Annotated in this window: 387 protein-coding genes, 10 tRNA genes and 9 pseudogenes (2 of these 406 running past the window's edge); 171 read left to right on the top strand and 235 right to left on the bottom strand. The window is 71.3% G+C overall.

Features of this window, described 5'->3' with window-relative positions:
* Both HUT19_RS28230 and HUT19_RS28225 read right to left on the bottom strand, forming a co-directional pair.
* On the bottom strand, nt 1-886 hold the 5' portion of the coding sequence (locus HUT19_RS28230) for an NAD(P)-dependent oxidoreductase (RefSeq protein WP_176183144.1). 8 nt of this gene lie to the left of the window's left edge; the window shows 886 of its 894 coding nt (coding positions 1-886); the start codon lies at nt 884-886; its stop codon lies beyond the left edge, outside the window.
* A gap of 27 nt (nt 887-913) precedes the next feature.
* On the bottom strand, nt 914-1,408 hold the full coding sequence (locus tag HUT19_RS28225; RefSeq protein WP_176183143.1) for a DUF3145 domain-containing protein: 495 nt from the start codon (nt 1,406-1,408) through the stop codon (nt 914-916).
* 371 nt (nt 1,409-1,779) lie between these two features.
* On the opposite strand from HUT19_RS28225, the gene HUT19_RS28220 reads away from it, so the two are divergent.
* The gene (locus HUT19_RS28220; protein ID WP_254885829.1) at nt 1,780-2,673 is read left to right on the top strand and encodes an SGNH/GDSL hydrolase family protein; all 894 of its coding nucleotides are present in this window, start codon (nt 1,780-1,782) and stop codon (nt 2,671-2,673) included.
* Nucleotides 2,674-2,751: 78 nt separating this feature from the next.
* Here the strand turns inward: HUT19_RS28220 and HUT19_RS28215 are convergent, their stop codons facing one another.
* A complete protein-coding gene (locus HUT19_RS28215; protein WP_176183141.1) occupies nt 2,752-5,349 on the bottom strand; it encodes a glycoside hydrolase family 3 protein in 2,598 nt (865 codons plus the stop codon).
* A 73-nt stretch (nt 5,350-5,422) separates the two neighbouring features.
* On the opposite strand from HUT19_RS28215, the gene HUT19_RS28210 reads away from it, so the two are divergent.
* Nucleotides 5,423-6,046 (top strand): TetR/AcrR family transcriptional regulator, encoded by a 624-nt coding sequence (locus HUT19_RS28210; protein WP_254885828.1) that lies wholly within the window; start codon nt 5,423-5,425, stop codon nt 6,044-6,046.
* Between the two features lie 38 nt (nt 6,047-6,084).
* Here the strand turns inward: HUT19_RS28210 and HUT19_RS28205 are convergent, their stop codons facing one another.
* From HUT19_RS28205 to HUT19_RS28190, 4 genes are all read right to left on the bottom strand, one after another.
* Complete coding sequence (locus HUT19_RS28205) at nt 6,085-6,600, bottom strand: DUF6299 family protein (protein WP_176183140.1); 516 nt, start codon at nt 6,598-6,600, stop codon at nt 6,085-6,087.
* Between the two features lie 158 nt (nt 6,601-6,758).
* Nucleotides 6,759-8,072 carry a lipase gene (locus HUT19_RS28200; protein WP_254885827.1) on the bottom strand — a complete coding sequence of 438 codons (1,314 nt, stop codon included), beginning with the start codon at nt 8,070-8,072 and terminating at the stop codon, nt 6,759-6,761.
* Nucleotides 8,073-8,118: 46 nt separating this feature from the next.
* Complete coding sequence (locus tag HUT19_RS28195; protein WP_176183139.1) at nt 8,119-8,583, bottom strand: hypothetical protein; 465 nt, start codon at nt 8,581-8,583, stop codon at nt 8,119-8,121.
* Between the two features lie 149 nt (nt 8,584-8,732).
* Entirely contained in the window at nt 8,733-9,455 is a 723-nt protein-coding gene (locus tag HUT19_RS28190; RefSeq protein WP_176183138.1) for an SDR family oxidoreductase, read from the bottom strand.
* A 351-nt stretch (nt 9,456-9,806) separates the two neighbouring features.
* Here HUT19_RS28190 and HUT19_RS28185 point away from each other — a divergent pair, with 351 nt between their 5' ends.
* Nucleotides 9,807-11,075 carry a pyroglutamyl peptidase gene (locus tag HUT19_RS28185; protein WP_176183137.1) on the top strand — a complete coding sequence of 423 codons (1,269 nt, stop codon included), beginning with the start codon at nt 9,807-9,809 and terminating at the stop codon, nt 11,073-11,075.
* Nucleotides 11,076-11,078: 3 nt separating this feature from the next.
* Here the strand turns inward: HUT19_RS28185 and HUT19_RS28180 are convergent, their stop codons facing one another.
* A complete protein-coding gene (locus HUT19_RS28180; RefSeq protein ID WP_176183136.1) occupies nt 11,079-11,891 on the bottom strand; it encodes an EI24 domain-containing protein in 813 nt (270 codons plus the stop codon).
* A gap of 171 nt (nt 11,892-12,062) precedes the next feature.
* Between HUT19_RS28180 and HUT19_RS28175 the strand changes: the two genes are divergently transcribed.
* On the top strand, nt 12,063-12,842 hold the full coding sequence (locus HUT19_RS28175) for an intradiol ring-cleavage dioxygenase (protein WP_176183135.1): 780 nt from the start codon (nt 12,063-12,065) through the stop codon (nt 12,840-12,842).
* Between the two features lie 144 nt (nt 12,843-12,986).
* Here HUT19_RS28175 and HUT19_RS28170 read toward each other — a convergent pair whose 3' ends face one another.
* The 3 genes from HUT19_RS28170 to HUT19_RS28160 all read right to left on the bottom strand — a co-directional run bounded on the left by HUT19_RS28170 (nt 12,987) and on the right by HUT19_RS28160 (nt 15,468).
* On the bottom strand, nt 12,987-13,454 hold the full coding sequence (locus HUT19_RS28170) for a hypothetical protein (RefSeq protein ID WP_176183134.1): 468 nt from the start codon (nt 13,452-13,454) through the stop codon (nt 12,987-12,989).
* Between the two features lie 155 nt (nt 13,455-13,609).
* Nucleotides 13,610-14,164 carry an IPT/TIG domain-containing protein gene (locus HUT19_RS28165; RefSeq protein ID WP_176183133.1) on the bottom strand — a complete coding sequence of 185 codons (555 nt, stop codon included), beginning with the start codon at nt 14,162-14,164 and terminating at the stop codon, nt 13,610-13,612.
* A gap of 284 nt (nt 14,165-14,448) precedes the next feature.
* Complete coding sequence (locus tag HUT19_RS28160; RefSeq protein ID WP_176183132.1) at nt 14,449-15,468, bottom strand: NADP-dependent oxidoreductase; 1,020 nt, start codon at nt 15,466-15,468, stop codon at nt 14,449-14,451.
* Nucleotides 15,469-15,568: 100 nt separating this feature from the next.
* Between HUT19_RS28160 and HUT19_RS28155 the strand changes: the two genes are divergently transcribed.
* Nucleotides 15,569-15,997: a MarR family winged helix-turn-helix transcriptional regulator gene (locus HUT19_RS28155; protein WP_176183131.1), complete on the top strand. Its 429-nt coding sequence runs from the start codon at nt 15,569-15,571 to the stop codon at nt 15,995-15,997.
* Nucleotides 15,998-16,066: 69 nt separating this feature from the next.
* On the opposite strand, the gene HUT19_RS28150 is transcribed toward HUT19_RS28155, so the two are convergent.
* Entirely contained in the window at nt 16,067-16,717 is a 651-nt protein-coding gene (locus HUT19_RS28150) for a hypothetical protein (protein WP_176183130.1), read from the bottom strand.
* 408 nt (nt 16,718-17,125) lie between these two features.
* Nucleotides 17,126-18,004: an SMP-30/gluconolactonase/LRE family protein gene (locus HUT19_RS28145; RefSeq protein ID WP_176183129.1), complete on the bottom strand. Its 879-nt coding sequence runs from the start codon at nt 18,002-18,004 to the stop codon at nt 17,126-17,128.
* Between the two features lie 89 nt (nt 18,005-18,093).
* Here HUT19_RS28145 and HUT19_RS28140 point away from each other — a divergent pair, with 89 nt between their 5' ends.
* Nucleotides 18,094-18,753, top strand: a complete 660-nt coding sequence (locus tag HUT19_RS28140; protein WP_176183128.1) for a hypothetical protein — start codon at nt 18,094-18,096, stop codon at nt 18,751-18,753.
* Here HUT19_RS28140 and HUT19_RS28135 read toward each other — a convergent pair.
* The 4 genes from HUT19_RS28135 to HUT19_RS28120 form a co-directional block, all read right to left on the bottom strand.
* A complete protein-coding gene (locus tag HUT19_RS28135) occupies nt 18,728-19,153 on the bottom strand; it encodes an OsmC family peroxiredoxin (RefSeq protein WP_176183127.1) in 426 nt (141 codons plus the stop codon). The two genes, HUT19_RS28140 and HUT19_RS28135, sit on opposite strands and share 26 nt — an antisense overlap.
* A gap of 67 nt (nt 19,154-19,220) precedes the next feature.
* Nucleotides 19,221-19,892, bottom strand: a complete 672-nt coding sequence (locus tag HUT19_RS28130) for a histidine phosphatase family protein (RefSeq protein ID WP_176183126.1) — start codon at nt 19,890-19,892, stop codon at nt 19,221-19,223.
* Nucleotides 19,885-20,310: a thioredoxin gene (trxA, locus tag HUT19_RS28125; protein WP_176183125.1), complete on the bottom strand. Its 426-nt coding sequence runs from the start codon at nt 20,308-20,310 to the stop codon at nt 19,885-19,887. The genes HUT19_RS28130 and trxA overlap by 8 nt, the downstream gene beginning before the upstream one ends.
* A gap of 110 nt (nt 20,311-20,420) precedes the next feature.
* Nucleotides 20,421-22,130, bottom strand: coding sequence for an FG-GAP and VCBS repeat-containing protein (locus HUT19_RS28120; protein ID WP_254885826.1), 1,710 nt, complete (start codon nt 22,128-22,130; stop codon nt 20,421-20,423).
* Nucleotides 22,131-22,239: 109 nt separating this feature from the next.
* Here HUT19_RS28120 and HUT19_RS28115 point away from each other — a divergent pair.
* A pseudogene (locus HUT19_RS28115) lies at nt 22,240-22,590 on the top strand (sensor histidine kinase); the annotation flags it as partial.
* Entirely contained in the window at nt 22,587-23,243 is a 657-nt protein-coding gene (locus tag HUT19_RS28110) for a response regulator transcription factor (protein ID WP_176183123.1), read from the top strand. The pseudogene HUT19_RS28115 and the gene HUT19_RS28110, both read left to right, overlap by 4 nt.
* A gap of 144 nt (nt 23,244-23,387) precedes the next feature.
* On the opposite strand, the pseudogene HUT19_RS28105 reads toward HUT19_RS28110, so the two are convergent.
* The 4 genes and pseudogenes from HUT19_RS28105 to HUT19_RS28090 form a co-directional block, all read right to left on the bottom strand.
* A pseudogene (locus tag HUT19_RS28105) lies at nt 23,388-23,548 on the bottom strand (IS5/IS1182 family transposase); the annotation flags it as partial.
* Nucleotides 23,549-23,766: 218 nt separating this feature from the next.
* Nucleotides 23,767-24,006: a non-oxidative hydroxyarylic acid decarboxylases subunit D gene (locus HUT19_RS28100; RefSeq protein ID WP_176183122.1), complete on the bottom strand. Its 240-nt coding sequence runs from the start codon at nt 24,004-24,006 to the stop codon at nt 23,767-23,769.
* Nucleotides 24,007-24,039: 33 nt separating this feature from the next.
* Nucleotides 24,040-25,467: a non-oxidative hydroxyarylic acid decarboxylases subunit C gene (locus tag HUT19_RS28095; protein ID WP_176183121.1), complete on the bottom strand. Its 1,428-nt coding sequence runs from the start codon at nt 25,465-25,467 to the stop codon at nt 24,040-24,042.
* A gap of 31 nt (nt 25,468-25,498) precedes the next feature.
* Complete coding sequence (locus HUT19_RS28090; protein WP_217712288.1) at nt 25,499-26,092, bottom strand: non-oxidative hydroxyarylic acid decarboxylases subunit B; 594 nt, start codon at nt 26,090-26,092, stop codon at nt 25,499-25,501.
* Nucleotides 26,093-26,176: 84 nt separating this feature from the next.
* Between HUT19_RS28090 and HUT19_RS28085 the strand changes: the two genes are divergently transcribed.
* Nucleotides 26,177-27,070, top strand: a complete 894-nt coding sequence (locus HUT19_RS28085) for an AraC family transcriptional regulator (RefSeq protein WP_176183120.1) — start codon at nt 26,177-26,179, stop codon at nt 27,068-27,070.
* A 218-nt stretch (nt 27,071-27,288) separates the two neighbouring features.
* On the opposite strand, the pseudogene HUT19_RS28080 reads toward HUT19_RS28085, so the two are convergent.
* Nucleotides 27,289-27,858: pseudogene (locus HUT19_RS28080) on the bottom strand (SAM-dependent methyltransferase).
* A 396-nt stretch (nt 27,859-28,254) separates the two neighbouring features.
* On the opposite strand from HUT19_RS28080, the gene HUT19_RS28075 reads away from it, so the two are divergent.
* Nucleotides 28,255-28,515: a hypothetical protein gene (locus tag HUT19_RS28075; RefSeq protein WP_176183119.1), complete on the top strand. Its 261-nt coding sequence runs from the start codon at nt 28,255-28,257 to the stop codon at nt 28,513-28,515.
* Between the two features lie 82 nt (nt 28,516-28,597).
* Here the strand turns inward: HUT19_RS28075 and HUT19_RS28070 are convergent, their stop codons facing one another.
* Nucleotides 28,598-29,251 (bottom strand): hypothetical protein, encoded by a 654-nt coding sequence (locus tag HUT19_RS28070; protein WP_176183118.1) that lies wholly within the window; start codon nt 29,249-29,251, stop codon nt 28,598-28,600.
* A gap of 147 nt (nt 29,252-29,398) precedes the next feature.
* Nucleotides 29,399-30,346, bottom strand: a complete 948-nt coding sequence (locus HUT19_RS28065) for a LysR family transcriptional regulator (protein WP_176183117.1) — start codon at nt 30,344-30,346, stop codon at nt 29,399-29,401.
* 159 nt (nt 30,347-30,505) lie between these two features.
* Between HUT19_RS28065 and HUT19_RS28060 the strand changes: the two genes are divergently transcribed.
* Both HUT19_RS28060 and HUT19_RS28055 read left to right on the top strand, forming a co-directional pair.
* Nucleotides 30,506-31,399: an oxidoreductase gene (locus tag HUT19_RS28060; protein ID WP_176183116.1), complete on the top strand. Its 894-nt coding sequence runs from the start codon at nt 30,506-30,508 to the stop codon at nt 31,397-31,399.
* A 391-nt stretch (nt 31,400-31,790) separates the two neighbouring features.
* Nucleotides 31,791-33,284: an MFS transporter gene (locus HUT19_RS28055; RefSeq protein ID WP_254885825.1), complete on the top strand. Its 1,494-nt coding sequence runs from the start codon at nt 31,791-31,793 to the stop codon at nt 33,282-33,284.
* Between the two features lie 490 nt (nt 33,285-33,774).
* Here HUT19_RS28055 and HUT19_RS28050 read toward each other — a convergent pair.
* The 3 genes from HUT19_RS28050 to HUT19_RS28040 all read right to left on the bottom strand — a co-directional run bounded on the left by HUT19_RS28050 (nt 33,775) and on the right by HUT19_RS28040 (nt 34,190).
* Nucleotides 33,775-33,848: transfer RNA gene (locus HUT19_RS28050), tRNA-Ile, on the bottom strand.
* Between the two features lie 191 nt (nt 33,849-34,039).
* Nucleotides 34,040-34,112 (bottom strand) — tRNA-Asn (locus tag HUT19_RS28045).
* A gap of 5 nt (nt 34,113-34,117) precedes the next feature.
* Nucleotides 34,118-34,190: transfer RNA gene (locus HUT19_RS28040), tRNA-Asn, on the bottom strand.
* Between the two features lie 225 nt (nt 34,191-34,415).
* Between HUT19_RS28040 and HUT19_RS28035 the strand changes: the two genes are divergently transcribed.
* Together HUT19_RS28035 and HUT19_RS28030 are read left to right on the top strand one after the other, a co-directional pair.
* The gene (locus tag HUT19_RS28035) at nt 34,416-34,688 is read left to right on the top strand and encodes a YtxH domain-containing protein (RefSeq protein WP_176183115.1); all 273 of its coding nucleotides are present in this window, start codon (nt 34,416-34,418) and stop codon (nt 34,686-34,688) included.
* Between the two features lie 112 nt (nt 34,689-34,800).
* Nucleotides 34,801-36,267, top strand: coding sequence for an FGGY family carbohydrate kinase (locus HUT19_RS28030; RefSeq protein ID WP_176183114.1), 1,467 nt, complete (start codon nt 34,801-34,803; stop codon nt 36,265-36,267).
* Nucleotides 36,268-36,288: 21 nt separating this feature from the next.
* Here the strand turns inward: HUT19_RS28030 and HUT19_RS28025 are convergent.
* The 6 genes and pseudogenes from HUT19_RS28025 to HUT19_RS28000 form a co-directional block, all read right to left on the bottom strand.
* Nucleotides 36,289-37,681: pseudogene (locus HUT19_RS28025) on the bottom strand (sigma-70 family RNA polymerase sigma factor).
* Nucleotides 37,682-37,945: 264 nt separating this feature from the next.
* A complete protein-coding gene (gene dnaG, locus HUT19_RS28020; RefSeq protein WP_176183112.1) occupies nt 37,946-39,901 on the bottom strand; it encodes a DNA primase in 1,956 nt (651 codons plus the stop codon).
* Nucleotides 39,902-39,976: 75 nt separating this feature from the next.
* Nucleotides 39,977-41,272 (bottom strand): NAD(P)/FAD-dependent oxidoreductase, encoded by a 1,296-nt coding sequence (locus HUT19_RS28015; protein WP_176183111.1) that lies wholly within the window; start codon nt 41,270-41,272, stop codon nt 39,977-39,979.
* Nucleotides 41,273-41,715: 443 nt separating this feature from the next.
* Nucleotides 41,716-42,924: an IS701 family transposase gene (locus tag HUT19_RS28010; protein ID WP_176183110.1), complete on the bottom strand. Its 1,209-nt coding sequence runs from the start codon at nt 42,922-42,924 to the stop codon at nt 41,716-41,718.
* Between the two features lie 219 nt (nt 42,925-43,143).
* The gene (locus HUT19_RS28005) at nt 43,144-44,523 is read right to left on the bottom strand and encodes a deoxyguanosinetriphosphate triphosphohydrolase (protein ID WP_176183109.1); all 1,380 of its coding nucleotides are present in this window, start codon (nt 44,521-44,523) and stop codon (nt 43,144-43,146) included.
* On the bottom strand, nt 44,520-45,350 hold the full coding sequence (locus HUT19_RS28000) for a sirohydrochlorin chelatase (protein ID WP_176183108.1): 831 nt from the start codon (nt 45,348-45,350) through the stop codon (nt 44,520-44,522). Before HUT19_RS28000 ends, HUT19_RS28005 begins: the two co-directional genes overlap by 4 nt.
* 259 nt (nt 45,351-45,609) lie before the next feature.
* On the opposite strand from HUT19_RS28000, the gene HUT19_RS27995 reads away from it, so the two are divergent.
* Complete coding sequence (locus tag HUT19_RS27995; RefSeq protein ID WP_176183107.1) at nt 45,610-47,907, top strand: molybdopterin oxidoreductase family protein; 2,298 nt, start codon at nt 45,610-45,612, stop codon at nt 47,905-47,907.
* A gap of 163 nt (nt 47,908-48,070) precedes the next feature.
* Here HUT19_RS27995 and HUT19_RS27990 read toward each other — a convergent pair whose 3' ends face one another.
* Together HUT19_RS27990 and HUT19_RS27985 are read right to left on the bottom strand one after the other, a co-directional pair.
* Entirely contained in the window at nt 48,071-48,529 is a 459-nt protein-coding gene (locus HUT19_RS27990; protein ID WP_176183106.1) for a MarR family winged helix-turn-helix transcriptional regulator, read from the bottom strand.
* Between the two features lie 91 nt (nt 48,530-48,620).
* Complete coding sequence (locus HUT19_RS27985; RefSeq protein WP_254885824.1) at nt 48,621-49,616, bottom strand: adenosine deaminase; 996 nt, start codon at nt 49,614-49,616, stop codon at nt 48,621-48,623.
* A 191-nt stretch (nt 49,617-49,807) separates the two neighbouring features.
* Here HUT19_RS27985 and HUT19_RS27980 point away from each other — a divergent pair, with 191 nt between their 5' ends.
* Nucleotides 49,808-50,533, top strand: a complete 726-nt coding sequence (locus tag HUT19_RS27980) for a vancomycin high temperature exclusion protein (protein WP_254886234.1) — start codon at nt 49,808-49,810, stop codon at nt 50,531-50,533.
* 61 nt (nt 50,534-50,594) lie between these two features.
* On the opposite strand, the gene cutA is transcribed toward HUT19_RS27980, so the two are convergent.
* Nucleotides 50,595-50,918: a divalent-cation tolerance protein CutA gene (cutA, locus tag HUT19_RS27975; protein WP_176183104.1), complete on the bottom strand. Its 324-nt coding sequence runs from the start codon at nt 50,916-50,918 to the stop codon at nt 50,595-50,597.
* Between the two features lie 131 nt (nt 50,919-51,049).
* Here cutA and HUT19_RS27970 point away from each other — a divergent pair, with 131 nt between their 5' ends.
* On the top strand, nt 51,050-51,412 hold the full coding sequence (locus HUT19_RS27970; protein ID WP_176183103.1) for a cupin: 363 nt from the start codon (nt 51,050-51,052) through the stop codon (nt 51,410-51,412).
* Between the two features lie 54 nt (nt 51,413-51,466).
* On the opposite strand, the gene HUT19_RS27965 is transcribed toward HUT19_RS27970, so the two are convergent.
* The 5 genes from HUT19_RS27965 to HUT19_RS27945 form a co-directional block, all read right to left on the bottom strand.
* The gene (locus HUT19_RS27965) at nt 51,467-52,426 is read right to left on the bottom strand and encodes a hypothetical protein (RefSeq protein ID WP_176183102.1); all 960 of its coding nucleotides are present in this window, start codon (nt 52,424-52,426) and stop codon (nt 51,467-51,469) included.
* Nucleotides 52,427-52,814: 388 nt separating this feature from the next.
* Nucleotides 52,815-53,462 (bottom strand): TIGR04222 domain-containing membrane protein, encoded by a 648-nt coding sequence (locus HUT19_RS27960; RefSeq protein WP_176183101.1) that lies wholly within the window; start codon nt 53,460-53,462, stop codon nt 52,815-52,817.
* A gap of 160 nt (nt 53,463-53,622) precedes the next feature.
* On the bottom strand, nt 53,623-54,405 hold the full coding sequence (locus tag HUT19_RS27955) for a TSUP family transporter (RefSeq protein WP_176183100.1): 783 nt from the start codon (nt 54,403-54,405) through the stop codon (nt 53,623-53,625).
* Nucleotides 54,406-54,552: 147 nt separating this feature from the next.
* Entirely contained in the window at nt 54,553-55,803 is a 1,251-nt protein-coding gene (ltrA, locus tag HUT19_RS27950; protein ID WP_217712253.1) for a group II intron reverse transcriptase/maturase, read from the bottom strand.
* 680 nt (nt 55,804-56,483) lie between these two features.
* Nucleotides 56,484-57,092, bottom strand: coding sequence for a hypothetical protein (locus HUT19_RS27945; RefSeq protein WP_176183099.1), 609 nt, complete (start codon nt 57,090-57,092; stop codon nt 56,484-56,486).
* A gap of 234 nt (nt 57,093-57,326) precedes the next feature.
* Between HUT19_RS27945 and HUT19_RS27940 the strand changes: the two genes are divergently transcribed.
* From HUT19_RS27940 to HUT19_RS27885, 12 genes are all read left to right on the top strand, one after another.
* Nucleotides 57,327-58,082, top strand: coding sequence for a response regulator transcription factor (locus HUT19_RS27940; RefSeq protein WP_176183098.1), 756 nt, complete (start codon nt 57,327-57,329; stop codon nt 58,080-58,082).
* Between the two features lie 65 nt (nt 58,083-58,147).
* Nucleotides 58,148-59,461 carry a cell wall metabolism sensor histidine kinase WalK gene (locus HUT19_RS27935; RefSeq protein ID WP_176183097.1) on the top strand — a complete coding sequence of 438 codons (1,314 nt, stop codon included), beginning with the start codon at nt 58,148-58,150 and terminating at the stop codon, nt 59,459-59,461.
* A 132-nt stretch (nt 59,462-59,593) separates the two neighbouring features.
* Nucleotides 59,594-61,075 (top strand): ATP-binding protein, encoded by a 1,482-nt coding sequence (locus tag HUT19_RS27930; protein WP_254885823.1) that lies wholly within the window; start codon nt 59,594-59,596, stop codon nt 61,073-61,075.
* Nucleotides 61,075-61,521 carry a roadblock/LC7 domain-containing protein gene (locus HUT19_RS27925; protein WP_176183096.1) on the top strand — a complete coding sequence of 149 codons (447 nt, stop codon included), beginning with the start codon at nt 61,075-61,077 and terminating at the stop codon, nt 61,519-61,521. Before HUT19_RS27930 ends, HUT19_RS27925 begins: the two co-directional genes overlap by 1 nt.
* Nucleotides 61,518-61,877 (top strand): DUF742 domain-containing protein, encoded by a 360-nt coding sequence (locus HUT19_RS27920; protein ID WP_176183095.1) that lies wholly within the window; start codon nt 61,518-61,520, stop codon nt 61,875-61,877. The genes HUT19_RS27925 and HUT19_RS27920 overlap by 4 nt, the downstream gene beginning before the upstream one ends.
* 124 nt (nt 61,878-62,001) lie before the next feature.
* Nucleotides 62,002-62,598, top strand: coding sequence for an ATP/GTP-binding protein (locus HUT19_RS27915; RefSeq protein WP_368661749.1), 597 nt, complete (start codon nt 62,002-62,004; stop codon nt 62,596-62,598).
* Nucleotides 62,595-63,848 (top strand): cytochrome P450, encoded by a 1,254-nt coding sequence (locus HUT19_RS27910; RefSeq protein ID WP_176183094.1) that lies wholly within the window; start codon nt 62,595-62,597, stop codon nt 63,846-63,848. Before HUT19_RS27915 ends, HUT19_RS27910 begins: the two co-directional genes overlap by 4 nt.
* A gap of 28 nt (nt 63,849-63,876) precedes the next feature.
* Nucleotides 63,877-65,166 carry a cytochrome P450 gene (locus HUT19_RS27905; RefSeq protein ID WP_176183093.1) on the top strand — a complete coding sequence of 430 codons (1,290 nt, stop codon included), beginning with the start codon at nt 63,877-63,879 and terminating at the stop codon, nt 65,164-65,166.
* A 103-nt stretch (nt 65,167-65,269) separates the two neighbouring features.
* Entirely contained in the window at nt 65,270-66,613 is a 1,344-nt protein-coding gene (locus tag HUT19_RS27900) for an NAD(P)/FAD-dependent oxidoreductase (protein ID WP_176183092.1), read from the top strand.
* Nucleotides 66,610-69,204, top strand: a complete 2,595-nt coding sequence (nirB, locus tag HUT19_RS27895; RefSeq protein ID WP_176183091.1) for a nitrite reductase large subunit NirB — start codon at nt 66,610-66,612, stop codon at nt 69,202-69,204. The genes HUT19_RS27900 and nirB overlap by 4 nt, the downstream gene beginning before the upstream one ends.
* Entirely contained in the window at nt 69,201-69,572 is a 372-nt protein-coding gene (gene nirD / locus HUT19_RS27890; protein ID WP_176183090.1) for a nitrite reductase small subunit NirD, read from the top strand. The genes nirB and nirD overlap by 4 nt, the downstream gene beginning before the upstream one ends.
* A gap of 45 nt (nt 69,573-69,617) precedes the next feature.
* Nucleotides 69,618-70,412 (top strand): SDR family NAD(P)-dependent oxidoreductase, encoded by a 795-nt coding sequence (locus HUT19_RS27885; RefSeq protein ID WP_176183089.1) that lies wholly within the window; start codon nt 69,618-69,620, stop codon nt 70,410-70,412.
* A 25-nt stretch (nt 70,413-70,437) separates the two neighbouring features.
* On the opposite strand, the gene HUT19_RS27880 is transcribed toward HUT19_RS27885, so the two are convergent.
* The 3 genes from HUT19_RS27880 to HUT19_RS27870 form a co-directional block, all read right to left on the bottom strand.
* Entirely contained in the window at nt 70,438-70,854 is a 417-nt protein-coding gene (locus tag HUT19_RS27880; RefSeq protein ID WP_176183088.1) for a hypothetical protein, read from the bottom strand.
* A gap of 68 nt (nt 70,855-70,922) precedes the next feature.
* Nucleotides 70,923-71,084 carry a hypothetical protein gene (locus HUT19_RS27875; RefSeq protein WP_176178458.1) on the bottom strand — a complete coding sequence of 54 codons (162 nt, stop codon included), beginning with the start codon at nt 71,082-71,084 and terminating at the stop codon, nt 70,923-70,925.
* Between the two features lie 102 nt (nt 71,085-71,186).
* Nucleotides 71,187-71,492, bottom strand: a complete 306-nt coding sequence (locus HUT19_RS27870; RefSeq protein ID WP_176183087.1) for a hypothetical protein — start codon at nt 71,490-71,492, stop codon at nt 71,187-71,189.
* A gap of 201 nt (nt 71,493-71,693) precedes the next feature.
* On the opposite strand from HUT19_RS27870, the gene HUT19_RS27865 reads away from it, so the two are divergent.
* The 3 genes from HUT19_RS27865 (at nt 71,694) to HUT19_RS27855 (ending at nt 74,238) form a co-directional block, all read left to right on the top strand.
* Nucleotides 71,694-72,440, top strand: coding sequence for a DUF6879 family protein (locus tag HUT19_RS27865; protein WP_176183086.1), 747 nt, complete (start codon nt 71,694-71,696; stop codon nt 72,438-72,440).
* A 21-nt stretch (nt 72,441-72,461) separates the two neighbouring features.
* Nucleotides 72,462-73,310 carry a helix-turn-helix transcriptional regulator gene (locus HUT19_RS27860; protein WP_176183085.1) on the top strand — a complete coding sequence of 283 codons (849 nt, stop codon included), beginning with the start codon at nt 72,462-72,464 and terminating at the stop codon, nt 73,308-73,310.
* Between the two features lie 130 nt (nt 73,311-73,440).
* Nucleotides 73,441-74,238, top strand: coding sequence for a putative protein N(5)-glutamine methyltransferase (locus HUT19_RS27855; RefSeq protein ID WP_176183084.1), 798 nt, complete (start codon nt 73,441-73,443; stop codon nt 74,236-74,238).
* Between the two features lie 110 nt (nt 74,239-74,348).
* Here HUT19_RS27855 and HUT19_RS27850 read toward each other — a convergent pair whose 3' ends face one another.
* Nucleotides 74,349-74,786 (bottom strand): MarR family winged helix-turn-helix transcriptional regulator, encoded by a 438-nt coding sequence (locus HUT19_RS27850; protein ID WP_176183083.1) that lies wholly within the window; start codon nt 74,784-74,786, stop codon nt 74,349-74,351.
* A gap of 181 nt (nt 74,787-74,967) precedes the next feature.
* Between HUT19_RS27850 and HUT19_RS27845 the strand changes: the two genes are divergently transcribed.
* The 10 genes from HUT19_RS27845 (at nt 74,968) to HUT19_RS27800 (ending at nt 84,862) form a co-directional block, all read left to right on the top strand.
* Nucleotides 74,968-75,789 (top strand): CoA transferase subunit A, encoded by an 822-nt coding sequence (locus tag HUT19_RS27845; RefSeq protein ID WP_176183082.1) that lies wholly within the window; start codon nt 74,968-74,970, stop codon nt 75,787-75,789.
* Complete coding sequence (locus tag HUT19_RS27840) at nt 75,786-76,565, top strand: CoA-transferase subunit beta (protein ID WP_176183081.1); 780 nt, start codon at nt 75,786-75,788, stop codon at nt 76,563-76,565. Before HUT19_RS27845 ends, HUT19_RS27840 begins: the two co-directional genes overlap by 4 nt.
* Entirely contained in the window at nt 76,565-77,770 is a 1,206-nt protein-coding gene (locus HUT19_RS27835; protein ID WP_176183080.1) for a thiolase family protein, read from the top strand. The genes HUT19_RS27840 and HUT19_RS27835 overlap by 1 nt, the downstream gene beginning before the upstream one ends.
* A gap of 11 nt (nt 77,771-77,781) precedes the next feature.
* Nucleotides 77,782-78,588 (top strand): protocatechuate 3,4-dioxygenase subunit beta, encoded by an 807-nt coding sequence (gene pcaH, locus HUT19_RS27830; RefSeq protein ID WP_176183079.1) that lies wholly within the window; start codon nt 77,782-77,784, stop codon nt 78,586-78,588.
* The gene (pcaG, locus tag HUT19_RS27825) at nt 78,585-79,163 is read left to right on the top strand and encodes a protocatechuate 3,4-dioxygenase subunit alpha (protein ID WP_176183078.1); all 579 of its coding nucleotides are present in this window, start codon (nt 78,585-78,587) and stop codon (nt 79,161-79,163) included. The genes pcaH and pcaG overlap by 4 nt, the downstream gene beginning before the upstream one ends.
* The gene (pcaB, locus tag HUT19_RS27820) at nt 79,150-80,541 is read left to right on the top strand and encodes a 3-carboxy-cis,cis-muconate cycloisomerase (RefSeq protein ID WP_254885822.1); all 1,392 of its coding nucleotides are present in this window, start codon (nt 79,150-79,152) and stop codon (nt 80,539-80,541) included. The genes pcaG and pcaB overlap by 14 nt, the downstream gene beginning before the upstream one ends.
* Nucleotides 80,542-80,843: 302 nt before the next feature.
* Nucleotides 80,844-81,626, top strand: coding sequence for an alpha/beta fold hydrolase (locus HUT19_RS27815; protein ID WP_176183077.1), 783 nt, complete (start codon nt 80,844-80,846; stop codon nt 81,624-81,626).
* A gap of 141 nt (nt 81,627-81,767) precedes the next feature.
* Nucleotides 81,768-83,042: an ABC transporter substrate-binding protein gene (locus tag HUT19_RS27810; protein WP_176183076.1), complete on the top strand. Its 1,275-nt coding sequence runs from the start codon at nt 81,768-81,770 to the stop codon at nt 83,040-83,042.
* Nucleotides 83,042-83,974: a carbohydrate ABC transporter permease gene (locus HUT19_RS27805; protein WP_176183075.1), complete on the top strand. Its 933-nt coding sequence runs from the start codon at nt 83,042-83,044 to the stop codon at nt 83,972-83,974. The genes HUT19_RS27810 and HUT19_RS27805 overlap by 1 nt, the downstream gene beginning before the upstream one ends.
* Nucleotides 83,975-83,998: 24 nt before the next feature.
* A complete protein-coding gene (locus HUT19_RS27800) occupies nt 83,999-84,862 on the top strand; it encodes a carbohydrate ABC transporter permease (protein WP_176187380.1) in 864 nt (287 codons plus the stop codon).
* Nucleotides 84,863-84,926: 64 nt separating this feature from the next.
* On the opposite strand, the gene HUT19_RS27795 is transcribed toward HUT19_RS27800, so the two are convergent.
* Nucleotides 84,927-85,994, bottom strand: a complete 1,068-nt coding sequence (locus HUT19_RS27795; RefSeq protein ID WP_176183074.1) for a helix-turn-helix transcriptional regulator — start codon at nt 85,992-85,994, stop codon at nt 84,927-84,929.
* 403 nt (nt 85,995-86,397) lie between these two features.
* Nucleotides 86,398-89,121, bottom strand: coding sequence for a pyruvate, phosphate dikinase (ppdK, locus tag HUT19_RS27790; RefSeq protein WP_176183073.1), 2,724 nt, complete (start codon nt 89,119-89,121; stop codon nt 86,398-86,400).
* Between the two features lie 543 nt (nt 89,122-89,664).
* Here ppdK and HUT19_RS27785 point away from each other — a divergent pair.
* Nucleotides 89,665-91,002, top strand: coding sequence for a hypothetical protein (locus tag HUT19_RS27785; RefSeq protein WP_254885821.1), 1,338 nt, complete (start codon nt 89,665-89,667; stop codon nt 91,000-91,002).
* A 114-nt stretch (nt 91,003-91,116) separates the two neighbouring features.
* Here HUT19_RS27785 and dusB read toward each other — a convergent pair whose 3' ends face one another.
* Nucleotides 91,117-92,256: a tRNA dihydrouridine synthase DusB gene (dusB, locus tag HUT19_RS27780; RefSeq protein WP_176183072.1), complete on the bottom strand. Its 1,140-nt coding sequence runs from the start codon at nt 92,254-92,256 to the stop codon at nt 91,117-91,119.
* Between the two features lie 137 nt (nt 92,257-92,393).
* Here dusB and HUT19_RS27775 point away from each other — a divergent pair, with 137 nt between their 5' ends.
* Nucleotides 92,394-93,881, top strand: a complete 1,488-nt coding sequence (locus HUT19_RS27775; RefSeq protein ID WP_176183071.1) for an MFS transporter — start codon at nt 92,394-92,396, stop codon at nt 93,879-93,881.
* Between the two features lie 40 nt (nt 93,882-93,921).
* Here the strand turns inward: HUT19_RS27775 and HUT19_RS27770 are convergent, their stop codons facing one another.
* Nucleotides 93,922-94,797 carry a helix-turn-helix transcriptional regulator gene (locus HUT19_RS27770; RefSeq protein ID WP_176183070.1) on the bottom strand — a complete coding sequence of 292 codons (876 nt, stop codon included), beginning with the start codon at nt 94,795-94,797 and terminating at the stop codon, nt 93,922-93,924.
* Nucleotides 94,798-94,899: 102 nt separating this feature from the next.
* On the opposite strand from HUT19_RS27770, the gene HUT19_RS27765 reads away from it, so the two are divergent.
* The 3 genes from HUT19_RS27765 to HUT19_RS27755 all read left to right on the top strand — a co-directional run bounded on the left by HUT19_RS27765 (nt 94,900) and on the right by HUT19_RS27755 (nt 98,123).
* Nucleotides 94,900-96,348: an MFS transporter gene (locus HUT19_RS27765; RefSeq protein WP_176183069.1), complete on the top strand. Its 1,449-nt coding sequence runs from the start codon at nt 94,900-94,902 to the stop codon at nt 96,346-96,348.
* A gap of 153 nt (nt 96,349-96,501) precedes the next feature.
* On the top strand, nt 96,502-97,521 hold the full coding sequence (locus tag HUT19_RS27760) for an aldo/keto reductase (protein WP_176183068.1): 1,020 nt from the start codon (nt 96,502-96,504) through the stop codon (nt 97,519-97,521).
* Between the two features lie 8 nt (nt 97,522-97,529).
* Complete coding sequence (locus HUT19_RS27755) at nt 97,530-98,123, top strand: TetR family transcriptional regulator (RefSeq protein ID WP_176183067.1); 594 nt, start codon at nt 97,530-97,532, stop codon at nt 98,121-98,123.
* A 131-nt stretch (nt 98,124-98,254) separates the two neighbouring features.
* Here the strand turns inward: HUT19_RS27755 and HUT19_RS27750 are convergent.
* From HUT19_RS27750 to HUT19_RS27740, 3 genes and pseudogenes are all read right to left on the bottom strand, one after another.
* Nucleotides 98,255-98,900: pseudogene (locus HUT19_RS27750) on the bottom strand (response regulator).
* A 306-nt stretch (nt 98,901-99,206) separates the two neighbouring features.
* A complete protein-coding gene (locus HUT19_RS27745; protein ID WP_254885820.1) occupies nt 99,207-99,500 on the bottom strand; it encodes a hypothetical protein in 294 nt (97 codons plus the stop codon).
* A 120-nt stretch (nt 99,501-99,620) separates the two neighbouring features.
* The gene (locus HUT19_RS27740; RefSeq protein ID WP_176183065.1) at nt 99,621-101,003 is read right to left on the bottom strand and encodes a glycine--tRNA ligase; all 1,383 of its coding nucleotides are present in this window, start codon (nt 101,001-101,003) and stop codon (nt 99,621-99,623) included.
* Between the two features lie 152 nt (nt 101,004-101,155).
* On the opposite strand from HUT19_RS27740, the gene HUT19_RS27735 reads away from it, so the two are divergent.
* The 4 genes from HUT19_RS27735 to HUT19_RS27720 all read left to right on the top strand — a co-directional run bounded on the left by HUT19_RS27735 (nt 101,156) and on the right by HUT19_RS27720 (nt 104,444).
* Nucleotides 101,156-102,148 carry a metal ABC transporter substrate-binding protein gene (locus HUT19_RS27735; RefSeq protein ID WP_176183064.1) on the top strand — a complete coding sequence of 331 codons (993 nt, stop codon included), beginning with the start codon at nt 101,156-101,158 and terminating at the stop codon, nt 102,146-102,148.
* 20 nt (nt 102,149-102,168) lie between these two features.
* On the top strand, nt 102,169-103,074 hold the full coding sequence (locus HUT19_RS27730; protein ID WP_254885819.1) for a metal ABC transporter ATP-binding protein: 906 nt from the start codon (nt 102,169-102,171) through the stop codon (nt 103,072-103,074).
* Between the two features lies 1 nt (nt 103,075).
* Nucleotides 103,076-103,948, top strand: coding sequence for a metal ABC transporter permease (locus HUT19_RS27725; RefSeq protein ID WP_176183063.1), 873 nt, complete (start codon nt 103,076-103,078; stop codon nt 103,946-103,948).
* Nucleotides 103,949-104,021: 73 nt separating this feature from the next.
* Nucleotides 104,022-104,444 (top strand): Fur family transcriptional regulator, encoded by a 423-nt coding sequence (locus HUT19_RS27720; RefSeq protein WP_176183062.1) that lies wholly within the window; start codon nt 104,022-104,024, stop codon nt 104,442-104,444.
* Nucleotides 104,445-104,903: 459 nt separating this feature from the next.
* Here HUT19_RS27720 and HUT19_RS27715 read toward each other — a convergent pair whose 3' ends face one another.
* The 3 genes from HUT19_RS27715 to HUT19_RS27705 all read right to left on the bottom strand — a co-directional run bounded on the left by HUT19_RS27715 (nt 104,904) and on the right by HUT19_RS27705 (nt 105,614).
* A complete protein-coding gene (locus HUT19_RS27715; RefSeq protein ID WP_368661714.1) occupies nt 104,904-105,122 on the bottom strand; it encodes a hypothetical protein in 219 nt (72 codons plus the stop codon).
* Between the two features lie 106 nt (nt 105,123-105,228).
* On the bottom strand, nt 105,229-105,435 hold the full coding sequence (locus tag HUT19_RS27710) for a hypothetical protein (RefSeq protein WP_254885818.1): 207 nt from the start codon (nt 105,433-105,435) through the stop codon (nt 105,229-105,231).
* Nucleotides 105,432-105,614: a hypothetical protein gene (locus HUT19_RS27705; protein WP_176183061.1), complete on the bottom strand. Its 183-nt coding sequence runs from the start codon at nt 105,612-105,614 to the stop codon at nt 105,432-105,434. The genes HUT19_RS27710 and HUT19_RS27705 overlap by 4 nt, the downstream gene beginning before the upstream one ends.
* A 340-nt stretch (nt 105,615-105,954) precedes the next feature.
* Here HUT19_RS27705 and HUT19_RS27700 point away from each other — a divergent pair, with 340 nt between their 5' ends.
* Together HUT19_RS27700 and cyaB are read left to right on the top strand one after the other, a co-directional pair.
* Nucleotides 105,955-106,806: a helix-turn-helix domain-containing protein gene (locus HUT19_RS27700; protein WP_176183060.1), complete on the top strand. Its 852-nt coding sequence runs from the start codon at nt 105,955-105,957 to the stop codon at nt 106,804-106,806.
* Nucleotides 106,807-106,821: 15 nt separating this feature from the next.
* Entirely contained in the window at nt 106,822-107,388 is a 567-nt protein-coding gene (gene cyaB, locus HUT19_RS27695; protein ID WP_176183059.1) for a class IV adenylate cyclase, read from the top strand.
* 405 nt (nt 107,389-107,793) lie between these two features.
* Here cyaB and HUT19_RS27690 read toward each other — a convergent pair whose 3' ends face one another.
* The 4 genes from HUT19_RS27690 to HUT19_RS27675 form a co-directional block, all read right to left on the bottom strand.
* Nucleotides 107,794-108,531 carry a barstar family protein gene (locus HUT19_RS27690; RefSeq protein WP_254885817.1) on the bottom strand — a complete coding sequence of 246 codons (738 nt, stop codon included), beginning with the start codon at nt 108,529-108,531 and terminating at the stop codon, nt 107,794-107,796.
* Nucleotides 108,532-108,610: 79 nt separating this feature from the next.
* On the bottom strand, nt 108,611-112,873 hold the full coding sequence (locus HUT19_RS27685) for a DUF6531 domain-containing protein (protein WP_254886233.1): 4,263 nt from the start codon (nt 112,871-112,873) through the stop codon (nt 108,611-108,613).
* Nucleotides 112,874-112,914: 41 nt separating this feature from the next.
* Nucleotides 112,915-113,295: a hypothetical protein gene (locus HUT19_RS27680; protein ID WP_176183057.1), complete on the bottom strand. Its 381-nt coding sequence runs from the start codon at nt 113,293-113,295 to the stop codon at nt 112,915-112,917.
* 170 nt (nt 113,296-113,465) lie between these two features.
* Nucleotides 113,466-114,137, bottom strand: a complete 672-nt coding sequence (locus HUT19_RS27675; protein WP_176183056.1) for a GntR family transcriptional regulator — start codon at nt 114,135-114,137, stop codon at nt 113,466-113,468.
* Between the two features lie 167 nt (nt 114,138-114,304).
* Between HUT19_RS27675 and HUT19_RS27670 the strand changes: the two genes are divergently transcribed.
* The 3 genes from HUT19_RS27670 to HUT19_RS27660 are packed head-to-tail and all read left to right on the top strand — an operon-like array spanning nt 114,305 to nt 118,463.
* On the top strand, nt 114,305-115,963 hold the full coding sequence (locus HUT19_RS27670) for an L-lactate permease (RefSeq protein ID WP_176183055.1): 1,659 nt from the start codon (nt 114,305-114,307) through the stop codon (nt 115,961-115,963).
* On the top strand, nt 115,963-117,345 hold the full coding sequence (locus HUT19_RS27665; protein WP_176183054.1) for an FAD-binding oxidoreductase: 1,383 nt from the start codon (nt 115,963-115,965) through the stop codon (nt 117,343-117,345). The genes HUT19_RS27670 and HUT19_RS27665 overlap by 1 nt, the downstream gene beginning before the upstream one ends.
* Nucleotides 117,342-118,463, top strand: coding sequence for a (Fe-S)-binding protein (locus tag HUT19_RS27660; RefSeq protein ID WP_176183053.1), 1,122 nt, complete (start codon nt 117,342-117,344; stop codon nt 118,461-118,463). Before HUT19_RS27665 ends, HUT19_RS27660 begins: the two co-directional genes overlap by 4 nt.
* Nucleotides 118,464-118,487: 24 nt before the next feature.
* Here HUT19_RS27660 and HUT19_RS27655 read toward each other — a convergent pair whose 3' ends face one another.
* The 6 genes from HUT19_RS27655 to HUT19_RS27630 form a co-directional block, all read right to left on the bottom strand.
* A complete protein-coding gene (locus tag HUT19_RS27655; RefSeq protein WP_176183052.1) occupies nt 118,488-119,324 on the bottom strand; it encodes an isoprenyl transferase in 837 nt (278 codons plus the stop codon).
* Between the two features lie 90 nt (nt 119,325-119,414).
* Nucleotides 119,415-120,161 carry a DNA repair protein RecO gene (gene recO, locus HUT19_RS27650; protein ID WP_176183051.1) on the bottom strand — a complete coding sequence of 249 codons (747 nt, stop codon included), beginning with the start codon at nt 120,159-120,161 and terminating at the stop codon, nt 119,415-119,417.
* Nucleotides 120,162-120,221: 60 nt separating this feature from the next.
* A complete protein-coding gene (locus tag HUT19_RS27645; protein ID WP_176183050.1) occupies nt 120,222-123,170 on the bottom strand; it encodes an NACHT domain-containing NTPase in 2,949 nt (982 codons plus the stop codon).
* A gap of 116 nt (nt 123,171-123,286) precedes the next feature.
* Complete coding sequence (locus HUT19_RS27640) at nt 123,287-123,811, bottom strand: GNAT family N-acetyltransferase (protein WP_176183049.1); 525 nt, start codon at nt 123,809-123,811, stop codon at nt 123,287-123,289.
* A gap of 90 nt (nt 123,812-123,901) precedes the next feature.
* Nucleotides 123,902-124,483, bottom strand: coding sequence for a Clp protease N-terminal domain-containing protein (locus HUT19_RS27635; protein WP_176183048.1), 582 nt, complete (start codon nt 124,481-124,483; stop codon nt 123,902-123,904).
* Nucleotides 124,483-124,692: a helix-turn-helix domain-containing protein gene (locus HUT19_RS27630; RefSeq protein WP_030081114.1), complete on the bottom strand. Its 210-nt coding sequence runs from the start codon at nt 124,690-124,692 to the stop codon at nt 124,483-124,485. Before HUT19_RS27630 ends, HUT19_RS27635 begins: the two co-directional genes overlap by 1 nt.
* A 113-nt stretch (nt 124,693-124,805) precedes the next feature.
* Here HUT19_RS27630 and HUT19_RS27625 point away from each other — a divergent pair.
* Nucleotides 124,806-125,021: pseudogene (locus tag HUT19_RS27625) on the top strand (GNAT family N-acetyltransferase); the annotation flags it as partial.
* A 180-nt stretch (nt 125,022-125,201) separates the two neighbouring features.
* Here the strand turns inward: HUT19_RS27625 and HUT19_RS27620 are convergent.
* Nucleotides 125,202-126,593 (bottom strand): RNA-guided endonuclease TnpB family protein, encoded by a 1,392-nt coding sequence (locus HUT19_RS27620; protein ID WP_217712287.1) that lies wholly within the window; start codon nt 126,591-126,593, stop codon nt 125,202-125,204.
* Nucleotides 126,594-126,724: 131 nt separating this feature from the next.
* On the opposite strand from HUT19_RS27620, the gene HUT19_RS27615 reads away from it, so the two are divergent.
* Nucleotides 126,725-127,744, top strand: a complete 1,020-nt coding sequence (locus HUT19_RS27615; protein ID WP_254886232.1) for a glycosyl hydrolase family 18 protein — start codon at nt 126,725-126,727, stop codon at nt 127,742-127,744.
* A 28-nt stretch (nt 127,745-127,772) separates the two neighbouring features.
* Here the strand turns inward: HUT19_RS27615 and HUT19_RS27610 are convergent, their stop codons facing one another.
* Complete coding sequence (locus HUT19_RS27610; protein WP_176183046.1) at nt 127,773-128,240, bottom strand: MarR family winged helix-turn-helix transcriptional regulator; 468 nt, start codon at nt 128,238-128,240, stop codon at nt 127,773-127,775.
* A gap of 197 nt (nt 128,241-128,437) precedes the next feature.
* Here HUT19_RS27610 and HUT19_RS27605 point away from each other — a divergent pair, with 197 nt between their 5' ends.
* A complete protein-coding gene (locus HUT19_RS27605) occupies nt 128,438-128,944 on the top strand; it encodes a carboxymuconolactone decarboxylase family protein (RefSeq protein ID WP_176187370.1) in 507 nt (168 codons plus the stop codon).
* Here the strand turns inward: HUT19_RS27605 and HUT19_RS27600 are convergent.
* The 5 genes from HUT19_RS27600 to leuA form a co-directional block, all read right to left on the bottom strand.
* Entirely contained in the window at nt 128,920-129,666 is a 747-nt protein-coding gene (locus HUT19_RS27600; RefSeq protein ID WP_176183045.1) for a response regulator transcription factor, read from the bottom strand. The genes HUT19_RS27605 and HUT19_RS27600 overlap by 25 nt on opposite strands.
* The gene (locus tag HUT19_RS27595; protein WP_254886231.1) at nt 129,663-130,859 is read right to left on the bottom strand and encodes a sensor histidine kinase; all 1,197 of its coding nucleotides are present in this window, start codon (nt 130,857-130,859) and stop codon (nt 129,663-129,665) included. Before HUT19_RS27595 ends, HUT19_RS27600 begins: the two co-directional genes overlap by 4 nt.
* 300 nt (nt 130,860-131,159) lie before the next feature.
* Nucleotides 131,160-133,334, bottom strand: a complete 2,175-nt coding sequence (locus HUT19_RS27590) for an MMPL family transporter (protein WP_176183044.1) — start codon at nt 133,332-133,334, stop codon at nt 131,160-131,162.
* A gap of 135 nt (nt 133,335-133,469) precedes the next feature.
* Nucleotides 133,470-134,186, bottom strand: coding sequence for a TerB family tellurite resistance protein (locus HUT19_RS27585; protein WP_176183043.1), 717 nt, complete (start codon nt 134,184-134,186; stop codon nt 133,470-133,472).
* Nucleotides 134,187-134,396: 210 nt separating this feature from the next.
* Complete coding sequence (gene leuA, locus HUT19_RS27580; RefSeq protein WP_176183042.1) at nt 134,397-136,172, bottom strand: 2-isopropylmalate synthase; 1,776 nt, start codon at nt 136,170-136,172, stop codon at nt 134,397-134,399.
* Between the two features lie 320 nt (nt 136,173-136,492).
* On the opposite strand from leuA, the gene HUT19_RS27575 reads away from it, so the two are divergent.
* On the top strand, nt 136,493-137,581 hold the full coding sequence (locus tag HUT19_RS27575; protein ID WP_176183041.1) for a M4 family metallopeptidase: 1,089 nt from the start codon (nt 136,493-136,495) through the stop codon (nt 137,579-137,581).
* A gap of 27 nt (nt 137,582-137,608) precedes the next feature.
* The gene (locus HUT19_RS27570) at nt 137,609-137,875 is read left to right on the top strand and encodes a protealysin inhibitor emfourin (protein ID WP_176183040.1); all 267 of its coding nucleotides are present in this window, start codon (nt 137,609-137,611) and stop codon (nt 137,873-137,875) included.
* 3 nt (nt 137,876-137,878) lie between these two features.
* On the opposite strand, the gene HUT19_RS27565 is transcribed toward HUT19_RS27570, so the two are convergent.
* From HUT19_RS27565 to HUT19_RS27555, 3 genes are all read right to left on the bottom strand, one after another.
* Nucleotides 137,879-138,898, bottom strand: coding sequence for a GTPase Era (locus HUT19_RS27565; protein ID WP_176183039.1), 1,020 nt, complete (start codon nt 138,896-138,898; stop codon nt 137,879-137,881).
* 86 nt (nt 138,899-138,984) lie between these two features.
* Nucleotides 138,985-139,335 (bottom strand): cytidine deaminase, encoded by a 351-nt coding sequence (locus HUT19_RS27560; RefSeq protein ID WP_176183038.1) that lies wholly within the window; start codon nt 139,333-139,335, stop codon nt 138,985-138,987.
* A 58-nt stretch (nt 139,336-139,393) separates the two neighbouring features.
* Nucleotides 139,394-140,248, bottom strand: coding sequence for a helix-turn-helix transcriptional regulator (locus HUT19_RS27555; protein WP_176187366.1), 855 nt, complete (start codon nt 140,246-140,248; stop codon nt 139,394-139,396).
* A gap of 250 nt (nt 140,249-140,498) precedes the next feature.
* Between HUT19_RS27555 and HUT19_RS27550 the strand changes: the two genes are divergently transcribed.
* Nucleotides 140,499-142,043, top strand: a complete 1,545-nt coding sequence (locus HUT19_RS27550; protein WP_176183037.1) for an MFS transporter — start codon at nt 140,499-140,501, stop codon at nt 142,041-142,043.
* Nucleotides 142,044-142,145: 102 nt separating this feature from the next.
* On the opposite strand, the gene HUT19_RS27545 is transcribed toward HUT19_RS27550, so the two are convergent.
* From HUT19_RS27545 to hrcA, 12 genes are all read right to left on the bottom strand, one after another.
* Entirely contained in the window at nt 142,146-145,115 is a 2,970-nt protein-coding gene (locus HUT19_RS27545; protein WP_176183036.1) for an Ig-like domain-containing protein, read from the bottom strand.
* A 403-nt stretch (nt 145,116-145,518) separates the two neighbouring features.
* The gene (locus tag HUT19_RS27540; RefSeq protein ID WP_176183035.1) at nt 145,519-146,832 is read right to left on the bottom strand and encodes a hemolysin family protein; all 1,314 of its coding nucleotides are present in this window, start codon (nt 146,830-146,832) and stop codon (nt 145,519-145,521) included.
* Nucleotides 146,829-147,326 (bottom strand): rRNA maturation RNase YbeY, encoded by a 498-nt coding sequence (gene ybeY / locus HUT19_RS27535; RefSeq protein WP_176183034.1) that lies wholly within the window; start codon nt 147,324-147,326, stop codon nt 146,829-146,831. The genes HUT19_RS27540 and ybeY overlap by 4 nt, the downstream gene beginning before the upstream one ends.
* A 12-nt stretch (nt 147,327-147,338) precedes the next feature.
* Nucleotides 147,339-148,343 carry a PhoH family protein gene (locus HUT19_RS27530; RefSeq protein WP_176183033.1) on the bottom strand — a complete coding sequence of 335 codons (1,005 nt, stop codon included), beginning with the start codon at nt 148,341-148,343 and terminating at the stop codon, nt 147,339-147,341.
* Nucleotides 148,344-148,514: 171 nt separating this feature from the next.
* Nucleotides 148,515-149,618, bottom strand: coding sequence for a PfkB family carbohydrate kinase (locus HUT19_RS27525; protein ID WP_176183032.1), 1,104 nt, complete (start codon nt 149,616-149,618; stop codon nt 148,515-148,517).
* Nucleotides 149,619-150,029: 411 nt separating this feature from the next.
* Nucleotides 150,030-150,950, bottom strand: coding sequence for a ribonuclease Z (locus tag HUT19_RS27520; RefSeq protein ID WP_176183031.1), 921 nt, complete (start codon nt 150,948-150,950; stop codon nt 150,030-150,032).
* A 4-nt stretch (nt 150,951-150,954) separates the two neighbouring features.
* Nucleotides 150,955-151,314 carry a histidine triad nucleotide-binding protein gene (locus HUT19_RS27515; protein WP_176183030.1) on the bottom strand — a complete coding sequence of 120 codons (360 nt, stop codon included), beginning with the start codon at nt 151,312-151,314 and terminating at the stop codon, nt 150,955-150,957.
* Between the two features lie 132 nt (nt 151,315-151,446).
* A complete protein-coding gene (locus HUT19_RS27510) occupies nt 151,447-152,013 on the bottom strand; it encodes a hypothetical protein (protein ID WP_254885816.1) in 567 nt (188 codons plus the stop codon).
* Between the two features lie 100 nt (nt 152,014-152,113).
* Nucleotides 152,114-152,857 carry a 16S rRNA (uracil(1498)-N(3))-methyltransferase gene (locus tag HUT19_RS27505; RefSeq protein ID WP_176183029.1) on the bottom strand — a complete coding sequence of 248 codons (744 nt, stop codon included), beginning with the start codon at nt 152,855-152,857 and terminating at the stop codon, nt 152,114-152,116.
* Nucleotides 152,854-153,945, bottom strand: coding sequence for a nitronate monooxygenase (locus tag HUT19_RS27500; RefSeq protein WP_176183028.1), 1,092 nt, complete (start codon nt 153,943-153,945; stop codon nt 152,854-152,856). Before HUT19_RS27500 ends, HUT19_RS27505 begins: the two co-directional genes overlap by 4 nt.
* Nucleotides 153,946-154,224: 279 nt before the next feature.
* Nucleotides 154,225-155,361, bottom strand: a complete 1,137-nt coding sequence (gene dnaJ, locus HUT19_RS27495) for a molecular chaperone DnaJ (protein WP_176183027.1) — start codon at nt 155,359-155,361, stop codon at nt 154,225-154,227.
* Nucleotides 155,362-156,378 (bottom strand): heat-inducible transcriptional repressor HrcA, encoded by a 1,017-nt coding sequence (hrcA, locus tag HUT19_RS27490; RefSeq protein WP_176183026.1) that lies wholly within the window; start codon nt 156,376-156,378, stop codon nt 155,362-155,364. It lies immediately after the preceding gene.
* A 176-nt stretch (nt 156,379-156,554) separates the two neighbouring features.
* On the opposite strand from hrcA, the gene HUT19_RS27485 reads away from it, so the two are divergent.
* Both HUT19_RS27485 and HUT19_RS27480 read left to right on the top strand, forming a co-directional pair.
* Nucleotides 156,555-157,292 (top strand): MBL fold metallo-hydrolase, encoded by a 738-nt coding sequence (locus HUT19_RS27485; RefSeq protein WP_176183025.1) that lies wholly within the window; start codon nt 156,555-156,557, stop codon nt 157,290-157,292.
* Nucleotides 157,293-157,314: 22 nt separating this feature from the next.
* The gene (locus HUT19_RS27480) at nt 157,315-158,142 is read left to right on the top strand and encodes a DUF3097 domain-containing protein (protein WP_176183024.1); all 828 of its coding nucleotides are present in this window, start codon (nt 157,315-157,317) and stop codon (nt 158,140-158,142) included.
* Here the strand turns inward: HUT19_RS27480 and HUT19_RS27475 are convergent.
* The 5 genes from HUT19_RS27475 to lepA all read right to left on the bottom strand — a co-directional run bounded on the left by HUT19_RS27475 (nt 158,135) and on the right by lepA (nt 166,687).
* On the bottom strand, nt 158,135-158,719 hold the full coding sequence (locus tag HUT19_RS27475) for a Uma2 family endonuclease (protein ID WP_176183023.1): 585 nt from the start codon (nt 158,717-158,719) through the stop codon (nt 158,135-158,137). The genes HUT19_RS27480 and HUT19_RS27475 overlap by 8 nt on opposite strands.
* Before the next feature lie 82 nt (nt 158,720-158,801).
* On the bottom strand, nt 158,802-160,034 hold the full coding sequence (gene hemW, locus HUT19_RS27470; RefSeq protein WP_176183022.1) for a radical SAM family heme chaperone HemW: 1,233 nt from the start codon (nt 160,032-160,034) through the stop codon (nt 158,802-158,804).
* Nucleotides 160,035-160,443: 409 nt separating this feature from the next.
* Nucleotides 160,444-162,453, bottom strand: a complete 2,010-nt coding sequence (locus tag HUT19_RS27465) for an ATP-binding SpoIIE family protein phosphatase (RefSeq protein ID WP_176183021.1) — start codon at nt 162,451-162,453, stop codon at nt 160,444-160,446.
* A gap of 192 nt (nt 162,454-162,645) precedes the next feature.
* Complete coding sequence (locus HUT19_RS27460; protein WP_176183020.1) at nt 162,646-164,535, bottom strand: long-chain fatty acid--CoA ligase; 1,890 nt, start codon at nt 164,533-164,535, stop codon at nt 162,646-162,648.
* A 271-nt stretch (nt 164,536-164,806) separates the two neighbouring features.
* The gene (gene lepA, locus HUT19_RS27455; RefSeq protein WP_176183019.1) at nt 164,807-166,687 is read right to left on the bottom strand and encodes a translation elongation factor 4; all 1,881 of its coding nucleotides are present in this window, start codon (nt 166,685-166,687) and stop codon (nt 164,807-164,809) included.
* A gap of 204 nt (nt 166,688-166,891) precedes the next feature.
* Between lepA and rpsT the strand changes: the two genes are divergently transcribed.
* On the top strand, nt 166,892-167,158 hold the full coding sequence (gene rpsT, locus HUT19_RS27450) for a 30S ribosomal protein S20 (protein WP_176183018.1): 267 nt from the start codon (nt 166,892-166,894) through the stop codon (nt 167,156-167,158).
* Nucleotides 167,159-167,410: 252 nt separating this feature from the next.
* Complete coding sequence (locus tag HUT19_RS27445) at nt 167,411-168,307, top strand: hypothetical protein (RefSeq protein ID WP_254885815.1); 897 nt, start codon at nt 167,411-167,413, stop codon at nt 168,305-168,307.
* A 70-nt stretch (nt 168,308-168,377) separates the two neighbouring features.
* On the opposite strand, the gene holA is transcribed toward HUT19_RS27445, so the two are convergent.
* From holA to HUT19_RS27430, 3 genes are all read right to left on the bottom strand, one after another.
* A complete protein-coding gene (gene holA, locus HUT19_RS27440; protein ID WP_176183017.1) occupies nt 168,378-169,367 on the bottom strand; it encodes a DNA polymerase III subunit delta in 990 nt (329 codons plus the stop codon).
* A gap of 136 nt (nt 169,368-169,503) precedes the next feature.
* Nucleotides 169,504-169,782, bottom strand: coding sequence for a hypothetical protein (locus HUT19_RS27435; RefSeq protein ID WP_176183016.1), 279 nt, complete (start codon nt 169,780-169,782; stop codon nt 169,504-169,506).
* Between the two features lie 75 nt (nt 169,783-169,857).
* Nucleotides 169,858-170,526, bottom strand: a complete 669-nt coding sequence (locus HUT19_RS27430) for an O-methyltransferase (protein WP_176183015.1) — start codon at nt 170,524-170,526, stop codon at nt 169,858-169,860.
* A gap of 58 nt (nt 170,527-170,584) precedes the next feature.
* On the opposite strand from HUT19_RS27430, the gene HUT19_RS27425 reads away from it, so the two are divergent.
* The gene (locus tag HUT19_RS27425) at nt 170,585-171,478 is read left to right on the top strand and encodes a winged helix-turn-helix transcriptional regulator (RefSeq protein ID WP_176183014.1); all 894 of its coding nucleotides are present in this window, start codon (nt 170,585-170,587) and stop codon (nt 171,476-171,478) included.
* A 15-nt stretch (nt 171,479-171,493) separates the two neighbouring features.
* Here HUT19_RS27425 and HUT19_RS27420 read toward each other — a convergent pair whose 3' ends face one another.
* On the bottom strand, nt 171,494-171,652 hold the full coding sequence (locus tag HUT19_RS27420) for a hypothetical protein (RefSeq protein WP_176183013.1): 159 nt from the start codon (nt 171,650-171,652) through the stop codon (nt 171,494-171,496).
* A 186-nt stretch (nt 171,653-171,838) separates the two neighbouring features.
* Here HUT19_RS27420 and HUT19_RS27415 point away from each other — a divergent pair, with 186 nt between their 5' ends.
* A complete protein-coding gene (locus tag HUT19_RS27415; protein ID WP_176183012.1) occupies nt 171,839-172,303 on the top strand; it encodes a pyridoxamine 5'-phosphate oxidase family protein in 465 nt (154 codons plus the stop codon).
* A gap of 37 nt (nt 172,304-172,340) precedes the next feature.
* Here HUT19_RS27415 and HUT19_RS27410 read toward each other — a convergent pair.
* The 9 genes and pseudogenes from HUT19_RS27410 to HUT19_RS27370 all read right to left on the bottom strand — a co-directional run.
* Nucleotides 172,341-174,911, bottom strand: a pseudogene (locus tag HUT19_RS27410) (ComEC/Rec2 family competence protein); the annotation flags it as partial.
* Nucleotides 174,908-175,936, bottom strand: a complete 1,029-nt coding sequence (locus HUT19_RS27405; RefSeq protein WP_254885814.1) for a ComEA family DNA-binding protein — start codon at nt 175,934-175,936, stop codon at nt 174,908-174,910. The gene HUT19_RS27405 and the pseudogene HUT19_RS27410, both read right to left, overlap by 4 nt.
* Before the next feature lie 296 nt (nt 175,937-176,232).
* Entirely contained in the window at nt 176,233-177,078 is an 846-nt protein-coding gene (locus tag HUT19_RS27400; protein ID WP_176183011.1) for a DegV family protein, read from the bottom strand.
* Nucleotides 177,079-177,201: 123 nt separating this feature from the next.
* Nucleotides 177,202-177,873, bottom strand: coding sequence for a hypothetical protein (locus HUT19_RS27395; RefSeq protein WP_176183010.1), 672 nt, complete (start codon nt 177,871-177,873; stop codon nt 177,202-177,204).
* A 150-nt stretch (nt 177,874-178,023) separates the two neighbouring features.
* Complete coding sequence (gene leuS, locus HUT19_RS27390) at nt 178,024-180,897, bottom strand: leucine--tRNA ligase (RefSeq protein ID WP_176183009.1); 2,874 nt, start codon at nt 180,895-180,897, stop codon at nt 178,024-178,026.
* Nucleotides 180,898-181,247: 350 nt separating this feature from the next.
* Nucleotides 181,248-181,320 (bottom strand) — tRNA-Ala (locus HUT19_RS27385).
* Between the two features lie 103 nt (nt 181,321-181,423).
* A complete protein-coding gene (locus HUT19_RS27380) occupies nt 181,424-181,657 on the bottom strand; it encodes a hypothetical protein (RefSeq protein ID WP_176183008.1) in 234 nt (77 codons plus the stop codon).
* 5 nt (nt 181,658-181,662) lie between these two features.
* The gene (locus HUT19_RS27375; RefSeq protein WP_176183007.1) at nt 181,663-181,821 is read right to left on the bottom strand and encodes a hypothetical protein; all 159 of its coding nucleotides are present in this window, start codon (nt 181,819-181,821) and stop codon (nt 181,663-181,665) included.
* A gap of 76 nt (nt 181,822-181,897) precedes the next feature.
* Entirely contained in the window at nt 181,898-183,412 is a 1,515-nt protein-coding gene (locus HUT19_RS27370) for an MFS transporter (RefSeq protein ID WP_176183006.1), read from the bottom strand.
* 180 nt (nt 183,413-183,592) lie between these two features.
* Between HUT19_RS27370 and HUT19_RS27365 the strand changes: the two genes are divergently transcribed.
* The gene (locus tag HUT19_RS27365) at nt 183,593-184,561 is read left to right on the top strand and encodes a helix-turn-helix transcriptional regulator (RefSeq protein WP_176183005.1); all 969 of its coding nucleotides are present in this window, start codon (nt 183,593-183,595) and stop codon (nt 184,559-184,561) included.
* Between the two features lie 57 nt (nt 184,562-184,618).
* Here the strand turns inward: HUT19_RS27365 and HUT19_RS27360 are convergent.
* From HUT19_RS27360 to HUT19_RS27330, 7 genes are all read right to left on the bottom strand, one after another.
* Nucleotides 184,619-184,691 (bottom strand) — tRNA-Ala (locus HUT19_RS27360).
* A gap of 72 nt (nt 184,692-184,763) precedes the next feature.
* Nucleotides 184,764-185,417, bottom strand: a complete 654-nt coding sequence (locus HUT19_RS27355; RefSeq protein ID WP_176187358.1) for a histidine phosphatase family protein — start codon at nt 185,415-185,417, stop codon at nt 184,764-184,766.
* Nucleotides 185,414-185,857 carry a ribosome silencing factor gene (rsfS, locus tag HUT19_RS27350; RefSeq protein WP_176183004.1) on the bottom strand — a complete coding sequence of 148 codons (444 nt, stop codon included), beginning with the start codon at nt 185,855-185,857 and terminating at the stop codon, nt 185,414-185,416. Before rsfS ends, HUT19_RS27355 begins: the two co-directional genes overlap by 4 nt.
* Before the next feature lie 177 nt (nt 185,858-186,034).
* Nucleotides 186,035-187,873 carry an LCP family protein gene (locus tag HUT19_RS27345; protein WP_176183003.1) on the bottom strand — a complete coding sequence of 613 codons (1,839 nt, stop codon included), beginning with the start codon at nt 187,871-187,873 and terminating at the stop codon, nt 186,035-186,037.
* A gap of 13 nt (nt 187,874-187,886) precedes the next feature.
* Nucleotides 187,887-188,498 (bottom strand): nicotinate-nucleotide adenylyltransferase, encoded by a 612-nt coding sequence (gene nadD, locus HUT19_RS27340; protein WP_176183002.1) that lies wholly within the window; start codon nt 188,496-188,498, stop codon nt 187,887-187,889.
* A 59-nt stretch (nt 188,499-188,557) separates the two neighbouring features.
* Nucleotides 188,558-188,725 carry a hypothetical protein gene (locus tag HUT19_RS27335; RefSeq protein ID WP_176183001.1) on the bottom strand — a complete coding sequence of 56 codons (168 nt, stop codon included), beginning with the start codon at nt 188,723-188,725 and terminating at the stop codon, nt 188,558-188,560.
* Between the two features lie 126 nt (nt 188,726-188,851).
* Nucleotides 188,852-189,007 (bottom strand): hypothetical protein, encoded by a 156-nt coding sequence (locus HUT19_RS27330; RefSeq protein WP_176183000.1) that lies wholly within the window; start codon nt 189,005-189,007, stop codon nt 188,852-188,854.
* 104 nt (nt 189,008-189,111) lie between these two features.
* On the opposite strand from HUT19_RS27330, the gene HUT19_RS27325 reads away from it, so the two are divergent.
* A complete protein-coding gene (locus HUT19_RS27325; RefSeq protein ID WP_176182999.1) occupies nt 189,112-190,302 on the top strand; it encodes a M48 family metallopeptidase in 1,191 nt (396 codons plus the stop codon).
* Between the two features lie 106 nt (nt 190,303-190,408).
* Here HUT19_RS27325 and HUT19_RS27320 read toward each other — a convergent pair whose 3' ends face one another.
* The 5 genes from HUT19_RS27320 to proB form a co-directional block, all read right to left on the bottom strand.
* Nucleotides 190,409-191,491: a hypothetical protein gene (locus HUT19_RS27320; protein ID WP_176182998.1), complete on the bottom strand. Its 1,083-nt coding sequence runs from the start codon at nt 191,489-191,491 to the stop codon at nt 190,409-190,411.
* Nucleotides 191,492-191,654: 163 nt separating this feature from the next.
* Entirely contained in the window at nt 191,655-192,293 is a 639-nt protein-coding gene (locus HUT19_RS27315; protein ID WP_254885813.1) for a hypothetical protein, read from the bottom strand.
* A gap of 106 nt (nt 192,294-192,399) precedes the next feature.
* On the bottom strand, nt 192,400-193,698 hold the full coding sequence (locus HUT19_RS27310; RefSeq protein WP_176182996.1) for a glutamate-5-semialdehyde dehydrogenase: 1,299 nt from the start codon (nt 193,696-193,698) through the stop codon (nt 192,400-192,402).
* A 91-nt stretch (nt 193,699-193,789) separates the two neighbouring features.
* Nucleotides 193,790-194,272, bottom strand: coding sequence for a hypothetical protein (locus HUT19_RS27305; RefSeq protein WP_176182995.1), 483 nt, complete (start codon nt 194,270-194,272; stop codon nt 193,790-193,792).
* 401 nt (nt 194,273-194,673) lie between these two features.
* Nucleotides 194,674-195,804, bottom strand: a complete 1,131-nt coding sequence (proB, locus tag HUT19_RS27300; RefSeq protein WP_176187356.1) for a glutamate 5-kinase — start codon at nt 195,802-195,804, stop codon at nt 194,674-194,676.
* 337 nt (nt 195,805-196,141) lie between these two features.
* On the opposite strand from proB, the gene HUT19_RS27295 reads away from it, so the two are divergent.
* On the top strand, nt 196,142-198,229 hold the full coding sequence (locus HUT19_RS27295) for a hypothetical protein (RefSeq protein WP_176182994.1): 2,088 nt from the start codon (nt 196,142-196,144) through the stop codon (nt 198,227-198,229).
* Between the two features lie 237 nt (nt 198,230-198,466).
* Here the strand turns inward: HUT19_RS27295 and obgE are convergent, their stop codons facing one another.
* From obgE to HUT19_RS27210, 17 genes are all read right to left on the bottom strand, one after another.
* Nucleotides 198,467-199,900 carry a GTPase ObgE gene (gene obgE / locus HUT19_RS27290; RefSeq protein ID WP_176182993.1) on the bottom strand — a complete coding sequence of 478 codons (1,434 nt, stop codon included), beginning with the start codon at nt 199,898-199,900 and terminating at the stop codon, nt 198,467-198,469.
* Nucleotides 199,901-200,036: 136 nt separating this feature from the next.
* On the bottom strand, nt 200,037-200,294 hold the full coding sequence (gene rpmA / locus HUT19_RS27285) for a 50S ribosomal protein L27 (RefSeq protein WP_176182992.1): 258 nt from the start codon (nt 200,292-200,294) through the stop codon (nt 200,037-200,039).
* Nucleotides 200,295-200,308: 14 nt separating this feature from the next.
* On the bottom strand, nt 200,309-200,629 hold the full coding sequence (gene rplU, locus HUT19_RS27280; RefSeq protein WP_176182991.1) for a 50S ribosomal protein L21: 321 nt from the start codon (nt 200,627-200,629) through the stop codon (nt 200,309-200,311).
* Nucleotides 200,630-200,892: 263 nt separating this feature from the next.
* A complete protein-coding gene (locus HUT19_RS27275) occupies nt 200,893-205,008 on the bottom strand; it encodes an Rne/Rng family ribonuclease (RefSeq protein WP_176182990.1) in 4,116 nt (1,371 codons plus the stop codon).
* Between the two features lie 220 nt (nt 205,009-205,228).
* Nucleotides 205,229-206,005, bottom strand: coding sequence for a TIGR03936 family radical SAM-associated protein (locus HUT19_RS27270; protein WP_176182989.1), 777 nt, complete (start codon nt 206,003-206,005; stop codon nt 205,229-205,231).
* A 138-nt stretch (nt 206,006-206,143) separates the two neighbouring features.
* A complete protein-coding gene (locus tag HUT19_RS27265) occupies nt 206,144-208,069 on the bottom strand; it encodes a TIGR03960 family B12-binding radical SAM protein (protein ID WP_176182988.1) in 1,926 nt (641 codons plus the stop codon).
* Nucleotides 208,070-208,172: 103 nt separating this feature from the next.
* Entirely contained in the window at nt 208,173-209,777 is a 1,605-nt protein-coding gene (locus tag HUT19_RS27260) for a CYTH and CHAD domain-containing protein (protein WP_176182987.1), read from the bottom strand.
* 60 nt (nt 209,778-209,837) lie between these two features.
* A complete protein-coding gene (gene rodA / locus HUT19_RS27255) occupies nt 209,838-211,040 on the bottom strand; it encodes a rod shape-determining protein RodA (protein ID WP_176182986.1) in 1,203 nt (400 codons plus the stop codon).
* Nucleotides 211,037-213,181 (bottom strand): penicillin-binding protein 2, encoded by a 2,145-nt coding sequence (mrdA, locus tag HUT19_RS27250; protein WP_176182985.1) that lies wholly within the window; start codon nt 213,179-213,181, stop codon nt 211,037-211,039. Before mrdA ends, rodA begins: the two co-directional genes overlap by 4 nt.
* A gap of 51 nt (nt 213,182-213,232) precedes the next feature.
* Nucleotides 213,233-213,946 carry a rod shape-determining protein MreD gene (gene mreD / locus HUT19_RS27245; protein ID WP_176187354.1) on the bottom strand — a complete coding sequence of 238 codons (714 nt, stop codon included), beginning with the start codon at nt 213,944-213,946 and terminating at the stop codon, nt 213,233-213,235.
* 6 nt (nt 213,947-213,952) lie between these two features.
* Nucleotides 213,953-214,897 (bottom strand): rod shape-determining protein MreC, encoded by a 945-nt coding sequence (gene mreC, locus HUT19_RS27240; RefSeq protein WP_176182984.1) that lies wholly within the window; start codon nt 214,895-214,897, stop codon nt 213,953-213,955.
* Between the two features lie 151 nt (nt 214,898-215,048).
* The gene (locus HUT19_RS27235; protein WP_176187352.1) at nt 215,049-216,068 is read right to left on the bottom strand and encodes a rod shape-determining protein; all 1,020 of its coding nucleotides are present in this window, start codon (nt 216,066-216,068) and stop codon (nt 215,049-215,051) included.
* A 319-nt stretch (nt 216,069-216,387) separates the two neighbouring features.
* Nucleotides 216,388-216,801 (bottom strand): nucleoside-diphosphate kinase, encoded by a 414-nt coding sequence (gene ndk, locus HUT19_RS27230; RefSeq protein ID WP_176182983.1) that lies wholly within the window; start codon nt 216,799-216,801, stop codon nt 216,388-216,390.
* Between the two features lie 75 nt (nt 216,802-216,876).
* A complete protein-coding gene (locus HUT19_RS27225) occupies nt 216,877-217,233 on the bottom strand; it encodes a DUF4233 domain-containing protein (RefSeq protein ID WP_176182982.1) in 357 nt (118 codons plus the stop codon).
* Between the two features lies 1 nt (nt 217,234).
* On the bottom strand, nt 217,235-218,755 hold the full coding sequence (locus tag HUT19_RS27220) for a folylpolyglutamate synthase/dihydrofolate synthase family protein (RefSeq protein WP_176182981.1): 1,521 nt from the start codon (nt 218,753-218,755) through the stop codon (nt 217,235-217,237).
* A 51-nt stretch (nt 218,756-218,806) separates the two neighbouring features.
* Nucleotides 218,807-220,255, bottom strand: coding sequence for a penicillin-binding protein 2 (locus HUT19_RS27215; RefSeq protein WP_176182980.1), 1,449 nt, complete (start codon nt 220,253-220,255; stop codon nt 218,807-218,809).
* 174 nt (nt 220,256-220,429) lie between these two features.
* The gene (locus HUT19_RS27210) at nt 220,430-223,063 is read right to left on the bottom strand and encodes a valine--tRNA ligase (protein ID WP_176182979.1); all 2,634 of its coding nucleotides are present in this window, start codon (nt 223,061-223,063) and stop codon (nt 220,430-220,432) included.
* Nucleotides 223,064-223,185: 122 nt separating this feature from the next.
* On the opposite strand from HUT19_RS27210, the gene HUT19_RS27205 reads away from it, so the two are divergent.
* From HUT19_RS27205 to HUT19_RS27195, 3 genes are read left to right on the top strand one after another with little or no spacing between them, the layout of a single operon-like run.
* A complete protein-coding gene (locus tag HUT19_RS27205; protein WP_176182978.1) occupies nt 223,186-224,082 on the top strand; it encodes a hypothetical protein in 897 nt (298 codons plus the stop codon).
* A gap of 29 nt (nt 224,083-224,111) precedes the next feature.
* The gene (locus tag HUT19_RS27200) at nt 224,112-225,143 is read left to right on the top strand and encodes a hypothetical protein (protein ID WP_176182977.1); all 1,032 of its coding nucleotides are present in this window, start codon (nt 224,112-224,114) and stop codon (nt 225,141-225,143) included.
* Nucleotides 225,144-225,172: 29 nt separating this feature from the next.
* Nucleotides 225,173-226,015, top strand: a complete 843-nt coding sequence (locus HUT19_RS27195) for a hypothetical protein (RefSeq protein ID WP_176182976.1) — start codon at nt 225,173-225,175, stop codon at nt 226,013-226,015.
* Nucleotides 226,016-226,125: 110 nt separating this feature from the next.
* Here HUT19_RS27195 and clpX read toward each other — a convergent pair whose 3' ends face one another.
* From clpX to HUT19_RS27170, 5 genes are all read right to left on the bottom strand, one after another.
* On the bottom strand, nt 226,126-227,409 hold the full coding sequence (gene clpX / locus HUT19_RS27190; protein WP_176182975.1) for an ATP-dependent Clp protease ATP-binding subunit ClpX: 1,284 nt from the start codon (nt 227,407-227,409) through the stop codon (nt 226,126-226,128).
* Between the two features lie 179 nt (nt 227,410-227,588).
* A complete protein-coding gene (locus HUT19_RS27185; protein ID WP_176182974.1) occupies nt 227,589-228,245 on the bottom strand; it encodes an ATP-dependent Clp protease proteolytic subunit in 657 nt (218 codons plus the stop codon).
* Between the two features lie 61 nt (nt 228,246-228,306).
* On the bottom strand, nt 228,307-228,909 hold the full coding sequence (locus HUT19_RS27180) for an ATP-dependent Clp protease proteolytic subunit (RefSeq protein ID WP_176187350.1): 603 nt from the start codon (nt 228,907-228,909) through the stop codon (nt 228,307-228,309).
* A 302-nt stretch (nt 228,910-229,211) separates the two neighbouring features.
* Complete coding sequence (gene tig, locus HUT19_RS27175) at nt 229,212-230,651, bottom strand: trigger factor (protein ID WP_176182973.1); 1,440 nt, start codon at nt 230,649-230,651, stop codon at nt 229,212-229,214.
* Nucleotides 230,652-230,806: 155 nt separating this feature from the next.
* A tRNA-Pro gene (locus tag HUT19_RS27170) sits at nt 230,807-230,883 on the bottom strand.
* 173 nt (nt 230,884-231,056) lie between these two features.
* Between HUT19_RS27170 and HUT19_RS27165 the strand changes: the two genes are divergently transcribed.
* Nucleotides 231,057-231,130 (top strand) — tRNA-Gly (locus tag HUT19_RS27165).
* A gap of 68 nt (nt 231,131-231,198) precedes the next feature.
* Here HUT19_RS27165 and HUT19_RS27160 read toward each other — a convergent pair.
* The gene (locus tag HUT19_RS27160) at nt 231,199-231,393 is read right to left on the bottom strand and encodes a hypothetical protein (protein WP_176182972.1); all 195 of its coding nucleotides are present in this window, start codon (nt 231,391-231,393) and stop codon (nt 231,199-231,201) included.
* A 621-nt stretch (nt 231,394-232,014) separates the two neighbouring features.
* Here HUT19_RS27160 and HUT19_RS27155 point away from each other — a divergent pair.
* Complete coding sequence (locus HUT19_RS27155; RefSeq protein ID WP_176182971.1) at nt 232,015-233,202, top strand: acyltransferase family protein; 1,188 nt, start codon at nt 232,015-232,017, stop codon at nt 233,200-233,202.
* Nucleotides 233,203-233,405: 203 nt separating this feature from the next.
* Here HUT19_RS27155 and HUT19_RS27150 read toward each other — a convergent pair whose 3' ends face one another.
* Entirely contained in the window at nt 233,406-234,548 is a 1,143-nt protein-coding gene (locus HUT19_RS27150) for a PP2C family protein-serine/threonine phosphatase (RefSeq protein WP_176182970.1), read from the bottom strand.
* Between the two features lie 128 nt (nt 234,549-234,676).
* Between HUT19_RS27150 and HUT19_RS27145 the strand changes: the two genes are divergently transcribed.
* Nucleotides 234,677-235,906: a GNAT family N-acetyltransferase gene (locus HUT19_RS27145; RefSeq protein WP_176182969.1), complete on the top strand. Its 1,230-nt coding sequence runs from the start codon at nt 234,677-234,679 to the stop codon at nt 235,904-235,906.
* 17 nt (nt 235,907-235,923) lie between these two features.
* Here HUT19_RS27145 and HUT19_RS27140 read toward each other — a convergent pair whose 3' ends face one another.
* Together HUT19_RS27140 and HUT19_RS27135 are read right to left on the bottom strand one after the other, a co-directional pair.
* Nucleotides 235,924-236,733: an Fpg/Nei family DNA glycosylase gene (locus HUT19_RS27140; RefSeq protein ID WP_176182968.1), complete on the bottom strand. Its 810-nt coding sequence runs from the start codon at nt 236,731-236,733 to the stop codon at nt 235,924-235,926.
* Complete coding sequence (locus HUT19_RS27135; RefSeq protein ID WP_176182967.1) at nt 236,733-237,221, bottom strand: ribose-5-phosphate isomerase; 489 nt, start codon at nt 237,219-237,221, stop codon at nt 236,733-236,735. Before HUT19_RS27135 ends, HUT19_RS27140 begins: the two co-directional genes overlap by 1 nt.
* A 185-nt stretch (nt 237,222-237,406) precedes the next feature.
* Between HUT19_RS27135 and HUT19_RS27130 the strand changes: the two genes are divergently transcribed.
* A complete protein-coding gene (locus HUT19_RS27130; protein WP_176182966.1) occupies nt 237,407-238,876 on the top strand; it encodes an amino acid permease in 1,470 nt (489 codons plus the stop codon).
* 92 nt (nt 238,877-238,968) lie between these two features.
* Here HUT19_RS27130 and HUT19_RS27125 read toward each other — a convergent pair whose 3' ends face one another.
* Nucleotides 238,969-239,592: a biotin transporter BioY gene (locus tag HUT19_RS27125; protein WP_176182965.1), complete on the bottom strand. Its 624-nt coding sequence runs from the start codon at nt 239,590-239,592 to the stop codon at nt 238,969-238,971.
* 270 nt (nt 239,593-239,862) lie between these two features.
* On the opposite strand from HUT19_RS27125, the gene HUT19_RS27120 reads away from it, so the two are divergent.
* Nucleotides 239,863-241,284, top strand: a complete 1,422-nt coding sequence (locus HUT19_RS27120) for an amino acid permease (protein ID WP_176182964.1) — start codon at nt 239,863-239,865, stop codon at nt 241,282-241,284.
* 162 nt (nt 241,285-241,446) lie between these two features.
* Nucleotides 241,447-242,088: a superoxide dismutase gene (locus HUT19_RS27115; RefSeq protein ID WP_176182963.1), complete on the top strand. Its 642-nt coding sequence runs from the start codon at nt 241,447-241,449 to the stop codon at nt 242,086-242,088.
* A gap of 132 nt (nt 242,089-242,220) precedes the next feature.
* Here HUT19_RS27115 and HUT19_RS27110 read toward each other — a convergent pair whose 3' ends face one another.
* Nucleotides 242,221-242,856: a DsbA family protein gene (locus HUT19_RS27110; protein WP_176182962.1), complete on the bottom strand. Its 636-nt coding sequence runs from the start codon at nt 242,854-242,856 to the stop codon at nt 242,221-242,223.
* Between the two features lie 165 nt (nt 242,857-243,021).
* Between HUT19_RS27110 and pepN (HUT19_RS27105) the strand changes: the two genes are divergently transcribed.
* Nucleotides 243,022-245,652: an aminopeptidase N gene (pepN, locus tag HUT19_RS27105; RefSeq protein ID WP_176182961.1), complete on the top strand. Its 2,631-nt coding sequence runs from the start codon at nt 243,022-243,024 to the stop codon at nt 245,650-245,652.
* A gap of 111 nt (nt 245,653-245,763) precedes the next feature.
* Nucleotides 245,764-246,792, top strand: coding sequence for a hypothetical protein (locus HUT19_RS27100; RefSeq protein ID WP_176182960.1), 1,029 nt, complete (start codon nt 245,764-245,766; stop codon nt 246,790-246,792).
* Here the strand turns inward: HUT19_RS27100 and HUT19_RS27095 are convergent, their stop codons facing one another.
* Nucleotides 246,793-248,526, bottom strand: a complete 1,734-nt coding sequence (locus HUT19_RS27095; RefSeq protein WP_176182959.1) for a TIGR03767 family metallophosphoesterase — start codon at nt 248,524-248,526, stop codon at nt 246,793-246,795.
* 366 nt (nt 248,527-248,892) lie between these two features.
* Here HUT19_RS27095 and HUT19_RS27090 point away from each other — a divergent pair, with 366 nt between their 5' ends.
* Together HUT19_RS27090 and pepN (HUT19_RS27085) are read left to right on the top strand one after the other, a co-directional pair.
* On the top strand, nt 248,893-249,918 hold the full coding sequence (locus HUT19_RS27090) for an aspartate-semialdehyde dehydrogenase (RefSeq protein ID WP_176182958.1): 1,026 nt from the start codon (nt 248,893-248,895) through the stop codon (nt 249,916-249,918).
* Between the two features lie 117 nt (nt 249,919-250,035).
* Nucleotides 250,036-252,606, top strand: a complete 2,571-nt coding sequence (pepN, locus tag HUT19_RS27085; RefSeq protein ID WP_176182957.1) for an aminopeptidase N — start codon at nt 250,036-250,038, stop codon at nt 252,604-252,606.
* Nucleotides 252,607-252,702: 96 nt separating this feature from the next.
* Here pepN (HUT19_RS27085) and HUT19_RS27080 read toward each other — a convergent pair whose 3' ends face one another.
* The 5 genes from HUT19_RS27080 to HUT19_RS27060 form a co-directional block, all read right to left on the bottom strand.
* On the bottom strand, nt 252,703-253,677 hold the full coding sequence (locus HUT19_RS27080; RefSeq protein ID WP_176182956.1) for an acyl-ACP desaturase: 975 nt from the start codon (nt 253,675-253,677) through the stop codon (nt 252,703-252,705).
* A 263-nt stretch (nt 253,678-253,940) separates the two neighbouring features.
* Nucleotides 253,941-255,191 (bottom strand): group II intron reverse transcriptase/maturase, encoded by a 1,251-nt coding sequence (gene ltrA / locus HUT19_RS27075; RefSeq protein WP_217712253.1) that lies wholly within the window; start codon nt 255,189-255,191, stop codon nt 253,941-253,943.
* 675 nt (nt 255,192-255,866) lie between these two features.
* Nucleotides 255,867-256,109, bottom strand: coding sequence for a hypothetical protein (locus tag HUT19_RS27070; RefSeq protein ID WP_176182955.1), 243 nt, complete (start codon nt 256,107-256,109; stop codon nt 255,867-255,869).
* Nucleotides 256,106-258,274, bottom strand: coding sequence for a 4-alpha-glucanotransferase (gene malQ, locus HUT19_RS27065; protein ID WP_176182954.1), 2,169 nt, complete (start codon nt 258,272-258,274; stop codon nt 256,106-256,108). The genes HUT19_RS27070 and malQ overlap by 4 nt, the downstream gene beginning before the upstream one ends.
* Nucleotides 258,274-258,564, bottom strand: a complete 291-nt coding sequence (locus HUT19_RS27060; protein WP_176182953.1) for a hypothetical protein — start codon at nt 258,562-258,564, stop codon at nt 258,274-258,276. Before HUT19_RS27060 ends, malQ begins: the two co-directional genes overlap by 1 nt.
* A gap of 402 nt (nt 258,565-258,966) precedes the next feature.
* On the opposite strand from HUT19_RS27060, the gene HUT19_RS27055 reads away from it, so the two are divergent.
* On the top strand, nt 258,967-261,951 hold the full coding sequence (locus HUT19_RS27055; protein ID WP_176182952.1) for a beta-N-acetylglucosaminidase domain-containing protein: 2,985 nt from the start codon (nt 258,967-258,969) through the stop codon (nt 261,949-261,951).
* 116 nt (nt 261,952-262,067) lie between these two features.
* Here HUT19_RS27055 and HUT19_RS27050 read toward each other — a convergent pair whose 3' ends face one another.
* Nucleotides 262,068-262,604 carry an HNH endonuclease gene (locus tag HUT19_RS27050; RefSeq protein ID WP_020871293.1) on the bottom strand — a complete coding sequence of 179 codons (537 nt, stop codon included), beginning with the start codon at nt 262,602-262,604 and terminating at the stop codon, nt 262,068-262,070.
* 415 nt (nt 262,605-263,019) lie between these two features.
* Here HUT19_RS27050 and HUT19_RS27045 point away from each other — a divergent pair, with 415 nt between their 5' ends.
* The 7 genes from HUT19_RS27045 to HUT19_RS27015 all read left to right on the top strand — a co-directional run bounded on the left by HUT19_RS27045 (nt 263,020) and on the right by HUT19_RS27015 (nt 271,112).
* Entirely contained in the window at nt 263,020-264,102 is a 1,083-nt protein-coding gene (locus HUT19_RS27045; RefSeq protein ID WP_176182951.1) for a mechanosensitive ion channel family protein, read from the top strand.
* Between the two features lie 241 nt (nt 264,103-264,343).
* On the top strand, nt 264,344-265,564 hold the full coding sequence (locus tag HUT19_RS27040) for an ROK family transcriptional regulator (RefSeq protein WP_254885812.1): 1,221 nt from the start codon (nt 264,344-264,346) through the stop codon (nt 265,562-265,564).
* 26 nt (nt 265,565-265,590) lie between these two features.
* The gene (locus tag HUT19_RS27035) at nt 265,591-266,919 is read left to right on the top strand and encodes an ABC transporter substrate-binding protein (protein ID WP_176182950.1); all 1,329 of its coding nucleotides are present in this window, start codon (nt 265,591-265,593) and stop codon (nt 266,917-266,919) included.
* Between the two features lie 11 nt (nt 266,920-266,930).
* Nucleotides 266,931-267,884 (top strand): carbohydrate ABC transporter permease, encoded by a 954-nt coding sequence (locus tag HUT19_RS27030; RefSeq protein WP_176182949.1) that lies wholly within the window; start codon nt 266,931-266,933, stop codon nt 267,882-267,884.
* A 26-nt stretch (nt 267,885-267,910) separates the two neighbouring features.
* Nucleotides 267,911-268,816, top strand: a complete 906-nt coding sequence (locus HUT19_RS27025; protein WP_176182948.1) for a carbohydrate ABC transporter permease — start codon at nt 267,911-267,913, stop codon at nt 268,814-268,816.
* Nucleotides 268,813-270,075, top strand: coding sequence for a 6-phospho-beta-glucosidase (locus tag HUT19_RS27020; RefSeq protein ID WP_254885811.1), 1,263 nt, complete (start codon nt 268,813-268,815; stop codon nt 270,073-270,075). The genes HUT19_RS27025 and HUT19_RS27020 overlap by 4 nt, the downstream gene beginning before the upstream one ends.
* Nucleotides 270,066-271,112 (top strand): N-acetylglucosamine kinase, encoded by a 1,047-nt coding sequence (locus tag HUT19_RS27015; protein WP_176182947.1) that lies wholly within the window; start codon nt 270,066-270,068, stop codon nt 271,110-271,112. The genes HUT19_RS27020 and HUT19_RS27015 overlap by 10 nt, the downstream gene beginning before the upstream one ends.
* Nucleotides 271,113-271,160: 48 nt before the next feature.
* On the opposite strand, the gene HUT19_RS27010 is transcribed toward HUT19_RS27015, so the two are convergent.
* Entirely contained in the window at nt 271,161-272,444 is a 1,284-nt protein-coding gene (locus HUT19_RS27010; RefSeq protein ID WP_176182946.1) for a hypothetical protein, read from the bottom strand.
* A gap of 560 nt (nt 272,445-273,004) precedes the next feature.
* On the opposite strand from HUT19_RS27010, the gene HUT19_RS27005 reads away from it, so the two are divergent.
* The 7 genes from HUT19_RS27005 to HUT19_RS26975 all read left to right on the top strand — a co-directional run bounded on the left by HUT19_RS27005 (nt 273,005) and on the right by HUT19_RS26975 (nt 283,701).
* Nucleotides 273,005-274,378: a hypothetical protein gene (locus HUT19_RS27005; RefSeq protein WP_176182945.1), complete on the top strand. Its 1,374-nt coding sequence runs from the start codon at nt 273,005-273,007 to the stop codon at nt 274,376-274,378.
* A gap of 20 nt (nt 274,379-274,398) precedes the next feature.
* Entirely contained in the window at nt 274,399-275,415 is a 1,017-nt protein-coding gene (locus tag HUT19_RS27000) for a glutamate ABC transporter substrate-binding protein (RefSeq protein ID WP_254885810.1), read from the top strand.
* 156 nt (nt 275,416-275,571) lie between these two features.
* Nucleotides 275,572-276,903, top strand: a complete 1,332-nt coding sequence (locus HUT19_RS26995; RefSeq protein ID WP_176182943.1) for a hypothetical protein — start codon at nt 275,572-275,574, stop codon at nt 276,901-276,903.
* On the top strand, nt 276,896-279,406 hold the full coding sequence (locus HUT19_RS26990) for a serine/threonine-protein kinase (protein WP_176182942.1): 2,511 nt from the start codon (nt 276,896-276,898) through the stop codon (nt 279,404-279,406). The genes HUT19_RS26995 and HUT19_RS26990 overlap by 8 nt, the downstream gene beginning before the upstream one ends.
* A gap of 3 nt (nt 279,407-279,409) precedes the next feature.
* Nucleotides 279,410-280,651 (top strand): PP2C family serine/threonine-protein phosphatase, encoded by a 1,242-nt coding sequence (locus HUT19_RS26985; RefSeq protein WP_176182941.1) that lies wholly within the window; start codon nt 279,410-279,412, stop codon nt 280,649-280,651.
* Nucleotides 280,652-280,882: 231 nt separating this feature from the next.
* Entirely contained in the window at nt 280,883-282,247 is a 1,365-nt protein-coding gene (locus HUT19_RS26980) for a VWA domain-containing protein (protein ID WP_176182940.1), read from the top strand.
* A gap of 62 nt (nt 282,248-282,309) precedes the next feature.
* Nucleotides 282,310-283,701 (top strand): FHA domain-containing protein, encoded by a 1,392-nt coding sequence (locus tag HUT19_RS26975; RefSeq protein WP_176182939.1) that lies wholly within the window; start codon nt 282,310-282,312, stop codon nt 283,699-283,701.
* Nucleotides 283,702-283,961: 260 nt separating this feature from the next.
* On the opposite strand, the gene HUT19_RS26970 is transcribed toward HUT19_RS26975, so the two are convergent.
* Nucleotides 283,962-285,014: a methyltransferase domain-containing protein gene (locus tag HUT19_RS26970; RefSeq protein WP_176182938.1), complete on the bottom strand. Its 1,053-nt coding sequence runs from the start codon at nt 285,012-285,014 to the stop codon at nt 283,962-283,964.
* 80 nt (nt 285,015-285,094) lie between these two features.
* On the opposite strand from HUT19_RS26970, the gene HUT19_RS26965 reads away from it, so the two are divergent.
* A complete protein-coding gene (locus tag HUT19_RS26965) occupies nt 285,095-285,499 on the top strand; it encodes a globin (RefSeq protein ID WP_176182937.1) in 405 nt (134 codons plus the stop codon).
* A 337-nt stretch (nt 285,500-285,836) separates the two neighbouring features.
* On the opposite strand, the gene HUT19_RS26960 is transcribed toward HUT19_RS26965, so the two are convergent.
* The 7 genes from HUT19_RS26960 to HUT19_RS26930 all read right to left on the bottom strand — a co-directional run bounded on the left by HUT19_RS26960 (nt 285,837) and on the right by HUT19_RS26930 (nt 295,080).
* Complete coding sequence (locus tag HUT19_RS26960; protein ID WP_176182936.1) at nt 285,837-286,628, bottom strand: hypothetical protein; 792 nt, start codon at nt 286,626-286,628, stop codon at nt 285,837-285,839.
* On the bottom strand, nt 286,625-287,080 hold the full coding sequence (locus HUT19_RS26955) for a thioesterase family protein (protein ID WP_176182935.1): 456 nt from the start codon (nt 287,078-287,080) through the stop codon (nt 286,625-286,627). Before HUT19_RS26955 ends, HUT19_RS26960 begins: the two co-directional genes overlap by 4 nt.
* Before the next feature lie 4 nt (nt 287,081-287,084).
* The gene (ettA, locus tag HUT19_RS26950; RefSeq protein ID WP_176182934.1) at nt 287,085-288,749 is read right to left on the bottom strand and encodes an energy-dependent translational throttle protein EttA; all 1,665 of its coding nucleotides are present in this window, start codon (nt 288,747-288,749) and stop codon (nt 287,085-287,087) included.
* Between the two features lie 290 nt (nt 288,750-289,039).
* Nucleotides 289,040-290,437: a Cys-Gln thioester bond-forming surface protein gene (locus HUT19_RS26945; protein ID WP_176182933.1), complete on the bottom strand. Its 1,398-nt coding sequence runs from the start codon at nt 290,435-290,437 to the stop codon at nt 289,040-289,042.
* Nucleotides 290,438-290,644: 207 nt separating this feature from the next.
* A complete protein-coding gene (locus HUT19_RS26940; RefSeq protein ID WP_176187344.1) occupies nt 290,645-291,184 on the bottom strand; it encodes a single-stranded DNA-binding protein in 540 nt (179 codons plus the stop codon).
* Nucleotides 291,185-291,426: 242 nt separating this feature from the next.
* On the bottom strand, nt 291,427-293,463 hold the full coding sequence (locus HUT19_RS26935; RefSeq protein ID WP_176182932.1) for a GTPase: 2,037 nt from the start codon (nt 293,461-293,463) through the stop codon (nt 291,427-291,429).
* Nucleotides 293,464-293,469: 6 nt separating this feature from the next.
* Nucleotides 293,470-295,080: a dynamin family protein gene (locus tag HUT19_RS26930; RefSeq protein WP_176187342.1), complete on the bottom strand. Its 1,611-nt coding sequence runs from the start codon at nt 295,078-295,080 to the stop codon at nt 293,470-293,472.
* A 382-nt stretch (nt 295,081-295,462) separates the two neighbouring features.
* On the opposite strand from HUT19_RS26930, the gene HUT19_RS26925 reads away from it, so the two are divergent.
* Nucleotides 295,463-295,535 (top strand) — tRNA-Arg (locus tag HUT19_RS26925).
* Between the two features lie 554 nt (nt 295,536-296,089).
* Here HUT19_RS26925 and HUT19_RS26920 read toward each other — a convergent pair.
* The 6 genes from HUT19_RS26920 to HUT19_RS43255 are packed head-to-tail and all read right to left on the bottom strand — an operon-like array spanning nt 296,090 to nt 303,136.
* On the bottom strand, nt 296,090-297,646 hold the full coding sequence (locus HUT19_RS26920; protein WP_176182931.1) for a type VI secretion protein: 1,557 nt from the start codon (nt 297,644-297,646) through the stop codon (nt 296,090-296,092).
* On the bottom strand, nt 297,646-299,172 hold the full coding sequence (locus tag HUT19_RS26915) for an SCO6880 family protein (protein WP_176182930.1): 1,527 nt from the start codon (nt 299,170-299,172) through the stop codon (nt 297,646-297,648). The genes HUT19_RS26920 and HUT19_RS26915 overlap by 1 nt, the downstream gene beginning before the upstream one ends.
* A gap of 3 nt (nt 299,173-299,175) precedes the next feature.
* Entirely contained in the window at nt 299,176-301,131 is a 1,956-nt protein-coding gene (locus HUT19_RS26910; protein WP_176182929.1) for a hypothetical protein, read from the bottom strand.
* The gene (locus HUT19_RS43260) at nt 301,121-301,885 is read right to left on the bottom strand and encodes a hypothetical protein (protein WP_254885809.1); all 765 of its coding nucleotides are present in this window, start codon (nt 301,883-301,885) and stop codon (nt 301,121-301,123) included. The genes HUT19_RS26910 and HUT19_RS43260 overlap by 11 nt, the downstream gene beginning before the upstream one ends.
* Before the next feature lie 7 nt (nt 301,886-301,892).
* Nucleotides 301,893-302,240, bottom strand: coding sequence for a hypothetical protein (locus HUT19_RS26900; RefSeq protein ID WP_176182928.1), 348 nt, complete (start codon nt 302,238-302,240; stop codon nt 301,893-301,895).
* Complete coding sequence (locus HUT19_RS43255) at nt 302,237-303,136, bottom strand: hypothetical protein (protein WP_254885808.1); 900 nt, start codon at nt 303,134-303,136, stop codon at nt 302,237-302,239. Before HUT19_RS43255 ends, HUT19_RS26900 begins: the two co-directional genes overlap by 4 nt.
* A gap of 358 nt (nt 303,137-303,494) precedes the next feature.
* On the opposite strand from HUT19_RS43255, the gene HUT19_RS26890 reads away from it, so the two are divergent.
* From HUT19_RS26890 to HUT19_RS26880, 3 genes are all read left to right on the top strand, one after another.
* The gene (locus HUT19_RS26890) at nt 303,495-304,562 is read left to right on the top strand and encodes a peptidoglycan DD-metalloendopeptidase family protein (protein ID WP_254885807.1); all 1,068 of its coding nucleotides are present in this window, start codon (nt 303,495-303,497) and stop codon (nt 304,560-304,562) included.
* A gap of 316 nt (nt 304,563-304,878) precedes the next feature.
* Nucleotides 304,879-305,298 (top strand): hypothetical protein, encoded by a 420-nt coding sequence (locus tag HUT19_RS26885; RefSeq protein WP_176182927.1) that lies wholly within the window; start codon nt 304,879-304,881, stop codon nt 305,296-305,298.
* Nucleotides 305,299-305,347: 49 nt separating this feature from the next.
* On the top strand, nt 305,348-306,148 hold the full coding sequence (locus tag HUT19_RS26880) for a phosphatase (RefSeq protein WP_176182926.1): 801 nt from the start codon (nt 305,348-305,350) through the stop codon (nt 306,146-306,148).
* Nucleotides 306,149-306,303: 155 nt separating this feature from the next.
* On the opposite strand, the gene HUT19_RS26875 is transcribed toward HUT19_RS26880, so the two are convergent.
* From HUT19_RS26875 to HUT19_RS26850, 6 genes are all read right to left on the bottom strand, one after another.
* Entirely contained in the window at nt 306,304-308,280 is a 1,977-nt protein-coding gene (locus HUT19_RS26875; protein ID WP_254886230.1) for a type IV secretory system conjugative DNA transfer family protein, read from the bottom strand.
* 179 nt (nt 308,281-308,459) lie between these two features.
* Entirely contained in the window at nt 308,460-309,266 is an 807-nt protein-coding gene (locus HUT19_RS26870; protein ID WP_176182924.1) for a phosphotransferase, read from the bottom strand.
* Nucleotides 309,267-309,325: 59 nt separating this feature from the next.
* Nucleotides 309,326-309,970, bottom strand: a complete 645-nt coding sequence (locus HUT19_RS26865) for a class I SAM-dependent methyltransferase (protein WP_176182923.1) — start codon at nt 309,968-309,970, stop codon at nt 309,326-309,328.
* Nucleotides 309,971-310,038: 68 nt separating this feature from the next.
* Nucleotides 310,039-310,890, bottom strand: a complete 852-nt coding sequence (locus HUT19_RS26860) for a DUF4915 domain-containing protein (protein WP_176182922.1) — start codon at nt 310,888-310,890, stop codon at nt 310,039-310,041.
* A gap of 64 nt (nt 310,891-310,954) precedes the next feature.
* Nucleotides 310,955-311,917, bottom strand: a complete 963-nt coding sequence (locus HUT19_RS26855) for a phosphotransferase family protein (RefSeq protein ID WP_176182921.1) — start codon at nt 311,915-311,917, stop codon at nt 310,955-310,957.
* 157 nt (nt 311,918-312,074) lie between these two features.
* On the bottom strand, nt 312,075-313,205 hold the full coding sequence (locus tag HUT19_RS26850; RefSeq protein ID WP_176182920.1) for a class I SAM-dependent methyltransferase: 1,131 nt from the start codon (nt 313,203-313,205) through the stop codon (nt 312,075-312,077).
* 108 nt (nt 313,206-313,313) lie between these two features.
* Here HUT19_RS26850 and HUT19_RS26845 point away from each other — a divergent pair, with 108 nt between their 5' ends.
* Nucleotides 313,314-314,390 (top strand): NAD-dependent epimerase/dehydratase family protein, encoded by a 1,077-nt coding sequence (locus tag HUT19_RS26845; RefSeq protein ID WP_176182919.1) that lies wholly within the window; start codon nt 313,314-313,316, stop codon nt 314,388-314,390.
* A gap of 135 nt (nt 314,391-314,525) precedes the next feature.
* Here the strand turns inward: HUT19_RS26845 and HUT19_RS26840 are convergent, their stop codons facing one another.
* The 14 genes from HUT19_RS26840 to HUT19_RS26775 form a co-directional block, all read right to left on the bottom strand.
* Complete coding sequence (locus tag HUT19_RS26840; protein WP_176182918.1) at nt 314,526-316,091, bottom strand: class I tRNA ligase family protein; 1,566 nt, start codon at nt 316,089-316,091, stop codon at nt 314,526-314,528.
* 105 nt (nt 316,092-316,196) lie between these two features.
* Nucleotides 316,197-316,946 carry a glycosyltransferase gene (locus HUT19_RS26835; RefSeq protein WP_176182917.1) on the bottom strand — a complete coding sequence of 250 codons (750 nt, stop codon included), beginning with the start codon at nt 316,944-316,946 and terminating at the stop codon, nt 316,197-316,199.
* Nucleotides 316,943-317,722 (bottom strand): PIG-L deacetylase family protein, encoded by a 780-nt coding sequence (locus tag HUT19_RS26830; RefSeq protein ID WP_176182916.1) that lies wholly within the window; start codon nt 317,720-317,722, stop codon nt 316,943-316,945. Before HUT19_RS26830 ends, HUT19_RS26835 begins: the two co-directional genes overlap by 4 nt.
* Nucleotides 317,719-318,456: a radical SAM/SPASM domain-containing protein gene (locus HUT19_RS26825; RefSeq protein ID WP_176182915.1), complete on the bottom strand. Its 738-nt coding sequence runs from the start codon at nt 318,454-318,456 to the stop codon at nt 317,719-317,721. The genes HUT19_RS26830 and HUT19_RS26825 overlap by 4 nt, the downstream gene beginning before the upstream one ends.
* An 11-nt stretch (nt 318,457-318,467) precedes the next feature.
* A complete protein-coding gene (locus HUT19_RS26820) occupies nt 318,468-319,286 on the bottom strand; it encodes an FkbM family methyltransferase (protein WP_254886229.1) in 819 nt (272 codons plus the stop codon).
* Nucleotides 319,287-319,313: 27 nt separating this feature from the next.
* Nucleotides 319,314-321,281 carry an aminotransferase class III-fold pyridoxal phosphate-dependent enzyme gene (locus tag HUT19_RS26815; RefSeq protein ID WP_176182913.1) on the bottom strand — a complete coding sequence of 656 codons (1,968 nt, stop codon included), beginning with the start codon at nt 321,279-321,281 and terminating at the stop codon, nt 319,314-319,316.
* Complete coding sequence (locus HUT19_RS26810; RefSeq protein ID WP_176182912.1) at nt 321,278-322,198, bottom strand: phytanoyl-CoA dioxygenase family protein; 921 nt, start codon at nt 322,196-322,198, stop codon at nt 321,278-321,280. Before HUT19_RS26810 ends, HUT19_RS26815 begins: the two co-directional genes overlap by 4 nt.
* 30 nt (nt 322,199-322,228) lie before the next feature.
* Nucleotides 322,229-323,473 carry a hypothetical protein gene (locus tag HUT19_RS26805; RefSeq protein WP_176182911.1) on the bottom strand — a complete coding sequence of 415 codons (1,245 nt, stop codon included), beginning with the start codon at nt 323,471-323,473 and terminating at the stop codon, nt 322,229-322,231.
* A complete protein-coding gene (locus HUT19_RS26800; protein WP_176182910.1) occupies nt 323,461-323,925 on the bottom strand; it encodes a hypothetical protein in 465 nt (154 codons plus the stop codon). The genes HUT19_RS26805 and HUT19_RS26800 overlap by 13 nt, the downstream gene beginning before the upstream one ends.
* On the bottom strand, nt 323,909-324,919 hold the full coding sequence (locus tag HUT19_RS26795; protein ID WP_176182909.1) for an LD-carboxypeptidase: 1,011 nt from the start codon (nt 324,917-324,919) through the stop codon (nt 323,909-323,911). The genes HUT19_RS26800 and HUT19_RS26795 overlap by 17 nt, the downstream gene beginning before the upstream one ends.
* 3 nt (nt 324,920-324,922) lie before the next feature.
* On the bottom strand, nt 324,923-325,705 hold the full coding sequence (locus tag HUT19_RS26790) for a class I SAM-dependent methyltransferase (protein ID WP_176182908.1): 783 nt from the start codon (nt 325,703-325,705) through the stop codon (nt 324,923-324,925).
* A complete protein-coding gene (locus tag HUT19_RS26785) occupies nt 325,702-326,553 on the bottom strand; it encodes a class I SAM-dependent methyltransferase (RefSeq protein WP_176182907.1) in 852 nt (283 codons plus the stop codon). Before HUT19_RS26785 ends, HUT19_RS26790 begins: the two co-directional genes overlap by 4 nt.
* A gap of 51 nt (nt 326,554-326,604) precedes the next feature.
* Nucleotides 326,605-327,741, bottom strand: a complete 1,137-nt coding sequence (locus HUT19_RS26780; RefSeq protein ID WP_217712286.1) for an amino acid--tRNA ligase-related protein — start codon at nt 327,739-327,741, stop codon at nt 326,605-326,607.
* Nucleotides 327,742-327,846: 105 nt separating this feature from the next.
* Complete coding sequence (locus HUT19_RS26775; protein WP_176182906.1) at nt 327,847-328,023, bottom strand: hypothetical protein; 177 nt, start codon at nt 328,021-328,023, stop codon at nt 327,847-327,849.
* 583 nt (nt 328,024-328,606) lie between these two features.
* Here HUT19_RS26775 and HUT19_RS26770 point away from each other — a divergent pair.
* Nucleotides 328,607-328,805, top strand: a pseudogene (locus HUT19_RS26770) (IS701 family transposase); the annotation flags it as partial.
* 55 nt (nt 328,806-328,860) lie between these two features.
* Here HUT19_RS26770 and HUT19_RS26765 read toward each other — a convergent pair.
* Nucleotides 328,861-329,850: a zinc-binding alcohol dehydrogenase family protein gene (locus HUT19_RS26765; RefSeq protein ID WP_176187332.1), complete on the bottom strand. Its 990-nt coding sequence runs from the start codon at nt 329,848-329,850 to the stop codon at nt 328,861-328,863.
* Nucleotides 329,851-329,959: 109 nt separating this feature from the next.
* Complete coding sequence (locus HUT19_RS26760) at nt 329,960-331,972, bottom strand: AarF/ABC1/UbiB kinase family protein (RefSeq protein ID WP_254885805.1); 2,013 nt, start codon at nt 331,970-331,972, stop codon at nt 329,960-329,962.
* Between the two features lie 294 nt (nt 331,973-332,266).
* Here HUT19_RS26760 and HUT19_RS26755 point away from each other — a divergent pair, with 294 nt between their 5' ends.
* The 4 genes from HUT19_RS26755 to crcB all read left to right on the top strand — a co-directional run bounded on the left by HUT19_RS26755 (nt 332,267) and on the right by crcB (nt 334,695).
* Entirely contained in the window at nt 332,267-333,304 is a 1,038-nt protein-coding gene (locus HUT19_RS26755; RefSeq protein WP_176182905.1) for a polyprenyl synthetase family protein, read from the top strand.
* A gap of 115 nt (nt 333,305-333,419) precedes the next feature.
* Nucleotides 333,420-333,920, top strand: a complete 501-nt coding sequence (locus tag HUT19_RS26750; RefSeq protein ID WP_176182904.1) for a CrcB family protein — start codon at nt 333,420-333,422, stop codon at nt 333,918-333,920.
* A complete protein-coding gene (locus HUT19_RS26745; RefSeq protein WP_176182903.1) occupies nt 333,917-334,324 on the top strand; it encodes a DUF190 domain-containing protein in 408 nt (135 codons plus the stop codon). The genes HUT19_RS26750 and HUT19_RS26745 overlap by 4 nt, the downstream gene beginning before the upstream one ends.
* On the top strand, nt 334,321-334,695 hold the full coding sequence (gene crcB, locus HUT19_RS26740) for a fluoride efflux transporter CrcB (protein WP_176182902.1): 375 nt from the start codon (nt 334,321-334,323) through the stop codon (nt 334,693-334,695). Before HUT19_RS26745 ends, crcB begins: the two co-directional genes overlap by 4 nt.
* 88 nt (nt 334,696-334,783) lie before the next feature.
* Here crcB and HUT19_RS26735 read toward each other — a convergent pair whose 3' ends face one another.
* Complete coding sequence (locus HUT19_RS26735) at nt 334,784-335,752, bottom strand: LysR family transcriptional regulator (protein WP_176182901.1); 969 nt, start codon at nt 335,750-335,752, stop codon at nt 334,784-334,786.
* Between the two features lie 82 nt (nt 335,753-335,834).
* On the opposite strand from HUT19_RS26735, the gene HUT19_RS26730 reads away from it, so the two are divergent.
* From HUT19_RS26730 to HUT19_RS26720, 3 genes are read left to right on the top strand one after another with little or no spacing between them, the layout of a single operon-like run.
* Entirely contained in the window at nt 335,835-336,614 is a 780-nt protein-coding gene (locus tag HUT19_RS26730; RefSeq protein ID WP_176182900.1) for a succinate dehydrogenase cytochrome b subunit, read from the top strand.
* Nucleotide 336,615: 1 nt separating this feature from the next.
* A complete protein-coding gene (locus HUT19_RS26725; RefSeq protein WP_176182899.1) occupies nt 336,616-338,571 on the top strand; it encodes a fumarate reductase/succinate dehydrogenase flavoprotein subunit in 1,956 nt (651 codons plus the stop codon).
* Nucleotides 338,568-339,323 carry a succinate dehydrogenase/fumarate reductase iron-sulfur subunit gene (locus HUT19_RS26720; RefSeq protein ID WP_176182898.1) on the top strand — a complete coding sequence of 252 codons (756 nt, stop codon included), beginning with the start codon at nt 338,568-338,570 and terminating at the stop codon, nt 339,321-339,323. Before HUT19_RS26725 ends, HUT19_RS26720 begins: the two co-directional genes overlap by 4 nt.
* Here the strand turns inward: HUT19_RS26720 and HUT19_RS26715 are convergent.
* The gene (locus HUT19_RS26715) at nt 339,298-340,971 is read right to left on the bottom strand and encodes a PH domain-containing protein (RefSeq protein WP_254885804.1); all 1,674 of its coding nucleotides are present in this window, start codon (nt 340,969-340,971) and stop codon (nt 339,298-339,300) included. The genes HUT19_RS26720 and HUT19_RS26715 overlap by 26 nt on opposite strands.
* A complete protein-coding gene (locus tag HUT19_RS26710) occupies nt 340,968-341,471 on the bottom strand; it encodes a PH domain-containing protein (RefSeq protein ID WP_176182897.1) in 504 nt (167 codons plus the stop codon). The genes HUT19_RS26715 and HUT19_RS26710 overlap by 4 nt, the downstream gene beginning before the upstream one ends.
* A 102-nt stretch (nt 341,472-341,573) precedes the next feature.
* Here HUT19_RS26710 and HUT19_RS26705 point away from each other — a divergent pair, with 102 nt between their 5' ends.
* A complete protein-coding gene (locus tag HUT19_RS26705; protein ID WP_176182896.1) occupies nt 341,574-342,179 on the top strand; it encodes a TetR/AcrR family transcriptional regulator in 606 nt (201 codons plus the stop codon).
* Here the strand turns inward: HUT19_RS26705 and HUT19_RS26700 are convergent.
* The 8 genes from HUT19_RS26700 to iolC all read right to left on the bottom strand — a co-directional run bounded on the left by HUT19_RS26700 (nt 342,176) and on the right by iolC (nt 354,189).
* On the bottom strand, nt 342,176-344,257 hold the full coding sequence (locus HUT19_RS26700) for an FUSC family protein (RefSeq protein WP_176182895.1): 2,082 nt from the start codon (nt 344,255-344,257) through the stop codon (nt 342,176-342,178). The two genes, HUT19_RS26705 and HUT19_RS26700, sit on opposite strands and share 4 nt — an antisense overlap.
* A gap of 73 nt (nt 344,258-344,330) precedes the next feature.
* Nucleotides 344,331-344,792, bottom strand: coding sequence for a hypothetical protein (locus HUT19_RS26695; RefSeq protein ID WP_176182894.1), 462 nt, complete (start codon nt 344,790-344,792; stop codon nt 344,331-344,333).
* Between the two features lie 81 nt (nt 344,793-344,873).
* Nucleotides 344,874-347,555: a hypothetical protein gene (locus HUT19_RS26690; protein WP_176182893.1), complete on the bottom strand. Its 2,682-nt coding sequence runs from the start codon at nt 347,553-347,555 to the stop codon at nt 344,874-344,876.
* 152 nt (nt 347,556-347,707) lie between these two features.
* Nucleotides 347,708-349,210 (bottom strand): CoA-acylating methylmalonate-semialdehyde dehydrogenase, encoded by a 1,503-nt coding sequence (locus tag HUT19_RS26685; RefSeq protein ID WP_176182892.1) that lies wholly within the window; start codon nt 349,208-349,210, stop codon nt 347,708-347,710.
* A 25-nt stretch (nt 349,211-349,235) separates the two neighbouring features.
* Nucleotides 349,236-351,122: a 3D-(3,5/4)-trihydroxycyclohexane-1,2-dione acylhydrolase (decyclizing) gene (gene iolD, locus HUT19_RS26680; protein WP_176182891.1), complete on the bottom strand. Its 1,887-nt coding sequence runs from the start codon at nt 351,120-351,122 to the stop codon at nt 349,236-349,238.
* Nucleotides 351,119-352,051, bottom strand: coding sequence for a 5-deoxy-glucuronate isomerase (gene iolB / locus HUT19_RS26675; RefSeq protein ID WP_176182890.1), 933 nt, complete (start codon nt 352,049-352,051; stop codon nt 351,119-351,121). Before iolB ends, iolD begins: the two co-directional genes overlap by 4 nt.
* A 97-nt stretch (nt 352,052-352,148) precedes the next feature.
* Nucleotides 352,149-353,027 (bottom strand): deoxyribose-phosphate aldolase, encoded by an 879-nt coding sequence (locus tag HUT19_RS26670; protein ID WP_176182889.1) that lies wholly within the window; start codon nt 353,025-353,027, stop codon nt 352,149-352,151.
* Nucleotides 353,028-353,241: 214 nt separating this feature from the next.
* A complete protein-coding gene (iolC, locus tag HUT19_RS26665) occupies nt 353,242-354,189 on the bottom strand; it encodes a 5-dehydro-2-deoxygluconokinase (RefSeq protein WP_176182888.1) in 948 nt (315 codons plus the stop codon).
* A 280-nt stretch (nt 354,190-354,469) separates the two neighbouring features.
* Here iolC and HUT19_RS26660 point away from each other — a divergent pair, with 280 nt between their 5' ends.
* From HUT19_RS26660 to HUT19_RS26630, 7 genes are all read left to right on the top strand, one after another.
* The gene (locus HUT19_RS26660) at nt 354,470-355,480 is read left to right on the top strand and encodes a substrate-binding domain-containing protein (RefSeq protein WP_176182887.1); all 1,011 of its coding nucleotides are present in this window, start codon (nt 354,470-354,472) and stop codon (nt 355,478-355,480) included.
* Nucleotides 355,481-355,487: 7 nt separating this feature from the next.
* Nucleotides 355,488-356,561, top strand: coding sequence for an ABC transporter permease (locus HUT19_RS26655; protein WP_176182886.1), 1,074 nt, complete (start codon nt 355,488-355,490; stop codon nt 356,559-356,561).
* 5 nt (nt 356,562-356,566) lie between these two features.
* Nucleotides 356,567-357,427, top strand: coding sequence for an ATP-binding cassette domain-containing protein (locus HUT19_RS26650; protein ID WP_254885803.1), 861 nt, complete (start codon nt 356,567-356,569; stop codon nt 357,425-357,427).
* Between the two features lie 185 nt (nt 357,428-357,612).
* On the top strand, nt 357,613-358,533 hold the full coding sequence (locus HUT19_RS26645; protein WP_176182884.1) for a sugar phosphate isomerase/epimerase: 921 nt from the start codon (nt 357,613-357,615) through the stop codon (nt 358,531-358,533).
* Nucleotides 358,534-358,626: 93 nt separating this feature from the next.
* Entirely contained in the window at nt 358,627-359,646 is a 1,020-nt protein-coding gene (locus HUT19_RS26640; protein ID WP_176182883.1) for a Gfo/Idh/MocA family protein, read from the top strand.
* A 101-nt stretch (nt 359,647-359,747) separates the two neighbouring features.
* On the top strand, nt 359,748-360,788 hold the full coding sequence (locus HUT19_RS26635) for a Gfo/Idh/MocA family oxidoreductase (protein WP_176182882.1): 1,041 nt from the start codon (nt 359,748-359,750) through the stop codon (nt 360,786-360,788).
* 190 nt (nt 360,789-360,978) lie between these two features.
* On the top strand, nt 360,979-361,185 hold the full coding sequence (locus HUT19_RS26630; protein WP_176182881.1) for a MerR family transcriptional regulator: 207 nt from the start codon (nt 360,979-360,981) through the stop codon (nt 361,183-361,185).
* A 172-nt stretch (nt 361,186-361,357) separates the two neighbouring features.
* Here HUT19_RS26630 and HUT19_RS26625 read toward each other — a convergent pair whose 3' ends face one another.
* Entirely contained in the window at nt 361,358-363,658 is a 2,301-nt protein-coding gene (locus HUT19_RS26625; protein WP_176182880.1) for an MMPL family transporter, read from the bottom strand.
* A 166-nt stretch (nt 363,659-363,824) separates the two neighbouring features.
* On the opposite strand from HUT19_RS26625, the gene HUT19_RS26620 reads away from it, so the two are divergent.
* From HUT19_RS26620 to HUT19_RS26610, 3 genes are all read left to right on the top strand, one after another.
* Nucleotides 363,825-364,481 carry a TetR/AcrR family transcriptional regulator gene (locus tag HUT19_RS26620; RefSeq protein ID WP_176182879.1) on the top strand — a complete coding sequence of 219 codons (657 nt, stop codon included), beginning with the start codon at nt 363,825-363,827 and terminating at the stop codon, nt 364,479-364,481.
* 204 nt (nt 364,482-364,685) lie between these two features.
* Nucleotides 364,686-364,925 (top strand): heavy-metal-associated domain-containing protein, encoded by a 240-nt coding sequence (locus tag HUT19_RS26615; protein ID WP_176182878.1) that lies wholly within the window; start codon nt 364,686-364,688, stop codon nt 364,923-364,925.
* Nucleotides 364,926-365,011: 86 nt separating this feature from the next.
* Nucleotides 365,012-367,309 carry a cation-translocating P-type ATPase gene (locus HUT19_RS26610; protein ID WP_176182877.1) on the top strand — a complete coding sequence of 766 codons (2,298 nt, stop codon included), beginning with the start codon at nt 365,012-365,014 and terminating at the stop codon, nt 367,307-367,309.
* Between the two features lie 740 nt (nt 367,310-368,049).
* On the opposite strand, the gene HUT19_RS26605 is transcribed toward HUT19_RS26610, so the two are convergent.
* Both HUT19_RS26605 and HUT19_RS26600 read right to left on the bottom strand, forming a co-directional pair.
* The gene (locus HUT19_RS26605; protein ID WP_176182876.1) at nt 368,050-369,339 is read right to left on the bottom strand and encodes a citrate synthase; all 1,290 of its coding nucleotides are present in this window, start codon (nt 369,337-369,339) and stop codon (nt 368,050-368,052) included.
* A 152-nt stretch (nt 369,340-369,491) separates the two neighbouring features.
* The gene (locus HUT19_RS26600; RefSeq protein WP_176182875.1) at nt 369,492-371,732 is read right to left on the bottom strand and encodes an ATP-dependent RecD-like DNA helicase; all 2,241 of its coding nucleotides are present in this window, start codon (nt 371,730-371,732) and stop codon (nt 369,492-369,494) included.
* A 218-nt stretch (nt 371,733-371,950) separates the two neighbouring features.
* Here HUT19_RS26600 and HUT19_RS26595 point away from each other — a divergent pair, with 218 nt between their 5' ends.
* Genes HUT19_RS26595 through rbsD form a run of 5 tightly spaced genes read left to right on the top strand, consistent with a single transcriptional unit; the run spans nt 371,951 to nt 377,868 of the window.
* On the top strand, nt 371,951-372,967 hold the full coding sequence (locus HUT19_RS26595; RefSeq protein ID WP_176182874.1) for a LacI family DNA-binding transcriptional regulator: 1,017 nt from the start codon (nt 371,951-371,953) through the stop codon (nt 372,965-372,967).
* Nucleotides 372,964-374,556 carry a sugar ABC transporter ATP-binding protein gene (locus HUT19_RS26590; RefSeq protein WP_176182873.1) on the top strand — a complete coding sequence of 531 codons (1,593 nt, stop codon included), beginning with the start codon at nt 372,964-372,966 and terminating at the stop codon, nt 374,554-374,556. The genes HUT19_RS26595 and HUT19_RS26590 overlap by 4 nt, the downstream gene beginning before the upstream one ends.
* Nucleotides 374,546-376,492, top strand: a complete 1,947-nt coding sequence (locus HUT19_RS26585) for a substrate-binding domain-containing protein (protein ID WP_176182872.1) — start codon at nt 374,546-374,548, stop codon at nt 376,490-376,492. Before HUT19_RS26590 ends, HUT19_RS26585 begins: the two co-directional genes overlap by 11 nt.
* Before the next feature lie 48 nt (nt 376,493-376,540).
* The gene (gene rbsK, locus HUT19_RS26580; protein ID WP_176182871.1) at nt 376,541-377,467 is read left to right on the top strand and encodes a ribokinase; all 927 of its coding nucleotides are present in this window, start codon (nt 376,541-376,543) and stop codon (nt 377,465-377,467) included.
* Nucleotides 377,464-377,868 (top strand): D-ribose pyranase, encoded by a 405-nt coding sequence (rbsD, locus tag HUT19_RS26575; RefSeq protein ID WP_176182870.1) that lies wholly within the window; start codon nt 377,464-377,466, stop codon nt 377,866-377,868. Before rbsK ends, rbsD begins: the two co-directional genes overlap by 4 nt.
* Nucleotides 377,869-378,206: 338 nt before the next feature.
* On the opposite strand, the gene HUT19_RS26570 is transcribed toward rbsD, so the two are convergent.
* Both HUT19_RS26570 and HUT19_RS26565 read right to left on the bottom strand, forming a co-directional pair.
* The gene (locus HUT19_RS26570) at nt 378,207-378,362 is read right to left on the bottom strand and encodes a hypothetical protein (RefSeq protein ID WP_254885802.1); all 156 of its coding nucleotides are present in this window, start codon (nt 378,360-378,362) and stop codon (nt 378,207-378,209) included.
* Nucleotides 378,363-378,422: 60 nt separating this feature from the next.
* Nucleotides 378,423-378,743 (bottom strand): hypothetical protein, encoded by a 321-nt coding sequence (locus HUT19_RS26565; protein ID WP_176178457.1) that lies wholly within the window; start codon nt 378,741-378,743, stop codon nt 378,423-378,425.
* A gap of 144 nt (nt 378,744-378,887) precedes the next feature.
* Between HUT19_RS26565 and HUT19_RS26560 the strand changes: the two genes are divergently transcribed.
* Both HUT19_RS26560 and HUT19_RS26555 read left to right on the top strand, forming a co-directional pair.
* The gene (locus tag HUT19_RS26560; protein WP_176182869.1) at nt 378,888-379,097 is read left to right on the top strand and encodes a DUF397 domain-containing protein; all 210 of its coding nucleotides are present in this window, start codon (nt 378,888-378,890) and stop codon (nt 379,095-379,097) included.
* Nucleotides 379,098-379,204: 107 nt separating this feature from the next.
* Entirely contained in the window at nt 379,205-379,627 is a 423-nt protein-coding gene (locus HUT19_RS26555; RefSeq protein WP_176182868.1) for a hypothetical protein, read from the top strand.
* On the opposite strand, the gene HUT19_RS26550 is transcribed toward HUT19_RS26555, so the two are convergent.
* Genes HUT19_RS26550 through HUT19_RS26540 form a run of 3 tightly spaced genes read right to left on the bottom strand, consistent with a single transcriptional unit; the run spans nt 379,555 to nt 382,786 of the window.
* Entirely contained in the window at nt 379,555-380,445 is an 891-nt protein-coding gene (locus HUT19_RS26550; RefSeq protein WP_176182867.1) for a sugar phosphate isomerase/epimerase, read from the bottom strand. The genes HUT19_RS26555 and HUT19_RS26550 overlap by 73 nt on opposite strands.
* A gap of 11 nt (nt 380,446-380,456) precedes the next feature.
* On the bottom strand, nt 380,457-381,629 hold the full coding sequence (locus HUT19_RS26545; protein WP_176182866.1) for a dihydrodipicolinate synthase family protein: 1,173 nt from the start codon (nt 381,627-381,629) through the stop codon (nt 380,457-380,459).
* Entirely contained in the window at nt 381,626-382,786 is a 1,161-nt protein-coding gene (locus tag HUT19_RS26540) for a Gfo/Idh/MocA family protein (RefSeq protein WP_176182865.1), read from the bottom strand. Before HUT19_RS26540 ends, HUT19_RS26545 begins: the two co-directional genes overlap by 4 nt.
* 293 nt (nt 382,787-383,079) lie before the next feature.
* On the opposite strand from HUT19_RS26540, the gene HUT19_RS26535 reads away from it, so the two are divergent.
* From HUT19_RS26535 to HUT19_RS43250, 3 genes are all read left to right on the top strand, one after another.
* Nucleotides 383,080-384,132: a LacI family DNA-binding transcriptional regulator gene (locus HUT19_RS26535; protein WP_176182864.1), complete on the top strand. Its 1,053-nt coding sequence runs from the start codon at nt 383,080-383,082 to the stop codon at nt 384,130-384,132.
* Between the two features lie 157 nt (nt 384,133-384,289).
* Nucleotides 384,290-385,432 (top strand): class I SAM-dependent methyltransferase, encoded by a 1,143-nt coding sequence (locus HUT19_RS26530; RefSeq protein WP_217712378.1) that lies wholly within the window; start codon nt 384,290-384,292, stop codon nt 385,430-385,432.
* Between the two features lie 185 nt (nt 385,433-385,617).
* Nucleotides 385,618-386,415: a sugar phosphate isomerase/epimerase gene (locus tag HUT19_RS43250; protein WP_254885801.1), complete on the top strand. Its 798-nt coding sequence runs from the start codon at nt 385,618-385,620 to the stop codon at nt 386,413-386,415.
* A gap of 25 nt (nt 386,416-386,440) precedes the next feature.
* On the opposite strand, the pseudogene HUT19_RS26525 reads toward HUT19_RS43250, so the two are convergent.
* Nucleotides 386,441-387,282, bottom strand: a pseudogene (locus tag HUT19_RS26525) (EamA family transporter); the annotation flags it as partial.
* 94 nt (nt 387,283-387,376) lie between these two features.
* Between HUT19_RS26525 and HUT19_RS26520 the strand changes: the two are divergent.
* The 3 genes from HUT19_RS26520 (at nt 387,377) to HUT19_RS26510 (ending at nt 391,016) form a co-directional block, all read left to right on the top strand.
* Nucleotides 387,377-388,291 carry a LysR family transcriptional regulator gene (locus tag HUT19_RS26520; RefSeq protein ID WP_176182863.1) on the top strand — a complete coding sequence of 305 codons (915 nt, stop codon included), beginning with the start codon at nt 387,377-387,379 and terminating at the stop codon, nt 388,289-388,291.
* A 145-nt stretch (nt 388,292-388,436) separates the two neighbouring features.
* A complete protein-coding gene (locus HUT19_RS26515; protein WP_176182862.1) occupies nt 388,437-388,958 on the top strand; it encodes a hypothetical protein in 522 nt (173 codons plus the stop codon).
* A 108-nt stretch (nt 388,959-389,066) separates the two neighbouring features.
* Entirely contained in the window at nt 389,067-391,016 is a 1,950-nt protein-coding gene (locus tag HUT19_RS26510; RefSeq protein ID WP_176182861.1) for a glycoside hydrolase family 3 protein, read from the top strand.
* Between the two features lie 104 nt (nt 391,017-391,120).
* Here the strand turns inward: HUT19_RS26510 and HUT19_RS26505 are convergent, their stop codons facing one another.
* On the bottom strand, nt 391,121-392,524 hold the full coding sequence (locus HUT19_RS26505; protein ID WP_176182860.1) for a S28 family serine protease: 1,404 nt from the start codon (nt 392,522-392,524) through the stop codon (nt 391,121-391,123).
* A 175-nt stretch (nt 392,525-392,699) separates the two neighbouring features.
* Between HUT19_RS26505 and HUT19_RS26500 the strand changes: the two genes are divergently transcribed.
* A complete protein-coding gene (locus tag HUT19_RS26500; protein WP_176182859.1) occupies nt 392,700-393,143 on the top strand; it encodes a hypothetical protein in 444 nt (147 codons plus the stop codon).
* A gap of 100 nt (nt 393,144-393,243) precedes the next feature.
* Here HUT19_RS26500 and HUT19_RS26495 read toward each other — a convergent pair whose 3' ends face one another.
* Nucleotides 393,244-397,365 carry an ABC transporter transmembrane domain-containing protein gene (locus HUT19_RS26495; protein ID WP_254885800.1) on the bottom strand — a complete coding sequence of 1,374 codons (4,122 nt, stop codon included), beginning with the start codon at nt 397,363-397,365 and terminating at the stop codon, nt 393,244-393,246.
* A 113-nt stretch (nt 397,366-397,478) separates the two neighbouring features.
* Nucleotides 397,479-397,766: a helix-turn-helix domain-containing protein gene (locus HUT19_RS26490; protein WP_176182858.1), complete on the bottom strand. Its 288-nt coding sequence runs from the start codon at nt 397,764-397,766 to the stop codon at nt 397,479-397,481.
* Nucleotides 397,767-397,841: 75 nt separating this feature from the next.
* Here HUT19_RS26490 and map point away from each other — a divergent pair, with 75 nt between their 5' ends.
* Both map and HUT19_RS26480 read left to right on the top strand, forming a co-directional pair.
* Entirely contained in the window at nt 397,842-398,609 is a 768-nt protein-coding gene (map, locus tag HUT19_RS26485) for a type I methionyl aminopeptidase (RefSeq protein WP_176182857.1), read from the top strand.
* A 435-nt stretch (nt 398,610-399,044) separates the two neighbouring features.
* Complete coding sequence (locus tag HUT19_RS26480; RefSeq protein ID WP_254885799.1) at nt 399,045-400,058, top strand: helix-turn-helix domain-containing protein; 1,014 nt, start codon at nt 399,045-399,047, stop codon at nt 400,056-400,058.
* A gap of 96 nt (nt 400,059-400,154) precedes the next feature.
* On the opposite strand, the gene HUT19_RS26475 is transcribed toward HUT19_RS26480, so the two are convergent.
* On the bottom strand, nt 400,155-402,917 hold the full coding sequence (locus HUT19_RS26475; protein ID WP_176182855.1) for a glycosyl hydrolase family 65 protein: 2,763 nt from the start codon (nt 402,915-402,917) through the stop codon (nt 400,155-400,157).
* A gap of 234 nt (nt 402,918-403,151) precedes the next feature.
* Here HUT19_RS26475 and HUT19_RS26470 point away from each other — a divergent pair, with 234 nt between their 5' ends.
* Nucleotides 403,152-403,880, top strand: a complete 729-nt coding sequence (locus tag HUT19_RS26470) for a hypothetical protein (RefSeq protein ID WP_176182854.1) — start codon at nt 403,152-403,154, stop codon at nt 403,878-403,880.
* A gap of 110 nt (nt 403,881-403,990) precedes the next feature.
* Here HUT19_RS26470 and speB read toward each other — a convergent pair whose 3' ends face one another.
* Both speB and HUT19_RS26460 read right to left on the bottom strand, forming a co-directional pair.
* Nucleotides 403,991-404,977, bottom strand: coding sequence for an agmatinase (speB, locus tag HUT19_RS26465; protein ID WP_176182853.1), 987 nt, complete (start codon nt 404,975-404,977; stop codon nt 403,991-403,993).
* 88 nt (nt 404,978-405,065) lie between these two features.
* On the bottom strand, nt 405,066-405,368 hold the full coding sequence (locus HUT19_RS26460) for an SCO5918 family protein (protein WP_176182852.1): 303 nt from the start codon (nt 405,366-405,368) through the stop codon (nt 405,066-405,068).
* A 283-nt stretch (nt 405,369-405,651) separates the two neighbouring features.
* On the opposite strand from HUT19_RS26460, the gene HUT19_RS26455 reads away from it, so the two are divergent.
* Together HUT19_RS26455 and HUT19_RS26450 are read left to right on the top strand one after the other, a co-directional pair.
* Nucleotides 405,652-405,855 (top strand): cold-shock protein, encoded by a 204-nt coding sequence (locus HUT19_RS26455; protein WP_010986199.1) that lies wholly within the window; start codon nt 405,652-405,654, stop codon nt 405,853-405,855.
* A 215-nt stretch (nt 405,856-406,070) separates the two neighbouring features.
* Complete coding sequence (locus HUT19_RS26450) at nt 406,071-406,871, top strand: phosphatase (protein WP_176182851.1); 801 nt, start codon at nt 406,071-406,073, stop codon at nt 406,869-406,871.
* An 88-nt stretch (nt 406,872-406,959) separates the two neighbouring features.
* On the opposite strand, the gene tesB is transcribed toward HUT19_RS26450, so the two are convergent.
* The 3 genes from tesB to HUT19_RS26435 form a co-directional block, all read right to left on the bottom strand.
* A complete protein-coding gene (gene tesB, locus HUT19_RS26445; RefSeq protein ID WP_176182850.1) occupies nt 406,960-407,847 on the bottom strand; it encodes an acyl-CoA thioesterase II in 888 nt (295 codons plus the stop codon).
* A gap of 63 nt (nt 407,848-407,910) precedes the next feature.
* Nucleotides 407,911-409,068, bottom strand: coding sequence for an acyl-CoA dehydrogenase family protein (locus tag HUT19_RS26440; protein ID WP_176182849.1), 1,158 nt, complete (start codon nt 409,066-409,068; stop codon nt 407,911-407,913).
* A gap of 134 nt (nt 409,069-409,202) precedes the next feature.
* Nucleotides 409,203-409,838, bottom strand: a complete 636-nt coding sequence (locus HUT19_RS26435) for a TetR/AcrR family transcriptional regulator (protein WP_176182848.1) — start codon at nt 409,836-409,838, stop codon at nt 409,203-409,205.
* Between the two features lie 111 nt (nt 409,839-409,949).
* On the opposite strand from HUT19_RS26435, the gene HUT19_RS26430 reads away from it, so the two are divergent.
* From HUT19_RS26430 to HUT19_RS26415, 4 genes are read left to right on the top strand one after another with little or no spacing between them, the layout of a single operon-like run.
* Entirely contained in the window at nt 409,950-411,593 is a 1,644-nt protein-coding gene (locus HUT19_RS26430; RefSeq protein ID WP_176182847.1) for a carboxyl transferase domain-containing protein, read from the top strand.
* 14 nt (nt 411,594-411,607) lie between these two features.
* Nucleotides 411,608-413,719 (top strand): biotin carboxylase N-terminal domain-containing protein, encoded by a 2,112-nt coding sequence (locus HUT19_RS26425; RefSeq protein ID WP_176182846.1) that lies wholly within the window; start codon nt 411,608-411,610, stop codon nt 413,717-413,719.
* On the top strand, nt 413,719-414,681 hold the full coding sequence (locus HUT19_RS26420) for a hydroxymethylglutaryl-CoA lyase (RefSeq protein WP_176182845.1): 963 nt from the start codon (nt 413,719-413,721) through the stop codon (nt 414,679-414,681). Before HUT19_RS26425 ends, HUT19_RS26420 begins: the two co-directional genes overlap by 1 nt.
* A 3-nt stretch (nt 414,682-414,684) precedes the next feature.
* Nucleotides 414,685-415,851 (top strand): acyl-CoA dehydrogenase family protein, encoded by a 1,167-nt coding sequence (locus tag HUT19_RS26415; protein ID WP_176182844.1) that lies wholly within the window; start codon nt 414,685-414,687, stop codon nt 415,849-415,851.
* A 44-nt stretch (nt 415,852-415,895) separates the two neighbouring features.
* Here the strand turns inward: HUT19_RS26415 and HUT19_RS26410 are convergent, their stop codons facing one another.
* Nucleotides 415,896-417,506 carry a beta-N-acetylhexosaminidase gene (locus HUT19_RS26410; protein ID WP_176182843.1) on the bottom strand — a complete coding sequence of 537 codons (1,611 nt, stop codon included), beginning with the start codon at nt 417,504-417,506 and terminating at the stop codon, nt 415,896-415,898.
* A 104-nt stretch (nt 417,507-417,610) separates the two neighbouring features.
* On the opposite strand from HUT19_RS26410, the gene HUT19_RS26405 reads away from it, so the two are divergent.
* From HUT19_RS26405 to glmS, 3 genes are all read left to right on the top strand, one after another.
* A complete protein-coding gene (locus tag HUT19_RS26405) occupies nt 417,611-418,570 on the top strand; it encodes a DUF4429 domain-containing protein (RefSeq protein WP_176182842.1) in 960 nt (319 codons plus the stop codon).
* Nucleotides 418,571-418,644: 74 nt separating this feature from the next.
* Nucleotides 418,645-418,920 carry a hypothetical protein gene (locus HUT19_RS26400; RefSeq protein ID WP_176182841.1) on the top strand — a complete coding sequence of 92 codons (276 nt, stop codon included), beginning with the start codon at nt 418,645-418,647 and terminating at the stop codon, nt 418,918-418,920.
* 84 nt (nt 418,921-419,004) lie between these two features.
* Nucleotides 419,005-420,837: a glutamine--fructose-6-phosphate transaminase (isomerizing) gene (glmS, locus tag HUT19_RS26395; protein ID WP_176182840.1), complete on the top strand. Its 1,833-nt coding sequence runs from the start codon at nt 419,005-419,007 to the stop codon at nt 420,835-420,837.
* Between the two features lie 447 nt (nt 420,838-421,284).
* On the opposite strand, the gene HUT19_RS26390 is transcribed toward glmS, so the two are convergent.
* Nucleotides 421,285-421,806, bottom strand: a complete 522-nt coding sequence (locus tag HUT19_RS26390; protein ID WP_176182839.1) for a universal stress protein — start codon at nt 421,804-421,806, stop codon at nt 421,285-421,287.
* 443 nt (nt 421,807-422,249) lie between these two features.
* Between HUT19_RS26390 and HUT19_RS43245 the strand changes: the two genes are divergently transcribed.
* The 4 genes from HUT19_RS43245 to HUT19_RS26370 all read left to right on the top strand — a co-directional run bounded on the left by HUT19_RS43245 (nt 422,250) and on the right by HUT19_RS26370 (nt 425,274).
* A complete protein-coding gene (locus tag HUT19_RS43245) occupies nt 422,250-422,720 on the top strand; it encodes a hypothetical protein (RefSeq protein WP_254885798.1) in 471 nt (156 codons plus the stop codon).
* Nucleotides 422,721-423,171: 451 nt separating this feature from the next.
* On the top strand, nt 423,172-424,491 hold the full coding sequence (locus HUT19_RS26380) for a helix-turn-helix domain-containing protein (protein ID WP_176182838.1): 1,320 nt from the start codon (nt 423,172-423,174) through the stop codon (nt 424,489-424,491).
* Between the two features lie 5 nt (nt 424,492-424,496).
* Complete coding sequence (gene orn / locus HUT19_RS26375) at nt 424,497-425,105, top strand: oligoribonuclease (RefSeq protein WP_176182837.1); 609 nt, start codon at nt 424,497-424,499, stop codon at nt 425,103-425,105.
* A gap of 96 nt (nt 425,106-425,201) precedes the next feature.
* Nucleotides 425,202-425,274 (top strand) — tRNA-His (locus HUT19_RS26370).
* 111 nt (nt 425,275-425,385) lie between these two features.
* Here the strand turns inward: HUT19_RS26370 and HUT19_RS26365 are convergent.
* Together HUT19_RS26365 and HUT19_RS44360 are read right to left on the bottom strand one after the other, a co-directional pair.
* A complete protein-coding gene (locus HUT19_RS26365; RefSeq protein ID WP_176182836.1) occupies nt 425,386-426,126 on the bottom strand; it encodes a Clp protease N-terminal domain-containing protein in 741 nt (246 codons plus the stop codon).
* Nucleotides 426,127-426,200: 74 nt separating this feature from the next.
* Nucleotides 426,201-426,590 carry a hypothetical protein gene (locus HUT19_RS44360; RefSeq protein ID WP_368661713.1) on the bottom strand — a complete coding sequence of 130 codons (390 nt, stop codon included), beginning with the start codon at nt 426,588-426,590 and terminating at the stop codon, nt 426,201-426,203.
* A gap of 206 nt (nt 426,591-426,796) precedes the next feature.
* Here HUT19_RS44360 and HUT19_RS26355 point away from each other — a divergent pair, with 206 nt between their 5' ends.
* The 3 genes from HUT19_RS26355 (at nt 426,797) to HUT19_RS26345 (ending at nt 430,696) form a co-directional block, all read left to right on the top strand.
* Entirely contained in the window at nt 426,797-429,226 is a 2,430-nt protein-coding gene (locus HUT19_RS26355; RefSeq protein ID WP_176182835.1) for a glycosyltransferase, read from the top strand.
* A gap of 91 nt (nt 429,227-429,317) precedes the next feature.
* Entirely contained in the window at nt 429,318-429,683 is a 366-nt protein-coding gene (locus HUT19_RS26350; RefSeq protein ID WP_176182834.1) for a hypothetical protein, read from the top strand.
* A gap of 5 nt (nt 429,684-429,688) precedes the next feature.
* Complete coding sequence (locus HUT19_RS26345; protein WP_176187320.1) at nt 429,689-430,696, top strand: glycosyltransferase family A protein; 1,008 nt, start codon at nt 429,689-429,691, stop codon at nt 430,694-430,696.
* Between the two features lie 19 nt (nt 430,697-430,715).
* Here the strand turns inward: HUT19_RS26345 and HUT19_RS26340 are convergent, their stop codons facing one another.
* Nucleotides 430,716-431,762 carry a LacI family DNA-binding transcriptional regulator gene (locus HUT19_RS26340; RefSeq protein WP_176182833.1) on the bottom strand — a complete coding sequence of 349 codons (1,047 nt, stop codon included), beginning with the start codon at nt 431,760-431,762 and terminating at the stop codon, nt 430,716-430,718.
* A 279-nt stretch (nt 431,763-432,041) separates the two neighbouring features.
* Here HUT19_RS26340 and HUT19_RS26335 point away from each other — a divergent pair, with 279 nt between their 5' ends.
* The 5 genes from HUT19_RS26335 to HUT19_RS26315 all read left to right on the top strand — a co-directional run bounded on the left by HUT19_RS26335 (nt 432,042) and on the right by HUT19_RS26315 (nt 438,590).
* Complete coding sequence (locus tag HUT19_RS26335) at nt 432,042-433,385, top strand: ABC transporter substrate-binding protein (protein ID WP_176182832.1); 1,344 nt, start codon at nt 432,042-432,044, stop codon at nt 433,383-433,385.
* Nucleotides 433,382-434,338, top strand: coding sequence for a carbohydrate ABC transporter permease (locus tag HUT19_RS26330; RefSeq protein ID WP_254885797.1), 957 nt, complete (start codon nt 433,382-433,384; stop codon nt 434,336-434,338). The genes HUT19_RS26335 and HUT19_RS26330 overlap by 4 nt, the downstream gene beginning before the upstream one ends.
* 33 nt (nt 434,339-434,371) lie before the next feature.
* A complete protein-coding gene (locus HUT19_RS26325; protein ID WP_176182831.1) occupies nt 434,372-435,292 on the top strand; it encodes a carbohydrate ABC transporter permease in 921 nt (306 codons plus the stop codon).
* Nucleotides 435,293-435,361: 69 nt separating this feature from the next.
* Entirely contained in the window at nt 435,362-436,789 is a 1,428-nt protein-coding gene (locus HUT19_RS26320; protein WP_176182830.1) for a GH1 family beta-glucosidase, read from the top strand.
* A 148-nt stretch (nt 436,790-436,937) separates the two neighbouring features.
* Nucleotides 436,938-438,590 (top strand): ubiquinol-cytochrome c reductase cytochrome b subunit, encoded by a 1,653-nt coding sequence (locus tag HUT19_RS26315; RefSeq protein ID WP_176182829.1) that lies wholly within the window; start codon nt 436,938-436,940, stop codon nt 438,588-438,590.
* A 72-nt stretch (nt 438,591-438,662) separates the two neighbouring features.
* Here the strand turns inward: HUT19_RS26315 and HUT19_RS26310 are convergent, their stop codons facing one another.
* The 3 genes from HUT19_RS26310 to HUT19_RS26300 form a co-directional block, all read right to left on the bottom strand.
* Nucleotides 438,663-439,748 (bottom strand): chitinase, encoded by a 1,086-nt coding sequence (locus HUT19_RS26310; RefSeq protein ID WP_176182828.1) that lies wholly within the window; start codon nt 439,746-439,748, stop codon nt 438,663-438,665.
* Between the two features lie 192 nt (nt 439,749-439,940).
* Entirely contained in the window at nt 439,941-441,347 is a 1,407-nt protein-coding gene (locus HUT19_RS26305) for a HAMP domain-containing sensor histidine kinase (protein ID WP_176182827.1), read from the bottom strand.
* Entirely contained in the window at nt 441,344-442,108 is a 765-nt protein-coding gene (locus tag HUT19_RS26300; protein WP_254885796.1) for a response regulator transcription factor, read from the bottom strand. The genes HUT19_RS26305 and HUT19_RS26300 overlap by 4 nt, the downstream gene beginning before the upstream one ends.
* 42 nt (nt 442,109-442,150) lie before the next feature.
* Here HUT19_RS26300 and HUT19_RS26295 point away from each other — a divergent pair, with 42 nt between their 5' ends.
* A complete protein-coding gene (locus tag HUT19_RS26295; protein WP_176182826.1) occupies nt 442,151-442,687 on the top strand; it encodes a hypothetical protein in 537 nt (178 codons plus the stop codon).
* Between the two features lie 55 nt (nt 442,688-442,742).
* Here HUT19_RS26295 and HUT19_RS26290 read toward each other — a convergent pair whose 3' ends face one another.
* The 3 genes from HUT19_RS26290 to HUT19_RS42310 all read right to left on the bottom strand — a co-directional run bounded on the left by HUT19_RS26290 (nt 442,743) and on the right by HUT19_RS42310 (nt 444,712).
* Nucleotides 442,743-443,633, bottom strand: coding sequence for a spermidine synthase (locus HUT19_RS26290; RefSeq protein WP_176182825.1), 891 nt, complete (start codon nt 443,631-443,633; stop codon nt 442,743-442,745).
* 64 nt (nt 443,634-443,697) lie between these two features.
* Complete coding sequence (locus HUT19_RS26285; RefSeq protein ID WP_217712285.1) at nt 443,698-444,246, bottom strand: hypothetical protein; 549 nt, start codon at nt 444,244-444,246, stop codon at nt 443,698-443,700.
* Between the two features lie 13 nt (nt 444,247-444,259).
* A complete protein-coding gene (locus HUT19_RS42310; protein ID WP_254885795.1) occupies nt 444,260-444,712 on the bottom strand; it encodes a hypothetical protein in 453 nt (150 codons plus the stop codon).
* A 206-nt stretch (nt 444,713-444,918) separates the two neighbouring features.
* Here HUT19_RS42310 and HUT19_RS26275 point away from each other — a divergent pair, with 206 nt between their 5' ends.
* Nucleotides 444,919-446,301 carry a tetratricopeptide repeat protein gene (locus HUT19_RS26275; RefSeq protein WP_176182824.1) on the top strand — a complete coding sequence of 461 codons (1,383 nt, stop codon included), beginning with the start codon at nt 444,919-444,921 and terminating at the stop codon, nt 446,299-446,301.
* A 667-nt stretch (nt 446,302-446,968) separates the two neighbouring features.
* Here the strand turns inward: HUT19_RS26275 and HUT19_RS26270 are convergent.
* Complete coding sequence (locus HUT19_RS26270; protein ID WP_176182823.1) at nt 446,969-447,562, bottom strand: histidine phosphatase family protein; 594 nt, start codon at nt 447,560-447,562, stop codon at nt 446,969-446,971.
* 318 nt (nt 447,563-447,880) lie between these two features.
* Here HUT19_RS26270 and HUT19_RS26265 point away from each other — a divergent pair, with 318 nt between their 5' ends.
* The 7 genes from HUT19_RS26265 to HUT19_RS26235 all read left to right on the top strand — a co-directional run bounded on the left by HUT19_RS26265 (nt 447,881) and on the right by HUT19_RS26235 (nt 454,555).
* On the top strand, nt 447,881-448,906 hold the full coding sequence (locus tag HUT19_RS26265) for a phosphatase PAP2 family protein (protein ID WP_176182822.1): 1,026 nt from the start codon (nt 447,881-447,883) through the stop codon (nt 448,904-448,906).
* Between the two features lie 31 nt (nt 448,907-448,937).
* On the top strand, nt 448,938-450,056 hold the full coding sequence (locus tag HUT19_RS26260) for a hypothetical protein (RefSeq protein ID WP_254886228.1): 1,119 nt from the start codon (nt 448,938-448,940) through the stop codon (nt 450,054-450,056).
* Nucleotides 450,047-451,627, top strand: a complete 1,581-nt coding sequence (locus tag HUT19_RS26255; RefSeq protein WP_176182820.1) for a hypothetical protein — start codon at nt 450,047-450,049, stop codon at nt 451,625-451,627. Before HUT19_RS26260 ends, HUT19_RS26255 begins: the two co-directional genes overlap by 10 nt.
* 101 nt (nt 451,628-451,728) lie before the next feature.
* On the top strand, nt 451,729-453,012 hold the full coding sequence (locus tag HUT19_RS26250; protein ID WP_176187316.1) for an AAA domain-containing protein: 1,284 nt from the start codon (nt 451,729-451,731) through the stop codon (nt 453,010-453,012).
* Nucleotides 453,013-453,269: 257 nt separating this feature from the next.
* Complete coding sequence (locus tag HUT19_RS26245) at nt 453,270-453,635, top strand: hypothetical protein (protein WP_176182819.1); 366 nt, start codon at nt 453,270-453,272, stop codon at nt 453,633-453,635.
* A gap of 196 nt (nt 453,636-453,831) precedes the next feature.
* The gene (locus HUT19_RS26240; RefSeq protein ID WP_176182818.1) at nt 453,832-454,425 is read left to right on the top strand and encodes a bifunctional DNA primase/polymerase; all 594 of its coding nucleotides are present in this window, start codon (nt 453,832-453,834) and stop codon (nt 454,423-454,425) included.
* A 56-nt stretch (nt 454,426-454,481) separates the two neighbouring features.
* Nucleotides 454,482-454,555: transfer RNA gene (locus HUT19_RS26235), tRNA-Lys, on the top strand.
* 70 nt (nt 454,556-454,625) lie between these two features.
* Here the strand turns inward: HUT19_RS26235 and HUT19_RS26230 are convergent.
* The 5 genes from HUT19_RS26230 to HUT19_RS26210 all read right to left on the bottom strand — a co-directional run.
* Nucleotides 454,626-455,999 (bottom strand): nucleotide disphospho-sugar-binding domain-containing protein, encoded by a 1,374-nt coding sequence (locus HUT19_RS26230; RefSeq protein WP_254885794.1) that lies wholly within the window; start codon nt 455,997-455,999, stop codon nt 454,626-454,628.
* Between the two features lie 85 nt (nt 456,000-456,084).
* Nucleotides 456,085-456,789 (bottom strand): SDR family NAD(P)-dependent oxidoreductase, encoded by a 705-nt coding sequence (locus tag HUT19_RS26225; protein ID WP_176187314.1) that lies wholly within the window; start codon nt 456,787-456,789, stop codon nt 456,085-456,087.
* Nucleotides 456,789-458,009, bottom strand: a complete 1,221-nt coding sequence (locus HUT19_RS26220) for an NAD(P)-dependent oxidoreductase (protein ID WP_217712284.1) — start codon at nt 458,007-458,009, stop codon at nt 456,789-456,791. Before HUT19_RS26220 ends, HUT19_RS26225 begins: the two co-directional genes overlap by 1 nt.
* A 156-nt stretch (nt 458,010-458,165) precedes the next feature.
* A complete protein-coding gene (locus HUT19_RS26215) occupies nt 458,166-459,116 on the bottom strand; it encodes a GlxA family transcriptional regulator (protein ID WP_176182817.1) in 951 nt (316 codons plus the stop codon).
* A gap of 78 nt (nt 459,117-459,194) precedes the next feature.
* Nucleotides 459,195-459,235, bottom strand: partial view of an FAD-dependent monooxygenase gene (locus tag HUT19_RS26210; protein ID WP_176182816.1) — the 3' portion only. It continues 1,195 nt past the right edge of the window; the window shows 41 of its 1,236 coding nt (coding positions 1,196-1,236); the start codon falls outside the window, past its right edge; its stop codon occupies nt 459,195-459,197.

Here is a 459,235-nt window from a genome sequence, read left to right as displayed (position 1 = left end):
GGCCGTCGTCGAAGCTGGCGAAGTACGAGGCCGCCATGTCCTCGTCGCCGTGGCCCTGGGCGATGGCGCGCCGGAACCGCTCGGCGCCCGCGGCGGCCACGTCCAGCCGTACCCCGGCGCGCTCCCCGGCCGCCACGATCAGCCGGGCGTCCTTCTCCGCGGTCCTGGTCGCGAAGCTGGGTTCGAGGTCGCCGCTGAGCACCTGCCCCGCCTTGACCCGTAGATAGCCGTTGTCCAGCGGTCCGTCGGCGATGGCGTCGAAGAACCCCCGCGGATCCACACCCAGCCCCTTGGCGAGGGCGAGCGCCTCGGCCGCGCCGTGGGTGACGTTGAGCACCCAGCTGTTGATCACCAGCTTGAGCCGGGTGGCCGCGGCCTCCTCCCCGTTCTCGCCGACCCAGACCGTACGGCTGCCGATGGCGTCGAAAACCGGCCATACGGTGGAACGGACCGCGACCGGGCCCGCGGCGAGCACCAGCAGCTGTCCGCTCTCGGCGGGCTGTCTGGTGCCCAGCACCGGGGAGTCGACGAGCACGAGCTCCGTCTCGCGGGCGAAGGCGGCGAGGGCGTCAAGGCCGTCCAGTCCCGCGGTGGTGGCCTGGGCCCATACGGTGCCGGGGCGCAGCGCGTCCTGGGCCTGACGCATCGTCTCCAGTGCCGCCTGGCCGTCGTGCAGCATGGTGAGCACCACGTCGGCGCCGTCCACGGCCTCTGCGGGGGTGCCGGTGACGTGCGCGCCGTCGGCGGTGAGCGGCTCGGCCTTGGAGCGGGTGCGGTTCCACACGCGGGTGTCGAGTCCGGACCGGGCGAGGTTACGGGCCATGCCGGAGCCCATGATGCCGGTGCCGAGGACGGCGACGGAGCGTGCCGGGGGGATGTCGGTCATGACGCCACGCTAGGAGGTGGCGGGCGGTCAGACGACTTGGTGGAGCCAGCGGACGGGGGCGCCCTCACCCGCGTAGCGGAAGGGCTCGAGCTCGTCGTCCCAGGGCTTGCCGAGCAGTTTGGCGATCTCCCCCTCGAGTTCGCTCTCGCCGCGTGCGGAGCGGGCGAGGGCGGCGCGCAGCCGGTCCTCGGGGATGAGGATGTCGCCGTGCATACCGGTGACGGCGTGATAGATGCCCAGCTCGGGAGTGGAACTGTAGCGCTCGCCCTCGGCGGTGGCGCAGGGCTCGGCCGTCACCTCGAAGCGCAGCAGATGCCAGCCGCGCAGCGCGGAGGCCAGTTTGGAGGCCGTGCCGACCTGGCCCTGCCAGGAGAATTCCGCGCGCCAGGTGCCCGGCGCGGCGGGCTGCTTGATCCAGTCGAGCGTGACACGCACGCCGAGGACGCCCGCGACGGCCCACTCGACATGCGGGCACAGCGCGCGCGGAGCGGAGTGCACATACAGAACTCCACGTGTCGTCACCGGGACCTCCTGTGCGGTTCGAGGTGCGCCTTCCCCAGCGGCCTCATGCCCGTACCGGTCGTGCCCGGGACACCACGCGACATTCTGCCCTAGTGATCGCCTCCGCACCAGTCCCGACATTACCTTCAGTGAAATTTATCGTGCAGAATTCTCAAGAAAAGGGACAGGATGTGACGCGGCGTAAGGTGCCCGTACCGCACAGCGCCCTTCGACGTCGGCCGGAAGCGCATCTGTCACAAGAAAAAAGTACCGCGCGAGCCAGTCGGAGGAGTGACGTACCGTCGGTCCCGGAGAGGTATCACCCAACAGTCGGAGGGGGAACAGCCATGCGGGCCAGCGCGACACGCCGGAAGCGGTCGACCACCGCGTCCATGACCGGGCGTACGGCCGTGCGTCCGACCGCGCAGACCGCGGCGCGCGCCGGTGTCGCGCTGCTCACGACGGCCGCCGTACTCAGCGCCTCCGGCTGCTTCGGCGGCTCGGACAGCCCGTCCCGGCAGGGACCGTCCCGGGGCGGAAAGTCCCCGCACGCCAAACCCAAGATCGTCTGGAACACCAGCCCCGATTCCATCGCCTCGCTGGGCGACTCCATCAGCCGCGGTTTCGACGCCTGCTCCGTGCTCTCCGACTGCCCGGAGGTGTCCTGGTCCACCGGCAGCGATGTGGACAGCCTGGCCCAGCGGCTGCGCTCGGGCACCCGCAGCTGGAACTTCGCCAAGACCGGCGCGGTGATGGACGATCTGCCCGCGCAGGTCACGGCCGCCGCGGCCCGTAAGCCGGAGCTGGTGACCGTGATGATCGGCGCCAACGACGCCTGCCGGGCCTCGGTGTCCGACATGACCTCGCCGGAGGAGTTCCGCACCACCTTCACCTCGTCCCTCACCAAGCTGCGGCACGAGCTGCCGAAGACCCAGGTGTACGTGGCGAGCGTGCCCGATCTGAAGCGGCTGTGGTCGGAGGGGCGGAAGAACGTCCTGGGCAAGCAGATCTGGAAGCTGGGCATCTGCCCCTCGATGCTCAAGGACTCCGACGCCCTGGACGCGGCCTCGATGGACCGCCGGCGACAGGTGGCGAAGCGGGTGGACGCGTACAACAAGGTGCTGAAGGACGTCTGCGGCGGGGATCCGCTGTGCCGCTACGACCCGGCCGTGCACAACTACCGCTTCAGCACGCATGAGTTGAGCAAGTGGGACTGGTTCCACCCCAGCAAGGCCGGTCAGCAGCAGCTCGCCGCGATGGCCTACCGCCGCATCTCGGCGCCGTAGCCATGGGTACGGGCCGTGGATCCGGGGCGGGGCGGGGCGTCCCCTCCATGCCCCGCCCCGCGCCCCACGGCCCTCGCGTCAGCGGGCCGGTACCGGGACCGGGGCCGAGAGACGGCGGTCGGCGGCGCTGTGGGCCGCTTCCGCCGTGTAGGTGCCGGTGACCAGGCGCCAGGTGCCGCGGGCCTCGTCCCACACCTCCGCCGCGCGCCGCCGCAGCGGTACGGCCACCTCGGCCGTCTCCCCCGGCGCGGCGGCGACCGGCGCGAAGCCCGCGAGACGGCGCACCGGCCGTTCCTCGCGCCCGTCCTCCCCCTCGGGCACCGCGAGATAGATCTGCACCACCTCGCGGCCCGCCCGCGCGCCCGCGTTGCGGATCCGTACCGTCACCGTGCCGAGCACATCGTCCTCACCGCCCGGGACGAAGTCCATCGCCTCGTACGACCACTCGGTGTACCCGAGGCCATGGCCGAACCAGTACGCGGGGGCCGGGCCGGTGGCACCACGCCGCTCCCAGGCGCGGTGGCCGATGAACACGCCTTCCTCGTAGACGAGTTGGCCCTCGGTCGGCGCCACCTCGCGCACCGGTGCGTCCACCAGCCGCCGGGGCCAGGTCGTCGGCAGCCGGCCGGCCGGCTCCTCCGCGCCGAGCAGCACATCGGCGAGCGCGGCCCCCGCCTCCTGGCCCGGGAACCAGCTCAGCAGCACCGCGGCCACATCGTCCCGCCAGTCCATCTCCACCGGGGAGCCCGCGTTGACCACGACCACGGTGGGGGTGCCGGTGGCCGCCACCCGCCGCACCAGCTCGTCCTGACGGCCCGGCAGCCGCAGATCCCGGCGGTCGAACCCCTCGCTCTCGACGCTCTCGGTGGTGGCCACCACGACCACGGCGGTATCGGCGGCGGTGGCGGCGGCCACCGCCTCCTCCAGCAGCTCATCGGCGTCGCGCTCCGGGGCCCGGTGGATCAGGCTGAAGCACACGGCCCGCCAGAGCGAGCCCTCGGGCCGTACCACCGCACAGGTCAGACTGACCTCCACCGGTACGCCCGCGGTGAGTTCGACCCGACCGCGGCAGACCGGCGCGCCGAGGAACGCCTCGAAGGGGTCGTCCACCTCCACCGGCCGCTCCTCCCCTTCGAAGAGCACCTGTCCGTCCACCACCAGCCGCAGCCCGCCAAGACCCCGGGTGCCGAAGGAGTGGGCACCGGACTCGCGCGGGGTGAAGGTGCCCACGGTCTCGACGGTGTGCAGCTCCTCGTACGTCACTCCGTCGGGGAAGTCGTCGAGCCACTGCACCTGTCCGCCGGGCAGCCGGGACTCCCCCAGCACCCGCCCCTTCGCGTCCCGGACCACCGCGCGTAGTTCGAACCCCGCCCCGGCCGGGGCGAGTTCATCGGTGGGGTCGGCGCCGACGGCGTACGTCAGCGGCACCTCGGCGGGCAGGGCCGCGCGCAGCCCGTCGAGCGGCGAGACGATGTGCTCGGGGAAGACCAGCGCCGAGCCGCCGCCGAGCACCCGGGCATCGCGCGCCGCCGCGCCGATGAGCGCGAGGGAACGCACTTTGCAGGGGCCGGTCGTCTCCAGCGGCAGCACCGGCTCCCGGCCATCTGTGCCCCGCGTGCCCTGGTTGCGCAGCAGGACGAACGACCGGCGGGCGATCTCACGGGCGAGCGCGTCCCCGTCGACCGGACGGGGCCGGTCGGCCGGGGCGACGGCGGGCGCCGCGCCGTCGAGCGCGCCGACCCGGGCGGCCAGCGTCAGCACCCGGCGCACCGCGTCGTCGACGTCGGACTCCGGCACCCGCCCGTCGCGGACGGCGGCGGCCAGCGCCTCGCCGTAGACGGTCCGCGGACCGGGCATCGCCACGTCGAGGCCGCCGGTCAGCGCCCGTACGGTGTCGCGGGCGGCCATCCAGTCGGACACGATGAAACCGTCGAACCCCCACTCGCCGCGCAGCACATCGCGCTGCAACGCGCGGTGTTCGGTCATGGTGGCGCCGTTGACCCCGTTGTAGGCGGCCATGACGCCCCAGGGGCGGGCGTTCTTCACGATGGCCTCGAAGGGCGCGAGGTACAGCTCGCGCAGCGACCGCGCGTCCACCCGGTTGTCGACGGTGAAGCGCTCGGTCTCCGCGTCGTTGGCCACGAAGTGCTTGACGGTGGTGGCCACTCCGCCGTCCTGGACGCCCGCCACATAGCCGGTGCCGATCTCTCCGGTGAGGTACGGGTCCTCGCTGTACGCCTCGAAGTGGCGCCCGCCCAGAGGTGAGCGGTGCAGGTTCACGGTGGGTGCGAGCAGTACGTGGACCCCCTTGCGCCGCGCCTCCTGGGCGAGGAGGTGTCCCGCGCGACGGGCCAGCTCCGGGTCCCAGGTCGCCGCGAGCGCGGTGGGGCTGGGCAGGGCCACGGACGGGTCGTCGGCGGTCCAGTGCACACCGCGGACACCGATCGGGCCGTCGGACATCACCACGGAGCGGAGCCCGATGTGCGGGACGGCGGGCAGGGACCAGGAGTCCTGCCCGGAGAGCAGCCGGGCCTTGGTGTCGAGATCCAGCCTGCCGAGGGCCTTCTCCACGGCCGCGCGGGTGCTGGTGTCGGCGCTGTCGGCGCTGTCGGTGGTGACGGTGGTCGGATCTGCCACGGCTCGGCCTCCTCGTCGCGTTCGTGGACCGCACGCCATCCTGAACCCGATTCCCTGTAGACCGGTAGGTTCCGTTATCATTGCGTTATAGGCCGTGCCATACGGTGAGGGCATGGACAGGCTGATGGAGCGCGGCAGCGGGACCAGTCGCGGCGAGGAGCGGCGTGCGGAGATCGTCCGCTCCGCACTCGAGGTGATCGCCGAGCGCGGTTACCGGGGAGCCACGCTGGGCGCGGTGGCCGAGCGGGTGGGGCTGACCCAGCAGGGGCTGCTGCACTACTTCCCCACCAAGGAATCCCTGCTCATCGCGGTCCTCGAGGAACGCGACCAGTGGGACACCGGCTCCGCTCGGCGCGACGGCGCGGGTGCGTGGCCGCTGGCGCTGCTCAACTCGCTGGTGGAGTACAACGCGATGCGGCCCGGCATCGTCCAGACCTTCTCCGCGCTCCTCGGTGAGAGCGTCACCGGGGACCACCCGGCGCGTCCGTGCTTCACCCAGCGCTATGAGCGGGTGCGCGCCGATATGGCGGACACCCTGCGCGGGGAGTTCGGCGACCGGCTGCCGGGCGGGCAGACACCGGAGGAGGTGGCACCGCTGCTGGTGGCGGTGATGGACGGGTTGCAGTTCCAGTGGCTGCACGACCCGGAGGCGGTGGACATGCCCGCGGTCTTCCGGACGTTCGTCTCGCTGCTGGCGGCGCGCGGGGACGAGGGCGCGGGAGCGGAGGAGAGCTGAGGCGGGGCGGCCCCGTGCGGGCCGCCCCGCCGCCGGGTTCAGCTCACGGGGCTGATGAGCTTGATCTCGTGCTCGGTGTCGGCCACGGTCCGCGGCATGGGCACGACGCCACCGCGGGCGCCGAACCTCACCATCCGCGCATCGACGTAGGCCGGTCCGCGCACATACCGGGCGCCGCCGTTGCCCGCGATGACCCAGCGGTGCCGCAGCCCGTCGCAGAGCGCCGACACCGCGCCGACGGCGTGCCGCTCCGCGCCCTGCGTCACCGTGACGAGGATGCTGGCGTGCGAGCTGTCCGATTCGTCGTACGAACACCGGAAGCTGCCGTACACCGTGACGGTGCCGCCCCGGGTGACATAACCGGTGCGGTCGACGGTCAGGCTGTCGCCCCATGACAGGGGCACGGCGGACCGGTCCAGCCCGGGGGCGAGGTCGGACCGGGACGGCACGGCCGGGAAGTCGGAGTCCGTGGCGCCGGATGCCGTGGCGTGGGCGGCCGGTGCCGAGATGAGCACGACGGCGACGGCGCCGACGATGCGATGACGGTTGCGCATGGACGGATTACCTCCGTGTGCGGGGAGCGGATTCCTGTACAGCTACCGGCACCGCGGACCGGGCCGCGGGAACCTCACCCGCCGGGCGGCGTGTCCCTCGCTGCCCAGAGGGTGGCTCCACGACGGCAGGTTGACCCGTCGCGCGCCGGCCGGCCGGATCAGTCGATGAAACGCACATCCGGGTGGCGGGGCGAAGGGCCGTCGAACAACCGCTGATGACGGCCGCGCAGATGCTGCTCGAAGAACGCGGTGAGATAGGCCCGTCGACTCGCGGTGAACCGCCGGGCGTCAACCCGGCCGACCATTTGGGTTGGTAGCCCCTTCGGCAGGGTGAAGTGTTCGGCGAGACCGGGCAGCACCGTCTGGTAGTCGGTGAAGGAGTTGTGCTCGGCGGTCTCGGTCCACAGATCACGTTTCCAGCCGGTGGAGTTGCGCCACATCGCCCGCCAGGACGGGGAGTGACGGTGGGTGTGCGGACGGCGGGAGTCGGACGTCGTCAGCCATGCGCCCATCTGGAGAAACGGCCGGTCCAGACCGGTACGGGCGACCGGCAGCAGTTGATCGGGATCCGCCCAGTCGTAGCCGAGCGGCCCGTCGAGATTGACCCCGGCCCGGATCCGGCGGTCGAGTCGCATCGTCTCGGCCGTGGCCATACCGCCGAGCGAATGCCCGAACATGCCGATGCGGGAGGGGTCGAGGGCGGTGGCGAGACCGCGCGGAAGGGTGTGCGGGACCCGACCCCGGCTGAGGGCCTCCACCTGGTCGAGGACGAAGCGGATGTCGGCGACGCGTACGTCGAGGGCGGCCTTGTTGCGCGCGGCGACCGGTTCGATGGCGCCGAGGCCGGGCGCCACCTCGACCACCCGGCCGCCGGGGAACTCCACGGCGTGCGCCTCGTAGGTGGGGTCGACGGTGACCACGATATAGCCGTGGCTGGCGAGTTCGATGACGGCGGTGGTGTCGAGGGTGCGTTCGTTGTACATCCCCGGGGCGTAGAGCACGACCGGCCGGCGGCTCCGGCCGGGTGCCATGTCCGCGCCGGTGCGGGCGTGGGTGGTGAACCCGGCCCAGTCGATGTCCCCCGGCTCCAGCTTGAGTATCCTCGCCGCGCCCGCCCCGTACGCGTCGGCGGCGCGGGGCCGCATATACGGCGCGGGCGGTGCCTCACCGCCCCTGGCCGCCGGGTACCACACGCCGACCATCAGCTCACGGAACCGTTCCCCCGCCCCGGTCCAGCGCGGCTCACGCCGGGTCCGGTCCGTGAGGTGCAGTTCGGTGACTCCGACGGGGTGGTGGCCGGTGGGGCGGGGCAACTCGAGCCGTACGGGCTCTTTCGCCCGTTCTCCGGTCTTCTCCCCCGTCTTCTTTCCCTCCTTGCTCTCGGCCCCGGAGGCGAGGGCGACGGAGGTGAGGGCGACGGTGGCGCCGGTGGCGGCGATGCCGCCGAGGAGTTGACGTCGTGACATTCGCATGCCCCGACCCTCTCGGAGGGCCGGGGCACGGGAACACTGCCGAAAGTCAGCCTCGTGACATGACCATGGGCCGGTCCTGCCCGTACTGGCCCTGCCCGTACTGGTCCTGCCCGTACTGGCCCTGCCCCTGCCCGTACTGGCCCTGCCGGTGCTGATCCTGCCGGTGCTGATCCTGCCGGTGCTGGCCCTGCCGGTGCTGATCCTGCCGGTGCTGGCCCTGCCGGTGCTGATCCTGCCGGTGCTGGCCCTGCCGGTGCTGATCCTGCCGGTGCTCCGACACGGTGCGGATACTCACGTTGGAGCACTTGGAACCGATGTTGGTGTCGCCCGACCCCCCGGCGACAGGGCTGTACGGGCCGACGTTGGTCTCGCAGTGGTTCTCCTGGACCGTCCCGCCCAGGGCGGAGGCGATCAGTGCGTCGCTCGAAGGCCACGACTGCGCCTGTGCCGCGCTGACTCCGCCGAACGCCACAGCGCAGAACGCGGAAGCGCCCACGGCCATCGCTCGCATCACTTGTCTCATCGAGCCGCCCTTCTTGTCTTCTGCAAACACATGCCTGCATGCAGCCTTGCGAGCGGCGGATTCAGGTGGTGGAACCGACACGGTCGCTTAGACCGATCAGCCGTGCGGACACGGCGGCTGAAGCCATTTGGCAGGCACTACACCGGCTGTCCGATGGGCCTGATGATCACATTGTTGACGTCCACCCCCTGGGGCTGCTTGATGGCCCACACGACGGATTCGGCCACCTGATGGGCCGTCAGCAGCTGCCCCTCGGGCAACCCGCCCAGCCCGTCCCGGAACGGCGTCTCCACCCGCCCCGGCGCGATCAGCGTCACCCCGACCCCGTCTCCGGTCACCATCCGCCGCGTGTTCTCGGCCAGACCGGTGACGGCCCACTTGGTGGCCCCGTAGAGGTTCCCCGGCGTATGGACGAACCCCGCCACGCTCCCCACGAGCACGATCCGCCCCCGCGTCTCCTTCAACGCCCCCAGTGCGGCGCGTATCAGCACCGCGGGCCCGAGGACGTTGGTCAGCACCATCTCCCGCCACCCCTCGGGGTCACCGTCGGCGACGGTGTCATGCGTGGCGAACCCGGCGTTCGCCACGACGGTGTCCAGCCGTCCGAAGGTCTCGACGGTGCGGTCCACGGCGCGCCGCACGGTGGCGTAGTCGGCCGCGTCCCCGGCGAACGTCAGCAACCGCTCGCCCTCGTCCCCCTCCTCTCCCACCTCCGCGGCAAACCGCCGCAACCGGTCCTCACCGCGTCCGGTGACGACCACCCGGTGCCCACTGTCGAGCAGTTGGCGCGCGGTGGCGGCCCCGATGCCACTGCTGCCGCCGGTGATGAGAGTGACGGGTGAGGTGGTGGTGCTGGTCATGCGGGCCCCCGTGAGGTGAGTGACGGGCTTCTGTGCGGTGGCGTCAGCCCACCACCTGGAGCGCGCTCGAAGTCAACCGTGGTGGGCAGGGCACAACGGTGACCCTCCTGCTTTCGTCGCATACGCGTTCTAGTGCCGCGTCAGTCAAGGTTTGCCCGGTAGCGAGGCGCCCTGGCGCGTGCGATCGCAAGGCGGCCGGAAGCACTCGTAGTGGGCCTACTCGGGCTTTCGGCCAACGCGGCGAGAGGGGGCACCTCCCAGCGGTAGCTGGGGGAGCGTGCCAGGGCGGCGAGCGGGGCGAACCTTGGCTGACGCGGCACTAGACTGCCGGGCCGGGAGAAAGGACTCCGTATGAGACCAACTCACGCCCGTCTGGCCCTCTTCGGGGCCGCACTGATCGCCGCGGCGCCGCTGGTGTCCGCCGGGCCGGTGGCCGCCGAGGCGCGCGCCGCCACCGCCTCGCCCACCGTGGAGGAGCGGCGACTCGATCAGGCCGCGCCGCGGGAGATTCTGCGGCGCAGTGGGTTCGATACGGTGGCGCCGGACTTCGCGCGGGCGCTGGAGGGGGTGCGGTCCGTCGCGGAGGCGGAGACCGTGGTGGCGCGCGACGGAGGGCGGTTGTGGCGGCGGGCCGTGGAGCGGGTACAGGGGCGTGGGCCCGCGGGCGGGGATCTGAGCCGGGACGACGACCGGCCGCTGTACTGGGCGCGGTTGGGGATGACCCGGGCGCTGGGCGAGTGGCGGCCCGGATTCCCGCTGTCCGACGAGCGGCGTGCCGCGCTGCTCGCCACGCTGGAGCGCGGCTCGCGTGGTGAGGACTCCATCGAGCTGCCCGCGGGTCCGCGGATCAGGCGGATCGTGGTCACCGGTTTCGATCCGTTCCAGCTGGACGCGGATCCGCGCCGGTCCAACCCCTCGGGGGCCGCCGCGCTCGCGCTGGACGGGACCACGATCCGTACGAAGCGGGGGCCGGCGCGGATCGAGACCGCCGTGTTCCCCGTGCGCTGGGCGGACTTCGCGGACGGGACGGTCGAGCGGACACTGCTGCCGTCGTTCCGGTCCGGACCGCGGCGGGCGGATGTCTTCATGACCGTGAGCCAGGGCCGGATCGGCCGCTTCGACGTGGAGCGCACCAACGGCGCCTGGCGGGGCGGCTATCCCGACAACGCCAATGTGTCGGAGACCGGGACCGTGCCCATCCCCTCCGGTGTGCCGACGCCCGCACCGCGGCCGCAGTGGACGACCACCACGCTTCCGTACGGACGGATCGTGGCGGCGGACACCGGTCCTTTCCCGGTGTACGACCACACGGAGGTCACCGAGATACCGGCGGGCGGCGGCGGTCCGGTGGTGCGTCCGGACGGGCCGACGCCCGGTTCGACGGCCCGCGCGGGCGGTGGCGGGGACTATCTGTCCAACGAGATCGCCTACCGCGCCACACTGCTGCGCGACGCGGTGGGGCTGAAGGCGCCGGGCGGCCATCTGCACACGCCCGTCCTTCAGTTCGGCGCCGGGAACACCGACCCGGCGACCGGCGAGGTGACCGACCCGGAGTTCCTCCGCAACCGCCTCGCCATCACGGAACAGGTGCGCTCCGTGCTGACCGCGGCGGCGGGTTAGGGGCTAGGAGAGCGGCGGCGGTGGCGGATCGCCCGCCACCGCGTCCGCCGGATGGCCCGAGTCCCCGCCGACCGGCTCGGCCTCGCCCGTCAGATCGCGCACCAGCAGGGTCGCGCCCGCGACCGCGCCCGGCATCAGGAACACGGCCACCAGCGGCAGCAGGAAGAACAGGGCGAGCGGCACCCCGAAACCGAGGCTGAGCAGGCGGCGGCCGCGCAGCATCCGCCGCCGCTCCCGCAACAGCACACCGCGGCGCAGCAGGGCGATCGACGTCAGTTCCTCGGTGAGAAAGAAACCGGTCACGCAGAACGCGAGCGCGGGGATCGCGGTCTGGCCGATCACCGGGACGAAGCCCAGCGCGAAGAACAGCACGCTCCACAGCGCCACGCGGATCACCAGGGCGATGGCCTCGCGCAGCCCGATCCACAGTTCACGCCACAGCGGCAGCCCGGACTCGGGCGCGGTGCCGTCCTCGGAGCGGTCGACCGCCTCGGACAGCGACTCGTAGAAGGGCTGGCCGACCAGCAGGGTGACCGCGGTGAAGGTGATGATCGCCAGGAACAGACAGGTGGCGGCGAAGAGGATCGCGAGGGCTCCGCGGAAGACGGCGAGCCACGGCGAGGACCAGTCGTCGGCGAACGGGGTGGCCCACGCGATGACGTCGTCGGTCCAGAAGAAGAGTGCGACGAGCGCCGCCGCGTAGCCGACGAGGGTGATGAGGGCGGGCAGCATGCCTATCCCCCACCACCGCCCGTGCCGGGCGACCCAGCGCTGTCCTTTCACCAGATAGCCGAACCCGGCCGCGAAGTCACGCATGGGGCCGTAGCTTACGCGGCCGGGCAGGGAATCCCGGGCGGGGCGCCGGTAAGCGGTTGTGGCGCCGGACAATCCCCTTTGGGGGCAAACGAGTTGGCGATTATGAAGGGTTGACGCGGGAGGACTTTGCCGAATTCACAGGTCTCCCACAGGGACCGTCCCTACGTTTCCATGCCCATGACAGACTCATCCCCCGCCCCCCTGGGGCGACGCAGAGTACTGATCGCCGGAAGCGCCGCCGCGGCGGCCCTCGGAGTCGGCGCCGCGGGCACCGCCGCCGCCCGCCCTGGATCGCCCCCCGCCCGCACTCGCGCGGGCACCGCCGACACCGCCATCTGCACCCTCACCAAGAAGCTCACCGAAGGCCCCTACTACCTCGACCACGCGTTCGTACGGTCCAACGTCGCGGAGGACAAGAAGGGCGTACCGCTCCAGCTCGGTCTCACGGTCGTCGACAACAGCACCTGCGCGCCGCTCGACAAGGCGCTCGTCGAGATCTGGCACGCCGACGCGCTCGGCGAGTACTCCGGATTCGTGGGGGCCAACGGGCACCAGGAGCCGGACAACCGCACCTTCCTGCGCGGCGGAGTGCTCACCGGCTCCGACGGGGTGGCCAAGCTGACCAGCATCTATCCCGGTTGGTACGTCGGGCGCTGCATCCATGTCCACCTCAAGGTGCACACCGATGTCACGCTCACCGACGACGGCTCGTTCACCGGCGGCACCGAGATCCACACCGGTCAGCTCTTCTTCGCCGAGAACATCACCGAGGCGGTCGCCCGGTTGTCGCCGTACGCCACCAACACCGTCCGGCGCACGCCACTCAGCCGCGACGGCATCTACAACAACGGTGGCACCGCGGCCGGACTCCTCACCGTGACGGCTCTGGGGAGCACGCCGTCGGCCGGATACCGGGGAACGCTCACGGTGGGCGTCCACACGGACGCCTGACCCGCCGAGCCCCGGCTGAAGCACCGCCGCCGTGTCCTGCGCGGCGGCGGCACCGGACGCCGGTGCCGGCCCCTCACCCCGCGGGGGTCCGGCCGCCCCGGTGGTGCGGAAGCGCGGCCCGGAACACCGTGGTCACACCGCCGGTCACCACCCCTGAGCCACGCTCACGGCCAGGCCCGAACAGTCGTTGCCGCCGGACGGATCGGGCTGGTAGACCCAGTACAGGAAGGCGAGTTGCACCAGGAGCAGCAACGGCACGAAGCACACGGCCGTCGTGGACATCCACCGCCGCCGGCCCGCCACCGGAAGGCCGCCGCGGCCGCGCGCGGTGCGGTGCAGTGCGAACAGCAGCACCACGGCGGCAACAGCACACCCGGGCGCGGCCCAGGCGGTCAGATACATCCGGGTGGACGGCCCCAGGTAGTGGCAGTGCTGGAAGGTGTCGCCGCTGAAGGCGACATGGGCGGCCAGCAGCCCCGCCGAGGCCACCACCAGGAGGGGTACGAGCGGGGCGAGGCGCCGCCCCACGGGCGGGGCGGACGAAGGGGACGGCGAGGTCCGCGGGGTCGGTTCCCTGGGGGCGGCGTCGCGGTCGTGCGGATGGCTGGACATCGGTACCCGTCTGGTTCGGAGCGGACCCCGGCATCGTACGGCCCCCGTACACACGGCCGTTCCCCGGCCGGACCAGCCGGACGGGGAACGGTGAGCCGGGTGCGATCGGCTCGGACTCGGGCGTACTCGAGACGTCCAGACGTCCTCAGGCGTCCTCAGGCGTAGAGGTAACCGCCCGGCACGGTGGCGGTGCCCCCGGGGGTCGTGACGACGACGGTGGCGGGGCCCGCCGTACCCGCGGGGGTGACACCGGTCAGCACCGCGCCGCCCGCGGCCACCGTGACACCGGTCGCGGCCGTGCCGTTGAAGGTGACGGAGGCACCGGTGAGGTTGGCACCGATGATGGTGAACGAGGTGCCACCCGCCGCCGGACCGCTGACCGGGGTGATGAGGAAGGCGAGCGGAGGCAGCGGCACCAGATAGGTGTACCCGGCCGGAACGCTGGCGCCCGACGGGTTGGTGGCGACGACCGGCACCGCACCCGCGGCGTGCGCCGGGGCGGTGACGATGAGCACGGTCCCGGTGGGGGGCTGCGCGACGATGGTGGCCGCGGTGCCACCGAAGGTCACCGAGGTGACGGTGTCCAGGTTCGTTCCGATGAGCACGACGGGGTTGCCGCCGCCGATCGGCCCGGAGCTCGGGACAACGAGGAGGATCGTCGGCACGCCGACCGCGAGCGCGACGTCCTGGTTCGGCACGGGTGAGGACATGAGGTGTCTCCTCATCGAGATACGGGAGTGGACACCGCGATCCCTCGGGGGATGCCCTCACAGTCGGCAGGGCGTCGAACTGCCTGACCGCCGCACGTCATGAGCGGAGAATCCGCAGGCCGCTCTCCCCGGGAGGGATGGGCGGCCCACCGTTTGGTTGTTTCCAGTACCTCATTCGTGTGCGTATGCCACAAGGAAGTTGACGTCAGTTCACTCGGACGACGCAGCGCGCCGGTATGCGCCGGTGGCCCCGGGGAACACCCCGGGGCCACCGTGTGCGCCGATCAGTCCTCGAAGGAGACGATCATCTTGCCGGTGTTCTCGCCGCGGAGCATCCCGAGGAACGCGTCCACCGCGTTCTCCACACCCTTGACGACCGTCTCGCGGTAGTGCAGCTTGCCCTCGCGGATCCAGCCGCCGACCTCCTCGAAGAACTGCTGCTGGAGGTTCTGGTGGTCGTACACGAGCATGCCCTGCATCCGCAGCCGCTTGCCGATGATCAGCGCGAGGTTGCGCGGGGCGGCGGGCGGCTCGGTGGCGTTGTACTGGGCGATCATGCCGCAGACGGTGATCCGGCCGTGCAGCTTGAGGCGGTCGATGGCGGCCTCGAGGTGGTCACCGCCGACGTTGTCGAAGTAGACGTCGATCCCGTCGGGCGCGGCCTCCTTCAGCTGTTCGACGACCGGGCCCTTCTTGTAGTTGAACGCCGCGTCGAAGCCGTACTCGTCGACCAGCAGCCGGACCTTGTCGTCCGTGCCCGCGCTGCCGATCACCCGGGAGGCGCCCTTGAGCTTGGCGATCTGGCCGACCTCGCTGCCGACGGCGCCCGCGGCACCCGAGACGAAGACCGCGTCACCCTCCTTGAAGGACGCCACCTCCAGCAGACCCGCGTACGCGGTGAGGCCGGTCATGCCGAGCACACCGAGGTACGCGCTGAGCGGCGCGACCTCCGGGTCGACCTTGACCGCGCTCTTGCCTTCCACCACCGCGTACTCGCGCCAGCCGGGGCCGTGCAGCACGTGGTCGCCGACCGCGATGCCGTCCACGCCGGAGGCGAGGACCTTGCCGACCGCACCGCCCTCCATCGGCTTGTCCAGCTGGAACGGCGGTACATACGACTTCACGTCGTTCATCCGGCCGCGCATGTACGGGTCCACCGACATGTAGAGGTTGCGGACCAGGACCTGGCCGGGGCCCGGCTCGGAGACGGGGGCCTCGCGCAGGGCGAAGTCCTCCGGCTTCGGCCAGCCCTCCGGGCGGGCGACAAGATGCCATTCACGGCTGGTGGCGGGGATGACGGACATGAGGGGAAGCCTCCCTAGCGGATCAGAAATGCTTCAGTAGATGAAACAATCATGGGTCTAGATATTTCATGTTGTCAAGTAAATGGGTATCCTAGTGTCCATGACACCGCGCATCGACCCGCTGACCCTCGAGGTCGTCGAGCTCATCGGCACTATCGTGGCCCGCTACCACGAGGAGTACGAGGACGCGGCGGCCAAGCACGCCCTGACCGGAGCGCAGGCCCGTGTGCTGGGGCTGCTGTCCCGCGGACCGACGCCGATGCGGCACATAGCGCAGCAGCTGAAGTGCGAGCCGTCGAACGTCACGGGCATCGTGGACCGGCTGGAGTCCCGGGGGCTCGTCGAGCGCCGTCTCGACCCGGCCGACCGCAGGGTCAAGCTGGCGGCGGCCACCGAGGAGGGCCAGGAGACCTCGGAGCGGCTGCGCGGTTCACTCGACTTCGCGCGCGAGCCGCTCGCCGGGCTCTCGGCCGACGAGCGCACGATCCTGCGGGACCTGCTGCGGCGGATGCTCGGCATCGAGCCCTAGGCCCGCTCCGGGCCCCGGGACCGCTCCCGGCCGCGCCCGACCGCGCGGGGTGCCGCCACCGGACCGGACCTAGGTGCACCACCACAGGAAGCGGTCACATCTCTCGGACGGGGTCGGGGTCGGGGTCGGCACAAACGTCCCCGGCGCGGTCGGACGCGGCTTCGACGACGGGGTCCGCGGCCGGGTGGAAGCGGGGCCGCCAGCGTCCGGGGCGGAGGGGGCCGGGTCGTGGGACGTCGGCTGGTCGGGACCGGGCGAGGTGGTGTCCCGCGCCTTCTTCTCGCCCTCGCCCTTCTCCTTGTCGCCGTCCTTGGTGTCCTTGTCCGGGCGGCGGCTCTCGGTGGCCGGGTCCGTGCTCGGCCCACCGCTGTCATGCGGCACGGGTCCGGCGGACTCCGTGACCCCGTCACCGCGGTCGGCCACCGGCTTCTCGGGGGCGGGCGCGGGGGCCGCCTCCCGGAAGTACCCCTCGTTCGCCAGCTCCGCCACGAACAGCGCGGCCAGGACCGGGCCCAGCACCGCCGCGGTGACCATCACCCGGCGGCCGCGCCGCGGGCGGGCCCGGCGCGCACGGCCGCCGACGACCCCTCGGGACTTGGGTTTGCGGCGGCTCGCGGCGGGGGCGTGGCCGGTGTCGGGAGCGCGGCTGGTGGCGGACTCCCCGTGGGTCTCGGGGACTTCGTACGGCTCGGGCGCGGGTGCGTGGGGTGCATGGGACACCTCGGGCGTACCCGCCGACTCGGGCGTACGGGATCCCCGGCCCGACCGGGAGCCACGCGCACGACGGGATTTCTGCGCCCTGCGCCGCTCCGCGCGCGACAACGGCGCGCCGGAGGCACCACCGGCCCCGGCCGTTCCCCCGTCCGACGCCGCCCCCGCCGTGGCCGTGGGCAGCTCGAGTTGCTCAACGGGCTTCCCGCACCCGGGGCAGGAGAGGGCGCCGTTGAGATGGCGTCGGCAGGGAGGGCAGTAATCCATGACGCGGGGCAGGCTATGTGACCTCTGAGCAGTGCCGATACCGGAGCATGTGAGGATCCTGTGCAGGGCGCCGTCGAAACCGCCGCGTCGGTCCCGGTCTGCCGTGGTTCGGTCCCGGTCTGCGGGGAAAGCCCCTGGTCCTGACGGGTTTCAGCCCGCGAAGGCGGGTTGTGCCGACCCTCGCCCCGCCCCCGGGACGACCAGCACCGATCCCGCGAGCGGAGCCGCGGAGGGGTCGACGCCGACCCGGGCGGAGGTCACATACAGATCGCTGAGATCCGGGCCGCCGAAGGCACAGGCGGTGGGGCGCGGCACCGGAAGGTCCACCACCCGATCGAGTGTGCCGTCGGGGACGTAACGACGGATCGCGCCGCCGTCCCACAGGGCGACCCACACCGCGCCCTCGGCATCCACGCACAGTCCGTCCGGGAAGCCCGCGCCCTCCTCGATCCGTGCGAACGGCCGGCGGCCGGAGACCTCCGCCGGGCCGCGGCCGCCGTCCACGTCGGGGACGTCGAAGACGTCGATACGGCGGGTGGGGCTGTCGGTGTAGTACATGAGGCGGCCGTCCGGGCTCCAGCCGATGCCGTTGCTGACGGTCACGTCCGGCAGGACCTCCGCACGGGCGCCGTCGGGGGCGATCCGGGCGAGCGTGCCGCCACCCGGTGCCTCGTCGTAGCGCATCGTGCCCGCCCACAGCGAGCCGTCGGGGGCCACGGCCGCGTCATTGCCACGACGGCCGGGGGTCGCGTCGCGCACCAGCCAGCGGAAGCCGCCGTCGGCGCCGTAGAGCCCGATGCCGTCGCGGAGGTTGACCACGAGGCCGCCGCCCGCGCGGGGCTTGGCCGCGCCGATGTGCTGCTCGGTGGCCAGGGTGGTGCGGTGGCCGGTGGCCGGGTCATAGGTGTGGACGCGGGCGGCGAGGACGTCCACCCAGATCAGCCGACGGGTGGTGGGGTCCCAGGTGGGTCCCTCACCGAGCGTGGCGGTGGCGCGGACCGCGATGTCGAACGTCTGCCGTCGGCTCATGGCCCCGCTCCCGTCCCTGTGTCGACCGTTGCCGTCGTTCCGAAGCCTGGCCCGCCATCCGGCCGTGAAACCTGCGCCACGATAGGGGCATGGCTTCCGCGTCCTCCTTCCCCGAGTCCGAACCGTTCCCCGCCCCCTTCCCCTTCGTCCTGGTGCTGCTGCGGCGGATGGCCGACTTCCAGCCCGGGCTGGTCGAGGACGCGCTGCGGGAGCTGGGCTTCGGGCGCGCCGTCATGCGCGAGGCCAACCGCCGCTGGCAGGCGATGCAGCGGTCCCCGCGGCGGCGGCCCGCCGTCGCCCGCTACCGCTCGGTGCTCGGACCGCCCGAGACCACAGCGAAGCGCCGGATCGGCGATCTGACCTGCGATGCGCTGAGCTGGCCCGTACCCCTGTGGCCGGATCTGCGGTTCGAGGTGCTCACCGCGCCCGGCGGGGCGGTGTGGAACGAGTGGCTGGTGCGCGCCCCGGGCGCGGCCGGGCCGACGCTGCGTACGGCCGTCGATCTGCGCCCCTGGTCCTGCACGGTGGACGAGGTGGCGCGCGCCTTCGCGCCCGCGCGGCCGATGGAGGGCTCGGCACCCACGCGTTGGCGACTCGCCTTCAACGCCCCGAACGGCGTCCCCGATGCGGAAAAAGGTGAACTCCGCCCTTACGTGGCGGAGTTCACCTGGGGTCTGCTCCAGCGCGTGGAGCCGGTGGAGCGGGTCGAGCGGACGGAGAACGTCAGGCCAGCTTCGCCGACAGGGTGATCTCCGTACCGGTGAGCGCCTGGCTCACCGGGCAGTTCTTCTTGGCGTCCTCGGCGGCCGCGACGAACGCCGCCTCGTCCAGGCCCTCGACCGTGCCCTCCACGGTGAGGTGGATCCCGGTGATACCGGTGCCGGGCTGGAAGGTGACATCGGCCTGGGTGGTCAGCTGCGTCGGCGGCGTCCCGGCCTGGGTGAGGCCGTGCGACAGCGCCATCGAGAAGCAGCTGGAGTGTGCGGCGGCGATCAGCTCCTCGGGGCTGGTCCTGCCGTTCGCCTGCTCGGCGCGGGACGGCCAGGAGACCGGCTGCTCGCCGATCCCGGACGAGTCGAAGGTGACGACTCCCTTGCCCTCGGCCAGATTGCCGTTCCAGACGGTGTGCGCGGTGCGCGTCGTAGCCATGCTCGCTGTTCCCTGCTTCCTGTCAGGTGCCGTCGTCAGGTGACGTACGACGGGGCGGTCAAACCGATCATCCGGCCGTGGCCGCACCGCTTCCGGTTGCGACCCGCCCGGAGTCCGGCTCCGAGCCTACGTTCCAGGCGACAACCGCCGGGCGGCCGTGCTCGGTTCCCAGTCGACTGATGGTCGCGGTGTCGAGGCGGAACAGCGCACCGGCGGCCGGTGGCAGACCCAGGCGGCGGGCGGTGAGCACGCGCAGCACATGGCCATGGGCGACCAGTACGACATCACCGCCGCCACTGCGCCCGTTCCCCGTGGTGTCGTTCGCGTCCAGATCGGGCGCGATCCGGGCCAGCACCCGGTCGACCCGGGCCCCGATCTGCTCGGGGGACTCCCCGGGGTGCTCGGCGTCGCCCGGTGCCACCCCGTCGGTCCACAGGTTCCAGTCGGGGCGGATGCGGTGGATCTCGGCGGTGGTGACGCCCTCATAGCCGCCGTAGTCCCATTCGTGCAGCTCGGGCTCGGTGTGTGCGCCGTCGAGCCCGGCCAGCCGCGCGGTGTGCGCGGCCCGCCCGAGCGGGCTCACCAGTACGAGCCCGATCTTCCGCTCGGCGAGCGGCGGACGCAGCGCGCGGGCCTGTTCCTCGCCGCGCGCCGTCAGGGGCTGCTCGGTCCAGCTGGTGTGCTTCCCCGACCGGCTCCACTCGGTTTCGCCGTGCCGGATCAGCACCAGTTCACCCATGGCCGTCGGCCGCCTGCGCCCCGCCGGCCGGCTGCTCCTTGGTCGCCTCGCCGTTCTCCGCGGCGGCGATGTCGGCGCGGACCGAGTCCATGTCGAGGGCGCGGGCCTGGCCGATGACGTCCTCCAGCGCTTCTTCGGGGAGGGCGCCCGGCTGGGCGAAGACCGCGATGTCCTCGCGCACGATCATCAGCGTGGGGATGGACTGGATGTCGAAGGCGGCGGCGAGTTCGGGCTGTGCCTCGGTGTCGACCTTCGCGAAGATCAGGTCCTGGTGACGCTCCGCTGACCTCTCGTACACGGGGGCGAACATCCGGCAGGGTCCGCACCACGACGCCCAGAAGTCGATCAGAACGAAGTTGCTTCCCGAGACGATCTCGTCGAAGTTGTCCTTCGTGAGTTCAACGGTGCTCGTGCTCATGCCTGAGTTCCCGCTTCCGTACGTCGGCAGATGCCACGACGGTAACCCCTCTCCCCCGTCCGGTATTCCTCGGGGCCGTCCTGCCGCAGGTCAGGGGCGTGATGCGGGGGCTAGCGGGTCCGGTAGCGGATACCGAGAGCGGCGGGGGTGAAGTGGGTTACGGCGGTGGTGGACAGCCCCTCGCCGGTGCCCCGGAACACCCAGAAGCCGCCGGTCCTGCCGCGCCCGTGGCCGGGCGCGGCGGCGATCACGTCATCGTGTCCGTCCCCGTCGACATCGAGCAGCGGGGGCTGCGGGGCGAAGGCGTCGAAGCCGTAGGGGGTGTGCCGGCCGGGCACACCGGGGGTGTCCAGGTCGATGGCCTGGGCCCGCTCCCGACCGCTCCCCGTGTCCTCGTCCTCGTCGTTGCCCTCGGGGTCGCTCGTGGGCGGGGCGTATCCGCGGCCGTCCTCGCCGCCGAGTCCGGAGCCGGGCAGCAGGGTCAGCCGCCCGTTGCCACGGCCGTTCTCCGGGGCGGCCACCACCAGATCGGGGCGGCCGTCGGCGGTGACGTCACCCACGGCCGGGGTGGCGCCGAAACCGTCGCCCCCCTGCGGTTCCCCGGGCACGCCGGGGGTGGACTGGTCGATGAACCAGTCGGAATCGACGCGGCCCAAGCCGGACTTCGAGCCGTGGACGACGGTGAGCCCACCGGAACGTTCCGGTGCCCTTGCCGGGTTCGGGTCGCTGTCCTCGTCCGGGCCGGTGTCCTCGTCCGGGCCGGTGTCCTCGTCCGGGCCGGTGTCCTCGTCCGGGCCGGTGGGCCGGACGACCGGGCCCTCGCCGGGGGCGAGCAGATCGTCGATGCCGTCGTGGTCGGCGTCCCCGGCCGCGGGCTCGCGCGGCCCGCCCGCCGTCTCCAGGGCGTGGTTGAGCCGCGCTTCGGGCCGTCGGTCCCGTACCAGCCCCTTGGCGCTGCCCCGGTAGTGGACGACGGGGGTGAGGTCGGCGGGCAGCAGATCGGTGGGGGCGGTGGCGGTCGCGTCCCGCTCGGCGTCATGCCGGTACGTCAGCACCAGGTCGCTGCGCCGGTCGCCGTCGAAGTCCCCGGCGGTGGCGCTGGACGGAACCTGCGCCTTCGACGGCGACCGGGACGAGGCCGGGTCCTGGGCCGGGTCCTCGGCGGGTCTGCCGTGCTGTGTGTCGCGGGCACGCGCGAGCGGAAGGGGTGTACTGCGGGCGGGCTCGCCGGTGGTGGCGTCGAACGGGCCGTACAGCACCCGTGCCGTACCGGTTCCGCGGGTGTGACCGGAGGCGAACAGGTCGGCCGCCCCGTCGCCGTCGAAGTCCCCGGTGGCCAGCGCGGTGAGCCCGTCGCCGCCCAGGGTCCGCGGCCGTCCCAGCCCCTTCGGTCCGCCGCGCAGCACCACCGTCTGTCCGGTCCGATCGGCATCGGGGGTGCTGCCGTGCGCCCAGCGCGCGGTGACCAGGTCGGTGAAGCCGTCGCGGTCGAGGTCGACGCGCAGCGGCGGGCCCGCGTAGTCGTCCTCGGGGCCGTCGACGACCAGGCGTCTGTGCGGGTCCAGACCGCGGGCGGAGCCGTAGACCACGGCCAGTCTGCTGGGCCGCGGGCCCCGGGAGGCGCTGGTGGGCCGGACGGTGGTGGCGAAGTCGTCGTAGCCGTCGCCGTTGAAGTCCCCTGCCGAGGCGATGCGGCCCTTCCCGGGCCCGGCCCCGGGCGTGCGGGAGCGTGAGGTGTCGGCGCCGTCCCCGTTGCTGCATCCGGCGAGGAGGGCGACGGCGACGGCGGTCGCGGTGGCGACGTGGACGAGCAAACGCACTGCGGCACCTCGCGGGCGGTGGGCGGGTGGACGACTTTCGCGGACAACGTCCTCTGCGGGAAAGGACTCCACGGCGGACGTCGGGGTTGCCTGGCCGTGCGGCACACCGCGTCCGCTTCCCCCGGAGGTGGACGTGTCCGCGTACCGCATCATCCAGGAGGCGGTCACCAATGTGGTCCGTCACGCGGACACCGGCTCGTGCCGAGTGTCCATCGACCACCGGGAGGACGCGCTGTCGCTGGAGGTGGTGGACGAGGGACGCGGCCACGCGTACGGCGTGGGCCACGGCTACGGCCTGCTGGGGATGCGGGAGCGGGTCGGGCTGCTGCACGGGGAGTTCACGGCGGGCCCGCGCCCCGAGGGCGGCTTCCGGGTGACGGCTCGCCTGCCGGTGCACGCGTCCACGCCGCCGCCGACGGCGATGCCCACCGCGATACCCACCGCGGCGGGTGCCCGATGACCGTGCGCGTTGTCCTCGCCGACGACCAGCCGCTGGTCCGGGCCGCCCTGCGGATGGTGCTGACGGAAGCCCCCGACCTCGAACTCGTCGGTGAGGCGGGGGACGGCGCCGAGGCGGTCGCGCTCGCCGAGAGCACCGGGGCCGATGTGGTGGTGATGGACATCCGGATGCCCGGTGTGGACGGCATCGAGGCCACCCGCCGGATCACCACGGGCCCCGGCACGGCCCATGTCATCGTCCTCACCACCTTCGACGACGACGATTACGTCTACGGTGCGCTGCGCGCCGGGGCGTCCGGCTTCCTCGTCAAGGACATGGCTCTGGACGACATCCTGGCCGCGATCCGCGTGGTCGCCGCGGGAGACGGTCTGATCGCCCCGAGCGTCACCCGCCGGCTGATCAAGGAGTTCGCCGTCCGCCCCGCCCGGAGGGAGCCGCGCCCCCTCGAGGGCGTCACCGTGCGCGAACGCGAGGTCCTGACCCTGGTCGCCACGGGTCTGTCCAACCCCGAGATAGCCGACGAACTGTGCATCAGCGTGGCGACGGCCAAGACGTATGTGACCCGGCTCCTCGCCAAACTCGCGGCCCGCGACCGGGTCCAACTGGTCATCCTGGCCTACGAGGCGGGCCTGGTGTCCCCGACGCGTTACTGACTTCGGCTCGTCACGGTGAACTTCCTTGAAGTCCCTGATAGGCCCGGCGCGGGGGCTGTATCCCGTAGTGGGTGAGGTAGGGGGATGGGGGCGGGCTGTCTGCTGCGGGACGACGACGCCGGGAGACGGTGCGGATGCAGGCGGCTGGGCGAGGGTGTCGTGCCGGCGCAGGTACACCCGGCCGACCAGGGCACGCTGGTGCGGCGGGAGCTTGCAGCGGCGGTCACCCTCGCGGTGACGATCGGCATGGTGACCCACTCGACCAGGGCATGGGGCAGGTCGAGTGGGTCAGGATAGGAAACCAACGAGGCTCCTGCGCCAATGAGTTGAGACGTCGAACACCTCCCTCAACGGCACGGGAGCCTCGTGTGTTGCGGACAGCAATCCACTCACCCGATCAGCGGCCACGCTGAACGGGCTCAGTGGCTCTGTTCATCGGAACGGGCTCTGGTGAACAGAGCCACGGATATGAGGCTGAGCGCGCTGTCGACGCACCTGGCGGTGTGCGGCAGCACTCAAGGCGCTATTTGAGAAGCGGCGGCACCTCCGGCACCTCGATCGCGTTCGCGATGTCGGCCGGCGTCAGCTTGAAGTTCTCGGGGTAGGCGTCGCGCAGCGTACGGCGGGCGGGCTCGGTCGTACGCCAGGTGTACAGACAGCGGCTGCACTGGAGCACGTCCCACACTCCGGGGGCGGGTGAGGTGGCGAGCCGGGCGACCGTCTCGAAGGCGCAGCGGGGGCACTCAGCAGGCAGATTACTCATGGGGTTGTCCTTTCAGGAGATCGGGGAGGTCGTTCAGGCACGGTCGGCGAGCATGCTCTGCAGCCGGACCGCCCACTGCGCGGTCTCCGGCAGGTCCTTGGCGGGCGTGGAGAAGTTGCCGCGGACGTCCGGCGAGACCGGCGTCGTCGCATCGATGATCATCTTGCTGGTGATGCCGGCGGGCTGGGCCGCCGGGGCCAGCTCCAGGACGGACAGGTTGGGGATGACGACGACGTCGTCCTTCGGGTTGACCTTGGCCGACATCGCCCACATGACCTGCGGCAGGTTGAAGGGGTCCACGTCCTCGTCGACGAGGATCACCTGGGACACGTAGCCGAGTCCGTGCGGTGTTGTCATGGCGCGCATGCCGACGGCCTTGGCGAAGCCGCCGTACCGCTTGGCCGTGGAGATGATCACCATCAGGCCGTGTGTGTACATGGCGTTGACGGCCTGCACCTCGGGGAACTCGGCGCGCAGCTGCTTGAGCAGCGGCACGCACGTGTTGGGGCCGACGAGGTAGTCGCACTCGGTCCAAGGCATGCCGAGGTAGAGCGACTCGAAGACCGGGTTCGTACGGAACGAGACGCGGTCGACGCGGATGACGGGCATGCGGCGCCCGCCGGAGTAATGGCCGGTGAACTCGCCGAAGGGGCCCTCGATCTGCCGCTTGCGCGACTCGATGACGCCTTCGATGACGACCTCGCTGCCCCACGGCACGTCGAAGCCGGTGAGCGGCGCGGTGGCGATCGGGGCGGGCGCCCCGCGCAGTGCGCCGGCCATCTCGTACTCGCTCTGGTCGTAGGCCATCGGCATCCCGGCGACGATCGCCATGACCGGGTCGTTGCCGAGGGTGATGGCGATGGGCAGGTCCTCGCCCTTCTCCTCGGCCTTGCGCAGGTGCTGGGCGACGTCGTGCATGGGGACCGGCTGGAAGGCGAGCCGGTTGGTGCCGATCACCTGGATGCGGTACGTGCCGACGTTCTGCTTGCCGAAGTGGTCGGGATCCTCGGGGTCACGGGAGACGACGGCGGCCTTGTCGAGGTAGAAGCCGCCGTCGCCGTCGTTGAGACGGAACAGCGGGAGCACCGAAAAGAGGTCGATGTCGTCGCCCTCCTGGGTGTTCTCGCGCCAGGGCGCGTCCTTGCGGCGCTCGGGTGCGACGGGGAAGGCGTCCCAGCGACGCGCGAACTCCTCGACCTGCTCCTTGACGGGGGTGTTCCTCGGCAGCCCGAGCGCGAGCGCGTGGTTGGCCCAGGAGCCGTGCACGTTCATCGCGATCCGGGCGTCGGTGAAGCCCTTGACGTTGTCGAAGTAGAGGGCGGGCGCGTTCTCGCCGATGCGGCCCGTCGCGTTGGCGGCGGCCGCGAGATCCGGCTCGGGCAGCACCTCGTCGGTGATGCGCAGCAGCTGCCCCTCCTTGTCCAAGGCGTCCAGGAAGCTGCGCAGATCGTCATAAGGCATGGGGAACTCCTTCACGGGGGGGGATGGGACTTCAGGCGGCGTCGCGGGATGCGGTGCGGGCGGCGCGCATTCCGGCCCAGCGCTTGGCGGCGGGCACGGGCAGCTCGAACTGGTCGAGGATGCGGGCCACCACGTGGTCGACGATGTCGTCGACAGTGCGCGGGTGGTTGTAGAAGGCGGGCATGGGTGGCACCAACTGCACCCCCATCCGGGCAAGTTCGAGCATGTTCCGCAGATGGATCTCACTCAGCGGGGTCTCCCGCGGGACGAGGACGAGCCTGCGCCGCTCCTTCAGTACGACATCGGCGGCACGCGCGACCAAGCCCTCCGCGTATCCGGTCCTGATACCGGCGAGGGTCTTCATCGAACACGGCACGATCACCATGCCGTCAGTGCGGAAGGAGCCGGAGGAGATGGTGGCGCCCTGATCGTTGGGGTGGTGCGTGACATCCGCGAGCGCCGACACCTCTGCCACCGACAGGCCGGTCTCCAGTTCGATCGTCGTGCGCGCCCACCGGGACAGGACGAGATGCGTCTCCACGTCCGGCAGCTCGCGCAGATTTTCCAGGAGCCGGACACCGAACGGGGCGCCCGTCGCCCCGGTCATTCCCACGACCAACCGCACAGGACCACTCCTCACACGTTGCTGACCTGTGCTTTCACGCTAAGAGGCGGTTCGGGCGCGGCGGCGGTACGCTCGGGACTCGCGATGGGGAAAAACGGACAGGATCGGCATCCGGCTGTCAGGGACCTGGCCTACACCCCGACCGTCGGTGCACCGGCCGGGGTCGAGGTGATGGAGCTCGGCGCCCTGTACGAGCGGGCGCGCCGCCATGGCAACGACCCGTACGCGCCGCTGCGGCCGTCCTTCCACCAGCTGATCGGTGCCCGCGACCGGCCGCTGCTGATGGGGGTGGACTTCGTCGAGTACGAATTGCGGCCGGGGTCGTGGCTGTGGATCCGGCCGGGGCAGGTGCAGCGGTTCGTCCCGGATCTGAGGGCGGCGGACGGGGTGATCGTGCTGTTCGAGGCGGGGTTGCTGCCCCCCGCGACCGTGGCGGCGGCGCACATGGATCCGCCGTACGAGCAGCGGCCGCTCACGCCCGAGGGCCCGGACGCGGAGGGCGTGCGCCGCGCCCTCGACCATCTCAGGTACGAGTACGGACAGCTGGCCTCGCTGCCGCTGCAGACACACGCGGAGGTGCTGCGCGCCTTGCTGTCCGTCCTGGTGATGCGTCTCGCACAGGCCCGTGGTCCGGCTCTTCGGCCCGCCGCCTCGTCCGAGGTGTTCCGCCGCTTCCACGCGGCCGTGGAGCGAGACCACGCGGTGACCCGCCGCGTGGAGGATTACGCGGCGGCACTCGGTTATAGTCCGCGCACGCTGACCCGGGCCGCGTCCGCCGCGACGGGCCGCACGGCCAAGCAGTACGTCGACGGTCGGGTGCTGTTGGAGGCCAAGCGGCTGCTGCAGCACAGCGGCCTGACGTCGAAAGAGGTCGCGGACAGCCTCGGCTTCGTCGACGCCAGCGACTTCACCAAATTTTTCCGGCTGCGGACGGGCGTGACGCCGGGGGCGTTCCGGGGCGGTACGGACCTCAGGTGATGTTCAGAGTGAAGGAGAAGTCCACGCGGTCGCGCAGGGTCGCCAGACTCTGACCGGTGAGCTGTGCGACGCGCTGGCGGCAGGTCAGCGTGTTCACGGGGACGTGGAACTATTCTGAACAGCGCTACCAGCAGCCCCGTCGAGGAACGCCGTGTGCCGATGAAATCGCTGCTTTGCTGGGCGTCGTACCGCTTCGGTGTCACCCTGACAAGCCGAAGTCAGTAGCCGTGCCGTACGCGCTCACCCGGATCGGCACGGCGGAAGAGCGCCGTCCACAGAAAGGGCTCCCCGAACAGCGCGGACTCGGCCGCTTCGTCGTGCATCCGGCGCAGTTCGGCCTCCAGGTCGGAGAAGCTCCAGCGCAGCGACTCGGCCGGGTACGCGAGTCCGCCGTGCGGTCGGGACCGACGGTAGAAGTCCGCGTCCGGAAGCTCGGCCCCCGTCCCCTGCTCACCGGCCGCGGAGCAGGTCAGCGCGAAATGGCCACCAGGCGCCAGAACGCGGTCCAGCAGCGCGAGGCAGCAACCCCGCGCGGCCGGCTCAAGCGCGTCGCGACCCGGGTCCGCATCCCATGTCGAGGGCTCGCCCCGGCGCGATCAGGCCACGGTCGGGATACGACACCGGGTTCTCGTCGGGCTTCGCCACGAAGAACGGCACCGGCTTGGACCGGTCCGCGGAGAAGCCGTCCCACCAGTCCCCCGCGTCCCCCGTCCACCGGTCGGCCTCCGGCTCGAACAGCCCGTCCAGGAGCTTCAGTACGTCGTCCACGTGCGGATGGTCCGGTCCATCCGGCCCCTCTCCCGAGGGGCCGAACCTAGGCCGGCGCCTCGGAGAAGACCAGCTCAGAGGATACGGCGGGAAGGTGCCGACACGCAGCGGACGGCCTCGCGGCGAGGACGGGAGCCGAGGCCGGCACCCGTGGGCCAGGGGGCGCCCACGGGGTCCGTCGAAGACCGCCAGGGGCCAGGTTTCCGCACCTCCGAGACGACCTTTCCGCGTACCTGGCGGGCCTCACAGCGGCGCGCCTCTCGGGAGCCGCCGATCGGCGGAAGCCTGTGAGCAGAACCGGCGATTTACTGCGGCAGCCGGGCTACGCACCGCCGCGCTTCCCGGGGTACACGCACCCGTTCCTCGTTAGATCGGATCGTCAGATGTTTCGCCTTTGGCTCCTCTGGAGGAATCACATGCGTATCAAGAAGGCAGCTCTCCTGGCCGCGGCGTCCGCCACCCTGGTGCTGGCCGGCGCGGGCAGTGCGGCCGCGTACGGCGCGCCCACCGACGGCTACGGCCGCAGCAGCAGCGGCCTCAGCGACGGTGGCATCACCTTCATCAACCAGGTCAACAACTGCGATGCCTCTCTCGGCTGGTACATCCCGGTCCCCGGGGCCGGAACCGAGGGCGACACCAACGTCACCACCAACTGCAACAACGTCATCAGCGGCTGACCGACCACGCGTTTGAACGGCCTCGGTCACCGAGTCGCGGCGCTCCCCTCGGCTTCCGGGCTCGAGGGGGGCGTCAGCCGCATCAGCCGGTGGTGCTGAGGTCCGGATCTGGCGCCTGAAGCGGGACAGCGGTGTCCAGGCCGACCGGGAGCTGCCAGGGGTCGGAGGCGACCTGAACGGGCGTTTTCAGCGCGGTCAGCTCGACCTCTGTCGGCAGCGGACCGATGCGGGGTGCGGTGGCGGGCGCCTCCGGCCAGTCGGCGGCGGTCGCGGCGACCGCCGCCGGGTCCTCGCCCGGCCGGCCGAGCTGGACCACCTGGCGGTTGGCGGCGACCAGGGCCCGGCCCGGTACATAGGAGGGGACCGAGCCGCGCGGAATGTCGAAGTACCCGTACTCACCCGGGTCGGCGAGCCGCATCAGCAGCTTCGACTGGGTGAGCCCGGCCCACGCCGACGGCACCGCGCCCGACCGGTCGGCGGTGGCGGCGAAGCGGACGGCGACCGCCGGGCCGTCGGCGTAGACGCGGGCCAGCTCGTCGCTGAGGTTCGTCCCGGCGATGTCCTTGTCGAAGTCCGACAGCAGCGCGCCGAGGTTGTCCAGCAGCACCAGCCACTGCGGGACGTCACCGGGGCCGTGTGCCTTGCGCACGTCCAGCTCCCGCAGCGGCAGCTTGATCAGGCGGACCTGACGCTCCCGCTCCGCTGCGCGCCGATGTTCCGGACATCGCTGTCCCATTCGATCCTGCTGAGTCCCCCTCGATCCGGCCCGATCCGGAGCGGTGAGGCATTTGCCTCACGCCCTCGGGGGCGCGCACGGACAAGACCGGTGGCCAAGTAGCGCCGCGAGGACCTCCAGGCGGTGGCGATCAGCCCTCTGTAACGGTCATCCCGTGGCCGGGCCTGCGCCGTCCCCGCTTCCTTCGCCTGATCTGTCGGTCCCGTTCCCCCGCAGAGCGGCGACGAGTTCGCGTACTACCTCGGCGAAACCCCTTACCAGGGGGCTGCTCGCGCCCTCGTGCCAGGCCAGGGCGACCCTCAGGGGTTCGACGTCGGTGAGCGGGACCCAGGACAGATCGGGGCGGGCGTAGTACAGGGCCATGCTCGCCGGGGCGAAACAGATCGCGGCACCCTCGGCGACCTGCTCCAGCATCTCCTCGACGTTGTCGTTCTTCGGACCCCAGCGCGGTGCGGAGCCGTCCGGTCTGGGGTTCACCGCCCACCAGTCGACCCATTCGCGCGGTGCCCGCTCCGTCCACAGCAGCGGCTCGTCCTTCACGTCCAGGATGCCGATGCCCGTTCGCCCCGCCAGCGAGTGCCCGACGGGCAGGCCGACGACCCGGGGCTCGGTGTGGACCACCTCGGCGTGCAGGTCGGTGAGGTCGGCGGGCAGCCAGACGAAGGCGACGTCCACCCGGCCGTCGCGCAGGGCGGCCGCTTCCTCACCCCAGTCGAAGCGCTTGGGTTCCACCCGCACGTCCGGAGTGCGGCGGGCGAACTCGGCCCGGGCCCGGGTGGTCAACTCGCCCGCGCCGCTTGCCTCGAAGCCGACCCGGAGCACCGCCTTCTTCTGGCACCGGTGACGTTCCGCCACGGCGAGGACGCGGTCCGCCTGGCGTACGGTCCGGCGCGCCTCGGCCACCACATCGCGTCCGGCAGGGGTCTGGATCATGCCGCCGGGGTGCCGCTCGAAGAGGGGGACCCCGAGTTCCGCCTCCAGCTTCCGCAGCGCGTATGACAGGGCCGGCTGGCTCACGTACAGCCGCGCCGCCGCTCGGCCGAGGTTCCCTTCCTCGGCGATCGCCACGAGATAGTTCAACTGCCGTAGTTCCACGGGGAGAGCATAGCCAGCGGCGATAAACACTCTTTATGAAGCGTGTTGAACTCTGTCTTGGACGGCGGACCCGGGTGGTTGCCGTAATGGAGACGCACGCCGGGACCCCGCCTCGGACGTGTTCGCCGGTCGGCTTCCGGAACCACCTTGGAGATCCCCATGAGCGACAATGCCCGCACCCGTACTGCCCCCGCCACCACCCCCGCCCGCTCCGCGACCGGCAGGGTCTGGCTGATCACCGGTGCCAACTCCGGTTTCGGGCAGGCGATCACGCGGGCGGCCCTCGCCGCCGGTGACACCGTGGTGGCCGCTGTCCGCCGCCCCGAATCCCTCAACGATCTCGCTGCCGCGCACCCCGGCCGCGTCGTCCCCGTCGCCCTCGACGTCACCGACCCGGCCCGCATCACCGCCGTCGTCGCCGAAGTGATCCTCTGGTACGGGCGGATCGACGTACTGGTCAACAACGCCGGTCGCGGACAGGTCGGCGCCGTCGAGGAGACCACCGACCGCGAACTCCGCGACCTGATGAACCTGCACTTCTTCGGCCCCGCCGCGCTCACCCGCGCCGTACTCCCGCACATGCGCCGCCAGGGCTCGGGCGCTGTCGTGCAGATGAGCAGCATGGGCGGCCGGTTCTCCTTCCCCGGCGTCGGCGCCTACTCGGCCACCAAGTTCGCCTTGGAGGGGCTGTCCGAGGCGCTGGCCATGGAAGTCGCGCCGCACGGGATCAAGGTGCTGGTCGTGGAGCCGGGGGCGTTCCGGACCGGGTTCGCCGACGGCGGTGCGCTGCGGCAGTCGGCGCCCTTGGATGCGTACGAGGAGACGGTCGGCCCGGTCCGCTCCGGGCTCCCGGACAGCGACGGCAAGCAGCCGGGGGACCCCGAGAAGGCCGCCGCGGCGATCCTGACCGCCTTGGCCGCCGAGCAGACCCCGCTGCGGCTGGCCCTCGGTAACGACGCCGCCGACGCCATCGCCGCCCAGCTGAAGTCCGCCGGCGAAGAGGCGGCCGCCTGGGAGGCAGTCAGTCGGGGCACCGACTTCGACAAGGAGTGAGGGGAGCGGACAGTCAGGTCCTGGCGGTGGGCCCCAGAGCGCTGAGGCGGGAGCAGGAAGAGCCGTTGCCGGGAGACCGTCGCCGCGAGCTGTGGCAGCCCGGGGCGTGACTCCCGGTCGGTTCGTACTCCGCATCCGCACACCGCCGGTCCTGCGGCCGGCCCCGTCGACCGCCCTGTCCGGCAGACGCGTGGGAAGTGACTCAGTAGTCGGTCGTTCGGGCTGCGAGGGATTCGCAGCACACCGGGCACCGGCAAGACCTGGAAGGAAGATCCATGGACCGCAACGGTGACGTGTATGACGAGGGGGTGGCACCCCTCGGTGAAGAAGCCGAAGCGACAGATGGCTTCCACCGACGTGTGTCGCCGCCTGCGCACGTGGGAGGGGCGCTGTGAGCGGGCAGCCCGCAGCCGACGTGCGGGGTCGTGCCCCGTCCGGCCCCGAGACCGGCGACAACCGGCCGCGGCCGGGTCTCCGGTCCACGGTGCTGGTTGCCTGTCTGGCCTTTTTCGTCATCACGCTGGACACCACCGTGGTCAACGTCGCCCTGCCGAGCATCGGTCAGCAGTGGGGCGGCCAGGTCTCCGCGCTGCAGTGGGTGGTCACCGCGTACACCCTGCTCTTCGCAGCCCTGCTCCTGTCGGCCGGTGCCATCTCCGACCGCGTCGGCGCGAGCCGCGCCTTCACGATCGGGCTGTCCGTCTTCACCCTGATGTCCGCGCTGTGCGGGCTGGCCCCCAACCTCACTGTGCTCATCGCTGCGCGGGCGGTCCAAGGGGCCGGAGCCGCTGTGATGATGCCTGCTTCACTCGCCCTGGTCCGCCAGGCGTACGACTCCCCGGCCCAGCGCGCTCGCGGAATCGCACTGTGGACCGCCGGTGGTGGTGCGGCGGTCGCGGCCGGCCCGGTTGTCGGCGGCGCGCTCACCACGGGACTCGGCTGGCGGTGGATCTTCTTCGTGAACCTGCCGGTCGGCCTCTTCGCACTCGTCGGCATGCTCCGGGCACCCCGCTCCCCACGAGGACACTCCTCGATGGACCCCGTCGGCCAGGTCACCGCCGTACTCGCTCTGGCGGCCCTGGTGTTCGCCGTCATCACCGGAGGGTCGGGCGGGTGGACGAGCCCGACGACGATCTGCGGCTTCTTGGTCGCCGTGCTCGCCGGAAGCGCGTTCCTCCTGGTCGAATCCCGGCAGAGTGATCCCGCCGTTCCGCTGACGTTGTTCCGCATTCCCTCGGTGGCCGTCTGCACCAGCGCGGGTCTCGCCCTGAACTTCGGCTACTACGGCCTGGTCTTCGTCTTCACGATCTTCTTCCAAGAGCACCGCGGCGCCTCGGCGCTCACCGCGGGACTGATGTTCATTCCGATGACGGCCTTCACCACCCTGGTCAATCTCCTCGCCGGCAAGCTGACCAACCGGTACGGGCCGCGCCTCCCACTGATCCTGGGCCAGGTCATCCAGACGGTCGGCATCCTGGGCCTGCTCCTCGTCCGTCGGGACACCCCCACTGCCTTGCTGCTGACCCTGCTGGTGCCGCTCGGCATCGGCGGCGGGCTCGCGATCCCCCCGTTGACGTCGGCGATGCTGGAGTCGGTACCGCACGAACGGGCCGGCCTCGCCTCCGGAGTACTCAGCGCCGCCCGGCAATTCGGCGGCGCGATCGGAGTCGCCCTGCTCGGCGCACTGATCGCCGACTCTGCCCACTTCATGACCGGGATGCGGATCAGCCTGGTTGTCGGGGCGGCCGTGCTGGTCGCCACCACACTCGGCGTGGCGCTCTTCCTGCCTGGCAGCCCGAAGCCCGCGGCTCCCTCGACGCCCGTGCCGGGAACCGAGGAGCCTGCCACGGTCTCCTTGCGTCCTGATGGCTTGGAATCGCGATGACAGGTGGCTGCTCCGCCGCGACACGGGGACACGCTCAGGCTGGTTTCGTGAACGTGGGCATACGAACCTGCGCCATGTGCCCATCACGAGGTCGCCCTCCCAGTGGACGGGAACCTTGCGATCCTCGACCTCGGCGGGGCGGGCACTGACGGACACCATGCCGCGCATGACGCCCCGCCCTGTGGGCCGACGGGCGATCTTCGGGCGGCGCCATGGGTCTGGCCGAACGCAGCCACTGAGCGAGACCGCGGTCGATCGCTCGGGGCCGGCGCGGGTCGTAGAGCGAGAGGTGGATCGCCTCGTGCGACATCGGGGCCGTGGGAGGATCAACCACGGCTCCCAGCCAGGTATCGACCAACACCCCAGGTCACAATGGCCTGAGGATTGACCGGGCCACACAGGCGCGCGTTTGCCTCACCGATCTGAGGCAATCGCCGCACGCACCCCCGCTCTCCGACCGCGTTTGCGCAGATCAGATCGATTTTCTAGGTGGGGCGGGTGGGACTCGAACCCACGGCCGACGGATTATGAGTCCGCTGCTCTAACCGGCTGAGCTACCGCCCCGTAACGGCGCGTCGTCCACAGTTGTGCGCGCCGTCTGCCGCAGCATAGCCGCTCATACGATCTGCTGCTTCGGTGGGCCGATGTTGGACGCTCCGGCGGCACGATCATGGCTGGATCTGTTAGTACGACCGCCCGGCCCCTCGACGCACCGACATGAAAAAGGACCCCCTCAGGGGTCCTCTCCCGCTCTGCTCCCCCGACTGGACTCGAACCAGTAACCCTCCGGTTAACAGCCGAATGCTCTGCCAATTGAGCTACAGGGGACCGAGCTCCCCCGACTGGACTCGAACCAGTAACCTGCCGGTTAACAGCCGGCTGCTCTGCCAATTGAGCTACAGGGGATTGCTCCGTGTGCCTCGACCGCGCCCCGTCCGGAGCTCCCGGAGGGCGTGCGTTCGCTGCGACACATACATTAGCGCAAGCAGGGGGGTGCTCCGCCAATCGGTATCCCCGCGGGCGGCCGCCGGATGATCTGTTGATGATCTGTGGGTGATCTGCGGCACGGGCGGGTAGGCGAGCGGCACGACCCCGGGGTCCGACGCGAAGGGCAACCAGAAGGGCAGGTCGATGCGCTACCGGCTGACGTTCATCACCGGGCTGGCTGTTGGTTACGTACTGGGGACGCGGGCCGGCCGCGAGCGGTACGAGCAGCTGCGCAGCTGCGCGCAGCGGTTCGCACACAATCCTGCCGTCCGCAACACCGCCGAATCGGCCGCGCACGGCGGTCGCCAGGCCGCCGTCAAGGCGCTCGGCAAGGTGCGGCCGCTCCGCGAGCGGATCGGCGGGCAGCGTGAGGAGCGGATCAAGGAAGAGGACGACTGGGGCACCAGCAACACGTAGGCGCTGTCCGGTGGGTCCTTGAGGAGCGGCCCGCGGCGTCTGGCGCAGGGGGCACCTCCCAGCGGTAGCCCACCGGACAGGGCCTGCTGCCCGCGGTGGCATCATCTCGTCCATGGGGATAGTCGCCGGGTTGGACAGTTCGTCCGACAGCACACGAATCGTCGTCTGTGACACGGATACGGGAGCCGTACTCAAACAGGGGTACGCCCCGCATCCAGCCGGCGGAAGCGACGGCTCCGCGCATGATGTGGACCCGCAGTCCTGGCTGCTCTCCCTCGGCGAGGCCGCCGAGGGAGGGCTGCTGGAAGGGGTGCAGGCCATCGGCGTCTCGGCGCAGCAGCACGGGCTGCTCGCGCTGGACTCGAGCGGGATGCTGGTGCGCCCGGCGCTGGTGGGCAACGACAAGCGCGCGCAGTCCGCGGCCGCCGACGTCGTCGAGGCGCTCGGCGGCCGCACCGCGTGGGCCCAGGCCGTCGGCGCGGTGCCGACCGCCACCCAGGCGGTCGCCAAGCTGCGCTGGCTGGCCCGCACCGAGCCGGACGCGGCGCACCGCGTCGCCGAGCTGTTGCAGCCGCACGACTGGCTGGTGTGGCAGCTGCTCGGCCGGCCCCACCGGCGTACGACCGACCGGGGCACGGCGTCCGGCACCGGCTACTGGTCGGCCGCCACCGGCTCCTGGCGCCCCGATCTGGTCGAGCTGGCGCTCGGCCATCAGGTGCGGCTGCCCGAAGTGATCGGCCCCGCCGACGCGGCCGGGCACACCCCCGAGGGGCTGCTGATCTCCGCCGGGACCGGCGAGACCATGGCCGCGGCCTTCGGGCTCGGCGTCGGCGTCGGGGACGCGGTGATCTCGCTGGGGGCCTCCGGTTCCGTGTTCTCCATCCACCACGAGGCGCTGGCCGACCCGAGCGGCACGATCCTTTCGTACGCGGACGCCACCGGGATGCATCTGCCGGTCGTGCACACGCTCAACGCCGTACGGGTGCTGCGCGGCACCGCCGAGCTGCTCGGCACCGATCTGGAGGGGCTGTCCGACCTCGCGCTGAAGTCCACCCCCGGTTCGTACGGGCTGGTGCTGCTGCCCTATCTGGAGGGCGAGCGGACCCCCCACCTGCCGCACACCGCCGGAACGCTCACCGGGCTGCGGCGCGAGTCGATGAAGCCCGAGCATCTGGCGCGCGCCGCCTTCGAGGGCATGCTGTGCGGGCTCGCGGACGCGCTGGACGTCCTGCGCGGCCGCGGGGTCCAGGTGCGGCGGGTCTTCCTGCTCGGGCCGGCGGCCGATCTCCAGGCGGTACGTGCCATCGCGCCCGCGCTGCTGGGTGCGCAGGTGGTGGTGCCCCAGCCGGCGGACTACGCCGCCATCGGCGCGGCCCGGCAGGCCGCCTGGGCGCTCGGCGCCGCGCACGGCACCCTGTCGCCGCACGAGCCGCCCCGGTGGCCCGCGGCGGCCAGCCAGATCTTCGAACCGGGCGAGGAACTGGCCGTGGGGCAGGCCGTGCGCCAGCAGTACGTGGCGGTGCGCGAGCAGACGCATCCGGGTGCCTTCGAGGGCGATTCGGCGGCCGGGGGCCACTGACCGGGCCGCCCGTCCCGGGGCTCAGTCCAGATAGCCGCGGAGCTGGTCGGCGAAGGCGTGGTCGCGCAGTTTGTTGAGCGTCTTCGACTCGATCTGGCGGATCCGTTCCCGCGTCACGCCGAAGATCCGGCCGATCTCCTCCAGCGTCCGCGGGCGGCCGTCCACCAGCCCGTAGCGCAGCTGGACGACCTTGCGCTCGCGCTCGCCGAGGGTGGAGAGCACGGCCTCCAGATGCTCGCGGAGCAGCAGGAAGGCCGCGGACTCCACCGGGGACGCGGCGTCGCCGTCCTCGATGAGGTCACCGAGGGCGACGTCGTCCTCCTCACCGACCGGCGCGTGCAGGGAGACCGGCTCCTGGGCCAGCCGCAGCACCTCGCCGACGCGCTCCGGGGTGAGGTCGAGCTGCGCGGCGACCTCCTCGTGGGTGGGTTCGTAGCCGTGCTCCTGGAGCATCCGGCGCTGCACCCGGACCACCCGGTTGATCAGCTCGACGACATGCACCGGGACCCGGATGGTCCGGGCCTGGTCGGCCAGGGCGCGGGACATGGCCTGGCGGATCCACCAGGTCGCGTACGTCGAGAACTTGTACCCGCGGGCGTAGTCGAACTTCTCGACCGCGCGGATCAGGCCGAGATTGCCCTCCTGGACCAGGTCGAGCATGGTCAGCCCGCGGCCGATGTAGCGCTTGGCGACGGAGACCACAAGACGGAGGTTGGCCTCGATCAGACGGCGCTTGGCCATCCGGCCCTGGACCACCAACCGGTCCAGATCCAGGGCGAGTTGGGTGCACAGGTCGGGGGTGTTGCCCAGCTTCTCCTCGGCGAACAGGCCCGCCTCGACCCGGCGGGCGAGCTCCACCTCCTCGGCCGCGGAGAGCAGTGGGATACGGCCGATCTCGCGCAGGTACTGGCGGAAGAGGTCGGAGGACGGGCCGCTGGTGTCGGGCCGTACGGCGAAGAGCGGCGGCTCGGACAGCGTCGGCGGGTCGGGTTCGTCGGGCCGACCGGCCTGCTCCGGTGACTCCTCCTGGCCGGACGGCTCCGGTGGCTCGGAGGGTTCGGAGGGGTCGTGGGGTCCGCTCCGCTCACCCCCTTCTGGTGACGCTGTCACGTCCCGTACCCCCTCCGGTCCGGCGTCCGGCGCGCCCGTGGAGTCCGCGGACAGCGGCGGCGCGGCCGGTTCCGCGCCGGGCGAGAGGGCTGACCGGGAATGCGGTGGCGCGTCCGGGGCCGCATCGGTGAGGGTCTGGGTCTGCACGGGGGCGACCTCCAGGGTGATCGCTGCTGAGGCGGCAGAACGATCGGGTACGGCTGCGGCGGCCGCGCCGCCGTCCGTCCCGTACATCATGAGTGGATCTGCGGGGGGAATCCGGCACTGGCCGGCCGACACCGCCGCGCTCCGAGGACTCAGGCACCGCCCCCAGTGTGGAGTACGAGACAGGCCCGCCACGAGGGGCGTGCGGGCACTTTTTGCTCAGCGGCCCGTGACCGTCCGACTACCCGGCGGCTACACCTACCGTTCCCGGAGGGCCCGGGTACGGCCCCGGAGGCCACCGGGACGGCCGGAAAGGGCTGGCCGGAAGCGGCATGCGGCGCCCTACAGCGCGCCGCCGCCGCGCTCCGGCGGAGGGCTCCACCGGCGCCAAGAGGGTGCGAAGCCGCACTGGCGTGCGGCTCGCCTACAGAGCTTCCGCCCCACGGGCTCGGAGCCCTTCCCGATAGACCTGCAACGCCCTCAGCTCTTCCTGGAGCGCGGCAAGGCTGGCCGCATCTGCGTGGAGCCCCAGTCGCTGCACCGCCGCGTGGACCTCACCGATCCTTCGGTCCACGGCCTGGAGTCTGACGGCGGCGAGCCACTGACCGACGTACGCCTGATCGACCTCGCGCTGTCGACGTTTGGGCAGCGCCAAGGGTTCCACCGTCAGCTCAAGGATCAGGCCACGAACGGTGTCGTCCGGCGCGGCGTCACGGACCTGGAGGAGGTAATCGGCGTCAGCTGCCGCCGCCCCACCCGCCTCGGCGATCGCCGCCCGGACTCGCGCGTACGGCGGCGCCGTAAATTCATCGGCGCCGAAAGCGTCGAAGGTGGGAGAGACGAGTTGCGGGTGCTGGAGCGCGCACTTGAGCAACTCGCGCTCGGCCCGGTGCGCGGGACTGCGAAGGTCGAGGCGCGGGCCCCGCGGGGGGGCCGGGGCGCCCTGGGCCTCCGGGCCGCCCCGGTGGCGCTGCCGCGGTCCGCCGTCCCCGGGACCGCCGCGCTGGTCGCCCCGGCCGCGCTGGTCGCCGCCCGCGCCACGGCCGCGCTCCCGCGCCCAGCGGGCCAGCTGCGAGACGCGCCGCACGACGAACTGGGTGTCGAGGATGCCCAGCAGACCCGCGAGATGGACGGCCGACTCGTGCTGGATGGAGCGGTTCTTGATCCCGGCGACGATGGGCGCCGCCTCCTCCAGCGCGGCGGCGCGCCCCACCGCCGTGTCCAGGTTGTGGCGCGCGATGATCTGCCGGATGGCGAACTCGAACAGCTGGGTGCGGCTCTCGACCAGCGCCTCGACCGCGTCGTCGCCCTCCGCGAGCCGCAGCTCACAGGGGTCCATCCCGCCCGGGGTGATCGCGATGTAGGTCTCGGCGGCGAACTTCTGGTCGTCCTCGAAGGCGCGCAGGGCCGCCTTCTGGCCCGCCGCGTCACCGTCGAAGGTGAAGACCACCTCGGCGCTCGCATTGTCCATCAGCAGCCGGCGCAGGATCTTGATGTGATCGCCGCCGAAGGAGGTGCCGCAGGTGGCGATGGCGGTGGTCACTCCGGCCAGATGACAGGCCATCACGTCCGTGTAGCCCTCGACGACGACCGCCCGGCTGGTCTTGGCGATGTCCTTCTTGGCGAGGTCGATGCCGTACAGGACATGGGACTTCTTGTAGAGCGGGGTCTCGGGGGTGTTGAGGTACTTCGGGCCGTTGTCGTCGTCGCGCAGCTTGCGTGCGCCGAAGCCGACGACCTCGCCGGTGATGTCGCGGATCGGCCACATCAGACGGCCGCGGAAGCGGTCGATCGGATTGCGGCGGCTCTCCTGGGCGAGGCCGGAGAGGATCAGCTCCTGGTCGGTGAAGCCGCGGCCGCGCAGAAAGCGGACCAGGTGGTCCCAGCCCGCCGGGCTGTAGCCGACGCCGAAGTGCTGGGCGGCGGCCTGGTCGAAACCGCGCTCGGCGAGGAACTTCCGGCCGATCTCCGCCTCGGGGCCGTCCAGCTGCTCGACGTAGAACTGCGCGGCCGCCTTGTGGGCCTCCACCAGGCGGGTGCGCTCGCCCTGCTGACGGCCGGGGGTGTAACCCCCCTCCTCGTAGCGCAGGGTGATGCCCGCCTGGGAGGCCAGCCGCTCGATGGTCTCCGCGAAGGAGAGGTGGTCGATCTTCATCACGAAGTCGACCGTGTCGCCGCCTTCCTGGCAGCCGAAGCAGTAATAGAGCCCCTTGCTGGGGCTGACCTGGAAGGACGGGGACTTCTCGTCGTGGAAGGGGCACAGGCCCTTGAGGTTGCCGCCGCCCGCGCTCCGCAGCTGGAGGTACTCGGACACAACGGCGTCGATCGGGACCGCGTCCCGCACCGCCCTCACGTCGTCATCGTTGATCCTGCCTGCCACGCGTGAATTCTACGGCCGGGGTCCGACACGGCTCTCCGCTCCGTGCCGGACCCGGGATACGGGCCGGGGCCGGGCTCAAGGCATCAGCGAGGCCAGCGGGACGGCCGGGTCGGCCAGCGCCGTCGGGTCCGGCCGGGCACCGCCGCGGATCAGACCCTGGATGGTCTCGGTGACATCCCACACATTGACGTTCATGCCCGCCAGCAGCCGGCCGTCGTTGAGCCAGAACGCGATGAACTGCCGCTTGCCGACGTCACCGCGGATCAGGACCTGGTCGTACGAACCGGGCGGGGCGTAGCCGGAGTACTCGAGCCCGACGTCGTACTGGTCGGAGAAGAAGTACGGCACCCGGTCGTACGCGACGTCCTGGCCGAGCATCGCGCGGGCGGCGGCCGGACCGCCGTTGAGCGCGTTGGCCCAGTGCTCCACGCGCAGCCGGGCGCCGGCGGGCAGGGCGGCCCGGACCGGGGTGCCCTCGAGGAAGGCGAGCGGGGCGGAGGCGACGTCGCCCGCGGCGAAGATGTCCGGGTCGCTGGTGCGCAGCGCGGTGTCGACCGCGATACCGCCGCCCGCCGCGCGGTCCACCACTTCCAGGCCCGCGGCCTCGGCGAGCGCGATCCGCGGGGCGGCGCCGATGGCGGCCAGCACGCTGTGGGCGGGGTGCTCCTCGCCGTCGTCGGTCAGCGCCGCCAGCACCATGCCGTCCTGGCCGGTGATCTCGGTGAGCCGGGCACCGAAGTGGAAGCGGACCCCGTGCTCGGCGTGGAGATCGGCGAAGAGCGCGCCCAGCTCGGGGCCGAGGACCGGGTGCAGCGGGGTCGGCTCGGGTTCGACGATGGTGACCTCGGCGCCGTAGCCGCGGGCGGCCGCGGCGACCTCCAGGCCGATCCAGCCCGCGCCCGCGATGACCAGCTGGCCGTTGTCACGGCCGAGGGCGGCCAGGACGCCCTTCAGCCGCTCGGCGTGGGCGAGACGGCGCAGATGGTGGACACCGGCCAGATCGGTGCCGGGGATGTCGAGGCGGCGCGGCTCGGCGCCGGTGGCCAGCAGCAGCCGGTCGTAGTTGATCCGGGTGCCGTCACCGAGGGTCACGGCCTTGGCGGCACGGTCCAGCCGCACCGCGGGCTGGCCGAGATGGAGTTCGATATCGGCCTGGGCGTACCAGGCGGGCTCATGGACGAAGACGCTGTCGCGCTCCTGGCTGCCGGTGAGGAAACCCTTGGACAGCGGCGGGCGCTCATAGGGGTGGTCGCGCTCGTCACTGATCAGGATCACCCGGCCGGTGAAACCCTCCGCTCGAAGGGTTTCCGCGGCTTTCGCCCCGGCCAGACCCCCTCCGACGATGACGAACGTCTGGTGTGCGTCGACCACTTGTCTCCTCCTCGCTGCCGAGCAGTGGCTCTGCCATTGCCTTACCCCGGTCGCGTCGGCCTGGCGCCTGGGTCTCGCGTCGTTCTCGCGTGAGTGTTGCGCGCGACTCGTGTCGTTCTGCCGTGCGTTGTGTGTCGTTCTCCCGTCAGTCTCCCGCCGGTCCGTCGTCGGAGGTCCTTTCTCGGCCCTGTTGCGTCGGGTGGGTCAGCTTGCCCGAGGCGACCACATCGCGGCCACACAGGAGCCTCCCGCACCGCGCGGGCGGCGGGAAGGGCCGGTACGCCCCTTGTCGGGCTCTCATCCGCGGCGCACCGGCCGGAGCCTAGTAGTGCTTTGTTACGTGGTGTCGTAGGGCTGCCATGGGGTGGGTTGTCGGCAGGTGGGACAGGTGCCGGTCCAGGTGGCGATGAGGCGTTGGAGGAGGTCCAGGGCCTGGTAGAGGGTCAGGCCCTGGCAGGGGCTTTTGGGCTACTCCGTTGTTCGGTCAGGAACAGGTGGGCGGCGGTGACGAGGGTGACGTGCCGGTGCCAGCCGTTGAAGGAACGGCCCTCGAAGTGGTCCAGCCCCAGGACGGTCTTCATCTCGCGGTAGTCGTGTTCGATCCGCCACCGGGACTTCGCGAGGCGGACCAGATCTTTCGCGGGGATGTCGGCGGGCAGGTTCGAGATCCAGTACTTGACCGGCTCCGTCTCGTCTTCGGGCCACTGGGCGATCAGCCAGGTGAGCGGGATCGTCCCGTCGGCGGCTGGCTTCGGCCGTCGGCCCGCGAGGCGGACGTGCAGGAGAACGAAGTGCGAGCTCATCGCGGCCTTGGAGCCCTTGCGCCAGGTCAGGGCCCGGCCGTGGTGGCGTCCAGCGGCCAGCACATGGTCGCGCAGGGGCAGTGGGCGGGTGCGGTAGCGGGGCAGCGGGCGGGGCCCGAGACCACCGTAGGCGGGCTGGTGGGGTTCGGCGTCTTCCGCATGAGCAGTCATCTCGCCCTTGGCCTGAAGGACATAGGCCAGCCCGCGGTCTTCCAGACCGTGCCGGAAGTCGGCGTTCGCGCCGTAACCGGTGTCTGCGACCAGCACAGCGGGCCGCAGGCCATGGCCGTCGAGTTCGTCGAGCATCTCCAGCGCGAGTTCCCACTTGGGGCGGTGGTGCTCGCCATCGGGGATCCGGCAGGCCCTGCGGCGTGCGGCTGCCTCGGCGGTGTCCCATGCGGTGGGCAGGAACAGCCGCCAGGACAGTGGGCACGAGGCGGTATCGGAAGCGGCGTGGACGCTGACGCCGATCTGGCAGTTGCCGACCTTGCCCAAAGTGCCCGAATACTGGCGGGCCACCCCGGGCGAGGCGGTGCCGTCCTTGGGGAAGCCGGTGTCGTCCACCATCCACACCTGCGGACGGACCACCCGCACGGCCCGCCATGCCAGCCTGGCCCGCACGTCCCCGACCGACCAGGTCGAGGACGTCATGAACTGCTGCAACTGCTGATGGTCCGCCCCGAGCCGCTCGGCCATCGGCTGCATCGACTTGCGCCGCCCGTCCAACAGCAGCCCCCGCACATACAGCGAGCCCTTCTCACGCTGATCACGCCGCACCAACGGCGCGAACAACTCGGAAGCGAACTCCTCCAACCGAACCCGACACGCGGCAAGCTCCCCAGCCCTCATACAACCAGCGAACTACCAGACACCGAACGTGACAAGACCAGCTAACAAAGCACTACTAGGTCCTGTCCGGTGGATCTTTGAGGATCAGCCCGCGGCGTCTGGTGCCGTGCATCGCAAGGCGGAGGATCGCCCTCGTACTGGGCGTACTCGGGCGGTCCGACAACGCAGCGAGGTGCGGTGCCAGGCGTCGCGGGCCCGATAAGATCCACCGGACAGGACCTAGGTGAGCCGGGCGTGCAGGGCGCGGGCCGAGGCGTCGGTCAGGGCGGCGATCTGGTCCACGATCGCGCGCAGCCGCCCGGCGTCGTCCCCGGCCGCGTCGGCCTCGTCGAACAGCGCGCGGAACTGCGGGTCGAGTCCGACCGGGGCGCGGGCGATCAGCGCCTCCCCCAGCTCGGCGATGACCACCCGCTGGTCGGCGCGGACCAGCTCCTGGTCGGCGCGCTGGATGACGTACCGGTCGGCCACCGCCTTGAGCACCGCGCACTCCAGACGCGTGGCACGGGGCACCACCAGCTCGGCGGCGTAGCGGGTGAACCGCCCGGTGCCGTACGCGGCGCGGGTGGCGCGCTCGGCGGCGAGGCAGAACCGGCCGATGAGCTGGCTGGTGGCGTCCTTCAGCCGGGCCTGGGCGACCGGCGAACCGTCGTAGCCGTGCGGCCACCACTCCTGCTCCAGCAGCCGGTCCAGCGCCTCGGCCAGCTCCTGCGGATCGGCGCCCGGCGCGTACCGGTCGGCGGCGACGGCGAACACCTCGCGCCGCTCGGGCTCGGCGAGCAGTCCGGCCGGGTCGAGATGCCCGGCGTGCAGCCCGTCCTCGACATCGTGCACCGAGTACGCCACATCGTCGGACCAGTCCATGACCTGGCCCTCGAAGGTCGTACGGCCCTCGGGGGCGCCCTGCCGGAACCAGCGGAAGACCGGGATGTCGTCCTCGTAGACCCCGAACTTCGGGGAGCCGGGGTCACGGGGGTGGCCACCGCGCGGCCACGGGTACTTGGTGGCGGCGTCGAGCGCGGCGCGGGTGAGATTGAGACCGACGCTCCGCTGGGCGCCGGTCTCCTCGTCGGGGACGAACCGCTTGGGTTCGAGACGGGCGAGCAGCCGCAGCGACTGCGCGTTCCCCTCGAAGCCGCCGCAGGGCTCGGCGATCTCGTTGAGCACCTGCTCGCCGTTGTGCCCGAAGGGCGGGTGGCCGAGGTCATGGGCGAGACAGGCCATCTCGACCAGATCCGGATCACAGCCGAGGGCGGCTCCCAGCTCCCGGCCCACCTGGGCGCACTCCAGGGAGTGGGTCAGCCGGGTGCGCGGGGTGGCGTCCCAGGCCGGGGCGCGCCGGGCCGGGCCGTGGTCGGCGGCCGGGGCGGCGGGCACGACCTGGGTCTTTCCGGCCAGTCTGCGCAGGGCGGCGGAGTGCAGCACCCGGGCCCGGTCGCGCTGGAAGGCGGTCCGGCCCGGCCGCTTGTCGGGCTCGGGCGCCCACCGCTCGAGGTCCGCCACGTCATAGCCGGGGATCCGGCGGGCGCCGGCCTCAGCGGACGTCTCGGGCCTGTGTGACGCGTCGGAGGGGTCGGGCTCGGGTCCTGCTGCGCTGCTCATACACCGACGGTAACCGCCATGTGTGACGAGGGAGCATTCGCGAGGGCTTGTTCGTAGCGGTGGAGTACGAGCCGGGCGACGGCCGGATGGGCGCCGAGCGGGGCCGCCGCGGCCCCGGGGGCCGCGGCCGCGCACTGGGTGGCGAAGCGGCCGGGCGCGGTGAAGTAGGAGGCGACCGCCACTGGCTCACGGCCGAGGGCGGCCAGGGTGCGGAGCGCGTCGGACACGCCGGGCCCGGCGCCGGAGGCGTGGCCGGGCAGCACGGGGACACCGCCGAGCCGGGCGCTGAGCAGGGCGGCGGCACGGGCGGTGTCGATGCCCGCGTCGGGGTCGTTGGAGCCCGCGGCGGCCAGGACGACACCCGCCGCCGACGGGGCCGGGCGCCCACCGGGGACCGGGCACACGCCGGGGTAGCCCGCCTCGGCCAGGCGGGTGTGCAGGGCCTCGGCGAGCAGCGGATGCGGGCCCAGCGGTGCGGCGATCCGGGCGGAGAGGTGGGGCGCGGCGGCGACGGCGCCCGGGATGTCCTGTTTGATGTGGTAGCCGCGGCCGAGGAGCAGCGGCACCAGTACGACCTCCCCGCGCAGCTCGGCCAGGGTGTCGGTCAGCAGCGGCTGGTTGAGCTCGATGTGGCCGAGACGTACCGGCAGGCCGGGGCGGAGCGCCCGGACCCGGTCCAGGAGCGCGGTCACGGTGCGCAGCGCCTCGGGGTCCCGGCTGCCGTGGGCGACGGCGACCAGGGTCGGCGGGGGCGGGGCGGGGTGCCGCCGGGTGAGCCGCCCTCTGCGGCGGAGCTGGGTGTGGAGCTGTGCGGTGATCTGGGTCATGAGCTGCGCCGTGCTGGTGGAGTCGGGGGGACCGGCGGGGCCGGTGGGGACTGGCTGACCAAGGGGACCGGGGGAACCCGGGTGGGGCGACGCCGTCATGGAAAGAGCCTGGCAGTGGCGTATTGCGTCGCCGTTGCACCGCGGTGACGAGTGGTTGCGCCGACTTCACCGACGGCCGCGGGGCGCGCTGAGGTCCGATTCCCGGAGGTGTAACGCGGGGGGACGCGGCCCGTAACACGGGCGTAGCACGCTCGCTGGTATGCAGCACGCTCCCGGGGACGCGCCCGCCTCACCCGCCTCGTCCACGTCGGCTTCGGTCGACACCCACTGTCCGTACTGCGCGTTGCAGTGCGGGATGACGCTGCGGCCGACGGCCGCGGACGGTCGTACCGGGACGGACAGCGGGGCCGAGACGGACAGCGGTGTCGAGGTGGTGGAACGCACCGCGTTCCCGGTCAACCGTGGTGCGCTGTGCGGCAAGGGGCGCACGGCGCCCGCTCTGCTCTCCTCCCGGGTGCGCCTGACCGAGCCGCTGGTCCGCCGCCCTGACACCGGTGGGCTCGAACCGGCCACCTGGGAGGAGGCCCTCGACCGGGTCGCGGAGGGCTTGGCGGCCACCGGCCGGGCGCACGGCCCGGACGCGGTGGGGGTCTTCGGCGGTGGCGGGCTGACGAACGAGAAGGCGTACGCGCTGGGGAAGTTCGCGCGGGTGGTGCTCGGCACCTCGCAGATCGACTACAACGGCCGGTTCTGCATGTCCTCGGCCGCCGCCGCCCACCAGCGGGCCTTCGGCCTCGACCGGGGTCTGCCGTTCCCGCTGGCGGACGTCTCCCGTACGGGGTGTGTGATCCTCGTCGGCTCGAACCTGGCCGAGACCATGCCGCCCGCGCTGCGCTATCTGACCGAGCTGAGGGAGGCGGGCGGACGGCTGATCGTGATCGATCCGCGCCGTACCCGCACCGCCGAGCAGGCCGATCTGCATCTCGCGCCGCGGCCCGGGACCGATCTCGCGCTGGCCCTGGGGCTGCTGCACCTGGTGGTGGCGGAGGGACGGGTGGACGAGGAGTTCATCGCCCGGCGGACCGCGGGCTGGGAGGAGGCACGGGCCGCCGCCATGGCCCATTGGCCGGAACTGGTCGAACGGATCACCGGTGTTCCGGTGCCCGAACTCCGCCGGGCGGTCAGCATGTTCTGCGACGCGGAAAACTCGATGGTGCTCACGGCGCGCGGCCCCGAGCAGCAGTCCAAGGGCACCGACACCGTCGGCGCCTGGATCAATCTGTGCCTGGCCACCGGCCGCGCGGGCCGCCCGCTGTCCGGCTACGGCTGTCTCACCGGCCAGGGCAACGGCCAGGGCGGCCGCGAACACGGCCAGAAGGCCGACCAGCTCCCCGGCTACCGCAAGCTGGACGACCCGGCGGCGCGCGCCCATGTGGCGGGCGTCTGGGGCGTCGACCCCGACGCGCTCCCGGGGCCGGGGCGCAGCGCGTACGAACTGCTGGACGCGCTCGGCGGCGACGTGCGGGGGCTGCTGCTCATGGGCTCCAACCCGCTGGTCTCCGCACCCCGCGCGGCCCACATCGAGTCCCGGCTGCGCTCGCTGGACTTCCTGGCGGTCGCGGACGTCGTGCTCTCGGAGACGGCCGCGCTCGCCGACGTCGTCCTGCCGGTGGCCCAGTGGGCCGAGGAGACGGGCACGACGACCAATCTGGAGGGGCGGGTCATCCTGCGCCGGGCGGCCGTCTCCCCGCCGCCGGGAGTGCGGACGGATCTCGCGGTGCTGAACGGGCTCGCGGCGCGGCTCGGCTGGGAGAAGGGGTTCCCGGCCGATCCGGAGGAGGTCTTCGACGAACTGCGGCGCGCGTCGGCCGGCGGACCCGCGGACTATTCGGGCATCACGTACCGGCGGATCGCGGAGGAGGACGGGGTGTTCTGGCCGTGCCCGGAGACGGCGGAGGCGGCCGGTACGGATTCGGAGGGGGCGGGCTCGGCTGACAGGGATGCGCCGGGCCCGGAGGCGGCGGACGTGACCGGGTCTCACCCGGACACGCCCGCCGCCGGAGGGGCGTCCGCACCCCGACCCGGCACGCTCCACCCCGGCACACCGCGTCTCTTCCTCGACCGGTTCGCCACCGCCGACGGCCGGGCCCGCTTCGTCCCCGTCAGCCACCGGCCCGCGGCCGAGGAGCCGGACGCGGAGTACCCCGTACTGCTCACCACGGGCCGGGTGCTGTCCCAGTACCAGTCGGGGGCCCAGACCCGGCGGGTGGCAGAGCTGAACGAGGCCGCGCCCGGCCCGTTCGTCCAGCTGCACCCGTTGCTCGCCGACCGGCTGGGCGCGGCGGAGGGCGCCTCGCTCGCGGTGGTCTCCCGTCGCGGCCGGACCGTGGCCCCGGCCCGGATCAGCCGGGACATCCGGCCGGACACGGTGTTCATGCCGTTCCACTGGGCGGGGCCGGGGCGGGCCAATACGGTCACCAATCCGGCGCTGGACCCGGTGTCGCGGATGCCGGAGTTCAAGGTGTGCGCGGTACGGGTGGAACTGGCGGAGGACTGACGCCTCCGCCCCCACCGCACCGCCTGACGGCGGGGCCCAAGCGCTCCGCGGGACGTGCCGCGAGGTGCGGTCGTTCGTCCGCTGCCGCGTCGTGGCCCGCCGCGCCCACGTGGCGGGGCCGCACATCGGCACAGCCCCGCCCCCCCTTCGGGCGCACCCCCGCTCAGTGGTGCCAGGCCTGGCCGTCGGTGTTGTGGATCATCCGCTGGAGGACCTTGAGCGCGGCCACGTACGCGTCGTCCGGGATCCCGTCGTGGATCCGCTCCCGCATCCGGAGCTGCCGCTCCGCCGCCCGTTCGCGCAACGCCCTTCCCTCGTCGGTCAGTCGGAGCCGTTCGCTGTCGTCGGAGGTGAGCAGCCCGCGTCCCAGGAGGGCGTCGATCTCCGGCTCGAGGGCGTCGCCCACGTCCAAGTAGCCCTCGAGCACGGCCCGCACCTCTTCGCGGGGCCGGCCGTCCTCGCCGCCCTCGATCACCTGGTTCAGCACCCACCACTGGGGCTGGCTCAGGTCGAACTCCGCGAGCCCCGCGCGGATGTAGGTCACGACCGCCTTGTACGCGGCCCAGCTCCAGTAGCCGATGGGCTGCCGGACCAGTTCGGCGTCGCTGTGGGAGTACTCCATCACCCTGTCCTCGCTTCGTCCGTCCGTAGGACCGGTCGCACGACCGGTCCCCCGACTGGTCTCGAACGTAGAAGTTGAACCAAAGGTGAGGTCAAGCGCCGTTCTGTCCGAATGCCTCGACTTCCTTCAGGTACGCCGCCCGCGTCTCCTCGTCCAGGAAGGCGGCACGGAAGGAGTTGCGGGCCAGGGTGCGCAGGGTGGCGTCGTCGAGGCCGAGCGCGTTCCGCACGGCGGTGTAGTTGTCGCCCACGTAGCCGCCGAAGTAGGCGGGGTCGTCGGAGTTGACCGTCACCAGCAGCCCGGCGTCCAGCATCGCGGGCAGCGGGTGGTCCTCGAGGCGGTCGACGACGCGGAGGCGGACGTTGGACAGCGGGCACACGGTCAGCGGCACCTGGTCCGCGACCAGCCGCGCGACCAGGCGCTCGTCCTCCAGGCAGCGCACTCCGTGGTCGACCCGGTCCACGCCGAGGATGTCCAGCGCCTCCCACACGTACGCGGGCGGCCCCTCCTCCCCCGCGTGCGCGACACACTTCAGCCCGGCCTCCCGGGCCCGCGCGTACACCTCCCGGAACGTCGACGGCGGATTGCCGGCCTCGGCCGAGTCCAGGCCGACGGCGGTGATCCGGTCCAGGTAAGGCCGGGCCGACTCGAAGGTCTCCAGGGCGGACTCCGCGCTCTTGTCACGCAGGAAGCACATGATGAGGCGGGTGGTGATGCCGTAGGTCTCCTGGGCGGTGTCCAGGGCCCGCGAGAGGCCCCCGACGACCGTGCCGATGGGGACACCGCGCTCGGTGTGCGCCTGCGGGTCGAAGAAGATCTCCACGTGCCGCACGCCCTGCTCCCGGGCGCGGGCCAGATAGGCGACGGCCAGGTCGGCGAAGTCGTCCTCGGTGCGCAGCACGGCCATCAGCGCGTAGTACAGGTCCAGGAAGTCCTGGAGGTCGGTGAAGGAGTACGCGGCCCGCAGCTCGTCCTGGGTGTCGTAGGGCAGCACCACACCGTTGCGCTCCGCGAGCGCGAAGGCGAGCTCGGGCTCCAGGGTGCCCTCGATGTGGAGGTGGAGCTCTGCTGTGGGGATCGGGGGCACGGCTTGATCACACCTGTTTCTCGGTCGTACGGAACACCTCCAGGCTATGCGGAATCGGCCCGACCGCTCGTACGAGGCCATGCCACGCAACCGGAAGCCGCTGGTCGGCGTCACCTTCACCGACGGTGGTCGGTGAGGGGCGAAACAGGGCCGGGGGACGGATGCGGAGCGCGGGGGAGCGGTTCCAGCGGATGCGGTGGATCGCCACGGCGCCGTGGTACGGGCTGCGGCGGCGGCTGCGGCGGTTGTTCCGGCGGCGTACCCGGCGGGAGCAGCGGCGCCTGTTCCAGATCGGCGTACTGCTGTGCGTGCTGGCGCTGCTCCCCGCGACCTGGCTGCGGCTGACCACCGAGGACCGGATCCGTACCGTGGCGGACGTGCCCGCGGCCCCGGTCGGGGTGGTCTTCGGGGCGGGGCTGTGGAACGGTTCGCCGTCCCCGTACCTGGCGCACCGGCTGGACACCGCGGTACGGCTCTACCGGGACGGCAAGGTCCGCGCCCTGCTGGTGACCGGGGACAACAGCCGACACGACTACGACGAGCCGGACGCGATGCGCGCCTACCTCGTGAAACGCGGTGTTCCCGAGCGGCGGATCGTGCGCGACTACGCGGGCTTCGACACCTGGGACTCGTGCAGCCGCGCCCGGCGGATCTTCGGGGTGCACCGGGCGGTGCTGGTGAGCCAGGGGTTCCATATCCGGCGGGCGCTGGCGCTGTGCGATGCCGCGGGGATCGACGCGTACGGGGTGGCGGTGGCCGAGCCGCACGACGTGACCTGGAGCTACGGCGCGCTGCGGGAGGTCGTGGCGGCGAACAAGGCGGCCGTCGACGCGGCCTTCCGGCCCGATCCGGACTTCCTGGGGCCGCGGGAGCGGGGCATCGAGGAGGCGCTCGCCGGGGACGGCGACCCCCGCTGATCAGGGGCGATCGGCGCTCGGGGCGATCGGCGCTGCGGGCCCGGTGCCCTGGGTTCCGCGCTCAGCCGATCGTCGTCTCGGTGACCACCCAGGCCAGGTAGTCCTCGCTGCCATGGGTGATCGGCGTGGCGATGACCTCGGGGGTGTCGTAGTCGTGCGCCTCCCGGAGGTGCGCCTCCAGCTCCTCGTACCGGACCGCGGTCGTCTTGAACAGGACCTGCCACTCGGCCGCGGTCTCGATGGCCCCCTCCCAGCGGTACACCGACGTGACCGGCTGGCTGATCTGCGCGCAGGCCGCCAGCCGCGCCTCCACGGCCCCGCGCGCCAGCGCCTCTGCCTTCTCGGGGGTGTCGGTGGTGGTCAGGACGGTCAGATAGTCGGCCACGGCTGCTGAACCTCTCTCCTGGGCCCCACGGGCTTCCCCGGGACATGCCGGTGAACTGGCGCACACCACGCTAGCCGGTGACCATTGAGGGAACCCGCCGACGATCAGACCAGGCCGATCGAGGGGCACTCATGGATGACCTCACCGCGCTCGCGCGCCACCATCTGGACCAGGCGAAGTCCGATCCGCACGGGCGCAGCGCACATCTGTTCCTGCACGACGGGCCGCTGCGGCAGAGTGTGATCGCGATGGTCTCCGGCTGTGAGCTCGACGAGCACAACGCGCCCCCGGCGGCGAGTCTGCACGTGCTGCACGGGCACGTCCGGCTGACCGGCACCGGCGGCGAGAGCACGGATCTCATCGCGGGGCAGGTGCACCGCATTCCGCACGAGCGACACGGGCTGCGTGCGCTGGAGGACTCGGTGGTGCTGCTGACGGCCGTGACCGCGACGGTCGGCTGTCCCACGCCCGCCGAGAACAGGGCCACCGCCTGACGTCCGCCGACGCCCGCCGACGGCCGCCGACGGCCGCCGACGGCCGCGCGCGGCTCAGGCGACCGGGCGGCGCAGTGCGCGCAGCACCTGGCCGTCGGAGGCCGTACGGGACTTCCGCAGCATCCGCCGCAGCTCGTCCCGGTCCACCGCGTCCAGTGGGTCCGGTACGCCCCGTCTCCTGGGTGCGCCGTGGGCTGTGACGGTGAGCCGGAGCCCGCCGCGATGGCAGGTCAGGACGACCGCACGGCTTCCGTCGCCCCGCGTCCCGGCCGACTCGGTGATCCGCCCGTCGCGCCACTCGCCCCGTGCGTTCCGCGCGTCCCGCCCGTTCCCCCCGGCGGAACCGCGGCTGACGGCGAACACCACGTCGGGCCGTTCGCGCCCCGCCCCGGTGTACACGTACCGGACCCAGAAGTCCTCGTTCGCCAGATCGCCTTCGCCCTCGTCCATCCGGTACCCGGCGGGCGGATCCGGCAGTATCAGCTCCTGCCGCGCCAGGGAGGTGCGAGTCATCAGCGCGTGGACCTCCTCCGCCTGGCGCGCCTTGTGGGTCACGGCGGTGCCGTACGCCACCACACCGAGCACGGCCACCCCGGAAATGACACGGACCACTACGCCCGCGATGAACAACGCAGCCACCAACGCGTACGGCACCCCGCACAGCGCCGCGCGGGACAGCGGGCCGCCCACGTCCAGCGCCCCCGCGCGCTCGGCACCGACCCCCGCCGCGAGTCCGACCGTGCCGCCGCAGAACACCACCAGGGCCCATCCGAGCCGCCCCGCGGCCGTACGGCACATCGGCACCGTACGGCGGACGGGGACCACGCCGTACGCGAGCGCCGCCACCATGGCCGACGCGACGACGGCCGATGCCACCAGCACCCCGGCCGTACCCCGCCCCCACCACGCCACGAGGGCGAGCCGGTGGCCCACGGGCACCAGCAGCGCCCCCAGCAGCCACACCAGCCCGGTGTAGAGGGGGATGCGTATCCATCGTTTCCCGGCGGTCTCCACCGCCCGATGGTGCGTCCGCGCGGGGGCCGGGCGCCTGAGTACCCCTACTCAAATCCGCGTGTGCGCACCTCGGGAGTGCTCGCCACGGTGAGGGGTTCCCAACCGGCCGCGGCCGTACGCGAGTTCGGCGGCCGCGGCTCCTGACGCAAGCCACGGGCAACTCCGTTGCGGCTGGGGGGCCGTCCGGGGTGTTCCGGCCCGGCGCCACGGCCGTCGGTGGAGCCTCGGGACGGCCCCAGCGCTCCGCGGGAAGTGCCGCGAGGTGCGGCGGTCATTCGTCCGCGGCGGCGTCGCGGCCGGCCGCGCCCACGCGGCGGAGCCGCACCTCGACACAGCCCGGCGCTCCTTCGGGGCGCACCCGAACCACACCGGACTTCGGCGAGGCCGCTCAGTCGCCGCCACCGCCGCCCCCGCCACCGCAGCCGTGACCGCCACCACCACAGCCGTGGCCACCATCGGAACCGCATCCGGGGTGCCCACCGGAATCCGTATCGTCGTCCGGGGCGAGGGCCACGCCCGTCCACATCACCCGCCACCCCGGATCGGACGGCTCCGGCGCCGCCTCCCACACCGCACGGCGCAGCACCCGGTCCGGGACGGCGGCGGGGCCGTCGAAGACATACGCGGGGAACTCCCCGCCCTCCCGGACCGCTTCCAGATGCCGTCTGCCCACCCGGGTGGGGCGGCGGCGATGCGAGGTGAGCAGGCCGTACGACACCAGCCGCCGCTCGATCTCCGCCACCGCCCGGCCACCCATCAGTTCGCCGAAGACGACGTCGGCGCGCACGATCCGGGGACACAGCCCGAGCAGCGCACGCTCGATCGGCTCGATCGGCTCGACCGGACGGTCGCCGTCCGTACCACCGACGGCTCGCACCCGCGCGCGCCTGACCACCACGACGCCCCGCTCGCTGAGCGCTATCAGGGCGGTTTCGACAACGCGTTGCGGCCCGCCCGCCAGGCAGGCGATGTCGTAGAGCCCGAGTGTCGGCGGTGTCGCCCCTCTGGCCGACGACCGCCGGAATTCCGCTCGCATCCCCGTCCCCCGATCCATCCGACACATGCCCCACTGTCAGTGTTGTCGGGTTGTTGAGGGATGAACCCTGGATGGCCCTGCTTTGGAGGAAAAACTGAGCTGTTGGCGGTCGCGTGCGGCTCAGACGGTCGTTTCCCCCCGGCGAGCCGCTCCCGCGCCGTCAGGAACCCCATTGGTCGTACCCCAACTTGCACACCAGGGAGACCACGACCACCACCAGCACCCCGCGCACGAACCCGCTCCCCCGCTTCAGCGCCATCCGCGCGCCCACCATGCCGCCCGTGAGGTTGAAACAGGCCAGGACGGCGGCCAGGCGCCAGAGGACGGTGCCTTGGAGGCCGAAGGTGAGGAGGGCGCCCACGTTGGTGCAGACGTTGACCACCTTGGCGGTGGCGGACGAGGTGACCAGGTCGGTGCCGAGGGTGGCGGCCAGGGCGAGGACCAGGAAGGTGCCGGTGCCGGGGCCGATGAGGCCGTCGTAGAAGCCGATGCCCAGGCCCACGCCGAGTACGGCGGTGAGGACGCGGTGGCGGGAGACGGGGCCGGTCAGCGCGGGGGCGGCACCGAAGGTGGGGCGCAGGAGGACAAACGCGAGGACCGCCAGCAGGACGGCCATGATGAGCGGGCGGAGAACACCGCTGTCGATACCGGAAGCGAGATACGCACCCGCGAGCGAGCCGATGGCGGCGGCCACGCCGATGCGGAAGGCGATCCGCAGATCCAGGGGCGCCTTGCGGGTGTAGGTGACGGCGGCGCCCGTGGTGCCGCAGATGGCGACCGCCTTGTTGGTGCCGAGGATGAACGTCGGCTGGAGATGCGGGAGTCCCACCAGCAGGGCGGGGAGCATCAGCAGGCCCCCGCCCCCCACGACGGCGTCGATCCAGCCGGCCGCCGCCGCGGCCAGACAGAGCAGGAGCAGCGTCGTCAGGGGTATGTCAGGCATGATCAGGAGCCTAGAACGGCCCGGGTCGGGGGAATGGCGAGGCCCCGCGACGGACAGCCGCCTCCTGTACACACAATCGAGTAGGAGGGACGGGTCGCCCGTCCCTCCTCTCACACCACCGGACATGCGGGCCACGCATCCGGCGGTTCATCCAGCTGATCTCAACCGTTGCCAGGTCGGCTTGAGCGTGCGCAGACCAAGATCGTCCCAGTAGGCATTGGGCAGTGCCCGCGCAAGGACGGGAGACCCCGCGACCCGCCAGTAGCCCTTGCTGGTGCCTCCCCATTCACGGGAGAGCCGCTCGCTGATGCCGAGCTTTCGCAGCATGGCCTGGCGCGTCCTGGGACGCTTCCATTCCTTCCAGCGGATCTGCCGCATCCTGCGGCGGAACCACTCGTCCAGGTCCCGGAACGCCCTGGAGGCATCCGAGATCCGGAAGTAGCCCATCCACCCGGTCATGAACCGGTCGATCTTCGCGATCCGTTCGTCCATCGCGATGCTCCACCGGCGTGAGGTCAGCTCCCGGATCTTCGCCTTCCAGCGCGCCAGCGCCTTCGGGTCAATCCGGATCCTGACCCCGTTCCGGGTGAAGTAGAAGCCGAACCCCAGCAGCATGGCGGCGGACGCTCGGACAACTCTTGACTTCTCCCGGTTGACCTTCAGTTTCAACCGCTGCTCGACCACGGCCGTGACCGAGGCAAGCACCCTGTGGGCGGCCCGTTCGCTCCGCACGAAGACGCGCACATCGTCGGCGTAACGCACGAACCGGTGACCGCGCCTGAACAGCTCCCGGTCCAGGTCGTCGAGCATGACGTTCGACAAGACGGGCGAAAGCGGCGACCCCTGCGGGGTTCCCTCCGCACTCGGCATCTTCACGCCGTCCACCATGATCCCGGCTTCCAGGTACCTGCGGATCAACTTCAAGACCCTGCGGTCACTGACTTTCCGCGCGACCCGCGCCATCAGGACATCGTGCTGAACCCGGTCGAAGAACCGGTCCAGATCAAGGTCCACGACCCACCGGTGGCCGTCCTCGATCGCCCGCCTCGCGACCCTGACCGCCTGATGAGCGGACCGGCCGGGACGGAACCCGAAGGACGACCCCGAAAACTGCGGGTCGAAAACGGGCACGAGCACTTGCGCGATAGCCTGCTGGATCAAGCGGTCCAGCACCCGCGGCACCCCCAGCATCCGCTCACCGCCGCCAGGCTTCGGGATGATCACCTGACGGACCGGCGCCGGCCGGTAAGTGCCCGCATCGAGCTCAGCCCGGACAACGGGCCAGTGCACCAGCAACCACGGACGAAGCTCCGCCGTGGTCATCCCGTCCACCCCGGGAGCCCCCCGGTTCGCTTCGACGCGGTTGAGCGCCGCGAGCAGGTTCTCCTTCGAGAGCATCAACTCCCACAAGGCGGGTTCCTGTTCGCGGTGAACGTCTTCCGTGAGACGCGCCGACCGGACACTACGCTCCGCCAGGACATCGCCGGAATGCACCGGTCCCTCCCCGGACGGCACCACTGACGCGGACTTGCTGCGGTCATCGTGCCCGGCACGAGCAGACATCACATCACCCGTTCCACTCGATGTTCGGCCCTTCCCAGCCCGCCGCACTCACGGCCACCCCGGCTGGTACTACGACCTCTGCTGACTTCTGCCCGGTCAGCCCGCACCTTCCAGTGCGGACCGTCGGCGCGGCGGCACCTCAGCACAACCGACACCCGGACAGACCTCCCCGGATAAGAACGATCACTGTCCCTGGACCGCTGCCGCGTTTACGCACTGGCCTTCTTGGCAGTGACGGGCTTCACCCTCGTCGGCGGGCTCACCCGACCAGCACGCCTCATACACGGTTCGTGTTCCTCAGTGCCCAGGTCTCGCCTCGGGCTTCCTCCCGACCCCACCTCACGATGACGCCGTTGCCTCCGGCTCGGGGTTAGCACCACCTCTTCCCCCAGGGGACTTCCACCCCCAAGCAATCGCCCATGCCGGGCATACCGACAGGGCCCGGCGCGCGGTGCGCGCCGGGCCCGCGGCCGGGACCCCCTGCTGCCGACCGGTCCATCGGGTACGGGTGACCGTCAGTCCGCGGCCACCTCGGACGGCTTGGCCACCCGGTGTCCGTCCTTGATCACAATGCACATTTTGCCCGGCTTCACGGGCTTGCCCACCTTGATGATCCTGACGGACTTCGCGTGCTTCACGACCTCTCCGAGCTTCACGCGCTCACCGTGCTTGCCCGGCAGGGCAGGCAGGGCGGGGATCGCCTTTTTGTCCCCGCCCCGCCCGGCGCCCTTGTGCACGATGAGCGCGGCGCAGCCCTTGCCGGGCTTGGTGGCCTTGCCGGACCTGAGCGCCTCGGTGGCCTTGTTCCACTCGATGACCTTGGCCCCCTTGGGGAGCTTGTGGACCTTGGTCACCTTGCCGGGCGCCGGCTCACCGCACGCGAACCGCGCGGGGGCGGACTCCTCCCCGCGGATGGTGATCGTGTCCCGGGCCTCCGCTTCGCCGTTCGCGCGCGGGGCGTCGCAGATGATCCGGACGCGATCGCCGTTCTTCTCCGCGGAGGCCGAGGCGGAGGCGGAGGAGGAAGCCGAGGCGGGCGCCGCTCCCAGGGCCAGGGCACCCGCGGCCACGGTGAACAGGATGGTGCGTCGCTTCGCGGTCGCGGAGCGGGTCGTCGTCGACATCGTCACATGTCTCCTTCTCGTCGGGCGACCGAACTCCGTTGCCTGTCGGTGGAGTTCGGGCCGGTGGACCTCGGTCCGACGGCGCGTTCACGGTGTCGCATCGATGCTGAGTCCTCGCTGAAAGAGCTGAGTCCCCGCTGAAGGGCCTGCTCCGGGCCGAGGGCAGCTGCTGCGCGCCGAGGGCGCCCGGTCCGTTTCAGCGGGGATTCAGCGGGCGCGTGCCATCCTGAGCCGGTGCGCATACTCGTGGTGGAAGACGACGCCCGGCTCCGGGAACTCCTGCGGGAGGGGCTGGAGGAAGAGGGCTTCACCGTCGAGGAGGCCGGGGACGGGCCGGGCGGTCTGACGATGGGCCTGGCCGCGGCGGGCGCCGACACCCGCGGCCCCGCCGACGCCCACGGCTTCGCCGACCGCCCCTCCCCCGGCGCACCCACCGGCGCCGAGTACGCCGCGATCGTGCTCGATGTGATGCTTCCCGGGATGTCCGGCTACCAGGTCTGCTCCCGGCTGCGCGAGGCGGGCGTCTGGACGCCGATCCTGATGCTGACCGCCAAGGACGGTGAGTACGACGAGGCCGACGGGCTCGATGTCGGGGCCGACGACTACCTCACCAAGCCGTTCTCGTACGTCGTCCTGATCGCCCGCGTCCGCGCCCTGGTCCGGCGCGGCGGGCTGGACCGGCCCGAACTGCTGGAGCTGGGCGACCTGCGGCTGGAACCGGCCGCGCTGGCCTGCTCGCGCGGCGGCCAGAACGTCACCCTCACGGCCAAGGAGTTCGCCGTACTGGAATGTCTGGCCCGCCGCGCCGGACAGGTGATCTCCAAGTCCGAGATCGTGCAAACGGTGTGGGACACCGCCTACGACGGAGGCGCCAACCTCGTCGAGGTGTACATCAGAAGCCTGCGCCGGAAGATCGATGTGCCGTACGGAAGGACCGCGATCCGCACCATCCGCGGCGCCGGGTATCTGCTGGCCCGCGACGGCGGCTAGGGGCGTGCACACCCGTGGCGGCAAAAGAGGCGGAGGGGCAGAGGGGCGGAGGGAGTGGGCGCGGTATGAGACTCACCGGTGGGATGAGCGTCCGCGCCAAGGCCGTGGTGGCGGCGGCCGGGACCGTCACGTTCGCCATCGGGCTGTGTGTGCTCGCCCTCGTACTGACCCTCCAGCAGAACCTGCGCGAGAGCGCGAAGACCGACGCCCGGAAGACCGCCGTCTCCGTCAGGGACCAGCTCAGCGCGGCCGGGCTGCACCCCGGCGAACCGGTGGTCATCATGCCCGACAAGGTCTTCATCCAGGACCAGGCGGGGCGGGAGGTCAGCCCCACGGCTGTCTACAAGGAGCTGCCGCGCAAGGTGATCTCGCCCGGCGCCGAGATCACCGGCCCGCCCCCGAGGGCTACCGAATCCATCACCACCGGCTCGACCTACCGCGTGAAGGTGAACCCGTCGACCACCGCCCTCGACAACGCCAAACGGCTGCTGCTGCGCGAGGTCGCCCCCGCGGCCGCCGGTCTGGTGCTGTTCGTGGCCGGTCTGACCTGGCTGCTCGTCGGACGGGCGCTGCGCCCGGTGGCCGCCATCCAGCGGGAGGTCACGGAGATCACCGAACGCGATCTGCACCGCCGGGTCCCGGTCCCCGGGGCGCGGGATGAGATCTCCCGGCTCGCACGGACCATGAACGCCACCCTGGACCGGCTGCACCAGGCCATGACCCGGCAGCGGCAGTTCGTCGCGGACGCCTCGCACGAGCTGCGCAGCCCCATCGCGGCCGTACGCGCACAGCTCGAACTCGCCATGGCCCGTCCACACCGCACCGACTGGCCGTCCGCCGTGCACAAGGCGCTCCGGGACACCGAGCGGCTCCAGGCGGTCGCCTCCGATCTGCTGCTGCTCGCCCGGCTGGACGCGCAGGAGGCGCCGCCCCGTTCACCGGTGGACCTCGCGGCGCTGACGGCCGAGGAGGCACGGCGCCACCCCGACACGGTCACGGTCACCGGCAACACCGCCGACGCCACCGCCGTTGTGCACGGCAGCCGCGTCCAGCTCTCCCGGCTGCTGACCAACCTCACCGACAATGCCCGTCGGCACGCCCACGCCAGCGTCTCCCTCACCGTCCACGTCCACGGCCATTCGGTCGAACTGGCCGTGGACGACGACGGACCCGGCATTCCCGAAGCCGACCGCGAGCGGGTCTTCGAGCGCTTCACCCGGCTGGACCACGCCCGTGCCCGTCAGGACGGCGGCACCGGCCTGGGGCTCGCTATCGCGAATGACATCGCTCACGCCCACGGTGGGACGCTCACCGTCCACACCAGCCCGACGGGCGGCGCTCGCCTGCTGTTGTGTCTGCCGCGGGCCGGTTCCGGGTAACCTCGCGGCGTCAACGGGCCTTGCCCGCTCCGTCCGTAACGGTGAGAGTTTGGCAACTACGGGATTCTTCTGATCAGTTGGTCAGTAGTATCTGCCCGTTCTTGGCCGTGTCCCGGATGGAGGTGTCATAGGGTGCTGTCGGGGGCGGAGGCCGTCGCCGTGGCCGCGTCCGCACTGCTGGCGCTGGTGTTGTCGCTGTGCCTGATGTGGGTGTCCCGATTGCGCAGAGCCGTCGGCGAGGCACGGGCCGAGACCGAACGGGAACAAGCCGTCTCCGAACGAGAACGCGCCACCGCGGAAGAGCAACGAGCCCTGGCGGCCGAACGCGGCGAAGAAGTGACGCGGCTGGCCGCCGTACGGGCGGACCTGGACGAGGCGGCGCGCCGGGAACGGATCCTGCGGGACTCGGTGCAGGCGTCGTTCGAGTCGGTGGCCCGGAACATGCACGCCATGTCGATGGTGCAGCAGCAGGTGCTGGACGGCCTGGGGCAGTACGTCAGTGACGCCCGGCTGATGGCCGAGGTGATGAAGGCCGACCACGCCGCCGCCCAGATGACCCGCAAGGCGCAGACCCTGCTGGTGATGTGCGGGATCTGGCCCGCGCGGCGCGAGACCCGGCCGGTGACGCTCTTCGACTGTGTACGCGGTGCGCAGTCGCGGATCCTGGAGTTCGGCCGGGTGGAGGTGCACGGCGGGCAGACCCTCCACGTGGTGGCGCCCGCTGTCGAGGGCCTGATGCACACGGTCGCCGAACTCCTGGAGAACGCCACCGTCTTCTCCCCCTCCCGCACCCAGGTGGCCGTCTCCATCCGGGAGGTGGCCGCCGGCGCCGTCATCGAGATCGACGACGCGGGGCTCGGGATGCCGCCCGATGTCCTGGAGCAGGCCCTCGGGCAGTTGCGCGAAGGGCTGGATCTGGCGCAGTTGGGCGCGGTGCCGCGGCTGGGGCTCGCCTGTGTCGGCCGCTGGTCGCGGGAGCTGGGCTTCGGGGTCGAGCTGTCCACGGCGTCGGCGTACGGCGGGGCCCGGGTGGTGGTCTTCGTTCCGCACCGGCTGCTGACGGAGTTCACGGTCGGCGTACCGGTGTCGGGCGCGGAGACGGTCGTCGTGGAGCCCGCCGCCATGGCCGTCGATCCGCTCGCCGTGGACAACGGGGCGACGGGTCCCACGGAGCCGGACACGCCGGACCCGGACCTGGACACGGACCTGGACCCGGCCCCGGGGACGGACACGGCACGGCCAGGGGGCCCGGCCGCCACCGGGCTGCCCCAGCGCCGCAACCGCCGCCGTACGCCACCGCCGCGGGCCGCCGCACCGGCCGCCGCCCCACCGGCCGCGGTCCCGCCCCCGGCCACCGGCGCCACCATCGCGACCGACGGCGACAAGTGGACGCCCGAGGCCGCCCGCGCCTCCGTCGCCAGTGTGGTCGCGGGCACCCGCCGCGGCCGGGACGAGGTGGCGCGGTCCCTGTGGACCGGCTCCGCATCCGGAGCCGGATCCGGGGGCGGAGGCAGATCCGAGAACGGAGGCGGGGAACGGGACCGGGCCCGGGTGGCCGACCACGACCGGAGCCCGGACCGAGAAGACCAAGAGGATCGAGAAGGAGGCCGGTAGTGGCCGGAACCATATCCAGGCTGCCCGACGTTGGATGGATGCTGCGTCCCCTGACCCAGATCCCCGGGGTGCGGCATGCCGTCGTCGTCTCGGAGGACGGTCTGCGCATGGGGCACGGCTCCGCCGAGGGGCTGACGGGCGAGGTGGCCCAACTGGGCGTCGCCGAGGCCGAGTCGCTGGCCGCCGCCTGTGCCGCGCTGACGGTGACCAGCCAGTCCACGGTGGCGCTGCTGTTCGGCGAGGAGGCTGGGGTGCGACAGCTGATGATCGAGTCGGACAGCGGGTTCGTCCTGTTCACCTCGGCCGGTCAGGGCGCCTCCCTGGGGGTGGCCACCGACACCGAGGCGGATGTCGGCCTGGTGGCCCAGCAGATGCAGTTGCTGGTGGCGAAGATCGGCGCCCACCTGAGCAGTCAGCCGCGGGAGCCGATCAGCCCGGCGTCATGACCGGTCCCGGGGAGGAACGGACCACGGCCGCGGTGCGCCCCTATGTGATCACAGGGGGGCGCGCGGGTTCCTCACGGGATGCTCTGCCGCTGGAAACGCTCGTCATGGTCTCCGGGAGCACGCTGCCTCCGACACTTCAGCCCGAATACCGGCGGATCGCCCATTTCTGCCGGGGGTTGCTGTCGGTGGCGGAGGTTGCCGCACACCTCGGTCAGCCACCGGCCGTGGTGCAGGTGCTGCTCGCCGATCTCATCGACTGGGGGCACATCGTGGCGCGCCCGCCGATCAGGGCGGCCGAGCGTGCCGATATGGACTTGCTGAGGAAGGTGCTCAATGGGCTTGAGAGCAAGCTCTGAGATCTCGATGGCCGATACGGACGACACAACGGAGCCGGGCGATATGGGCGATACCGGCGGGACGCGCGGCGCGGGAGACGCGGCCGGGGCCGACGGTGCGGGCGGGATGGACGACATGGCGGGCATGGCGGACGACATGGACGCCACCGCCGTCATGTATGTGCAGCCCAGTGTGTCCGGCGCGGCCAAGATCCTAATCGTCGGGCCGATGGGGGTCGGCAAGACCACGCTGATCGGCACGGTGTCGGAGATCACGCCGCTCTCCACCGAGGCGACCATGAGCCGGGCGGGGGCACGGCTCGACACCCTCGTCCGGCCGTCGAAGACCACGACCACCGTGGCGCTGGACTTCGGACGCATCACATTGGGCGGCGAGTTGGTGCTCTATCTGTTCGGCACGCCGGGTCAGCAGCGCTTTCTCCCCGCGTGGAAGGACCTGGCGCGCGGCGCCCTGGGCGCGCTCGCGCTGGTGGACACCCGCGATCTGGAGGCGTCCTTCGACGCCATAGGCCATCTGGAGGACCTGGATGTGCCGTTCTCGGTGGCGGTCAACGCCTTCCCGGACAGTGTGCTGCACAGCGAGGAGGATCTGCGGTCCGCACTCGATCTGCTGCCGCACACCCCGCTGGTGATCTGTGACGCCCGGGAGCACAAGTCGTCGGTGCAGGCGCTGATCTCGCTGGTGTCCCATCTCATCGAGACCGTCGCGGAGGCGCCATGACGGCCGTGTCCCGCCGGGTGCCGCTGTACGGGGCGGCGCTGGAAGGGCGGAGGACCGAGCTGTACGAGCGGATGCGGCGCGAACACGGCGCGGTGGTCCCGGTGGACATCTCCCCGGGCATCGAGGCGTGGCTGGTCATCGGCCACCGCGAACTGCTCCATCTCACCCGCGACGAGCAGTACTTCTCGCACGATCCGCGCCGCTGGACCCCGCTGCGCGACGGCCGGGTGCCGACCAACTCACCGCTGATGCCGCTGGTCGGCTGGCGTCCGGCGCTGCTGTTCGCCGACGGTCAGCAGCACCGCCGGATGCGCTCGGCGGTGGTCGACGCGCTGGGCCGGGTCAACGGCCATGAGCTGATCCGTACGGTGCGGGCGACGGCGGAGCGGCTGGTGGCCGGGTTCGCCGGCCGGTACGAAGCCGATCTGGTGGCGGAGTACGCCCGGATCCTGCCGCTCCAGGTGGTCACGGAGCTGCTGGGTCTCGACGAGGAGAACGGACCGCGTCTCGTCGAGGCGATCAGGGCCATCGCCAACGCCCCGACCGTGGCCGCCACCAGCGCCAACCGGACCATGGGCCGCATCCTGCTGGAGCTGATCGCGGAGAAGAAGCGGCGGCCGGGCGCGGATCTGACCTCCTGGCTGCTGGAGCACCCCATCGGCCTCGGCGACGAGGAGGTGCTGCACAACCTGGTCGTGATCATTGTCGCGGGGAATCAGACCACCGTGAACTGGATCGCCGACACCACCCGGATCCTGCTCACCGATCCGGCGTTCCGCTCCTCGCTCGCCCATGGCCAGATGACCGTGGACGACGCGCTCGACCTGGTGCTGTGGCGCTATCCGCCGACCGCCAACTTCCCCGGCCGCTACGCCACCCGCGATCTGCGCTTCGGCGGCCAGGACATCCGGGCCGGGGACATGCTCATCCTGGGTCTTGCGGGGGCCAACGCCGATCCGGAGGTGCTGCCCGAGGACGGCCGCCCGGTCGTCGGCAACCGCTCGCACCTGGCCTTCGGCGCGGGTCCGCACACCTGCCCGGCGCGGGATCCGGCCCGGCTGATCACCCGCACCGCCGTGGACACCCTCCGCCACCGGCTGCCCGATATGGAGATCGCGGTGCCGGAGGAGCAGCTGCCGTGGATCACCTCGCCCTGGTCCAAGGGGCTGGCCGCGCTGCCGGTGCGGTTCTCCGCGCCTCAGCTGGCCGCCGACGCCCCGGCCCGGAACACCCCCGAGAACCGTCCGTGACGCCCTCGCAGCCGTAGGAGGCAGCCAGATGACCGACGGCCGATGCCCCGTGCCGCACGCCGTACCGCCGCACCGTCTGGACCCCGCCGGGGCCGCCCAGCACGCGGTCAACGACCGGCTGCGCGCCCGCGGGGCCGCGGTCCCGATCCTGCTGCCCGGTGAGGTGTCCGCGTACGCCATCACCCGGCACGAGGAGCTGAAGGAGTTCCTCACCCACCCCGACGTGGCCAAGAACGCGTGCCACTTCGCCGCCCTCGAGAGCGGTGAGATCCCGCCGGGCTGGCCACTGGCCACCTTCGCCACCGTGCGGGGCATGACCACCGCCGACGGCGCGGACCACCGGCGGCTGCGCTCCCTGGTGACCCGGGCGTTCACCCCGCGCCGGGTGGAGGCGATGCGCCCCGCGGTGGCGGAGCTGACCGGATCGCTGCTGGACGGGCTGGAGCGGGCGGCCGCCGAGGCCCCGGACGGGGTGGCCGATCTGCGCCGCCATCTGGCGCTGCCGCTGCCCATGGGGGTGATCTGCCGGATGCTGGGGGTCGACGCCGAGTACCAGGACCGGCTGCACGAGGTGTCCAACGAGATCGTCTCCACCCGGACCGGTCCGGAGCGGGCGGTGGCCGCCAACCGCGAGATGGTGGCCCTTCTGGGCCAGGTGGCCGCGGCCCGGCTGGCGTCCCCGGGCGACGATCTGACCAGCGCGCTGATCGCGGCGCGCGAGGAGAACGGCGACCGGCTGAGCGAGAGCGAGCTGATCGGCACCCTGCTGCTGATGATCGTCGCCGGCCACGAGACCACGCTCAGCCTGATCACCAACGCGGTACGGGCGCTGTGCAACCACCGCGACCAGCTGGAGCTGGTCCGCCGGACAACCGCGGCAGGAGCCGGTTCGGAAACCGATCGGGACGGTCCGACCTGGGGCGATGTGGTCGAGGAGACCCTGCGCTGGGACGCCCCCGTCAGCTACTTCCCGTTCCGCTACCCCACCCGCGACCTGGCGGTCGGCGACACCGTCATCCCCCGCGGCGCGCCCGTGCTCGTCTCGTACACCTCCGCCGGACGCGATCCGCGGGCCCACGGCGCGGACGCGGACCGCTTCGACATCACCCGGGCCGCCGCCGGCCGCCATGTCTCCTTCGGTCACGGCGCCCACTACTGCCTGGGCGCCCCGCTGGCCCGGATGGAGGCCACCATCGCACTGGAGGCGCTGTTCACCCGCTTCCCCCAACTGGCGGTGGCGGTGCCGGACGAGGAGCTGGTGCCGCACCCCAGCTTCGTCGGCAACAGCCCGCTGGAGCTGCCGGTCCGGCTGGGCTGACGGGGCGGCTCACAGTCACCCACGGGGCGCGCTGAGGGCAGCGTTGCCTACGGGAAACGATGGTGATGCTGCCGGGTAACAGGCAACCCGCACGCTTCCTGCTATGAGGTCGAACAGGGAGCCGGAGCGCCACCACCACCGTGTGGTGATCGTCGGCGGCGGTATGGCGGGCACCCGGCTGGCACAGCAGCTCGCCGCCGCGCCGCCGGCGCCGGGCGCCGAGCCGGTCGCGGTGACGCTGATCGGCGAGGAGCCGCACCCCGCGTACAACCGGGTGCTGCTCGCCGAGGTGCTGGCCGGGCGGTACGCCCCGGAGGTCATCGCGCTCCCGGCCCCGGCCGCCGCGGTCCACCGGCTGAGCGGAGTGCGGGCGGTCCGTATCGACCGCGACACCGCGCGGGTGCTGTGCGACGACGGACGCGGCGTCCCCTACGACACGCTGGTGCTGGCCACCGGCTCCAACCCGGTGCTGCCGCCGCTGCGCGGCCTGTTCGCGCCCGATGGCCATGAGCTGCCGGAGGGGGTGCACGCCTTCCGCACCATGGACGACTGTCTGGCCCTGGGTGCGGCCGTCCGCCCCGGGGCGCGGGCCGTGGTCATCGGGGGCGGGCTGCTGGGGGTGTCCGCCGCCCGTGCGCTAACCGAGCGCGGCGCCCAGGTGGTGCTGGCGCACCAGGGCGAGCACCTGATGGAACGGCAGCTCGACCCGGGCGCCTCACGGATGCTGCGGGACCATGTGGCGGCGCTGGGGGTGGAGGTCCACACCGAGTGCCGGGTCCGTGGCCTGCGGACCCGCCCGCTGGACGGCGGCGGACGCGCGGTGAGCGCCGTCGAGCTGGCCGACGGCTACGCCCTGGAGGCCGAACTCACCGTCCTGGCCTGCGGAGTCCGGCCGCGCGTGGGTCTGGCGCGAGCCGCCGGACTGGATGTGGCACACGGCATCGTGGTCGACGACGAACTGCGGACGAGCGATCCGCGGGTGTTCGCGATCGGCGACTGCGCGGAACACGACGGAGTGGTGTACGGCCTGGCGCAGGCGGCCCAGGAACAGGCGGACGTGGCCGCGCGGCTGCTCGCCTCCCGCGGCTCCGCCCCGGAGCCCGCCCCGCAGCTGCCGGAACGGCCGGAGTCCCCGGAAAGGCCGGGTTCCTACACCGGCACCCGCACCCTGACCCGCCTCACCCTGACCTCCGCCCCGCACCCCCTGGACCTGGCGTCCTTCGGCGAAACCACCCCCGCCCCCGGCGACGACGTCATCCACCTCACCGATGCCACCCGCAACGCATACCGCAAGGTCGTCGTCCGGGGCGATCGCCTCGTCGGCGGCATCCTCCTCGGCGATCTCGGCACCGTCGGCGCGCTCGCCCGCACCTGGGAGGGCGACGAGCCGCTCCCCTCCACCCCGCTGCTCCACCTGCTCACCAACGATGGAGGCTCCTGCTCATGACGCAGCCGACGATTGTGCTGATCGGCCACGGGATGGTCGGCCAGCGGTTCCTCGAAGCACTCGTCGACCGGAACCTCACCGAGACCGCCCGTGTGGTGGTGTTCTGCGAGGAGCCCCGGGCGGCCTACGACCGGGTCCAGCTGACCTCGTACTTCTCCGGCCGCACCGCCGACGATCTCTCCCTCGTCGAGGACGGGTTCATGGCCCGGCACGGGATCGAACTGCACCTCGGCGACCCGGCCGAGTCCGTGGACCGCGCCGCGCGCACGGTGACCGCCCGCTCCGGGCTCACCGTCGGCTACGACACGCTGGTGCTGGCCACCGGCTCGTACCCGTTCGTCCCGCCCGTCCCCGGCAAGGACAGCGAGGGCTGCTTCGTCTACCGCACCGTCGAGGACCTGTTCGCCATCGAGGAGTACGCCAAGAACTGCACCTCGGGCACGGTGGTCGGCGGCGGGCTGCTCGGCCTGGAGGCGGCCGGCGCCCTCAAGGGGCTCGGACTCACCACGCACATCGTGGAGTTCAACGCACGGCTGATGGCGATCCAGGTGGACGACGGCGGTGGCGCCGCGCTGCGCCGCACCGTCGAGGACATGGGCCTGATCGTGCACACCGGCGTCGGCGGCAAGGAGATCACGGCGGACGCCGACGGCGCGGTCACCGGGATGGCGCTGTCCGACGGTTCGGCCATCGACACCGACCTCGTCATCTTCTCGGCCGGGGTGCGCCCCCGTGACCAACTGGCCCGCGACTGCGGTCTGGAGGTGGGCGAGCGCGGCGGGATCACCGTGGACGAGCGCTGCCGCACCAGCGACCCCGCGGTGTACGCGATCGGCGAATGCGCGCTGGCCGCCGACGGCCGGGTGTACGGCCTCGTCGCACCCGGCTACGAGATGGCCGAGGTGGCCGCGCACGAGATCGCGGGGAGTGCGCACGCCGGCTTCACCGGCGCGGACACCTCCACCAAGCTCAAGCTGCTGGGGGTGGACGTGGCCAGCTTCGGCGACGCCCACGGCACCGCCGACGGCTGTCTGGACGTGGTGTACTCCGACTCCCGCGCCGGCGTCTACAAGAAGCTGGTGGTCAGCGGCGACGGCACCCTGCTGGGCGGGGTGCTGGTCGGCGACGCCGAGGCGTACGGCATGCTGCGGCCGCTGACCGGCTCGGTGCCGCCGGTCGCCCCCGAGCAGCTGGTGCTCCCGGCGGGGGCCGGTGCGCCCGCCGCCCTCGGCCCGTCCGCGCTGCCGGACGAGGCGGTCATCTGCAACTGCCACAACGTCACCAAGGGCGCGATCCGTTCGGCCGTCACCGACCACCAGTGCACCACCGTCCCCGAGGTGAAGAAGTGCACCAAGGCGGGCACCGGCTGCGGCAGCTGTGTCGAAGCGCTCACCTCGCTGGTCAACGACGAGCTGGAGGCGAGCGGGGTCACCGTCGACAAGGGGCTGTGCGGCTGCTTCGGCTACACCCGCGCCGAGCTGTACGAGATCGTGCGCACCCTGCGGATCACCACCTACGCACAGCTGCTGGACAGCCACGGCCGCGAGGAGGCCCGGCGCGGCGACGGCTGCGAGGTGTGCAAGCCGGCGGTCGGCTCGATCATCGCCTCGCTCGCCCCGACACTGGGCGCCAGCGGCTATGTCCTGGACGGTGAGCAGGCCGCGCTCCAGGACACCAATGACCACTTCCTGGCCAACCTCCAGCGCAACGGCTCGTACTCGATCGTGCCGCGGATCCCCGGCGGGGAGATCACCCCCGAGAAGCTGATCGTGATCGGGGAGGTGGCCCGGGACTTCGGGCTCTACACCAAGATCACCGGCGGGCAGCGGATCGATCTCTTCGGAGCCCGGGTGGACCAGCTGCCGGTGATCTGGGCGCGGCTGGTGGACGCCGGATTCGAGTCGGGGCACGCGTACGGCAAGGCGCTGCGCACCGTGAAGTCGTGTGTGGGACAGACCTGGTGCCGCTACGGGGTGCAGGACTCGGTGCGGATGGCGATCGACCTGGAGCTGCGCTACCGGGGGCTGCGCTCCCCGCACAAGCTGAAGTCGGCCGTCTCGGGGTGTGCGCGCGAATGCGCGGAGGCACGCGGCAAGGACTTCGGGGTGATCGCCACCTCCAACGGCTGGAACCTCTACGTCGGGGGCAACGGCGGCGCCGATCCGCGCCACGCCGATCTGCTGGCCCAGGACCTGGACGACGAGGAGCTGATCCGGCTCATCGACCGGTTCCTGATGTTCTACATCCGCACCGCCGACCGGCTGGAGCGCACCTCGGCCTGGCTGGAGCGGATCGACGGCGGTCTCGACCACGTCCGGGACGTGGTGGTGAACGACTCTCTGGGGCTGTGCGCCGAGCTCGAGGCCCTGATGGCCGACCATGTGGCGGGCTACCGCGACGAGTGGGCCGAGACGCTGAACGACCCGGAGCGGCTGAGCCGCTTCGTCTCCTTCGTCAACGCGCCCGAGGCACCGGACCCCACGGTGCGGTTCGTGCCCGAGCGTGACCAGATGAAGCCGGATCTGACGATTCTGTCCGGCCCGTCCATCCCCGTCCGTGACCGCACCCTCGAAGGGACCTCCAGCCGATGACCATGGCTCCCGAGCGGACCGATGTCCGTGTGGAACTCCTCGTCGACCAGAAGTGGTTCGCGATCTGCGAGCTGACCGATCTCATCCCGGGACGCGGGGTGGCGGCGCTGCTGCCGGACGGCACCCAGGTGGCGGTCTTCCTGGACCGCGCGGGGCGTACGTACGCCGTAGGCAACCGCGATCCGTTCACCGGCGCGTATGTGCTCTCGCGCGGACTGCTGGGCACCGCGGGCGGGCGTCCGTTCGTGGCCTCGCCGCTGCTGAAGCAGCGCTTCGACCTAGAGACCGGTCGCTGCCTGGACGACGAGACGGTGACCGTCACGGCGTACACGACCCGCACCGAGAGCCGGGTGCCGGGCCTGGTGTGACCCGTTGTGGCCTGAGTGAAGTGAGGGGCGGTTAGGGTCCCTTGTATGGATCTGAGGCTCACGGGGAAGCGTGCGTTGGTGACCGGTGGCAGCGGCGGTATCGGCGCCTCGATCGCCCGCCTGCTGGCGGCCGAGGGCTGCGCGGTGCTGGTGCACGGCCGCGAAGCGGCGCGGGCCGAGGAGGTCGTGGCGGCGCTGCGCGGGGCGGGCGCGCGGGCCGAGGCGGTGCTCGGCGACCTCGGCGATGACGAGTCCGCCGCGCGGGTGGCCCGGCGGGCGGCGGAGTGGGGTACGGACATCCTGGTCAACAACGCGGGCCCGTTCGCCGAACACGACTGGGACTCCGCCACGCCCGAGGACTGGCTGACGGCCATGAACGGCAATCTGCTCTCCGCGGTCCGGATGGTCCGCGTCCTGGTGCCCGGGATGCGCGAGCGCGGCTGGGGCCGGGTCATCAACGTCGGCAGCCGCGCGGCCGTCACCGCGCTGCCCAACATGGTCGAGTACTCGGCGGCCAAGGCGGCCGTGGTCAACGCCACCACCAGCCTCGCCCGCCATCTGTCCGGCACCGGGATCACCGCGAACACCGTCAGCCCGGGGGTCGTCGTGAGCCCCGGGATGCGCCGCATGTTCGAGGAGCGCGCGGCCGAGGAGGGCTGGGAGGGCGACTGGCCCGCGATCGAACGGCGGGTGACGCGGGAGTACGCGCCGAACCCGAGCGGACGGCTGGGCACCGGTGAGGACATCGCCGCCGCGGTGGCCTATCTGGCCAGCCCGCTGGCCGACTACGTCAACGGGACCAATCTGCGGGTCGACGGGGGCATCACACCGGTGCCGTAGCGGTCGTCAGGGGCCGCGGGGCCCCTCACGTCCGCCGCTGTGGGCAGGGCATTTCGGGGCGTAAGCGGTGGGGACCGCAGGCGATCAGGCACACGGAGAGAAACCGCTGCCCGGTGAGGTACCACCCTCCGGCGACATCCTCCCCCGCGGCGACGGCGTTGGCTGCGCCCTGAATCTTCGCGGACAGCGTTTCGGGGGCGCGGTCGTGGTCGGAGGCGAAGGAGGCGGCGTGCTCGCGGGCCCGGTTGCCGAACCAGTCGGCGGCCTGGGCGGGGTCGGGCCAGGTTCCCCGGATGAAGGAGGGGGGCTTGAGCAGCCAGTGGGCGAGTTCGAGGGGAACGACTTCGGTGCTTGTGAACTCGGGGTGGATGGGTCGTCTGGGGCCGTCCTTCAGGAGGGCGTGGCCTGAGCCGAGCCAGGTGTAGCCGTGGTGGTGGTGCAATGTGCCGCCTTCGCTGGCCGAAGAGGGCAGCCCCTGCGCATGGGCCGAGACTGCCCTGCCTACCGGGGTTATCGACGGCCGCAGCCGTCACCGCCACCGCAGCCGCCGCCCGAAGGGGGCGAGGGCGCGTCGGTGTCGGGCATGGTGTCGCCGTCGTCCGGGTCCTGACGTAAGACGGTCTTGTCTCCTGTCGGCCGCATGGGGATGATTCCCTTCTGTGCTGTCGGCACGGGGACTCTCCTCGCGCCGTCGTGCACGTGCACCCGTTCCGGCTGGGCTCGACCTGGCAGGGCTCCGGTCCAGCCGGTACGGGGGTCTGCGCTGCGCGCCATCTAGGGCGAGGTGGCCTTCTTCGTCTGCTCCTCCAGCGCGGCGCGCATCAGGACGTCCGCGAGCCGGTTCGCGCTGTCGAGCGGAATGCGGCCGAGGGCCACCAACGGATAGCCGGACACCGTGAGTTCGCCGCGCACGGTCGGCCAGTACAGCTCCCCGCCTTTGACGCCATGCGGGATGTCCGGATTGAAACCGAGGCGGTGCAGAGCCTGGCGCAGCAGTTCGGCCACGGCCTGGGCCTCGGCCCTGGGCGTGGCGTGGTCATCGGCACCCAGCGCCTCGATGTCTTGTTCGCGGATTCTCATCGCTCACCTCTCCCGCCGTTTCTGCGTGAACGGGACATTAGGGAGAGGGCGCTGGGGTGCGCGAGGCAATGTTCTCGAATGTTCTCGACTCTGGGAGGGATGTTCTCGATTGATCTCACGCAGGGTCAGCGAATCGGTACCGAGCGCACCCATGGGTGCGCCATGCTCGAGGTGTCCAGATCAACGAGGAAGGACGTGATCATGGCGCGACGCCTGCGCTTCAGCGGCACCGGCTCACACAATGGGGCCTGCCCCACCGTGCATGAAGACCTGGACAGTGGAGAGATCGTCGTCCACGGCACACCGCTCACCGACCCGGATGACATCGCCCAGCTCCAGCACTTGGGCGAGGGAGAAGTGCCGATCGTGGTGCCGCGGGAGCTGCTGGTCGACTTTGGGCCCAAGGAAGTAACCCGGACGCCCCGCATCATCGACCTGGACGCCTTCGGCGATCTCTTCAAGAACTTCGACCACACCGCATGGCGACTGGAGACCCGCCGCAGGTTCAGCTCCGACGAAGCCAGCGACACCTACGCGCAGTTCGTCGCGGGCGGGCCGGTGGAATGGGATTACGACAGCCCGTGGTGCACCAATGTCCGGGCGCAGACAGAGCAGGGCAAGCGCATTGAGCGTGTCCGCATCGTAGACAACCCGGCCACTCCCGGGCAGCTCTATCTGCTTGAGGGTGCCAAGCGGAACTGTGCCGCGGGAGAGGACATCCGCAACCTGTGGCGCGCGGATGCCGACCGGCTGCGACTGCCCGCCGAGGACTTCTGGGTCTTCGACTCCCGGCTCGTCGCCCTCCTAAACTTCGATGACGACGACAATCTGCTCAACGTCGAGGTGATCACGGAGCCGGTGGCGGTCAATCGCTATCTCCAGGTTCGTGACGCGGCATGGCACTACGCCGTGCGGTACGACACGTTCGAAGCGGAGCTCACCACGTAGGCAGCAAGTACCGTGTGACCGGTGAGCACTGACTTTCAGCAGGCACGGGTGGCCCTAGGAGCGCGGCTTCGGGAGCTGCGTGCGTCATGTCCTGGGGGTCGGCTCACCGGTACGCAACTCGCCGAACGCCTGGGCTGGCCGCACTCCAAGATCTACAAACTGGAGAATGGGCGCCAGACCGCGACAGCCGAGGATCTGCGCGCCTGGGCCACGGCAACCGATCAGCCGGAGGCTGCCGAGGAACTGCTCTCCCGGTTCAATGGGCTGAAATCCCACATCCGATCGTGGCGCCGCCAACTCGCCGCAGGGCACAAGCCCGTACAGGACGCGATCACCGCTGAACACGACCGCACGACCACGCTGCGCATCTGGGAAAACTGTCTCGTGGCGGGCACACTCCAGACAGCCGACTACGCACGCGCGGTGTTCATCCAGAACGCAGACCTGCACAAGTCTCCACGCGACACCGAGGCTGCGGTCCGTGCCCGGGTGAAGCGCCAGGAAGGGCTGTACGACTCCCGCAAGCGGTACCGGATCATCATGTGGGAAGGGGCGCTCCGCGCTCGCGTCTGCCCACCGTCAGTCCTCGCCGCCCAGCTCGACCGCCTGATGAGCGTCATCGGCCTGGACACCGTCGAGCTGGGCATCGTGCCCTTCACCGCGTCCCTGAAGATCCAGCCCGCCAACGGATTCTGGATCCACGACGAAAGACTGGTGCTCGTCGAGGACTGGCACGCGGAACTCTGGATCAACGACGCCGACAGCATCGCCCTCTACCTGCGCGCCTGGAACACCCTCCGCGAATCCGCCGTCTTCGGCGCCGACGCCCACCGCCTGATCCACGAGGCCCGGCGGGCGCTCATCGGGTAATGTGGCCGTCACCCGTACGCACCGAGGAGGTGAGACCCATCAACGCCAGTTCAGGCTGGGTGCTCTCACCTCAGGGATACACGGGATAGCTGACCGTCGGGAGCGCCCTCAGGGATTCCGAAAGGCTTCCATGTCGGCTCCACCTTCAATCATCAGCTTTTCCACCGTCGTCACCAGTCTTCGCGCCGCCGGGTGTGTGTTCGCCGAGGACGAGGCGCGGCTGATCCTCACCACCGCCCGTACTCCGGCCGAGATCGACGCCATGGTGGACCGGCGCGCCGCCGGGCTTCCGCTGGAACAGGTGCTCGGCTGGGCGGAGTTCCGGGGGCTGCGGATATCCATCGACCCCGGTGTGTTCGTCCCACGGCGCCGTACCGAGTTCCTCGTCGAGCGGGCGGCCGCGCTGGCTCGGCCCGGGGCGGTCGTGGTCGATCTGTGTTGTGGATCGGGCGCGTTGGGCGCCGCGCTGGCCGCGGGGCTGGAGCGGGTCGAGCTGTACGCCACGGATATCGACCCCGCCGCGGTGCGCTGCGCCCGCCGCAATGTGGAGCCCGCGGGCGGCACCGTGTACGAGGGCGATCTGTACGAGCCGCTGCCCGCCGCGCTGCGCGGACGGGTCGACGTCCTGCTGGCCAATGTGCCGTACGTACCCACCGCGAAGGTCGGGCTGCTGCCGCCGGAGGCCCGGGTCCACGAGGCGCTGGTGGCGCTGGACGGCGGGACGGACGGGCTCGACGTACTGCGCCGGGTGACCGCCGCGGCGGCCGGATGGCTGGCGCCGGGCGGCAGCCTGCTCTTCGAGACCAGCGGACGCCAGGCGCCCGCGGCCGTGGAGATCGTCACCCGGGACGGGCTGCTGCCCACGGTGGCCGAGTGCGAGGAGCGGGAGGCCACGGTCGTGGTCGCCACCCGCCCGGCACACGGCTGAGCGCCGCCGCCCGCCGCCCGACGGCCGGGGACGTCGGGGCGCGGGGGCCTGGGCCCGACAGCACCGCGGGCCGAAGGCCGGTGGCGGCCACAGCGGCCCGGGGGTGCGCCTTACGCGCGCAACTCCTCGGCCGCCGCCGCCACCCGCCCGATCAGCCGCAGCAGGGTCTCGCGCTCGGTCTCGTCCAGCGGGGCGAGGAAGACCCGGTTCATCCGGGCGGTGCGGGTGACCAGCTTGCGGTGCGCACACTCCCCCTCGTCCGTCAGCCGCAGCACATTGCGCCGTCCGTCCCGCGGATCGCGCACCCGCTCCAGCAGTCCGCGCCGGGCGAGCCGGGCCACCAGGTCGGCGGTGGTGGAGCGGTCCAGGCCGATCCGGCCGCTGAGGGTGCGCTGATCGATCCCGGGCTGGTCCACCAGCGCGTTCAGCACGGCGAACTGCGGTGAGGTGGTCTCCTCGGACACCATCGCGCTCCACAGCAGGGAGTGCGCCTGCTGGAGCCTGCGGGCCAGATGCCCGGGATGGGTGCTCAGATCGACCGCGCCCATGCCCCGGCCTCCCTACCCTCGCATTTAGTCCGTGCACTGAGTAATTCTGCCCTGCGGAAGAACCCCTGTCGAGCGGCCGTCCTCGACCTAGACTCCTCTTGACGAGGACACCACCCGATGGCAGCGTACGGGAAGGCGAGAGAATAATCAGCACACTGAGCACCTATGGAACGGTGTGACGATGGCCGACATCCGCAGCCTGCACCACGCCGTGGCGGACCTCGTCCGGGACGGGGACACCGTGGCGATGGAGGGTTTCACCCATCTGATCCCGTACGCCGCCGCGCACGAGGTCATCCGCCAGGGCATCACCGATCTCACCCTCGTCCGGATGACCCCGGACGTGATCTACGACCAGCTGATCGGCGCCGGGCTGGTGCGCAGACTGGTCTTCTCCTGGGGCGGCAACCCCGGCGTGGGTTCGCTGCACCGCTTCCGCGACGCCGTCGAGAACGGCTGGCCGCGCCCGCTGGAGCTGGACGAACACAGCCACGCGGGCATGGCCAACCGCTATGTGGCGGGCGCCTCCCGGCTGCCGTTCGCCGTGCTGCGCGGCTATCGCGGCAGTGACCTCCCGGCCCGTACGGACACCGTGTCCACGGTCGTGTGCCCGTTCACCGGCGAGGAGCTGGCCGCGGTGGCCGCGCTCAACCCGGATGTCACCGTGATCCACGCGCAACGCGCCGACCGCGAGGGCAATGTCCAGCTGTGGGGGCTGACCGGGGTGCAGAAGGAGGCCGCGCTCGCGGCGCGGCGGGTGCTGGTGACCGTGGAGGAGATCGTGGAACGGCTGGAGCCGCGGCCGGGCGGGGTGGTGCTGCCGACCTGGGTGATCGACGCGGTGTGTGTGGTCCCCGGTGGCGCCCACCCCTCGTACGCCGCCGGGTACTCGGTCCGCGACAACGCCTTCTACCAGGCGTGGGACCCCATCGCCCGGGACCGCGAGACGTTCACACGGTGGCTCGACGAGAACGTGCGCGGCGCGGGTGCGGGGGTGCGATGACCGTGCCGACCGACGACGCCGCCTTCACCTCCGACGAGCTGATGGAGGTCAACGCCGCCCGCGCGCTCGCCGACGCCACCACCTGCTTCGTCGGCATCGGCCTGCCCAGCACCGCCGCCAACCTCGCCCGCGCCACCGTCAATCCGGGGCTGGTGCTGATCTACGAATCCGGCACCATCGGCTCCAAGCCCACCCGGCTGCCGCTGTCCATCGGCGACGGGGAGCTGGCGGAGACCGCCGACACCGTGGTCTCGGTGCCGGAGATGTTCAACTACTGGTTGCAGGGCGGCCGGATCGACGTCGGCTTCCTCGGCGCCGCCCAGGTCGACCGGTACGCCAACGTCAACACCACCGCCGTGGACCGCGGCCCCGGCCGCCCCGAAGGCCGGCTGCCCGGCGCCGGCGGCGCCCCGGAGATCGCCGCCAACTGCGGCCGGGTGCTGCTGGTGCTGCGCCACTCCCGGCGCAACTTCGTCCAGCGGCTGGACTTCGTCACCACCCTCGGGCACGGCGGCGGCCCCGAGGACCGCGCCCGGCTCGGGCTGCCCGGCGCGGGCCCCGCCGCCGTCATCACCGACCTCGGGGTGCTCCGCCCCGACCCCGCCACCGCCGAGCTGGTACTGACCGCACTGCACCCGGGGGCCACCGTCGACCGCGTACGGGCCGCCACCGGATGGGATGTGCCGGTGAGCGACGCGCTCGGCACCACCGCACCGCCGACACCACAGGAGCTGGCCGCGCTCCGAGCGCTCAAGGCCGCAGGAGAGGACGTCTGATGACCCCCGACCGTCCGCGCGACGTCTACATCGTCGACGCCGTCCGCACCCCCGTCGGCAAGTACGGCGGCGCGCTCGCGGGCGTCCGCCCCGACGACCTGGCCGCCCATGTGCTGCGCGGACTGCTCGCCCGCACCCCGGACCTGGACCCGGCCCGCATCGACGACGTGTACTTCGGCAACGCCAACGGCGCGGGCGAGGACAACCGCGATGTGGCCCGGATGGCCGTACTGCTGGCCGGACTTCCGGTCACCGTGCCCGGCGCCACCGTCAACCGGCTCTGCGCCTCCGGTCTTGAGGCCGTGCTCCAGGCCGCCCGCGCCATCGCCCTCGGCGACGCGCACATCGCGCTCGCGGGCGGTGTGGAGTCCATGAGCCGCGCCCCCTGGGTGCTCCAGAAGCCCGAACGCGCCTTCCCCGCCGGACACCAGCAGCTGTACTCCACCACCCTCGGCTGGCGGATGACCAACCCGGACATGCCGCCCGAGTGGACCGTGGCCCTCGGCGAGGGCGCCGAACTGATCGCCGACAAGCACGGCATCACCCGCGAGGCCCAGGACACGTTCGCGCTCGCCAGCCACGAGAAGGCCGCGCGGGCGTGGAAGGACGGGGCGTACGACGCCGAGGTGCTGCCGTACCCGGACACCGGGCCGGTGCGCGACGAGACCATCCGCGACACCACCTCGCTTACGTCCCTGGCGGGGCTCGAGCCCGCCTTCCGCAAGCCCGGCGGTACCGTCACCGCCGGGAACTCCTCACCGCTCAACGACGGCGCGGCGGCCCTGCTGCTGGTGGACGAGGAAGGGCTCGCGGCCACCGGCCGGGAACCGCTCGCCCGCATCGGCGCCTCGGCCGTCACCGGGATCGAGCCCCAGTACTTCGGGCTCGGCCCGGTGGAGGCGGTGCGCCGCGCGCTCGCCAAGGCGGGCCGCGGCTTCGGCGATCTGGCCACCCTGGAGCTCAACGAGGCGTTCGCCGCCCAGGTGCTGGGCTGCTTCGCCGAATGGGCCGAGGATCCCGGCTTCGACCCCGGCGTGGTCAATCCGCGCGGCGGCGCCATCGCCATCGGCCACCCCCTGGGCTGCTCCGGCGCCCGTCTGGCCGGGGCGGTGGCACACCAGCTCGCGGCCCGCGGTTCGGGCACCGGCCTGGCCGCCCTGTGCATCGGCGTCGGACAGGGCCTGGCCCTGGTCCTCGAACGGTGAGGCTGCCCGCCATGGCTTCCGCCCGGCCCCCCATCAGCACCCGGTCCGGCGTCACCACCCAGGCCGACATCGACCGCGAACTCGCGGCGGCGCGCGCGGAGTACGAGGCGGCGCGGGCGGAGGGCGCCCCCGCCGCCCACCACCCCCCGCGCGACTTCCCGCCGTACCGCAGCAGCGCCCTGCGCCATCCGCGGCAGCCGCTGGTGGCGGTCCAGGGCGACCCGGAGACCGTCGAGCTGTCCGCACCCGTCTTCGGTGTCACCGATGTCACCGACACCGACGGAGATCTCACCGCCCAGCACCCGGGCGAACCGCTCGGCGAGCGCATCACCGTCTCCGGGCGGCTGCTCGACCGCCGGGGCCGCCCGGTGCGCGGTCAGCTCATCGAGGTGTGGCAGGCCAACGCGGCGGGCCGCTACGCCCATCTGCGCGACCGCCACCCCGCTCCGCTCGACCCCAACTTCACCGGGGTGGGGCGGGTGCTGACCGGGGACGACGGCTCGTACACCCTCACCACCATCAAGCCCGGCGCCTATCCCTGGCGCAACCACGAGAACGCGTGGCGCCCGGCCCATATCCACTTCTCCGTCTTCGGGGCGGCGTTCACCCAGCGGCTGGTCACCCAGATGTACTTCCCCGGCGATCCGCTCTTCCGCTACGACCCGATCCTCCAGTCGGTGACGGACGAGGCGGCGCGGCAGCGGCTGGTGGCGGCGTACGACCCGGCGCTGTCGCGGCCGGAGTGGTCGCTGGGCTACCGGTGGGACATCGTGCTCGACGGCCCCTCGGCGACCTGGCACGAGGAGGACCACGGATGACCGCGCCGCACCCCACCCCCTCCCACACCGTCGGCCCCTTCTACGGCTGCGCACTGCCCTTCCCCGGCGGCGGGGACCTCGCCCCGCCCGGCCACCCGGACACCATCACCGTGCACGGGTACGTCTACGACGGCGCGGGCGAGCCCGTACCCGACGCGCTGATCGAGCTGTGGCAGGCCGGACCGGACGGCGCACCGGCCCGGGTGCCGGGCTCCCTCCGGCGCGACCCGATGACCGGCGGTTTCCTGGGCCGCAACGGTGTGGACTTCACCGGCTTCGGCCGGATCGCCACCGATCCCGACGGCCACTGGACGGCCCGTACGCTGCCGCCGGGCGGACCCGGCGCCCCGTACATCAGCGTATGCGTGCACGCCCGCGGGCTGCTGCGCCACCTCTTCACCCGCGTGTACTTCCCCGGGAACACCGAAGCCAACGCCGCCGATCCGCTGCTCGCCTCGCTGGATCCGGCCCGCCGCGAGACGCTGGTGGCGACGGCCGGGCCACGGCCCGGGAGCTACCGCTTCGACATCCGGTTGCAGGGCGACGAGGAGACGGTCTTCCTTGAGTTCACCTGAGGCGTGGGACGGCGGGGCCGATGTGGGTCTGCTGTCCCCGGTGCGAGCCGGGTCGGCGGTCGAGGCCGCCACCGGGGACACCGCGTTCGTCCAGGCCATGCTGGACGCGGAGGCCGCCCTGACCCGTGCGCTGGCGGCGGCCGGGCGGGCTCCGGCGGACGCGGCGCGGGCGGTGGGGACGGCGGCGCGGGCCGAGCGGTACGACATCCGCGGGCTCGCCCTGCGCGCCCGCTCCGGCGGCAACCCGGTCATCGCGCTGGTCGCCGAGCTCACGGCGGCGGTGGCCGGTGCGGACGAGGACGCCGCGGAGTGGGTGCACCGGGGCGCGACCAGTCAGGACGTCCTCGACACGGCCGCGATGCTGGTGGCCGCCCGCACCCTGCCGCTGGTGGTGGCCGACCTGGACCGTACGGCGGCGGGGCTGGCCCGGCTCGCGGAGGCGCACCGCGACACCCCGCTGCCCGGCCGCACCCTCACCCAGCACGCCGTGCCCACCACCTTCGGGCTCAAGGCGGCGGGGTGGCGGGCCCTGGTCCTGGACGCCCGCGACCGGCTCGCCGCGGTGCGACTCCCCGCGCAACTCGGCGGCGCGGCGGGCACCTTGGCCGCGTTCGAGGACGGGACGGGGCTGCTGGGCCGGTTCGCCGCGGAAACCGGGCTGGCCGAGCCCGAGCTGCCCTGGCACACCCTGCGCACCCCGGTGGCCGACCTCGGCTGTGCGCTGGCGTTCACCGTGGGCGCGCTGGGGAAGGTGGCGGCGGATGTGCTGGTGCTGGCGCGGACGGAGATCGGGGAGGTGGCCGAGGGCAGCGGCGGCGGATCGTCCGCGATGCCGCACAAGAGCAACCCGGTGCGCGCCACGCTGATCGCCGCCGCGGCCCGGCAGGCACCCGCGCTCGCCTCGACCCTGCTGGGCGCCCTCACCGCGGAGGACGAACGGCCCGCCGGGGCGTGGCACGCCGAATGGCAGCCACTGCGCGAACTGCTGCGGCTGGCGGGCGGGGCCGCCCGGGACGCGGCCGAACTGGCCGGGTCCCTGCGGGTGTTCCCCGACCGCATGGCCGAGCATCTGCGGCTCACCGACGGGCTGATCGTCAGCGAACGCGTCGCCGCCGCGCTCGCCCCGCGGCTGGGCCGCGGCCGGGCGAAGGAGCTGCTGACGCGGGCGTCGCTGCGGGCGGCGGAGGAGGGAAGCGGGCTGGCGGAGGCGCTGGCGCGGGAGCCGGAGGTGGCGCAGGTGCTGCCCCCGGAGCAACTGCGCACCCTCGGCGACCCGGCCACGTACACGGGAGCCGCCCCCACCCTGGTGACCCGCGCCCTCGCCCGCACCCCACGCACCCCACGCACCCCACGCACCCCACGCACCCACGATGCGTAGACCCCGAACGGCGGCCCCGCCGCACGGTGCGTACGGAGCACCGCCCGAGCGGCCCGCACCCCACGCACCCACCCGATGCGCAGCGGGGACGACGCCGCCGTCCCACCGCGCCGTACGACCCGGCGACCCGGCGACCCGGCGGAGACGACGCCCCGGCCAGGGTGGTGGCGGCCGGGCGACGGCACGCCGTCCCGCCGTCCCGCCGTCCCGCCGTCCCGCCGTCCGTAGCCTGGCGGCCACACACGACAAGCCCCCTCGCTCACGCCCCCGTTGAGCCCACCGCACTCCAGGAGACCCACCCCATGCCCGATGTCACCCCCCTCCCCCACCACCGACTCAGCGGACCCGAGGGGGCTCCGCCGCTCATCCTCGGGCCGTCGGTCGGGGTTTCGCTGGCCGTGTGGGAGCCGCAGGTCCCCGCGCTCGCGGCCGGCCACCGGGTGCTGCGCTGGGATCTGCCGGGGCACGGCGGTTCACCGGCCAGGCTGCTGCCCTCCGACGGCTCCGCCACCGTGGCGGACCTCGCCGCCCTCGTGCTGCGGCTGGCCGACGCGCAGGGCTGGCGCCGCTTCGCCTACGCGGGGATCTCGATCAGCGGCGCGGTCGGGCTGCACCTGGCGGTCCATCACCCCGACCGCCTCACCTCCCTCTCCGTCGTCTGCTCCTCGGCCCACTTCGCCGAGCCCTCCGTCTGGCACGAGCGGGCGGCGCTGGTACGGGCCGAGGGGACGGAGGCGATGGCGGCGAGCCGCCCGGGGCTGTGGTTCTCGCACGCCTTCGCCGCCACCCCGCGCGGCCGGGCGCTGCTGGAGGATCTACTGAGGACCGACCCGGAGGGTTACGGCGCGTGCTGTGACGCGCTCGCCGCCTACGATCTGCGGTCCGCGCTGCCGTCGATCACCGTGCCCACCCTGGTGGTGGCGGGCCGGGAGGACCCGGCCACTCCGCCCGCGCACGCCCGCGAGATCGCGGACGCGGTGCCCGGCGCCGATCTGCTGGAGCTGGCGGGCGCGGCGCATCTGGCGGGGCTGGAGCGGCCGGAGGCGGTCACCGCCGCGCTCCTCGCCCAGCTGGGGTGCCACTGAGCACCCGACGATCCGTCATATTCCCTCCGTCGTAGTCGACATGAGGCCGCAACACCCCTGTCGTAATCGGCCCCCATCGTTGATCGTTGGGACGTACGGTGGCCCGGGACCGGCCACACGAGGAGCGAGGGGGCGCCAGCTGTGTCCATCAGCCGCAGAAGACTGCTCGGTACGTTCGGCGCGGGCGGAGGGCTCGTTCTGGCCGGTGGGCTGACCGCCGCCTGCGGGTCCAACACCGGGCGCGGTTCGGACCGCGAGGGTGGCGGACCGCTGCTCGAGCACTGGTACCACCAGTACGGCGAGCCCGGCACCGAGCAGGCCGTGAAGCGGTACGCCGATGACTACGACAAGGCCGAGGTCCGGGTGCAGTGGCGGCCGGGCAACTACGACCAGCAGACCGCCGCCGCGCTGCTGACGACGTCCGGGCCGGATGTCTTCGAGGTCAACGGCCCGACGCTGGACCAGATCCAGGGCGGTCAGGTGGTCGATCTCACCGATCTGCTCAGCGAGGCGAAGGACGACATCAACCCGGCGGTGCTGGCGCCCAAGACCCACGAGGGAAGGATCTGGGCCATTCCGCAGGTCGTCGACATGCAGCTGCTCTACTACCGCAAGTCCATGCTGAAGGACGCGGGAGTGGAGCCGCCGCATACGCTCGACGCGCTGGTGGACGCGGCGAAGGAGCTGACCACCAAGAACATCAAGGGGCTCTTCCTCGGCAACGACGGCGGCCCCGGTGTCCTCGGCGGGACCCCCCTGAACGCCGCCGGTCTGGAGCTGATCACCTCCGGTGGAGAGGTCGGTTTCGACGACCCGGCCGCCGCCCGCACCCTCGGCAAGCTGCACCGGCTCCATGCCGACAAGTCGCTGCTGCTGGGGGCGCCTTCGGACTGGTCGGACCCGGCCGCGTTCACCCAGGGGCTCACGGCCATGCAGTGGTCGGGGCTGTGGGCGCTGCCGCAGGTGAAGAAGGCGCTGGGAGACGACTTCGGGGTGCTGCCGTTCCCGAGGGACGGGGCACACGGCAGGCCCGCGGTGCCGGTGGGGGCCTACGGGGCGGCGGTCAGCGCGCGCAGCCGCCACAAGGAGGCGGCGAAGGCGTATGTGAAGTGGCTGTGGGTGGAGAAGACCGAGTACCAGGAGGACTTCGCGCTCACCTACGGCTTCCACATCCCGGCCCGGATCTCGCTGGCGAAGAAGGCCGCCAAGCTGCGGGAGGGCGCGGCCGGTGAGGCGGTGGGCTTCGCCACCGACCACGGCCACGCCGAACCGCTGCTGTGGACGCCCGCGAGCAAGGTCGCCTACCAGGACGCGCTGAGCCGGATCATCAAGAGCGGCGCCAGTCCGGAACGGGAGCTGAAGTCCGTGGTGCGCAAGACCCGGGCGGAGCTGCGGCGCGTGCAGAAGAAGCGCTGATGCGCCGGGCAGCGCTCACGAAGGGAAGGTGGTCCGGCCGCCAGAGCCGCACCCTGTGGTTCTGGATCTTCGTGGGCCCGTTTGTGCTCGGGCTGACCCTGTTCACGTATGTGCCGCTGGCCTGGAGCGCCTACCTCAGCTTCTTCGACGCGCACAACACCGTGTCGCCGACCGACTTCGTCGGCTTCGACAACTACACGGCGATGCTGCGCGACGACGCCTTCACCGACAGCCTGCTGACCTTCCTGGTCTTCACGGCGTTCATCGTCCCGGCGACGTATGTGCTCTCGCTGGCGCTGGCGCTGATGGTCAACCGGCTGCGCCGGGCGCAGGCGTTCTTCCGGTCGGTGTTCTTCCTGCCGGTGGCCTGCTCCTATGTGGTGGCGGCGCTGATCTGGAAGATGTCGATCTTCAACGGGGTGCGGTTCGGGCTGGCCAACACCGTGCTCGGCTGGTTCGGCGCCGATCAGATCGCCTGGCTGTCGACGACCGACCCGCCCTGGTACTGGCTGGTCATCGTGACCGTCCGGCTCTGGCTCCAGGCGGGCTTCTACATGGTGCTGTTCCTGGCCGGGTTGCAGCGGATCTCCCCGCGGCTGTACGAGGCGGCGGCGGTGGACGGGGCCCGGCCGGGGTGGCAGGTGTTCCGGCACATCACCTTTCCGCAGCTGCGGGCGACCTCGGTGGCGGTGGTGCTGCTGCTGGTGATCAACGCCTTCCAGGCGTTCGACGAGTTCTACAACCTGCTGTCGGACTCGCGAGGCTATCCGCCGTACGCCCGGCCGCCGCTGGTCTACCTCTACTACACCGCGCTGGGGCAGGGGCAGAACCTGGGCCTGGGCAGCGCGGGCGCGGTGATCCTGGCGCTGATCATCGCGGTGGTGACGGTGGCGCAGGCCCGCTGGTTCGGCCTGGGCCGGAAGGAGGACTGAGCGATGTCCCCGAGGACGGAGCCGATGCGCCGGACGTCCCCGTCGCAGGAGCCACGTGACGGGCGGGTCCGGATGGGCCGTGCGGTCCGGCTGGTGCTGCTGATCGCGCTGGCGCTGCTCTTCCTGCTCCCCTTCTATCTGCTGGTGCGCAACGGTCTGTCGAGCGATGCGGACATCACCTCGCCCGAGTGGGCCTTCTTCCCCGGCGAACTGCACTGGGCCAACGTGCGCGAGCTGTTCGAGGACCCGAACGTGCCCATGGCGCACGCGCTCCTCAACTCCTCGCTGATCGCGGTGCTCACCACGCTCGGCACCCTGCTGCTGGCCTCGCTCGCCGGGTACGGGCTGGCCCGTATCCCGTACCGGTACGCAGGCGCGGTCCTCTACTGGATCCTGGGCACCCTGATGGTCCCGGCCGCGGTCACCTTCGTGCCCAGCTTTGTGCTGGTCAGCTCGCTGGGCTGGATCTCGACCCTGCGCGGTCTGGTGGTGCCCACCCTCTTCCAGGCGGTGGCCGCCTTCATCTTCCGCCAGTACTTCCTGGGCTTCCCCCGGGAGTTGGAGGACGCCGCCCGGGTGGACGGGCTCGGCTACTGGCATACGTACTGGAAGGTGGTGGTGCCCAACTCACGGCCGGTGTTCGCCGCGGTGGGCACCATCGTCTTCATCGGCGCCTGGAACTCCTTCCTCTGGCCGCTGGTCATCGGCCAGGACCGGGAAGCGTGGACGGTGCAGGTCGCTCTGTCCACGTTCACCACCGCCCAGCACATCAACATCCACGAGCTGTTCGTGGCGGCCGCGGTGTCGATCCTGCCGCTGCTGGTGGTCTTCCTGGTCCTCCAGCGCTCTATCGTCGCGGGCGTCGAGCGCTCCGGGATCGATGACTGAGCCGCCCGGCGGCGAGGTCGCGCGAACCGTTTCAGCGCGGGCGCGAACCGTTTCAGCAGGGGCGTCATCCACGCCCCGACGGCCCCTGCGCGCCGGCCACCGCCGGGAACGCCGCCGCCGTGCCGAAGACCCGCTCCCCCGGGGAGCCGCCGCCGTGCAGCAGGGCCGCGCCCAGCGGGGTCAACGTGTGCAGCACGGCGCTGCCCTGGCGCAGGGTGTGCACCAGCCCCGCTTCGCGGAGCACGCTGGCGTGCTGGCTGGCCGAGGCGAGCGATACGCCCACTCTGCGGGCCAGTTCACTGGTGGTGCAGCCGCCGCCGACCTCCAGCAGCACCGCCGAACGCGTCTGACCGACCAGCTTGCCCAGCGAGCGGGCGCAGGCCGGCGCGGTGGCCGGGCGTGGCTGGAGGCGGGGTGGTGCGGTGCGCCGGGCGTGCTCGACCGGATAGACCAGCACCGGTGTCAGATCCGGGTTGCGGAAGGTCACCGGGGTGCCGCGGCAGAAGAACGACGGCAGCAGCAACAGCCCTCTGCCGCGCAGAAACAGGTCCCGGTCGACGGGGTAGTCGACCTCCAGCACCGGTGCCCGCCAGCGCATCGTGGGCGGCAGCGAGGACAGCAGCCCGTCCGCCCCGCCGTCCAGCAGCGCGCGGCCCCGGGCGGCCCGGTCGGCTTCGATCCGGGCCTGGATATGGGGCCAGTACGGGGCGATGGCGGCTCGGTGGTAGGTGCGCAGTGTGGTGATCAAACGATCCAGCGAACGTGCCCCGCCCTGGGCGAGATCACGTATCCAGCCCGGGAGGGCGCGGGACGCCGGGAGCCCGGCGATCTCCTTGTGCAAGCGCTCTCCCGGTGTGGCACGCAGTGCGGCCATGGCGCTGTCGCAACCGATTACCCCTTCCGCGGGTGTCAGGAAGTCAGGAAAATATCCGCGCGAGGGAATGAGGGGTGCCAGGAGGCGCGCTTCACCGTTGAGGCGGTTACGCGCTTCCGAACGCCATTCCCCGTATACGGTCTCGGCCCGGCTCTCCCGCAGGCGATGGAAACTTAAAACGGTTTCCCAGAGCACATCCGGGCGGACTGCCATCCGCAGCCGGGCCAGATCGAGTTCACTGAAATGAACACGTAGCACTAGACCCTCACATGTGACATGCCGACCGTCCCCCCGATCACCGATGAGTATGCACGCTTGCACGGTCAGTCACCACGCCCTTTTGGCCAGATGTGAAACGGGGCGCGCTTCGGGCCTGCGAAGAGGAAAGCTGTTCCTCGTGCAAACGGGAGGTCACCGGGAAAAGCTCCGGGGGCCGTCCGAAACTCAACAGGCGGTGCTCAGAGCCACTTAGCTCGTTCCCGTGGGGGGTGACGAGTGCGTTACGGCGACTGGGCACTTGTGTTGCCGCCCGTAGCCGATGCGAGTGGCAACAGCTCCCGTGGGGGGAGTGAGAGGGGGCGGCACCTCCGCACAAGGTGCCGCCCCCTTTGAGAGCCGGGGCCGCCGGGTTGAGGGATTCCCGGCCGCGCCCCGGTGGTTCCTAGCCGCTCACCGACGCACGGCCCGCTTCCAGGCGCGCGACCGGAATGCGGAACGGCGAGCAGGACACGTAGTCCAGACCCACCTGGTGGAAGAAGTGGACGGACTCCGGATCACCACCGTGCTCACCGCACACACCCAGCTTGAGGTCGGGGCGGGTGGCCCGGCCGGCCCGCGCGGCGTCCCGTACGAGGGCGCCCACCCCGTCCTTGTCGATGGTCTCGAACGGGCTGACCCCGAAGATGCCCTTCTCCAGGTAGGCGGTGAAGAAGCTGGCCTCGACGTCGTCCCGGGAGAAGCCCCAGACCGTCTGGGTGAGGTCGTTGGTGCCGAAGGAGAAGAAGTCGGCCGACTCGGCGATCTGAGCGGCGGTCAGCGCGGCGCGAGGCAGCTCGATCATGGTGCCGAGGGTGAGCTTGAGGTCCACGCCCCGGGCCCGCTCGACCTCCTCGATGATCTGCTCGGCCTCCTCGCGGACGATCTCCAGCTCCTGGACCGTGCCGACCAGCGGGATCATGATCTCGGCGCGGGGGTCTCCCTTGGCGCCCAGGCGCTCGGCGGCGGCCTCGGCGATGGCCCGCACCTGCATGGCGAACAGACCGGGGATGACCAGGCCGAGGCGCACGCCGCGCAGGCCCAGCATCGGGTTCTGCTCGTGCAGCCGGTGCACGGCCTGGAGCAGCCGCAGGTCGTTCTCGTTGTGGTCCTTGCGGGACTCGGCGAGCGCCACGCGCACCGACAGCTCGGTGATGTCGGGCAGGAACTCGTGCAGCGGCGGGTCCAGCAGCCGTACGGTGACCGGCAGTCCGTCCATCGCCTCGAACAGCTCGACGAAGTCGTTCTTCTGGAGCGGCAGCAGCTCGCCGAGGGCGATGTCGCGCTCCTCGTCGGTGTGGGCGAGGATCAGCCGCTCGACCATCTCCCGGCGCTCACCGAGGAACATGTGCTCGGTGCGGCACAGACCGATGCCCTGGGCGCCGAACCGGCGGGCGCGGGAGGCGTCCTCGGCGTTGTCCGCGTTGGCGCGGACCCGCAGCCGGCGCACCCGGTCCGCGTAGGCCATGATCCGGTGCACGGCGCCGACCAGTTCGTCGGCCTCATCGGCACCGGCGTGCATCCGGCCCTCGAAGTACTCCACCACCGGGGAGGGCACGACCGGTACCTCACCGAGGTAGACCTTGCCGGAGGAGCCGTCGATCGAGACGACGTCACCCTCCTCGATCACCACCCCGTCCTTGCCGTCCCGGCCGGGCACCGTCATCCGGCGCCGCTTGGTGTCGACTTCGAGCTCCTCGGCGCCGCACACACAGGTCTTGCCCATACCGCGGGCGACCACGGCGGCGTGCGAGGTCTTGCCGCCGCGGGAGGTCAGGATGCCCTCGGCCGCGATCATGCCGTCGAGGTCGTCGGGGTTGGTCTCCCGGCGGATGAGGATGACCTTCTCGCCCGAACGCGACCATTTGACGGCGGTGTAGGAGTCGAAGACGGCCTTGCCGACCGCGGCGCCCGGGGAGGCGGCGATACCGCGCCCGATCCGCTGCACGGTGTCGCCGTCGGCGACCTCCAAGTCGAAGCGCGGGAACATCAGCTGGGCGAGCTGTGCTCCGTTCACCCGGCGCAGCGCCTCGGCCTCGTCGATCAAGCCCTGGTCGACCAGCTGGGTGGCGATCCGGAAGGCGGCACCGGCGGTGCGCTTGCCGACGCGGGTCTGGAGCATCCACAGCTTGCCGCGCTCGATGGTGAACTCGATGTCGCACAGGTCCTTGTAGTGCGTCTCGAGGGTTTCCATGATCTGCATCAGCTGGTCGTAGGACCGCTGGTCGATCTGCTCGAGGTCGGCGAGCGGAACGGTGTTGCGGATGCCCGCGACCACGTCCTCGCCCTGTGCGTTCTGGAGGTAGTCGCCGTAGACGCCCTGGTGGCCGCTGGCGGGGTCACGGGTGAAGGCCACACCGGTGCCGGAGTCGGGGCCGAGGTTGCCGAAGACCATGGAACAGATGTTGACCGCGGTGCCCAGGTCGTGGGGGATGCGCTCCTGACGGCGGTAGAGTTTGGCGCGGTCGCCGTTCCAGGAGTCGAAGACGGCGCGGACGGCGAGGTCCATCTGCTCGCGCGGCTCCTGGGGGAAGCTGCGGCCGGTCTCCTTGGCGACGATGTCCTTGAACTCGCTGACCAGACGCTTGAGGTCGGCCGCGTCGAGGTCCACGTCGACGACGACGCCCTTGGCCTTCTTCGTCTCCTCGATGGCCTCTTCGAAGAGGTCGCCGTCCACGCCGAGCACGGTCTTGCCGAACATCTGGATCAGACGGCGGTAGGAGTCCCAGGCGAACCGCTCGTCACCCGCCTGCGCGGCCAGACCGGCGACCGAGTCGTCGGAGAGCCCGATGTTGAGGACGGTGTCCATCATGCCGGGCATCGAGAACTTGGCGCCGGAGCGTACGGATACCAGCAGCGGGTCGTCCGACTGGCCCAGCTTCTTGCCCATCTTGGTCTCGAGGGCCTCGAGGTGCGCACTCACCTCGTCGCGCAGGGCCGAGGGCTCCGAACCGCTGTCGAGGTAGACCTTGCACGCCTCGGTGGTGATGGTGAATCCCGGTGGCACGGGGAGACCGAGGTTGGTCATCTCGGCGAGGTTGGCCCCCTTCCCGCCGAGCAGGTCCTTGAGATCCTTGTTGCCCTCGGTGAAGTCGTAAACGAACTTCTGCTGATCTTGTGTTTCCGGCACGGGACTCGATCTCCTCGGCTCGGCTGCCCTGACGGCGGGGAGCGTACCCAGATCGAAGGCGTCTGAGCATGTCCACTCCACCGTCATTCGGCTGTAACCACCCGCCTGCCACGCGTTCGAAAGTGCGGCGGGAGACCGGCGTCATTTTGCCAAGCCTTCAAGGCTCGAACACATGCCCACGCTCCGCTGAGATCATCTTCCGCTTCACTCACTCTACGTAATGGATCATGGGAGCTATCGAACATCAACAGGGTGGCACTGAGTGCCACGTATTGGAGAGGTGAGCACAGGCTTGACCCATCGGAACCCCTCCGGACAACCGCTCATCTGAGCGAAGACCCGATCAGAGTGGCGAGAATCACGCCCTTGCGAAGCGCTTCGTCTCGCCTTTTGGATACAACGAGAGGGCACTCGCTCAGATGAGCGATATGCAGGTGAGCGGGGTCGTACAGGCCCCGAGCGGGGCGCGGCACACCCCTCCCGGACCTGGGCCGGCACCCCGTCCCGCTATCGTGACGGCACATTCCAGGACGAGGAGGGCCCGTGACCGGCACCCGGCCCGAGCCCGGACCGCGCGAACGGCTGGAACAGGGTGCCCGCCGGGTACTCCGCGACAACTGGACCGGCTCCTCCACCGTCCCCTCCCACGGCCTCTACCCCCACCAGTGGAGCTGGGACTCGGCGTTCATCGCGATCGGACTGCGCCATCTGTCGGTGCGCCGTGCCCAGCGCGAACTGGAGACCCTGTTCACCGCCCAGTGGGGCGACGGACGGATCCCGCACATCGTCTTCAACCCGGCGGTGCCGCGCGACGCCTACTTCCCCGGCCCGGACTTCTGGCGCTCCTCCACGGCGGGCGCCGCCGCCGGGGCCCCCGCGCACCCGGAGACCTCCGGCATCGTCCAGCCCCCGGTCCACGCGCTCGCCGCACTGCTGGTGCACCGCGCCGACCCGACCGCCTCGGCCCGCCACGGCTTCCTGGCACGGGCGTATCCCCGGCTCACCGCCTGGCACGGCTATCTGCTCCGGGCCCGCGACCGGGGCGGCCACGGGCTGGTGTCGGCGGTCCACCCCTGGGAGCCCGGGATGGACAACAGCCCCTGCTGGGACGCCCCGCTGGCCCGTGTCACCCCGGTCCCGCCGGGCACCTTCCACCGCGCCGACCTCGACCACGGCGCCGCCGCCGACCGGCCGACCGATCTGGACTACGGACGCTATGTCCGGCTCGCCACGGACTACCGGGACAGCGGCTACCGGGACGAGGCCGCCGAACCGGCCTTCGCCGTCGAGGACCCCGGTGTCAACGCCCTGCTGATCGCCTCCGAACACGCCCTGGCCGAGATCGCGTCGGCGGCCGGTGCCGACCCCGCACCCCACCGGGCGCGGGCCGCCCGGCTCACCACCGCCCTGGTGGACCGGCTCTGGTCCCCCGCCACCGGGCTGTTCCTCTGCCGCGACGTGCCGGCGGACACCCTGGTGCCCGAGCTGAGCGCGGCGGGCCTGCTCCCCCTCCTCCTCCCGGACCTGCCGCCCGTGATCGCGCGGACCCTGGTCCGTACGCTCCACGGCGAGCACTTCGGCCTGGGCCGGACGACCCGGCTGGTCCCCAGCTACGACCTGCGGGGCCCCGCCTTCGACCCGTCCCGCTACTGGCGCGGCCCCGCCTGGTTCAACGTCAACTGGCTGCTGGAGCGCGCCCTGCGGCTGCACGGCGAGACGGCCGCGGCCGACACCCTGCGCACCACCGTGCTCGAGTGGGCCGCCGCCTCCGGCTTCGCCGAATACGTCGACCCGTACACGGGGCGGGCCCGCGGCACGACGTCCTTCAGCTGGACGGCGGCGCTGGCACTGGACCTGGCGCTGGCGGAGGCGCGTGCCTGACCCTCGGACGGGATCGCCGTCACCGCCCAGGGCCTCCAGGGCTTCCGCGTCCGCCGGGTGCAGTCGTGGTCCTCGCCGGGAACCCGTGCGCCCGGCCGCACGGCGCACCCGGACTCAGCCGCCCGAGGTGTCCAGCTCCGCGTCCGCGCTCACGTCCGCGCGGTCCCAGGGGTCGTTGAGCCAGCCGTCCGGCAGGACCACGCGGTTGCGGCCGGAGGTGCGGCCGCGGGGGCCGTCGGCGCCGGGGGGCCACTCCTGGTCCAGGTCGAGATCGCCGAGCAGGGCGGCCAGTTCGGCGAGGGAGGAGGCGACCGCGAGCCGCTTGCGCATCTCGGAACCGACCGAGAAGCCCTTGGTGTACCAGGCGACGTGCTTGCGGAAGTCGATGACGCCGCGCTCCTCGTCCTCCAGCCACTGGGCCAGCAGTTCGGCGTGGCGCAGCATCACGGCCGCCACCTCCTTGAGGGTGGGGCGCGCGGACCCGGCGCCGCCGTCCGGCTCGAAGGCGGCCACCAGGTCGCCGAAGAGCCAGGGCCGCCCCAGGCAGCCGCGGCCGACGACCACGCCGTCGCAGCCGGTCTCGCGCATCATCCGCACCGCGTCGTCGGCGGACCAGATGTCGCCGTTGCCCAGCACCGGGATCTCGGGGACGGTCTCCTTGAGCCGGGCGATGGCGTCCCAGTCGGCCGTACCGCCGTAGTGCTGGGCCGCCGTGCGCCCGTGCAGGGCGATGGCGGTCACGCCCTCCTCGACCGCGATCCGGCCCGCGTCGAGGAAGGTGATGTGGTCGTCGTCGATGCCCTTGCGCATCTTCATGGTCACCGGGAGCGGGCCGGCGCCGGACACCGCCTCGCGCAGGATGGCGCGCAGCAGATGGCGCTTGTACGGCAGCGCGGAGCCGCCGCCCTTGCGGGTGACCTTGGGGACCGGGCAGCCGAAGTTGAGGTCGATGTGGTCGGCCAGGTCCTCGTCCACGATCATGCGGACGGCCTTGCCGACGGTCACCGGGTCGACCCCGTAGAGCTGGATGGAGCGCGGCTTCTCGGTGCCGTCGAAGTGGATCAGCCGCATGGTCTTGGCGTCCCGCTCGACCAGCGCCCGGGTGGTGATCATCTCGCTGACGAACAGCCCCTTGCCGCCGGAGAACTCCCGGCACAGGGTGCGGAACGGCGCGTTGGTGATCCCGGCCATCGGTGCGAGCACGACCGGTGGCTGGACCGTGTGCGGTCCGAACTGCAACTGCGGCTGCGTCATGGAGTGAGCTTCCTCGCGGGTACGACAGACCTCCCATTGTCCCGCACTCGCGAGCCGGGATGTCCCGCCCCCATGCGGAAGGGATACGCCGAGCGGTTCTGACGACCGCCGGGACCATATCGATGTAACGTTCAACCATGGGTGAGCTGAGCCACCGGCGCCGCATGCTCGTGCTGGCCATCTGCTGTATGAGCCTGCTGCTCGTCAGTCTCGACAACACCGTCCTCAATGTCGCGCTGCCATCGATCCGGGGCGAGCTGCACGCCTCCGTCTCCGGGATGCAGTGGACGATCGACGCCTACATTCTCGTCCTGGCCTCTCTGCTGATGCTCGCGGGTTCCACGGCCGACCGGGTGGGACGGCGGCGCACCTTTCAGGCCGGGCTGGTGGTCTTCACACTCGGCTCGGCACTGTGCAGCCTCGCGCCCAGTCTGGGGGCGCTGGTCGGCTTCCGGATGGTGCAGGCGGTCGGCGGTTCGATGCTCAACCCGGTCGCGATGTCGATCATCACCAACACCTTCACCGAGCCCCGGGAGCGGGCCCGTGCGATCGGGGTGTGGGGCGGAGTGGTCGGCATCAGCATGGCCGCCGGGCCGATCGTCGGCGGGCTGATGGTGGAGTCGGTCGGCTGGCGTTCGATCTTCTGGATAAACCTTCCGCTCGGGATCGCGGCGCTGGCGCTGACCGCGCGCTATGTGCCGGAGTCCCGCGCTCCGAGGCCGCGCCGGGCCGATCCCGTCGGTCAGCTGCTGGTCATCGCCGTCCTCGGCTTTCTCACCTACGCGATCATCGAGGCGCCGGACCGGGGCTGGACCTCGCCGCTGATCCTGACCTGCACGGCCGTCTCCGCCGCCGCGCTCGCCGGGCTGATCCGCTGCGAGCGGCGGCGCACGGAACCCCTGATCGATGTGCGGTTCTTCCACAGCGCGCCGTTCAGCGGGGCCACGATGATCGCGGTGAGCGCCTTCGCGGCGTTCGGCGGCTTCCTCTTCATGAACACGCTGTACCTCCAGGACGTGCGCGGGCTCAGCGCGCTGGGCGCCGGACTGTGGATCCTGCCGATGGCGCTCATGTGCTTCGTGTGCGCACCGCTGTCGGGGCGACTGGTCGGCACCCACGGGCCCCGGGTGCCACTGGTGCTCGCCGGGGTGGCGATGGCGGCCAGCGGGGTGCTCTTCGCGGTCTTCGACGCCGAGGCCACCGATGCGCTGCTGCTGATCGGCTTTGTGCTGTTCGGCATCGGCTTCGGCCTGGTCAACGCCCCGATCACCAATACGGCGGTCTCCGGGATGCCGCGCTCCCAGGCCGGGGTCGCCGCCGCCGTGGCCTCCACCAGCCGTCAGGTCGGGACCTCGCTCGGGGTCGCGGTCATCGGCGCGGTGCTGGCCGCGGGCGCCGCCTCGGCGGCCGGTGCGGCCGGGCACGCCGCATCGGCCGGGGCCGCCGCGGCGTTCGTGGACGCCGCCCGGCCCGCCTGGTGGATCATCGCCGGATGCGGTGCCCTCATCCTGCTGCTGGGGGTGGTGACCACCGGTCGCTGGGCGGAGGGCACCACCCGGCATGCGGCGGCCCTCTTCGAGGAGGGGGCTCCGGCGTGGCAGACCTCGGCGGACGCGAGGAGGTGAGGGCGTGCGGCGGGCTTCCGTTCCGCGGCGGAGCCCTCCGCTACGCCACCCGGGCCGACGCCAGTTCCTGGAGCCGCTCCAGCCGCTCACGGCTCTCGGTGTCGGCCGGGGTGTAGGTGAGCAGCTTGGGGCCCTGGTTCGGGCCGGTCCACAAACTGGTGGCGGACAGCCGCAACAGGCCCACCTGCGACTGCCGGAAGAGCTTGACCTTGTCGGAGGGCCGCAGCACCTCGTGCCGCGCCCAGACCTCCCGGAACTCCGGTGACGCGTCCTCCAGCCGCTTCACCAGCGCCTTCCACGCGGGTTCCGCGACATGCTCGGCCATCGCGGCCCGGAACTTGGCCGCCATCAGCCGGATCACCTCGTCCCGTTCGACCAGACCGGTCCGCCAGCCCTCATGGGTGAAGGCCAGCCACAGGCAGTTGCGGTCCTCCGGGGGCACCTGGTCGAGGTCGCACAGCAGCAGCCCGTAGGTGCTGTTGTAGGCGAGCACATCGAACCGGCTGTTCTGGACGCACGCCGGGAACGGCTCGAGCTGGTCCAGCATGGTCTGGAGCGCCTGCGACACCCCCACGCACTCACTGGCGGGTGTCGGATCGGCGGCCCCGGCGAGCGCGAAGAGATGGGCGCGCTCACTGCGGTCCAGCAGCAGCGCACGGGCGATGGCGTCCAGGACCTGCGCGGAGACATGGATGTCGCGGGCCTGTTCCAGCCAGGTGTACCAGGTGACGCCCACCGCGGAGAGATGGGCGACCTCCTCGCGGCGCAGCCCGGGGGTGCGCCGGCGGCGGCCGCGTGGCAGCCCCACCTGCTCGGGGGTGATGCGCTCGCGCCTGCTGCGCAGGAAGGCGGCCAGTTCGCCGCGTCGTATCTCGGCCCCGCTGCCGGTCGCGGTATCCCGCACCACTGTGGTCATGGATCCAGGGTGCCGTACCGGCTCAACCAGTTGCCAGGTACTGCTGCTACCAGGATAAGGAGAATCTGGTACCCGTCTGAGCGAACGGCGATCGTCGTATCCGTGACCGAAACCGAGATTCGTACCCGGACCGCCCCTTCCCGAACCACGGCGCGGACCACGGCCGACGGAGGGCCGCTGACCCCGCTGGGGCTGTTCACCGTACTGCTGGGAGCGGCGCTCCCACTGATCGACTTCTTTATCGTCAACGTCGCCCTGCCCACCATGGACCACGATCTGCACGCGGGTCCGGCCGTACTGGAGCTCGTCGTCGCCGGATACGGCGTGGCGTACGCCGTCCTGCTGGTCCTCGGCGGGCGGCTGGGCGACTCCTTCGGGCGGCGCAGGCTCTTCCTGGCCGGGATGGCGGCCTTCGGGCTGACCTCGCTGGCCTGCGGCCTCGCCCCGAACGCCTGGAGCCTGGTGGGTGCGCGGGTGGCGCAGGGCGCCGCGTCCGCGCTGATGCTTCCGCAGGTGCTCGCCACGATCCACTCCTCGACCACCGGCTCGCGCCGCGCCCGCGCGCTGTCCATGTACGGCGCCACCGCGGGCCTTTCGATGGTCGCGGGGCAGATCCTGGGCGGGGTGCTGGTGGCCGCGGACCTCGCGGGCACCGGATGGCGCGCGGTGTTCCTGGTGAACGTGCCGGTCGCGCTGATCGGTCTGGCGCTGGCGGTGCGCACGGTGCCGGAGACCCGCTCGGAGCGGCCCGCGCCGGTGGATGTGCCGGGCACCGTACTGCTGGCGCTCGCCCTGATCACGCTGATGGTGCCGCTCACCGAGGGGCGGGCGGCGGGCTGGCCGCAGTGGACCTGGTTCTCGCTCGGCGCGTTCCCGTTCGTGGCCGCCGCCTTCTACGCGGTGGAGCGGCGTGCCGACCGGGCCGGGCGCACCCCGCTGCTGCCGCCGAGCCTGTTCGCGCTGCGCGGGCTGCGGCGCGGGCTGCCGATGGTGCTGCCGTTCTCGATCGGCTTCGGCGGCTTCATGTTCGTCATCGCGGTCGCGTTGCAGCAGGGGCTGCGGTACGGGCCGGTGGCGGCGGGCATGGCGCTGGCGCCGATGGCCACCGCCTTCTTCGTGGCCTCCCTGATGGGGCCGCGGCTGGTGACCCGGTACGGCAGCCGGGTGGTCACCGTCGGCGCCGGGATACAGGCGGTGGGGCTCGCCCTGCTGATGCTGGCCGTGGGACGCGACTGGCCGGACGTCTCGATCGCGGGGCTGCTGCCGGGTGTTGCGCTGGCGGGTTTCGGGCAGGGGCTCCAACTGCCGCTGCTGTTCCGGATCGTGCTGGCCGATGTGCCGACCGAGCGGGCCGGGGTGGGCAGCGGTGTGATGGTCACCACCCAGCAGTCCGCGTTGGCCCTGGGTGTGGCGACGCTCGGCACGCTCTTCCTCTCGCTGGCTCCCTCGAGGGGCATGGGGGACGCGCTGGTGATCACGCTGGCGGCCCAGCTGGCGGCGGTCGCGGTGACGGCGCTGATGAGTCTGCGGCTGCCGCGGGTGGTGGCCTGAGCGGGGGTCCGGACGGGGCGTGAACGACGGGTGACGGACACCGGGTGACTGCTACGCGGTGACAGATATTGAAATCTGTCATCGCGTATGCCACTCTTCCAGTGCACCCAGAACCCCACTCCGTCCTCACACTCCGCTCTCGAAGGAGCCCCCGTGCAGAACCGCACCCTCGGCACCGCCGGTCCCCAGGTCTCCGCCCTCGGCCTCGGCTGCATGGGCATGTCCGCCCTGTACGGCGACGTCGACCGCGCCGAGTCCATCGCCACTGTCCACGCCGCGCTCGAAGCCGGGATCACCCTGCTCGACACCGGCGACTTCTACGGCATGGGCCACAACGAACTGCTCATCAACGAGGCCCTGCGCACCGCCCCCGCCGCCCGTCGCGAACAGGCCCTCACCAGCGTCAAGTTCGGCGCCCTGCGCGACCCGGACGGCGGCTGGTCCGGCTACGACGGCCGCCCCGCCGCCGTCAGGAACTTCGCCGCCTACTCGCTCCAGCGCCTGGGCACCGACCACATCGACATCTACCGCATCGCCCGCGTCGACCCGGAGGTCCCGATCGAGGAGACCGTCGGCGCCATCGCCGAGCTCGTCCAGGCCGGTCACGTACGGCACATCGGGCTCTCCGAGGCGGGCGCCGACACCATCCGCCGGGCCGCGGCCGTCGCCCCGATCTCGGACCTCCAGATCGAGTACTCCCTGATCTCCCGCGGAATCGAGGACGAGATCCTGCCCGTCTGCCGTGAGCTGGGCATCGGCATCACCGCGTACGGGGTGCTCTCCCGCGGGCTGATCAGCGGCCACTGGAGCCGTGACCGCAAGCTGGCCGCCAACGACTTCCGCGGGATGAGCCCGCGCTTCAGCGGGGAGAATCTGGAGCGCAACCTCGCCCTCGTCGAGGCGCTCCGCAAGGTCGCCGACGGCAAGGGCGCCAGCGTCGCCCAGACCGCCATCGCCTGGGCGCTCGCCCAGGGCCCGCGCCGCGCGGCGGCCATCGTGCCGCTCGTCGGAGCCCGCCGCCGCGACCGGCTGGCGGAGGCGCTCGGGGCGCTGGACGTTACGCTCGACGCCGACGATCTGGACGCCATCGAGGAGGCCGTCCCGGCCGGTGCCGCGGCCGGCGCCCGCTACCCGGAGAGCCAGATGGGCCACCTCGACAGCGAGAAGAAGTAAGGGACCCGATGCCGCCCGAGACGCCCCTGACCCCCGACCGCATCCTCGAAGCCACCGAGGACGTGCTGCGACGCTACGGCCCGGCCAAGGCCACCGTGGTGGACGTGGCCCGCGTCCTGGGGGTCAGCCACGGCAGCGTCTACCGCCACTTCCGCACCAAGGCCGCGCTGCGCGAGGCGGTCACCGAACGCTGGCTGGACCAGGCACACGACGAGCTCTCCGCCATCACCCGCGCCGACGCCCCTGCGGCCGGCCGGCTCCGCGACTGGCTGAGCGCCCTGTTCTCCGCCAAGCGCCGCAAGGCGGGCGGCGATCCGGAGCTGTTCGCCACCTATCTGGCCCTGGCCGAGGAGAACAGCGCCACCGTCGCCCGCCATGTCGAGACGATGGTCGGCCAGCTCGCCACGATCGTCGAAAGCGGCGTCGCGAGCGGCGAGTTCACCGCCGAGGGCGCCCAGGACGCCCACCGCACGGCCCGCGCCCTCTGGGACGCCACCTGCCGCTTCCACGACCCGCTCTACGCGGCGGAATGGTCGGACCCCCAGGTGGAACCGGCCTTCACGGCCGTCTGCGACCTGCTGCTGAACGGTCTGCGGGCCTAGTGCCGCCGGATCTCGGATCTTCTCGGGCCCGCAACGCCTGGCGCCGCGCCCCCGGCCGCCGCCGGGAGGCGCCCCCCCCGCACCAGACGCCGCGGAAGCTGATCCTCAAAGATCCACCGGACAGGACTTAACTAAGACCTGACGCCCAGGAACCGCAGTACCGCCAGCACCCGCCGGTGATCGGCGTCGGCGACGGGCAGGTCCAGCTTCACGAAGAGGGAGTTGATGTACTTGGCGACCGCGCTCTCACTGATCGCCAGCTCCCCCGCGATCCCCGCGTTCGACCGGCCGCCCGCCATCAGCTCCAGCACCTCCCGTTCCCGCGGCGTCAGCCGGTCCAGCGGGTCGCGGTGCCGCCGTACCAGAAGCTGGGCGACGACCTGCGGATCCAGCGCCGTACCGCCGCCCGCCACCCTGCGCAGCGCGCCGATGAACTCCTCCACATCCGCGACCCGCTGCTTGAGCAGATAGCCGATTCCGCTCGTGTGCTCGGTCAGCAGCTCCGCGGCGTATCGCTCCTCCACGTACTGCGAGAGCAGCAGCACCGCCGTGCCCGGCCACTGCCGCCGGCAGCAGGGCCGCCCGTACGCCCTCGTCCCGGAAGCCCGGCGGCATCCGGACGTCGACCACCACGATGTCGGGGCGGTGTTCCCCGACCGCCGTCAGCAGGCCCTCGGCGTCCCCGGTCTCCGCCATGACCTCGAACCCCGCGGCCTCCAGGACCTTGACCAGGCCGACGCGCAGCAGGACGGAATCCTCGGCGATCACAGCACGCACGGCAGCTCCGCGTTGACTGCCCCCTCCCTGAAGGGAGGGGATTCCTTCCTTCAGGGCTGTGTGGGGGTTCCTGGCTCAGGCTGCCTCCGGGAGCTGCGCTCCCGGAGGTCTTACGCCCTCGGCACCAGCCGGATTCAGACCTGAGTCGGCGCTGGCGGTGACGGCCGCCCCGGGCGGTGAGCTGGCCGGGGCGGTGGCGATGGCCGTCCGCGCGGAGCTGCCGCTGGCCGCCGTGTGCGCGGCGCCGGCGCTCGGCGGCAGGCGGTAGCCGGCAGCCGGAGGCGTCCACACCCGCGGAGACGTCCGTCACCCCTGCGACGCCGCCCACCACACCACCGCCGCCGCCACCACACAACACACCAGCATGACCAGCACGGTCTGACGGCGGGCGGCCGGGTCGGCGGTCATACGCGGGGAGCCCAGGGCACCATGGGCCTGGGCGAGATGGTCCAGGCCCTTGTGGCGGGCGCCGCCGTAGCTGATGCGCTCCTGCCAGTCGCAGTGGCGGCAGCCGAGCAGGCGTCTGCGGCCGCGGCCGTAGCCGTAGCGCACCTCGAAGACGGTGCCGTCCTCGCGGGTGGCGGTGATGCGGTGCGTCACGCCTCGCACGGTGTGTGAACCCCCGTTCCTGCCGAGCCGACGGGCTCCGGCCCCGCGGCAGTTCGTCCGCGGTGCCGGAGCCCGTCGAGGTGTGTCGGTGTCCGCCGCCCGGAAGCGGGGTCAGCAGCCGATGAGGCGGCCGCCCAGGTAGGACTGGATCTGGTCGAGGGAGACCCGCTCCTGCTTCATGGTGTCGCGCTCGCGCACGGTCACCGCGTTGTCCTCGAGGGTGTCGAAGTCGACGGTGACGCAGAAGGGCGTGCCGATCTCGTCCTGACGGCGGTAGCGGCGGCCGATGGCGCCCGCGTCGTCGAACTCGATGTTCCAGTGCTTGCGCAGGTCCGCCGCGAGCCCCTTGGCCTTCGGGGAGAGCTGCGGGTTGCGGGACAGCGGCAGCACCGCGACCTTGACCGGCGCCAGCCGCGGGTCGAGCCGCATCACGGTGCGCTTCTCCATCTTGCCCTTGGCGTTGGGCGCCTCGTCCTCGACGTAGGCGTCGAGCATGAAGGCCAGCATGGCGCGGCCCACGCCCGCCGCGGGCTCGATGACGTACGGGGTCCAGCGCTCACCGGCCTCCTGGTCGAAGTACGACAGGTCCTGGCCGGACGCCTTGGAGTGCGCCTTCAGGTCGTAGTCGGTGCGGTTGGCCACACCCTCCAGCTCACCCCACTCCGAGCCGCCGAAGTTGAAGCGGTACTCGATGTCGGCGGTGCGCTTGGAGTAGTGGGAGAGCTTCTCCTTCGGGTGCTCGAACCAGCGGATGTTTGCTTCCTGGAGCCCGAGATCGCGGTACCAGTTCCAGCGCTGCTCCATCCAGTACTCGTGCCAGGTCTCGTCCTCGCCCGGCTTGACGAAGAACTCCATCTCCATCTGCTCGAACTCACGGGTGCGGAAGATGAAGTTGCCCGGCGTGATCTCGTTCCGGAAGGACTTGCCGACCTGCGCGATGCCGAACGGCGGCTTCCGGCGCGAGGTCTGCTGCACCGCGAGGAAGTTGGTGAAGATGCCCTGTGCGGTCTCGGGGCGCAGATACGCGACCGAGCCGGAGTCCTGGGTGGGGCCGAGGTGGGTGGAGAGCAGCCCGGAGAACTGCTTGGGCTCGGTGAAGCTGCCCTTGTTGCCGCAGTGGGGGCAGTTCACGTCCGCGAGGCCGTTCTCGGGGAGCCTCCCGTGCTTGGCCTCGTACGCCTCCTCCAGGTGGTCCGCGCGGAACCGCTTGTGGCAGGAGGTGCACTCGGTGAGCGGGTCGGTGAAGGTGGCGACGTGGCCGGACGCCTCCCAGACCTCACGGGCCAGGATCACGGACGAGTCGAGTCCGACGACGTCGTCGCGCGAAGTGACCGTGGCCCGCCACCACTGGCGCTTGATGTTCTCCTTCAGCTCCACACCGAGCGGTCCGTAGTCCCAGGCGGCGCGCTGGCCGCCGTAGATCTCGCTGCACGGGTAGACGAAGCCACGGCGCTTGCTCAGGCTGACGATGGTGTCGATCTTGTCGGCGGCCACGGTGCTCTCTTCATTGTGACGACATTGAGGACGACGAAGCGAATGCTTCAGGTTACCGGCGGCGGCACCCCTTGGATCAAATCGATTGGCGAAGCGATCAACAGCAACCGCTTTGTTGACAATCATTTCCACCTTTGTTGAAAATGGGAGTCATGAACATACGCCGCTCGAGCCTTGCTACAACCCTGGTCGGGGCCGTGGCGCTGGGTCTGACCACGCTCACAGCCTGCTCCTACAGCGCCGGAGACGGAAGGACGGACGGCAAACTGGACGTGGTGGCGTCGTTCTATCCGATGCAGTTCCTCGCGGAACGAATCGGCGGAAACAAGGTCAATGTGTCCACCCTGACCAAGCCGGGCGTGGAACCGCACGACCTGGACATCAGCCCGCAGCAGACGGCGAAGCTCAGCAAGGCCGGTCTGGTGGTCTACCTCAAGGGGCTCCAGCCCGCCGTGGACCGGGCCATCGGCCAGGCCGAGCCCAAGCAGGTCGCCGACGCGGCGTCGTACACCACGCTGGAGAACCACGGCACGGAGGTCGACGGCCACGACCACGAAGGTGACCACGGGAGTGACGAAGGCCACGAAGGCCACGAAGGCCACGAGGCGCACTCCGGCGACGCCGCCGCCGACCCCCACATCTGGCTGGACCCCGTCCGGTACGCCGAGGTCGCCAAGGGCGTCGGCAAGGCCCTGGAGAAGGCCGACCCCGACCACGCCGCCCTCTACGAGAAGAACACCGCGACCCTGGTCAAGCAGCTGAACACCCTCGACAAGGACTTCCGCGGCGGGCTGAAGGGCCGCACCACGGACACCTTCGTCACCACCCACGCCGCCTTCGGCTATCTCTCCGAACGCTACGGGCTGCACCAGGAGGCCATCTCCGGCCTCGACCCCGAGTCCGAGCCCAGCCCGGCCCGGATGCGCGAGCTGCACTCGATCGCCAAGCAGGACAAGGTCCGCACGGTCTTCTTCGAAGCCCTCGTCAGCGACCGGACGGCCAGGACCCTCGCGGGCGATCTCCATCTGAGGACCGATGTGCTCGATCCCCTCGAGGGCATCGGCGAATCGTCCAGGGGCGACGACTATCTGCAGGTCATGCGATCGAACCTCGCGGCCCTGCGGAAGGCCCTGGGCGCCGTATGAGCCATGTGACGGAGGAACCCATGCCCACGGAACCCCGCACCCCGGACCCGGACCCCGCCGCGGACCCCGCAGGGGACCCCGCTGAGGACCAGGCCCCGGGCCCGATCCCCGGCCCGGCCCCGGCCCCGGAGGGCCCCCGGCCGGAGAAGCCTGCCGCGCGACAGGATCCGGTCATATCCCTGCGGGGGGCCACCGCCTCCCTCGGCGGACGCCCCGTACTGCGCGGCGTCGACCTGTCCGTGCACCGCGGCGAGGTCGTGGCCCTGCTCGGCGCCAACGGCTCCGGCAAGTCCACCGCGGTCCGCTCCGTCGTCGGACAGGTGCCGCTCAGCGGCGGTGAGCTGACCCTGTTCGGCACCCCCGGCCGCCGCTTCCGCGACTGGGCCCGGATCGGCTACGTCCCGCAGCGCACCACCGCCGCCAGCGGCGTCCCCGCGACCGTCCGCGAGGTCGTCTCCGCGGGGCGCCTGGCCCGCCGCAGGCTCGCCCCGCCGCGCAAGGCCGACCGCGCGGCGGTCCAGCGCGCCCTGGAGCTGGTGGGCATGGCCGACCGCGCCAAGGACCCGGTGGGCGCCCTCTCCGGCGGCCAGCACCAGCGGGTGCTGATCGCCCGCGCACTGGCCGGTGAACCCGAACTGCTGATCATGGACGAGCCGATGGCCGGGGTCGACCTCGCCAGCCAGGAGGTCCTGGCCGGGACCCTCCGCGAGCAGGTGGCGGCCGGCACCACGGTGCTGCTGGTCCTGCACGAGCTCGGTCCCCTGGAGCCGCTGATCGACCGAGCGGTGGTGCTCCGCGACGGCTGCGTGGTCCACGACGGCCCGCCGCCCAAGGCCGTCGGCCAGCATGCGCTGCCCGGCCATGACCACGTCCACCCCCATGCGGCGCCCGACGCCGAACCGATCCGGACAGGGTTGCTGACCTGACATGCTCGAGCTCCTGACCTACCCCTTCATGCAGCGGGCGCTGCTCGCCGCCGTCCTGGTCGGCATCACCGCGCCCGCCGTCGGCATCTACCTCGTCCAGCGCCGCCAGGCGATCATGGGCGACGGTATCGGCCATGTCGCCCTCACCGGTGTCGCCCTCGGCTTTCTGACCGGCACCAACCCGGTGTGGACCGCCGTCGCGGTCTCCGCCCTCGGCGCCGTCCTGATGGAGCTCATCCGCTGGTACGGCAAGACACGCGGCGATCTCGCGCTCGCGATGCTCTTCTACGGCGGTATGGCGGGCGGCGTGCTGCTGATCAACCTCTCGCCCAGCGGCTCCAACGCCAACCTCACCACGTACCTCTTCGGTTCGATCACCACGGTGTCGCGGCAGGACGTGGTGGCGATCAGCCTGCTGGCCGGTTTCGTCATGCTGATCACCCTCGGCCTGCGCCGTCAGCTGTTCGCCGTCTGCCAGGACGAGGAGTTCGCGCGCGTCACCGGGCTGCCGGTGCGCACCCTCAACCTGCTGCTGGCCGTCACCGCGGCCGTCACCGTCACCGTGGCCATGCGCGTCGTGGGGCTGCTGCTGGTCAGCGCCCTGATGGTGGTCCCGGTCGCCGCGGCCCAGCAGGCCACCCGCGGTTTCGCGATGACGCTGGCGCTGGCGGTCTCGATCGGGGTGGTGGTCACCCTGTCCGGCACGGTGTTCTCCTTCTACAAGAACGTGCCCCCGGGCGCGAGCATCGTTGTCCTCGCCATCGGCGTCTTCGCCGTGATCACGGCTCTGGCCGCGCCCTTGGCGAAAACCCGTGCCCGGCGGGCCGCGGCGGCCGAGAAGGGGTGCACCCTGAGAGACGATGTACTCGTCTAGTCCGTGGCCGCCGTGTTAGCTGGCACAATGGCCGGGCGAAGGCGACGGAGCGTGCGAGGTTGAGGAGGCAGCTGTGGCGACCGCGGGTCCCCCAGTACGCGGCCGGTCCACCAGGCAGCGCGCCGCGGTGGCGGCGGCGCTGGACGAGGTGGACGAGTTCCGCAGTGCGCAGGAGCTGCACGACATGCTCAAGCACCGTGGCGACTCGGTCGGCCTGACCACCGTCTACCGCACCCTCCAGTCCCTCGCCGACGCCGGCGAGGTCGATGTGCTGCGCACGACCGAGGGCGAGGCGGTCTACCGCCGGTGCAGCAGCGAGGAGCACCACCATCACCTGGTGTGCCGCTCCTGCGGCAAGGCGGTCGAGGTGGAGGGCCCGGCCGTGGAGAAGTGGGCCGACGCCATCGCGGCCGAGCACGGCTTCGTGGACGTGGCCCACACCATCGAGATCTTCGGCACGTGCGGGGACTGCGCGTCGGCGTCCTCCGGCGCCTGACGCAACACGCGTCGTACGCGTTTACCGAACGCCGGGCGGCCCGGACACCGGCCGCCCGGCGTTCGCTGTCCGCGGCCCGCAGCACGGCTTTCGCGAGTCGTAGGCGTAGGTCTCGGTCCAACCGTGGGCGTGGACGGCAGTGACCCGGCCGACCGGGTCGAGGTCCAAGATCTCGGTGAGATGGCCGTCCGCCCGGTACGCGCATAGGCGCGCGCGTTCGGTACGCCCGGTCACGGTGGTGGACGGTCACCGGCAGCACGGTCTGTTTGGCGTGGTGGTTGTGCACGGCATCGCGCGGGTCGATCGTGACGTGAGAGATCACAAGCGTGGTTGCGTTCGGTCGTTGGTGGTGCAAGGGCGTTCGAGGGGCCCCGGTCACCACTGCCACGGGAAGCGGATGACCGGGGCCCGGAGGGCCGTCCGCCTGGACGCTGGGACAGGCACAGGCGGACGGCTGTCTCAGTTCCGCCAATTACGCCCGGGGGCGCTCTGTTCGCGGTGGCGGGGGCACTGACACGGCGGCCACGCCTGCCCCAGCCCGTAAGGGTCGGTGCTGTCCTTGCCCACGAGGACGGCCACCACGGCGCGCCGCGCGGTCACCATCCCGTCACGCGCCACGGTGTAGACGCGCATCGTCATACGGGGCCGCTCACCCCCGTACCCGTCGTCGGCGGTCACCGGCCGACCTCCCCGACCGGCGCGAGAAGCTGAAGCACGCTGTGCAGACTCCGCTTCACCGCACCAAGGTGGTAGGCCAGTTCTTCCGGCGTGGCGGTGGCCAGACTCAGGGCGCCAGCGGCAACAAGACTCTGCCGGCCACGATCACCACCGCCCGTTCAAGACCGTCGCGGGTGGGCTTGCCCGCCGCGATGCACCCCGGGCACAGACCCGAATGCGGCTCGGCGGGGTCACGGGGCCCGAAGTCACCGGGGCAGGCGCACAGAGCACACCCCGCCGCCGGGGCAGGAGCGGTCCAGCCGTTGGTGGTCACCGGACCACCACCATGCCGTGCGGGGCACAGATCACTTTCACGCGGGGGCGGCTGGTGTGCCGCTGTTGCCGCCATTCATGAGCTACGACGTAGGGCCGCACCAACGCGGGTGGATCATCGTCCAGTTGCAGGGGGATGGCGCGCAGTTCGAGGGTCGGCCAGTCGAGACGCGGGCTCACGGGCAGCGGTCGGGACCTGGCAGTCGCGGGGTCCGGGGCCCGTGCCACGAGCCGGGAAGGCGCCGGATAGGGCTTGGGGACGACCGAGACGGCCCGATGACGGCCGGAGGGCCGTAATGCGCAAACCGCCCTCACCCAAACGAGTACACGGCGAGTAAAGTCATGCATGTCGTCAACCTCCCGATGGTTGATGGCCACGCCCCCGGGCCGTCGCCACGGTCGCGGGGGTCTGTCCTGTCCATCTGGTCAGGATTCAGCGCAGGAGGGTGGGGCCCCATATCCGGGCGGTAATCTCACCGTGGGATGACTCTTCATCCCACCGCGAGACCGGGGGTGGATCATGCCGACGGCACTGGTACCGATCGAACTGCCCGAGTGGGCTTGGCAACAGGCTGAAGTCCGCGAAGCCTTACGGGAGCGTGACATGGGCGCGGTGTTCCGCCGCGTCCAGCAATACGGCGGAGCGAGTCAGGCACGGATCGCTACGGCGGTAGCCATGACGCAGGCACGGGTGAACGAGGTCATCAACGGACGCCGAGAGATCACACGCCTTGATGTATTCGAGCGCATCGCTGATGGGCTGAACATGCCGACCAATGCCCGGCACTTGCTCGGCCTTGCGTCTGCACGAGACTCGCGCAGCAGTGGGCGCGCGTTCGACCTGGCCGCATTCCCGGAAGTTGTCCGGGTTTATTCCACCCAAGCCGCCGCGTCTGAGGATATCCGACAACTGGCCGTATCGGCGGAACAGTTGGATGTTCTTGCGGTGCGTGGACTTGGCCTTATCGGGCTGAACGACTCTCTACTGCGCTCATCCCTCACTGGGTCAGAAGGGCGGGAAGCGCCAAGGGTCCGCGTGTTGCTTCTGGACCCTGAGTCGCCCGCCCTTGCTCTACGCGCGCGAGAAATCGGGGAATCGGCCGAATCACTCGCCGGAGGTGTCAAACTGACCGAGGCTCGTTTGCGTGAGTTGTCGAGTACCTGCGACCTTCAGGTATACCGCTACAGCATGCATCCAACGTGGCGAATTATCAGGCTCGATGACACCATGTTCGTCTCTGCATTCGACGCTGGATGGGAGGGACACGCATCGGCTACCTACAAGGTCATGGAGACGCCGCAAGGCCCACTTTATCGAGGGTTTCAGCGAATGTTTGCGTCCATAGTTGAAACAGGAATTCGTACAGTCTGAGCGGAGGCTCGTGCGTTGATCGAGGCGGAGCTGAAAGCGCGTGTACACAATCCCGAGTACGTCATGGGGCAGCTCGACCAAAAGGCGCAGGGACGGGCAGAAGTATATCAGGACACCTACTACGACGACCCGTCTGGAGGTCTCGACGCGCAGGACCAAGAATTGAGAGTCCGCACGATTCACGGACCGGATTCGACGCGTTCCGTTCTCACGTACAAGGGTGCCCGAATCGATTCGGAGTCCGGCTCGAAGCCGGAGCATGAAACGCGCGTGGAAAACCCGGAAGCTGTTCACGCCATGCTACGGGGGCTCGGATACGTTCCGGCAATCGTGTTCCAGAAGCGATGCCGAAACTACGAGTTCAGTGCTTGCCGGCGTCGCTTGCTCGCCACGCTGGTTCAAGTTCCGGAGATCGAAGGAACTTTCCTGGAAGTCGAGACGCTGGTTTCGGAAGAGGAGGAACTCTCTGCGGCGCTCGCCGATGTCCGGACCATCATGGCTGAACTCGGCATCCAGGAGGACGACTTCACGACAGAGCTCTACACGGACGCTGTAGCGGCCCGCCGTTCTAGTGTCTCGTGATCCCGTTCGTGTCACTTGAGGCTCTTTGACTCTTGGCGGACCTCGGTGGCGGTTCGCCATGTGACGGCGGATGTGGCCTTGCGGCCCGCATCATGTCGTGGGCTGGCTAGGGCCGCAGCCGTTCAGTCCTCGTCGTCAACTCTCGTCAAAGACACACGACTGGGCGGTGCAGCAGGCGCGGCATCTCGTTGCCGGGCATACACATGGAGTCCCTGCGCTTCTTACTGCGCGCCCGCGATGGCAAGTACGGCGAGGGGCTCGACGCCGTCTTTCAGGCCGAGGAGATGGAGATCCTAAAGCGCCACAGGCGCCCCGCATGAACGCACACTTGCGAACGCGACATCGGCAGCATCCGACACGAAGGCCCTCGATCACGTCCTCATCATGAACGAGGCCCACGCCCGATCAACACAAATTAACTGAGACCCCGGCAGAGCGCATCGTGTTCACAACCTTGTTCACATAAGAATCACCGAGATGATTTTGAGCCGTCTTCACTGAATGCCAATTCAGCACGAATGGTGGAGTTAGCCCAAACCCCCCACCGAGACAGTCCCTCAATGCGTCCAGAGTCGACCCAAAGTAGCCGCCCGGGCCGCGCAGTGCCTCTCCGAGTGCACAATAGAGACCGGCCCGGTCAGTGATGTTACGGCCATCTACCTCGTATACGCCGCCGGAAGCATCTACCTCGCTGTCAGGTGATTCCCAATCGTGGTGAAGCCGAACGGAATCGAGCCACGCCTCTCTTTCCGTAGGTGAAAGGGTCACCCATGCGTTGAGTTCGAGATTGCTTGATTCACGCCATCGCCCCCACGCAGTCGGCGCATCCGGATGCGGATGGTCGAGAAGGTACCCCGATAGCCGCAATGCCGCTCCGCCTTCATGCTCGACTTCCTCAATATGCACGTGACTCACCGAGTAGGAACCCAAAACCTTTTCAGTGGAGTCGATGACTCGGACCTCAAGATGTTCAACATCGTCGTGTACACACTGACCACGCAGGGAGTACCGCACGGCATAGAATGTTCGCCAGGACTCTTCCGAATCTACGAAGAATCCGACGATATTCTCAGCTGTGCACAATTCCTGACCTTCGTCCACTGAATAGAGCGTATAGGCGTCATTCCGGATCGAGACACTCACTGAAAGCACCATCATTCGCTATGTCGATATTGTGCCGGCAGGGAGACTGTGGGGGTGCATCCTGCCCTCTATCTGGATTCTACGGCTTGAGTTTCGGGACCTCGCCACCATCTTTGTACCAAGGAGAGGGAAAGAGGCGCGGCTTGGTGTAGTCATGCTTCCAGACGTATCCAATCAATCCGTCTGGCCGCTTCAGGATTCGATGATTGGTGCCGGGTACATCGTAAATCTCAGAGTCCCTCCACAGAGCCTGTTGGCGTGCCGATAGACCATCTGCATGATAGACATCAAGTCCACCAGGACCGTCGCCGGGCCGACGCGTGCCGCGCCCAGCAAGAACCTCCTCGTACTCGTGGCGCAGCTGCTTGTTAATGATGGGATTCGGATCCGAGAGCTTCGGGCGATTCGGCTTTTTGACTCCGCAGCCTTCGAGACCGAGTGGGTCCTGCCAGGTGTCGGGGTTGTGCACGTAGGTCCGCGGATTCGGTGCCGGGGCGAGGCCGAGAGAGTCGGGGGTGGTGTAGCGGGCCGTTTCGGGGTCGTAGTGGCGGAAGTAGTTGTAGTGCAGGCCCGTTTCCGGGTCCGCGTACTGGCCCGGGAAGCGGAGGGGGCAGTCGACGGCGTCCGGGGCGAGCGGTGAGGGGAAGTCCGTGCCCCAGAGGGTGGTGCGGTGTTGCCATGCCAGGGTGCCGTCGGGGGTGACCAGTTCGGTGGGGGTGCCGACGAGGTCGGTGACGATCGCGTGGAAGCGGGTGTGGAGATCCACCTCGTCCACGCCCGTGAACTTCTCGACCAGCGAGGCACCGGGTTCGCGGGAGAGGGCGGTGTGGTCGGTCTGGGTCAGCGGACGGTGGGTGCCCGGGGCGTAGTCCCAGGTGGTGACCAGGTCGGCATTTGTGGTCTGCTCGGCCAGGCGGGTGTCGTCCCAGGTGAAGGCCACCGATTCCGCCACCGTGCCGTCTTCGGTCAGGCGTTGTTTGGATATGCGGCGGCCGAGGGGGTCGTAGGTGTAGTGCCAGTGGTCGCCGTCCGGGGTCGTGGCGTCCGTCAGGCGGTCTTCGGCGTTCCAGGTGTAGGTCCAGGTCCGCGTCCGGCCGTTCAGCAGTTTGCGGGTGCGGCGGGTCAGGCGGCCCTGGGTGTCGTGTTCGTAGGTCGTACGGCCCGCCCGGTGGATGATCGTGCCCGAGAGCTCCCGGTCGCCGGGTGACTCGTGGGCGGGCGCGGCGGCGTGGGTGAGGTTGCCGAGGGTGTCGTAGGCGTAGGTCTCGGTCCAGCCGTGGGCGTGGACCGCCGTCACCCGGCCGACCGGGTCGAGGCCGAAGCGGCGGGTGCCGGAGGTGAGTTCGCGGATCTCGGTCAGATAGCCGTCCGCGCGGTACGCGTAGGAGCGGTGCTGGAGAACGCGGTCCGCTTCGGTGCCGAGACCGGTGGTGAGGGTTTGGGTGGTGAGGCGGTCCGCCCCGTCCCACGTCTGGGTCAGCCCGACGGCCTCGTCCAGACGGCGTTCCACCTCGCGCCCCGCCGCGTCGTACGCGAAGGCCAGCGAGCCGGCGTCGCCGCTCAGGCCGGTCGGGCGGCCCGCCGGGTCGTAGGACCACGTGGAAGTGAGGCCGGAGGGCGTGGTGCGCTCGGTGCGGCGGCCCAGGGCGTCGTACGCGTACCTCGTCGTGCGGCCGTTGACCGTTTCGGACAGGACCCGGCCCAGCGGGTCGCGTTCGACGGTCAGCTCCGCGTCCGGGTTGGCCGCCCCGGCCAGGCTGCCTCGTACGTCATAGGCGAAGGTCGTGGTCTCGCCCGCGTCGGTGCGTCGTTCGACGGTGCGGCCCAGCACGTCGCGGGTGAAGTGGAGCGTTTCGTCCGCGCCGTTGGTACGGGTCAGCAGGTCACCCGCCGCGTCGTGGGTGTAGCTGAGGGTGCGGCCGTTGAAGTCGGTCTCGGCGGTGAGACGGCCCGCCGGGTCGTAGGTGTACGTCCAGGTCAGGCCCTGGGGGTTGGTGACCTCGGTCAACCGCAGTTCGGTGTCGTAGGCGAAGGCGTACGTGGCGCCGTCCGGCTCCGTGCGGGTGGCGGGGACGTCGAAGTGGGTGGCGGTCTGGCGGGTGGTGTTGCCCGCCGCGTCCGTGTGGGTGAGGAGGTTGCCCTCGCCGTCCCAGGTCCAGCTCTCCCGGCCGCCGTCCGGCTCCTCCCACCAGGAGGGTTTGCCCTCGGTCGTCCAGCCCATCCGCGTGGTGTGGCCCAGCGGGTCGACGGCCTCCACCACCCGGCCGAAGGAGTCCCGGCGGACCGTCGTGGTGTGCCCCAGCGGGTCGGTGATCTCCACCGGCAGCCCTGCCGGGTCACACGCGACACCGCGGACGTGGCCCAGCGCGTCGGTCACCGCCGTGAGGTGGCCGGTGTCGTCGTACGCGTACCGAGTGGTCGCCCCTGCCGGGTCCGTGGTGGCGGTGAGGTTTCCGGCATCGTCGTACGCGTGCTGCCACGTCCCGCCGCCCGGCTCGATGACCTCCACCGGCTGACACAGCGCGTTGTACGAGGCGCGGGCTTCGGTCGCGTCGGGGAGGGTGACGGTCGTGAGGTTGCCGTTCCCGTCGTACCCGTAGCGGGTGGTACGGCCCAACGGGTCCGTCACGGAGAGCCTTTGGTACCCCCGCGCGTCCCATTCCGTCCGCGTGGTGTGGCCCAGTGGGTCGATCTCCTCGATGACCTGGCCGCCGTCGTTGCTCCGGAAGGTGGTCCGGTGCCCCAGGGAGTCGGTGTAGACCGTCGTCCGCGAGGCGTCGTCGTACGCGAGGGAGCCGTTGAAGACGCCGTCGCTGCCCTCGGTGCGCACCACGCGCCCGGCCGGGTCGTAGACATAGGTGAACGAGGTGCCGTTGCGATCGGTCCAGGAGGTGACGCGACCCTCGTCGTCGTACGTGAAGCGCAGCGGCTCACCGCTGGAGTTGATGACCTCGGTGAGGTTGCCCGCGTCGTCGTAGCCGTAGCGCATCACGACCGAACCGGCCTCGGACGCGCCGCCGCTCGGCTCGTAGATCGAGGGCGCGTGGTCCAGCAGCCGCAGCGCGGTGACCCGCTCGCCCGCGGTGTCGACGGCCACGTAGTAGCCACCGGAGTGCCGGACCGCCAAGGGCACCCCGTTCGCGGCACGCTCGATGCCGATCCGGGCGCCATTGCGGTCCTCGAGACTCTCCAGCGGCAGATACACCGCCCCCGGTTCCTCGGTGGCGGCAGCCCGGGAGAAGGTGCGCACCACACCGGATTCCGGGTCGGTGACGGTCATGACACCGTCGGACTCGCCGTCCCACTCCAGCGGCCAGCGGGCGCCCTTCTTCGGCAGCACCGGGGTTCCGGCCTCGGGCACCGGGTACACCAGCCGCATTCCGTCCGCCGCGGCGAAGACCACGCCCTCCGCGTCGAGTTGCACCCGCTCGTCCAGCAGGCTCACCCACGTCGGGCCGAAGTGCACGCCACCGCGGTACGAGGACACGTGGGTGCGCTCGAAGACCAGCGGCAGCGAACCGGGAAGCGTCAGATCGGTGTGCTCCATCAGCATCGCGCCGGTCGCGACGTCGATCGGCTCACCCACCCGCGGACATGCCTTGGACCCGCGGCACGCGGCGCCCTCTTCGATCAGATTGGGGCGGATCGAGGGGACTTTCGGGGGCCGCAGCAGAGACGGCACCCGGCTCTTCGGGAGCACACCGGGCTTGAGCACCCCGAACCCGGCGCCGAAGATCCCTCCGTCGACCATGCCCTGCTTGGCGGCCTCGTTGACCTCCTCCAGGCTGAAGCCTTTCTGCTGCCCCAGGGCGATCTTCAGCGGCTGTGCCACCGCCGCGTCGATGGTCACCGACAGCACGCTGGTGAAGACCGCACCCGCCAGCATCTCCGCGGCGATGACGGCGACCGCTTCCTCCACCGCGACGCCCAGGCTCGCGGCCATGGCGATGATCTCCGCCGCCACCCCGTCGGAGGCACCTCCGGTGAAGACGGTCAGCAGCCCGCCGCCGACGAGTGCGATGGCGTCGATGCTGATCTGGGTCCACAGCTTCTCGATCGCGTCGTCGACGGTGTCGGCGAACTTGTCCAGTGCCTTCGCCATGTTGCGGGCGGACTTGGCGAGATTGCTCAGCCAGCCCTCGTCCTTGCCCTTGGCGTAACGCCCCCAGAAGATCTCGAAGGCGTCGATCGCCTCGCCCTCGTTGTGGTGGATCAGCGTCGTGGCCGCCTTGTTGGTGGCGACCCGGACATCGTCCACACTGCCGGCGAACGTCCGCCATGCATCGGCCGCGTTGCGCAGGGTGCCGGAGTTGGCGTCCGGCCACCACATGCCGAGCTTCATGAGGAGGGCCTTGGCCTTCTCCTCGATCTCACCGCCGAGGCTCACCGGTGACCGCCCTTGCCGTGGCGGTCGCCGTGGCCGGAGCCGGGGTGCTTGACCTTGGTGAACATGCCCGCGATGAGCTCGTCGTTGTCGACATGTCCGTCGGCCATGTCCTGCATGGCCTCGTGGATGCTGGTCAGCCCAAGGACGAGGATTCCGGCCGCTCTCTCGATGTGTTTCTGGTTCGGCTTGTACTTGTTTCCGAACTGCTTGCCGGGCTTGTCGTCCCCCCAGGGCTCCCCGTAGCCGTCCAGCGCGGTGATCAGCGTGGTCAGCGCCTCGCTCAGCTTGATCGCCTGATGGTGGAAGGTCGGTGAGGCCGCCTTGATGTCCGCCACCTTGATGTCCAGGACCTTGCCCTTGGCGTGCCCGCCGCTCACGCGACGCCCCCCTTGTGTATTTCTCGGCGCAAAGCCTCCAGGCTAAGCCGGAATGACCATGACCTGTTCAACCATGGGTCCATGGCGGGTAAAGACTTCGTCGACTGGTTGCATAGGGAAATTGACAGGCCGTCAACTTCTCACGGAGACGCACTGCCTCCGACGCCCCGTCAACTCGCTTCGGGCTGCTCCGACATCTCCCGCAGCGAACGGCACGCGCCCTCCAGATGCACCCGCATGCACCGCGCCGCACCGTCGGCGTCCCCCGCGCGCAACGCGTCCAGGACGGCGGTGTGTTCGGCGATGATGCGCTCACGGCCCAGGGTCCGCCGGGTCTGGACCATGCACAGGTGGACCTCGCCCTGGATGCCCCGGTACAGCCGGCTCAGCCGGGGGCTGCCGACCGCTTCCACCAGGGACTGGTGGAAACGGAGGTCCGCCTCCGCGAAGGCGCTGTGCGGGGCGTCGGGCTCGAGCTGTCCGAGGTCGCCGATGGCGCGGGCGGCGGCCGTCACGGGTACGGTGCCGCGCCCGACCAGGACGCGGACGACATCCGCCTCCAGCGGCGTGCGGACCAGGAAGAGGTCCTCGACATCGGCGCGGGTCAGCCGGGGCACATACGCGGGTTTGTTGGCGTCGCGGTGCAGCAGTCCCTCGTGGACCAGGGCGGTCACGGCGCTGCGCGCCGTGGGGCGCGAGACGCCGTACTCGGTGGCTATCTCGGTCTCGGCGAGGGCGGTGCCGGGCGGGAGTTGTCCATCGAGCACCCGGTCGCGCAGGGATGCCGCGAGCGCCTCGACGACCGAGACGGTGGACAGCCGGTACGCGGCGTCCTGAGCCATGAACACCTCCACGCGGGGACCTCGCCATTCTCGCATGTGTCATGTTCGACCCATTGACTGCCATGAATCATTGTCTGACAATCGCCGGAACCTCCTTCACGACGTGGCGGGGGTCACACGGCCCACCCTGGGCACCCCGGACGAGGCGAGGAGAGGCGAGAGCGATCATGGCCGCCTACGAACAGGTATTCGATCCCGTAAGAGATTCCCTCGGCTACAGCGCCCTGCTGGCGGCGCTTCCGCTGGTGACGCTGTTCGTCCTGCTGGGCGGGGCGCGCTGGAAGGCATGGCAGGCGTCACTGGTGGCGCTCGCGACGGCGCTGGGCGTGGCGGTCTTCGGCTACGGAATGCCGGTGGGCCAAGCGGGACTGGCGGCGAGCGAGGGGGCGGCGTTCGGCCTCTTCCCGATCATCTGGATCGTGCTGAACGCCCTGTGGATCTACAAGCTGACGGAGATCACCGGCTGGGACGCGGCGCTCCGGCGGGCGTTCGGCTCGCTCTCGGACGACCAGCGCGTCCAAGCGGTGATCATCGCCTTCTGTTTCGGCGCGCTGCTCGAGGCCCTGGCCGGTTTCGGCACCCCGGTGGCGGTCTCCTCGGTGATGCTGATGGCCGTCGGGCTGCGGCCGATGAAGGCCGCGGCGGTGTCCCTGGTGGCCAACACCGCGCCCGTGGCGTTCGGCGCCATCGCGGTGCCCATCACCACCCTCGGCAAGATCACCGGGATGGACGCGGCGGACCTGGGCGCCATGGTCGGGCGGCAGACCCCGCTGCTGGCCCTGTTCGTACCGCTGCTGCTGGTGTTCATGGTGGACGGGCGGCGCGGTGTCCGGCAGGTGTGGCCGGTGGCGCTGGTGGGCGGATTCGCCTTCTCCGCCGCCCAGTTCGTGAGCGCCAACTACCTCTCGTACGAGATCGCCGACATCGTGGCGGCCTTCGCGGGCGCCCTGGCCGTCATCGGTCTGCTCCGGGTCTGGCGGCCCCGCGAGGTGATGGCCGCGCGGACCGGTGTCCCGGTCATCGCCGGAGGCGCCGCCGAGGACGAGCGGTTCGACGCCGTGCAGCGCCGCAAGCAGGGCGGCGAGGGTTCCGCGCTGATGGCCTTCGCCCCCTATCTGATCGTGGTGGTGCTCTTCGCGGTGGCCACGCTCGGTCCGGTCAAGACCTGGCTGGAGGCACACTCGGGCTGGACGTTCGGCTGGCCGGGCCTGGAGGTGGCCAGCCCGGACGGCAAGCCGCTGACCGCCATGACGTTCAACCTCAACGTCTTCAACGCCGGGGGCACCGTCCTGCTGCTGGCCGGGCTGCTCACCGCCGTCCTCTACCGGATCCCGGCCGGGCGTACGGCACGGGCGTACGGCGACACCGTCCGCCAGTTCCGCTGGACCGTCGTCACGGTCCCCGCCGTGCTCGCCCTGGCCTATGTGATGAACCTGTCCGGCCAGACCGTCACCCTCGGGCTGCTGCTGGCCGAGACCGGCGGTGCGTTCGCCGTGCTCTCCCCCGTCGTCGGCTGGCTGGGCGTGGCCGTCACCGGCTCCGACACCTCCTCCAACTCCCTGTTCGGACTGCTCCAGCTCACCGCGGCCGAGAAGACGGGCATCTCCCCGTATCTGCTCGGCGCCGCGAACACCACCGGCGGTGTCCTGGGCAAGATGATCTCCCCGCAGAACCTGGCCATCGCCGCCGCCGTGGTGGGCCTGGAGGGGCGCGAGGGCGAGCTCTTCCGGCGGGTGGTGGGCTGGGGGCTCGGCCTGCTGGTCGCCGTCTGTCTGCTGGTGTACCTCCAGTCCACCCCGGTGCTGGGCTGGATGGTGGTGCGCTGATGGCCGCCGCCACGGAGCTGGCCCGCGATCTGGCCGCCATCGTGGGGGACGCCCATGTCCGCGTGGACGACGGCGCGCTGGCCGCCTACGCCCGCGACGCCACCCCGCTCTTCCACGCCCGCCCGCAGGCCGTGGTGCTCCCCGGCAGCACCGAGGAGGTGGCCGCCGTCCTCCGGTACGCCACCGACCGGGGCGTACCCGTCGTACCCCGGGGCGCGGGATCGAACCTGTGCGCCGGGACCGTCCCCCTCAGCGGCGGTGTCGTCCTGGTGCTGACCCGGCTGGACCGCATCCTGGAGGTCAGCGCCGAAGAGCTGCTGGCGCGGGTGCAGACCGGGGTGACCACCCAGCGGCTCGCCGACGCGGCCGCGCGCGAAGGGCTGTTGTACGCGCCCGACCCCGGCAGCCGCACCGTCTCCACGATCGGCGGCAACGTGGCCACCTGCGCGGGCGGACTGCGCGGCCTCAAGTACGGCGTCACCCGCAACTACGTCCTCGGCCTCGAGGCGGTACTGCCCACCGGCGAGATCATCCGCACCGGCGGCAGGCTCTGGAAGGACGTGGCGGGCTACGACCTGACCCGACTGCTGACCGGATCCGAGGGCACCCTCGCGGTGATCACCGAGGCCACGGTGGCGCTGCTGCCCGCGCCCGAGGACAGCGGCACCGGTGTGGCCTACTTCGACTCGCTCGCGGACGCCTCCCGGGCGGTGGCGGCCGTCATCGCCGCCGGGATCGTCCCGGCCACGCTGGAGTTCCTGGACCACAAGTGCATCGCGGCGGTCGAGGAGTTCGCCGGGCTCGGCCTGCGGACGGACGCGGGCGCGCTGCTGATGTTCGGCGACGACGGTGCCTCCCGGACCGTGGCGGGCACCCTGGCCCGGATCGCGGAGGTGTGCACCGCGTCCGGGGCGCTGGAGGTCACCCTCGCCGAGGACGTCGCCCGCGCCGAGGCGCTGCTCGCCGCCCGCCGCTGCTCACTGCCCGCGCTCTCCCGGCTCGGTTCGCTGACCATCCTGGAGGACGCCACCGTGCCCCGGCACCGGCTCGCCGAGATGGTGGACCGCATCGACGCCATCGCCGCCCGGTACGACCTGCGGATCGCCACCTTCGGCCACGCTGGTGACGGCAATCTCCACCCCACCTGTGTGCTGGACCCCGACGACAGCGCGGCCGTGGACCGTGCGCACCACGCCTTCGGGGAGATCTTCGCGGCCGCCATCGACCTGGACGGCACCATCACCGGCGAACACGGCGTGGGCGCGGCCAAGCTGCCGTATCTCGCCGATCGGATCGGTGCCGATCAGATCGCCCTGGCACGCCGTCTCAAGCTGGCCTTCGACCCGGCCGGAATCCTCAACCCCGGAAAGCTCGGATCATGACCGAACCCACGGACAACAGCCCGCGCCCCGCCCCCGGACCGGGCCGCGACCTCGGCATCTTCGACAAACAGCGGCTCGACCGGTGCATCTCCTGCGGCTTCTGTCTGCCCGCCTGCCCCACCTACGCCCTCACCGGTGAGGAGACCTCCTCCCCGCGCGGCCGGATCACGCTGATGCGGGCGCTGGAGACCGGTGAGCTCCCGGAGGACGACCCGACCCTGGCCGAGGAGTCCTCGTACTGCCTGGGCTGCCGGGCCTGCGAGACGGTGTGCCCGGCGGGGGTGGAGTACGGCTCGCTGCTGGAGCAGTGGCGCGACCACCAGTGGCAGGGCCGCAACCGGCCCTGGATCGCCCGGATCCTGATGGCGCTGGTCTCCCGCCCCGCGCTGCTCCGGCTCCAGGGCCTGGTCCGCCGTCACGCCCGCGGCGGCGGCGCGGAGCCGGGCCCGGACGCACCCCGCCCCTCCCTGATGCTGGGCTGTGTCGAACGGGGCCTGTACCCGAAGGTCTCCCGCGCCGCCGCCGCGCTGCGCCCCGAACTCACCGTCCCCGCCCGGCAGGGCTGCTGCGGCGCGCTGCACGCCCACAACGGCGACTCCACCACGGGCGGGGCGATGGCCCACGCCCTCGGCGAACGGCTGCCCGGCACCATCGTCACCACCGCCGGTGGCTGCGCCGCCCATCTCGCCGACCACCTGGGCCGGGACCGGGTACGGGAACTGAGCCAGTACCTCGACGAAACCGGCCACCGCCCCACGGGCCAGGTCACCGTGGCCGGCCGCCGGGCCAGGGCCGCCCTCCAGGACTCCTGCCACCTCCGCAACGGCCTCGGTGTCACCCGCCAGCCCCGCGACCTCATCGCCGCGGTCGCCGACTACGTCGAACTCCCCGGCGCGGGCGACTGCTGCGGAGCCGCCGGAACCTACGCGATGCTGCGCCCCGCCGACAGCCGCGCCGTCCTGGACCCCAAACTCGAGTCCCTGGCCCGTCTGGACGTCGACTACATCGTCACGGTCAACCCCGGCTGCCAACGCCAGCTCCAACAGGGCCTGCGCCGCCACCGCTCCCCCGTCCGGGCGGTCCACCTGGCGGAGTTCCTGGCCATGGCCGAGAGCTGACCCCGGCCGCAGGGACGTTCGAGGTCAGACGGGCTGCGTACCGTCCTGCTCCGGCTTCTGCTCGTTCGGGATCGCGCCGCCGAAGCGGCGGTCGCGGGAGGCGTATTCGACGCAGGCGCGCCACAGGTCGCGGCGGTCGAAGTCCGGCCACAGCACGTCCTGGTAGACCATCTCGGCGTAGGCGCTCTGCCAGATCAGGTAGTTGGAGGTGCGCTGTTCGCCGGACGGGCGGAGGAAGAGGTCCACATCCGGCATGTCCGGGTAGTACAGGTACTTGGCGAAGGTCTTCTCGTTCACCTTCGAGGGGTCCAGCTGGCCCGCCCGGATGTCCTCCGCCAGCGCCTTCGCCGCGTCCGCGATCTCGGCGCGGCCGCCGTAGTTCATGCAGAAGTACATCGTCATGGCGTCGTTGTCCTTGGTCTGCTCCTGGGCGACCTGGAGCTCCTGGGCTACGGACTTCCACAGCTTCGGCATCCGGCCCGCCCAGCGGATACGGATGCCCATCTCGTCCATCTCGTCACGGCGGCGGCGGATGACGTCGCGGTTGAAGTTCATCAGGAAGCGGACCTCGTCGGGCGAGCGCTTCCAGTTCTCGGTGGAGAAGGCGTAGAGCGAGAGGTTCTTGATCCCCATCTCCAGGCAGCCCTTGAGCACATCGAGCACCACGGCCTCGCCGACCTTGTGGCCCTCGGTGCGGGGCAGGCCGCGCTCCTTGGCCCAGCGGCCGTTTCCGTCCATGACGACGGCCACATGGGCGGGCACCAGCTCACCGGGGAGCTTGGGCGGCCGGGCGCCGGAGGGGTGGGGGTCCGGGGCCCGGTACTCGCGTCGCTGTCGGCCCAGAATCCCGCGTCGTGCCATGCCTGCCACGTCTCCTCGCCTGTCGTTCCGGTGGTCCCGGTGGTTCCTGTGCTTCAGTCTGTCGTCTGTGCCGAAGCGCCGCCCCGGCGGCTACTTCTCCACGTATCGCAGCGACCGGAGCCCGCGCTCCAGATGCCAGTGCAGATACGCCGCCACCAGCCCGCTGCCCTCCCGGGCGTGCCGCAGCTCACACGCGTCCGCCGTCTCCCAGTCCCCCGTCAGCAGCGCGCCCAGCAGCGTCAGTGACTCCGCCGAGGGTACGACGCTTCCCGGCACCCGGCACTCCCCGCAGATGACACCGCCCGCGCCGACCGAGAAGAACCGGTTGGGGCCGGGCATCCCGCACCGCGCGCAGTTGTCGAAACTGGGCGCGTAGCCGTTGACGGCGAGCGAGCGCAGCAGAAAGGCGTCGAGGACAAGATGGGGTTCGTGCTCGCCGGAGGCGAGGGTGCGCAGGGCGCCGACGAGCAGCAGATACTGCTGGACGGCGGGCTCGCCCTCATGATCGGTGAACCGCTCGGCGGTCTCCAGCATCGCGGTACCGGCGGTGTAGCGGGCGTAGTCGGTGACGATCGCGCCACCGTACGGAGCGATCGTCTCACTCTGTGTGCACAGTGGCAGCCCGCGGCCGATCAGCTCACCGCCGCGGGCGAAGAACTGCACATCGACGTGGGAGAACGGTTCCAGGCGGGCCCCGAACTTCGACTTCGTCCGCCGCACCCCGCGCGCCACGGCGCGCACCCGGCCGTGGTGGCGGGTGAGCAGGGTGATGATCCGGTCCGCCTCGCCCAGCTTCTGGGTGCGCAGCACGATGCCGTCGTCGCGGAACAGACTCATGGCGCTCATTGTCCCTCAGCGAGACACATGGTCGAACCGCCCCGGCGCCTTTGGCGAGGATCAGGCGCGGACCAGCACGATCGTCTCGGAGGGGGTGGTGATGCCCTCGGCGCGACGTTGCAGCAGCAGGATGCGGGCGGCGATGCCCCGGTAGGTGTGGGCCACCACCGGAGCCCCGATCAGCCGCTCGGCGGCGGCCGCCACGGTCAGCGCGGCGAGCCGGAGGCAGGGTCCGTCCGCGGGATCCATGGCGCGGGGCAGGTCCGTCAGCGCGTGGGACCAGTCGACGAGGTGCTCGGTCAGCACGCCCAGAACCGGTGCGGTCCACTCCGGGATATCGGACGGGAGCAGGGTCTCCAGCTGTCCGGCGGAGAGGGTGGCCAGGGTGGCGAGATCGTCCCCGTATGCCGGGAGGCTGGTGTCGTCCGCGCGGCCCAGCAGAGGCGCCACCCGCTCCGCGAAGGAGGGGGGCCGCAGGCTGAGGAGGGATCCTCCTCCGGGTTCGGCCATGAGGTGCAGCAGCGCCACGATGCGGGCGGCCGTTTCGACCCGCTCGGGGAAGCCGGTCACGGCCGGTCCACCGGCCCGAAGGCGTGCCCGGACCTCCGGACTGCTGACGTCGATGCGCCAGTCTCCGGTGCGGACGCGGGCAACCGCCGTCTCGAACGCGACATCACGTGCCCGGCGCCGGTCGGGTTCCCGGGCACGGTCGATGATGGCGTCGTAGTCCACATCGATCATCTGGCCGGGACGACGGCCGAAGTCCATGCGCAGGTCGAGGGCGGAGGCCAGCGCCAGATTGCCCAGACTCAGCATCACCTCGTCCTCGATACCGCGGCCGAGCCATGCCCCGGCCGTGGCCTCCGCCGGAACCACCCAGGGATGCGCCATGCCCTCCGGCACCCACAGCGACAGCAGGGTGTTCGGGATGTTCGCGCACCACACCGTGTGCCGGTCCGACGGGGCGACCAGCCCGAACGCCCCGTCCAGGGCCTCGGTCACCAGGGGCAGGCGATACGCGTCCCCGTCCGGAGCGCGGGTGTTGATCCACTCCACCAGCTCCTTCGCCTCCGTCTGGGTCATCCCCACCGCGATGTCGTCCGCGCCGCCGTCCGTGAGACCGGGCGCGCCGGGCCTGTTGCGTTCCTCCGCGAAGAGCCGGTAGATCTCCTGGGTCACCGGCCGCGCACAGGCCACGGTGGTCTCACCGAGGCGTACGGTCGGGCTCAGTGCGCGCATCACCGTGATCGCGGTCATCAGCCGGCGGCGGGCCGAGCCGACCGGCCCGCCGAGGGACTCCTCGCGCAGCGCCTCCAGCCGCCGTGCCACCTCCGGGGCGAATTCCGTCGCCTCCGCCGCGCAGTCGAAGGCCAGGGCGAGCGCCCGGACGGTTCCGGAGGCGAGGCACGCCTCGACCACCGGAGCCGGGTCCTCCCGGGCCGCGTACAGCAGGGTCGTCTCCCGCCACCAGTCCTCGTCCACGTTGGCCACCAGGACGTCCACGAGACGGCGGTGCTGGATGTGCAGGGCGGCCAGATGCTCCTGGAAGGTGAGGTGGGCGAAGGCGAACAGCCCGCGTTCGCGCTCGATCAGCAGTCCGCTGACGACGATCGTGTCCAGGAAATCCTGGGAGGACATGGTCGAGGCGACCCGGAAGAGCAGCGGCCGCAGGACGTCGGACGCGTACTCGCCCCGGATGTCCCGCATCCGGTCGGCCATCATCACGAAGGCCAGTTCGCGGAGGACGACCTCCTTCTTCGCGCCGCTCAGCTCGTCGGGTAAGGCCGCCGTCCCGCCCTTGGCCTCCCGCCGCCGCCACAGCAGCACCTCGCAGATCTCGCCGTACAGTTCGGCGCGGCTGCCGGGCAGGGCGCCCCGGTAGCGGTGCACGTTGGCGATCATCGTCAGCAGCAGCGGGTTGGCGGCGAGGTCGTACAGGACGGACCGGGCGCGCAGCCGGTGCAGCAGGTCCTCGGCACCCTCGTGCGCGCGGTCGGCGACCGCCGCGTCGTCGGCGCCCGTGCTCAGCCGCTCGATCGCGCGGTACCAGCCGTGCACGAAGCGTCCGATCTGCTCGCCGGTGAAGCGGCGGATCTGGAGCACGCGGGCGCGGTTCACCGGTGCGCCCTGGTAGCCCTGCGGCCGGGAGGTCAGGACGAAGTCATTGGCCTCGTACTGCTCGATCTGCCGCTCGACCCAGCGGGACACCTTCCGCCGGTGCTCCTCGCGCGCCACCTCGTCCAGGCCGTCCAGCAGCACGGTGCAACGCCCCTGCTGGAGTTGGCCGCCCCACCACCCGGGCGGTTCATCGCCCGTCAGCCGTCCCAGTGAGGCGCCGATGACCTCGGGGAGGGTGATCGCGGGGTTCTCGGTGATCGCCTCCGCGTGGTCCCGGAGGAACAGCAGCACCGGCAGATCGCGGCGGCCCCGCCCCCGGCGCTCCTTGGCCGACCCCAGGGCCAGGTGTTGCAGCATGGTGGTCTTGCCGGTGCCGGGGAAGCCGATGACGGCGAGGGCCGTGCCCTCCGGGCCGCCGAGGAAGTCCCGCACCGACTGCCGTGAGGGGACGGCGCCGCCGTCGGCGCCCGCCAGCGATTCGCGCGACACCTGGTGCGCCGAGCGCGGCATCAGGCTGACGTCGACGAAGACCTCTTCGAGCCCCGGGGTGTAGTCCCCGCGCGTCGCGAGCCCTTTGAGGTCGATGAACCGATGATGGCTCAGCACGTAGGCGCGGTAGTCGCGTTCGAAGCGGGAGACGCGCCACTGGAGCCGCCGGTCGACCGCGTCGGCGACCCGCTCCACCCACCGGTCGGCCACCTTCCCGTACACCTTGGCCAGGAAGGCGACGCCCGCCAGGAGTGCCGCGTACGCCAGGAACAGCAGCAGCGAGACGATCGGGTGGCGGCTCGCGGAGGACCAGAACCGGGCCCCCAGAACCGCCGGTGGCACCAGGCTCGCCGCCGCCAGCGCACCACGTGTCAGGAACTCCGCGCCCTTGCCACCCGCCACAGTTCTCCCCCCGAGAAGCCCGTGACGTTCCGTTATAGCGCAAACACGGGCCGTTGGGACCCTGATCGCCTCAGACGGAGGTCAGACGCCGGTCAGGTGGAGCGGTCAGACGTCGGTCAGACGCGGGAGAACGGTTCGGCGTAGGTGAACGCGCCCTTGAGGGTGGGCTGATACGTGGTCAGGGTGCGGACCTGGAAGTACTCGCCCCAGGCGGGGTCGGGGGCGGTGACACCGAGATCGATGGAGGGGCGGAAGCCGAAGCGGCCGTAGTAGTCGGGGCTGCCGAGCAGGGCGACCAGCGGCTCGCCGAACGCGTCGGCGGCGCCGAGCACGGCGTGCACGAGCGCCTTGCCCACCCCGCGGCGCTGCTGGGCGGGGAGGACGCTGAGCGGACCGAGGCCGAGCGCGAGGGCCTGGTCGGGGCCGATGTGGCCGCGAGTGCACACCACGTGTCCGATCACCTGACCGTCCTCACCGACGGCCACGAAGGAGAGTGCGGGCAGCCAGGCGTCACTGGTGCGGAGTTCCCCAAGGAGGGTGACCTCGACCGGCACCGGGGTGTCGGCCCCGCCGGCGAAGGCCGCCGCGGTGACGTCGGCCACGGCGGCGATGTCCGCGGGGGTTTCTCGTCGGATCAGCACCGGCACAGTGTGGGCGGCGCATCCGGGGACAGGCAACCGATTTGTGCGGCGGGGAGTACGGGGCCGCCCGGGGTCCGGCCCGGGGCGGGCTCAGCCTGCCTTCGGCCGTGCGTCCAGGGCGCGTTCGACCCGGACGTAGGTCACGTCGTGGTCGGCGAGGACGTTCGCGGCGACACCCGGACGGGCGAGGAGGGCGAGCAGCAGATGTTCGTCGCCGATGTGCCGGTCGCCGCGGCCGAGGGCGATCCGCAGCGACCGCTCCAGGACCGACCTGGCCTCCGGCGCGAAGGGCCGCCGTCCGCCCCGCCCGCCGCGCCGGAGGCCACCGGAGCGGGGGCCGGGGCTCCGCGGGGCGGCGAGGGCGCCCGCCCCGTGCGCCTCCTCCACCCGGGCGACGATCTCCTCGACGTCGATACCGAGACCGGCCAGCGCCTCCGCGTCCGCGTCCGAGATACCGCCCCGGCGGCGCACCTCGGCCAGCGAACGCTCGATGGACGCACGCCGTCCGTGTGCGCCGAGGCCGGCGAGCACGGTGGCGGCGGGGCTGCCGGTGCGGTCCAGGAGCGCGAGCAGCAGCTCCGGTTCGCCGACCTTGGCGCTGCCCGTCTCCCGGGCGTGGTGTACGGCTCCGTGGACGACCTCGCGGGCACTGCCGGTGAACTTCTCGAACATCAACGCCTCCCGTGCTTCTTGTGGACCGCCTGCCTGCTGACGCCCAGTTCGGCGGCGATCTCCTGCCACGACCAGCCCTTCGCGCGGGCGCTGCGCACCTGCACGGCCTCCAGCTGCTCCAGCAGCCGGCGCAGCGCGGCGACGGCGCGCAGTCCGATCCGGGGGTCCCGGTCGCCCGCGCGCTCGGCGAGATCCGTTGCTTCGGTCATGGTGTCAATGTAGGTTGACACGCGCTCTGGCGTCAACCCTGATTGACAGCACAGGGCTCGCCGGGGAGTAAATGAGGTCGACGTGGCCACGGGCCGTCCGGCAGCCTCCCGTCATGGACCCTCATTTCTGGCCCCTGTACGGGCTCCGCGTCCGCACCCCACGTCTTGAACTGCTCCTTCCCGGCCTCCCCCGGCTCGATGAGCTGGCCGCGGTCGCGGCGGAGGGAGTGCACGACCCGGCCGAGATGCCGTTCAGCATTCCCTGGACCGACGCGGCTCCGGAGGAGCGCGGACGGGCCACGTTCCAGCATGTGCTGCGGACCGTCGCGGATTGACCTCCTCCATCGCCTGATGGGCGTGGATTCTCCGTCTGTGGGTGGTCCTGGTAGGCCCTGGGGACCGCCCGCTCCGGGTGGGTTCCTGTTTCCTCCCCGCGTACGCGGGGGTTGTGCGCACTGCCAGGGCATTCCCTGGTCTTATGTGCGCTCCGCAGGCGTTTGCCGCCGCCGTTACCGGCGTCGGGCCCCCGGTCCGGGGGTGGGTGGTGATGTTGCCGCGAGGATGCGGCGGCCTTCATGGCGGACGTTTCGTCCTGCGTTCCAGTCCCGGTCGTGCCGGGTGCGGCAGGTCGGCTCAGAGCATGTCCAGGTGCGGACGTTGAGCGGCTTGGGGCCGTCACGGTGTCCGCAGGCGGAACAGATCTGGGAGCTGGGAAAGTCGCGGGCGACTTTGGTGAAGGACCGGCCTCGCCGCGTCGCCTTGTACTCCAGCATCCCTACGAACTGGGCCCATCCGGCGTCGTGCACGCTCTTGGCCAGCCGTGTGCGTGCCAGACCTCGCACGTTCAGGGTCTCAGCGAAGACGGCTTGGTTCTCGCTCGTCAGCTTGTGGGACCACTGGTGATGGAAGTTCCGGCGCGCATCGGCCACGGCGGCGTGAGCGCGGGCGACCTTGATCCGGGCCTTGTCCCGGTTGTTCGATCCTTTCTTCTTCCGCGACAGCTCCCGCTGCCGCTTCCTCAGCTTCTTCTCTGCCCGCCGCAGGTACTTCGGGGAGGCGATGTGCGTGCCGTCGGCCAGGACCGCGAAGCGGGTCAGGCCCAAGTCGATGCCCTGGTCCCCATCGGTCGGGGGAAACATGTCCTGGGCGGGGTCGGTCTCCACGACGAACGACACCCAGTACCGGCCGGACCGGTCCTTGACCAGTGTCACGCTCGACGGCGCGGACGGGAGATCGCGGGTCCACTTCACGCGCGCGTCGCCGATCTTGGGAAGACGGAGCCTGCCGTCGTCCAGCAGCCTGAACCGGTCGGAGACGGTGAACCGTGCAGTCTGCCGGTTGTCCTTGCGGGACTTCCGCTTGGGGGGTGCGACCTTCGGGCCGGGACGCTTGCCGGTCTTGGAGTCCTCGTGCGCCTTCCATGCCTTGTCAAAGTCGCGCAAGGTCTGCTGGAGCACGCCGACCGGCGCGTCGGACAAGAACGCGCGATCTTCGGTCTTCTTCGCCTCGGTGATCAGGTGCTTGCCCAGTTCAGCGGCGCTCGGGATGCCCCGGTACGGGCCCTGGGCGAGACGGTTCTTCGGGTTGCCCAGCAGCTTGTTCGACCGCTTGCGCGGCGTCACGATCGCCCATGCGTCATTCCAGACCACGCGCTTGCACCCGAACACCCGGGCGGCGCGAGTGCGCTGGCCCGGCGTCAGGTAAGCACGGTACTGGTAACGAAGCTGCACATGGGTCACCGTACTCAGCTGGTTTATGACTGAGGGCCGATCGATCAGAACTGGTAGACACTGTGCGTTCCCTTCGTCATGCGCACTTTGTTTTTGTGACGAAGTACCGGCGTGGCGTCTTCTCCGACCAGCGCGGTGCGGCGCATCAGCGGTGCGAGCGGTGCGGCGCACAACCGGATGCGACTCCTCGCCTACCGCTCGCTAGCCTCCCCTTCGTGAAGAAGCCACGCATAGTCCAGGCCACGGCCGACCGGTTCCGGCGGGCGCGGCGCGCGGTCCGACGCGGCTGGACCCACCCCCGGCTGAAGTGGCCCAAGCGCGTCACGGCGACTCTCGTGGGCTGTCTGGTCCTCGGCGTCCTCGCCGCCGGGGTCTCGCTGCGGCTGCTGTACGCGGGGGACCTCAAGCCCGGCACCCAGACCCGGGGCCGGGACGCCGTCTGGCTCGGCCACGCCTGGGTGGACGGCCGCAACGGCGAACGGGAACTGGCGGGCCTGGCCCGGCGGGTACGCGGCAGCGGCATCCGCGATCTGTACGTCCACGCGGGCCCGCTGGAGCACAACGGCACCCTGCCCGCGGCCCGTTACCCCAAGGCCGCCTGGCTGCTGAAGGCCGTCCACCGCGAACTGCCCGGGGTGCGCGTGCAGGCGTGGCTGGGCGATCAGCTGGCCACCGAGGGCCCGACCGGGCTCCGGCTCGGCGACCGGGACAACCGGGCCCGGGTCGTACGGTCCGCGCGGCAGGTGCTGGACGCGGGCTTCGACGGGGTGCACTTCGACCTGGAGCCGCTGCACTCCGGCGACCGCTCCTATCTCTCGCTCCTCGACGATCTGCACGCCCTCACCCGCTCCCGCCATGCCCCGCTGTCGGTGGCGGCCCATCAGATCGACCCGCTGCCCGGGCTGCACTCGGTGGCGGGCTTCTTCACCGGCCACCCCAAATGGTGGTCGCAGACGTACTTCGGCCAGGTGGCGCGGCGGGTCGATCAGATCGCGGTGATGTCGTACGACACCGCGATGCCGCTGGAGAGCCTGTACGGCGGGTACGTGGCCCAGCAGACCGAGCTGGCGCTCGAGATCACCCCACCGTCCACCGACCTGCTGATGGGCCTGCCCGGCTACCACACCAGCAACATCGGCCGTCACGCCTGGGCCGAGACGGTCACGGCGGCGGTGCGCGGCACCAGGCTCGGCCTCGGCCGCCAGGACCGCCACCGGGATCGGTTCGGGGTGGCGCTGTACGTGGACTTCGCCGCGACGGAGGGGGACTGGACGGCGTACCGGAAGGACTGGGGAACCCCTGACGCGCCAGGGAAGGGGTGAACCGGGGAAGGAGGGAACCCGGGCGCGCTCAGGCGCCGAACCACCCCGCCACATCGAGCCGGAAGCCGCTGGGCGGCGCCATCGTCCGCAGATCCGCCTCCAGTTGGCGCAGCCGCTCCTCGCCCAGCCGCTCGGCCCATGCGGTGCGCAGCTCCTCGAAGACGGCGGCCGACCGCGCCAGTACGTCGTAGCCGTGCGGGGTGAGCCGGATGACCTTGCGCCGGGCGTCGGCCGGGTCGTCCACCCGGACCGCGTAGCCCAGTGCAGCCAGCCGGTCGGCGGTCTTGCCCGCTGCCTGTTTGGAGACACCGAGCCGTCGGCCCAGCTCGCTCGCGGTGGCGCCGTCCCGTCCGATGGCCTGCATGGCGAAGCCATGGGCGGGGCGGACGTCGGGGTGGCCCTGGCGGGCCAGTTCGGCGTGCAGTTGGTCGACGATCGAGCGGAATCCCGCGAAGAGCAGCAGCGGCAGCTCGAAGCCCGGAGTGCTCTCAGCCATGGCGGCAGTCCCCCTTGCGTCGATCGACAACCTGGTTTACTTTTTCGACAACCACATTGTCCATTCTAGCGCGGGGGTTCACCGTGCCCATCTCTTCCCTGCCCACGGCCACCACCACTGGCTCCGGCACCACTGGCTCCGACCACGCCTTCCCCGTCCACACCCTGGACACCGCCCCGCCCGCCGCGCGGCGCCCCATGGAGGCGACGGTCCAGCGCCTCGGCCATCTCTCCCCCGCCGTGGCGAGACTCGCCGAGTCGCCGCAGTTGCTGGACGGATTCCTCAAGCTGAGCGGGGCGTTCGAGACGACCACGCTCGATCCGCTCGCCCGCGAAGTGCTCATCCTCACGATCGCGGTCCGCAATGCCTGCCACCTCTGCGTCGAGATGCACACCGCCACGATCCGCGCCCTCGGCGCGGACGGCGCGCTCATCGACGCCCTGCGCGCGGCACAGCCGCTGGAGGACGGACGGCTCGACGCCGTACGGGTCTTCGCCCTCGATGCCCTCGCCACCACCGGAGCGCTGAGCCCCGGCGCCCTGGACGCCTTCCTGGCCCAGGGATACACCCGGCGCAACGCGCTGGAGGTGGTGCTCGGCATCGGCGCGTACACCCTGTCCACGTTCGCCAACCGGATGACGCAGGCGCCGCTTCACGGGCATCTCGCCCCGGCCCCCGCTCAGGAGGGCCCCGCGGCGGGCTGAGGACCGGATACGGACGGGGTGACCAGGCCCGACTCATAGGCCGCGATGACCAGTTGGGCCCGGTCCCGGGCACCCAGCTTGCCCATGATCCGGCTGACATGCGTCTTGGTGGTGAGCGGTGAGAGACCGAGCGTCTGTGCCGCCTCGGCGTTGTTCAGCCCGCGCGCGACGAGGGTGAGCACCTGACGTTCCCGCGCCGACAGCGCCGCCAGCGCGCCGGGCGCCGGACCACCGGGCGCCGGAGCGGCCGGGAGGCGCAGCACCCGTGCGATCAGCCGGGACGTCGGGCCGGGCGACAGCAGGGACTCCCCCGCCGCCACGGTCCGTATGGCGTCGAGGAGTTCGGCGGGCCGGGTGTCCTTCACCAGGAAGCCGGACGCGCCCGCGCGCAGCGCCTCCACGATGTGCTCATCGGTGTCGTAGGTGGTCAGCACGAGGATCCTGACCCCGGTGAGGTCCTCGTCCGCCGCGATGCGCCGGGTGGCCTCGATACCGTCGAGGTCCGGCATCCGGATGTCCATCACCACGAGGTCGGCGCGGGCGGTGCGGGCGAGCTCGACCGCCTGGCGGCCGGTGCCCGCCTGGCCGACCACCTCCATGTCCCGCGCGGAGCCGACGAGCATGGCGAAGGCCGAGCGGACGAGCGTCTGGTCGTCGGCGAGCAGCACCCGGATCGCCGGGGCGGGGCGCCCGGCCGGTCCGCCGGGGTCGCTCGGGTTCATGGGGTGGCCTCCAGGGAGCTCGCGGGGACGGAACCGGCCTTGCCCCGGGGCAGCTCCGCGCGGACAGCGAAGCCGGGGGCGTCCTCGCGCGGTCCGGCGGTCAGGCTCCCGGCCACGCTGCGGGCGCGTTCACGCATACCGACGATGCCATGGCCCGGCTCGGGCCCGGCGGGCGGTGTCCGCCCGTCCGCCGGGCCGTCGTCCACGGCGGAGACGCACAGCGCCGTCTCCTCCCGGGCGAGCGTGATCCGCACCCGGGTGCCGGGGGCGTGCCGTACGGCGTTCGTCAGCGCCTCCTGCACGATCCGGTACGCGGCCGCGCCCACCGCGGGCGACAGGTCCGACTCGGTGACGCCGACGGCGAGTTCGACGCGTACGCCCGCCGCCTCGGCCGCCGCGGCGAGATCGGCCAGGCCCGCGAGTCCCGGCGGCGGCGCGATGGGGTCGGTGTCCGCGCCGCCCGTGCCGCCCGTGCCGTCGCCCTCGTCCCCGCGCAGCACCTGGAGGGTGGCGCGCAGTTCGGCGCGGGCGTCCCGGCAGGTGCCGGCGATCCCGTCGAGCGCCGTGGACAGCGCCTCGCGGTCGAGCCGGTCCGGGTCGGCGATCAGGACATGCGCGGCGACCGAGGTCTGGACGCCGATGAGGGTGATGCTGTGCGCGAGCAGATCGTGCAGATCGCGGGCGATCCGCAGCCGTTCCTCCGCGACCCGGCGGGCCGCCTCCTCCTCGCGGGTCCGCTCGGCGCGTTCGGCCCGCTCCACGATCGCCGCGATGTACTTGCGGTGGATCCGGACCGCCTCGCCGATCACCACGACCGACAGCACCCAGCCGGAGCTGCGCAGCATCTCGATACCGGCGTGGGCTCCGGCGCGCAGCGACATGACCGTCACCATGATCGCGATGACCAGGGAGACGGTGAGGAAGGACCGCAGCGGCGGGCCGATCACGGCGAGGGTGTAGACGGCGATCAGCCCGGCCGGGACGACGGCGATGTGCACGTTGTCCATGGCGTGGTACGGGCCGACCATGAACACCACGGCCGCGGTCACCAGCATCGGGCTGTGCCGCCGCCCGACCAGCACCGCGGCGCTGGCGATGAGCAGCAACCAGCCCAGCGCGTCCGGACGGTGGCCGTTGTGGCCCAGGTTGAGCAGGGCCAGGGCGCACTGCACGGCGAGTACGGCACCGGCGATCGCGGCGTCGACGCGCCGCCGGGTCCGGGCCTCGGCGCGGGTCTCGGCCGGCCGCCCGCCGTTGTGCAGGGCGTGCAGCGCCGTCCACAGCGGGGGCCACCCGGGCAGATGGCGCACCGGGCGGTGCGGGAGCGGGGACGTGGGATGTGCGGACACGGCTCCATCCTCGGGGATCGGTCTCGGGCGGACCAGGAGCGGTCCGGCCCGTGTGCACGGGGCGGTTCAGCTCCACCCCGTACACACGGGGCAGTTCCGGGTCCGGACCGACCGTCCCCTGTGCGGCCGGTCCGGACCACGCGGCTAGCCCCGTACGGCCGGTTCGGCCGTCCCGGACCGGGCCCCGGGAACGGGGCCGGCCGGACCGGGGGCACCCGCTCCGGCGCCCGGCCGCCGGAAGAGCGCTCCCGGCCACCACACCCACCGCTTCAGCAGCAGGCTCGCCGAGGTCACCAGATAGGTCCGGACGAGGAAGGTGTCGAGCAGCACGCCGACCGCGACGATGAAGCCCATCTCGACCAGCATCACCAGCGGCAGGGTGGCCAGCACCGCGAAGGTCGCGGCCAGCACCAGCCCGGCCGAGGCGATCACCCCGCCGGTGGTCCGCAGCGCGGTGACGGCGGCCTCCGTGACCCCGGCCCCGCGCAGGGCCTCCTCCCGCATCCGGTGCATCAGGAAGATGCCGTAGTCGACGCCGAGGGCGACCAGGAAGACGAACGACAGCAGCGGCAGCCCGGGATCGACCCCCGCGAAGCCGAAGACCGGTTCGAAGACCAGCCCGCCGAGCCCCAGGGCCGCGCCCCACACCGCCACCACGGCCACCACCAGCACCAGCGGTGCGATCAGACCGCGCAGCAGCGCCGCCAGGATCAGCAACACGGCGATCAGCACCAGCGGGATGACGAGCATCCGGTCGTGGGCGTTGGTGTCCTCGAGGTCGAGCTGCTGGGCGCTGGGACCGCCGACCAGCGCCTCGGCGCCGTCGATCCGGCCCAGCCCGGAGCGCAGGGCGTGGAGGGTGGCCGTCTCCTCCGGCGACTGCGGGGCCCCCTTGGCGAAGACGTCGACCTCGGTCCAGCCGCCGCCGCTGCGGCCCCGGGTGGCGTTCGCGACCCCCTCGGTGCCGCGCGCCCGGGCCAGCACCTGATCCGCCCGCGCGGTGTGGGCGAGCACGCTGATGGGCTGGCTGCTGGCGCCCGGGTAGGCGCGGGCGAGGGTCTCGGTCGCGGCCACGGACTCGGGCTTGTCGGTGAAGGTGTCGTTCTGCTTGAGGTTGCCGGGCAGGTTGAGCACGCCGAGCGCGAGCGCGCCCAGCAGCGCCGCGCCGCCGAGCAGTACCACGACGGGCCTGCGCCGCGCCGATTCGCCCATCGCCCCGAACAGCCCGCGCCGGGTGCGCGGCTCATCGCCGTACGCCGGGATCAGCGGCCAGAACACCCGGCGGCCCAGCAGCACCAGCACCGCGGGCAGCAGGGTCGTCATCGCGGCCAGCGCGCACACCACACCGACCGCCCCGACCGGGCCGAGTCCGCTGCTGCTGTTGAGGTCGGCGGCGAGCAGACACAGCAGCCCGGCGGCGACGGTCCCGCTGGAGGCGAGCACCGCGGGTCCGCAGCCGCGCAGGGCCTCGCGCATCGCGTCGTACGGGGAGCGGTGGCGGCGCAGCTCCTCGCGGTAGCGGGACACGATCAGCAGGGCGTAGTCGGTGCCCGCGCCGAAGACCAGGACGGTCATCACCGAGGAACTCATGCTGGTGACGACGAGGTCGAAGCCCTCGATGAGCCCGTAGACGACGCCCATCGCGGCCATCGCGGCGAACCCGACCACGACCAGCGGGACCAGCCACAGGAACGGGCTGCGGTAGGTGAGGATCAGCAGCACGGCGACCACGGCGGCGGTGGCGATCATCAGGGTGCCGTCGGTGGAGGCGAACACCTCCTGCGAGTCGGCCGCCACCGCCCCGGGTCCGCCGACCCGCACGCTCAGCCCCTCGGGGTGGTCCGTGAGCCCGTCGCGGATCTCCTGGACGACGTCCGCCCGCTCCTTCTCGTCCGTCAGCCCGGTGAGCGCCACCGGATACATCACGGTGGTGCGGTCCGCGGACGGAATCCCGCGCGGCACCTTCCGGCCCACCAGCTCATGGCCGCGCGCCACCTCGGCCACCTGCGCGCCCGCCGCCCCGCGGTCGGCCCGGGTCAGCCCGCCGTCGCGGTGGTAGACGAGCACGAGGTCGGTGGTGTCCCCGCCGGGCAGCTCCTCCTGGAGCCGGGCCACCTGGGTGGAGTCGGCCCCCGCCGGCAGATAGTCGACGGCGGTGTCGCGTTTGGCGTCCTCCAGCTTTCCGGCGAACGGCACGGCGACAAGGAGCAGCAGCACCCAGGCCCCGATGACGGCCCAGGGCAGGGCCCGCCGTCTGCCGGAGGCGGACGTGGGTGGTTCCTCCGGCGCGCGCCGTATCCGCGGCGATGTGGTCTCCATGCCCCCAGACTTCCGCCGCCGCGCGCCCGGATCGTCGCGCGCACGAGGGAGATACCGCCTACTGCGGCGGTGGCGGAAGGGGCGGGATTACTCCCCCGGGAGTACGCGCCCGGCGCGCGGGGGCGGGCGAGGGGGTCAGAAGGGTGCGCGGGTGGCGGCCAGCAGGCGGGCGGTGTCGTCGGGGCCGATCATCAGGGCGCGGCCGACGGTCTCCAGGACGGCGCGCTCGGCCGGACGGTAGGGGCCGTCGGCGACCGCGATACGGGCGCCCTGGAGGAGGATCGCCTCGCGGCCGGTGGGCGCCAGATGGGGCGCCAGGGGCTCCAGGGACTCGTGGAGCTCGATGGCAAGCGCCGTGCCGCACGGGTCCAGGCCGTCGCGCTCACCGGTGCCGCAGGCGCCGGGGAGGCGGCCGGTGTCGGCGGCGAGGGCCTCGATGAGGGCGAGGAGCTGGTCCTCGCTGCAATCGGCGAACCCGGCCGCGCGGACCGCGCCGACCGCGACCTGGCGTACCGCGGCCGCGTCGGTGCCGCCCGCGGCGAGGACCGCGAGGGCGACGGTGTGCACGGCGTCGCGCAGCATCGCGGAGAAGCGGGTGGTGGTGGGGTGGTCGAGCACCTCGGTGCCGAACCGGCCGCCGCAGGCGGCGCACTCCACGACCGGGGCGACCGGACCGCGGGGCAGCAGCGGCAGCCCGAGCAGCACGATACGGCGCCGGCCGGTGCGGCGGCGGTAGTTGCGGTCGCCTCCGCAGTCGGGGCAGAAGAACTCACCGTCGCCGACGGTCCGCCACAGAGTGCGTACGCCTACCACACACAGGTCCCGGTCTCGTCGGGCACGCGCGTGCACCACGTCACACCTCCATAACGCTTCGGCCACGTTGCCGCGTTGACGTGATGCTAGCCACATCAATGATGTGACGTCAGTACCCCGTACGGAGACAACAGGCCAAACCCGGGGCCCCGCCCACCTCACGCGGTGGACGAGGCCCATGTGGGTGACGGGTCAACCGGCCCTTGCCGATGGGCCGACCGGCCCTGGCGGCGAGCCGTCCGCCGGGTGCTAGCGGCGGGCCCGGTTGACCGCCGAGACGACCGCCTTGAGGGAGGCGCGCACGATGTTGGCGTCGATCCCGACGCCCCACAGCACCTTCCCGTCGATCGCGCACTCGATGTACGCGGCGGCCTGCGCGGCCGCGCCCTCGCTCAGGGTGTGCTCGGAGTAGTCCAGCAGCCTGACGTCCACGTCGATGGCGCCCAGGGCCTCGAAGAAGGCGGCCAGCGGGCCGTTGCCGGAACCGGTCAGCACCACCTCGGCACCGTCCACGACGGCCTCGACGGTGAGCGCGTCGGTGCCCTCGGTGGTGGTGGAGGTCTGCGCCGAACGCAGTGAGATGCGGCCCCACTGGTTGTCGTCCGTCGGCAGGTACTCGTCCTGGAAGACCGACCAGATCTGGGCCGGGGTGACCTCGCCGCCCTCGGCATCCGTCTTGGCCTGAATCGTCCTGGAGAACTCGATCTGCATCCGCCGCGGCAGATCCAGGTTGTGGTCGTTCTTCAGGACGTAGGCGATACCGCCCTTGCCGGACTGGGAGTTCACCCGGATGACGGCCTCGTACGAGCGGCCGACATCCTTGGGGTCGATGGGCAGGTACGGGACCTCCCACTCGACGTCGTCGACCGCCTTGCCCTGCTCGGCGGCGCGCGCCTCCATCGCCTCGAACCCCTTCTTGATGGCGTCCTGGTGGGAGCCGGAGAAGGCGGTGTAGACCAGATCGCCCGCGTAGGGGTGGCGCGGGTGGATCTCCATCTGGTTGCAGTACTCGGCAGTGCGACGGATCTCGTCGATCTGCGAGAAGTCGATCTGCGGGTCGACGCCCTGGGAGAACAGGTTCATGCCCAGCGTCACCAGGTCGACATTGCCGGTGCGCTCGCCCTGCCCGAACAGGCAGCCCTCGATCCGGTCGGCCCCGGCCATGATCGCCAGCTCGGCGGCGGCGACGGCGGTGCCGCGGTCGTTGTGCGGGTGCACCGACAGACAGACGTGCTCGCGCCGGGACAGATGGCGGGACATCCACTCGAAGCGGTCGGCGTGGGTGGAGGGGGTGGAGCGCTCGACCGTGGCGGGCAGGTTCAGGATGATCTCGCGGCCCTCCTCGGGCTGCCAGACGTCCATCACGCCCTCGCAGACCTCCAGGGCGAAGTCCAGCTCGGTGTCGGTGAAGATCTCCGGGCTGTACTGGTAGCCGAAGGCCGTCCGGTCGTCCAGGATCTTCTCGGCGTACTCCACCACCAGCCGGGTGCCGTCCACCGCGATCTGCTTGACCTGGTCACGGCTGCCGCGGAAGACCACCCGGCGGAAGACCGGGGCGGTCGCGTTGTACAGGTGCACGGTGGCCCGGTGAGCGCCGCGCAGCGACTCCACGGTGCGCTCGATCAGCTCCTCGCGCGCCTGGGTCAGGACGGAGATCGTCACGTCCTCGGGGATCGCGTCCTCTTCGATGATCGACCGTACGAAGTCGAAGTCTGTCTGCCCGGAGGAGGGGAAGCCGACCTCGATCTCCTTGTAGCCCATGCGGACCAGCAGGTCGAACATCTCGCGCTTGCGGGCCGGGGACATCGGGTCGATCAGCGCCTGGTTGCCGTCCCGCAGATCGGTGGACAGCCAGCGCGGCGCGACGGTGATGCGGTTGTCCGGCCAGGTGCGGTCCGGGATGTCCACGGCCTCGTAGCGGCCGTAACGGTGGATCGGCATCCCGGAGGGGCGCTGGGCGACGGTCGCGGCGGTGATCGGCGTGGGGCGGCCGACGGAATGGCCGGGCGTACGGGAGTGGGTCATGACGCGTAGGGCTCCTCGTGAGTCCGCTGGATGAAGGTCCACTGGGCGGCCGACGGGGCGTAATCACCGCAACACCGAACTCCGCGGGGAGGGGGTCGGCCTACGACTACAGGCCCTCGCCGCGGCAGCTAAGGAGAAGCAGCCCGAAACGCATGATGGAGGCAGCCTAACCGAGACACCGGACCCCGGCGGGTCCGTATCACGATGCGGGACAGGACATCCCACACGGCCCTCGCCGGAAAATACACATCAACCACTCGATTTCAGCAATCATGAGCGCAAGGAGTGACAACTCCACAGCGCAGTGCCACATTGCCTGGATGGATGCCCACACTCAGCACTCCCGCAGCGTCTTCTGCACGATCGTGCCGCCGCACGTCCTGGACAAGCTCTCCCATGCCGACGATCCCACGGTGGCCGAGCCCGCCCGCCGCACCCTGGAGCGGGACGCCCTGGAGCGCACCCGCCGCCGGATCACCACGGTCCGCGGTGTCACCGCCACCGTGGAGCGGGCCCCGTCCAACAAGCCCAAGCGCACCATCTACGACGCCCAGCACGCCACGCGGCTGCCGGGGAAGAAGGTCCGTGGCGAGGGCGACGCCTCCGGCCGGGACGAGTCGGCCAACCGCGCGTACGACGGTCTGGGCGCCACCTTCGAGCTGTTCCTCAAGGCGTACGGCCGACGCTCCATCGATGACTCCGGCCTCCTGCTGAACGCCAGCGTCCACTACAGCGAGGACTACAACAACGCCTTCTGGGACGGCGAGCAGATGGTCTTCGGCGACGGGGACGGCGAGGTCTTCCTCGACTTCACCATCCCGGTCGACGTGATGGCCCACGAGCTCACCCACGGCGTCACGCAGTACACCGCCAACCTGGAGTACTTCGGCCAGTCCGGCGCGCTCAACGAGTCCATGTCCGATGTCTTCGGCTCGCTGGTCAAACAGCACGTCCTCGGCCAGACCGCCGAGGAGGCCGACTGGCTGATCGGCAAGGGGCTGCTGGCGGAGCGGGTCACCGGGGTGGCGCTGCGCTCGATGAAGGCCCCGGGCACGGCGTACGACGACGACGTCCTCGGCAAGGACCCGCAGCCCGGCACGATGGACGACTACGTCCACACCTCACGGGACAACGGCGGTGTCCACATCAACTCCGGGATCCCCAACCACGCCTTCTACCTCGCCGCCAAGGCCCTCGGCGGCCACGCCTGGGAGCGGGCCGGACAGATCTGGTACGACGTGCTCACCGGCGGCGATCTGGCCTCCGACGCCGAGTTCAGTGACTTCGCCCAGCTCACGGTGGCCGCGGCGCACTCCCGCTACGGCGAGGGCGAGGAGCAGTCGGCGGTGCTGGAGGCCTGGGCGGGGGTCGGCATCACGGATCTGCGGACGCGGGTGGGCGCGCGCTAGGGCCCGCCCTCGGGTAGTGATGGACCCATGCGTATTTCCGTCACCCGCACCGGCGGATTCGCCGGAATCGAGCGCCGGGCCGAGCTGGACACCTCCGGCCGGCCCGACGCCACCCATCTGGCCGCCCTGGCCCACCAGGCCGTCGAGAAGGGCGCCGCGGCCGCCACGCGCGGCGTCCCGGACGGCTTCCACTACGAGATCACCATCGACGGCCGCACGGTCCACGCCGCGGACCCGCACCTGAGCGAGGCCCAGCGCGAGCTGATCCGTACGGTGCTCAAGGAGGGGGCGTAGCGCTCAGAAACCCAGCCTGCGGAGCTGCTTCGGGTCGCGCTGCCAGTCCTTGGCGACCTTGACGTGCAGATCGAGGAAGACCGGAGTGCCGAGCAGCGCCTCAATGTGCTTGCGGGACTTCGTCCCGACATCCTTCAGCCGTCGGCCCTTGGGGCCGATGACGATCCCCTTCTGGCTGGGGCGCTCGATGTAGAGGTTGGCGTGGATGTCGAGGAGGGGCTTGTCCGCGGGACGGTCCTCACGGGGCAGCATCTCCTCGACGACCACCGCGATGGAGTGCGGCAGTTCGTCCCGTACGCCCTCCAGCGCCGCCTCGCGGATCAGCTCGGCGACCATGACCTGCTCGGGCTCGTCGGTGAGGTCGCCCTCGGGGTAGAGCGCCGGGCCCTCGGGCAGCAGCGGAACCAGCAGATCGGCCAGCAGGCTCACCTGACCGGCCCCGCGGCCGTCTCCGCCTTCGGCGGCGGCTCCGCGGCCCGCCCCCTTCTCCGCGTCCACCGCCGAGACCGGGATGATCTCCGCCCACTCGATGCCCAGCTCCGTGCCGAGCCGGTCGACGGCCAGCAGCTGCTGGGCCAGCTGCTCGGGCTCGACCAGGTCGGTCTTGGTGACGATCGCGACCTTGGGGGTCTTCTTGATCCCGGCCAGCTCGGTGGCGATGAAACGGTCGCCGGGGCCCAGCTTCTGGTCGGCGGGCAGACAGAAGCCGATGACGTCGACCTCGGCCCAGGTGGTCCGTACGACGTCGTTGAGGCGCTCGCCCAGCAGGGTGCGCGGTTTGTGCAGACCGGGGGTGTCGACGAGCACGAGCTGCGCGTCGGGGCGGTGCACGATGCCGCGCACCGTGTGCCGGGTGGTCTGCGGGCGGTTGGAGGTGATCGCGACCTTCGTCCCCACCAGCGCGTTGGTGAGGGTCGACTTGCCCGCGTTGGGGCGGCCGACGAAGCAGGCGAAGCCCGAGCGGTGCGGGGTTTCCCCCGGCTCGGACGGGGACGGCGAGGTACGGACACTCATGGCGCCCATTCTCCCCGATGCCCCGCCCCGCTCGGACCAGCCCGCCGGACCGGCCGGTCCGGCGGATCCGCTCCGGCGGCCCGGCGGCCGCGCCATCAGGCCGGGAGGGTGGCGCGCACGGTGCCGTCCGGGCCCGCCAGCAGCACCGGCGTACCGGCTCCACCGAGGTCCCGTACGGCCGCGCGGTCCTCGTCGGAGACGGTCTCGGCCTCGGTCACGACGGCCGCGGCCTCCAGGGACTTCGCACCGCTGGCGACGGCCATGGCGACGGCGGTCCGCAGCGCGCTCAGCCGGAGCGAGTCCAGGGCGACGGTTCCGGCCACATAGGTGCGGCCCGTCTCGTCGCGCACGGCGGCGCCCTCGGCCACGCCGTTGCGGGCCCGCGCCGAGCGGGCCAGCGTGACGATCTTGCGGTCTTCCGGGTCCAGCTGCGCTGCTTCGCTCATGCGGATGAGCATATGCGGGCCGCCCACCGGTCCGGATGCCGGTGGGGACGGCCGCGGGTCAGCCCGCCACCGAGTACATCCCGCCGCGCCGGCCCTCCGGGGAGAGCAGCCACTCCAGCTTCGCCGTGGTCTCCTCGGCCGTCTGCGCCCCCGCACCGGTCCCGGCGCCCTCGATCGGCATCGGATGGTGCAGCACGATCGTCAGGTCCGGACGGGCCGGGATCCGCAGCTGGGTGGACTCGAAACGCAGCGCGCCCACCAGCGGATGGTGCAGCTCCTTGAACATCTGACCGCCGGCATGGACGTCCCGGCGCTCCCACAGCTCGGTGAACTCCGGGCTCAGCTCGGACAGTTCGCCGATGATCTCGCCGAAGCCCTCGTCGTCCGGGTGGTCGGAGAGGGAGGCGCGGTACTGGGCGACGACCCAGGGCGCGTTCTCCTTCCAGCTCATGGCGCGGGCCCGGTAGACCGGGTCGGTGAAGAAGGTGATCAGGCAGTTCTGCCGGATCTCCGGACGGAACCCCAGCACCAGCGAGGCGCCGTCGTTGTAGGCGACCACGTTCCAGTAACGGTCCATGATGTGCGCGGGGAACGGCATCCAGGCGTCGATCAGCCGCTGGAGCCCCTCGCACAGATGGTCCGCGGCGTATCCGGACACCGGCACCGGCGGATTCAGCCCGGCCAGGACGTACAGGTGGCGGCGCTCGGGGTCATTGAGCCGGAGCACCCGGGCGACCGCGTCCAGCACCTGCGGCGAGACGGTGATGTCCCGGCCCTGCTCCAGCCACTGATACCAGGAAGCCCCCACTCCGGCCAGGACCGCGACCTCCTCCCGGCGCAGTCCCGGCGTACGGCGGCGGCCGCCGTCCGGCAGACCCGCCTCGGCGGGGCTGACCCGGGCCCGGCGGGTCATCAGGAAGTCACGCAGTTCCTGGCGGCGGAGCGACTTGCCGGTGGTCCGCGTACTGCCCGTGTCCCGCGCGGCCTGCCCGCCCCCCGTGGCCGGTTGTCCGGCCCGTGCCGTCCTCTCCGCGGCTGCTGCCACCCCGTTCCCCCTCCTCACCGGTGTGCTCACCGGCGTTCTCGCGCCGAAGCTGGTGGTGCGGCCAACAGGATAAGTGCCCGCTCCCCACGCCCTCTCGGATCATTCGAACCTGTTGACCATGGCGATCGATTCCCCTTCGGCTCTCTCCGATCTTTCCGATCCTTCCGACCCTTCCGACCCTTCCGACCCTTCCGACCCTTCCGATCTCTCCGGCTCAGCCGCCGGGCGCGATACCGCTCCCCCGGCCCCCGATCCGGCTCCGGCGCGGCTGACCGGCCGCGCCAAGCTGGTCCTGCTGGTGCTGTGCGCCGCCCAGTTCATGGTGGCGCTGGACTTCTCGATCCTGAACGTGGCCCTTCCCGTGCTCGGTCGGGACCTGGGCATGGGCCAGTCCGACCTCCAGTGGGCGGTCACCGCGTTCGCCCTGCCGTCCGGCGGCTTCCTGCTGTTCTTCGGCCGGGTGGCGGACCTGTACGGGCGGCGCAAGCTGTTCCTCACCGGGCTCGCCCTGTTCACGGCGGCGTCCCTGCTGGCCGCGCTCGCCTGGAACCCGGCCGTCTTCCTCATCGGGCGGGCCGTCCAGGGGCTGGGCGCGGCCGTGATCGTGCCGACCGGTATGTCACTGCTCACCACCACCTTCGCCGAAGGCCCGCAACGCGAACGCGCCCTGAGCATCAGCGGCACGCTGATGTCGCTGGGCTTCACCATCGGCATGGTCCTGGGCGGCGGGCTGACCGACACCCTTGGCTGGCGCTCCACCATGGGGCTGCTCGCGGTCGCGGGCGCCCTGGTGCTGGCCGCCGCCCCCGCGCTGCTGACGGAGTCGCGCCGGCCCCAGCGGCCGCGGCTGGACGTACCGGGCGCGGTGACCGTCACCGGCGGACTGCTCGGTGTCATCTACGCCCTGTCGACGGCCGCCGAGCGCGGTTTCGGCGGCGCCGATGTCATCGTGGCGCTTGTCGGCGGCGCCCTGCTGCTCGTGGCGTTCGCCGTCGTGGAGTCCCGGGCCACCGAACCGCTGGTGTCGCTGCCGATGCTGCGCCGACCCACCGTGGCCTGGGGCAATCTGGCCGGGCTGACCACCTTCGCGATGATGAGCGCCATCATCTTCCTGCTGACGCTGTATCTCCAGGAGGTGCTGGAGCTGTCGTCGCTCGTCACCGGTCTGGTCTTCGGTGTGCAGGGGGTGTTCTCCGCGGTCGCCGGTGTGGTCGCGCCCAAGGTGATCGGCCGCTTCGGCGCCCGTCGCACGCTGATCGGATCGCTGCTGATCCAGGCGGCGCTGACGGCCGTGATGGTGGGGCTCGGCGAGAACGCCGCCGGTGCCTGGCTGGCCATGGCCGCGGTGAGCCTCGCCAGCTTCGCCCATCTGTGGGTGATCGTCTCGTACGGCGTCATCGCCACCTCCGGTCTGCCGGACCATGAACAGGGCCTGGCCACCGGGCTGGTGACCAGTTCCCAGCAGATCGGCATCACCGTCGGCATTCCGCTGCTGAGCGCCCTCGCCTCGGCCCGTATGGCGTCGCTGCGCGACGGCGGGGCGGGCTACGCGGCCTCGACGCTGGGCGGTATCAGGCTGGGTATCGGCGCCGACGCGGCGGTTGTCGCGCTGATCGGGGTGGCGGTGGCCTTCGGGCTGCGCGGACACCGCGGACGTGTCTGATGCGTCCGCGACCCACAGCTGCGCCGGGCCGCTGGCAGCGGTCCGGCGCAGCTGTGGCTGGGTTGGTGCGCTCGGTCGGTTCCCTCCGGGGCTACCCCGGCCTTACGGGAGCAGCGGGTACGGCTGGAACGTCAGTGAGGCGTTGGCCGACGCCGGGCTCAGCCCGGGAGCGCCGGCGAAGGAGGCGGTGTACGTCGACGCGGTGAGCACGGTCGGCGGGACGGTGACGTTGGAGCGGGTCGCCGTGCCCTTGATGTTGGTGACCGCGCTGCCCAAGGAGATCGGCCCCAGGCTGGAGTTGGCCACGAACGTGATGGTCTGGCCGGGGACAGGGTTGTTCGACGCGTCCCTCAGCGTCGCGCTCAGGGTCGGGATGACCAGGGTGCCGTTGAACCGCAGCCGGATAGTGGCCGGGTTGGCGGTGAGTGTCGTGTTGGTCGCCGCCCCCACGTTCTGGGTGATCGTATTGGACGTCGACCCGTTGAAGCAGCCGTCGCCGCTGTAGGTGGCGGTGACCGTGTGCGGTCCGGCGGTGAGCGCGTTGGTGCTCACCGTCGCCACTCCGGAGCCGTTGAGCGTCCCGGTGAGGGTGGGTCCGCCGCTGATCGTGAACGTCACGGTCCCGGTCGGGGTGCCCGTCGCCGGCGGCACCGCGGCCACGGTGGCGGTGAAGGTCACCGTCTGGCCGGGGGCGGACGGGTTGGGCGAAGAGGTGAGCGTGGTGGTGGTGTTCGCGTTGACCACCGTGATCGTACCGGTGGTCGACGAGCCCGCGACCCCGGTGTTCCCGGAGTACGTGACCGTCACCGGATACGAGCCCACTGCGAGCGGGCCGGTCGTCACACACGCTTGACCGCTGGCGTTGACCGTCCCGGTCAGGGTCGGTCCGCCGGTGATCGCGAACGTGACCGTCCCGGGGTTCGGCGTGCAGGTGCCCGGTGAGGCCACCGTCACCTGCGCGCACAACTGCACCGGTCCACCGCACACGGTCGAGGGGGGCGCAATGGTCAACGCCGTCGTGGAGGTCGCCTGGTTCACGGTGAGCGTGGTGGAGCCCGACGAGCCCGATACGCCGGTGTTCCCGGAGTAGGTGGCCGTCACCCCATGCGTCCCCACCGGGATGGCGCTGGTGGTCACGCACGCGTTCCCGGCCGCGTCCACAGCCGCCGACAACGTCGGACCACCCGCCACCACGAACGTCACCGTCCCCGGCGACACCGGACACGAACCCGACGAGGTCACGTGGGCGCACAGGATCACCTGCTGACCGCAGACCGAAGAGGTCGGCGTGGCCACGACCGCCGTCGTCGACACCCCCTGGCCGATCGTCACCGAGCCGGTGCCCGCGGAACCCACGACATCGGTGTTCCCCGAATAGGTGGCCGTCACCCCATGCGTCCCCACCGGGATGGCACTGGTGGTCACGCACGCGTTCCCAGCCGCGTCCACAGCCGCCGACAACGTCGGACCACCCGCCACCACGAACGTCACCGTCCCCGGCGACACCGGACACGAACCCGACGAGGTCACCTGCGCACACAACTGCACCGCATCACCACACACCGGCGACACCGTCGGCGACGAGAACACCGTCGTCGACACCCCCTGGCCGATCGTCACCGAGCCGGTGCCCGCCGAACCCACGACATCGGTGTTCCCCGAATAGGTGGCCGTCACCCCATGCGTCCCCACCGGGATGGCACTGGTGGTCACGCACGCGTTCCCAGCCGCGTCCACAGCCGCCGACAACGTCGGACCACCCGCCACCACGAACGTCACCGTCCCCGGCGACACCGGACACGAACCCGACGAGGTCACCTGCGCACACAACTGCACCGCATCACCACACACCGGCGACACCGTCGGCGACGAGAACACCGTCGTCGACACCCCCTGCCCGATCGTCACCGAACCCGTGCTGTCCGCGGAACCCGCGACATCGGTGTTCCCCGAATAGGTGGCCGTCACCCCATGCGTCCCCACCGGGATGGCACTGGTGGTCACGCACGCGTTCCCAGCCGCGTCCACAGCCGCCGACAACGTCGGACCACCCGCCACCACGAACGTCACCGTCCCCGGCGACACCGGACACGAACCCGACGAGGTCACCTGCGCACACAACTGCACCGCATCACCACACACCGGCGACACCGTCGGCGACGAGAACACCGTCGTCGACACCCCCTGCCCGATCGTCACCGAACCCGTGCTGTCCGCGGAACCCGCGACATCGGTGTTCCCCGAATAGGTGGCCGTCACCCCATGCGTCCCCACCGGAATCGCACTGGTGGTCACGCACGCGTTCCCAGCCGCGTCCACAGCCGCCGACAACGTCGGACCACCCGCCACCACGAACGTCACCGTCCCCGGCGACACCGAACACGTACTCGGCGAGTCCACCGTCACCTGCGCACACAACTGCACCGCATCACCACACACCGGCGACACCGTCGGCGACGAGAACACCGTCGTCGACGCCCCCTGTCCGATGGTGAGCGGGGTCAAGGGGGAGTTGGACGCGGCGAAGTTCGTGTCGCCGAGGTAGAAGGCCGCGACCTGGTGAGTGCCCACACTCAGGCCGGGGAAGGTGACGGAGGCGTTTCCGGAAGCGTCGAGAGTCCCGTTCATCGTCGGCCCGTCGGCGCTGACGATGAAGGTGACCGTACCGGTGGGCGTTCCACTGCCCGGGGGTACGGCCGCCACGTTGGCCGTCACCGTCACCGACTCCCCGCAGACGGGGGAAGCCGGCACGAAGGTGATGGTGGTGACGGTCGCCGCCTGGTTGACCTGCTGGATGGTCGTGCCCGACGAGGGGTCCAGATTGGTGTCGTTGGCGTAGTTGGCCGTGACCAGGTGGGAGCCGACCGCAAGCGAGGCATCGGTCACGGAGGCCTGTCCGGAGGCGTTGACCGTCACCGGGCCCAGGGTCGGGCCACCGGAGATGACGAAGGTGACTTCTCCGTCCGGCGTGAACACCGAGAGCGGATCAGTGACCGTGGCGGTGTAGGTGACGGACTGGCCGAAAAGTGAGGGATTCGGCGTCGAGATCACCGAGGTGCTGGAGGCAGGCATAGGAGCGGCCCCTTCCGGATTGCGGATGAGATGGGCCGCCCGGCTCCGCGCGACGCATGCCGCGCGGAGCCATGGCCTCTGCACGGGGGTGCCCATACGGTCGTCCGTCTACGTCAAGTTGACAGGCCGACCGTCCCCCGACAGAGGTATGGGCGACCCACCAGTCGGTATCTGCAAGTAAGCAGGGGCCTACGCCAGATGGGCCAGAGTGTGGGGGCCCTTTCCACTCGGATGGCGCAGCGCAGTCCCGCGCACCCGGTTGCGCGGGCGTGCCGGGGCGCGTCGACACAGGCCACCGCCGCGCCGCGGCGGCCGGGGGGCGCGCGGAGAGTGGGCATGGAAGGTGGGCACGGAGGGTGGGCACAACACCGCGGCGCGGTGAACGAGGACCAACGCGGCTCGGCTACGCCTCCGGTTCGGCGGCGGCGGTCTCCCGGACCGGCTCGACCAGCACCGTGACGATGCGGTTGCGGCGTCCGGCCGGGGACTCGGCGGTCAGCCGCAGGGCCTTGAGCGCCGGGTCCGTACCGCCGTCGGGGACATCGACCTCGGCCGTGGCGCCCGCGATCGGCACCCGGCCCAGCGCCTTGGCGAGCAGTCCGCCCACCGTCTCGACGTCCTCGTCCTCCAGATCCGTCCCGTACAGCTCGCCCAGGTCGCCGAGGTCGAGCCGGGCGGTGACCCGGTGGGTGCCGTCGCCCAGGTCCTCGACGGGCGGCAGCTCCCGGTCGTACTCGTCGGTGATCTCACCGACGATCTCCTCGAGGATGTCCTCGATGGTCACGATCCCGGCCGTGCCGCCGTACTCGTCGATGGCGACGGCCACATGGTTGCGGTCCCGCTGCATCTCGCGCAGCAGATCGCCCGCGTTCTTGGTGTCCGGGACGAAGGCGGCGGGCCGCATCGCGGTGGAGACCAGCTCGGATTCGGCCTCGCGGTTGATGTGTGTCTTGCGGACCAGGTCCTTGAGGTAGACGATCCCGACGATGTCGTCCTCGTTCTCCCCGGTGACCGGGATCCGGGAGAAGCCGGAGCGCAGCGCGAGGGTGAGCGCCTGCCGGATGGTCTTGTAGCGCTCGATGGCGACGAGGTCGGTGCGCGGCACCATGACCTCGCGCACCAGGGTGTCGCCGAGCTCGAAGACGGAGTGGACCATGCGCCGCTCCTCGTCCTCGATCAGCGATTCCTGCTCCGCGAGGTCGACCAGGGCGCGCAGCTCGGCCTCGGAGGCGAACGGGCCCTTGCGGAAGCCCTTTCCGGGCGTGAGCGCGTTACCGAGGAGGATCAGCAGCGGCGGGATCGGACCCATGACCCGGGCCAGCGGAATCAGCACATAGGCGGCCGCGGTCGAGGTGTTCAGCGGGTGCTGGGCGCCGATGGTGCGCGGTGAGACGCCGACGGCGACGTACGACACCAGGACCATCACGCCGATCGCGACGGTCAGCGCCTTCCAGGTCTCGGGGAACTCGCGCAGACAGGCGTAGGTGACCACCGCGCCCGCCGCCACCTCACAGGCCACCCGGACCAGCAGCGCGACATTGAGATAGCGGGTGGGGTCCCCGGCGACATGCATCAGCTTGGCGCTGCCGCGCCGCCCGGTGCGCACGGCCTCCTCGGCCCGGAACCGGGTGGTGCGGGCGAGCCCCGCCTCGGCGCACGCCGCCAGCCAGGCGACGACCACCAGCAGGACGGCCGCCGTGACGAGCTGCCCGCTCATCGGGTGGTGGGGGCCGGGGAGGGGCCGGTCAGACCGTACTCGGCGCGCCAGCCGTCGACGATCGCTGCCTGGAGGCCGAACATCTCGGCGCGCTCGTCCGGCTCCTCGTGGTCGTAGCCGAGGAGGTGGAGGAGGCCGTGGACGGTGAGCAGCTGGAGCTCCTCGTCCATGGAGTGCCCGGTCGGCGCCTCCTCGCCCTGCTTCCTGGCCACTTCGGGACAGAGCACGATGTCACCGAGGAGGCCCTGCGGGGGCTCCTCGTCGTCCTTGGCGGGCGGCCGCAGCTCGTCCATCGGGAAGGACATGACATCGGTCGGCCCCGGCAGGTCCATCCACTGGATGTGGAGCTGCTCCATGGCGTCGGCGTCAACGACGATCACCGAGAGCTCGGAGAGCGGGTGGATGCGCATCCGGGCCAGGGCATAGCGGGCGACGTCCAGGATCGCCCGCTCGTCGATGTCCGTGCCGGATTCGTTGTTGACGTCGATCGCCATGGGGCTTCGTGATTACTTTCCGTTGCGGCTGTCGTACTCGTCGTACGCGTCGACGATGCGGCCGACCAGCTTGTGCCGGACCACGTCGGTGCTGGTGAGTATGGAGAAGTGGACATCGTCGACACCGTCCAGGATCTCCCGCACCTGGCGCAGACCGCTCTTGGTCCCGCCGGGCAGGTCGATCTGGGTGATGTCACCCGTGATCACGATCTTGGAGTCGAAGCCGAGCCGGGTGAGGAACATCTTCATCTGCTCGGGGTTCGTGTTCTGCGCCTCGTCGAGGATGATGAACGCGTCGTTGAGCGTACGGCCGCGCATGTACGCCAGCGGCGCGACCTCGATCGTGCCCGCGGCCATCAGACGCGGGATGGAGTCGGGGTCGAGCATGTCGTGCAGCGCGTCGTACAGCGGCCGCAGATACGGATCGATCTTCTCGTAGAGCGTGCCGGGCAGGAACCCGAGCCGCTCTCCCGCCTCGACCGCCGGACGGGTCAGGATGATCCGGGTGACCTGCTTGGACTGAAGCGCCTGGACCGCCTTGGCCATGGCCAGATAGGTCTTGCCGGTCCCGGCGGGGCCGATGCCGAAGACGACGGTGTGCTTGTCGATGGCGTCGACATAGCGCTTCTGGTTGAGCGTCTTGGGGCGGATGGTGCGGCCGCGGTTGGAGAGGATGTTCTGGGTGAGCACCTCGGCGGGGGTCTCCTCCGCCGCGCCCTCCCCGTTCTCCGCCGCGCGCAGCATGGAGATCGAGCGCTCCACCGCATCCTCCGTCATCGGTTGACCGGTGCGGAGCACCAGCATCATCTCGTCGAACAGGCGCTGGATGAGGGCGACTTCCTTCGGATCCCCCGTCGCGCTGACTTCATTGCCTCGCACGTGGATATCGGTCGCCGGGAACGCGTTCTCGATCACACGCAGCAGCGAGTCCCCTGATCCCAGGACCATCACCATGGGGTGCTTGGTCGGGACCGTGAACTGCGCATGCGCCTGCCGTGCTGTGGTTGGTTGCGTCATGGGCCGGCTCTCGGGCCTGCTCCTACCTCCTGTGACAAACGGTTCTCGCCGCTCGACAACCTTGAGATACCAGGGTACGACGGAGCACCGACAAGACCCGAGCGCTTTTACTCCGTACCCGCTCATCACACCATCCCCGCAGGCCGGGACCACGGGCGGACCCCGGGGCGGTCAGGCCCGCCGGAAGCCGATGGTGGGGACGGCCCGGCGGAGCGGCCAGGGGCGGGCGGCGCCCGGGAGTATCCGGTCCAGGAAGGCGTAACGGCGCAGCGGCTGGTCGTCGTAGGCGCGGGCGTGCTGCCACCAGGCGGCGATCTCGACCCAGCCGGGCGCGGACAGCGAGCCGCCGAACTCCTGGACGGACAGCGCGGCGGTCAGCCCGGCGAAGGCCAGCCGGTCGGCCAGCGGCCACTCGGCGAGGGTGCCGGTGACGAAGCCCGCGACGAACACGTCCCCGGCGCCGGTCGGATCCAGTGCCTCCACGGCGATCGCGGGCACCTCGGCGGTCTCACCGGTGCGGCCGTCGACCGCGTACGCTCCCTCGGCACCCAGGGTGACGACCGCGAGCGGCACGCGGTCGGCCAGTGCGCGGGCGGCGGCGCGCGGGCAGTCGGTGCGGGTGTAGCTCATCGCCTCGGCCGCGTTCGGCAGGAACGCCTCGCAGTGCTCCAGATCGGCGAGGTCGTCCGGGTCCCAGCGGCCGGTGTCGTCCCAGCCGACGTCCGCGAACACCCGGCTGCCCTTGCGCGCGGCCTCCGCGACCCACTCCTCGCGGCGGCCGGGGACGAGCGAGGCGATGGCGGCGCGGGACGGGGGCGGGCAGCTGGGCGCGGGCTCCTCCGGCGGGGGCGCCTCATGGCCGTGGGAGACCATCGTCCGCTCGCCCTCGTAGGCCATGGAGACGGTCACCGGGGAATGCCAGCCCGGGATCGTCCGCGACAGCGACAGATCGATCCCCTCGCCGCGGTCGAGCTCGTCACGGCAGTAGTCGCCGTAGTGGTCGTCGCCGAAGGCGGCGGCCAGGGAGGTACGCAGCCCCAGCCGCGCCAGGGCGGTCGCCATATTGGCGACGCCGCCGGGGCTGGAGCCCATTCCCCGCGCCCAGGACTCGGTGCCGCGGATGGGGGCGGAGTCCAGACCGGTGAAGATGATGTCGAGGAAGACGGTGCCGGTCAGATAGACGTCGCAGGCCGGATCGCCGGGCCCGCGAACGGCCGCGAGCGGGTCGAGCAGGGGGCGGCCCGCCGCATGCTCGTCGCCGTCATATGTCGTCACCGTGTGTGCTCCCAGGTCGAACCGTTCGTACCGGCACTCCCGCCGCCGTGCACGTCCTCGCGGTCGTCATCGCCGTCGGAAGCGGTGCGGCCAGTGTGCCCGATCCCACAGACACCGCATCGCGGCGGCCCGCGCCGGCCCACGCCGCCGGCGCGGGCGCGGGCCCCCGAAGCGGCCTCCGCACGGCCCGGCGACGGGCCGCCACAGGGGCCGGGCGATCCGGGCCGCCCACCACCGGCATACGCCCGGCCGCCTCTTGCGCGAACCGGAACGGGCTCCCGTCCGGGCGCGAACGGCAGGACTCCCGCTGGACGCCGGCCCACACGGCACGGCGCCGCAGGGCCCACGGGCCGGGGCCCGGGGCCGCGCGGGCCCGGGCGCCGCGCGAGGCCGCCGCGCCCCCGCGCCGCCTCAGCGGCGCTTGGGCACGACCACCGTCATCAGGTCCTGGGCCACCGTGAGGTCGCCGTCGAAGCCCGCGGCGCGGGCCTGGCGTTCGAAGTCGGAGGGGTCTCCGTAGCGCTGGGAGAAGTGGGTCAGGACGAGGTGCCGGACGCCCGCTTCGGCCGCGAGGCGGGCCGCCTGCCCGGCGGTGAGGTGGCCGTACTCGACGGCGAGCGGCTCGTCCTCGTCGAGGAAGGTCGACTCGATGACCAGCAGATCGCACCCCTGCGCCAGGGCGTACGCGCCGTCGCACAGCCGGGTGTCCATGACGAAGGCGAAGCGCTGGCCGCGGCGGGCCTCGCTGACCTCCTCGAGGGCGATCGTGCGCCCGTCCCGCTCCAGCGTGCCGTCCCGCTGGAGGCGGCCGATCTCCGCACCGCGGATGCCGAGCGCCGCCAGTCGCTCGGGCAGTATGCGGCGGCCGTCGGGCTCGACGAGGCGGTAGCCGTAGGACTCCACGGGGTGCGACAGCCGGGCGGCCTCCAGCGTGTAGGCGGGCGTCCGGGCGATCACCCCGCCCTCGCCCTCGATCGGCCGCTCGGCCAGCGGCACCGTCTCGCGGTACGCGGTGGCGTAGCGCAGCCGCTCGAAGAAGCGCTGTCCGCCGCCCGGGTAGTGCGCGGTCACCGGATGCGGCACCCGGTCCAGGTTGATCCGCTGGATCACCCCGGCGAGTCCCAGCGAATGGTCGCCGTGGAAGTGCGTGACACAGATCCGGTCGATGTCGTGCGCGGCGACACCGGCCCGCAGCATCTGGCGCTGGGTGCCCTCGCCGGGGTCGAAGAGGAGCCCGTCGCCATCCCACCGCAGCAGATAGCCGTTGTGGTTGCGCTGGCGGGTGGGCACCTGGCTGGCGGTGCCGAGGACGACCAGTTCGCGTGCGGACACCGGACTACCCGGGGGGCCAGTTGAGCCCGCGGCCGCCCAGGACGTGGGCATGTGCGTGGAAAACGGTCTGCCCGGCGCCGGAGCCGGTGTTGAACACCACGCGGAAACCCGTGCCGTCGATCTTCTCCTCGGCCGCGACCGTGCCCGCCTCGCGCAGCACATCGGCGGTGATCTGCGGCTCGGCCGTGGCAAGGGCGGCGGCGTCCGGGTAGTGGACCTTGGGGATCACCAGAATGTGGGTCGGCGCCTGGGGGTTGATGTCGCGGAAGGCGACCGTGGTGTCGGTCTCACGGACGACGGTGGCCGGCACCTCCCCCGAGACAATCTTGCAGAACAGGCAGTCGGCCTGCGGTTCTCCCGCCACCGGTGGCTCCTCACGGATCGTCGGCTGGTACGGACCGGATGGTACCGGGACGCCCCGCCGGCGGTGCACCCGAATCCCCTGTGCCCTGGGTGTCCGCCCGCTCCCGCTGGTGCCCGCTCGTTCCCACCCGCCCTACTTGCCCTGGGTGCCCTCGGTGGTCCGGTGGTCCAGGGGGTAGCTGCGGTGCGGCTCGGGGCGCTCGCTGTTCCGGTCGTTGTCCCGCCCGGAGCCGCGGTCGTCGTCGCGGCCACCGTCGCACTCCCCGATCACCCGGGCCTCGAAGGCCCGGTGCCCGTCCACGGAGGCCGTCAACTGGCCCCGTACACAGTGGTTCTTCCGTACGAAGGTGACCTTGCCGGTGATCTTGATCTTCTTGTCGTTCTCGGTCTCGCCCCGGCAGTCGACCGACGCGTCGGTCTCGGTGCCCTCGTCCCGCTCACGGTTGGTGTCGCCCGAGGCCGAAGCACCGGCCGTGCGGCCGCCCTTCAGGTCCGCGTTGCAGGTCATCCAGCGGACGTCGACACCGCCCTTCTCCAGGGCCCGGGAGGCGACCTTGTCGGTGGTGACCGCGACGACGATGGAGCTGACCCCGTTGTCCTCCGGGTCGCATCCGGTCACCGCGACGACGGCCGCGACCGATGCCGCGATGGCCAGGAACGGCCGCCCGTGACGATGCCTTACAAGGCTCAATACCCCCATAGGGGACAGGTTCCCACTGGGTGCGACGTACCGGAAGACCATCGTCGGCCACCGTGCCAGGTCATGGCATCGCCCCCGGAGACAGGCCCGGGAGGGCCGCTCAGCCCCAGCGGCCGGTACGCCCCAGCAGCAGCGCGGCCGCCGCCGTTCCGGCCGTCGAGGTGCGCAGCACGCTCGGGCCCAGCCGGTACGGTGCCGCGCCCGCCTCGGCGAATGCGGTCAACTCCTCGGGGGAGACTCCCCCTTCGGGACCCACCACGAGCACGATCTCACCGGAGGCGGGCAGGTGCGCCGCGGCCAGCGGTGCGCTGCCCTCCTCGTGCAGGACGGCCGCGAAATCGGCATCGGCCAGAAGTCGAGCAACCTGCTTGGTCGTCATCGCGTCCGTGACCTCCGGGAAGGTCAGCCGGCGGGACTGCTTGCCCGCCTCGCGGGCGGTCGCCCGCCACTTGCCGAGCGCCTTCAGCCCGCGCTCGCCCTTCCACTGGGTGATGCACCGGGCGGCCGTCCACGGCACCACCGCGTCCACACCGGTCTCGGTCATGGTCTCCACGGCCACCTCGCCGCGGTCGCCCTTCGGAAGGGCCTGCACCACGGTGATCCGCGGGCTCGGCGGCTCCTCGTGACGCACCTCGGCCACCTCGACCAGCAGCCGGTCCTTGCCCTCGACGGCCGCCACGGCGCCGGAGACGCCCGTGCCGCGCCCGTCGGTGAGCACTACGGGCTCGCCGACGCGCAGCCGCCGTACGGAGACGGCATGCCGCCCCTCGGGCCCTTCCAGCGCGATCCGGGCCCCCGCGGCCGCCCCCTCCAGGGAGTCGGCCACGAACACCGGGGCGGTCACAGCACCTCGCCGTCGGACGGCTTGACGTTCAACGCGGCCCGCGCCGCGTCCAGTTCGGCCGCCAGCGTCTCCACCAGCTTCCCGGCGGGCAGCTCACGGGCCAGCCGGTGGCCCTGTCCGGCCCACAGCGCCATGCCCTGCGGATCGCCCTTCTTGGCCGCGGCCTTGCGCAGCCCGGAGGTGAGGTGGTGCAGCTGGGGGTAGGCGGCCGGGGCGTACGGGCCGTGCTCGCGGATGAACCGGTTGACCAGGCCCCGGGCCGGACGGCCGGAGAAGGCGCGGGTCAGCTCGGTCCGGCCGAACATCGGGTCCGTCATGGCGCGCTTGTGCAGGCCGTTGGCCCTGGACTCGGCGGTCACCAGGAACGCGGTGCCCAGCTGGGCCGCGCTCGCGCCTGCGGCCAGCGCCGCGGCGATCTGGGAACCGCGCATCAGCCCGCCCGCCGCGATGACCGAAATCTGCACGAACTCGCGGACCAGCGCGATCAGCGACAGCAGCCCGAAGCCGCCGCCCATGCCGTCCTCGGCCGGGTCGTTGCGGAAGCCGCCCTGGTGGCCGCCCGCCTCCACGCCCTGCACACAGAGCGCGTCGGCGCCCGCCCACTGGGCGCTCTGCGCCTCGACCGGCGAGGTGACCGTGACGACGGTGCGCGTACCGGCCTTGGCCAGGGCGTCCAGGACATCTCGGGTGGGGCAGCCGAAGGTGAACGAGACCACCGGCGCCGGGTCGTCGAGCAGGATCGCCAGCTTCGCCTCGTACGCGTCGTCCACGCCCGCGTCGGGGTCGCCGAGCGGCGTCTGGTACCAGGTGGCCTCGCCCGCGAGCTGCTCGCGGTAGACCTCGATGGCGGCCGGGTCGGCGGTGGGCGGCTGCGGCATGAACAGATTGACGCCGAAGGGCCGGTCGGTCAGTCCGCGCAGCTGTTTGATCTCTTCGTACATCGCCTCCGGGGTCTTGTACCCGGCGGCGAGAAAACCGAGACCGCCGGCCTCGGAGACGGCGGCGGCCAGCGGGGGGCAGGACGCTCCGCCCGCCATCGGCGCCTGCACGATCGGATACCGAAAGAGATCGGTCAGCGCGGAGGACATGGCCACATCGTGTCATGTGCTCCGCACCGGCCGACAACCGGATCACCGCCGTCAGTGGGGATCCCGGCCGGACGCCTACCGCCCGTTGAACGCGTCCTCCAGGCGCGAGAACAGCCCCTGCCGGCCGGGCTTGGCCGCATCCCCCGGGGGACAACCCCCGAACCCCCGGCCGGACACCTACCGCCCGTTGAACGCGTCCTTCAAGCGCGAGAACAGCCCCTGCCGGCCGGGCTTGGCCGCATCCCCCGGGGGACAACCCCCGAACCCCCGGCCGGACACCTACCGCCCGTTGAACGCGTCCTTCAAGCGCGAGAACAGCCCCTGCTGACCGGGCTTGAACTCCCCGGTCGGCCGCTCCTCGCCGCGCAGCTTGGACAGCCGCCGCAGCAGCTCCTCCTGCTCCGCGTCCAGCTTGGTGGGGGTGGTGACCTCGACATGGACGATCAGATCGCCCCGGCCGCCGCCCCGCAGATGGGTGACGCCGCGCTGGTGCAGCGGGATCGACTGGCCGGACTGGGTGCCGGGCCGGATGTCGACCTCCTCCAGGCCGTCCAGCGTCTCCAGCGGCACCTTGGTGCCGAGCGCCGCCGCCGTCATCGGGATGGTCACCGTGCAGTGCATGTCGTCGCCGCGGCGTTGGAAGACCGGATGCGGGACCTCGTGGATCTCCACATACAGATCGCCCGCGGGCCCGCCGCCCGGGCCGACCTCGCCCTCGCCCGCCAGCTGGATCCGGGTGCCGTTGTCCACACCGGCCGGGATCTTCACGGTCAGGGTGCGCCGCGAACGGATCCGCCCGTCACCGGCGCACTCCGGACACGGGGTCGGCACCACGGTGCCGAAGCCCTGGCACTGCGGACACGGCCGCGAGGTCATGACCTGCCCCAGGAAGGAGCGGGTGACCTGCGAGACCTCACCGCGGCCGCGGCACATGTCACAGGTCTGCGCCGAGGTGCCCGGCGCCGCGCCCTCGCCGCTGCACGTGGTGCACACCACCGCGGTGTCGACCTGGATGTCCTTCGTGGTCCCGAACGCGGCCTCGCTGAGCTCCACATCGAGACGGATCATGGCGTCCTGGCCGCGCCGGGTGCGGGACCGGGGGCCGCGCTGCGAAGCGGTACCGAAGAAGGCGTCCATGATGTCGGAGAAGTTGCCGAAGCCCGCGCCGAAGCCACCGGCGCCGCCTCCTCCGCCCGCGCCCGACATCGGGTCCCCGCCGAGGTCGTAGACCTGCTTCTTCTGCGGGTCCGACAAGATCTCGTAAGCGGCGTTGATCTCCTTGAACCGCTCCTGGGTCTTCGGATCCGGGTTCACATCCGGGTGCAGCTCGCGGGCGAGCCGGCGGAATGCCTTCTTGATCTGGTCCTGCGAGGCATCACGCGGCACGCCCAGGACTGCGTAGTAGTCCGTCGCCACTTACGACTCCGCCAGGATCTGTCCGACGTAACGTGCCACTGCGCGTACCGCTCCCATCGTTCCGGGGTAGTCCATGCGGGTCGGTCCGACCACGCCGAGTTTGGCGACGGCCTCGTCGCCCAGACCGTAGCCGACCGCGACCACCGAGGTGGAATTCAGCCCCTCGTGAGCATTCTCATGCCCGATGCGCACGGTCATACCCGAGTCCTTGGCCTCGCCGAGCAGCTTGAGGAGGACGACCTGCTCCTCAAGTGCCTCCAGAACGGGCCGGATCGTCAGGGGGAAATCATGCACGAAACGCGTGAGGTTCGCGGTGCCGCCGATCATCAGCCGCTCCTCGGTCTCCTCCACCAGCGTCTCGAGCAAGGTCGCCAGCACCGTCGAGACCGTCCCCCGGTCCTCCTGCTCGAAGGACTCCGGAAGATCCTGCACCAACTGCGGCACATCCGCGAACCGCCGCCCCACGACACGGCTGTTGAGCCGGGCCCGCAGATCCGCGAGCGACTCCTCGCCCACCGGCGAGGGGCAGTCCACCATGCGCTGCTCGACCCGCCCGGTGTCCGTGATCAGCACCAGCATCACCCGGGCCGGGGCCAGCGGCAGCAGCTCCACATGGCGCACCGTCGAACGGGTCAGCGACGGGTACTGCACCACCGCGACCTGCCGGGTCAGCTGCGCCAGCAGCCGGACGGTGCGGCCCACGACGTCGTCGAGGTCCACGGCGCCGTCCAGGAAGTTCTGGATGGCCCTGCGCTCCGGCGTGGACAGCGGCTTGACTCCGGCCAGCTTGTCCACGAAGAGGCGGTAGCCCTTGTCGGTGGGGATGCGCCCGGCGCTGGTGTGCGGCTGGGCGATGAAGCCCTCGTCCTCCAGCGCGGCCATGTCATTGCGCACCGTGGCCGGGGAGACCCCCAGCCGGTGGCGCTCGGTGAGCGCCTTGGAGCCGACCGGCTCCTCGGTCCCCACATAGTCCTGGACAATGGCACGCAGCACTTCGAGTCTGCGTTCGCTGAGCACCCCGCGCACCTCCAGTCCAGCGGTCTCTTCAGGTCGTCCCCCTGGCACTCAACGGTCACGAGTGCCAGAACCCCTACGCCAGTGTACGGCGGGGTGCGGTGGCCGGGGCAAGAGCCGCCGTGTGGCGGAGGCCGCACGACCCGCCACGCTATCGCTCCGAGAGCTAGCGTCTCGGTATGGAGACGTGTTGGGAAGAGCCGCGGTGGCACGAGGCGGGCTGGGAAACCCTCGCCCCCGGGGTGGCCCGGCTGCGCATGCCGGGCTGGGACGAGACCGTCGGCGTGGTCGTCGGGCGGACGGACGTACTCGTCGTGGACACCGGGGCCACGCTGCGTGACGGTGCCGCGCTCCGCACCCAGATCACCCGGCTCGCCGGGCGCCGCCCGACCCGGATCGCGCTCACCCATCCGCATTTCGACCACGTCCTGGGCACGGCCGCCTTCTCGGGCTGCGAGGTGTACGGGGCCGCGGGCCTGGACGAACTGCTGCGTGCCGAGCGGGAGGAACTGCGCGAGTCGGCCATCCGGCAGGGTGTGGACCGGGGCGCCGCCACCGAGGCCGCCGACCACCTGGTCCTCCCCCACCACTCCGTCTCCGGGGAGGTCACCCTTGACCTGGGCGACCGGCCCGTGCTGCTGGCGAACGTCGGCCCCGGGCACACCGCCCACGACCTGGCGGTCCTGGTCCCCGGGCAGCCCGAGGTGGTCTTCTGCGGCGATCTGGTCGAGGAGTCCGGACCGCCGCAGGCGGGGCGCGACGCGATCCCCGCGCGGTGGCCGGCCGCCCTGGACCGGCTGCTGGCGCTCGGCGGCGAGGAGGCACGGTACGTCCCGGGCCACGGGTCCGTGGTGGACGCCGAGTTCGTCCGCACCCAGCGCGACGAACTGGCCGCCCGCTTCGGCGTGTCCCGCTGACTCCGCCGCTATCGTCAGCCGGGTGCGCAGCCGATACGACAACCCGGACCTGACCCCGCCCTGGAAGCGGCAGCAGCCCGCCCCGGAGGTCCCCGCCGAGCCGGACCTCGTCGTGGAGGAGGTCACCACCGGGTTCTGCGGGGCGGTGATCCGCTGCGAGAAGACCGCGCAGGGCCCGACGGTCACTCTGGAGGACCGCTTCGGCAAACACCGCGTCTTCCCCATGGAGCCGCGCGGCTTTCTGCTCGAGGGCCGCGTCGTCACGCTGGTACGCCCGCGCGCGACGGCCCCCGCCACGCCCCGGCGCACGGCTTCCGGCTCCCTCGCCGTACCGGGGGCGCGGGCGAGGGTGGCCCGCGCGGGGCGCATCTACGTCGAGGGGCGCCATGACGCGGAGCTGGTCGAGCGGGTCTGGGGCGACGATCTGCGCATCGAGGGCGTGGTCGTCGAGTACCTGGAGGGCGTCGACGATCTCCCCGCCATCGTCCGGGACTTCGCCCCCGGCCCGGACGCCCGGCTCGGCGTCCTGGTCGACCATCTGGTGCCCGGCTCCAAGGAGTCCCGCATCGCCGCCGAGGTCACCGGCGACCACGTACTGGTCGTCGGCCATCCCTACATCGACATCTGGGAGGCCGTGAAGCCGTCCTCGGCGGGCATCGCCGCCTGGCCCGAGGTACCGCGCGGCCAGGACTGGAAAACGGGCGTGTGCCGCGCCCTGGGCTGGCGGGAGAACACCGGCGCCGCCTGGCAGCGCATCCTCTCCTCGGTCCACTCCTACAAGGACCTGCGGCCGGAACTCCTGGGGCGGGTGGAGGAGCTGATCGATTTCGTGACGGTGGGGGTCAGCTAAGGGTGTGGAACTCGTCGGTCTCCAGCGTGAGGTCCAGCGCCTCGATGGTCACCGGGTCGCCGAACTCGCTGGCCCGCTCCGTCCAGTAGTCAGCCTCCTCACCGGCCCCCTTCGGCTCGGTGAGCAGAACGCACTTGGCGGCGATGGGGTCGATGATCAGGTAGGCGGGGATCTGCCCGGCCGCGTACACCGAGCGCTTGTCCTGGTAGTCACGGCGCGCGCTGGTCTTGGAGATGACTTCTACGACCATGGTGACCGCCGGGGCGGGCACGAGGCGCCCGGGGCCTTCGAACCCTCCACGCTCATAGACCACAAGATCCGGCTGCGGCTCACTAGCCTCGCCCGGGATCGCGATGTCCTGCGTCTGCAACCTATGCCATGCAGCGCGGGGGATCTGGTCCACCACAGACTCTACGATCGAATTGTTGACCCAGTCGGGCCCGGCCATCATCACGATTTCCCCCCGGATCAGCTCAGCCTTGAGCCCTTCGGGCACAGAGAGATCCTCGAATGCCTTTGCCATATGGTCCGCTCGGTCATCGGCCATGAGCTCCACCCGGTCGTCCACAGCGGTCATCGCGATGATCCCCCTTTTCCCAGCGCGCACTCAGCGTAGTCATATTCCTACCGCACCCCCTGCCACCGTCACCCTTCGAAGCTCAGTCCACCAGGTCCCGAACCACCGCGTCCGCCAGCAGCCGCCCCCGCAGCGTGAGAACGGCCCGGCCCTGCCGGTACGGCTCGGGGGCGAGCAGGCCGTCCTCCAGCGCCCGCGCGGCGGCCGCCGCGCCCGCCGGGCGGAGCAGGTCCAGGGGGCAGCCTTCGGAGAGCCGCAGTTCCAGCAGGACGCGCTCGACACGGCGTTCCTCGTCGGCCAGCACCTCGCGGCCCGCACCGGGCGACCGGCCCTCGCCGAGGGCCTGGGCGTACGCGCCGGGGTGCTTCACGTTCCACCAGCGGACCCCGCCCACATGGCTGTGGGCGCCGGGGCCCGCGCCCCACCAGTCGGCGCCGCGCCAGTACAGCTCGTTGTGGCGGCAGCGGCCCTCGGGCGAGGTGGCCCAGTTGGAGACCTCGTACCAGTCGAAACCGGCGGCCGAGAGCATCTCCTCGGCGATGAGGTAGCGGTCGGCGTGGACGTCGTCGTCGGTCATCGGCACCTCTCCGCGCCGGATCCGGCGCGCCAGCTGGGTGCCCTCCTCGACGATCAGGGCGTAGGCCGAGACATGGTCCGGTCCGGCACCGAGGGCGGCCTCCAGGGAGGCCCGCCAGTCGTCGTCGCTCTCGCCCGGGGTGCCGTAGATCAGGTCGAGGTTCACATGGTCGAAGCCCGCGGCCCGCGCCTCGGCGACGCACGCCTCGGGGCGGCCGGGGGTGTGGGTGCGGTCCAGCACCTTCAGCACATGCTGCCGGGCGCTCTGCATCCCGAACGAGACCCGGTTGAACCCGGCCTCGCGCAGCTCCGCCAGATAGCGCGGATCCACCGACTCCGGATTGGCCTCGGTGGTGATCTCCGCGCCCTCCGCCAGGCCGAATTCCTCGCGGATCGCCGCGAGCATCCGGCCCAGGTCGGCCGCCGCGAGCAGGGTCGGCGTACCGCCGCCCACGAACACGGTCTCGACCGCCCGCGGATCGTCGCCCAGCACCTTCCGCGCCAGCCGCACCTCCTCGGTGACCTGCTCGGCGTAGGTGTCCCGGGAGGCCGACACCCCACCGGAGCCGCGCAGCTCACTGGCGGTGTACGTGTTGAAGTCGCAGTAGCCGCAGCGTGTGGCGCAGTAGGGCACGTGCAGATAGAAGCCCAGCGGACGCCGCCCGGCCCCGGCGAGCGCGCCGGGGGGCAGCGCACCGTCCGCGGGCACGGGCTCGCCATCGGGCAGTACGGAAGGCATGGGACCCATTGTCCGGCATCGCCACCGGTCCGGGGGCCGCCCCGGCGGCGACGGGTACCGCCCCGGCTCGGCGCCGACCAGCCCCGGGCCGGGGCCGACCGCCGCGTCGGGGCCCCGGGCCCGGAGACGACGGGGCACATGCCCCCGCTCCGCACCCCGGCCCCGGAGCCGAGGACAGCGTGAGCCGAACGACCCGACGCGGCTCCGACGGCTCCAGGGCGCAGGGCCGACCGCCTCCGGGGCCGAGGCCGGCGCCCCAAACCCTGTGGCCGGCCGCCGCGTCGGGGTTGTCGCCAGTCGCCCGAGTACGCCCAGTACCAGGCGGTCCTCCGCCGTGCGAGGTACCGCACCAGACGCCGCACGCGGCCGGACGCCCCCTTCGAAGACGGACCCTGGTGCCGCGTCGGCACTAGAGAGCCTTCAGCACCAGCATCGCCAGATCGTCGTTTGGCGGCTCCGCCGCGAACGCGTGGACCGCCTCCCGCACCCCCTCCGCGACCTCGCGCGCGCTCATCCCCGTGCAGGACGCGAGGACCGCCGCGAGCCCCTCCTCGTCGTCGAACTGGCGGCTGCCCGAGCGGTGCTCGGTCACCCCGTCCGTCACACACAGGAGCGTTTCGCCGGGCATCAGATCAAACGTTTCACTCTCGTACGCGACATCGTCCACCACCCCGAGGAGTATCTGCGGGGCGGCGACGGTGCGCACCAAGCCGTCCGGCCGCAGCACCAGCGGCAGCGGATGGCCCGCACTGGCGAGGGTGCAGCGCAGCCCGCCCCCGGCGCCGTCGTCACCGTCGCCCAGCGGCTCCAGCTCCCCGTACAGGAGCGACAGGAAGCGGGCCATCCCGCCGCCCGGCGGCAGCCCCGCGCCGACGAGCCCGGCGTCGACCAGTTCCGCGACGCCGACGCCGACCCCGGCCGCCTCCACGCCCGCCACGACCGCCTCGGTGGCCCCTTCGACCGCCGCTTCGACCGCCTCCTCGCCGAGCAGCTGGTTGAGCCGGTCGAGGACTTCCCCGACGCCGTAGCCCTCGCGGGCCAGCAGCCGCAGCCAGGGGCGCACCAGGCCGGTCACGACGGCCGCCTCGGGGCCGTTGCCGCAGACGTCGCCCAGGACGAAGCCCCAGCGGCCGTCACGGGCCGGGAAGACGTCGTAGAAGTCGCCCCCGGCGGAGATCTCGCCGGTGGGCTCGTAGACGACCGCCGACTCCACCCCGGGGATGCGCGGGATGCCGGACGGCAGCAGTCCGCGCTGGAGCACCCGGCTGATGTCCGCCTGCCGGGTGTAGCGGCGGGCGGAGGCCAGCGCCAGGGCGACGCGGCGGGTGTAGTCCTCGATCAGGCCGACGACCTCGCCGGGCATCCGCACCAGCCCGGCGCGCCCGAGCAGCAGGGTGCCCAGGGCCCGTCCGCCCGCGATCAGGCGGCAGGCCAGGGCGGCGCCGCCGGGCCCGTACGCGGCGGGGTCGGCGGGCCACGGCCAGTCCACGGCGCCGCCGCGGGCGGCGGCGGGCAGATGGGGCGGCTCCTTCTCCAGGACCCGCCGCAGCTCCTCGACACGGCCCTCGCTTGCGTGCCAGACCCGTGCCAGACGCGGCGGGCCGCTCCCGGCGTCGAGCCACACCGCGCACCAGTCGGCCAGCCGCGGCACCAGCAACTGGACGGCGAGCGAGGTCACCAGGTCCTCGTCGAACTGCCCGGCGAGCATGTCGGACGCCTCGGCGAGGAAGGAGAGCGCGCCGTGCCGGGCCCACTCGGGGTCGTTGCGCCGGGCGGGCACCCGCCGGGGCGGCACGGGGGCCACCAGCTGGACGGGGTGTGCCTCCCGCTCGCGCGGCAGCGCGCGCTCGGCGAGCCGGGCGCCGTCACGGCCGAGCCCCTCGAACCCCGCGGCCGCCGGACCGTCGTCCGCGTCCGCTGCGACGGCCAGCTGGAACCACACGGTCTTGCTGGCCCGCCGGTAGGTGGTGCCCCAGGACTCGGCGATCCCGGCCACCAGCCGCAGCCCGTGGCCCCCGGCGTACTCCGGCTCCTCCTCGACCGGGGGTTCGCCGCGCAGCACCCGGGTGGGGTGCTGGTCGGTCACCTCGACCACCAGCGAGGGCGGTTCGCCCTCGTGGCCGGGGACGTCCAGCGCGCAGCTGAGCTCGACGGCGGTACCGGCGTGCACCACCGCGTTGGTGACCAGCTCGCTCACCAGCAGGACGGCTTCGTCCCCGGTCCGTTCGGTGATCCGGTCGGCGGCGGGGACGTCCAGGGCGGCCCAGTCGGCGAGGGCGGCTCGGACGAACCGCCGCGCGGCGGAGGCCGCGAGCGGTGTGCCGGGCAGGCTGGCGCGAGCCGACGCGCTGGTCCGGACGGGGCCCACGCCCCCGACCGGTACAGCCACCCCGCCGGCCTCGGCCGACCCGCCAGACATGGCAGAAGATGACGTCCCCACTGTGCGGCTCCTGAGAAGCTCCGTCAGAGTGCCGTATCCGCGTCCGGTGCGGACGGCACCGGCAGGGACAGCGTGACAGACGGACCGCCCTCATATGCGTCGAGTTACGCAAGTGAGCAACGATGAGGGGAAAATTCCTGTGCCCGTTGCCCCGGGCACAGTCAACTTCCCTCAGGCCTCCCGGGTTCCCGCGTACATGTCTTCGATCAGGTTCTTGTACTCGCGCTCGACCACGGGTCGCTTGAGCTTCAGGCTGGGCGTCAACTCACCGTGCTCCACGTCCAGATCGCGCGGCAGCAGCCGGAACTTCTTGATCGTCTGCCAGCGCTGCAACCCCTCGTTGAGCCGCTGCACATAGCCGTCGATCAACTCCCGCACCTCGTCGGTGGCCACGACCTCGGCGTAGGACTTCCCCGCCATGCCGTGCTCCTTGGCCCAGCCCATGATGGTCGGCTCGTCGAGGGCGATGAGCGCGGTGCAGTAGTTGCGGTCGGCGCCGTGCACCAGGATGTTGGAGACGAATGGGCAGACGCCCTTGAACTGGCCCTCGACCTCCGCCGGGGCCACGTACTTGCCGCCCGAGGTCTTGATCAGGTCCTTCTTGCGGTCGGTGATCCGCAGATAGCCGTCGGACGAGAGCTCCCCGATGTCCCCGGTGTGGAACCAGCCGTCGGACTCCAGCACCTGCGCGGTCAGCTCCGGCAGCCCGTGGTAGCCCTCCATGACACCGGGGCCGCGCAGCAGGATCTCGCCGTCCTCGCCGAACCGCACCTCGGTGCCGGGGAACGCCTTGCCCACGGTGCCGGTGCGGTAGTCCACCGGGTTGAGGAAGCTGGCGGCGCTGGACTCGGTGAGGCCGTAGCCCTCCAGGATGTTGATCCCGGCGCCCGCGAAGAAGTAGCCGATCTCGGGCGCGAGCGCGGCCGAGCCGGACACGGCGGCGCGCAGCCGCCCGCCGAACGCCTCGCGCAGCTTGGCGTAGACGAGCTTGTCGGCGAGGGCGTGCCGGGCCTTCAGGCCGAACGGAACCGAAGGGCTGCCGGTGCGGCGGAAGTTGTCCTGGTAGGTCTTGGCGTACTCACGGGAGACCCCGGCCGCCCACTGGAAGACCTTGTACTTGGCCGCGCCGCCCTCGCGCGCCTTCCCGGCCACTCCGTTGTAGACCTTCTCGAAGATCCGGGGCACGGCGCACATGTAGGTCGGGCGGACCACCGGAAGATTCTCGATGATCTTGTCGACCCGGCCGTCCACGGCGGTGGTGTGCCCGACGTAGATCTGCCCGGCCGTCAGCACCTTGCCGAAGACATGCGCCAGCGGCAGCCACAGGTACTGCACATCGTCGGCGTAGAGCAGCCCGTCGAGACTGCCGATCGCGATGGCCATGTACGACCAGGAGTCATGCACCAGCCGTACGCCCTTGGGGCGGCCGGTGGTGCCGGAGGTGTAGATGAGCGTGGCGAGCTGGTCGGCGCGCAGGGCGTCGATCCGCTCCCGGACGGCCTGGGGGTGCTGCTCCAGATAGGCCGTACCGCGCTTCTCCAGTTCGGTGAGGGAGAGCACCCAGCCCTCCGGGTCGCCCGCGGCCGGGACCGCGTCATCGGCGTTGATCACCACCACATGGGCCAGCTCGGGCAGCTCGTCGCGCTTCTCGCGGACCTTGGCGAGCTGGGCGGCGTCCTCGGCGAGCAGCACCCGGCTGCCGGAGTCGGACAGGATGAACGCGGTTTCCTCGGCGTTGGTGCTCGGATAGACCGTGGTGGTCGCGGCGCCCGCACAGAGAACCCCGAGGTCGCCGAGGATCCACTCCACACGGGTGGAGCAGGCGAGCGCGACCCGCTCCTCGGGGCGGACGCCCAGACCCATCAGACCGGCGGCGATGGCGAAGACCCGATCCGCGCTTTCGCGCCAGGTCAGGGGGCGCCATTCGTCGGGACCCGCGCCCGAGGCAGCCCGGACCGGATAGCGATACGCCTCCTTGTCAGGCGTCGCCTCGACGCGCTGGAGGAAGTGCGACGCCAGGGATGGCGGCCGGTTCTCGAGCAAAGTCTGTGTGTCGGTCACGGCATCCTCCGGGGCCAGCCTCATTGCTTGGTGACTCGTGAGTAACCTTCGAGCAGTGATCAGAGTAGGGGCCGAATCCTTACCGCGTAAGGGGTTGCAGGTCACGTTGTTCAAACGACGACGGGCGGCGCGCCGCACGCTTCACTCGCTGAAGAGCCGCATCTCCGCCCACATGGCAGCAGGCCCGGCGCATCGTTCGCACCAGGCCCGCTGATCACTCGTTTCGCGCCACTCGCTTCACTCCGTCGCGTCGTGTCGCGTCACTGCGGCATCACTTCTTCCCCTTGGCCTCTCCGCCGTCGGAGTCGGAGGACAGCACCGCGATGAACGCCTCCTGGGGGACCTCCACGCTGCCGACCATCTTCATCCGCTTCTTGCCTTCCTTCTGCTTCTCCAGCAGCTTCCGCTTACGCGAGATGTCACCGCCGTAGCACTTGGCGAGGACGTCCTTGCGGATGGCGCGGACCGTCTCACGGGCGATGACCCGGGAGCCGATCGCCGCCTGGATGGGCACCTCGAAGTTCTGCCGCGGGATGAGCTCGCGCAGCTTGGCGACCAGCCGGACACCGTAGGCGTACGCCTTGTCCTTGTGGGTGATCGCGGAGAAGGCGTCGACCTTGTCGCCGTGCAGCAGGATGTCGACCTTGACCAGGTCCGAGGTCTGCTCACCGGTGGGCTCGTAGTCCAGCGAGGCATAGCCGCGGGTCTTGGACTTCAGCTGGTCGAAGAAGTCGAAGACGACCTCGGCGAGGGGCAGGGTGTAGCGGATCTCGACCCGGTCCTCGGAGAGGTAGTCCATCCCGAGCAGCACACCGCGGCGGTTCTGGCAGAGCTCCATGATCGCGCCGATGAACTCGCTCGGGGCGAGGATGGTGGCCCGGACGACCGGCTCGTGCACCGTGTCGATCTTGCCCACCGGGAATTCGCTGGGGTTGGTCACCGTGTGCTCGGTGCCGTCCTCCATGTCCACGCGGTAGACCACGTTGGGCGCGGTGGCGATCAGGTCGAGACCGAACTCGCGCTCCAGGCGCTCACGGATCACCTCCAGGTGCAGCAGCCCCAGGAAGCCGACGCGGAAGCCGAAGCCGAGCGCGGCGGAGGTCTCCGGTTCGTAGACCAGCGCGGCGTCGTTCAGCTGGAGCTTGTCCAGGGCCTCGCGCAGCTCCGGGTAGTCCGAGCCGTCGAGCGGATACAGCCCGGAGAAGACCATCGGCTTGGGATCCTTGTAGCCGCCCAGCGGCTCCTCGGCACCCTTGGTGAACTGGGTGATCGTGTCGCCGACCTTGGACTGGCGGACGTCCTTCACACCCGTGATCAGATAGCCCACCTCACCGACGGACAGCCCGTCGGAGGGGGTCATCTCGGGCGAGTTGGTGCCGATCTCCAGCAGCTCGTGGGCGGCGCCGGTGGACATCATCTTGATCCGCTCACGCTTGCTGAGCGTGCCGTCCACGACCTTCACATACGTCACGACGCCCCGGTACGGGTCATAGACCGAGTCGAAGATCATCGCGCGGGCGGGGGATTCCTCGACCCCCACCGGGGCCGGGACCAGCTCCACGACCCGGTTCAGCAGCTCCGCGACGCCCTCACCGGTCTTGGCGGAGACCTTGAGCACATCGGAGGCGTCGCAGCCGATGAGATGGGCCAGCTCGGCGGCGTACTTCTCGGGCTGGGCGGCCGGGAGGTCGATCTTGTTGAGGACCGGGATGATCGTGAGGTCGTTCTCCATCGCCAGATAGAGGTTGGCGAGGGTCTGGGCCTCGATCCCCTGTGCCGCGTCGACCAGCAGGATGCAGCCCTCACAGGCCGCGAGCGAGCGCGAGACCTCATAGGTGAAGTCCACGTGGCCGGGGGTGTCGATCATGTTGAGGATGTGGGTGGCCGACTCGGGCCCGCCCTCGTCCTTCGTGGGCGCCCAGGGCAGCCGGACCGCCTGGGACTTGATCGTGATGCCGCGCTCGCGCTCGATGTCCATGCGGTCGAGGTACTGCGCGCGCATCTGCCGCTGCTCGACCACACCGGTCAGCTGGAGCATACGGTCGGCGAGCGTCGACTTGCCGTGGTCGATGTGCGCGATGATGCAGAAGTTACGGATGAGAGCCGGGTCGGTACGGCTCGGCTCCGGCACATTGGTAGGGGTCGCGGGCACGCAGGGTCCTGTGTCTAGGCGGGACTCGGTGTAATCGGGGTTGGGTCAGTCCGTCCATGGTCCCATGACCGACGACCGCTTCCGGGTTTGGGACGCCACAGACCCTGCTGGTAACCTGGCCGACTGTGTCTCGTGCCGCCCTCGGGCGGCCGCGGACGCGGAACACGACCAGCGAAATCCAACGAACCTGCGAAGGCTCTTTACGTGGCGAACATCAAGTCCCAGATCAAGCGCAACAAGACGAACGAGAAGGCCCGTCTGCGCAACAAGGCCGTCAAGTCCGAGCTGAAGACCGCCATCCGCCGCACCCGTGAGGCCGTGGCCGCCGGTGACGCCGAGAAGGCCACCGCCGCCGCCCGCGTCGCCGGGCGCAAGCTCGACAAGGCCGTCAGCAAGGGCGTGCTCCACAAGAACAACGCCGCCAACAAGAAGTCGGCGCTCGCGCAGCAGGTCGCCGGCCTCAAGGGCTGACGTCAGAGCTGCCGCTCCCGGGGCGTACACCGCCCCCTCCGGGGCGTAAGCCGTCCCACCCCGCCGGTCCGGGCCCAGCGGTCCCTCTCACCCGCTCCGACCGGCAGCCGACAGCTTGACTGCGGCACCGCGCCGCACGCGGCCTGCGTTCGCCACGCGGGTGCGGCGCACAGCAATCGACGTGGAAGCCCCACGCCGTCCTTTCCCCGGACAGCGTGGGGCTTTCCCGGTTTTCTCGGGTATGTTCACGTCATGTCGATACCGGGGGAGACACCCAACCCGTACGGGCAGCCCCAGCCGCCCCAGCAGCCTCAGCACAGCGCCTACGGAGTGCCACAGCAGCCGGCCCAGCCACAGGCCGCCAACCCCTACGCCCAGCCCACGATGGCCGCCATGCCCATGGCCGGGTACGGGCAGCCGGGCACGCCCATGGGGGCGCCGCCCACGATGGCGCCCGGCGGCCCGGCGGGCGGCGGCGGCCGGGGCGGCAGGATCTGGCTGTGGGGGCTCGGCGGAGCCATCCTCGCCTCGGCTGTCTGGGCAGGTGCCCTGCTGGCCACCGGAGGGTTCGGCGGCAGCGACAAGCCGAAGGCCGATCTCGCCGGGTACACCTACACGGACGACCTGTGCGACCCGACCGACACCAAGACCTTCGAGGACGCCGGGTACGAGGTGAAGGGCGCGGACAGCCGCAACAGCTCCAACCCGACGCATAGCAGCTCCCAGAACCCGGCGCTGGACTCGATGTCCTGCAACATCGACTTCAAGCCCGACTCCGCGTCCAGCAGCGACTACTCCTCGGTGTGGCTCTACACGACGGCGTCGCTGCACAAGAAGACCGACCCGGCACCCGAGTTCGAGGCCACCTACCGGGCCTATGAGTCCCAGAAGACCTCCAGCTACAGCTACAAGGTCAAGGCGGTCGGCGGTCTCGGCGACGAGGCGTACGTGGTGACGCAGACCAGCCGGTCCAGCTCCAGCACCGGGGGGTATGTGATCCTCGGGGTCCGCGACGGCTGGACGACCTACCAGTCCACATGGTCGGAGTACGTGTCCAGCTCGTCGGGCGCCACGGCCAAGACGGACGACGAGGCCGTCGACATGCTGAAGAAGAGCGCCAAGGCGACGCTCGCGAAGATGAAGGAGTGACCGGGGCGCCCGCTTCGTTTCAGGCGCCCACTGCGCGCGGGGCACCCGCTCCGCTCGGAGGGCGCGCTCGCTAGGAGCGGCCTGAGCGGGCGGCGCGGGCGATGGTCACGACGGCCTTCTCGAGGGCGTACTCCGGATCGTCCCCGCCGCCCTTGACCCCCGCGTCCGCCTCGGCGACCGCGCGCAGCGCGACCGCCACACCGTCCGCCGACCAGCCGCGCATCTGCTGCCGCACCCGGTCGATCTTCCACGGGGGCATCCCGAGCTCCCGGGCCAGATCACCGGGGCGGGCGCCGCGCGGGGCCGAGGCCAGCTTGCCGATGGCGCGTACGCCCTGGGCCAGTGCGCTGGTGATCAGCACCGGCGCCACTCCGGTGGCCACGGCCCAGCGCAGCGCCTCCAGCGCCTCGGCGGCCCGCCCCTCGACGGCGCGGTCGGCGACGGTGAAGCTGGACGACTCGGCACGGCCGGTGTAGTAGCGGGCGACGACGGACTCGTCGATGGTGCCCTCGACATCGGCGGCGAGCTGCGACACCGCACTGGCCAGCTCGCGCAGATCACTGCCGATGGCATCGACCAGCGCCTGGCACGCCTCCGGGGTGGCGGACCGGCCCGTACCGCGGAACTCCGAGCGCACGAACGCCAGACGGTCGGCGGGCTTGGTCATCTTGGGACAGGCGACCTCGCGTGCCCCGGCCTTGCGGGCGGCGTCGAGCAGGCCCTTGCCCTTGGCTCCGCCCGCGTGCAGCAGTACGAGGGTGATCTCCTCGGCGGGGGCGCCGAGATAGCCCTTCACGTCCTTGATGGTGTCGGCCGACAGATCCTGTGCGTTCCGCACCACGACCACCTTGCGCTCGGCGAAGAGCGAGGGGCTGGTGAGCTCGGCGAGGGTGCCGGGCTGGAGTGCGTCGGGAGTGAGGTCGCGCACATCGGTGTCGGCGTCGGCCGCGCGGGCGGCCGCCACGACCTGCTGCACGGCGCGGTCGAGCAGCAGCTCCTCCTGACCCACGGCGAGGGTCACGGGGGCGAGCGGATCGTCGGTCGTCGTCTTCCTGGCCATCGCGGTCCAGCATCCCACGGACCACCGACATCCCCCGCCGGGCCGGGTACGACGTGGCGGCGGGGGCCGTGTTCGGGGATCGGGGATCCGGACCCGTGGCCCGTTGCCCGTGGCCCGTGGCCCGTGGCCCGTGGCGCTACTCGGCCTCGAGCCAGCCCTCGTACTCCTCCGCGAAGGCGTCCAGGGCGGCGGGGTCCAGCTCCCGGGCCGGGTCCTCGACCACCACCAGCCACTGGGCGTCCTCGGCATCGTCCTCGCCCGCCAGCGCGTCCCGGACCAACTGGGGCTCGTGGGAGGTGCGGAACCGCTCGGGCAGCGCCTCGGCGACCTCCTCCGCCGCGTCGCGGTCGGGCAGCACCAGGACGTGCCGGACGCCGTTCAGTCCTTCATCGATCACCGGGCCATTGTCCGGCATCGGTCGGACGGCGGACGCGCCGGGCGGACCGTGACCAGGGCCGCTGGGCGATGATCAGCGATCAGGACCGCTCGGTCAGCCGGTGACCAGGGCCAGCGTGAAACCGTCGTAGCCCTTCTCGCCGACCGTCTGCACCGCGGTGGCCGTCAGCCGCGGCTCCTCGGCCATCATCTCGGTGAACCGCCGTACGCCCTGGACCTTGGGATCGGTGCTGGAGGGGTCGGCCACCGCTCCGTCCCGCACCACGTTGTCGCCGATGATCAGGCTGCCGGGACGGGTCAGCCGGAGCGCCCAGCCGAGATAACCGGGGTTGTTCGGCTTGTCGGCGTCGATGAAGACCACGTCGAAGGGGCCCTCGCCCTCCTCGGCCAGCCGCGGGAGGGAGTCCAGCGCCGGTCCGGTGCGGATGTCGACGACCCCGGACAGCCCCGCCTGCGCCACATTGGCGCAGGCCACCTCGGCGCACCCCGGATCGGCCTCCAGGGAGATCAGGCGGCCGTCCGCGGGCAGGGCCGTGGCCAGCCAGATGGTGCTGTAGCCGCCGAGGGTGCCGATCTCGAGCACCCTGCGCGCGCCCCGGATCCTCGTCAGCAGATGCAGCAGCTTGCCCTGGTTGGGCGCCACCTGGTGCGGCGGCAGACCGGCCGCCGCGCTCAGGTCGAGCGCCGCGTCCAGGGCCGGGTGGGAGGGGGTGAGCAGGGTGTTGAAGTAGGCGTCGACCTCGGTCCACCGGGCCAGCGACATCAGCGAGTTTCCTTTCGGAATGGACTTGATTCCGAAAGGGAACTTACTATGGACGGCGATGACAAGGAAGCGAGACCTCGATGACGTCTGCGGTATCGCGCGGGCCGCGGCCGTGCTCGGCGACTGGTGGAGCCTGCTCGTCCTGCGCGAGGTCGCCCGCGGGCACCTGCGCTTCGACGAGCTGACCCGGGAGCTGTCCATCTCCCGCAAGGTGCTGGCCGAGCGGCTGAAGGAGCTGGTCGACCATGCGGTGCTGGAGCGCCGCCCCTACCAGGACCGGCCGGTCAGGTACGCCTACGAACTGACCGAACGCGGCCGGGCGTTCCTGCCGGTGCTGATCGGCATGCAGGACTGGGCCGACCGCTGGCTGCTCGGCGACGGCTCCCTGACCGCGACCGCCGAGGACGGCAGCGCGGAGACGGCCCGCGTCCGGGGCCTGGTGGACACCGCCGTACCGCCCGGCCTCGCGCTCACCGGCTCCGACGGCGCCCTCCATGACGTGGTCGCGGAACACAGCGCGGCCACGGTGCTGTTCACCTACCCGGCGACCGGGGTTCCCTCCCCCCTCCCGGACAGCTGGGCGGACATCCCCGGCGCGGTGGGCTGCACCCTGGAGAACCGGCTGTTCCGCGACGCCTGGCAGTCCTTCCGCGCGGCGGGCGCCGCGGTACGGGGTGTGAGCACCCAACGCCCCGATGAGCAGGCCGTCTTCGCGACAGCCGAGAAGGTGCCGTTCCCCCTGCTGTCCGACAGCGAACTGCGCCTCGCCGCCGCGCTGCGGCTGCCCGCCTTCCGCGCGGCACAGCAACTCCGCCTCAAGCGGCTGATCCTGGTCGTCTCGGGTGCGGATCGCACCGTCCGGCACGCCCTCTACCCGGTGACCGACATCCCGGCGGCCGTGGCCGGGGCCCTCGCCCTGGCCCGGGACGTGGTCCGCGCCGCCACGGCGTGAGGTGTCCGCCGCCCGCTACGCGCCGGGGTCCAGCAGTTGCTCCTGTCCGATGCGGCGCTCCTCGTCGGTGATGTGCAGGGCGGTCTCGGTCGAGGCGGACCCATGGCGTGGTTGTACAGCGCCCAGGTGGCCGCGGAGAAGCTCCTTCCGCCCCGGCGCAGGAGTCCCCCGCACGGGAGGAGGAGAGCGCCCCGGTCCACCGGCGATCCGGTCCCCCAGCGGGCCGGGTCCATCGCTGACGTAGGGCCCCGGTCCGCTGACATGCGGCCCCGGTCCTACACCGAATGCCCGAGGCACCGGGCACCGCCGCGTGGATAGCGTGCACCCGGGCGGACCGGTCGAGAGGGGCGGGGACAGACCATGGGGGACGACGCGGTGGTGCGTGGCCAGGAGCAGCGCAAACGCGATCTGTTGGAGCGACTGGAGCGGGAGGCGGACATCTGGGTGGCGTCCGCCGACGGGCAGGGGCTGCCCTGTCTGGTGCCGCTGTCGTTCCTGTGGGACGGCGGGGCGATCTGGCTCTCCACCCGCCGGACCAACCCCACCGGCCGCAATCTGCGGGAGGTCGGCCGGGCCCGCCTCTCCCTGGCCGACACCCGTGATGTGGTGCTGATCGGGGGAACGGTGGAGGTGTTCGCTCCGGACCAGGTGCCGGCCGCCACCGCGGACGCCTTCGCGGCCAAGGCGCTGTGGGATCCCCGGCGGCCCGGGAACGGCTCCTCCTACGCCTATTACCGGGTGGCCCCCACCGAAGTGCAGGTCTGGCACGAGGAGCCCGAGCTCCCGCGGCGCCATCTGATGCGGAACGGCGTGTGGTCGGTCTGAACCGAGAGGACCGTCTGAGCACCGCGCGCAGCGCGGGGCCCGTCACCGCGATCGGCCCGTCGGTGTCCGTCCGCAGCACGGCCGCCCCCTGGGCGCGCAGGGCCGCGATGGTGCGTGGTGCCGGATGTCCGTACGGATTGCCCGCACCGGCGGAAATCAGCGCCAGGCGGGGGTGGAGGCGGTGCATCAGCCGGGGGTCCTGATAGGCCGAGCCGTGGTGGGCGACTTTGACCACATCGACCCGGGGCAGCTCGGGGTGGGCCGTCAGCAGGGCCCGCTGGGCGGGTGGTTCGAGGTCACCGAGGAGCAGCAGGGTCAGCCCCGCGGTACGGACGAACAGGGTCACGCTCGCGTCGTTCGCCCCGTCCGCCGGCGGTACGGCGGGCGTGCCCGGGGGCGATGCCGGGGACGGGGGCGCGGGCCACAGCACCTCCCAGGACAGCGGGCCGAACCGGCGGCGCTCCCCCGGCCCCGCCGTGACCACCGGCACCCGCGCCGCCCGCGCGCGGCGCCGCACGAACTCGGCCTGGCCGGGCGGCTCCTCCAGACCGGTCGTCTCGATGGCCCCCACCGCGCGCCCGCGCAGCGCTCCGGTCAGCCCGGACACATGGTCGGCGTGGAAGTGGGTGAGCACCAGCAGCGGAATCCGGACCACTCCCAGGGAACGCAGACAGCGGTCGACGGCCAGTGGCTCGGGGCCGGTGTCCACCACAACGGCCGTGCCGGGTCCGGCCGCCAGGACCAGGGCGTCACCTTGGCCGACGTCACACGCCACCAGCCGCCAGCCGGGCGGTGGCCAGCCGGTGATGACGCGGGCCAGCGGCGCCGGGCGGACGACCGTCAGCAGCAGCACCAGCGCGCACACCGCGCACAGCCACCCCGGGTGCGGCACCCGGCGGCCCACCAGGACGGCGGCCAGAGTGGCGACGGCCAGCAGCAGCCCGCCCTGCCAGCCGCCCGGCCAGTCCAGCTCCGCCCCGGGCAGGGCCGCGCCCCTCCTGGCCACCTCGGCGATCCACTCCGCGGGCCATCCGGCCGGCCAGGCGATCCACCCGGCGAGCGGCGGGATGAAGGGGGCCACGGCGAGCGCGCCGAACCCCAGAACGGTGGCCGGGCCGACCGCCGCCTCGGCCAGCAGATTGCAGGGGACCCCCACCAGGCTCACCCGCTCGGCCAGCACCACAACAACCGGAGCGCAGACCGCCTGGGCGGCCGCGGCCGCCGCCAGCACCTCGGCCCATCGCGGCGGCACACCACGGCGGCGCAGCCCGGCGGCCCACACCGGTGAGAAGGTGAGCAGCGCGCCGGTGGCCAGCACGGAGAGCGCGAAACCGTAACTCCGCGCCAGCCACGGGTCGTAGAGGACCAGCGCCAGGACGGCCGCGGCCAGGGCCGGAAGCAGGGATCTGCGCCGTCCGGTGCCGAGGGCGAGCAGGGTGATCAGCCCGCACACCGCCGCACGCAGCACACTGGGCTCGGGACGGCACACGATGACAAAGCCCAGGGTGAGCGCGCCGCCGAGCACGGCCGTCGTTCTGAGCCGGATACCGAGCGCGGCCGCCAGCCCCCGCCGCTCGGCCCGTGCGGCAAGGCGGGGCGGACCGGTCAGCAGGGCGAGAACGAGCGTCAGATTGCTGCCGGAGACCGCCATCAGATGCAGCAGGTCCGTGGCCCGGAACGCCTCGTCGAGGTCGGGCGGCACCCGGGAGGTGTCCCCCACGACCAGGCCCGGCAGCAGCGCCCGCGCGTCCGGGGAGAGCTCGTCCGTCGCGGTCCGCAGCCCCGCGCGCAGCCGCCCCGCCTGCTTCTGGAGGGTGCTGGGCGCACCGATGACCCGCGGTGGCCCGCCGCCGTCGACCCGCACGACGGCCGCGACGCGGTCCCCGTCGCGCAGCGGCGGCGCCAGCCGGCCGTGCACCCGCAGCCGGGTGGAGGGCAGCAGCCCGAGCCACTGGGCCCGGTCCCGCTCGGCGCCCGCGCGGACCGTCACCAGCACGGGCGCGCGGGTGGCGGTCGTGATGCCGTCGGGTCCGGTGACCCGGCCGACCTCCGCCTCGATCACCACCGCCACGGGTGCGAGTGCGGCGCCCCGCACCCGGGGGCGGGTGAGCCGGGGGTCACCGGTGACCTGCACCTCCGCGGTGACCTCGGCGTACTCCCGGGCCAGGTCCGGAACCGGGCCGTCCCGCACCTCCGCCGCGTGCAGCGCGGCGACCGCCCCCGCCGCCGCACCGCACAGCAGCGCCGCGGCCACCGCCCCGGCCGCCCGTCTGCGCCGCCCACCGCCGTGCGCCGGGGAGTTGGAGCCGCGCCCTCGGGGACCGCTGTGGGGGTGGGAGGTGCCGTGCGGCCGGCCGGCCGTGGTGGGGACGGTCCGGCGGCGGGCCCTGAGCAGCAGGACGGCTGCCGCGAGGCAGGCCAGCGCACAGACCACCGCGACGGTGCGGCCCGGCGTGCCCAGCGCGATGGCAGCGGCGGCCCAGGCGGTGACGGCGGGCGGCACCAGACGGAGGTCGGGCGGGCCCTCCTGGCGGGGCTCGGACGCCCCGCGCGGCGAGGCGGCCGCGGCGTGCACCGGTGCGCGGGCCCGGGTGGGCTGTGCCGTCATGGGCGGACCAGCGGACGCAGATCGGCGAACCGGCGCTCGCCGATGCCATTCACCTCGCGGAGCTCCTCGATACTGCGGAAACCGCCGTGCTGGGTGCGGTAGTCGATGATGTGGCGCGCCAGCACCGGACCCACGCCCGGCAGAGTGTCGAGCTGCTCCGGGGTGGCGGAGTTGAGGCTGACCGGCCCACCGGGCGCACCCGGCCCGCCCGCCGTACCCGGTCCGGCGGGTGCACCCGGAGCTCCGGCGCCGGGGCCCGTACCGGCACCGGAGCCCGTACCGCCGCCCGTGCCCGCGGCATCTCCCCCGGCGGCCGGCGGGCCGCCGGGAGCCTGGCCCGCCGGGGCGCCGACCACGATCTGTTCACCGTCGACCAGCGGCCGGGCACGGTTCAGCCCACTGGTGTCCGCACCCGGCCGTACCCCGCCCGCCGCCTCCAGCGCGTCGTCGACCCGCGCGCCGGACGGCAGCGTACGCAGCCCCGGACGCCGGACCTTGCCCGTCACATCGACGACGACCGAACGGCCCGCCCCCGGGCCGGGCCGCCCGCCGGGGGTGGGAACGGACCCGGCGGGCGCGGCGCGCGGCGGCTCGGGGTCCGGTGCCCGCACGGTCTGAGGGCGGCCGGTCCAGAAGTGATACACCGCGAAGGCCACCGCCACGAGCAGGGCGACCGACAGCGCCGCCAGAGTCCTGAGCTGCATACCGCAGCGCACCTGGAGCCATGTCGGCAGCCGTTCCCGCAGCACGAGCCGGATCCGCTCGCGGCGCCGCAGCGCCCCGCCACCGCCGGGCTCGGCCCCGACTCCCGCTCCGGCCTCACCGCCACCCTCGGTTTCGGCGGGGTCGGCCCACCGCGGTGTCGCACGCGCCGGGGCGTTGGCTTCCGGACCGTCCCGGCTGCCGAGGGCGACGGTGCCGCATCCGGTACCGGGCCCGGTATCGGTATCGGTATCGGGCCCGATGTCGGTATCGGGCCCGGTGTCGGTATCGGGCCCGGTGTCGGGTGGACCCGCCTCCCGCACGGGAGCCCCGCGCCGATGCGCGGGCAACAGGGCCGCGGCACGAGCCGAAGACGACGAGGGCGCCGGATGCAACGAAGGCGACGAAGGCGACGACGAGCCACGGCCCGTCCCACCCCCGCGATGACGACCGCGCTCCGCACCGATGATTACTGCATGTGATCGTGACCTCATGCCTCCCGACGGTAGGCACATCCGGCCGATCCCGCCGAGACACCCCAAATCCCGGGGAAAACCCAGCGGTTGTGGATATCCCGGTCACCCCGACGGGTGAACGAACCGGACCCGGCCCCCGGCCCCTACCGCGGCGAAACGATCGCGCCCAGCAGCCCCGGCCCGGTGTGGGCACCGATCACCGCGCCCACCTCCCCCACGTACAGCTCCACCAGCCCCGGCACCCGCTCCCGCAGCCGCTCCGCGAGCGTCGCCGCGCGCTCCCCCGCCGCCAGATGCTGCACCGCGATGTCCACCGGACTCAGTCCGGCCCGCTCCACCACCAGTTCCTCCAGCCGGGCCAGGGCCTTCGAGGCGGTACGCACCTTCTCCCGCAGTTCGATCCGCCCCCCGTCGAGCTGGAGCAGCGGTTTGACCGCCAGCGCCGAGCCGAGCAGGGCCTGCGCCGTGCCGATGCGGCCGCCGCGCCGCAGATAGTCGAGGGTGTCCACGTAGAAGTAGGCGGCGGTGCCGTCGGCCCGCTTCTGGGCCGCCGCCACGGCCTCGTCCAGCGTGCCCCGGCCCTCCGCCGCCTCGGCCGCCGCCAGCGCGCAGAAGCCCAGCGCCATCGCGACCATGCCGCTGTCCACCACCCGCACCGGCACCGGGGCGTCCTGGGCGGCGAGCACCGCCGCGTCGTAGGTACCGGAGATCTCGGCGGACAGATGGAGGGAGACGATGCCCGTCGCCCCCTCCTCGGCGGCGGCGCGGTAGGCCGCCGCGAACATCTCCGGGCTGGGCCGGGACGTCGTCACCGGCCTGCGTTTCTGCAGGGCCTGCGCGAGGGAACGCGCCGAGATCTCGGTGCCCTCTTCCAGGGCCCGGTCTCCGAGCACCACCGTCAGCGGAACGGCGGTGATGCGGTGCCGCTCCATCGCCTCCTGCGGCAGGTACGCCGTTGAATCGGTCACGATCGCGACATGGCGGGACATGACAGGGAGGTTATCGGGGGACGCGCCGGGCCGACAGCGCGACCCCACCGAATGATCACTGACCGTACCGGTCAGGGCCTTACCCGGCCCGGACCGGCTCACACCCGCCGGCACCGTCCCGGCTCAGGCCGTGTTCTCCGGACGGGCGGATTTCCGCCAGGCCTTCTGCCAGGAGTAGCCCTCGGTCCGGGGCGTCGTACCGAGCGAGGGCGGCTCCGGCGCCCCCTGCGACGGCCCCGGCCCCTCCGCCGTCTCCGCCGTCCAGTGCCGCAGCGCGCCCGCCTCCATGTCGATCTCGCGGCCCAGCGCGTCCAGATCGTCCCGGGCGAACCGCTGGGCCCGGTCCCGCGCCGCCCACCGCAGCGAGTCCGCGGAGCGGGTGATCCGCTGGGTGCGCTCCCGCAACTCCGGCAGCAGGGCCGTGACCCTGGCCCGGTCGGGCTCCCGCTCCAGCCGCTTCAGGTCCTCCTCCAGCTCCCGCCCGTGCTCGGTGAGCCTCCGGAACAGCCCCAACGACTCCGACAGCGACCGGTCTTGCTCCGCCGAGGCGGTCAGCGCCTGCTCGGTGGCGTGCATCGAGGAGCGCAGGGACAGCCTCAGCTCGGCCAGCTCACCGGCGGTGCCCGGCTGGGCGAACTGACGGGCCCGCAGCCGGGTGTCCTCCACCGTGCGCCGGGCCTGGTGCACCGTGCGGTCGATGCCCCGCTTGGCCGCCTTGACCGCTCGCGCGGTCGCGTACACCCCCACCCCGGCACAGACGAGGAACAGCACCAACAGGATCCAGATGGCTTCCATGTGCGCTCCTTCAAGGCGTCGGGGCGTCGGGCACGGCAGCGGCACGCGTCAACGGCACTCGTTCCTCCAGCCTAAACGGACCGGGCGGGCCGGGGGTTCCTCAGGAACCCCCGGCCCGCCCGTACGGGAAAGGCGCAGGAACGGCGGCGATCACGCCGGGACGATATTGACCAGCTTCGGCGCCCGCACGATCACCTTGCGGATGTCCGCACCGTCCAGCGCCGCCACCACCGCGGGGTCGCCCAGCGCCAGCTTCTCCAGCTCGTCCTCCGAGACCGACGGGGCGACCTCCAGCCGCGCCTTGACCTTGCCCTTGATCTGCACCACGCAGGTCACCGTCTCGTCGACCACGTACGCCGGGTCGGCGGCCGGGAAGGGCTCGTGGACGACCGAGGTGGTGTGGCCCAGCTTGCGCCACAGCTCCTCGGCGATGTGCGGGGCCAGCGGGGCGATCAGCAGCACCAGGCCCTCGGCCACCTGGCGCGGTACCTCACGCACCTTGGTGACGTGGTTGTTCAGCTCGGTGATCTTGGCGATGGCGGTGTTGAAGCGCAGCCCCGCCATGTCCTGCCGGACCCCGTCGATCGCCTTGTGCAGGGCGCGCAGCGTCGCCTCGTCGGGCTCGGCGTCGACGACCACGGCCTCGCCGGTGTTCTCGTCCACGACATTGCGCCACAGCCGCTGGAGCAGCCGGTACTGGCCGACGACCGCGCGGGTGTCCCAGGGGCGCGAGACGTCCAGCGGACCCATGGCCATCTCGTACAGCCGCAGCGTGTCGGCCCCGTACTCGGCGCAGATCTCGTCCGGCGTGACGGCGTTCTTCAGGGACTTGCCCATCTTGCCCAGCAGCCGGGTGACCTTCTCGCCCTGGTACCAGTAGGCCCCGTCGCGCTCCTCGACCTCGGCGGCCGGGACGGCGATGCCCCGGCTGTCCCGGTAGACATACGCCTGGATCATGCCCTGGTTGTACAGCTTGTGGAACGGCTCGGCCGAGGAGACATGGCCCAGGTCGAACAGCACCTTGGACCAGAAGCGCGCGTACAGCAGATGCAGCACGGCGTGCTCGGCGCCGCCGACGTACAGGTCGACACCGCCGGTCGGCTGCCCCTCGCGCGGGCCCATCCAGTACCGCTCGATGTCCGGGTCGACCAGCCGGTCGGCGTTGCGCGGGTCCAGGTAGCGCAGCTCGTACCAGCACGATCCGGCCCAGTTGGGCATGGTGTTGGTCTCGCGGCGGTACGGGCGGGGGCCGCGGCCGTCGCCCAGGTCCAGCACCACGTCGACCCAGTCCTCGTTCCGGGACAGCGGGGTCTCCGGGGAGGTGTCGGCGTCGTCGGGGTCGAAGGTGCGCGGCGCGTAGTCGTCGACCTCGGGCAGTTCCAGGGGCAGCATCGACTCGGGCAGCGGGTGGGCGATGCCGTCCTCGTCGTAGACGATCGGGAAGGGCTCGCCCCAGTAGCGCTGCCGGCTGAACAGCCAGTCGCGCAGCCGGAAGTTGACGGTGCCCTCGCCGATGCCGCGGGCCTCCAGCCATTCGGTGATGCGCGCCTTGGCCTCGACGACGCCCAGGGCGTCCAGCGAGACCGTCTCCCCCGTCGAGTTGACGATCTTCGCGTCGTACGAGGCGAAGGCGTCGTCCCAGGTGGACGGGTCGGTGCCGCGGTCGTCCGACGGCTCGACCACACAGCGCATGGGCAGCTCGAAGGCGCGGGCGAACGCGAAGTCACGGGTGTCATGCGCCGGAACGGCCATGATCGCGCCGGTGCCGTAGCCCATCAGCACATAGTCGGCGATGAAGACCGGAACCGGTTCGCCGCTGACCGGGTTGACGGCGAAGGCGCCGGTGAAGACACCGGTCTTGTCCTTGGCCTCGGCCTGCCGCTCGACATCGGACTTGGCCGCGGCCTGCTTGCGGTACGCGGCGACGGCCTCGGCCGGGGTGGCGTGTCCGCCGGTCCACACCTGATGGGTGCCCTCGGGCCAGGCGGCCGGGACGATCTCGTCCACCAGGCCGTGCTCGGGGGCCAGCACCATGTAGGTGGCGCCGAACAGGGTGTCCTGGCGGGTGGTGAAGACGGTGATCTTCGCCTCGGGGCGGTCGGCCACCGGGAAGTCCACCCGGGCGCCCTCGCTGCGCCCGATCCAGTTGCGCTGCTGCAGCTTGATGGCCTCGGGCCAGTCCAGCGCGTCCAGGTCCGTCAGCAGCCGCTCGGCGTAGGCGGTGATGCGCATGTTCCACTGGCGCAGCTTGGCCTTGAAGACGGGGAAGTTGCCGCGCTCGGAGCGGCCCTCCGCGGTGACCTCCTCGTTGGCCAGCACCGTGCCCAGCCCGGGGCACCAGTTGACGGGCGCGTCCGAGGCGTACGCCAGGCGGTGGCCGCCCAGGACGTCCGCGCGCTCGGCCTCGGTCAGCTCGGCCCAGGCGCGGCCGTCGGGGGTCGGGCGCTCACCGGAGGCGAACTGCTCCACCAGGGTGGCGATCGGGCGGGCCTTCCGCGCCTCCGGGTCGTACCAGGAGTTGAAGATCTGCAGGAAGATCCACTGGGTCCACTTGTAGTAGTCCGGCTCGATCGTCGCGAAGGAGCGGCGCGGGTCGTGGCCCAGGCCCAGCCGGCGCAGCTGGCGCCGCATGTTCTCGATGTTGGCCTCGGTGCTCACCCGGGGGTGGGTGCCGGTCTGCACCGCGTACTGCTCGGCGGGCAGGCCGAAGGCGTCGAAGCCCAGGGTGTGCAGGACGTTGTGGCCCGTCATGCGGTGGTAGCGGGCGTAGACATCGGTGGCGATGTAGCCCAGCGGATGGCCGACGTGCAGGCCCGCACCCGAGGGGTAGGGGAACATGTCCATGACGAACTTCTTGGGCCGGGCCGCGGTCTCGGCGTCACCGGCCAGGTCACCGCTCGGGTTGGGCGCGTCATACGTGCCATTCGCGTCCCAGAAGTCCTGCCAGCGGGCTTCGACGTCAGCGGCCAGGGCGGCCGTGTAGCGGTGCGGCGCGACCTCGGCCGCGGCATTGGTCTCGCTCATGATCCTCAAAGCTCCATCGGTCGTCTCTGCCTGCGGTAGGGAACGGCTCCCTCTTGCCTCCGAAACAAAAAGACCCCTCGCACAGGAGGGGACGCCGCGCCGATGCCGACCGGAGCTGTGCTCGGTCGGACTTGATCAGCGCGGCCCGCTAAGCAGAAGGCGTACGGCACGCATGGGGTCAGGTTACCGCAGGGCGCCAACGGCCCGCATCGAGGGAGCCGCGGTGGCGGACGGAAGTCCGGGCGGGACGGCGGAGGAAAATCCCGTCGGGAGCCCCCTGGACCGGAAGACCCCCGGAAAGGACGAAAGAGACGGACCATCCATATCGGACAGTCCGTCTCCGGTCGCTGTGGAGCTAAGGAGAATTGAACTCCTGACCTCCTGCATGCCATGCAGGCGCTCTACCAACTGAGCTATAGCCCCAGGTCTTGCTCCGCCCGGTTCCCCTCGGCGGCATCGCCCACACTACACGGAGGCCCCGACCTTCCGCCAAATCGATTGCCGCGGGGCGGGAGCGGGGGCCGGGTTACGCCGTGGCGAACGAGTAGAAACGCTTGAGCGTGCAGTGCTCGTCGAGGAGCCGACCGTAGATCGGCTCCCCTTCCAGCTCCCGGTAGGTCTCGATCGGATCGCCCTTGATGATCAGCGCCCGTGCGCACTCCGCGCACCAGTACTGGTAGTCGGAGTTGAGCGGCTCCATGTCGCGGACGATCGGTGTACCGCTGCCGCACCAGTCACACTTCCGGCTGTGTGCTCCCATGTCACTCAGCTCCAGCTGTGGCCGCAGGCCGTACACACGTAGGAAACACCGCCGTTGTCGCCGAGAACCTGAGCCACTTTGCCGGAGCCGCAGGACGGGCAGGCGATGCCCGGCCCATGCGTGTCGGAAAGGTCCTCGATCGCATCGAGGATGCTCGTCGGCATCCCACCTGCCCTCCCCATCGGACTGTCGGCCCCTGCCCCTCCGGCCGTCCGATTCTGCCATGGGACGACGCCCAGGTCAGCGGAGATGCCTCACACGCCTCACGAGACTCAGCAACGCTCCGCATGCCGCCGCCGCGGCCAGTGCGACGCAGGTCACCCACAGGGCGTCCGCCGAGGCGCGCGCTCCGGGCGCCGCACCGTCCGCCGCGTTCAGGAACACCGTGCCGAAGACCGCGACTCCGCTGAGCAGACCGAGTTGAGCCGCCGTCACCAGCACGCCGCTGGCGTCCGCCGCGTCCTGCTGCCGTACGGTCGCCAACGTCTCTGTCAGCACCGGGCTGTAGGCGAGCGAGAGACCCGCTCCGATGCCCGCCAGGGCCACGTAGAGCCCCAGGCCGCCGTCGCCGCCGTCCCGCAGCGCCAGACCGAGCCCGATGAACGACACGGTCGCCAGCGTGAATCCGGCCGGTACCACGACCGGCTGCCACCGCACCGGCAGCCGCTGCCAGTTGAGCCCCAGCACGCCGAACGCGGCCGCCGAGGGCACGAAGGTCAGTCCGGCCCGCATCGCGCTGTAGCCCAGACCGCCCTGCACATGCAGGGTGGTGGCGAACAGGAATCCGCCGTTCGTCGCCATCGCCAGCACGATGCGGATCACGGCCACCGGCATCCCGGGCGCCCGCACCACCCGCGGGGCGATCAGCGGCCTGCCGCCGCTCCGGGCCAGCCGTGCCTCGTACACCGCGAACAGCCCCACCAGGACCGCGCTCAGCCCCAGCATGATCCAGCCCCACAGCGGCCAGTCCCGCTCCTGTCCGAGCACCATCGGCACCGTGAACAGCAGGACCGCCGCGGCCAGCAGCAGCAGACCGGGTACGTCCAGCCCGCTCCGGGGCGCGGTGGCCGGGCCGCCCGGCGTCTCCTCCGGGGAGCCCATCAGCCGCGGGCCGAGGACGAGCAGCAGCAGCCCGATCGGCACGTTCACCAGGAAGACCGGACGCCAGCCCGCGCCCATCAGATCCGCCTCGACCAGCACCCCGCCCACGATCAGCCCGGCGGCGGCACCGGAGGCGAGCACCGCGGAGTACGCGCCGAGCGCCCGCGCCCGCGAACTGCCCGTGTACGTCCGCTGGATGAGGCTGAGCACCTGCGGCAGCATCACCGCCGAGGCCGCGCCCTGGACGAACCGGAAGGCGATCAGCTGCCCGGTGCTGCCGGCCAGACCGCAGGCGAGCGAGGAGGCGGTGAAGCCCGCGAGCCCGGCCAGGAACATCCGCCGGTGGCCGATCAGGGCGCCCAGCCGCGCCCCGGTGATCAGGAGTACGGCGTAGGAGATCGTGTAACCGGCGATGACGAGCTGGAGTCCGGCGCCGGAGGCGTGCAGATCGGCGCGCATGGTCGGCGCCGCGACATTGACGATGAAGACGTCGAGCACGGCCATGAGCTGGCCGGTCAGGACGATCGCGAGCAGCCACCCGGGGCGTGGGGGCCGCCGCGCGGCCGGGACGGCGGCCGGGTTGTCAGTGGGGTGGCCTTTACTGGTTGTGGAGTCCTCTGCGGGGAGAGGGGTGGTCGGGGTGGTGTGCGTCATGAGCCGAGCCTGTCGGCGCGCCGGTACCGGTAACGAGAGCCCGCCGATGCTGGTAGTGGCAGCACCTGGCAGCCTCCGGCCGCCACCGGGAGCATGGAGGACCGGCCCTCCGCGCGGGGGCCGTCAGGGGAGCCGCCGCCACGGGGGACGGCGCCGCCACGGGGGACATGGGGAGCGACGATGGCCGTGAACACCGCACAGCACCGGCACACCACCCAGCGGCGGCGGCCCGAGCTGGCCGCCTTCCTGCGCAGCCGCCGCGCCCGGGTGACCCCCGCCGACGTGGGGATGCCGCCCGGGCTGCGCCGCCGCACCCCCGGGCTGCGCCGGGAGGAGGTCGCCCAGCTCTCCGGCGTCGGGGTCACCTGGTACACCTGGCTGGAGCAGGGCCGCCCGATCAACGCGAGCGTGCAGGTGCTGGACGCGGTCGCGCGCACCCTGCGGCTCGACGGGATCGAGCGCGAGCATCTGTACCACCTGGCCGAGGTGCCGTACGTCCCGGACCGGACGCGGGACACGAGCACGGTCAGCCCCGAGGTGCAGGGCATCCTGGACGCGCTCGACCCGCTTCCGGCCGTGGTCTACAACGCCCGTTACGACATCCTGGCGTACAACGCCGGTTACCAGCACCTGTTTCCGTCGATGCTGGTGACCACCGGGCCCGAGCGGAACGTGCTGTGGCAGCTCTTCGTGACCCAGCGGTGCTGTGTCTCGCTGCTCAACCTGGACCAGGAGATGCCGGTCATCGTGGCGACGCTGCGCGGTGCGTACGGACGGCATGTGGGCGAGCCCGCCTGGGAGGAGTTCCTGGACCGGCTGCTCGCCGCCAGTGACCGGTTCGCCCGGCTCTGGCGCACCGGGGACGTCGCCCCGCCCGGTTCGCGGATCAAGGTGGTGCAGCACGCCTCGGTCGGCGAGATACGGCTGATCTCGACGTCGATGCAGGTCAGCGGCGCACCGGAGACCCGGGTCGTGGTCTACACCCCGGACGACGCGGAGAGCCGGGTCTTTCTGGAGCGGCTGCGGGCCATCCACGACCCGCTGATCGGCTGCTCCGTCCATGCCCGCCCGCTCTCCGCGATACGGGCCGATCGGGCGGAGGGGACAGAGGGGGCGGAGCGAGCCGACCACGGGGAACGGACCGGGTGATCCGGGAAAGCACCGATCCCGCCACCCTCTGAAGGGGACGGGATCGGTGCGGTGCTGTGGAGCTAAGGAGAATTGAACTCCTGACCTCCTGCATGCCATGCAGGCGCTCTACCAACTGAGCTATAGCCCCGCTGTTCTCCGCGCCGGAGCGCTTCGAACGAGAAGGAGCATAGCCGGTGACCTGCCGGAAAAGGAAATCCGTTCAGTCGTCGTCGCCGAGCACCGGCTCGGGCAGCGATCCGGCGTTGTGTTCCAGCAGCCGCCAGCCGCGCAGTCCCTCGCCCAGCACCGACCAGCAGCAGTTCGACAGACCGCCCAGCGCCTCCCAGGTCCGGGGCTCCAGACCGAGCAGCCGGCCGATGGTGGTGCGGATGGTGCCGCCGTGGCTGACCACCACGAGCGTGCCCCCGTCGGGCAGCTTCTCGGCGCTCTCCAGCACCACCGGGGCGGCCCGGTCGGCGACCTCGGACTCCAGTTCGCCGCCGCCGCGGCGCACGGGCTCACCGCGCTTCCACGCGGTGTACTCCGCGCCGAACCGCGCCATGATCTCGTCGTGGGTGAGCCCCTGCCACTGACCGGCGTAGGTCTCCCGGAGCGCGGCGTCGTGGGAGACCTCGAGCCCGGTGACGGCCGCCAGCTCGGCGGCGGTCGCCGCGGCCCGCTTGAGGTCGGAGGCGACGATCGCGTCCGGTCCCAGTGCGGCCAGCAGCCGGGCCGCACGGCGCGCCTGCGCGATCCCGGTGTCCGTCAGCTCGATGTCCAGGGAGCCCTGGAAGCGGCGCTCGATGTTCCAGGCCGTCTGGCCGTGCCGCCACAGGACGACACGGCGGCCCCGGCCGCCGTTGGTGCCGTTCAGCTGAGCTCACCACCGACCGGGCCGCCGTCGGCCGCCTGCGCCTGTGCGTACTCCTCCGCCTTGCCCCGGGTGGCGACGGCGTCGGCCGGGAGCTCCAGCTGGGGGCAGTCCTTCCACAGCCGCTCCAGCGCGTAGAAGACCCGCTCCTCGCTGTGCTGGACGTGCACCACGACGTCCACGTAGTCCAGCAGCACCCAGCGGGCCTCGCGGTCGCCCTCGCGGCGCACCGGCTTGGCGCCGAGCTCCTTGTTCAGCCGCTCCTCGATCTCGTCGACGATCGACTTCACCTGGCGGTCGTTGGGCGCCGAGGCCAGCAGGAAGGCGTCGGTGATCGAGAGCACGTCGCTGACGTCGTACGCGATGATGTCGTGCGCGAGCTTGTCGGCGGCCGCCTGGGCGGCGGCGTTGATGAGCTCGATGGAGCGGTCCGTGGCGGTCACAGGCAAGGCTTTCGGTCGTCGTCGTACCTCGAAGGTCTGGCACCCCAAGGGTCTCACGGCCCGCCGCCGTCCCACCGGGCCAGGACCCGGCGGCGGTCCGGACGCACCGCGGCGGCCGCCCGGAGGCGGCCGCCGCGAGGGTCCGGTGGCGGGATCCGGTGGCGGGATCCGGGGCGCTCAGCCCTTGCCCGTGTAGTCCCGGCCGAGGACCACCGTGATGTCGGCGTTGGCCGCGCCCTTGCCCTTGCGCACCGCGCTCGAGGGCAGGCCGAGCGTCTTGGCGACCTCCTTGGCCTGGGCCTCCTGGGCGGCGTCGGCGTAGGTGACCCGCGACGCCGTCTGCGGAGTGCCGCCGCCCTCCGTTGCGGAGACGACCGTAAAGCCGCCGTTGACCAGCGTGACCCGGGCCGAACCGGCCGCGTCCGCGGCGCCGCCCGCGTTGGTCACGCTGACCCGTGGGGCGTCGCCGGCGGTGTTCTTCACGGCTCCGCCGAGGATGTCCTTCACCACGTGGTCGGCGGCCCGGGTGCTGAGTGTCCCGTCCTGCTGGACCGGCAGCATCGCGGTGTTGTAGTCGCCGCTCTTCGCTTGCCCGGCCAGCCGGGCCAGCGAGGCGCCGAGCTGCTGCTCGGACAGCGAGGGATCGGGGATCTGGGCCAGCGACTCCACGGTGTTGGTCGCGCCCTTCTCATCGCTGGAGAGCTTCTTCAGCGCCGCGTGCATGACCTGGCCGAACCGGGCCAGCTGCTTGGTCTGGGGCTCGCCCGGCCCGCGGTAGGTGGCGTATGCCACAGCCGCCTGCCCGCTCAGGGGCTGCTCCCGGCCCTTCTTCACCAGCGGAGCCGCGTCCTTCTGCCTGTCCGGCACCGTCGCGTCGGTGGTCACGGTGATCCCGCCGACCAGCTCGACCAGGTTCTCCAGATACGGGGTGTCCAGCCGCCAGGTGCCCTGGATCTTCGAGCCCAGCAGGGTGCTCAGGGAATCCCGGGTGGAGTCCGAGCCCTCGTCGGTGACCGACTTGCCGAGCGTGGTGGAGCCGCCCTCCTCGGTGGCGACGGACAGCGAGTTGGGCAGCAGGACGGTGGTGCCCTTCTTGGTGGTCTCGTTGTCCACCAGCAGGGCGGTGGAGGAACGGCCGCCCTTGGTCTCGCGCAGATGGACGACGATCACGTCGCGCTGCTGCGGACCGCCCGCCGCCTCGTCGGCCGTCCCTCCGGACAGCCCCGGCAGCTTGCCCGCGACCCAGAGGTAGCCGACCCCGCCCGCGGCCGCCAGAACCAGCACCACGATCAGCGCGACCATGCGGTTGCGGCCCTTGCGCTTGCGCTCGTCGCGCCGCTCGGTACGGGTCTCGGCGAACTTCAGCCAGTCGATGACGTCGGAGTCCTCGTCGGGCTCCTCGACGAAGGAGAACTGCTCGGTGCGGTAGTCCTCGTCGGGCTCCTCCCCCTTCGCCGCCCCCGGCCCGCGGCCGGGTCGCGACTCGGCGGCGGACCCGGCCCGCGGCTCCTGGAGCGCCTCGGGGCTCAGCTCCTCGTACGGGTTGGACTCGCGCTGCGGCGGGACCGCCGGCGCCTGGTCGTAGCCGTAACCCTGCTGCCGGCTGTCGTACGGGTACTGCTGCTGCCCCGGGTACGGGTCGTACGGCTGCGCCTGCGGGTGACGCGTCCGCGGATGCTGAGCGGTCCGGGGGTGCTGGGGCGCCTGGGGGGGATGGGGATGCTGCGGCTGCTGCGGCTGGGCGTAGGGGTCGTAGCCGTAGCCGCCCTGCCCCTGCTGCCCGCCCCGGGGCTGGGCCTGCCCGTACGCGTCGTGACTCCGCTGCGGGTCGTAACCCTGCTGCGGGTCGTAGGGGGCCTGCTGCGAGTCGTAGGGGGCCTGCTGCGGGTCGTAGGTCTGCTGCCCCGCCTGCGGCTGGTAGACCGGACGCCCATAGGCGTCGTAGTCGTGGATCTGCGGCTCCTGGGCGTACGGATCCTGCGCGTACGGGTCGTACGGATCCTGTCCGTCATTCACCGGGGGTACCCCTTCAGCAGTCGTGCCGGTACAGCTCGCGCTTGTCGATGTAGCGCACCACGCCGTCAGGCACCAGATACCAGACGGGTTCGCCATGGGCGACGCGCGAGCGGCAGTCCGAGGACGAGATCGCCAGCGCGGGCACCTCGACCAGGGACACTCCGCCCTCCGGCAGACCCGGGTCGGCCAGTATGTGCCCCGGCCGGGTCACCCCGATGAAGTGGGCGAGCGAGAACAGCTCTTCGGCGTCGCGCCAGGTGAGGATCTGGGCGAGCGCGTCCGCGCCGGTGATGAAGAACAGATCCGCGTCACCGTTGGACGCCCGGAGGTCCCGGAGGGTGTCGGTGGTGTACGTCGGTCCGCCGCGGTCGATGTCGATACGGCTGACCGAGAACTGCGGATTGGAGGCGGTCGCGATGACCGTCATCAGATAGCGGTCCTCGGCCGGGGAAACCTTCTTGTGGCTCTTCTGCCACGGCTGCCCGGTGGGCACGAACACCACCTCGTCCAGATGGAACTGCGACGCCACCTCGCTCGCCGCGACCAGGTGTCCGTGGTGGATCGGGTCGAACGTCCCGCCCATCACACCGAGCCGCCGCTTGCCGGGCACCTTCTGCTCTTCCATGCGTGCAGACCCTACTGGGCCCGGTCCGCGGCCGGGGCCCGCAGGGCCCACGGCCCCGGTCAGCGGTCCCGGTTGAAACGGGTGGTGATCCACAGCAGCAGGAAGAGGATGACGAGCGCGGCGCCACCGGTCATGAACGGGCTGATGCTCGCATGGGTGTCGGTGTGGTGCTCGCCCCCCTCGGAGGCAAGGGTGGCCAGGGTGTGTGCGGTGCTGTAAGCGCTCATCGCAGGCACTACCTATCGGGGTCTAGGCGTCGAGTCACGTCGGCCACATCGTATGCGAGCCGAATTCCGCGCTGCTCGCCGTCCCGCCTTCGCCCCGGCGCCCTGGTTCGCGGTCCCGTCCGGCGGTCAGTCCTGCTTGTTGCCGTATCCCCGCAGCAGGAACCAGGCGAGCAGGGCCGCGCCCATCACGCCGACGACGATGACCGTGCGCAGCAGCGCCCCCGGTCCGGCGTCCTTGGAGGTGGCGGCGAGCACTTCGGTGAGGCCAGTCATATCGGGCATGTCTCCACGCTAACCCCCCGCCGGTCAGGGCCTAGGCTGGGGTCCGCCGGGGGACGGGGCAGTACCGAGGCAGTCCGGCGGAACATCGGCGACGAGGGGGCCACATGGGCGACAGCAGCACCTTTGGACAGGGTGACGGGCAGGAGCGGTTGCCGGGCCGCAACCGGCGGCGGTTCCCCGGCATCTCCTCGCGCGCGTACGAACATCCCGCGGACCGCTCGGCCCTGGTCGCCCTGCGCAAGCTGACCGGCTTCGACACCGCATTCAAGGCGTTGAGCGGGCTGCTGCCCGAGCGCAGTCTGCGGCTGCTGTACCTGTCCGATTCGGTGCGGGTGAGCGACCGGCAGTTCGCGCACCTCAACGACATGCTGCGGGACGCCTGTTACATCCTGGACCTCCAGAAGGTCCCGGCCATGTACATCACCCAGAACCCGCAGCCGAACGCGATGTGCATCGGCATGGACGAGCCGATCATCGTGCTGACCACCGGGCTGGTGGAGCTGCTCGACGAGGAGGAGATGCGGGCGGTCATCGGCCATGAGGTGGGCCATGCGCTCTCCGGCCACTCCGTCTACCGGACGATACTGCTCTTCCTCACCAGCCTGGCGCTGAAGGTGGCCTGGATCCCGCTGGGCAATGTGGCGGTGCTGGCGCTGGTGACGGCGTTGCGCGAGTGGTTCCGCAAGTCGGAGCTGTCGGCGGACCGGGCGGGGCTGCTGGTGGGCCAGGACCTCCAGGCGTCGATGCGCGGGCTGATGAAGCTCGCGGGCGGCCACCATCTGCACGAGATGAACGTGGACGCGTTCCTGGAGCAGGCGGAGGAGTACGAGTCGAGCGGGGACATGCGCGACTCCGTGCTCAAGATCCTCAACATGCTGCCGCGCAGCCACCCGTTCACCACGGTGCGCGCGGCCGAGCTGAAGAAGTGGGCCGCCGGCCGTGACTACCAGCGGCTCATGGACGGCCACTACCCGCGACGGGACGAGGACAAGGACACCTCGGTCAGCGGCTCCTTCCGCGAGTCCGCGAACCACTACGCGGAGTCCGTGCGCAACAGCCGGGATCCGCTGATGACGTTCGTCCGGGACGTGGCGGGCGGCGCCGGGGACCTGGGCAGCAAGCTGCGCGACCGGTTCACCGGCGGCGGCCGGACGGGCGGGGAGACGTCCCAGGGCTCGGGCTCGGAGGACACCGCGGGTGCGGACGACACGGGCCGGGAGGACGGCACCCCGCCCGGCGAAGGCCGCGGGGAGGGGCCGGGGGACGGGCCCGGGAACGGCCCGCGCAAGGGCTGAGCGAGCCGGGGAGGGGCGTCAGGAGGCCCTGCGAGGGTCTTGTGGGGCCTTTCCGCGAGTCCCCGCTTCCCAAGGAGTCCTACGGGCCCCGCGGGTCCCGCGGGTCCTACGAGGCCCCGCCCGTACGGGGCTGGGAGCCGGGCGTCAGGGCGCCGCAGAGCGAGACCGTGGTCCGGCCCGGTGCGTACGGGTCGGTCCCGCCGGGGGCGTCGCCCTTGGCGCTCTGCCCGGCGAGCAGCGGCCGCAGATAGCCGGAGGCGTTCGCGGCGCAGGTCTGCGGGCCCGCCAGCACGGCGCTCTGCACCAGCTCCAGATGGTGGTCGCGCAGATCCTCGCGGTCGAAGCGGAACCGCGACTCACGGCGCACGGTGAACAGCGAGGCGTGGTCCGGACCGCGCTCATGGGCCCGCTGCACCGCGTAGACGAAGATGTGGTCGGCGTTGACCTCCAAAGTGGCGGGGCTGCGCTCGACGACGGTGAGCGTGCCCTGCACCCGCACCGGGGTGTCGGCCAGGGTGACCTCGGCCGGGTTGAAGCGGGTGAGCCAGCCGGTGGCGGCATGGCGTCCGTCGTCCACCGGATGTTCGAAACTCTGATCGAATTGGTTCTGCTGGGCCGGGTCGAGCAGCAGCCGCACCGAGCGCACCGGGCCGCCGGTGAGCACGCCCGGATCGAGGGCCGAGGTGACCACGTACTCCTTGGCCGTGGTGAGCGCCGACATCACCTGGCTCTCGGAGAAGCTCTGGGTGCGCCGGGCCCCGGGCAGGGTGACCCCCGCGGCACCGGTGCGGAACTCGGCGGCCGGGCTGTTGCGGAACAGCTCCGCCGGCGCCCCGCCGGGCACCTCACCACGCGGTGCCAGCGGCACCACACTGCTGTGCAGCGGCTCGACGGTCTGCGGCGGCGGGGCCTGATAGGGGTGGCGCACCCCCATGTAGACGGCCGCGGCGAAGGCGAGGGCGATCAGCAGGATGAGGACGACGGCCTGCCGCGACGCCCCGGCCCTGGCCCAGGCGTGGCGGCTGCGCACCGCCCGCGCGTGCTCGCCCATCCGCTCCCGGGCGGAGAACTCCTGGAGCCGGGCAGCACGAACGAACGACTCGTCGAATACGACGGAGCGGTACTCGTCCTCACCACCTCCCGGGACGCCGTCGGGTGTCCCCTCGGGAGGGTCTCCACGCCCGGTCATACCTCAAGAGTAGGTCGCTCCGGGCAGCGGTAAACGCGGTGGTACTCCACAACTTCGGACAGCCCCGGGAGGAAACGCCGCATACCGCACGACGTGCTGGAAGAACGCGGTGCTCCACCGGCGTGCGGCGGCCGAGGGAGCGCCGACCCCCGGAAAGGCGGACTCAGGGCGACCGGCGTGCGGTGGAGGCGGGCGGCGTCTCGGACTCGGCCGAGGAGGACGGCGAGGGCTCCAGGCGCGGCGGCCCGGTCGGACTGCCGTCGACACCGCTGCTGGCGGGTGGCGGGACCGGGTCCTGGCGGTTGCCCGAGGCGCCCCGGTAGACCGCCGTGAAGGCCAGCGCGACCACGCCGACTCCCATGAGGACGGCCAGCAGCCAGGCCACCGGGCGCTGCCAGCGGGCATGGCCTCGATAGGGACGCCCGGCGCTGCCGTACCGCCCGTAGGGGCCGTACGGGCCGTAGAGGCCGTCCGGGTCCCGGCCGCGGCCGAAGCGGCCGTCCGGATCGGTGTCGTCCGGGTCGTAGCCGAACTCGGCCTCGCCGTCCGGGCCGTAGCCGTCCTCGAACAGCTCGTCCTCGGAGGGCACCCCGGCGGGGCGCCGCCGGGACGCCTCGGCCTCGGCGCGGGCCTGGGCGGCGGCCAGCATCCGTTCCACGGCGGTCGGTTCATGGATCGGGGCCGACCGTACGAAGTCCTCGTCGAAGACCACGGCGGCGAACTCGTCGTTCACCTCACCGTGGCTGCGGTCGTCGGGCTCGTCGCCGTTCGGGAACGGCTTGCCCCCCACGTCGTCCGGCACCCATTCAGAGTAGACCGGACGGGTCAATTTGGGCAGGGCGAAATGGTATTCGGGGGAAGATCCACCCCAGCGGGACCCAGCGGCGGACGTCCCCCGAACGGGTGAGTCAGCGGGTGTGCCCGTCGCCGGTGACAATGTATTTGGTCGAGGTCAGCTCGGGCAGTCCCATGGGGCCGCGGGCGTGCAGCTTCTGGGTGGAGATGCCGATCTCGGCGCCGAAGCCGAACTGTCCGCCATCCGTGAAACGGGTGGAGGCGTTGACGGCGACCGTGGTGGAGTCCACCAGTTGGGTGAAGCGGCGGGCGGCCGCCTGGGAGGCCGTCACGATGGCCTCGGTGTGACCGGAGGACCACAGCCGGATGTGGGACACCGCGGCCTCCAGGGAGTCCACCACCGCCGCCGCGATGTCGTACGACAGGTATTCGGTCTCCCAGTCGTCCATCACCGCCGGGACGACGGTGGCCTTGGATCCCTCCGCGAGCGCCACCACGCGCTCGTCACCGTGCACGGTGACCCCGGCCTCGGCCAGCGCCTCCAGGGCGCGCGGCAGGAACTTCGGCGCGATGTCCTGGTGCACCAGCAGCGTCTCGGCCGCGTTGCACACGCTCGGTCGCTGGGCCTTGGAGTTCACCAGGATGTCGACCGCCATGTCGAGATCGGCCTGCGCGTCCACGTACACATGGCAGTTGCCGGTGCCGGTCTCGATGACCGGAACCGTCGACTCCTCGACGGTGGCGCGGATCAGGGACGCGCCGCCGCGCGGGATCAGCACATCGACCAGACCGCGGGCGCGCATCAGCTCGCGCACCGACTCCCGGCTCTCGCCCGGCACCAACTGCACGGCGTCCGCGGGCAGTCCGGCACCGCCGACGGCGTCCCGCAGGACCTTCACCAGCGCGCTGTTGGAGTGGTACGCGGACGAAGAGCCGCGCAGCAGTACGGCGTTGCCCGACTTCAGGCACAACGCGGCCGCGTCCACCGTCACATTGGGCCGGGCCTCGTAGATGATCCCGACGACGCCGAGCGGCACCCGCACCTGGCGCAGGTCGATCCCGTTGGGCAGGGTCGAGCCGCGCACCACCTCGCCGACCGGATCGGGCAGCGCGACCACATCCCGGACGTCCGAGGCGATGGCCCGCACCCGCTCGGGAGTGAGGGTCAGCCGGTCGACGATGGCGTCGCTGGTGCCCGCCTCACGGGCCCGGCTCACATCGGCAGCGTTCGCCTCGACGATCTCCTTGGTGCGCACCTCGAGGGCGTCGGCCATGGCGAGCAGCGCGTCGTCCTTGACGGCGCGCGGCAGCGGGGCGAGATCGGCGGCGGCGGCCCGGGCCCGGTAGGCGGCCTGGAGGACCGGAGACTTCGGCCAGGGGTCGGTGAGCGGCGACGTGGGTGCGCTGGTCATGCAGGCAGCCTACTGAGCCGGTGGGCCCGATCCGGCCGCTGTTCCGCTCCTCGAGATGGTGTTCTCACATTCCGGGGGTGCACATGCGTCCTCAGAACGGGTGCACACCCACCGGGGAGGCGGGCGGCGGGCCGTAGCCCTCCGCGATCCGCTGGTGATACGTGTCACGGTCGATGACCTCGAGCCCCACGATCTCCCACGGCGGGAGGTTGGCCGTGGAGCGGTGCTCACCCCACAGCCGCAGCGCGACCGCCGCCGCGTCGTGCAGATCACGGGCCTCTTCCCAGTAGCGGATCTCGGCATGATCGTTGGCGTAGCGGCTGGTCAGCAGGAAAGGGTGGTCGTGGGCCAGCTGCTCCAGGGCCCGCCGGACCTCCCGCAGCGGCGCCTCGACGCCCGAGACGCTGAGGGTGATGTGCCACAGCCGGGAGCTCTCGACGCGCCCGGCGGCCCGCGCCGTGGCGCCCCCGGTCCCGGCCTCCGCGGCCGCCGCCCCGGCGTCGCCCGTTCCGACACTGGTCAGGGTGCGCTCCGCCGCCCCTCTGGGCGACGCCCCCGGGCGCCCTCGTCTCACCGGCGGCCTCCTGTAGCTCGCTGCTCCGCTCATCCGCGGGCGGAGCACTAGTGGCGGTGTGGCTGATGATCCGCGGCTTCGGCTTCCGCTCCGGGGCCGCCGCGGCCCATCACGGACCCGCTGCCCTCGCGGCCCCGTGGACAAAGTTGACCAGCCCCGGCGGTGCCGCGGGGCGTTTTTGCACAAGGTCTCCAAGGAATGACGCGGACTTGTCGCGAATTCCTCCCCTTCTCCCCCGCCCCGCCGCCCGCTTTCCCCCCGCCCCGCCACCCGCTTCACCCCCGCCCGCGCCGTCTTCCCACCCTCGCGCGCCGTCTTCTCCACCCTCGCGCGGGCGGGAGAGCCGGTGCGCGGGGGCCGGGGTGCCCGGACCCGCGCCCGCCGGCGCCCCGGGCGCGGCCTCAGCGGTCCAGCACCACCAGATCGTCGCGGTGCACGACCTCGCGTTCGTAGGCGGGCCCGAGCTCACGGGCCAGCTCACGGGTGGACCGCCCGAGCAGCCGGGGGATCTCCTTGGCGTCGAAGTTGACCAGCCCGCGGGCGACCGCGCGCCCCTCGGTGTCCCGCAGCTCCACCGGGTCCCCGGCGGTGAACTCGCCCTCCACGGACGCGATCCCGGCCGGGAGCAGCGAGGTGCGGCGCTCCACCACGGCGCGCACCGCCCCGTCGTCCAGGATGAGCGCACCGCGCGGCGCGGAGGCGTGCGCGAGCCACAGCAGCCGGTTGGCCGAGCGGCGGCCGGTGCGGTGGAAGTAGGTACCGGTACGGCGGCCGAGCAGGGCGTCACCGGCCCGGCTGGTGGAGGTGAGCACCACCGGCACCCCGGCCGCGGCCGCGATCCGGGCCGCCTCGACCTTGGTGACCATGCCGCCGGTGCCGACCCCGGAGCGCCCCGCGCTGCCGATCGACACCCCGTCCAGGTCCTTCGGGCCCCTCACCTCGTCGATCCGGGAGGTACCGGGGCTCCTGGGGTCCCCGTCGTAGAGGCCGTCCACATCGGAGAGCAGCACCAGCAGATCGGCCCGCACCAGATGGGCGACCAAGGCCGCCAGCCGGTCGTTGTCGCCGAACCGGATCTCGTCGGTGGCCACCGTGTCGTTCTCGTTGACGATCGGCAGCGCGCCCATGGCGAGCAGCTGGTCCAGGGTGCGGGTGGCGTTCCGGTAGTGGGCGCGGCGGCTGGTGTCGTCGGTGGTGAGCAGCACCTGGCCGACCCGCCGCCCGTAGCGGGCGAAGGACGCCGTGTAGCGGGCCACCAGCAGCCCCTGTCCGACACTGGCGGCCGCCTGCTGGCGGGCCAGGTCACGGGGGCGCCGCTCCAGGCCCAGCGGGGCCAGACCGGCAGCGATGGCGCCCGAGGAGACCAGGACTATCTCCTTGCCGTCCGCGGCCTCCGCCCGGTCCCCCACCCCTTCCAGGACCTTCGCGAGCACATCGACCAGTGCGTCGACCCGGTCCGCGTCCAGACCCCCCGCCGCGGTGGTGAGGGAGGACGAGCCGACCTTGACCACGATCCTGCGGGCGGCGGCCACCTCGTCCCGTACCGCCGACCCGTCCTGCTCAGCCACTCCGCTCCCCTGCTCCATCCCCGGCCTCGTCACACGTCCGGACGCCGTCGTCACGCACCGTACGCCTCATGGAACGCATGCCTTGCACACTCATCATGACAAGGGGGAATCTACGTCAGACGCGCCCTCGCCCGCCTGCGCGTTCCAGACCCCGGACGGGGCCGCGGGGCCCCTTCCGATGATCGTTTGGGCCCGGTTCGAGGCGGTTGACACCCGCGCGGATTGCTACCGGGCCGGGCGGCGGCATACGGTCAGGGGTCCCCCTTTTCTGTCCGTTGCCCTCCTGCCAGGAGCCCTCCCAGTGCCCTCTGCCGGATTCGCCCCACGCCGGGTCGTACAGCTGACGGCGTTGCTCGCGATGGTGGTGTTCTTCACCACACAGCTCGTCGGCGCCGTGCTTCCGAACGTACCTCTCCTCATCGTCGCCTCGGCGTGTGGTCTCGCACTCGATCTCTTCCTCCAGCACAAGCAGCCGGGGCTGCTGTCGCTGCTGGGCAAGGTCCGCTTCGACGTCACGGTGCGCCAGCTGTTCCGCGACATGCTCATCATGGTCGGGCTGCTGCGGATCGAGGGCATCAATCCGCTGCATGAGCAGGCGCCGCTCACCGTGGCCCTGCTCGCCTTCTACGTGCTGCACTTCGCATGCCAGGCGGTGGCCATACTGGTCCGCCGCTCGCGCCAACTGCCGTTCGTGACCCGCAACATCGACGCGTCCGCCCTGCGGCTGTCCGAGGCCCCGCCGCGGCTGTTCGCCCGCCAGCACGCCCGCCGGCTGCTGCGTCTCGCCACCCCGGTCACCGCCGGTCTGCTGACCACCGCGGCCACCAAGAACGGCTGGTGGGGCGGTGCCGGTCTGGCGGTAGCGCTGCTGATCGCCCTCGGCGGCACGGTCCACCTCGGCACCTGGCTGCTGCCGCGCAAGCGGATCGTCAACGAGGCCAAGGCCCTGGAGTGGCTGGACGCGTGGCTGGCCGAGTACCGGCCGACCGTGGGCATGTACTTCTCCGGCGGCAACTCCTCCGCCTACCAGGCGAACATGTGGCTCTCCACGCTCGCCGCGCTCGACGGCAACCCGATCATCGTGCTCCGTGAGCGCTTCATGGTGCAGAAGATCGACGCCACCGACGTGCCGATCGTCTGCCTCCCGAAGGTCGCGCATCTGATGCGGCTGGAGCACTCCACCCTCAAGGTGCTGCTGCACCCGGCGAACTCCGGCAAGACCTCCCAGGTGCTGCGGATCCCCTCGATCAAGCACGCGTTCACCAACCACGGCGAGAGCGACAAGCTCTCCAGCTGCAACCCGTACGCCAAGGCGTACGACGAGGTGTGGGTCGCGGGCCCGGCCGCGCGCGAGCGCTACCAGCTCGCCGACATCGGCGTCGAGGACAAGGACGTGGTCGAGGTCGGCCGTCCGCAGCTCGCGCCCATCCGCCCTTACGCGGGCGTGCCCACGGGCGAGTTCACCACCGTTCTCTACGCGCCGACCTGGGAGGGCTGGGACGGCAACCCCGGCAACACCTCGGTGGTGCTGGCGGGCGAGAACATCGTCCGCGCGCTGCTCGCCGACCCCAAGGTCCGGCTGCTCTACAAGCCGCATCCGATGACCGGCTCCGTCGACCCCCGCGCGGGCAGCGCCAACGAGCGCATCAAGGCGATGATCGCCGAGGCGAACACCCGGCGCGACGGTGCCCGGCCCGGCCCGGAGGCCGCCGCCGAGCTGGCCCGGCGGGCCGATGAGCTCAACCGGCTCACCAGCACCTCCTTCCGCCCCAGCGCCGACGAGATCGAGCGGATGAAGATCCAGGGCGCCCCGGAGGACAACCGCGCGGCGGGCGTCGCTGCGGCCACCGCCGCATGGGAGAGCGCCTACTGGGCCTCGCTGCCGGACTGGGAGCACCAGATCGTCACCGGCCCGCGGCCGGCCATCTTCACCTGCTTCAACCAGGCCGATGTGCTGATCAGCGATGTCTCCAGCGTGGTCTCCGACTACCTGACGAGCGAGAAGCCGTACGCCGTGGCGAACACCAGCGGGCTGTCGGAGGCGGAGTTCCGGGCGGGCTTCCCGACCGTGCGCGCCGCCGCCATCCTCACCCCGGACGCCTCCGGTGTCGCGGAGCTGCTGGCCGCGGTCCGGAACCCGGAGCAGGACACGCTCACGGCGGCCCGCGCCGAGCTGAAGGTGCACCTGCTCGGCCCGTCCGACCCGCCCTCGCTGGTGCGCTTCAACCAGGCGGCGCTGGATCTGTGCGCCAAGGCCGACGAGCGCCGGGCCCGGATGGCCACCCGGCTGTCCGACGAGATCCCCTCGCAGCGGGAGGCCCGTGACGCGGCCGAGGAGATGGAGCTGGAGCCCGGCTCCCCGGAGCCGGAGGAGACGGCGACGGTCTGACCCCCGCTACGGATCCCCGCTACGGATCCCCGCAGCGGACACGAGAAGGGCCCGGGAGATTCCTCCCGGGCCCTTTGTCACGGGCCGCCGTCCCGAGCCCGCACAGCGCCGCACAGCGCCCTTCCGGCCCAGTCCGCGCCGTGGCCGGTCGCGCCCACGCGGCGGAGCCGCACATCGACACAGCCCCGCGCCCCCCTTCGGGGCGCACCGAACCCCACCGGCCTTCGGCGAGGCCGCTCAGAACGGTTTGAAGGAGTCGAACTCCTCCTGGGCCTCGTCCCGCTCCGCCTCGCGGTCCCGGCGCCGCTGCGCGGCCGGGCGCGGGGCCTCGAAGCGGTGATCCTCGCCCCGGCGGCCCAGCATCTCGGCGCCCGCGGACATGGTCGGCTCCCAGTCGAAGACGACCGCGTTGTCCTCGGGGCCGATGACGACCTCGTCGCCCGCGCGGGCGCCCGCCTTCATCAGCTCCTCCTCGACGCCGAGGCGGTTCAGCCGGTCGGCGAGGTAGCCGACGGCCTCGTCGTTGTTGAAGTCGGTCTGGCGGACCCAGCGTTCGGGCTTCTCGCCGAGCACCCGGTAGAAGCCGTCCTCGGCCACGACCGTGAAGCCCGCGTCGTCCACGGCCTTGGGCCGGATGACGATCCGGGTCGCCTCCTCCTTCGGCTTGGCAGCGCGCGCATCGGCGACGATCTTGGCCAGGGCGAACGACAGCTCCTTGAGGCCGAGATGGGCCACCGCCGAGATGTCGAAGACCTGGTAGCCGCGGGCCTCCAGGTCCGGTCGGATGATGTCGGCGAGGTCCTTGCCGTCGGGGACGTCGACCTTGTTGAGCACCACGATGCGCGGCCGGTTCTCCAGACCGCCGTACTGGGCGAGCTCCGCCTCGATGACGTCGAGGTCGGTCACCGGGTCACGCTCGGACTCCAGGGCGGCGGTGTCCAGGACGTGCACCAGCACCGAGCACCGCTCGACATGGCGCAGGAACTCCAGACCCAGACCCTTGCCCTGGCTGGCGCCGGGGATCAGCCCGGGGACGTCCGCGATGGTGTAGACGGTCGAACCGGCCGTGACCACACCGAGGTTGGGCACCAGCGTGGTGAAGGGATAGTCGGCGATCTTCGGCTTGGCGGCCGAGAGCACCGAGATCAGCGACGACTTGCCCGCGCTGGGGTAGCCGACGAGGGCCACGTCCGCGACGGTCTTGAGCTCCAGGACGATGTCCCCGGCCTGGCCGGGCTCGCCCAGCAGCGCGAAGCCGGGGGCCTTGCGGCGGGCCGAGGCGAGGGCGGCGTTGCCGAGGCCGCCGCGGCCGCCCTGGGCGGCGACATAGGTGGTGCCCTCCCCGATGAGGTCGGCGAGGACATTGCCCTGCTTGTCGAGGACGACGGTGCCGTCCGGAACCGGCAGGACCAGGTCCGTACCGTCCTTGCCGGAGCGGTTGCCGCCCTCGCCGGGCTTGCCGTTGGTGGCCTTGCGGTGGGGACTGTGGTGGTAGTCGAGCAGCGTGGTGACCGACTGGTCGACGACCAGGATCACATCGCCGCCGCGACCGCCGTTGCCGCCGTCCGGGCCGCCCAGCGGCTTGAACTTCTCGCGGTGCACGGAGGCGCAGCCGTGGCCTCCGTTACCCGCGGCGACATGCAGCTCGACGCGGTCCACGAAGGTGGTCATGACGGGTGCCTCCAGTTACGTACGGGGTCGGTGTGTCGTCGTTACCTGCGTAACGCGCCGAGGGCGGACCCGCTTCCCCGTCACGGGGAAGAGCGGTCCGCCCTCGGAAAGGTGTGCGGTGTCGCGCCGGGGCTGATTACTCAGCGACCGGAACGATGTTCACGACCTTGCGGCCACGGTGGGTGCCGAACTGCACCGCACCGGCGGCCAGCGCGAACAGCGTGTCGTCGCCGCCGCGGCCGACGCCCGTGCCCGGGTGGAAGTGCGTGCCGCGCTGGCGGACCAGGATCTCACCCGCGTTGACGGTCTGGCCGCCGAAGCGCTTGACCCCGAGCCGCTGGGCGTTGGAGTCGCGACCGTTCCGAGTGGACGATGCGCCCTTCTTGTGTGCCATGTCTCCTCAGTCCCTTACTTCGCAGCCGAGTCGATGCCGGTGATCTTCAGCGCGGTGTGCAGCTGGCGGTGGCCGATCCGCTTCCGGTAACCGGTCTTGTTCTTGTACTTCAGGATGTCGATCTTGGCACCCTTGTGGTGGTCAACGACCTCGGCGTGGACCTTCACGCCGGCCAGCACCCACGGGTCACTGGTGACGGCGTCGCCGTCGACGACGAGCAGAGTCGAGAGCTCGACGGAGTCGCCGACCTTGCTGTCGGACATCCGGTCGACCTCGATGACGTCGCCCACGGCCACCTTCTGCTGGCGGCCGCCGGTGCGCACGATTGCGTACACGCGGTTCTCACTCTCTCGTTCGTAGACGGGACCTCTGATGCCAGCCGCTCCACACGACCCTCCACGGGTCGTGACAACCGAGTGATTCCCCGCGACGCACCGTCGCTCGTGATTCACCTTCGGCCGAGCGGCCTCTCCCGACGGAGCGGGAGGGATCTGCTCAGGGGTTTGGCGTACAGACGCCGAGGGTCAAGGCTACCAGAGCCCGGAGGGGCACCTGCCCGGCTGAGGAGGCGCCCCTCGGCGTCCGGTGACGGCGGCCGTCAGTCGTCGGCGGCGGCCGAGACCGACTGCGGCGTCTGCTGCTCCGCCGCGGCGGTCTTCTTCGACGCCGACTTCTTGGCCGTGGTCTTCTTCGCGGTCGTCTTCTTGGCCGTCGTCTTCTTGGCCGCGGTCTTCTTCGCCGCGGTCTTCTTGGCGGCCGTCTTCTTCGCCGGGGCCTTCTTGGCGGCCGTCTTGCGCGCGGTCTTCTTCGCCGGTGCCCCGGGCTCGGCCGCACCGTCGGCGGGCTCGGCCGCGGGCTCGGACCCGGCGGTCGAGGGCTCGGCGGCGGACGCTCCGACGACCACCACGGCCGCGTCCTCGGCGCCGGTCGGCGAGCCCGCCGGGGCGGACACCTTCCGGGTCACCCGACGGCGCGTACGCGGCGCGGGAGCGGCCTCGGGAGCCTCGGCGGCCTCCGGGGCGGCGGGAGCCGGCACCTCGGCCGTGACCTCGGCGGCCCGCTCCGGTGCCTCCTCCGCCTCGGCCCTCTTCGCCTGGGGCGCTTCCTTCTGCTCGTCCGCGCCGACGACCACCACGGCCTCCCGCTGTGCGGCGGCCTTCGGGGCGCCCGCCGGGGCGGACGCCTTCCGGGTCACCCGGCGGCGGGTACGGCCACGGGTGGCGGCTGCCTCGGCTTCGGCGGCGCTGCTGTACAGCTCCTCGTCGGCCGCGAAGACCGGCTCCGGCAGTGCCGTGGGCGCCGCGGCCTCGGCGGCGGCCTCCTCGGCCGCCTCGACGAACGTCTCGCCCTCGGCCTCCGCCTCGGCTTCGGCCTCCGTCTCGGCTACGGCCCGCTCCTGCTCGGGCGCCTGCTGACCGGTGCCCGCGGACTTCTTCTTCTTGCGCTTGCCGCCGCCACCGCCGGCGGCCGACGTGGGCTGATCCATGTGGACGATCACGCCACGGCCGTTGCAGTGCACACAGCCCTCGGAGAAGGACTCCAGCAGCCCCTGGCCGACCCGCTTGCGGGTCATCTGGACCAGACCCAGCGAGGTGACCTCCGCCACCTGGTGCTTGGTGCGGTCCCGGCCCAGGCACTCCAGCAGCCTGCGCAGCACCAGATCGCGGTTGGACTCCAGCACCATGTCGATGAAGTCGATCACGATGATGCCGCCGAGGTCGCGCAGCCGCAGCTGGCGCACGATCTCCTCGGCCGCCTCCAGGTTGTTCCTGGTGACCGTCTCCTCCAGGTTGCCGCCCTGGCCGGTGAACTTGCCGGTGTTGACGTCGACCACGACCATCGCCTCGGTCCGGTCGATCACCAGCGAACCGCCGCTGGGCAGCCAGACCTTGCGGTCCAGCGCCTTCATCAGCTGCTCGTCGATCCGGTAGGTGGCGAAGACGTCGACGTCCGAGGTCCACTTCTGGAGCCGGTCGGACAGGTCGGGCGCGACGTGCGAGACATAGCCGTGGATGGTGTCCCAGGCGTCGCCACCGCTCACGATGACCTTGGAGAAGTCCTCGTTGAAGATGTCGCGGACGACCCGGACGGTCATGTCCGGCTCGCCGTAGAGCAGCGACGGGGCGTTGCCGCTCTTCGCCTTCTTCTGGATCTCCTCCCACTGCGCCTGGAGACGCCGGACGTCGCGGGCGAGCTCCTCCTCGCTGGCGCCCTCCGCGGCGGTGCGGACGATCACACCCGCGTCCTCAGGAACGATCTTCTTCAGGATCTGCTTCAGCCGGGCGCGCTCGGTGTCGGGCAGCTTGCGGCTGATACCGGTCATCGAGCCCTCGGGCACGTACACCAGGTAGCGGCCGGGGAGGGAGACCTGGCTGGTCAGCCGGGCGCCCTTGTGGCCGATCGGGTCCTTGGTGACCTGGACCAGCACCGACTGCCCGGACTTCAGGGCGGTCTCGATCCGGCGCGGCCCGTTGGCCAGGCCCAGCGCCTCGAAGTTCACCTCGCCCGCGTACAGCACGGCGTTGCGGCCCTTGCCGATGTCGACGAAGGCGGCCTCCATCGACGGCAGCACGTTCTGGACCTTGCCCAGGTAGACATTGCCGACGTAGCTGCTGGACTGCTCCTTGTTGACGAAGTGCTCGACGAGGACGTTGTCCTCGAGCACCCCGATCTGGGTGCGCTCACCGCTCTGCCGCACCACCATGACCCGCTCGACCGCCTCGCGGCGGGCCAGGAACTCGGCCTCGGTGATGATCGGCACCCGGCGGCGGCCCTGCTCGCGGCCCTCGCGGCGGCGCTGCTTCTTGGCCTCCAGACGCGTCGAGCCCTTGATGGACTGCACCTCGTCGGCGCTCGTACCGGACTCGGCTTCCTTCTTGCGGGGCTCGCGGACCTTGACGACGGTGCGCTCCGGGTCGTCACCGCCCCCCTCGACATCGACGTCCCCGGTGCGACGGCGGCGACGGCGGCGGCGACGGCTGCTGCTGGAGCCCCCGGCGTCCTCGTCGGCCCCGGCGCCCTCGGCGGCCCGGCCGGTGCCGGACTCCTCGGCGCCCTCGCCCTCGGCGGCGGTCTCGTCGGACTCGTCCTCGTATCGCCCCTCGCGCTCGGCACGCCCCTCGGCGCCCTCGGTGTCGGCGGCCTCACCGCGGCGACGGCGGCGACCGCCACGGCGACGGCGACGGGCCGGGCGGTCACCCGACTCCTCGTCGCCCTGCTCGCCCTCGGCCCGCTGCTCCTCGGCCTCGGACGGCTCGGCGGCCTCGGCGGATTCGGTGGTCCCGGCTGCCGCCTCGGCGGCCTCCGCGCGCTCCTCGGCGGGCTCGCCACGGCGGCGGCGACGGCGGCGGGCGGGTGCCGCGGCCTCGGCCGCGGGCTGCTCAGCCTCGACCTCGACCTCGGCCTCCGCTCCGGCGTCCTCGCCCTGGGCGGCCGCGGCCTCGGCGGCGGCGCTCTCCGGGGTCTGGAACACCGGCTCGGTGAAGACCGGTGCCTGGAACACGGCCGTCGGCGGGCGCGCGGCCCGGCGGCGGCGCGGCGCGGGCTCCTGCTCGGCCTCCGCTTCGGGGGCCTCGGACTCGGCGGCGGCAGCCGCGCGGGCGGCCCGGCGGCGGGTCCGGCCGCGCGGCGCCTCCTCGGCGGCGGGGGCGGCGGCCTCCCCGGCGCTCTCGCCCTCCTGCGCGGCGGCGGGCGCCTCGGCGGCCTCGGCGGCCTCGACCTGCCCGGTCGCTCCGGCGGGGGCGGTCGCCTTGCGGGTGGCGCGGCGGCGAGTCCGCGCGGGCGCGGCGGGCACGGTCCCGGTCTCAGCGGTCTCCTCCGCCGGGGCCTCGGCCTCGGCGGTCTCCGGCTCGGCGGTCCGCGGTGCGCCCGCCACGGCGGTCGCCTTGCGGGCGGCGCGGCGGGGGGTACGGGCCCGCGGGGCCTCCTCGGCCGGTTCGGCCGGGGCGTCGGCTGCGACTGCGGCTGGGGCGGTGGCCTCCTCACCACTGCCACCAGCGGCCGCCGCAGACGACGCGTCCTCGTCGGCCGACCGCGGAGCGCCCGCCGGGGCGGTCGCCTTACGGGTCGCACGGCGACGCGTCCGCGCGGGCGGCGCGGCCTCCGCGGGCTCGGAAACGGGCTCGGACGGCGTGTCGGCCGCGGCCTCGGCGGGCTGCTCCTCCGCCGCCACGACCGCCTGGGCGGCCTCCGGCGCCCCGGCCGGAGCCGTGACCTTACGGGTGGCGCGACGGCGGCTACGGGCGGGCGGCGCGGGCTCGGTGACCGGCTCGGCGGCGGGCTCGGGGGCGTCGGTGGACTCCGCACCCCGTCCGGCATCGGCGGGTACGACCGTTTCGGCGGCCTCGGGCGGTCCGGCCGGGGCCGTGGCCTTGCGGGTCGCCCGGCGGCGGGGACGGGCGGGCGCGGCGGCGGAATCGGTCTCGGGGCCGGACGCGGCGGCCGGCGCGGCACCGGCGGCGATCGGCTCGGCGGCGGTCGCCTCTGCGATCTCCTCGGCCGGTATGGCCGGCACGGCGGGGGTGACGGTCTCGGCGTCGCTCACCCCGCCCACCGGCGGACCGGCGGGCCGGGAGGCCGCGCGGCGGCGGCGCGGCGGCAGAGTGTCGCTGGGGGTGCTGTCCTGGGTGTCCCCGGGCGCGCCGATACGGGGCGCGTTCTGTCCCAGGGGGTGGACAGGCTGGACAGGTTCGATCGGCTCAATCGGCTCGAGCATGCGGGCGGTTCTCCCGTCACGCTCCCGGGCGCCGCGCCTGCTTCCGGCCGCAGCCGCGCGATGCGCGGGTGCCGCCGTCCGGGGCGCGGGCGCCGCACGGGAGCTGTTGTCTCGCTCGCCGGGACCGGACATGGCCGGGACCGGCGAAAGTCTCCTGGTCAGTGCGCCAGCCGGACCCGGGTGGCTCCCAAGTGCATCGACGGCGCATCGACGGCGGTCCTTACGCGGAACCTTCCGGCGCCATCGCGGCGGTCAGCTCGGCGGCCGTGGGTGGGGCGGCCGGAACTGCCTCGCGATCGGGCGCGAGCGGGTCGGTCACCGTGCCGGACTCCTCATCGAGCAGCCCCTGCGCCAGCCTGGTCACCGCTGCGGGGACCGGCGGCGCCAGGTCGGCCGTAGCGCGGAGACCGGACAGGACGTCGTCGGGTCGTACGGCAGGTGTCAGATGCCGTACCACCAGCCGCAGTATCGCACAGCCACCGTCCACCGGCCTATCGGCCGGGGCATCCGCCGCCTCGAGCCGGACCACCGCGCCACGTGCGTCGAAGGTTCGCAACCCGTTTTTGGTCCGGCGCTCCACCTCGACCGTGTCGGCCTCGAGGAAGGCGGCGACGGCCCGTTCGGCCTCCGCGTGGGGGACCCGGTCCAGCCGGAGTTCCCATACGGACGCCTCCAGGCGGTCCGCCAGACCGGAGGTTCTGGCCTCGACGGCATCGATGACGTCCAGGCCGGGGGGCAGCGACTCATCGAGAAGGGCGCGCAGCGTGTCGGGGTCACGCGCCTCGGTGAGCTGGATCTCCAGGTACTCGGCCTCACTGCCGGTGCCGGTGGGTGCGGCATTGGCGTACGACACCTTGGGGTGCGGGGTGAAGCCCGCCGAGTAGGCCATGGGCACCTCGGCGCGGCGCAGCGCCCGCTCGAAGGCGCGCTGGAAGTCGCGGTGGCTGGTGAACCGGAGGCGGCCGCGCTTGGTGTAGCGCAAACGGATGCGCTGCACCGCCGGTGCGGGCGGCGGGCCTTCGGGCTGTCGCTTGCCCAGGGGAGTGTCTCCTTGTGTTCCTCGGCTTTTCCGTGCCGGGCCTGCGCGGCCCGGCACGTTCCAGCCTACTTTGTGGGCTGCCGGTTACCGGTCGGGCTACTTCACGACCGACAGCGGCAGCAGCTTGCGGCCGGTGGGGCCGATCTGGATCTCGGTCTGCATCTGCGGGCAGACGCCGCAGTCGAAACAGGGGGTCCAGCGGCAGTCGTCGACCTCGGTCTCGTCGAGCGAGTCCTGCCAGTCCTCCCAGAGCCAGTCCTTGTCGAGACCGGAGTCCAGGTGGTCCCAGGGCAGGACCTCCTCGTAGGTGCGCTCGCGGGTGGTGTACCAGGCGACGTCCAGCCCGACGTCGGGCAGCGTCCGCTCGGCGCACTCCATCCAGCGGTCGTACGAGAAGTGCTCGCGCCAGCCGTCGAAGCGGCCGCCGTCCTCGTAGACGGCGCGGATGACGGCGCCCACCCGGCGATCGCCGCGGGAGAGCAGGCCCTCGACGATGCCGGGCTTGCCGTCGTGGTAGCGGAAGCCGATGGAGCGGCCGTACTTCTTGTCGCCGCGGATCCGGTCGCGCAGCTTCTCCAGGCGCGCGTCCGTCTCCTCGGCGCTGAGCTGCGGCGCCCACTGGAACGGGGTGTGCGGCTTGGGGACGAACCCGCCGATCGAGACGGTGCAGCGGATGTCGTTCTTGCCGGACACCTCACGGCCCTTGGCGATGACCTTCGTCGCCATGTCGGCGATCTGGAGGACGTCGTCGTCGGTCTCGGTGGGCAGACCGCACATGAAGTACAGCTTCACCTGGCGCCAGCCGTTGCCGTAGGCCGTGGCGACGGTCCGGATGAGGTCCTCTTCGGAGACCATCTTGTTGATGACCTTGCGGATGCGCTCCGAGCCGCCTTCGGGGGCGAAGGTCAGGCCCGATCGGCGGCCGTTGCGGGTCAGCTCATTGGCCAGATCGATGTTGAACGCGTCGACCCGGGTCGAGGGCAGGGACAGACCGATCTTGTCCTCTTCGTACCGGTCCGCCAGCCCCTTGGCGATGTCGCCGATCTCGGTGTGGTCGGCGGAGGACAGCGACAGCAGGCCGACCTCCTCGAAGCCGGTGTTCTTCAGCCCCTTCTCGACCATCTCGCCGATACCGGTGATGGAGCGCTCGCGCACCGGGCGGGTGATCATGCCCGCCTGGCAGAAGCGGCAGCCGCGGGTACAGCCGCGGAAGATCTCCACCGACATCCGCTCGTGGACCGTCTCCGCGAGCGGCACCAGGGGCTGCTTGGGGTACGGCCACTCGTCGAGGTCCATGACGGTGTGCTTGGACACCCGCCACGGCACACCCGAGCGGTTGGGCACCACCCGGGAGATCCTGCCGTCGGCCAGGTACTCCACGTCGTAGAACCGCGGCACGTAGACCCCGCCGGTGCGGGCGAGCCGGAAGAGCAGCTCCTCGCGGCCGCCGGGGCGGCCCTCGGCCTTCCAGGCCCGGACGATCTCGGTGATCTCCAGCACGGCCTGCTCACCGTCGCCGATCACCGCGCAGTCGACGAAGTCCGCGATCGGCTCGGGGTTGAACGCGGCGTGACCGCCCGCGACCACCACGGGGTGGTCCTCGGTCCGGTCGACGGCGTCCAGCGGGATCCCGGCCAGATCGAGCGCGGTGAGCAGATTGGTGTAGCCCAGCTCGGTGGAGAACGAGACGCCGAACACGTCGAACGCGGAGACCGGACGGTGCGAGTCCACAGTGAACTGCGGCACCTTCCGCTCGCGCATCAGCTCCTCGAGGTCCGGCCAGACGCTGTACGTGCGCTCGGCGAGCACGCCCTCGCGCTCGTTGAGGACCTCGTAGAGGATCATGACGCCCTGGTTGGGCAGACCGACCTCGTAGGCGTCGGGGTACATGAGCGCCCAGCGGACGTCACAGGAGTCCCAGTCCTTGACCGTGGAGTTGAGCTCCCCGCCTACGTACTGGATCGGCTTCTGCACATGCGGGAGCAGGGCCTCGAGCTGTGGGAAGACCGACTCGACAGACATCGTGTGGGAGATACCTTCGTGAGCTGACAGGGGTGACCCTCAAGCGTACCGGTCCCGTGGGCGGCCTCTCGCCACACCGCCGGCGGGCCTCCTGGGCGGTGGATCAGCGCCGCAGGGCGGCCCGGTGCGCGGGGCGGGAGACCTCGGCCCACAGCTCCGGCAGCTCCCGCTCACGGGCGGCCGCCAGCGCCTCCTCGCGGCCGTAGAGCAGCCCGTAGACGAAGGCGGACTCCCCCGCCGCGTGGGACTGGATCGCCAGCTCGCGCAGTGCCTCCCGCGCCACCACGCTGTCCTGGTGGTCGCCGAGCAGCCCCTGTACCGCGGCCATCCGCTTGGCGAACCGTTTGGCGGGCCTGCCCAGTGCCGGACGGGCCGCCTCGGCGGCGTAGCGGGCCCGCTTGGCGCCCTTGCGAGCGTCATGGAGGGTGAGGTCGCGTTCGGGGCCCGCGGGCATGTGCAGGGCCGTCTCCACGCGGTCGGCGACCCGCCCGTAGTCGCGCAGCACGGCCTTGAGGATCACGTCCTCGGCGGGGCGGGCGGCGGCGGGGCGCAGCGGCGGGGCGGCGAGCAGCGCGTCGAGGCGGTCCAGGAGCGCGAGATAGCGCTCGCCGTCCAGGACCTCGATCAGCCGCCCGCGCGAGCCCTGGCGGCGCGCCTCGGACCAGATGCGCAGCCGGGCGGCCACCGGGCCGAGCCGCAGCTCGACGGGGACCTCCCCGAGCCGTTCCTCGAGCCGCGCGGTGAGCACCTCGCGGTCGCGGTCGATGCCCAGCTCGGCGGCGAGCCACTTCAGCTCGGCGCCGATGGGGTCGGTGACGGTCCGGTCCAGGACCTTGCGGTAGGAGCGGAAGGCGGAGCGCAGCCTGCGGGTGGCGACGCGCATGCGGTGGACGGAGTCGTAGGTGTCCAGGCGTACGGCGGGGTCGAGGGTGACGATGGCGGTGATCTGGCGGCGTACGTAGGCGAGGACAACATCGCCCGCGAGGGCCTTCGCGTCCTTCTTGGCCGCCTTGTCGGCCTTCTTCCCCTTGCCCTTGGCGGACTTCGCGGACTTCGGGGACTTCGCGGACTTCGGGGACGTCTTCCCCGACCGCGCCGGATCGGTCTCGGCCAGCGCCCGGGCCAGCTTCGACGGCGCGGCCGAGCGGCGCAGTCCCGCCTCGGTCAGCCGTGGCTCCAGCGCGTCGAGCAGCGCGGGGTCGCGGCCCTCGGCCAGCTCCACCTCGTACTCGGTCCACCGGACCGGCTCACCGGTCTCCGGTGCCAGCCGCCGGGCCGTGACACGGTCGGCGGAGATCTCGGCGAGCAGCGCGCCGTCGGCGTCCACCAGGTGCTTGACGTCCCGCTCGGAGAGCAGGTGGACGAGGGGGACGAGTTCGGTGGCGCGGACGCGGGAGCGGACCAGCGCGGCCAGCCGGTCGGGCAGGGTGTCCGAGAGCGGGGCGCGGATCTCGTCCCGGGTGTCCGCGCCGACGGGCAGTTTGAGGTGCCAGCCCTCGTCACCACCGCCGGTGCGGCGGCGCAGCGTGATGCCGTCGGCCGCGAGGCGGCGGCAAGGCGTGTCGTAGTAGACGGCGTCCAGCGTGACCACGCCCCGGTCCGTCACGCCCGCGACCGCGTCCACGCCCGTCAGGTCCGGCAGTCCGCCGGCCTTGGTGGTCCCGGCCGCCTCGTACTTCCGCTCGATCTCCCGCGTCATGTCCACCATGAAGTGAATCTAGTCGCCTCGGGGTCGGTGCGGGGAGTCCCCGGAGCGCATCCGCTGACGTCAGGCGGACACCGGACGCTGCACCCGGATGGACTGGAGCAGGCCGACCGCGATCCAGACGGCGAACATCGAGGAGCCGCCGTAGGAGACGAACGGCAGCGGAAGCCCGGCCACCGGCATGATGCCGAGGGTCATCCCGATGTTCTCGAACGACTGGAACGCGAACCAGGCGATGATCCCGGCGGCGACGACCGTCCCGTACAGCTCGGTGGTGCCCCGGGCGATACGGCAGGCCCGCCACAGCACGATGCCCAGCAGCACGATGATCAGGCCCGCGCCGAGGAAGCCCAGCTCCTCCCCCGCCACCGTGAAGACGAAGTCGGTCTGCTGCTCGGGCACGAACTGGCCGGTCGTCTGGGTGCCGTGGAACAGCCCCTTGCCGGTGAGCCCGCCCGAACCGATGGCGATCCGCGCCTGGTTGGTGTTGTAGCCGACACCGGCCGGGTCCAGGGCGGGGTTGGCGAAGGCCGCGAAACGGTCGATCTGGTACTGGTCCAGCACTCCGAGCTGCCAGATGAGCACCGCGCCGGACACCGCGGTGAGGATCAGTCCGGCGACCCAGCGGTTGGAGGCGCCGGAGGCGAGCAGCACGGCGAGCACGATCACCGCCATGACCATCACCGAGCCGAGGTCCGGCATCAACAGCACGACAACGATGGGCAGCGCGGCCAGGCCGAGGGCCTGCACCACGGTGCGGTGGTCGGGGTGCAGCCGGTCGCCCGCGTCCACCCGGGTCGCCAGCAGTATGGCCATCCCCAGGATGATCGTGATCTTGGCGAACTCGGAGGGCTGGAGGGAGAATCCGCCGCCGATCTGGATCCAGGCGTGGGCGCCGTTGATGGTCGAGCCCAGCGGGGTGAGCACGGCCAGGACAAGGACCACGGAGAGCCCGTAGAGGATCGGGACCGCACCGCGCAGGGTGCGGTGGCCCAGCCAGATGGTGCCGATGGCCAGCAGCAGCCCGATACCGGTGTTGAGGGCGTGCCGGACCAGGAAGTAGTACGGGTCGCCCTGGTTGAGCTCGGTGCGGTTGCGGGTCGCCGAGTACACCAGTGCCGCGCCGATGGCGGACAGGGCGAGCGCGCTGAGCAGCAGCACCCAGTCCAGGCGGCGCACCAGCGAGTCGCGGGCGGTGAGCTTGCTCCAGGTGCCGCGCTCCGGGGTGAAGCGGCGGACCGAGTAGTTGTGGGTGGACGCGCTCATCGCTGTGCTCCCCGGCGCCGTTCGTTCGCCGCGAGGGCGAACTGCTTGCCCAGGGGCTGGGCCTCGATGGAGCCATCGGGCTCGATCCTGGGAAGGTCGGCCTGGGGCGTGGGCAGCAGCGCCTTCTTCTTGTCGATGCCGCCCTTCTTGTCGATGCCGTACAGCGCGTTGTAGATCTTGCGCACGGCCGGGCCGGAGGCCCCGGAGCCGGTACCGCCCTGGGAGATCGTCATGATGACCGAGTAGTCCTTGGTGTACGTCGCGAACCACGAGGTGGTCTGCTTGCCGTAGACCTCGGCGGTACCGGTCTTGGCGTGCATCGGGATCTTGTTCTGCGGCCAGCCGTTGAACCGCCAGGCGGCGGTGCCCCGGGTGGCCACACCGGCGAGCGCTTTGTCGATCTGGTCGCGGGTCTCGCCCTTCATCGGCAGCTTGCCATGCGAGGTGGGCTTGATCTTCGTGATCTCCTTGCCGTCGGGGCTGATGATCGCCTTGCCGATGCTGGGGTCGTACAGCGTTCCGCCGTTGCTGATGGCCGAGTAGATGGTGGCCATCTGGATCGGGGTGACGAGGGTGTCGCCCTGGCCGATGGAGAAGTTCACCGAGTCACCGGCGCGCATCTTCATGCCCTCGAGGCAGTTCTCGTAGGAGAGCCGCTGGCCGTAGTCGCCGTTCTTCTTGGCGTTCTTGCACCAGCCGTCCTTGTTGGCCTTCCAGTAGTCCTTCTTCCACTGGCGGTCCGGGACCCGGCCGGTGACCTCGTTGGGCAGGTCGATACCGGTCTCCTTGCCCAGGCCGAACTGGTGGGCGGTCTTGTAGAACCAGTCCGCGGGCTTCTTCTTGGGCTTGTTGCCGCCGTCCTTCTTCCACTGCTGGTAGGCGAGGTTGTAGAAGACGGTGTCGCAGGAGACCTCGAGGGCGCGGCCGAGGTTGATGGAGCCGTAGTTGGCCGACTCGAAGTTCTTGAAGACCTGGCCGCCGATGCTGAAGGAACTGGTGCAGGGGTAGTGGCCGTCGAAGTCGTATCCGGCGTTGACGGCGGCGGTCGTCGGGATCACCTTGAAGATCGAGCCGGGGGCCGCCTGGCCCTGGATGGCCCGGTTCAGCAGCGGGTAGTTGGAGGTCTTGCCGGTGAGCCTCTTGTAGTCCTTGCCGGAGATGCCGCCGACCCAGACGTTGGGGTCGTAGGTCGGGTTGGAGGCCATGGCCACCACCCGGCCGGTCTTCGCCTCCATCACCACGACCGCGCCGGAGTCCGCCTTGTAGTTGGTCCCGGTGTTCCTGTCGTGCGTCTTACGGGCGTCCTTCATCGCCTGCGCCAGCTCCTTCTCCGCGACCGCCTGGACGCGTGAGTCGATGCTGGTGACGACGTTGTCGCCGGGCCGGGCCCGCTGGCTCTCCCGCTGGCCGATCACCCGGCCGAGGTTGTCGACCTCGTAGCGGGTGACCCCGGCCTTGCCGCGCAGCTGGCTGTCGTACTGGCGCTCGAGGCCGTTGCTGCCCACCTGGTCGGAGCGGAGCAGCGGGGACTTGCTGTGCTCGGCCTTCTTGATCTGCTCATCGGTGACCGGCGAGAGATAGCCCAGCACCTGGGCGGCGTTGGACCCGGCGGGCGCGGCGTACCGGCGCACGGCGGTGGGCTCCGCGCTGATCCCGGGGAAGTCCTCCTCGCGCTCCCGGATCTGGAGGGCCTGCTGGGGGCTGGCCTCGTCGGTGATCGGGATGGGCTGGTACGGGGAGCCGTTCCAGCACGGCTGCGGGGTCTTGGCGTCGCACAGCCGGACCTTGTCCATGACGTCGTCGGGCTTCATCTTCAGCACACCCGCGAGGCGCGTGAGGACGGCCTTCCCGTCGTCCGGCTCCTTCATCAGGGCGGTCCGGCTGGCGGAGACCACGAGCCGGGTCTCGTTGTCGGCCAGCGGCACACCCCGGGCGTCCAGTATCGAACCGCGCACCGCGGGGTGGACGACCTGCTGGACGTGGTTGTTGGCGGCCTTCTTGGTGTACTCGTCGCCGTTGCGGATCTGGAGGTACCACAGCCGCCCGCCGAGGGTCAGCAGCAGCGAGAAGACGAGGATCTGGATGGCGACGAGCCGGACGGTGACCCGCTGCGTCCGCCCGGTCTCGGGAATGTTACTCATGGCGCGCGGCGCCTTCCTGGAGGGTGGGGGCGGGCGACGGGTGGGCGCTGCTCACAGGCGCTTGACCCCCTTGATGCGTCCGGTCCGGCCCTTCCCGGCCTTCTCCAGCAGCCCGCCGCGCTGGCCGCCGATCCGGGCGGTGCGGCCGGTGCGCTTCAGACGGCTCAACCGGCCGGCCCGCGCGGTGCGGACCCCGCCCGCCGCGCTGATCCAGCGGGACGCGCTGTCGCCGCCGGGGCCGCCCGCGCTGTCGGCCATCGGATCGTTCTCGGCCTTCCGGGCCAGTGCCATGATCAGTGGCACCGCGAAGGGGGCCAGCAGCAGGTCGTAGAGGGCCGCGGTGAACAGCAGTTTGCCCAGGCCCACATGGCGGGCCGCGTCGTCGCCGACCAGTTCGCCGACGCCCGCGTACAGCAGGGTGGTGCCCATGGCCGCCGCGACGACCACCAGCATCGGGCCGGTGGCCGACCGGAGCTGACCGCTCTCCGGCTTGGCCAGCCCGGCCAGATAGCCGATGACGCACAGCACCAGGGCGTAGCGGCCGACCGCGTGATCGGCGGGCGGGGCGAGGTCGGCGAGCAGACCCGCGCCGAAGCCGATGAGGGCACCGCCGGTGTGGCCGTAGACCAGTGCGAGGCCGAGGACGACGAGCAGCAGCAGATCCGGGACGGCGCCGGGCAGTTGCAGCCGGGCCAGCACACAGATCTGGGTCAGCAGGGCGAAGAGGACGAGGAGGGTCGACAGGAGGATCCGGTTGAGGTGCAGCATCGGTCAGCTCCTGTTGCCTGCGTTGCTCGAGGGCGAGGCGGTCGGGGTCGCCGTCACGGTGACCGTCGGCGTCGGCTTGGGCTTCGCCGGCTTGGGGGGCAGCACGGTGTCCCGCGGGTTGGACCGCGGTGGCTCGACCACCACACCGACGATGTCCAGCTTGCTGAACGACACATAGGGGCGCACCTGGAGGGTGCGGGTGAGGTCGCCGCCGGTGGGGTCGACCCGGACCACCTTGCCGACCGGGACGCCGGGTACGAAGGGCTTGTCCGCCTGGGAGCCGAAGGTGATCAGCCGGTCCCCCTTCTTGATCTTCGCCTTGCCGTTGAGGAGCTGGACGTGCAGCGAACGGTCGCCGCGCCCGCCCGCGAAGCCGAGCTCACCGGACTTCTCCATCCGGGTGCCGACGGTGAAGTCGGGGTCGATGGCGAGCAGCACGGTGGAGGTGGAGGGTCCGACGGTGGTGATCCGGCCGACCAGCCCGTCGCCGTTGAGGACGGTCATGTCGCGGCGGATGCCGTCGTCGCTGCCGATGTCGAGGGTGACGGTCCAGGAGAAGCCCTGCGCGGCGCCGATTCCGATGACCTCGGCGCCCTTGATGCCGTACTGGCCGCGGCTGGCGACCTTCCGCAGCTTGTCGAGTTCGACCACCCGGGCGCGGTTGCGGTCGTTGCTGCCGAGCCGTGCCTTCAGCTTGGCGTTCTCCTGCTCCAGGGCCTTGATGCGGTCGTGCCGCTCGTCGGAGTCCCGAACGGCCGCCACGGCGTTGCCGACCGGGTCGACGGCGGACGCGACGCCGTTCTCCACCGGGCCGAAGACCGAAGCGGCGGCCTGGCGCGCGCCGTCGAGGGGTGAGTCCTCGCCGCCGCGGATGTCCACCGTGATCAGCGCGAACGCGATGGCGACCAGCAGCACCAGGAGCAGCCGGCTCTCTCGTGTGTCCCTCACGTGCGGCGACGTGCCTTCCTCGTCGGAGTCGGACCGGTCCCGGTGATATGTGGTCCACGGCCGGTCCTGGGGAGCCTTATGCCTGTATATCAGCGTTCCGCCGCACGGGCAGCCGACGGCTGTCAACCCGTGCGGCGGATCCGCCGGATGGTCATCTGCGGGGCTGGGCGTCCAGCACCTGCTGGAGCGCCTCGAACTCCTCGACGCACTTGCCGGAGCCCAGCGCGACGGAGTCCAGCGGGTCCTCGGCGATGTGGATCGGCATCCCGGTCTCCCGGCGCAGCCGCTCGTCCAGGCCGCGCAGCAGGGCGCCGCCGCCGGTGAGTACGATGCCGCGGTCCATCACATCGCCGGAGAGCTCCGGGGGGCACTTGTCGAGGGTCGTCTTGACCGCGTCGACAATCGAGTTGACCGGCTCCTCCATCGCCTTGCGAACCTCGGCGGCGGAGATGACGACGGTCTTGGGGAGCCCGCTGACCAGGTCACGGCCGCGGATCTCGGTGTGCTCCTCCTGGTCGCCCTCGAACGCGGAGCCGATGGTGATCTTGATGTTCTCGGCGGTGCGCTCGCCGAGCAGAAGGCTGTACTCCTTCTTGATGTGCTGGATGATCGCGTTGTCCAGCTCATCGCCCGCCACCCGGATCGACTGGGCGGTGACGATGCCGCCGAGCGAGATGACGGCGACCTCGGTGGTGCCGCCGCCGATGTCCACCACCATGTTGCCGGTGGCCTCGTGGACCGGGAGGCCGGAGCCGATGGCGGCGGCCATGGGCTCCTCGATGATGTGCACCTGGCGCGCACCCGCCTGGGTGGACGCCTCGATGACGGCACGGCGCTCCACACCGGTGATACCGGACGGCACACAGACCACAACACGGGGCCGGGCGAGATAACGGCGCTTGTGGATCTTCAGGATGAAGTACCGCAGCATCCGCTCGGTGATCTCGAAGTCGGCGATAACGCCGTCCTTGAGCGGACGCACGGCGACGATGTTGCCAGGGGTGCGGCCGATCATCTTCTTCGCCTCGGCGCCCACGGCGAGAATTCCGCCGGTGTTGGTGTTGATGGCGACGACGGACGGCTCGTTGAGGACGATCCCGCGGCCCCTGACGTACACCAGCGTGTTGGCGGTGCCGAGGTCGACAGCCATGTCACGGCCGATGAACGACATGTTGTTCCCCATGAGGATACGTCAGGCCTTCCCTACTGGAGCGATTGCTTGCTTGAGGTTCGGCAGGATGGGTGCGCTGCGAGGCGCGGAAGCTCTCATCGTAGTCACGCCCGCTCGAACACGCTGCGGGGGTCCTCCGCCATTGTCAGCAGAACACGACCCCGCCCCCTCTCATGGTGACGTCGTGTCGCGGAGATGCGTTCCCCCGATCGGGCCGCATATGCCGAGGGGCGGCCGAGAAATTCGGCCGCCCCCAGGTCAACAGGGGTATGACGAGTTGATGATCATTTAGCCCAAACCGAGCGGGAACCGGCGGGGATCAGGCGAGACCGGGAAAGAAAATCTTGATTTCCCGCAGCGCGGACTCCTCCGAGTCCGAGGCGTGGATGAGGTTCTCCCGAACGATGGTGCCGAAATCGCCGCGGATGGAGCCCGGGGCGGCGGCGATCGGGTCGGTGGGCCCGGCCAGCGCCCGTACGCCCTCGATCACCCGCTCGCCCTCGACGACCAGCGCCACGACCGGGCCGGAGGACATGAACTCCACCAGCGGCTCGTAGAACGGCTTGCCCACGTGCTCGGCGTAGTGCTGCTCCAGGAGGTCACGGCCCAGCTCGCGCAGCTCCAGGGCGCTGATGGTCCAGCCCGCCTTGTTCTCGATCCGGCCCAGAATCTCGCCCACCAGACCGCGTCGTACGGCGTCGGGCTTGAGAAGGACGAGAGTGCGCTGGCTCACGGTGCGGGCTCCTTTGGGGAATGGCATGCGGGTGAAGCTGTGTCGCAGAGGCTACATGGGTGAACAGCGGTCACGTTACGCAGCGTCAGCGGACGGGGTGGCCCCGGCACCGGCGAACCGGGCCTTGGCCGCGTCGACCTTCCGGCCGAAGTGGACCGAGGCCCACCACAGCCCGGCGAAGACCGCGCCCAGGAAGAACATCACGGGGACGACGAAACCGCTCAGCACCAGGCCCAGCTGGAGGGCCCAGCCGATCTGCACCGCCCCGGGACGGCTGAGCATGCCGCACAGCAGCACGGACAGCGCCATGGCGACCCCGCAGACCGTCCAGACGGCGCCGGTCGACAGATCGGCCGTCTTCATCGCGACCAGCCCCGCGAAGCCGATGACGAAGAACTCACCGATCAGGGTGGAGGCGCACAGCGTTCGCATATCAGCCCTTTCCCAGAAGCAGCCGGGCCTCGCCGACCGTGATCACGGATCCGGTGACCAGGACCCCGGCGCCCGAGTATTCGCCCTCTTCCTCCGCCAGGGTGACAGCCTGCTCCAGCGCGTCGTCCAGCCGGGGCTCGACCTGGACCCGGTCCGCGCCGAAGACCTCGACGGCGATGGCCGCCAGCGCGTCCGCGTCCATCGCGCGATGGGTGGAGTTGCGGGTCACCACGACCTCGGCGAAGACCGGCTCGAACGCCTCCAGCAGTCCGCGTACGTCCTTGTCGTCGCTGGCCCCGACCACACCGATCAGCCGGCTGAAGCCGAACGCCTCGGTGACCGCTTCGGCCGCGGCCCGCGCGCCCGCCGGGTTGTGGGCGGCGTCCAGCACCACGGTGGGGCTGCGGCGCACCACCTCCATCCGGCCGGGCGAGGTGACCGAGGCGAAGGCGGTACGGACGGTGTCGATGTCCAGGGTGCGGGCGTGCTGGGTGCCGACACCGAAGAACGCCTCGATGGCGGCCAGGGCCACCGCCGCGTTGTGCGCCTGGTGGGCGCCGTAGAGCGGGAGGAAGACCTCCGGGTACTCACCGCCGAGGCCGCGCAGGGTCAGCAGCTGTCCGCCGACCGCCACCTCGCGGGAGAGCACCCCGAACTCCATGCCCTCGCGGGCGACCGTGGCGTCCACCTCCACCGCGCGCTTGAGGACCACGGACGCGGCCTCCACCGGCTGCTGTGCCAGCACCACGGTGGCGTCCTGCTTCACCACCCCGGCCTTCTCCTGGGCGATCTGCTCCGGAGTGGTGCCGAGCCGGTCGGTGTGGTCCAGGGAGATCGGCATGATCACCGAGACCCCCGCGTCGATCACATTGGTCGCGTCCCAGGAGCCGCCCATGCCGACCTCGACGACCGCGATGTCCACCGGCGCGTCGGCGAAGGCCGCGTAGGCCATACCGGTGAGCACCTCGAAGAAGGACAGCCGGTGCTCCTGCTGGACGTCGACCATGTCCACATACGGCTTGATGTCCTGGTATGTCTCGATGAATCGCTCGGCGGAGACGGGTGCGCCGTCCAGGCTGATCCGCTCGGTGATGGACTGCACATGCGGGCTGGTGTAGCGGCCGGTGCGCAGCTCGAAGGCGCCCAGCAGCGACTCGATCATGCGCGCGGCGCTGGTCTTGCCGTTGGTCCCGGTGATGTGGATCGAGGGGTAGGCGCGCTGCGGCGAGCCGAGGAGGTCCATCAGCGCCTCGATGCGCTCGAGCGACGGGTCCAGCTTGGTCTCCGGCCAGCGCTTGGCCAGCTCCGCCTCCACCTCGCGCAGCGCGCGGTCCACCTCGGGGTCGGCGGGCCGGGCCGGGATGCCGTCACCCTGCGGCGGACCGGACTGGGTACGCAGCGTCCGACTACCGGCCTCGATCACCGCCAGATCGGGGTCACGGTCGGTCTCGGCTCCGACGATCTCTTCGAATTCGTCGGGATCGTCGGGTTCAGCGGGTTCGTTCTGGGGGCGCTCGCTCACGCGGTCCAGTCTACGAGGGAGGACTGACGAGCCCGGGCCCGCCTCGTACCGTCAGCCCAGCGCGGCCCGCATCACCGCCTTGGCGATCGGACCGGCCAGGCCGCCGCCGGAGACATCGGAGCGCGCCGCGTCGCTGTCCTCGACCACCACCGCGACCGCGACCTGGTGGCCTTCACCGTCATCCGCGTAACTCACGAACCACGCGTACGGCTTACCGCTGTTGTTCTCACCGTGCTGCGCGGTGCCGGTCTTGCCGCCCACTTCCGTCCCGGGGATCCGGGCGTTGGTGCCGGTGCCCCGGTCCACGACGGTCCGCATCGCGGAACGCAACTCGGCCGCGGTGTCCTCGGACATCGCCCGGCCGTAGGTCGTGCCCTCGGTGCGGTCCAGGACGGACGCGCTGCCGTCCGTCGTACGGTCCACCAGATACGGGGTCATCAGCTTGCCGTCCCCGGCGATGGCCGACGTCACCATCGCCATCTGGAGCGGGGTCGCGGTGACGTCGAACTGCCCGATACCGCTCAGCCCGGTCTGCGAGTCGTTCATCCCCTCCGGATAGACGCTCTTCGCGGCACGCACCGGGATGTCCAGCTCGGAGTCGTCGAAGCCCAGCTTCTCGGCCTGCTCCGCCACCTTCTTCTCGCCCAGGTCCACGGCCATCTTCGCGAAGACCGTGTTGCACGAGTACTGGAGGGCGGTGCGGATCGTCGCGTCCTCGCAGGGCGCCGAGCGGTTCTCGTTGCGCATCTCGGTGACCGTGCCCGGCAGCAGGTACGGGTCCGGGCTCTTCGTCCGCTCGTCCACCGAGTCGTACAGCCCGTCCTCGAGCGCGGCGGCGGCCACCACCAGCTTGAAGGCCGAGCCCGGCGGATACGTCTGGCGCAGCGCCCGGTTCAGCATCGGCTGCTTCTTGTCCTTCTGAAGCGCCTGCCACGCCTTCTGGTCGTCGGTGGAGGAGCCCGCGAAGGTACCGGGGTCGTAGGAGGGGGTACTCGCCAGAGCGAGGATCCGGCCCGTCTTCGGGTCGATCGCCACGGCCGCGCCGGTCTTGTCCCCCAGCTCCTCGAAGGCGGCCCGCTGGGCGGCCGGGTCGATCGTGGTGATCACATCGCCGGGCTTGGACCGCTCCCGGGTGACCGCCTGGAGGGGGTTCTTGAGCCTGCTGTCGGAGCCGTCGAGGACCGGACGCTCCAGGGCCTCCAGCTGATTGCTGCCGTACGCCTGGGAGGCGTAGCCGGTGACCGGCGCGTACCGCTCCCCGTCGGTGTAGGTGCGCTTGTAGCGGAGATTGCCCCGGGTGGCCTCGGAACCGGTGACGGGCTTGCCGTCGACGACGATGTCACCGAGGGGGTTCGCGTACCGGGCGATGGCGTTGCGGGTGTTGTGCGGGTTGTCCCGGAGGCTGCTGCCCCGCGCCACCTGGACATAGGTGAGCCAGGCGAGGAGGGACAGCACCAGCAGCAGGGAGAACACGGAGGCCTTCCGCAGCGGCTTGTTCATGAAGCCAGAGCTCCTTCCGGGGCGTACGTGGAGAAGACTCCCGGAAGGCCCGTTGTGGTTCCCCGTGGGGCATACCTGTGCATCGGCTGTGCGGGCGGTACGCGTCAGCGCCCCCGCCGGCGGACGGCGGGGGCGCTGACGATGGACCCGGTGCCCGGGGCCGAGCCTGTCGGCTCAGCCCTTGGGCAGCGCCGCCAACTGGGCGGTGATTCGGGCGATATCGGCCTCGGCGGTCGCCTGCCGGGTGCGGATCTTCTCCACCACATGGTCCGGCGCCTTGGCGAGGAAGCCCTCGTTGCCCAGCTTCGCCGTGGTCTGTGCCTTGTCCTTCTCGGCCGCGGCGAGGTCCTTGGCCAGCCGCTTGCGCTCGGCCTCGACGTCGATCGCCCCGGACAGGTCCAGCGCCACCGTCGCCCCCGCGACCGGCAGCGACGCGGTGGCGGTGAAGTCCTCACCGGCCGGCTGGAGGCGCAGCAGCGAACGCACGGCGTCCTCGTGGGCGGCCAGCTGGGTGCCGGACAGCTCGAGCCGGGCGGGGACCCGCTGGCCGGGCTGGAGCCCCTGGTCGGCGCGGAACCGGCGGACCTCGGTGACCACCTGCTGGAGGTTCTCGATCTCCCGCTCGGCCACCTCGTCCCGGAAGCCGCTGTCCTTCGGCCAGTCGGCGATGACCACCGATTCCTGGCCGGTCAGCGAGGTCCACAGCTTCTCGGTGACGAAGGGGACGACCGGGTGCAGCAGCCGCAGCGTGACGTCCAGGACCTCACCGAGGACCCGGCGCGAGGCGTCGGCCTCCGGACCGCCCTTGGCGAAGGTGGTCTTGGACAGCTCGACGTACCAGTCGAAGACCTCGTCCCACGCGAAGTGGAAGAGTGTGTCCGAGAGCTTCGCGAACTGGTAGTCGTCGTAGAACGCGTCGACGTCCGCGACGACCTCGTTCAGCCGGGACAGGATCCAGCGGTCGGTGGCCGAAAGCCGCTCGGGGGCGGGGAGTTCGCCCTCGACCGTGGCGCCGTTCATCAGCGCGAAGCGGGTGGCGTTCCAGATCTTGTTGGCGAAGTTGCGGGACGCCTGGACCCAGTCCTCGCCGATCGGCACGTCCACACCGGGGTTGGCGCCGCGGGCCAGGGTGAAGCGGACCGCGTCGGAGCCGTACCGGTCCATCCAGTCCAGCGGGTTGACCGCGTTCCCAAAGGACTTGGACATCTTCTTGCCGAACTGGTCACGGACCATGCCGTGCAGGGCGATGGTGTGGAACGGCGGGGTGCCGTCCATCGCGTAGAGGCCGAACATCATCATCCGGGCGACCCAGAAGAAGAGGATGTCGTAGCCGGTGACCAGGACCGAGTTCGGATAGAACTTCTCGAGGCTCTCGGTCCGCTCCGGCCACCCGAGGGTGGAGAACGGCCACAGACCCGAGGAGAACCAGGTGTCCAGGACGTCGTTGTCCTGCGTCCAGCCCTGGCCGCTCGGCGGCTCCTCGTCCGGGCCGACGCACACGACCTCGCCGTTCGGCCCGTACCAGACCGGGATCCGGTGGCCCCACCACAGCTGGCGCGAGATGCACCAGTCGTGGAGGTTGTCGACCCAGTCGAAGTAGCGCTTGGCCATGTCCTCCGGGTGGATCTTCACCCGGCCGTCGCGGACCGCGTCACCGGCGGCCTTCGCGAGCGGGCCGACCTTGACCCACCACTGCATGGACAGCCGCGGCTCGATGGTGGTCTTGCAGCGCGAGCAGTGGCCGACGGAGTGGGTGTACGGCCGCTTCTCGGCGACGATGCGGCCGTCGGCGCGCAGGGCGCCGACGATGGCGCTGCGCGCCTCCAGCCGGTCCAGGCCCTGGAACGGGCCATGGGCGGTGATCACCGCGTGCTCGTCCATGACGGAGAGGTTCGGCAGGCCGTGGCGCCGGCCGATCTCGAAGTCGTTGGGGTCGTGCGCCGGGGTGACCTTGACCGCGCCGGTGCCGAACTCCGGGTCGACATGGGCGTCGGCGACGACCGGGATGCGACGGCCGGTGAGCGGCAGCTCGATCTCGGTGCCGACCAGGTGGCGGTAGCGGTCGTCGTCGGGGTGGACGGCGACCGCGGTGTCGCCGAGCATGGTCTCGGCGCGGGTGGTGGCGACGACGATCGAATCGTCACCGTCGCCGTAGCGGATCGAGACGAGCTCGCCGTCCTCGTCGTCGTACTCGACCTCGATGTCCGAGATGGCGGTGAGACAGCGCGGGCACCAGTTGATGATGCGCTCGGCGCGGTAGATCAGCTCGTCGTCGTGGAGCTTCTTGAAAATGGTCTGGACGGCCTTGGACAGTCCGTCGTCCATCGTGAAGCGCTCGCGGTTCCAGGCGACGCCGTCGCCCAGGCGCCGCATCTGGCCGGAGATCTGCCCGCCGGACTCGCCCTTCCAGCGCCACACCCGCTCGACGAACGCCTCACGGCCCAGGTCGTGGCGGGAGACGCCCTCCTTGGCCAGCTCGCGCTCGACCACGTTCTGCGTGGCGATACCGGCGTGGTCCATGCCGGGCTGCCACAGCGTCTCGTATCCCTGCATTCGCTTGCGCCGGGTGAGCGCATCGATGAGGGTGTGTTCGAAGGCATGACCGAGGTGGAGCGATCCGGTCACGTTCGGCGGCGGAATGACGATGGTGTAGGGCTCTTTGTCGCTCTTCGTGCCGGCCTCGAAATAACCACGCTCTACCCAGCGCTCGTACAACTGCCCCTCTACATCGGCCGGCGCGTACTGGGTCGGCAGTTCGGGGTGGCTGTTCGGCCCGCTGTCGGGGCGCTGCGAAGAGTTCTCGGTCACGACCGCAGTCTAAAGGGCGGGGGCACTCCGTTACGAACCCGTTGTGGCCCCGCCGCCGAGCCACGGCAGCGCGTCGGGAAGGATGTTCCGCACCTGTCATGCGCATCAAGGAGAGAGGCACGATGAGCTACCAGCAGCCGCCGCCGCAGCCCGGCCCCTACGGGGGTCAGCCAGGGCCGTACGGCGGCGGCCAGCCGCCTGTGCCGAATCCGTATGCCCAGCAGCCCGGCTTCGGCGGGCCTCCGCAGGGAGGCTACGGCCAGCCGGGCCCCTACGGCGCGCCGGGACCGTACACCCCGCCCCAGGGACCCTACGGACAGCCTCCGCAGCCTCCGCAGCAGGGGGCGGGCTACTACGGCGGGCCGCCGCCGGCGCCCGTCCCCGGCGGCCGGGGCAAGGGGCGGACGATCGGTCTCACGGTGGGGGCCCTGGTGGTCGTGAGCGGTCTGGTGGCGGGGGCCTTCGCGCTGTTCGGCGGGGAGAGCGGTCCGTACAAGCTGACGACGCCGAAGACGGTCGCGGCGGAGTACCAGCGCCAGGGGGCGGGCACCGACGACCACGATCTGTCGGCAGCGGGCAAAAAGGACCTCCAGAGCATTCCGGTCGTCAAGGATCCCCATCTGGTGGCGGCCGACTACCAGACGTCCGGCAAGAAGATGATGAAGTTCACCGGCGTCTGGGGCGAGATCACCGACCCCGAACGGGGCGCGGACCTCGTACTGGCCGTCATCGTCAAGACCCTGCGGGACAACAACACCGCCGAGGCCAACGGCGACGCCCAGGAGTTCACTCCGGACGGCTTCGACGGGGACGTCCTGAAGTGCCAGTCGATGAAGTTCACATCGCAACAGGGATCCATGGAGGCACCCGCGTGCGTCTGGGGCGATAAGAACACCCTGGGCGTCACGGTGATGGCGGACCCGGCTGCCGCGGTTCTCGGCGACAGCATGTCCCTGAAGGACGCCGCCGATGTGACGGCCAAGGTGCGTGAGGACGCGCGCGTCGCGCGAGACAGCTAGCAACACCGAAGTGCAAACGAAGGACTGACATGAGCTACAACCAGCCGGGCCCCTACGGCCAGCAGCCCCAGCAGCCGGGTCCCTACGGGCAGGGCGGTGCGGCCGGCCAGCCCGGCTACGGCTACCCGCAGCAGGGCGGCTACGGGCAGCAGCCCCAGCAGCCGGGTCCCTACGGGCAGCCACAGGGCCAGCCGCAGCCGGGCTACGGCTACCCGCAGCAGCCGCCCGCCGCGCCCTACGGCCAGCCCCAGCAGCCGTACGGCCAGCAGCCTCCCTACGGGCAGCCGGGCATGCCGGGCCCGTACCAGCCGGGTCCGGGCCCCGGCGGCAACAAGAAGAAGGGCATAGCCATCGCCATCGGCGCGGTGGTCGTGGTGGCCGCGGTGATCGGCGGCATCGTGCTCATGGGCGGCGGTGACGACGACAAGGACGGCGGCAACGCCAAGGGCGGCAAGGGCGGTAGCTCGAAGGTCGCCGACGACGGCAAGCGCTACAAGCTGACCACGCCCGAGACGGTGGCCACGGACTACACCAAGGAGCCCGGGCAGTCCGGCGCCCAGTTGAGCGAGAGCGACAAGCGCGACTTCGCCACCTTCGGGGTCACCAACCCGGAGGGTGCCGGCGCCCGCTACAAGTCGGGGTCGGGCATGCAGCTCAAGGCACTTGAGTACAGGGGGGTCTGGGGCGAGGTGAAGGACCCGGCGGCGGTCGTCGACGGCGCCTTCGCGAAGATCGCCAAGGAGGCCACGGACGACCCGTCGGTCGGTTCCAACGGCGGCAAGGCCGAACTGGTCGGCAGCCCGGAGGAGCAGTCCCCGAGCGGACTCGGCGACGGGGCCGTGATGAAGTGCCAGAACACCAAGTTCACGCCGGGTTCGGCCGCCACCAGTGGGGCCAAGTCCTTCACCATCCCGATCTGCATGTGGGGTGACCACAGCACCGTCGTCTATGTGGTGGTCTCCGACACGGCGTCCGCGCTCTCCGGCCGCGGCCTCTCCCTGAGCGAGGCCGCCGAGATCACCGCCAATGTCCGCAAGGACGTGCGCGTCGAAATCAAGTAAGCGAACCGGAAGGGGAATCCCCAGCACCCATGAGCTACAACCAGCCACCGCCGCCGCCCGGTCCTCCGCCCGGACCGTTCGGTGGCGGTCAGCCCAATCCGTACGGCGGGGGTCAGCAGCCGTCCGCCGAGCCCAACCCGTACGCCCAGTCCCCGTCCTACGGCTACCCCCAGCAGCCGCAGGCACCCCAACAAGGGTACGGCTTCCCCCAGCAGCCGGGACCCTACGGACAGCCGCCCTACCCGGGGCAACCCGCGCCCGGCGGGGGCCGCAACAAGACCACCATCATCGCCATTACGGCCGCCGCGCTCGTGGTGGCGGGCGCGGTCGTCACCGGAGCCGTGGTGCTCACCGGCGGCGAGGACAAGCCCAAGGCGATGAAGCTGGTCACCCCCAAGGAACTCGACGACGGCGGTTACAAGCTGGACAAGGGCACGACGGACCTCAAGAACGAGGGCACGACCGTGCAGGACAGCATGCCCGAGGGCGCGACCTCGGTCATGGCCCGTTACACCCAGGCCGACGACGAGAACTCGGGGCTGGTCTTCTCCGGTATGTACGGCGAGATCAGCGACCCCAAGAAGGTCCAGGACTCGATGTTCAAGAGCTTCAAGGGCGGCGACAGCTCCCCGAGCGTCGAGAAGAAGCGCAAGCGGTTCCAGCCGGGCGGCGCGGACGGCCCCGCCATCGAATGCGAGGTCGTCAAGCTCTACGACCGTCTCTACGCCCCGGCCTGCGCCTGGGCGGAGAAGACCGACGCCGCGATGGTGCTGGACGTCGACGGGGAGAGCGAGAGCGTGTCCGACGCCGACATGGCTGCCTTCGCCAAGGTGACCGCCGGTATCTACAAGGACACCCGCAAGCCGGCCTGAGGCGCCGCGGGGGCGCCCTCAGGCGCGCGCGAGACACGAAGAGGGCTCCGGGAAGCCGGGGCCCTCTTCGTATGCGCTGTGGGGCGGTGAGGCCGCCAGGAGGGGCTGTGTCAGGCGCTCTTCTCGTGGCGCTCGCCCGGCTCGCTGCCGCGGGTGCGCGGGACCAGGGTCGGGTTGACGTTGGAGTGCACGACCTCCTCGGTGATGACGACCCGGGCGACGTCCTTGCGGGAGGGCACCTCGTACATCGCCGACATCAGCACCTCTTCGATGATGGCGCGCAGTCCGCGCGCGCCGGTGCCGCGCAGAATCGCCTGGTCGGCGATGGCCTCGAGGGCGGGACGGTCGAAGTCCAGCTCCACACCGTCGAGTTCGAACAGCCGCTGATACTGCTTGACCAGTGCGTTCCGCGGCTCGACCAGGATCTGGAGCAGCGCCTCGCGGTCGAGGTTGTGGACGGAGGTGATGACCGGGAGACGGCCGATGAACTCCGGGATCATCCCGAACTTCACCAGGTCCTCCGGCATGACCTCCTGGAACTGGTCGCTGGCCTCGATCTCGCGCTTGGAGCGGATGGTGGCGCCGAAGCCGATGCCCTTGGCGCCGGCCCGCGACTCGATGATCTTCTCCAGACCGGCGAACGCACCGCCCACGATGAACAGCACGTTCGTGGTGTCGATCTGGATGAACTCCTGGTGCGGGTGTTTCCGGCCGCCCTGCGGCGGAACGGAGGCGGTGGTGCCCTCCAGGATCTTCAGCAGCGCCTGCTGGACGCCCTCGCCGGAGACATCACGGGTGATCGAGGGGTTCTCGCTCTTACGGGCCACCTTGTCGATCTCGTCGATGTAGATGATGCCCGTCTCGGCCTTCTTGACGTCGTAGTCAGCGGCCTGGATCAGCTTCAGGAGGATGTTCTCCACGTCCTCGCCGACATAGCCCGCCTCGGTGAGCGCGGTGGCGTCGGCGATGGCGAAGGGGACGTTGAGCATCCGGGCCAGGGTCTGGGCCAGCAGGGTCTTCCCGGAGCCGGTGGGGCCGAGCAGCAGGATGTTGGACTTCGCCAACTCGATGCCGTCGTCGCGGTGGCCGCCGTTCTCCCCCGCCTGCACCCGCTTGTAGTGGTTGTAGACGGCGACGGAGAGCGCCTTCTTGGCGGCCTCCTGGCCGACCACATAGCCCTCGAGGAACTCGTAGATCTCTCGCGGCTTGGGGAGTTCCTCCCAGCGCACCTCGGAGGTCTCGGCGAGCTCCTCCTCGATGATCTCGTTGCAGAGGTCGATGCATTCATCGCAGATGTACACACCCGGGCCCGCGATGAGCTTCTTCACCTGCTTCTGGCTCTTCCCGCAGAACGAGCACTTGAGCAGGTCGCCGCCGTCACCGATGCGTGCCACGAGGTGCTTCCCCTTCGCCTTGGATCCGCTTTGCTCAGCGGACCCGGGTGCTTGCGCTGCGCTTTCTGCTTCTGTTACCGGGGACCTGCCCCAGCCCTCTATGACGGTACCTTGCCGGGCCCCCGGTTCGGGCCCCCCTTGGACCTACTCGGTCCGAGGGGGGCAATGTCACCGGTCCGTCACCCGAGGCCGACGGAGGTCTTGCGGGTCGAGACGATCTGGTCGATCAGACCGTACGACAGCGACTCCTCGGCGGTCAGGATCTTGTCCCGCTCGATGTCGTCGCGGATCTTCTCGATCGGCGTGGTGGAGTGCTTGGCCAGCATCTCCTCCAGCTGCGAGCGCATCCGCAGGATCTCGTTGGCCGCGATCTCCAGGTCGGAGACCTGGCCGCGGCCGGTCTCGCTGTAGGGCTGGTGGATCAGGATCCGGGCGTTGGGCAGCGCCATACGCTTGCCGGGGGTGCCGGCGGCGAGCAGCACGGCCGCGGCGGAGGCCGCCTGGCCCATGCAGACCGTCTGGATGTCGGGCTTGACGAACTGCATCGTGTCGTAGATGGCGGTCAGCGCGGTGAACGAGCCGCCGGGCGAGTTGATGTAGACCGAAATGTCGCGGTCCGGGTCCATCGACTCCAGGCACAGCAGCTGCGCCATGACGTCATTGGCCGAGGCGTCGTCGATCTGCACGCCCAGGAAGATCACCCGCTCCTCGAAGAGCTTGGCGTACGGGTCGTACTCGCGGATGCCCTGGGAGGTGCGCTCGACGAAGCGCGGCACGACATAGCGGGATTCGGCCATCGGGCGGTCGTAGATGCCGCTGCCGGGAAAGTTGTTCATCTGGGTCTTCACCATCCTGTGGCGATCTGAGGGCTGGAGGTCGGCTACGGGACGGCGGGACTCAGGCCCCAGTGCCGCCCCCGCCCGGAACGCTCGAGGCGGACAGCATGACGTCGTCGACCAGGCCGTACTCCTTGGCCTCCTCGGCGGAGAACCAGCGGTCACGGTCCGAGTCGCGGGTGATCTGCTCCACGGTCTGGCCGGTGTGGAAGGCGGTCAGCTCCGCCATGCGCTTCTTGGTGTGCAGCAGCCGCTCCGCGTGGATCTTGATGTCCGAGGCCGAACCCGCCAGACCAGCGGAGGGCTGGTGGATCAGGATCTCGGCGTTCGGCAGCGCGAACCGCTTGCCCGGGGTCCCCGCACTCAGCAGGAACTGGCCCATCGAGGCGGCGAGGCCCATGGCGATGGTGACCACGTCGTTCTGGATGTACTGCATGGTGTCGTAGATCGCCATGCCGGCCGAGATCGAGCCGCCCGGAGAGTTGATGTAGAGGTAAATGTCCTTGTCCGGGTCGGCTGCCAGCAGGAGCAGCTGCGCCGTGATCTTGTTCGCGATGTCGTCGTCGACCGGCTGGCCGAGGAAGATGATCCGCTCGCCGAGCAGCCGGTTGTAGACCTGGTCGCCGAGGCCACCGATGGTCGGCTCGCCGGCGGCGGAAGGCATCGTATTCGTCACGTATCCACCTGCTCGTCTCTGACGGCGACTGGCCGTCTCAGCGTCTTCGTCTGGGCGCGGGGGACATGGCCGCCGGTGCGCCCCGGCGGGCTTGTGAGACTCCCCTGCCCTCGTATCTACGGACCCTAACGCGCTGGTCGGCGGGCGCCATCCCGCATCAGGAACTGTTCGCTCTGAGCGCATGTCCCACCGCCGGGCGGCCACCGGAGTGCCGCTTCGCGGAACACGAACGGGCCCGGACGTGTGCATACGTTCGGGCCCGTTCGTACGGGCTGCGGGGCGGGCGAGGGTCAGCTCTCGGCCTTGTCCTGCTTGTCGCCCTCGGCCGGGGTGTCGTCGGCCGACGCCTCGGCGGCCTCGGTGGACTCCTCAGCGGACTCCCCGGCGGTGGCCTCGACGGTCTCGCCGGTCTCGTCCTCGTCGTCCAGGTCGACGGTCTCGCCCTTGTCGTCGACGACCTTGGCGGCCTCGACCACCACGGCCAGCGCCTTGCCGCGGGCGACCTCACCGACGAGCATCGGCACCTGGCCGCCCTCGACGACGGCCTGCGCGAACTGGTCGGGGCTCATCCCGGAGGACTGCGCACGGCGCATCAGGTGCTCGGTGAGCTCCTCCTGGCCGACCGACAGCTGCTCCTTGTTGACCAGCTCGTCCAGGACGAACTGGGTGCGGATGCCCTTCTCGGCCTGCTCCCTGAGCTCGGCGTCGAACTCCTCGGCGGTCTTGCCCTGCATCTCGAGGTAGGAGTCCAGGTTCAGGCCCATCTGGCCGAGCTGGTGGTGCTCCAGGTTGTGCTTGCGGGTGTTGATCTCGTCCTCGAGCAGCTTCTCGGGGATCGGGACCTCGACCAGCTCCAGGAGGGCGTCCAGCACCTTCTCCTGGGCCTGGGTGGCCTGCTCGAACTTCTTGGTCTGCGCCAGTCGCTTGCGGCTGTCGGCGCGCAGCTCCTCGAGGGTGTCGAACTCGCTGGCCAGCTGAGCGAAGTCGTCGTCCAGCTCGGGCAGCTCACGGGCCTTGACCTCGGAGACCTGGACCGAGACCTCGGCCTCCTTGCCCTGGGCGGAGCCGCCCTTGAGCTCGGAGGTGAAGGTGGCGGAGCCACCGGCCTCCAGGCCGGTCACGGCCTCGTCGATGCCGTCCAGCAGCTCACCGGAGCCGATGGTGTAGGTGACGCCCTGGGCGACACCGTCCTCCAGGACCTCGCCGTCGACCTTGGCCTCGAGGTCGATGACCACGACGTCGCCCTCGGCCGCGGGCCGCTCGACGGCGGCGGTGGTGGTGGCGAAGCGGTCGCGCAGCTGCTCGACCGAGGCGTCGATGTCCTCGTCGGACACCTCGACGGAGTCCACGGTGACCTCGATGCCCGAGTAGTCCGGGATCTCGATCGACGGACGGATGTCGACCTCGGCCGTGAAGGCCAGCAGCTCGTTGTCCTTGAGCTCGGTGATGTCGACCTCGGGCTGGCCCAGCGGGTTGAGCTCACCCTCGTTGACCGCTTCGGTGTAGAACTTCGGGAGCGCGTCGTTGACGGCCTCCTCCAGCACCGCGCCGCGGCCGAACCGCTGGTCGATAACGCGGGCCGGGATCTTGCCCTTGCGGAACCCAGGCACCGTGACCTGCTGGTTGATCTTCTTGTACGCCGCGTCGAGGCTGGGCTTGAGCTCCTCGAAGGGCACCTCGACAGTGAGCCGAACCCGGGTCGGGTTCAGGTTCTCCACGGCGCTCTTCACGGTTCGGTCTCCTTGGGGCTGACGTGTGGTGTTCTGCTGCTTGCGCTGTTGCGTCCGCAGCCGATCGCGCCCGGTAGAGAGAAAGACACAGACGCGCAGCTTGCATAGTAACCGCACGGCTGACGCGCCCCACAACGCGATCTTGTCGCCGGTGATGGTCGGGGTGGCCGGATTCGAACCGACGACCTTCCGCTCCCAAAGCGGACGCGCTACCAAGCTGCGCCACACCCCGTCGGTGCGACACGTAGGGTACATGGCCGCGGACGCCCCGGCTGCCGGTTATTCGACTGGTGGGCAAGGGTGTGCGGGAGAGCGCCGGAACCCGCTACGATGCATGCCGTGCCGCGCTCCGGGCGATCGATCCCGGACGCTGCCGTCCCGGTGGACCGGGCGGACGCGGCGCGCGCGGGCGTAGCTCAATGGTAGAGCCCCAGTCTTCCAAACTGGCTACGCGGGTTCGATTCCCGTCGCCCGCTCCACGGCCCTCGGCCCGGTTCCGGACATCTCTTCCGGACCGGGCCGTTGTGCGTTACGCGAGACCGGCGGGTCAGACATCAATGTCACTGATGGCGTTCGCGACCGAGTCGAGGAAGTCCTGGATGTCCGGTGCGAGGTCCGAAGAGGCGAGCAGGAAGCCGAAGAGCATCGCGACGAGGCCCGGGCCCCACTTGATCGAGCCATTGCGGATCATCAGCACCAGGACGATGCCGACCAGCACCACCAATGACAGAGAAATGACCACAGCTGATCACGCACCCTCGGTCGCCCATGTCTCACCGGCCCCGGAAGCACGCGACCCCGCACACCCCCGCGGTCACCATCGTGCCACCAACTACCCCGCCACAGCAGTGGGGTGAAGTGGCCGTCGGCCGGACGGCCCGCGGCTCACCCGCCTCTCCGGTACCCGTCCGGTAATCCATCACACAAGCGGGCAGGGGTGATGCCGCCCACAATTCGAGGAACCACCCGAACATCAATTTCAGAGCCCATCCGATAGCCAACTCAATGACTTGAGCGATCAATTCGGAATTCTTCTGGCGGTCGCTCGGGAGGGTGACAAAACATCAATGAATCAGACATTCCGCCAGAGCCTCCTGCGGGGCATATGCCCCATTTAAGGGGTATGAAGCATGACAGAACGGACAGCATGGCCCACGAAATCGTGCACTCGGATCGCTTTGTCGACTTGATCGCGGAAGACCGACGACCGAGGCATGGAAGGTATTAGCCACAAAGAAGTGAACGAGGTTTTACGGAATACAGGTTTCGGCGCTATCGTGCCTCAGATGTTCCACGCTGCCATGACTCCCCCTCGCGCAGTGAGGTCCCGGACGGTTCCCCCCAGTTCCTGGTGGGAGGGCCTGTGACCAACTCCCTGCGCCCGCACGGCCATCAGCGGGCTCCCCTCCCCCCGGCCCAGGAGGCGGCGCCCACTTCCTCCCCCTCGCGGGAGAACGAAGCGGGACACCGGGCGGCCCCGCCCGCCCCGAGCGCCCCGGCCGGGCAGAAGCCGAAGCAGCGCGACGCGTTCTTCGACAACGCGAAGTACCTGGCGATCGTGTTCGTCGCGATGGCCCACTCCTGGGAACCGCTCACCGATTACAGCCGCACGGCGGAAGCGCTGTACATGACGGTGTACACCTTCCACATGCCGGCCTTCATCGTGATCTCCGGCTACTTCTCGCGCAGTTTCGACATGCGGCCGGACCGGCTCAAGCGGCTCATCACCGGGATCGCCGTGCCCTACGTGATCTTCGAGGTGGCGTACACCTTCTTCAAGCGCTGGGCCGACGACGACCCGACCTACGACTTCAGCCTGCTGGACCCCTGGTACCTCACCTGGTTCCTGGTCGCGCTCTTCGTCTGGCGGCTGTCGACCCCCATCTGGAAGCTGGTGCGCTGGCCGGTCCCGCTCTCCCTGGCGATCGCCACGCTCGCGTCGGTCTCCCCCGACATCGGTGATGACCTCGACCTCCAGCGGCTGCTCCAGTTCCTGCCCTTCTTCGTGATGGGCCTGTGCATGAAGCCCGAGCACTTCCAGATGGTCCGGCGGCGCTCGGTGCGCTGGCTGTCGCTGCCGATCGGTCTGTGCGCCCTGGTGTTCGCCTACTGGGCGGCGCCGCGGATGAACTCGGCCTGGTTCTACCACCGCGACAGCGTCCAGGAGCTCGGCGCTCCGCCGTGGACCGGACCGGTGATGACCCTCGCCCTCTTCGGCTGCTCGGTCGTGCTGGTCAGCTGCTTCTTCGCCTGGGTGCCGCGGCGCCATATGTGGTTCACCGCGCTGGGCGCCGGAACGCTGTACGGCTATCTGCTGCACGGCTTCCTCGCGAAGGGCTCCCGCTTCTGGGGCTGGTTCGACGAGTACGAGTGGCTGCACAAGCCGCTGGGCGAGATCACGGTCACGATCATCGCGGGCACCGTGGTCACCGTGCTCTGCACACCTCCGGTCCAGCGTGCCTTCCGCTTCGCGATGGAGCCGAAGATGGCGTGGGCCTTCAAGAAGGACCCCGCCGAGCAGGCCCGCAACCGCACCACGACGGCGGCCTGACCACACCCACGCGGGAACGCAGGACACGCAGAGACGGGCCGGAGCCGGATGGCTCCGGCCCTCTTCGCGGTCTGCGCCCTTCCGAGGAGTTCGCCCGATTCCCCTCGAACGTATCGAACGTACGGATCGGTCAGGTGCCGCGGCCCTGGCGGTTTCCGGCGTCCGCGAGGTGGGGCCAACCCCCGGTGACCAGGGGGGCCGTCCTACTCGCGGCAGATCAGCAGCAGCGCGCGGTCGTCGTTGACGTCCTTGGCCACGGTCTCGATCAAATGCCAGGCGGCGCCGTGGAAGCCGGAGGAGACATGGCGGTCGGCCTCGCCGGTGAGGTGGTCGATGCCCTCGCTGATGTCGCGGTCGGCGGTCTCCACGAGGCCGTCGGTGAAGAGCATCAGGACGTCGCCGGGGCGGAGGGTGCCCTTGATGGGGTCGAACTGGGCGCCGTCGTAGACGCCGAGGAGCGGGCCGTCGGCGGCCTTCTCCTCCCATCGGCCGGTGCCCGCGCTGAGTTGCAGGGCGGGGAGGTGTCCGGCGGAGAAGAGTTCGAAGTCGCCGCTGTCGAGGTCCAGGACGAGGTGGACGGAGGTCGCGAAGCCCTCGTCCCAGTCCTGGCGGAGGAGATAGCCGTTGGCGGCGGGGAGGAAGCCGTGCGGCGGCAGGGAGCCGAGGAGTCCGCCGAAGGCGCCGGAGAGCAGCAGGGCGCGGGAGGCCGCGTCCATGCCCTTGCCGGAGACGTCGGTGAGGACGACCTCGAGGGTGCGGCCGCCGCCGGTGCGGGCGGCCACCACGAAGTCGCCGGAGAAGGACTGCCCGCCGGCCGGGCGCAGCGCCATCTCGCGGTGCCAGCCGCGCGGCAGGCCGGGCAGTTTGCTCTGCACGCGGATGCGCTCGCGCAGGTCGAACAGCATGGTGCCGCCGCGTCGCCAGGGCACCCCGACCCGGCTGCGGAACTGGGCGATCAGCAGGCCGAAGAAGCCGACGGCGGCGACGACCAGGATGGTGCCGGGGGTGACCCGGGAGGAGGCGTCCTCCTCGGTGTAGGGGCCGAGGACCGCGGACTCCACGATCAGGGCGGTGGCGGCGGCCGCGTAGAGGGCGAGCAGGCTGGCGGGGCGCAGCAGCAGACCGCCCGCGACGATGGGCAGGACGAGGGCGGCGGGGGCGCACCAGTCGGGCTGGGCGATGGTGCCGCAGGCGATGGCGGGGACGCCGAGGAGCAGCATGGCCAGGGCGAGCCGGTCGGAGCCCTCACCACGGAAGTAGTCCACTCCGGCTTTGCGCACGCCGGTGCGAGCCCGGTGCAGTGCTTTGCGCATCCGGGCCATCGGAGTGTCCACGCCGCCTCTCATTGCACCGGGACCCTACCCACCCGTTTGGACGTGCGTCGATTCGTGGCGCGTCGAACCACCCGCGCAGGGGGGCAATCGTAAGCGAAATTCGTTCGCGTGTACGAGAAACTGCTGCTAGGGATGGGTATATGACGACTGCGCTGCGCGTGCTCGATCCTGCGGTTTGGGATGATTGGTACGGAAAGCTGGTACTCGCATTCGGCGGTGTGCCCGAGGCTCCCGAGGAATCCGGTCTCTGGCGGGAGTTGACCGAATGCGAGCGTTCGATCGGGGTGTGGGACGGCGAGGAGATCGTCGGCACGGCGGGTCTGTTCAGCTTCCGGATGACGGTCCCCGGCGGGGCGTCGGTGGCCGCGCCCGGTGTGACCATGGTCAGCGTGCAGGCGACCCACCGGCGGCGCGGGGTACTGCGCTCCATGATGAGACGCCAGCTGGACGACATCCGCGCGGCGGGCGAGCCGCTGGCGGTGCTGACCGCGTCGGAACCGGACATCTACGGCCGGTTCGGCTACGGCATCGCCACCCAGAGCGCGTACGCGGAGATCGACACCGGCCGGGTGCGGCTGTCCGTCCCCGCGGGGACCGACCAGGTGACCCTGCGCGAGGTGGCCCCGGCCGACGGGGTCGAGCGCTGCGAGGCCGTCTACGCCCGTCTGGTGCCCACCCGGCCGGGCATGCTGGAGCGTCTCCCGGGCTGGGAACGGCTGCCGGTGCTCGACCCGCCCGGTGAGCGCGACGGGGCGTCCCCGCTGCGCTGTGTGCTGGCCGAGTCGGGCGGCGAGGTCACCGGGTACGCACGGTTCGCGATCAAGCCGGACTGGGATCTGGCCGGACCCAAGGGCGCGATCGTGCTGCGCGATCTGGAGGCCCTGGACCCGGCGTCCCACGCGGCGCTGTGGCGCTTCCTGTTCGAGATCGACCTGACCTCGGCCATCCGCACCGGCGGCCGTCCGGTCGACGATCCGTGGCAGCACCTGGTCTCGGACATCCGGCGGTGCCAGGTACGGCTGCGGGACTCGCTGCACGTACGGCTGGTGGAGGTGGGCGCGGCGCTGGAGGCGCGGGCGTACACCGCACCGCTGGATGTGGTGCTGGAGGTCACCGACCCCTTCTGCCCCTGGAACGAGGGGCGCTGGCGGCTGACCGGCGATGCCAAGGGCGCCTCCTGCGCCCGCACTTCGGATGCTCCCGATCTCCGGCTCGGCGTACGGGAGTTGGGCGCTGCGTACCTCGGCGGGGTGTCGCTGGACGCCCTGGCGGGCGCGGGCCGGGTGCGGGAGGTCAGCGAGGGGGCGCTGGGGGCGGCGTCGGCCGCCTTCCTGGGCACCCGGGCGCCCTGGCTCCCCCACGGCTTCTGAGGCTGTCAGCGGGGCGCTCAGGCCCGCTGACAGCCGGGGCACCAGAAGAGATTGCGGGCGGCGAGGTCGGCGGTGCGGACCTCGCCGCCACAGATGTGGCAGGGCTGCCCGGCGCGGCGGTAGACGTACACCTCGCCGCCGTGGTCGTCCACGCGCGGCGGGCGGCCCATGGCCTCGGGGGTGTGCTCGGGCCGGACGGTGTCGATCCGGTTGTTCCGTACGCCCTCGCGCATCAACTCGGCCAGATCCGCCCAGATCGCGTCCCATTCGGCACGGGTGAGGCCGCGGCCGGGGCGGTACGGATCGATGCCGTGCCGGAACAGCACCTCGGCGCGGTACACATTGCCCACCCCGGAGACGATCTTCTGGTCCAGCAGCAGGGCGGCGACGCTGACCCGGCTGCGCGAGATCCGGTCCCAGGCGCGCTCGCCGTCGTCCTCCGGGCGCAGCGGATCGGGGCCGAGCCGGTCGTGCAGCGCCCGCTTCTCGCCCTCGGTGATCAGCGCGCAGGCGGTCGGGCCGCGCAGATCCGCGTACCCCTCGGCGTTTTCCAGCCGCAGCCGGACGGTGTCGGTGGGCGGCGGGGCGGGGGCCGGGCCGAAGCCGTACTTCCCGAACAGGCCGAGATGCACATGGACCCAGCCGGTGGCGGCGAAGTCCAGGAAGAGGTGTTTGCCGTGGGCCTCGGCCTGGTGCAGCGGCTGGCCGTCGATCAGGGCGGCGCCGTCGGCGAACTTGCCCTGGGGGCTCCGGGCCCGGACGGGCCGGCCGCCGAACCGCTCGAGGTGGTCGGCGGCCAGCCGGTGGATGGTGTGCCCCTCGGGCATCAGCCGTGGTCGGGGTGGTGGGCCGGGATCGGGGGCAGCTCGCCGGTGGTCTCGTAGACGGAGAGCATCTCGATCCGGCGGGTGTGACGCTCCTCACCCGAGTACGGGGTGTTCAGGAAGACTTCGACGAACTTGGTCGCCTCTTCTTCCGTGTGCATACGGGCACCCACGCTGATCACATTGGCGTTGTTGTGCTCGCGACCGAGCGCGGCAGTCTGCTCACTCCACGCGAGGGCGGCCCTGACCCCCTTGACCTTGTTGGCGGCGATCTGCTCACCATTGCCGGATCCACCGATGACGATGCCCAGGCTGTCCGGGTCGGCGGCGGTCCGCTCCGCCGCACGCAGACAGAACGGCGGGTAGTCGTCCTGGGCGTCGTAGAGGTGCGGGCCGCAGTCGACGGGCTCGTGCCCGCCCGCCCTGAGCCACTCCACGAGGTGGTTCTTGAGGTCGTAACCGGCATGGTCGGAACCGAGGTACACGCGCATGTCCTGAGTGTGACACGCCCGTGTCACCCCTGCCCGGCCGGGTAGGCGAGCGGCTGAAGTCTCGGGATCACCAACGAACCTCATGAAAACCTCAAGTAACAATCTGGAATCAAAGGTTCATCAAACCGTCTTCCTGAGATTCACTGGCGTCGCTCGTAACCCGAGAGCAAAGGACATTCGAGCCCATGAGCGCACAACCTGCGATCCCCCCGGAGCAGCAGAGGCCCCACGGCGACTCCGGCCCCGGCTCCACCGACAGCCTGAAGGCCGGGCTCAAGAACCGACATCTGTCGATGATCGCCATCGGCGGAGTGATCGGCGCCGGCCTCTTCGTGGGCTCCAGCGCGGGCATCGCCAAGGCGGGACCCGGCATTCTGATCTCGTACGCCCTGGTCGGCCTGATGGTCGTCCTGGTGATGCGGATGCTCGGCGAGATGGCCGCGGCCAACCCCACCTCCGGTTCCTTCTCCGCCTACGCGGACCGGGCGCTCGGCCGCTGGGCGGGCTTCTCCATCGGCTGGCTGTACTGGTTCTTCTGGGTCGTGGTGCTGGCCGTGGAGGCGACCGCGGGCGCGGTGATCCTCGAGGGCTGGGTACCGTCCGTACCGCAGTGGGCCTGGGCGCTGCTCGTGATGACCGTGCTCACCGCCACCAACCTGGTCTCGGTCGGCTCCTACGGTGAGTTCGAGTTCTGGTTCGCGGGCATCAAGGTCGTCGCCATCGCCGCCTTCATCGTGATCGGCGGGCTCGCCGTCTTCGGCGTGCTGCCGGGCTCGGACAACCCGGGCGCGGGCGTGGCCCATCTGACCGACCACGGAGGCTTCCTGCCGAACGGACCGGGAGCGATCCTCACCGGTGTGCTGCTGGTCGTCTTCTCCTTCATGGGCAGTGAGATCGTCACCCTGGCCGCCGGTGAGTCCGAGGACCCGCAGCGGGCCGTCTCCAAGGCCACCAACAGCGTGATCTGGCGTATCGCGGTCTTCTACCTGGGCTCGATCTTCGTGGTGGTCACCCTGCTGCCCTGGGACTCCAAGGCGATCGCCGACAAGGGCTCCTACGTCGCCTCGCTGGACTCCATCGGCATCCCGCACGCCGGCCAGGTCATGAACGTCATCGTGCTGACCGCCGTGCTCTCCTGCCTGAACTCCGGCCTCTACACCGCCTCCCGGATGGCCTTCTCCCTGGGCCAGCGCGGTGACGCCCCGGTCGCCTTCGGCAAGACCAACCCGCGCGGCGTGCCGCAGGCGGCGATCCTCGGCTCGGTCGTCTTCGGCTTCGTCGCCGTCTGGTTCAACTACCAGTGGCCGGACACCGTCTTCGACTTCCTGCTGAACTCCTCGGGTGCCGTCGCGCTCTTCGTCTGGCTGGTCATCTGCTTCACCCAGCTGCGGATGCGCGGGATCATCCTGCGCGAGAACCCGGAGAAGCTGATCGTCCGGATGTGGCTGTTCCCGTACCTGACCTGGGCGACCATCGCGATGATCTCGTTCGTGCTGGTCTACATGCTCACCGACAAGGACGGGCGCGAGCAGGTCATCCTCTCCACCCTGGTGGCCGCTGTGGTGGTGGTCTTCGCCCTGGTCCGCGACAAGCTGTCGCCGCCGCGGCAGGTGGCGGCCACCGAGACCCGCGCCAAGGAGTCCGTGGCCCCGTAACCGCCTCGCCGGGACCTCGGGTGCCTACGAGCACGCCACACGGGCCGGGGCCCGCACCAGCGAATGGTGCGGGCCCCGGCCCCGTACGCGGCTCAGCCGCGGCGGCCGGCCAGCTTCCAGGCGGCGGGCAGCGCGCCCATCGCAAGCGCCGCCTTCAGGGCGTCCCCGATGAGGAACGGGGTCAGCCCGGCGGCGACCGCCTGGGAGAGCGAGATGTCGGCGGCCAGCGCCAGGTAGGGAACACCCACCGCGTAGATGATCGCGGAGCCGACCGCCATGGTGCCCGCGGTGCGCAGCGCCCCGCGGTCGCCGCCGCGGCGGGCCAGGGCGCCCACCACGGTCGCGGCGAGCAGCATGCCCAGCACATAGCCGAAGGACGGGGCGGCGGCGCCGGAGCCGCCCTCGGCGAACCACGGCATGCCCGCCATGCCCACCAGGGCGTACAGCAGCAGGGACGCGAACCCGCGTCCGGCCCCCAGCGAGGCGCCCACCAGCAGGGCGGCGAAGGTCTGCCCGGTCACCGGCACCGGCGAGCCGGGGACCGGCACCGACAGCTGGGCGGCCAGCCCGGTGAGCGCGGCGCCGCCGAGCACCAGCGCGGTGTCACGGGCCACGGCGCGCCGGTCGGGGAGACCGGCCGAGCGGGCCGAGCGGGCGGGGAAGACCACGTCCGCGAGGACCGTACCGGTCGAGGCGGCGGGCGAGGCGGTGCTCATCAACGAAACTCCCAGGTGAGGGGTTTGGACAGCGGTGGTGAACAATAGGGCGACGCTAACCCGGCGCGGCCGTCCCGATCACCGTCGGTTGACCACAAAGGGCGGACCGCGCGCTTGGCGGCTTCTGGCATATCGCCGTGATACGGAGCGTCACCACGGTGTCCGATATCCAGACAATCCTGCTCGCAGTGTTGTCCTCACCGGACACACCCCTCACACTGAGCTCGTTTTGCATGCATCCGCCCCCCACCAAGGGACAGAGAAGAGCACATGAATCGGACACCTGCGTCCTCCGCGCCACAGCGCGACATGGAGGCAAGCGGCGCGGGCACACCCGCCTCGCCCGCGCTCGCGCACGGCCTGAAGCAGCGCCATCTGTCGATGATCGCCCTCGGTGGGGTGATCGGAGCGGGCCTGTTCGTCGGCTCCGGTGCCGGAATCGCCGCCGCCGGCCCCTCCATCGTGCTGGCCTACGCCCTGTCAGGGCTGCTGGTGATGCTGGTGATGCGGATGCTGGGCGAGATGTCGGCCGCCAACCCGGCCTCAGGCTCCTTCTCGGTGCACGCGGAGCGGGCACTCGGGCCGTGGGCGGGGTTCACCGCGGGCTGGATGTTCTGGGTGCTGCTGTGCGTGGGCATCGCGGCCGAGGCGATCGGCGCCGCCGGAATCATGGTCCAGTGGTTCCCGAGCACCGACTCCTGGATGTGGGTCGCCCTGTTCATGGCGGTCTTCTGCGGCACCAACCTGGCGGCGGTCAGCAACTTCGGTGAGTTCGAGTTCTGGTTCGCCGCGCTGAAGATCGCCGCGATCACCCTCTTCCTGGTCCTGGGCGTCCTGGCGATCGTCGGAGTGCTCCCGGGTACCGACGCCCCGGGCGGCTCCAACCTCTCCGGCGACGGCGGCTTCCTGCCCAACGGTATGGACGGCCTGGTGGTGGGTCTGCTCGCCTCGGTGTTCGCCTACGGCGGTCTGGAGACGGTGACCATCGCCGCGGCCGAGTCCGAGAACCCCGTCAAGAGCGTCGCCGGGGCCGTGCGCACCGCGATGTGGCGGATCGCCCTCTTCTACGTCGGCTCCATGCTGGTGGTCGTCACGCTGATCCCGTGGGACGACAAGGCGATCGTGGCCGACGGCCCCTATGTGGCGGTCCTGGACCACCTCGACATCCCCGCGGCCGGCAACATCATGAACGTCATCGTGCTGGTCGCCCTGCTCTCCGCGATGAACGCCAACATCTACGGCGCCTCCCGGATGTCGTACTCGCTGATCGCCCGCGGTGAGGGCCCGGCCTTCCTGGGCAAGGTCAGCGGCGGTGTCCCCCGGCCCACCGTGCTCGCCTCGTCCTTCTTCGGCTTCGTCGCGGTGCTGCTGAGCTACTGGTGGCCGGACACCATCTTCAAGTGGCTGCTCAACATGGTCGGCGCCGCGGTGCTGGTGGTGTGGGCCTTCATCGCCATCGCCCAGCTGCGGATGCGCAGCAGGCTCCAGCGCGAGGCGCCGGAGAAGCTGGTGGTCAAGATGTGGCTGTTCCCCTACCTCACCTGGGTCACGCTGGCCGCGACGATCGGCGTGCTGCTGCTGATGCTGCGCGAGCCCGACACCCGCAGCCAGCTGTACGCCACGGCCGGGCTGACGGTGACGTTGGCGATCATCGGCTACGCCCGCCAGCAGTCGGTGGCCCACAAGGCCTGACCTCGTACGTCCCGCTCGGAGGCGGGGTGGGTCCCCGGTCCGGGGACCCACCCCGCCTCCGTCTTTGGGCCCGGTCGCCCTGTTCCGGCCGGCGGAAAACCTTCTTGCTGTTAGCATGCAGTTGCAAGTTGATTGCATTAAGCCGGTCCCGGAGGGCTTCGCATGGCCATCTACACACTTCCTGAACTTCCGTACGACTACTCGGCGCTGGCCCCGGTCATCAGCCCCGAGATCATCAAGCTGCACCACGACAAGCACCACGCCGCGTACGTCAAGGGCGCGAACGACACGCTGGAGCAGCTTTCGGAGGCGCGGGACAAGGACCAGTGGGGCTCGATCAACGGCCTGGAGAAGAACCTGGCCTTCCATCTGTCGGGCCACATCCTGCACAGCATCTACTGGCACAACATGACCGGTGACGGTGGCGGCGAGCCGCTGGAGAAGGACGGCGTGGGCGAGCTGGCCGACGCCATCACCGAGCACTTCGGGTCCTTCAAGGCGTTCAAGGCCCAGCTCTCCAAGGCGTCCGCGACCACCCAGGGCTCCGGCTGGGGTGTGCTCGCCTACGAGCCGGTGAGCGGGCGGCTGATCGTCGAGCAGGTCTACGACCACCAGGGGAACGTCGGCCAGGGCTCGGTGCCGATCCTGGTCTTCGACGCCTGGGAGCACGCCTTCTACCTCCAGTACAAGAACCAGAAGGTGGACTTCATCGAGGCCATGTGGAAGGTCGTCGACTGGCAGGACGTGGCGCGCCGCTACACGGCCGCCAAGGAGCGCGCGAACAACCTGCTGCTCGCGCCGTAACGGACCTCCTGCTTGCGTGATCGTCTTCTCACCGAACACCGGGCAGGCGGAAAAAAGGGGCCCCCGCGCGGTCGACTCGCGCGGGGGCCCCGCCGTCCGGACGGCTCCGGAAGGGAGCGGTTCCGGAAGGGGTCAGTCGAAGATCGGGCCGACCGTGCGCGTGCGCTTGATCTCGTAGAAGCCGGGTATCGAGGCGACCAGCAGGGTGCCGTCCCACAGCTTCGCCGCGTCCTCGCCCTTGGGGGCGGGGGTCACCACCGGGCCGAAGAAGGCGATCCGCTCGCCCTCCGGACCCGGTACGGCGATCACGGGAGTGCCCACGTCCTGGCCGACCAGGTCGATGCCCTCCTTGTGGGAGGCGCGCAGCTCGGTGTCATAGGCGTCGGAATCGGCGGCGTCCGCGAGGTCGGCGGGCAGCCCGGCCTCCTCCAGGGCGGCCACGAGCGTCTCGCGGTTCTTCTCCAGGCCCTGGTTGTGGAAGCGGGTGCCGAGGGCGGTATAGAGCGGGCCGAGCACCTCGCTGCCGTGCTTCCGCTCGGCGGCGATGCACACCCGCACCGGCCCCCAGGCGGTCTTCAGCAGCTCGCGGTACTCCTCGGGCAGCTCGTCCAGCTTGGGTTCGTTCAGCACGGCCAGGCTCATCACATGCCAACGCACCTCGACCGGGCGGACCTTCTCCACCTCGAGCATCCAGCGCGAGGTCATCCATGCCCAGGGGCAGAGCGGATCGAACCAGAAATCGGCAGGAGTCTTGGCGGTCTCGGTCACGGTGTCTCCTCTTGCGAGCGCATACGAAACGCGTACGGGTATCGGGCCTCTCCCTCACCCCAACACGAGCACGATCGGGCGCCATTCCCCGATTCCCCCGGGGAGTGCGGCGTGACATGATGCGCGCTGTCCGACATTCGAGACGACATCGAGGGAGCCCGCGTCGTGCCTGGTGAGAACCTGACCCGTGACGAGGCCCGGGAGCGGGCGAGGCTGCTGACCGTGGACGCCTATGACGTGGCGCTCGATGTGCGGTCGGCGGTCGAGCCGCACACCGGCCCCGGGCCGCGCACGTTCCGTTCCACCACCACCGTACGGTTCCGCTGCGCCGAGCCGGGCGCCTCGACCTTCGCCGATCTGGTGGCACCCTCGGTGACCTCGGTGACCCTCAATGGACGGGAGCTGGACCCGGCGGCCGTCTTCGACGGGGCCCGGATCGCGCTGGACGGGCTCGCCGCCGAGAACGAGCTGATCGTCGACGCGCGGTGCGCGTACAGCCGGACCGGCGAGGGGCTGCACCACTTCGCCGACCCCGAGGACGGCGAGGTCTACCTCTACACCCAGTACGAGCCGGCCGACGCCCGCCGGGTCTTCACCACCTTCGAACAGCCGGATCTGAAGGCCCCGTTCACCTTCGCGGTGACCGCGCCCGGCCACTGGACCGTACTCAGCAACGGCACGGCGGACCGCCGCGAGCCGGCCGCCTCCGGTGGCTCGGGCACCACCACCCACTTCACCCCGACGCTGCCCATCTCCACGTACATCACGGCGGTCGTCGCGGGCCCGTACCACTACGAGACCGACACCTACCGGCGCACCCTGCCCGACGGCACGGTCCTGGAGATCCCGCTGGGCGCGCTGTGCCGCGCGGGCCTGGCCAAGCACTTCGACGCGGACGACATCTTCACCGTCACCAAGCAGGGCCTGGACTTCTTCCACGACCGCTTCGACTACCCGTATCCGTTCGGCAAGTACGACCAGGCGTTTGTGCCCGAGTACAACATCGGGGCGATGGAGAACCCGGGGTGCGTGACCTTCCGCGAGGAGTTCGTCTTCCGCGGCAAGGTCACCCAGGCGTCGTACGAGCACCGGGCCAACGTCATCCTCCACGAGATGGCCCATATGTGGTTCGGCGACCTGGTGACCATGGAGTGGTGGGACGATCTGTGGCTCAAGGAGTCGTTCGCGGACTTCATGGGCGCCTTCGCGCTGGTCGGCGCCACCCGCTTCACCGACGGCTGGATCACCTTCGCCAACCGCCGCAAGTCCTGGGCGTACCGCGCCGACCAGCTGCCCTCCACCCACCCGGTCACCGCCGACATCCGTGACCTGGAGGACGCCAAGCTCAACTTCGACGGGATCACCTACGCCAAGGGCGCCTCGGTGCTCAAGCAGCTGGTGGCCTACGCCGGGCAGGACGCCTTCCTGGAGGGCGCGCGGCGCTACTTCAAGCGCCACGCGTTCGGCAACACCCGGCTGTCCGATCTGCTGGCGGTGCTCACCGAGACCTCGGGCCGGGACATGGCCGCCTGGTCCCGGGCCTGGCTGGAGACCGCGGGCGTCAATGTGCTCACTCCGCAGCTCACCTGTGACGCGGCCGGTCACATCACCGAGCTGGCCGTGGTCCAGGAGGCCCCCGAGATCACCGTGCCCGACGCCGCGGCCGCCTCGCGGGACGCGCTGCGCCCGCACCGGATCGCCGTCGGGCTGTACCGCACGGACGAGGCCGGGGCGCTGGTGCGCTACGCCCGCGCCGAGACCGACGTCGACGGGCCCCGTACGGTCGTCGGCGAGCTGACCGGGGCCGAGCGGCCCGATCTGGTCCTGGTCAACGACGAGGACCTCACCTACTGCAAGATCCGCTTCGACGAGGGGTCGCTGGCCACCCTGCGCGAGCGCCTGGGCGAGCTGAGCGATCCGCTGGCCCGTGCGCTGTGCTGGTCCGCGCTGTGGAACCTGACCCGGGACGGGCTGATGCCCGCCCGCGACTACCTGGGTCTGGTGCTGCGCTTCGCCGGGACCGAGACCGATATCGGTGTGCTCCAGATGGTCCAGGCGTGGGCGCTGTCCGCCCTGCACCACTACACCGCGCCCGTGGCGCGCGAGGCGGCCGGGGCACGGCTGGCCGAGGGGGCGCTCGCCGAGCTGCGGCGCGCCGAGCCGGGCAGCGGACACCAGCTGGCCTGGGCGCGGTTCTTCGCCCAGCTCGCCACGGCCGACTCCGAACTGCGGCTGCTGCACGGGCTGCTGGACGGTACGGCCCGGATCGACGGGCTCGACGTCGACCAGGAGCTGCGCTGGACCTTCCTGGCGTCGCTGGCCGGGGCCGGGGCCGCCGACGAGTCGGTGATCGCGGCCGAGCTGGCCCGTGATGACACCGCCTCCGGCAAGCGCCACCAGGTGCGGTGTCTGGCTGCGCGGCCCTCGGCGGAGGTCAAGGCGGAGGCGTGGGCGGTCGTGGTGGACTCGGACCGGCTCTCCAACGCCCTGGTGGAGGCCACCATCGCGGGCTTCGACCAGCCGGGTCAGCGAGAGCTGCTGACGCCGTACGCACCGCGCTACTTCGAGATGATCGAGCGGATCTGGCAGGAGCGGTCGATCGAGATCGGAATGGCGATCGTGCGCGGTCTGTTCCCGGCCACCCAGGGCGACACCACGACACTGAAGGCCACCGACGCATGGCTGGCCGCCCGGCCGGACGCGGCGCCCGCGCTGCGCCGACTGGTCCTGGAGGCGCGGGACGATCTGGCGCGCACGCTGCGCGGACAGGAGTGCGATATGCGGACAGCCGTCTGACGGCCCGTTTTCGGCATTCGAACTCCCGTCCTTTAGGACGGTGTTGTCCGGGTTTGTCGACGAGTTGGTAACAGCGGTGAGTGGGGTGGGGCGAGCGGGAATGGCCGGGGCATGAGCCACAACACGCCGCTGTCCCCCCGTCCGCTCCACCACCTCTCCGACGTCCAGCGCCGGGTGCTGACGACACGTCAGCTACGCGAGCACGGTGTCACCGCGGCCGTCGCCGCCGAGCGCTGCCGGGAGGGGGGACCCTGGCTGCAGATCCTGCCGGGGGTCCATCTGCTCCACCCCGGCCCGGCCACCGGCGAGGAGCGGCTGCACGCGGCGCTGCTGTACACCGCGAGCCGCCGCCAGACGGCGGCGGCCGGGAGCGACGCCGAGGACGACGGTCCGTACGGCGAGGCGATGGTCACCGGGCTCGCGGCGCTGGCCCTGCACCACTTCTCCAGCGCTCCCCCGCTGGCCTCCCTGGAGCAGGTCGACGTCCTGGTGGCGCGCACCCGGCGGCTGCGCGCCACCGGCTATGTGCGGTTCGTGCGGGCGCAGACGGTGCCGAGCCCGCAGTACCTCGCGGGGGTGCCCACCGCCCCGGTCGCCCGGGCGCTCGCCGACGCGGTCGCCCGGCTCAGCGACGCGGTGCTGGTGCGCAGACTGCTCACCGAGTCCGTACGCCACGGCCACTGCGAGGCGGCGGCCGTGGTCAAGGAGCTGAGCCAGGCCCGGCTGCTGTCCCGGCCGCATGTGATCGACGCGGTGGACGCGCTGCTGGCCGAGGGCCGGGCCATCGCCGAGGGGCGGCTGTACGACATGGTGCGCGGCTACGGACTGCCCGAGCCGCTGTGGAACGTGGAGCTGCGGCTGCCCGGCGGCCACCGCCTCGGCGAGGTGGACGCCTACTGGCGCGACCAGGCGGTGGCACTGGAGATCGACGCACGGGCGCCGCACCATGACGAGTACGCGCTGCGCGGGGCGTACGCCCGTAAGCGGGAGCATCTGGAGGGGCTGGGCATCACCGTGGTGCGGGTCACCCCGCGGAGGCTGCGGGAGGGGCTGGAGGAGCAGGCCGCGGTGGTGCGCACCGCCCTGATCGCGGCGGCCGACCGCGACCCGGCCTCATATGTAGTGGTCCTGCCGCGGTGATCAGCCCTTGCGCAGCAGCAGTTCGGTGTTGCGGTCGCCCGGGTCACCGGCGAGTTTCTGGCTGGCGCCGGGCGCGTTGAAGGACAGCTCGCGGTAGAGCGCGGCGAGACCGGTCTGGGAGAGGTCCTCGAAGTCCGTGCGGCGCGGGGCCGCCGCCTCGATCAGCGTGGTGAACAGCGACAGGGTGCCGTCGTGGTTGTCCACGATCTCGATGACCCGGGCCAGCTGGGGGAAGTCCACGTGCGAGGCGGTGGTGATCTCCCAGAAGGTGCCGTGCGGGGTGATCTCGTTCTGGTGGCTGTGGCCGTTGATCCAGGCCCGTACCTGGGGGTGGCGCCGGAAGAGGGCGATGATCTCGTCACCGCCGTGCCGGGCCTCGCCGGGGCGGGCCGGGTCGTGGTTCATATTGGTCAGGCTGCGGCTGTAGTGGTGGCTGAAGACCAGGACGTGGTCGTCCTTGTGGGCCTTCAGGGTCCGCTCCAGCCACCGGAGTTGGGCGGTGCCGACCGAACCGGTGTAGTGGCCGCCGGGGTCGGTGGTGTCCAGGCTGACGCCGATGACGTCGTCCGATATCCGGAACGAGTAGTAGAGGGTGCCCTGCTCCAGATTGGCCTTGGTGTAGCCGTGGCCGACCGGGCCGGGGCCGGTGTGGGCCGGGTCGAGGTGCGCGGCGAGGTACTCGGCCCGGGTGAAGGGCGCGCGGCGCTCGTCGGGGGTGACCCTGCGCATGTCCTTGGCGTGGGCGCGCAGCAGCTCCTTCATGTCCTTGCCGCGGGGGTCGGCGCCCTTGCGCTCACCCTGGTAGATCTTGGCGGCCTCGGCGGCCGGGACGATCTGGAGCTTGCGGCCGCCGGTGGCCAGCTCGGCGAGATAGCCGTCGCCGAAGGAGTACACACCGCCGCCGAGGTCGTCGTGGTTGCCGATGGTCGAGTACCAGGGCAGCCGCAGTCCGGGGCTGTGCACGGTGCGCAGCGCCGCCTCGAGGAAGCCGTCGATCCGCGGGAAGCCGCGCTGCTTGTCGGCGTCGCGCAGGGCCCGGTCGGGGTGCCAGAACTCCTTGATCCCGCTGTTCTGCACGCCCTCGTAGTGCCGGGGGTCGCCGGTGTTGGGGGTGATCCGGCCGCCGTTCATGGCGGCCAGGAACCAGTCCAGCTCGATCCGGGAGTTGTTGTCGGTGTTGTCGCCGGTGGTCATCACGAAGGACAGCGGCGCTCCGGTGACCGGTCCGCCGCGCAGTCCGTTGACCCGCTCGATGAGCGAGGCGGCCCCGACCACGGTCAGCGCCTCGTGCGGCCGCCAGGCCCCGGTGCGGCCCGAGCGCAGGAACTCGTAGCGCATCGGGTGCTGGACATCGGTGATGTGCACATCGGTGAGCTGGACGAAGGAGGCGAGGGCGGTGCGCCGGTCCTCCCGGCCGCCCTTGCCCGCGACGATGTCGGTCCGCACGCCGCGCGCCCAGGCCGGGCCGTCGGCGAGCCTGCGGTAGCCGATGCCGCCGTGCGCCGCCGAGAACGTCTCGAGCGTCGTACCGGCCCCGGAGGGGGCCGCGGGCGCCTCCACCACCCGGCCGGCCGCGGCGCGCACCGTGGGCGGCTGCGAGGCGTCCGCTGAGCCGGTACCGGGCCCGAAGGCGATCCCCAGGCCGGCGGTGGCGCCGGTGGCGGTGGCGGCGGCCAGGAAGGTGCGGCGGTCGAGGGTGGCGACGGCAGAGGCGGCGGACCGTATGCGGGACATGCGCGATCTCCCCGAGTGGATACGCGGAAGCGGGCGGGCAGGGAACTGCCCCTCACCTCGGATCGTTGGCATCGGGGATGGCCTGTGCGTGAACGAGACGGCAACGCCGGCCGCCGATCTCCACACGTGGATCTTGGCGATAGCAAACGGTTACCGCACCCTTGTGAGCAGGCATTCTTCCGCTCACCCGGTGTTCATCCGGGAGGGAACCCGGCAGGGAACCCAGCAGGTCGGCGGCGGGCCCCGGCACTGGGCGGGGCGGCGGCGCGGCCGGGCGGAAAGTCACGAGCGGGCTACATCACAGCCTGAGACACTGGCCGGTGGGTAGGGGGCCCGGAACAGGCACGACTGAGGAAAAGGGTAGATATGAGGATCGGAATCGTCGGTGCGACCGGCCAGGTCGGCGGAGTGGTGCGCAAGATACTCGCCGAGCGCGACTTCCCGGCTCAGGAGCTGCGGCTGTTCGCCTCGGCCCGCTCCGCCGGGCGTACGCTCCCGTGGCGCGACGGCGAGGTCACCGTCGAGGACGCGGCAACCGCCGACTACTCCGGTCTGGACATCGTGATCTTCTCCGCGGGCGGCGCCACCTCCCGGGCGCTGGCCGAGAAGGTCGCCGGCCAGGGCGCCGTCGTGATCGACAACTCCTCCGCCTGGCGGATGGACCCCGAGGTCCCGCTGGTGGTCTCCGAGGTCAACCCGCATGCGGCGGTGGATCGCCCCAAGGGCATCATCGCCAATCCGAACTGCACCACGATGGCCGCGATGCCGGTGCTGCGCCCGCTGCACCGCGAGGCCGGGCTGACCGCCCTGGTGGCCACCACCTACCAGGCCGTCTCCGGTTCCGGGCTGTCCGGTGTCGCCGAGCTCGACGGCCAGATCCGCAAGACCGCCGACCGCGCGGCCGAGCTCACCCACGACGGCGCGGCCGTCGAGTTCCCCGAGCCCGGTGTCTACGCCCGGCCGATCGCGTTCAACGTCCTCCCGCTGGCCGGGAAGATCGTCGATGACGGCCGCCACGAGACCGACGAGGAGCACAAGCTCCGCAACGAGAGCCGCAAGATCCTGGAGATCCCGGATCTGAAGGTTTCCGGCACCTGTGTCCGGGTGCCCGTCTTCAGCGGCCACTCCCTCCAGGTCAACGCCCGCTTCGAGCGTCCGATCAGCGTGGAGCGCGCCTATGAGCTGCTGGCCGGTGCCCCGGGGGTGGCCCTCTCCGAGATCCCGACGCCGCTCCAGGCCGCGGGGCAGGACCCGAGCTATGTCGGCCGGATCCGGGTGGACGAGACCGTCGAGCACGGTCTCGCGCTGTTCCTCTCCAACGACAACCTCCGCAAGGGCGCCGCGCTGAACGCGGTGCAGATCGCGGAGCTGGTGGCGGCCGAGCTCGGCTGAGGCGCAGAGGGCCGGAGCGGGGCGATCGGATCGCCCCGCTCCGGCCCTCTGCCTACCGCCGCGAGGGCGGGTGTCCGTGGAAGGATGGCCGGAAACGCGACACAAGGAGATTGCCAGGTGCCTGGAACGAACCTCACCCGCGACGAGGCACAGCAGCGGGCCCGCCTGCTCACCGTCGACTCGTACGAGATCGATCTCGACCTCTCGGGCGCGCAGGAGGGCGGCACCTACCGCTCGGTGACATCGGTGCGCTTCGACGCCGTCGAGGCGGGCGCCGAGTCGTTCATCGACCTGGTGGCGCCCACCGTGCACGAGGTGGTGCTCAACGGTGAGCCGCTGGATCCGGCCGGGGTGTTCAAGGACTCGCGGATCACGCTGCCGGGTCTGCTGGCCGGGCGCAATGAGCTGCGGGTGGTGGCGGACTGCGCGTACACCAACACCGGTGAGGGGCTGCACCGGTTCATCGACCCGGTCGACCAGCAGGCGTATCTCTACACGCAGTTCGAGGTACCGGACGCGCGCCGGGTGTTCGCCAGTTTTGAGCAGCCGGACCTGAAGGCCACCTTCCGGTTCACCGTGACGGCGCCCGAGGGCTGGACGGTGATCTCCAACTCGCCGACGCCCGAGCCCAAGGACAACGTCTGGCGCTTCGAGCCGACGCCGCGGATCTCCACGTACATCACGGCCCTCATCGTCGGCCCGTACCACAGCGTGCACAGCTCCTACGAGAAGGACGGCCGCTCGGTGCCGCTGGGCATCTACTGCCGTCCCTCGCTGGCCGAGTTCCTCGACTCCGACGCGATCTTCGCGGTGACGCGGCAGGGTTTCGAGTGGTTCGAGGAGAAGTTCGACTACGCGTACCCGTTCGCCAAGTACGACCAGCTCTTCGTGCCGGAGTTCAACGCGGGCGCGATGGAGAACGCGGGCGCGGTCACCATTCGCGACCAGTACGTCTTCCGTTCCAAGGTGACGGACGCGGCGTACGAGACGCGCGCCGAGACGATCCTCCACGAGCTGGCCCACATGTGGTTCGGCGACCTGGTCACCATGGAGTGGTGGAACGACCTCTGGCTCAACGAGTCGTTCGCGACCTACACCTCCATCGCCTGCCAGGCGCACGCCCCGGGAAGTAGGTGGTCGCACGCCTGGACCACCTTCGCCAACTCCATGAAGACCTGGGCCTACCGGCAGGACCAGCTGCCGTCCACCCACCCGATCATGGCCGAGATCCGTGACCTGGACGATGTCCTGGTCAACTTCGACGGCATCACGTACGCCAAGGGCGCGAGCGTGCTGAAGCAGCTCGTCGCGTACGTCGGCATGGACGCGTTCTTCACCGGTGTCCAGGCGTACTTCAAGCGCCACGCCTACGGGAACACCCGGCTGGCCGATCTGCTCGGCGCCCTGGAGGAGACCAGCGGCCGCGATCTGAAGACCTGGTCGACGAAGTGGCTGGAGACCGCGGGCATCAATGTGCTGCGACCGGAGATCGCCACGGACGCCACCGGCACCATCACCTCCTTCGCCATCCGGCAGGAGGCCCCGGCGCTGCCGCCCGGCGCCAAGGGCGAGCCGACGCTGCGGCCGCACCGCATCGCCATCGGCCTGTACGACCTGGACGCCACCGGCAAGCTGATCCGCTCCGAGCGGATCGAGCTGGACGTGGACGGTGAGCTGACCGAGGTGCCCCAGCTGACCGGCACCAAGCGCCCCGCGGTGATCCTGCTGAACGACGACGACCTGTCGTACGCGAAGGTGCGGCTCGACCCGGACTCGCTCGCCGTGGTCACCGAGCACTTGGGCGACTTCGAGGCGTCCCTGCCGCGCGCCCTGTGCTGGGCCTCGGCCTGGGACATGACCCGGGACGGCGAACTGGCCACCCGTGACTATCTGTCTCTGGTGCTGTCGGGCATCGCCAAGGAGTCCGACATCGGCGTGGTCCAGTCGCTCCACCGCCAGGTCAAGCTGGCCCTCGAGCTGTACGCGGCGCCGGACTGGCGGCCGACCGGACTGGCGACGTGGACCGAGAACGCGCTCGACCACCTGCGGGCCGCTGCCCCCGGCAGCGACCACCAGCTCGCCTGGGCGCGGGCGTTCGCCGCCACCGCCCGCACCGACGCCCAGCTGGACCTGGTCGCCGGGCTGCTGGACGGCACCGAGACGATCGAGGGCCTGGCCGTCGACACCGAGCTGCGCTGGACGCTGCTGGAGCGGCTGGCGGCCACCGGCCGGGCCGACGAGGCGGCCATCGCCGCGGAGCTGGACCGCGACAAGACCTCCGCGGGCGAGCGCCACGCCGCGACCGCCCGGGCCGCGCGGCCGACCCCCGAGGCCAAGGCGGAGGCGTGGGCCTCGGTGGTGGAGAGCGACAAGCTGCCGAACGCGGTGCAGGAGGCGGTGATCGGCGGCTTCGTCCAGACCGACCAGCGCGAGCTGCTCGCGCCGTACACGGAGAAGTACTTCGCCGCGGTGAAGGACATCTGGAGCAGCCGCAGCCATGAGATGGCTCAGCAGATCGTGATCGGCCTCTACCCGACCCTCCAGGTCTCCCAGGCCACCCTGGACGCCACCGACGCCTGGCTCGCCTCGGCCGACCCGGCCCCGGCCCTGCGCCGCCTGGTCACCGAGTCCCGCGCGGGTGTGGAGCGCGCCCTGAAGGCCCAGGCCGCGGACGCGGCGGCGGGCTGACCCCGGCCCCGGGCTCATGGGCCCCGCCCGGCACCGGGCGGGGCCGTCTCCCCCGGGATGCCGGAGGCCGACCGTCGTCCGACGGTGGCGGAGCGGTCAGCCGCGCTCGGCCCGGGCCCTGCGCCGGGCCAGCAGCGCCTCGCGCTTCTCGTCGAACTTGGTGGCCTGGTCGTCCAGACCGCCCATGTACAGGCCCAGTTCCTCCTGCGCCTTCAGCCCCTCCGGGCCGAGCCCGCCGATCTCAAGGATCTTGAGGAAGCGCAGCACCGGCTGGAGGACGTCGTCGTGGTGGATGCGCAGGTTGTAGATGCCGCCGATGGCCATCTGGGCGGCGGCGCGCTCGAATCCGGGGATGCCATGGCCCGGCATGCGGAAGTTGACTACCACATCGCGGACGGCGGACATGGTCTGGTCGGGCGCCAGCTCGAACGCCTTCGACAGCAGGTTGCGGTAGAAGACCATGTGCAGGTTCTCGTCGGTGGCGATGCGGGCCAGCATCCGGTCGCAGACCGGGTCACCGGAGTGGTGGCCGGTGTTGCGGTGCGAGATGCGGGTGGCGAGCTCCTGGAAGGCGACGTAGGCGACCGAGTGCAGCATGCTGTGCGCGTTGTCGGACTCGAACCCCTCCGACATGTGCTGCATCCGGAAGCGCTCCAGCTCGACCGGGTCGACGGCGCGGCTGGTCAGCAGGTAGTCGCGCATGACGATGCCGTGGCGGCCCTCTTCGGCGGTCCACCGGTGGACCCAGGTGCCCCAGGCGCCCTCACGGCCGAAGAGGGTGGCTATCTCGTGGTGGTAGCTGGGGAGGTTGTCCTCGGTGAGCAGATTGACCACCAGCGCGGTCCGGCCGATATCGCTGACCTTGGACTGCTCGGGAGCCCAGGGCTCGCCGCCGAGCACCCCGTCGAAGTTGCGGCCGTCGCTCCAGGGCACGTACTCGTGCGGCATCCATTCCTTGGCGACGTTCAGATGCCGGTTGAGCTCGGCCTCGACGACTTCCTCGAGGGCGTAGAGCAGCCGGCTGTCGCTCCACACGACCTGTCCGTGTCGGCGGGAGGGGGCGAGGGTCACAGCGGCTCCTGAGGACGGGTACGGCGGTCTTTACTTACGGCCCCGTAGGTTACGACACCGTAGGTTAAAGCGAAAATAAACGGCCCGGGACGGCCGGGTGACCCGTGGTGAACCCACCGTCCCCCGACAGGAGTCGGCGCGCAACGCGGCACACGCTGTGGCGGATACGACAGTGGTGGCAACCGCGCCCAATCGAGTAGGAGGGACGGGTCGCCCGTCCCTCCTCTCACACCACCGGACATGCGGGCCACGCATCCGGCGGTTCATCCAGCTGATCTCAACCGTTGCCAGGTCGGCTTGAGCGTGCGCAGACCAAGATCGTCCCAGTAGGCATTGGGCAGTGCCCGCGCAAGGACGGGAGACCCCGCGACCCGCCAGTAGCCCTTGCTGGTGCCTCCCCATTCACGGGAGAGCCGCTCGCTGATGCCGAGCTTTCGCAGCATGGCCTGGCGCGTCCTGGGACGCTTCCATTCCTTCCAGCGGATCTGCCGCATCCTGCGGCGGAACCACTCGTCCAGGTCCCGGAACGCCCTGGAGGCATCCGAGATCCGGAAGTAGCCCATCCACCCGGTCATGAACCGGTCGATCTTCGCGATCCGTTCGTCCATCGCGATGCTCCACCGGCGTGAGGTCAGCTCCCGGATCTTCGCCTTCCAGCGCGCCAGCGCCTTCGGGTCAATCCGGATCCTGACCCCGTTCCGGGTGAAGTAGAAGCCGAACCCCAGCAGCATGGCGGCGGACGCTCGGACAACTCTTGACTTCTCCCGGTTGACCTTCAGTTTCAACCGCTGCTCGACCACGGCCGTGACCGAGGCAAGCACCCTGTGGGCGGCCCGTTCGCTCCGCACGAAGACGCGCACATCGTCGGCGTAACGCACGAACCGGTGACCGCGCCTGAACAGCTCCCGGTCCAGGTCGTCGAGCATGACGTTCGACAAGACGGGCGAAAGCGGCGACCCCTGCGGGGTTCCCTCCGCACTCGGCATCTTCACGCCGTCCACCATGATCCCGGCTTCCAGGTACCTGCGGATCAACTTCAAGACCCTGCGGTCACTGACTTTCCGCGCGACCCGCGCCATCAGGACATCGTGCTGAACCCGGTCGAAGAACCGGTCCAGATCAAGGTCCACGACCCACCGGTGGCCGTCCTCGATCGCCCGCCTCGCGACCCTGACCGCCTGATGAGCGGACCGGCCGGGACGGAACCCGAAGGACGACCCCGAAAACTGCGGGTCGAAAACGGGCACGAGCACTTGCGCGATAGCCTGCTGGATCAAGCGGTCCAGCACCCGCGGCACCCCCAGCATCCGCTCACCGCCGCCAGGCTTCGGGATGATCACCTGACGGACCGGCGCCGGCCGGTAAGTGCCCGCATCGAGCTCAGCCCGGACAACGGGCCAGTGCACCAGCAACCACGGACGAAGCTCCGCCGTGGTCATCCCGTCCACCCCGGGAGCCCCCCGGTTCGCTTCGACGCGGTTGAGCGCCGCGAGCAGGTTCTCCTTCGAGAGCATCAACTCCCACAAGGCGGGTTCCTGTTCGCGGTGAACGTCTTCCGTGAGACGCGCCGACCGGACACTACGCTCCGCCAGGACATCGCCGGAATGCACCGGTCCCTCCCCGGACGGCACCACTGACGCGGACTTGCTGCGGTCATCGTGCCCGGCACGAGCAGACATCACATCACCCGTTCCACTCGATGTTCGGCCCTTCCCAGCCCGCCGCACTCACGGCCACCCCGGCTGGTACTACGACCTCTGCTGACTTCTGCCCGGTCAGCCCGCACCTTCCAGTGCGGACCGTCGGCGCGGCGGCACCTCAGCACAACCGACACCCGGACAGACCTCCCCGGATAAGAACGATCACTGTCCCTGGACCGCTGCCGCGTTTACGCACTGGCCTTCTTGGCAGTGACGGGCTTCACCCTCGTCGGCGGGCTCACCCGACCAGCACGCCTCATACACGGTTCGTGTTCCTCAGTGCCCAGGTCTCGCCTCGGGCTTCCTCCCGACCCCACCTCACGATGACGCCGTTGCCTCCGGCTCGGGGTTAGCACCACCTCTTCCCCCAGGGGACTTCCACCCCCAAGCAATCGCCCATGCCGGGCATACCGACAAAGGCGCCCCCGGCCGGATGGCCGGGGGCGCCTGCGCAGCGCCGTCTGGGCGCTTTTCGTCGATCGCCCGGTGTCAGTCGGTCTGCTTGCCGGACTTCTTGTCTCCGACGATCACCAGACCGGCGATCACCAGGAAGAGCACAATCGGAGTGACGACGTAGAGGCCCAGCGTCGCGGCGACGCTCAGGCCCGGACCCGGGTCGTCGCCGTCGTCGGGGGTGAGTCCGAACGCGGGGGACGACATCAGCACCATCGCCGTCGTCGCGGCGACCACGGCCCCGGCGCGCACGGCGTTCTTTCTGACCTTGTTGCTCACGGACTCAACTTATCCGACGCCCGCGCGCCGGTCGTGCGCGGGGTGGTTCCGGCGGCACCCCTCTCCCCCGGCGCCGAGGGCTCCTCCCGTACGGCGCGGGCCAGCTCCTTCATCAGATCGTGCAGCCGGGGCGAGGCCACCAGCTCCTCCAGCGAGACCGCCCGCCCCTTCGCGTCGGCGATCGGCAGCCGCCAGTTGGGGTACTGGTCCCAGGTGCCCGGCAGATTCTGCGGTCTGCGGTCCCCCACCGCGTCCGGCAGCCACACCCCCACCATCCGGGCGGGGGTGCGCAGCAGAAAGCGGTGGACGGCGCGGATCGCGCCCTCCTCGTCGGCGGGCCCCTCGGGCAGCAGCCCCAGCCGTCCCAGCAGCGCCAGCCATTCGGCGACCTCGACCGCGTCCGCGGCGCGCTCCTCGGCGAGCGGGCGGGTGAGCAGCCCCAGCCGGTGGCGCAGCTCGACGTGGTCGCCGGTGAGCCGGGCCGCGGTGCTCGGCAGATCGTGGGTGGTGACGGTGGCCAGACAGTCGGCGCGCCACTCCTCGGGGGCCAGCGGCCGGGGCGGGCCGACGGTCCGGCCGCCGTGGTAGTCCCGCTCGAACCACAGCACCGAGGTGCCCAGTACCCCGCGCCGTGCCAGGGTCTCCCGTACCCCGGGCTCGACCGTGCCCAGGTCCTCCCCTATGACCACCGCGCCCGTGCGCTGGGCCTCCAGGGCGAGCACACCGAGCATGGCCTCCGCGTCGTAGCGGACGTAGGCGCCTTCGGTCGGCTCCCGGCCCTCGGGGACCCACCACAGCCGGAACAGACCCATCACATGGTCGATGCGCAGGGCGCCCGCATGGCGCAGCAGACCGCGCAGCAGCTCGCGGTAGGGCGCGTAGCCGGTGGCGGCGAGGGCGTCCGGCCGCCAGGGCGGCAGACCCCAGTCCTGGCCGCGGGAGTTGAAGGCGTCGGGAGGCGCCCCGATGGACATACCGGACGCGAAGACGTCCTGCTGGGCCCAGGCGTCGGCGCCGGAGGGGTGCACCCCGACCGCCAGGTCGTGCACCAGGCCGATGCTCATGCCCGCCTCACGGGCGGCGCGCTGGGCGGCGGCGAGCTGGCCGTCGGTGAGCCAGGCGAGCCAGCAGTGGAAGTCGGCGCGGTCCAGGTGCTCACCGCGGGCGCGGGCGGTGCGGGCGGAGCGCGGATCGGACAGGCCGTCGGGCCAGCCGCGCCACTCGGGGCCGTGGGTCTCGGCGAGCGCGCACCACAGGGCGTGGTCCTCCAGGGCTTGGCCGCGCTCGGCGAGGAAGTCGCAGTAGGCGGCGCGGCGGCCGGGGCTGAGGGAGACGGTCCGCACCAGTTCCAGGGCCTCGCGCTTGAGCGCCCACACCGCGTCCCGGTCGATCAGCGCGCCCTCGGACAGCACGGATCCGCGTAAGTCCTCGGCCGACTCCAGCAGCCGGTCGGCGCGGAGCCGGGCGGCACCGCGCAGCTGGGCGTACTCGGGCACGTCCTCGACCCGCAGATGGACCGGGTCGGGGAAGCGGCGTGAGGAGGGACGGTACGGCGAGGGGTCGGTGGGGGTGCCGGGCACCGCCGCGTGCAGCGGGTTGAGCTGGATGAAGCCGGTGCCGAGCGCCCGGCCGGACCAGGCGGCGAGATCGGCCAGGTCGCCGAGGTCGCCCATGCCCCAGGAGCGGGCCGACAGCAGCGAGTAGAGCTGGACGAGCAAGCCGTGGCTGCGCGCCGGGGGGACCGGCATCCGGTCCGGGGCGGCGATCAGGGTGGCGCACGCCCGGCGGCCGTCGGGCGCCTGTGCGGTCAGGGTGTGGGCGCCGGGTGGCAGCGGGGGCAGGCGCTCGGCGGCCGGGCCGTCCGCCGGCCCCCACGTGTGCAGCGCGCCGTCCTCGGTGCGCACCCGCAGTGCGGTGCCCTCGGGCACGCTCGGCCGGGGTGTGCCACCGGGGCGCACCACCACGCAGGGCGGCAGCAGCCGGTCGCGCTCACGGCTGGTGTGCCGTTCGAGCGCTTCGGTGACGGATCGGGGGGTCGAGGCGTCCACGCCGAGCGCGGCGAGTACGGCGACGACAGTGTCCTCGGGCACCGGGACGGTGCGGCCCGGGGCGGGCTCGTAGGAGGTGGCGACACCGTGCAGCTCGGCGAGCCGCGCTCTGCCCATCAGAACTCCATCGGCTCCATGCCCGCTCCCGCGCCGATGGCGGCGGCGGTCGGCTCACTGGTCAGGGGAAGTTCGGCGGCGAGCGGGGGCTCGCTGGTCAGGGGCACGTTGTCGGCGAGCGGAGGCTCGCTGGTCAGGGGCGCCTCGGTGGCGCCGCCGGTCCCGAAGCCGTCCAGCCCGCACAGTCCGCAGTCGGGGTCGGAGACCCCGTCGAAGGGGTCCGTGTCATGGGACGCCTCGGGCACGGGTTTGGACAGGGCGGAGAGCAGAAGCTGAGCTGACGCGGCCACACGGACCTCCGTGGGGTGTCGGCAGTAGGTCAACGTCGCGCTTACCCACTCGGGACAGGTGCAGACGTAAACAACCCCCGGACGTGCCGCAGCTCACATCCCGCCAGAGCGGCGATTTGTCGGCGGCAGGGGATCGGGGACACAGAGTTTACGAACAGGACCGCCCCCCGTCCGTCAGACTTGCGGGGGCGCGCCCCATGTTCCGCCCGGCCGGTGCGGACCGTGCCAGACGCGGCAATGGCGACACTTCGGTCGCCCGCGTTGACACCCTCACCGGCGTGGTGGTGGGCTCATCGCCTATTGGCGGTGCGCTGACGAAGACCGTCCATCTGGATCAGGGAGAAGCCGGTGCAGTTCGGGGGGAAGAGGCCCAGGGCGCCGAGGGCTGCCGGTGCGACGGCCATGGCGGCCGCGGTCATCGGCGGTCTGCTCGGCGGCGCGCCGGGCGCGAGCGCCGCGCCCGTGGACCACGGCGGGCCCGGTACCGCCGCGCCGGACCGCGACAGCGCCGGCGGGGTGCCCCCGGTCTGGCCGCGCCCCCAGTCGCTGCGCGCCCGGGGCGGTGCGGTGGCCGTGGGGGACGAGGCCACGCTCATAGCCGACGGCGACGCCGATCCGTACGCGCTGGACGCGCTGCGTTCCCTGCTGTACGACGCCGGGGTGCGCACGGTCTACGAGGCCACGCCCGGCGGCCGGAATCCGGCGCGCGGACTGGTGGTGCACGCCGGAGGCCACGGGGCGCAGTCCGCGCTGCGCGCCCTGCGCGCGCCCGAGCGGGGTGATCTCCCCTCCGGTGGCTATCTGCTGGCCACCGGGTCAGTGGACGGGCGGCCCACCGCGGCGCTGTCCGGGGTCGGCCCGGACGGGCTCTTCCACGCCGTCCAGACCCTGCGCCAGCTGCTCGTGGAACGCCGCGGACAGGACGGGAAGGCATTCGCCGGGGTCGCCGTCCGTGACTGGCCGGGTACGGCCGTACGCGGCACCACCGAGGGCTTCTACGGCTCCCCCTGGTCCCGGGCCGACCGGCTCGCCCAGCTCGACTTCATGGGCCGCACCAAGCAGAACCGCTATCTCTACGCGCCCGGCGACGATCCCTACCGGCAGTCCCGCTGGCGCGACCCCTACCCCGCCGCCCAGCGCGAGGAGTTCCGGGAGCTGGCCACCCGCGCCCGCGCCAACCACGTCACCCTGGGCTGGGCGGTCTCCCCCGGCCAGCAGATGTGCTTCTCCTCCTCCGACGACCTCAAGGCGCTGCTGCGCAAGGTCGACGCGATGTGGGCGCTCGGGGTGCGGGCCTTCCAGCTCCAGTTCCAGGACGTCAGCTACAGCGAGTGGCACTGCGGCAAGGACAGCGACACCTTCGGCTCCGGACCGGAGGCGGCCGCGAAGGCGCAGGCCACGGTGGCCAACGCGGTGGCCCGCCATCTGGCCGGGCGCCATCCCGGCGCCGTTCCGCTCTCCCTGATGCCGACCGAGTACTACCAGGACGGCGACACCGCGTTCCGGCGTGCGCTGGCCTCCGGTCTCGATGACCGTGTCGAGGTGGCCTGGACCGGTGTCGGGGTGGTGCCGAGGACCATCACCGGCGGTGAGCTGGCCGGGGCCCGGTCCGCTTTCGGCCACCGGCTGGTCACCATGGACAACTACCCGGTCAACGACTACGCGCAGGACCGCATCTTCCTCGGCCCGTACACCGGCCGGGACCCGGCGGTGGCCACCCAGTCCGCCGGGCTGCTGGCCAACGCCATGGAGCAGCCCACCGCCTCCCGGATCCCGCTGTTCACCGCCGCCGACTTCGCCTGGAACCCGCGCGGCTACCGCCCAAAGGAGTCCTGGAGCGCGGCCATCGACGACCTGGCCGGACCGGACGCCAAGAACCGCGCGGCGCTGCGCGCCTTCGCCGGGAACGACGCCTCCTCGGTGCTCGGCGGCGATGAGTCGGCCTATCTGCGCCCGCTGATCACGGCGTTCTGGTCGGCGCTCGGCGACACCGACGTGGGGCGGCTGGAGCGGGCGTCGGACCGGCTGCGCGACGCCTTCCGCACCATGCGCGACGCCCCCGACCGGCTGGCGAAGAAGCTGGGCGGCGATGTCCGCCCCTGGCTGGACCAGCTGGGGCGGTACGGCGACGCCGGGGTGCGCGCCGTGGACATGCTGACCGCCCAGGCGCGCGGCGACGGCGCCGCGGCCTGGAAGGCCCGGCTCGCGGTGGAGGGGCTGCGCACGAAGATCGCGGACAGCCGGGTGACCGTGGGCAAGGGCGTCCTGGACCCCTTCCTGCGCAAGGCCGTCGGTCACGCGGACAGCTGGCTGGGGGTGGACCGCGCCGGTAGTGAGGAGGGGCTGCGCACTTCCGGCGGCGACCGCGCGGCGGCCGATGGCAAGGTGACCACCACGGTGGACGCCCCGAGCCGTCCGGTTACCGTGCGCTTCGGCCGCACCCGCCCCCTCACCTCCGTCTCCGCGCTCACCGCCCCGGTGGCGGGCGGCTCACCGGGCACGGTTGAGGCCCACGTCCCGGGCGAGGGCTGGCGGACGCTGGGCGCGCTGTCCCGTAGTGGCTCCACCCAGGCGGCGGGCGAGGACATCCGGGCCGACGCGATCCGGCTCAGCTGGGCGGCGGGCACCACCGCCCCGGACGTCCACGAGCTGACCCCCTGGTTCGCCGACACCCCGGCCGCGAAGCTGCGGCTGTCCCACCAGGCGGCGGACGCGGAGATCGGCGGACGGCCCGCGGTGGTCGAGGCCGAGCTCACCTCGCTGCGCCCCGGCGACGTCAGCGATGACCTCACCCTCCGGCCCCCGCGCGGAATCACCGTCCGGGCGCCCGAGGGGGTGACGGCGCCGCGCGGCGGTACGGCCACGGCCCGGCTGGAGATATCGGTCGCGAAGGGCACCAAGGCAGGCAGCTACACCGTGCCGGTCCGGTTCGGCTCCGAGAAGCGGACGCTGACCGTACGGGCCTTCCCGCGCACCGGCGGCCCGGACCTGGCCCGCGCGGACGGCGCCAAGGCGACCTCATCGGGGGACGAGACGCCCGACTTCCCCGCGTCCGCCGCCGTGGACGGCAAGGCGGAAACCCGCTGGTCCTCCCCGGCGAAGGACGACGCATGGCTCCAGTTGGAGCTGGCCCGCCCGGCCCGGGTCGGGCGGCTCGCACTGCGCTGGCAGGACGCGTACGCCAGGCGCTACCGCGTCCAGGTCTCCGAGGACGGCCGCACCTGGCGCACGGCGGCCACGGTGGACCACGGCGAGGGGGGCCGGGAGTCGGTCGGACTGGACGCCCCGGACACCCGGTTCATCCGGATCCAGGGCGTGGAGCGAGCGACCCGCTTCGGCTACTCGCTCTGGTCGGTGTCGGCATACGCGGTCGACGACGACCGCTAGACACAGCCGACGACCGCTGGACACAGCCGACGACCGCTCCACACGGCCGACGCCCGGTGGAGAGGGAAAGGCCCGCCGCGGGCGGCGCGGCGGGCAGACATGACGATGGCCCGGTCTCAGGCGGATTTGCCGTCGATCCGGGCCATGGCGTCTTCCGCGCCGTATGCCTGGAGGTATGGCATCCAGCGCGGATCCCTATGCCCGGTGCCGATGATGCGCCAGGCCAGCCCGGACGGCGGCGCGGGTTGATGACGCAGCCGCCAGCCGATCTCGGCGACATGGCGGTCGGCTTTGACGTGATTGCAGCGACGGCATGCGGCGACCACGTTCTCCCAGGTGTGCTGGCCGCCGCGACTGCGCGGAATGACGTGATCGACGCTGGTTGCGACGCCACCGCAGTACGCGCATCTGCCGCCGTCACGGGCGAACAGAGCACGGCGGGTGAGCGGGACGGGGCCACGAAAGGGCACCCTCACAAAGCGCTTCAGCCGAACGACGCTGGGAGCGGGTATGACGCGGGTCGCGCTGTGCATCAGGGCGCCTGAGTCCTCGAGGCTGACGGCCTTGTCGTTGAGGACGAGAATGAGCGCGCGGCGGAGCGGTACGACGCCGAGCGGCTCGTACGACGCGTTGAGGACCAGGACATGCGGCACGGATGCCTCCTTGTACGCCGGCGGCGCGTGGCTCGCGCCGGGACGATCTCCCCCAGTTTCCCCTGAACCCTGGCCGGAACGCCACTATCACCGGGTTAACGGTTGAGAGGCATTTCCGCGTCCCCCTCGTTTATCGTCCGCACACCGCCCCGCCACCGGGCCTCGGACGAAAGGGGGACGGGTGCGGAGTGGCAAGAATCACGGCTTCCGGGGCCCGTACCGGAGCGCGGTTCCCGGGGGTTCCCGGGCGGCGGAAACGAGGAGCTGAGGCCGGTCCTCCCGCCCATACGCGCCCCCTGGACGCGCTCGCGCGCTGTCGAACACAGGAACGGCGCATTCCCTCACCCCGCTACTGTGTGAGGGGTTGCGCGCGGGTGATCCGTGCGGGCATGTCGCACACGAAGGGTTTTCTGCTGTGTTCTGGTCCGCTGCTCTGGCCGCTGACTCGACGCCTCGTCCCACGACCATCGACGACGCACAGGAGAGCGCCACCAACGCCGCGGGGTGGGTCGAGGAGAACTGGTCCACCTGGCTCAGCGTCGGGCTGCGCATAGCCCTGATCCTGGTGATCGCGTTTGTGCTGCGGTCCGTCGTCCGGCGCGCCATCACCAAGCTGATAGACCGTATGAACCGCACCGCCCAGGCGGTCGACGGCACGGCGCTCGGCGGGCTGCTGGTCAATGTGGAGCGGCGGCGGCAGCGGTCCGCGGCGATCGGCTCGGTGCTGCGCTCCGTCGCCTCGTTCCTGATCATGGGCACGGCGGGGCTGATGATCCTCTCCGCCCTGGAGATCAATCTCGCACCGCTGCTCGCCAGCGCCGGTGTGGCCGGTGTGGCGATCGGTTTCGGCGCCCGCAATCTGGTCACGGACTTCCTCTCCGGCGTCTTCATGATCCTTGAGGACCAGTACGGCGTGGGCGACTCGATCGACGCCGGGGTCGCCTCCGGTGAGGTCATCGAGGTCGGGCTGCGCGTCACCAAGCTGCGCGGCGACAGCGGCGAGATCTGGTACGTGCGCAACGGCGAGGTGAAGCGGATCGGCAACCTCAGCCAGGGCTGGGCGACCGCGGCCGTCGACGTCCAGGTGCGGGCCGACGAGGACCTGGACCGGGTCCGCGCGGTGATCACCCAGGTCGGGGTGGACATGGCCAAGGACGAGCCCTGGAACGAGCGGCTGTGGGAGCCGATCGAGGTGCTGGGGCTGGACGCGGTCTATCTGGACTCCATGGTGGTGCGGGTCTCGGCGCGCACCATGCCGGGCAAGGCGCTGGGCATCGAGCGCGAGTTGCGCTGGCGGATCAAGAAGGCACTGGAGGAGGCGGGCATCCCCCTGGTCGGCCGTCCCCCGGAGGCGGCCCTGGACACGGGGGCCGCCGATCCGTCGGCGGGCGTGTCCGCGCCCTCGGCCCTGGGCAACCCCGACTCCCCGCAGTCCCAGGCGGCCAGCGCGATTCCGCCGCCCGCCCCGGCGGCCGCCCCGCCGCCCGTACAGAAGTGACCCACCGGCGCAGCCAGAGACGCTCCCGCCCCGCTCCGGGGACGGGAGCGTCCGTCGTTTCGGCGGCTGACGTCAGGGCCATCGCTTCAGGGCCGTCGTCTCCCGGACACGACGGTCTCCGTGTGCCGCACCCATTGACGCCGTGCCGCCCGGGGCCTACCTTGCTTCCCATCGATAGGAAAGTTTCTTAACAGAGCTACCCAGACGGCTCACCAGAGCCACGGAGACGGGGGGCACCGCCATGGCCGCACCACACAGCAGCACACCCGGCACCCCGCGCGTGCTGCGCGCCATGAACGACCGGGCGGCACTGGAGCTGCTGGCCGCGCACGGACCGCTCACCCGGACCCGGCTCGGCGAGCTCACCGGGCTGTCCAAGCCCACCGCCTCCCAGCTGCTGTCCCGTCTGGAGTCCGCCGGTCTGGTCCGCACCACCGGCAATGTGACCGGGCGGCCGGGCCCCAACGCCCAGCTGTACGAGATCGATCCGGCCGCCGCCCATGTCGCCGCGCTCGCCGTGGACCAGGCGGGCATCACCGCCGCCGTCGCCGACCTCACCGGCCGGACGGTCGGCGAGTACCGGGTGACCGCCCCCGCGGGCGACCGCACCCTCAGTGCCCGCACCACCGAACTGGTGGCCAACGCCGTGCACGGGGCGCTGACCGCGGCCGGTCTCGACCTCGGCGCGCTGCACTCCACCGTCATCGGCACCCCCGGCGCGCTCGACCCGCGCACCGGCACCCTGCGCTACGCGCCCCATCTGCCCGGCTGGCAGTCCCGCACCCTGCGGGGCGACCTGGCCCGGGTCCTGGGTACGCCGGTCGTCATCGAGAACGACGTCAATCTCGCGGCCGTCGCCGAACAGCACCACGGCACCGCCCAGGACTTCGACGACTTCGTCCTGGTCTGGGCCGACGAGGGGGTCGGCGCGGCCGTCGTGCTCGGCGGTGCCCTGTTGCGCGGGGCCACCGGCGGGGCCGGGGAGATCGGCTATATGCCGCTGCCGGGGGCACCGCTCGCCCGCGGCGGCCAGGACGACGCCGCCCGGCCGGACGCGGGCGGCGGGTTCCAGAAGCTGGTCGGCTCACCCGCCGTGGTGGAGCTGGCCCATGACCACGGGATCGACGCGCCCAGCGCCGCCAAGGCGCTGACCGCGGCCCTGCGCACCCCCGGCGCGGGCGACGCCGTTCTCACCGAGCTGGCCCGCCGGCTGGCCACCGGACTCGCCTCCGTCGTCGCGGTGGTCGACCCCGAACTGGTCGTGCTGTCGGGCGAGGTCGCGCAGGCCGGAGGGGAGCGGCTGCGGGAGCTGGTGGAGGCCGAGCTGACCGGACTCGCCCTGCCCAGGCCGGAGATACGGATCAGCGCGCTCGAGGGGGATCCGATCCTGCTCGGCGCACTGCGACAGGCCCTGACCGACGCCCGCCACACGGTGTTCGACACCGCCCGTCTCGACGTCTGACTCCCCCGCCCCCGAAGGACGTCCCCATGCCACGACGAACGGCCTCTCTCCTCTCGGTCCTGAGCGCCTGTGCCCTCCTGCTGACGGGCTGCGCCAACCCCGCCGCCGGCAGCGCCGAAGACGATCCGACCAAGCCCGTGACCCTGCGGTTCTGGCACGGCTGGGCGGAGAAGAACGAGCTCAAGGCGATCAATGACAGCATCGCCCGGTTCGAGGAGCTCCATCCCAACATCAGGGTCAAGGCCACCGGAAATGTCACCGACGCCACCGTGAACCAGGCCCTGCGGGCCGGTGGGGACGACGCCCCCGATGTCGTCTCGTCCTTCACCACCAACAATGTGGGGCAGTACTGCTCCTCCGGCATGTGGGTCGATCTGGACCCCTTCATGAAGAAGACCGGTCTGGACAAACACCGGGTCTTCCCCACCACCCTGCTGGACTACACGAGCTACCGGGGCGAGCAGTGCGCCCTGCCGCTGCTCGCCGACGCCTTCGGCCTCTACTACAACAAGGACGCCTTCAAGGAGGCGGGCATCGAGCGCCCGCCGCGCACCATGTCGGAGCTGAAGCGCGACGCGGCCAAACTCACCCGGCGCACCAAGGACGGCGGCTATGAGCGGGTCGGTTTCATGCCCAACTTCCGTCTCTACCAGAACAGCCCGGACCGGCTGTTCGCCCAGTGGGGCCCGTCCTATTTCGACCGGCGCGGAAAGGCGCGGCTGGCGGAGGAACCGGCGGCCAGGGAGTTCTTCGCCACCCAGCGGGAGCTGATCCGGAGCCAGGGCGGCTACGGCCCGCTGGAGAGGTTCCGTACCTCCTTCGGTGACGAAATGTCCGCGCAGAACGCCTTTCTGACCGAAAAGCTGGCCATGCACCTGGACGGGGAATGGCGCGGGCTCTACCTCAAGGACGCCTCCTTCGAGTGGGGCACCGCTCCGCTGCCCGTACCCGACGACCGGCCGGAGACCTACGGCCGGGGTTATCTCACCGGCACGGTCGTGGGCATCGCGCACAGCAGCACCCACCAGAACGCCGCCTGGAAACTGGTGGAATTCCTGACCTCCGACACCGACCAGGTCGTCGCCTTCGCCAACGCCATTCACAATGTGCCGTCCACCAAGGCGGCGCTGGCGTCCCCCGAGCTGGATTCCGACCCGGCGTTCCGCACTTTTCTCCGTATCGCCGGGAACCGCTACAGCAGCGCCCTTCCGGCCTCCCTCAACGGCGGCCAGTACGTCGTCTCGCTCCAGGACTTCGGTTACGCGGTGGAAGCGGGCCGGGTGCCCGACCTCGGCAGAGGGCTGAGGGAACTGGACGAGCAGATCGACGCCGACAATCTCCAGGCCCAGAACTGACGGAGTGCGCCATGGCCCCTCTCACCCCCGCCCCCGCCCTGCGCCGCAAAGCCGTGCGCGAGCGGCTGCGCACCCTCGGATTCCTCTCGCCCTGGCTGATCGGCTTCACGGTGTTCTTCGGCTATCCGCTGATCGCCACCGTCTACTTCTCCTTCATGCACTACAACCAGATCGAGACCCCCACCTTCGTGGGGCTGCGGAACTGGCGGTATGTGTTCGAGCAGATGCCGCTGTTCGGCCCGGCGCTGTGGAACACCCTGTGGCTGGTCGTGGTGATGGTCGCGCTGCGGGTGGTCTTCGGACTGGGCATCGGGCTGCTGGTCACCAAGGTGAAGACCGGGGTGGGGTTCTTCCGCACCGCGTTCTACCTGCCGTATCTGGCCCCGCCAGTGGCGGCCACGGTCGCGTTCGTCTTTCTGCTCAACCCCGGCACCGGACCGGTCAACGCCATCCTCGGGAATCTGGGCATCGACGCCCCCAACTGGTTCAACGATCCGGCCTGGGCCAAGCCCTCGCTGGTGATGCTCTCGCTGTGGGGCATCGGCGATCTCATGGTCATCTTCATGGCCGCGCTGCTGGACGTTCCCCGTGAGCAGTACGAGGCTGCCGAGTTGGACGGCGCCGGGGCGCTGACCACCTTCCGCTATGTGACCTGGCCGTCGATCACCCCGATCGTGATGTTCGCGGTCGTGACGGGTGTGGTCCAGACGATGCAGTACTACACCCAGGCGCTGGTGGCCGGGAAGCTGGCCTCCGGTGTCAGCGTCGGCCCCGGCTCGGTCATCCAGCCCGGCTATCCCGACCACTCCACGCTCACCGTGCCGCAGCTCGTCTACTCGCTCGGCTTCCAGAACTTCAACACCGGCGCCGCGTGTGTGCTCTCGCTGGTGCTCTTCGCCATCGCGATGGCCGTGACCACGCTGCTGATGCGCCGCCGCGCCGGCCTGCTGTCGGCCGAGGACTGAGCCGAGGACTGAGAGGACCGATCCGCATGACCGCGACCACCACCCTCCCGGCGCCCGCCGCCCCCTCGCGCCCCGCCGCCCGCCGCTCCCCCGCCCCCGCTGCCCGCCGCCGCGCGGCGCTGGAGTGGATCGCCGTGCACACCGTCGCCCTCGCCACGGCGCTCTTCTTCCTCCTGCCGTTCGTCTTTGTCTTTCTGACCTCGGTGATGAGCGACGACCAGGCGATGAGCGGCGAGTTGTGGCCGCATGAGTGGCACTGGTCGAACTACGCCGAGGTGTTCTCCACCCCCGGTTTCGCGGACTGGTGGCGCAATTCGCTGCTGTACGCGGGACTCGGCACCCTCTTCACCGTCTGCTCCTCCGTTCCGGTGGCCTACGCACTGGCGAAATTCCGTTTCCGGGGCCGCCGGACCGCCATGCTGCTGGTCATCTCCACCATGATGCTGCCGCCCCAGGTCATCGTGATCCCGATGTATCTGGTCTGGGCGCAGCAGCTCCATCTGTCGGGTTCGCTGTGGCCGCTGATCATTCCGATGGCGTTCGGTGACGCGTACTCCATCTTCCTGCTGCGCCAGTTCCTGCTGACCATTCCCCGGGAGTATCTGGAGTCGGCGAGGATCGACGGCTGCGGGGAACTGCGGACCCTGCTCAGCGTGGTGGTCCCGATGGCGAAGCCGGGCATCGCCGCCGTCGCGCTCTTCCAGTTCTTCTACTGCTGGAACGACTACTTCGGCCCGCAGATCTACGCCGCGCAGAATCCGGGCGCCTGGACGCTCAGTTACGGCCTGGAGACCTTCAAGAGCGCGCACAGCGTCAACTGGAATCTGACGATGGCCGCGACCCTCCTGGTCATGGCCCCCGTCATCGCCGTCTTCTTCTTCGCCCAGAAAGCCTTCGTCGAAGGCGTCACACTGACAGGAGTCAAGGGTTGAAGCTCGCAGTGGTGGGTGGAGGATCCACCTACACCCCCGAACTCGTCGACGGATTCGCCCGGTTGCGGGATGTGCTCCCGCTGGAGGAGCTGGTCCTCGTCGACCCGGCCGCCGACCGGCTGGAGCTGGTCGGCGGTCTGGCCCGCCGGATCTTCGCCCGGCAGGGCCACCCCGGCCGGATCTCCTGGACCGCCGATCCGGACGCGGGTGTGGACGGCGCGGACGCGGTGCTGCTGCAACTGCGCGTCGGCGGGCAGGCCGCGCGCGATCAGGACGAGACCTGGCCGCTGGAGTGCGGCTGCGTCGGCCAGGAGACCACCGGGGCGGGCGGGCTGGCCAAGGCGCTGCGTACGGTCCCGGTGGTGCTGGACATCGCCGAGCGGGTGCGCGCCCGTAACCCCCACGCCTGGATCGTGGACTTCACCAATCCGGTGGGGATCGTCACCCGGGCGCTGCTGTCCTCCGGGCACCGCGCGGTCGGGCTGTGCAACGTGGCCATCGGCTTCCAGCGGAAGTTCGCGAAGCTGCTGGGCGTCGCGCCCGGGGAGGTGTCGCTGGAGCACATCGGGCTCAACCACCTCACCTGGGAGCGCGCTGTGCGGATCGGCGGCCCGGACGGCGAGGACGTACTGCCCAAGCTGCTCGCCGAGCACGGCGACGCCGTGGCCGAGGACCTGCGGATGCCCCGCGCGCTGCTCGACCGGCTCGGCGTTGTCCCCTCCTACTACCTGCGCTACTTCTACCAGCACGACGCGGTGGTGCGGGAGCAGCGGACCCGGCCGTCCCGGGCGGCGGAGGTCGCGGCGATCGAGCGGGAACTGCTGGAGATGTACGGCGATCCGGCGCTCGACGAGAAGCCCGAACTGCTCGGCAGGCGCGGCGGGGCCTTCTACTCGGAGGCCGCGGTCGATCTGACCTCCTCGCTGCTGCGGGACACCGGCGAGGTACGGATCGTCAACACGGTCAACGGCGGCACCCTGCCCTTCCTTCCCGACGACGCGGTGATCGAGGTCCCGGCGACGGTGGACGCGCAGGGCGCGAAGCCACTGCCGGTGCGCCCCCTGGAGCCGCTGTTCGCCGGGCTGGTCGCCCAGGTGACGGCGTACGAGGACCTGGCGCTGGAGGCGGCGCTGAAGGGCGGCCGGGAGCGGATCTTCCGGGCGCTGCTCTGCCATCCCCTCATCGGCCAGATCGAGTACGCCGAGAAGCTGACCGACGACCTGATCGCGCACAACCGGGAGCACCTGGCGTGGATCTGACGCAGTCCGTACCCCCTCCGGCCGCGGCGGGCCGGGCGGTCCTGGCGATCGACGCGGGCAACAGCAAGACCGATGTCGCGCTGGTCGCCCTGGACGGCTCGGTCCTCGGCACGGCTCGCGGCGGCGGTTTCCGGCCACCGTTGGTGGGCGCCGAGGCCGCGGTGGGCGCGCTGACGCCGCTGGTGGAGCGGGCTGCCCTGGCGGCGGGCGGCCCGGGGCCCGCGCGGATCTGCCATGTCTCGGCGTGTCTGGCCAACGCCGATCTGCCCGCCGAGGAGGAGGAGTTGACGGACGCGCTGGCCGCCCGCCGCTGGGGCGCCGGTGTCACCGTGGCCAATGACACCTTCGCCCTGCTGCGGGCCGGGCTGGCGGACGCCGGAGAACCGGCCGGAGTCGCCGTCGTCTGCGGCGCGGGCATCAACTGCGCGGGGCTGGGCCATGGCGGCCGTACCGCCCGCTTCCCGGCCATCGGCCGGATCTCCGGCGACTGGGGCGGCGGGGGCTTTCTGTCCGAGGAGGCGCTGTGGTGGGCGGCGCGCGCCGAGGACGGCCGCGGTGAGCCGACCGAGCTGGTCCGCGCCCTGCCCGCGCACTTCGGCCTGACCACGATGTACGAGCTGATCGAGGCGCTGCATCTGGGTTCGCTGGAGGCCGCCCGGCGGCTGGAGCTGACACCGCTGCTCTTCGCGGTGGCCGCGTCCGGCGATCCGGTCGCGCGCGCGATCGTGGCCCGGCAGGCCGAGGAGGTGGTCGCGCTGGCCACGGTCGCGCTGACCCGGCTCGATCTGCTGGCCGAGCCGACCCCGGTGATCCTGGGCGGCGGGGTGCTGGCGGCCTGTCATCCGCTGCTGGACGGCCGGGTCTGCGAACTCCTCGCCGAGCGCGCCCCCAAGGCCGAGCCCCGTGTGGTCACCGCCCCACCGGTGCTGGGGGCCGCACTGCTGGGTCTGGACCGTATGGGGGCGCCCGCGGGGGCCCACGCCCGGCTGCGCGCGCAGTACCGGAGGGCGTGGGCCGAGGCCTCGTCGGGAGGATAGGCAGGAGGGGCCGGCGGGGCTTGACCCGTCGGCCCCTCCCGGCGACGGTCAGCCGGTGCAGCCCGCGATGGGCACCGGGCTGCCCACGCAGTTGGTGGGGCTGTTGCCCGTTACGGGGGAGCCGCTCAAGGTGACGCTTGCGTTGGTGCTGGAGATGCCGCCGGGCGCGGCACTGGAGGTGTTGTCGCTGACGGTGCTGCCCGTCGCCGTGACGGAACCGCCGTCATTGAAGATGCCGCCGGCGACGCCGTTGGCGACGGTGTTCTCATTGACCGTGGAGCGCTCGAGCACCAGGGTGCCGTCGTTGTAGATGCCACCGGAGTCGTTGCCCGCGGTCCCGTTGACGGCGTTGCCGTTGACCGTGGAGGTGGTCAGGGTCAGGGTGCCGTCGTTGTAGAACCCTCCGCCCTGGGCCCCGCTGCCGGCGGTCGTCAGGGTGTTGCGATTGACCGAGGACCCGGTCACGGTCAGGTTCGCGTTGTTGTAGATGGCCCCGGCGAAGCCGAACGTCGTCGTCCTGGTGGTGGTGTTGCGGCTGAAATCGCTCTTCGAGATCTTGACGGTACCGCCGTCGAAGTCAGCGCCCGCGCCGTCCCCGGTGCTGCCGTTGACGATGTTGCGGCTGAAGGCGCTGCCGGAGATCGTGATGTCCGACGTGCTGGTGTCGTTGTTGACTCCGCCGCCCTCCACGGCCCGGTTGCCGGTCAGAGCGGCGCCGGCGATGGTCGTCGTGCCTTCGGAGTTGACGGCCCCGCCGTGGAGGCCGGAGACGTTGTCGGTGTAGACGTCGCGGCTCGAGGTGCTGGTTCCACTCGCGAGGACGCTGATGGCACCGCCGTCGCTGGTGGCGGCGTTTTCGATGAATCCGGTTCTGGAGGAGTTCAGGGTGCCGCCGCCGTTCACCAGGACGGCGCCGCCCTGACCGGTGACGGAGCCGCCCCGGAGGGTGAGGCCGGTGAGCGACAGGGTGCCGCCACTGCCGATCTCGAAGATCCGGAACGAAGGGGCCGTGGAACTGCGCACGATGGTGGCGCCGTTCCCGGTGATGCTCACCGACCCCGTGATGACCGCCAGACCGTTGTCCGGATTGTCCACCGCGTTCAAGGTGTACGTACAGCCGGGCGACAGGCTCAGCGACCCGCCCGGGGTGGCCACTCCGGCCACCGCCGTCACCAGCGCCGCGTCATTGCACGGCACCGAAGCGGCGTACGCCGGCCCGGCGGCGGGCACGGCCACCAGCCCGGCGGCCCCCAGCGCCACCGCCCCCGCCGAGGACGCCCACCGCCGCCAGGACCGTCGGCGCGGTCCGCACAGGGCCTTTCTCCACATCATGGGGTTCTCCTTGTACGAGTCGGGTCGGTTCAGGTGCTCACGCGCGAACGCCGCGGCGTGAGGAAGAGAGGAAGAGAGGAAGAGACGCGAGGAAGAGAAGAGGGGCGGGCGACCGGTGGCGCCCCGATCCGTGCGGCCCCGGAGGGCCTTGGGCAGAGCCGGTATCGTCGCGGCACCCCTGAGGAAGAGGGGTGTGGATGCCATCCCAGTAAGGCGCGGACCGGGCAGTAGATCCATCCCTATAACGGGTATTCACCCGAAGAGACCATTTGTCACACTGTGAACTCCGCTCCGTATCGCCCGGCCCGGGAACCGGACGGTCGTGCGGGGCGTGGACGCACATAGCACGGGTACGCCCACCAGTCCGGCCGGGCGGTCACAGGCATCGCGAAGCGGAGGAGATCGCGAAGCGAAGATCGCGATCCGGGCAAGATCGGGGCGGTACCGATGACCCTGCCGGTGGCTGCGGTCATACTGCTGCCGGGGGATCCAGAGTTCGCCGCAGCCGGGCGGCGGGCCGCGAGAGCGACCGAGGGGTTCCGGACCGAGGGGGAGGTCTTGTGTCACACCCGCCGACCACCGGCAGAGCCGCACCGCCCGCGCCCGCGGCTCCGCCGCGCACCGCGTGGCGTGAGGGCGTCGACCGGGCGCGGGCCGCGGCCACGACCGAGCCGGGGCGGCTGCGCGTCATCGGGGCCGTGCTGGCCGTGCTGGTGGTGGCGTTCGGGGCGGTGACGGCCTGGCAGGTCGCGGACCGCCAGACGGCGGCGGACGCGGTGGCCGACCGCAGCCAGCCGCTGAGCGCCGACGCCGCCCGGATCTACCGCTCCCTGGCCGATGCCGACACCACGGCGGCCAGCGGCTTCCTGGCGGGCAAGGAGGAGCCCGCCGAGGTCCGGCAGCGCTACGAGACGGACATCGACACCGCGTCCCGGTTACTGGTGCGGGCCGCGGCCACCACCGACGGCGCGGCCTCCGCCCGGCACGAGATACGCACGATCAACCGGCTGCTGCCGGTCTACACCGGCCTGGTGGAGTCCGCGCGCGCCAACAACCGCCAGGGGCTGCCGCTGGGCGGCGCCTATCTGCGCTATGCCAACGACACCATGCGCGGCGGCCTGCTCCCCGCGGCGAGCAGGCTCTACCAGGCGGAGACGGCCCGCCTCGGCGAGGACTACGAGGACGCCAAGGCCTGGCCCTGGGCGGCGCTCGGCGCCGGTGTGATCGCGCTGGGCGCCCTGGGCTGGGCCCAGCGCCGTAACTACCGCCGTACCAACCGGGTGTTCAACCGCGGTCTGCTGGCCGCCACCGCCGCCTCCACGGTGGTGCTGCTGTGGACGGTGGTCGGCCACGCCGTCGCCCGGGCCGGGCTGAGCGACTCCCATGAGCACGGCGCGAACTCCCTCCGCGTGCTCAACGCCGCGCGGATCGACGCCCTCCGGGCCCGTGCCGACGAGAATCTGACGCTGGTCGCGCGCGGCGCCGTGGTCATCGACAAGGACGGCGCCAACAAGGGCAAGGACGCCTACGAGGTCAGCTACGGCTCCCGGATGAAGAGCCTGGCCGGGGATCTGCGCGGGGCGCGGGAGGCCGCGGACGACAGCGCCGGGCGCGATCCGGTGGACAGCGCCGCCTCTGCGGTCCGGGAGTGGCGGCAGCGGCACCAGGACGCCCGCGGCGCCGATGACGCGGGCGACTACGGCAAGGCGCTGAAGAAGGTCATCGGCGCCGACGACAGCACCGGTCAGTCCTTCGACACCGTGGACACCCTGCTGGCCAAGGCCGTCGACCACGAGCAGCGGGAGTTCCAGCGGGCCGCCGACGACGGGCGGGGCGCGTTCACCGCGATGGCCGCCGGGGCCGGGGTGCTGGCCGTGCTCGGGGCCGTGGGCGCGGTGCTGGGCATCGGCCGCAGACTGTCGGAGTACCGATGAGGGTGATGGGGGGCATCAGTATGCGATCGGTGCGATCGGCCGCCGCGGTGGTGGTGTGCACCCTGGGGGTGGCCACGGCGATCGTGGTGCCCGCCACGGTGGACGGAGACGGTGACGGCGGCCGGAGCGGTGCGCCGGACCGGCGTCCGCAGGCGTTGCGGGCCGGACACGAGACCGCGGCGGACAGCTGCAAGAAGCCGGAGGCGAGCCTGCGGCCGTCCAGCGCGAGCGGCAAGGCCATCAAACGGATCAAGAGCCGTGAGATCAACGGCCACAGGGTCGGCAAGCTGATCGCGGGCGTCGACCAGAACAGCTACCGCTGGGGCTACCGCGATCCGGCCACCGGCGATCTCACCGGTTTCGACATCGACATCGTGCGCGCCATCGCCAAGGACATCTTCGGCGATCCGGACGCGGTCATCTACCGCACCATCCCCACCAGTCAGCGCATCAAGGCCCTTCAGCAGGGCAAGGTGGACGTGGTGGTGCGCACCATGACCATCAACTGCGACCGGATCAAGGACGTGGCGTTCTCCACCGCCTACTTCCAGGCCGGTCAGCAGGTGCTGGTCACCGAGGGTTCGTCCATCACCGGCTACAACCGGACGCTGCGCGGCAAGAAGGTGTGCACGGCACAGGGTTCCACCGCCGAGGCCGAGCTGGACAAGCCGGAGACCGGTGCCGAGGCGCTCGGCGCGATCAAGGTCAAGCCGGTGCCCAACCAGCTCGACTGCCTGGTCAGACTGCAACTGGGCCAGGTGGACGCGGTGATCACGGACAATGCGCTGGCGGCGGGCCAGGCCGCCCAGGACCCCTCCGTCAAGCTGGTCGGCTCCCGATTCACCGATGAGCTGTACGGCGTGGCGATGAACAAGGACGACGACGACCTGGTACGCCGGGTCAACGAGGTGCTGGCGGACTACCGCAAGGGCGGTGACAACAGCCCCTGGATGCGCGCCTATCGCAAGTGGCTCGCGGAGGACTTCGGCGGGGCGCAGGACAAGCCGGCCCCGCCGGATCCCGTGTACAAGGACTGATACACACCGGGAGAAGACGCCGAGGACGGAAAGGGGCGGCGGCCAAGGGCGACTCGAGGAGGATGACGGACCGGTAAGGATTAGCGCCCGGCTCGCACGCGTAGGGATGACGCAGTAACGGATCACACGGCGGATACGGACACGGAGAGGTGATCGATGGGGGTCCCGGGACCCTTCCCCAGTTCAGCGGGGACACCCGACGGGCCGGCCATGGGCCGCGAGGAGGTGGACCGCGCGCTGGCGAAACTCGCCGCCGAGCACGAGGCGATCGAGTCCTCGCTGCTCGCCCTCCAGGACCACGCGGGCAGGAGACTCCTGGAGGGCGCCGAGCTGACCGGTGTCACCAAGGAGCGGTGGGCCACCACCGAGCAGGCCGTCTCGCTGCTCTGGAGCTATTTCGACGCCTACACCGGCGCCCTCGACCGCGCCCGTGAGCTGCGTGCCCGCCACCGCTGGCCCACCCCGGGCGAGTTGGCCCAGCTCACCGAGCTGCTGCGCGGCCCCGGGATCACCCTGCCCAGCAGCGCCACCCTCACCGGATCGCCGCTGCTGAGCGAGCAGTTGAGCCTGGACCGGCTGGTGGACCGGATGAACCGCTGGTACGCCGAGGCGCTGGACGTCATCGTCACCGCCGACGCCGTGTGGTCCGCGCTGCCCGCCCGGATCGACATGCTCTCCGCCGAGCTGCACCGCACCCGTTCCCTGGCGCATTCGGTGGGGGTGCGCCCCGGTGAGCACCCCTCGGGTGACGATCTGGAGCGGATCACCACCGAGCTGACCGCGCTCCGCGCCGAAGTGGTCTCCGATCCGCTGGCGTTCTGGAAGCCGAAGAAGAGCGGCAGTTCGGCGCCGGGCGGCGGCTCCCCCGACACCGAGCGCTACGACCGTGCGGCGCGCGCCCTGGAGGATGTGCGGCGCGAGATCGAAGCGGTGCTGGACGTACGGCAGGACGCGGAGCAGCGGCTGATGCGGCTGCGCGATGTGCTCTCCCGCGCGGACCGCACCCTGGCGGAGGCCCGGCAGGCGCGCGGTGAGGTGCTGGCGAAGATCGCGGCGTCCGAGGTGCCCGCGGTCAGCGGCCCGCCGACCGCGCTGCACGAGCAGCTGGTGGCCGCGGCCGACTACCGCAGGCGCGCCCAGTGGCACCGGCTCTCGCCGCTGCTGGAGAGCCTGGAGCAGCGGGCCGACGACGAGCTGCTGCGGGCCCGGGAGTCCCTGACGGCGGTGACCGCGCCGCTCGCGGTCCGAGCCGAGCTGCGCGGCCGGCTCGACGCGTACAAGGCGAAGGTCGCCCGGCACGGTATGGCGGAGGATCCGCTGCTGGTGGAGCGGTACGACGCGGCGCGCCGGATGCTGTGGAGCGCGCCCTGCGACCTGCGGGCGGCCGAGCGGGCGGTGCTGCGCTATCAGCGGGCCGCGGCCGACGCCCTCGTACCACGCCAGGCGGGCCCCACCGATCACGGCACCCAGGGGGCACGGCATGAGTGAAGCGGTCAGCTGCCAGCGGCGTGACTGCGGCGGTTCGTACGAGGACGTGGGCGGCGGTGAGCTGTACTGCGACACCTGCGGGATGGCTCCGGTCGTCTCCCAGGAGGGGATGGTCAGTTCACCGCCCACCGGGGTGGCGGCCGGGGGCCGCGGCGGCTCCTCGCCCTCCGCCCGGTCCTCGCGCGCATCACGCGGGTCCCGGTCGGCGCGCTCCTCCTCGTCCCGGCGTTCGGTCTCCGGGCGGCTGTCCCGTGCGTCGCTGTCGGGGCGGTCCTCGGCGCGTTCGGTCTCGGCGCGCAGCTCCCGTTCCACCTCCTCCGCCTCCGGGCGGAACGCCCTGGGCGCGGGCCTGGTCAGCGTCCCGGAGGTGCCGCGCCCCGATCCGCGGACGGCGGTGCTGGCCGACCCCGAGGTGCCCGAGCGGAAGCGGTTCTGCAGCCGGGGGGACTGCGGAGCGCCGGTGGGCCGGGCCCGCGGTGACCGTCCGGGCCGCACCGAGGGTTTCTGCACCAAATGCGGCCACCCGTACTCCTTCGTACCGAAGCTGAGCCCCGGCGATGTGGTGCACGGGCAGTACGAGGTGGCGGGCTGTCTGGCCCACGGCGGTCTCGGCTGGATCTATCTGGCCATCGACCGCGCGGTCTCCGACCGCTGGGTGGTGCTCAAGGGCCTGCTGGACACCGGTGACGAGGACGCGCTCGCGGTCGCCCTCTCCGAGCGCCGGTTCCTCGCCGAGATCGAGCACTCGAACATCGTCCGCATCTACAACTTCGTCGAACACCTCGACCAGCGCACCGGCAGCCTCGACGGCTACATCGTCATGGAGTACGTCGGCGGCAAGTCGCTGAAGGACATCGCCAACGAGCGGCGCAGCCCGGACGGCCGCAGGGACCCGCTGCCGGTGGAGCAGGCGTGCGCGTACGGCATCGAGGCGCTGGAGGCCCTGGGCCATCTGCACGGCCGCAATCTGCTCTACTGCGACTTCAAGGTCGACAACGCCATTCAGCAGCAGGACCAGCTCAAACTGATCGACATGGGCGCGGTCCGGCGGATGGACGACGACGACAGCGCCATCTACGGCACCGTCGGCTACCAGGCCCCGGAGATCTCGGACGCCGGTCCGTCGGTCTCCTCCGATCTGTACACGGTGGCGCGCACGCTCGCGGTGCTCACCTTCGACTTCCAGGGCTACACCAACGTCTACGCGGACAGCCTGCCCGACCCCGAGAACATCGAGGTCTTCCGGCGCTACGAGTCGTTCTACCGGCTGCTGGTGCGGGCCACCGACCCGGATCCGGGGCGCCGGTTCGCCTCCGCGCAGGAGATGGCCGACCAGCTGACCGGGGTGCTGCGGGAGGTCGTGGCGGTCCAGACCGGGCGGCCGCGGCCCGCGCAGTCCACGCTGTTGGGACCCGAACCGCGGGTGGTGGACACCGATCTGTTCGCCGGACAGGGCCAGGATGCGTCCGTCCTGGGCGTGCGGGACACCGGGCGCCGGGGCGCGGGCGGCCGAGGGGGGACGGGCGCACCCGAGGGGCAGCCCTCGGGGCCGCCGGCCCTGCCGCTGCCCGCGCTCGCCCCGCTGGACACCCGGGCCACCGCCCTGGCGCTGCCGGTGCCGCTGGTGGACCAGGCCGATCCCAACGCCGGATTCCTGGCCGGGCTGCTGGCCGCCGCGCCCGCCGAGCTGAGCGCCGCCCTCGCCAACGCCCCCGTCGATTCGCTGGAGCTGCGGCTGCGCCGGGTGCGCGCCCAGCTGGAGCTGGACCAGGCGCAGGAGGCGGGCACCGCGCTCTCCGGTCTGGAGGCCGCGTACAGCGACGACTGGCGGATCGTCTGGTACCGGGGGCTGCACGCGCTGGCCACCGGCGACCACGAGACGGCAGCGCTCTCCTTCGACGCCGTCTACGACGCGTTCCCCGGTGAGCCCGCGCCCAAGCTGGCGCTCGCGGTCTGCGCCGAGGTGCTCGGCCAGCTGGACAACGCGGCGGAGTACTACCGGCTGGTGTGGACCACCGACCCCAGCTTTGTGAGCGCCGCCTTCGGGCTGGCCAGGGTGCGGCTGTGCTCCGGGGACCGGCCGGGGGCGGTGCACGCCCTGGAGTCGGTGCCGGAGTCCTCGATCCACTACACGGCGGCGCGGGTCGCCGCGGTACGGGCGCGGCTGCGTCAGCGCGCACCGCATGACGCCCTGCTGGCCGATCTGACGGCCGCGGCCCTCCAGGTCGAGCGGCTGGGCGCGTTCGGACTGGACGCGGTACGGCGCGAGCGGCTGCGTACGGAGGTGCTCGGCAGTGCGCTTGATTGGGTACTGTCCGGCAGCAGCGGAGCGCCCCCGGGTCACACCGGGCCGTCTCTGCTCGGCAGCAGCCTGGACGAGCGCGGGCTGCGCTTCGGATTGGAGCGCTCGTACCGGGTACTCGCCAGGCTCGCGCAGCGGGGCGAGGAAAGGATCGAACTGGTGGAGCGGGCCAACCGTCTCCGCCCCAGGACGTGGGTGTGATCGATGTCGCAGATGCCGCAGCTGCCCCAGCTGTCAGCCTGCCCGACCTGTGAAGAGCCGCCGCAGTCGGGGGACCACTACTGCGATAACTGCGGCGCCGATCTGACGGCGGCCGCGCCGCCGGGTGTGGCGCCCGCGGGCGGTGCGTCCGTGGGCGGCGGGGTGCCGGAGCCGGAGGACTATCCGCCGGCCGCCCCGGCCCCGGCTCCCCCGGCGGCCGATCCGCGTGCCGCGGCGGCGCTCGGCGCTCCGGGCGCGTCCGGGGCGGCGGCACGGACCAGCGGCGGCGGAGCGGACCCCCGGGTGAACGGCGGCGCGGGCCGCCCCCGGTGTGTCGCGTGTCAGGAGGGCACCATCGACCAGGACGGCTACTGCGAGCACTGCGGCCATGCCCAGGTGCGCGAGCGCGACCACATGGAGCGCGAGTTGGAGGGGGTGGCGGCGGCCAGCGACCGGGGCCTGCGCCACCACCGCAACGAGGACGCGTTCTCGGTGTCCGCCGCCCCGCTGCCCGACGGCTCCCCGGCCGTGGTGGCGGTCGTCTGCGACGGCGTCTCCTCGGCCACCCGCCCCGACGACGCCTCGGCCGCCGCCGCCCACGCCGCGGAGGCGTCGCTGCGGGCCGCGCTCCCCCGCGGCGCCCACCCACGGCAGGCCATGAGCGAGGCGATCGTGGCCGCCGCCGAGGCGGTCAACTCACTGGCGCTGGAGCCCGGGTCCGCCGCGCACGAGGAGCAGCAGCAGCGCCATCAGAACGCCCCGGCGTGCACCATCGTCAGCGCGGTGGTCACCCCCGGCATCCTCACCGTGGGCTGGATCGGGGACAGCCGCGCCTACTGGGTGCCGGACGACCGTACGGCCCCGGCCGCCCGCCTCACCGAGGACGACTCCTGGGCGGCGCAGATGGTGGCCGCCGGGCTGATGTCGGAGGCCGAGGCCTACGCGGACGAGCGGGCCCACGCCATCACCGGCTGGCTCGGCGCGGACGCCTATGAACTGGAGCCGCACACCGCGTCGTTCAAGCCGGACCGCCCGGGTGTGGTGGTGGTGTGCACCGACGGGCTGTGGAACTACGCCGAGTCCGCGGAGGAGATGGCACTCGCGGTGCCGCCGGACGCCCGGTCCCGGCCGCTGCACAGCGCCCAGGTCCTGGTGGGTCACGCGCTCGACGGCGGGGGCCACGACAACGTAACAGTGGCGGTGGTGCCGTTCCCCGCTCCGCCGGGGAGGGCAGGATCCGCCTGACGGCTCGAGGGGGGTTGCGGGTCCCCGCCGGATGAGACGGACCTCCGCGACGGCTCGCGGAGGTCCCACGGAGTGCCGCGGTCGCTCGGGGAGCGCGAAGGGCGCCGTGGTGGTCTCCTCCGGCGGGGCTGCTGTGTGCTCGCCGCTCCGCTCAGCCCTTTTTGTCGATACGACGATATGTCCATAGACGCTATGGAGCAGATCGCCACGGAGCGCCAAGGAGCGGACCAGATGGCCACTTTCTCCAAGTCCCAAGCGCCGCGTTTCTCGGTCGAGGTCTACCAGAACGAGTACCTCCCCGAGGGCGGCCGTGAGGTGAACGCGATCGTCACGGTCACCTCGACGGGCGGCGGGACCACCGGAGGGATGCCGATCCCCACCCACCTGCCGGGCCCGGACCCGCGGGACAGCAGAGCCAGCGCGCCCGACGCGGCGGTGGTGATCATGCTCGACTGCTCCGGTTCGATGGACTACCCACCGACGAAGATGCGCAACGCACGGGACGCGACGGCCGCGGCGATCGACACGGTGCGCGACGGTGTCGCCTTCGCCGTGGTCGCGGGCACCCACAAGGCGGTCGAGGTCTTCCCGGGCACCGGACAGCTGGCGACCGCCGATCCGGAGACCCGCGCACTGGCCAAGGACGCGCTGCGGACCCTGAGCGCGGGCGGCGGCACCGCGATCGGCACCTGGCTGCTGCTGGCCGACCGGCTGCTCGCCTCCGCCGATGTCGCCATCCGGCACGGCATCCTGCTCACCGACGGCCGCAACGAGCACGAGAAGCCGGAGGATCTGCGGGCGGCGCTGGACGCCTGCGCGGGCCGCTTCACCTGTGACGCCCGCGGGGTCGGCACGGACTGGGAGGTCAAGGAAGTCACCGGGATAGCCTCCGCGCTGCTCGGCACGGCCGATATCGTCGCCGACCCCTCCGAGCTGTCCGCCGACTTCACGCGGATGATGGAGACGGCGATGGGCAAGGAGGTCGCCGACGTCAGTCTGCGGCTGTGGACCCCGATGGGCGCCGAGGTGGCGTTTGTGAAACAGGTCGCACCGACGGTCGAGGATCTGACCGCCCGGCGCACCGAGGCCGGTCCGCGCGCGGGCGACTATCCGACGGGGTCCTGGGGGGACGAGTCCCGCGACTACCACGTATGCGTCCGGGTGCCCGCGGCCGAGGTCGGCCGGGAGATGCTCGCGGCGCGCGTCTCCCTGGTGCTGCCGCGGCCGGACGACGGTCCCGCGGCCCCGCTGGCCCAGGGGCTGGTACGGGCCGTGTGGACGGATGACATGGTCGCCTCCACCGCGATGAACCAGCAGGTCGCCCACTACACGGGTCAGGCCGAACTGGCCCAGGTCATCCAACAGGGAATGGATGCCCGCAAGTCGGGCGATATCGAAGGGGCGACCGCCAAGCTGGGCCGGGCCGTTCAACTGGCCGGCGCGTCGGGGAACGAGGACACCGCGAAACTGCTCGCGAAGGTGGTGGACGTCGTCGACGCGGCGACGGGTACTGTGCGACTGAAGGCGAAGGTCGCGGAAGCGGACGAGATGACACTCGAAACGCGCTCCACCAAGACAGTTCGCGTTAAGAAATAGCAGAAAAACCAGCACACTCACGCAGGAAACGCCAAGAACGGCACACGAGGGGGATCACCGACATGCCGACCTGCCCCAACGGCCACACATCGGCGGCTGACGACTGGTGCGAGGTGTGTGGGCACCGAATGTCGGGGACGCCCATGCCCAACAGCGCCATGCCGCCGCCCCCGCCGCCCCCGATGGCGGGCGGCCCGGGAGCCCCTCCCGGTGCCCCTGGAGCCCCCGGCGGTTACGGCTTCCCGGGCCCGGCGGGTCCGCCCCCGCCCGGCCCCGGCGCACCGCCGCCGCCCGGTGGGCCGGGTGCGCCGCCGCCCTACGGAGGACCCGGCGCACCGCCGCCGTACGGCGGACCCGGGGCACCGCCGCCCCCGCCCGGCGGTACGGGCGGTGGATACGGCTACCCCGGCGCGCCCACGCCACCGCAGCCGGACGCCACCTTCCAGGCGGAGCTGTGCCCCCAGTGCCGTACCCCGCGCGAGGCGCAGGCTCCGTTCTGTGAGGAGTGCCGCTTCAACTTCCTGACGCAGACGCCCACTCCGTACTCGCCGCCCTCGTCCGGCGGGTTCGCCCCGCCGCAGCCACCGCAACCGCAACCGCAGCCGCCCCAGCCGGGGCCGCCGCAGCCGTTCCCGCCGCAGGGCCAGCAGCCCCCGCACGGCGGTGACTACCAGGCGTCGCGCCCGTCCCAGATGAACCGCCCGGCGGAGCCACTGCCCTCCTCGGAGCCGGTCCCGCCGTCCGGCCCGGCGTTCGGCAACGACGACGACTGGACGCTGCCGCCGCCGCAGACCGGTGCCGCCGGTCCGGTCGCGCCCGCACCCCCTCAGCAGCCGCAGCCTCAGCCGCAGTACGGATACGGCTTTCCGCAGCCGCCGCAGGGCGCGGCAGCGCCCGCGCCCCCCGCACCGCCGTACGGCAACGAGGAGTTTCCGGGCGCCGCGCCACCTCCGCCTCCGCCGGCGCAGCAGGGGCACGCGGGGCCGCCCCCGCCGCAGCAGTCGACGCCGCCGTCTCCGTTCGAGCACGGCGGGGCTCCGCCGTCGCCCGCCGGCTGGGTCGCGGTCGTCGCGCCGGACCGCGAGTACTTCATGGCGATGATGCACCGGAGCGGACCGGAGGCGTCCGGGCTGAACCTCCCGGCGTACTCCCCCGAGCAGCAGCTGCCGCTCAACGGCCAGCAGATCACCGTCGGCCGCCGCCGTCACAGCACGGGCGAGGCCCCCGACATCGACCTCGGGCGCCCGCCCGAGGACCCGGGCGTCTCGCACCAGCACGCGGTCCTCGTCCAGCAGCCCGACGGCACCTGGGCGGTCGTCGACCAGGACTCGACGAACGGCACCACGATCAATGGCGGCGAGGAGCCGATCCAGCCGTACGTCCCGATACCCCTCCAGGACGGCGACCGCGTCCATGTGGGCGCCTGGACGACGATCACGGTCCGCCGCGGCTAGTGCCGCGTCAGTCAAGGTTTGCCCGGTAGCGAGGCGTCCTGGCGCGTGCGATCGCAAGGCGGCCGGAAGCACTCGTAGTGGGCCTACTCGGGCTTTCGGCCAACGCAGCGAGAGGGGGCACCTCCCAGCGGTAGCTGGGGGAGCGTGCCAGGGCGGCGAGCGGGGCGAACCTTGGCTGACGCGGCACTGGTCCTGCTCCAGGGCCACCGGCCGGTGGTCCGGCCGGACCGGCCGGACCACCGGCGGGGCTCCACGTCCGGTCAGACGGCCGGGCCCAACGGCCAGCCGTACGGGCCCTCCGGGTCGTCCAGCCAGGCCCATTGGCGCTCGCCCCGCACCGTCACGCCGTAGCGTTCGCGCCCCGGCCGGTCCTCGTGCTCCCAGAGCGCGAGGGCCTCGACCGGCTCCATCCGGCCCGCGACCAGGTTCAGCAGGAAGCGGAAGGAGTCGTCCAGCAGCGGCCGGGGCGGGACACCGTGGGTGGACACCGAGGGCGGCGGACCGATACCGCGCAGCGGGACGAAATAGGCGGGAGTGGACAGGAAGCGTCCCTCCGCATGCCGGGCGTCGGCGACCCGCAGAGCGATCAGCCCGGTCGCCAGCGGCGTGAGGATCAGCGCGCCCGGCCGGCCCTGTCCGAGCCACACCCCCGGCACGGACGGCACCGCGCAGGTGACGATGATCCGGTCGTAGGGGGCGCGGCCGGGCCAGCCGCGCGCCCCGTCACCGGTGACGACCGCCGGGCGGAATCCGGCCGCGGCCAGCCGGCCGCGGGCGGCATCCGTGATCTCCGGGTCGAGGTCGAGGGTGGTGACCTGGTCATCGCCGAGCCGGTGGGCGAGCAGTGCGGCGTTGTAGCCGGTGCCCGCGCCGATCTCCAGCGCGCTGTCCCCGTCCCGCACCTCGAGGGCCTCGAGCATCCGCGCCATCAGCGACGGCTGGCTGCTGGAGGAGATCAGCTCCCCACCGCGCACCCGCGTCGCCAGGGGCGCGTCGGCGTACGCCCCGGCCAGCCAGCGCGCTCGTCGCAACGGATCCGGGTCATCACACCACAGCCGGGTGTAGACCGCGCTCCCCGGCGCCGCGCGCGAGCCGCCCCGCCCCTCACCCGCCTCGTAGTAGCAGGGCACGAACACATGGCGCGGTACCGCCTCGAACGCCGCCCGCCAGCGGGGATCGGTGAGCGCGCCGTTCGCCGTGAGCTGCCGCACCAGCCCGGTCCGCGCCTCCGCCGCGGCGGCCGCGTAGGGGTCCGCCGCCGCGCGGGGGTCCGCGTCCGGCGCGCCGCGCGTACGACCGCCCGTGCTGCCCATGACTCCACTGTCCTGCGCCCGCTCCCCGGCCGCGACCCACGCCCCCTTCCGCCGGCCGGGTGGTCTGAGAGCATGGAGGCGTGAAAGACATTCCGCGCGGCACACTTCAGGAGCAGACCTTCTACGAACAGGTCGGCGGCGAGCAGACCTTCCGTCGTCTGGTGCACCGCTTCTACCAGGGGGTCGCGGAGGACCCGCTGCTCCGGCCGATGTACCCCGAGGACGATCTGGGCCCGGCGGAGGAGCGGCTGGCGCTCTTCCTCATGCAGTACTGGGGCGGACCCCGTACCTACAGCGACAACCGCGGCCACCCGCGGCTGCGGATGCGTCACGCCCCGTTCACGGTGAACCGCGCCGCTCACGACGCCTGGCTGCGCCATATGCGGGACGCGGTGGACGAGCTCGAGCTCGCCCCGGACCTCGAGCGGCAGCTGTGGAACTACCTCACCTACGCGGCCGCGTCCATGGTCAACACCGAGGGCTGAGCCGCCTAGGTCCTGTCCTGTCGATCTTCGTGGATCAGGCCGCGGCGTCTGGTGCCGTGGATCGCAAGGCGGAGGGTCGTCCTCGTACCGGGCGTACTCGGATGATCCCGACAACGCGGCGAGGTGCGGTGCCAGGCGTCGCGGCCCCGCGAAGATCGGCAGGACAGGGCCTAGCCGCCGCCGCGAGGCCGGGCACCGAGGGAAGCGCCGGGGCGCGGGCCGCCAGACCGCGGGGCCAGGGCGCTGCCGCGGACCGGACACGAGAGGTGCGGCGACGGCCCGGCCGCCGGTGGCGCCGCCGGGCAGGGCCCGGCGGCGGGGTCGGGCGAGGTGGCCGTCAGGCCGGGCTCACGGTCAGGCCCAGCAGACCCGAGGTGCGGACCGCTACCGAGCCGTACGGGGTCCGCAGCCGCAGCCAGCCGCCCGCGGACAGCAGGGCCAGCGGCTCGGCCACCGGGGCGAGCGCGGCCGTACCCCCGGCGGCGGCACCCGCGCCGCCGACGGCCGCCGCCGTCCGGACCGGGCGGAGGAAGCCCAGCGACTGGGCCGCGTGCACGGCGCGCAGCGGCAGCCCGGTGCCGCCCAGCGTGCGCGACCAGATCTCATGGCCGATACGGTCGCGTTCGGCGCGGGTCCGGCGCTCCTCGGGCAAGGCCTCGTCACGGGCCCGGAACTCGGCGACCGCGGCGGAGACCGCCGACCGCACCTCGTCCGCACCGGGCAGCCCCTCGACCCGGCGCCAGCCGCCGCGCGGCGGCAGCACCCCGGCCCACGGCGGACCGGTGACGGCGGCGGGCACGGGCACCACCAGCGGGCCCGCACCGGCGGGGGACAGGGCCGCGAGCGCCGTGTCGAGCGCGTCCGCGAACTCACCGGCCGAGACCGTGGTGTCCAGGGCCCCCGCGGCACCGCCCGTGGTGCCCGCGGTGACCGTGGCCTCCAGTCGCGCCGTACGGATCGCGAGCACCTCGAAGGACGGCGGGCGGCCGAAGACGGCGAGCACCTCGCCGCCCGCCTGGAGCCGCACCGCGGCGGCGCGGTCGTAGTGGATCAGCCGGGCCAGGAAGGCGGCCAGATCGGCCGCCTCCCCGGCGTCGGCGAAGTGGAGTTCATGGCGGGCACCCGTCATACCGCGAGGGCCCCTTCCGGCCGCTCGTCCCGTCCGGCGCCCCGGCCCGGTTCCAGGTACTCCGCGAGGAACTTCTCCTCCTCGCGGCTGACCCGGCGCGGGCGCCCCTGCTCGAGGTCGAAGGGCACGAGGCGGGTTGCGGCCCGTACGTAGACCGCGTCCTCGTCCTTGATCTCGTACCGCAGGGTCAGATACGCGGCACGGATCTCCGTCACCCAGGTCTCGACGGTCACCGGGGTGTGCCGGTGGACGAGGGGCTTCAGATAGTCGATCTCGTGCCGGGACACCACAACACCGCCGGTGAACGCCTTGCTCCCGTCCCCCGGCGCCAGCCGCCACATGAAGTCGACGCGCGCCTCCTCCAGATAGCGGAGGTAGACCACGTTGTTGACGTGGCCGAACGCGTCCATGTCGGACCAGCGCAGGGGGCAGGAGTAGAGATGCCGTGCCATGCGCTCAGCCCCGGGTGAGCTTCTTGTAGGTGGCGCGGTGCGGACGGGCCGCGTCCGGGCCGAGCCGCTCGACCTTGTTCTTCTCGTACGACTCGAAGTTGCCCTCGAACCAGAACCACTTGGAGTCGCCCTCGTACGCCAGGATGTGCGTCGCGACGCGGTCGAGGAACCAGCGGTCGTGGGAGACGACCACGGCGCAGCCGGGGAACTCCAGCAGCGCGTTCTCCAGCGAGGAGAGGGTTTCGACGTCGAGGTCGTTGGTCGGCTCGTCGAGGAGCAGCAGATTGCCGCCCTGCTTGAGGGTGAGCGCGAGGTTGAGGCGGTTGCGCTCACCGCCGGAGAGCACCCCGGCGGGCTTCTGCTGGTCCGGGCCCTTGAAGCCGAAGGCGGAGACATAGGCCCGGGACGGCATCTCGACCTGGCCGACGTTGATGAAGTCCAGCTCGTCGGAGACGACGGCCCACAGCGTCTTCTTCGGGTCGATGTTGGCCCGCGTCTGGTCGACGTAGGAGATCTTGACGGTCTCGCCGACCTTGATGGTGCCCGCGTCCGGGGTCTCCATCCCCTGGAGCATCTTGAACAGGGTCGTCTTGCCCGCTCCGTTGGGGCCGATGACACCGACGATGCCGTTGCGGGGGAGGGTGAAGGAGAGGTCGTCGATGAGGACCTTCTCGCCGAACGCCTTGGAGAGGTTCTCCACCTCGACCACCACATTGCCCAGACGGGGGCCCGGCGGGATCTGGATCTCCTCGAAGTCCAGCTTCCGGGTCTTCTCCGCCTCGGCGGCCATCTCCTCGTAACGGGCCAGTCGGGACTTGGACTTGGCCTGGCGGCCCTTGGCGTTGGAGCGGACCCACTCCAGCTCCTCCTTGAGGCGCTTGGCGCGCTTGGCGTCCTTCTGCCCCTCGACCTTCAGACGGGTCTGCTTGGTCTCCAGGTAGGTGGAGTAGTTGCCCTGGTAGCCGATGGCGCGGCCGCGGTCGAGCTCGAGGATCCACTCGGCCACGTTGTCCAGGAAGTACCGGTCGTGGGTGATGGCCACGACGGTGCCCGCGTACTTGGCGAGGTGCTGCTCCAGCCACTGGACGGACTCGGCGTCCAGGTGGTTGGTGGGCTCGTCGAGCAGCAGCAGGTCGGGGGCCTCCAGCAGCAGCTTGCAGAGCGCGACGCGGCGCTTCTCACCACCGGAGAGGTTGGTGACCGGCCAGTCGCCGGCGGGGCAGCCGAGGGCGTCCATGGCCTGCTCGAGCTGGGCGTCCAGGTCCCAGGCGCCTGAGTGGTCCAGGTCCTCCTGGAGCTTGCCCATCTCCTCCAGCAGCTCATCGCTGTAGTCGGTCGCCATCTGCTCGGCGATCTCGTTGAAGCGGTCGAGCTTGCGCTTGGTGTCCGCGACACCGTCCTGGACGTTCTCCAGCACGGTCTTGGACTCGTCCAGCGGGGGCTCCTGGAGCAGGATGCCGACGGTGTAACCGGGCGAGAGGAAGGCGTCACCGTTGGACGGCTGCTCCAGACCGGCCATGATCTTCAGCACCGTCGACTTGCCGGCGCCGTTGGGGCCCACGACACCGATTTTCGCGCCGGGCAGAAAGCTCAGCGTGACGTCATCGAGGATCACCTTGTCACCGTGCGCCTTGCGCGTCTTGCGCATGGTGTAGATGTACTCAGCCAAGAGAAACCGTCCGGCAATCTGGTAGGTATCGAGGTGCGGCCCCGCCGCGTGGTCCTTGGGCGGCTCCCACCGCGTGAGGGCAGATACACCCCATCTTGCCGTACGCCAAGCCCGAGGCGGAAACCGGTTGTCCACCGCCCGCCCACGAGCCCGCGTACATCCGTCTACGAAGGGCCGGAGTCCCGGTGGGACTCCGGCCCTTCGCCGTGCCATCACTCCATCATCACGGTGCGTCGCCGACGCTCACGCCCATCGGACCCGAGGGCCGCCGACCCAGGGTGACCGGGAGGTCACTCGCCCGTGGGCGCCTTCTTCTTGCGGACGAGGAAGACCGCGCCGCCGCCGATCACGACGAACGCCACGGCGATGCCCGCGATCATCGGGGTGTTGCTGCTGCTACCGGTCTCGGCGAGGTCGTCACCGCCGGTGCTGCCGCTGCTGCTGCCACCGGCGGACGCCGGGCTCGGCTGCGAGGAGGGGGTGTCGCTGCTGCCGTCGCTGCTGGAGGTCTTGCAGTCCAGGACGCCGGAGAAGGTCTTCTCGAAGCCGTTGGGACCCTTGATGGTGAAGGAGTAGCTCTGGTCCTCCTTCACCGGGGCGGTGACGGTCTTCGACTGGCCCGCCTCGATGGTGTACTTCTGGCCCAGCAGCTCGAAGGTGAACGCCTCGTCGCCCTTGTTGGTCGCGGTGATGTCCACGCCGCCCTTGGCGCAGTTCTTCTCGGCGGAGACCGCCGGGATCGCGCCCTTCTTCGCCCAGTTCGCGGTGGCGGTGGCGGTGACGGTGCTCTCGCTGGAGCCCGCGAGTATCTGCGTCTGGCTCTTGGTGGCACTGGCGAACGCACGGCCGACCGGGACCTTGGTGGCGGCCTGGGCGGTCAGCGTGGCGCTGCCGTCGGGGGTGCCCTTCGGAACGTCGAAGTACACCTCACCGTTGTTGGCCGCGCTGGTGATCGTCTTACCGCTCTTGTCGACGAGCTTGACGCCGGAAGCGGCGGCCTCGGTGCCCGGGGTCAGGGTGACGCTGTCCGCGTTGGTGTGCACCTTGACCGGACCGAGCCGCTCACCGGCCTTGCCGGAGACGGCGGGCGGGTCCAGGGTCAGCGACGCCTTCGGCTCCTGGAGGTTCTGAGCGCTCTTCTGGAGGTAGTCGGCCAGCTTCTCGGCCGCGGGGTCGACCGCCTCGACATCCGCCTTGTCGGAGAAGCGCCAGATGGCGACCTGGGTGCCCGCGGCGGCCGTCTTCTCCGTGAGCGGACCGGACTTCGCCTTCTTCGCCAGCTCCGAGAGGTCGTTCACCTGCGGGTAGGAGTTCTGCAGAACCCAGTTAATCTTGCCCGCGTTGGGATTGCTCGCCAGCGAGGTGGCGCTCCAGGACTTCTCTTCGTACTTCGCCTTGTCCTGCGTCGGGTTGTGCAGGTCGATGCAGTACGTCTGGATGGTGCCGCCGTTGTCGACCGCCATCTCGAAGAGACCCGCCCCGACGCGCTGGTCCTTGCCGCCGTCGTGGATGACGGCCTTGTCGAAGGTCTTGAGACCGCTCAGCGTGGCGGTGGCGCCCCCCTGGTTCGGGACCGTGTCATCCGCGGCGGCGGTACCGGCAGCGGCTATCACACCTACCGCGACCAGGCCGGACGCCAGCATGGCGGCGCCCAGGCGGGCCGAGCCCCGCCTCTTTGCAGCAATCATGGTTTTCCCTTCGGGCGAGCGCCAGTCCGTAGGTGCGCCTCGCCAGCGAACTCAAAACTCAGGAACCCCCGTTGGGCACTCAGGGATCTTAGGGAGAAAGACACCCCTCGACCCCCGCCGGTAGTCGACACCCACCGATCCGAATCGGAATTGTTATCTCCGCCCGAGACCCGGTATGACCTGGGATTATCGACAAATCGCCGAGAATCAGGCGGAAGTTGCCCCGCTCGGTACGTTGAAAAGAGGTTTGGCCTGCGAGACCCGTCGAAAGGCGGAGGTGCCGCGTGAAAGGTCATGCCCGACGGCGACCGCGTCGATCTCCGCGGTGATCCATCGATGGGCGCCACCGGCGCCGCTCCCGCCCGCGCCGCGCATCCCCCCGTACTCCTCTGCTTCCTGACGATACGGAACCACCTGTTCCGCGCCCGCTCTTCCCGTCCGGTCCCCTTGCTGGTCCCGTGACTGCTCCCGCGGCCGGTCCCGTTCTCTCTCCCGCAGCCGCAACGTGCCGTGGACGAGGAGCGGTTCACCCAGCGACACCGAACCCGCCACATTCGCCGCGAGCGACCGCCACGTCCAGACCGTGTAGAAGCTCGTATACGCGTCCGCCCAGATCTCACGTCTCCGGTCCCAGCGACGCACCGTCACCGCCAGCCGGAAGCGGGCCACCGCGACCCCGGCCGCCGTCTCCCGGAAATCCGGCCGTGTCGCGGCATTGCCCACCACCGTCACCCAGGTCTCATTCACCGGACACGCCTCCCCCGTCATCTCGCGGCCCGTCGTCTCGGCGGCGCCGCCGTGCTGCGTGGTTCCCATGCTGCACGTGTTCGCGAGCTCCCGCCGGGCCCTGTGCACGACCCCCAGGCTGTGGACAACTCGGTGCCCCGTCCGGGTGAAGCCCCCGACGGAGTCCGCCCCTTCAGCGCTCCGCCGGCTCCCGCGGCGGCTCCGCCGGCTCCGCGGCGCTCCCTCAGCTCCCGCGGCCTTCCTCAGCTCCCACCCGCCGCGATGACGTACTGCGCCCGCACCTCGCGGTACCGAGCCAGCTCCGCCCCCACCGGCTCCAGCACCCGCGTCCGGCCGCACGCGACCGCCGCCTCGCGCCGCTGTGCCTCGGCCATCCGCCCATACCTCCGTGCGGGCCCCCGTGCCACCACTCCGCACCCGCACGCCAGCCCCGCGCTGACCGCGACCGCACCCGACAGCAGCATCGAGGGCAGCCACCACTCCGGCCCGCCGAAGAGTCCCGACACGATCCCCACCAGCCACACCACCGCCACCACTTGCACCAGCAACAGCGCCACCTGCGCCGACGCCACCACCGACCACCACCCGGGGCGGGCCGGGCGGCGCCCCGCCGTCGCGGCCGCCACCGCCTCGTCGATCGCGTCCGGCAGCCCTCTGCCGCCCCACCCCGCCGCCTCCCGCACCGCCTGGGCCCAGGGTCCGGGCAGTCCCGCCGTCGCCTCGTCCGCCAGCGTCCGTACGGCCTCCTCCACCGCGGGCCGGGCCGTGACCGCCTCGACCGCCGCCGCCTTCGCCCGCGCCCCCGGGATCTCCCTGGCGTCCTCCACCCGCCGCCGCGTCGACCGCGTGCCACCCGTCGTCGCCGAGGACCGTCCCAGGGAGCCCTGCGCTCCCCGGGCACCCCGCACTCCCCACGGCCCCCGCTGGGCGACCCGCCCCCAGGGCGTTCCGCACGCCCACTCCGCGTCCCGCAGCCAGGCGCGCTCGGCCGCCTGCCCGGCAGCCGCCGCGCCCGCCGCCTCCGCGAGGCGGTCCTCGAACTCCGCCCGTGCCCGTTCGCTCAGCCCGACCGAACCGCCGTCCGCGACGTACTGCGGCCGCAGCCGCGCGGTCGCGCCGTCCACATCGGCGGCGAGCCGCCGCTCCGCCGCCCCGCACTCGGCCGCCAGCCGCCCCAGCATGTCCCTCAGCTCGCCGACGCCCTCCCCCGTCAGCGCCGACAGCGCCAGTACGGCGGCCCCTGGCTCCCCGTGCTCGCCGAGCGCGAGCCCGTCCTCGTCCAGCAGCCGCCGCAGATCGTCCAGCACCTGGTCGGCGGCCTCGCCCGGGAGCCGGTCCACCTGATTGAGCACCACGAAGGTCACTTCGGCATACCCGGCCAGCGGCCGCAGATAGCGCTCATGGAGCACCGCGTCCGCGTACTTCTCCGGATCCACCACCCACACCACCGCGTCGACCAGCCCCAGCAGCCGGTCCACCCGCTCCCGGTGCCCCGCGGCGGCCGAGTCGTGATCGGGCAGATCGAGCAGGACGAGTCCGCGCAGCGCGGGGTCGTACGGATAGGCGGGACGGCGCCGGTCGGCCATCGGGATCCCGAGCCGGTCCAGCAGGCCGTCGGCGTGGTCGGTCCAGGCGCAGGCCAGCGGCGCGGCGGTGGTGGGGCGGCGGATCCCGGCCTCCGAGAGCTGTGTCCCGGCCAGGGCATTGAACAGAGTGGACTTGCCGCTTCCGGTGGCTCCCGCGAGCGCGACGACGGTGTGGCCCAGCGGATGCCGCCCCCGGGCGTCGGCCTCGTCCAGCACCCGTCCGGCCCCGGCCAGGGTGCGTCCGTCCAGCCGGGTGCGGGACAGCCCGACAAGCTGGCGCAGGGCCTCCAGGCGCGGCCGCAGGGCGCCGGTGACGAAACCGCGCGCGCCGGGCCCGTACGGACTGTACGAGGGGCTGCCGTACGCCCCTCGCCCGCCCGCCGTCCGCCCGTCCGTGGCCGTTTCCTGGCCGAACCCCGGGCCCGGCCCCGTGCCCCCCGTCGCGCCGACCGCCGCCGCCCCGTCCGGTCCGCGGTCACCGAGGCAGCCGTCGTCCCCCCACGGGCCGCCCGGGGCGGCGTCGGCGCCGTCTCTGCCGTCCGTCGGGTCCGCCGCCTCCGCGCCCGCGCCCCCGCGCACCGCGCGCCCCTCGGCCCGCTGCTGGGCGCGCCGGGCGATGAGGCCGTCGTCCCAGGTCTGGCGCGGCCGGTCGGCCGCGGGGTGGCTCGCTCCGTGGCCCTCAGTGGCGGTCACCTTCGGTCACCTCTCCTTCTGTAGTACGGACAGCGCGGCGATCAGCTGGACCTGGTGGTCCGGCGTCACGTCCAGGGTGTCCAGGGGCGCCAGCCGCCGGTCGCGCTCCGCCTCCAGGGCGCGGGAGGCACAGCCGTCGAGCAGCTGCCCGCCGCGGTCGCCCAGGTTCAGCGCACCGTGGGCGCCCAGGGTCTCGGCCAGCCGCTCGCCCGCCGTACGGGCGCGACGGCCGCCCAGCAGGGACGCCATCAACAGGGCGGCGACCACGTCGGGGGGGCATGTGCCGCCGCCCTCGGCGACCCGCGCCCGCACCTCCTCCTCGGCCAGTTCCTCGACGCACCGCCGCCAGTGGCGTACGGCCACGCCGATCCGCTCCGCCGCGCCGCGCGCGTCGCAGGGCGCGAGCCCGGCCCCCGCCACCGGATCCCGCTTCCCGGTCTCCGCGATCCGCTCGTCGGCGGCGGCCGCCGCGCTGCGCAGCAGGGTCGCCAGGGAGTCGGCGAGGGCGCGGAGCAGTTCCTCGGGGGTGCTGTCGTGCGGCAGACCGTGCCAGTGGGTGAGCGCGCCGCCCGCGAGCGCCGCGCCTCCGGCGATCTCCCGCCGCACCCGCTCGAGCGCCTCCCCGTATGCCCCCTCGACCCGCTGGACCAGCCGTACCGCCGCCGCGTGCTGGGCGGCGGCCGCACCGGCCAGCGCGGGCATGCGGGCACGCAGCGAGGCGAGCACCCCGGCGGCCGTACGGGCGGCCGCGACGCTCCGGGCGTACGGGTCCTGGGCGTGCTCGGTGAGCCAGGACCGCAGCGCGGCGACGGCGGTGGCGGGCAGCAGCCCGCTGCCCCCGCCCGCGGACTCGGGCAGTTCAGGGATGGTGAAACGCGGCACATCGCCGAGCCCGGCCGCCGTGAGGAGGGCCGCGTACTGCTGCGACACCTCGGCGGAGAGCTGGTGCGGCACCCGATCGAGCACGGTGACGAGGGTGACGTCGTACTCCTTCGCGGTACGCAGCAGATGCCAGGGGACGGCGTCGGCGTAGCGGGTGGCGGTGGTGACCAGCACCCAGATGTCGGCCGCGCAGATCAGCTCGGCGGCCAGGTCGCGGTTCCGGGCGACGAGGGAGTCGATGTCGGGCGCGTCGAGCAGCGCGAGTCCGCGTGCGAGCTCCGGGTCCGTCTCGATCCGCAGCGCCCGTGCCGTCTCCTGCCCCCGCTCCTCGTCGTCGTACGCCCCCTCCGCCCGCTCCCCCTGCGCCGGTACCCACACCCGGGTGAGCTGCGGCAGCACCCGCTGTCCGGCGAACCACGGGCGGTCCTCGGGGTGGCACACCAGCACCGGCGTACGGGTGGTGGGCCGCAGCACCCCGGCCTCGGTGACCCGTCGGCCGACCAGCGAGTTGACGAGGGTGGACTTCCCCGCCCCGGTGGAGCCCCCGATCACCGCCAGCAGGGGCGCTTCGGGGGCGCGCAACCGGGGCACGAGATAGTCGTCCAGTTGGGCGAGCAGCTCGGCGCGGCTGCGACGAGCGCGGTCGGCGCCGGGAAGGGGGAGCGGAAACCGTGCGGCGTCCACACGATCACGCAGTGCGGTCAACGCGTCGAGCAGCCGGGGCCGTACGTCCAAGATCGCCACGTTGTGAAGAATGCCCGTTTTTGTTGTCTTTTTGAAGCGTATGCTCACTCGTGCGCGTCAAAGAGACCCACCCGGATCACCCCAGAAGGGGTACGAGGCGGATGGGGCGGCCGGGGCGCAGGCATAACGAGTAGACAACACCCGCCCGCTGAGGCGTGAAAAACGATGCGAGTTTCGGACCTGCCTGCGATTATCAGACCGCTTCACCGAACCTCCACAACGTGCCACGGAGGTGAAGCAACCGGGGCGAGGCGCAGGGAGCCCTATCCTTGTCCCCGGCAAGGTCACGGTCCGCTGAGCCCGGCCATCCGCACCACGGCTGCACCGACGGCTCCGCGGAACCCGGGGGCTCACCGTTCCACGACCACCACCGGCCCCCGTAGCTCAGTGGATAGAGCAGGCGCCTTCTAAGCGCTTGGCCGCAGGTTCGAGTCCTGCCGGGGGCGCACCGTGCACGCGGTGTCCGAACGCCCTCCTTCTCGGGAGGGCGTTTCTACTGGTCAGGTGCACACTAGCGAGTGCTGCGTAGCGTGAGCGTAAGCGTGGGACGTGCTTGCCGGCCGGCGAGGCGGACTCGCGCTCGGCAGGACGTCTTGCGGGCCGTGCTCCAGGCCCGGCGGAAGACCGATCCGGCGAGCAGGCCGCCCTTCTCCCCGGGGAAGAGGAGGCCGCCGGGGGAGCAGGCCGTCCTGCCGGATCAGGCCACGGAGGACGGCGACGAGGGCTGGGTGGGCGGGGACAAGCGGCGCGGCTTGGTCGTACGTCAGCGACCCGATCCGGGAGCCGCTCGCCCCCTCCCACCCCGAACGAGCAGGCCGCTGCCGGACTGAAGACCGCGGCTCACCCCGATCGAGACCCTCACAACCCTCACAACACGCTCGGCCGCCGGCTACCAGCGCAGGCACCGCGGATCGAGTGGGCGAGCCGGGTGCGCAGGCGCGGGCGGAATGATGTTGTCATCCAGACCTGAGCCGGATCCGGATCAGCTCTTGAGGGACCATCACACGACCATCTTCTCGTCGGTCTCGAAGAGCTGCTTCTCGGTGGCGGAGAGTATCAGTTGAACGGCGTGGGAGCCGCCGCCGCGGCCGACCTTCCACAGCGCCCGGCCGCGCTGGCCCGCGCCCCAGGACGCGATCAGCTCACATTCGGCGTCGGTCAGACCGATGGCCTCGCGGGTGAGGTTGAGCGGCTTGGTGTCCTGCGCGAGTTGGACGCGGGTCTCACAGGAGGCGATCAGATCCTTGGCAATGGCGACGGCCTCCGATCCGGCCGCGCCGACCGCTTCAAGGTCGCTGAGGCGGTGCGTGGCGAGCACCTGGATGGTGCCTGTCGCACGGGAGAGCCGCAGGTCCGCGTCGATCTTGCGGACCATGGCGGCGCCTCCGCTGCGCATCTGCCGCCACAGCTCGTCCCGTACCACGATCCAGGGCCGCCCGGGGCGGTCGATGGCGGCCTGGGCCCAGGAGGAGACACAGGTCAGCACCATCGCCACCGTCTCGTCCCCGTACTGCTCCAGGGCGGAGATGTCGACGGACTGGATCGGCGCGTCCCAGTCCAGGGAGATGGAGGTGTGCTCGTCGAACAGGCCGCCCAGATGGCCATGGATCATGCCGCCGAGGGCGGAGCGGATGGAGGCCATCTGCTCCCGCGCGGTCTGTACGTCATCGCCGCGCACCCGCAGTTCACGCGCCATGCGGTCGGTGGGGTCCTTCAGCACCAGGTAGACACGCGGCAGGGTGGGGACTTCCTGACGCTGTTCGTCGACATGTGCCAGCTCGCCCGTCACCTCCCGCACCGCGATGTCGAGGCACTCCTCCTCCTGGGGCAGGAGGTTGCGCCGCAACTGGAGTTCCAGCAGGGCCTTCAGCAGGGTGAGGCGTCGGCGGTGGATCTCCTTCAGCCGGGCTCGGAGCATCTCCCGGTCGGTGATCTTGTCGAGGTCCTGGCCCAGTGGTCCGGCGTCCAGGGGGTTGAGACGGCCGGGCAGCCCGGGCCCCAGCCGGACCGGCTCCACGCCAAGATGGCGGCAGAGCTGCTGGTACTCACCCTTGACATCGCCGGCGATCAGTGTGCGGTGGCCGAAAGCCATCAGCCGGAAGCAGAGGGCCTTGATATGGGCGCTCTTGCCGCTGCCGGGGATGCCCGTGATCATGACATTGGGGTTGGTGCACAGACCGTCGCCCACCCAGGCCGCCGGATGGGCGGAGAACGCCTGCATGGTCAGGGTGTTCCAGCCTATGTAGGCGCCAAGCGGCGGCAGGCTGCCAGCGTGCAGAAAAGGATAGATGCCCGCGGCTCGCGCGGTGTCGGCCCGGAAAACCTCCGACCGTACGAGCGAGGCGGCACGTCCGGCGAACGGCTGTCGCCACCCCTTCTTGGGAGCCACGCGCATGACCGCGTCGGGGTCCTCCAGCAGCCGGGAGCGCCGCAGTTCGCGTGCGCTGAGCTGGCGCTGGGGGGTAGCCGTCTCCGTGTTGGTGTCGATCAGGTTGGTCAGCGGGGCGGCTTCGAGCGTGGTGTCGTCGAGCCGACGGCGGTTGAAGGACAGGCCCATCAGATGCCCACCCGCCGATCCGGCAGCCCCTGGCCCAGCGGCAGCGCGGCGGCTGCGAAGCCCGCGTCCTGGGCACCCCACACCCGCCGTACCTCAAGGCCGGCGGCCGAGGCATCGGCCTGGAGTTCCGCGCAGGCGATCTCCAGTTCCTCCTCGTCCATCACGGTGACGGCCAGCAGACAGCTCAGCCGGACCACGCCCTGGCCGGAGGCCCGCGCCACGTCCTGCGCGCGGGCGGTCATCGACTCGCGGCGTTCATCCTCGGACTCCACCCGGCCGGTCTTGGAGCGAAGCTGGCGCGCGGCGTCCCGTTTGGCCTTTTCTCGTGCCAGCTCCTGGCGCGCCTTGGCGGGGCCGATCGGCTCGTAGACCAGCGACATCGAACGGCGGGCGTTGCGCCGGGGCCGTAGCAACGGCTGGAGGAAGGTGGCGTACACCTCGGACTGAGGCAGACCGCGCACCTGGTACGAGACGGTCCATGCCCCGTCGTGCCGGTACACGCCCCAGCCGGTCTCCGCCGCCGCGGGTCCGGCCACCGCGGGATCGACGCCAGGCGGGGTGCCCTCCCATGTGGGCTCGTGTGCGGCGGTGTTGCGGGCGGCGAGCATCAGCTGCGCCTCCGGGTCGTATGCGGTGCGGATCGCCTGGGCGACCTTGCGAGGCGTCAGCATCTCCTCGATCTGAAGACCCGCGCTGCTCAACCCCCCTTGCATGGCGTGGACCTCGCGGACCAGGACGGCGGCGGCGCCGACTTGGCCACCGCCCGCGCCCCTGACCGCCAGGCGTGCGCGTGCGGACGAAAAGGTGATGGCCAGATAGGTCTCACGAATGGTGGCCACCGGCCCCGCGGCGAACATCAGTTCGTCCAGAGTCCTTACGGCGGCGGGCGGAGCGTCGGGGGTGATGTGACGTTCGGTCCATGACCTCAGCTCGGTCCCGTCGTCGGGGAGGGAGCGCTGGTGTACGGAGATCCTGGTGATCGCCCCGTCTTCCTTGCACTGTGAGCGGAGGAAGGCGGCCCAGGCACCGACGCGGGCGTTCTGCTTGTCCGTGTCGACCAGCGCCAGGCCGGGGAAGCCGACCCGGGCGATGGCGGTGTAGGTGCCGTCGACCGGATCGTGAACGACTCCGAGTTCGCCGCCGAGCCCATCGGACGCGTTGAGGATGCGCAGGCGGGCAAGGACTCCGGGCAGGTCCATCGGCTGATCCCCCGTCTTGGTGCGGGGTGCGAAGGCGCCGGAGAGAAAGAGGTTCTTCTTGGTGGCCACGGCGATCTGATGCCTCACTGCGAGAATGATCCATTGATCTGCTGACAACCCCAGAACGCGCCCATAGGCGAGGAGAAGCAGCAGCACGGCGAGCGGAAGGCAGACAAACGTCGCGGCCCAGCTCCGTTGGTAGAGCGGAATGATCGCTACGATCGTCGCGGCCGCCACAAGGGCGAAGCCGGGGCCTGACAGGTTGCCCATGAATCCGCTGCGCTCGGACTGCCAACCGCCGTAGGTGGCGGGCTCTTGGATGGACATGGGCTACTCCCTCCACTCGTAGGAGTCTGGTGGAGCCGCGATCGTCTGGTTCCCTCCTGGTGGGAGTGGCGGAGCCGAGCTGTCCGTTGGGGCATCCCGCTCCAGGGACACGGAGTAATCTCCCGATGCGGACGGCCCCGATGCGGACGACGGTGGAGGCTCTTCTCCTCCTCCGCCACCCCCCGCGTCGCCGGGGCCCCCGCCGCGGCGGCCGATGACCACATGATGGCCGGGATTGGAGGGCGGACCCAGCCCCGCGTGTGCCGCGGTGTTGCTCCCCGCGTCCTCCAGGATGTCCTTGCCGACGGCCGCGACTTGCAGGCCCAGCCCCACGACACCGCCAGCCTTGTGAGCGAAGCCGCCGGAACCGCTTCCCTTCATGAACTTGGACCAGAGGCCGCCACCACTGGAGTTGGAGCCGCCGGAGGCGGTGGTGGCGTTGTCCTCCTCCAGTCCCTTGGTGAAGCCGGCGCCTCCGCCGATCATGCCCGCACCTCCGGGTCCGGACTGGGGCCGGTAGCCGGCGAACATCGTCGACATATTCGATCCGGCGGCGCCGATGAGTGCGGAGCCGCTGCTGTTGCCATCGCCGTTGCTGGTGAAGGTCATGAACCGGGCGATCACCGGCCAAGCGAAACACGACATGATGAAGATCAGCAGCCCGACCAGGACATTGCGGGCACCGTCACCCTCGCTCATGGCGTTGAAGCCAATGGCGAAGCAGGTCACGATCACCGGCTTCATCAGGATCAACGCGATCACTGCGTTACGGGCCTTGGGCCACCACTCCCGGGTCGAGTCCGCCATCTGCCCCGCCAGGACGATGGGCATCACAGCGACCAGGATCATGATCCCGGCCTGACGCATCATCATCTCGATCCACAGTCCGCCGATGGCCAGAATGCAGAGGACGCCGATGACGATGATGAAGCCGACCGAGGCCGCCACCATGCCACTGCCGGTGATCAGCGCGCCACCAGCTGCCGCCGTCCCGCTGGCCGCGCCGAGGCCGGCGAACAGCTCGCCGAGCTGTTCCTGCATCGCCCTTTGGGCGTCCTTCTCGCCGGAGCCGCCGCCCTTGAAGGTCTCATTGATAATCGTGGTGCTCAGCTGGTCGGACCAGTCGAGCGCGGTCTGGATGGCGACCACGTAGACAGCGAGAATCACCGCCCATTTGGCCAGTCCGGTGAGCGCGGTGACAAGAGGACCGCCCTGCTGGCTGATGGCCAACTTGCCGAACTGCAACAACAGGAGAAAGGCCGCGACCAGCACCGACAGACCCGTCATGATGCTCATCGTGGAACCGATACCGGTCTGCCCCAGCTTGATGGTGGACCAACTGTTGAACGCGTCGGCGAACTGTTTGAGCACCCATACGACCGACTTGCCGATGTATTCCGCCGCCTTGGTGAGCATGTCGGTCGCCAGACTCGCGATCGCGTCGCCGACCCACTCCCACGGCGTCTTCACGTTGATCATGGGATAGTTCGAACCGTGCTCGTTCATGCAGTCCTGGAGCATCCGGCCTTTGTTCACACACTCAGTGAGGAGCTCATTGAGCTTCTTGTAGTTCTTGTGGTTGTGATCGGCCTTCTTCCGCCACTCCTTGAGCTTCTTGAGCTCGTGTTTCTTCAGGTCCTTCTTGGAGCAGTCCATCATGACGTCGCTGCACGGCTCAATGGTGCCGGGTATTTCGCCGATGGCCTTTTCCGTGTCGCACCGTTCGGGGTCGGCCCCCAGTTGGACGTTGCACCAGTGGTCTTTGTCATCGAGGCCGATGCCTACGGGGCCGTTACCGCCCTCGGTCCACTCCTTGGGCGGGTCCTTCGGAGGGCCGTAGTTGACATAGCCCTTGGGATCGTCCGCGGAGGCCGTCGGCGCGCCGGCCGCTCCAAGTCCGAGACAGAACACCAAGGCCAGCAGCAGGATCCGAGCCCGCCGGGAACGCTCACGCCACATGTGCCACCTGCCACCAACCGCTCTGCCAGGAAATGGAGCTGTCGGGGTCGTAGGACGCCGGGAACGTCCGCATCCTGCGGTAGCGCGGCTCATCGGTGATCTTCCAGTCGCCGTCCTCCCACTTGAGGAGCATGTCAACTGTCTCGTCCTTCAGCGGCTTGGTGGCCGGGGTTCCATCGGGTTTGGTCGCGTAGCGGTCGTAGTTCAGCCAGACCTGGATGACACGTCGGCTGTACAGCGGCGTAGCCCTGATCGCGTTGACGGTGGTGGTGAAGGTCAACCCCCCCGGCACTCCACCGGAGGGCGGCAGTTCCACGCGTTCGCGCAGCTTGCGGACCTCGGAGACCTGCTTGTCGATGGAGGTCGGAGAATCCTTGGAGGTGATGGCCTCCAACTGCTGCCGGGTCCTGACGTCGTCAAGGAAGGGAGACTCCTCCAGGTAGTGGACGGCCGCTGAGGTGGCACCGGGCCCAGTGCGGGGGAAACCGATGGAGAAGCCGTTTTTCTGACTCTTCGGTTTCAGGAGGCGTAGGGGCTTGGCCTTCGCAGGAGTCATCTTGCCCCGTGAAGAGCCCGACGGATTCGGCTTGGGTGTGCTGGACCTTCGGTCACCGGGCGGCGCGGCGGATGCCTCCCCGTCGGATATGGCGTTGCCCAGCAGGACAGCGCCGCCGGCGAGGAGGGCGAGCACCAGCACCCCGATGCCGATCAGGCGGACGCGGGCCCTGCGGGCCACGCGGTCTTGGTCTTCCATGTCCGCCTCAGTTCGACATGTTGTAGAAGCCCATGACCAGACCGGAGGTGACGCCGATACCCACTCCGGCGATCAGACTCCAGAGGATCGAGGACTTGCCACGGGCAGCGAGACTCGCCCGCTCCGTGTTGTGCCCGATAGCCACCAAGCCCCAGCCGACGAGTCCGCCCAGAACCGCCAGTGAGAGGCCACCGCCCGCGGTCCAGGCGAGAATCGTGCTGGTGGGCGTCCGGATCTCGCCAGGCAGCTTCGGGTCGTACTTCGGAACGATGGGCTTCTTGTCGCCCCCGTCGGCGAGGAACTGAAGGTGCGGGTCGTTGGCTATGACATGCAGGGAGTGCAGCAACTGACTCATGCAGGAACCTTTTTCGAAGTGTTGCGGGCGGTGTGGTCGACGTTGGGTGAGGCCGCCGTCCGAGCGCGCGGCACAGCAGCCGCGGGGAGTGGGTCGCCCCAGGCGGCCCAGGCCGAATCCACCACCGCGTGGGCGAGTTGTCGTCCCGCCTCCAGCGAGCGAGGTTTCAGACGGGATGCGTCGCGCATCCCATGGGCACGGATGCGCGGGTCATGCGGCACCTGGACGACCGCCCGGACTCGCGGTTCGAGCATCGCGGCGGCGGCCCTGACCGAGGCGGGGGCCCGGCCCTCCCCGGTGGCGGTCAGGGCGACGATCACGCGGTGAAGCGGAAGCCCTTCCGCCGAGGCAGCCTTGACGGCCGTCTGAAGGGCCTGGACGCCGGAACCCGTGTTGGCCGCGCACAGAACCGGTACGGAGAAGGGCAGTTGGCACCAACGAGCAGTCAGGCCGGTGGAGCCGGCGCAGCGCGCGGTGAGCACATCGTGGGCGACCGGATGGACGGTGTCCGCGATGACCGCCTGCCACCCTCCGATCGCGGCCAACTGGTACCAGGCGGCCGGATCTTCGGGGAGGGGAAGGGGCGGGTGATTCCACTCCTGGTGATCGGTGAGCACCTGCCACGCGCCGCCGTTGGGAGCCGGGAAGCGGGACGCTGCCGCATGCACCTGGCCGCGGGTGAGCGGCCGGTCCGGAGGGAGCGAGAGCAGGCCGGTGCCGGGCTCGGCACTCCACGCGGGCCAGGGTGAGGACAGGCGTGGTCCTGTGTCCAGTACAACGGATGAGCCCACCGCCGACAGGGCGCAGGCCAACAGGCCGGCCGTGGTGGACCGCCCGCTGCCGCCGACCGTGCTCAACACGGGTACGACGAGTCGGTTCTGATGTGTGAGTGACATCACAGGATGCGTCTTCACCATGCCCCCGCTTGGAATCGCATTTACCGTAGCGAATGCCCCGCAATGAGTGCATGGCGACGGCGACGGCCGTGACGGAGCACGGCCGCGAAGTGTGTGTCTAGCAGACGGTATCGCGCCATGTCCACGTGTTACTAGAGTGGTGTCTGTGGTAGAACGCTCTTTCAACTGTGCGCGATGCTCCACAACTTGAGGGAGCATCATCCGTGGTGTGATGGGTGCGGTGCACAGCGCCGAGCTGCTGCCCGACTGCGGGATGATCTCTTCTTGATGCTGCCCCTCGTTCCAGGGCGCAAGGCGCGGGAATGGGTGGCAGGCACTGGGCCAACGGGGGGCCTGATTGGATATCAAAAAGCTGCTGCAGCTTGCACTTGCAGCCTTGATCACTTTGCCGTTCGGCTTGATAATGGGCGTCTTCGTGCTGGCCTCCCTGTCCGACGACGGTTCGGAGCCCCAGGACCCTGTCCTGGCCGGCGGTGCACTGAAAGTCGGGCCGGGTGGGGTGCCCCGTCAGTACGAGGGGCTCATCCAGAAGGCGGCCAGCGACTGCAAGGCCGGATTGTCCCCCTCCATACTGGCCGCGCAGTTGAAGCAGGAGTCGGGCTTCGACCCCAAGGCCGGATCGGATGCCGGGGCCCAGGGAATAGCCCAGTTCATGCCGGGCACCTGGAAAACCTGGGGGAACGGCGGCAACGTCTGGGACCCCAAGGATGCGATTCCGGCACAGGGTAGATTCATGTGCTCGCTGCTGAAGAGGGCCAAGAACCCCGCCAAGTACAACGACTGCCCGAAGGAAACCGTCAACAAGCCATCGGAGTACAATGGTTCGCCGACCGAATTGGCGCTGGCCGGCTATAACGCGGGATGGTGCGCCGTTGAGCGTTACGCGGGCGTGCCCCCGGCGTCGTTCGCAGAGGGACAGACGTACAACTACGTCAAGAACATCATGGCGATGTCGCGCCAACTGACCGTCTCCGACGGCTCCAGTGGCTCCGGCGCTTCCTCCGGCTGGACGCGACCGACGAGCGGTGCGCTCGGTACCGTGTATCACGCGACCGGGCCGAACTGGTCCAGCGGGTACCACACCGGCATCGACTTCACCGTGCCGACCGGCACAACCGTCAAGGCCGCCGGCCCCGGCACCGTCGTAACGGCTGGCCGGGGAGGAGCCTACGGAAACCAGGTCGTCGTCCGACACGGCGACGGAATGTACAGCCACTACGCCCATCTGTCCTCGTTGAGTGTCTCGAAGGGCGACGCTGTCAAGGGAGGTCAGAAGATCGGCCTGTCGGGCGCCACGGGCAATGTCACCGGCCCTCACTTGCATTTCGAAATCCGCACCGGTCCGGAATACGGCTCGGACATCAACCCGATCCCTTACTTGCGCCAGCACGGCGTGCACATCTGACCGGTGGAGCGATGGCCCGGACCCGAGACCAGTACCGAACGGACGACGTGGGGTGATCATGGACGAAGAGGAGACGTTCGCCCCATGGGGCACTGTCAGCCCCACCTTCTGGGACGTCACCGCGCTCCAGCCCTCGCCCTCACCGACGACTGGGGAAGCGGAGCCGCCGGCCCCGACCAGCCTCACGCCCCCCGGTCCCCTGTCAGCCTCCCGACCGACCGCCGCCGAGCCGGTGTCCGACCCTGAGCCGGGACCGGAAGCGCGGCAACCCGCGCAAGCCACGCCCGAACAGCCTCCGGCAAAGTACCGCGAGCGCGTGGCGGCCATTACCACCGCGTTTCAGACAGGGGATCAGGCACACCTGGCCTGGGCCACCGTCGAAGCGGACCAACTGGACCAGCAGATCACCGCCGAGTTCGGTCCGGCACACCCTCACACCATCAATATGCGCGAGTTGCGGGGCTGGCTCTCCCACCTGATGGGGCATCATGCCACCGCCGCCCGCTGGTATTTGCACACCACCGGCCTTCACGCGTCGGCCGTAGGGCACCGCCACTCGCTCACCCGTGCCTCGGCGCGGAGGGCCCTCTTCACCTGGACATCGATCACGGACCCACAGGAGAAACTCAGCGTCGGGGCGGATGTCCTGGCCGTGCTCGTCGCGACCGGCGGCGAGGACAGCAAGGCGGTCAGGAGCCTACGGGCCCGGCTGGACAAGCTGCGCGCCCAGCAGTAGCCGGGCCCGTCGCCCCCCTTTCACGGACACTGGGGCGACAATGGACGACATGCCCATACCCAGTACCGTGCCCAGTCGTGGCGAGTTGATCGACCACCTTGTCCGTACCCGCATCGCGGGCGATGTCGCCACTCCCCGGGAGAACAACCTCTCCCACTACCGCAAGCTCGCGGACGGCGACCGCCACTACTGGCTCGGTCTGGAACTGGGCGACCGCTGGGTCGACGAACAGGACGTGCTGGCGGTCATGGCGGAGCGGTGCGGGGTGATCGACGATCCGCAGCACCGCTCGGGCCAGGACACCATCGACCCCGAGCTGACGGTCGGCGCGCTGGACCGGATGGCGTCGGTGCTGCGGAAGGCGGCCGAGACCCAGGAGCGGGTGCTGTTCGCCACCGGCCACCCGGGCGGACTGCTGGACGTCCACAGTGCCACGGCCTCGGCGATGCACGCGGCGGGCTGCGACATCGTGGAGATCCCCGGCGGGCTCCAGGCCGACGAGGGGTACGTCTTCCAGTTCTGCGACGTGGCGATGCTGGAGCTCGGCGCCAGGCTGCGGCACACCCACTCCCCCGCGCCGATGGCGGCGATCCTGGACGGGCTGGCCCGCGAGGGGCGTCCGCTGCCCGATCTGGTGGTCGCCGACCACGGCTGGGCCGGATGCGCCGGACAGCGGGGCATCGACGCCGTCGGGTACGCGGACTGCAATGACCCGGCCCTCTTCCTCGGCGAGTCCGAGGGCACCCTCTCGGTGGTCGTCCCGCTGGACGACCATGTCACCAACCCGCGGTTCTACGACCCGATGACCGCCTATCTGCTGGACGCGGCCGGGCTGACGGCCCAGTTCTGACGCACGTCGCCCAAGACGCGCGTCAGACCGACCGCACGGCGGGTTTGGCGCGCGTCACTCGTCCCGGGCCGCACCCCTCGAGGCGCGGTGGGCGTAGGCCGGTACGGATCTCCGGGTCCGGATGAAGCGGGCCTTGGAACGGGCATAAGCGCTCGTTACGACCGCGACCGCTTGCGCATCCAGCCGGAAGTACGCGTCGACGTACCCGATGCCTCAACTGGCGCCGCGGCGTCAGCCTTCCGCTGCGATTCGCCGAACGCACGGTCATACTTCTCGCACATCTCCGGGCCGATGCGCGCGCGCATCTCCGGGTCCTTGAACCACGGCGTCGCCGTGACCCTGAGAGGTGGAAGATTGCCGGACAGGACGACCGCGACGTCCCTCGGCAGTGTGCGCAGATAGTCGATCGGGGCAAGCCGGATGTCCTCGGAGCCTTCGTTGGCCGTTATCCTCTGGTGCCCTTCCTGATGCGTGTATCCGAACCTCTGCAGTGAAACGGATTGATCTCCGATGAGCCTGGAGAGGCGGTCAAGTGTGGTGTCATCCGAGGAGCCGGGCAGGTACAGCCGGGTCGTGTGGTTCCCGAGAACCGTGGGGGCTCGCGTATCGTAAAGCGTTGCCACCTGAGCCTCATCCTGCCAGATCGACATGATGACGATGCCGAATCCACGATAGGTCGCGGCCATCTTGTCGAGGGTCGGCAGCGGGGCGACGTTGGCGGCTTCCTCGAGCAAGAGCAGCGGGGGATTCACCAGAGGACCGGCGCCCTGGCGCCGCTGACGCTTCCGACAGGCCCGAAGGTAGGACTGTGCCACCGCTTGAAAGACGGGGCGCAGCATTTCCTGTTCTTCCTCGTCACTGATGGCATAGATGGTGCCACCCTCGTCCAGAACATGTTCGATATCCAGAACCTGGAGCCCGAAAGGGCTGTAGGGCTTCCCATCCTCGTCAAACCTGATGTCTGTCGTCGGCGCCATCTGCGCGGACAAGAATGGCTTCAGAAGGAAGTCCGCATTGGCAAAGATCCCGGCGAGCGTCATCTTGTCACGCTTCTGCGTCGCCGACAGCCCACGCCGGGCCATCGCCAAATCTTCCTTCGCCGCCTGATCAACGGCGTCGCGTTCGTATTCGTCGAAAAGCCTCTCTATCTCACTGAAACGCTGGTAGCCGATCCAGTCCGCAACGTCCTGCATTGTCTTGTTCGTCTTCCTGGCAATCCATAGCATAGGCCCCAAAGCTATCTGCGTAAGATTGATCCAGAAGCGAGCTTTCGCATCCGCGCCGCCGCCCTCAACGGCCGCCTCGGAGAGCCATTGAGCGACCTTGTCGGCATCGGCAAAATTGTGAACCGCCATAAGCGGTGACCATGCGGACAGGTATTTACGCTGCTCCTCCGGCCACTCTCCTGTGGGATCGAATATATAGACCGGTCGACCAAGCGTCTGGCCACGGAAGTTCAGGGTCAGATCCGCGATGTCATTTTTCGTGGACGTGACGAAGATGGCGTCGGGCCAGGTCAGTATGGTTGGCACAACGTATTTCACTGTCTTCGACGAACCCGTTGGCGCGATGACCGCGATCGAGGTATAACGCGAAGTCGCCAGCTTGGCCCCCGAATTGCCCACCATCTCACCCAGGTAGACGCGTCCGGACAGAGTGTTCCGGTCAGGGACCAACAGCGATTCGACGTCCGTGGACTCCGCCCAGATAACCGAGTTGTCCCGTTGTGCCTTACGGACCTTGACGTGCCGTTCCCGACGCTGCTGGGCCAGCACACGGAGGGCCCAGCTGAGCACCATCTTCACCATGGTCCCCCCTATGATGACCAAGGTGGCGTAAACCGACCAGAACAACCAGTCGGGTCCCAGCAGTGGCCGATCCGCGGCCGACCACGCGAGCGCGCGCTCGTCCCAGTGGACGGCCAGGTCGATGATCAGGGGAAACGATGTGGAAAAGGGCTGGCCGGGCCAGGCTCCGTTCGTGATCAGCGCGACGACTCCCCCCGCCGCCCAGGCCAATACGCCGAGACCCCAGACCATGGCCAGCAACAAGGCCACACCTGCAGCGATCAGTTCATCCGTCGACCACACATGTCTGGGTATATCTGCGACGGACTTGCTTTTCGTGCTCATGGACACGCCGTCGGTACCTCTCTCTTCCGGGTGGGACGCCCCTGCTCGCCGCCGCAGGCTGGCGATCCGAGGATTTCCCAGCCGACGACGAGAGGGCTCTTCCTGTGACGACGTACCGATACAGGGAGATCGGCCCTCGAGCATGTCTCAGCAACTGGCGAGGGGAGTCAACCGCGAGTCTAGCCGCGTAGCCGCCGCCAATGTGCCCAGTCCCGGGCTGCCTTCGCGGTCCGTACTATGTGCGGGAACGGCCAGTCGGCTGCCGTCTTCTGCCACTTGAGGGACTCGGCGTCCGCGACAACGTCCAGAGCCTTGGCCGTCACATGGCTCCAAGGCCGGAACTGCGCTGCCCACTCCTCCGCCTCACGGGGGCTGTGTCCATGCCCTATCAACCGGGGAACGAGCAGGGCGAGTTCTACCCAGTCGGCGCCCTTGCACGCCAGAGCCCAGTCGACGAAGTACGCCCGGCCCTCGGTCATCAGGACATTGCCGGGGTTCAAATCCATATGGATCAGCGTCTCACCCGCCATCATATGAGCCTGCCCCGTGAGCCCTGCCCACCGCTGTTCCACCCGCCTGGACACATGATCCGGACAGCGCAGCTCCTGGAGCGCCGCCACCGCCCTCCCCAATCTGACCAGGTCCGCGGATCCGGGCGAGTAGTCGGCGTGCCTGCCCGGCACATACTCGAACCCGAGGACGAGCCATTCCCCGGCCTCCACCCGCCACAGAAGCCGGGGGGAGAGTCGCGCCACATGGGGATTGATCCTGGCCTCGGTACACAGCCGCGCGGCCAGGCGGCCATCGATGAGGGTGCCTTTGGCGAAGACCCTGCCGACCGATGTGTCCAGCACAGACGCGAACTCGGACTGCTCTCCGATCTCGATGCGCTCCGCCTCCGTGACCGGGCCGGTACGCGCCTCGACCGCTTCACGTACCGCGCCCGGCAGATCAGCCCACCCCATACGCGGTAGGACCGACGTCATGAGCCATCACCTGCCTTCACGTCAGGACTGCGTGGAGGTCTGCCCAACCCGGGCCCGGGTTACGAGGCGGGATGGGCCGATTCCCCATGACCGCTGCCGTCCCATCGGCGAAATACATCCAGCACGAAATCCTCGTCCTCGTGATGTACGAGCCTCTCCAGTTCCCGGCGCGCGTCGATCGAACAATGCACATTAAACCCATCGTAACCGTGACGACGGTCGGAAGCCCGGCAGTGGATCGTCACAAGGTCGCCGCCGGTGTCCAGTCGGTCAACCAGGCCGTCCAGCATCAGATTGAGGTCTTCGCTGGAGAAGTAATACAGAATCTCACTGACGACGATGAGGTCGTAACGGTCGCTGGGCAGCTGCTCAGGCAGCTTCGACCGCTTGACTTCGACGTGTTCGAACTCGCGCACAGCCGAACGGGCCTGTTCCAAGGCCCCTTCCGCAAAGTCGACAGCCAGCAGACGCGCACAGCGTGGAGCCAGCAGCCGGGTGAGTTCTCCTATCGCGCAGCCGGGCTCGAAGCAGTTTCGGTACCGCGCCCTGGGCAGTGACGCGATGGTCAGCGCGTACTTCCGGCGTTCGTACCACTTGGTGGCCAGCCCCCAGGGGTCGGGGTCTTGGGTATAGCGGCGGTCGAAGTACTCCCTGGAGAACGTCGCCGTCGGGGGCTCGGCGTCATCAGCCGTGCGTGACGCCACTGGGCGTACCTCCACAAACCTTCGCGAGACCAGCTTCCCATCGCAATGACATGCCCAGTCCTTTCGCGCTACAAAAGGATGATGTCGTATATCTCCGGGCCGAACTGCCCCAGTGGGATCCGGGTGGCAACGGCGCCGCGGGTTACGTCAACGATCCACACGGCACAATCTTCAGCCTGGTAATGGCCTTTCCTGTCTCGAGTGCGCCCGGCACTGGTGCCGATACATACGAGATCATCTGAGAGCCAGCAGACGCCACGGACATAACCATCGAGGTTAATGATGGTGCCCTTTTCGGAGCAGAACCTTCCGCTGCCGGACTCGCAGTAGTACAGGAGGCCGTTGCATGCCGTGACGGAATGAGGGTGCGAGATGCCGGTGACCAAGGGCCGGTTGTCCGTCACGTCGACGATGTAGCCGTCGTAAGCGTCGGCCCAGGATCCCGTGGGTGAGGGCCCGAAGCCGGACACCACGATGTTCCCGTCGAGCTGGAGAACGCTGTTGACATGGTGTGTGTCGCGCCCCGCGTCGCTTGCGCGCCATGCTGTCCGCCGCTGCCCGGGATCCGGGCGTCCGTCCGAGAGAGAGAACCGCACCAGTTCGTCCGTCCCCGAGGAGACCACGTAGAGGTCTCGATCGGCGGCGAGCACGCTGTGGCCGTCCAGAACATCGGGTAGCGGACACACGAGTGCCTGTTCCTCACCGGCCCTGTCGACGGCGACCAGCGAGGACCGGTCGTCGATGGTCATTGCGAGGATGTAGATCCACCGGCCGCTGACCGCCAGCCCCATGTATCGCTGGAATCCGGCAGGCAGTGCGAACTCTGACTCACGGGCAGTGGCCGTGTCCGTGTCGATGACCACCAGTCTGGGCTCAATGTCGAGCTTGTTGCCATGGACAGAGACAAGGATTTCGCTCATTTGCCAACTCTCCTGATCATGCGCATACCGGCGAGGACGTGGTGGCTGTCGCGGTTCGAGACCGTCACTCCCATCCCGTACGAGAGCGGACCCACGCGAGAGTGGCATCTCTTTCGAGCCGCTGGAAGGCGCGCAGGGCGGGCAGACCGGGCGGTGCCGGTTCGGCCACGGCTTCGGTCCACATCCCGCTCAATCCGATGAGGAAGGCGGTGATATGGTCCGGCGGCACAGACGCGAGGAACGGGTCGCCGGCGACAAAACACTCGGCATCTCCCCCGTAGGTCGCGACATTCACGAGGAAGCAGACCTTGTCCAGCCATGAGGCTCCGGCCGAGGCCCAAGACCAATCGACGATGTACGCGCCTCCGTCGTGGGCCAGGACGATGTTGTCCGCACGCAGATCGAGATGCACGAGGGAGTCCCCTGCCACGAACTCCAGGGCGGACTCGGCCGCCGGGATCAACCGATCGATGTTCCTGCGTTCCCAGGCGGAGAGGTGATGCGGTGATTCAGCCACTCGGCGATAGGCGCCGAAACTGCGCTCAAGACGGTCTGAAACGGAAGGCAGGCCGGTCAGTTCCCCGGCGAGGGGTGTGGCAGCCAGGATCTGTATCGTTTCCATAAGCCGCTGGGCATCAGCCACCCTCCAGGGAACATCGGGGGTCTTTCCCTTGACGGCGTCGAAGACGAGGGCGATCCAGTCACCGTCATCGTGGACATGGTGGAGACGCGGCACGGGCAATCCCCTCGGCAGTGCGGCCGAGAAGGACGCCTCCTCCCGATACATCTGCGGCGATACCGGGTTGAGGTCGGCGTTTACCGCTTTGACGAAGTACTCGGACTCATCGGCACAGCGCACAATGGCAGCCATACCAGGCGAGAAACCGCCGTGCTGGGTCTCCGAGGAGACGACCGGTGACCCCAACTTGTCCTCGATGGCGAGACGAACCTTTCGAGGCAGTGCCGTCCAATCCACCCGGCACATTGACGTGGGCGTCTGCTGCGGCGGCGGGGTCGGCACATGCATCGGTTCTTCTTTACCTCCGCAGGGGGCCACGCGTCCGACCAGTCGGCATGGCGAGCCAGGATTTCTTGAGGGGGAGAAACAGGCGTGTGCCTTCCGCCTCACGATGCTTCGTCATGATCGTAATGTGGTGGTTGCCAGCAGACAAGGCACCCGAAATTCAGCGAAGGGTGAGACGCCAGAGCGATGTCACTTCCACCGCGCTCACCGCGGGGAACGGATCGCTGTCATCCGAGACATGGGGAGCTCTCGGCCTGACATCCGTCCGCGCCACGACCTTCAATCCCGCCGCGTCGAAGGCCGCGAGCAACTCAGCGCGCGGTCGCAGCCCAACGTGCTCGGCGAAGTCCGAGATCACCAGCCAGCCCTCACCACCCGGCTCCAAGTGCGCTGCCAGACCGCTGAGGAAGCCTCGCAGCATCCGGCTTTCCGGGTCGAACATCGCACGCTCCACGGGAGAGTGCGGCTGCCCCGGAACCCACGGCGGGTTGCACACCACGAGCGCGGCGCGCCCCGGGGGAAAGAGGTCCGTCTGCATGAATTCCACCCGGTCGGCCAGCCCCAGCCGGGTGAGGTTCTCCTGCGCGCAGGCAAGGGCGCGCGGCTCCTGATCCGTCGCCACGATTCGCTTGACGCCCCGGCGGGCCAGGATCGCAGTGAGTACACCGGTGCCCGTGCCGACATCGAACGCCAGCGTCCGCGAGGGCAACGGCGCCTCGGCCACCAGGTCCATGTACTCGCCTCGCAGCACCGGCGTGAACACACCGTAATGCGGATGGATGCGGTCCCCCAGCGCCGGAACCTCAAAGCCCTTCTGGCGTTGCTCATGCGCCCAGATCAGATGCAGCAATTCTCGGAGCGAGGCCACGAACGGTTCGTCTCCCGGGCCGTACGCCTCCCTACAGGCTTGCTGCACATCGGGCGCCCGCCGCAGGGGAATAACACCGTTACGCTCGAACGGCACCAGCAACATCCCGAGTGTGTCCGCGCGTTCGGACCGCGCCTGGCGATACTGGCAGAACGCTTCACTCGGCGACTGGCTCAGCTTCCGGCGCCGCAGCGCTTGGTCAGCGCGTTGCTTCATCTCCCGCAGCAGTGCGCGAGCACTCTGGAAGTCGTCGCGCCACAACAGCGCGGTGCCATCGCAAGCCAAGCGGTAGGCAGTGTCGGCCGTCATGCGCTCGTCCGCGATGACCACATGCTCCGGCGGCGGCGTCCCGCCCTCGGAACACCAACGAGCGGACCGATCTTCATCGGCTTCGGTCCAGCGAACGACTTGCCGCCTGCTCACCGGGGCCACTCCCTCTGACGAAAGGACGGGTGGGCTGAACTGCGGCCTTTCAAGATCGCAGCTCTTGAACTCTCCGAACTGAGAAGGGGGTGTGCCACGCCTAGGCGCATGATCGTAATATTGCGTCAGCCGTCATGCAAGCCAGGAGTTTGCCCGCCGACGCTGCGATCGACGACGCCGTACCAACCCCGGAGAGAGGCAAGTGGCGTGCGTGTACTGGTCATAGGAGGAACGGCCTTCCTGTCGCGTGCGGTGGCCGAGATTGCGCTGGCTCGTGGTCATGAGGTCGTCTGCCTGACTCGGGGCACGTCCGGCGACCCCCCGCCCGGAGCGACCCATGTACGGGTCGACTGGAGTGTTCCCGATCCGGACCCACAGCTCCGGGGAACGTTCGACGCGGTGATCGATGTCGCGCGCCGCCCGTATCGGGGGGTCCGGCTGCTCACCGATCGGATGTATGACAGGGCGGGGCACTGGACGTTCGTCTCGACATGCCTCGTCTATCGCGATCGGTCCACACCCGGTGCCACCACGGACGCGGAACTCATCGCACCCGATGGAGGCGGTCCGTACGCCCCGTCCAAGCTGGCATCGGAGCAGGCGGTGAGACTGCGGTTCGGCACTCGGGCCCTCATCGTCCGGCCGGGACTGATCGCGGGCTGGGGGGACCCCTCGGACAGATTCGGATACTGGCCGGAGCGACTCGCCAGGGGCGGCACCGTCCTCGCGCCGGGCAGACCGGAGGATCTCATCCAATGGATCGACGTCAGGGACCTCGCGGAATGGCTCGTTGAGTCCGCCGAGCGGCGGCGGTCCGGCACGTTCGACGCCGTCGGGACGCCGGTAGGCATAGGAAGCGCGCTTGGGAGTATGGCGGCGGCGCTGGATGTCCCCAGCGAACTGGTCTGGGTTCCACAGGAGTTCCTGCACTCGGCCGGAGTGGTGCCATGGTCCGGACAGGATTCCCTGCCTCTGTGGGTGCGCCGCCCGGACGATGCCGGACTCATGGCTCGAGATCCGCTGCCGACGCTCAACAACGGCCTCAGGCTTCGCGCACTGGCCGACACCGCTCGCGCCGCGCTTGCGTGGGAACGAGCACTCGGCTCCCACCGTGAACGCAAGTCAGGTCTCAGCCCAGCCAGAGAACGAGCGGTGCTCGACCTGTGGCGGGCCGGGGCCCGCTGATCGAACGGTCCAACGAACCCGGTCGCATCCAAGCCAGAAGACGAGCAGGTTCTACAAGAACCGGCGCAGAAGACCAGCACGCGCCGTCACGTCCGTGCCCGCCCACACGTAGCCGCCTCGGGCTTCTGCCGGCGGTCAGGCCACCACATCCAGTCGAGGGAAGATCGGCTCGGGCCTCTCAATTGCCCTGCCCGGGAGGCCGTCGAGCCAGGCCGAGGGCTCGGCGAGGCGATGGCTCTCCTCGCCCACCACCTTGAGGATCTCCTCCGCCGACGTCGGCAGGAAGGGCAGCAACAACAGGCCCAGTTGACGGATGGCACCTGTGAGGTACAGGAAAACGGTGTCCATACGGGCGGACGCCGTCTCGTCGCCCGCGGCCGCGGCCTTGGCAAGGTGCCATGGCGCATTGCTGTCGACATAGGAGTTCGAGGCACGGATCAGGTCGCCCACGTGACTCAGCGCCTCACGGTGGTCGTAGCGGCTCATCGCCGTCACCACCCCCTCAACGCTCTCCGCCACCTGTCGGGCAAGCCGCTCGTCCTGCTCCTCGAGCTCGCCCGCGGCCTGCGGAATCGTGCCGTCCCGATAACGTCCGATCATGGAGGCCACACGGCTCACCAGATTTCCGAGACCGTTGGCCAGATCCGTGGTGTAGCGCTGGACGAGCCGCTCCTCATTGAAATCCCCGTCCTCGAACGGCGAGAGATCAGCGAGCAACGCGTACCGCACCGCGTCGATGCCGTACTTGTCGATCACTCCCACGGGATCGACCGCGTTCCCCAGCGACTTGCTGAGTTTCCGGCCGTTGGCCGTGATGTAACCGTGGACGACCGTCTCCGTGGGCAGCGGGAGACCGGCCGACATCAGCATCGCCGGCCAATAGACCGAGTGGAAGCGCGTAACTCCTTTGCCGAGGACGTGGGTGCGGGAGTCCGCCTCCTCCCAATAACGCTTGTAGAGGTCGTCCCCCGCAGCCCATCCCAGAGCGGTGATGTAGTTGGTGAGGGCGTCGATCCAGACGTAGATCACCTGGCTCGGATCGCCCGGCACCGGGATGCCCCAGCCCCGCGCACGCTCGGTGGAACGGGAAATGCTGATATCCATGAGCCCGGACTCGACGAAGCTCACGACCTCGTTGTAACGGCTCTTCGGTACCACCCGCAGCTCGCCGCTCTTGAACGCGTCCAAAAGCTGATTCTGATAACGGGAGAGCCGGAAGAAGTAGTTCTCCTCGCTGACCAGCTCCGGCGGAACAAGGTGCTCCGGGCAGTTACCGTCTACCAGCTCCGCAGGCGAGTAGAACTGCTCGCAGCCGACGCAGTAGAGTCCCTCGTAGGACCTCTTGTAGATGTCCCCATTGGCGGCAATCAACTCCCAGACCCGGGTCGCTCCCTCAATGTGGCGCTGGTCGACACTCGTCCGGATGAAGTCGTCCTTGCTCAGCTTCAGCTGTTCGATCAGGTCCTGAAAGTAAGCGACGTTCCGATCTACGAGCTCCCGCGTCGAAATTCCCTCGGCCTCAGCGGCAATGACGTTTTTCAGGCTGTTTTCATCCGAGCCGGTGAGGAAGAAGACATCGCGCCCCTGCAAGCGCTGGAAGCGGGCGAAGCAGTCCGCCTGAACGTACTCCAGCGCATGCCCCAGATGAGGTCGGGCATTCACGTATGGAATCGTGGCCGAGATGAAACTGCCGTTGCTCACTTCGCCCTCATAACTGTCCGCCGTTCGCCGGTCCCCCGGCGCATCCTTGGGGACAGACTATCCCTCCTGCTCACACACCGGAAACAGGAGACTGACCGACTCGTCCTACCAGCCCAGGCGGCGCAGGTCACGCAAGAGGGGCCGAGCGAGATCACTGAACAGACAGTCGTTGCTGTTGACCCACTCTTCATCCATCGTACGTGTGTACTGTCGACTGTAGTAGCCGTAGTGGTGCAGGACCTGGATGGAGTCCACTGGTCGTCGCTCGGTGAACACGTCCTCCCAATTTTTCCAGTGTACAGGAAAGTAAGCATCGTGATCACCAAACTCCACTGTGGGTGAGCGTTGTCGCACGATGCGTGTCCAGAGATGAATAATGCTCTGGTAGACATCCAGGTCGGCCTCTGGCATGGCCTCCAGGGCGGCCAGCGTGGCGGTCAGCACCGGGTGCCCCGCGGGCAGGGCGAAGCAGCCGAGGTAGACGATCTTGCCGTCCTCCAGTAGCAGGACCTCGGGCGTCCGGCTGAGGTCACCGGCGGTCAGCGTGTCCGTATCGAGATACATCCCGCCGTACTTGGCGAGCAGTGCGAGCCTCACGAGGTCCGAACGGTGCGCCACGAAGCGCATGCGGTGGTAGAGAAGCCGCAATTCCGGCGACACCAGCGAAGCGAGGCTCAGGGGTTCCACCGTCACCCCGGGGAGTCGCTCGACCCTTCGGAAATGAACGTTGTCCACCGGGCGCTCGTCCACCACCACGACGACGTCCGCGCCGGACGTGTGACGTGCGGCGGACGCGACGGCAAGATAATTGCTGAAATCGAATTCCTGACCGGACCAGTAGAAGAAGATGTTCACGTTCCGCCTGTTATTCCCGCTGTGGCACGGCGCGATGGCATCGGCCGCACTCCAACCCGCCAGATGAGTTCGGTTCGCAAGGGCCCGTCGAAGGCGAGAAAATGGCCGGCGTACGTTGCCAGCGGCCCCAGTTGGGACGCGTACGCCAGGACCGCGCGGTGCTTCACCGCCCACATCTCGGCCGTGAGGCGAAGGGTCCGCGCCTCTGGAAGGCCGAAATCCTCGACAACCGGCGCCAGTCGTTCCCGCCACACCTCGTCGACCAGCGTTTTCGCGCCGGGCCCGGCCCAGTGGCCCGACCGGCTCGCGTACGGTTGGTCGGCGTACAGCCATGCCTGGCCCACGCCCAGCGCCGCCAGTGTCCCAAGGGCCGCGTCCCTGGTGCGGTGGTGATCCGCGTGACGGCAGAGACCGGCCGGGACGAGCACCAGAGTGTCCTCGGTGACATACGCCTCGAGCGCGTCCGTCAGCTCATCGACGGACGCGGGCGCGCCGTAGGCGCCGTCCGGGTAGGACAGATGTCTGGCTTCCGCGCCGATGACGCCGCATGCGACGCGGTCCTCCTCCTCTCTGGCCGATGCCGCCGCGGCACCGGAACCGAATCCGCATAGCCGGTCCCAGTCGGACGGGGGTCCATCCGGGGGAGGGCCACCGTGGATGGTGACGACGACGGCGCGACCGGCCAGGGTCCCGAGAAGGCCGCCGACGGACAGCACCGCGTCGTCGAAATGCGGCGAGAGGGCCACCACCCGCTCGCAGGAGGTCCCGGGGATCATGTGATCCGGCCGTAACCGCAGGTGACGCACTGATCCAGCGCGAAATCTCCGCGAACGTTGGCTCGGTGCACCCGCATACGCTCCGGCGAGGACCACGCCTCCTCGACCGTCATCTCCCGCATGTTCCCGAAGACCTTCCGGGCGAGGTAGTCCTCGCAGCACAGGATGAGTTGACCGTGTGCGTTGATGTGCAACTCGTTCATCACCACGCCGCAGGCCTCGCGGCGCTTGACCTGCATGGGGATGAGGCCGGCCCGGTTGGAGGCGTTCAACTTGATCGCCTGCGAGGTCTTGTAGCGAATCTTCGGATGAGATCCCCCGAACTCATCGAATATCTCCTTGACTCCGGGTGGCATCTTCTCGCCGTGCTGGGTGATGACAAAGGCGTCGACGGAGGGACTGATCTGCTCGAAGAGTTGGGGTGTGAGGTAGTCGCCATTGGTGTAGAGAGCGATCCGGGCCCTCGGCATCTCGTGCCGTGCCATCTCGAGGAGACGCGGCATACGCTCGTCGGCCAGTGGTTCACCGTAGTTGTGTGGACTGAACTGATTGCAGAAGTGATTGCGTCCCAGATCCTGCACGATCTTGTGGAACAGATCTTCGGGCATCTGGACCTCGTTCGCCCGTAGTCCACGATCGAACACGCTATTCGGACAGTAGGAGCACCGTCGGTTGCAGTACGTGGTCGTCTCGACTTCCACGAACATGGGTTGATGGTCGGCGAAGAGTCCCATCTGCGAACACCTCATTCGGTGGTACCGAGTTGTCGAGCATAGATCAGCAAGAAGTACCGGAAGTCGGCGGCGAGCCTCAGCGGTGGCACACAGGCACGATTCCGCTCGTTGAAATGACTGATGATGTAGGTGAAGCCGTGTTCGTCGAGGCGGCCGAGAATGCGATGGAGCGTCTGCGGCAGGTCACCGAATCCGTGGTATTCGATGAGAATCTGATCCACAAGGCTGAGGCGGTCGCCCAGTTCGTCGATGATGTCCCATTCAGAGCCCTCGACGTTGAGCTTGAGCAGCGATAGCGGTGATGACACATATCCGCTCAACGTCCGTGTGGGCACCGTCGTGAGGCGGCCTTGGGGAGATCGGACGCGCAGGCTTCCAGCATCGTTGCCGGTGGCGAGGAACTCCAGTTCGCCCTCCCGGTCGGCGAGGGCGGCGTTGTGCACCTCCACGTTCCGTATCCCGTTGCGCTCCAGGTTTCTCGTCAGCACCCCGAACAGCTCCGGATCGGGCTCGAACGCCAGGATCCGCGCATCGGGGAACAGAGACCGGAAGCGCAGTACGCTGAGCCCGAGCCATGAGCCGGCATCGACGATGACCGCGGGCCGCACCAGACCGTCGACGTCGTAGACACCGTCCCGGAAGAGGAGTTCCACGGTCGTGGCAAACGCGCGTGGGTCACGGTATTCCAGGTCCCAACCACCGAGCCGGACAACTCCCTCTGGCGGACAGTCCGGCGCGCGGAGGCGCGAACACAGCTCCGTGATGGCTTCCGGTTCGATCGTGGTACCGATGGCGGGACGAAGGTACAGATCCGACACGAGCGCTCCCATCTTGATCACTGACAAATCCCACCACGCCTAAGATCCCCGTACGAGGGCCAGAGACCTCGTCAGTGCGTCCGCGACCACGTCCACCGTGTCGAGATCATGTGCCCTGCTCACGAAGTTGGGACCGGTACGCGTCAGCACTCCTCGCCGGGCCATCTCGCTGACGATCTTCTGGTCGAGAACGGTGTCTCCGGTGAAGCGGAGGAACGGCATCTGGTCATGGCCGTGGACCACGTTCCCGAGTCCGCTCCTGGTTGCCACACGGTCGACGGCCTCACGCATGCGCTGGCCGGTCGCGGCCAGTCGTTCGTAGTGTTCGGGGCGCCCGTACTCGCGCAGGCTCGCCTTCATCACCTCGAACAGGAGGACATCGCCGGACCGGCTCCCGCCGTCGTCGTCCCGCAGGTGGCCCATGATGTCCGCCCGCCCGGTGACGACCGCCACCGACAGCCCCGAGGCCAGACCGTGCGAGAGGCAGACAAGATCTCCGGTGACTCCGTGCGACCCGCCGAGCCCCCCGGGAAACCGGAAAGCCGTAAGACCCTCGTCGAGGACCAGGAGGGCGCCCCTGCTCCCGCACGCCTGCTGGAGCCTGCGCAGAAAGCCTTCGGAGAGGCGACGGTGGAGCGGCCCAGCGACGAGCACCCCGGCGATCCGGGCCCCGTCTGCCGCGACCAGGTCGATCAAATCTTCCTCGTCGTGCACAGCGTCGAGCGACGCGACGGTGGTCGGGTCGACCACCCGGTCCGGGACATTGGCCGGCCAGGCCACCGGTCCCGCCGCTACCACGTCTTTGCGGCCCGTGAACCGGCGGGCCAGGTCGACCGCCGTCCGGACGGCGTCGGTGGCCGTCGGGACGAAGTGCACGACGTCGGCGCCCGGAACGGCCTTGGCGATGAGCCCCGCCGCGGCGACACGAGCCGGGGACGCCGGCGCGAGAGACAATCCGTTCACCGTCCGCTCGCGGATCGTCCGGGTGACCGCGGGGTGGTCGTGTCCGAGAATCACGGCGCCGTCACCGCACAACAGATCGACGTAGGCGAGGCCGTCCACATCCCAGACAACGGGCCCCTGGGCCCGCTCCAGGAACTGCGGATACGTTTCGTCGGAGGCGGCGAGCCGACCCGGATCCGCCCGCGGGCTTCCAAGCAAGCGCGCCTCATCGGCCCGATACCCGGCTGATCGCGTCAGCAGCGGGACGGCGCCGTCGCGAGGCAGTTCAAGGGAACCCCGCCACGTGGGCGTGTCCCCGGGCACGATGGCCTTGTGCGCCTCACGCGCCCGCAGCCAGTCCCGCCCGATGTCCCGGACGACGACCTCCTTGGTCCACAGCGCGTTGTGGCGGTCCCTGGAGGCGGTCGAGATGACATGCTCCCGGACCCGCTCATCCGGACAGCGGATCGGATCGGACACCGCCAGGGCTTTCGCGACCGTCGGAACCCAGCGGTCGGTGCGGTGGACGTGAGGCGCCAGCGGTAGATAGTTCGCCGCCCAGCTCGCCGCGGTGAGCCGGCGCAGCGGGACCCTGGTTCCGCATACCTCCTCCACCTCTCCGTCGCGGTTGAAGGTTCCTCCCCGGGCGACGTGGTCGCTGGCGAAGGAGATCTGAGTGCTGTCCTGGTCGACGAGGTCCTCGATCAACGCGTTCAGGTCAACGTCGCGGTAGAACTCCCAGTCGTCTTCGAGGTGGATCCCCACCGGCGCGCGTGTGTGGGCGAAGAGAACCGACAGTGCGCCTTGGAGACCGATGTGCCGCGGGAACTCCTCGACAACCACCGAGCAGACGCGATCGTCCACCGTCCGGATGTCCCGGAGGAAATCGCGCACCGAGTCGGCCTCACTGTCGCTCACCGGGTACGCGGGATCGATGGTGACCAGCACACGGAAGCATCCGGAGTAATGACAGTGCCGGAAGAAGGAACGGTATGTCCGGATCAATGTCGGCCGGCGGGTGGAGGTCGTGGTCAGCTCGACGCAGCCAGGCACATGTCCCTTCATGAGCCGGAGAGTATTCGCGACCGTGGCGGCTCGATCTTCTCCAATATCTCCATGTATGCGAGATCGCGCGGTGGAGGGATCAGCGGAACCTCGGCAGGCACCGAGATCCACCGTTGCGATGTCCATCCACCTGTCAACTCCGGCCAGTCGGGGGTGCGCGGCCATCCGTGCGGGTGCAGGAACTCCGGCCGCATCGGGTCCGTCGGCAGTTGGTACCGGAAGTCCGCCGACAGCCGGACCCGGTCACTGCGATTGGTCATCGCCGCGTGCACCGTGAGGCTGTGGAAGACGAGGATGTCGCCGGGACGGTAGTCGGCCGTCGCCCACCGCGGATCGTCCGGTTCCTCGCGCACGTACAGAGGACGGGCCCCGCCCATCGTGGCATCGGGACGCCGGAACCCCTCCCGGTGAGACCCTGGAAGGACGCACAGTCCCTGGTGGTCGCCCGAGCAGGACGTGAATGGGATCCAGATCGTGAGCACGTCCGTGGCGACATGAAGGCCCGCGAAGTCCTGGTGCGGCCTGGTGAAGAAGCCCCCCGCGTCGTCGGCGGGGAACGCGACCCTGGCCACCCGTGCCGGATGGCAGAAGGCCGGACCACCGAGGATCCCCGACATCAGGTCCACGAGCACCCGGTCGTGTGCCAGCGCATGGAACGACTCGACACTCTGTAGCGCACCGTATCCTCCGCTCATCGACTCGCTGGTGAATCTGCGGTCGCGGGAACGCACACGGGTCGAGCCGGAATCGTCCAGCCAGCCGAGCCCGCACAACGCGGCACGGAGGTCGGCGGAAACGGCTTCGACCCTGCCCAGGTCGAGTGTGCCGGGCAGGTAGAGGTAGCCGGCCTCACGAAGACGACCCGTCAGTTCGTCCGGGTCGTCGCGCACATCACTGGAATCGCGTAGCGATCGCATATCGAGCCCCTTCCCGTCCCCGTCGCGGATTCAATAGAAACGTCCGCCCAGAAGGGCTTCGTTCCCGGGCACTCCGCACTTGCCGCAGGGCGCCTCCACCTCTGGAACGACCCAGCCGAAGATCTCCTCTGTGTTCGTTGCCGCACACTCGCGGCAGCGTGCGACCAGACGTCCTGCCTCCCTCAAACCGGCCGAGAACCGGTCGGCGGAGGACCGTCTGAGACGATCGTCGTGCGCGGCCAGTTCACCGTGCAGCGTCCGTGACTCCGGCAGAGCGGGAAGATCTGATCGGAGAAGGGGGTACCTTCGCGCGATGCGTAGACCTTCGGTCCGGACGCCGAGAATGAGCGGAACGCCCTGACGAAGCAGCCGCCGCTCCGCACGCCGGCGGACGGAGCGCCGGGGGTCGGAGTTCACCAGGCGGACACGGACGCCTTCGTGGGCCTGCTCTGTCCGCCACTCCTGGATCCTCCGGTCCTGCTTCCCGACGAGCACTCCGACCTGCGCATCAGCGAGGGCAGATGGGAGGACCAGTCCGGCGGAGTCCCGGTGGTGCAGGGCGACGAGAGCCAGGAGTTTCCCGGTGAATCCGACATCGATCACCTCGGTGTCGGTGAGCAGCCTGTCACGGTAGCGGCCCGACATCACGTAGAGCGTCGCCGTGACCGTGGGCCGCCCATCGGGCAGGCAGCTGACCGTCAGATAGGTCATCCTCCCGTAGGAGGCGAGGTTCCCGGTCCGCACGGTCACCACCGGGAGACACAGCAACTGGTGCAACCGCGTGATCGCCAGCTGATGGCGCTCCAGCTCGTCGAGGGCACTCTGCTCGCCCACGAGATGCGTCACTTGGACGGCCGGCCAGATGTGCCGATCCCGAAAGAGCGGCTGGGCCCCGCCCGGCAGTACGCGCAACAGACCCCCGACGGCCACCAACGGGCCGTCACTCCCCCGCTCCCGCAGCCATCCGACGCTGGCCGGCATGTTGTCGGGCGCGAGCACACAGGAGCCGCCCGCCTCAGGAACCTGCACCTCGTAAACATTGGCATAGTCGCCAAAAACGTCTTTGTACTCGGCGGCGGGCATGAGAAAGGGGTGCTCGACAATGCTGGGTTCCCACCATTGCCGGAGAGCCGACTCGTAACCCGATACCAGACGACGGGCCAACTGGAGCCCGGCGTCTTGCCACACCGGGATTCCCCGGCCGTAGGATCCGGGCAGGACGATCCGGGCGTCCTCGAGAGTCCGAAGGTAGGCGTCACCGATCACGAGGAGCACTCCCGTACGGTCTGCGGATCGGACCTGAGCAACGCCGCGATACGCAACGTCGTACGACCCCATCGACTGCTCTCCGCCACGGCCGACCGCCGCACATAAGGCTCAAGGCAGCCCAGCACTCTCTCTCTGTGCTCGGATGCCGAAGGACCATCCGTCTCAAAGGTCTCAATCATGAGCAGCCGATCGGTCTGCCCTTCCGGCAGAACGGCCCAGCCGAGCGAGAAGGACGCGGAGAGGCCCCGGCGGAGCCAGGCACGGTTCGCGATCTGGAAGTCGGTGCCCCAGGAGCGCACATACCATTCGCTGCCGTCTGACGCCTTGGTCCGGAGCGGATAACGAAAACCCTGCGGGCTGCCGACGGGGAAGGCCGGCACCGCGAGCAATCGCGTGAAGCCGGACTCTTCCAACAGTCGCGCCGCAGATGCGCTGACCTCGTCATCGAACAGCGGCATCGATCACCTCGATCGATCGCCGCTCCGAGTCGAGGGCGACTCGGCAGCCCAGCGGCAAGGTCGGCATGGGGTCGCAGTGACCGGCCAGCACGCCCGCGACCACGGGGAAGCCGTGGTCGGCGTACCGCTCGGCCACATGACCGTGCAGCGCGTCCTCGAACTCTCCTGAGGCCCGGAATCCATGACCCACCATCATTCCCGCCAGATCGTCCATGATGCCCACCATCTCGAGATGGGTCAGAAGCTGGTCGATCCTGTTGATGGAGGTGAGGCAGGTCTCCCACACCAGGATCGCGCCACGGAAATCGGGAAGATACTCGGTGCCACCCAATACGGACAGCGTGTCGAGATTGCCGCCCAGAAGCGGACCGACGCCCTTTCCCTCGACGATCCACGACCTCGGCCGGCTGGGCTTGAGCGATCGCGCCCGAGTGTCCTCCGAATCCCAGAGCAGGTGTTCGTCGGTCCATTCCGGGGGCTGCTGAAGCGGGCCGACGGCGGCGGTCTGGCTCACGGCCGTGAGGAAAGCGTCCCGGGTACCGGGGAGAGGCGCCGGGAACTCACCGAACTCCGCCAGCAGCGTCGGACCGTGGAAGGTCACGACGTCCGACTTGGCGACACAGGCGAGCAGCAGCGCCGTGATGTCGCTGTAGCCGATGAGGATCTTGGGATCTTCCCGTAGCCCGGCATAGTCGATCAGAGGCAGGATCGCGTTGCACGTGTGCCCCCCGATCGTGGCGACGATCGCCCGTACCCCGGGATCACGGATGAACTCGTTGATCTCGTCGGCACGCTCCTGCGGCGTGCCCGCACTGTCGCCGGTGCCCCAGGTCCGCGATCCCTCCCTGACAGTGAACCCCATGTTCCGCAGGGCATCGGTCGCGCGGCGGAACCGCTGCGGTGCCACGGGCGCGCCGGGTGCGGAGGGGCTTACGAGACCGATGACGTCTCGCGGCCGCAGGGTCGGCGGCCGGACAGGACTCCGTACGTTCACTCCTCACGCCTCCACGGCCTTGGTGAGGACCCAGGTCTCCCGCAGCGTCTCCGGGCCTGTCGGCCGCCGGCTGTAGTCGTCATAGATCACCATGCCGTCGAATCCCGCGCTTCTCGCGAGCGAAGCCAGGTGGGATTGTGCGTAGGCACGCTGCCGGTGGCGTTCCTCGTACCGGGCATAGGTTCCGTGCGGCGAGCGTGCGAACAACGTGATCAGAAAGTCGCAACAGGAGGTGGCCGGTTCGAACCTGTTCCGCCAGACGTACGCGAAGTCCTCCAAGTCATCGCCATAGTGCGACGAACCGAACACATCACGCAGCTTGCGGAGCGAGTTGACGTCGAATATGAAGGTGCCGCCCGGCTTCAGCACCCTGCTGACCGACCGCATGGTCTCCCGCACGTGTGCCTCGTCGCACAGGTAGTTCATGCTGTCGAAGACACAGAGGACCGCGTCGAAGGAGCCGTCAACGGGCACCTCGGGAAGCTCGGCTCGGATGAGCGGGCACTCCGGGCCCAACTTCTCTCGCGCACGCTCCAGCATGCTGGGGGAGCGATCCAAACCGGTGACGGAATAGCCGCGCCCGGCCAGGTGCTGCAGGACGGTGCCCGTCCCGCAGCACAGTTCGAGAACCTCACGGACCTCGAAGGGACCGACCCGCCATTCTTCTTCGACGAAGTCACACCACGCCTCGTACTGGTTCTCCGCCGTCCACCGGTCGTAGACCTGGGCCAGATACTTGTATGGCTCCGCCGCCCGGATCGCCACGTCGCCGGTCCCCCGCGTCATGGCTTGTAGACGTGGACCATCAGGTTCACCCCGCGATCGGCCCATCCGGGCATCCCGTTCACGGCGAGTTCCTGCTCAAGAGCGACCTGGAAGTGGGCGGGGTCGTCCAGCGTGGCGGAGATGTCGCTCATCACCTCGTAGGGGTAGGTGAAGTCCTCCGGCCCGGGAGACACGAGAGTCGTGACCCCGAAGACGCCGCGCACCTCGAAGCCCGCCCGCGTCGCCAGCTCGGAGAGGTCGGCGGCGGAGAATACCCGGAGCGGGGGAACATGCGGTGCCCACTGCACGATCGAGGTCTCAGCGAGCTTGCGGATCTCGTCTGCGGACGCCTGATCCCTGTTGAACTTCGACGCCAGGGCGTTGGCGAGCCCCTGACCCATGATCAGGCCGTGCTTACCCCGCTTGAGAGCCCGATACATCGTGTCGAACGCTTTGCCGGGATCGGTGTTGAAGCTCAGCATGTTGTAGACGCTGACAACACCGTCGAAGGAGTCGCTGGGAAGATCCGGAGCGTCCTCGATGTCGCAGTGCAGGAGCTCGACCCTTCCAGCGACGTGCTCAGCCTCCGCACTCGCAAGGCTCTTCGCGGCTTGGTCCAGCATGGCGCGCGACCTGTCGGCGACCGTCACGCGCGTCCCGAGCTCGCGAGCGCACCATTGGGCCCAGCGCCCGGTGCCCCCACCGGCGTCCAGGATGTGGTCGTCCGGACTCACATGCAGATGACGCCGCATCAGCTCGCGTATGACCTCGTCGCTGAGCCGCCAGTACGAGGCCTCATAGAAGCCATCCACGTTCTGCGCGTACGGCTCGAAGAACTCCTCGAACCTCTCGTCATTGATCAAAACCATGAACGGTATTCCCTCTCCGAATCCTTACCGATTACGGCCCATGATGAATGATCAGGGCTTGAGCGCCAGATGCGTTCGCGGGAAATGGCAGACATCCCAGATCGCCGGCATCTCCAGTACGCCTTGGAGGAAACGCTCCCAGCCGAGGCCGAACCCTGAACTACGACGCCAGCCGTCGAGCTCCCGGGTCTCCAGGTACGGCGCATAGTCCTGCGACGGAAGCTGGAAGATCTCTGCCTTGGCCGCGAGTTCATCAGCCCCGCCGATGCGTTCACCACTGCCGACTATCTCCCGATAACCGGGCCAGATGATGTCCGCGTTGTGGGCGGTCTTGGGGTCGGAGTTACGGATCTCCGCGTGGTAGAAGGGAACCTCAAGAAGGGGAAAACGACTGACGGTCACGGGACCCCCGCAGATCCACGTCAGCCGGATCTCCTCCCAGCTCCCGAATGTTCCTTCCGTGGTGAAGTGGCGGAACCGGTCTTCACCAGTGTCCTCATGAAGAAGGTCAAGTGCCTCACGGAGGGTCAGATGAGTGTAGGCCGACGGTGATGTCAGTGACGCCAACTCGGCCATTTTGTCTGCCGACAGGAAATGGGCGAGGGACTCCTCCTCATGTTCGAGAAGCTCCCTCAAAATACACGAGAGCAGCCCGATCGCACAGCGCAGATTATCTTCCTGCGGGACCCTTCCCTCGAATTCGATGTGATGAAACTCCGAAAGATGAGAGAAGTCGCTCTCCTCCAGGCGGAAGGAGTTGTACACACTGTACACCTCATCCACTCCTGGCTGAGCCAGTGCCAACTCAAGGTAGATCTGCGAAGACTCGGATAGGAACGCTCGCTCTGGCAGATCGAACCATGAAAGCGTGACAGGAGAAGTATCCGAGGTGTAACTGATCGCCTCTTTTCCATACACGGCACCCGGTGACGAGATCATGCGCGTGACGAGAGGGAGAAGAGTGAAGAGTGCACCGCGCTCAGCGAAATAAGAATGCGCCGCCGAGAAGACGCGATGATTGATCTTGGCGATACTCGCAAACGCCTTGTCCGTCGCGAGGTCCCGCACTCGACTGCGAAATTTCGAGACCGGCGCCTCAAGCTTCCTCACGTCATCGATCTGCGCATGAACGCGGTTACCTCGGAACCGGATACGGCCGTCATCCAGCGCCTCGTATGGACCCAGCAATTAACGTCCTCCCCCCGTCGATCAGGTGATGGCCACCAATACATTCGAGCGCCACTCGATGCACTGAGGCGACATTACCGTAATACACATGAAGACCGAGCCGACTCAGTCCAGCTCGAGATTCATGCAACTTAAGAGTTTCAGATAAACCCTAACCTCCTGCCTGAGAGCTGTCCAGAGCCACAATGGCTCAGACTGTGCGGCCAACTCGTCGCGGATTTCGGCGATATGACCATCTTGAGCCACCGCGCCCCGGTCGGGATCGCCCTGAATGGTGCGCATCCTGTGTGACCCATACAACAACCGTATCGCGCCCAGTGTCACAGTGAGACAGCATGGTTGACGTACAGTCATGCGTCCTGGTTCCGTGGTGTCAATTGCGCCGTAGTTAACCGCCCTTGCGGACGTCGGGGAGTCGCGCGGATCGGCGGGTCAGACGTAGCGGAATGGGACGCTCTTGTAGTTGGCGCGGCATCGGCGAGCGTGACGCGCTCACTTCGATGGCCAAGCAGCCTCCGGGACTCAGTGGACGGCGGTGCTGCGGACGCGAGTTCGGTCAGCAGGCCGACCTCCGGATCCACCGAGCCCGGGCAGAACATGTCCGCCGACGACGCGTCATAGGCCGACGTGACATCTCCTCCGGAGTGGCCGTCATCATCGGACATCCCCGAACCGTAGCGCCCGGCCTTCGTTGGCGCGCGGGGTTTTTCGGGCCCCATCCCGGCCCTGCGAAGCGAATGAAGCACCGCACAGACGCGGCACAGACCCTCCTAATGGACCCGGTGCGGGGTGAAGCGGGGTCACCAGCTGTTCCTGGGGTAGCGCCGGTACCGCGGCGCGGAGCGGGGCCGTTGCCCGGCCAGGCGATGTCTTCCACGTCATGGCCACCACCCGGCACGACACCGTCGTGACCCGCTGGGCGACCGACCACCCCCGTCAACAACCTGATCGACGGCCTGCCCCGGCAGAAGTGGAAACCCCGCTCATGCGGCCAGGGAGTACACGGCCCGCGGATCTACGACTGGGCACGCGTCGAGGTGCGGCCCTGGCACCGGCCGGATCGCGGCCACATCCTGCACTGGTCAACCTGGCGCCGCCGACACCAGCACCAAGCCCGCATCAGTCACTCATGGTCAGGACCGCGACGCCGTTGACCCGGTCCGCCGCGAGGTCGTCCAGGGCGGCGTCCGCGCGGTCGAAGGGGTACGGGGTGATGGTGGCGCGGATGCGGTGGGCCGACGCCGCGGCCAGGAACTCCCGGCCGTCCTCACGGGTGTTGGCCGTGACGCTGCGCAGGGTGCGTTCACGGAAGAGATGGCGCTCGTAGTTCAGCGGCGGGATGTCGGAGAGGTAGATCCCGGCGACGCTGAGGGTGCCGCCGCTGTCGAGCGCCTCCAGGGCCACCGGCACCAGCTCGCCCACCGGCGCGAACAGAATGGCCGCGTCGAGCGGCTCGGGCGGCCGGTCGGCGGCGGCGCCCGCGGAGGCGGCGCCGAGGTCGAGGGCGAGGGCGCGGGCCTCGGCCGAGCGGGTGAGCACATGGACGACCGCGCCCTGGGCGATGGCCACCTGGGCGGTGAGGTGCGCGGAGCCGCCGAAGCCGTAGATGCCGAGGCGGCCGCCCGGCGGCAGTTCGGCCCGGCGCAGGGCGCGATAGCCGATGATCCCGGCGCACAGCAGCGGGGCCAGCTCCTCGTCGGCGTATCCGGGGGGCAGGTCGTAGGCGTACGCGGCCGGGACGGTGACGTACTCGGCGTAGCCCCCGTCCGCGTCCCAGCCGGTGTACTCGGACGAGGGGCACAGGTTCTCCTGGCCGCGGCGGCAGTACGCGCAGCGGCCGCAGGTGCGGCGCAGCCAGGGAACGCCCACCAGGGTGCCGAGCCGCCGTCCCCCGGCCTCCGGGCCCGCCGCGACCACCTCGCCGACCACCTCGTGGCCGGGGACGACGGGGCTGCGGTGCGGCGGCAGATCGCCGTCCCGCACATGCAGATCGGTACGGCACACCCCGCAGGCCCGCACGCGGACCAGCAGTTCGTCGGCGGCGGGCCGGGGCACCGGCCGCTCCACCTGGTCGATCCGGCCGGGGGTGCGGACCACCCAGGCGCGCATGGTCGGGGGGATGTCAGCGTTCGCGGCAGCCGTCACGCGTCACAACGTAAGCCGCGGTGGTGGGCCCCGTCGTCGGGACGCGCCCGTCCGGCCGTCGTACCGTCACCCTTCACCGGTCCTCGCGGGAGATGATGAAGAGCAGCCGCAGCACCAGCACCGCGGTAATCACCAGCAGGTGGTAGCCGAAGAGCTGGAAGAGACCGGTGCCGGGGACGACCTCCGGTCCGCGCTCGATGCTCAGCAGGATCGCGGACATCACCCCGCTGGTCGCCGCGATGAAGGTGAGCAGCACCTCGTGGACCAGGGAGCGTACGTACTTGCGGTCGCGGGCGTCGGCGAACAGCCGGACCCCCACCCCCAGCCGTCCCTGCTCCAGCGCGCTGGTCACCCGGTCCAGCCGGCGCGGCAGCCGGCGCAGCAGCTCCCACGCGGCCAGCAGCTCGGCCGGTACGGCCGGTTCCGGCGACGGGATCGACGAGGAAGGACCGGAGGGCTGCGCGAAGGGGCCGCCCGCCCGGCCGCCGCGCCGTCCGCCGGTGAAGTGGCGCGCCTCGTCCACCATGGTGAACCCCGGGCAGACGGTGGTGAGGGTGCCCTCCAGGGTGGCCAGCGCCCGGAAGACGGCCGCGGCCTCCGGCGGCACCGTCAGCCCATACCCGGCGACCAGCCGGAACAGATCCGCGAACACCTGCACCTGGGGGGCGCTGCCGGGGACGAAGTGGCGGGCGAGAAAGCGGCCCAGGGCCCGTTCGAGGGCGCGCTCGTCGATCTCGTCGGGGCGCTCGACGATCTGGAGCAGCGCATCGCACAGGGCGGCCGGATCACCGGTGTTGACGGCCAGCAGGAACAGTTTCAGCCCGGCCCGCATCTGGGCGTCGACCCGTCCGACGGAGCCGAAGTCGATCAGCGCGACCCGGCCGTCGTCCAGCAGCAGGATGTTGCCCGGGTGCGGATCGGCGTGGAAGACGCCGTCGATCAGCACCTGGTCGAGCAGCGTGGCCAGCAGGGCACGTGCCCACCCGGCACGGTCGTCCTCACTCGCGGAGGCCAGCCGGGTGGCGCCGCCGACGGGCTCCCCCGCCAGCCAGTCCAGCACCAGAACCGATTCGCCGGACAGCTCCTCGTGGACGGTGGGCAGCCGGATGGCGTCGTCCTGGCGCCGCCGCGCCCACGCGGCCCGCACGGTGGCGATGTTGGCGGCCTCCACCCGGAAGTCCAGCTCCTCGTGGACGGAGGCGGCGAACCCCTCGGCCAGCTCCACCATGCCGATGGCGCGGGCCCAGCGGGTGCGGCGCTCCAGCATGGCGGCCAGTCGGCAGATGATGTCCAGGTCGCGTTCGACCACCGTACGGACGCCGGGGCGCAGCACCTTGACGACGGCCTTGGCGCCGTCGTGCAGCCAGACGGCGTGCACCTGGGCGATGGACGCGGCGGCCATCGGAGTCGCCTCGAACTCCTTGAACAGCGTCTCCAGGGGCACGCCGTACGCCGCGACGAGGGCTTCCTCGACGACGGGCCAGGGTTCGGGTGACACCTGGTACTGAAGTCGGCTCAGCTCGCTCACGAACTCGCGCGGCAGCATGTCGTGCCGGGTGGAGAGCATCTGGCCGAGTTTGACGAAGGTGGGACCGCCCTCCTCCAGGGCCAGCCGCAGCGGCCGGGCCAGCCGGGCGGCGCCACCGCCGGAGGGGCCCTTGGATCCGCCGCCGGAGCGGCCTTGGGCCCAGCCGCCGGAGCGTCCGCGCAGATACGGCCGCAGCCCGTGGCGCACCGCGATGGAGACGATGTGGGAGTAGCGGCGGCCGCGGGCGATACGGGACTTCAGCGCCCTCGGCCATCCGGCCGGGGAGCCCATGGACCCGCTCGGCAGCACCACCTCCCAGGCGGCCAGGAAGCCCATGGTGACCAGCAGCGTGGAGCCGAACTGCACCCCGGTGAGAATGCCCTGCTGCTCGGGCCGCTGCATCACCAGGTTGAAGACCCCGAGCCCGGCCAGGCTCACCAGCCCGGCGAACAGCGCCCGGATGAACCCGATGTGGAGCCCGAGCATCCGCCGCGCGCTCACCACGAAGACGGTCATGAAGCCGCTCATGACGAGGACGACGAGGGCGAGCTGAGCCACCTTCACCGCGGTCCCGCGGCGCCGTGACGACGTAACGCTGTCGCAGCCCCCATGTGCCCGTACCCCGCCTCTGCCCGCCTCGGACGATCCCTCGCTTCGATCCCCATCCTCGGCACCGGCCGCGGCGGGCCACGACGGGACGCGGGAAGCTGCCAGGAAGGTGTCAGGAGGCCGGCGGGGCGGGTGGTGTGCGCCCGCTCCGTCCCCGGCGCGGCGCACCGCACCGCGCCCGCCCGTGGCACCTTCCTGACACACCCCGCGATTCAGGCGCATTCCTCGCTTAGCGTCCGCGGCATGGTCGCGTCGTTCGCCCACACCGTGCGCGGTGGTTCCCTGGCCGGGGAGCTGGCCGCCCGCGAACCCGCCCTCACCGCCCGCCTCCAGCAGGGTCTGGACGCGTCCGAGGAGCGGCTGCGGGGGTTCGCCGCCGAGGCGCCGGACCCGTATGTCGCCCGGATCGTCGGGCATCTCATCGGCACCGGCGGGAAGCGGCTGCGCCCGCTGCTGACCCTGGTCGGCGCGGAGTTCGGGGAGCGGGATCCCCGCACCGCCGTGGACGCCGCCGCGCTCGCCGAGCTGGTGCACGTCGCCTCGCTCTACCACGACGACGTCATGGACCAGGCCCGCACCCGGCGCGGGGCGCCGAGCGCCAACGCGCTGTGGGGCAACTCCGTGGCCGTACTGGCGGGCAACTGGCTGCTGGCGAAGGCCGCCCGGCTCGCGGCGGAGCTCGGCCCGGAGATCCTGCGGCTCCAGGCCAAGGTCACCAACCGGCTGGTGACCGGGCAGATACGGGAGCTGACGGGCGTCTCGGCCGGTGAGGACGCGCTCTCGCACTACTTCGCGGTGGTCGCGGGGAAGTCCGCCGCCCTGATCGCGATGGCGTTGCAGAGCGGTGCGATACGCACGGGCGCGCGCGACGACACGGTGCAGGCGCTCGCGGAATACGGCGAACACCTCGGCACCGCCTTCCAGATCGCCGACGACATCCTCGACATCACCGCCGCGTCCGAGGTCTCCGGAAAGGAGCAGGGCAAGGATCTGGCCGTCGGCGTCGCCAGCCTCCCGGTGCTGCTCGCCCTGGCCGACGAGGGCCCCGGAGCGGAGGAGTTGCGGGAGCTGCTCACGGCCGCCGGGCGCGCGCGGGAGGGCGCCGCGGCGGTCCCGAGGGCCGTGGCGCTGCTGCGCGACGGCGGTGCGCCGGCGGAGGCGGAGGCGATGATGCGGGCGCGGCTGCTGCGGGCGCGGGCCGCGCTGGGCGGGCTTCCCAAGGGGCCGGCGACCCGGGTGCTGTACGCGCTGTGCGACATCGTGGCGGACCGCGACCACTGAACCCGTGAGCCCGCCTGAGCGCCGGGGCCACCGAGGCCCCGCGGGGCCGCCGGGGTCGCGTGAGCCGCCGGAGCCCCGGCGGCCCGGTGCCCGGTGAGCACGTACGCTGAGCCCCATGGGCAGCTCACGGTCTCAAGGGGTGACGGACGAGCCCATCGACCCCGGCATCGCAGCGCCCGCCCCCACCGGGCACGGCGCGTGGCACGGTCAGGGGCCGGTGGTGGCCGCGGTCGCGGTCGGCGGCGGGATCGGAGTCACCGCGCGCTACGGCGCGTCGCTGCTGTGGCCGACCCCGGCGGCCGCGTTCCCCTGGACGACACTGCTGGTGAACACCGTCGGGTGCGCCCTCATCGGCGTACTGCTGGTGCTGGTGGACGAGGTGTGGGCCGCGCACCGGCTGCTCCGGCCGTTCTTCGGCACCGGGGTGCTGGGCGGGTTCACCACCTTCTCGACGTACGCCGTGGACTTCAAGCGCCTGCTCGGCGAGGGCCGCGCCGCGACCGGGCTGCTCTCTCTGGCCGGAACGCTGCTGGCCGCGATGGCTGCCGTCTGGGCGGGGGCCATGGCGACCCGTCGTGCCCTGGCCCTCGGCGGATACGGCCGGAGCGCGCGATGAACACGCCGTCCGGGCCGCCGCCCGGCGCCGCCGGTGCGGGTGCCGGTTCCGGTGCGGGGAACGCCTCCGCGCCGGGGACCAACGGGCTGCGGCTGACCGTCTTCGTCGGCGAGCGCGACACCTGGCACCACCGGCCGCTGTTCGCCGAGATCGTGCACCGTGCCCACCGCGCGGGGCTCGCGGGGGCGAGTGTGTTCCGCGGGGTGGAGGGCTACGGCTCCTCGTCGATGGTGCACACCTCGCGGCTGCTGTCGCTCGGCGAGGATCTGCCCATGGCCGTGGTGATCATCGATACGGAGGAACGGGTGCGGTCCTTCCTGCCCGGTCTGGAGGACATCGTGGGCGACGCCCTGATGGTCGTGGACCCGGTCGAGATCGTCGGCCGCCCGGGGCGGGCCCGGTGAACTGGCTGCTGGTGATCGTCGGCGGGATGGCGGGTGCCCCGCTGCGCTATCTGACCGACCGTGCGGTGCAGTCCCGGCACGACGCGATGTTCCCGTGGGGCACGTTCACGGTGAACGTCATGGGCTGTCTGGTGCTGGGGCTGCTGACCGGCGCGGCGGCGGCCGGGGCCGCCTCGTCGCAGCTCCAACTGCTGCTGGGCACCGGGCTGTGCGGGGCGCTGACGACGTACTCGACCTTCTCGTACGAGACGCTGCGGCTGGCCGAGGACGGCGCCTGGCTGTTCGCCGCCGCCAATGTGGCGGGGAGCGTGGCGGCGGGGGTGGGCGCCGCGTTCGCGGGCGCGGGGCTGGCCGAGGCCGTCTGGGGCTGACCCGCGGACCACCCGTGCGGCGCGGCGTACCCGGCCGACGTGCCGCCGTACGGGACCGCGCCGCGCGCCCCCGCGCCGCACCGCCCGGCTACCCCTGCGGCCCCTCCGGCCCCTCCGGCCCCGGCGACAGCAGCGTCGTGCTCGGGGGCAGGCCTTCGCCCTCCCCCGCCCCCGCCGTGCGCAGGTGCTCCAGCAGTACTCGTCGGAGCTCGCGGGCGGCGCGGGGCGGGGCCACGTCCTTGCGGTGGGCCACCGCGATGGTGCGCCGCATCCGGTGGCCCGCGAACGGGGTGATCCGCAGCCCGGAACGCTCGGCCACCATCCCCGGCAGGACGGCGATCCCGAGCCCGGCGCGGACGAAGCCGAGCACCGCGTCCATCTCGCCGCCCTCGACGGAGAAGGTGGGCTCGAACCCGGCCGCCCGGCAGGCCGCCGTGGTGAATTCCCGCAGGTCGTAGCCGCGCCGGAACATCGCCAGGGGCTGGTCCCGGAGATCCTCCACCCGGATCCGGCGGCGTCGGGTGGGCGGTGGGGAGGCGGGCGAGGAGGCCACCACCAGCTCCTCGCGGAGCAGCTCGGTGGCGGCCAGCGCGGGGGCCTGGCCCGCCAGCGGGGCGATGATCAGGGCGAGGTCCAGCTCCCCGGCGGCGAGGCTGCGCACCAGGTCCTGCGACCCGCCCTCGTCCACGAACAGTTCGATCCCCGGGAACGCGTCGTGGAAGTGGCGCAGCACGTCGGGGACGAGGCTGGCGCACAGGCTGGGCGGGGCGCCGAGCCGTACCCGGCCCCGCCGGAGCTGGGCGACCTCCTGCACCTCGCGGTGTGCGGTCTCGGTGTCGGCGAGGATCTGGCGGGCCAGCGGCAGCAGCGCCTCCCCCGCGTCGGTGAGCGCGATGTTGCCGCGGGCGCGGTGGAACAGTTCGGCCCCCAGCTCCCGTTCCAGCGTTCTGATCTGCTGGGACAGCGAGGGCTGGGCGACATGGAGAAGCTCGGCGGCGCGGGTGAAGTGGCGGGTGTCCGCGACGGTGGCGAAATAGCGGAGCTGCTGGAGTCGCACGCAGCGATGATAGCTGCTGGCTATGGAAACCAGCCATATCATGTCTTGGACGAATCGCCAAGGGCTGCTTAGCGTCAAGGGCATGGCACTGGCGACACGCACGGACGCGGACCACAACCGGCCCGGCCACCAGCGAAGGCCCCCGGGCGAGCCATCTCGGAAGACGTCGCGGAAGACGCCTCGGAAGACGTCCTCCATCGGCTCCCTCTGGCACTCGACCGTCGGCAAGAAGGCGGTGATGGCCGTCACCGGGCTGATCATGCTGGCCTATCTGGTGGCCCATATGTTCGCCAACCTGAAGGTCTTCTTCGGGCCCGACGATCTCAACGGCTACGCCCACTGGCTGCGCACCCTCGGCGAGCCGTTCCTCCCGCACGAGTGGTTCCTGTGGCTCGCCCGGGTGGCGCTGCTGACCGCCGTGGTGCTGCACGCGGTGGCCGCGGCCCAGCTCAGCCGCCGGGATCTGGCGGCCCGGCCGCGCGGCTACGCCCATCAGCGGCGGCGGGCGAGCTATGCCACCCGCACCATGCGCTGGGGCGGGGTGATCCTCGCGCTGTTCATCGTCTGGCACATCCTGGACCTCACGACGCTCACGGTGAACGAGCGGGCCGAGCCCGGCCATCCGTACCAGAACGTGGTGGCGACCTTCTCCACCTGGTACGGCAACACCATCTACATCACGGCGATGCTCGCCCTCGGTCTGCACGTCCGGCACGGCTTCTGGAGCGCCGCCCAGACCCTCGGCGCGGGGCGGCCCCGCCGCGACAAGGCCCTGAAGATGGCCGCGAACACGCTGGCCGCGCTGTTGACCTGCGGTTTCATCGCCGTACCCGTGGGCGTGATGAGTGGAGTGGTGAGCTGAGATGAGCGCGTACACCGACTACCGGACCGGTGATCCGATCGCCGACACCACCGCGCCGGACGGCCCGATCGAGGAGCGCTGGAACCGCCGCCGCTTCGAGGCGAAGCTGGTCAACCCGGCCAACCGCCGTGGCTACCGGATCATCGTCGTGGGCACCGGCCTCGCGGGCGGCGCGGCCGGGGCGACCCTGGCCGAACAGGGCTACCAGGTGGTGCAGTTCTGCTACCAGGACTCACCGCGCCGGGCCCATTCGATCGCCGCCCAGGGCGGGATCAACGCCGCCAAGAACTACCGCAACGACGGCGACTCCATCCGCCGGCTGTTCTACGACACCGTCAAGGGCGGCGACTTCCGCGCCCGCGAGTCCAATGTGCACCGGCTGGCCGAGGTGTCGGTGGAGATCATCGACCAGTGTGTGGCCCAGGGCGTGCCGTTCGCGCGGGAGTACGGCGGGCTGCTGGACACCCGCTCGTTCGGCGGGGTCCAGGTCTCCCGCACCTTCTACGCCCGCGGCCAGACCGGACAGCAGCTCCTGCTCGGCGCGTACCAGGCGCTGTCCCGGCAGATCGCCGCGGGCCGGGTGGAGATGCACGCGCGCACCGAGATGCTCGATCTGATCGTGATCGACGGGCGGGCGCGCGGCATCGTGGCCCGGGATCTTATCACCGGCCGGATCTCCACCCATCTCGCCGACGCCGTGGTGCTCGCCTCCGGCGGCTACGGCAATGTCTTCTACCTGTCGACGAACGCCAAGAACTCCAACGCCACCGCGATCTGGCGGGCGCACCGGCGCGGCGCGTACTTCGCCAACCCCTGCTTCACCCAGATCCATCCCACCTGCATCCCGCGCTCCGGTGACCACCAGTCCAAGCTGACGCTGATGAGCGAGTCGCTGCGCAACGACGGCCGGATATGGGTGCCGAAGGCGAAGGGCGACACCCGGCCGCCGGAGGAGATCCCGGAGCACGAGCGCGACTACTACCTGGAGCGGATCTATCCGGCGTTCGGCAATCTGGTGCCGCGTGACATCGCCTCCCGCGCCGCGAAGAACGTATGCGACGAGGGGCGCGGGGTCGGCCCCGGCGGCCAGGGCGTCTATCTGGACTTCGGCGACGCCATCGCCCGGATGGGGCGCGCGGCGGTGGCGGAGAAGTACGGCAATCTCTTCGAGATGTACCAGCGGATCACCGCGGAGGATCCGTACCGGGTGCCGATGCGGATCTATCCCGCGATCCACTACACGATGGGCGGGCTGTGGGTCGACTACGACCTCCGGACCACCGTGCCCGGCCTGTTCGCGATCGGCGAGGCCAACTTCTCCGACCACGGCGCCAACCGGCTCGGTGCCTCGGCCCTGATGCAGGGGCTGGCCGACGGCTACTTCGTGCTCCCCGCCACCATCAACGACTATCTGGCCCGCCATCCCCACGGCGAGACCGCCGAGATCGACCCGGCCCATCCGGCGGTGACCGGTGCGGTGGCGGAGGTGTCCGACCGGCTGCGCCGGCTGCTGGCGAACGACGGCGACCGCACCCCCGACTCCTTCCACCGGGAGCTGGGCGAACTGCTGTGGGACGAGTGCGGGATGGCCCGCACCGAGAGCGGACTGCGCAAGGCGCTGGACCGCATCCCCGCGCTGCGGGAGGAGTTCTGGCGCCGGATCAAGGTGCCGGGCAGCGGCGAGGAGCTGAACCAGTCGCTGGAGAAGGCCAACCGCGTCGTCGACTATCTGGAGCTGGCCGAGCTGATGTGCCTGGACGCGCTGCACCGCGAGGAGTCCTGCGGCGGCCACTTCCGTGAGGAGAGCCAGACGGCCGACGGCGAGGCGGCGCGGCGGGACGAGACATTCTCGTACGCGGCGGCCTGGGAGTACGCGGGCACCGGCGTCGCGCCCGTGCTGCACCGCGAAGAGCTGGTCTTCAGTTACGTCCACCCCACCCAACGGAGCTACTCATGAGGCTCACCCTGCGGATCTGGCGGCAGCGCGGCCCCGAGGAGCCGGGCGCCCTGACCACCTACGAGGTCAACGGCATCTCGCCGGAGATGTCCTTCCTGGAGATGCTCGACACCCTCAACGAGGAGCTGATCCTCGGCGGGGACGAGCCGGTCGCCTTCGACCACGACTGCCGTGAGGGCATCTGCGGCGCCTGCGGCATGGTGATCAACGGGCAGGCGCACGGGCCCGAGCGGACCACCACCTGTCAGCTCCACATGCGGCACTTCGCGGACGGCGACACCATCGATGTGGAGCCCTGGCGCGCCGCCGCGTTCCCCGTGGTGAAGGATCTGGTGGTGGACCGGTCGGCGTTCGACCGGATCATCGGCTCGGGCGGGTTCATCTCCGCGCCGACCGGCAGCGCCCCGGACGCGCATGCCACCGCGGTACCCAAGCCGGTGGCGGACCTCGCCTTCGAGCACGCCGAGTGCATCGGGTGCGGCGCCTGTGTGGCGGCCTGCCCCAATGGCTCGGCGATGCTCTTCACCTCGGCGAAGGTGGTCCATCTCAACGCGCTGCCGCAGGGGGCGCCGGAGCGCGAGACCCGGGTGCTGGACATGGTGGAGACGATGGACGAGGAGGGCTTCGGCGGCTGCACCAACACCGGTGAATGCGCCGTGGCCTGCCCCAAGGGGATACCGCTCCAGTCCATTTCGCGGATGAACCGGGAGTTCCTGCGGGCGAGCCTCAAGGGCGGCGGCCGGACGGACTGAGCGCTTCCGCCCTCCCGTCCCCGGTCCCGTCCGCCCTCCCGTCCCCGGTCCCGTCCGCCCTCCCGTCCCCGGTCCCGTCCGCGGTCCCGTCCTCGGCCGTCACCAGGAACTCGTCGAGGATGCCGGGGGCGGCCGCGGCCGCGAAGGGCACGGCGTCCCCGGCGGCCAGGTCCGGGGCGCGATAGCCGTCGTGGCCCGCGGCGACGGCGGCCGTCACGGTGGTGAGACCGGCCCGCCGGGACAGCGGGTTGTCGGTGAAGCTCCAGGCGAGCACGGCGTCGCGCTCCAGGGCGACGGTGTCCCGGCTGAAGGTGCCCGAGCGGATCAGCAGATGACGTCCGGTCACCCCGTGGCCGAGGGAGCGGTGGGCGTCCCGGGCGAGCACCAGCACCACGGGCGTGACCAGCAGGGCGTAGCCGAGCGCGCAATACAGCAGCACCGGGGTGAGCAGCGCGCCGAGCACGGCGAGGGCGGTGGCGCCGGGCAGGACCACCCAGATGAACCCGCGGCCGATCCGGCGGCGGTGGGCGGCGGCGGGGTGGGGGCGCAGCGCGGGCCGGTCGAAGAGCGCCCGCGCCTCGCCGCCGGATCCGGCCTCGCCGCCGGGTCCGGGGGCGACCACTCCGGCGGCCACCCGCAGCGCCTCGGCGCGTGGCGCGGGCGGCAGCACCTGGCTGCGCTTGCAGTTCTCCTCGCGGCTGCCGAGGCCGCCCGCGACCGCCCGCACGGTGGCTCCGCCGCCCATGCGCAGCAGCAGCGGCTCGCGGAGCACCGCACCGCGCAGCCGGGAGCGTTCGAACGAGACCGAGCGGGTGGTGAGCAGTCCGCGGCGGATCCGCAGGGTGGCCGCGTCGGTCCACTCCAGGCGGTACTTCCACCAGTTCTCGGCGTACAGCGCCACCGCGCCGAGGCTGCCCACGGCGGCGATGGCGAGCAGGGCGAGCGGCACGGTGAGCCACAGCGCGCTGTTGCCGAACTCCTCGAAGGCGTCGCGGACCACACCGATCCGCCAGGGCTCGATGCCCATGTCGCTGAGCACGCGCCAGACGGTGCCGAGGACCGCGAAGACTCCGCCGAATATCCAGAAGGTGAGCGGGGCGTAGCGCAGCCAGCGCCGGTCGACCGTGGAGAGCACCGGATCCCCGGCGGTGGCCCTACCCCCGGCGCGGGCCAGCAGTTCGGCGCGCAGCCGCTCGGCCGCGGGGCGGGTGAGCGCTTCCAGGGTGAGGGCGCTGCCGCCCGCGGCGCCGTCGGCCGTGGTTCCGGCGCGCAGCACGGTGAGACCGAAGAGCCGCTGGACGGGGTGGGCGGTCAGATCGACATTGCGGATGCGGTGCAGCGGGATGGCGCGCAGCCGCCGGGTGAACAGACCGGTGCGCAGTTCGAAGGCGTCCGCGGTGATCCGGTAGCGGGTGCGCCACCAGCGCAGCAGTCCGCCGGTGGTGACCACGGCGAAGCTCGCGGCGATACAGCCGAGGGTGATCCAGGCGCGGGCGTCGAGCCGTCCGTGGGTGGCCAGGGCGGTGAGCCCGAGGGAGCCGAGCGGGGCGGCCATCCAGCTGAGATGGACGGCGACGGTGCGCGGGTCGAGCGAGCGCCACCCGGGAGCCGTGGCCGGATCCGGGGCGGCGGGGGGAGTCCCGTTCACGCGGCATCACCGGGCACCAGCTGGGCGGCCTCGCCGATACGGCGCGAGAGCTCCTCGGCGTCAACGTCGGACAGACCCGCGATCCGGATGTCGCCCGCGGTGGAGGCGGTGGTGACGGTGACGGTGGCCAGCCCGAACGCCCGCTGGACCGGGCCGCGTACGGTGTCCACGGTCTGCACGCGGGAGAGCGGGGCGATCCGTCGGGTGCGCCAGAACCAGCCGCTCGACGCGTAGACGGCGCGCTCCCCCAGCTCCCAGGCGTGCACCGCGTACCGCCACTTCGGCATGAACCACAGATAGCCGAGGCCGGGCAGTACCAGGACGGCCAGCAGCAGCGGGCCGAGCCAGGGCAGCGCGCCGGGGAAGAAGAGCAGCGAGAGGACGGCCAGGGCCAGTGCGGTGAGCAGCGCCGGGCCGCTGAAGACGAGCAGGGCCTGTACGGTCCACCAGCGGCGGGCTCGTGGGTCGACTCGGTGGCGTGGGGCCTTGAGTTCGGGCATCGCGGTTCCCCGTAAACTTTTTCAAGTCAGCTGTATTGAACGGGTGCCACTATAGCCATACAAGTGACTTGCCAAAACCGTCCGAGCCGGAAGGACCACGGGGTGCCCAGACGGGTGGACCACGAAGAGCGGCGGAAGCTGATCGCCGAGGCGCTGTGGCGGATCGCGGCCGCACGTGGGCTGGAGGGCGCGAGCCTGCGCGATGTCGCCGCCGAGGCGGGGATCTCGCTCGGTCAGCTACAGCACTACTTCACCCGCAAGGACGAGATGCTGGGCTTCGCGCTCGAGCACATCGGACAGCTCGCCGAGCGGCGGATCCGCGCCCGGATCGAGGCGCTGCCCGGTGAGCCGACCCCGCGCACCGTGCTGCGCGAAACACTCGCCGAGATCCTGCCGCTGGACGAGAACAGCCGGATCGGCAATCTGGTGCAGATCGCCTACTTCGTCAGGGCCCTGCACGACGAGGCGCCGCGGGCCCACGCCCGGGAGGGCGCCCGCGCGCTGCGCGCCTTCTTCGCCGGACAGGTGGAACGGGGCGTCGAACGGGGCGAGGTGGCCGCCGGTCTGGACCCCGAGCGCGAAGCGTCCCTGCTGATGGCCCTGGTCGAGGGGGTCACCGGACACACCCTGCTGGAGCTGCACACCCCCGAGGAGGCCATGGGGCTGATCGATCTGCACCTCGAGCGGCTGTTCGGCGCTTCGGCCTAGCCGCCGCCCGGCTTGGCCACCACCAGCGCCTCCGCGAGCTCCTCCAGCGCCTCCACCAGCAGTTCGGCGCCGCGCACCCCCACCCCGGGCCGGTCCCCGGCCCGCCGCTGCCAGCGCTCCAGCACCTCCCGCAGCGGTGCCCAGTCCAGCGGCCGCCGCTCCCGTACCGCGGCGGCGGCCTCCGGCACCACCGTGCGCAGCGCCGCGGCGAACTCCCCGGCCTCCGCGGACGCCGGCGCGGCACGGTCCGGAAGGTGCGCCTCCAGCAGCATGGTGACCCGCCCGGTGGTGGACAGCGCCGTCTGCGCCTCCCGCGCCGCGCGCCGGGACAGCCCGCGATGGCGCACCGGCTCCCGCTGGGCCCGCGCCTCCAACTGCTCCCAGGCGGCCCGCGCCGCCCGCGCGTCCAGCAGCGCCTCGCGCACCTGACGGGGACGGCGGTCGGCGGGGCGGGCATGGGCGTCGAACACGGCGGTGGCGTAACGGCCGTTGGCGGTGAGCCACTCCGCCAGCCGGTCCCGCAGCAGCGGTGTCTCCCAGGCCGGGAAGACCACGTACGCGGCCATCGCCAGCACCCCGCCCAGCAGCGTCAGCGCCACCCGCGCCTGCACCGTCTGCCCCAGGGCCGCGCCCGCGATGCCGAGCAGAAAGACGACGTAGGCGCCGATACACGCGGAGGCCACGATGAAACCGGTGCGCATCAGCAGATACAGCGAGCCGACGGAGCCCACCGCCAGCAGCGCGCTCACCCAGGGGGCGGGGTCGGCCAGCGCCACCACCACCCCGGCGACCAGCACCCCCACCAGCGTTCCGGTGAAGCGGGCGACCCCGCGGGAGAAGGTCTGGCCGAAGTCCGGCCGCAGCACCATCACCGAGGTCAGCGGCGCCCAGTAGCCATGGCCCCAAGGTAGTGCGCTGCTCAGCAGATAGCCGCCCGCGGCGACCACGGAGACCCGTACCGCGTGCCGGGAGACGGGCGAGGACCAGCGGGTCTCCCGGCGCAGGGCGTGCCAGACCACCCGCACCGTGCCGACGGGTGTGGGGCGCGGCAGATAGCGGCGGTCCCGGCCGCCCGCGGCGCTCACCGTCCGGACCGGTTCGTCCGAGGACTCCACCACGTCGTTCACCAGCGCCATGAGCCGCAGTGCGGCGCGGCGGGCGGCGCCGTCCAGCTTCGGACCGGTCGGGGGCACCTCCAGCACCGCCATGGCCTCCGGCGGCAGCCGCACCGCTACGCCCTTGCGGATGGCGTGGGCCACGGCGTCCAGCACGGTGGCGGTGGCGCCGAGCAGTTCACGCGCGCGGTCGCGTTCGGGGCCCTCGGCCGCGGCGCCGACCACCGGATCGGCGAGCGAGGCCAGCACCGGCCGGATCCGCTCGGCCAGCAGCCGGTAGCCGCGCAGCTGGCGCGGCCGCCGCCGGGCCTGGCGGGGCGTCAGCTCCGCGGCGCTGCGGGCGTCCATCAGCGGGGTGGGGTCGAAGGGCGCCACCGGGTCGTGGCGCAGCCGCCGGGCGTAGTCGGCGACGGCGGCGAGCGCGTCGGCCAGCGCGTCCCGCTGGACGCCCCACGGCCGCACCGGGAACAGCACGATCAGCGCGGCCTGGACGACCCCGCCGAGGCCGATCAGCGCGGCGTGCTCCAGGGCGCCCAGCAGCGAGGTGGGCAGGGTGACGGTCACCAGCATCACGGCGACCATCTGGGTCGCGACCAGTCCGGAGACCGGGCCGACCGCCCACGCCATCCCCGTCAGCAGCGTCCAGACGGCGAGCATGACAACGAAGGTGGCGGTGTGAGCGGCGGCCAGATAACCCAGGAAGGTGCTCACCGCGAGACCGCCCGCGGCGGCCAGGGCCAGTGCGGGGCGCGGGCGCCAGCTGCGCTGGAAGGTGGCGATCCCGGCGGAGAACGCGCCGAACGCCGAGGAGACCGCGAGCGTCGGCGACCCCAGCCACAGGGTCAGCCCGACGACGATCGCCACCCCGCACGCACCGCGCAGCGCGACCAGCGGCTCCAGCCGGGCGCGCTCGATGGACAGCCCGTCGCGCGCGGTCTCCTTCAGCGCGCGTGACCAGGTCATACGGTGAGACTACGGCCCGGGTCCGGCGGAACCGAACCCGCCGGGGCCCGCCGGTTCGCCCGGCCGGGCCCGGTCAGCCCCCGGGCGTACCGCAGTCCACGTCGAGCAGCCGCATCGGGCGGCTGCCGTCGAGGTCGACATAGGCGGTGAACGACGACGTGGTGGCGGGGCGGCCCCGCCAGTGGGTGGTGACCGTCGCCCAGCCGACCCGCGCGGACTGCGCCGTCGTCACCTCGCCGACGTCGATGCGCTTCGGGGTGTTCTGCGCGCACAGCAGTACGTCGTAACCGGGGTTCTGGTCGGCCTTCTCCTTCAGCTGGTCGGAGACCAGGTGCTCCCGCTCCCAGGGGCGCGGGCCGTGGTTGCCGTAGAAGCCCTCCAGGAAGTGGTGGATCTCCTCGGCGGTGTAGCGGCCGTTGGGGTCCGTTCTGGGTGTGTGCGCGGAGGCGGGCGCGCCCGCGGCGAGAACGAGTCCGAGACCGAGCGCGGCCGTGCAGCCGGCGGTCACCACCGAGGAACGAAGCAGACGAAGCATGATGAATCCCCCTGAGTAGGTCGTGCGCCCATTATTCGGGCGAACATTCAAGAAGACCTGCCAACCCTTCCGATGGTTGCATCAGCTGTCCCTCGGACAGGAGAACTCCCCGTGCGGCCCCCAGCGGGTGATCCGCCCCGCCGGGTTCTGGGTGAAGGCTCCGCAGTACAGGACGGGCTCCGAGCCCTGGTCGGTGTGATGCAGGATCACCACCGGTTTGTCCCGGGGCACCGAGCGGTGCCGCCCGATGTCCAGATAGCCACCGGCTCCCTGTTTCCGGATGCCGTTGTCGAGGCCGATCTGCACATTGGAGCGCTCCACGTCCCCGGTGCTGCGGTAGGCCCGGTTGGCCGCCTCGGCCATCAACTGCATCGCGTCATGGGCCAGGGCGGCCCGTCCGTCGTCGCGCCACAGGTCATGGGGGCCGAAGCGCCTGGCGTAGTCGGCGTTGAACTTCTTGGCGACATCGCTGAGCCGGGGATGGCCCGCGGGCAGCACATGGACCGTGTGGTAGAGCCGCAGCCAGGGCAGGTCCGCGTACTCACCGGCGAGGGCGGCGGTGGTGAGGTCATTGCCGCCGAGCACCGTCAGCCTTCTGCCCTCGCACGCGGTGTTGTCCCCGAAGTCGTCGAGGAACGCGCTGAACTGGAGGGCGCGGGAGGCCCAGTAGACGACCGTGCGGGGGTTGTCGGTGATGTGCTCGCACACCGCGTCGGCCAGATCGCCGATGCTGTCCTTGCGGACGACACGGTCGTCCCCCGGCTCCTGGGCGAGACCGCCGGCCCGGCCGCCGGGGGTGTACTCCAGGGTGTACGGCCGGGCGCCGAACCGCTCGGCGAACAGCGTCCCCAGCTCATCGCTGTACAGATCCCGGGGGTCCTTGACGACCACGGCGGCACGGGCCGGGGAACACGCCCCGGTGCCGTCGTCGATGATGTTGCCGCGGCGGGCGAAGTCGGCCTCGATCGCGGTCTCGCGGCTGTTGGTGGGCGCCACCCGGCGGTAGTACCCGTCCACCCGCATCAGATCCGCCGTGGCCGTGGTGCCCACGACGGGGATCTGCGCCCCGCCCAGGACGCGCACGGCCTCCTGGGTCTGCTTCAGGCTCTTGGAGAAGCCCACGGCGCCGATGATGCCGGAGCCCTTGTGATGGGCGTCCTCGGCGACCTGACGGGCCACCCGCGGCGCGTCCGCGAATTCGTCGCCCGCGTTACGGCTGTCGACACGCAGCCACACCTTCTGGGAGTCGTTGCCCGCCTCGTTGTTCAGCGCGCGCTGGGCCAGCGCCATACCGCGCAGCTCGGGCACGGCCGCGTTGTAGCGCTGCCCGCCCTGGTCGGCGGCCACGTCCGAACCGATGTGCACCACCGTGCGGGCGGTGCCGCCGTGCGCCCTGACCTCGCGGTCCACCCGCGCGTTCTCCTTGCGGATCAGCCGCAGGGCGTCCTCGTACTGCTTCCGGGGCGGGTCCGTGCTCAGCTCGGGCCGGCCGGCGACGACCTCGCTGGACGCCCCGCCCAGACAGCGCCGGTCCGGCTCGTCCGTGGCCCGGTCGACCAGCCAGGCGCCCGGAACGCTCAACAGGGCCGCCACCAGGGTCCCGAGGAGGGTCAGTTCGGTGACCGGGCCGAACCGGAAGGTGTGCGGCGCGACCGGGTCGAGGTCCAGCCCCTCCGGCTCCGGTACGGGCTCGGGCAGCACGGCCCGCAGCGGCCGCGGCGCACGCGACGGCATCCCGCTCGCGCCGCGCAGCCGGGCGGCGACCCGGCCCAGCCCTCCGCGCTCCTCCTCGGCGGCCCCGCCCGCCCGGCCCACGGCCACCACCACGACCGCGGCGCACCGGGTGTCCCGGGCGGCGGCCCCGTACCGCTCCAGGAAGCGCTGCCCGGCCGCCGCACCGGCGCCGTCCCCCGGCAGCTCCAGCAGCAGGACGCACCGGGTCCGCCGCCTACGGCGCCACGGCGAGATCCGGCCCGGCCGCGCGGCGTGCCGCAGATCCGCCAGCAGCGCGTGCAGCAGCAGCTCCTCGAACCGGCCGGTCACCGCCTCCCGGTCCCGGCCGCGCTCGGCGCGCAGCAGCCGGGCCGCGTTCTCGAAGAACTCCTCGGCGGTCCGGCCGTGTCTGATCCGCCGCCAGTCGGCGTACCAGCCGTGCCGGGGGGAGCGCAGCAGCCGACGGGTCCGGCGCCGCCCCCACCACCAGCGCGGCAGCAGCTGGAACAGGGGACGCGCCAGCAGCCGGCGCAGCTCCGCGAACCAGCCCGGCCCCGCGGTGCCGGGCTCGCCGGTCTCACCGCCGAGCGTCCATAACGCCCGCAGCAGCGGCCCTCGTTCGAGGCGCTGTGCGTAGCAGTGGTCGCGCAGCGCGCTGCCGTCCGGCTCGGGGGCTTCCGGGTCCAGCGCCCGCTCGACGATGTCCCGCATCAGCCAGAAGTCCGTGAGCCGCAGGCCGCCGGTGCGGCGGGGCACATCGACGCACAGCTCCTTGCCGAGGTCCAGGGTCAGCGGGCGCCCCGCGGCCTCGCGGATCCCCTCGGCGTCCAGCGCCGCGTACGGCACGCGCTTGGCGCCGTCGGGAGAGAGGATCCGGCGCAGCCCCCGCATCGTCCGGTGGGCGTGGGCCGCCGCCCGCTCGCCCTCGGTCAGCAGCAGCACGGGTGGCAGCAGATCCCGCGCCTTGGCCTTCCGGTCCCGGGGCACCACGGCGTCCTTGAACGCCTCGATGAACTCCTCGGCCCCTTCCCCCTCCATGAACCCAGCCATGACCCCGGGCATGCCTTCCCCGTTCCCCCGTCTGCCTGTGCTTCCGGGGCCTGGATTCCCGCTCCTCCACGAACGCGAAACCCCCTGCCGGACAGGATCCGGCAGGGGGAAGCCAAACCACTCAGACGTGCGAATCAGGAGTCACATACGCCTCAGTGGTTGCTGGGGAAGCCCAGGTTGATACCGCCGTCGCTGGGGTCGGGCCAGCGGGTGGTGACCACCTTGCCGCGGGTGTAGAAGTGCACCCCGTCGTTGCCGTAGATGTGGTGGTCGCCGAAGAGCGAGTCCTTCCAGCCGCCGAAGGAGTGGTAGCCCACCGGCACCGGGATCGGCACATTGACGCCGACCATGCCCGCCTCCACCTCGAGCTGGAAGCGACGGGCGGCGCCGCCGTCCCGGGTGAAGATCGCGGTGCCGTTGCCCCACCGGGAGCTGTTGATCAGCTCGATGGCCTCGTCGTAGGTCTCGGCGCGGACCACGCACAGCACCGGGCCGAAGATCTCGTCGCGGTAGGCGTCGGCCGTGGTGGGCACCTTGTCCAGCAGCGAGACGCCGATGAAGAAGCCGGCAGCGCATTCAGGGTGTCCCTCCACCGTGTAACCGGTGCCGTCCACGACCACCTCGGCGCCCTGGGCCGCGGCCCCGCGCACATAGGAGGCGACCTTGTCGCGGTGCTCCTTGGTGATGAGCGGGCCCATCTCGGAGGCCGGGTCGTTACCGGGGCCGATGCGCAGCTTGGCGGCACGGTCGGCGATCTTCTTCACCAGTTCGTCGCCGGTGTCCCCGACCGCCACGACCACCGAGACCGCCATACAGCGCTCACCGGCCGAACCGTAGGCGGCGTTGATGGCGTTGTCCGCGGCGAAGTCCAGGTCGGCGTCGGGCAGCACCAGCATGTGGTTCTTGGCACCGCCGAGCGCCTGCACCCGCTTGCCGTGCTCAACGGCCTTGGACTGGATGTACTGGGCGATCGGGGTGGAGCCCACGAAGCTGACCGCGGCGATGTCCGGGTGCTCCAGCAGCCGGTCGACGGCCACCTTGTCGCCGTGGACGACATTGAGCACACCCTCCGGCACCCCGGCCTCGGCGGCCAGCTCGGCCAGCCGTACGGCGGCCGAGGGGTCCTTCTCGCTGGGCTTGAGGACGAAGGTGTTGCCGCAGGCGATGGCCACCGGGAACATCCACATCGGCACCATGGCCGGGAAGTTGAACGGGGTGATGCCCGCGACCACACCGAGCGGCTGGCGGATCGAGGAGACGTCGACCCCGGTGGAGACCTGGGTGGACAGCTCGCCCTTGAGCTTCTCGGCGATCGAACAGGCCAGCTCGACGATCTCCAGACCGCGGGCCACCTCGCCCAGCGCGTCGGAGTGCACCTTGCCGTGCTCAGCGGTGATCAGCTCGGCGATCTCGTCGCGGTGGGCGACGACCAGCTCCCGGAACGTGAACAGGATCGCGGTCCGCTTGGCCAGGGACACCTCGCCCCAGGAGCGGAACGCCTCCTTCGCCGCGGCCACCGCCGCGTCGACCTCGTCCACGGAGGCCAGGGCGACCTGAGTGTCCTGGGCGCCGGTGGCGGGGTTGTAGACCGGACCGAAGCGACCGGTCGCGCCCTCGACGGCCTTGCCGCCGATCCAGTGGTTGACGGTCTTCATGGGTGGGCCTTTCTCTCGAAAAACGTCAGAGGTGGCGGCGGCGGGCGGCGGCCTGCCGGTCGTAGTCCTCACGGGCCTTCACGGCGGCCGGACGGGTCGCGGTCTCGGCGACGGGCACATCCCACCACGCCTGCGCCTCGGGCGGGCCGGACACTGTGTCGGCTGTTTCGGTCTCCACATAGACACATGTGGGACGGTCCGAGGCACGGGCCGCGGCCAGCGCCTCGCGCAGCTCCCCCACGCTCCCGGCGCGCAGCACGTCCATGCCGAGCGAGGCGGCGTTGGCGGCCAGGTCCACCGGCAGCGGATCGCCGGTGTAGGTGCCGTCGGCCGCCCGGAAGCGGTAGGCGGTGCCGAACCGCTCCGCGCCGATCCCCTCCGAGAGGGCGCCGATGGAGGCGTATCCGTGGTTCTGGAGCAGTACGACGTTGATGTTGATGCCCTCCTGGACCGCGGTGACGATCTCGGTCGGCATCATCAGATACGTACCGTCGCCCACCAGCGCCCACACCGGGCGGTCGGGGGCGGCCAGCCGCACCCCGATCGCGCCGGGGATCTCGTAGCCCATGCAGGAGTAGCCGTACTCCAGGTGGTACTGGCGGGGCGAGCGGGCGCGCCACAGCTTGTGGAGGTCGCCGGGGAGCGATCCGGCCGCGTTGACCACCACGTCCTCGTCGCCGACGACCGCGTCCAGCGCGCCCAGCACCTGGGTCTGCGAAGGGCGCGCCGCGTCGTCACCGGCCGCGAACGCGGCGTCCACCCGGCGTTCCCAGGCGGTCTTGCCGGTGCGGTACTCCGCCTCGTAGGTCTCGTCGACCCGGTGGCCGGACAGCGCGCCGGTGAGCGCCTCCAGACCGGCGCGGGCGTCGGCCACCAGCGTGGCGGCGCTCAGCTTGTGGGCGTCGAACGAGGCGATGTTGAGGTTGACGAAGCGCACCGCGGGGTCGGCGAAGAGGGTCGCGGAGGCGGTGGTGAAGTCGCTGTAGCGGGTGCCGACGCCGATGACCAGGTCGGCGGTGCGGGCGAGGTCGTCCGCGACCGCGGTGCCGGTGTGCCCGATACCGCCGATGTCGGCCGGGTGGTCATGGCGCAGCGAGCCCTTGCCCGCCTGGGTGGAGGCGACCGGCACACCGGTGGCGTCCACCAGGGCGCGCAGGGCGTCCTCGGCCTCGCTGTGGTGGACCCCGCCGCCCGCGACGATCAGGGGCCTGCGGGCGGACCGGACCGCCTCGGCGGCGACGGCGAGTTCGGCCGGATCCGCGGCGGGGCGGCGTACGTGCCAGACCCGGTCGGCGAAGAACTCCTCGGGCCAGTCGAACGCTTCGGCCTGCACGTCCTGCGGCAGCGCGAGGGTGACCGCGCCGGTCTCGACCGGGTCGGTGAGCACCCGCATGGCCGCCAGGGCGGCCGGGATCAGCGCCTCGGGGCGTACCACCCGGTCGAAGTAGCGGGAGACCGGGCGCAGACAGTCGTTGACCGACACATCGCCCGCGGAGGGGACTTCGAGCTGCTGGAGCACCGGGTCGGCGGGGCGGCCGGCGAAGGTGTCGCCCGGCAGCAGCAGCACCGGCAGCCGGTTGACGGTGGCCAGCGCCGCGCCGGTGACCAGGTTGGTGGCGCCGGGACCGATGGAGGTGGTGACGGCCTGGGCGGCGAGCCGGTTGGACTGCCGGGCGAAGCCCACCGCCGCGTGCACCATGGCCTGTTCATTGCGGCCCTGGAGGTACGGCATGGCCTCCGGACCGGACTCCAGGAGCGCCTGCCCGATCCCGGCCACATTGCCGTGGCCGAAGATGCCCCAGGTGGCGTTGATCAGGCGGTGCCGCCGGCCGTCCCGCTCGGTGTACTGGTGGGCCAGGAACTCCACCAGGGCCTGGGCGACGGTCAGGCGGCGCACTGCCGAGGCGTTCATCGGGGGCCTCCATCGGGGGCTTCGTAGAGCGGGAGTCGGGGGTCGACGGGCTGGTCCGGCCAGGTGGAGCGGATCCAGGCGTGGTCGGGGTGGTCGCGGATCAGCCAGGCGCGCTCCTCCCCCGGGCCCGCCATGACATTGAGGTAGTACATGGTGTGGCCGGGAGCGGCGATGGACGGGCCGTGCCAGCCGTCCGGGATCAGGACGGCGTCCCCGGAGCGGACCTCGGCGAGCACATCGGTGCCACGGCCGCGGCCGGAGGGCGAGACCCGCTGGTAGCCGATGCCCTCGCTGCCGTGGGCCTCGGCGATCTCGAAGTAGTAGATCTCCTCGAGCTCGCTCTCCTCACCGGGGCGGCACTCGTCGTGCTTGTGCGGCGGGTACGAGGACCAGTTGCCGCCGGGGGTGAGCACCTCGACGGCGATCAGCTTGTCGCATGCGAAACCGCCACCGGATTCTCCGCCTCCGGCGGGGGCCGCCGCGGCGAAGTTGTTGACCTGGCGCGAGCAGTTCCCGGTGCCGCGCAGCTCGACCGGGACACCGGAGGCGGGGCCGTAGCGCGCGGGCAGCCGCCGCTCGCAGCGGGCGCCGGTGAGCGCGAACCGGCCGCCCGCGCCGCTGGCGATCCGGGCGTGCGCGTCGCGCGGCAGATAGACGAAGTCGGTCACCCCGCTGAACACGCTGTCCCGGCCGTGGAGTTCGAAGACCTCGCCCTCGGTGACCACCGTGCAGCCGCCGCTCAGCGGCAGCACGATCCACTCGCTGTCACCGGTGGCCAGGGAGTGCGAACCGCCGGGCGGCAGATCGAGCACCCGCAGCGCGGAGTATCCCCATCCGGCCCGCTCGGGGCCGATGTCCACCAGGTAGGGGCCGTCGGCCGCCTTACCGGCCTGCACATGGAAACCGGTCGAAGGATCGGTGCTGGTCATGACGTCAGTTTCTGCCTTTCCTCCAGGGACGGGGCCCGTGGCGCGCGGCGTTCGGAGCGGTGAGGGGCGTCCGGGGCGTTCGGGGCGGTGCGGGCGTTCAGAGCAGTCCGACGGCGGTGTCCACAGCGGTCTCGACGCTGCCCTCCGCCGGATAGAGCAACGAGCGGCCGACGACCAGCCCCTGGACGGTCGGCAGCCGCAGGGCTTTGCGCCATCGCTCGTACGCCCCTTCCTGGTCCCTTCCCACCTCGCCGCCGAGCAGTACCGCCGGAAGGGTGCTGGTCTCCATGACGGCGGCCATCTCGTCCGGGTCGTCGGTGACCGGCACCTTCAGCCAGGTGTAGGCGGAGGTCCCGGCGAGTCCGGACGCGATGGCGATGGACCTGGTGACGGCCTCGGCGCCCAGGTCGTTGCGGACCCGGCCGTCCGTCCGCCGGGATATGAACGGCTCGACGAAGACCGGCAACCGGTGCTCGGCCATCTCGTCGATGGCGCGGGCGGTGGTGACCATGGTGGTCAGCGAGCCCGCGTCGGAGTAGTCGATGCGCAGCAGCAGCTTCCCCGCGTCGAAGCGGAGCCGGGCGATGTCCTGGGGGCGGTGACCGGTGAACCGGTCGTCCAGCTCGAAGGTGGCCCCGGCCAGCCCGCCGCGGTTCATCGAACCCATCACGACCTTGCCCTCGAGAGCACCGAGCAGCAGCAGGTCCTCCAGGATGTCGGCGGTGGCGAGCACCCCGTCGACACCGGGGCGGGACAGCGCCGTGCACAGCCGCTCCAGCAGATCGGCTCGGTTGGCCATGGCCAGCTTGTGGTCTCCGACGGCGAGTGCGCCGCGCGCCGGATGGTCGGCGGCCACGATCATCAGCCGGCCGCTGTCACCGATCAGGGGGCGGCGGACCCGGCGGGCGGCCGCCTCGGCGATGGCCTCCGGGTGGCGGCTGCGCACCGTGACGAGGTCGGAGATGCTGATGCTCAAGGGGTGTTCCCTTCTTTTTGAGAGGCTCGGTTCGCCTCCGGGGCGCTGGAGCCGTTGTCGACGGTCGACCGTGCCCGGCCCCTCGTTCCTCGGGGTCTCCGCGCGCTCCCTTTCGACAGCGGCGCGCCCCTTCGGCTCTCTCGCCGGTGGACCACAGAACCGGAGCTCCAAGGCGCCCTGCTGGGGCACCGCGAGACTCCAGGGCACCCATCCGTCAGTCCCCGGTGAGCAGGGCCTCGACCTCGGCCGCCGTGGGCATCGCGGACGAGCAGGCGAGCCGGGACGCGACGATGGCGCCCGCCACGTTGGCGTACCGCATGATCCGTTCCAGGTCCCAGCCGGAGAGCAGGCCGTGGCACAGGGCACCGCCGAACGCGTCGCCCGCGCCGAGTCCGTTGACCACCTCCACCGGGACCGGCGGGACCTCGGCGGTGGTGCCGTCGCGGTGCACGGCGAGGACGCCCTTGGGTCCCTGTTTGACGACGGCCAGTTCCACGCCCGCCGCCAGCAGGGCCTCGGCGCAGGCGGAGGGTTCGCGGACCCCGGTGGCGATCTCGCACTCGTCCACGTTGCCGACGGCGACGGTGGCGTGGCGCAGCGCCGCGGCGTAGAAGGGGCGGGCGGTGCCGGGGTCGCGCCAGAACATGGGCCGCCAGTCGAGGTCGAAGACGGTGGTGCCGTTCTTGGCGCGGGTGGCCAGGGCGGCGAGGGTGCTGGTGCGGCTGGGCTCCTCGCTCAGACCGGTGCCGGTCATCCAGAAGATGCGGGCCGCGCGGACGGCGTCGAGGTCCAGTTCCTCGGGGTGGATCTCCAGATCGGGCGCCTTGGGGCGGCGGTAGAAGTACAGCGGGAAGTCGTCCGGCGGGAAGATCTCGCAGAAGGTGATCGGGGTCGGATACTCCTCGACCGGGGTGACGAAGCGGTCGTCCACCCCGAACGCCCGCAGCTCCTGGTGGATGTAGTCACCGAAGGGGTCCGCCCCGGTGCGGCTGATGACCGCGGCTCGGCGGCCGAAGCGGGCGGCGGAGACCGCGACGTTGGTCGCCGAGCCGCCGAGGAACTTTCCGAACGACTCGACCTGCGGCAGAGGGACACCGGTCTGGAGCGGATAGAGATCCACTCCGATCCGGCCCATCGTGATCAGGTCGTACGGCTCACTCATGCGTGCCCCTTCGGGAAAGACGCAGCTCAGGGTGTGGTCCAGGAACACCGGACGACGCCCGGCCCTTTCAGGTCTAGACGTGCTCCAGGCCCCCTGTCAAGAATTTGTCATTACATTCGGACGTGAGCTTGAGGCGACCTCCAGCCACGTTATCGCGTCGTTACGTCCAGATGAAATATTGTCATGACAAACCCTTGACAGCCGATGGCCGGGAGGAGTTGGCTCCCGTTCTGCAACGGCCGTGTGAACAACGGACCTGGCTTGAGAGGTGCTGGATCAGATGGACCTCAGAATCAACCGACGCCGCGGAGCGGGACTGGCCGCACTCGCCACCGCAACCGTCCTCGTCGTGGCGGGATGCAGCAGTGAAGGCGGCAAGAAGGCGCAGGAATCCGGCGACGACATCGTCGCCGGAAAGGCGAACACCCCCCGGCTGAAGATCGCGATGATCACTCACGCGGCACCGGGCGACACCTTCTGGGACACCGTCCGCAAGGGCGCCAAGGCCGCGGCGGCCAAGGACAACATCGAACTCGTCTACTCCAGTAACCCCAGCGGCGCCGACCAGGCCAGCCTGATCCAGAACGCCATCGACCAGAAGGTCGACGGGATCGCGATCACACTGGCCAAGCCGGACGCCATGAAGGGCGCGATAGCCAAGGCGAAGAAGGCCGGGATCCCGGTCGTCGCCTTCAACGCCGGGCTGGAGCAGTGGAAGGACATGGGCCTGCTGGAGTACTTCGGGCAGGACGAGTCCATCGCCGGTGAGGCGTTCGGCAAGCGGCTGAACGAGGAAGGCGCGAAGCACAACATCTGTGTGATCCAGGAACAGGGCCATGTCGCCCTGGAGGCCCGGTGCGCGGGTGTGAAGAAGACCTTCAAGGGCAAGACGGACATCCTCTATGTCAACGGCACCGATATGCCGTCGGTGAAGTCCACCATCGCCGCCAAGCTCAAGCAGGACTCCAGCATCGACCATGTGGTCACCCTGGGGGCCCCGTTCGCGCTGACCGCCGTGCAGTCCGCCAAGGACGCGGGCGGCAAGGCCAAGGTCGCCACCTTCGACCTCAACAAGGACCTCGTCGCCGCCGTGAAGAGCGGGGACGTGCAGTTCGCCGTCGACCAGCAGCCCTATCTCCAGGGCTATCTGGCCATCGACTCCATGTGGCTCTACCGGTACAACGGCAACTTCAGCGGCGGCGGCGAGGAACCGGTGCTGACCGGTCCGGCCTTCGTCAGCAAGGACAACGTGGACACCATCGCGAAGTTCGCACAGAAGGGGACGCGGTGATCGAGCGATGACCCATACCGTCACTCCGGCGGCGGCCACGCCGCCGGCCTCCCCCGCACCGGAGCCGAAGAGCCGCCGCACCGGCGAACGCTCGCTGGCCCGCCGGGTGCTGGCCCGGCCGGAGATCGGCGCGCTGGTCGCGGCCATCGGCGTCTATGTCTTCTTCTTCGCCGTCGCCCCGACCTTCCGGCAGGCCGACTCCTTCGCCACCGTCCTCTACCAGGCGTCCACCATGGGCATCATGGCGCTGGCCGTCTCGCTGCTGATGATCGGCGGCGAGTTCGACCTGTCCGCCGGTGTCGCCGTCACCTCCTCGGCGCTGGCCGCGTCCATGCTCAGTTTCCAGCTGACCGCCAATGTCTGGGTGGGCGTGATCGTCGCCCTGCTGGTCTCGCTCGGCGTCGGCATGATCAACGGACTGCTGCTGATCCGGACCGGACTGCCCAGCTTCCTGGTCACCCTCGCCAGCTTCCTGATGCTCCAGGGCGCCAACCTGGCCGTCACCAAGCTGCTGACCGGCAATGTCGCCACCGACACCATCAACGACATGGACGGCTTCGACCAGGCCAAGTCGCTCTTCGCCTCCGAGCTCTCCGTCTTCGGTGTCGATGTGAAGGTGACCGTGGTGTGGTGGCTCGTCTTCGCGGCCATCGCCACCTGGGTGCTGCTGCGCACCAAGTTCGGCAACTGGATCTTCGCGGCGGGCGGTTCGAAGGAGAGCGCCCGCGCCGTCGGCGTACCGGTGAACCTCACCAAGATCGCCCTGTTTATGACCGTCGGCTTCGCCGCCTGGTTCGTCGGTATGCATCTGCTCTTCGAGTACAACACCGTGCAGGCGGGCGAGGGTGTCGGCAACGAGTTCTACTACATCATCGCGGCGGTGATCGGCGGCTGTCTGCTCACCGGCGGCTACGGCTCGGCGATCGGCGCGGTCCTGGGCGCCTTCATCTTCGGCATGGTCAACCAGGGCATCGTCTACGCCAACTGGAACCCGGACTGGTTCAAGTTCTTCGTGGGCGTGATGCTGCTGCTCGCGACGCTCGTCAATCTGTGGGTGCGCCGTCAGGCCGCCAGGAGGTGATCACCGTGGCATCGAAGGACATCACGAAGACCGGCGGGACCGACGAACCGGTCGTCCGGCTCAAGGGCATCGGCAAGCTCTACGGCACCGTGCGCGCCCTGGAGGGCATCGACCTCGACGTCCGGCCGGGCAAGGTGACCTGCGTCCTGGGCGACAACGGCGCCGGGAAGTCCACCCTGATCAAGATCGTGTCCGGACTGCACCAGCACGACGAGGGCCAGTACCTCGTCGACGGCAAGCCGGTGCGGCTGAACAACCCCCGTGAGGCCCTGGACCTCGGCATCGCCACCGTCTACCAGGACCTGGCCACGGTGCCGCTGATGCCGGTGTGGCGGAACTTCTTCCTCGGCTCGGAGCTGACCAAGGGCCCCTGGCCGTTCCGCCGCCTCGACATCGAGCGGATGAAGCGGACCACCGGCGAGGAGCTGTCCGCCATGGGCATCCACCTCGACAACCTGGAACAGCCCATCGGCACCCTCTCCGGCGGCCAGCGGCAGTCCGTGGCCATCGCACGGGCCGTCCACTTCGGCGCCCGGGTGCTGATCCTGGACGAGCCCACCGCGGCGCTCGGCGTCAAGCAGTCCGGTGTGGTGCTGAAGTACATCGCGGCGGCGCGGGAGCGCGGCCTCGGCGTCATCTTCATCACCCACAACCCGCACCACGCCTATATGGTCGGCGACCACTTCTCGGTGCTCCGACTGGGCGCAATGGAGCTGAACGCCGCCCGCGAGGACGTCAGCCTCGAGGAGCTGACCAACCACATGGCCGGTGGCGCCGAACTGGCCGCCCTCAAGCACGAGCTCGCGCAGGTCCGCGGGGTCGATGTGGAGGAGCTGCCGGAGGTCGTGAAGACGCCCAACCCCTGAGGCGCCCCTCGCTCCCTACGTGACATGACGTCCGAATGTCCTGACGAACCCTTGACGACCGCCCGCCCGGACCGTGAAGCTGCCCAAAACAGTACGACGCGGGCACCCACCCCCTCAGCGAGCCCCGGAATCCGCACCGCCCCCTTCCCCGGTCGCCGATGACCGGCGAGAGGAGACCCCTCCCCATGACTGCCGCCGCCTCTCCCGTACCCGCCCTGGACCGCATCCGGGTCGGCTCGGCCCCCGACTCGTGGGGGGTGTGGTTCCCCGACGACGAGCAGCAGGTCCCCTGGCAGCGCTTCCTCGACGAGGTAGCGGAGGCCGGCTACTCCTGGATCGAGTTGGGTCCGTACGGCTATCTGCCGACCGACCCGGCCCGGCTCACCGAGGAGACCGGCCGCCGCGGGCTCACCGTCTCGGCCGGCACCGTCTTCACCTCGCTGCACCGCGGACCCGACGTCTGGGACGCCACCTGGGCGCATGTCGCCCAGGTCGCCGAGCTGACCCGGGCGATGGACGCGAAGCACCTGGTGGTCATCCCCTCCTTCTGGCGGGACGACAAGACCGCCGAGATCATCGAGCCCCGGGAGCTGACCGCCGAGCAGTGGCGCCATCTGTCCACCGGGATGGAGCGGCTCGGCCGTGAGGTGCGGGAGCGCTACGGCCTGGAGATCGTCGTCCACCCGCACGCCGACACCCACATCGACACCGAGGAGAACGTCGCCCGCTTCCTGGACGCGACCGACTCCGGCCTGGTCAACCTGTGTCTGGACACCGGGCACTACGCCTACTGCGGCGGCGACAGCGTCAAGCTCATCGAGACCTACGGCGAGCGCATCGGCTATCTCCACCTCAAGCAGGTGGACCCGGAGATCCTGGCCGACGTGGTGAAGAACGGGGTGCCGTTCGGCCCGGCCGTCCAGCGCGGGGTGATGTGCGAGCCGCCGAACGGTGTGCCCGAGCTGGCACCGGTCCTCGCCGCCGCCCAGAAGCTGGATGTGGACCTATTCGCCATCGTCGAGCAGGACATGTACCCCTGCCCGCCCGACCAGCCCTTCCCGATCGCCGAGCGCACCCGCCGCTTCCTGCGCTCCTGCGGCGCCTGACACCCCGCACCGGCCCGCCGGGCGAGCCACCACCCGCACCAGCAGAAGCCTCATCAGCACAAGCCGCACCGGCAGAAAGAGAAGAGACCGCTTATGACCCAGCAGGGGACGCTCGGGATCGCCGTCATCGGGACCGGCAAGATGGGCGCCGACCATGTCCGCCGGATCAATGACGTGATCAGCGGCGCGCGGGTGGCGGCCGTGGTCGACATCGACGAGGCGCGCGCCAAGTCGGTCGCCGACACGGCCGAGGGCTGCCGGGCGTTCACCGATCCGGCCGCCGCGATGTCCGCGCCCGGCGTGGACGCCGTGCTGATCGCCTCACCCGGGCCCGCGCACGAGGCCGCGCTGCTCAGCGCGTTCGAGCGGGATCTGCCGGTGCTGTGCGAGAAGCCGCTCACCCCGGACTCGGCGTCCGCGCTGCGGGTTCTGGAGGCCGAGCAGGAGCTGGGCCACCGCCGGGTCCAGGTCGGCTTCATGCGCCGCTACGACTCCGAGTTCATGAAGCTCAAGGCGCTGCTGGCCACCGGCGAGCTGGGCCGTCCGCTGATGCTGCACTGCCGCCACCGCAATGCCTCGGTGCACTCGTACTTCACCACCGAGATGCTGATCAGCGACTCGGTGGTGCATGAGATGGACCAGTCGCGCTGGCTGCTGGAGCAGGAGATCACCACGGTGACGGTGCTCAAGCCGACGCCCAGCGGCAACGCGCCCGAGGGGCTCGGCGACCCCCAATTGGTGATCTTCGAGACCAGCGGCGGTGCGCTCGTCACCGTCGAGATGTTCGCCACCTGCGGCTTCGGCTACCAGGTGCAGACCGAGGCGGTCTGCGAACGCGGCACCGCGCGGGTCGGCGACGCCCACGGCATGCTGGTCAACCGCCCCGGCGGCTGGGGCGGCGAGATCGCCCCGGACTTCGTGGCCCGCTTCGAGGAGGCGTACGACCGGGAGGTGCAGGCGTGGGTCGACGCCACCCGGCGCGGGGTGGTCGAGGGGCCCAGCACCTGGGACGGCTATGCCGCGGCCGCCGTCTGCGAGGCGGGGCTGCGGGCCCAGAGGACCGGTGAGCGCACGGCCGTCGAAATGATCGAGCGCCCGGCCCTCTACCGCTGATCATCCGTCACGGCTGACCACCCGGAGGGCCGGCCGCCGCCGCGGCCGGCGCTCCGCTGTCCCCCGACGCGACTCCTCATTCACCTGGACGGAAACACATCATGCGCATCGGATTTCTCGGCGCCGGGCGGATCGGCTCCTTCCATGCCGCCGCCCTCGCCGCCACGGACGGCGTCGACGAACTGCTGATCGGGGACGCCGACAGCGCGCGGGCCGCCGAACTGGCGGCGCGGATCGGCGCGGACGCCACCGTGCCGGTGACCGCCGCCGTATCGGTGGACGCGGTCTTCAGCGGCGGGATCGACGCGTTGGTGATCGCCACCGCGACCGCCTCGCACGCCGGGCTGATCACCCGGGCGGCGCGGGCCGGGCTGCCCGCGTACTGCGAGAAGCCCATCGCCCTGGACCTGGCGGGCACCGTCCGGGCGCTGAGCGAGGTCGAGTCGGCCGGGACCATGCTCCAGTTGGGCTTCCAGCGGCGGTTCGACGCCGGATACCGGGCCGCACGGGAGGCGCTGCGCGAGGGACGGCTCGGCCGGGTGCACACCATCCGGGCGATCACCTCGGACGCCGCTCCCCCGCCGCCGGAGTTCCTGCCCCACTCCGGCGGGCTGATCCGGGACTGTCTGGTGCATGACTTCGACGCCGTGCGCTGGCTGACCGGGCGTGAGGTGGTGGAGGTATTCGCGTCCGGCTCGGCGGACGGTGCCGCGTTCTTCCGGGAGGCGGGCGATGTGGACACCGCGGCGGCGCTGCTGACGCTGGACGACGGCACGCTGGTGACCGCGACCGCCACCCGCTACAACGGCGCCGGATACGACGTGCGGATGGAACTGTCGGGCGAGCGCGACCAGTTGGTGGTGGGACTGGACGGCCGTACGCCCTTCACCTCTGCCGAACCGGACGGACCCGCCGGTCCCGCCCGGCCCTGGGCGCACTTCCTGGAGCGGTTCGCGGACGCCTACCGGTCGGAGCTGGCCGCCTTCGTCCGGGCGGCCCGGGGCGCGGCCCCCAACCCCTGCTCCGGTCAGCAGGCGCTCTACGCCCTGCTGGTGGCCGAGGCATGTGAGCTGTCCCGGCTGGAGCACCGCCCGGTGCGGCTGGAGGAAATCACCACACGGATGTCCGAGCTCGGAGCCTGAGCGTCACTCCGCTGTCACAGCCGTCACATCTCCACACGCCTTCGTCACAGGTGTTCAACAACCCCTGTCCGGTGATCACTCAGCGTCGTTCACCGGGCACAGGGTGAGAGATCGTCAGCAGGTCTGCCGTGGCTCCCCCGACGGCCCCACCGGGGCCGTGGTCGCGGTGTCTGCGGGAAGGGCGCGAGAGATGACCGACCGGAGGCTGTGGTCGTACAAGGAGATCGCCGCGCATATCGGGGTCCAGACCGACACCGTACGGTCGTACCGCAAGCACGGACTGCTGCCGCCTCCCGACTTGGTGGAGCGCGGCAAACCGTTCTGGTACGCGGACACCGTCCGGTCCTGGGTGGCCCGCAGACCCGGCAACCGACGCGGGCGGCGCGACGCCCCTTAGGTCCTGTCCGGGGGATCTCATTCGGCCCGCGACGCGGGCTGATCGTCAGAGATCCACCGGACAGGACCCAGCGCCGCCTGCCCCCGAAGCCCCGCGCGGCCGGTGCCCCTCCGCACCACGCACGAGATGTCCCCGGCGCCTTACGGAAGGGGCGACAGCCCCGCGGAAGGCGTCAGTGCCCCGCGCGGACCGGGTCCCGCAGCCCCTCCTCGCTGCGGGGCCCGGTGTCATCCCCGCTGCCGCCGCCCCCGGTCGGGACGGACTCCCCCTCACTCAGTCCGATCCTGGCGTGCAGCCGGCGCAGCGGGCCCGGCGCCCACCAGGTGGCCCGGCCGGTCAGCCGCATCACCGCGGGCACCAGCAGACTGCGCACCACCATGGCGTCCATCAGCACCGCCAGGGCGATGCCCAGGCCCAGCATCTTGGTGTTGGTGACCCGCGAGGTGCCGATGGCGACCATGACCACGGCGAGGATCAGCGCGGCCGCCGTGATCAGTCCGCCGGTGCGCCGCAGTCCGAACTCCACGGCCGCCGTGTGGTTCCCGGTGCGGTCGTACTCCTCCTTCATCCGGGAGAGCAGGAAGACGCCGTAGTCCATGGAGAGGCCGAAGGCGACGCAGAACATCAGCACCGGCAGAGTGGTCTCGATGTCGCCGGAGGTGGTGAAGGACAGCGGGCCGGACAGATGCCCGTCCTGGAAGACCCACACCACCGCGCCGAACATCGCGGTGAGACTGAGCGCGTTGAGCAGCACCGCCTGGATCGGTATCAGCACACTGCCGGTGAGCAGGAAGACCAGCAGCAGGGTGACGGCGGCGATGATCGCGGCGGCCCAGGGCAGCCGGTCGGCTATGGAGTCCTTGGTGTCCACCAGGACGGCGGCGGTGCCGGTCACCGAGGCGCTGAACGGGGGGTGCTGGGCGCGGACGTCCCGCACCAGATCCTGGCTCGCGGCGTCCACCGCCTCGCCCTTGGCCAGCACGGTGAGGTACGCGCCCCCCTGGGCCGCGCGCGCCGCCTCGGCCGGGCCGGGCCGGGCGATCTGCCGGCCGCCCGCGAACTGGCCCGCGGGGCTGTCGACCCGCCGCACATCGGGCAGCGTGGAGAGCTTGGCGCTGTAGTCGGCGAGGGCGCGGGTGCCGGGGCGTCCCTCGGCGATGATTTCGACGGCGCCGCCGGGGCCGCCGGGGAAGCCGTCCCGGATGTGCTGCTGGACCGTGTGCGACTCGGCGCTCGTGGGCAGCTGACGGTCGTCCGCGGTGCCGAACTCCACCCTCAGGAAGGGCAGTCCGAGCGCGACCAGCCCGACGACGGTGGCCAGCGCGAACAGCGGGGCGCGCCGCATGACCAGCCGGGCGAGCCGCCCCCAACCCCGGCCGGGCTCCCCGGTACGGGCAGGGCGGCCGCGGCGCAGCAGCTTCATCAGATCGAGGGAGTTGACCCGGTCGCCGAGGAGCACCAGCACCGCGGGCAGCACCACCAGGGCGGCAGCCGCGGCGATCAGCACCACGGCGATGCCCGCATAGGCGAAGGAGCGCAGGAAGTACTGCGGGAAGACCAGCATGGCGGCGAGCGAGACGGCGACGGTCAGCGCCGAGAAGAGCACGGTGCGCCCGGCGGTGCGCAGGGTGGCGGCCACGGCGGGCAGGGTGGCGGCGCCGGTGGCCAGTTCCTCGCGGAAGCGGCGCACGATGAACAGGGCGTAGTCGATGGCCAGTCCGAGGCCGAGCGCGGTGGTGAGGTTCTGCGCGAAGACCGAGACATCGGTGAATTCGGTGAGGCCGCGCAGCACCGCGTTGGTGCCCAGGATGGCGATGATCCCCACACCGAGCGGGAGCAGGGCGGCCACCGCGCTGCCGAAGACCATGACGAGCAGCACCAGGGTGATGGGCAGGGCGATCATCTCGGCCCGCAGCAGATCCTCCTGGATGGTGGTCTGGAGCTCATGGCGGACCGCGACCATGCCGCCGATCGACACCTCGACCGGGCCGTGGTCCCCGCGGTAGTGCGGGGCGAGCCGCTCCAGCGCCTTGTTGGCGGCGGATTCGTCGCCCACGATGCGCGCGGCGATGATCGCCTCGCCGCGGTCCCGGTGGCGGAGGGTGGCCGCGCCGGTGTCCCAGTAGGAGGTGACGCCGGTGACCGACTCCTCCTGGGCCAGCTTCTTGGCGAGCGCGCGGCCCTCGGCGGCGACGGCCGGGTCGTCCACCGTGGCCCTGCCGCTGTCGACCAGCAGGATCAGATTGGGCTGGGAGGTCGGGAAGTGCTTCTCCAACGCCTTGGTGGCGTAGGAGGACTGGGAGGCCGGGTCCTCCCAGCCGCCGCTGCCCATCCGGTCGGCGACACCGCTGCCCGCCACCACGGCGAGTGCGGTGAAGAGCAGGGCGAGCAGCAAGGAGAGCCGGGGGCGCGCCGTGACCAGGCGGGTCCATCCTCCGATCCGGTCCCCCGACGGCCGGTTGACAGCGGTCATGGCACGGTGTCCCCTTCACCTGTGCCCATCCCCCCGCGCGACGTCCGGGCAGGCGGCATGGGTCATTGCTTGCCATAGACTGGCAGACACGAGCGGTCGCTCGCGTTTTACAATAATGCGAGCGGGCACTCGCGTTTGTCAATGAAACAAGATCCGGAGATTGCGCGTGACCGAGAGCAAGGCAGCCCAGCCCGAGGGAGCCGCCAAGCCGCGCCGCAGACAGGCGCGCGGCGAGCGCCGGGTCCAGCAGCTGCTCGACGCGGCCGCCAACGTCTTCTGCCGGAGCGGCTACACCTCCGCGAGCACCAACGCGATCGCCCGCGAGGCCGGGGTCTCCCCGGGCACGCTGTACCAGTTCTTCCCGAACAAGGAGGCCATCGCGGTCGAACTGGGCGAGCGGCTGACCCATCAGATGCGGCAGGCCCACGGCCTGATCTTCACCGTCGAGAACGCCTCGCTGCCGCTGGGCGAGATGCTCGACGCGGTCCTCGATCCAATGATCGAGTTCAACTGCGCGAATCCCGCCTTCCTCGCACTGATCCACTCCTCGGAGGCCCCCGGCCGCGTGGTCGAGGAGCACGACGCGCTGCACCTCACCCTCCAGGCCCGGGTGGAGGAACTGATCGGTCGCTACCAGCCCGCTCTGCCCGCCGACCGCCGCGCCCGCACCGCCACCATGGCGTTCCAGCTGTTCAAGGCCGGTCTCGATCTGATCCTGTGCCATCAGGGAGCGGAGCGGGAGGCGTACATCGCCGAGACCAAGGCCGCCCTGTACGGCTATCTCGCCCCGGTCATCGGCACCGAGGGTGCCCCCGCCCCCTGATCCGGACCCACGCCTGCGGTCTTCAGGCGCGTATCCGCGAAGGGGGAGCGCGCGCGGGCGCGTCGCGCCCCTCGAGATCCGGCGCACTTCCGGCTTCCGGGAATACCCCCTAGGGGTATAGAGTTGACAGAGTCAGGAGACCCTGGGACATCCGGTGCCTCCTGCGTCCCAACCGACACGCCCACCCCACACAGGAGAGAGTCCATGAGCTCCGAGGCGAACACCGGCTCCGGCCTCACCACCGTCTACCAGGTGACCGGAATGACCTGCGGCCACTGCGAGAGCGCCGTCACCGAGGAACTCGGCGCCCTCGACGGCGTCTCCTCCGTCAAGGCGGTGGCCTCCACCGGACAGGTCACCGTCGTCTCGGCCACCCCACTGGACGACGAGGCCGTCCGCGCCGCCGTCGACGAGGCGGGGTACGAACTCGCCGACCGGGCCTGAGCACCCCTGACTCCTCCCGCCTGGCCGTACCGCCCTGCTCATACAGCCGCCGTACGGCACCGGCCCTCCTCCCAGGAGACCCAGACATGACCACCACGGCTCCCACGGCTCCCGAGGCCGGGCACACGGCACAGGTCGAACTCGCCATCGGCGGAATGACGTGTGCCTCGTGTGCGGCGCGCGTCGAGAAGAAGCTCAACCGCATCGACGGAGTGTCCGCCACGGTCAACTTCGCCACCGAGAAGGCCAAGGTGTCCTACGGCACCGGGGTCGAGGTGGCGGACCTGATCGCCACGGTCGTCAGAACCGGCTACACCGCCGAGGAACCGCGCCCGCCCGAGCCCGCTCCCCCGGCCGACACCGCCGAGCCCCCCGGCGGCGCGGCGGACCGCCCCGGGCGCGGTGAGGGCGAGCCGGACACCCTGCGCCACCGCGTGCTCGTCTCCCTCGCGCTGTCCCTGCCCGTCGTCGTGCTGGCGATGGTGCCCTCGCTCCAGTTCGAGAACTGGCAGTGGCTCTCGCTCACCCTCGCCGCGCCCGTCGTCGCCTGGGGCGGCGCACCCTTCCACAGGGCCGCCTGGACCAACGCCCGGCACGGTGCGGCCACCATGGACACCCTCGTCTCCCTCGGCACCCTGGCGGCCCTCGGCTGGTCCCTCTGGGCGCTGTTCTTCGGCGACGCGGGCATGCCGGGGATGCGGCACGGCTTCGACCTCACCGTGTCCCGTACGGGCGGAACGTCCTCGATCTACCTCGAGGCCGCCGCCGGGGTGACCACCTTCATCCTCCTCGGCCGGTTCCTGGAGGCGAAGTCCAAGCGGCGGGCCGGGGCCGCGCTGCACGCCCTGCTGGAGCTCGGCGCCAAGGACGTGGCCGTCCTGCGCGACGGCCGGGAGGTCCGCGTCCCCGTCGGCGAGCTGGCGGTCGGCGACCGCTTCGTCGTCCGCCCCGGCGAGAAGATCGCCACCGACGGCACGGTCGTCGAGGGCGGCTCGGCCGTGGACGCCTCGATGCTGACCGGCGAATCGGTGCCGGTGGACGTCGTGGTGGGCGACGCGGTGGCGGGCGCGACCGTCAACGCGGCGGGCCGGATCGTCGTGGAGGCCACCCGCGTCGGCGCCGACACCCAGCTCGCCCGGATGGCCAAGCTGGTGGAGGACGCGCAGAACGGCAAAGCCGAAGTCCAGCGGCTCGCCGACCGGGTCTCCGGGATCTTCGTACCGATCGTGCTGCTGATCGCCCTCGGCACGCTGCTCGGCTGGCTGGCCGCCACCGGTGACGCGACCGCCGCCTTCACCGCCGCGGTGGCCGTCCTGATCATCGCCTGCCCCTGCGCCCTGGGCCTGGCCACCCCGACCGCGCTCATGGTCGGCACCGGCCGCGGTGCCCAACTGGGCATCCTCATCAAGGGCCCCGAGGTACTGGAGTCGACCCGCCGGGTGGACACCGTCGTCCTGGACAAGACCGGCACGGTCACCACCGGCCGGATGCGGCTGCGCGGCGTCGTCACCGCGTCCGGCACGGACGAGGGCGATCTGCTGCGCCTCGCCGGCGCCGTGGAGCACGCCAGCGAACACCCGGTCGCCCGCGCGGTCGCGGACGGCGCGGCCGAGCGCGTCGGCGCCCTCCCGGTGTCCGAGGGCTTCACCTCCGTCGCCGGGCTCGGCGTACGGGGTGTGGTGGACGGACACGAGGTGCTGGTCGGCCGGGAGAAGCTGCTCGGCCAGTGGGCCGTCGAACTCCCCGAGGAACTGGCGTCCGCCAAGGCCGCCGCCGAGACGGAGGGCCATACGGCCGTCGCCGTGGCCTGGGACGGCGCGGCGCGCGGCATCCTGCTGGTCGCCGACGCGATCAAGGAGACCAGCGCCGAGGCCGTCACCCAGCTGCGCGCCCTCGGCCTCACCCCGGTCCTGCTGACCGGGGACAACCGGCTGGTCGCCGAGTCGGTGGCGCGCGAGACCGGCGTCGAAGAGGTCATCGCCGACGTCCTGCCGCAGGACAAGGTGGACGTGGTCAAGCGGCTCCAGGGCGAGGGCCGTACGGTCGCCATGGTGGGCGACGGCGTCAACGACGCGGCCGCCCTGGCCACCGCCGACCTCGGGCTCGCCATGGGCACCGGTACGGACGCGGCCATCGAGGCCGGGGACCTGACCCTGGTCCGCGGCGACCTCCGGGTGGCGGCGGACGCGATCCGGCTGGCGCGCCGGACGCTCACCACCATCAAGGGCAACCTCTTCTGGGCGTTCGGCTACAACGTGGCCGCGCTGCCGCTCGCGGCGGCCGGAATGCTCAACCCGATGATCGCGGGAGCCGCCATGGCGTTCTCGTCGGTATTCGTCGTCACCAACAGCCTGCGACTGCGGACCTTCACAGCGTCCACATAGCTTCACCAGCTCCCCATAAGCCGCACAGCACCCATACACGGGAGCCTCGATCTTCAAATCGAGGCTCTTGCCCTTGTACGCCCCTTATGGCAAGAGACGCAGATCACAGACAACCGAACGTAACCATTTCGGGGGGTCGCGAGTCTAATGGGACGGTGGGGATTCGTCTTGGGGGACGTATCCCGCTACGCGTGGCCGGGGCGACGTACTCGGGGAGCTTTGAGCGGCCCTCCCGCGGTACTCGTCCCGGCAGATCGCGCCGCAACGCCGCCCGTGCGGCCCGTGGACGCCCGGCCGGATCCCGTGGGGGGAATCCGTACCGGGACATGGGAAGCGCCCCGCTCCGACCCGTGGGGGGATCGGAAGCGGGGCGCTTTCGCGTTTTCGGGGGCTCGGTTCGGCTCCGGGGCGCTCCAGCCGCTGTCGACGGTCGACCGTGCTCGGCCACTCCACGCGGCGGAGCCGCATATCGATTGCAGCCTCGCGGCCTCCGCACGCTCTCCCTTTCGACAGCGGCGCGCCCCTTCGCCTCACCCGCCGCCAGACCAAGGAACCCGAAGCTCCAAGGTGCCCTTTCCCTCGGGTCACTCACCGGGAACCGGGCGAACCCGGGGCTCCAAGGCGCCCATTCCTCCCGGGGTCACCCGGCGGGAACCGGGCCACCCCGGAGACGCAACGGTGCCCCACCCTTCCGGCACGCGCCGGGAGAGCGGGGCACTCAGAGACGGAAGAGGTCGCCCTTAGCGCTGCTCGACCGGGACGAACTCGCGCTCGACGATGCCCGTGTAGATCTGGCGCGGGCGGCCGATGCGGGAACCCGGCTCCTTGATCATCTCGTGCCACTGGGCGATCCAGCCCGGCAGCCGGCCGAGCGCGAACAGCACGGTGAACATCTCGGTCGGGAAGCCCATCGCCCGGTAGATCAGACCGGTGTAGAAGTCCACGTTCGGGTAGAGCTTGCGCTCGACGAAGTAGTCGTCGGCGAGGGCGTGCTCCTCGAGCTTGAGGGCGATCTCAAGAAGCTCGTCCGACTTGCCGAGGGCGGAGAGCACATCGTGCGCCGCCGACTTGATGATCTTCGCCCGGGGGTCGAAGTTCTTGTAGACGCGGTGCCCGAAGCCCATGAGCTTCACACCGTCTTCCTTGTTCTTCACCTTGCGGATGAAGGTGTCGACGTCGCTGCCCGCGTCCTGGATGCCCTCCAGCATCTCCAGCACGGACTGGTTGGCACCACCGTGCAGGGGGCCCCACAGGGCGCTGATGCCCGCGGAGATGGAGGCGAACATGTTCGCCTGCGAGGAGCCGACCAGCCGGACGGTGGAGGTCGAACAGTTCTGCTCGTGGTCGGCGTGCAGGATCAGCAGCTTGTCGAGGGCGCTGACGACGATCGGGTCGAGCTCATACTCCTGGGCCGGGACCGAGAAGGTCATCCGCAGGAAGTTCTCGACGTAGCCAAGGTCGTTACGCGGGTAGACAAACGGATGGCCGACCGACTTCTTGTAGGCGTACGCCGCGATGGTCGGCAGCTTGGCCAGCAGCCGGATCGTCGAGAGGTCGCGCTGCTTCTCGTCGAAGGGATTGTGGCTGTCCTGGTAGAAGGTCGACAGCGCGCTGACCACCGAGGACAGCATGGCCATCGGGTGGGCGTCGCGCGGGAAGCCGTCGTAGAAGCGCTTGACGTCCTCGTGGAGCAGCGTATGGGTGGTGATCTGCTCGCGGAACGCGGCCAGTTCGTCCACCGTGGGCAGCTCGCCGTTGATCAGCAGGAAGGCCGTCTCCAGGAACGAGCTGCGCTCCGCCAGCTGCTCGATGGGGTAACCGCGATAGCGCAGAATGCCCTGCTCACCGTCGAGATAGGTGATCGCGGATTTGTACGCGGCGGTGTTGCCGTAACCGGAGTCCAGGGTCACCAGACCGGTCTGGGCACGCAGCTTGCCGATGTCGAAGCCTTTGTCGCCGACGGTGCTGTCGACCACCGGGTAGGTGTACTCGCCGTCCCCGTACCGCAGTACTACAGAGTTGTCGCTCACGTCATCCCTCACCGACGTCCTGGTTCTCTTCTTCGAGGTGCCCTGACTCCCCCCACCTTCCCCCATCCGGACGATGGACGTGCACTCGGGGTCGGCCAATGGGCCTTTTGGCGGCACTCAGTGCCGCTTTCACGCCCATCCTGCCCCGTTCGTCATCGTTCGGAAACCCTCATGGCACTCTCGACTCGTACATCGCCGCCGAGCCGGTGGTCCAGTGCCGTGCAGCGCCTTCCCGCCGAGACCGTACGCACCGCCTGCCCCAGCGCGCGGCGCGAGCCGACCAGCACCACAAGGCGCTTGGCGCGGGTCACCGCCGTGTAGAGCAGATTGCGCTGCAACATCATCCAGGCTCCGGTGGTCACCGGAATCACGACGGCCGGGTACTCACTGCCCTGGGAGCGGTGGATGGTCACCGCATAGGCGTGAGCCAGCTCGTCCAGCTCGTCGAAGTCGTACGGCACCTCCTCGTCCTCGTCCGTCAGCACGGTCAGCCGCTGCTCGTCGGTGTCGAGGGAGGTGACGACTCCAACCGTGCCGTTGAAGACCCCATTGGCCCCTTTCTCATAATTGTTACGGATCTGGGTCACCTTGTCGCCGACGCGGAAGATCCGGCCGCCGAAACGGCGCTCCGGGAGGTCCGGGCGGGCGGGGGTGATGGCCTGCTGAAGCAGTCCGTTCAGCGCGCCCGCGCCCGCCGGGCCGCGGTGCATCGGGGCGAGAACCTGCACGTCACGCCGGGGGTCCAGACCGAATTTGGCGGGGATGCGGCGGGCCGCGACATCGACCGTGAGCCGCCCGGCCTCCTCGGTGTCGTCCTCGGCGAAGAGAAAGAAGTCGGACAGCCCCTGGGTGAGCGGCGGCACCCCCTCGTTGATCCGGTGGGCGTTGGTGACCACTCCGGACTGCTGAGCCTGGCGGAAGATCCTGGTCAGCCGCACCGCCGGGACCGGGCCGCCGGGGGCCAGCAGATCGCGCAGCACCTCCCCGGCGCCGACGCTGGGCAGCTGGTCCACATCGCCGACGAAGAGCAGATGCGCACCCGGCGGGACCGCCTTGACCAGCTTGTTGGCCAGCAGCAGATCGAGCATGGACGCCTCGTCGACCACCACCAGATCGGCGTCGAGCGGACGATCCCGGTCGTACGCGGCGTCGCCGCCGGGCTTGAGCTCCAGCAGCCGGTGGACGGTGGAGGCATCGGCGCCGGTCAGCTCGGCGAGCCGCTTGGCGGCCCGGCCGGTGGGGGCGGCCAGCACCACCTTCGCCTTCTTGGCGCGGGCCAGCTCCACCACGGACCGGACGGTGAAGGACTTGCCGCACCCCGGGCCGCCGGTGAGCACCGCGACCTTCTCGGTGAGCGCGAGCCGCACCGCCTCCCGCTGCTCGGGGGCCAGCTCGGCGCCGGTGCGACCGGCCAGCCAGGTCAGTGCCTTCTCCCAGTCCACCCCCTGGAAGGCGGGCATCCGGTCCTCCTCGGTGCGCAGCAGCCTCAGCACCTGACCGGCCAGGGAGATCTCCGCGCGGTGGAAGGGGACCAGATAGACCGCCGCGACCGGATCGCCGCCGTCCGGGGCGGGGACCCGCTCGCGCACCACCCCCTCCTCGGCGGCGAGCTCCCCCAGGCAGTCGATCACCAGACCGGTGTCGACCTGGAGCAACTTCACGGCGTCCGCGATCAGTTGCTCCTCGGGGAGATAGCAGTGACCGTTGTCCGTGGACTGGGACAGGGCGTACTGGAGACCGGCCTTGACCCGGTCGGGGCTGTCGTGCGGGATGCCGACCGACTGGGCGATCTTGTCTGCGGTGAGGAAGCCGATGCCCCAGACATCGGCCGCCAGCCGGTACGGCTCGTTCTTCACCACGGAGATCGAGGCGTCCCCGTACTTCTTGTAGATCCGCACCGCGATGGAGGTGGAGACGCCGACGCCCTGGAGGAAGATCATGACCTCCTTGATGGCCTTCTGCTCCTCCCAGGCCGCCCCGATCATCTTGGTGCGCTTGGGGCCGAGGCCGGGGACCTCGATCAGCCGCTCCGGCCGCTGCTCGATGACGTCCAGGGTCTCGATACCGAAGTGCTCGGTGATGCGGTCGGCGATCCGCGGGCCGATCCCCTTGATCAGACCGGAGCCCAGATAGCGGCGGATGCCCTGGACGGTGGCGGGGAGGACGGTTGTGTAGTTCTCCACGGTGAACTGCTTGCCGTACTGCGGGTGGGAGCCCCAGCGGCCCTCCATCCGCAGCGACTCACCCGGCTGGGCGCCCAGCAGCGAGCCCACGACGGTCAGCAGATCGCCCGCGCCACGGCCGGTGTCGACCCGCGCGACCGTATAGCCGTTCTCCTCATTGGCATAGGTGATCCGCTCCAGAACGCCTTCGACCACCGCGAGTTTGAGCATGGACCGACCGTACCGCCGGGGCCCGACAGGCGGTGCGGAGCGGTGCGGGGCTGTGGAAAAACCGGCGGCTGTGGAAACCCCGGCGCCCCTCGGCGGCGGACCGGCGGTGACCGGTGCGGAGCATCACGATCCGGTTTCGGGCCGGACCGAGCCCTTGTCCACATCCCGTGTAATCGATTCCAATCCTCCGTGTAATCGATTCCACGAGGAGGTGGACGATGCCGGCCATCAAGGACGTGGCGCAACGGGCCGGGGTCTCCGTCGCGACGGTTTCGCGGGTGCTCAACCATCACCCCTCCGTCCGCGCGGACACCCGGGAGCGCGTACTGGCCGCCGTCGCCGCCCTCGGCTACCGCCCCAACGCCGTGGCCCGCTCGCTGCGCACCGACCAGACCCGGGCGCTCGGACTGGTCATCAGCGATGTGCTGAATCCTTTCTTCACCGAGTTGGCCCGCTCCGTCGAGGACGCTGCCCGCGACCTCGGCTACAGCGTGGTGATCGGCAACGCCGATGAACGGCCCGATCTCCAGGACCACCACGTCCGCACCCTGATGGACCGCCGTATCGACGGGCTGCTGGTCTCCCCCACCGACGGCGGCTCGCCGATGATGCTGGACGCCGCCCGCACCGGGACACCCATGGTCTTCGTCGACCGCTGGATCGAGGGCGAGGGCCTGGCCGGGGTGCCGGTGGTGCGCACCGACGGCCGGGACGCCATCCGCGATCTGGTGGCCCATCTGCACGCGCTCGGCCACCGCAGGCTCGCCATCATCGCGGGCCCGGCGGCCACGACCACCGGACGCGAGCGGGTGGACGCCTTCCGCGCGGCGCTGCGGGAGTTCGGTCTCGCACTGGACGACGGCCACATCGGCCAGGGCGACTTCCAGGCGGACAGCGGACGCCGGGTCACCGCCCGCTTCCTCGATCTGCCGCACCCCCCGGACGCGGTCTTCGCCGCGGACAACCTGATGGCGCTCGGCGCGATGGACGAGATCCGTGCCCGCGGGCTGCGGGTGCCCGACGACATCGCGCTCGCCGCGTTCGACGACATCCCGTGGTTCGTCCACACCGATCCGCCGATCACCGCCATCGCCCAGCCGACCGGGGATCTCGGCCGCGCGGCCGTCCGCGCGCTGGTCGACCTCGTCGAGGGCCGCCCCGCGGAGTCGGTGACCCTCTCCGCCCGCCTGGTCACCCGCCGCTCGTGCGGCGAGCCCGAAGGGAGCACGCCATGAGCACGACGCCCTGTGTCACCGAGCCGCCGCGCCCGGACTCCGAACTGCTGCGGATGGAGGGCGTCCGCAAGACCTTCCCCGGTGTGGTCGCCCTGGACGGCGTCGACTTCGATCTGCGCCGCGGTGAGGTGCACGTCCTGCTGGGCGAGAACGGCGCGGGCAAGAGCACGCTCATCAAGATGCTCTCCGGTGCCCATCGTCCCGACGGCGGCCGCATCCTCGTCGACGGCGGCGAGGTACGCATCGGCAATGCCCAGGACGCCGAACGGCTCGGTATCGCCACCATCTACCAGGAGTTCAACCTGGTCCCCGACCTCAGCGTCGCCGAGAACATCTTCCTGGGCCGCCAGCCGCGCCGCTTCGGCATGATCGACCGTCATACGATGCACCGGCGCGCCGCCGGACTCCTCGCCCGGGTCGGGGTGGACGTCTCCCCCAAGACCCGGGTGCGGGACCTGGGCATCGCCCGGCTCCAGATGGTCGAGATCGCCAAGGCGCTCAGCCTGGAGGCGCGCGTACTGATCATGGACGAACCGACCGCGGTGCTCACCACCGAGGAGGTCGACAAGCTCTTCCGGATCGTGCGCGCCCTGCGCGAGGACGGGGTGGGCGTCGTCTTCATCACCCACCACCTGGAGGAGATCGCCGCCCTGGGCGACCGGGTCACCGTCCTGCGCGACGGCCGCAGCGTCACCCAGGTCCCGGCCGCCACCGACCAGGACGAGCTGGTGCGGCTGATGGTCGGCCGCTCCATCGAGCAGCAGTACCCGCGCGAGCGGGCCGACGCCGGTGAACCGCTGCTGAAGGTCGAGGGGCTCACCCGCGACGGCAGCTTCCACGACATCGGCTTCGAGGTGCGCGCCGGTGAAGTGGTGGGCCTGGCCGGTCTGGTGGGCGCGGGCCGCACCGAGGTGGTGCGGGCGCTGTTCGGCGCCGACCCCTACGACTCCGGCACCGTCGAGGTCGCGGGCGTTCCCCTGCCCCGCCATGACGTGGTGGCCGCCATGGCCGCCGGTGTCGGCCTGGTGCCGGAGGACCGCAAGGGCCAGGGCCTGGTCCTGGACGCCTCCGTGCAGGAGAACCTCGGCCTGGTGACCCTGCGGTCCGCCACCCGCGCGGGCATCGTCGACCGGGCCGGGCAGCGGCGCGCCGCCGCGCGCGTCGCGGGACAGCTGGCCGTCCGGATGGCCGGTCTCGACCAGCGGGTGCGCACCCTCTCCGGCGGCAATCAGCAGAAGGTCGTCATCGGCAAATGGCTGCTCGCCAAGAGCAGGGTGCTGATCCTCGACGAGCCGACCCGCGGCATCGACGTGGGCGCCAAGGTCGAGATCTACCAGCTCATCAATGAACTCACCGCATCGGGCCACGCCGTCCTGATGATCTCCAGCGACCTCCCCGAGGTGCTGGGGATGAGCGACCGCGTCCTGGTGATGTCCCAGGGCCGGATCGCCGGAGAGCTGACCGCGCGGGAAGCGACCCAGGACGCCGTGATGGCCCTGGCAGTGAAGGACGTCAAAGCCGCCAAAGACGCCAAAGACACCGACGAAGGCGTCGGCGTCACGGAGAAGGAGGGCACTCGTGGCAACTGACATGCTCACGAGCACGAACCCCGGGGGCCCGGCGGTGCTGCGCCGCGTGCTGCTCGACAACGGCGCGCTGAGCGCCCTGGTACTGCTGGTGGCGGCCATGTCGCTGCTCTCCGGCGACTTCCTCACCACCGACAATCTCCTCAACGTGGGCGTCCAGGCGGCGGTCACCGCGATCCTCGCCTTCGGTGTCACCTTCGTCATCGTCTCCGCGGGCATCGACCTGTCCGTCGGCTCGGTGGCCGCGCTCTCGGCCACCGTGCTCGCCTGGTCCGCCACGTCACAGGGGCTGCCGGTGTGGCCGGCGGCGCTGCTCGCCGTCGCCACCGGTATCGCCTGCGGCCTGGTCAGCGGGGCGCTGGTCTCGTACGGCAAACTGCCGCCGTTCATCGCCACGCTCGCGATGCTGTCGATCGGCCGCGGTCTGGCGCTGGTCATCTCCCAGGGCAGCCCGATCGCCGTCCCCGACGCGGTCTCCGGCCTCGGTGACACCCTCGGCGGCTGGCTGCCGGTCCCGGTGATCGTGATGATCGTGATGGGCCTGATCACCGCGGGTGTGCTCGGCCGTACCTACGCGGGCCGGGCGATGTACGCGATCGGCGGCAACGAGGAGGCGGCCCGCCTCTCCGGGATCCGCGTGGCGCGCCAGAAGCTGGTCGTCTACGCGCTCTCCGGCGGTTTCGCGGCCGTGGCGGGCATCGTGCTGGCCTCGCGGCTGTCCTCGGCCCAGCCGCAGGCGGCGGTCGGCTACGAACTGGACGCCATCGCTGCGGTGGTCATCGGCGGCGCGAGCCTGTCCGGCGGGGTCGGCAAGGCGTCCGGCACGCTGATCGGCGCGCTGATCCTCGCGGTACTGCGCAACGGGCTCAACCTGCTGGAGGTGTCCGCCTTCTGGCAGCAGGTCGTCATCGGTGTGGTCATCGCGCTCGCCGTGCTGCTGGACACCCTGCGCCGCCGCGCGGGCTCCCGTCCGGCCGCGCCCGGCGATCCGGCCGGAGGGCCGAAGGAGCCGGGCCGTAAAGCGGCCGCCACGGCGGGGCGGTTCGCGGTGGCCGCGGTGGCCGTCGGCGCCGTGGTGCTGGCCTCCTCCTTCCTGCACTCGGGCGGCTCCGGGGGCGAGGACACCAAGGTGGGCCTGTCGGTCTCCACCCTCAACAACCCCTTCTTCGTGCAGCTGAAGGCGGGCGCGCAGGAGGAGGCCAAGGCCGCCGGGGTCAGCCTCACCGTCACCGACGCCCAGAACGACGCCTCCCAACAGGCCAATCAGATCCAGAACTTCACCAGCCAGAACATGACGTCGATCATCATCAACCCGGTCGACTCCGATGCCGCGGGCCCGTCCGTCAAGGCCGCCAACAAGGCCGGTATCCCGGTGCTCGCCGCCGACCGCGGCGTCAACAAGGCCGATATCGAGACCCTGGTGGCCTCCGACAACATCGCGGGCGGCAGACTGGCCGCGAAGACGCTGGCCGAACGGCTCGGCGGCAAGGGCAGGATCCTGGTGCTCCAGGGCGTCGCCGGAACCTCGGCCTCGCGCGAGCGCGGGCAGGGCTTCGCGGAGGGCCTGAAGGCGTACCCGGGCATCAAGGTCGTCGGCAAGCAGCCCGCCGACTTCGACCGGGCCAAGGCGCTGGACGTGACCACCAACCTGCTCCAGGCCCACCCCGGTGTCGACGGGGTCTTCGCCGAGAACGACGAGATGGCGCTCGGCGCGGTCAGGGCGCTGGGCTCCAAGGCGGGCAAGTCCGTGAAGGTCGTCGGCTTCGACGGCACCCCGGACGGCCTCACGGCGGTGCGGAGCGGAACCCTCGCCGCGACCGTCGCCCAGCAGCCCCGGGAGCTGGGGAAGATGGCCGTGCGCAACGCGATCAGGGCCGCCAAGGGCCAGCGGGTCGACGAGACGGTGAAGGTGCCGGTCAAGGTCGTCGCGGCCAAGTGAGCCCGGGGCGCGTCCGTCGGCACCCGTAACGCGAAGGGACGTACACACATGCACGACTACGACCTGTTGGTCGTGGGATCCGCCAACGCCGATCTGGTGATCGGGGTCGAGCGCCGCCCCGGTCCCGGCGAGACCGTTCTCGGTTCCGACCTGGCCGTCCACCCGGGCGGCAAGGGCGCCAACCAGGCCGTCGCCGCCGCCCGGCTGGGGGCCCGTACGGCCCTGCTGGCCCGGGTCGGCGACGACGAGCACGGCCGTCTGCTGCTGGACTCGCTGCGGACGGCCGGGGCGGACACCTCCGGTGTGCTCACCGGCGGCGCGCCCACCGGCGTCGCGCTGATCGCGGTGGATCCGTCCGGCGACAACAGCATCGTGGTCTCCCCCGGCGCCAACGCCCGGCTCACCCCGGGGGACGTACGGGCCGCGGCGCGGCTGCTGGCCTCGGCGCGCGTCGTCTCGCTCCAGCTGGAGATCCCGCTGGAGACCGTGGCCGAGGTGGTCCGCGCGGCGGACGCGGGCACGGACGGGCGGCCGGGGCCTCGGGTGGTGCTCAACCCGTCACCGGCGGCGCCGCTGCCCGACGAGGTGCTGGCGGTCTGCGATCCGCTGGTGGTCAACGAGCACGAGGCGCGGTTCCTGCTCGGTGACGATCCGGCGGGCGGCTCGGCCGAGCCCGAGGAGTGGGCGGCGGCCCTGCTGGCGCGCGGCCCGCGCTCGGTCGTGGTGACCCTGGGCGCGCAGGGCGCGCTCGTCGCCGACGGCGGCCGTACGGTCCGGGTGCCCAGCCTCCCGGTGAAGGCCGTGGACACCACGGGCGCCGGGGACGCCTTCACCGGGGCGCTCGCCTGGCGGCTGGGCGCCGGCGACGACCTGGAGACGGCGGTGTGGTTCGCGGTGCGCGTGGGCGCCGCCGCGGTGACCCGGGCCGGTGCCCAGGAGTCGTTTCCCACCGCCGAGGACGTGGCGCGGCTGTGAAGCGGGCGGGAATCATCAACCGCCACCTCAGCGCGGGACTCGCCCGGTTGGGCCACACCGACACGGTGATGGTGTGCGACGCGGGTCTGCCGATCCCCTCCGGACCGGACGGACCGGTCGTGGTCGACCTCGCCCTCGTACTGGGGGTGCCGTCCTTCGAGCAGGTGCTGACCGGGCTGCTGGACGAGCTGGTGGTCGAGGGGGCCACGGCCGCGCGCGAGGTGCGGGACCACAACAAGGAGGCGACCGCGCTGCTCGAGGGGCTCTTCTCCGACGCGGCGCTGACGCTGGTGCCGCACGAGGAGCTGAAGGCGCTGACCGGCGGGGCGCGGCTGGTGGTGCGGACCGGGGAGGCGCGGCCGTACGCCAATGTGCTGCTGCGGTGCGGGGTGCCGTTCTGACGCGCGGCACCGTTCTGACGCCGGGTGCGGTGCGCCTTGCGCATGCGCACCGCCGGCTGAGCACACTCGAGGGGCCCGGTCCGCGGACCGGGCCCCTCGTATTCCCCTCCTCAGGGCTTTCCCTCGATCCCCCCGGATCCCTCCCCGGAAAGCCCGATGCCCCGTACGACCCGCCGGGGCCCGGGAGGGTTGCACGATTTCCCGGAGTTATCGATCCGTTATCCGGCCTCGGCGGGGCCCGGCCGTCTGCCACGGGAAGCACGGCGACCGGGACCTGGAAACCGCCCACCGCGGCCACCGCCCAGGGGCACGGCGGGTACGGGGGGCCGACGGCCGTCTCAAGACCGCCGGAAGCGGTCCGGCCTGTTGTCGTCGCGGTGGCGGGGGCACTGGCACGGCGGCCACGCCTGCCCCAACCCGTAGGCGTCCGTGTCCTTGCCGACGAGGACGGCCACCGCCGCCCGCCGCGCGGTCACGATCCCGTCGCGGGCCATGGTGTAGACGGCGCATCGTCATCCGGGGCCGCTCGCCCCGGTACGGCTCGTTGTGGGCCATCACCGAGCCCCCTCTCCGTCGACCGGCGCGAGGAGCTGGAGTACGGCGCGCAGGCTGCGTTTCACCGCACCGAGGTGGTAGGCCAGTTGCTCCGGTGCGGCGTCGGCCAGGTCGAGGGACTCGGCCCCTGCGAGGGACTGTCCGGCCACGATCACGACGGCCTGCTCAAGGCCGTCGCGGGTGGGCTTTCCGGCCTCGACGCACGCCGGGCACAGGCCCGAACGCGGCACGGCGCGGTGGTGGGGTCCGAAGTCGCCGGGGGTGGCGCACAGAGCGCAGCCGGGCGACGGGACGGGCGTGGTCCGGTCGTCGGCGGTCACCGCGTCATCACCATCCCGTGCGGCGCACACACCAACAGCCCCACCCGCGGGCGGCTCCTGCGCCGCCGTTCGTGCGCGACGATGGAGGGCCGGATCATGGCGGCCCCGTCGCCATCCGGTGGACCGGGGGCGAAGGGGTACCCCGTGACGACCGAAACCCCCCGTTGGTTCACGTCCTCGTACAGCAGCAACGGCGGCGCCTGCGTGGAGGTGGCCGCCAACCTCATCGCCTCGCGCGGCGAGGTCCCGGTCCGCGACAGCAAGGACCCCAACGGCCCGGCGCTCGCCTTCGAGCCGTGCGCTTGGTCGTCGTTCGTCGCCGCCCTCAAGCGCGGAGAGTTCCCCGCCACCTGACCCCCGCAGCAACCAGCCATCACAGCGAGCGGCTCCTGACCCGGCTCCGAACTCCCCTGACCATGCTGTTAGTTTCGTGTCCTTTGCGTTCCGACGGAGGGATGGACATGAACGGGGCGGTCGAGAGCACGGCGTGGGTGGTGCGGGCACAGCGGATGCGCGCCTCGGGGCTGGGGCTGCTGTTCCTGGCGGGGTTGAGCTGGGCGTACCTGGCCATGCTGATGTTCACCCCGTTCGAGAGCGCGGAGTATTCCAACCACTGTGACGCGCCCGCCTTCCGCGACCACGTCTACGAGGACTGCGAGGAGGAACGCCCCTGGACGACCATGACCGGGATCCTCGCGGCCTCGGTGCCGCTCGGCATGCTGGGCATGGGGCTGTACACCAGCGGCACCACGACCCTCCGGGTGCGGGAGTACGTGTCCGAGGTGATGGTCGCGGACAAGGCGTCGTCCGCTCAGCCCGCCGGGTCGGGCGGTCCGGACGGGACCGGTGAGGGCGACGGCTCGGGCAGCACCAAGGACACGTAACGGCCGGCGACTTCGGCCAGCACCTCCGCCCCGTCCCGCTCCCACAGCGCCGGGTTGAAGATCTCGACCTCGATCGGCCCGTCGTACCCGGCCGCGTCGACCCGCTCGCGGAACCACCTCAGATCGATCGAGCCGTCCCCGAGCTGACCCCGTCCCAGCAGCACCCCCGCCGGGAGCGGGGTGATCCAGTCCGCGAGCTGGAAGGCGGCGATCCGGCCACCGGCGCCCGCCCGGGCGATCTGTGCGGCCACGGTGTCGTCCCACCACAGGTGGTAGCTGTCCACGACCACGCCCACCCGCTCGGCCGGGAAGCGCTCGGCCAGGTCCAGCGCCTGGGCGAGGGTCGAGACCACACAGCGGTCGGCGGCGTACATGGGGTGCAGCGGCTCGATGGCCAGGCGCACCCCGCGCTCGGCGGCGTACGGACTCACCTCCGCCAGCGCGTCCGCGATCCGCTCACGGGCGCCGGTCAGATCGCGGCTGCCGGTCGGCAGGCCGCCGGAGACCAGGACGAGGGTGCCGGTGCCGAGGGTGGCGGCCTCGTCGATCGCGGCGCGGTTGTCGTCGAGGGCGGCGGCACGCTCGGCCGGGTCCACGGCGGTGAAGAAACCGCCCCGGCACAGCGAGGTGACGGTCAGCCCGGCGGCGCGGACCAGCCGGGCGGCGGCCTCGACCCCGTACGCCCGGACCGGCGCCCGCCACAGGCCGACCCCGGGCACCCCGGCCGCCGCACAGCCCTCGGCCAGCTCGGGCAGCGACCACTGCCGGATGGTCTCCTGGTTGAGGCTCAGACGGTCCAGCCGACGGTCACCGCTCACTGCGCGACCCCTCACTGGGCGACCCCCTGGACGATCAGCAGATGCCGCATCCGCCCGGCGGCCGCCTCCGGGTCCGGGAACAGACCGAGTCCGTCGGCCAGTTCGTACGCGCGCGCCAGATGCGGCAGCGAACGGGCCGACTGGAGGCCGCCCACCATCGTGAAGTGCGACTGGTGCCCGGCCAGCCACGCCAGCAGTACCACACCGGTCTTGTAGAAGCGGGTCGGCTCCCGGAAGAGGTGGCGGGCCAGCTCCACCGTCGGGTCGAGCAGCGCGCGGAAGCCCGGCGCGTCGTCCGCGTCCAGCGCGCGGACCGCTTCGGCCGCCACGGGCGCCAGCGGGTCGAAGACACCGAGCAGGGCGTGGCTCGCGCCGTGGTCGTCGCCCTCGATCAGTTCGGGGTAGTGGAAGTCGTCGCCGGTGTAGCAGCGCACCCCGTCCGGGAGCAGACGGCGCAGCTCGCTCTCGCGGCGGGCGTCGAGCAGGGAGACCTTGATGCCGTCGACCTTGCCGGGGTGGGCGGCGATCAGTTCCAGTACGGTGCGGGTGGCGTGGTCCGGGTCGGCGCTGCCCCAGTAGCCCTCCAGCGCCGGGTCGAACATCGGGCCCAGCCAGTGCAGCACGACCGGCGCGGACACCTGCTCGAGCAGACGGCCGTAGACCTCGAGATAGTCCTTTGGTCCCTTGGCCACGGCGGCCAGCGCCCGCGAGGCCATCAGCACCGCACGGGCGCCCGACTCCTCGCAGACGGCGAGCTGTTCCTCGTAGGCGGCGCGCACCTCGTCCAGACCGTACGGGAAGCCGATCCCGGTGACGGCGAGCTGGTCGGTGCCCGCACCGCAGACGAGCGGTCCGCCCACCGCGTCGGCCTCGGCGGCCGAGCGGCGGATCAGCTCGGCCGCGCCGGCCCAGTCCAGGCCCATCCCGCGCTGTGCGGTGTCCATCGCCTCGGCCACACCCAGCCCGTGGGACCACAGATGGCGGCGGAAGGCGAGGGTCGCGTCCCAGTCCACGGCGGCCGGGCCGCCGGGGCCGGTTTCGGCGTACGGATCGGCGACCACATGAGCGGCCGCGAACACCACGCGGGAGGTGAGCGGGGCGCCGCCCGGGACGTAGCGGGCGGGCTCGGCGCACGGCCGGTAGGGGCGGGTCGCGCCGCCCGGCGCGGGGAGGTGGAGGATCACAGGCTCAGCTCCGGTACGTCCAGCCGGCGCCCCTCGGCCGACGACTTCAGCCCCAGCTCGGCGAGCTGGACCCCGCGGGCCCCCGCCAGCAGGTCCCAGCGCCAGGGCTCGTCCAGCACCACATGGCGCAGGAAGAGCTCCCACTGTGTCTTGAAGCCGTTGTCGAATTCCCCGTTGTCCGGGACCTCCTGCCACTGGCCGCGGAAGGACTCGGTGGCCGGGAGGTCGGGGTTCCAGACGGGTTTGGGGGTGGCCGAACGGTGCTGTACGCGGCAGCCCCGCAGCCCCGCGACGGCCGAACCCTCGGTGCCGTCCACCTGGAACTCCACCAGTTCGTCGCGGTGGACGCGGACCGCCCAGGAGGAGTTGATCTGCGCGATGGCGCCGCCCTCCAGCCGGAAGATGCCGTACGCGGCGTCCTCGGCGGTGGCGTCGTACGGTTTGCCCCGCTCGTCCCAGCGGGTCGGGATATGGGTGGTGGCCTGCGCCTGGACGCTGCGCACGGCGCCGAACAGCTCGTGCAGCACGTACTCCCAGTGCGGGAACATGTCGACGACGATGCCACCGCCGTCCTCCGCACGGTAGTTCCAGGACGGCCGCTGGGCGTCCTGCCAGTCGCCCTCGAAGACCCAGTAGCCGAACTCGCCGCGGACCGAGAGGATCCGGCCGAAGAATCCGCAGTCGACGAGGCGCTTCAGCTTCAGCAGCCCGGGGAGGAAGATCTTGTCCTGGACCACACCGTGCCGGACGCCCGCCGCCCGGGCCAGCCTGGCCAGTTCCAGGGCCGCGTCCAGGCCGGTGGCCGTCGGCTTCTCGGTGTAGAGGTGCTTGCCCGCCGCGATGGCCTTCTTCAGGGCGTCCTCCCGCGCCGCGGTGACCTGTGCGTCGAAGTAGATGTCCACGCTCTCGTCGGCCAGGACGGCGTCCACGTCGGTGGACACGTCGGCGACGGGGTCGAGGCCGTGGCGCTCGGCGATCGCCTTCAGGGCGTGCTCCCGGCGGCCGACGAGCAGCGGACGCGGCCACAGCACCCGGCCGTCGCCGAGGTCGAGGCCGCCCTGTTCGCGCAGGGCGAGGAGGGAGCGGACGAGATGCTGCCGATAGCCCATCCGGCCGGTCACACCGTTCATGGCGATCCGCACGGTCTTGCGTGTCACGTGGCTTCTTCTCCTCACGGGACGGCACGGTAAGCGCTTTCTGGATCTTTCACGCTAGCCGCCCCGTACCACCCTGTACAGATGGGACACCCCGGCCGTCATGGGACAGTTCGCGCCATGCGGCGACGGCCGGTGGCGCGTGGCGTGCGGCGGGCACGGGGGCCGCACCGGACCGCAACGGACGGGCCAACGCCCCGAATCCCCGACCACGGTGACGGTGGGCAGTGAGACCATGGACGCCGCCTCGACCGGCGCGCGCGGCGTACCCCAGGTGACCAACCGACGGAGGAAACATGGCAGTGACCCTGGCCGATGTGGCGGCACGGGCTCGGGTCTCGGCGGCCACCGTGTCGCGTGTCCTGAGCGGCAACTACCCGGTCGCCCAATCGACCAGGGCGCGGGTGCTGCGCGCCGTCGACGAACTGGAGTACGTGGTCAACGGCCCGGCAAGCGCTCTCGCCGCCGCCACATCCGATCTGGTCGGGGTCCTGGTCAACGACATCGCCGACCCTTTCTTCGGCATCATCGCGGGCGCGGTGCAGTCCGAGATGGGCGCTCCCGTCGGCGCGCCGGGACGCGGGGGCGAGAAGCTGGCCGTCATCTGCAGTACGGGCGGTTCGCCCGAGCGCGAGCTGATGTACCTCACCCTCCTCCAGCGGCAGCGCGCGGCGGCGGTGGTGCTGACCGGCGGCGCGGCCGAACAGCCCGACCACGCCGCGGCGGTGGCCACCAAGGTCTCCCGGCTCGCCGCATCCGGCACCCGGGTGGTGCTGTGCGGCCGTCCGCCGCTGGAGGACTCGGTGACCCTCGCGTTCGACAACCGCGGCGGGGCGCGCCGGCTGACCGAGCATCTGGTGACCCTCGGCCACCGCCGGATCGGCTATGTGGCGGGCCCCTCCGAGCGCACCACCACCCGCCACCGGCTGGAGGGCCACCGCGCCGCGCTGGCCGCGGCCGGGCTGGAGGAGGACGCCGAGCGGCTGACCGTGCACGGCCTGTACGACCGCCCCTCCGGCTACGACGCCACCCTCGAGCTGCTGCGCCGCGACGGCGGCCTGACCGCGATCGTCGCGGCCAACGACACCATCGCGCTGGGCGTCTGCGCGGCGCTGCGCGACCGGGGGCTGCGGATACCCGAGGACGTGTCGGTCGCGGGCTTCGACGATCTGCCGTTCAGCGCGGACGCGGTGCCCTCGCTCACCACGGTCCGGCTGCCGCTGCACGAGGCGGGGATACGGGCGGGGCGGCTGGCGCTGGGCCGTGAGCCGCAGCCGCCGGGCGGGGTGGCGATGGTGCGGGGCGAGCTGATGGCGCGGTCGTCGACGGCACCGCCGCCGCGGGGCTGACACCACGCCTCTCCGAGGGGACGTCACCCACGCGTGTGACACGGCTCGTTGACGAGGCCCACCCGTCCGGAAATCCGCTCGCGCGACCGCGCCGGGGCGGCGAGGATCGGGCCACACGAACGGCGCACGAGCAGGCGCATGAGCAAAGGGTGTCCCCCTGACTACGCAGCACGTCATCCACTGGACCGAGGACGGCCGGTCCCACTCCGCCCACTGGCGCTCCGAGAGCGGCGCCCCGCCGCCCGGGCGGGTCGAGATCGCGGACGACCGGACGGCGGCCGACACCGCCTACCGGCTGGTCTGCGAGGGCACCGCGCTGCTGTGGCGCGGCGACTACCAGGGCGCCCGTCAGCTGCTGACGGCGGTGTCCCGCCGGGTCGACCGGGGCCCGCGCCGGGCGCGCGGGCGGCGAGCGCCCGCCGACTCCCCCGCCGAGGCGTTCCACCGGCACCGCCAGGCGCAGTTTCGGCGGGCCCGGCTGCTGGGCATGCTGCTGGTGCCGCTGGACGCCGACTTCCGCGTCCCGCTGCGCCGCGCGCCGGACGTACGGGAGGCGTGCGCGGAGGCGTACGGCCCGGCCGACGCGCCCTCCGTCACCTCGCTGCGCGAGCTACTGGGCCTGATCGGCGCGCACGAGTGGCGCCGCAAGGGCGTGGAGGTACCGGCGCTGGGCGGCGACCGGGTCCATCCGCACTACGGGGTCTTCTCCCCGGTGCGCGGCGAATACGTCGACCTGGTGGCCGACGCGCCACTGCCGCCGGGCGGGACCGCGTTCGACATCGGCACCGGCACCGGTGTCCTCGCGGCCGTACTGGCACGGCGGGGGATCGCCCGGGTGGTGGCCACGGACCAGGACCCGCGGGCGCTGGTGTGCGCCCGGGAGAACGTCGCCCGGCTGGGTCTGTCCGAACGGGTGGACGTGGTCCGGGCCGACCTCTTCCCGCCGGGCCGCGCCCCGCTGATCGTCTGCAACCCGCCCTGGGTACCGGCGCGCCCCTCCTCCCCGGTGGAGTACGCGGTGTACGACCCCGGGAGCCGGATGCTGCGCGGCTTCCTCGACGGCCTCGCCGCCCACCTCACGCCGGGCGGCGAGGGCTGGCTGATCCTCTCCGACCTGGCCGAACACCTCGGACTGCGGTCGCGCGCCGAGCTGTTGGCCGCGATCGGCTCGGCGGGCCTGACGGTGGTGTCCCGCCTGGACACCCGCCCCACCCACCCCCGCGCGACCGCGCCGGACGACCCCCTCCACCCGGCCCGCACCGCGGAAGTGACGTCCCTGTGGCGCCTGACCACGGCCTGACGGCCTGATGGCCGCAGCGGCGGCCGGATGCCCGGGCCACCCCCGCCCCCGTCAAGCTCCGCCGCCCCCGGCGGGCGCGACCGGTCGTCCGACCGGTTCGGGCCTGACCGGCACGGCGGGATTGACCACGCCCGTGCCCCTGCTTAGCGTCCCGTTGAAGATCCCCGACGAGCAACGGAGCCCCCATGAAGCTCGCCTTCTCCACCCTCGGCGTCCCCGGTATGCCCCTGCGCGACGTGGTCCGGCTCGCCGCCGACAGCGGGTATCACGGGGTTGAGCTGCGCGCCCACCCCGAGGAGCCGGTGCATCCCGGGATCGGGGCCCAGGAGCGTGCCCAGGTGGTGGGGGAGTTCGCGGGGGGCGGGATCGAGATCCTGACCGTCGCGGGGTACGCCCGGGCCGCCGCGGCCGGGCCGGACGAGCCGGTGCTGGCCGAGCTGGGCGAGCTGGTGCGGCTCGCGCACGATCTGGGCGCGCCGAACGTCCGGGTCTTCCCCGGGGGCGGTGACCAGAGCACGGCCGAGGCCGACGCGACGGCCGCCCGGCGGCTCGCCGCCGTCGCGCCCCAGGCGGCCGAGCGGGGCGTGCGGCTGCTGCTGGAGACCCATGACTCGCATCCGGCCGGGGCCGACGCGGCGCGGGTCCTCGGGCCGGTCGGCCACGGCAGCGTCGGGGCGCTGTGGGATGTGATGCACACCTGGCTGGCCGGGGAGGATCCGGCGACCAGCTATGCGGCGCTCGCCCCGCAGTTGGGCTATGTGCAGGTCAAGGACATCGCCTCGGCCGACGACACCACCCCGCTGCCGCTGGGCGCCGGAGTGCTGCCGCTGACCGAGTGCGTGGAACTGCTCAGCCGTGAAGGCTGGGACGGCTGGCTGTGCTGGGAGTACGAGAAGCGCTGGTACCCGCAGGCGCCGGAGCTGCCGGGGCTGCTCGCTCCGGCCCGGGAGCATCTGCTGCGGCTGCTCGCCGACGCGGCCTGAGCAGACCGCGCAGCCGGGCGGCCGGGAGCGAGGTCAGCGCCACCCCGCCCACCAGCAGCGCGGCCGCCAGCCGGCGCAGCGGGCTGATCTCCTCCCCCAGCACCAGCGCCGCCGAGGACATTCCGAACACCGGCACCAGCAGCGAGAAGGGGGCGACCGCCGAGGCGTCGTAGGTGCGCAGCAGGAAGCCCCACACCCCGAAGCCGAACACGGTGGTGATCCAGGCGACGTAGCCGACGGTGCCCGCCCCGGCCCAGTCGACCCCGGCCAGCGCCCGGAGGTCGGGCTCGGCGCCCTCGAACATCAGCGAGAGCCCGAGCAGCGGCAGCACCGGCACCAGGCTCACCCACACCATGAAGCTAAGCCGTCGGGCGGTGCGGCCTTGCGCATGAGGACGTTGGAGACGCCCCAGAACGCCGCCGCCGCGATCACCAGCACAAAGCCGAGGAGCGGACCGGAGGTGCCCTCGTCGACGGCGGCCACCGCGATTCCGGTGAGGGCGACACCCATGCCCAGCAGCCGGACCCGGGTGGGGCGTTCGGCCAGCACCACGGAGGCGAACAGCGCGGTGAAGACCGCCTGGATCTGGAGTACCAGCGAGGAGAGACCGGCGGGCATCCCCTCGTGCATCCCGATGAACAGCAGCCCGAACTTGGCCACCCCCAGCGCGAACCCGACCCCCAGGACCCAGCGCCAGGCGACCCGTGGCGGCCCGACCAGGAACACCGCGGGCAGCGCGGCCGCCAGGAACCGCAGGGCGCAGAAGAGCAGCGGCGGGAAGTGGTCGAGCCCCACCTCGATGACCGTGAAGTTGACGCCCCAGGCGGCGGCGACGAGGACCGCGAGGGCGATGTGTGCAGGTCGCATGGGTCGAGGATCATGTCCGGCGACCTTGTAGCACCAGCGCGGATTTCTGCATGGTTGGATGCAGCGAACATAAAAGGTGAGAGGGAGGCGCCCCATGCTGGATCTGGCCCGGCTGCGGGCTCTGCACGCGGTCGCCGTGCACGGGTCGGTGAGTGCCGCGGCGACGGCGCTCGGCTACACCCCGTCCGCGATCTCGCAGCAGATCGCCAAGTTGGAGCGGGAGACCCGCACCACCCTCCTGGAGCGCCAGGGCCGGGGCATCGCGCTGACCGACGCGGCCCAGCACCTGGCCGCCACCGCGCAGCAGCTGCTGGCCATCGTCGAACAGGCGGAGACCTCGCTGGAGGAGCGGCGCGGCCGTCCCACCGGGCGGCTGGTGATCGGCGCGTTCGCCACGGCGGCGCGCGGGCTGATGCCCCCGGTGCTGGCGCGGGTGCGCGAGGAACACCCCTCGCTGGACGCCCGGCTGCTGGAGGTGGATCCGCATCTGTCGCTGGACCTGGTGGCGCAGGGCGTGATCGACATGGCGGTCGCCCACGACTGGGACATCGCGCCGCTGCCCGCCCCGGAGGGTCTGGAGCGGGCCGTCATCGGGGACGACTCGTGCGACATCCTGATCCCGGCCGGACATCCGCTGGCCGAACGCGGCAGGGAACGGGCGCTGAGCCGCGACGACCTCCCGGGCCAGCGCTGGATCTGCCAGCCGCCGGGGTCGGTGTGCCACGACTGGCTGGTCCGTACGCTGCGGGCGTCGGGCCATGAACCGGACCTCGCCTACCAGGCCGCGGAGAACCACACCCAGATCGCGCTGGTCGCGGCCGGGCTCGGGATCGCCCTGATGCCCCGCCTCGGGCGCGGCCCGCTGCCGGAGGGGGTGCGGGCGGTCCCCCTCGAACCGGTCCCGGTACGACGGCTGTACGCCCTGTGGCGCACCGGCGCCTCGCGTCGCCCGGCCATCACCGAGACCGTCCGCCTGCTGCGCGACCTCTGGCCCCACCGCACCACCTGACCCGACGCGTCGGGAGGCCGGGTACCGGCGCCGGGCCACGGGCCGCTGTCACTATGGGCGGATGTGCCCCGTTCCTCATCACCTCAGGAAACCCGCGCCGCCCCGGGAACCGGCCCGGCCCGCCGGGCGTCCAAGCGGTGTGCTGATGGGGAGTCTCCGCAGAGCGGTATCGGCCTCGCTGCTGGCCGCGTCGCTGATCACGCTCTCCGCCGCCTGCGGCCGGGAGCATCCCGCCGCCGGTGCGCACCCCTCCCGGAGCACCGGCGGCACCTCCCCGTCCCGGCCCGGCGGGCGGATCGACAGCGGGCGGATCGACACCGGGCTCGCCTACTTCGCCAGCACCTCCGGCGGCGCACCCGAGATCCACACCGTGCTGCGCGACGGGGCCGGACTCGACGCCTTCGCCGGCCACTTCGGCCGGCGGGCCGACGCCATCACCGCCAAAGCCCGGAACACCGACTTCTCGCGGACCGCGCTGGTCGGCTGGTCCATGACCACGGGGTGCGCGCGATGGCCGTCGGCGACGCTGCGGCGGTCCGGGGACCGGCTGGTGCTCGTCGCGGGGCGGCATCCCTCACCACCGCCGGAATGCTTCGCGCCGTTCCATCTGATCGCCGTCTTCGTGGTGCCTAAGGAACGTCTGCCCTCACAACCGGTCTTCTCCTGACCGAAGTTGAACCGAAAAAGCGATTCCCATTGACCCGGATCTGCTTTCCACTTAAGCGTGTCATAGCAACCGCCAGCCACCCCCTCCACCTCGACGGAAGGAGTGCGGGTGCCCGAGCCCCCGTCACGCCGCGCCCTGCTCGCCGCCACCGCCGCCTCCGTGGCCGCCGCCGCGACCGCCTGCGCCCCAGGGGCGCTCGGCGGTGCCCCGGCGCGCCGCCCGTCCCCCTCCGCCACCACCTCCTCGGCCCGCCCCGGCACCGGGCCCGGTGCGGCCGGGGACCGGGCCGCGACACGCGACGGGGACACCGCCCGGAACCACCACCGCGACCGCGTCGATGCGCTCATCGGGCGGATGACGCTGGACCAGAAGATCGGCCAGCTCTTCGTGATGCGGGTGTACGGGCATTCGGCCACCGCGCCCGACCCCGCCGACGTCGCGTCGAACCAGAAGGAACTGGGTGTCGCCAACGCCGCCGAACTGATCGCGAAGTACCACGTCGGCGGGATCATCTACTTCGGCTGGACGCACAACATCCGCGACCCCCACCAGGTCGCCGCGCTCTCCAACGGCATCCAGAAGGCGGCGCTGGGGGACCGCCGGGCCCCCGTGCCACTGCTGCTCTCCACGGACCAGGAGCACGGCATCGTGGCCCGGATCGGCGCCCCCGCCACCCTTTTGCCCGGTGCGATGGCGCTCGGCGCGGGCGGCAGCGCGAAGGACGCGCGCACCGCGGGCCGGATCGCCGGAGCCGAACTGGCCGCGCTCGGCATCCGCCAGGACTACGCCCCGGTCGCCGACGTCAACGTCAATCCGGCCAACCCGGTGATCGGCGTACGGTCCTTCGGCGCCGACCCCCGGGCCGTCGCCCGGCTGGTCGCCGCCCAGGTGCGGGGGTACCGGAGCGCGGGGGTGGCGGCCACCGCCAAGCACTTCCCCGGGCACGGCGACACCACCGTGGACAGCCATGTGGGCCTGCCGGTGATCACCCACTCCCGCAAGGAGTGGGAGCGGCTGGACGCACCGCCGTTCCGGGCCGCCATCGCGGCGGGCATCGACTCGATCATGACCGCGCATCTGCTGTTCCCGGCCCTGGACCCGGCCGACGACCCCGCGACCCTCTCCCGGCCCATCCTCACCGGTGTGCTGCGCGAGGAGCTCGGCTACGACGGTGTGGTGGTCACCGACTCGCTCGGCATGGAGGGCGTGCGCAAGAAGTACGGCGACGACCGGGTGCCGGTGCTCGCGCTGAAGGCGGGTGCGGACCAGCTGCTCAACCCGCCGGACCTGTCCGCCGCCTGGCGCGGTGTCCACAAGGCCGTACGGGACGGCGAGCTCACCGAGGCGCGCCTCGACGAGTCCCTGCGGCGCGTCCTGGAACTCAAGGCGCGCCGCGGCCTGTTCGACGATCCGTACACCAGCGCCCGGGAGGTGGACCGCACGGTGGGCACCGCCAAGCACCGCGCCACCGCCGACCGGATCGCCGACCGCACCACCACCCTGCTGACCAACCGGGAGCGGCTGCTGCCGCTGTCCCGCAGGCGCCATCACCGGCTGCTGGTGGTGGGGGTGGACCCGGCCGCGCCGTCCGGGACCGGCGGGCCGCCCACGGCCGTGCTCGCCCGTGCGCTGAACGGTCTCGGGTTCTCGGCGGAGGCCCTGTCCACGGGCACGGGCACCGCGCCCGATCCGTCGCCGGGGCGGATCGACGAGGCGGTGGCGGCGGCGCGGGGCCGGGACGCGGTGGTGGTGGCGACGTACAACGTGGGCGCCGGATCCGCGCAGCGGGCCCTGGTCTCGGCGCTGGTGGCCACCGGGAGGCCGGTGGTGCACCTGGCCATCCGCAATCCCTACGACATCGCGCGGCTGCGGGGTGCGGACGCCGAGCCCGGGGCGTCGCTGGCCGCCTACTCATGGACGGATGTGGAACTGCGGGCGGCCGCCCGGGTGATCGCGGGGAAGGCGGATCCGCGCGGCCGGCTGCCGGTCGCGGTGCGGGACGCGGACGAGCCGTCCCGGGTGCTGTACCCGATCGGGCACGGCCTCTCCTACGACTGAGCCGGCCGCGGAAGCGGCACCACAACGGAAGGGGCCGGGGGCCGCAGCCCCCGGCCCCGTACCCCTCCGTCCCGCCGGAACGGGGACGAGGTCTCCGGCCCCGCTTACGGCCTCAGGACCGGCAGGCGCTCGAGGTCGCGCTTGTCCAGCCGCTTGTCCAAGGGCGCCAGCGGCTTGCCGGCCGGGGAGACCCCCGCCCACCGCTGGACCGCCTCGGTGGCCTTGGCCTTCTCACCGGCCGTGAGACCGGCGATGTTGGAGCCGTGGTTGCCGCCCGCGACGGTGTAGACGTAACTGTCCTCGGCGCCCTTGCCGAGCCGGAACCGCTCCCCGCCCCACGGGTCGTTCTGCCCGTACACGAACAGCATCCGCTGGGAGTCATGGCGCACCCAGCTGTCCACGTCGCGCATCGCCTTGGGCTTGAAGCGCATCGGGATGTCCCGCGGGACGTAGTTGCGCGGGGCGTAGATGCCCGGGTAGCGCAGCAGCCCGTCCAGGTGCGGGGTGCGGAACGAGGGCGAACCCAGCTCGGTGCCCGCCTGGTAGTAGTACGGCGTGTAGGTCTCCAGGCCCTGGTCGGTGTAGGCGGAGAAGCCGGAGATCTCGTCGATGAAACGGTAGAGCTCATCGGTCGAGGCGGTGGCCGCGGGGACGTCCGCGCAGTCCTTCAGCAGGTGGTACTGCCAGAAGGCCCACACCAGGTCCAGGACCACGTTCTCGTACGCCTTGTCGGCGCTGCCGACGACGGTGAAGGTCTGTTTCTCGTCGTCGGCCCACTTCTGGTAGCGCGCCACGATCTCGTCACGGCGCACCAGCGCCTCGCGCTGCACCGCGTTGAGCTTGGTGCGGCACTCGGCCGTGCCGACGGTGCGGAAGAAGCGGTCGTAGGCCGAGTCCTCCTTGTTCACCACGTCGTTGGGGGCGACGTAGGCGATCGTTCCGGCCATGTCCCGCGGGTAGAAGCGGCGGTAGTAGGTCGCCGTCATTCCGCCCTTGCTGCCGCCGGTGGCCAGCCACTTCCTGCCGTAGACGGGCTTCAGCGCCTGGTAGAGGCGGTGCTGGTCACTGGCGGCCTGCCAGATGTCCAGCTTCGACCAGTCGGCGGGCTGTGGCCGGGAGGGAGTGAAGAATCGATACTCCATCGACACCTGGTTGCCGTCGACGAGCTGCGTGGGCTCACTGCGGCGCGGAGTGGTGGTGACGTTGTAGCCCGAGGTGTAGAAGACCGTCGGGCGGTCCGTGGCCTTGTGCAGCAGGGTGAACCGCTGCTGGAAGGTCCCCTTCGACGGATGGCGGTGGTCCACCGGCTGGGTGTAGCTGAAGACGAGGAAGCGGTATCCCACGTAGGGCTTCTCCTCGACGAAACTCATCCCCGGAATGTCGAGGACACGTTCCTTGATGTCCGGCTCCTGGGGGGCGGCCGGCCGCGCGGATGCGTTCCCCGCACCCCATCCGGCCGCCCCCACGAGTATCACCAGCGACAACAGCCATCTGAGCGCCTTGCCCATGCGGCCTCCTCTTCTTCCCCTGGTTTCACACGAATTCGCACAGGTCGCCGAGAACCTACTCGGGGCACAGCCGCAGTCGCTAGGGGTCTCTTTCCGGCCCAACCGACGGCCGAATACGGAGAGTTGTTACCCCCGCCCCCTTTCGTAGCGGGCTGTGATGGCCCATGCTGCGTACATGGACCGAGACGAACGGCACGACCGGAGTGAACGGGCCGAGCGGCTGACGCGATATCTGACGGAGTTGCAGGAACGGATCGATCCGCGCTCGCTCGAGCTGCTGATGCGGCTGCTGCGCGAGCTGAGCACCTCACCGGCCGTCCGCGGGGGAACCTATGAACTCGGTATGGGTCCGGAGGAGAAGGAGCTGTTCACCCCCGCCTTGCAGGCCGAGCTGCTGGTGCTGTTCGGTCTGCTCACCTCCCAGGACGAGCGGGTGGTGGTCGACCTCGGCGACAGTCCGCACGCCAAGGGGATGAAAGTGCTGGTCCCGCAGGAACGGGCGGGGGACCCCGATTTCCTCCACCGGCACAAGCAGCGGGTGGCCGCCGAGGCGGAGCAGCGGGAGCGGGACCGGCTCGAGGTGGAGGGCATCGCGCGGGCCAGCGGGATGGAACCCTGATCTCACCCTGTGTCACCCCGGACGAACGCCGAGAGTGACGGACGGCGGGGGCGATCGGCCCGCCCGAGCGGGCCGCGACCCCCCGCGCCGCGCCCCCCGGCTACGCGCCGACCGGGGTCGCCTCGCCGGTGAAGGTGCGCCACAGCGTGGCGTAGCGGCCGTCCCGCGCCACCAGCTCCTCATGGGTGCCGTCCTCGACGACCCGGCCGTGGTCCAGGACCACCACCCGGTCCGCACGGGCCGCGGTGGTCAGCCGGTGGGCGACCACCAGGGTGGTGCGGCGCCCCGCCAGCCGGTCGGTGGCCTGGTTGACCAGCGCCTCGGTGGCCAGGTCCAGCGCCGCGGTCGCCTCGTCCAGCAGCAGGACGTCCGGGTCCACCAGCTCCGCCCGCGCCAGCGCGATCAACTGCCGCTGTCCGGCGGAGAGATTGCGTCCGCGCTCGGAGACCGGATGCAGATAGCCCCCGTCCAGCGAGGCCACCATGGCGTGGGCGCCGACCGCCCGCGCGGCCGCCTCCACCTCGGCGTCGCTCGCGTCGGGCCGTCCGTAGGCGATGGCGTCCCGCACCGTCCCGGGGAAGAGGTACGGCTCCTGCGGAACCACGCCCAGGCGGTTGCGGTACGCGGTGAGGTCGAGCTCGCGCAGATCCGTGCCGTCGACACGCACGGCGCCCCCGGTCGGGTCGTAGAACCGGGCCACCAGCTTGACCAGCGTGGACTTGCCCGCGCCGGTCTCCCCGACGAATGCCACGGTCTGGCCCGCTGGGATGGTCAGCGAGATGCCCGACAGCGCCTCCTCGCCCTCGCCGTTGTAGCGGAAGCGCACGTCCTCGAAGGTGACATCGCCGCGGACGGCGGACACCGCGCGCGGCGCCGCGGCCAGGGGTGTGGTGGTCGGCTCGCGCAGCAGCTCCTGGATCCGGCCGAGCGAGACGCTGGCCTGCTGATAGCCGTCGAAGACCTGGGAAAGCTGCTGCACGGGGGCGAAGAACAGATCGATGTAGAGGAGGTAGGCGACCAGCGCGCCCGCGGTCAGCGTGCCGTCCCCGACCCGTCCGGCACCCACGATCAGCACCAGCGCGGCGGCGGTGGACGACAGCAGCTGGACGAAGGGGAAGTACACCGAGATCAGCCACTGGCCGCGCACCCGCGCCCGGCGGTAGTCGTCGCTGCGCCCGGCGAACCGCTCCCGGCCGGAGCCCTCACGGCGGAACGCCTGCACGATCCGCAGCCCCGCCACGCTCTCCTGGAGATCGGCGTTGACCACGCTGACCCGCTCGCGCGCCAGCTCGTACGCCTTGACGCTCCGCCGCCGGAAGAAGACCGTGCCGATGATCAGCGGCGGCAGGGTCGCGAAGACCACCAGCGCCAGCTGGACGTCGATGACCAGCAGCGCGACCAGGATGCCGAAGAAGGTGAGCAGGCTGACCACGGCGGTGACCAGACCTGTCTGGAGGAACGTCGACAGCGCGTCCACATCCGTGGTCATCCGCGTCATGATCTTGCCGGTCAACTCGCGCTCGTAGTAGTCGAGTCCGAGCCGCTGCAACTGCGCGAAGATCTTGACGCGGAGGGCGTACAGCACCCGCTCACCGGTGCGTCCGGTCATCCGGGTCTCGCCGATCTGCGCGGCCCACTGGGCGAGCACGACGAGGAGCGCGAGCCCGGACGCGGCCCACACCGCCCCCAGCGCCAGCCGCTGGACACCCTCGTCGATGCCGTGCCGGATGAGGACCGGCAGCAGCAGCCCGGCGAGGGCGTCGACGGCGACCAGCAGCAGCGAGACCAGCAGCGGCGCGCCGAAACCGCGCAGCAACTGCCGCAGCCCGTACGCCTTCTCGGGGCGCACGGCGCGCTCCTCGTCGACGTCGGGGGTGTCGGTGGCGGGCGGCAGGGCCTCCACCTTGGCGAGCAGCTCGGGGGTGGCGGGCATCCCGGCGAGCGCCCCGGCGATCCCGGGGGCGGGGGCGGAGGCGGTGGTGCCGCCGTTCCCGACGGCGGGTCCGGAGTCCTCGCCCGCGCGCCGTACCCACAGTTCGGGGGTCACGGCGGGGGCGGCGGCCGGTTCGGCGCCGTCGGCCGCGGCGGCGTGCTCGGGGTCGTCGCCGCCGTGCGGCCGCCGCCGGGCCGCGGCGGTCAGCCCGGCGAGATCGGGGGTGTCCCCGGCCGCGCGGTCGCCGTCCGCCGACGGCGCGGCGCCGAGGGCGGGTCCGGCGGTACCGGTGGCGGCGGTCTCGTACCCGGACCGGTCCGGACGCCCGCCGGCGGCCACCGCACCGGCCGGCCGGTGGCCGTCGAGGTCCGGTTCGGCCAGCCCCGTGGCCGACGCCTCACCGCCGAAGGCCCCGGCCGTGGCGGACACCTCCCACGGCCGGTGGCCGGTCCGGTCCTCCGCCACCGGTGCGGTGCGGCCGGAGCCGTCACCGTCGCGGGCGGCGAGGCGCCCGGCCGGGTCGCGGGTGATGCCGCTGAGCTCGTCCGGGTCGGTGAGCAGCCGCCGGTACAGCGCACACCGCTTTCGCAGCTCCTCGTCGGTGCCGATGTCCACCAGGCGGCCACGGTCGAGGACCGCGACCCGGTCGGCGAGCGCCAGGGTGGACAGACGGTGGGCGATCAGCAGGGTGGTGCGTCCGGCCATCACCCCGCGCAGCGCCTCGTGGATCTCGTGCTCGACCCGGGCGTCGACCGCCGAGGTGGCGTCGTCGAGGACCAGCAGCCGGGGGTCGGTGAGGATCGCCCGGGCCAGGGCCAGGCGCTGGCGCTGACCGCCGGAGAGGGTGAGCCCCTGCTCGCCGACCTGGGTGTCGTAGCCGTCGGGGAGCGCGGAGACGAAGCCGTCGGCCTGGGCGGCGCGGGCGGCGGCGCGGATCCGCTCCTCGGTGGCGTCCGGCAGCCCGTAGGCGAGGTTGGCACGCACCGTGTCGGAGAAGAGGAAGCTGTCCTCAGGCACCAGTCCGATCGCCGCGCGCAGCGAGGCGTACGTCAGCTCGCGTACGTCGTGGCCGCCGACCCGGACCGCGCCGGAGGTCACGTCGTAGAAGCGCGGCAGCAGCATCGACAGGGTGGACTTGCCGCTTCCGGAGGCGCCGACGACGGCCAGGGTCTCTCCCGGCTCGATCCGCAGCGAGACCTCGGAGAGCACCGGGCGGGCGGGGTCGTAGCCGAAGGTGACCCGGTCGAACTCGACGGTGGCGGGCGCGTCCGCGGGCAGTTCCCGCGCGTCGGGGCGCTCCTCGATGGCGGGCTCGGTGTCGATGAGCTCGAAGACGCGCTCCACTCCGGCCCGTGCCTGCTGGCCGACGGTCAGCATCATGGTGAGCATCCGGACCGGTCCCACCAGCTGGGCGAGATAGGTGGAGAAGGCGACGAAGGTGCCGAGGGTGATCTGACCGCGGGTGGCCATCCAGCCGCCGAGCGCCAGCATGGCGACCTGGCCGAGCGCGGGCACGGCCTGGAGGGCGGGGGTGTAGCGGGAGTTCAGCTTGACGGTGCGCAGCCGGGCGGCGAACAGGCCGCGGCTGACCTCGCGCAGCTTGCCGGTCTCCTGGCCCTCCTGTCCGAAGCCCTTGACGACACGGACACCGGTGACGGCCCCGTCGACGACCCCGGCCACGGCGGCCGCCTGCCCCTGGGCGTGCCAGGTGGCAGGGAACAGCCGGACGCGGCTGCGCGAGGCGACGATCCACAGGGCGGGGGCGACGGCGAGCGCGACCACGGTGAGCATCGGTGAGAGCACCGCCATCACCACGAGGGAGACCAGGAAGAGCAGCACGTTGCCGATCATCATCGGCACCATGAACAGCAGGCCCTGGATCAGCTGGAGGTCGCTGGTCGCGCGGCCGACGATCTGGCCGGTGGACAGCTCGTCCTGGCGGCTGCCGTCGAGCCGGGAGATCGAGGCGTACATCTCGGTGCGCAGATCGTGCTGGACGTCGAGCGCGAGCCGTCCGCCGTAGTAGCGGCGGACGTAGGTGAAGGCGTAGACCGCGAGGGCGGCGACGACCAGCAGGGTGGCCCAGGGGGCCATCGACCGGTCATGGCCCACGATCACGTCGTCGATGATCAGCTTGGTGACGAGCGGGACGAGCGCCATGACGGCCATCCCGCCGAGCGAGGAGCCGAGGGCCAGCAGCACATTGCGCCGGTACCGCCAGCACCAGCGGGTCAGCCGCCGTACCCAGCCCTGTTGTGTCCCCGGCTCGTCCGCCACTACGTCCGTCACCCCGTGTCCTTCCGGTCTCCACGTCCTGCCGGAAGGCACCAACACACAGATGTGCGGATTTCATCCTGCCGCAACAAAAGCCGCCCTGGGACGGGCACCCGGAGCGGGCCGGGTCATGCCGCTGCGCTGTCGGCGCTGTCCTCCTCTGGTGGCTCGGAGACCGCGGCGCAGCGCGCGGCGATCTCGTCCAGGCCGAGGCCGAGGGTGGTGGCCAGGGCGGCGATGGTGAAGAACGCGGGGGTCGGGGCCCGGCCGGTCTCGATCTTGCGGAGGGTTTCGGCGGAGATCCCGGCCGCGGCGGCGATCTCGGCCATGCTGCGTTCGCCGCGGGCCTGCCGCAGCAGGACGCCGAGGAAGCGGCCGCGTTCACGTTCCAGCGGGGTCAGAGGGGTGCGCACCATGACCGTGATACTAATACCGGTATAAGAATTGGGACGCCGGAGGTGCGCCCCGACGGAGACGAAAGGCGGCGACCGATGGTGGAGATCAAGACCGACGCGTCCCTGGACGCGATGCGCGAGGCGGGCCGGGTCGTGGCCACCGCGCTCGCCGCGGTCCGGGAAACGGCCGCGGTGGGCGTCTCACTGCACCAACTGGACGAGACGGCACGGACCGTACTGCACGAGGCCGGGGCAAGCTCCCCGTTCCTCGGCTACCGGCCGCAGTTCGCGCCGACCCCCTTCCCCGCGGTCATCTGCGCCTCGGTCAACGACGCGATCGTCCACGGCATCCCGGACGGCTACCGGCTGCGCGACGGCGACCTGGTGAGCATCGACTGCGGTGCGACGGTCGACGGCTGGACCGGCGACGCCGCCGTCAGCTTCACCGTCGGCACCCCGCGCCCGGACGATCTGCGGCTGATCGAGGCCACCCGGCGGGCCCTGGCGGCGGGCATCGAGGCGGCCGTCGTCGGGGCGCGCCTCGGTGACATCTCGCACGCCGTCGGCTCGGTCGGCCGCGCCGCGGGCTACGGCATGCCCGCGGACTTCGGCGGCCACGGCATCGGCCGCCGGATGCACGAGGACCCACCGGTGCCCAACGAGGGCCGCCCCGGCCGGGGGCTGCCGCTGCGGCACGGGCTGGTGCTCGCCATCGAGCCGATGTTCCTGGCGGGCGGCCTGGACGCCTACACCACCGACCCCGACGGCTGGACCCTCCGCACCGCCGACCGCACCCGCGCCGCCCACAGCGAGCACACGGTGGCCGTCACCGAGGACGGCCCCCGCATCCTGACGGCGCCGTGAGGGCCTGTCGGCCTGACGATCGGGTGTGCCGGCCAGGGGCGCGGCGGACCCCGAGGGCGGGGAGAACGCGCTGGTGATCCAGGCGGGCGGCCGGCGGCCGGACCGCGTGACCGTGTGGCGCCAGGCGGTGGGGCCCCACGACGGGCCCGGACCATCTGCCACGCGTGGCGGGGCGCACCACCTCGGTCTTCCTCGGCGGTCCCGGAGTGGAGCCGGAGTGGGCCCAGGAGGAGGAGCCTCCGGGTGCGCGCTGGGAGTTGGCAGCGCGAGACGCATCGACCGCCCGTACCGGCAAGGGCGCACAGGGGATCGGACGGGTGCACGCGGAATCGGGCGGATGCGGACTGTTCACTACCGAACCGTTCATCAAACATTGATGGCCGCTGGGGATGATCGCACTGAGCGACGGCCTGATACGGGAGGGTGATGACGGGGATGGCGCTCCATTACGACAACATCCCGCCCACGGAGCGGTTCGCGGCGTGGCGTGCCCTGGCCGACGAGGTGTCGATCCCGGTGGAGCTGCGCTCCGACCACGAGCACGATTTCGACGCCACCATGAGAGGCGTCGGCCTGGGCGATGTCCAGCTCTCCTACACCTCCATGCCGTCCCTGCGGAACCACCGGTCGGCGGCGCACATCCGGCGCTCGGACCCGGGGCTGTACCACCTGCTGCTGGTGGTGCGCGGGGAGACGGATCTGTCGCACGCGGGGTGGAACACCACCCTGGGGGTACGGCAGTTCATGCTCACCTCCACCTCCCACCCGTACCACGGGGCCAGTGTGCGGGGCCGGGTGGAGGAGATGTCGGTGGCGATCCGGCCGTCGCTGCTGCCGTTCCCGGCGGCCGAGCTCGACCGGCTGCTCGGGCGCCGTCTGTCGGGGCGGGAGGGGATAGGGGCGATGCTCGCCGACTTCCTCACCCGGCTGGCGACCGAGGTTGACGGTCTGCGGCCGTCCGACGCCCCGCGGCTGGGCACCGTACTGCTCGATCTGCTCACCGCGCTGCTCGCCCATGAGCTGGACGCCGGGGACGGCGTGAACGCACCGGCCATCACCCCCGAGAGCCGCCGCCGCACCCTGTTCCTGCGGATCGAGGATTTTGTCCAGCGGAATCTGCACCGGCCCGAGCTGAGCCCCGCCTCGGTCGCCGCAGCCCATCACATCTCGCTGAGATACCTCTACCGCCTCTTCGAGCAGGAGGGGCACACCGTCTCCGCGTGGATCCGCGGCCAGCGGCTGGAGCGCTGCTGTCGTGACCTCGCCGACCCCGCGCAGAGCGACACCCCCATCCACGCCATCGCCGCCCGCTGGGGGTTCAGTCACGCGGCGGACTTCAGCCGTGCGTTCCGCGGCGCCTATGGCGTCGCGCCCCGGGACTTCCGCCAGGAGGCGCTGGTCACAGGCAGGCAGGGCTCCCCCCGTCAAAGCCCTGCCTACCTGACCTGATCAGCATGGCCCGACGGGGACGGGGATGTCGTTGGCATCCTCTGCACAGTTCTTGACTCCCTGTGCACGCCGCCGTACGACACCCCCGCCGACCGCTCAGTCGCCGCGCGTCACCCTCAACTCCTCGATGCCCGCGCGCTTCTTGTCGTCCGCCGACCGCACCGTGACCCGGACATAGCGGGCCGGGCCCGCCCCCGCCGCATCCCAGTGGCGGCCGTCGAGCGAGGTCCGCACCCGGTACGAGGCGGGCCGGACGGAGGTCCACGCCGGGGCGACCTCCGCGGCGCGCACCACCCGGCCGAGATCGGCGGTGAGCGTTCCCTCGGCCGCGTCGGGCACCCAGGCGGTGGCCGCGCTGCCGTCCAGGGCGGCACCCGCGTACATGCCCGGCTCCTCCGAACTCGCCGTCCCCTTCACACAGCGGGCCAGGTTGGCCGTCGGCTCCAGGTCGGGACGGCGGGTCTTGAGCACCGCGGGGGCGTCCCGGCTCACGATCTGCTTCCCGCCCCGCGGTGTCTCGATCGTGAACGGCGCACCGCCGGTCAGCCGCACCGTCGTCTCCCGCGGGCCGATCGCCACGTCGTAGCTACGCCCCTGCCAGCGCAAGCCCCGCAGAGTGACACCGTCGTGGAGCTGCGGCGGCAGCACGGGGTTCAGCCGCACCCGGTCCTCCTCCATCCGCAGCCCGGTCAGCCCGTGGGTGAAGACCTGGAGGAAACCGCCCTTCCCGGTGAGGAAGTCCTGCGCCGGGGAACCGGCCAACGGATCCTGCGCACCGGCCTTCTGCCCCCGCGCCTCGGAGAACTGGCGGAACGGGCCGCGGACGAACGGCTTGATGGAGCGCATGAGATAGGTGTACGAGGAACAGCCGGGCTCGCCGATCGCGGCGGCGTCGATGGCGTGCACCGAGTCCGTCATGGCCGGGCCGTCCGGATCGGTGCGCGCCGCGTAGTGGTCGAGCGTCCGGGCGGCCGTCTTGCCGGACATCGGCCACTGGAGCGGGTACATCAGCAGCACGGTGTCCGCCTGCTTGATCATCGAGCCCTTGTAGCCGCGGTACTGCTGGAAGACTCCCTTCTTCTTGTCGAAGGGGATCCGCAGCCGGTCGGCGACCCGGGTCCAGGAGGCGGGGGCGTCCTTCCCGAGCAGACGGGCGGCGCGGACCGCGTGGCGCAGCGCGGTGACGGCGCCCGCGTTGGTGAAGACCGCGTCGTCGACGCCGTTGCTGTACTCGTCCGGTCCGGCGACGTTCTTGACCGAGTAGCTGCCGTCGTCGTTGCGGGTGGCACGCCCGGCCCAGAACTCGGCGATCCCCTTGAGCACCGGCCAGCCGCGGTCGCGCAGCCAGTGGGTGTCCCCGGTCGCCTGGTAGTACTGCCAGGCGGCGAGGGCGATATCGCTCTGGAGGTGGTTCTGGGTACGGCAGTGCGGCGGGTCCCAGCTGTGGCACTCGGTCCACAGCCCGCCCTTGCTCGCACTGGTCCAGGGGTAGAACAGGCCCGGGTAGCCGAGCTTGCGCGCGTTGGCGCGGGCGCCCGCGCGGGTCTTGTAGCGGTATTCCACCACGGACTTGGCGAGCTCGGGGTGCGAGGCGAGCAGTCCCGGGTACATCCAGGTCTCGGCGTCCCAGAAGACCAGACCGCCGTAGTTGTCACTGGTCAGCCCGGTGGGCGCGATGCTGTTGCGGGATCCGGCGCGGGTGGCGGACAGCAGCCCGTACCGGGCCGAGCGCACCCAGGACTGCATGTCGGCCTGATCCCGCCCGGCCACCTCGACGTCCGAGCGCCACAGCTTCCGCCAGGCGGCCGAGTGCGACGCGAACAGCGTGTCCCAGCCGCGGCCCGCGGCGCGCCGGGAGGCGGTGAGGGCGTCGGCGCGCGGGGAGTGGGAGGTCAGGGCGGTGTCGACGCCGACGTACTTGGTGAATCCGTAGGAGCGGCCGCGCTGGACCGGGAAGCGCAGGGCCTGACGTGCGCTCAGCTCGCCGGTTGTGCCGGGGGTTCCCTGGGGCCGCGCCCGGACCCCGTGGCCGGGGCGCAGGGTGGAGGCCACGGCCCCGTCGGTGCGGGTGCCGTCGGCGCGGAAGGCGACGTCCACCGAACCGCCCCGGTGGGCACCGCCACCGGTCCGTGTCAGCCGCCGGGCGCCGCGTCCGTCCAGCCGGTCGGTGACGGTGGCGTTCCCGCTCCAGTGCGGGGTCATCCGCAGCCGTACGGCGCCGACATGCGCGTCGCGGCGGTCCGCGAGCACGTCGTAGGTGAGGTCGGTGGCGCGGCCGTCGGAGGCGGTCCAGGTGAGCGAGGTGCGCACCAGACCGCAGCGCATGAAGACGGTCTGCCGGTAGTGGGAGATCCGGCCGGCGGGCGTCCCCGAGCCGAAGGTCTCGCCCGCGGTGCCCCCGGTGGCCACCTCCAGGGTGGACCAGGTCGGGATGGCCGCGGCGACCTGCCGGTTGTCGGTGGTCTTCGGGTTGTGCGCGTAGAGCCCGGAGACGAAGGAGCCGTCGTAGCGCGGGGTGAACAGCGGCCAGCCGGTCTTGTCACCGCCTCCGGTGTAGCCGGTGCCCTGGGGCGGGACCCGCTGTCCGAGGTATCCGTTGCCGACGTAGGCGTGGTAGCTGTCCTTCGGATCGCTCCGGGTGGACGACAGCGACCAGCCGTCGGACGCCCGGCCGCCGGAGTGGCTGGGGCCGCTGGGGCCGCGCAGACAGGACCCCGCGCCCTCACCCCCCTTGGCCGCCGGGGACGGTTCGGGCAGGGGTCCGGCCGAGGCCGTGGGCACCGCGGCGATCAGCCCGCAGACGACAAGCGGTGCGATCAGCCGGGCGGCGCGGGGCAGCCGGGGCGTGGAGTACGTCATTGTTCTCCGTCGTGGTTCGCCGATGACGGTCGCAGTGACCATAAAGAGGTGAACGCAACGGGTCAATGGATGAGCGAATGCCTTCAATATATGAACACAAGTTCACAACTGGATATCGCCTATATGCGCTTTGTTTCGCTTTGCCCCTTATCTGAGCTCGGCAGATACACGTCAAACTGACAACTCCCGTACATCGGCGGGGTGATGTCGGCGGCTCCGCCTATTCTTCCGGCCATGATCGAAAGCCACCTCGAAACGCTGCTGACCGCCGGATTCACCGACCGCCTGGGCGAACGCGACAAGAAGCTGCTGGCCCGCCGGGCCACGCTGAAGTCCTGCTGGGAGCCACCGAGGCTGTACCTCCCCACCAACTGGTGGTACGCGGTGCCCGGCGAGACCTACGAGGGCCTGTTCACCGCCCTGGATCTGCATGACCGCGTTCCGGTCACCTTCGACGAGGGGGTGGGTGTGGAGGATCTGCCGACCCGTTCCGACGCCGTCCCCGTGTTCATCACGCCCGAACTCGATGGCTGGCGGCTGGTCTTCGGCCATCTGGACACCGTGGTGACCATGGACTGGGACGCCATGATGGGCGCGGCGGAGCGGCTGAGCGCCGCCTGCGGCGAGGCGCAGATGTTCCTCGAGGACATAGCGGGCGGCACGGATATCTGGGTGGTCGCCGAACAGGGCCGGATCCGGCGGCGCTACGCGGCCTCGAGCGACCCGGAGTGGGTGGGCGAACCGCTGCCGTGGGAGGAACGGCTGCTGGACACCGAGGACTTCGACGCCGGGTACGACGAGCCCGATTCCTTCGCCGGGACCGCGGGCGCCACCACCGCGTGCGGCCATCTGTCGGTGGACCCGACCCTGCTCGACGCGGACACCGAGGTGCGCGGCCACGGCTGGCTGGCCCTGAACGCCCCGGGGGTGGGCCACAAGGACCTGGATGTCCTCGTCCACTAGGGTCCGTCGTCGAAGGGGCCGGACGCCCCCTTCGCAGACGGACCTGGGTGAAGAGCCGGTCACCGGCGCCCGGACGGTGACCGGCCCGGGTCAGGCGCGGCCGGCCCCGCTCAGGCGCCCCGCGAGGCCGCGATCTGGCGGGCCATGATCGTGGTCAGCTCGTACGCCGTGTGAGAGGCGGCGACCGAGGTGATCTCGGCGTGGTCGTAGGCCGGGGCGACCTCGACCAGGTCGGCCGAGACCAGGTGGCAGCCGGACAGCCCGCGCAGGATCTCCAGCAGCTCGCGGGAGGTCAGACCGCCTGCCTCGGGGGTACCGGTGCCGGGCGCGTGGGCCGGGTCGAGGACGTCGATGTCGATGGAGATGTACAGCGGGCGGTCACCGATGCGCTGGCGGAGCTGGTCGGTGATCTCGTCCACGCCGCGCCGCATGACATCGGCGGAGGTGACGATGCCGAAGCCCATCTTCTCGTCGTCGTCCAGGTCCTTCTTCCCGTAGAGCGGACCTCGGGTACCGACATGCGAGAGGGCGGAGGTGTCGAGGATGCCCTCCTCGACCGCGCGCCGGAAGGGCGTGCCATGGGTGTACTCGGCACCGAAGTAGGTGTCCCAGGTGTCCAGGTGGGCGTCGAAGTGCAGCAGGGCCACCGGGCCGTGCTTGCGGGCCATGGCGCGCAGCAGCGGGAGGGCGATGGTGTGGTCGCCGCCCAGGGTCATCAGCCGGGCGCCGGTGTCCAGCAGGTCGTCGGCCGCTGCCTGGACGGTCTCGACAGCCTCGTTGATGTTGAACGGGTTGGCGGCGATGTCACCGGCGTCGGCGACCTGCGCGAGGGCGAAGGGCGAGGCGTTTTGCGCCGGGTTGTAGGGCCGCAGCAGCCGGGACGCCTCACGGATGGCGTTGCCGCCGAAGCGGGCGCCGGGCCGGTAGGAGACACCGCTGTCGAAGGGCACGCCGACCACGGCGACGTCCGTGGTGCCGCCGACCTCGTCGACGCGCGGCAGCCGGGCGAAGGTCGCGGGACCGGCGAAGCGCGGGGCCCGGGAGGAGTCGACGGGGCCGACGGGGGCGGCGGAGGACTGTCGGGGAGCTGTGGTCATACGGACGAGCCTAGGCAGATCCGCCGCCGCGCCACATGTACGGATCCGAGGACCCGGTGCCGCTCATTTGGACACCGCGTCCATTTTCTCAGCCGTCCTTCGCCGGTCCCCCCAGGAGCCCGGAAGCCTGCTCGACGGGGTTGGCCGAGGTGGGCTCCGGTGCCGGGTAGCAGGTGAATCCGAGACGCTTCATGGCCCGGCTGACCTCACCCGCGCTGAAGTCGCGGCGGTCCTGGCGGGTGATCACAGCGCCGACCTGCTTGACGGGGTAGGTGCGGCGCCCGATGCGCACCGAAGGGCCGGTGACCGGTTCGGGGCTGATGCCGATCATCGCCTCCGTCACCTCCCGCGCGGTCAGGTCGAAGGCGAAATTGGCGATAATGCAGCGCATAGTGCCTCAACGGGGAGAGGGGGGGATCCGGAAATCCAGAGTCCCACACCGGGCAGCCCAGGGGAAGCGGAGGAATTTCCGGAGGTTGTCGCCGCTCAGCCGAGGAGCATGGTAGAGTGCTTTCAGTTGCAGTTTTGGTACCCATGAACTTGTGTGCGCCTGACGGGATGTAGCCTTCAGGCGCATTTTGTTTTTACCGGTCATTTTCCGGATGGGGTCATTGCGGCGACACGGAATCCGTCACATACGGGTTCCGACTCGGCCCCCATCTAAGGAGATTGACATGGCAACCGGCACCGTGAAGTGGTTCAACGCGGAAAAGGGCTTCGGCTTCATCGAGCAGGACGGCGGCGGCGCCGACGTCTTCGCCCACTACTCGAACATCGCCACCCAGGGCTTCCGCGAGCTCCAGGAAGGCCAGAAGGTGACGTTCGACGTCACGCAGGGCCAGAAGGGCCCGCAGGCCGAGAACATCGTTCCCGCCTGACGCGAGGCACCTCTTCAGCCGGGGCCCGCACCTGCGAAGGTGCGGGCCCCGGCTCATGCCCGCGCACCGCGATCCGTCGGCGGCACCGCCGTCCCGCCGCGGACGCACCGGCTCCGGCGGGGCCACTGCGGTGACTCTCGTCACACCACGCCCGACCGTGTCCGCGCTGCGGCGGAGGCCCCCATTCCGCCTCGGCAGGGGCGACAATGGGCCACATGCCCATACCCAGTACCGTGCCCAGTCGTGGCGAGTTGATCGACCACCTTGTCCGTACCCGCATCGCGGGCGATGTCGCCACTCCCCGGGAGAACAACCTCTCCCACTACCGCAAACTGGCGAACGGCGACCGCCACTACTGGCTCGGTCTGGAACTGGGCGACCGCTGGGTCGACGAACAGGACGTGCTGGCGGTCATGGCGGAGCGGTGCGGGGTGATCGACGATCCGCAGCACCGCTCGGGCCAGGACACCATCGACCCCGAGCTGACGGTCGGCGCGCTGGACCGGATGGCGTCGGTGCTGCGGAAGGCGGCCGAGACCCAGGAGCGGGTGCTGTTCGCCACCGGCCACCCGGGCGGACTGCTGGAGGTCCACCGGGCCACGGCGGCGGCGCTGCGGGCCGCGGGCTGCGACATCGTGGAGATCCCCGGCGGGCTCCAGGCCGACGAGGGGTACGTCTTCCAGTTCTGCGACGTGGCGATGCTGGAGCGAGGGGCGACCCTCTGGCACACCCACTCCCCCGCGCCGATGGCGGCGATCCTGGACGGGCTGGCCCGCGAGGGGCGTCCGCTGCCCGATCTGGTGGTCGCCGACCACGGCTGGGCCGGATGCGCCGGACAGCGGGGCATCGACGCCGTCGGGTACGCGGACTGCAATGACCCGGCCCTCTTCCTCGGCGAGTCCGAGGGCACCCTCTCGGTGGTCGTCCCGCTGGACGACCATGTCACCAACCCGCGGTTCTACGACCCGATGACCGCCTATCTGCTGGACGCGGCCGGCCTCGAGGCCCGCTTCTGACGCGTCGGCTCCCGACCGCACCGGCGCGCGCCCCCGCCGCGCGCCGCGGGCCCGGGGCGGGCGTCCGCCGCAGGCCCGCATGCCGCGCTCACCCCGTGCGCGGCACCCGCATGAGCCCTTCCTGAATCACGGAGACGGCCAGCCGCCCGTCGGCGGTGAAGATCCGGCCCCTGGCGAGGCCGCGGCCGCCGGACGCCGAGGGACTCTCCTGGTCGTACAGCAGCCAGTCGTCCACCCGGAACGGACGGTGGAACCACATGGCGTGGTCGAGGCTGGCGCCGACGATGTCCCCCACCGCCCAGCCGCCCCGGCCGTGCGCCAGCAGCACCGAGTCCAGCAGGGTCATATCGGAGACATAGGTGGCCAGGCAGACGTGGAGCAGCGGGTCATCGGCCACACCGTCCAGTTTGCCGTTGGTCCGGAACCACACCTGCGACTTCGCCTCACGCGGCCGTCCGACGCTGCCGTAGGGCGGCTCGTCCACGTAGCGCAGGTCCACCGCGGCCCGGGACATCAGCATCCGCTCGCTGACCTCCGGCCCGATGAGGTCCTTGTAACGGGGCAGCAGTTCCCGGGCGGTCGGCAGGGACAGCGGGTCGGGGACGTCCGGCATCCGCTCCTGGTGCTCGAGCCCCTCCTCGAACGTCTGGAAGGACGCCGACAAGTGGAAGATCGGCTGTCCGTGCTGGACGGCCACCACCCGGCGGGTGGTGAAGGACCGCCCGTCGCGGATCCGGTCGACCGTGTAGACGATGGGCGCCCCGGGGTCGCCGGGCCGCAGGAAGTAGGCGTGCAGCGAGTGCGCCGAGCGGTCGTCCGGGACGGTGCGGCCCGCGGCGACCAGGGCCTGCGCGGCCACCTGGCCGCCGAAGACCCGCGGCACCATGGGCGCGGCGTCGCTGGTGCCGCGGAAGATGTCCCGCTCGATCCGCTCGAGGTCGAGCAGTTCGAGCAGGCCCTGGAGTGCGTCATTCATGGTTCAAACAGTCTTGCAGAACGGTGTTGCGGCGCTGTTGCCGCCCGGCGGGGCCTGCGGCCATCACAGTCCCATCGACTTGGCGACGATGGACCGCATGACCTCGCTGGTGCCGCCGTAGATGCGGTTGACGCGGGTGTCCGCGTACAGCCGGGCGATGGGGTACTCCATCATGTACCCGTAACCGCCGTGCAGCTGGAGGCACTTGTCGATGACGACGTTGGCGCGCTCGGTGGCGAACAGCTTGGCGGAGGCGGCGTCGGCGGCGGTCAGCTCACCGGCGTCGTGCGCGTCCAGGGCCCGGTCCACGACCGCCTGCATCGCGTCCACCTCGGACTTGCAGTCGGCGAGCGTGAACTTGGTGTTCTGGAAGGACGCCACCGACTTGCCGAAGACCGTGCGCTCCTGGACGTAGCTCTTGGCGAACTCCACGGCGGCGGCGGCCTGCGCGTAGGCTCCGACGGCGATGCCCAGCCGCTCCTGGGGCAGGTTGTGGGCGAGGTAGCCGAACGCCTTGCCCTCCTCGCCGAGCAGGTCCTCGACCGGCACCTTGACGTCGGTGAAGGACAGTTCGGCGGTGTCGGAGGTCTTCAGGCCCAACTTCTCCAGCCTGCGGCCGACCGCGTAGCCCTCGCTCTTGGTGTCGACCACGAGGATGGATATGCCCGCGCGGCGGTCCTCGGGGGTGGCGGCCGCGGTGCGGGCGCAGACCAGCACCCGGTCGGCGAGCACCCCGCCGGTGATGAAGGTCTTGGCGCCGTTGAGGACGTAGTGGGTGCCGTCCGCGGAGAGCTTGGCGGTGGTCTTCATGCCCGCCAGGTCCGAACCGGTGCCCGGCTCGGTCATGGCGATGGCGGTCATCATGTCGCCGGAGACGAAGGGGGGCAGCCACCGCCGCTTCTGCTCCTCGGTGGCGTACGCGAGCAGGTAGGGCAGACAGAGCCCGGTGTGCACCCCGCTGCCGCCGAAGCTGACCCCGGCCCGGGCGCACTCCTCGGTGATCACCGCGTTGAACTTGAAGCTGGTCTCGCCCGCGCCGCCGTACTCCTCGGGGACCTCGATCCCGAAGACACCCAGCTCACCGAGTTTCTTGTAGAACTCGCGCGGGGCCTGGCCCGCCTCGCGCCACTCGTCGTAGTACGGCACGACCTCGGCCGCGATGAAGTCGCGGATGGTCTGCCGGAACGCCTCGTGGTCCTCGTTGAACACCGTGCGGCGCATCAGCCACTCCCCTACTCGTTCTCGCGGCTCGACCCCCGCCGCTCGCGCGCCTGTGACCGCTCGCCGCCGTGGTCGCACCATGCCGGGTTGACAGCAAGCTTCTAAGCGCTTGCTCAGCGAAAGCTACCGGCCGGTTAGCGACCCTGTCCACCCTGTCCGGAGGCGCCGTCCGTGGCACGGGCGGCGGCGAAGGCTCCCAGTGCCAGCCGGTGCAGCAGGGCGGCGGTGGCCGCGCGCCCCGGGAGGGCGCCGGGGCGGCCGAGGTGCGGGGTGGAGTTGAGCAGCCCGAAGACGGCGTGCACACAGGCGCGGGCATCGGCCTCGGCGAGCCCGGGGTAGACCGTGCGCACCACCTCGACCCACAGCTCCACGTACTGCCGCTGGAGCGAGCGCACCAGCTTGCGGTCGGTGTCCCGGAGCCGGTCGAGCTCGCGGTCGTGGAGGATGATCAGCGGCCGGTCGTCGAGCGCGAAGTCGATATGTCCCTCGATGAGCGAGTCCAGCACCTGGGCCGGGCTCAGACCGCCGCCCTCGGCCTCGGCGGCGCGCTTCTTCCCGCCGGTCAGCAGCCGGCCGCTGATGCCCACCAGCAGCTCGGCGAGCATCGCCTCCTTGCCTGCGAAGTGGCGGTAGAGGCCGGGGCCGCTGATGCCGACGGCCGCGCCTATCTCGTCGACACCGACGCCGTGGAAGCCGCGCTCGGCGAAGAGCCGCGCGGCCTCCTTGAGGATCTGTTCACGGCGGGTCGGGGCGGGGGCGTGCGTGCTCATGGAATCAATTCTAGACAGCGGGGTTAGTGGTCGTTAACCTGATGGGTAGGTTAACGCTTATTAACCGATCCTGTCCGCCACCAACCGGACCGAGCAAGGGGGCTCTCAGCGATGGAGCAGGCACCGGTGCTGCGGAGCGGCGCCGACCCGGCGTCCGACGCCTGGAAGGCCAATGAGGCCGCACACCGCGAGCTGGCCGCGCGCCTGCGCGAGAAGCTGGCCGCGGCGCGGCTGGGGGGCGGCGACAAGGCGCGCACGCGCCACACCGCGCGCGGCAAGCTGCTGCCGCGGGACCGGGTGGACACCCTGCTGGACCCGGGCTCACCGTTCCTGGAGCTGGCCCCGCTGGCGGCCGACGGGATGTACGGCGGCCAGGCCCCGGCGGCGGGTGTGATCGCCGGGATCGGCCGGGTCGCGGGCCGCGAGGTGGTGGTGGTCGCCAATGACGCCACCGTCAAGGGCGGCACCTATTACCCGATGACGGTGAAGAAGCATCTGCGCGCCCAGGAGGTCGCGCTGGAGAACCGGCTGCCCTGTGTCTATCTGGTCGACTCCGGCGGCGCCTTCCTTCCCATGCAGGACGAGGTCTTCCCCGACCGCGACCACTTCGGGCGGATCTTCTACAACCAGGCGCGGATGTCCGGCGCCGGGATCCCCCAGGTCGCGGCGGTGCTGGGGTCGTGCACCGCGGGCGGCGCCTATGTCCCGGCGATGAGCGACGAGGCGGTCATCGTGCGCGGCCAGGGCACCATCTTCCTGGGCGGGCCGCCGCTGGTGAAGGCGGCCACCGGCGAGGTGGTCACCGCCGAGGAGCTGGGCGGCGGCGAGGTCCACTCCCGGGTCTCCGGGGTCACCGACCACCTGGCCGAGGACGACGCCCACGCGCTGCGGATCGTGCGCGACATCGTCGCCACCCTGCCGCCCTCCCCCGCCCAGCTGGGCGCGCTGCCCTGGCGGGTGGAGCCCTCCGAGGAGCCCGCGGTGGACCCCGCGGGGCTGTACGGGGCGGTTCCGGTCGACTCCCGCACGCCGTACGACGTGCGCGAGGTGATCGCGCGGGTGGTGGACGGCTCGCGGTTCGCCGAGTTCAAGGCCGAGTTCGGCACCACGCTGATCACCGGCTTCGCCCGGATCATGGGCCACCCGGTGGGCATCGTCGCCAACAACGGCATCCTGTTCTCCGAATCGGCCCAGAAGGGCGCCCACTTCATCGAGCTGTGCGATCAGCGCGGCATCCCCCTGGTCTTCCTCCAGAACATCTCGGGCTTCATGGTGGGCCGCAGCTACGAGGCGGGCGGTATCGCCAAGCACGGCGCCAAGATGGTCACCGCCGTGGCCTGCACCCGGGTTCCCAAGCTCACCGTGGTGGTCGGCGGTTCGTACGGCGCGGGGAACTACTCGATGTGCGGCCGGGCCTATTCGCCGCGCTTCCTGTGGATGTGGCCCAACGCCAAGATCTCGGTGATGGGCGGCGAGCAGGCCGCCTCCGTGCTCGCCACCGTCAAGCGCGACCAGCTCGAGGCGCGCGGCGAGGAGTGGAGCGCCGAGGACGAGGAGGCGTTCCGCGCCCCGGTCCGCGAGCAGTACGAGACCCAGGGCAGCGCCTACTACGCCACCGCCCGGCTGTGGGACGACGGAGTGATCGACCCCCTGGAGACCCGTACGGTGCTCGGTCTCGCGCTCACCGCGTGCGCGAGCGCCCCGCTGCCCGAAAAGGACCCCGCGGCGCCCGGCTACGGCGTCTTCCGGATGTGAGGGGAATGCACCCGATGTTCGAGACAGTCCTGGTGGCCAACCGCGGTGAGATCGCCGTGCGTGTCATCCGCACCCTGCGCCGGCTCGGGGTGCGCTCGGTCGCCGTCTACAGCGACGCCGACGCGGACGCCCGCCATGTGCGGGAGGCGGACACCGCCGTGCGGATCGGCCCCGCCCAGGCCGCGGAGAGCTATCTGTCGATCGAGCGGCTGCTGGACGCCGCGGCGCGCACCGGTGCCCAGGCCGTCCACCCCGGCTACGGCTTCCTCGCGGAGAACGCGGCGTTCGCCCGCGCCTGCGCCGACGCCGGGCTCGCCTTCATCGGCCCCCCGGCCGACGCCATCGAGCTGATGGGCGACAAGATCCGCGCCAAGGAGACGGTGCGCGCGGCCGGGGTACCGGTGGTGCCCGGCTCCTCCGGCAGCGGGCTGACGGACGCCCAGCTCACCGAGGCGGCCAGGGAGATCGGGATGCCCGTGCTGCTCAAGCCCTCGGCGGGCGGCGGCGGCAAGGGCATGCGACTGGTGCGGGACGAGTCCCTGCTCGCCGAGGAGATCGCGGCCGCCCGGCGCGAGGCGCGCGGCGCCTTCGGCGATGACACCCTGCTGGTCGAGCGCTGGATCGACCGGCCCCGCCATATCGAGATCCAGGTGCTGGCCGACGGCCACGGCGGGGTGATCCACCTCGGGGAGCGCGAGTGCTCGCTCCAGCGCCGCCATCAGAAGATCATCGAGGAGGCGCCCAGCCCGCTGCTGGACGAGGCCACCCGGGCGCTGATGGGTGCGGCGGCGGCCTCGGCGGCCCGCTCGTGCGGCTATGTCGGCGCGGGCACGGTGGAGTTCATCGTGCCGGGCGACGACCCGTCCGCGTACTGCTTCATGGAGATGAACACCCGCCTCCAGGTCGAGCATCCGGTGACCGAGCTGATCACCGGGCTCGATCTGGTGGAGTGGCAGCTGCGGGTGGCCGCGGGCGAGCCGCTGCCCCACGCCCAGGAGGACATCACCTTCTCCGGCCATGCCGTGGAAGCCCGGATCTGCGCCGAGACCGCCCGCGCCACGGGCGAGCGGGTCGACTTCCTGCCCTCGGCGGGCACGGTACTCGCGCTGGACGAGCCCGAGGGCGAAGGCGTCCGTGTCGACTCCGGGCTGAGCACCGGCACCGAGGTGGGCACCACCTACGACCCGATGCTCGCCAAGGTCATCGCCCATGGCCCGGACCGCCCCACCGCGCTGCGCCGGCTGCGGGCCGCCCTCGCCGAGCTGAGCGTTTTGGGTGTGGACACCAACGCGGGCTTTCTGCGCCGTCTTGCCGCCCATCCGCAGGTGGCCTCCGGCGAGTTGGACACCGGCCTCGTCGACCGCGCGGCGGCCTCCCTGGTCCCGGAGCTGGTCCCGGACGAGGTCTATGCCGCGGCGGCGCTGCTGCGCCAGTCCGCCCTCGAGCCGGGCGGCGCCGGTGCGCCGGGCGCGGCCCGCCCGGGGTCCGGCGGCTGGGTCGACCCGTTCTCGGTCCCGACCGGCTGGCGGCTCGGCGGTACACCCGCCTGGACCGTCCACCGGCTGCGGATCTCCGGCCACCCCCCGGTCACGGTCCGGGTGCGCGGCCGGGCGTATGACGCCGAGGTGGTGATCGAGCGGCAGGACATCAGCCCGGCCGCCCAGGACGTGCCCCCGGCCGGGGCCCTGCGGGCACGGCTGACGGGGCTCGGCGAAGACGGCGGACGGGTCGTGCTCGATCTGGCCGGGGTCACCTTCCCCTTCCGCCATGTCGCGGACGGCGCGAGCCAGTGGCTGGGGCGCGAGGGGGACACCTGGCGCGTGGTGGGCCACGACCCGGTGGAGGAGGCGCTGCGCGGCGGGGCGTCCGCCGCCCACGCCGGGGAGCTCACCGCCCCGATGCCCGGCACCGTCACCGTGGTCAAGGCGGCCGTCGGTGACGAGGTCACCGCGGGCCAGGGCCTGCTGGTGGTCGAGGCGATGAAGATGGAGCACCTCATCTCCGCGCCGCACGACGGCACCGTCACCGAGCTCGATGTCACCCCCGGCAGCACGGTCGCCATGGATCAGCTGCTGGCGGTCGTCACCCCGTCCGAGACGCCCAGCGAGACCGAGGAGCGTGTGTGATGTCCGCACCGGACACCCCCGCCGGGCCCGCCGGGCTCCCCATGAGCGTTCCGGCCCCCGGGCTGCCCGCCCGGGTCCGGATCCACGAGGTGGGCCCGCGGGACGGCTTGCAGAACGAGAGGACGCTGGTGCCGGTGGCCGTGAAGGCCGAGTTCATCCGGCGGCTCGCCGAGGCCGGTCTCACCACCATCGAGGCCACCAGCTTCGTCCACCCCACGTGGGTGCCCCAACTGGCCGACGCCGAGCAGCTGATGCCGCTGATCGACGATGTCTCCGCGCGACTGCCGGTGCTGGTGCCCAATGAGCGCGGTCTCGAGCGGGCGCTCGCCCTCGGCGCCCGGGAGATCGCCGTCTTCGCCAGCGCCACCGAGTCCTTCGCCAAGGCCAATCTCAATCGCACGGTGGACCAGGCGCTGGAGATGTTCGCACCGGTGGTCACCCGGGCCCGGGAGGCCGGGGTGGCGGTGCGCGGCTATCTGTCGATGTGCTTCGGCGACCCCTGGGAGGGGCCGGTCCCGGTCTCCCAGACCGTCTCGGTCAGCCGCCGCCTGATCGACATGGGGTGTGCCGAGGTGAGCCTCGGCGACACCATCGGCGTGGCCACCCCCGGCCATGTCGAGGAGCTGCTGGCCACCCTCAATGAGGCGGGCGTGGCCAACGACCGGCTGGCCGTCCACTTCCACGACACCTACGGCCAGGCGCTCGCCAACACCCTGGCCGCGCTCCAGCACGGCGTCACCACCGTCGACGCCTCCGCCGGGGGCCTCGGCGGCTGTCCCTACGCCAAGAGCGCCACCGGCAATCTCGCGACCGAAGACCTGGTGTGGATGCTCGACGGCCTCGGCATCGAGACCGGGGTCGATCTCGGCCGTCTCACCGCGACCAGCGTGTGGATGGCCCGGCACCTGGGCCGCCCCAGCCCGTCCCGTACCGTCCGCGCCCTCTCCCAGAAGGAGACCTGAGTCATGACGATCGACCATCGTCTCTCCGCCGAGCACGAAGAACTGCGCCGCACCGTCGAGGAGTTCGCGCATGACGTGGTCGCCCCGAAGATCGGGGAGTACTGGGAGCACCATGAGTTCCCGTACGAGATCATCCGGGAGATGGGCCGGATGGGCCTGTTCGGGCTGCCGTTCCCCGAGGAGTACGGCGGTATGGGCGGCGACTACCTCGCGCTCGGTCTGGCCCTCGAGGAGCTGGCCCGGGTCGACTCCTCGGTGGCGATCACCCTGGAGGCCGGGGTCTCCCTCGGCGCGATGCCGATCTTCCTCTACGGCACCGAGGAGCAGAAGCGGCAGTGGCTGCCGGGGCTGTGCTCCGGGGAGTCGCTGGGCGCGTTCGGGCTGACCGAGCCCGCCGGCGGTTCGGACGCGGGCGCCACCCGCACCACCGCGCGGCTGGACGAGGCCACCGGCGAGTGGGTGATCAACGGCTCCAAGTGCTTCATCACCAACTCCGGTACGGACATCACCGCGCTGGTCACGGTCACCGCCGTCACCGACCGCGCGGCCGACGGCCGCCCCAGGATCTCCTCGATCATCGTGCCCTCCGGCACTCCGGGCTTCAGCGTGGCCGCCCCCTACTCCAAGGTGGGGTGGAACGCCTCGGACACCCGTGAGCTGTCCTTCACCGACTGCCGGGTCCCGGCGGCCAATCTGCTGGGCGAACCGGGCCGTGGCTACGCCCAGTTCCTGCGGATACTGGACGAGGGCCGGATCGCGATCTCCGCGCTGGCCACCGGGCTCGCCCAGGGCTGTGTGGACGAGTCGGTGTCATACGCCAAGACCCGCGAGTCGTTCGGCCGCCCCATCGGCGCCAACCAGGCGATCCAGTTCAAGATCGCGGACATGGAGATGCGCGCCCATATGGCCCGGGTGGCCTGGCGTGACGCGGCGTCCCGGCTGGTGCGCGGTGAGCCGTTCAAGAAGGAGGCGTCGATCGCGAAGCTCTACTCCTCCGGTGTCGCGGTGGACAACGCCCGCGAGGCCACCCAGATCCACGGTGGCTACGGCTTTATGAACGAGTATCCGGTGGCCCGGATGTGGCGCGACTCCAAGATCCTGGAGATCGGCGAGGGCACCAGTGAGGTCCAGCGGATGCTGATCGCCCGGGAGTTGGGCTTCGCGAGCTGACCGCGGTGGGCCCCAGCGGGGCCCACCGCCCCTCCCCGGCCCCGTCAGGACGTGGGCCAGGGCACCTGCGGTGAGCGGTAGTAACTGATGCCCAGGGCGTCCCAGCGGGGCCCCTGGGCGGCCAGCCGCACCTTGTAGGAGTCCCAGTCATGGGTGGCCCGCGGCGACCAGCCGAGTTCGGCGATACCGGGCAGCCGGGGGAAGGCCATGTACTCGATATGCGCGCTCGTCGAGAGGGTCTCCGTCCACAGCGGCGCCTCCACCCCGAGGACCGATGAGGCCGGGGCGTCCTTGATGGAGGCGCCGGGGTCCCAGTCGTAGGACTGCCGGGCCTCGACATATCCGGCCCAGGAGAGCCCCAGCGGGGTGTCCTTGGTGTATTTCATGTCCAGATAGGCGCGGTTGGCGGGCGAGAGGATCAGCCGGGTGCCCGCCTTGGCGGCGTCCGCGACCTCCTTCTCACTGCCGTCCAGCCCCCAGTACTGGGCGATGGCTCCCTCGGCGGGGCGGGCGCCGGTCAGCTGGTGCCAGCCCACCACCGTCTTGCCGTAGCGGGCCACGATGGGCTGCACCCGGTCCATGAAGGCCGTGTAGTCGGCGTGGCTGGTGGAGTGCGCCTCGTCACCGCCGATGTGGATCAGCCGGCCGGGAGTGAGTGCGGCGAGTTCGCGGATCACATCGTCCACGAAGTCGTAGGTCACCTCCTTGGGCACGCACAGGGAGCTGAAGCCGACCTCGGTACCGGTGTAGAGCGGCCGGGCGACCCCGTCGCAGTTGAGCTCCGCGTAGGAGGCCAGCGCCGCGTTGGTGTGCCCCGGCAGGTCGATCTCGGGCACGACCGTCAGCTCGCGGGCGGCCGCGTAAGCCACGATCTCCCGGTAGTCGGCCTTGGTGTAGAAGCCGCCGGGCCCGCCGCCGACCTGGGTGGAACCGCCGTAGCCGGCCAGCCGCGGCCAGGAGTCGATGGCGATCCGCCACCCCTGGTCGTCCGAGAGATGCAGGTGCAGCTTGTTGATCTTGTACAGGGCGAGCTGGTCGATATAGCGCTTGACCTGGTCGACGGTGAAGAAGTGCCGGGAGACGTCGAGCATCGCGCCCCGGTAGCCGAAGCGCGGCTCATCGGTGATGGTGCCGCCGGAGATCCGCCAGGGGCCGGGCTGCCGGGTCGTCCGCTCCACCGACGCGGGCAGCAGCTGACGCAGTGTCTGGACACCGTGGAACAGCCCCGACGAGGCGCGGGCGCTGATGGTGACGGCATGTCCGGTCACGTCCAGCCGGTAGCCCTCCGCGCCGAGGCCGCGTACGGCGCGCGCCCCGGGCGTGAGCCGCAGCCGGATGCCGTCACCGCCGCCCCGCGCGGTCACCGGCAGCCGGTAGCCGGTGGCGGGGCGCAGTACGCCCGCGAGGTAGTCGCCCACCCGCCGCGCCGCGGACGCGTCCCCGGAGATCCGGATACGGGTGTCGGGGCCGAGGGTGTACGGGGTGGCGGCGGGGCGTACGGAGGCGGGTGCGGGCACCACCCGGTCCAGCGGGGTGGGCGCGGCGGCGGAGGGGGACGGGGCGGCGGCGGACGGTTCCGCCGTGGCGGCGGTCCCCGCCCCCGCCGCCACGGTCAGCAGGAGGGAACACAGAAGTCGGGCACGGCGTCGTCTCACAGGGAATCCCTTCAACGAAGCGTCGCGTCCTGGGTACCGTGCACCCCTGTCGCGGTCAAGGGTGTAGACCAATATGCCGCTGTGTGCCTGTCAGAATTCACGCCATGGCGGAAATCACCCAGAGCGATGGTGCCTGGTCCTTCGACGGCGGCTCGATACGGATCGTCCCGGGGCGGGACAAGAGCGTCCATCCCGCCCGGCAGGCGCTCGGCGAACTGAACGTCCCCCTGTGGGCGTTGGCGGGCATCGCCCATGAACCGGGGCGCAGGTCAGGGCGGTTGCGGCTGAAGCTGCGCGAGGGCGCGGATCCGCTGCTCCAGGTGACGGGCGGCAAGCTGCCGGACGCGGCCGATCCGTATCAGCTGGCGGTCGAGGCGGACCGCACGGGCGTCGCCGAGTACATGGTCGAGGAGGTCCGGCGGGCGCTGCTGCTGGACCAGGTGCCGTCCGGCCCGTGCGACCGCTATCTGATGCCCGGCCCGTACGTTCCGCTGTCGGCGACCGCCGGGGACGCCACCGTCACCTTCGACGGGGAGCGGCTCCGGCTGGAGTGGAACTGGAAGACCGAGGAGTCGAAGAAGTCGGGCGGGACGCGGACCATCCGGCTGGCCGACCTGGAGGCGGTGGAGTGGCTGCCCGCCGCCGGACTGGAGAACGGCTATCTGCGGTTCCGCACGGCGAAGGCGGCGGCCCCGGCCGCGCCGAAGTACGACCCGCACGCCGTGGTGCTCTACGGCTTCAAGAAGGATCCGCTGATGGCGCTGGTCGCGGCGGCCGTCACGGCTCGGCTGCCGCATCCGGGCGCCGCCACGGCAGCGGCCCCGGCACCGTCGGCCGAGCCGGCCGACACGGCCCCCGCCCCGGGCGACCAGAACCCTCAGAGCGCACATAACAGGCAGAACGGTCAAGACGGTCAGGGCGCGGCGAGTGGATCCGACGGCGGTGACGCGGATCACGACGCCCTGCTGCGACGACTGCGGGAACTCGGCGATCTCCACCGGAGCGGGGTGCTCACCGAGGAGGAGTTCACGGCCGCCAAGCACGCCGTACTCCGCCGTTTCTAGCCACTCCCCACACCCCCTGCCCGATATCGGGCAGGATTCTTGCGAAACAGCCCTCTTCCCCGCAGTATCTACGGGTGCTCGATCGCCGTATGTCCCACGATGACCTTGTCGACCACCTGGTCCGCTCCACGCCGCTCAGCCGCGGCGAGGCGGCCCGGGTGGTGCTGGACGTCCTGGCGTACTTCGACGAGACGACCGAGGAGTTCGTCCGCCGCCGCCACCGCGAACTTCAGTCCGGGGGACTGACCAACGCGGACATCTTCGAGCGGATCACGGCCGAGCTGCCGTACCGCGCGGTGGCGCCGCCCGAACTCTCGCTGCGGCAGCTGCGCCGCATCGTCTACGGCTGACACCACGACCGGCACGGCGGCCGCCACCGCCGGTACCGGACCACGAGCACCTGTGAACGATCCACTAGGGAGGGCCTGAACACCATGTGCGGAATCGTCGGATACATCGGCAAACGCGATGTGGCACCGCTGCTGCTGGAGGGACTCCAGCGGCTGGAGTACCGCGGCTACGACTCCGCGGGCATCGCGATCCAGGCCAAGCCCGCCAAGGGTGCCCAGGCCGCCGGGCTGAAGACCGCCAAGGCCAAGGGCCGGGTCCGTGACCTGGAGTCCAGGCTGCCCAAGCGCTTCGCGGGCACCGTCGGCATCGCCCACACCCGCTGGGCCACCCACGGCGCGCCCAACGACATCAACGCGCACCCCCACACGGACGCCGACGGCAAGGTCGCCATCGTCCACAACGGGATCATCGACAACGCCGCCGATCTGCGCGCCAAGCTGGCCGCCGACGGGGTGGAGCTGGTCTCCGAGACCGACTCCGAGGTGCTGGCCCACCTGATCGGCCGCTCCCAGGCGAGCACCCTGGAGGAGAAGGTCCGCCACGCCCTCGCCCTGATCGAGGGCACCTACGGCATCGCCGTACTGCACGCGGACTTTCCCGATCGCATCGTCGTCGCCCGCAACGGCTCGCCCGTGGTGCTCGGTATCGGCGAGAAGGAGATGTTCGTCGCCTCCGACGTCGCCGCGCTGGTCAGCCACACCCGCCAGGTGGTCACCCTGGACGACGGCGAGATGGCCACCCTCAAGGCCGACGACTACCGCACCTACACCACCGAGGGCAGCCGCACCTCCTCCTCCCCCACCACCGTGGAGTGGGAGGCCGAGTCCTATGACATGGGCGGCCACGACACCTATATGCACAAGGAGATCCACGAGCAGGTCGACGCCGTGGACCGGGTGCTGCGCGGCCGGATAGACGACCGCTTCTCCACCGTCCGGCTGGGCGGGCTCAACCTGGACGCCCGCGAGGCGCGCGGAGTGCGCCGGGTGAAGATCCTCGGCTGCGGTTCGGCGTACCACACGGGTCTGATCGGTGCCCAGCTGATCGAGGAGCTGGCCCGGATCCCGGCCGACGCCGAGCCCGCGAGCGAGTTCCGCTACCGCAACCCGGTGGTGGACCCCGACACCCTCTACATCGCGGTCAGCCAGTCCGGTGAGACCTACGACACCCTGGCCGCCGTCCAGGAGCTCAAGCGCAAGGGCGCGCGGGTGCTGGGCGTCGTCAACGTCGTCGGCAGCGCCATCGCGCGCGAGACGGACGGCGGAGTGTACGTGCACGCGGGCCCGGAGGTGTGTGTCGTCTCCACCAAGTGCTTCACCAACACCGCCGTCGCCTTCGCCCTGCTCGCCCTGCATCTGGGCCGGATCCGCGATCTGTCGGTCGCCGACGGCAAGCGGATCATCGCCGGACTGCGCAAGCTGCCGGAGCAGATCGCCGAGGTGCTGCGCGGCGAGGAGGAGGTCAAGAAGCTCGCCGCGGAGTACGCGAACGCAAAGAGCATGATGTTCATCGGCCGGGTCCGCGGCTACCCGGTTGCGCGCGAGGCGTCCCTGAAGCTCAAGGAGGTCAGCTACGTGCACGCGGAGGCGTACCCGGCCTCCGAGCTCAAGCACGGACCGCTGGCGCTCATCGAGCCGGAGGTGCCGACCGTGGCGGTGCTGCCCGATGACGACCTGCTGGAGAAGAACCGCGCGACCCTGGAGGAGATCAAGGCCCGCAGCGGCCGGATCCTCGCCGTCGCGCACCAGGAGCAGGAGAAGGCGGACCACACGATCGTGGTACCCCGCAACGAGGTGGAGCTCGACCCGATCCTCATGGGCATCCCGCTCCAACTGCTCGCCTACCACACGGCGCTGGCGCTGGGCCGGGACATCGACAAGCCCCGCAACCTCGCCAAGTCGGTGACGGTGGAGTAGTCCTGGGGTGTCGGCGGTCCCCCGCGTGTGCCACCACACACGCGGGGGCCGCCTCCCTTGGCCGGCGTCGCCCTTCCGCCGGCGGCGGCCGCCGCGCGGGAACCGTCACTTCCCGCGCGGCAGCGCGAATGATGCGTACGTACCCCTCACAAACGCACAATCCACCTCTACGCGCCGGTAGATTTATCGACTGTCAAGATGAACTTGACGCCATCTCACCTGCGGCCGGGGGAAGTTGGGGGTGTCCGATTCCTGGTGCATGGCCAGTCGGCCGTCCACGGCGGCGGTTTGGGGCGACGAGAGGGACGGCCGAACAGGGCCGAACGAGGCCAGACGAGGCCAGACGAACTCCGACAAGGATGCACGCCGACTCGAGAGGGGCTCAAGGGTCGTTCGAGCGGGATCCACTGGGACTCAGACGATCGTCAAGCGATGTTCAGGCACTCGTCAGGGGATGACCACGACGGGCCGCTGCGCCCGCCGCGCGAGCCGTCCGGCCACCGAGCCGAAGAGCCGCCCCACCAGACCGTGGGTGGAGCCGACCACGATCGCGTCGGCCGAGTACTCCCGGCCGACCTCCTCCAGCTCATGGCAGATGTCCCCGCCCCGCTCGACGAGGATCCACGGCACCTCGGAGAGATGATCGGCGCAGGCCAGCTCGAGCCCCAGCACCTCGGTGCGGTGATCGGGTACGTCGACGAAGACGGGCGGCTCACAGCCCGCCCACACCGTCGTCGGCAGCCGGTTGGCCACGTGGACGATGATCAGCCCGGAGCCCGAGCGCCGGGCCATCCCGATCGCGTAGGCGAGGGCGCGCTCGCTCGATGTGGAACCGTCGAATCCCACCACGACGCCGTGCTGGAACGCTGGATCGCAGGAATGACGTGTTTCTTCCGCCGCTTCGGGGTGCGCCATATGATCGGCGACCCGCTTGCGGTCCGCGGGTTCGGGGATTTCGTGACCGGCCATCGGTGTCTCGGCGAAGGATGTCCTCGTGCGGAGGGAATCGGCGGGGGCTCGGGTTGGAGTTGTCGGGGGACGGGAGCTCCGCTGGAGCTCGGGGACGGGATCGAACGAACCAAATCCGTCCGGGACTCATCTTTCCAAGCCCTTACCCCTAAGGGTACGGCGCCATTCCTCGCCTGCCCAGAGGCCGCTTCGGCAGCGGAGCGCCCGAAGCGTTCCCCGGAGCATGCCGGAGGGCGGCCCGATACGCAATGCCCCAAGTGGTCCCCCCTGGGGACCCTGAGGTCCCCTCGCGCGAGCCCCGCGGTCGCCTCGCGTGACCTGGGGGCGGGCCCGGCGTTGTAGTAGCCGCGACCGGACGCCACCGGGCCCCAGCGGTCCGGCCGGACGCCCGGGTCCGGCCCCCGCCGGTGCCCCGTCAGCGGCCTGAGAGGAGCCCCCCGCCCGTGTCCGTGCCCCGCGCCCACGACGCCTTGCGCAGTACCCCGGGCGCGGCCCCCGGCACCATCCCGCGCGGCCGGTCCCGGGGCCGCGCCAGGACCGCCGCGCGGTCCTCGGCCGCGGTAGCCGCCGCGAGGCACGCGGCGGCCCCGTCGGCCGTCCCGTCCAGCCTCCCGTCGCCCGTCCCGGCGGCCGTCCCCGCGCCGGTCCTGGCGGGCGGGACGGTGAACGAGGTGATCCGCTGGGCGTCCTTCAGCTGTGCGGTGGTTCCCCTCGTCCTCCTGATGTGCGGACTGCCGTTCGGCGCGGCGCTGGCCGCCGCGGCGGGCCTGGCCGCGGTGACCGCCGCCAGCCGCGCCCTGCTGCGTCATTACGAGCGGGTGGCGGCCCGGCTGGACGCGGACGCGGTGAGCCCCCACCGGGGCCGTCACGGGCGCACCGGGATCGGCGCCCACCGGGGTGGCCGGCACGGCTGAGGGCGCACCGCGCAGTGCGCTGCGTAGCGCTCCGTACACCCTGTGGTGATGAAATACGAGGGGGTCGTACGCCGGGCGCATGATGCTTTTCCACATCTGCGCCCGGCTGTTTTCGGCCAACTTCGCGTCACAGTTCTTCCCTTGGCAAACGCGGTGCTCAACCGCGTTCAGGCCAGCGTAGAAAGGGGCGTGCGGGGTTCTGACCCCCTACGCGAAGTGGATGTCCGCACTAGGCGCACTTCACAGCGAGGGCTACGAGTGCAACGCTTCGTGATCGAATGCTTCGCGCCAAGTTGTCATGTCGACATAGTGGCGGGTGGTGAACTGGTCACGGCGACCACACGCGACACAGTAGATTCGATCTTGGCCATGACCGGCGGGGGAACCGTTCAGGACCGAGGGGAAACGTGCAGGACCGAGAGGACGCGACCATCGAGGGGGGCTTAGAGCCATGAGCCAGGACTCCACGACCGTACCGGAGACCTCGCGCAAGCTCTCCGGACGCCGGCGACGAGAAATCGTCGCGGTGCTGCTGTTCAGCGGCGGCCCCATTTTCGAAAGTTCCATCCCGCTCTCCGTCTTCGGTATCGACCGGCAGGACGCCGGGGTCCCTCGCTACCGACTGCTGGTGTGCGCGGGCGAAGATGTGCCACTGCGAACGACTGGCGGACTGGAACTGACCGCACCGTACGGCCTGGAGGCGCTGTCCCGGGCCGGAACCGTCGTCGTACCGGCCTGGCGGTCGATCACCCAGCCGCCACCGGCCGCCGCGCTCGACGCACTGCGCCGCGCGCACGAGGAGGGCGCGCGGATCGTGGGCCTGTGCACCGGGGCCTTCGTACTGGCGGCGGCCGGGCTGCTCGACGGCCGCCCGGCGACCACGCACTGGATGTACGCGCCGACGCTCGCCAAACGCTATCCGTCCGTCCATGTGGATCCGCGCGAACTGTTCGTGGACGACGGCGACGTACTGACCTCGGCGGGCACCGCCGCGGGGATCGACCTGTGCCTGCACATCGTGCGCACCGACCACGGCGCCGACGCCGCGGGGGCCCTGGCCCGCCGCCTCGTCGTGCCGCCGCGCCGCGGTGGAGGACAGGAGCGCTATCTGGACAGGTCCTTACCAGAGGAGATCGGCGCGGATCCGCTCGCCGAGGTGGTGGCGTGGGCCCTCGAGCATCTGCACGAGCAGTTCGATGTCGAGGCCCTGGCCGCGCGCGCCTATATGAGCCGCCGCACCTTCGACCGGCGTTTCCGGTCCCTCACTGGGAGCGCTCCACTCCAGTGGCTGATCACCCAGCGGGTGCTCCAGGCGCAGCGGCTCCTGGAGACCTCCGACTACTCGGTCGACGAGGTCGCCGGGCGCTGCGGCTTCCGTTCCCCGGTGGCCCTGCGCGGCCACTTCCGGCGTCAGCTGGGGTCCTCCCCGGCTGCCTACCGGGCCGCGTACCGCGCCCGCAGGCCGCAGGGCGGCTCCGCGGAGCGGCCGGACCGGCTGGAGCGGCTGGAGCGGGGCGAGCGGGTGGACCGGCCGGAGCGGGCCGAGATGATCGAGCAGCGCGCGGGCGAGCACGCCCTGCCGCTGCGGCGCCCCGGCGCGCCGCTCGGTCACTCCGCGGCCCACCACCATCACCCTCCGCATCCGCACGGTGGCACGGACCCGGGCAAGCCGGAATCGGACGCGTACGCCCCACGCCTGCCCGAGCAGGCGGCGGGACGCGCTTCGGGCCGTCCGACCCTCCCCGGCCAGCGGGAACGCCCCGTAGGGTGAGACGTATGAACGATCGCATGGTGTGGATCGACTGCGAGATGACCGGGCTCTCGCTGTCGGACGACGCGCTCATCGAGGTGGCCGCGCTGGTCACGGACTCCGAGCTGAACATCCTGGGCGACGGGGTGGACATCGTTGTCCGGCCGCCCGCCGAGTCGCTGGTCACCATGCCCGAGGTGGTGCGTGAGATGCACACGGCCTCCGGCCTGCTCGCCGAGCTCGACGGGGGCACCACGCTGGAGGACGCCCAGGAGCAGGTCCTGGCGTACATCCGCGAGCACGTCCCGGAGGCGGGCAAGGCCCCGCTGTGCGGAAACTCGGTCAGCACCGACCGCGGCTTCCTGCTCCGTGACATGCCCACCCTCGAGAGCTATCTGCACTACCGGATCGTCGACGTCTCCTCGATCAAGGAGCTGGCCCGCCGCTGGTATCCGCGGGCCTACTTCAACAGCCCCAAGAAGAACGGCAACCACCGCGCGCTCGCCGACATCCACGAGTCGATCGCCGAGCTGCGCTACTACCGGGAGGCGGTCTTCGTGCCCCAGCCCGGCCCGGACTCGGACACGGCGAAGTCGATCGCGGCCAAGCACGTCCTGCCCGCCCGGCACGCATGATCCACCGCTCGTGCCCGGCTCCCCGAAAGCCGGGCGCGAGCACCCCCGCCGACCCTGTACACTTTTTCTCGGCCGGTGCGGAAAGCACCGGTCATGGTGGGTATAGCTCAGCTGGTAGAGCACCTGGTTGTGGTCCAGGATGTCGCGGGTTCGAGTCCCGTTACTCACCCTCTTCGAAGAGGCCGCTGACCTGCGAGAAGCAGGACGGCGGCCTTTTCCTTACCCCCTCATGACCCCATCGGCGGCCACCCGGGATCTCGATGACGCCGGCGGCCGGGCGTCACTCCTGGCCGCGGGCGGCGGCGATCTCGGCGATGGCACGGGCGATGTGCTCCGAGGCGGCGGCCTTGTCGACACCGAGGGTGGTGAGCGGGCCCGAGCCGTCCTCGAACTCGAGGAGGGCGAGCAGGATGTGTTCGGTGCCGATGTAGTTGTGCCCCAGCCGCAGCGCCTCCCGGTACGTCAGCTCGAGCACCTTGCGCGCGCCCTGGTCGTAGAGGAGGAGGTCGGGGATCCGCTCGAGGGCCGGGGGCAGGACCGCGGTGGCCGCCTCGCGGACGGCGTCCGGTGACAGATCCTGGGCGGTGAGCGCCGTCACGGCGAGGGAGTCCGGCTCGACCAGCAGGCCCAGGACCAAGTGGGCGGGGCGGATCTCGTCGTTGGACGCGGCGCGGGCCTCGTTCTGGGCCGCCACCACCACGTTCCGGGCGCGCTCGGTGAACCGGCTGAAGCCCTGGCTCGGGTCGAGGGCCGACAGATCGTTGGGGTTCTTCGGGACGAAGCGTTTCTGGGCCGCCTGGCGGCTGACCCCCATGCTCTTGCCGATGTCCGTCCAGGAGGCGCCCGAGCGCCGCGCCTGGTCCACGAAGTGGCCGATCAGATGGTCGGCCACCTCACCGAGGTGTTCGGCGGCTATCACCGCGTCGGAGAGCTGGTCGAGGGCGTCGGTGTGGACCTTCTTGATGGCCCCGATGAGGTCGTCGAGGCGTACGGGATGTGTCAGGCCTACTGGTTCCGTCATGCGTCAACCATAGGTTGACGCTCCCCCAAGTGTCAACGATGGGTTGACAGTTGGGGGCCATCGCTCGAGGACCGTCAGCCGTGCGTCTCGTCGGGTCCACGCCCCTCGCGCGCCTCCGGCCCCTCACGCCCCTCGGGGCTCTCCGGACGCTCCTGCCGTCCGCGCCTGCCGCGCCGCCGCTTCTCGTGCCCCTCGCCGGCCTCCTCGTGCGGCGGTGGGTGATACGGCCACCACGAGGTCCAGGTGAACTTGTCGCCGCCCACCCAGCGGACGACATCGGGATCGTCGAGATCGACGTCGTCGAGGCCGACCGACCGGGCGATCTCGATCACGTCCAGGACCGAGTGCGCCTTGCCGGCCAGCTCACCGGCCACCTCCACCAGCCGGTAGGGGGGGTCCCCCGGCTGAACACCGAGCACCACGACCGGCGGCCGGGTGATACGCGGGATCTCACTCTCGGTCATGCGTCCAACGTGCGGCTGACGGCCCGCCGCCGCACCCCGGACACCCCAGACGGGCGACCCCGGGCACGATCGGGCCCCTTCCGTTCGCCCGCGGCCACGGGAGGGCCCACGATGAACCCGACGGCGGCGCCCGCCCCCACGTCCGCCTTGGACCGAGTGGGTGACGCCGTGGCCGCTGCCCCACCGCATCCCGACATACTGTGCGGATGGCCCACCAAACCCATATTCCTTCCCTTATCCACCAGACATGGAAGGACACGGATGTACCGCCCCGATGGCGGGCCTGGGCCGCGTCCTGGCGGCGCCACCATCCCGACTGGGAGTACCGGCTGTGGACGGACGCGGACAACCGCGCCTTCCTGGAGAAGCACTACCCCTGGTTCCTGCCGGTCTACGACGGCTATCCCGAGCCGATCATGCGCGCCGACGCGATCCGGTACTTCCTGCTCGACCACTACGGCGGGGTCTACGCCGACCTGGACTTCGAGTGCCTGCGCCCGACGACGGACCTTCTCACCGACTGTGAGCTGGTGCTCGGCCTCGAACCCGAGGAGCACACCCGGCTGTCGTTGGCGCGCCGACGCGGGCTGCGACGCGTGGTCGGCAACGCGTTCCTCGCCTCGCGGCCCGGCCACCCCTTCTGGGCGCATGTGCACCGGGAGTTGGTAGGCGCCCACACCGCACCGGGCCCCCTGGACGCGACGGGCCCGTACTTCCTCACCCGCGCGGTCGACAGCGCCCCGTCCGCCCGCTCGATCACCGTCCTCGGACCGCAGACCCTCTATCCCGTGCTGAGCCCGTACGCGACGGAGGCGTTCGGCGCGCGCGAGGTGGACCTGAGCCAGGCGTACGCCGTGCACCACTGGTCGGGCAGCTGGGCGAACGACGTCTCCTTCCGGCCGCGGACCTCGGCGGGCCGGAAGGTCCGATTCTGGACCAGTGAGGGGCTGCGGCCTTGCGCCACGGGCGAGTTCGACCTGGACGCGCAGCGCGCCCGGTGGGCCTCCGGCGGGCCCACGCCGATGGTGTCGTGCCTGATGGTGACCAAGGACCGGCCGGCGTCGGCCGCGCGTGCGATCCGGTGCTTCCTCGCCCAGACCTACGCCCGGTCCGAACTCGTCGTCGTGGACGACAGCGCCGACGACACCCTGGAACGGCATATCCGCGCGCTCGACGAACCCCGGATCCGGCTGCACCGGCTGCCGCCGGAGGGCCGGATGCTGGGTGAACTGCGCAATGTGGCGGTGGACCTGGCCGCCGGGCCGTATGTGTGCCAGTGGGACGACGACGATCTGTACGACCCGGAGCGGCTGGAGGTGCAGATGGCGGCGATCGCCGGGCTCGGCGCGAACTCCTGCTTCCTCGCCCGGGAACGGCTCTGGTGGCCCGCCCGCCGCACCCTGGGGATCTCCGGGGCGCGGGTGTGGGAGGGCTCCATGGTCTGCGCGAAGGAGGGGCTGCCGCGCTATCCGGCGCTGCGGCGCGGCGAGGACTCCCCGGTCGCGGCGCAGGTGGTCGGCGCGGGCCGGGTGGTGTCCGTGGACGCGCCCGAGCTCTACACCTACGTCCGCCACGGCTCCAACACCTTTGACGAGCCCCACTTCGCGAGCCTCTTCGAGGCGGCGACCCAGGTGTGGACGGGGGGAGGCTACGGCGATCTGGTGCGGGAGATGGCGGCGCGGCTGCCGTTGGACCCGGCGGACGTCCTCCACGCGCAGCCGGAGACGCCGTCACCTTCGCCCCCGCCGTCCGTCGGCGTTCCCTCACCACGGCCTCCCGCCCCGGTCCCCGCCGCGTCCACCGAGCGGCCGCCGGTCCTGGTGCTCACCCCGGTCAAGGACGCGGCCGCCTTCCTCCCCCGCCATCTGGAGAATCTGCGCGCCCTGGACTACCCCCGGGAGGCGCTCTCGATGGGACTGCTGGAAAGCGACAGCCAGGACGGCACCTGGGAGCTGCTTCAGGACTCCCTGCCCGCGCTCAGGGCGGAGTTCCGCAGGGTCACCCTCGTACGGCGCCACTTCGGCTACCGGCTGTCCGGGCCCCGCTGGGAGCGCTCCGTCCAGCGGCGGCGACGGTCGGTGCTGGCCAGGGCCCGCAACCACCTGCTCTCCCGGGCGCTCGCCGACGAACCGTGGGTGCTGTGGCTCGACGTGGATGTGACCGACTGCCCGTCCGACCTCGTCCAGCGACTGCTCGGCGCGGGCGAGGACATCGTGGTCCCGCACTGCGTCACCGAGCCCGGCGGCCCGACGTTCGACCTCAACACCTTCGTGCTGCGGCCCGGCGCCGACGCGCTGGACTGGGACGGGTGGCTGCGCGACGGGATCCTGCAACCGCCCAGGGGCTACGGCCGCATGTACCTCGACGAGCTGCGCGGAGAAGAGCGGGTCCGCGTCGACTCGGTGGGCGCTGCGGGGCTCCTGGTACGCGCCGATCTGCACCGCGACGGCCTGGTGTTCCCGGCCGTCCCGTACCGGCATCTGATCGAGACCGAGGGACTCGCCGCGATGGCCCGCGACCTGGGCACGGACTGCTGGGGGCTGCCCGCGCTGGAGGTGGTCCATCCGCCCCACCGCGGACCGGAGCTTGAACCGGAATCCACGACGGAATCCGAGTGTGCTGCGCCGGACAGGTGAAGTCGGCCGGCCCGTCGTTCCCTGGCCCCATTGGTTCCCGTTGGACACACGTCCGCGGGGACCCACGCGGAGCGCTCGTAAGGAGGATTACATGAACATCGGCAAAACGGCCGCGCTGGTGACGGCGACGGCGGGTGCGGTGATGTTCGGTGGCGGCCACGCCCTCGCCGATCCCGTCAAGCAGGGCAACCAGTGCGAGACCGGCACCAGTGGCGTGCTCACCGACGAGGTGGAAGCCGGGGCCGACTGCCTGAACTTCGCGCATATCTTCGGCGACCTGAAGAGTGTGACGCAGAAGAACCACTGTGACTCCACCGGCCCTTCCCACAACGCCAACGTTGTCATCGTGCCGCTCGAGCAGCATTGCTCCAACATCGCCATCGGCGGCCCGTCCTCGAAGGCCGCCGCATCCCGGTTCGGCACCCCGTCCTCGATGACGGCCACCGGAGCCCGGTGAAGACGATGACGGACCGCGGCCCCTTGGAGGCCCGCCTCCCGGGGGCCGGCCCCGCCCCGCGTCCGGCCGTGTCCGTGGTGATCCCCTGCTACGACTACGGCCGCTATCTGCCGCAGGCCGTGGCGAGTGTGCTGGCCCAGACCTACGAGGACTGGGAACTGGTCGTCGTCGACGACGGCAGTACCGACAACACCGCGGCGGTGGCCGAGTCCCTGATCGCCCGCAACCCCGGCCGCCGGATCCGGCTGCTGCGCCAGGCCAACGCGGGGGTGTCCGCGGCCCGCAACGCCGGAATCACCGCCTCCGAGGGCCGCTACATCCTGCCGCTGGACGCCGACGACGTGATCGAACCGACCATGCTGGAGAAGACCGTCGCGGTGCTGGAGGGCGATCCGGACCTCGCCATCGCCTCCACCGACGTCTCCGCCTTCACCGACGACGAGGACATCCCCGCCCAGGTGCTGGCGCTCCCCGCGTACAACCCCCAGCTGCTGCTGCGCCGTCTGATCATGTTCTACTGCTCGCTCTACCGCCGTGAGGTGTGGGAGGCGGTGGGCGGCTACGACGAGGAGATGCGCGCCGGGGAGGACTGGGACTTCTGGATCGCCTGTGCCGAACGCGGCTTCACCGCCCACCATCTCCACGAGCCGCTCTTCGGAGCGCGCAACAAGGACGACGGGCTGCATGTGGAGGCCGCCGAGAACGATCTCGCGGTGCGGGCCCGGATCGTGGCGAACCACCCGCGAATGTTCAAGCCGGTCACCCGGGCGTGGGCGCATGCGGTGCTCGGCCAGGACCCGCCGGACTGTCTGGACGACGCACGGGTGCCGGACGACATCCTCACCCGGGCCGCCGACATGGACCAGTTTCTGCGGTCGGTCCTGTCGCTCCAGCGCACCGCCCGGCTTCAGCACCGCCACATCCAGCGGCTGGAGGCGGCCTTGGCGCAAGCGGGCGGCGGGGCGTTGGCACAGGCCGACGGCGAGGCGCTGGAGGCGTCGGCGAGCCGCTGACCGCCGGGCCGAACCGGTCTCAGGACGACGCGCGCGTCACCAGCCGCGTCGGCAGCACCAGCTGCGGCCGGGCGGCCGACCGCTCCGCCGCTCCCTCGATCTCCTCCAGCAGCACCCGCACCATGGCCCGCCCCATCTCCACGGTGGCCTGCCGGACGCTGGTGAGCGGGGGATCCATGTGGCGGGCGACGGCGGAGTCCTCGAAACCGACGAGCGCGACGTCCTCCGGCACCCGGCGGCCCGCCTCGCGCAGCACCTGCCGCGCGCCCGCGGCCATCACGTCCGAGGCCGCGAAGACCGCGTCCAGGCCGGGTCTGCGGTCCAGCAGATCGCGCATCGCGCGGCGGCCGCCCTCCTCGGTGAAGTCGGCCGTCGCCGCCAGCGCCGGATCCACCTCCCGGCCCGCCGCCCGGAGCGCGGCGCGATAGCCGTCCAGACGGCACTGGGCGACGTACATGTCCAGCGGGCCGGTGATGGTGGCGACCGTGGACCGGCCGCGCTCGACGAGGTGTTCCACCGCGGCCCGCGCACCGCCGGTGTTGTCCGAGTCGACGTACGCGACCGACTCGTGCGCCGAGCGGCGGCCGCTGAGCACCGCGGGGATCTCTATCCGCTCCAGCAGCTCCGGAAGCGGATCGTCCGCGTGCACGGAGACCAGCAGCACACCATCGACCCGGTGGGCGGCGAGATAGTCCGCGAAGCGCTGGCGCTCCTTGGGGGTGCGGATGAGGGTCAGCAGCAACTGGAGGTCGGTGTCGGCCAGTTCGGCGCCGACACCGCGGATGATGTCGGAGAAGTAGGGCTCGGCGAAGAGCCGGGTCTCGGGCTCGGGTATCACCAGGGCCACCGCGTCGGCCCGGTTGGCGGCCAGGGCGCGGGCCACCCGGTTGGGGACGTAGCCCAGCTCGGCGACGGCCTGCTGCACGGCGACCCGGGTGCGGTCGCTGACCCGCGGCGAGCCGTTGATCACCCGCGAGACGGTGCCCCGGCCGACTCCGGCGCGGACCGCGACCTCCTCCAGCGTGGGCCGTCCGCGCCCCGCCCCGCGCCGCCGCGTTCCTGCCATCTCGCGCCTCCCGCCGTACGTACCCGACAGCCCCACCTCCCTGAGCGGCTGCGAAGGGACATTCAACAGCAGTGGCGATTCGGGGCGTTGTTTCGCGCGCTCTCTTGACACCCCCGCTGGGAGCCGCGACTCTTCAACACATCAATTCTGGGAGCGCTCCCATCCTACCCGAGTCATACACAAGCTGTACGTTCCCCGCCCCGAGCCGATGCAACCCAAAGCCCCACGTATGCCCACCCCTTGGCCGGGAGCGGTACGTGAGGGCGCGAGGAGGACGGAATGCGCACGAGTTCAGGAAGATCAGGAAAACACGGACGAAGGATGGTGGCGCTGGTGGCCGCCGCCGCCCTCGGCGCCGGGCTGCTGACCGGCTGTGCCGACGACGGAGACGACCCGGCCGGAGCCTCCTCCAAGCGCGGTGCCGGAGGTGGCAGAACCACCGTGACCATAGGAGTCTTCGGGGTCTTCGGCTACAAGCAGGCCGGGCTCTACGACGCGTACATGAAGCAGCACCCGGACATCCGGATCAAGGAAACCTCGATCGAGCGGAACGAGAACTACTACCCGCAGCTGCTCACCCACCTCGGCTCGGGCAGCGGGCTCGCCGATATCCAGGCCGTCGAAGTGGCCAACATCAACGAGGTCACCACCACCCAGGCGGACAAGTTCATTGATCTTTCGAAGGCGAAGGGGGTGAAGAAGGGCTCCTTCATTCCTTGGAAATGGGCGCAATCCACCACCAAGGACGGCCGGACGATCGGCCTCGGAACCGACATCGGCCCGATGGCGATGTGCTATCGCAAGGACCTCTTCCGCCGCGCCGGGCTGCCCACCGACCGGGAGAAGGTCGCCCGGCTGTGGGCGGGCGACTGGCAGAAGTACCTCGACACCGGGAAGCGGTACCAGAAGAACGCGCCGGACGGCACCTCGTTCGTCGACTCGGCGGCCGGGGTCTACAACGCGGCGGTCGCCGGCAGCGCCCAGCGCTACTACACCCCCGGCGGCAAGCCCGTCTACGAGGACAGCCCGGCGGTCAAGGAGGCGTGGCGCATCGCCACGGCCGCGGCGAAGGGCAAGCTGACCGCAAGGCTCCAGCAGTTCCAGAAGACCTGGGACCAGGCGTACGCCAATGGCCGGTTCGCCACCGTCTCCTGCCCGCCGTGGATGCTCGGTTACATCAAGGAGAAGGCCGGGGCCAAGGCCGAGGACCAGTGGGACGTGGCCGCCGCGCCCCGCCCCGGCAACTGGGGCGGCTCCTTCCTCACCGTGCCCAGGGCGGGGCGGCATACGGACGAGGCGGTGAAGCTGGCCGCCTGGCTGACCGCGCCCGAGCAGCAGGCCACGCTCTTCGAGAAGCAGGGCAGCTTCCCCAGCTCCCGTGCCGCGTACGATCTGCCGCAGGTGGCGGACGCCAAGCATCCGTACTTCGGTGACGCGCCGATCGGCACCCTCTTCAGCGCGGCGGCCGAGGGCATCCCCACCCAGGTGCTCGGGCCGAAGGACTCCCTCATCCAGCAGAACATCACCGATGTCGGACTGCTCCAGGTCGACCAGCAGGGCACATCCGCGGACGAGGGCTGGAAGGCCGCGGTCCGGTCCATCGACAACGCGCTGGACCGGTGACCGCGCTCACCGCGGCGCGCGCTCCCGCCGAGGAGCGCCGCCGTGTCCGGCGCAGCCGCCGCTACCGCCGGGACCTGCGCTGGAGCCCGTACGCCTTCGTCGCCCCCTTCTTCCTCTTCTTCACCGCCTTCGGACTGTTCCCGCTGCTGTACACGGGCTGGGCCTCACTGCACCGGGTGGAGCTGACCGACCCCACCCATATGGAGTGGGCGGGGCTGCACAATTACTCCCGGCTGTGGGAGGACGACTTCTTCTGGAACGCGCTGCGGAACACCTTCACCATCGGAGTGATCTCCACCGTCCCGCAGCTGCTGATGGCCCTCGGCCTCGCCCATCTGCTCAACTACCGGCTGCGCGGCTCGATGTTCTTCCGGGTCGCGATCCTCACCCCGTACGCCACCTCGGTCGCGGCGGCCACCCTGGTCTTCGTGCTGCTCTTCGGGCGGGACTACGGCATGGTCAACTGGGCGCTGGGGCTGGCCGGGTTCGATGGGATCGACTGGCAGAACGGCACCTGGGCCTCGCAGTTCGCGGTCTCCACGATCGTGATCTGGCGCTGGACGGGCTACAACGCGCTGATCTACCTGGCCGCGATGCAGGCCGTGCCCAGCGATCTGTACGAGTCGGCGGCGCTGGACGGGGCCTCGCGCTGGCAGCAGTTCCGCCATGTCACGGTCCCCTCGCTGCGGCCCACGATCCTGTTCACGGTGGTCGTCTCGACCATCGGGGCCACCCAGCTCTTCGGCGAGCCGCTGCTGTTCAACGGGGCGGCGGGGGCCACGGGTGGCGCCGACCACCAGTACCAGACGCTCGGGCTGTATCTGTACGAGCAGGGCTGGGTGAATCTGCACCTCGGCCGGGCCTCCGCCATCGCCTGGACGATGTTCCTGCTCCTGCTGCTGATCGCGGCGGTTCACTGGCTGATCGCGCGACGGCTGAGGAAGAGCCGGTGAGGCCCGTGACGAAGAACGAGGTGAGGGAGGACCATGACCGCCACCGCGCCGTCCCGTCCGGCGTCTGACCCCGCGGCGGAGTCCGCACCGCGTCCCGCGCCCCCGGCCGGACGAGGCCGCGGCCGGGCCGGACGACAGCTGCACGGCGGGCGGTTGACCTACGCCGTGCTCATCCTCTTCACCGCGGGCTCGCTGTTCCCGCTGGTGTGGACCGCCGTCGCCGCGTCCCGAACCAACACCCGGCTCGCCGAGACCCCACCACCGTTCTGGTTCGGCGGAAACCTCGCCAGAAACCTCGAGATCGCCTGGAGCGACGCCAATATGGGCACGGCGCTGCTCAACACCACGGTGGTGGCGGGGACGATCGCGGCCGGGACCGTGCTGTTCTCGACGATCGCCGGATTCGCCTTCGCCAAGCTGCGGTTCCGGTTCAAGAACGCGCTGCTGCTGCTCACCATCGGCACGATGATGGTGCCGCCGCAGCTGAGCGTGGTGCCGCTGTACATGACCATCGCCGAGCTGAGGTGGACCGATCAGCTCCAGGCGGTCATCCTGCCCACCCTGGTCAGCGCCTTCGGGGTCTTCTTCATGCGGCAGTACCTGCTCCAGGCGCTGCCGTCGGAACTGGTCGAGGCGGCGCGGATGGACGGGGCGAGCAGTCTGCGGATCATCTGGCACGTGGTGTTCCCGGCGGCGCGTCCGGCCATGGCCGTGCTGGGCATGCTCACCTTCGTCCAGGCGTGGAACGACTTCTTCTGGCCGGTGATCGCGCTCACCCAGAACGGCAATCCGACCGTGCAGGTGGCACTGACCGGTCTGGGGCGCGGGTATATCCCCGATCAATCGGTGATCATGGCGGGGGCACTGCTCGGCACCCTTCCGCTGCTGATCGCCTTCGTCCTCTTCGGCAAGCAGATCGTGGGCGGCATCATGCAGGGCGCCGTCAAAGGCTGAGTGCCCACCACCGCACCTGACCCGCTCGATCCGTCCGGACCACCACCTCGTACGCATGGGAGCGCTTCCATGACACTCGCCTTTCCGCCCGGATTCCTGTGGGGCGCGGCCACGGCCGCCTACCAGGTCGAGGGCTCCGCGCAGAAGGACGGCCGCACCCCGTCGATCTGGGACACCTTCAGTCACACCCCCGGCAAGGTACTCGGCGGCGACAACGGCGACATCGCCGCCGACCACTACCACCGCTACCGCGAGGACGTCCGGCTGATGAGCGAGCTGCGGCTGGGCGCGTACCGCTTCTCGGTCTCCTGGCCACGGGTCCAGCCCACCGGCCGCGGCCCGGCCGTCCAGCGCGGTCTCGACTTCTACCGCTCGCTGGTGGACGCGCTGCTGACAGCGGGCATCCAGCCGGTGGTGACGCTCTACCACTGGGATCTGCCGCAGGAGCTGGAGACCCGGTTCCACAGCGGCGCGGCCGCGGGCGGCGGCTGGCCCGAGCGGGAGACGGCCGAGCGGTTCGCGGAGTACGCGGGAATCGTGGCCGGTGCGCTCGGCGACCGCGTGGACTTCTGGACCACCCTCAACGAGCCCTGGTGCAGCGCCTTCCTGGGGTATGGCTCGGGGGTGCACGCCCCGGGGCGCACCGAGCAGCTGGCCCCGCTGCGCGCCGCCCACCACCTCAATCTCGCCCATGGCCTGGGCACCCAGGCGCTGCGTGCCGCGCTGCCCGCCCACGCCCGGATCGCCATCAGCCTCAACCCGGCGGTGGTCAGGCCGCTGACCGGGCGTCCGGAGGACCTGGACGCGCAGCGGCGGATCGACGCGCTGGCCAACCGCGTCTTCACCGGGCCGCTGCTGCGCGGCGCGTATCCGAAGGACTTGATCGAGGACACCCGGTTCATCACCGACTGGGACTTCGTCCGCGACGGCGACCTGGCCGCCATCCATCAGCCCCTGGACGCGCTGGGCATCAACTACTACACCCCGTCCCTGGTGTCCGCCCCGCCCGCCGACGAACCGGCCGTACGCCACGACGGCCACGGCACGGGCGCCCACTCCCCCTTTCCCGGCTCGGAGCATGTGGCGTTCCACCAGCCGCCGGGCCGGCGCACCGAGATGGGCTGGTCGGTGGACCCGACCGGGCTGTACCAGCTGCTGATGCGCTACACCGGGGAGGCGCCGGGGGTGCCGCTGTACATCACGGAGAACGGCGCCGCGTACGACGACAAGCCGGACGCGGACGGCCGGGTTCATGACCCGGAGCGGATCGAGTACCTCCGGGGACATCTGGCGTCGGCGCACCAGGCGCTGGAGGACGGCGCCGATCTGCGCGGCTATTTCCTGTGGTCCCTCATGGACAATTTCGAATGGGCGTACGGCTACAGCAAGCGCTTCGGTGCGGTCTATGTGGACTATCCGTCCCAGGCCCGTATCCCGAAGTCCAGCGCCCGCTGGTACGCACGAGTGGCGGAGACGGGTGAGCTGCCGGAGACATAGCCCGAGCGGATGTTCGACCGACGCCCGGTTTTCCCGGCCATGCGTATGCCGCGTTTCTTCCCACGTTTCCTCCAACATTTCCGCCAAAGGGGCTAGCCGGGCCCGGCCGACGCGGGCGGGGTGATGGAGGGACTGGTAAATCCGAACCATGAGAGCATTCCCGGGGCGCCGGCAGCGGGTCCACGATGACGACTCCGCCCGGACCGGACACGTCGGCAGGGGCGAGGCCCTCGCCGACTGGGCGGACGGGCGGGTGGGCCTCTTCAAGATGGCCAAGGCCAATCTGCGGAAGGTCTTCCCGGACCACTGGTCCTTCCTGATCGGTGAGATCGCCCTCTACACCTTCATCATCATCATTCTGACCGGGGTCTATCTGACCCTGTTCTTCGAGCCCTCGATGGGCGAGGTCGTCTACCACGGCCGGTATGTCCCGCTCCAGGGCATCCGGATGTCCGAGGCCTACGAGTCCACCCTGAACATCAGCTTCGACGTACGCGGCGGGCTGCTGATGCGGCAGATCCACCACTGGGCGGCGATCCTCTTCATCGCGAGCATGCTGGTCCATATGATGCGCACGTTCTTCAACGGCGTGTTCCGCAAACCGCGTGAGATCAACTGGCTTTCCGGCGCCGGACTGCTGATCCTCGGGATGTTCGACGGGTTCCTGGGCTATTCACTGCCCGACGATCTGCTCTCCGGCACCGGTCTGCGCTTCATGGAGGGCGCGATCCTGTCGGTACCGATCGTGGGCACCTACATCTCGTTCTTCCTCTTCGGCGGGCAATTCCCCGGCGACATCATCATCCCGCGGCTGTTTACCGTGCACGTACTGCTGATCCCGGGCATCATGCTGGGGCTGCTGGCGCTCCATATGATGCTGCTCGTCTACCACAAGCACACCCACCACCCGGGGCCCGGCCGGAAGAACATGAACATCGTCGGGCCGCCCCTGTGGCCGGTCTACGTGGCCAAGTCCGGCGGCTTCTTCTTCCTGGTGTTCGCCATCACGACCCTGATGTCGGCCATCGCCACCGTCAATCCGATCTGGGCCTACGGCCCGTACGTGCCGTACCAGGTGTCCACCGACGCCCAGCCCGACTGGTACATGGGCTTCTCCGAGGGACTGATCCGGCTGATGCCGGGCTGGGAGATCAACCTCTGGGGCCATACGCTCGTCCTCGGCGTCTTCATCCCGCTGATGATCTTCCCGATGGTGCTGCTCGTCATCTGGCTCTATCCGTTCCTGGAGGCGTGGGTCACCGGGGACAAACGCGAGCACCACCTCAATGAGCGTCCGCGCAACGCCCCGACGCGCACCGCCTTCGGCGCCGCCTGGGTCGCCCTGTACGTGGTGCTGCTGATCGGCGGTGGCAACGACCTCGTCGCCACCCACTTCCATCTGTCGATCAACACCATCACCTGGGCCTGCCGGATCGCCTTCTTCCTGGCGCCGGTCGTGGTGTTCCTCGTCACCAAGCGGATCTGCCTGGGACTCCAGCGGCACGACCGGGAGAAGGTGCTGCACGGCCGGGAGACCGGAGTCATCCAGCGGCTGCCGCACGGTGAGTACGTCGAGGTGCACAAGCCGCTGACGCAGGCCGAGCGGTACACCCTGGTCTCCTTCGACCAGTACCAGCCGCTGGAGCTGCCGCCCGCTGTCGACGAGTCCGGGGTCGAACGCAAGCTGACGCTCAAGGAGCGGCTGCGGGTCCGGCTCTCCCGCGCCTATTTCGGCGAGTACGGCCAGATCGCCAAGCCCACGCGCGAGGAGTTCGAACGGGAGCGGCAGCACCATCCGTAGCGCCCGCCGGCCCCCGGGGAGCGCCCCGGGGGCCGGTCGGTTCTTCCGGTGTCCGTCCGGTGTCCTCCGGCGTCAGCGCTTGTAGGCGCCGAGCGCCTTGGAGAACGCGAACTCCTGCTGCTCGACCGAACTGCACGTGGGGGACGCGGAGTTCTGCGTGCCGCCCGGGCACTGCTTGTCACGGGTCGCGGACCACATGGACAGCCAGCCGAGCTTCTTGGACTTGGCGAAGTCCACCAGCTGCTTGGCGTCGTCCACCGTGAAGATCTCGGTGGCGACGTCATTGACGCCGATCATCGGGGTCACCGCGACGGTCTGCCACGCGGCCTGGTCGCTCAGCCCGAGGGCGCCCTTGATCTGGCCCTGGGTCGCGGTGGCCGCGTCGATCGCGTACTGGCCCATGTCGCCGTTGAAGGAGGCGCCGTAGTCCATCGCCATGATGTTGACGGCGGAGACCTTCACCCCGTTCTTCTTGGCGTCGGCGACCAGCTTGACGCCGTCCTGGGTGAGGCCGGTCGGCATCACGGGCAGGGTGAAGGAGACGTCCAGGCCGGGGTGGCTCTTCTGGAGCGCGGCGATGGCCTTGGCGCGCCGGGTGTTGGCGGCCGTGTCCGGCAGTGCGGCGCCCTCGATGTCGAAGTCGACCTTGGAGAGCTTGAAGGTGTCCACGGCCTTGCCGTACGCCGCGGCGAGCTGGTCGGCCGAGGTGCAGGCCAGGCCCAGTTCGGAGCCGGAGGCGCCCCCGAAGGAGACCCGGACGTCGCCACCGGCCGCGCGCAGCTTGCCTATCTGCCCGGCCACGACGTCGCTGCCGAGGTCGGTGACACCGCCCCACTTGGGCGTACAGCCGCCGCCGGAGGTGATGAAGGCGAGGTTGTACTCCTTGACGCCGGTCTTCTTGGCCGCGCCCACCAGGTCGAAGGCGGGCGAGAGCGAGGTGTCGACGTACGGGGCGAAGCCCGCGGCCGCCTTCTTGGTCTTGGCCTTCTTGGTCTTCACGGCCGATTGCCCGGTGGCGGTGTGCTTCTCGTCGGCGACGGTTCCGGCGTTCGCCGCGCCGCTGAGCGCGAACGCCGCGCCGCCGGCCACCGCGGCGGCGGCCACCGCGCCGATCACCTTGCCGGTCCGGCTCACCGTGCGACGGTGCGTAGTGCTCATCAGCTGCCTGCCTTTGCGTGCGGGGGTGGGGGGTGGTGGTGCGGGCAGCACGCTAGCGGGGCCGAAAGGCGCAAAAGCCCCTTCCCGGGCGCGGGGTGCGCTTCTTATGACGCCCTTAAGGAGCCCATCGGAGCCGATTAAGCCGGGCCCCCAGCCGCGCCCCTGAGGCGCGCCCCGCCCACCGTCCGGACGTCAGCCCCCGGGCAGCCGCGAGGTCAGCCGCCCGGTGAGGGAGCGCGCCTTCAGCCGGGCCCGGCGGCGGCTGCCGCGCCGTTCGCGCTCCGCCGTCCCGTCACCGCGGAGCGAGAGCCAGACCCGTACCTCGGTGCCGCCCAGCACCGAACGCCCGATGCGCAGATCGCCGCCGGTGGACTCGGCGACCCGGCGCACGATGTCCAGACCGAGCCCGGTCGAGCCGGGGCCGCCGTCGCCGTGGCCGCGGCGCAGCGCCTCCTCCGGGTCCTCGATCCCGGGACCCGCGTCGGAGACCAGCACGATCACGCTGTCCTCGCCGTTGTGGACGTCGACGGCGAACGCGGTGCCCTCGGGGGTGTGCCGGAAGACATTGCCCAACAAGGCGTCGACGGCGGCGGCGAGTTCGGGACGGGCGACCGGGACGCGGACGGTGCGGTCGACCCCGGCCAGCCGTACGGTGCGGTCCTGGTCCTCGGCGAGCGCGGACCAGAAGTCCATCCGCTCCCGGATCACCTCGGAGACATCGCAGCCCGAGGGGGCGTGGGTCTTCTGCTGCCGTGCGGTACGGATGATCTGGTCGACCTCGCGCTCCAACTGCGCGACGGCGGCCCGGGTCTGGTCGGCCGCGGGTCCGTCGCCGAGGGAGGCGGCGTTGAGGCGCAGGACGGTGAGCGGGGTGCGCAGCCGGTGGGAGAGGTCGGCGGCCAGCTCTCGCTCCCCCGCCAGAAGCTGGACCACCCGGTCGGCCATGGAGTTGAACGCGACGGCGGCGGACCGGAGTTCGGCCGGACCCTCCTCGGGGACCCGCACCCCCAGCTCGCCCTTGCCCAGATCGTGCGCGGCCCCGGCGAGCCGCTTCGCCGGGCGCACCAGCCGGGTGCCGAGCCGGTCGGCGGTGGCCACGGCGCCGACGATGAGGGCGAGGCCGACCCCGGCCAGCACCAGCCAGGAGGCGGCCACCCCGCTGGTGACCGTGGCACGCGGCATATACACCTCCACCACCGCGACCTGAGCGGTGCTCAGCGCGGTGGGCTGGAGGAGGGTGTAGCCGCCGGGGGCCTCGGAGACGGAGGACCGGCCCAGCCTGCGGGCGGTGGCCACCGCGCTCCGGTCCGCGCGGCTCTGGCCGAGGTCGTAGCCGCTGCCGCGACTGCCCGGCACATCGGGCACATGGACCGCCATCCGGCCGTCCCCGCCCGCCTGGGTACTGGCCACGGCGCGCTGGAGCCGGGCGCGTTCGGTGGTGATGGCGAGCGCCGGGCCGATCTGGGCGGCCTGCCGCTCGGCGTCGGCGAACGCCCGGTCGCGGGCCAGCTCCTTGACGACGAGGCCGAGCGGCACGGCGAAGGCGACCACGACCATGGCGGTGACGGCCAGGCAGACCTTGACCAGGGCCCATCTCACCGGCGCTCCCGATGCTCCCGGACGTCACCGGTCTCGCCGTTCTCGCCGCGTGCCCCGTTCGCCCCGTCCTGTACGGGTGGCTCCAGTTTGACCCCGACACCGCGCAGGGTGTGCAGATAGCGGGGGCAGGCGGCGGTTTCCCCCAGTTTGCGGCGCAGCCAGGACAGATGGACATCGATGGTCTGGTCGTCGCCGTAGGACTGCTGCCAGACCTCGGCGAGCAGTTCCTTGCGGGGCACCACGACGCCGGGGCGTCCGGCGAGGAAGGCCAGCAGGTCGAACTCGCGCCGGGTGAGGTCGAGTCCGATGCCGTCCAGGGCGGCCTGACGGCGCAGCGGATCGACGGTGAGCCCGCCGACCCGCAGCACCCCCGAGGGCGGGGGCTCACCGGCGGCGGGGGTGCGGGAGCGGCGCAGCACCGCGGCCATCCGGGCCGAAAGGTGCGCCACGGAGAAGGGTTTGACGAGGTAGTCGTCGGCGCCGTCGTTGAGCAGCCGGACGATCTCGGCCTCGTCGTCCCGCGCGGTGGCCACGATGACCGGGACGTCGGTGATCCCGCGCAGCATCTTGAGCGCCTCGGCCCCGTCCAGGTCGGGCAGGCCGAGATCCAGGATGACGACGTCGAATCCGATCTGCGCCACCTCGCGCAGCGCCTCCAGGGCGGTACCCACACTGCGGACGGTGTGGGACGCCTCGGACAGCTGCCGTATGAGGGCCGAGCGCACGAACTGGTCGTCCTCGACGACGAGCACACTTGCCATGGGCGGCACCGTACGCCATTCGGGTGAGGCAGGATGGGGGGAATGCAACGAGGTCTGGTCCAAGCCCTGGCGTGGGTGCTGGCCACGGGAGCCGCGGTCACGCTGTCCTGGTACGGCGTGCGTACGGTGCTGACCGGCACGGCGTACGACCCGCCGCGCGCGCTGACGATCGCGGGCGAGGACCGGTCGACGACGGAGGTGCGGGCCTCCTCGACCTACCGGCCCGATCCGCCCTCGCCGCCGTCGGATTCGCGGTCCACTCCCCCGTCGCCCGGCCGCTCCTCGGCGCCGCCCGCGCGCGATACGAAGCCGGACCCCGAACCGCGGCCGACGAAGGAGCCGAAGCCGGAGGAGGGCGGGAACGTGCGCAGCTATCCGGTGCGCGGCGGCCGGGTGGTCTTCGACATCCGTGACTCCTGGGCGGATCTGGTTTCGGCCACCCCGGACAGCGGCTGGCGGATGCAGGTGTGGAAGCAAGCCCAGTGGATCCGGGTGGACTTCGTCTCGGGAGCGGACACCACCTCGGTCTTCTGTACCTGGCACGACGGTCCGCCCCGGGTGCGGGTGGACGAGCCCTGACCCTGTCCCTGTCCCTGCTGACCCCGTCTCCGTTCCCTGCCTCCGGCCGGGGCCTTCAGTCGAAGACCTCGGGCGGCGGGGCCGGGGAGGGCCCGGCGGTGGCGTCGGTGACGGGGGCCGCGCCGCCCGTGAAGTCCGCCAGCGCCCGGCCGTGTTCGACCCGGGCGGGATGCGGGTCGCTCGCGGCGCGGCGGGTGAGCTCGGCCAGCGGCAGCTCCCGGTCGGCGGCCAGCAGCACCGCGTTTCCGAAGCGGCGGCCGCGCAGCACGGCGGGGTCGGCGGTCAGACACACCTCGGTGAACACCGCGCGGGCGGTGGCGATCTGGGACCGCAGATGGGCCAGCGGCGGGCCGTCGGCGAGATTGGCGGCGTAGGCCCCGCCGGGGCGCAGGGCGCGCCGTACCTCGCCGAGGAACTCCACGCTGGTCAGATGGGCGGGGGTGCGGCCGCCGCCGAAGACATCCGCGATGACCAGGTCGGCCCAGCCGTCGGGAACCTTGGCGAGCCCGGCGCGCGCGTCGGTGGAGCGCACCCGTATCCGGCCGCCGGGATCGAGCGGCAGCCCGCGCCGGACGAACTGGACGAGCGCGGCGTCGATCTCGATGACCTGCTGGGTGGAGCGGGGACGGGCGGCCGCGATGTAGCGGGCGAGGGTGAAGGCGCCGCCGCCGAGGTGGACGACGTGCAGCGGACGGCCGGGCGGGGCCGCGAGATCGGCGATATGGCCCAACCGGCGCTGGTACTCGAAGCCGAGGCGGGCCGGGTCGTCGAGATCCACATACGACTGCGGTCTGCCGTCCAGCAGCAGGGTGAAGGCGCGCGGGTGGTCGCGGTCCGGCACCAGCTCGGCGAGCCCCCCGTCCACGGGTGCCGCGGCCGGCTCGGGGGTACGCCCCCGGCCCGCTCCGCGCCCGTGCGCCGCTCGCTTGTGTGTGCCTCTCGCCATGGGGCCCAGTATGCGTCCGGCCACCGACAGCGGCCGTCGCGGAGCTCATCGGGGAGCCGCCGGATCACGGGATCCACGGGATCCACGGGATCCACGGGAACCACGGGAACCACGGGAACCACGGGAACCACGGGAACCACGGGAACCACGGGAACCACGGGAACCACGGGAACCACGGGAACCACGGGAACCACGGGAACCACGGGAACCACGGGAACCACGGGAACCACGGGAACCACGGGAACCACGGGAACCACGGGAACCACGGGAACCACGGGAACCACGGGAACCACGGGAACCACGGGAACCACGGGAACCACGGGAACCACGGGAACCACGGGAACCACGGGAACCACGGGAACCACGGGAACCACGGGAACCACGGGAACCACGGGAACCACGGGAACCACGGGAACCACGGGAACCACGGGAACCACGGGAACCACGGGAACCACGGGAACCACGGGAACCACGGGAACCACACCACGGGAACCACGGGAACCACGGGAACCACGGGAACCACGGGAACCACGGGAACCACGGGAACCACGGGAACCACGGGAACCACGGGAACCACGGGAACCACGGGAACCACGGGAACCACGGGATTCACGGGAACCACGGGATCACTGGCAGCGGTCGACGGCCTCGATGGTGCGGGCCGCCTCGCCGAGCGCCGCCCGCAGTTCCGCGGGGTCGGTGGCGACGGTGTACGCGGCGTCCGGCGGCACCAGCCAGCCGGTGCCGAGGCCGGGGGGCTCGTCCGGGACGCGGGGCGGGATCCCGGAAGCGGGTTCGGTGACGGCGTTTATCCGGATCCCGCGTCCGGCGGTCTGGGTACAGGCACTGCCCGGCAGGTCCCAGCCGTCCGCGGTGCCGGGCGGCACCAGGAAGCCGAGGGTGTCGCAGACGGTGTCGTGCAGTACGGGGCCGAGGCCGTCGCGCGCACGGCGCAGGATGTCCACCGCCTCCAGCCCCTGACGGGCGGGCACGGTGACAAGGTCGCAGTCCTGGCGCGGGGAATGGTGAACGGTGCGCAGCGGATGCTGGGCAGTCGTCCGCGAGCGGCTGATGTCCACTCCGGCCTCCCTCTTCATCGGGTTGCAAGGGTTCAACGCGCGGGCGGCGTCAACGGCTACGGCCGAATGCCGCCGTAAAGGATGGCAGTTCATGGCAGATCGAGGGCGACATGTCCCAATTGCTGGAATTCTCCGGGTGTCGTGTATCTCGCAGCCGGTACGGTTCTCCCCCGCCCACCTGGCAGTACCCAAGGGAGAGGCTGCACATGACGCCGCTTCCGGATCCTCCGTCCCCCCGCCCGAACACCGCGTTCCGGCGGCTGCGAGGACCGCTCTCCGCCGCCGAGTTCGCGGCCTCCGTACGCCGCGCCGCCCGTGAGATCGGCGAACAGGTCTCCTGCGACGCCCGCTACGTCGGCCGGGTCGAGTCCGGGGCGATCCGCTGCCCCAACTACGCGTACGAGCGCGTCTTCCGCCATATGTTCCCCGGCCGCTCCCTGACCGATCTGGGCTTCGCCTCCCGGGAGTCGGTCCGCGGCCACGGCGCGGGCCCCGTCCCCGCGCCCGCACCCGGGGCGGGGGCATCCGTCGACGTCTCCGAGGAGAGCGAACTGCTACGCCGTGCCTTCATGACCAGTGGGGCGGCGGCCGCCGCCGCGGCCGCGACCCCGCTCGTCCCCCCGCCCCGGCGGTCCGGGCACCGGGTGGGCGAGGCGGAGGCCGCCGCCGTGGAGGAGGCCGTGCGCCGGATCCGGGTGCTGGACGACCGGCACGGCGCGGACACCCTCTACACCCACACCGCGAAACCGCTGAGCGCCGCGTACGCCCTGCTGGACGCGGGCGGCTACAGCCGCTCCGTCGCCGCCCGGCTCTACGCGGGCGCCGGTGAACTGGCCATCTCGGCGGGCTGGCTGGCCCATGACTCCGGCCGGCTCTCCGACGCCCGCTCGCACTACGCCGAGGCACTGGCCACCGCACGGGTCAGCGGCGACCCCGGCCTGGAGGCCCACGCCTTCTGCAACACCGCCTTCCTGGCGCGCGACGCGGGCCGCCCCCGCGAGGCGGTCCGGGCCGCCCAGGCGGCCCAGCGGGTCGCCGAACGGCTCTCCTCCCCGCGGCTGCTGTCCCTGCTGGCGCTGCGCGAGGCGGGCGGCTGGGCCTGGCTCGGCGACCGCGGCGGCTGCGAGGGCGCCCTGCTGCGCGCCCAGACCCTGTTCGGCCGCGGCCCGTCGGACGCCGACCCGGAGTGGATGAGCTTCTACGGCGAAGCGGAGCTGGAGGGCCTGGAGGCCCAGTGCTGGTCGGCGCTGGGCGACTGGGGGCGCGCCGCCGACCACGCGCGCCGCGCGGTCGCCCTCCAGGACCCGCACTTCACCCGCAATATCGCGCTGTTCACCACCGAGCTGGCGGCCGACCTCGCACAACACGGCACACCTGACGAGGCCGCCGCCGCGGCGGGCCGCGCCCTGCGGCTGATGGACCAGGTCACCTCGTCCCGGATCCGGCGCATGCTCGACAACACCGCGCGGCGGCTGCGCCCGCACGGGAGCGAGCCATCGGTCGCGGACTTCCTGGACCGCTACGAGGCCGCCGACCGCCGCGCCCCGGCAATGTCCCCCGCACCCGCGGCACGCCCGCGCCGAGCCTGATCCGCCGAGGCCGCCGGGACCCTGGGACGCGGAGCCGCCGCGCCCTCCGGGGCGCTCGGAACGCCGGTGGGTCTCAGGCAGCGCGGCGGACCGCCGGGCCACCCGAGCGGATGCGGAACCGCCGGACCTCGGACGACCGGAAGCCACAGAGCCGCCGCCCCGGCCCCCCGGGCACTCACGCCGCCGCCAGGCCTCCGCGGCACGACCGGCGCGCAGGGCGCGGAGGGCGCCCGGCCGTACGAACCCGCCGAGTTACCGACCGCCGGAGGGTCGCCGAGTTGCCCCGGTTCGTCCGGGAAACCCGGATCTCAGGCAGCGCGGCGGACCGCCGGGCCACCCGAGCGGATGCGGAACCGCCGGACCTCGGACGACCGGAAGCCACAGAGCCGCCCCGGCCCCCCGGGCACTCACGCCGCCGCCGGGCCTCCGCGGCACGACGGCCGCGGCACGACCGGCGCGGAGGGCGCGGAGGGCGCGGAGGGCGCCGGGCCGCACGAGCCATATGGGACCGCCTGACGACGGACGGCCGGAGGCCACGGGGCCGCCCCCGCTCTCCGGACGCTCGCGCCCCCGCCGGGCCGCGGCGCGGCGTACGCAACCGCCGTGCGGCGGGCCCGCGGAGGCCGCGGGGCGCGGTCTCCGACCGCAGTCGCGGCGCCGTTCGGCGTCAGCCCAGGTGGCCGGTGTCGTTCCAGCGCTCGATGGCCGGTTCGCCGTAGGCCCAGCCCAGGATCGACAGCGATGTCGGGTCCAGCCGGATCCGGGACGCGAAGGAGACGTCGTAGCCGAGCCAGCGCGCGCCCAGGGTGCGCAGGATGTGGCCGTGCGCGAAGACCAGCACATCGCGGTCGGCCGAGCGCGCCCACTCCACCACCGCGTCCGCGCGCGCCGCGACCGCCTCCCGCGCCTCGCCCTCCGGAACGCCGTCACGCCAGATCAGCCAGCCCGGCCGGGCCGTCTTGATCTCGTCCGGGGTCAGCCCCTCGTAGGCGCCGTAGTCCCACTCCAGCAGCGCGTCCCACTCCCGGGCCCGGTCGCCGAAGCCCGCCAGCTCGCAGGTCTCCCTGGCGCGCGACAGCGGGCTGGTACGCACCTCGGCCTCCGGCAGCCCGGCCCACGGCGCGCGGTGCAGCCGCTCACCGAGCAGCTTGGCGCCCCGCCGTCCCTCGTCGAGCAGCGGAATGTCGGTGCGGCCGGTGTGCTTCCCGCACAGCGACCACTCCGTCTGTCCGTGCCGGGCCAGGAGGATGCGTGGTGCCATGGGTGTGCCTTTCAGCGGATGTACCACCGCGGCGCGCCGCCGTGCCCCGTCGCACACCGCCGCCCGCGGCCTGATGCGAACGCGGGTACGGACCGCAGCCGGTCCGCCGCCCCCATCATCGCTCACCCGTTCCAGAGGCAACCCGCGGGGCGATCCCGGCGTCTTTCCGTTCGCGCACACGTCGGCCGGGAGGAAGGCGACGGGCGTCCCCGCCGCGACCGGGGCATTTCCGGGGGCGGTGCATGGGTTGTCCTGCCTACACCGTACGGTTGTCCGCGCGTCTTGTTGTGGTTGCCTGACATTTTGGAGAACGTCCGGATGCCCCATACCGCTTCCGCGCCCCGTGCCGGGGCATCGCCGGGCGGTCGCCCCCGTTGGTGGACCGAACTGCCCCTGATAGCCGTGGTGTACGCCGCGTACTCGGCCGGACGGCTGCTGGCCCGCGGTGATGTCTCCTCGGCTGTGGATCACGGTCTGGCCATCCTGCACTTCGAGCAGCGTCTGAACATCGACTTCGAATCGCCGCTGAACGACATCTTCACGGCGCACGCCTCGATAGGCATACCGGCCGACTTCGCCTATGCCTCGCTGCACTATGTGGCCACCCCGGCGATCCTGGTGTGGATGTGGAAGCGCCGCAAAGCGTCCGACTACCGCTTTCTGCGCACCTGGCTGCTGGTCTCCACGCTCATCGGGCTGATCGGCTTCACCCTGCTGCCCACCTGCCCGCCGCGGCTGCTGGGTGGGGGCCACGGCTTCGTCGACACCATGGCCCAGTACGGCTCGTACGGCTGGTGGGGCGGCGAGGCGAGCGCACCGCGCGGGCTCGGTGGGCTGACCAACCAGTACGCGGCGATGCCCAGCCTCCATGTGGGCTGGGCGCTGTGGTGCGGGGTGGCGCTGTGGCGGCACGGCCGCTCCGGGTACGCCAAGGCGGTGGCGGTCCTCTATCCCCTGACCATCACGATCGTGGTGATGGGCACCGCCAACCACTACTTCCTGGACGCGGCCGCCGGTGCCGCCGTCATGGGGGCCGGGGCGCTGCTCGCGGGGCCCGTACTGCGGCTCACCGACCGGTTGCGCGCCCGCTTCCGCCCGGCCCGCGAGGCCGTCCCGCAGACCGCTCCGCGGACCGCCGTGGCCACCGGAAACACCGGTGGCACCACGAATGTCAGTGACAAGTGCGAGACTGCGGCACGTGAACGGGAACGGATCCCCCGACAGCAGAGCAGGGGCGCGGACAGGGAACGCAACCACCACGGTGCCGCCGGTGACAGGCCCGGCGCGGCAGGAGCCGGTGCCGCGGCCGAGACCGGTGACAGCGCTGCGGCAGCGGCTCGCTGAGCTGCGCGGACCCAAGACCGTTCCACATCCGATGGACGCCCGCGCCCTGGCGGCGCTGGCCGCCAACCCCGGCTGCCGCCGCCGTGCGCTGCTGGACGGCGCGGGGGTGGACAAGGGCGCGCTCGCCCGGGCGTTGGGCGCTTCGGCCAACTTCGGGCAGTCCCAGTTCGCGCATCAGCGCGGCAATTCCTTCGAGGCCCGGGTCAAGTCCGACCGCGGTGAGGCGCTGACCCGGCTGCTGCACGAGCGGCTGCGGGACGGCTCGCCCGCGCCCGAGCCCGGCGGGGTCGACACCCCCGATCTGACCGCCGCGGGCCCGCAGGGCCGTACCGCCCGTACGGCGCTGGCGCTGCGCGAGGCCACCGCGGCGGGGCGGTGGGCGCTGCTGGACCATCCGATGGTGAGCCTGGACGTGGCGGGCTCCCCCGCCTTCCTCGAACCGGACGCGGTCGTGGTGCACCCCGACGGCTCCTGGTCGGTCATCGAGATCAAGTCCTTTCCGATGGTGGACGGCTCGGCGGATCCGGCCAAGGTGGGCGCGGCCGCCCGGCAGTCCGCGGTGTACGCGCTGGCGCTGGAGCGGGTGGCGGCACGGGTCGGCGAGGCCGAGCCGGACGGCGGAGGGGCGGCGAGGGCGCCACGGGTGCGCCACCAGGTGCTGCTGGTGTGCCCCAGGGACTTCTCCAACCTGCCGACGGCCGAACTGGTCGATGTGCGCAAGCAGCTGTCCGTCACCCGGCGGCAGCTCGCCCGGCTCACCCGGATCGAGGACATCGCCGCCACCCTTCCCGAGGGCACCACCTTCGACCTGCGGCTGGCGGACGACGGCCGCACCGCGACCCGCCCGGTCGAGGAGCTGACGGCCGCCGTGGACGCGGTGGACGCCGCCTACGCCCCGGAGTGCCTGGCCGCCTGCGAGCTGGCGGTCCACTGCCGGGCGCGGTCCCGGGCGGCGGGCGCCGTGGAGTCGCTGGGCCGCGGGGTGCGGGGCGAGCTGGGCGGGCTGACCACGGTCGAAGCCGTGCTGGCGGCCGCCCTCGAGAGGACCGGCGGCGGGCCCACCGGCGATCCGGCGGTGGACGCCCTGCGCCGTGCGGCGGCCCTGCGCGCCGAAGCGCTCGCCGCGCCCGGGGCGGTGGCATGTCGCTGATCACCACCCTGGCCCGGATGGAAGCCGTCCGGGACGGGCGGGCGCGGCCGGTCGCGACCGTGCTCCACCGCCATCTGTCCGACCGGCCGCTGGCGTTCGTACCGCTGACCACCGCCGGTGAGGCGGGGGCGCCGCTGGGGGCGCTGGTGGGCACCGACCGGGACGCGCCGCGGCTGCTGGCCGTCCCCCAGCCGCGCAACCGCGATCTGCGGTTCGCCTTCCTCGCCGAGCTGGCCGAGGAGATGCTGCCGCATCTGGACTCCTACGCGGACGATGTGGAGCTGGAGGAGCGCAAGGAGACCGATCCGGAGACCGGGAAGAAGGTGCCGGTCCAGGTCGAGCTGTGCGCGGACGCCCCGCAGCTGCTGGTGCCCAGCGCGGCGGGGGTGGCGTTCGTCCGGCTGCTGGGCCGTTCGATGCGGTTCCGGCGGACGGCCGACCAGGACCCGGACACGCCGTTCCCGGCGCCCGCGCGGGTGCCGCTGCTCGGCCGCTGGCTGACGCACTACGGCGAGCGGTCCCGGGTGCCGGGCTCGAGTCTGCTGCTGTCGCTGACCGAGCTGCTGGGCCGTCACTGGGCGACCGGCCAGAGCAATCTGGAGGACCAGCACCTGGGTTCGCTGCTGGCCTGGATCGACCCCCCGGAGGGGATCCCCGGCGCGGAGGCCGCGCTGCGGGCGGAGTCCGCGCGGGACGCCGACGGCCAGTTGCTGTGCCCGCCCGCGGGCCCGGCCACCGACCCGGCGTTCGACAACAAGCTGCTGGCCCCGGCCATCGCCCGCTACGACGCGGCGCGCGCCGAGGTCACCGGCGGGGTGGCCGGGGGCGAGGCGCGGCTGCGGCTCGCCGAGAACGAGCTGCGCGAGCTGATCGCCTCCCAGCTGCGGCCCACCTGGGACGCGCTGTGGCACGGCGTGGACCTGCTGCGCGGGCTGCCGCCGGGAGAGCGGGTGGCGGAGCGCTGGAAGCGGGACCGCTGGTCGTTCACCGGCCACCGGGACCGGGTCCGGGCGGGCGAGCCGCCGCAGCCCAAGCGGGACGACGCGGTGACGGCGGCGCAGAAGCTCTCCGCGCGGGAGACGGCGCAGGCGCAGCTGGAGGCCCAGGAGGCGCTGGACGACCCGTTGGTGATGGCGGGGCGGCGGCTGGCCGGGGAGGCGTTCGCTGGCGAGGTCACCGAGGTGGAGATGGCCTGGTCGGATGCGAAGGTGCCGAGGCCGCGACCGCTGGTCACGGTGCGCACCGAGGACCGTCCGCAGCTGCCCGAGCAGGTCAAGCTGTACCGGGTGATGGCCGACGGCAGGACGCAGACCGGGGAGTTCGCGGCCGCGGCCGGACCGGATGCGCTGGTGGTGCGGCTGACCGGCGGCATGGGGCGCGGGAAGACCCCGGAGCCGGGCTCGGTGCCCGAGCCGGGCGACCGGATGTGCTGGACGCTGTTCGAGCACGCGCCGCGCGGCGGCCCGGAGCTGCCCGACGCGGAGAGCACCCCGTGGACCCACGGCGGCCCACCGGGAGCCATGATGTTGGGCCCCGATCCCGACCCGGTGACCGAGGAGGACTATCTGTGATCGGCACAAACTGTGTCGACGGTGGGGCCGGGGGCGCCGGTGCGGCGCACGGGGACGGGCCGTTCGACCCGTCGGCCGCGGCGGCGCGCGCCACCGGCGCGATCCTCCGGGACACCCTGCACGGCGCCGACCGCGGTGTGGTGGTCGACTCCCCGCCCGGCGCGGGCAAGTCGACGCTGGTGGTGCGGGCGGCGCGGGAGCTGGCCGCCGCCGGGCGGCCGTTGATGGTGGTCGCGCAGACCAACGCCCAGGTGGACGATCTGGTGGACCGGCTGGCCACCGCGGATCCGGACCTTCCGGTGGGGCGGCTGCACAGCAGCGATCCGCGCCCCTACGACCCGGTGCTCGACGAGCATCCATCGGTGCGTACCTCGGCGAAGGTGGCGGATCTCGCCGGGCTGGACATCGTGGTGTCCACCGCCGCGAAGTGGGCGCACATCAAGAACGTGGAGCCGTGGCAGCACGCGATCGTCGACGAGGCGTACCAGATGCGCTCGGACGCGCTGCTGGCCGTCGCCGGGCTGTTCGAGCGGGCGCTGTTCGTCGGCGACCCGGGGCAGCTGGACCCGTTCAGCGTGGTCGGCGCTGACCAGTGGGCGGGGCTGTCGTACGACCCGTCGGCGAGCGCGGTGACCACGCTGCTCGCGCACAATCCGCGGCTTCCGCAGCACCGGCTGCCGGTGTCCTGGCGGCTGCCCGCCTCGGCCGCGCCGCTGGTCTCGGACGCCTTCTATCCGTACACCCCGTTCCGCAGCGGCACCGGCCACGGTGAGCGGCGGCTGAGCTTCGGGGTCGGCTCCGACGGCTCGGGGCCGGACCGGGTGCTGGACGAGGCGGCCGTCTCGGGGTGGGGCCTGCTGGAGCTGCCCGCCCGCCGCACCCCGCGCACCGACCCGGAGGCGGTGGCGGCCGTCGCCCAGGTGGTGCGGCGGCTGCTGGACCGGGGCGGGGCCGCGGTCAGCGAGCGCGCCGAGGAGCCGGTGCCGCTCACGGCGGACCGGATCGCGGTGGGCACCGCGCACCGGGACCAGGCGGCGGCGGTGCGGGCGGCGCTCACCGGGCTCGGGGTGTCCGGCGTCACCGTCGATACCGCCAACCGCCTCCAAGGGCGTGAGTTCGATGTGACGGTGGTGCTGCACCCGCTGTCGGGGCGGCCGGACGCCACGGCCTTCCATCTGGAGACCGGGCGGCTGTGTGTGCTCACCTCCCGGCACCGGCACGCCTGCGTGGTCGTCTGCCGCGCGGGGGTGGCCGAGCTGCTGGACGAGCATCCGTCCACCGAGCCGGTGCAGCTGGGGGTCACGGTCAAGTTCCCGGACGGCTGGGAGGCCAACCACGCGGTGCTGGCGCATCTGTCCGAGCACCGGGTGGCCTGGCGGCCGTAGGGTGCTGTCCGGATCCTGACCCCGGGCCGCACGGCCCCTTGACCCGCCGTCCACGGGCGGCGCGGGCCCGCCGGGCGGCGGCCCGGGGACGAGCCGATCCGCGGGTTCTGCCCGCCGTATGGTTCGCGGGGCGGCGGGGTGGGGAGAGAAACCCTGGTCGGCGACGTGCGGTGGGGGCGCTCTTGCCTCACGCGCGACAATGGGGGCAGGAAGCACCGCGAACCGCCCCTGTCTCACAACCCAGGAGGAGCGATCACATGCCCGAGCCGGATCCGGCTCAAGGCCCGCACGGCACCGCGTCCCGGCGGCTGAAACCCGCACCGCTGCTCTTCGAGCCGGCCGCCGCCGTCAAGGACGAGGCGCACTTCTTCGACCTGGAGTCGATCGAGGACCCGCGGGAGCTGCTCGCCCGCTCCACCGAGCTGGTGCTGGCGTTCCGCGCGGCGACCGACCGCGCCATGGAGTTCCAGGCGATGGCCGCCGCCCAGCTCGCCGACCCGCGGAGGTTCGACCGGCTGACCCCGGCCGTGATCGCTGAGCGTGCGGAGTGGACGGAGGACTACGCCAAGAAGATGGTCGAGTTCGGCCGGGAGCTGATGCGGGGCGGCGACCCGTCGGACTGACGGTCGAGGCGTCCGCGGTGAAGGAGGGGTGGCTGATGTGCGGGTTGTGCCCCACGGTGCGGAGGGGACAGCGCTCCCGGGGCCGCGATCATGAGCCGGGGGCATATGCGGGCGGAAGGTACTCCATCTTGTGCCGCCCTGTCCCGGTTTTGTCTCATCCCCCTACGCCGTCCGTACCGACGGTAAAGGTAGAAACATGAGCAGATGGCCTCGGGAAATACAGCACACCGCCGCGTTCGTCACCCCGGCGGGCGCGGACTGGCTCGCTTCGGCCAGCCACTCCCCCCGCGATGTGCACGCGCTGTGGGCCCAGCATCCGTCCGCGTCCGTGGCCCTGCCCTGCGGTACGGCGTTCGACGTGGTCAGCATGGACGCGCTCTTCGGCCGCCGGGTGGTGAGCCGGTTATGGACGGACGGCCCGGGCACCGGGCCGGTGGCCGCCCAGGGCGGCCGGGTCATGCTCTTCGCCACCCCGGGGGCGGCCCAGCGGCTGCCCGCCCTGCTCGGCTGGGAGGAGTGGGGCGCCGCCGCTCCCCCGCTGCTCTGCTACGGCTGGGGCGACGCGGTGACCGTTCCCCCGCTGTTCCCCCCGGATCCGCCCGCCGCGGAGCCCGCCGGGGACACCGCCACTCCACCGGCCCCGCGCTGGCTGGTGGCCCCCGATGTACGCAACCCGTGGCTGCCCGGTCCCGAGGTGCTGCTGTGGGCGTGTGTCCGAGCCGCCCGCACGGTCGGTTCCGAGCGTGGTGCCACCCCTGTGACCAGCGCTCCCGCCGTTTCTCCGGGCTGAGGGATATCGATTTTCACGCAGCCCGATCCGGGTGCTAAGGTCTTCTACGTCAGCAGGCGCCGCTAGCTCAGTTGGTTAGAGCAGCTGACTCTTAATCAGCGGGTCCGGGGTTCGAGTCCCTGGCGGCGCACAGACATGTGTGAGGCCCCTCACCTCGGTGAGGGGCCTTTCGCATGCCCATGGTCATGGCGCGGCCGCGGCTACTCGGTACGGCGAGGGCCGTCCCGGTCCGTGGCGGAGCCCTCCCCTCGAGGCCCACCTGACTGAGACCCGCCCGCCCGGGACCCGCCCCCCTGGGGACGGCCCGTAGCGTGGCGCGGGGGCGCCGGGGGCGTTGTCAGCCGGGTCACCACCCCGACCGCGTCGTCCGGGCCGGGCATCGCCAGCGCCTCCCGGCGCAGCGTGCGCGCCGCCGCGGCGTACGAGGGCTGTTCCAGCAGCGCGAACAGATTCCGGGCCAGCCGGGCCCCGGCCGCCGTCGCCGTGCGCGGCGAACCGTCGAAAGCGTCGGCCGGCACCAGCACCCCGGCGCCCACCCGGGCCAACCGCGCCCCGTTGAGCTGCTGTTCGAGCCGGGGCGCGACCACGAGCTGCGGCACCCCGGCGAGCGCCGCGGCCACCAGCGTCGTACCGCCGCCGGCGTGGAGCACCGCACCGCAGCCGGACAGCGCCCGGTGCAGCGGCCCGGCGGGCGGCCGCCCCTCGGCGGCGCTGCCCACCCGCACCACCTCCACGCCTCGCGACTCGGCCACCCGCAGCGCGGCCCGCACCGCCTCCGGCGGGCCCGCCGCGTCGTCCCAGGCGGCGCAGACCCGCACCGGGCCGGACCGGACCGGGCGGTACGGACGGCGTCCGTACGGCGCGGGGGCCGCCGCCCGGGGCGGCGGCGGGGTGGGCCGCGGCACGGACGGTGCGCCGTACACCGGCTCGGCCGGGAGGTCCAGGGGGACGAAGCGCACCGGCAGCCGTCGGGACCGCGAGGGCAGCGCCAGGCTCGGTGGGCACGGGTCCAGCCACAGATCGGGTTCCCGCTCCGGGTCGGCCCCGTAACGCCGCATCAGACGGGCGTAGCCAGGCAGCGGCGGACCCTCCAGCCGGTGCCGCTCCAGCCGCACCACGGCGGCGCCGCCCCAGAGTTGGCCGACCGCGGGCACTCCCAGCGCCGCGGCGGCCACCGTCCCCGCGTACGCGCTCGCGTCGTGCACCACCAGATCGGGCTGCCAGCAGCGGGCGAAGGCCACCAGGCCCTGGGCCATCCCCTCGGCGATCCGCACCTGCCGGTCGCCGAACGCGCGCAGCACGCCGTGCTGTTCCGGAGTGAGCACGGCGGGCCGCACCGGCCAGTCGGCGGGCCAGTGGCCGGAGGGGCGGCGAGCGGCCGCCGCCACCCTGGTCGCGGCCGGGGGCAGCGAGCCGACCGGGACCGGGACCAGACCGGTGCGGGCGACGGCCGCCGCACAGCCGGACGGCACCGCGAACCGCACCTGGTGCCCGGCCGCCAGCAGCGAGCGGGCGAGCGGCACCAAGGGGACGAGATGGGCGCCGGAGGCCCAGGTCGTGAAGAGGACGCGCACAGTCTCCTCCGGAATGTCGAGCGAGGCCGGACCGGTCGGTCCGGCGCCGGGCGGCCGCCCGCCGGGTGGGTTCCCGCCCGGTCCGTCAGCGGGCGCCCGCGACCGTGAGCGTTTGGCCGGTGACGGCGGCATTGGCCGCCGAACAGAGGAACAGCAGCACCCGGGCGATGTCCCCGGGCGCGCTCGTCTCCCCGGCCGCCGCCGAGGGGCCCGCGCAGACGGCGTTGACCAGCACTCCGTCGCCGCCCGCACCCTCCGTCAGCCCGCGCGCCAGACCGTGCAGCCCGGCCTGGGCCACCCCGTGGAACTCCCGGCCGTGACCGGCGACCAGCGCGGGGTGCGGGGCCACCAGCGCGATCCGGCCCCTGCCCCGCTTCCGCATCCCGGCGACCGCGCACTGGACGGTACGGATCGCGGGGGTCAGGTTGTCCGCGACGACCGGCAGCCAGTCCTCCTCGCTCACTTCCTCGAAGCGGGCGCCCGGGGCCTGCCGCACCCCCCACCGCCAGGCGTTCGCCACCAGGATGTCCAGTCCGCCCCAGCGCTCCTCGACGGCGGCCACCACCCAGCGCGGTGAGGCGGAATCCTCCAGCGCGTACGGCACGGCGAAGGCGCGGCCGCCGTTCGGCCCGGCCAGTTCGGCGGCCAGTTCTTCGGCGGCGTCACGCCGGTGGCGGTAGGCGAGCGCCACCCGGGCGCCCTGCTCCGCGAAGGCACGGGCGGCGGCACGGCCGACGGCGCCGGTGGCACCGGTGACCAGGACGGTGCGCCCCGCCAGACCCAGGTCCATCACGGGCGCTCCACCGCCACCCGTCCCGGGCCCCCGGCCCGTCCGGCGGAATCGGCCGCCCACCGGGGAGTGCCCGTGGCCGCCCGCGGCGGGGCGATGCCGGGGGTGGCTTCGGGGGTGCGGCTTCGGTCGGTGGCGCCGCGTCGTTCGCGGGTGCCTTTGCGTTCGAGGGCGGCCCTGCGTTCGGGAGCGGCTCTGCGTTCGAGGGCGGCGGCCCACGAGGGGCTCACCACCCGGGCGAACGCCCCGGCCCGCTCGGGCACACCCGCCGCGGTGAGCTGGTCGCGCAGCGAGCGGGCGGTGCGCTGCCTGGGCCGCCAGCCCAGCAGCAGCCGGGCCCGGGAGATGTCCACCCGCTGCCAGTCGGGACCCGGTCCGAAGCCGGTGACCGTACCGGGGTCCTCCACCAGCGGCACCGGATACCCGCTGAGCACGATCATCCGCTCGACCAGCCGTCGTACGCCCAGCGCCTGTCCACCGCCGATGTTGACGACCTGTCCGACCGCGCGCGGTGCCGTGGCCGCCGCCAGGGCCGCGGCGGCCACATCGCGGACGTCCACGAAGTCCCACCGCCCGTCCAGCGCGCCCAGCCGCAGCGCGGCCGGGCGGCGGACCGCCAGATGGTGGGCGACCGTGCCCAGCAGACTGCCGCGGGGCGCACCGGGGCCGAAGACATGGGCGATCCGCAGCACCGTGCCGTCCACCGCCCCGGCCCGGGTGGCGCGCAGCACCGTCTGCGCGCCGAGCAGCTTGCTCCGGCCGTAGGGGCTGACCGGCGAGGGCGGCAGATCCTCGGTGATGCCCACGCCCCGGCAGACCGGCCCGTACTCGTCGACGGTGCCCAGCTGGACCAGACGGAGGCGGCGCTCCAGCGAGGCCGCGGCCTCCACCAGGGCGTCCACCAGCCGGGAGTTGGCCGCGGTGAGCTGCTCCTCGGTGCCGTCCCCGGCCAGCCCCGCGGCGTTGACCACCACATCGGCCGCGGCCCCGGCGAGCACTTCGGCCAGGGCTTCGCCCGGGACAGCGCGGGCCGGATCCAGCCGGACCTGAGCCACCCCGCCGCCACCGGTGTCCGGCGGCCCGGCGGAGTCGGCCGGTCCGCCGCGGGAGACCGACAGCACCCGGGCGCCCGCGCCCTGGAAGGCCCGGCACACCTGGCGGCCCAGGGAGCCGGTGCCGCCGAGCACCACGACCGACAGTCCGGCTGCGTGTGACACCATCGGCGCTCCTCACGGTTGTTCTCGCCGGGAACGTCCATGGTCGCCGCCGTGACTCGAGGCCGCCTCGACCCGTACCCGGCGGCGACCTGCCACGGCCCCGGCCGGACCCCGTCGAGCCCCGGCCGGACCCGGGCGGAACCAGGCGGAACCGCGCTGTCAGCCGGAGGCGCGCCGGAAGGCTGCGCGGTAGCTGTGCGGGCTGGTGCCCACCACCCGCTTGAAGCGGTCGCGGAACGCGGTCGGCGAACCGAAGCCGACCTGCCCGGCGATCCGCTCCACCGGGTGGCTGGTGGACTCCAGCAGATACTGCGCCTGCCGGATGCGGGCCCGGTGCAGCCACTGGAGGGGGGTGGTGCCGGTGTGCTGGCGGAAGCGGCGGTTGAGGGTGCGGGTGCTCATCCCCACGTGCGCGGCCATGTCGCCGAGGGTGAGGTCCCGTCCGGCGTTCTCCTCCATCCACCGCAGCAACGGCTCCAGTTGGGAGCCCCGCGGCACCGGCGGATGGTCGTGGACGATGAACTGCGCCTGTCCGCCCTCGCGTTCCAGCGGCATCACGGCCTGCCGCGCGGCGTCGGCGGCCACGGCCGAGCCGTGGTCCCGCCGGATGAGGTGCAGACAGAGGTCGAGCCCGGCCGCGGCGCCCGCGGAGGTGAGGAACTGGCCGTTGTCCACGTAGAGCACATCGGGGTCCACCTCCACCTCGGGATGGAGCTCGGCCAGCAGCGCGCCGCCCTGCCAGTGCGTGGTGGCGCGGTGGCCGTCGAGCAGCCCGGTGGCGGCGAAGACGAACGCCCCGGCGCAGATCGAGGCGATCCTGGTGCCGTCGGCGGCCGCGCGCCGCAGCGCGTCGATCACCTCGTCCGGGACGGCGGCGCGGGGGTCGGCCACCCCCGGCAGCACGATGGTGTCCGCTTCGGCCAGGGCCTCCAGCCCGTACGGCGCCCGGAGGGCGAACAGCCCGGCGTCGACCGAGGGGGTGGGCGCGCAGACCCGGACCCGGTAGGGGGCGCGGCCGTCGGGCAGCCGGGTGCGGGAGAACGCCTCGATCGGGGTGGCCAGATCGAAGGGGATCACCTGGTCCAGCGCCAGGACAACAACGGTGTGCATGCCTCAACCCTAGGCTTGTCGAGTCCACATCCTGGCTGAAATCAAAAGCATCACCTGATTCCAGCCGCCGCGGTGCCGCTACGCCCAGCCGCGGGCCCCGTCGTCGGGGAGCTGGATCG

This window comes from Streptomyces sp. NA02950 (assembly GCF_013364155.1).
In the GTDB taxonomy this organism is placed as follows: Bacteria; Actinomycetota; Actinomycetes; order Streptomycetales; family Streptomycetaceae; genus Streptomyces.
The sequence above is the reverse complement of the archived record's forward strand: the minus strand, read 5'-3'. Positions and strand labels throughout refer to the sequence as shown.

What these genes read in the sequence shown, in the direction of transcription:
- HUT19_RS28220 (WP_254885829.1), top strand. Translation starts at nt 1,780, where the DNA reads ATGACCGGGCGTACGGCCGTGCGTCCGACCGCGCAGACCGCGGCGCGC.
- HUT19_RS28215 (WP_176183141.1), bottom strand. Translation starts at nt 5,349, where the DNA reads ATGGCGTGCGGTCCACGAACGCGACGAGGAGGCCGAGCCGTGGCAGAT.
- HUT19_RS28210 (WP_254885828.1), top strand. Translation starts at nt 5,423, where the DNA reads ATGGACAGGCTGATGGAGCGCGGCAGCGGGACCAGTCGCGGCGAGGAG.
- HUT19_RS28205 (WP_176183140.1), bottom strand. Translation starts at nt 6,600, where the DNA reads ATGCGCAACCGTCATCGCATCGTCGGCGCCGTCGCCGTCGTGCTCATC.
- HUT19_RS28200 (WP_254885827.1), bottom strand. Translation starts at nt 8,072, where the DNA reads ATGCGAATGTCACGACGTCAACTCCTCGGCGGCATCGCCGCCACCGGC.
- HUT19_RS28195 (WP_176183139.1), bottom strand. Translation starts at nt 8,583, where the DNA reads ATGCGAGCGATGGCCGTGGGCGCTTCCGCGTTCTGCGCTGTGGCGTTC.
- HUT19_RS28190 (WP_176183138.1), bottom strand. Translation starts at nt 9,455, where the DNA reads ATGACCAGCACCACCACCTCACCCGTCACTCTCATCACCGGCGGCAGC.
- HUT19_RS28185 (WP_176183137.1), top strand. Translation starts at nt 9,807, where the DNA reads ATGAGACCAACTCACGCCCGTCTGGCCCTCTTCGGGGCCGCACTGATC.
- HUT19_RS28180 (WP_176183136.1), bottom strand. Translation starts at nt 11,891, where the DNA reads ATGCGTGACTTCGCGGCCGGGTTCGGCTATCTGGTGAAAGGACAGCGC.
- HUT19_RS28175 (WP_176183135.1), top strand. Translation starts at nt 12,063, where the DNA reads ATGCCCATGACAGACTCATCCCCCGCCCCCCTGGGGCGACGCAGAGTA.
- HUT19_RS28170 (WP_176183134.1), bottom strand. Translation starts at nt 13,454, where the DNA reads ATGTCCAGCCATCCGCACGACCGCGACGCCGCCCCCAGGGAACCGACC.
- HUT19_RS28165 (WP_176183133.1), bottom strand. Translation starts at nt 14,164, where the DNA reads ATGTCCTCACCCGTGCCGAACCAGGACGTCGCGCTCGCGGTCGGCGTG.
- HUT19_RS28160 (WP_176183132.1), bottom strand. Translation starts at nt 15,468, where the DNA reads ATGTCCGTCATCCCCGCCACCAGCCGTGAATGGCATCTTGTCGCCCGC.
- HUT19_RS28155 (WP_176183131.1), top strand. Translation starts at nt 15,569, where the DNA reads ATGACACCGCGCATCGACCCGCTGACCCTCGAGGTCGTCGAGCTCATC.
- HUT19_RS28145 (WP_176183129.1), bottom strand. Translation starts at nt 18,004, where the DNA reads ATGAGCCGACGGCAGACGTTCGACATCGCGGTCCGCGCCACCGCCACG.
- HUT19_RS28140 (WP_176183128.1), top strand. Translation starts at nt 18,094, where the DNA reads ATGGCTTCCGCGTCCTCCTTCCCCGAGTCCGAACCGTTCCCCGCCCCC.
- HUT19_RS28135 (WP_176183127.1), bottom strand. Translation starts at nt 19,153, where the DNA reads ATGGCTACGACGCGCACCGCGCACACCGTCTGGAACGGCAATCTGGCC.
- HUT19_RS28130 (WP_176183126.1), bottom strand. Translation starts at nt 19,892, where the DNA reads ATGGGTGAACTGGTGCTGATCCGGCACGGCGAAACCGAGTGGAGCCGG.
- trxA (WP_176183125.1), bottom strand. Translation starts at nt 20,310, where the DNA reads ATGAGCACGAGCACCGTTGAACTCACGAAGGACAACTTCGACGAGATC.
- HUT19_RS28110 (WP_176183123.1), top strand. Translation starts at nt 22,587, where the DNA reads ATGACCGTGCGCGTTGTCCTCGCCGACGACCAGCCGCTGGTCCGGGCC.
- HUT19_RS28100 (WP_176183122.1), bottom strand. Translation starts at nt 24,006, where the DNA reads ATGAGTAATCTGCCTGCTGAGTGCCCCCGCTGCGCCTTCGAGACGGTC.
- HUT19_RS28095 (WP_176183121.1), bottom strand. Translation starts at nt 25,467, where the DNA reads ATGCCTTATGACGATCTGCGCAGCTTCCTGGACGCCTTGGACAAGGAG.
- HUT19_RS28085 (WP_176183120.1), top strand. Translation starts at nt 26,177, where the DNA reads ATGGGGAAAAACGGACAGGATCGGCATCCGGCTGTCAGGGACCTGGCC.
- HUT19_RS28075 (WP_176183119.1), top strand. Translation starts at nt 28,255, where the DNA reads ATGCGTATCAAGAAGGCAGCTCTCCTGGCCGCGGCGTCCGCCACCCTG.
- HUT19_RS28070 (WP_176183118.1), bottom strand. Translation starts at nt 29,251, where the DNA reads ATGGGACAGCGATGTCCGGAACATCGGCGCGCAGCGGAGCGGGAGCGT.
- HUT19_RS28060 (WP_176183116.1), top strand. Translation starts at nt 30,506, where the DNA reads ATGAGCGACAATGCCCGCACCCGTACTGCCCCCGCCACCACCCCCGCC.
- HUT19_RS28035 (WP_176183115.1), top strand. Translation starts at nt 34,416, where the DNA reads ATGCGCTACCGGCTGACGTTCATCACCGGGCTGGCTGTTGGTTACGTA.
- HUT19_RS28030 (WP_176183114.1), top strand. Translation starts at nt 34,801, where the DNA reads ATGGGGATAGTCGCCGGGTTGGACAGTTCGTCCGACAGCACACGAATC.
- HUT19_RS28010 (WP_176183110.1), bottom strand. Translation starts at nt 42,924, where the DNA reads ATGAGGGCTGGGGAGCTTGCCGCGTGTCGGGTTCGGTTGGAGGAGTTC.
- HUT19_RS28005 (WP_176183109.1), bottom strand. Translation starts at nt 44,523, where the DNA reads ATGAGCAGCGCAGCAGGACCCGAGCCCGACCCCTCCGACGCGTCACAC.
- HUT19_RS28000 (WP_176183108.1), bottom strand. Translation starts at nt 45,350, where the DNA reads ATGACCCAGATCACCGCACAGCTCCACACCCAGCTCCGCCGCAGAGGG.
- HUT19_RS27995 (WP_176183107.1), top strand. Translation starts at nt 45,610, where the DNA reads ATGCAGCACGCTCCCGGGGACGCGCCCGCCTCACCCGCCTCGTCCACG.
- HUT19_RS27990 (WP_176183106.1), bottom strand. Translation starts at nt 48,529, where the DNA reads ATGGAGTACTCCCACAGCGACGCCGAACTGGTCCGGCAGCCCATCGGC.
- HUT19_RS27980 (WP_254886234.1), top strand. Translation starts at nt 49,808, where the DNA reads ATGCGGTGGATCGCCACGGCGCCGTGGTACGGGCTGCGGCGGCGGCTG.
- HUT19_RS27970 (WP_176183103.1), top strand. Translation starts at nt 51,050, where the DNA reads ATGGATGACCTCACCGCGCTCGCGCGCCACCATCTGGACCAGGCGAAG.
- HUT19_RS27960 (WP_176183101.1), bottom strand. Translation starts at nt 53,462, where the DNA reads ATGCGAGCGGAATTCCGGCGGTCGTCGGCCAGAGGGGCGACACCGCCG.
- HUT19_RS27955 (WP_176183100.1), bottom strand. Translation starts at nt 54,405, where the DNA reads ATGCCTGACATACCCCTGACGACGCTGCTCCTGCTCTGTCTGGCCGCG.
- ltrA (WP_217712253.1), bottom strand. Translation starts at nt 55,803, where the DNA reads ATGCTCTCGAAGGAGAACCTGCTCGCGGCGCTCAACCGCGTCGAAGCG.
- HUT19_RS27945 (WP_176183099.1), bottom strand. Translation starts at nt 57,092, where the DNA reads ATGTCGACGACGACCCGCTCCGCGACCGCGAAGCGACGCACCATCCTG.
- HUT19_RS27935 (WP_176183097.1), top strand. Translation starts at nt 58,148, where the DNA reads ATGAGACTCACCGGTGGGATGAGCGTCCGCGCCAAGGCCGTGGTGGCG.
- HUT19_RS27920 (WP_176183095.1), top strand. Translation starts at nt 61,518, where the DNA reads ATGACCGGTCCCGGGGAGGAACGGACCACGGCCGCGGTGCGCCCCTAT.
- HUT19_RS27915 (WP_368661749.1), top strand. Translation starts at nt 62,002, where the DNA reads ATGGCGGACGACATGGACGCCACCGCCGTCATGTATGTGCAGCCCAGT.
- HUT19_RS27910 (WP_176183094.1), top strand. Translation starts at nt 62,595, where the DNA reads ATGACGGCCGTGTCCCGCCGGGTGCCGCTGTACGGGGCGGCGCTGGAA.
- HUT19_RS27905 (WP_176183093.1), top strand. Translation starts at nt 63,877, where the DNA reads ATGACCGACGGCCGATGCCCCGTGCCGCACGCCGTACCGCCGCACCGT.
- HUT19_RS27900 (WP_176183092.1), top strand. Translation starts at nt 65,270, where the DNA reads ATGAGGTCGAACAGGGAGCCGGAGCGCCACCACCACCGTGTGGTGATC.
- nirB (WP_176183091.1), top strand. Translation starts at nt 66,610, where the DNA reads ATGACGCAGCCGACGATTGTGCTGATCGGCCACGGGATGGTCGGCCAG.
- nirD (WP_176183090.1), top strand. Translation starts at nt 69,201, where the DNA reads ATGACCATGGCTCCCGAGCGGACCGATGTCCGTGTGGAACTCCTCGTC.
- HUT19_RS27885 (WP_176183089.1), top strand. Translation starts at nt 69,618, where the DNA reads ATGGATCTGAGGCTCACGGGGAAGCGTGCGTTGGTGACCGGTGGCAGC.
- HUT19_RS27870 (WP_176183087.1), bottom strand. Translation starts at nt 71,492, where the DNA reads ATGAGAATCCGCGAACAAGACATCGAGGCGCTGGGTGCCGATGACCAC.
- HUT19_RS27865 (WP_176183086.1), top strand. Translation starts at nt 71,694, where the DNA reads ATGGCGCGACGCCTGCGCTTCAGCGGCACCGGCTCACACAATGGGGCC.
- HUT19_RS27855 (WP_176183084.1), top strand. Translation starts at nt 73,441, where the DNA reads ATGTCGGCTCCACCTTCAATCATCAGCTTTTCCACCGTCGTCACCAGT.
- HUT19_RS27850 (WP_176183083.1), bottom strand. Translation starts at nt 74,786, where the DNA reads ATGGGCGCGGTCGATCTGAGCACCCATCCCGGGCATCTGGCCCGCAGG.
- HUT19_RS27845 (WP_176183082.1), top strand. Translation starts at nt 74,968, where the DNA reads ATGGCCGACATCCGCAGCCTGCACCACGCCGTGGCGGACCTCGTCCGG.
- HUT19_RS27840 (WP_176183081.1), top strand. Translation starts at nt 75,786, where the DNA reads ATGACCGTGCCGACCGACGACGCCGCCTTCACCTCCGACGAGCTGATG.
- HUT19_RS27835 (WP_176183080.1), top strand. Translation starts at nt 76,565, where the DNA reads ATGACCCCCGACCGTCCGCGCGACGTCTACATCGTCGACGCCGTCCGC.
- pcaH (WP_176183079.1), top strand. Translation starts at nt 77,782, where the DNA reads ATGGCTTCCGCCCGGCCCCCCATCAGCACCCGGTCCGGCGTCACCACC.
- pcaG (WP_176183078.1), top strand. Translation starts at nt 78,585, where the DNA reads ATGACCGCGCCGCACCCCACCCCCTCCCACACCGTCGGCCCCTTCTAC.
- HUT19_RS27815 (WP_176183077.1), top strand. Translation starts at nt 80,844, where the DNA reads ATGCCCGATGTCACCCCCCTCCCCCACCACCGACTCAGCGGACCCGAG.
- HUT19_RS27805 (WP_176183075.1), top strand. Translation starts at nt 83,042, where the DNA reads ATGCGCCGGGCAGCGCTCACGAAGGGAAGGTGGTCCGGCCGCCAGAGC.
- HUT19_RS27800 (WP_176187380.1), top strand. Translation starts at nt 83,999, where the DNA reads ATGCGCCGGACGTCCCCGTCGCAGGAGCCACGTGACGGGCGGGTCCGG.
- dusB (WP_176183072.1), bottom strand. Translation starts at nt 92,256, where the DNA reads ATGACGCAGCCGCAGTTGCAGTTCGGACCGCACACGGTCCAGCCACCG.
- HUT19_RS27775 (WP_176183071.1), top strand. Translation starts at nt 92,394, where the DNA reads ATGGGTGAGCTGAGCCACCGGCGCCGCATGCTCGTGCTGGCCATCTGC.
- HUT19_RS27770 (WP_176183070.1), bottom strand. Translation starts at nt 94,797, where the DNA reads ATGACCACAGTGGTGCGGGATACCGCGACCGGCAGCGGGGCCGAGATA.
- HUT19_RS27755 (WP_176183067.1), top strand. Translation starts at nt 97,530, where the DNA reads ATGCCGCCCGAGACGCCCCTGACCCCCGACCGCATCCTCGAAGCCACC.
- HUT19_RS27735 (WP_176183064.1), top strand. Translation starts at nt 101,156, where the DNA reads ATGAACATACGCCGCTCGAGCCTTGCTACAACCCTGGTCGGGGCCGTG.
- HUT19_RS27730 (WP_254885819.1), top strand. Translation starts at nt 102,169, where the DNA reads ATGCCCACGGAACCCCGCACCCCGGACCCGGACCCCGCCGCGGACCCC.
- HUT19_RS27725 (WP_176183063.1), top strand. Translation starts at nt 103,076, where the DNA reads ATGCTCGAGCTCCTGACCTACCCCTTCATGCAGCGGGCGCTGCTCGCC.
- HUT19_RS27700 (WP_176183060.1), top strand. Translation starts at nt 105,955, where the DNA reads ATGCCGACGGCACTGGTACCGATCGAACTGCCCGAGTGGGCTTGGCAA.
- HUT19_RS27685 (WP_254886233.1), bottom strand. Translation starts at nt 112,873, where the DNA reads ATGAAGCTCGGCATGTGGTGGCCGGACGCCAACTCCGGCACCCTGCGC.
- HUT19_RS27675 (WP_176183056.1), bottom strand. Translation starts at nt 114,137, where the DNA reads ATGGCTCAGGACGCCGCGTACCGGCTGTCCACCGTCTCGGTCGTCGAG.
- HUT19_RS27670 (WP_176183055.1), top strand. Translation starts at nt 114,305, where the DNA reads ATGGCCGCCTACGAACAGGTATTCGATCCCGTAAGAGATTCCCTCGGC.
- HUT19_RS27665 (WP_176183054.1), top strand. Translation starts at nt 115,963, where the DNA reads ATGGCCGCCGCCACGGAGCTGGCCCGCGATCTGGCCGCCATCGTGGGG.
- HUT19_RS27660 (WP_176183053.1), top strand. Translation starts at nt 117,342, where the DNA reads ATGACCGAACCCACGGACAACAGCCCGCGCCCCGCCCCCGGACCGGGC.
- HUT19_RS27655 (WP_176183052.1), bottom strand. Translation starts at nt 119,324, where the DNA reads ATGGCACGACGCGGGATTCTGGGCCGACAGCGACGCGAGTACCGGGCC.
- recO (WP_176183051.1), bottom strand. Translation starts at nt 120,161, where the DNA reads ATGAGTCTGTTCCGCGACGACGGCATCGTGCTGCGCACCCAGAAGCTG.
- HUT19_RS27635 (WP_176183048.1), bottom strand. Translation starts at nt 124,483, where the DNA reads ATGTTCGAGAAGTTCACCGGCAGTGCCCGCGAGGTCGTCCACGGAGCC.
- HUT19_RS27630 (WP_030081114.1), bottom strand. Translation starts at nt 124,692, where the DNA reads ATGACCGAAGCAACGGATCTCGCCGAGCGCGCGGGCGACCGGGACCCC.
- HUT19_RS27610 (WP_176183046.1), bottom strand. Translation starts at nt 128,240, where the DNA reads ATGGCTGAGAGCACTCCGGGCTTCGAGCTGCCGCTGCTGCTCTTCGCG.
- HUT19_RS27605 (WP_176187370.1), top strand. Translation starts at nt 128,438, where the DNA reads ATGGAGGCGACGGTCCAGCGCCTCGGCCATCTCTCCCCCGCCGTGGCG.
- HUT19_RS27600 (WP_176183045.1), bottom strand. Translation starts at nt 129,666, where the DNA reads ATGAACCCGAGCGACCCCGGCGGACCGGCCGGGCGCCCCGCCCCGGCG.
- HUT19_RS27590 (WP_176183044.1), bottom strand. Translation starts at nt 133,334, where the DNA reads ATGGAGACCACATCGCCGCGGATACGGCGCGCGCCGGAGGAACCACCC.
- leuA (WP_176183042.1), bottom strand. Translation starts at nt 136,172, where the DNA reads ATGACCCACTCCCGTACGCCCGGCCATTCCGTCGGCCGCCCCACGCCG.
- HUT19_RS27575 (WP_176183041.1), top strand. Translation starts at nt 136,493, where the DNA reads ATGGATGCCCACACTCAGCACTCCCGCAGCGTCTTCTGCACGATCGTG.
- HUT19_RS27570 (WP_176183040.1), top strand. Translation starts at nt 137,609, where the DNA reads ATGCGTATTTCCGTCACCCGCACCGGCGGATTCGCCGGAATCGAGCGC.
- HUT19_RS27565 (WP_176183039.1), bottom strand. Translation starts at nt 138,898, where the DNA reads ATGGGCGCCATGAGTGTCCGTACCTCGCCGTCCCCGTCCGAGCCGGGG.
- HUT19_RS27560 (WP_176183038.1), bottom strand. Translation starts at nt 139,335, where the DNA reads ATGAGCGAAGCAGCGCAGCTGGACCCGGAAGACCGCAAGATCGTCACG.
- HUT19_RS27555 (WP_176187366.1), bottom strand. Translation starts at nt 140,248, where the DNA reads ATGACCCGCCGGGCCCGGGTCAGCCCCGCCGAGGCGGGTCTGCCGGAC.
- HUT19_RS27550 (WP_176183037.1), top strand. Translation starts at nt 140,499, where the DNA reads ATGGCGATCGATTCCCCTTCGGCTCTCTCCGATCTTTCCGATCCTTCC.
- HUT19_RS27545 (WP_176183036.1), bottom strand. Translation starts at nt 145,115, where the DNA reads ATGCCTGCCTCCAGCACCTCGGTGATCTCGACGCCGAATCCCTCACTT.
- HUT19_RS27540 (WP_176183035.1), bottom strand. Translation starts at nt 146,832, where the DNA reads ATGAGCGGGCAGCTCGTCACGGCGGCCGTCCTGCTGGTGGTCGTCGCC.
- ybeY (WP_176183034.1), bottom strand. Translation starts at nt 147,326, where the DNA reads ATGGCGATCGACGTCAACAACGAATCCGGCACGGACATCGACGAGCGG.
- HUT19_RS27530 (WP_176183033.1), bottom strand. Translation starts at nt 148,343, where the DNA reads ATGACGCAACCAACCACAGCACGGCAGGCGCATGCGCAGTTCACGGTC.
- HUT19_RS27510 (WP_254885816.1), bottom strand. Translation starts at nt 152,013, where the DNA reads ATGGGGGTATTGAGCCTTGTAAGGCATCGTCACGGGCGGCCGTTCCTG.
- HUT19_RS27500 (WP_176183028.1), bottom strand. Translation starts at nt 153,945, where the DNA reads ATGTCCTCCGCGCTGACCGATCTCTTTCGGTATCCGATCGTGCAGGCG.
- HUT19_RS27485 (WP_176183025.1), top strand. Translation starts at nt 156,555, where the DNA reads ATGGAGACGTGTTGGGAAGAGCCGCGGTGGCACGAGGCGGGCTGGGAA.
- HUT19_RS27475 (WP_176183023.1), bottom strand. Translation starts at nt 158,719, where the DNA reads ATGACCGCTGTGGACGACCGGGTGGAGCTCATGGCCGATGACCGAGCG.
- hemW (WP_176183022.1), bottom strand. Translation starts at nt 160,034, where the DNA reads ATGCCTTCCGTACTGCCCGATGGCGAGCCCGTGCCCGCGGACGGTGCG.
- HUT19_RS27465 (WP_176183021.1), bottom strand. Translation starts at nt 162,453, where the DNA reads ATGTCTGGCGGGTCGGCCGAGGCCGGCGGGGTGGCTGTACCGGTCGGG.
- HUT19_RS27445 (WP_254885815.1), top strand. Translation starts at nt 167,411, where the DNA reads ATGTCGATACCGGGGGAGACACCCAACCCGTACGGGCAGCCCCAGCCG.
- holA (WP_176183017.1), bottom strand. Translation starts at nt 169,367, where the DNA reads ATGGCCAGGAAGACGACGACCGACGATCCGCTCGCCCCCGTGACCCTC.
- HUT19_RS27435 (WP_176183016.1), bottom strand. Translation starts at nt 169,782, where the DNA reads ATGCCGGACAATGGCCCGGTGATCGATGAAGGACTGAACGGCGTCCGG.
- HUT19_RS27430 (WP_176183015.1), bottom strand. Translation starts at nt 170,526, where the DNA reads ATGTCGCTGGCCCGGTGGACCGAGGTCGACGCCTACTTCAACACCCTG.
- HUT19_RS27425 (WP_176183014.1), top strand. Translation starts at nt 170,585, where the DNA reads ATGACAAGGAAGCGAGACCTCGATGACGTCTGCGGTATCGCGCGGGCC.
- HUT19_RS27415 (WP_176183012.1), top strand. Translation starts at nt 171,839, where the DNA reads ATGGGGGACGACGCGGTGGTGCGTGGCCAGGAGCAGCGCAAACGCGAT.
- HUT19_RS27400 (WP_176183011.1), bottom strand. Translation starts at nt 177,078, where the DNA reads ATGTCCCGCCATGTCGCGATCGTGACCGATTCAACGGCGTACCTGCCG.
- HUT19_RS27395 (WP_176183010.1), bottom strand. Translation starts at nt 177,873, where the DNA reads ATGGAAGCCATCTGGATCCTGTTGGTGCTGTTCCTCGTCTGTGCCGGG.
- leuS (WP_176183009.1), bottom strand. Translation starts at nt 180,897, where the DNA reads ATGAGCGAGACCAATGCCGCGGCCGAGGTCGCGCCGCACCGCTACACG.
- HUT19_RS27380 (WP_176183008.1), bottom strand. Translation starts at nt 181,657, where the DNA reads ATGGGAGCACACAGCCGGAAGTGTGACTGGTGCGGCAGCGGTACACCG.
- HUT19_RS27375 (WP_176183007.1), bottom strand. Translation starts at nt 181,821, where the DNA reads ATGCCGACGAGCATCCTCGATGCGATCGAGGACCTTTCCGACACGCAT.
- HUT19_RS27370 (WP_176183006.1), bottom strand. Translation starts at nt 183,412, where the DNA reads ATGACGCACACCACCCCGACCACCCCTCTCCCCGCAGAGGACTCCACA.
- HUT19_RS27365 (WP_176183005.1), top strand. Translation starts at nt 183,593, where the DNA reads ATGGCCGTGAACACCGCACAGCACCGGCACACCACCCAGCGGCGGCGG.
- nadD (WP_176183002.1), bottom strand. Translation starts at nt 188,498, where the DNA reads ATGGAAGAGCAGAAGGTGCCCGGCAAGCGGCGGCTCGGTGTGATGGGC.
- HUT19_RS27335 (WP_176183001.1), bottom strand. Translation starts at nt 188,725, where the DNA reads ATGAGCGCTTACAGCACCGCACACACCCTGGCCACCCTTGCCTCCGAG.
- HUT19_RS27330 (WP_176183000.1), bottom strand. Translation starts at nt 189,007, where the DNA reads ATGCCCGATATGACTGGCCTCACCGAAGTGCTCGCCGCCACCTCCAAG.
- HUT19_RS27325 (WP_176182999.1), top strand. Translation starts at nt 189,112, where the DNA reads ATGGGCGACAGCAGCACCTTTGGACAGGGTGACGGGCAGGAGCGGTTG.
- HUT19_RS27320 (WP_176182998.1), bottom strand. Translation starts at nt 191,491, where the DNA reads ATGACCGGGCGTGGAGACCCTCCCGAGGGGACACCCGACGGCGTCCCG.
- HUT19_RS27310 (WP_176182996.1), bottom strand. Translation starts at nt 193,698, where the DNA reads ATGACCAGCGCACCCACGTCGCCGCTCACCGACCCCTGGCCGAAGTCT.
- obgE (WP_176182993.1), bottom strand. Translation starts at nt 199,900, where the DNA reads ATGACCACCTTCGTGGACCGCGTCGAGCTGCATGTCGCCGCGGGTAAC.
- rpmA (WP_176182992.1), bottom strand. Translation starts at nt 200,294, where the DNA reads ATGGCACACAAGAAGGGCGCATCGTCCACTCGGAACGGTCGCGACTCC.
- HUT19_RS27275 (WP_176182990.1), bottom strand. Translation starts at nt 205,008, where the DNA reads ATGCTCGAGCCGATTGAGCCGATCGAACCTGTCCAGCCTGTCCACCCC.
- HUT19_RS27265 (WP_176182988.1), bottom strand. Translation starts at nt 208,069, where the DNA reads ATGTCTGTCGAGTCGGTCTTCCCACAGCTCGAGGCCCTGCTCCCGCAT.
- HUT19_RS27260 (WP_176182987.1), bottom strand. Translation starts at nt 209,777, where the DNA reads ATGGTGGACATGACGCGGGAGATCGAGCGGAAGTACGAGGCGGCCGGG.
- rodA (WP_176182986.1), bottom strand. Translation starts at nt 211,040, where the DNA reads ATGAGCGCGTCCACCCACAACTACTCGGTCCGCCGCTTCACCCCGGAG.
- mrdA (WP_176182985.1), bottom strand. Translation starts at nt 213,181, where the DNA reads ATGAGTAACATTCCCGAGACCGGGCGGACGCAGCGGGTCACCGTCCGG.
- HUT19_RS27235 (WP_176187352.1), bottom strand. Translation starts at nt 216,068, where the DNA reads ATGTCGTTCATCGGCCGTGACATGGCTGTCGACCTCGGCACCGCCAAC.
- HUT19_RS27225 (WP_176182982.1), bottom strand. Translation starts at nt 217,233, where the DNA reads ATGCGAACGCTGTGCGCCTCCACCCTGATCGGTGAGTTCTTCGTCATC.
- HUT19_RS27215 (WP_176182980.1), bottom strand. Translation starts at nt 220,255, where the DNA reads ATGAACAAGCCGCTGCGGAAGGCCTCCGTGTTCTCCCTGCTGCTGGTG.
- HUT19_RS27205 (WP_176182978.1), top strand. Translation starts at nt 223,186, where the DNA reads ATGAGCTACCAGCAGCCGCCGCCGCAGCCCGGCCCCTACGGGGGTCAG.
- HUT19_RS27200 (WP_176182977.1), top strand. Translation starts at nt 224,112, where the DNA reads ATGAGCTACAACCAGCCGGGCCCCTACGGCCAGCAGCCCCAGCAGCCG.
- HUT19_RS27195 (WP_176182976.1), top strand. Translation starts at nt 225,173, where the DNA reads ATGAGCTACAACCAGCCACCGCCGCCGCCCGGTCCTCCGCCCGGACCG.
- HUT19_RS27185 (WP_176182974.1), bottom strand. Translation starts at nt 228,245, where the DNA reads ATGAACAACTTTCCCGGCAGCGGCATCTACGACCGCCCGATGGCCGAA.
- HUT19_RS27180 (WP_176187350.1), bottom strand. Translation starts at nt 228,909, where the DNA reads ATGCCTTCCGCCGCCGGCGAGCCGACCATCGGTGGCCTCGGCGACCAG.
- HUT19_RS27150 (WP_176182970.1), bottom strand. Translation starts at nt 234,548, where the DNA reads ATGAGAGGCGGCGTGGACACTCCGATGGCCCGGATGCGCAAAGCACTG.
- HUT19_RS27145 (WP_176182969.1), top strand. Translation starts at nt 234,677, where the DNA reads ATGACGACTGCGCTGCGCGTGCTCGATCCTGCGGTTTGGGATGATTGG.
- HUT19_RS27140 (WP_176182968.1), bottom strand. Translation starts at nt 236,733, where the DNA reads ATGCCCGAGGGGCACACCATCCACCGGCTGGCCGCCGACCACCTCGAG.
- HUT19_RS27135 (WP_176182967.1), bottom strand. Translation starts at nt 237,221, where the DNA reads ATGCGCGTGTACCTCGGTTCCGACCATGCCGGTTACGACCTCAAGAAC.
- HUT19_RS27130 (WP_176182966.1), top strand. Translation starts at nt 237,407, where the DNA reads ATGAGCGCACAACCTGCGATCCCCCCGGAGCAGCAGAGGCCCCACGGC.
- HUT19_RS27125 (WP_176182965.1), bottom strand. Translation starts at nt 239,592, where the DNA reads ATGAGCACCGCCTCGCCCGCCGCCTCGACCGGTACGGTCCTCGCGGAC.
- HUT19_RS27120 (WP_176182964.1), top strand. Translation starts at nt 239,863, where the DNA reads ATGAATCGGACACCTGCGTCCTCCGCGCCACAGCGCGACATGGAGGCA.
- HUT19_RS27115 (WP_176182963.1), top strand. Translation starts at nt 241,447, where the DNA reads ATGGCCATCTACACACTTCCTGAACTTCCGTACGACTACTCGGCGCTG.
- HUT19_RS27100 (WP_176182960.1), top strand. Translation starts at nt 245,764, where the DNA reads ATGAGCCACAACACGCCGCTGTCCCCCCGTCCGCTCCACCACCTCTCC.
- HUT19_RS27095 (WP_176182959.1), bottom strand. Translation starts at nt 248,526, where the DNA reads ATGTCCCGCATACGGTCCGCCGCCTCTGCCGTCGCCACCCTCGACCGC.
- HUT19_RS27090 (WP_176182958.1), top strand. Translation starts at nt 248,893, where the DNA reads ATGAGGATCGGAATCGTCGGTGCGACCGGCCAGGTCGGCGGAGTGGTG.
- ltrA (WP_217712253.1), bottom strand. Translation starts at nt 255,191, where the DNA reads ATGCTCTCGAAGGAGAACCTGCTCGCGGCGCTCAACCGCGTCGAAGCG.
- malQ (WP_176182954.1), bottom strand. Translation starts at nt 258,274, where the DNA reads ATGGGCAGAGCGCGGCTCGCCGAGCTGCACGGTGTCGCCACCTCCTAC.
- HUT19_RS27055 (WP_176182952.1), top strand. Translation starts at nt 258,967, where the DNA reads ATGGCGGCCGCGGTCATCGGCGGTCTGCTCGGCGGCGCGCCGGGCGCG.
- HUT19_RS27040 (WP_254885812.1), top strand. Translation starts at nt 264,344, where the DNA reads ATGGCCGCACCACACAGCAGCACACCCGGCACCCCGCGCGTGCTGCGC.
- HUT19_RS27035 (WP_176182950.1), top strand. Translation starts at nt 265,591, where the DNA reads ATGCCACGACGAACGGCCTCTCTCCTCTCGGTCCTGAGCGCCTGTGCC.
- HUT19_RS27030 (WP_176182949.1), top strand. Translation starts at nt 266,931, where the DNA reads ATGGCCCCTCTCACCCCCGCCCCCGCCCTGCGCCGCAAAGCCGTGCGC.
- HUT19_RS27025 (WP_176182948.1), top strand. Translation starts at nt 267,911, where the DNA reads ATGACCGCGACCACCACCCTCCCGGCGCCCGCCGCCCCCTCGCGCCCC.
- HUT19_RS27010 (WP_176182946.1), bottom strand. Translation starts at nt 272,444, where the DNA reads ATGATGTGGAGAAAGGCCCTGTGCGGACCGCGCCGACGGTCCTGGCGG.
- HUT19_RS27000 (WP_254885810.1), top strand. Translation starts at nt 274,399, where the DNA reads ATGCGATCGGTGCGATCGGCCGCCGCGGTGGTGGTGTGCACCCTGGGG.
- HUT19_RS26995 (WP_176182943.1), top strand. Translation starts at nt 275,572, where the DNA reads ATGGGGGTCCCGGGACCCTTCCCCAGTTCAGCGGGGACACCCGACGGG.
- HUT19_RS26990 (WP_176182942.1), top strand. Translation starts at nt 276,896, where the DNA reads ATGAGTGAAGCGGTCAGCTGCCAGCGGCGTGACTGCGGCGGTTCGTAC.
- HUT19_RS26985 (WP_176182941.1), top strand. Translation starts at nt 279,410, where the DNA reads ATGTCGCAGATGCCGCAGCTGCCCCAGCTGTCAGCCTGCCCGACCTGT.
- HUT19_RS26980 (WP_176182940.1), top strand. Translation starts at nt 280,883, where the DNA reads ATGGCCACTTTCTCCAAGTCCCAAGCGCCGCGTTTCTCGGTCGAGGTC.
- HUT19_RS26975 (WP_176182939.1), top strand. Translation starts at nt 282,310, where the DNA reads ATGCCGACCTGCCCCAACGGCCACACATCGGCGGCTGACGACTGGTGC.
- HUT19_RS26970 (WP_176182938.1), bottom strand. Translation starts at nt 285,014, where the DNA reads ATGGGCAGCACGGGCGGTCGTACGCGCGGCGCGCCGGACGCGGACCCC.
- HUT19_RS26960 (WP_176182936.1), bottom strand. Translation starts at nt 286,628, where the DNA reads ATGACGGGTGCCCGCCATGAACTCCACTTCGCCGACGCCGGGGAGGCG.
- HUT19_RS26955 (WP_176182935.1), bottom strand. Translation starts at nt 287,080, where the DNA reads ATGGCACGGCATCTCTACTCCTGCCCCCTGCGCTGGTCCGACATGGAC.
- HUT19_RS26945 (WP_176182933.1), bottom strand. Translation starts at nt 290,437, where the DNA reads ATGATTGCTGCAAAGAGGCGGGGCTCGGCCCGCCTGGGCGCCGCCATG.
- HUT19_RS26920 (WP_176182931.1), bottom strand. Translation starts at nt 297,646, where the DNA reads ATGGGCCTGTCCTTCAACCGCCGTCGGCTCGACGACACCACGCTCGAA.
- HUT19_RS26915 (WP_176182930.1), bottom strand. Translation starts at nt 299,172, where the DNA reads ATGTCCATCCAAGAGCCCGCCACCTACGGCGGTTGGCAGTCCGAGCGC.
- HUT19_RS26910 (WP_176182929.1), bottom strand. Translation starts at nt 301,131, where the DNA reads ATGTGGCGTGAGCGTTCCCGGCGGGCTCGGATCCTGCTGCTGGCCTTG.
- HUT19_RS43260 (WP_254885809.1), bottom strand. Translation starts at nt 301,885, where the DNA reads ATGGAAGACCAAGACCGCGTGGCCCGCAGGGCCCGCGTCCGCCTGATC.
- HUT19_RS26900 (WP_176182928.1), bottom strand. Translation starts at nt 302,240, where the DNA reads ATGAGTCAGTTGCTGCACTCCCTGCATGTCATAGCCAACGACCCGCAC.
- HUT19_RS43255 (WP_254885808.1), bottom strand. Translation starts at nt 303,136, where the DNA reads ATGTCACTCACACATCAGAACCGACTCGTCGTACCCGTGTTGAGCACG.
- HUT19_RS26880 (WP_176182926.1), top strand. Translation starts at nt 305,348, where the DNA reads ATGCCCATACCCAGTACCGTGCCCAGTCGTGGCGAGTTGATCGACCAC.
- HUT19_RS26875 (WP_254886230.1), bottom strand. Translation starts at nt 308,280, where the DNA reads ATGAGCACGAAAAGCAAGTCCGTCGCAGATATACCCAGACATGTGTGG.
- HUT19_RS26870 (WP_176182924.1), bottom strand. Translation starts at nt 309,266, where the DNA reads ATGACGTCGGTCCTACCGCGTATGGGGTGGGCTGATCTGCCGGGCGCG.
- HUT19_RS26860 (WP_176182922.1), bottom strand. Translation starts at nt 310,890, where the DNA reads ATGAGCGAAATCCTTGTCTCTGTCCATGGCAACAAGCTCGACATTGAG.
- HUT19_RS26855 (WP_176182921.1), bottom strand. Translation starts at nt 311,917, where the DNA reads ATGCATGTGCCGACCCCGCCGCCGCAGCAGACGCCCACGTCAATGTGC.
- HUT19_RS26845 (WP_176182919.1), top strand. Translation starts at nt 313,314, where the DNA reads ATGATCGTAATATTGCGTCAGCCGTCATGCAAGCCAGGAGTTTGCCCG.
- HUT19_RS26830 (WP_176182916.1), bottom strand. Translation starts at nt 317,722, where the DNA reads ATGATCCCCGGGACCTCCTGCGAGCGGGTGGTGGCCCTCTCGCCGCAT.
- HUT19_RS26825 (WP_176182915.1), bottom strand. Translation starts at nt 318,456, where the DNA reads ATGGGACTCTTCGCCGACCATCAACCCATGTTCGTGGAAGTCGAGACG.
- HUT19_RS26820 (WP_254886229.1), bottom strand. Translation starts at nt 319,286, where the DNA reads ATGGGAGCGCTCGTGTCGGATCTGTACCTTCGTCCCGCCATCGGTACC.
- HUT19_RS26815 (WP_176182913.1), bottom strand. Translation starts at nt 321,281, where the DNA reads ATGAAGGGACATGTGCCTGGCTGCGTCGAGCTGACCACGACCTCCACC.
- HUT19_RS26810 (WP_176182912.1), bottom strand. Translation starts at nt 322,198, where the DNA reads ATGCGATCGCTACGCGATTCCAGTGATGTGCGCGACGACCCGGACGAA.
- HUT19_RS26800 (WP_176182910.1), bottom strand. Translation starts at nt 323,925, where the DNA reads ATGCCGCTGTTCGATGACGAGGTCAGCGCATCTGCGGCGCGACTGTTG.
- HUT19_RS26790 (WP_176182908.1), bottom strand. Translation starts at nt 325,705, where the DNA reads ATGACGCGGGGGACCGGCGACGTGGCGATCCGGGCGGCGGAGCCATAC.
- HUT19_RS26785 (WP_176182907.1), bottom strand. Translation starts at nt 326,553, where the DNA reads ATGGTTTTGATCAATGACGAGAGGTTCGAGGAGTTCTTCGAGCCGTAC.
- HUT19_RS26775 (WP_176182906.1), bottom strand. Translation starts at nt 328,023, where the DNA reads ATGCGCACCATTCAGGGCGATCCCGACCGGGGCGCGGTGGCTCAAGAT.
- HUT19_RS26765 (WP_176187332.1), bottom strand. Translation starts at nt 329,850, where the DNA reads ATGCGCGCCTGGGTGGTCCGCACCCCCGGCCGGATCGACCAGGTGGAG.
- HUT19_RS26755 (WP_176182905.1), top strand. Translation starts at nt 332,267, where the DNA reads ATGGTCGCGTCGTTCGCCCACACCGTGCGCGGTGGTTCCCTGGCCGGG.
- HUT19_RS26750 (WP_176182904.1), top strand. Translation starts at nt 333,420, where the DNA reads ATGGGCAGCTCACGGTCTCAAGGGGTGACGGACGAGCCCATCGACCCC.
- HUT19_RS26745 (WP_176182903.1), top strand. Translation starts at nt 333,917, where the DNA reads ATGAACACGCCGTCCGGGCCGCCGCCCGGCGCCGCCGGTGCGGGTGCC.
- HUT19_RS26730 (WP_176182900.1), top strand. Translation starts at nt 335,835, where the DNA reads ATGGCACTGGCGACACGCACGGACGCGGACCACAACCGGCCCGGCCAC.
- HUT19_RS26725 (WP_176182899.1), top strand. Translation starts at nt 336,616, where the DNA reads ATGAGCGCGTACACCGACTACCGGACCGGTGATCCGATCGCCGACACC.
- HUT19_RS26720 (WP_176182898.1), top strand. Translation starts at nt 338,568, where the DNA reads ATGAGGCTCACCCTGCGGATCTGGCGGCAGCGCGGCCCCGAGGAGCCG.
- HUT19_RS26710 (WP_176182897.1), bottom strand. Translation starts at nt 341,471, where the DNA reads ATGCCCGAACTCAAGGCCCCACGCCACCGAGTCGACCCACGAGCCCGC.
- HUT19_RS26700 (WP_176182895.1), bottom strand. Translation starts at nt 344,257, where the DNA reads ATGACCTGGTCACGCGCGCTGAAGGAGACCGCGCGCGACGGGCTGTCC.
- HUT19_RS26695 (WP_176182894.1), bottom strand. Translation starts at nt 344,792, where the DNA reads ATGCTTCGTCTGCTTCGTTCCTCGGTGGTGACCGCCGGCTGCACGGCC.
- HUT19_RS26690 (WP_176182893.1), bottom strand. Translation starts at nt 347,555, where the DNA reads ATGGCTGGGTTCATGGAGGGGGAAGGGGCCGAGGAGTTCATCGAGGCG.
- HUT19_RS26685 (WP_176182892.1), bottom strand. Translation starts at nt 349,210, where the DNA reads ATGAAGACCGTCAACCACTGGATCGGCGGCAAGGCCGTCGAGGGCGCG.
- iolD (WP_176182891.1), bottom strand. Translation starts at nt 351,122, where the DNA reads ATGAACGCCTCGGCAGTGCGCCGCCTGACCGTCGCCCAGGCCCTGGTG.
- iolB (WP_176182890.1), bottom strand. Translation starts at nt 352,051, where the DNA reads ATGACCAGCACCGATCCTTCGACCGGTTTCCATGTGCAGGCCGGTAAG.
- iolC (WP_176182888.1), bottom strand. Translation starts at nt 354,189, where the DNA reads ATGAGTGAGCCGTACGACCTGATCACGATGGGCCGGATCGGAGTGGAT.
- HUT19_RS26660 (WP_176182887.1), top strand. Translation starts at nt 354,470, where the DNA reads ATGGACCTCAGAATCAACCGACGCCGCGGAGCGGGACTGGCCGCACTC.
- HUT19_RS26655 (WP_176182886.1), top strand. Translation starts at nt 355,488, where the DNA reads ATGACCCATACCGTCACTCCGGCGGCGGCCACGCCGCCGGCCTCCCCC.
- HUT19_RS26645 (WP_176182884.1), top strand. Translation starts at nt 357,613, where the DNA reads ATGACTGCCGCCGCCTCTCCCGTACCCGCCCTGGACCGCATCCGGGTC.
- HUT19_RS26640 (WP_176182883.1), top strand. Translation starts at nt 358,627, where the DNA reads ATGACCCAGCAGGGGACGCTCGGGATCGCCGTCATCGGGACCGGCAAG.
- HUT19_RS26635 (WP_176182882.1), top strand. Translation starts at nt 359,748, where the DNA reads ATGCGCATCGGATTTCTCGGCGCCGGGCGGATCGGCTCCTTCCATGCC.
- HUT19_RS26630 (WP_176182881.1), top strand. Translation starts at nt 360,979, where the DNA reads ATGACCGACCGGAGGCTGTGGTCGTACAAGGAGATCGCCGCGCATATC.
- HUT19_RS26625 (WP_176182880.1), bottom strand. Translation starts at nt 363,658, where the DNA reads ATGACCGCTGTCAACCGGCCGTCGGGGGACCGGATCGGAGGATGGACC.
- HUT19_RS26615 (WP_176182878.1), top strand. Translation starts at nt 364,686, where the DNA reads ATGAGCTCCGAGGCGAACACCGGCTCCGGCCTCACCACCGTCTACCAG.
- HUT19_RS26610 (WP_176182877.1), top strand. Translation starts at nt 365,012, where the DNA reads ATGACCACCACGGCTCCCACGGCTCCCGAGGCCGGGCACACGGCACAG.
- HUT19_RS26600 (WP_176182875.1), bottom strand. Translation starts at nt 371,732, where the DNA reads ATGCTCAAACTCGCGGTGGTCGAAGGCGTTCTGGAGCGGATCACCTAT.
- HUT19_RS26595 (WP_176182874.1), top strand. Translation starts at nt 371,951, where the DNA reads ATGCCGGCCATCAAGGACGTGGCGCAACGGGCCGGGGTCTCCGTCGCG.
- HUT19_RS26590 (WP_176182873.1), top strand. Translation starts at nt 372,964, where the DNA reads ATGAGCACGACGCCCTGTGTCACCGAGCCGCCGCGCCCGGACTCCGAA.
- rbsK (WP_176182871.1), top strand. Translation starts at nt 376,541, where the DNA reads ATGCACGACTACGACCTGTTGGTCGTGGGATCCGCCAACGCCGATCTG.
- HUT19_RS26570 (WP_254885802.1), bottom strand. Translation starts at nt 378,362, where the DNA reads ATGGCCCGCGACGGGATCGTGACCGCGCGGCGGGCGGCGGTGGCCGTC.
- HUT19_RS26555 (WP_176182868.1), top strand. Translation starts at nt 379,205, where the DNA reads ATGAACGGGGCGGTCGAGAGCACGGCGTGGGTGGTGCGGGCACAGCGG.
- HUT19_RS26535 (WP_176182864.1), top strand. Translation starts at nt 383,080, where the DNA reads ATGGCAGTGACCCTGGCCGATGTGGCGGCACGGGCTCGGGTCTCGGCG.
- HUT19_RS43250 (WP_254885801.1), top strand. Translation starts at nt 385,618, where the DNA reads ATGAAGCTCGCCTTCTCCACCCTCGGCGTCCCCGGTATGCCCCTGCGC.
- HUT19_RS26520 (WP_176182863.1), top strand. Translation starts at nt 387,377, where the DNA reads ATGCTGGATCTGGCCCGGCTGCGGGCTCTGCACGCGGTCGCCGTGCAC.
- HUT19_RS26515 (WP_176182862.1), top strand. Translation starts at nt 388,437, where the DNA reads ATGGGGAGTCTCCGCAGAGCGGTATCGGCCTCGCTGCTGGCCGCGTCG.
- HUT19_RS26505 (WP_176182860.1), bottom strand. Translation starts at nt 392,524, where the DNA reads ATGGGCAAGGCGCTCAGATGGCTGTTGTCGCTGGTGATACTCGTGGGG.
- HUT19_RS26500 (WP_176182859.1), top strand. Translation starts at nt 392,700, where the DNA reads ATGGACCGAGACGAACGGCACGACCGGAGTGAACGGGCCGAGCGGCTG.
- HUT19_RS26490 (WP_176182858.1), bottom strand. Translation starts at nt 397,766, where the DNA reads ATGGTGCGCACCCCTCTGACCCCGCTGGAACGTGAACGCGGCCGCTTC.
- map (WP_176182857.1), top strand. Translation starts at nt 397,842, where the DNA reads ATGGTGGAGATCAAGACCGACGCGTCCCTGGACGCGATGCGCGAGGCG.
- HUT19_RS26480 (WP_254885799.1), top strand. Translation starts at nt 399,045, where the DNA reads ATGGCGCTCCATTACGACAACATCCCGCCCACGGAGCGGTTCGCGGCG.
- HUT19_RS26475 (WP_176182855.1), bottom strand. Translation starts at nt 402,917, where the DNA reads ATGACGTACTCCACGCCCCGGCTGCCCCGCGCCGCCCGGCTGATCGCA.
- HUT19_RS26470 (WP_176182854.1), top strand. Translation starts at nt 403,152, where the DNA reads ATGATCGAAAGCCACCTCGAAACGCTGCTGACCGCCGGATTCACCGAC.
- speB (WP_176182853.1), bottom strand. Translation starts at nt 404,977, where the DNA reads ATGACCACAGCTCCCCGACAGTCCTCCGCCGCCCCCGTCGGCCCCGTC.
- HUT19_RS26460 (WP_176182852.1), bottom strand. Translation starts at nt 405,368, where the DNA reads ATGCGCTGCATTATCGCCAATTTCGCCTTCGACCTGACCGCGCGGGAG.
- HUT19_RS26455 (WP_010986199.1), top strand. Translation starts at nt 405,652, where the DNA reads ATGGCAACCGGCACCGTGAAGTGGTTCAACGCGGAAAAGGGCTTCGGC.
- HUT19_RS26450 (WP_176182851.1), top strand. Translation starts at nt 406,071, where the DNA reads ATGCCCATACCCAGTACCGTGCCCAGTCGTGGCGAGTTGATCGACCAC.
- tesB (WP_176182850.1), bottom strand. Translation starts at nt 407,847, where the DNA reads ATGAATGACGCACTCCAGGGCCTGCTCGAACTGCTCGACCTCGAGCGG.
- HUT19_RS26440 (WP_176182849.1), bottom strand. Translation starts at nt 409,068, where the DNA reads ATGCGCCGCACGGTGTTCAACGAGGACCACGAGGCGTTCCGGCAGACC.
- HUT19_RS26435 (WP_176182848.1), bottom strand. Translation starts at nt 409,838, where the DNA reads ATGAGCACGCACGCCCCCGCCCCGACCCGCCGTGAACAGATCCTCAAG.
- HUT19_RS26430 (WP_176182847.1), top strand. Translation starts at nt 409,950, where the DNA reads ATGGAGCAGGCACCGGTGCTGCGGAGCGGCGCCGACCCGGCGTCCGAC.
- HUT19_RS26425 (WP_176182846.1), top strand. Translation starts at nt 411,608, where the DNA reads ATGTTCGAGACAGTCCTGGTGGCCAACCGCGGTGAGATCGCCGTGCGT.
- HUT19_RS26420 (WP_176182845.1), top strand. Translation starts at nt 413,719, where the DNA reads ATGTCCGCACCGGACACCCCCGCCGGGCCCGCCGGGCTCCCCATGAGC.
- HUT19_RS26415 (WP_176182844.1), top strand. Translation starts at nt 414,685, where the DNA reads ATGACGATCGACCATCGTCTCTCCGCCGAGCACGAAGAACTGCGCCGC.
- HUT19_RS26405 (WP_176182842.1), top strand. Translation starts at nt 417,611, where the DNA reads ATGGCGGAAATCACCCAGAGCGATGGTGCCTGGTCCTTCGACGGCGGC.
- glmS (WP_176182840.1), top strand. Translation starts at nt 419,005, where the DNA reads ATGTGCGGAATCGTCGGATACATCGGCAAACGCGATGTGGCACCGCTG.
- HUT19_RS26390 (WP_176182839.1), bottom strand. Translation starts at nt 421,806, where the DNA reads ATGGCCGGTCACGAAATCCCCGAACCCGCGGACCGCAAGCGGGTCGCC.
- HUT19_RS26380 (WP_176182838.1), top strand. Translation starts at nt 423,172, where the DNA reads ATGAGCCAGGACTCCACGACCGTACCGGAGACCTCGCGCAAGCTCTCC.
- orn (WP_176182837.1), top strand. Translation starts at nt 424,497, where the DNA reads ATGAACGATCGCATGGTGTGGATCGACTGCGAGATGACCGGGCTCTCG.
- HUT19_RS26365 (WP_176182836.1), bottom strand. Translation starts at nt 426,126, where the DNA reads ATGACGGAACCAGTAGGCCTGACACATCCCGTACGCCTCGACGACCTC.
- HUT19_RS44360 (WP_368661713.1), bottom strand. Translation starts at nt 426,590, where the DNA reads ATGACCGAGAGTGAGATCCCGCGTATCACCCGGCCGCCGGTCGTGGTG.
- HUT19_RS26355 (WP_176182835.1), top strand. Translation starts at nt 426,797, where the DNA reads ATGGCCCACCAAACCCATATTCCTTCCCTTATCCACCAGACATGGAAG.
- HUT19_RS26350 (WP_176182834.1), top strand. Translation starts at nt 429,318, where the DNA reads ATGAACATCGGCAAAACGGCCGCGCTGGTGACGGCGACGGCGGGTGCG.
- HUT19_RS26345 (WP_176187320.1), top strand. Translation starts at nt 429,689, where the DNA reads ATGACGGACCGCGGCCCCTTGGAGGCCCGCCTCCCGGGGGCCGGCCCC.
- HUT19_RS26340 (WP_176182833.1), bottom strand. Translation starts at nt 431,762, where the DNA reads ATGGCAGGAACGCGGCGGCGCGGGGCGGGGCGCGGACGGCCCACGCTG.
- HUT19_RS26335 (WP_176182832.1), top strand. Translation starts at nt 432,042, where the DNA reads ATGCGCACGAGTTCAGGAAGATCAGGAAAACACGGACGAAGGATGGTG.
- HUT19_RS26325 (WP_176182831.1), top strand. Translation starts at nt 434,372, where the DNA reads ATGACCGCCACCGCGCCGTCCCGTCCGGCGTCTGACCCCGCGGCGGAG.
- HUT19_RS26320 (WP_176182830.1), top strand. Translation starts at nt 435,362, where the DNA reads ATGACACTCGCCTTTCCGCCCGGATTCCTGTGGGGCGCGGCCACGGCC.
- HUT19_RS26315 (WP_176182829.1), top strand. Translation starts at nt 436,938, where the DNA reads ATGAGAGCATTCCCGGGGCGCCGGCAGCGGGTCCACGATGACGACTCC.
- HUT19_RS26310 (WP_176182828.1), bottom strand. Translation starts at nt 439,748, where the DNA reads ATGAGCACTACGCACCGTCGCACGGTGAGCCGGACCGGCAAGGTGATC.
- HUT19_RS26300 (WP_254885796.1), bottom strand. Translation starts at nt 442,108, where the DNA reads ATGGCAAGTGTGCTCGTCGTCGAGGACGACCAGTTCGTGCGCTCGGCC.
- HUT19_RS26295 (WP_176182826.1), top strand. Translation starts at nt 442,151, where the DNA reads ATGCAACGAGGTCTGGTCCAAGCCCTGGCGTGGGTGCTGGCCACGGGA.
- HUT19_RS26290 (WP_176182825.1), bottom strand. Translation starts at nt 443,633, where the DNA reads ATGGCGAGAGGCACACACAAGCGAGCGGCGCACGGGCGCGGAGCGGGC.
- HUT19_RS26275 (WP_176182824.1), top strand. Translation starts at nt 444,919, where the DNA reads ATGACGCCGCTTCCGGATCCTCCGTCCCCCCGCCCGAACACCGCGTTC.
- HUT19_RS26270 (WP_176182823.1), bottom strand. Translation starts at nt 447,562, where the DNA reads ATGGCACCACGCATCCTCCTGGCCCGGCACGGACAGACGGAGTGGTCG.
- HUT19_RS26265 (WP_176182822.1), top strand. Translation starts at nt 447,881, where the DNA reads ATGCCCCATACCGCTTCCGCGCCCCGTGCCGGGGCATCGCCGGGCGGT.
- HUT19_RS26260 (WP_254886228.1), top strand. Translation starts at nt 448,938, where the DNA reads ATGGACGCCCGCGCCCTGGCGGCGCTGGCCGCCAACCCCGGCTGCCGC.
- HUT19_RS26255 (WP_176182820.1), top strand. Translation starts at nt 450,047, where the DNA reads ATGTCGCTGATCACCACCCTGGCCCGGATGGAAGCCGTCCGGGACGGG.
- HUT19_RS26245 (WP_176182819.1), top strand. Translation starts at nt 453,270, where the DNA reads ATGCCCGAGCCGGATCCGGCTCAAGGCCCGCACGGCACCGCGTCCCGG.
- HUT19_RS26240 (WP_176182818.1), top strand. Translation starts at nt 453,832, where the DNA reads ATGAGCAGATGGCCTCGGGAAATACAGCACACCGCCGCGTTCGTCACC.
- HUT19_RS26225 (WP_176187314.1), bottom strand. Translation starts at nt 456,789, where the DNA reads ATGGACCTGGGTCTGGCGGGGCGCACCGTCCTGGTCACCGGTGCCACC.
- HUT19_RS26220 (WP_217712284.1), bottom strand. Translation starts at nt 458,009, where the DNA reads ATGGTGTCACACGCAGCCGGACTGTCGGTCGTGGTGCTCGGCGGCACC.
- HUT19_RS26215 (WP_176182817.1), bottom strand. Translation starts at nt 459,116, where the DNA reads ATGCACACCGTTGTTGTCCTGGCGCTGGACCAGGTGATCCCCTTCGAT.